We start from the raw sequence: 461,373 nt of genomic DNA on the forward strand, positions 1-461,373 counted from the left end.
GGCCTTGGTGCCGCAGGCGCGGATCTTCGAGGCGAGCGCGTCGGTGAGCTTGCCCTGCTTCTGGATCTCCGTGAGCACCGTGGCGCGGCGCTCCTCGAGCTCGATGAGGTAGGCGCGGCGCTCCTCGATGGCGCGGATCTGCACCTCGTCGAGCCCGCCGGTCGCTTCCTTGCGGTAGCGAGCGATGAACGGGACCGTCGCCCCCTCGGCGAGCAGCTTGGCCACCGCCGAGACCCCCTGGCGCGGGAGGCTCAGCTCCTCGGCCAGGAGCGGGACCGGATCGAACGAGCTGTCCGCGCGGCTCGGGACAGCGACAGGGCTCTGCGTCTCAGTCATGGGCGCGGCATACGCGCAGGGTGCACGCGCGTCCAGGCTTGACTTGCTGTCTGCCTCAGCCCGACGCCGCGATGACCTCGCCGTCGCGCAGCACGGCCCGCGCGCGCGGCGCGCCCCAGGGCTGCACGATCGCGTTCTCGTGCGGCAGGTCCCACACGGCGAGATCGGCGCGCAGCCCCGGACGGACGGCGCCGCACACGTCGCGTAGGCCGAGCGCGGCCGCGGCCTCGCGCGTCGCGCCCAGGATCGCCTCGGCGACCGTGAGCCCGTAGAGCCGCACCGCGAGCGCGAGCGCGAGCGGAAGGCTCTCCGTCGGCGCCGTTCCGGGGTTCGCGTCGCTGCCCACGATCAGCGGGACGCCTGCGGCCCGGAGCGCGGCGACGGGCGGCGGCTCCTGCCGCAGCGTGAAGCTCGCCACGGGCAGCAGCGCGGCGGCGACGCCCGCCTGGGCGAGCGCCGCGATGCCCTCCGGCGCGACGTGCTCGAGGTGGTCGGCCGACGCGGCGCCGAGCGCTGCCGCGAGCTCGGCGCCGCCCACGTCCGCGAACTGCCCGACGTGCACGCGCACGCCGAGCCCCAGCGCGCGCGCCCGCTCGAGCACCGGCCGCGCCTCGTCCACCGAGAACGCGCTCCGGTCGATGTACGCGTCGACGTAGCGCGCGAGGCCGGCCGCGGCGATCGCGGGCAGCCAGGAGCGCGCGACGGTCGCCGCGTAGGCCGCGCGGTCGTCGGCGGCCTCCGGGGGCAACGCGTGCAGCGCGAGGTACGTCGGAACGACGCGGGGCAGGCGCGCGTCCCTCCCCGCCTCGGCGACCGCCTCGAGCTGCTTGCGCTCCGTCGCCTCGTCGAGGCCGTAGCCGCTCTTGGCCTCGACGGCGGTCACGCCGAGCGCGGCCATCCGGCGGAGGCGGGCGCGGAGCGTGTCCGCGAGGTCGCCGGCGGTCGCGGCGCGCGCCGCGCGCATGCTCGCGACGATGCCGCCGCCGGCCGCGGCGATCGCCTCGTAGTCGCCGCCGGCCATGCGGATCGCGTACTCGGCGTCCCGCGAGCCGATCCAGGGCGCGTGCGTGTGGCAGTCGACGAGCCCCGGCGTGACGACCCCCGCGGCCTCGATCGCGATCGGCACGCCGGCCTCGGGCCGCAGGACCTCGCGCCGCGGGCCGACCGCGTCGATCGCGCCGCGTCGCACGACGATCGCGGCGTCCTCGATGACGCCGAGGGGATCGCCGGCCGAGGCGCGCGACGCGTCGCAGGTGACCAGACGGCGCGCGGTGATGGCGAACGGGCGCTCAGGGTGCTGCGCGGCCTCCGCTCGCGCGGCCCCCGGCGGCGCCGTCACGTCGCCGCCCCCGCGGCGCGCGCCCGCTCGATGTCCTCGAGCGCCGCCCGGGACGCGGGCCCGCCCACGATCTCGGCGAACGCCGCGGGCGAGGAGGCCGGCCGCGGCGGGCACCGCCGGCGCAGGCCCAGGCACCGCGCGGCCGCCTCGACGCAGCGCTCGCGGAAGCGGGGCTCGCGCTCGGCCTTGCGCACGAGCGCCTCGTGCACGCGGTCCTGCAGGTCCTCGCTGTGGCAGACGAGCAGCGCGTCGCAGCCCGCCCAGACCGCCGCGGCGGCGGCCTCCTCGACGGCGTGATGCGCCGCGATCGCGGCCATCTCGAGATCGTCCGAGAAGAGCACCCCCTCGAAGCCGATCTCGCCGCGCAGGAGGTCCGTGCAGATGGCGCGCGACAGCGTCGCCGGGACGCCGGGATCCAGCGCCTCGACGACGATGTGCGCCGTCATGAGCGACGCGACCCCGGCCCGGCAGGCGGCGCGGAACGGCGGCAGCTCGATCTCGTCGAGGCGGCCGCGCGCGTGCGAGAGGGTGGGGAGCGCGAGGTGGCTGTCGAGCGCCGTGTCGCCGTGCCCCGGGAAGTGCTTGCCGCAGGCGAGCACGCCCTCCTCCTGGAGCCCCTCCAGGAACGCGACGGCGCCCCGCGCGACCGCGCCGGGGTCGCGGCCGAACGCGCGATCGCCGATGATCGGGTTCGCCGGGTTCGAGTCGACGTCGAGCACCGGGGCGAAGTTCAGGTTGATGCCGACGGCCCGGAGCTCGGACGCGACGGCGCGCGCCGCGCGGCGCAGCAGCGGGAGGTCCGCGAGCTCGCCGAGCGAGCGCATCGACGGCAGCGTCAGGAACGGCGCGGGCAAGCGGGTGACGCGGCCCCCCTCCTGATCGATGCCGATGAAGGGAGGCCGATCGGGGCCGCCCGCCGCGGCGAGCGCCTGGCAGAGCCGCGCCGTGGCGGCCACGTCAGGGACGTTGCGCCGGAACAGGATCGCGCCGCCCCGCCGCCCCTCGGCGAGGGCCTTCAGGTACCGGGCCGGCGGCTCCGCGCCGTCGAAGCCGCCCACGATGAGCTGACCACACAGGACCTCGAGCTCCAGATCGAGCCGCATCGTGCACCACCTCTCGCGCGGCGCAGGCGAGCGGCCGGCCGCGGAATCCGTTCGTAGACGACTCGTAAACGACTTGGGCCGACGAGGCCACTTCCGAGGGATGCCGGTGCACCGGAGGGGACGCCGCGGCGCCGGAGGGACGAATCGTGTCGCGGTCGGCCCCCTCAGAACCGGATCGCGATCTTCCCGAAGTGTGCGCCGCTCGCCATGGACTCGATCGCCTGGCGCACCTCGGCGAAGGGGACCACGCGGTCGACGACCGGCCGGAGCCCGCTCGCCGCGATCGCGCGGTTCATGTCCTCGAACATCGCCCGCGACCCGACGAAGATGCCCTGGGCGGTGATCTGCTTCATCAGGATGGGGAACAGGCCGACATCCCCCAGCGCGCCGCCCGTGAGCACGCCGATGAGGCTGACGCGGCCGCCGAACCGGACCGCGCGGAGCGAACGGGCGAGCGTACCCGCGCCGCCCACCTCGATCACGTGATCCACCCCCGCGCCGCCGGTGAACGAGCGCGCGGGCGCGTCCCAGTCGGGGTTCGCGCGGTAGTTGATGGTCTCCGACGCCCCGAGCGACCTCGCGCGCTCGAGCTTCTCGTCGCTGCTCGAGGTGACGATGACGCGGGCGCCCGCGAGCCGGGCGAACTGCAGCGCGAAGATCGAGACGCCGCCCGTGCCCTGCACGAGGACCGTGTCGCCCGCCTTGAGGTGGCTCGCCACGAAGAGCGCGTTCCAGGCGGTCACGGCGGCGCACGGCAGCGACGCGGCCTCCTCGTCCGTGAGGTGCTTCGGGACCGCGACGACCCCCTCCTCATCGAGCAGCACCCGCTCCGCGGCCACGCCCGGCAGCTCCCCGCCGAGCGCCCCCCGCGCCTTGTCCGCGGAGAGCTCCCCGTCGATCCAGCGCTGGTGGAAGATGGGGCTCACGCGATCGCCGACCTTCACCCGCGTCACCCCGTCCCCCACGGCAACGACCTCCCCTACCCCGTCGGAGAGCGGGATGAGAGGCAGCGAGAACTTCGGGTTGTAGAGCCCCTTCGCCACGAGCAGGTCGCGGAAGTTGAGCGACGCCGCCTTCATCTGGAGGACGATCTGCCCAGGCCCCGGCTCAGGATCCGGAAGATCGATCGGGCGGAGCGCGTCGAGACCGAACGAACCCTGGAGTGCGAACGCTTTCATGCAGATCCTCCTTGAGCGGAGATCCGCTATCCCACGCGGGGTGGAGGCCGGTCAACGCGCCGGCCGCCGCGCGTCGCGCAGCGCCTGGGCAGCGAGCCACAGGCCGGCCGCCGTCACGAGCGCCGCCCCGAGCAGCTGGTCCGCCGACGGGCTCTCGCCGAGCCAGGCGGCGGCGAGCACGTGCGACAGGACGACCCCGACGTAACCGATCGCGCCGATGCGCGCCGCGCTGTCGAGCGCGTAGGCGCGCGTCATCGCGAGCTGCGCGAGGCCGCCGGCGAGCCCCGTCCCGATCAGCAGGAGAGCGCCGAAGGCGTCGGGCGTCCGCCAGACCGGGATGGAGAGCGCGACCATCGCGGCGCTCGCCACGAGCGAGAAGTGCAGCGCGATCGCCTCGGGGCTCGCGCGCTCGCCGCCTGCGCCGATCCTGCGCAGCCAGATCATGGCGAACGCCGAGAAGACGGCGCCGAGCGTGGCGATGAGCGCGATCTCGCCCGCGATCGCGAGCCTCGGCGCGGCGACCAGCCCGACGCCCGCGAAGGCGAGCAGGGTCGCGAGCCAGAGGCGCGGGCTCGTGCGCTCGCCGAGCAACCGCGGCGCGAGGAGCGCGACGAAGATCGGGCTCGTCGCGCCGAGCGTGACCGCGTCGCCGAGCGCGATCTGCGGCGTGCCGAGCGTGTAGAAGCCGCAGAGCATCGCCCCGGTGCCGCAGAGCGAGCGCGCCCACGCGAGCCGCCGGTCGCCCCGACCCACGGAGAGCGGCGCACGGCGGACGAGCGCGACGCCGAGCGCGGTGGCCGCGCCCACCAGCGTGCGCGACGCCGCCACCTCGGGCCACGGGGCGTGCTCCGAAGAGAGCCGCGCGAGGACGTTCATCACGGCGAAGAGCGATTGGGCCAGGAGCATCCACAGGACGCCCGCTGTCGGGTGCGCCGCGCGCCCCTCGCGCTCCGCGGCGAGGACGATCGCGGAGGCCCCGGGCGGGTGCGCGGCGACCGCACCCTGCGACGATGACGACGTGCTCACGTAGCGCATCGATTACCACCTCGACCTCGCCGCCGTACACGCCGCCGTGCGCCCAAAGGCGCCGGCGCTCCCGGGTGCGTGCGCGACATCGAAGCGCTACGGTCGCAACGATGCGCGCGATCATCGGAGTCACAAGGAGAAGCAGGACAGGAGCGATGGATGGTCAGCGGGAGCGCCGATCCGGGGCGCTCTGGCTGGGGCTCGTCGCCGCGGGCGCCCACGCGCTCGGGTGCGGCGCGAGCGCCGCGAAGGCGCCGGCGGAGGAGCCGTCCGGGGACAAGGCCAGAGGCGGGGCGGCGGAGGAGGAAAGCACGCGCCCCTCGGAGGGCAGGGCCGCCGGCGTGGAGGCCGGCGGCGAGGCCCAGGGCACCCAGGCCCCGCCCGCGCCGGGCCAGCAGATGACCCGCGCGGAGGCAGCGCGGTACGTGCTCGGCCTCGTGAACCGCGATCGCGCGGCGCACAAGCTGCCGCCCGTCCGGTGGGACGAGACCGCGGCGCGCGCAGGGCGGCGGCACGCCGAGGACATGGTCCGGATCGGCTTCACCGGCCACTGGGGCAGCGACGGCTCGGTCCCGGAGGAGCGCTACACGGCCGCGGGCGGCGACGGGTTCCCGATGGAGAACGCCGGCTGCTTCGCCGACGCGATCCCCCGCGAGCTCGATCCGGATCCGCGCTTCTCCGCGGAGAGCCTCGAGCGCGTGCACCAGGCCTTCATGAACGAGAAGCCCCCGGCCGACGGGCACCGGCGCAACGTGCTCACAGCGTCGCACACGTCGCTCGGGGTCGGGCTGGCCAAGGCGAAAGGGTTCGACATCGCCTGCCTGGCGCAGGAGTTCGTCGACGACTACGGGACGTACCAGCCGCTGCCCAGGCGGGCGAAGATCGGCGAGCGGATCCGGGTGAGCGGCGAGCTCGCCGCGCCGGCGAAGATCGCGGGCGTCGGGATCTCGCGGGTCGAGCCGGCGAAGCCGATCAAGCCGGAGAAGCTGCTCAAGATGGGCGGATACCCGATCCCGCCCCCCTACGCGACGTTCTTCCCGAAGGGCTTCAAGACGCCTATTCCTCTCCAGGTGACCGGCAATCGATTCGACATCCAGGTCCCGCTGGACGACCGCGGGCGGCCCGGGCTCTACGGCGTCAGCGTCTGGGCGACGTTCCCCCCCTCGGACGAGCTGAAGATGGTCTCGCTCCGCACGATCGACGTCGTCGGCAAGGGAGGCGCGCGATGAGCCAGAGCCGCCCCCCCACGGCGTCCGAGGAGCTCGACGCGGTCAAGGTGCTCGATCACCTGGTCCGCCGCGCGGTCTCGATGGGCGCGAGCGACATCCACGTCGAGCCGAAGCGCGACGGCATCCGCGTGCGCTACCGCGTCGACGGCGTGATGGTGGCGCAAGGGCAGATCCCGATCGAGATCGCGCCGTCGCTCACCTCGCGCGTGAAGGTGCTCGCGCGGATGGACATGACCGAGCGGCGCCTGCCGCAGGACGGCCAGTTCAGCCTGGAGCTCCACGGCCACCCGCTCATCCACCTGCGCGCCTCGACGTTCCCCGCGATCCACGGCGAGACGCTCGTGCTGCGCGTGCTGCTGAGCCACCAGCTGATCCCGCTCGACAAGCTCGGGCTCGCCGAGGGGGACCTGCCGCGGCTCGAGCGGCTCGCCGACCGGCCCTCGGGGCTGATCGTCGTGTGTGGGCCGACCGGATCCGGCAAGACCTCGACGCTCTACTCGCTGATCAAGGTCATGAAGACGAGCGAGCTGAGCATCGTCACGCTGGAAGATCCGATCGAGGTCGAGTTCGCCGACATCACGCAGGGGCAGACCAACCCGAGGCAGGGCTTCACGTTCGCGACGGGCCTGCGCGCGATCCTGCGGCAGGACCCGGACGTGATCATGGTGGGCGAGATGCGCGATCCCGAGACGGCGCAGATCGCGCTGCAGGCGAGCCTCACGGGGCACCTCGTGCTGTCGACGCTGCACACCTCCGACGCGGTGGACACGGTCGCGCGCCTCGTGGACCTCGGCGCGGAGTCGTGGATCGTGGCGAACGCCCTGCTCGCCGTGGTCGCGCAGCGGCTCGTCCGCAAGCTCTGCGAGGAGTGCGCGGAGACGTACGAGCTCGAGACCGCCGTGACGGGCGAGGAGGACAAGGTCCTCATCGAGAAGGGCGCCGAGCTGAAGCGCAGCGTCGGGTGCCAGACATGCCACTTGACGGGCTACCGGGGGCGCATGGGCCTGTTCGAGATGCTTGAGCTCGACGACGACCTGCGGGATCTCGTGAAGGCGCGGGCGGGAAAGCGCGCGTACCGGGACGCCGCACGCAAGGTAGGCCTCGTGCCGCTCCGCGAGGCCGGGCTCGCCAAGGTGAAGGAGGGGCTCACCTCCCTGGACGAGGTGCTCCGCGTGACGTGACGTTGGGGGAGGGGTCTTCGGTCAGGTCGCCGGCGAGGAGCCGTCGTCGACCGCGTTGGCGGCGATGACGCCCTTGTACCAGAGCGCGCTGTCCTTCGGGACGCGCCGCTGCGTCTCGTAGTCCACCCAGACGATGCCGAACCGCTGCGAATAGCCGCGATCCCACTCGTAGTTGTCCATCAGCGACCACACGAAGTACCCAGCGAGCGGCGCCCCCGCGTCCATCGCGCGCCGCGCGGCGACGAAGTGATCGCGCAGGAACTCAAGCCGCCGCGTGTCCGGAATGCTGCCGTCCTTGTTGGGCTCCGTCGAGTAGGCCGCGCCGTTCTCCGTCACGTAGAGCTTCGGCACGCCGTACTCCACGTGCAGCCGGAGGAGCAGCCGCCGCAGCCCTTCCGGGTAGACCTCCCAGTTCATCTCCGTCTGCTCGGAGAGGGGCGCGACGTGCACCGTCCTCGGCAGGTTCTGCTCCTCGGGCACCTTGCTGCTCCGCAGGACCGCCCGCGAGTAGTAGTTGAGGCCGAGGAAGTCGCACTGCGTGGCGATGATGTCGAGATCGCCCGGCTTGCACACGGTCAGCCCCTCCGGCGGGAGGTAGCCCAGCGCGATGTAGTCCTCGATCATGTCCGCCGGGTAACGCCGGCCGTACAGCGGATCGAGGAACCAGCGGTTGAAATACCCGTCGTAGTGGCGGCACGCATCGTAGTCAGCGGCGCTCGGCGACGCGGGCATCGCGTAGTTCATGTTCAGCGTAATGCCCACCTCGGCGCCGGGGCTGTTCCTGCGCAGGACGGGCACCGCGAGGCCGTGGGAGAGCAGGAGGTGATGGCTCACCGTCAGGGCCTTCTTGAAATCGCGCCCGCCCGGTGCGTGGATCCCCTTCTCGTAGCTGAGGAACGCCGTGCACCACGGCTCGTTGTGCGTGATCCACTTCTTCACGCGATCGCCGAGCTTCCGCGAGATGACGTCGGCGAACTCCACGAACGCATCCGCCGTCGAGCGATGCTGCCAGCCCCCGACCTCGTCCTGGAGCACCTGCGGCAGGTCCCAGTGGAAGAGCGTCGCGTACGGCTCGATCCCGGCCGCGAGGAGGCCGTCCACGAGCCGGCTGTAGAAGTCGAGCCCCTTCTGGTTCACCGCGCCCCGGCCGTTCGGGAGGATGCGCGGCCACGCGATCGAGAACCTGTAGGCCATCATGCCCAGGCTCTTCATCAGCGCGATGTCCTCAGGCCACCGGTGGTAGTGGTCGCACGCGACGTCGCCGTTGGTCCCGTCGACGATCTGACCGGGCGTCTTCGCGAAGCGATCCCAGATGGACTCGCTGCGGCCGTCCTCGTTCGTAGCCCCCTCGATCTGATAGGAGGACGTCGCGGTCCCCCAGACGAAATTGTCGGGAAATCTCAGAGACGGCATGTCGACTTGTGGTTCTCCTTTAGAGAGGTCCGGCCTCGACGGAGGCGGGCACCGTGCGATCGTAGAGCGCTGAGGGCGCGATGACGGAGCCGGGCGCGTAGAGGTGGCAGCGGACCCAGTGCCCCGACCCGACGTCGACGGCCCCCGGCATCTGCTCCCGGCACGTGTTCATCACGCTCGGGCAGCGGTCTGCGAAGGGGCAGCCCGGCGGCGGGTTGATGAGCTTCGGCGCCCCGGACCGGGCCGGGAGGTCGCCGCGGATCGAGCCGTTCGGATCCGGAACCGCCGAGAGCAGGAGCTTCGTGTAGGGGTGCGCCGGCTGCTGCATCAGCTCCTCGCTCGGCGCGCCCTCCACGATGTGGCCGGCGTACATCACCATCGTGCGATCCGCGACGTAGCGCGCGCTCGCGATGTCGTGCGTGATGTAGAGGTACGAGATGCCGCGCTCCTCCTTGAGCTTCTCCATCAGGTTCAGGACGCCCATGCGGATCGAGACGTCGAGCATCGAGATCGGCTCGTCCGCGAGGATCACGCTGGGATCCACCGCGAGGGCGCGGGCGATCGACACGCGCTGCCGCTGGCCGCCCGACAGCTGGTACGGGTACTTGAGCGCGACCTCCGCCGGCGGGTTCAGATCGACCGTCTTGAGGAGCTCGTGCACCTTCTCCCGGAGGATCGCCGGGGTGGGCGCCTTGTTGTGGAGCAGGAGCGGCCGCTCGAGGTGGTAACCGATGGTGTGCACCGGGTTGAGCGAGCCGAACGGATCCTGGAAGATCATCTGCACCTGCCCGCGGTAAGCGAGCGAGGCGCGGGTCGGCTCCTCCTTCAGCACGTCGCGACCCTTGAACACGATCTGCCCGCTGCTCGGGGGCATCAGCCGCGCGAGGAGCCGTGCGATCGTGCTCTTGCCGCTGCCCGACTCGCCGACGAGCGCGATGACCTCACGCTCTGCCAGCGCGAACGATGCGTCGTGCAGCGCCCGGAGCTGCTGCGATCGCAGCCCGCCGCCGACAGGGAAGTATTTCCCCAGGCGCACCACATCGAGGACAGGCGAGACAGAAGGTTGCGTCATCGTCATCGTCAGTAGAGGTGGCAAGCGCCGCGGTGCTCGGGCGCGATTTCACGAAGGACGGGCAGCTCGTTCTGGCAGGTCGCGAAGGCCTGCGGACACCGGGGGTGGAAGCGGCAGCCGGCGGGAGGGTTGCGCATGTCGGGCGGCGAACCCGGGATGCCCTGCAGCTTGCGGCGCGGCCCACGGACCGAGGGGAACGACCCGAGGAGCCCCTGCGTGTACGGGTGCTTCGGATCGCTGAAGAGGTCCTTGGCGCGGGCGGTCTCCGCGAGCTTGCCCGCGTAGAGGATGGCGATGCGCGTCGAGAACTCGGCGATGAGCGAGAGGTCGTGCGTGATGAAGAGGATCGAGAAGCCGAGGCGCTCCTTGAGCTCGGCGATCTGCTGCAGGATCTCCCGCTGCACGACCACGTCGAGCGCCGTCGTCGGCTCATCCATGATGAGGAACGGCGGCTTGAGCGCCATCGCGATCGCGATCACCACGCGCTGCCGCATGCCGCCCGACAGCTGGTGCGGGTAGCTGTTCAGGCGCGACGAGTCGATGTTCACGAGCTTGAGCAGCGCGGCCGCGCGCTCCATCGCCTGAGCGGGCGTCACGCCGTCGTGCGCGATGATCGGATCCGCGATCTGCTCGCCGATCGTCAGCACCGGGTTGAGCGCGGTCATCGCGCTCTGGAACACCAGCGCCATCTTCCGCCAGCGGAAGGCGCGGAGCTGCTCGTCGTTCATCGCCAGCACGTCCTGCCCGGCGAAGTACACGTGCCCGCCCGTGATGACCGCCGGCGGGCGGAGAAGCCGCATGATGGCCATCGCCACCGTCGACTTGCCGCTCCCCGACTCGCCCGCGAGGCCGAGCACCTCGCCCGGGGCGATGTCGAAGGAGACGTTGTCGACCGCACACACCGGACCCGTCGGGGTGATGAACTCGACCCGGAGATCCTGAACCGAGAGAAGCGGACTAGGCGCCATGAGTCCTCACCACCGGCGTTGACGAACCCGCCGTGACCTTGCGGCTCCTGAGGAGACGCGACCAGGCTCCCTCCGAGCGGAGCCGCGGATTCGAGATCTCGTCGATCGCGTAATTGATGAGCGTGAGCGCGAACCCGACAAGCGCGACGCACACGCCGGTGGGGACAATGGTCCACCAGGCGCCCGTGAGGAGCGCGGCGTTGTTGCTCGCCCAGTAGAGGTTCGTCCCCCAGGTGACGGCGCTCAGGTCGCCGAGCCCGAGGAACTCGAGGCCGACCTGGGCGCCGATGGCGTAAACCGTCGCGCCGATGAAGCCGGACATGAGGAGCGACGTCATGTTCGGCAGGATCTCCACGAAGATGATGCGCGCGCTGCTCTCGCCGCTCACGAGGGCCGCGGACACGAAGTCCTTGTCGCGCAGCGCGAGCACCTGCGAGCGGAGCACACGCGCGTTCCACGCCCAGCCCGTGAGGACGAGGACGAACAGGATCGTCATCGGCCCGGCCGGCAGGTAGGCCGCGATGACGACGGCCATCGGCAGGCCAGGGATGATCAGGAACACGTTCGTGAGCAGCGAAAGTACGCTGTCGATCCAGCCGCCGAAGTAGCCCCCGGCCATGCCGATCGCCGCGCCGATCGCGATCACCGCGAAGCCCGTGGCGAAGCCGACGGCCAGCGAGGTCCGCGCGCCGACGATCGTCTGCGCGAGCACGTCCTGCCCCTGGCCGTTCGTGCCGAACAGGTGCTCGCCAGAGGGAGCCTCGTGAGGCATGCCCACGAACGCGTGCGGGTCCTGGCCCACGAGCGAGGGGCCGAGCAGCGAGACGAGCAGGAAGAAGAGCACGATGAGCGTGCCCACCATCGCCTTGCGATTCGAGAGGAGGAGGCGGAGCCATCCCGCCGCGCGGGAGCCGCCGCCCCCGCTGTTGCCTTGTTGCGCAGCCATCGCTTCTCCTGGACCCAGCCGTCAGCGCCCGCGGGCGCGGGGATCAAGAAACACGTAGATCACGTCGACCAGGAAGTTCGCCCCCAGCACGGCGAACGTGATGGTAAGGAAGATCCCCTGCATGAGCGGGTAATCCTGGTTTCGAACCGCCTGGATGAGCAGATAGCCTTGCCCCGGATACGAGAAGACGATCTCGGTGAGCAGCGAGCCGGCGAGGACGAAGCCGAGCGCCATGCCGAAGCCGGTGACGTTGGGCAGGAGCGCGTTCCTCGCGGCGTAGGTGAACATGACCCGCCACTGCGAGAGCCCCTTGGCCTGGGCCATCGTGATGTACTCCTCGGACAGCACGGTGACCATCGCGCTGCGCATGCCGAGCATCCAGCCGCCGATGGTGGCGATGACGATCGACAGGGCGGGCAGGATCATGTGCGAGAGCACGCTCCCGATGAACTCCAGGCTCCAATCGGGCGAGAGCGTGTCGCTGTAAGCGTGCCGCAGCGGGAAGGCCCCGAGCACGAACCCGAGGAGGTAGAGCGACACCATCGCGAGCCAGAAGTAGGGGAACGCGCCGAGGAACATCAGGACCGGCGGCATGATCGAGTCGAGCCAGCCGCCCCGCTTCCACGTCGCGATGATCCCGAGCAGCGTCCCCAGGCCGAAGCTGACGATCACGGCGGCGCCCGACAGGAGCAGCGTCCAGCCGAGCCCCGTCGCGATGACCTCCGTCACCTTCGCCGGGAAGTGCGCGATCGATGTGCCGAAATCGCCGACCAGGATGTGGCTCAGGTAGGTGAAGTACTGCTTGTAGAGCGGCTCATCCGTGAACCCGAACGCCTTCCGCAGCGCCTCGATCGCCTCCGGCTGCAGCTGCCCCCGGAAGCGCACGAACATGGCCGAGGCTGGATCGCCCGGCATGGCGCGCGGAATGAGGAAGTTCAGGGTGAGCGAGGCCCACGCCGCGATGAAGTACAAGCCCAGCTGTCGCAGAAGGTAACGCACAGAAGCTCTCTCTTTTAACCTGCGCTCCGGATCAGGTCACGCCCAACTTCACTTCGGCTTGAGCTCGGTGAGGACCAGGAGGTACTCGGGCGGGTTGTTGGGCGACAGCTTCGCGTACGGGTTCTCCTTGCTGGGGAACCCGGTGAAGCGGCGTGTGTTGTACTCGCCCCAGGACGGCCCGGGGAACAGCGGGATCGAGGGCGCCGCCTCGGAGAAGATCTCCTGGAGTTGCTCGATGATCTTCTTCTGCTCCGCCGGCTCGGTCGCGGCCTCGAACGCCTCGAAGAGGCTGTCGGCCTGCTTGGCGCCGAAGCGGTGCCAGTTGCGCGCCGACGTCTCGCCGACCGGCTTCGCGGTCGCGGTGCCGAGGAGGTCTCGGTAGAAATTGTAGGGGGTCGGCTCCTCGTTCGACCAGCCCATCGACAGGTCGAACGTGCCCTTCTGGAGCGCCTCGAAGAACGCGCTGAAGTCGTACGTCTTCAGCGTGGCCTCGACGCCGATCTGCTTCACCTGCTGCGTGACGATCTGCGCCGCGCGCACCCAGTCGGACCAGCCCGTGACGACGTTGAGATCGAAGCGCAGCGGCTTCCCGTCCTTCACGCGGATGCCGTCGGCCCCCTTGGCATAACCCGCCTCGTCGAGGATCTGGTTCGCCTTGGCCACGTTGAACTTGACCCAGTCGCCCGCCTCGACCGTCTTCTGGCTGCGCCAGCGCTCGTGCGCGTCGCTCAGCGCCGTCGCGTCCGCCGGCCGCGTGTAGTTGTTCATGGCGACCTTGACGATCTGCTCGCGGTCGAGCGACATGCTGATCGCCTTGCGCACCCGCGCGTCGTCGAGGGGCTTCTTCGTCGTGTTCGTGTAGACGAACACCGTGCTGCCGACGAGCGGGAACCAGTAGTGGTGATTCGCCGGGTCCTTGCCGACGTAGACCTTCTCGATCTCCGGGACGAAGTTGCCGGCCCAGTCGACCTCGCCGTTCAGGAGCGCCAGGTTCGCCTGGTCGTTGCCCGGGTACGCCGGGAAGCGGAGCCCCTTGATCGCCGGCTTGCCCGGCTGCCAGTAGTTCGGGTTCCGGCCGAGCTCGTAGATCTGGTTCTGGAAGGTCTTCACCTCGGTGAAGGGCCCCGTCGCGACCGGGTTCTCGTTCGTGTACGTGACCGGATCCGCCACGTCCTTCCACTTGTGCTCCGGCACGATCGGCTGGTGGCCGAGGAAGACGAGCCCGGGGACGTACGGCCGCGTGAGCGTGAACTCGACCGTGGAGTCGCTCTTGGCCTCGACCGAGGTCAGCCATTTCCAGACGCCCTGCAGGTCGAGGGCGACGTGCTTCTTCAGGAGCCCGAAGGTGAAGGCCACGTCCTTCGCCGTGAACGGCTGGCCATCGGACCACTTGACGCCGGGCCGCGTCGTGACGGTGAGCGTCTTGTTCCCGTTACCCCACTCGTACTTGGATGCGAGCCAGGGGGTGAACTCGCCCTTCATCGTGTTGTAAACGAGGAGCGGCTCGTAAATACCAGCGACGGTTGGCCAGCGAACGTTGCCTGATGCGAGCAGAGGATTGAAGTTCCGCACCCATGACGCTTGCTGCTCGATCGAGACGGTCAGGAAGGTGTCGGCGGCCGGAGAGGGCTTGCCCGCACCCGGCGCGGTGCTCGCGCCGCCCGCGGACTCCTTGGTCGGTTCGGTCTTCCCGCACCCCGCTGTGACACCGACCGAAAGCAGCAACGTCGACAAAACGAACGTCCGACGCGGCAACAACCAGTTCCTCATGAGAATGCTCCTCGCGGGGCCCTCGTGGATACGCCCGAGCGCCCACCGTCCCTCTCCCACTCCTCAATCTCCCTGGAAGCCACCACGCAGCAGAGCGGCTCGCCGGAATTCGACACCGCGACGCAGTGCGCCATACCAGCATCCAGGCGTCGGCACAGTAGCCGTTTTCGCACAGCAGTGTCAACGGGGATTCGAGGTCGCTGTCAAGTTCTCGCGCCGCTTACTCAGGCGCGCTTTACAAGGGAGATGTCGTGGTGCGTCATGTCTCGCAGCAGCAACTCCGTCTCATGGTGCTCATGGTGTCATCACGCGTCATGAGGAATGATGGCTTAAGCACTTGCACTGTTATTTTCTTTGGCCGCAGTAAGAAAGTAAGCAGTCACAGGCTGCGTCGGTTCAGGCACCTGAGGTGCACCGCGGTCCACGCGCGTCCGGGGCAGGTCTATACAGACGTCCGCGGGCGATTACAAGACCAGAAATTTCCAACTTCGCGCCGATGGACAGGGGGGCGCGCTCCCAGGGCGAGCGCGGACACCCCCCTGGGCGGGCAGAGAGGGAAGGCCGCGTCAGGGGCGGACGCGGGCGGAGCGTCGGGTACGCTCAGCGTTGTAGTGCGGGCCGCTATTCGACGCCTGATGGGCTGGTCCTCTCCGCCGTGGCCGTGAGTACCACGTATCAGGAAAGGCTCCCTTCGATGTCATCAATGTTTCGCGCACAGGCGCGGGCGCGGGGCAGACGAGCGGCCGCGAGCGCGTTTCATGGGAGCGGGGGAGCGGACGCTGGCACGCGGAGCTCGCTGCCGAAGAGCTCGTCGGCGGTGCAGTTGTCGACGAACGCGCTCTCCTTACCCAGCTTCAGCTGAGGCTCGGGCGAGCCCTGCACGACCAGCCCGAAGCGGTTGTCCAGGGCGCGAACCCGGGAGAGGCGACCGGTGCTCCGGTCGTACAGGATGCCGGCGCGCGCACAGCCTTCCACCCGCACGTCATCGAGCGCGACGGTGGAGCCGGCGAGCGCGAGGACGCCGTCGGCGACGAGCTCGTCGCGCCGCCTGCCCTGTGCGGCGCGGGGATCACCCGTCACCCCGTCGACGACCGTCTGCGAGATCTCCGCCTCGGAGGCGAACAGCACAACGCCGGCCGTGCGGCTCCCGCGGACGATGGACGAAGCGAGCCGGATCTCGTACCCCGCGGCGGCGACGCCGATGCCCGTGCTGTCGTCGTCGTCGTCGCCGCCGTCGTCGCCGTCGTCGCCGTCGTCACCGTCGTCTGATTCGCCGCCCGCGGTGCCGTCGATCAGGTTCCCGATGATCTCGACCTTGCTGCCGAGGATCTCCGTGCCGGCGAAGACGCCGACGGAGCGGTTGCCGCTCACGACATTGCCCGCGAGCACGGCGGTGGCGCCTCTGTAGATGACGATCCCCTGCCCCACCGGCGCGCGGCGGTCCGGCGCGACATGCCCCTCGACGAGGTTGCCTGTCACGGTCGCCTCGGACCCGTCATATCCCACGAGCAGGCCGGTGCCCTCGTTGCTGCGAATGGCGTTCGACACGAGCGTCACCCGGCCCTCCGCCACGGTCAGCCCGGCGCCGTCCCCCCAGCTGCCTTCGGCGATGGTGCCTTCGATGAGGTTGCCGCCGGCGATCAGCTCGGCGGAAGAGTCGCCGACGTGAACCCCGGTGCCGCGGTTCCGGACGACCGCGCTGTCGTGGAGGCGCATCGCCGCGCCGCGGGCGACGGCGACCCCGAATCCGCCGAGCAACGACCCGGTCGGGGCCGCCACCGTGCCCTGCACCAGGCTCCGCGTCATCGTCGCCGCGCTGCCCTCGCCGATGACGGCGACGCCGATCTCCGTGTTGCCGAGGACCACGCTCGAGTCGATGGCGACGCGCGCTTGCCTCGCCGCATACACGCCGACGCCGTAAGGCGGGTCGGAGGTCCCGGTGCTCGTCCCCTCGACGAGCACGCCGGAGAGGGTCGCGGACGCGCTGGCCGCCACGAGGATCCCGGACAGCTGGTTTCCAACGACAGCCGTGCTCTCGATCGACGCCTCGGCGCCGTCCTGCACGACGATCCCCTGGCCGTCCGCCGGGTAGCGCCCCGACGACACGGTTCCCTCGACGAGGCTGCCCACCACAGACGCCGTGGCGCCCGCCTGGAGCGCCGCCACGCCCGCCGCGCGGTTGCCCGTCACGGCGCTCTCCTTCACGAGGAGCGCACCGCCGGCTTCCGCACAGGCGCCGATGCCGGTCCCTGCGCTGCCGCCGCGCGTCCCCTCGATCCAGCTCTGCGCCACCGAGATGCGGGCGCCATCGCCCGACAGGACGCCGGCATGCATGGCGTCCTTGATGTGAACGCGCTCGAGCGTCACGGCGCTCGCGCCGGTCGCCACGACGCCGGCGCCGTCTCCGCCGATCTCGATCCCCCGGAGCGTCACCTCCCCTGCGTCGAGCACGGCCACGATCGCGGGAGGACGCACGGCCGAGCTCACCCCGCGGATCCGCACGCGCGAGGCGCACGGGCCGGTGATCTCGAGCGGCTTCGTGATGACGACCGGCTCGTCGTAGGTCCCCGCCGCGAGCGCGATCGTCCCGCCGTCGTCGACGAGCCCCAGCGCCGCCTCGATCGTCGTGACCGGCCTCGCCTCGGATCCGTCGCCGTCCGCGCCGGAGTAGCTCGGATCCACATAGACGTTCCCGGACACGCGCGGGACGCTCCCCCACGGCCCGCGCCCGCAGCCGACGGGGCCGTCGACCGGCACACACCCCGCTTCCGGCGTCGCGAACGTGCCTGTCGGGCACCTCGCCATGGCCGGCCTGCAGAGCCCGTCGTCGCCCGCGAGCTCCGGAGCGCAGCGGGGGATGCCAGCGGGAATACAGCCCTCATCGAACTTCGGGATCGTCCCCGCAGGGCATTTCTCCATCGATGGATGGCAGAGCCCGTCGTCCTCCACGAAGAGCTCGGCGCACCCCTGGATGCCCACCGGCATGCACGCGTCCGCGGGGCCGAGGACGTGCCCAGGCGCGCAGCTCGGCGCGCGCGGCGCGACGCCCTCGCATACGAGCGGGGCGCCGGAGCTCCCCGAGGGGTCGCTGCACGCCGCGACGAGCGGCAAGAGAGCCGCGATGCAGGCTGCCAGGCAAGATGAACCCGCGCGCGTCGCGCAGAAGCGCATGCAATCCCCTCCTTGGAAAGCGCTGCCTCGCGCGCCGCGGGCTCCCGCTCCTCGGGCGAACAGCTCTCCAGAGCTCCCGCTGCAGCGCGGAGACCGCGCGTAGCCTCCATGAACAGGCGCTCCGAGCGCCCGAGATCGTCGAGGAGCCCGCGCCAGGGTGACGAGGACGCCGCCTGTGCGCCTGTGCGCCTGTGCGGCGCTGCGCGAGCTCCTTTAGCGTAATGAATCCTACAACGGGAGATGCGCTCCTGCCAGGTAAAGGAGCCGTGATCGCGCCGACTTTCCCTTCGCTGCAGCGCCACGGACGGCTGCGCCGCGCCGGGTCTCCCGGGCGTGGGCGCGCGAGCCTCGCTGACACCGAGGCTCGCGCGCGGCCGAGCGTGTGGGTCAGACGTCTTCTGTCAACCACGTTGAACCGGGCGAACGCGGCGCGGGGACGCCCCGCGCAGGCGGCCGCTCCCGCTGCGTCGCGGGCCCGCCGTCCGCGGCTGAAGCCGGCGACCGCGCCGTCGTTCCGGACGACGGGGTGACGCGCGGCGCGGCGCAGAGCGCGGCACACTCACGCGACGACGGCGAGGTTGCCGCAGGAGGAGCGCCCCACAGGGCCCTTGTCGGCCGAAGTGGGCTGCGCACGGCGTGACCAGATGGCCGCAAGCGATGAGAACATCGCCGCCGACGAGCGCAGATGTCGAGTCGCTGCAGCCCCTGATTGCAGGGATCCACCAGGTCTTCGGAAATGCGGCTTGCCGAGCGCGATAAAGCCGCAAGTCGGGTCGTCCTCCCCCGTCTCATGCCGTCCCGCCGCGCGCGACGCGCGGGGGGCGCCCTGCGATGGACGTCGACATTTGCCTTTCTCCAGCGCTCGAAAGGCTCCCACATCGGCGCTGCGAGGCGGCGCCGGCGCGCGCAGGCGCGGCGGCTCCCCGGCGCGATGAAACGGGGCAGAACGCTCACCCGGCGCGGATTCAGACAATGCACTTTCGCCGTCGCCGACGCGGCAGGCTCTGCACACGAGGAGTCAGGCACGCAGCCTGCTCTCCACGCCGTTCAACATGCCGGCGCGGGCCCGAGGGCCGTAGCAGGGCATGGAAGGAGGACGGATGGTTCGCTCAATCGATATGAAGATGGCGCACGCGGCGATGCTCTTTTCTGTGTTGATGACCGGGTGCGCAGTCGACGCGGTGGCTCCGCAAGAGGCCGACTTGGACCAGGCTGACGTCGACGTGGCGTCGAGTGAGCAGGCGTTGGAGGACGAGGAAGCGACGGACGAGGAGACGCGGGGCGGCGGCCTGATCGGCGCGCCCGGGGTGCCGGGCAAGACCGATATCGGCCAGGGCCCCATCAAGGGCGGCCTCGGCGGCCCCGGTGGCCCGCTCCAGGGCCCCGGCGGCGTCGGACAGGGCCCCTTCAAGGGCGGCATCGGCGGCCCGGGTGGCCCGCTCCAGGGCCCCGGCGACATCGGCCAGGGCCCCATCAAGGGCGGCATCGGCGGCCCCGGTGGCCCGCTCCAGGGCCCCGGCGGCGTCGGACAGGGCCCCTTCAAGGGCGGCTTCGGCGGCCCCGGTGGCCCGCTCCAGGGCCCGGGCGACATCGGACAGGGCCCCTCCAAGGGCGGTATCGGTGGCCCCGGTGGCCCGCTCCAGGGCCCCGGCGGCGTCGGACAGGGCCCCTTCAAGGGTGGCATCGGCGGCCCCGGTGGCCCGCTCCAGGGCCCCGGCGACCTCGGACAGGGCCCCATCAAGGGCGGCCTTGGCGGCGTCGGGCAGGGCCCCGGCGGCCCGCTCCAGGGCCCCGGCGACCTCGGACAGGGCCCCATCAAGGGCGGCGGCCCGCTCCAGGGCCCCGGCGGCCCCGTCGGCCAGGTCGGGCAGATGCCCGGCGGCCCCGTCGGGCAGATGGGCGGGATGCCCGGCCTCGGCGGCCTCCCGGGCATGGGCGGCTTCGGGTGGCCGCTCGGCATGGGCGGCTATCCGTACGGCGGCTTCGGCTTCCCCGGCGGGTTCGGCGTGCCGCTCGGCGGCTTCGGCGGCGCTGGGTGCTGCGGCGGAGGTGGTTTCCCTGGATCGCTCTTCCCCTGACGTCGTTCCCCGGGCGCGAGGGCCACGCTGCCGCCGCGAGCCGCGGTGAATCGATACGAGGGTCCGCCCGAACCTGCGGGGAGAGTCACCCGAGCTCTCCGCGAGGCGGGCGGCCCGTCCGTCGACCGGCCCCTGGAGAGCGGGCGCCCTCGTCGAGCGCCGGGCCCGCGAAACGTTGGACCCCCGCCGCGCGGTCGAGGCAGCATACGGCGATGGAAGACGCCCCCCTCCTAGAGCGCGAGCCGGAGACCAACATCTTCGGCGAATCCATGGTGGTGTTTCACACCGCCGCGGACCTCATCGGCCTGGCTCCCCGCATCCGGCTGGAGCTCGAGCAGCCCGACTACGAGCACATCTTCTACATCACCACGCAGCTCCAGGACCGCCTCGTCCCCTTCCGCGGAGAGGCGGCCGCGGCCTACGAGCGGCTCCCCGCGTCGGTGATCCCGAACCGGGCCGCGATCACCCCGCTCTTCAACGGCAAGCTCATCCTCCGCCCCGAGGCGCTCCGGAGCGGCTCGATCCACGTGCAGGACGGGACGATCCGCCTCGCCGATCAGGGCCTTTACCGCATCCAGCCCGGCGCGTTCGTGCGCTTCAAGGCCTATCGGGTCCAGCACAACCAGGCGCGAGGGCCTTACAAGGGCGGGCTGCGCTTCCACAAGGCCGTGTCGCTCGACCTGTTCAACGCGCTCGCCGCCGAGATGACCTGGAAGACGGCCATCGCCGATGTCCCGTTCGGCGGCGGCAAGGGGGGTATTCGCATGGACCCGCGCGAGCACAGCAAGGAGGAGCTCGAGGCGATCTCGCTCCGGTACATGTACCGGCTGAAGCAGCTCATCGGGCCCAACGTGGACATCCCCGCGCCGGACGTGGGCACGAACGCCGAGGTGATGGCGTGGCTCCTGCGCCAGTACAGCGACGGCGAGCGCGAGCGGGTGAACCACCGCGGCGTCGTCACGGGCAAGGACGTGCGCATCGGCGGCTCCGAGGGGCGCGTCAAGGCGACCGGGCAGGGGCTCGCGTACTGCATCGAGGAGTGGTACGCGCAGCGCGGCGCCCCCCTCGCGGGGGCGCGCTTCATCGTGCAGGGCTTCGGCAACGTCGGCTCCGCCGCCGCCGAGATCCTGTGCCGGATGGGCGCGCGGTGCGTGGCCGTGCAGGACGCCGACGGCGCGATCTTCGACCCGAACGGCGTCGACGTGGGCGCGCTGATGGCGCACGTCAACGAGAACCCGCAGAACCTCCGGCGGTCGGTCGCCGGCTACAGCGGCGCCCAGGCGATCGCGCGGGACGATTTCTGGAGCGTGGACGCGGACATCTGCATCCCGGCCGCGCTCGGCGACGCCATCACCGGCGAGGTGGCCGAGCGGCTGAAGGCGAAGCTCGTGGCCGAGGGCGCCAACCGCCCGACCACGACCGAGGGCGACAAGGTGCTCGCGGAGCGCGGCATCAGCGTCATCCCCGACATCATCGGCAACGCGGGCGGCGTGACCGTCTCCTATTACGAGTGGATCCAGAACAAGCGCATGGAGCACTGGACCGAGGGCGAGGTGAACGCGCGGCTGGAGCGCGCCATCAAGAGCAACTACCGCCTGATCTGCGACATCGCGGAGGACCGGCCGCGCCGCTCGGACGATCACGACTCGACCGGGCTCGTCGTGGGCAAGCGCCTGCCGATGCGGCTCGCCGCGATGGTGCTCGCGCTCAAGCGGATCGAGGCGCACTACATGCTGGAAGGGTTCTCTCAGTGATCTCGGCAAAACGACGAGAGCGGCGCCGAAGTCCGGCCGTCCCTCTGGCCGGGTTCGGGCGGGCGGCGGGCGGACCTAGCGAGCGACGCCGTACCCGAGCTTCTTGATGCCGTAGACCTTGATCTTGTGCTGGAGCGTTCGCAGCGGCAGCTCGAGGCGACGCGCCGCCTCCGTCTGGTTCCAGTCGGACGCGCGCAGCGCCTCGAGCAGGAGCTCGGCCTCGATCTGCTCCAGGCGCGTCTTGAGGCCGACCGCGGGGGCCGCCCCCTGCCCCGGATCGGACGCGCGCGGGGGGAGCGGCTCGGACGGGCGCGAGGGCAGCGGCTCGGACGCGCGCAGGGAGAGGGCCGGCGCGACGCCGGGCTCGGACGAGCGCGAGACGTCGACGGCGCGAGAGGGCGTGGGCGGCGAGCTGGGAGAGGTCACCGCCAGGCGGATGCGCTCCGGGAGATCGCGCGCCATGATCGCGTCGCCCTCCGCGATCACCACGGCCCGCTCGATCGCGTTCCGGAGCTCACGCACGTTGCCGGGCCACGAGTAGCACTTCAGGAGGGCCAGCGCCTCGGGCGCGAGCGACTGGACCCGGCTGATGTTCGCCGAGTTCGCCTGCGCCAGGAAGCCCGCCGCGAGCGTCGCGATGTCGTCGCGGCGCGCGCGGAGCGGCGGGATGTTCAGCGTCATCGCGTTCAGCCGGTAGAGCAGATCGAGCCGGAACGTGCCCGCGTCGCACATCGCGTCGAGGTCGCGGTGCGTCGCCGCGATCACGCGGACGTCGACCTCCAGCTCCTTGGTCGCGCCGACGCGCGTCACCCGCTTGGTCTCGAGCACGCGCAGGAGGGCGGCCTGCGCTGCCGCGGGCAGCTCGCCGATCTCGTCGAGCAGGACCGTGCCGCCGGCGGCCGCCTCGAAGACGCCCTTGTGCTGCTGGCTCGCCCCGGTGAAGGCGCCGCGCTCGTGGCCGAAGAGGGTGCTCTCGACGAGCAGCGCCGGGATCGCGCCGCAGTTCACGCAGATGAGCGGCTCGCCGCGGCGCGGGCTGCCGTCGTGGATGAACCTCGCGAGCACCTCCTTGCCCGTCCCGGTCTCGCCGCGCAGGAGCACGGGGATCGAGGAGCGCGCGGCCCGCAGCGCCACCTCGACGAGCGATCGCATGAGCGGGCTCTTGGTCGCGAGGAGGTGGCCGTCGGCCTCCCACTGGCTCTCCGGCGGCGCGCCCGGCGGGCCCGCCTCGTCGGGCGGCCGGGTGCTGTCGACCTTCGGCGTGACGTAGACCAGCGCGCCCTCCGGGGGCGCGAGGCGCACGGGCTCGGCGGGGGTGGCGCTCCGCGATGCCTCGTGGCTGACCTCGATGAGCTTGTCGATGGACGTCGCGGCGTCGGGGGACACGGCGACCCCCGCGACCAGCAGGGGCTCGCCCTCGCGGCGCGCGACGATCGCCTTCGCGAGCTCCTCGGCGAGCTCGGGGGTGACCTCGGGGAGCAGGATCTCGAGGGTGTCGGCGCTGTAGAAGGCGACGCGATCGACGGGCCTCAGCGCCTCGCGCACGCGGAGCCCCCAGTGGCGGAGGTGGCTCGCCTGCGCGCCGAGCGAGCGGACCACGACGAGCGCGAACTTGCGGCCGAAGAACCTGGACCGCACGATCTCGGCCTGGAGCGCGAAGCGGAGCGCGTCGGAGCCCTCCAGGCCGAACGGGGGCATCTCGCCCCCGGAGAGCACATGGACCGACGCGACGATGCCGCCGAGCAGCACCTCGTCCCCGGCCTTGACCACGCCGCTCTCGACCCGCTGCCCTGAAATGCGCGTCCCGTTGCGGGAGCCGAGGTCCTCGACCACGACCTCGCCGCCCACGAGCGTGAAGCGCGCGTGCCGCCGCGAGATGCTCCTGTCCCGGATCACCACGTCGGCCGGGGCCTCCCTGCCGACGACGACGCCGACGCCGGGGCTCATCGGGGCCATCTCGACGCCGTCATGATGATAGACGAGCAGGAGCACACGCCGCTTCTCCGAGCGCGCGCCCTGGAGGAGCTCCCCTGTCTTGATGGACAGCGGCGCGGTCGTCGCCATGGGGCCGGTCCTGTAACCGCTCACACTGCCCAACTACGCCTCATTCCTCCCAACGGCAACCGGGAAGCGGCGGCGCCCCCGGTCTTCGGCGAAAGCGCGCGCGGGGCGTCCGCATGGTAAGGAGGTCGGATGCTGCGTCTCAACGCCGAATGGACACAGGTGCTCCGCCGGTACAAGGAAGACCACCAGGATCCACGCAACCAGGCGTGTCACCAGGTCGGCATACCGCTGATCGTCGCAAGCTTCCCCGTGGGCGCGACGCTCATCGGCCTCCCGCTCGCGGCCGCAATGTTCGCGACCGGCTGGGGCTTCCAGTTCGCGGGCCACTGCTTCGAGGGGAAGAAGCCGTCGTTCGTGGACGACAAGCGGAGCTTGATCATCGGCGTTCTCTGGTGCCTCGAGAAGTACGGCCTGCGCGTCTTCGAGGAGACGCCCGTCCCCTGACGCTCCTCGCCAGGCGCTTCCCGGGCGCCGTCCACGTGCACGGCTGTGACGCGGACAGATCGGCTTCCTGCATCAGAAAACCTGGAACATGGTTTTCTTTGCCACTGTGCTGCATTGCGCAAAGCTTTCTTGACGTGATGCACGCACGGTCGTACCTGTGTCGCGGGCGGGGGCGACGACTCTTCCTGTTTGGGGTCCTCGGCAGGCACCGCGCCCGCCGGCGCATCGACGTCCGTCCGCCCGTGCCTCTGTCCCGACGAGCTCCCGGAGCGTCGGGACCGGCCCGCCGCAGGCGATGAGATGGACGAGGACGAGGAGACGGGGGATGGGGAGCATGAGGGGGAAAGTCGCCGTGATCACGGGGGGCACCTCGGGGATCGGGCTCGCGACGGCATCCGCGCTGGCGCGGCAGGGCGCCCGGGTGACCGTGCTCTGCCGCCGTACCGGCTCCGACGGCGCGAGGAAGCTCGCCGCGCTGAAGGTGCTCGGCGAGGTCAACCTCGTCGAGTGTGACCTCGGCCGGCTCGCGTCCGTGCGCGCGGCGGCCCGCCAGGTGGCCGACCGGTGCGGGGCCGTTCACCTGCTCGTGAACAACGCGGGCGTGTTCCTGCGCGAACGCGCGGAGTCGGCCGACGGCCTCGAGATGACGTTCCAGGTGAACTACCTGTCGCATTTCCTGCTGTCGAACCTGCTGCTCGACCGGCTCAAGGCCGCGCGCGACGCGCGCGTGGTCAACATGGTCGCGCCGGTGGACAGCATCCGGCTCGACTTCGATGATCTCATGTCGAAGCGCTCGTATTCGTTCCTCTCCGCCTCCGCGCGGTCGAAGCTCGCGCTCGTGCTCGCGGCGCGCCGCCTCGCGGAGAGGCTCTCGGGCACAGGAGCCCAGGTGCTCTGCTACTACCCTGGCCTCGTGCGCTCAGGGCTGTTCGAGGGGACCTCGCGCGTCCTCAAGGCGCTGATCGACGTCGTGGGCGCGACACCGGCGCAGGCGGCCGCGAACCTCCTCGCGATCCTGGCCGAGACGGCGCCCGCCGGGAGCCCCGCCTTCTTCGAGCGGACCAGGGCGAGGCCTCTCAAGGGAATGGCGACCGACGCAGAGGCGGCCTCGCGGCTCTGGGAGATGAGCTCGCGGCTCGTCGGCTTCACCTGAACGGAAGGGCCCCCGGGCTCACCGGAACCCCCGCTTCTTGAGCTCCGCGGCGAGCGACGACTGCACGCGCTCGACCTCCCGGCCGATGGCCCGCACCGCCTCCGTCGCGCTCTCGAGCGTCCCCGCGCGCGCCTCGCGATCGAGCCGGGCGCAGAGCTCCTTCAAGCTGGAGGCCGCGAGCGCGTCGGCGCTCTCGTAGAGCGCCCAGGCAAGCCGCTCGAGCTCGCCGAGCGCGCCCTGCGCCGCGGCCTCGCGCATCGAGGCCACCCGGGTCGGGGCCTCCGTGAGGAAGAGCTCGATCATCTCGGTGACGACGTCGGGCTCGACGGCGCGCAGCCCGCCCCGCGGCCGCGAGGAGGCGGGCTGGCCGCGCCTCGATGTCGTCGACGTCGACGGGGGCGAGGGCGTGACCAGGGTCGGCGGAGCGAGCTCCACGCTCGGCGGCGCGCCGTCGGGGTGGGCGGCCTCGTACGCGCCAGACCGCGACGCCGCGCCGGGAGGCCGCCGCCCGCGGTCCGCCTCGTCCTGCCTCGGCGGCTTCGATGAGGCCGTCGCTCGCGCCGACTTCGGCGGGTGCGCGCGCGCCCCGGCGGACACGTGCTCCGGCGGCAGCCCTGCGAGCAGCCGCAGGCTCGAGTGCAGCTGCGCGCGCCGGATCGGCTTGATGAGCACGGAGTCGACCTCGGCGCGGCTGGGCGCCTCCCTGCCGGCGTAGGTCATGAGGCCGACGCGAACGGGCGCGATAGCGGGGTCCGCCTTGATACGCTGGAGCAGCATCAGGCCGTCGAGATCGGCCAGCTCGAGGTCGATCAGCACCATGTCGTAGGCGGCGCCGGCGTCCGCCGCCTCGCGCAGCGCAGCCAGGGCGCCGGCGCCGCTGCCCGAGGTGCGGCACGCGAGCCCGAGCTCCTCGCTCAGCTTTCGCACCACCTGACGCACCGAGCCGCTGTCGTCGACAACGAGCACCCGCTTCCCGGGCAGGTCGATGCGCGGGATGAGCGCGCGCTCCGCGCCGCGCGCGCGCCGCTCGAACGGCAGCGCGAACGAGATCCCATGCCGGCGCGCATCGATGTCCGCGGGCTCGCAGAGCTCGCCGCCCATCGCGACGACCAGGCGCTTCGCGACGGCCATGCCGGACGCCACGCCGAGGTCTCGCCCGGACGCAGGCCGCGCTCCGCCGCCCGGCGCGCCCGCTGCCCCCGGCGCCGCCGCGCCGTCCGCCCGCCCTGCGCCGCCCGCGAGGCGCACATCGAAGCGCACCCGCGCGCGCGCTCGCTCGGGCGCACCGTCGAGCCTGCCCTTCGCCTCGTCGTTGCGGGCCGCGTCCAGCGCGGCGCGCACCAGCACCTCGCCTCGGGGCGCCGCGCCGATCGCGGTCGCCACGACGTTCAGCAGGATCTGCCGCAGCCGCGCGGCGTCGCCGCGCACCGCCGCCGGCACGTCCGGCTCGACGTCGAGCACGAGCTCGGTCCCCTCGTCATGAGCGCGATCGCCGAGCAGCTCCGCGGCGTCCTCGATCGCCCGGCGCAGATCGAAGTCGGCGTGATCGACGGGCAGCCCGCAGCCGTCCGGCTGGCCGAGCGAGACGAGATCGTCGACCATCGAGAGCACCGCGTCGCCGCTGCTCCGGATGCGCCGCGCCCAGGCGCGCTGCTCCGGGTCGAGCTCGCTGTCGAGCAAGAGGCTGCTGAACCCGACGATCCCGCCGAGCAACGTCCGGATCTCGTGCCGCATCTGCGCGACCGCGCTCGCCTCCCCCTCCTCATGGGCGAGCGCCCATGGCCGCGCGGCCGGCTCCTGCGGCGCGAGCGCGCGCTCCGCGGACTCGCTGCTCCTCGTGCCGGGGCTGCTCTCTGGACCGCTCCGGCGCTGCTCTTTGCCTGCCATCGACGCCCCGCCACGCCTCGGGCGCCCGCCCCACGCGAGCCCCACGACGCCGGAGCTTCAAGTGTACTGCTTACAATGCCCCGGAGAGAAGCTCGCCGTGCGCGCCGCGACGACCGCGCCGCGCCGTGCACGCGCCATTCGCGCGCCATTCGCGCGGGTTTTACGCGCCTCTTGGGCGGCTTTTACATGCCTTTTACGCGCCATTCACGCAATGTCAGCGTCCGTCAGCTCCCGCGCCCCGCGCCACCGCAGGGGCGCTCGGCGGCGTCTCCCACGGTTCGCGAGGCCCATGGGGGCGACGCGCGTCCCCGAGCGCCGTCACGACGACGCGCTCGCGATCGACCGCCGCTTCCGCCGAGAGCACGCTGGCGGCCGACATCCGCTCCGCGCGGCGGCGCAGCATGCTGAGCCACCATGAGGTGGCGCGCTGGACGGGGGGGCTTGCGGGAGATCGGCTGGGACGCAGCAAGAAGCATCGGGCAAGGATCCCGTCGATGACGGATGAGGAGCCGTCTCCTCGATCGCACACGACGGGACGGGCGGCACCATAGCGCAGTTGTTCGGCGCGGCGCACCCGGGGGCGCGGCGCGCCCGGGCGCGCCGCGGGCGGAAGGCTGCTCGGGCGCGACGGATCGCTGCGCGCTCGATCGACGGGCCGATGGACGGCGACGGGCGGCGCCGGGCGGACGACCCGGGGTGCAGGGGCATGGCGCTCGGGGGTCACACGCACGCCGTGCAACCGTACGCGACGCTACGCAGCGCCGCGCCGCGCCGCGCCGCGCCGCGCGAGACCCCCGCGCAGGCGGAGACGCGCGTTCGTCGCCGTGGCGCGCTTTGTACGCCCCTCCGGGTGGGATACCATAGTCGACCCACTGTGTTCTTCGAGCAGCTCGAGCTCCCCCTCGGAGGGCTCTATCCCCAGACCGAGCCCACGCGCATCCCACGGACCCGGCGCGTCTTCGTCAACCGCAACCTCAAGCTGGCGGGGATCGACTGGGTCGGCTTCGACATGGACTACACCCTGGCGATCTACAACCAGACCGAGATGGACAACCTCTCGATCCAGGGGACCGTCACGAAGCTCGCCGCGCGAGGCTACCCCGAGGAGCTCCTGCGGCGGCTCCGCTATCCGATCCACTTCCCGATCCGCGGCTTGCTGATCGACAAGCGCTTCGGCCACGTGCTCAAGATGGACCGGTTCAAGGTGGTCCAGCGCGGGTACCACGGCCTCCGTGAGCTCACGAAGGACGAGCTCCGGTCGCTCTACCAGCACCGCAAGATCCGGCCGAACACCGCCCGCTACCACTGGATCGACACGCTCTACGCGCTGAGCGAGGCCACGCTCTACGCCGGCATCGTCGACGCCCTCGAGGAGCGCGGCGTCGCGCTCGACTACGCGCGGCTGTTCACCGACATCCGCGAGTGCATCGACGAGGCGCACCGGGACGGCACCATCCTCGACGTCGTCCTGTCCGACCTGCCGCGCTTCGTCGAGCGCGACCCGAACCTGGCGCAGACGCTCCACAAGTTCCGCTCGGCGGGCAAGAAGCTCTTCTTGCTCACGAACTCGCGCTGGCCGTTCACCGAGAAGATGATGACGTACCTGCTCGGGGACGCGATGCCGGAGTACCCGAGCTTCCGGCACTACTTCGACGTCATCGTCGTCGCCGCGCAGAAGCCGGCGTTCTTCCAGGAGCGCCGCCCGCTCCTCATCCGCGACGGCGCCGAGCCCCGCCCCGCCACGGCCCCGCTCGAGCGCGGCGCCATCTACGAGGGCGGCAACCTCAACGACTTCGAGAAGTTCCTGAACATCTCCGGCGACCGGGTCCTCTACGTCGGCGATCACATCTACGGCGACATCCTCCGCTCCAAGAAGGAGAGCGCGTGGCGCACGGCGATGATCATCCAGGAGATGGAGGCGGAGGTCGCCGCCCACGAGTCGTGCCGCCGCGAGCACATGGAAAGCGCCCTGCTCGAGGGGCGCCGCGAGGAGCTCGAGGACCAGCTGCGCTTCTACCAGCAGCGCTACAAGGACCTCACCCGCAAGATCGAAGAGGAGCAGCAGAAGAAGAACGGCGCGACCAACGGGGGCGGAGCGACGCTGCTCGCGGAGGCGAACGGCGAGCACGTCCAGATCGACTACACGACGTCGTTCTACGAGGCCGAGCGGGGCCGCACCAAGCGCGCGGTCGAGCGCATCCGCGGCCAGCTCCGGGCCGTCGACGCGGAGGTCGGCAAGCTGGAGCGCGAGATCGCCCGCCGCTTCCACCCCTACTGGGGCTCGCTGCTCAAGGAGGCGAACGAGACGTCCAGCTTCGGCGATCAGGTCGAGGAGTACGCCTGCATCTACACGTCGCGCGTCTCGAACCTGCTCGCCTACTCGCCGCTGCAGTACTACCGGAGCCCGCGCGACCTGATGCCGCACGAGCTCTGATCGCCGAGGCCTCCGCGCCGGTGCGCGGGCGCCGCATGAGGAGATCGCCATGAGCATCGCCCGCCCCCGCCCGCTGTTCGTCGCGCTCGTCGCCCCCGCCCTCTTCGTCGCCGGCTCCGCCGGCTGCGGCAAGCGGGCCTGCTTTCACTGGACCGAGCTCGAAGGGGCGTGCCCGTCGAGCGGCGAGGCGCGCGTGTTCTTCGAGAACCCCGGCTGCGTGAGCTCCATCGAGTCCATCGACAGCGATGGGGATTTCGACGGCGAGCTCTGCTGTTACGACGTCAGCACGGTCGACACCGGCGACGAGGAGTGCACGACGGTGCAGGGGCCGATGTCCGGCAGCGCCGGCGGCGGACGCCCCCCCATCCCCAAGTAGCCTGGGGGCGCGGCGCGCGGCCTGCGTGCGCGCCTGCGCCGCGTCACTTGCAGCAGCGGAAGCCGGTCGAGTAGTCGTGGTACCCGCGCGAGTGCGCGGTGGTCTTGTACTCGCAGCCGTCGCCGTGCTTGGCGCTGTCGAGGTAGTAGCCGCCGCGGAAGGTGCCGCGCGGCGCGCTCGTCCACTCGTGCAGGTTGCCCACCATGTCGTGGACGCCGAAGCTGCTCTTGCAGCGGCGGAACGCGCCCGAGGACGCCAGCGTGCCCGGGAGCTGGTTCAGGCGGGCGTCGTTCATGTTGGCCCACGTGAACGCCGACTGCGGGGCCTCGCCCCCCTGGCCGAAGTAGCGGTTGAACGACGAGACGCCGCTGTCGTTGCAGGCGCCGCGCTCCCGCTCGCGTCCGTAAGGGAACACCGTGGCGCGCTTGCCCCTGCACGCGGTGACCCACTCGTCGTCCGTGCAGAGCCGCTTGCCGGCGTTCTGGCAGGCCGCCTCGGCCTGATCCCGGCTGATGTACGCCTGCGGCTTCACGCCGCGCCGGCTCACCGCCTTCACGTTCAGCTTGCCGACCGGCTCGAACGGCGAGTGCCGGCGCTTCCCGCCGCCGGAGAGCAGCTCGACGGTGCTCGCCTCGAAGCGATCGATGCAGAACGTCCCACGCACCGAGGCCATCCCCGCGGGGCACGCGGCGCGCGCGGCGGCGGCAGTCCGGGGGCTCGGTAGCCCGAGGACCGCGAGGCCGAGCGCCGCGACGCCCGCGGCGAAGACCGGCGAGCGCGCGAGGGACAGGGCGGGCCGGCGCGCGAGGGGGTGAGACGGCAAAGGGGGTCGCATCGCGGAGAGGCCCAGGCCCGGGGCGAGCTCCTGGCCATAGCCGATCCCCGGCGCGGCGGGCAAATCGCCGCAGCTGGCGGAGGCGGGCCCGGACGCGCGCGCTGCTGGCGCTGGACGACCGGGCGATTTCGGTCACGCTGGCGCTCCCATGACAGCCACCGTCCCGCCCGCCGCCGGCGCCACGGCCGCGGGCTCGCGCGGCGACCTCCCCGCGCCCGCGGGCTCGCCCGGCGATCTTCCCACGGCCCTGCTCCGGAGCTCCCCCGCCGACTTCATCGTCGAGGAGCTCCCCGCTTACGCTCCGAGCGGCCGCGGCGAGCACGTGTTCGTGACCTTCCGCAAGACGGGGCGCACCACGCTCGACGCGGTCCGGGCCATCGCGCTCGCGCTCGGGGCCGACCCGGGCGGCGCCGGCTTCGCCGGCATGAAGGACCGGCACGCGATCACCACGCAGACCGCATCGTTCCAGCTCCCCCTCGCGCAGGATCCGGCGCCCCTGCTCGAGAAGGCCGAGCTGCCCGGGATCGAGGTCCTCGCCGTCGCCCGGCACGACAACAAGCTCAAGCCGGGGCACCTCCTCGGCAACCGGTTCCGGATCGCGCTCCGGGGCATCGCTCCCGCGGCGCTCCCGCTCACCGAGCGCCGCCTCGCCGAGATCGGCCGCGCCGGCGTGCCGAACGCGTTCGGGCCCCAGCGGTTCGGAAGGAACGGCGACAACCCCGAGCGCGCGCTGGCGTGGATCGCGGGCCGGGAGCGCGGGCCCCGCGACAAGCGCGAGCAGCGGCTGCTCTTCTCGGCGCTCCAGTCGCTCTGGTTCAACGAGGTGCTCGCGCGCCGCGAGGCGGACGGCACCTGGAGCGCCGTGCTCCCCGGCGATCTCGCCAAGAAGCGCGACAGCGGCGGGCTGTTCCTCGTGCCGCTCGAGGGCCCGGAGCTCGCGGACGCCGAGGCGCGCGCCGCCGCGCTCGCGATCTCGGCGACGGGCCCGATGTTCGGCCGGAAGATGCGCTGGCCCGAGGGCGCCCCGGGCGCGCTGGAGCGCGAGGTGCTCACCGCGGCGATCGGCGACCCTCGCAGGCTCGACGCGTTCGCCCACGCCGGAGAAGGCACGCGGCGCCCGCTGCGCCTGGAGGTGGACGGCCTCGAGGTATCCACCTTGGAGGCGGCCGCCGGGGAGGCGGCGGTGAGCGCCGCCACGCCAGGAGCAGCGGACGATCCGGATGTACGGCACGGAATCGTCGTCTCGTTTGTGCTACCGAAGGGCGGCTACGCGACGACCGTCCTTGGGCGAGTCTTCCAGCTCGTCGACGCCTCCGCCCCCCGGCCCTCCATCGGCAGGCCGGGGGCGGGCAGCGCCCCTCCTCCGGAGGGGGACGAAGTCGAGGAAGGGCAGCCCGCCGTCGACCCGTAGAGGCTCTTCGAAGCGCGGCTCCCCCCCACCCCCCATCGGAAAGGCACCAAGGAACAAGATGAACCTCGTCGAGTGGCTGCAGCGCATCATGGTCGGATTCGGGGCCGCCTGGGTCATGTGGTTGATGATCGCCCTCAGCGTCGTCTCGGTCGCCATCATCCTGGAGCGCGCCTGGTTCTTCTGGTCGCTCCGCGACGATCTCACCGTCCTCGCGCGGGACCTCAAGACGTCCCTCGACGACTCGATCGAGGCGGCGCGGCGGCGGATGGACGCCTCGCCCTCGGCCGAGGCGGCGGTCGTCGCGGCCGGCCTCGCGGTGGCGCACCAGGGGCCCGATGCGGCCGAGGAGGCCATGGCCGGCGCCGCGGCGCTCCAGCGCATGAAGCTCGAGCGGCGCCTCGCCTACCTGGGCACGCTCGGCAACAACGCGCCGTTCATCGGGCTGTTCGGCACCGTCATCGGCGTCGTCGGCGCCTTCGACGCGCTCGGCCAGGCGGCGAAGACGCCGGTGGCGCAGGCCACGTCGCAGGCCATGGCGCCGCAGGCGGTCATGTCGAGCATCGCCGAGGCGCTCGTCGCGACCGCGGTCGGCCTCGCGGTCGCCATCCCGGCGGTCGCCGCGAACAACTTCTTCCAGCGCATGATCAAGTCGACGCTCGCCAACACCGAGGCGCTGACGCGCGTCCTGCTCGCGCACCTCAAGATCGATCCGGCGTTCGCCGGTGCCGCGCCCGCCGCCGCCGTCGAGCAGCCGCGCGGCAAGGCCGCGAGGGCGGCGCGGCAGGACGAGCACAAAAAGGGCGGCGCGGGCGAGGAGGAGCGCTGATGGCCGCCACGAGCCGCAACGACGATGACGAGATGATCAGCGGCATCAACGTCACGCCGCTCGTCGACATCACCCTCGTCCTCCTCATCATCTTCATGGTGACGGCGAAGATCATCGTCTCGCAGTCGCTCCCCCTCGACCTGCCGAAGGCGGCGCAGGGGCAGGAGGTGCAGCTCATCTTCGGGCTCGAGCTGCACGCGAACGGCGACACGCTCGCCGACGGCAAGAAGCTCGCGAGCGAGGACGCCATCCTGCCGATCGCGCGCGAGGCCCAGGCGAAGAACCCGGAGCTCCGCGCCGTGATCCGCGCCGACACGACGGTCCCGCACGGCCGGGTGATCCGCGCGCTCGATCTGCTGAAGCAGGCCGGCGTCTCCAAGATCGCGTTCGGCGTGACGCCGATCGCGCCCGAGGCCGGCGCGGCCCCGGGTGCGGCGCCGGGTTCCCCCGCCGCGCCTCCCCCGGCAGCCCCCGCGCCCGCAACCCCGAGCCCCGCGCCGTGAGCGCGCCGAGCGAGACCTTATGAGCCAGGTCACGAGCGATCGCGCCGCGGGGGCGGTCCACGACGGGCGCCGCCGAGGCAAGCGCAGCGGCGCCGAGCCCGGGGGCGCCCTCGAGCCCTCGACCCCTCCAGCCTCGCCGGCGCCTTCCCGCGCCGGCGATCGCCGGCGCGGCGCGGATCCGCTCGCCGCGGTGCTCGCCCTCGGCGACCGCGCGTCGCGCGTGGGCGCCGTTCTCGGGGTCACGCTGGCGGTCACGAGCCACGGCGCGGCCTCAGCCCGGGCCATCGTCTCGGGGTCGCTGCGCGACATGCGGCACGTGGTCGAGGAGATGCGCACAGGCATCCACGACTACCTCTGGGCGATCTACGAGGTCGACATCCCGCCGCCGAAGGTCGAGGCGCCCAAGCCGCCGGAGCCCGAGCCGCCGCCGCCGGCGCCTGAGCCCGAGCCCGTCCCCAAGGTCGCGCCGCCTCCCCAGGCGAACACCCCGCCGCCCAAGGACGACCCGTACGATCCACCCCCGGCCGCCGCCGAGGCCTCGAAGGTCCTGACGAAAGAGCCGGATCCGGACGAGGTCCTCGACATGACCGATCAGGGGATCGCGAGCGGCGAGGGGCAGGGCGTCGGCTACGGCCAGGTGGCCGGCGCGGGCACGGCGAAGACCCCCACGTTCAACCCGAACGCGAAGGTCGGAGGCGTCGTCGGCGGCAAGGGCACGGGCGACCCCGTCCCGCCCCCGCCCCCCGCCGGGCCGGACCGCTCCGCGCCACCCGGGCTGATCGGCAGCAGCAACTGGAACTGTCCTTTCCCTCCGGAGGCCGACGTCGACCAGATCGACCAGGCGAAGGTCGTCCTCATGGTCACGGTGCGCCCCGACGGCAGCCCGCTCTCGGTCAAGGTCGTCAGTGATCCTGGACACGGCTTCGGTCGCTCCGCGCGCATGTGCGCGCTCGGCCGTCGCTACAACCCCGGCAAAGATCGCTCGGGCGCCTCGATCGCCGCCACGACGCCGCCCATCACGGTGACGTTTACGCGCTAGCTCCTCGCCGCGAGCTCCCTTTAAATTCGCTCCGCGCCCTTCGCCTCGGTTATCCTCGTCGGCGGCTTGTGATCGTCCCCGAACGGATCGAGCAGCTCTCGAAGGTCCCTCTCTTCAAGGGCCTCACCCCGGCCGCGCTGGAGCTCATCTCGCGCGTCGCGAGCGAAGAGACGCACGCCCTCGGCACCAAGATCTTTCAGCACGGGGATCCGGGCGACAAGCTCTACATCCTGCTCGAAGGCAAGGTGCGGATCAGCCGAGAGATCGCCGGGATCGGCGAGGAGGCGCTCGCGGTGCTCGGCCCGGGCGCCGTGTTCGGCGAGATGGCGCTGCTCGACGAGGCCCCCCGCTCCGCCGACGCGCGCGTCCACGAGCGCTGCCGGTTGCTCACCGTGTCGAAGGACGCGTTCGAGGACCTGCTCTTCCTGCACAAGGAGCTCGCGTACGAGGTCCTCTGGAACGTCGTCCGGATGCTCGTCCAGCGGCTCCGCGAGACGAACAACAAGCTCACGTTCCTCTCCGTCTCAGGCAAATTCGAGTAGAGTGCCGGCCAGATCGCCCGGCGACCGTGGGAGCGCGCCAGCGCGGCGCGGCCTGCCGCACGGGGGGCGGCCGTTCGGCTCGAACTCAACGTTCCTTGGAGGACTATGGCAGCCAGAATGAAGCACGCAGCGCTCGCCCTCGCGCTCTGGATGGGCGCCTTCGCAGGAGCCTGTGGCTCCAGCACGCCGCCGCCCGAGACGGCGGCCGACAAGAACGACTTCGACGGCGAGTCGAGCCCGGACGAGGGCAAGGCGACCGCCGACGCCGAGGGCGCGAAGCCGGCGAAGCCGGAGAAGGCCGCGGAGGCGCACGAGCACGAGGAGGAGCACGAGGCTCCCGCCAAGTCGACGCCGCTCCAGGCGACCAAGTTCGAGGCAGATCTCAAGAAGATCGGGATCAACCTCAAGAAGATCCCCGAGCTCGAGAAGCTCCCGGCGGGGCAGAAGAAGAAGGTGATGCCGCTGCTCCAGAAGGCGCTCGGCTACGACACCTGCGAGGGCTGCCACGTCGAGGGCGACTTCAAGAAAGAGACGCGGGACATGAAGATCGCCCGCGAGATGTGGCGCAACTTCGTGGTGCCGCTCCGCAGCGAGAGCGGCGGAACCCTCTTCTGCGACAGCTGCCACGCCGGGAACGAGCACGTCCTGAACCGCAAGGACAAGAAGGCCCTGCAGGCGTTCATGGAGGAGGAGTACCAAAACAAGGTCGCCCGGGCGAACAAGGAGGACATGGAGTGCGGCACATGTCACGGCGACGCCATGGAGACCAAGATCATCGAGAAACTCTGGAACATCCCGAAATGACGGGAGCCGCCTGGACGACGCGCGAGGCGCTCGTCCAGCAGCGGGTCAGGACGGAATCCGGCGAAGCCTCCTCGCCGTCCCCGTCGGACGTTCGTTAGCCGTCTTACCTTTCAGCAGGAGCGGCCTCGAGGCCTGCCTGCGCTCCGATCTCGCACCAGCGTCCACTTCCAGCCTGCGCCGGCGCTCGGCCGCCTCATCATCGACGACAGATCGCCATGACGGTGGGTCATGCACCGTTTTCGTACTAGATAGGCGGCATGTGCGGTGTGTTCGGAATCTTTGGCCACCCCGAGGCGGCCAACATGGCCTACCTCGGGTTGCACGCGCTCCAGCATCGAGGGCAGGAATCCGCGGGGATCGTCAGCAGCGACGGGGAGCGCCTCTTCGGCCACCGCGCCATGGGGCGGGTGCAGTCCGGCTTCTCTCCGACCGATCTCGCGACGCTGCCCGGCGATCGCGCCATCGGCCACGTCCGCTACTCCACCGCGGGCGGCTCGCACCTCAAGAACGCGCAGCCGCTCGGGGTCGACTACGCGCGCGGCTCGCTGGCGGTCGCGCACAACGGCAACCTCACGAACCATGAGGCCCTGCGCGATCGGCTGGAGGCGCGCGGCTCGATCTACCAGACCGCGAGCGACACCGAGTCGATCGTCCACCTCATCGCGATGAGCAAGAAGGAAGAGCTGCGCGACCGCATCGCGGAGGCGCTCACGCAGGTGGAGGGCGCGTACTCCCTGCTCTTCCTGACCGAGCGCGAGCTCATCGCCGTGCGCGATCCGCGCGCGATCCGGCCGCTCTGCCTGGGCGAGATGGCGAGCGGGAGCGGCGTCACCCACGTGGTCGCGAGCGAGTCGACGGCGTTCGACCTCATCGGCGCGCGCAAGGTGCGCGACATCGCGCCGGGCGAGATGCTGATCGTCAGCGCCGACGGCGTGCGCTCCGAGTTCCCCTTCGCGCAGGAGCCGCGCAAGCTCTGCATCTTCGAGCACGTCTACTTCGCCCGGCCCGACTCGACCATCCAGGGCGTGAGCGTCTACGAGGTCCGCAAGGCCTTCGGCCGGCGCCTCGCCGCCGAGCAGCCGATCGAGCCCGGCGACGATCTCGTCGTGATCCCCGTGCCCGACTCGGGCGTGCCGGCGGCGATCGGCTTCGCCGACCGCGCGCGCGCCCCCTTCGAGATGGGGCTCATCCGCAGCCACTACGTCGGCCGCACGTTCATCGAGCCGCAGCAGTCGATCCGGCACTTCGGCGTCCGGCTCAAGCTCAACCCGAACCGGGCGGTGATCGAGGGCAAGCGGGTCGTCGTCATCGACGACTCGATCGTCCGCGGGACGACGAGCCGGAAGATCGTCAAGATGATCCGCGACGCCGGCGCGCGCGAGGTGCACGTCCGCATCTCGAGCCCGCCCACGCGATGGCCCTGCTACTACGGGATCGACACGCCCACGCGGTCGGAGCTCATCGCCTCGAGCCACTCGGTGGACGAGATCTCCAGCTACCTGACGGCCGACAGCGTCGGGTACCTGTCGCTGGAGGGCCTGGTCGAGAGCGTGCGCTCTCTCGAGGCGCGCGCCGCGGACGCCTCGGGCGCGCGGCCGTCGGCGGAGAGCTACTGCCACGCGTGCTTCTCCGGGAGCTACCCGATCGCCTTCACGCCGGCCGCGCCGAACCGGCAGCTACGGATGGTGAGCGGTTGACGCTGCCCCGCTCCGGCGCCGAGGGTCCTCCGATGGCCGAGGGGACCGCCGATCACGAGAGCGCGGATCGCTCCGCCGCCTCGGCGCCGCTCTTCGCCCGCGTCGCCGACGAGGTCTCGATCTACGAGGTGAGCCCGCGGGACGGGCTCCAGAACGAGGCGGCGATGATCCCGATCGAGGGCAAGCGGCGGCTCATCGCGGCGCTCGTCGGCGCCGGTCTCCGCAGGATCGAGATCACGAGCTTCGTCTCGCCGAAGTGGGTGCCGCAGCTCGCCGACGCCGAGGAGCTCGCGCGGACGCTCCCGGCGGAGCGGGGCGTGACCTTCAGCGCCCTGTGCCCGAACGCGCGCGGCCTCGAGCGCGCGCTGGCGGTGGGCCTGCGCGAGATCGCCGTCTTCCTGAGCGCGAGCGAGGCGCACAACCGCGCCAACATCAACAAATCGATCGACGACACGCTGTCGGTGTTCTCGGAGATCGTCCCTCCGGCGCGCGAGGCGGGCCTCGCCGTGCGCGCCTACGTCTCGACCGTGTGGGGCTGCCCGTACGAGGGCGACGTCGACCCTGCCCGGGTCGTGCGCATCGCTGAGCGGCTCATCGACCTCGGCTGCTACCAGGTCTCCCTCGGCGACACGATCGGCGTGGGCACCCCGCGGCAGACGCACGACATCGTCCGCCGCTTCCTCGACGCGATGCCGCCCGAGCGGTTCGCGCTGCACCTGCACGACACGCGCGGCACGGCGCTCGCGAACATCCTGGTCGGCCTGGAGCTCGGGGTGCGCGACTTCGACGCGTCGGTGGCGGGCGTCGGCGGCTGCCCCTACGCGCCGGGCGCGGCGGGCAACATGGCGACGGAGGACCTCGTGTTCATGCTCCACGGGATGGGCGTCCGGACCGGCGTCGATCTCGACAAGGTGATCGAGGCGGGGAACGTCGCCGAGCAGGTCATCGGCCGCCCGCTCCCGGGCAAGGTCCACCGCGCCGGCCCGTTCCGGCTGCGCCGCCAGCCGACCCGGGACTGAGCGGGGACCAGCGGGGCGCCGGGCCGTCGCCGACCGACGCGCCGCGCCCGGACCGCGAGGCCGCCGTCAGTCGCCCGCGATGCACCCGAGGCGCGTGAAGAAGACGTGGTGCTCGCCGCCCTCGCGATCGTCGCGGAAGAGGATGCCCACGTCGCCCTCCGGCCCGAACGTCGCGACCGGGCCGATGCTGTCGCGGGGCGCGAAGGTGAGCCGCTGCTCCGCGCTGATCGGCGCGAGATCCGCGTTGACCGTGACCGCGTAGAGCTCGTAGCCGTCGTTCTGATCGCGGTCGTCCGAGTAGATCGCGAGCAGCCGATCGCCGAGCGGGCGCAGGAACGGGTACCTGGAGCGGAAGGGCCCAGGGTCCGAGATGGGCGTGGGCGGCGTGAGGAGCTCGCCGTCCTCCGAGACCGCCGCCGCGTAGATGGCCTTGAGGCTCGCCGACTTGTCGAACCACGCGATGACGTAGCGATCGCGGTTCCAGACCACCGTCGGATAGACCGCGTCGGTCTCGCCGGTCGTCAGCGTGACGACCTCCGAGCGCGGATCGAGCTCGGCGGTGAACGTCCGGAACTGGATGAAGTGCGTGGCCGCGTCGCCCGTGGACCACGCGACCCCGATGCCGCCCTGGCCGGCCGCCGCGGAGGGCGCCTCGTTGCCGAAGCCGTTCGACGCCTCCGTGAGCTGGACGTTGTCGCCGATCGGGTTGCCGTCGATGTCGATGCGCTGCGCGAACAGATCGAAGAGGCCGTTGCGCTCGTCCTGCCAGACGGGGATGAACTCCGCGTCGTTCCAGGTGAGCGTCACGTTGACGGAGAAGCCGGGCGCCTTCGAGAGCCGCCGATCGCCGCCCTCCACCTTCTGGCCGTCCTCGTCGAGGAGGGAGAAGTACACCTCGTAGTCGCCGTCGCGCCGGTCCTGCCAGGCGGCGCCGTACCGATCGCCGACCCACACGATCGGCCCGCCGGAGGCGTCGCCGTTCTTCGGCGTGATGACCTCCTCGCCCGGCGCGAGCGGCTGCCCGTCGACGCTGATCATCGAGCGGTACACGTTGAAGCCCTGCGTGGTCCCGGTGTAGAGCGACGCGTACGACGCCCCGCTCCAGGCGAGCCCGCCAGAGCCGGCCGGCGCGATGTCGCCCGAGATGCGGGTCGCGTCGGTGTCGAGCGGCACGAAGCGCGCCCCGTTGTCGACCGTGCCGTCGCAGTCGTTGTCGACGCCGTCGCAGATCTCGATCCCCCCAGGGAAGGCCGCGGCGCTCGCGTCGTCGCAGTCGTCGCCGCACGCGAGCGGCTCGCCAGGGATCGTGCCGGGCAGCGCCGCGCGGAAGCCGTCGCCGTCGATGTCGAGCGTCGACGGCCCGTAGACGCACGCTCCGGTCGCGCTCTCGCACGTGTCCTTGGTGCAGGGATCGCTGTCGTCACACTCGACCGGCTCCAGCGCGACGCACTCCCCGCCGCGCCGCGGGGCCGCGCCCTCGGGCGAGGGCGCCGCGCCGCCGTCGGGCTGCCCCGCCTGGAAGAGCTGGCAGAACACAGGCTTGCAGAGATCCTCGATGCCGGGACAGTCGGCGTCGACCTCGCACTCCGGCGCGGGCGGCGGGATGTTCAGCCCCGTCCGCGCCCCGCACCCTCCCGAGAGCGACCCGCCGCCAAGAACCGTCCCGAGGAGGGCCGCCGCCAGCGCCGCCTTCCGGCGCGCGCGCCGACCCAGGGCGTACGTCGTCACAGACATCCGCCCATCCCCGCGACGTCGATCGGCTCGCACACGAACCCCGGATCGCAGCTGTCGTCGCCGCTGAGCGCGCAGAGCTCGACGCACTGGGTGCCCGAGCCGGTCACCACGCAGGCGAACCCGGCGCCGCACTGGCTGCCGCCGCTGCACGGATCGCCCTGTCGGCCTGGACCGGCCGGCGCGCAGTACGCGCCGTAGATCTCCTGCCCGCACGGCTCGTCCGGATACTGCACGTAGATGAAGCACCCCTCTCCCGGGGCGCAAAAGTCGCTCGACTGATCGTACGGATCGCACGCGAAATCGGTGATCGGCGGCCCGGTGTCGGGACAGCCGGGGTCTTCGTACTCTTCGAGCGGATCCCTCCCCGGGTCCGAGCCGCCGCCCCCGCCGGTCGGGACGGGCGGAGCGCCGGCTTCGCCGCCGCCTCCGCCGTCTGCGGACGGATCGTCCACGATGACTGTCTGGCCGCAACCGACAGCGAGACCGAGCCCAGGGAGCGGTACGCAGAGGAGTGTCAGGAGGAGCGAGGAGCACCGTCGCATGTCGCCATGCTATCGATTCCTCGCGCGCCCGCCATGCATTTGGCAGCGATGGCAGTGTCCTGACGCCACGACGAGCGGTGGATCGTTTCCCCCAGGCTGCAATCCCACTTGCCTGTTGGCCGGCGCTCTGATGTATCTCTCAACAATGCACACGCGCGACCTGCTCACCATCGCACTCCTCGCAGCTCCCCCTCTGGCGCTCGCCCCCCTCATGGCGTGCGGCGGCGATGACGAGACGGGAGGCGGTGGAGCGAGCTCCTCCAGCACCACCTCGAGCAGCTCCGGCGAAGGCGGCGGCGGCGGTGAGGCCGGCGGCGGCGGTGAAGGCGGCGCTGGCGGCGCGGGCGGCGCGGGCGGTGGAGACGGCGGCGGCGGCGGCGTGGTCCCCGGTGAGCCCGCCGGCCACCTGCTGATCTCGGAGGTCGCCGTCAGACCTGGAGCGGGCGAGTTCATCGAGATCTGGAACCCGACCGAGGCCGAGATCGACCTCACCAACTACTACCTTTCGGACAACAGCGTTTATTATGCCATCACCACGGGTACCGCCTTCGCGCCGACAGGCAGCGCAGGGACGGACTTCCTCGTCCAGTTCCCCCCCGGGACCATGATCGCGGCGGGCGCGCGCCTCGTGCTGGCGAGCGATGACGGCTTCGAGCTCGAGTACCAGCGGTGCGCCGACTTCGCCCTGGACGAGACGCCCATCCCCTGCGAGGGGGCGGACGTGCCGCCCATGATCGCGCCCACGAACGGCGCCCTCGGGGCGCAATCCGGCGCGCTGCTCACCGACGGCGCAGAGATGGTGATCCTCTTCGAGTGGGACGGCACGGAGCGCAGCCCGCTCAAGGACGTCGATTACGTCATCTGGGGCGAGGAGCTGGGGAACTCGGCGATCGTGTACAAGACTGGCAAGACCGGTTATGCCGATGACACCGCGCGCGGCAGCCAGCGGCCTGCCGCGGCCGCCGGCAGCGGGTCGAGCATGGTCCGCTGTAGCGATCTCGAGTTCGGGGAGCTCTTGACCGAAGGCAACGGCATCAGCGGGCACGACGAGACGAGCGAGTGGCTCGACATCAGCTTCACCGTGGCGTCCACGCCGACGCCCGGCGAAGAGAACGACTGCCCGTGAGCGCGCCCGCTCCGAGCTCGGCTCCTCGCCGCGCGGCGGCGGGAGCCAGGGCGCGGAGCGGGGCGCCTCGAACCGATCACTGCCGGGTGATCGTCACCTTCTTGATGACCGGCGGGGTGACCGGGCGTTCGCCCTTGACCTCGACGCCGGCCAGCTTGTGGACGAGCTCCTCGGGCCCGCACTCACCGAAGATGGTGTAGCCGTTGTCGAGGTGGAACGCCGCCGCGTCGGTGATGAAGAACTGCGCGGAGTTCGTGTTCTTGCCGCGGTTCGCCATGCACAGGAGCCCTGCGCGATCGTGGCTCCCGTCCTCCCAGACCTCGTCGGGGATGACGTAACCGGCCTCACCGGTGCCGTTCTTCTTCGCGTCCCCGCCCTGGATCATGAATCCCTTGATGATGCGGTGGAAGATGGTCCCGTCGTAAGCGGGCTTCTTCTCCCATGTCCCCTCCGGCGTCTTCCAGGGCCTGATCCCTCGCGCCAGGCCGACGAAATTGGCGACGGTGATGGGCGCCTTGTCGTCCAGCAGCTTGCAGGACAGCGTGCCGAGATCGGTCTCGATCGACGCGGTCAACGCCTTGCCCGGCGGGAGCCCCTTGGTGGCGTCGTCGAGCGTCCACTTGCCCTTGACCGGGTCGTCCTCGCTGGGCTTGACCTCGGCGACCGGCTTCGCTGTGACCTTGCGCTTCTGCGGCTGAGGGCGCTCCTTCTCTGCCGTCTCCGCCTTGCCTCCGGCCAGCCCCGTCGACGCGGGCGTGGTCTTCGGCTTCGGCGCTTCTTCGGCCGTGGGCTCCGGGGTCTTCGAACATCCCGCGAGGGCCGAGAGCGTGGCGAGGGTGGCGATGGACTGAATGGCGAGGGTTCGAGCGTTCATCGTGCGACGATTTCCCGCGTCGCGGTCCAGCGGTCAAGGACGAGCGTCGCCGTGGTAGGAAGCGGCATGAGCTCGCGCTGCGCCCTGGCGACCCGTCCGTTCACGTCCACCACGTCCGCCTCGCTGGCCGTTCCCGCCGCGCTCGCCTCGCTCGTTCCCGCCCTGGGCGCGCTGCTGCTCGGGATCGCCCTTGGCGCGTGCGAGCGCCGCGTCGACGAGCCGCTCCCGCTCACGCCCAGCAGCAACGTGGGCGACGTTGCGCCTTCCCCCTCGACCGGGACGCCGCCCGCCTCGACCGTGGAGCGGGACGCCGGCCGCTGCATCCAGCCGACGCCGTCGACGCCGGAGCGGCCGTCTCCGAAGCTCACGGGCCCGGATCCGGCGTGCCCCGAGGACCCGACCGGCCCCTTCCAGCTCGCGACCGGCAAGGTGACCTTCCTCGAGGCCAAGGCCCCCGATGTCACCGTCGAGATCGCCAGGCGAGAGCAAGAGCGCGCCCGCGGCCTCATGTACAGGACGAGCATGGCGGAGAACCGCGGGATGATCTTCGTCTTCCAGCAGCGGAACAATCACTCGTTCTGGATGCACAACACGTGCATCCCGCTCGACATGCTGTTCATCGACAGCGACGGTACGATCGTCGGTATCGAGGAGAACACCCCGACGCTCAACGACTCGACCTTCGACGTCGGATGTCCATCGACGTACGTCCTCGAGCTGAACGCCGGCTGGGCGCGGCGCCACGGCGTCGTCGCGGGCCAGAAGGTGCGGCTCGAGGGGATCTGACGCGCGCCCGAGCGGCGGCTCCTCGGCCGGAGCGTCGTTTCATATCCTCGTGAACAAACCGAGCTGGCGCGGGGGAGCCGACGGCCCGAGCGACGAGCGCGCCGCGCCGGGCGGAGGGGCCGGCGGCGCCGCCGCGTCGAGGACGAGCGGCCCCCGAGGCGGCGCGGCGACGAGGCGCGTGCGCCGGCCGACGAGCGCGTCACGGGCGGCGTCGAGCGCGAGCTCCGGGCGGTTGTTGACCTCGGAGAGGTGCATCAGCGCGACCGTGTGCGTGCCGCCAGGCAGCGCCGCGAGCAGCTCGCACGCCTGCGCGTTCGACAGGTGGCCCCGCGCCGAGCGGATCCTGCGCTTGAGGTGCTGCGGGTACGGGCCGGCCTCGAGCAACCCCGCGTCGTAGTTCGACTCGAGCATCACCACATCGCAGCCGGCGACGTGCTCCAGGAGCCCCGTAGGGACCTCGCCGAGATCCGTCACGAGCGCGGCCCGCCGCGCGCCGTCGTCGACGACGAGCGCGACCTGCGCCGCGTCGTGCGGCAGCGGCCTCGGCGAGAAGGTGAGCGCGCCCACCGCGAACGGCTCGCGCGACGAGAAGCCCCGGACGCGCTCTGGATCGCCGAGCTCCGCCGCGCGCACGGTCGCCTCCGAGGCGTAGATCGGGATCTTGTGCTTCTTGTTGTACCTGGCAGCCACGCCGACGTGGTCGGCGTGCGCGTGCGTGATGACGATCGCGTCGGGCAGGAGCCTGCCGTCCGCGCCGCCCGCGGCCGCCGCCGAGATGCACTGCTCGAGCACCCGCGGCCCGACGCCCGCGTCCACGAGGACCCGCGTGCCGCGGGAAGCGAACAGCGTGGCGTTGCCTCCGCTCCCGCTCGCGATGATGGTGATCTTCATACCGGGCTCCGGGACCGGACTACAGGCGGCTCTGTGACCCGTAGCGCAGGCGAGGGCTCGGCTGCAAGCGCGCCGAGCCGCGCGAAGCGCTCGCGACGGCGCTCGAACGACGCTACAGGGATCTCACTTCGTGGCGCCCTCCCCTCGCCCCGCTTCCGCCTCTTCCCCCGACACCGACGCGGAGGTGCCGCTCGCCGCGCCGCGCGCCACCGGCGAGGACGGTGCGCCGCGCGCCCCCGGCGAGGACGGTGCGCCGCTCGCCCCTGGCGAGAGCGGCGGAGCGCCGCGAGGCGCGCGCGGCAAGCGGCGCCGCCGCGCCCTGATCGCGGCGCTCGTGGTCGTCGCCGTCGTTGCGGCCGCCATAGCCGCGCTCGTCGTGCTCGGTCCTCCCGCGCTCCGCCGGCGCATCATCGCCGAGGCCCGCGCGCGCGGCGTCGCGCTCGATCCCGGGAAGATCGACGTCGATCTCCGCTCGATCCGCCTGCGCGACGGCCGCTTCTCCCTCCTCGGGGTGCGCGGGATCTCGGGCACGGTCGCGCGCGCCACCATCGAGCTGCGCGGGCTCTCGCCCGCGCGGATCGCGATGGAAGGCGTCGAGCTCACCCTCGTGGGGACCGACGCCCTGGAGGATCTGCCGGCGTGGGTCGCGCAGTACGGCCCGCGCGCGGCGGCGCTGCCGCTCACCACGGGCCGCGTCCGCCTGGGTCTCCGGGATCACGAAGGCGGACCGGAGGTGCTCGCGCTGGCCGACGGCGCCCTCGAGCGGCGCGCGGCCGCTCCGGTCGAGGGCGCCGCCGCGCCGCCCGGCGCGCCGCGGCCGGAGCTCGGCGTCCTGAAGCAGGCTCGCGTGCTCGTCGCCGGCAAGGAGATCGCGCGCACCGACATCGCCTGGTCCATCGGCGCAGCGTCGATCTCCCTGGGCGTCGGCGGCGAGGACCTCGTCTCCGCGCCGCTCAGGGCCGAGCTCCGGCCGCGCCCCTCGCCGAGCGCCTCGATCGAGCTCGCGCCGACGCCGCTCTCCGCCGTGGGCGCGCTCCTCGGCGTCGACGTCGGCGCCTCGACGATGGTCGTCGCCGGAACGCTCGAGCTGCGGCTCGCGGATGGGGCGGACCGGACCGCCCTGTCCAAGGCGCCGCTCGAAGGGCCGATCGCGCTCACGGTGAAGGGCTTCACCCTGCCCCACCCCAGGGAGCTCGACGGGCTCCTCTTCGGCAACACCACGACCGTCAAGGCGGACGCGCGCCTCTCCGCGGACCGCCAGCGCGTCGCGCTGAGCGGCGTCGAGGTCGCCGCCGGCGCGCTGAAGCTCAAAGGAACGGGCACCGTCGAGCGCAACGGCGCGGACGCCGCGATCGCGATGGATCTGTCTGGATCCATCCCATGCTCGCTCCTGGCTGGCTCTGCCGCGATGTCGCACCTGACCGGCGCCGTGGGGCTGCTCGCGCGCGACCTGGTGAGCCGCGCGCTCGCGGGCTCGGTGGCGGTCCAGGTCCGCGTCGACGCGCGCGCGAGCCGGCTGACCGCCGCGCGTGTCACGCCGAGCGCGATCCTCCGCTGTAAGCTCCGCTTCTAGCGGATCGCTCGGCCGCGCCAGGTCACGCAACCCGGAACCGAGAACCCGAATCCCGGGAGGAGAGATCGGTACGGCACCAACGAAGCGAATAATACGTGGAAGTTTCTCTTCCTGGCATTCAAGGTACCCCGGTCGCGGTTCAACGGTTGAACTGCTTTTTCCCGGCGCTGTCGCGTCCGAGCACCGCTGTCGCGCGTTGCCGCCCTTTGCGGGTGGACTCCGTCCGAGCGCCACGAGGATCGATGAGAGAGGAAGGCGGAGGACGAAGGTCGATGTCGAGGACGCTCTGACGCGATGAACCACGGCGCGGAGCACGGGGAGCGCAGCGCACCCTCGACGCGCGACGGCCGCTCTGACACGTTGTTCGATGAGGAGCCCGCAATGCGCTCTGGAGCTCTCCCCCTCGCCGGTCGGCTCACCTCGCTGCTGGGGCTCGTGGCGATCTTCAGCGCTGCCTGCGACGGCGGTCTCGGCGCCGGCGTGGACGAGACCCCGGGCGGTGGGGGCGCGGCGGCGGCATCGTCCTCGTCGGCCTCGTCGGCCTCCGTGACATCGGGCGGAGGCAGCGGCGCGGGAGACGGCGGGGGCCCTGGAGAAGGCGGCGTCGGGGGAGGCAGCGGCGGTACCGACGAGCAGGACTTCCCCCTCGACACGACGCCCCCGGCGCCCTGCCCGCCCGACATGGTGGAGGTCCAGGGATACTGCATCGATCGCTTCGAGGCGCCGAACGTGGAAGGCGCCCTGCCGCTCGTCATGGAGAGCGCCGTCTCGGCGCGCGCCTGGTGCGAGGAGCGCGAAAAGCGCCTCTGCACCGAGGACGAGTGGGACACGGCGTGCCAGGGCCCCGAGGTGTCCGTCTATCCGTACGGGAACACCCACGAAGCGGAGCGCTGCAACGACAACAAGACGTGGAGAGCGCCCGACGAGGGCGCGCTCGGCTCCTGGCCTTCCGACGAGGCGCTGGCCGAGGTCCAGGCGCTGTACCAGGCCGAGCCGAGCGGCGCGCGACCCGGGTGCGCGAGCGCGTTCGGCGTCCACGACATGACGGGGAACGTCGAGGAGTGGGTGGTGCGCACCCGATACCACGTCAACGAGTATCCTCACGTCCTCAAGGGCTGTTACTGGTCCGGCTGCTTCGGCGGCGCGAAGCCGCGGTGCGGCTCCACGAACCCGGCGCACGGGGACGGGTTCCGCTACTACGAGACCGGCTTCCGGTGCTGCCGTGACGTCGAGTGAGCGAGCCGGCGGCGACGATCCGGCCCACACGGGCGCGGCGCGCAGCGGGCGTTCGGCGCGACCGCAGGCGGCGCGCAGCGGGTGACGGACTCGATCCCGCGCCGAGGCCTCGCGACAGGCGTCCTGAACGAACCGCTTCCCCTCGGTTCGGCCGCACGCTAGGGCACCGTGAACGGTGCTGACCTTACCGAGAGAGCCTCGCCCCAGCCTTGACCTCGTGAAGGACGCGCTCGCGGCGTTCGCGCTCAAGGGCCGCGGGCGCGCCCGCCCGGACGATCTCGACGCGCGCGACCCGGCGTTCATCGCCCGGGTGCTCCCGCTGCTCGGCCTCCTCTACGACGACTACTTCCGCTGCGAGACAGAGCTCGAAGAGCAGCTGCCCGACGGCCCCTTCCTCGCCGTGAGCAACCACAACGCGATGACGGGAATGCCCGATATGTACTGCCACATGACGGCGTTCTGGCGCCTTTATGGGCCCTCGCGGCTGTCCTACGGGCTGATGCACGATCTCCCGTTCAACGTCCCGAAGGCCGGCGCCTGGCTCAACGCCTGCGGCGCCATCGCCGCGAGCCCGGAGAACGGGCGGCGAGCGCTCGCCCGCGGCGCGGCGGTCCTGGTCTTCCCCGGCGGCGATCTCGACGCGTGCAAGCCCACCTCGGCGCAGTACACGATCCGCTTCGGCCGGCGCCGCGGCTTCGTCCGGCTCGCCATCCGCGAGGGCGTGCCGATCGTGCCGATCGTGAGCGTGGGGGCGCACCAATCCCTCTACATCGCCACGGATGGGAGCAGGCTGGCCAGGTGGCTCCGCCTCCCCGAGCTCGCGCGCTCGAACGTCGCGCCGCTCGGCCTCGCCTTGCCGTGGGGGCTCATCGTCGGCATCCCGATCCCCCATGTGCCCCTGCCGGTGAAGATCCACACGAGGGTGCTCCGCCCGCTGCACCTCGGGCTCCCGAGAGAGGCCGCGAGCGACCCGGACGAGGTCGAGCGCGCATTCGCGCGGATCGTCGCGCGCATGGAGGCCGGGCTGGACGAACTCCGCGCGGCGGGCAGGCACGGTCTCTTCCCCCGGGGTTGATGGGCCGCGTGGTTGATGGGTCGCGTGGTGGATGGGCCGCGCGATTGACGAGCGAACCGCAGGAGAATGGCGGCGCGGTGGCGTGCGGTGGCGTGCGGTGACGTCCGGAGCGCGCCCATGGCCCGAGCGGGCGGCGCGCGGCGCGCCAAAACCAGCGGGCGCGCGACAAAGGGCGCTGGGCCTCGCGCGGCGCTCGGAAAACCGAGTCCGTTCATGTAGGCTTGAACGCCAGCCGTGACCCCCGACCGCACCGCGCAGCTCCTCGCACCGCTGGCCCAGCCGGGAGAGCTCATCGCAGCCAAGTACCGCGTCGAGCGGGTCGTGGCCATCGGCGGAATGGGCGTCGTGCTGGCGGCGCGCAACGAGGATCTCGACCAGAAGGTCGCCATCAAGATCCTGCGCCAGGACGCCCTCGCGAACCACGAGGCCGTCACCCGCTTCCTGCGGGAGGCGCGGACGGCGGCGCGCCTGTCGGGCGAGCACGTCGCGCGCGTGTTCGACGTCGGCACCACCGAGACCGGCGTGCCCTTCATGGTGATGGAGTTCTTGACCGGGCTCGATCTCCAGCAGGTCATCGATACCCACGGTCCGCTGTCCATCCAGGACGCTGTCGACTACGTACTGCAGGCGCTCGAGGCCGTGGCCGAGGCGCACGCGGCCGGCGTCGTCCACCGGGACATCAAGCCTTCGAATCTGTTCCTCGCCGAGCACGCGGACGGCACACGGCACATCAAGGTCCTCGATTTCGGCATCTCGAAGGGGCAAGGCCTCGACTCACCCGCGGAGCCGGGGCTCACGTCGACGAAGCAGGTGATGGGCTCGCCCGGGTACATGTCGCCCGAGCAGATGATGGCGCCGAGGACCGTCGACGGGCGCGCCGACGTCTGGTCGTTCGGTGTGCTGCTCTACACGCTGGTGACGGGCGAGCCGCCCTTCCAGGGCGAGACGGTCGCCGCGGTGATGGCGAACATCCTGCACCAGCCGGTGCCGCGGCTCCGCGACAAGCGCAGCGACGCGCCGGCCACGCTGGAGCGGATCGTCTCGCGCTGCCTGGAGCGCGACGTGAGCGAGCGGTACGCCAACGTCGGCAAGCTCGCGCAGGCCCTCGAGCCGCTCGGGTCGAGCTTCGCGAAGCTCTCGACCTCGCGCATCCAGAGCGCGATCGGCGCGGCGTCGCCGGCCGGACAGACGTTGCTCAACTCGAGGGCGGCCGAGGACAGCGACAGGCTGTCCGGCGCGTCATGGTCGCACACGAGCAACCGGCGCCGCTCGCGGCGCAGGCTGCTCGTCGCCGCCGGCGTGGCCGCGTTGCTGACCGGCGCGGCCGGGGCGGGCGTGTGGCTGGTCGCGAGCGTGCGCGTGGCGTCGCAAGCGCCGAGCGCCGCCGTGTCCCACCAGCCCGAGCGCGCCGCGGTCGACGCGCCCGGGCCCGAGTCCCCCGCTGCAGCGCCGGGCGCTCCGGCCGCGACCGCCAGCGCCACGACCGAGGCGTCGAGCCCGGCGGCGCCGCCGGTCCCCGCGCCGAGCGCGGCTCCCACGGGCAGCGCGGCGGCCGACGCGCGCCCGAAGGCGGCCGCCTCCGGAGCGCCGCTCAAGGCAGGCCACCCGCCGAGACCGCCGAGGTCGACAAGCGAGGACGAGATGCTGAGGAGCCGCCATTGAGATCGTTACGAGCGCGACACGCGGGCGCATGGCTCGCGCTGCTCTGTGGGACCAGCCTGACCTCACCGCTCCTGGCGCAGCCGACCGCGGCGGACAAGGCGCTCGCCGAGGGGCTGTTCCAGGACGGCAAGAAGCTCATGGACGAGGGCAAGCTCCAGGAGGCCTGCCCGAAGCTCGCGGAGAGCCAGCGCGTGGACCCCACGGTCGGGACGCTGCTGAACCTGGCGGTCTGCCACGAGAAGGAGGGCAAGACGGCCAGCGCATGGGCCGAGTTCACGGAGGCGTCCTCGCTCGCGGCGAGCGCCGGGCAGCAGGATCGCGCCCAGTTCGCGGCCAAGCGCGCGTCCGAGCTGGAGGCCAAGCTGACGCGTCTCGTCCTGGACGCGGCGCAGGCGACGCAGGCGGCTCCTGCGATGACGATCACGCTGAACGGCAAGGAGCTGAGCGCCGCCGCGGCCACGGGCTCGGGCATCCCCGTGGATCCGGGCACGGCGACGATCGAGGCCAAGGCGCCGGGCAAGCAGCCCTGGTCGCAGCGGGTGACGCTCGACCCCGGGCCCAGCACGACGCGGGTGACCATCCCGCCGCTCGCGGACGTCGCCGTTCAGGAGGCGAAGGCGGCTCCCCCTGCCCCGCCGCCGGCCCGCCCGGAGGCCGCGAAGCCCGAGGCGACCGGCAACCCGATGCGCGCGCTCGGCTTCGTCGCCGGCGGCGTCGGGATCGCCGGGATCGGCGTGGGGGCGGTGTTCGGGGTGCTGACGATACAGAAAGCGGTGGATGTCGAGGAGGGGTGCAGCGGCAGCTTCCGCTGCAGCCGCGCGGACGTCGAGGCGAACGAGAGCGCCCGGACGACCGCGATGGTCTCCAACATCGCGCTCGGCGCCGGGCTGGTGTGCCTCGGGGCCGGCGTCGCGATGGTGCTGATGTCGCCTCGTTCGCCGGAGCAGGCTGCCACGGGCGAGCGCGTGTGGGTCGCGCCCAGCGTCGCCTCGGACGGGGGGCGCGTGGTGCTCGGAGGCCATTGGTGATGCGAAGCTCGAAGCGCTCTGCCGTGACGCTGGCCCTCGCCGCGCTCGCGCCGGGCCTCAACGGCTGCGCCGAGATCGCGGGGCTCGAGGATCGCCAGGTGATCCAGCTGATGACGATCGCCGAAAACCAGGCGGACCCTCGCGCCATCGCGCTCGACGAGGAGGCGATCTACTGGATCAACAGGGGGAATGACGGGAGTCAGGGGAGCTTCAAGGGCGGCGCGCTCCGGAGGCAGATCAAGGATGACTGGGCGGTCATCGATCTGCTCGGGCCTTCCAACGAGGTGCCCGACGCGCTCGCGCTGGACGCGACTCACGTCTACTGGTCGAGCACCGACGCCGCCTTCATCAAAGACGACTGCGACCCCGACGCGGGGGATACCCGAGACAAGCTGTTGAAGCTACCGAAAGCGGCGCCGATTCCCGCATCTGGCGGGGAGATGCTGTGGGGCAGCTGCGGCGCCGCAACCGGGATCGCGCCGAGCGCCGACAACGTCTACAGCGCCCGGCCGAACGCCAACCGCATCACCTCGGTGTCCAAGCAAGGCGGCAATCGAACGAATCTGACGGAGGGCGGCAAGCCGCGCTACATCGTGCTCGACGGCTCCCTCGTCTACTGGACCGATCCCGAGAACAAGACGCTCTCGGTCATCGATATCAGCGGTGATGCCCCCAAGAAGGACCTCTTCACGGAGCTCGAACCGCCGGGGCTGCTCGCGCTGGATGAGGCCAACCTCTACTGGCTCCACGGGAACAACGTCATGCGGTTTCCGCGGAGCGGAGCGGACGGAGACGCCGCAGTGCTCCTCCTCGACAAAGAGCTGCCGAGCGCTCCCGCCGGGATCGCGACGTACGGGGACCACCTCTACATCACCGTCCAGGAGGCAAAGAGCGTCTACCGGCTCCGGAAGGACGGCGCCGGCGGTCCGCAGGAGATCGCGGCGAATCAAGAGGGCCCGACGGGCATCGCCGCGGACGGGACGGGCGTCTACTGGACGAACTCCGGTTCGGGACAGATCGTCCGCTTCAACGACGAGTGACGCGCAGCCGCCAGCCTGGCGGCCGCCTCGCGTGGACCTCTGGCCCTCCTGGGCTCAATCGATCTGCAGGTGATAGTGGGGCGGCCGTGACTCCTCGAGCGCGAACACGCCCCCGACCTCGTCGACGCCCTCGAGGAAGGCGCGCTTCTCCGCGGGTGTCATGTCCCGGTTCCGGATGTCGACGGCGCCCTCCCGGAGGTGCGCCGAGATGAACACGCCGCGATCGATCTGGGCGCGGATCACCCGCTCGAGGGCGGCGATCATGGCCTCCGGCGGGTGCTCGGCCGAGCGCCCCTCCTCGTAGGCGCTCTTGATCTCGCGCGCCGCCGTCTTGTCCTTGTAGAGGCCGAGGACATCGGCGCCGTGCCGGAAGAGCTCGTGCATCGCCTCGGCCTGTCGCGCGGGATCCCGCGTGCCGCTCGTGACCACGAGCTCCTTTCCGGTTCGCCGGAAGTAGGCGGACGCGATCTCCGCGACCTTCTGCTCGACGGCGGGCGCGAGCTCGACGCCAGGCAGGACCACGTAGCGGAGCTCCTCGTCGGCCTCCGCCGGCGTCGCGCCGGGCGCCGGAGCGCGCGCGGGCGGCTCGGCGTCGGGGGGCTCGACCTCGTCGCTCTCCTGGACGTGCAGCGAGAGCACCCGGGCCGCGGGACCGTCGGGGACCCAGAAGCCGAACCACCCTACCTGCGCGCCGAGGGCGGGGGCCGTCGCAGGCGGGCGTGGCGTCCCGACAGGCTCGGGCGCCGGCGCGGCCCGGGAGACGCAGCCTCCCGCGGCGAGCGCGAGGGCCATGAGGGCGGCGCGGCGAGCGCCCAGGAGAGCGGAGGAGCGCGAGCACAACATGCGAGCCACGAGCGCCTCCTACTTCGTGATCGTGAACGAGGCGCGCGCGAGCTCCTTGCCCGCGGCGTCGCTGACCGTCACCGACCAGAGCCCCGCCGCGCGCGCCTTCCGCGTGGCAGCCCACGTACGGAAGCGCCGCTGCGCGCCGACCGCGAGGGGGATGCGCAGCGGCGGGCCGCCATCGGGCGGCGTGAAGACGACGCTGATCTCCGAGGTGGCCTGGTCCTTGTTCGAGAGCTCGACGAAGGCGTAGAGGCGGTCGATCTCCGCGCTCGCGAACGAGGTCGCCGGCTCGATCGGCTCGCGGCCGGCGATGCCCTTCGACACGACGAGCCGTATCACCTGGAGCTCGGGCGCCCGAGCGGCGCCCTCTCCCACGCCGCCCTGCGCAGCGCCCGCGGCGGTGCGCGCCTCCTGAGCCGACCCCGACCTGCGGCGACGCTCCCGACCCGGACCGCGGGCGGGCGACGCGTCCGCCGCGTCGAGGCGGTCTGCGTCGCTGCGGCCCTCGTCCGCGGCAGCGCCGCTCGCGGCGGCCCGGAGCGGCGCCGCCGCGTCCGGTCGCGCCTCGCCCGCCGCCGCCGCGCTCGCCTGCCCCTCGGACCCGCCGCCTGGCCTCCCCTCCGCCGCGCGGCTCAGCGCGGGGAGCTCCTCCCGGGAGATCCGCGCGATCGCCTCGCTCGGATCGCTGCAACCGAGCCCCGCCCCGCCGAGAACGGCGGCGGCGAGCGCCAGGACCATGGTTTTCCGTGTCGTTCCCCGGGTGTCCACACCGACGAGGTGCCACGATTCAGCGGAGGGGGCGAAAAAACGGCAACCCGCCGGCCAGCGACCCAGCGGCTCGCGCCAGGCTCACGAGGGCTCGTCGCCGCGCGCTGGACGTGGGGTCCGGGGCGCAGGCATCCCGAGGTCCCGAGATCTCATCAGGGATCCCTGAGGTGTGGCAGCACCGCGTCGCGATGTGCCGGCGCTCCGGTGGGAGCGCACGCCCGCAAGGCGCCTCGCGGCGCTCCGGGTCAGTGCTTCGGGCGGGACCGGCGCGGACCGCTGGTCGACTCGCCCTCTGGCGTCGTGGCGAAGCTGGTGATCGCGCTGTCTTCGATCATCAGGATGAGCAGGCCCCCGCTCGCGCCTCGTGCCGTCTTCGCCCGGGATCCCTGGCTTGTTTCCCGCGACGGATGGTCCGAGCTCTCCGCTGAGATCCGCTTCATCTCCAACTCCTTCAAGACTTCAGTCCTGCTGTTCACGCCCCGGCCGGCTGACCTGCGTGGACTTCCGTGCACCGCGTCTGGGGCGAAAACTGAACCGGGCGCGAGAACGCCAATGTTCGCAGAATAGTCACGAATCCTACTGAAAATCACCTGGAAAGCGCCACGCCCGGTGAGTTCTTTCCGGCAGAGGCTCAAGCGTTGGTTTTTGTTTCAACGGGGATCTACTGGGATTTCATCGGGATTTCCGCGGGAGGTCGCGCGGCGGCGCGACAGGGATTCAGCGGCGGCCGAAGCCGGATAGCTGGCGGGTTGCGGCCACCACCTCGTCGCAATCGATACAGCGCATGAGCCCGTCGACCAGTTCCATGCTACCGAGGCTGCCGCACTCCGGGCAGCGGTTGGCGAGCTGGTGCTTGCTCTCCTCGCAGAGCCGGCTCTGCTCCGCCTCGGCCTCCGCCTCGACACGGAAGATCTCGGCCGGCGTGCGCGCCTCTCGCTTTCGGTCGTCCATGGCGCGCAACGTATCATGTGCTCGGCGCGCGCTGCGAGCGCCGCGCTCCCGGCCGCTCGGCTCTCACTCGCTCACCGGGCGGACTCGATCATGCTCCGGAACGCCGACCGCGCCGACTGCACGGTCTCGTCAGGCCCGACGATCCTGAAGAACCAGTTTCCGCGATCCGGCGTCCTCACGGCCGCGCCGACGAGCCGGTAGTCGTCCTTCACCATCTCCACGGGCGATCGCTTGCGGGCGCCGGACTGCGGCCCGAGCGCGATCTTGTAGGTGCCGGCCACCTCGACCAGCTCGACCGGCATGCCGCGCACCTCGAACGACGCGCGCCTGGCCTTCGCCCCGACGTCGCCATCGAACTGCGCGAACCACTCGTTGAAGCGCGCGTCGACGTCTCCCTTGCTCCCCAGACCGAACGAGAGGACCTGCACCTCGGCGTCCTCCCTGTCGTTCGCCGCCCTCGGCACCTTGTAGAGGGCCTTGCGCGGGCCCGCGTGCGGCACGTCGAGCGCAGCCCAGCTCCCCGGAACGTCCCACGCGAGCCGCGCGGCGGACGGCGCGCTGGAGACGGCCGGCGGCGGCTCCGGCTCCGCCGGGGTCCTCGAGCAGGCCGAGACCGCGAGCGCCATCATCGCCGCTCGAGCGATCGACACCCGGCGTGGGAGCATGGGGGCGGTTCTACCACCGTGCCCTCCATCGAGGCGCAGGATTTCGATACCCCGCGCGGCAGAGAACCGCGATCCTCTCCTCGGGCGACGAGCCGCCCGAGCGGGGGACGTCGCGCTCGCTGGAGGGGCCCGGCCGCGATCCGCGCGCGGGCTCGGGTGTAAGCCATCGGCCCTGCTCGCACGTAGAAGAGACGCCCCGGCGAGGGAGAGGGAGAGGAGACGGCGCGCATGGATCAGATCGGCGAGTACCTCGTTCGACGCCTCGTCGGCGAGGGCGGGATGGGCAAGGTCTACGAGGGCGAGGAGCGCCTGTCGCGCCGGCGCGTCGCGCTGAAGGTGCTCCGCCCCGAGCTCGCCCGGAGCGAGCAGGGACGCCGGCTCTTCCTGAACGAGATGCAGATCCTCGCGCACCTCGAGCACCCGAACATCGTCCGGAGCCTCGCCAGCATCGAGGCCTCCGGCGAGCTCGTGATGGTGCTCGAGTACCTGGACGGCCAGACGCTGCGCTCCGTCCTTGGCGCCGCCGGCCGCCTTCCCTGGCAGGAAGCGGTGCGGATCGCGGCCAGCGTGGCGAGCGCCCTCGCGGCGGCCCACGGGCAGCAGCCGCCCGTGATCCATCGCGATCTCAAGCCCGAGAACATCATGGTGCAGCGGGATGGCGGCGTGAAGGTGATGGACTTCGGCATCGCCAAGGTCGTGGAGGCGATGAACCAGACCAACACGCAGAGCGTCGGCACCCTGCAGTACATGAGCCCGGAGCAGATCGACGCGCGATCCATCGATCACCGCTCGGATCTCTACTGCCTGGGGCTCATCCTGTACGAGGCGCTGTCCGGCAGCCCGCCGTTCCAGTCGGCGTCGCCCCGGGAGCTGCTCAACCTGCAATGCACGGCAGAGCCGCCGCCGCTCAGCGACGACGTGCGGAGCGGGTTGCCCCGCGGCGTCGAGCAGCTGCTCTTCCAGCTGCTCGAGAAGGCGCCCGAGGATCGGCCGTACCTCGCTCAGGACATCGTGGATCGGCTGGAGCCGTTCCAGACCGCGGTGAGCGCGCCGCTCCGCCCCGGTGACCGCGTCCGCGCGAGCGCGCCGCACCCCACTGGCGACCGAGACCGAGCGAGCTCGCCGCAGCGCACCGGCGATCGCGACCGCGTGAGCGTGCCGCACCGCGCCGACGACCACGACCGCGCGAGCGTGCCGCACCGCGCCGACGACCACGACCGCGCGAGCTCGCCGGGCGCCGCGCGCGTCACCGGCGGAGCGGACGCGCCTCGCGCCGACACGATCGCGCTCGTCGAGCAGATCGACCGGCCGCGCGACATCCCGCCCAGGCTCGCGATCGCGATCATCGCGACGCTGTCGGCGCTCGCGGGCCTCGGGACCTGCGCGCTGCGCTCCACGAACGGCGCGCCGGAGCCGCCCGCCAGCACCGCGACGCCGGCCGCCACGGAGGGGGCGCGGTGAGGCGAGCGTCGCCGGAGCAGGCAGGCTACACGGAAGGCGCGCCCCTCCCGGCCGTGGGCTGCGCCGCGCGATGGCGCTGCGGCGCGGGCTCCGGAGAAGAGCTGTGGCGGCTCGGCGCGGCGGACCAGGACGCTCCGGCAGGGCCCGAGCACCAGGCCGTCGCGGCGCGCCTCCTGTCGCTCGGGAGCGCCGGCGTCGGCGGCTTCATCGACGGCGGCGTCGCCTCGCCGGCCGAGGGCGAGCGCGCCGCCGCGGCGAGCCCGGACGGCGCGCGCGTCTGGCTCGCGCGGCGGCTCGCGGGCGCGCCCCTCTCGGACTGGATGCGCGCGCGGCGCGGGCCCGTCCCCTTCCAGGAGGCGCTCGGGCTCGCCATCCAGGTCGCCCGCGCGCTCGCCGCGTGCGAGCGCGCCAGCCTGTTCCCCGGTCCGCTCTCGCCCGACGCGGTCCTCGTGGACGACGCGGGCCGCGTGACGCTGCCCGCGAGCGCGCTCGTCGCCGCCCTCGTCGGCGCGTCGGCGAGCCGCGGCGCCGCCACGGCGCCCCGCGGCGAGGGCGCGCGGGTGTCCTCGGAGATCCCGCCCCTCTGGACGCCGCCCGCGCAGGCCGACGGCGCGATCTGGGACAGCGCCGCGAACCGGTACGCGCTCGGGCTCGTGCTCTACCGCCTGCTCGCGGGAGAGCACCCGTTCGCGGGCGCTGGCCTGCGGCACGCGCTCGGCGAGGCCGCCCGCGCGGAGCCACCGCCGTTCATCGAGGGCGTCGCGACCTCGCTCCCCGCGGGCCTGCAGGGCTACGTGCTGCGGCTGCTCCATCCGGACCCGTCGGAGCGGCCGCCGCGCGCCGAGCAGATCGCCGATGCGCTGAGCGGGTTCCTCGAAGAGCGCCCGCCAGCGCCTCCGGTGCACGCCGCCCGGACCTCCCGTCGCGCCGGCGCGGCCACCTCGGCGAGGACCGGCCCCGCGCCGCGCGAGCGCGCGCGCCCGGGCGACGCGAGCGACCACCGCCCGCCGCGCGGTCCAGCCGGCGCCGCGGCGCGGCTATGGCGGATCGCGCCGCTCGGCGCCGGGGCGCTGATCGCGTCGGCCGCGCTCGCGCTCTCGCGGGGTGAGCCCGATCCAGCGGCGCCGCGCGCGGTCGCCGTCGCGCAGGTCGCGCCGCTCGCGCAGGCGCGGACGGCCGCGGAGGACTGCGCGGCGTGCCACGGCCGCCAGGCCGCGGAGTGGCGCCGCTCGGTGATGGCGCACTCGGTGAAGAGCCCGCTCTTCAACGCGCTGGAGAGCCTCATCGAGGAGCAGGTCGGGCGCACCGCCGACTGCCCGAACGGCGCGGGCATCCTGCGCAAGGCCGATCCCGCGCGCGCCTGCCGCGACGGGCAAAGCGGCGTCGCGGTGACCGGCTCGGGCGGCGAGCACTGGTGCGTGAACTGCCACAGCCCGGCGGAGAACCTCGACGCCGCGATGCCCGCGTGGGACGGCCGCGCCGGCGGCGATCCCCGCACGCGCCTCCCCGTGCGCGACCTGCTCACCCGGCGCGGCCTGGAGGGGATCTCCTGCAGCTTCTGCCATCAGGTGCACGGCCCGGTCGGCCCGCGCGGGCGCCCTGGATACCAGGGCAACCCCACGTGGACGTCCTTCGTGACGGGCGCCGTCTTCCCTGCGCGTCCCGAGGACGGCCGCGGCCTGTTCGGGATCGCGAACAGCGGCTACGACCTCCGCCCCGAGGAGCTGCTGCTCCCCTCGGATCAGGGCGCGGCCGCGCGCGCCGGGCTCCAGCCGGCGGGAGCGGCGGGCGCTGTCGAGCCCGTGGTGCACGGTCGCCCGTCGGCGAGCGCGAGGGCGTACCTGCGCTCCAGCGAGTTCTGCGGGGCTTGCCACGACGTGCGCCTCTTCGGCAGCGACAGCCTCGCCGCGGCGCGGGGCGAGCACTTCAAGCGGCTGCGCAACGCCTACACCGAGTGGTCGGACTGGGCGAGGTCCGAGGAGCGCGCGGGCCGCCCGGCGGCGACCTGCCAGGACTGCCACATGAGCACCTATCCGGGCGTCTGCGAGGCGGCCCCGGCGGCGGGCGCCGCGCAGGCGTCGCCGGGAGATCCCGAGTGCCCGCCCGGCACGCGCTTCGCCCCGCGGAGGCCCGGCGCGCGCCCGCGGGGCCGGATCGCGGATCACTCCACCGCTCCGGCGGACGTCGCGACCCATTACTTCTCCGGCGTGGATGTGCCGCTGTCGGACGAGTTCCCCGACGCGCTCATCGATGAGCCGTCGCTCGACGTGCATGGCATTCCGGCGGGCGCGCGCCGCCGCCGCGATCTCTTGCTCCGCCACACGTTCCGCTTCGAGCTCGGCGCCGCGCGCCGCGCCGGCGCGGCCGGGGATCGCGTCGAGATCCCGGTCGTGATCGAGAACACCGGCGCCGGGCACAAGGTGCCGGCCGGCTTCAGCCAGGAACGCGAGTTCTGGGTTCACCTCGTGGTGAGGGATGGAGAGGGGCGGGTGATCTACGAGGTCGGCCGGATCGACCGCGCCGACGAGGATCTGAGAGACAAGGTGTTCGCCCGGGTGACCACCGATCCAGACGCGAACAGCCCCTTCGCGCCGGCGGGCGCTCCAGGCGGGTTGTTCGGCGCGGACGTGCGCGACGGGCCTGATGTCCCCCTCTGGACCCCACCCCCGCGGCTCGGCGGCACCTCGTTCCGGGGGCGGGGGCTCATCAACTTTCAGAACGGCTTTCTGCGCTGTGTCCGATGCATCGGCGTCGTGGCCGCAGACGGCACCTGCCAGGCCGGGCCCGGCCAGGGGCTGCACCACGCCGATCGGTTCACGGACGGCGATTACGACCTGGACACCGGCGCTTGCGGCTCGAACCTGTCGGGGCAGAACGCCTTTCTCGAGACCTATTTTCCGGTCGGCGCGCTGGATGGGAGCCGGGGCATCGTCAAAGGGCCGGACGCGATCATCGATACGCGCTCCGTGCCGCCCGGCGTGCCGATCCGGTACACCTACGATGTCCGCACCGGCCAGCGGCGCGGCCCGCTCCGGGCCGAGGCGAGGCTGCTCTTCCGGGCGTTTCCCCCGTTCCTGATCCGTGCCTTCGCCGCGTACGAGCGGGAGCAGGCGCGGCGCGGACTGCGGCCGACCGGCCCGCTGGTCACCGACGCGATGCTCGAACGCCTCGAGATCGTCGAGCTCGCGCGGGTCGATGTCGAGATCCCCTGAACCGAGGTCGCCGCGATGGAGCAACGGAAGCAACGGACACAACAGACGCACACGACGCGACGGACGAGGCAGGCACGTGGACGCGCCGGCCGACAAAAAGGGGCGAGCCCCTACCCCGGCCTGCGGGGTAAGGGCTTCGCTGGTCAGGCGCTGACGAGCTCAGCGCGCCGTGGTCATGAAGAGCGTCGCCGTCGATCAGGGAGGGGGCGGGGGCGGATCGGTCGGGAGCGGATCCGGCAGCTTGAACAGCCTGCCGATCCGGTAGGGGCGCGTGGAGGGGGAGTAGTAGCTCGTCGTCGACGACGTGACACTCCACGTGTAGCCGAGCAGGATGCCCGTGAGCGAGTCGGTGTACACACGCACGTAGCCCGTCCCGGCGCCCGGCGTCATGTAGCCGCCGGTGCACTGCCCGCTCCACCGGCTGTCCTTGTACTTGTCGCTGCACCCGTGCGACTGGCTGGTCGAGTCCGCGACCGGCACCGCGAACTGCTCCGTCCTCGAGTAGCGGGGGTTGATCTGCGGGAGGATCTTCTCCGGCGCGCCGGTGATGATCATCGTGTGGCCGGCGTAGGTCTGCATGCCCTCCTCGTCGAACACGGCGCCGATGGTGAAGACATCACCCTTCTGGATGTCGACCGCCCGTTCGACACGGCGGAAGTACGTCTCGAACCCGGGAGGGGTCGCGCCGACCTTCGGGCTCGCGTTGACGATGTCGAAATAATAATCGGACGACGGGCTGTTCTTGCCCCACATCGCATAGATGTCCTGCTGCGCGTACCCCATCGACTTCTGCAGCGACAGCGTGAAGAAGCACGCGGCCTTGGTCATCCCGGTCCACGCCACCGACTGGTCAGCGTCGTCCCAGTTCATGAAGCACTCGGGTTCAGTGCCCCACTCGTTGCTGACGGAGTTGTCGATGAACTCGAGCGCCCAATCCTCGGGGCCCTTCGCGCTCGCGGAAGCCGAAGCGAGCGTGAAAGACGCGGCAGCCAGGGAAGCAACAGCCAAACTCGTCGTGCGCCTACTCATACTTCTACCTCGTTGATTTGGAATGACATTGCATGTGCACTCAAGAACAGATGCTAGTCATTTCATGCCGAACCCTCAAACGAACCCTGGCGCCGAAGATGCCGAGTCTAGCAGGATGGATATTCACTGTAATCGGCTTGGGTGTCAAGGCATTTTCGGGACGCTCGTCCTTTTTCTGCACCTTCTTGAACGTGAAGTAAGACCATGTCGTCCCTTAAGACAGCGGATGCGCGACGGTGTGGAGCGACGGTATCCGACGCCATGACACGCCGGCCTCGTCTGCTCCGCGTCCACGTCCGCGTCCACGTCCGCGTTCTTCGCGCCGGTTGTGCTCCTTACGCGCCTTCCCCAGCTTGCCCCGCTCCTGTCGACCTCGCTCCGGGGGGCGGCTCGGGCCGTGTTCGCCCGGCGAGGGCGGGTCGGGAGGAGCGGCGGCCTGCGTCCTTCGACCAGGAGACCTGCTGATGCCCTCATCGGACCACACCCACGGCGGCGCGCGCGACGCAGGGTCTGACCGCCCCAAGGCGTGGCCGCCGGCGGTGTTCGACGCCCCCTTGCTGCGAGGGCTCGACGAGCGCGCCCGGCGTGAGATCGCCGGGGCGGGCCGGCTCCGCTCCCTGTCGCCGGACGAGGTCGCCTATCGCGCGGGCGACGCCGGCGACGCCTTCTTCGTGGTCGCGTCCGGGCGCATCGCCCTGCGCGCGACGCGCCGCGGAGACGATCGCGATACCGAGGTGCGCACAGCCGCCGCGGGCGACGTCATCGGCGAGGAGGCGGTCGTGGGGATGTCGCGCAGGACCACCGCAGTCGCGCTCGCCCCCAGCGTGCTCGCCGAGATCCCGGTCCACCTGTTCCGGCGCGCCGCCGGTCGCTCCGGCAAGGCCGAGATCGCCGAGAGGCTCGAGCGCGCGCTGCGGAGGAGCGCGACACGCGACCTCCTCAGCACCCTCGCCTTCACGCGTGACCTGGACTCAGACGACGTCGAAATTCTGCTTGACGCAGTGAGTCATCGGCGCTTCGAGCGCGGTCAGGCCATCTATCGCACAGGCGATCCGGCCGCCGAGCTCTGGCTCATCGCTGAAGGGATGGTGCAAATTCAGACCGAGGACGGAGATCGGATTCATGTGCGCGCGTACCTCACCCGGGGTGATTTCTTTGGAGACGTCGAGCTCGACGAGGGCCGCTGTCGGGCGGCGAGCGCCGTGGCCAGCGGCGCCACGGCGCTCCTGGCCGTACCGTCGAAGACCTTCGCCGCGCTCGCGCGGAAGCACCCTGATCTGATCCCCCGACTCCGGCGCATCACCGGCGAGCACCACGAAAGGCAGGAGGCGGTCATCGCCGGCCATGCGCGCAATCACACAGCGCACATCTTCAGGGACCTCTATCGCCTTCAGGTCGCGCGGTCGCTCCTGGTCATCGATCTCGAGACGTGCGCGCGCTGCGGACACTGCGCGTGGTCGTGCGCCGACGTGCACGGGGTCTCACGGCTCGTGCGCCGCGGAGACAAGGTGCGCGCGCGGGTGGACGACGCGGAGCAGGCCGCGCAGAAGGAGGCGCCGCGCAGCCTGCTCTTGCCGAACTCCTGCCAGCACTGCGAGAGCCCCGCCTGCATGATCGAGTGCCCCACCGGCGCCATCGGCAAGGACACCGGGGGAGAGGTGTTCATCCGGGACGCGCTCTGCACCGGCTGCGGCGCCTGCGCGAAGGCGTGCCCGTGGGAGAACATCGCGATGGCGCCGCGCCCCGCGGCCGCGCCGCGCCCGGGAGGCGCGGGCTTCGCGGACATCGCCGTGAAGTGCGATCTCTGCCGCGATCACGACGGCCCCGCGTGCGTGAAGGCCTGCCCCACGGGCTCGATCTTCCGCGTCAACCCGGCGGAGGAGATCGCCGACGTGCGCGACCTGCTCGGCGGGGCGCGGCGCGAGCAGGAGCGCGCCGCCGCGCCACGGAGCGGCGCGGCGCTCGTCGCAGGCAGCGCGCTCGCGGCGGCGGGGCTCGGCGCAGCTGGGCTCTTGGCGCACGCGCGCGGCGGCGCGCGCCCGGGCGAGGGCGCCGCCTTCTCGGCGGGCGTCGCCGCCGCGGTCGGCATGGCGCTGCTCCTGCTCTACGCGGTCCCCAAGCGCGCCGGGCGATGGGCGTGGATGCGGCCCAGGCGGCGCGGCGACACGGCCGTGGAGGGCGGCGATGCCGCGCCCGTGAAGAGCCGGCTGCGCCCGCACCTGACCGGGCACCTCGCGATCGGCCTCGTCACGGCCGGCCTCGCGCTCGCGCACGCGCCGTGGCCCCGGTCCAGCCGCCCGACGCTGGGCGCGGCGCTTCACCTCGTGTTCTGGGCCACCGCGGCGGCCGGCGCCTTCACCGCCATCGCGTACCGGCTCGCGCCGCGGCGCCTCGCCCGGATCGAGCGCACCGCCGCGCTGCCCGAGGATTTCAGCGCCGCCCGGCGCGAGCTGCTCGACCGCTTCTACCGCGAGGTGAGCGGGCGCAGCGATCTGGTCAAGAAGATCGTCGAGAAGATCCTCGTGCCCTACCTGCAGAGCCCCCTCGGCCCGCTCGCGCTGCTCGCCTCGGGGCGCGGCCTGCGCGACGAGGAGCGCGCGCTGCGCGCCCGCATCGACGCGGTCCTCGAAGGGCGCGGGGCCGAGCGGCTCGCCGGCCTGGCGGAGCTCATCCGCCTCGCCGTGGAGCTGCGCGCGCTCCCGGCCCAGCGCGCGCTCCTCGCCGCGCTCCGCGGAGGGCTGCCGGCGCACATCATCACCTTCGGCGTCGCCGCGGCGCTGCTCGTGCTCCACGCGATGACGGCGGCGAGCGTGCCTCGATGAGCGCGCGCCGGACCGGGAGCGCGCGCACGCCGCCCCACACGGCCGCTGCCGCGGCGCGGGACAGCGCACCCCGGGACGCCCCGGACTCGCTATGAAATGGTTGCGAGGCACGGCATTTCTTTGTGCGCCGCGCGCGCCTCCGCCGGCGTCGCGACGCGCGCATCGACGCGCGCACGTGAGCGCCGCGTCGGCGAAGACGCGCTGCAGGCGGCGCGCAGGCGAGAGGCCTGGACTTTGCCTTCTGCGCCCAGGTACAATTTTCCCGACAGCACCCTAGTGGAAGGTAGAGAAGCCGATGGCTGGTCCTTCGACCAAGTGGATGGGAGCGCTCTCCCGATCAGGCTCCCCCAGCGCGTGGGCGCCGAGAGCGCTGCTGCTCGTGACGCTGCTCACCGCGTCGGCCCTCATCGCCGGATCGTGCCGTGGAGGCAACAACGCCGGTGAGCCGCCGCAGCCGGGGACGGACTGGCCCGACGCTGGGCCGGGAACGGGCGACCCGTGCGTCGACGGCGAAGAGGTGGAGTGTCACGTCACCGTCGGCGAGCACGAAGGTGTGCTGACGTGCCTCGACGGGATCCGGCGCTGCGAGGACGGGCGTTACGGCAGCTGCGACGGGACGATGACAATGCGGAGGTCGCCGTTCGGCTCGGCGCCACCGGGGAGCGGTGAGGGCGGGTATCCACGCCCGCTCGCCAACTCCGATGCCTCCGACGGCGGCCTGTGCGCGACCAACCCGTGCGACCCGACGTGCCAGTCGTTCGAGGAGACGCCGGACGGGGGGCCCATCAGCCTCGCGGGGACCGGCCCGACGTACACGTGGTCGGTCGGCGACATCAACGAGCTGCCCGAGGCCGTCGCGCGGGAGGGCACGCACCAGCCGTGCACGACCACCGAGGACTGCCAGTTCGACCAGTACTGCGACGCCCCCGCGAGGGGCGCGTGCGAGCACGACCCGTGCTCGACCGGCGTGTCGCTGCTGTCGAACTGCAGCGGCTGCGCCACGAAGGTCTGCAACGCGAACCCGAGCTGCTGCACCTTCACGACCATACCGGCCGACTGCGGTCACGACGCCTGCGTGGCGGCGCCCGGCGCCGCGACCAACATGAACACGACGTGCGGCGACGCGTGCATCGCGAACATCTGCGCGAACCATCCGCGCTGCTGCGATATCACCTGCGGCACGACGGCGCAGTGCACTGCGCTCATCGGCGCGGGCAGCACCTGCGTCTTCCCAGGCCGCTGCACCGCACCCGGCGGCATATGTCCCCCAGGAACCTATCTGTCGGGCGGTCGCTGCACCGGGACGTGGAGCGCGACATGCGCGGGTTATGTCGCCACGGAGTGCGCTCCCAAGACGTGCACCGCGACCGCACCGAAATGGGACGCGAGCTGCGTCACTCTGGCCGAGTCGCTGTGCGGCTCCACCTGCGACACCGATCCTGGCTGCGCGCACGACAAGTGTTACATCGGCGAACGGCTGCTGCCGGGATGCAACACGTGCGTGGGACAGATCTGCGATGTGGCCCCCAGCTGCTGCGATACGGGGCCAGGCGGCGGGTGGACACAGAGCTGCGTCGACCTCGTGGAGAGTGTCTGCGGCGAGACCTGCCCGCAAAAGGGCCTCTGCAAGTCGTACCAGCCGAACGAGACGGACTCCACGTGCACCCAGCCGGACCTCACGATCGGCGTGCCCTGCGGCGGGACGATCCCGGTCTGCAACCGCGGCAGCACCCCGGCCCCGGCGGGAATCGCCATCCACCGGTATGCTTCCACCGCCAACCAGCTGCCGTCCTCCGCCCCGAGCCGGGTCCTGAACGCGTGCAACCCGACGGGCGGCACCCTCGCCTGCACGACGGCGCAGCCGATCGCCCCGGGTGAGTGCATCAGCGTGGCCGGCTGCACCGGCGTCACCGACGGGATGGAGCTCATCGTCAATCCCCCTGGCGCCATGCACATCCCCGAGTGCCGGTGCGGCAACAACGGGAGCATCTATCAATCGGCCATGTGCGAGTCGCCGGCCTGCATCGCCACGGCGAGCGTGTCGCTGGTCAGGCCGGTCACCCTGTTCGTGGCGCTCGATCGATCCACGTCGATGCGACGGACGCTGAGCTCAATGGTTGACGACACGATCAACGATCGATGGATTCCGGCGACGAACGCGCTCAAGGCCTTCTTCCAGGATCAAGCGTCGGCGGGGCTCGGCGTCGCGTTCCGGTTCTGGCCGCACGACAACCCTGGCCCTTGCAACGACACCCCTTCCTGTCCGCCTGCCGGCGGCGGCGGCTGTGCGCTGCCGCTCGTCCCGTTCAACGGCGCCGCGGCCGACAGGTTGACCACGGCGTCGGCGGCGATGGGCGATCAGCAAGAGATCAAGCTCATGCAGGCCTTCATCAACTTCCCGACGCCCACTGGCGAAACGCCGATGTACCCGGCACTCGACGGCGCCACGGCCTGGGGGATCAACTACAAAAACATCCATCCCGAGGAGGAGGTCGCGGTCGTGTTCGTCACCGACGGCATCGCGTCGAGCTGCAACACCGGCCCCAACCCGATCGCAAACCTGGCACGAAACGCCTTCGTGAACCACGGCGTCCGCGTGCACGCGGTGGGCTTCGGCAACTCGAACGCGGAGGTCATCAACCTCATCGCGGACCAGGGCGGAGGACAGGCGTTCAACCTCAGCGCTGGCTCGACGCTGGAAGGTACCCTCCTCAATGCGCTCGTCTCGATCCGCGGAGAGGCGCTGCCCTGTGACGTCACCGTCCCCATCGCGGGCGTCTCGGATCCTTCGTCGGTGTCCGTCGTCTACGAGAACGCCGCCGGCGTGGAGACGACGCTCACGCCGCGGGCCGGGGTCGGCAGCTGCGGCGCGGGGGGCTGGTACTTCGATTCCGGGAACACGAACGTGAAGCTCTGCCCGACGACCTGCTCCACCATCCGCGAGAACCCGGGCGGGAAGGTCCGGGCCGTCGTGCCCTGCACGACGACGAGCGTCACGCCGATGACCACGGCGTGGGAGCAGTACCACGGCGTCTGCCCACCGGGGACCAAGACCCAGTGGGGATACCTCAGGTACAGGACGACGACCCCTGGCGACTCGAGCGTCGAGTTCTTCGTGAGAGCGGCGGATGATCCCGCCGACCTCGCCTCGGCGACGGTCAGGCTCGCGGCGACCGCCCACGCGACGCCGACCGACACCCGGATCTGCGATGAGGGCTCGATGCCGCCGTGCGCGATCGATCTCTTCGACGTGCTGCAAGAGCTGCCGGACGCTCGAACAGAGTACCTGGAGGTCCGGATGAGGCTCAATCCGACGAGCAGCGGAGGGGGCGGCGTTCAGGTGCAGGACTGGGAGATCACGTATTCATGTCCAGATACCGAGTGAGCCGAAGCACCATGGTGACCGCGCTCCTCTGCGCTGCAGGGGTGGTCGCGGCGTGCAGCGGAGATGACGACGCGTCGCGGCCCAGGGCCCCGTCGGCCTCGAGCGGCGCCGGCGCGGCCGGAGGCGGCGACGGGGGCGCGGGCAGCGGGGGCGGCCCCCCGGGCGATTGCGGGAACGACGTCGCGGAGCAGGACGAGGCGTGCGACGGACCCGATCTCAGGGGCGCGACCTGCCAGAGCGTCGGGTTCGATAGCGGCGAGGTCCGGTGCAGCTCCGAGTGCACCCTCGACGCGTCGAGCTGCTCGGGCGTCGAGGCGTGCCAGGACGGGCGGGACAACGACGGAGACGACAGCATCGACTGCGGCGATCCGGAGTGTGAGGCGGCCTGCGCGGACATGTGCGCCGCGCCCGTGGCGCTCCCGGATCCCGGGACCGCGACCGGCGATACCTTCGGCCACGCGGCTGTCGAGGGCGAATGCTGGCCGGGGAGCCCGGGCGTCGCCTATACGTTCACGGCGACGATCACCGGGTTCCTCGACGTGGTGGTGACCCCACGCACGGACGCGCAGCTCGTCGCCGAGCTGCGCAGCGCCTGCGCCGACCCCTCGACGATCGTGGGCGACTGCGGCAGGCCCAGCGTCGGCGCGGGGATCGAGAACCGGCTGACCGTGCCCGTCCGCGAGGGCGATGCGTTTTACGTGATCATCACGGGAGCCGACGCGAGCCAGGCAGGGGCGTTCGACCTCGGCGTGCGAAGCCGACAGACCGTCTGCGGGGACAACATCCAGGATCCGACGGAGCAGTGCGACAACGCCCTCGATCAGCCGGGCGACGGCTGCAGCGATAGCTGCGAGCTCGAGCCGACCGAGGTGGAGCCCAACGAGGACATCGCCTCCGCCAACACCTATGAGAATCCGTTCTTCGCCGCGATCGGCGCCCCGATCGATGATGTCCCGGACGTCGATGTCGTGCGCGTCACCGTGCCGAGCGGGCCGACGGTCCTCACCGCGGAGACCGCGGCTGTCACGAGCTCCGACTGCCTGACCGGCCGGCTGGACAGCGTCATCGAGATCCTCAATGGAAGCGGCAACTTGATCGTGCGACGCGACCGCGGGGACAACGGCCTTTGCGCCCGCGCCGTCGCGCCGGGGCTCGCCGCGGGCGACTACTACGTTCGCGTCACGTCCGTGCTTGGCTCCGTGGCGGAGACCTTCCCGTACCGCCTCGACGTGACGCTCGTCCCCGAGGTCTGCGGGGACGGCACGATGAGCGCCGGCGAGCAGTGCGACGACGGAAACACGGATCCCCTCGATGGATGCAGCGCCACCTGCCGCTTCGAGCTCGACGAGGCGGAGCCCAACGGCGCCCCCGCGCAGGCCAATGAATATGCGGACCCGTGGCTCGCGGAGATCGCGCCTGCAGGCGACGTCGACGTGATCGCCGTGACCGTGCCAGGGCCGCGCTCGACGCTGCACGCGAACGTCATCGACAACGGCACCAACGCTTGCCAGCAGGGGCAGATCGACAGCTACATCGAGATCCTCGGCGACGACGGGACCACCGTGCTCGCATCCGACGACGATTCAGGGGTCGGCAATTGCTCCTACGCCTCGCTCACCGACCTCGCCGCGGGCACGTACTATGTGAGGGTCCGCGCCGCGTCGCTCGTCCCCGACGCGACCTTCTTCTATCGATTGAATGTCACGCTCCTCTAGCCCGAGCGGCGGAGGCCGCCGTCCGTCCGCGCCGACGGACGGCGGCGCCGACGACGCGGCGGGCCCTCCCGATCCCACGCGGACGCTCTACCGCGCCGATCTCTCCGATCCGCGCCAGCGCGCCGCCCAGCCGCGGGAGGTCGTGCGGGGGCGCGCCGCGCGCCGCGCCGAGGCGACCTCCGATGTCACCCGCTTCCGGGGCGTGCTGCCGGCCACGCTCGCGGGCGCCGTCGCGACGGGCGCGGCGGCGCTGCTCTTCCCGCCGCCGGGGGGGCACGCGGCGCCGGGGCCGCTCTCGCTGCCCCACGCGCGCGCGCAGCTCGCGTGCGCGTCGTGCCACGCCGAGCAGGCGCCCGCCGCGCCGCGGGAGGCCGCCGCGGCCCGGGAAGCCGCGCCCTCGCGAGGCGCCGCGGCAGGCGCGCGCATCGATCAGGCCTGCGTCGGGTGCCACGGCGCCCACGGCTCCACCCGCAGGAGCCACGGGCAGCTGCTCGCGAGCGGCGCGCTGAGCTGCGCCACCTGCCACCCCATCCACCGCGGCGATCAGGGCGTCGTGTTCGATCCAGCGAGGCCGCCTGTGCGCTTCGCGCCGGGCGCCGAGGTCGAGCTCCCGAGGTCGGCCTTCCGCCCGGGCCAGCCGGCCACCGTGGCGATCGTCACGGCCGGGAGCTGCGCGCCGTGCCACGACCTCGCCGCGCCGCGAGATCCCATCGCGCGCTGCCTCGTCGCGGCGCAGGCGCCGCTCGGCGATGAGCGTCCGATCACCTGCTTCGACGAGCACCGCCCTGCCCTCCCCGAGGACGCCGCGACCGGCCGCGCGGGCGGCGACACACGCGCCGCAGGCCGCAACGCCGGTCGCGCAGGCGGCGACACGAGCCCCGCCGGCGTCTGCAGCGGGCAGCACACCGAGGACCGCGCCCTCGCCTGGGACGCGGCGCGCGACGCCGCCGCGGCCCTGCCCGTCGTGAAGGCCGGCGCCACGCCCGGCGCGCCCGCCCTGCTCTGGATGGGCGCGGGCCTCGCCGCCGCCGCCCTCGCGTTCGCGGGCGCCCGCGGCGGCCAGGCGCTGCGCGCGCGCCGCGCGCGGCGAGCGGCGAGCGACGCCGGGGGCGAGGACGCGATGCTCCGCCCCGCGGCGCGCGTGCGCCTGCCCCGGATCGACACGACCACCTGCCTCGGCTGCTACGCGTGCGTCGACGCGTGCCCGTACGACGTGCTCGCCATCGAGAAGTACGTCGCGGTCGTGGCCCGCCCCGAGGCGTGCTGCGGCCTCACCCTGTGCGAGCAGCGCTGCCCCAACGGGTCGCTCACCATCGAGGGCGGCGCGCCGATCGCCGATCGCCCGCGCCTCGGCGACGACCTCGGCAGCCTCGACGTGCCGGGCCTGCACCTCGCCGGCGACGTCACCGGGCTCCCGCTCATCAAGAACGCCATCCACCAGGGCGCGCACGCCGCGACGCGCATCGCGGAGGACCTGCGGCAGGCCGGCCCGCGCGGCGCGGGCGGTCAGGAGCTCGATCTGATCATCGTGGGCGCTGGGCCCGCCGGGATCAGCGCCGCGCTGCGCGCCAAGGAGCTCGGCCTCTCGTTCGAGGTGATCGAGCAGGGCAGCGTGGCGCAGAGCATCCAGAGCTTCCCGCGCGGCAAGCTGGTCTTCGATCAGCCGCTCGACCTGCCGATGACCGGGAAGCTGTGGCTGAAGGAGTCGACAAAGGAGGAGCTGCTCTCCCACTGGCTCCGCATCGTGCGCAAGGAGCGGCTGCCGATCCTGCAGGAAACCCGCATGGTGTCGGTCGCCCGCGCGGCCGGCGCCGGCGCGCCCGCCGTCGACGCGACGGCCGGCAGAGGCGCGCCCGCTGTCGACGCGACGGCCGGCTTCGTCGTCGTCACCGAGCCGCGCGAGGGCGGACAGCGCACCGAGCGCCGGGCGCGGCGCGTGCTGCTCGCCATCGGCCAGCGCGGCTCGCCGCGCCGGCTTCCGTTCGAGCTACCCGCCGAGGTGGAAGGTCGGGTGTACTACCACCTCGCCGACGCCCGCAGCCTCGCCGGCAGCCGCGTGCTGATCGTCGGCCTCGGCGATGTCGCCATGGAAGCGGCGATCGCGCTGTCGCGCCAGCCGGCCACCGACGTCACCGTCGTCTACCGGGGCGCCGGGTTCCGCCGCGGGAAGACCAGAAATATTGAGGAGTTACGCCGACTTGAAGCGGCATCCCGCCTCTCGCTCCTGTTCGAGACCGACGTCTCCGCCCTCGCCGCAGATCCGGGCGGCGCGCTCGTGGCGACCCTCGCGTCGCCTTCGGGGGCCCGGGCGCACCCCTGCGACGCCGTGCTCGTCCTGATCGGGAGCATCCCCCCGTGGAGCGCCCTCCGCGCCGCCGGCGTCCGGCCGACCGCGGAGCCGTCAGATCGTTCCGAGCTCGGCGACGTACAAGGGACCACGCCCGCGGTCCCCGCGCCGTGAGTCGATCGTAAGCTCGGGGGGCCCAGGCCGTTCTCTGGAGGAGCCATGAAGCCGACCCACGTCGCCCTGTTCTCCGCCCTCGGCATGATGTTCACGAGCCTCTCCGTCTACTCCCTGGCCCCGTCCGGGGGCGGGAGCTCCGTCACGGCGGTCCCGGAGGTGATCACCGAGCCGCCCCGCCAGGTCCCCGAGGTGACGGGCGGCGCCGTGGCGGCGGTCGATCCGAGCCGCTTCACCACCGGGTCGAGGCTGATGCTGGAGGGGCGCGTCGGTCACGCGCGCCTGCCTCGCTCGGCGCAGGAGACGTTCCTGATGTTCGAGGTCCGCGGCGACGGGGCGCCCGCGAGGTCGCAGGCGCAGGCGAACCTCTCGCTGGTCATCGATCGCTCCGGCTCGATGAAGGGCACCCGCCTCACGAACGCCGTGCAGGCGGCGACGACGGCCGTGAGCCGCATGAACGACGGCGACGTCGTGTCGGTGGTCACCTTCGACACGAGGACCAGCGTGGTCGTGCCGCCCACCACGGTCGGGCCGGAGACGCGCGGCCGCATCCTCGCGAGCGTCCGCGGTATCTCGCTCGGCGGCGACACGTGCATCTCGTGCGGCATCGAGGAGGGCCTCTCGCTGCTCGGTCAGACGAGCGCCGGCGTGAGCCGGATGCTCGTCCTCAGCGACGGCGACGCCAACCACGGGGTCCGCGACGTCCCCGGCTTCCGCGCGATGGCGCAGCGGGCGCGCGATCGCGGCGTCGCCATCACGACCATCGGCGTCGACGTCGATTACAACGAGAAGATCCTGTCGGCGATCGCGCTCGACTCGAACGGCCGGCACTACTTCGTCGAGAACGACGCCGCGCTCGCGCGCATCTTCGAGGCGGAGGCCGAGCAGCTCACGGCGTCGGTCGCGAGCGGCGCGGAGCTCGCGATCGACCTCGCGCCCGGCGTGGAGCTCGACCGGGTCTTCGATCGCTCGTTCCGGCGGGCCGGCGGTCAGGTCATCGTGCCGCTCGGCGCGTTCGCGGCGGGGGAGGTGAAGACGGTCCTGCTCAAGGTGCGCCTCGGCGGCCTCGGCGGCCTCGGCGGCCCCGGCGGCGACGCGCGCGGCGAGTCCCCCGTCGCCGACGTGGGCCTCACCTACCGGGACCTCGTCGCCAGGACCGACGCCCGGTGCGTGGGCAAGCTCGGCGTCGCGATCGCGGAGAGCGACGGCGACGCGAGCGAGCTCGACGCGCTCGTCGCGGGGCGCGTGCAGCGCAGCGAGACGGCGGCGACGCTGAAGCAGGCCAACTTCCTGTTCGAGCAGGGGCGGCTCGACGAGGCGCGCAGCAAGCTCGACGCGCAGCAGGCGTCGCTCAAGAAGGCGGCCGACAAGGCGAAGGCCAGCGCCCCGGCGAACCGCGCGAAGGACGTGGCGTCCGATTTCGAGGGCCAGCTCGCCGCGCTGGAGCGCGCGGGCACGGACTTCGCCACGCCGCCGGCGTTCGCCACGCCGCCGCCGGCCGCCGCCGCGGGGCCGGGCGGCTTCGCGCAGACCCCGGCGGCGGCGCCGCCGCGGCCCGCCCCGGCGCAGTCCCGCCAGGGCAAGAGCGCCGTCCGCCGCAACGAGGCGGAGGCCTTCGATCTGGCGCGCTGACGCGCGGCGCCCGGCGCGGGCGACGCGGACGGCGCGCTCCGGCCCCTGCCCCGCGGCGATGCGGGGCGTTGACACGCGTCGGGCTTTCGGGTTTTGACTCCCGGCGGTGGGCGTTCGACCTAGGGCGAGCCGGCCGGGAAACCGCCGGACGGGTGGCGACGGCGCGCAGGGCTCGCCGCCGCGCGAGCCGCCGTCGACCCGGAAGGCGACCCCCGCGCGGCGCTCGCGCGGCGCGGGGCAGCGCTCGCCGGCGTCGCGGCGCCCTGCCCAGCCCCGGGCCGGGCGCGGGCGCGCGCTGCTCCTCGGGCTCGCGGGCGTGATCGCGGTGGCATGCGCCGCGCTCCTCGCGCTGGTGTTCGGCTTCGGGCGCGCGAGGGCGCCGGACCGGGGGCGCGTCGTGGAGATCAACTGGCCGGGCGGGCTCGACGCGGGCGAGGCGGCCGCGCTGCTCGCGGCCGAGGGGCTCGTCGAGAGCGAGCGCGCCATGGCGCTCTACCTCGGCGCGACGGGCGGCACCGAGGCGTTCGTGCCGGGCCCTCACCTGCTCTTCGAGGGCGCGACGCCGCGGGAGCTGCGGCAGCTGCTCACGCGCGCGGAGGGGCGCCCCACGGCGAAGCTCACCATCCCCGAGGGCTTCAGCCGCTTCGACATCGCCGCCCGGCTGGAGAAGCTGCGCATCGCCGGCCGGAAGACGTTCCTCGCGGCCACCGCCGACGGCGCGTTCCTCGACGCGCTCGGCATCGAGCGCGGCGGCGCCGTGGGCGCGGAGAGCGCGGAGGGGTACCTCTTCCCGGCGACGTACGAGCTCGCGCTGGACTCCGACGCGCGCGACGTGGCGCGGCGCCTCGTCGCCGAGTCCGACCGGCGGTGGAGCGCGCTCGCGGCGCAGGGCAAGGACGGGCTCGCGGCGCTCCAGGCGACGCTCGGCTGGGGTCGCCGCGAGGTGCTCACGCTGGCCTCCATCATCGAGAAGGAGGCGGTCGTCGAGGAGGAGCGGCCGCTCATCGCGAGCGTGTTCCTGAACCGGCTCCTCGATCCGAGCTTCCGCTCTCGCAAGCTGCAGTCCGACGCGACGGCGCTCTACGGCTGCGTCGCCTCGCCCGAGGAGGCGCCGTCATGCGCCGAGTGGGGCGGCAAGGCCACGCCCGCCGTGGTGCGGGATCCGAAGAACCGCTACAGCACCTACGCGCACCCGGGGCTGCCGCCCGGGCCGATCGCCAACCCTGGGGCGCCGTCGATCGCGGCCGTGCTGGCGCCCGCGGCGACGAAGTACCTCTATTTCGTGGCCGCGGGCGGCGGCCGCCACCGGTTCAGCGAGAGCCTGGACGACCACAACGACGCCGTGCAGAAGCGCCGGGACGCGACGGCGCCCTAGGCGCGGGACACGAACGCAATCCAGCATACAAACTGCGCCTTCGGGCGCGCGACGGACCCCTTCCCTCCGGCACGGAGTCCCTCACGCGCATCACGGCGGCTCTCCGCGCGCAGCGATCGGATCGTCGTTCCTCGCGTTGCCTCGGCCGCCCCCGCTTCCTGGATCTGCGCGCGCCGCGGTGTAGATTCGCGCGCCATCATGCGCCGTCCCGCTCCGTTCCTCGTCGCGCTCTCCGCTCCCCTCGCCGTCGCTGCCGCTGTCGCCAGCTGCTCGCCGCGTACCGCGCCCCCGGCCGAAGTGACGCAGGCCGCTTCCGCGACCGCCGCTCCGTCCGCTCCCCCCGACCCCGCCGCCTCGGCCTCGAGCGCTGCTCCCATCGCCAGCGCCGCGCCAGCCACCAGCGCGGCCCCCGCCGCCAGCGCCGCGCCCGCCGCCAGCGCCGCGCCCGCCGCCAGCGCCGCGCCCGATGCGGCGGCGCCAGCCGACGCCGGGCCGCTCCCGAAGGTCAAGGTCGCCAACATCGGCATGCACATCGGCGGCGGCCCGCACGACGACTTCACCAAGGAGCCGATCAAGCGCTCGGTCGCCCCCCACTTCGACGAGCTCCGCCGCTGCTTCGCGCTCGCCGAGGACCCGACCAAGGGCGGCGACTTCGGCATCGATCTCCGCATCGAGAAGGACGGCGGCAAGGCCGAGGTGCGCAAGCCGCGGACGGCGCTCAAGGGCCAGGCGTTCACGAAGTGCGTGGTCGGCGTCTTCGAGCAGATCGACTTCCTCAAGCCGAGGAAAGGCCCCACGGTGGTGAGCTACTCGCTCCGGTTCACCCCGTGACAGGGCCCCGGCTCACCCGTGGCGCCCGAGGTTCGGCAGCGACCCGCGCGAGGCCTCGACCGCCGTCTCGCCGGCGCGGTCGAGCGCGTACTTGAAGAGGATCGGGCCGAACACCTCGTTCAGCGCCACGCACCCGACGACGAGCGCGCGGAAGCCGGCGCCGAGGCTCGGGAACGCGCGCTCGATGGTCAGGCTGATCCCGAGCGTCAGCCCGGCCTGCGAGACCAGCCCGCACCACGACCACCGCCGCAAGAGCGGCGGATCGTCCGCCAGCCGGTTGCCGATGCGGTTCGCGACCCACGTCACCAGGGCGCGCGAGACGCCGAAGAGCAGCGCGACAGGCCACATCTGCCGCAAGAGGGGCAGGTCGAGGTGCGCGCCGGCCGTCGCGAAGAACAGCACGAACACCACGCTCGCGGCGTCCTCGACCGCGTGCACCAGCTTCTCGCCCTGCTTCGACAGGTTCGCGACGACGAAGCCGGCCACCACGAACACGAGCAGCGCGTCGAAGCGGAGGTACCGCAGCACCTCCGTCGCGCCGAAGCCGAGCGCCACGAACACGAGGATGAGCTGGCGGCCGATCAGCCGCATGTAGGCCGCGAGCGCGAGGCCGAGCGTCGTGCCGATCGAGATGCTCCCCAGGATCTCGCGGCCGAGCAGCTCGATCTCGTGCATCGACATCGTCGCGCCCGGCTCGAGGAGCGGCCGCACCGTGGAGAGCGTGACCGCCGTCACGACGATGACGATGATGTCCGACGTCATCACGAACGCGAGCGTGTGCATCGCGACGGGGCCGGTCGCGCGCGTCTGGGAGAGGATCCCGAGCACGGCCGAGGGGCTGCGGGTGACCGCGATGACGCCCCACAGGACGGCCACGCCGAGCGCCGCCGTGGTCGAGAGCTCGGCCGCGAACGGCACCAGCGAGCGCGCCGCGTAGAAGACGCCCGTCATCGCCACGAAGACGAGCACCGTCTGGACGAGGTTGTGCAGGAGGATGCTCTTCAGGCTCTTCTTGACGACGTCGATCCGCAGCTCGGCGCCGCCCGCGAGCGCGATGAGCGCCAGCGCCAGCGCGTTGACCCGCGAGATCTCCTCGACGGCGTGGTGGTCGACGAGCTTCAAGACGTGCGGGCCGGCGACGATGCCCGCGAAGATGTAGCCCGAGATGTGCGGCAGGCGGAGCGGCTCGACGAGCTCGCTCGCGAGCGTGCCCGCGAGCAGGAGGAAGCCGATCGACGCGACCGCCCCCGCGGGCCCGTGCTCGTGAGGGACCGCGCGCGTCGTGGCGTAGAGCAGCCCGAACAGGATCACGAGCGCGACGGCGTGCGTGAGGTGGTTCAGCGGCCCCTTCGGGGCCGACCCGTGGTGGCGCGCGGAGGGCGCGCCCTGCTGCTCGGCGGGCGCGCCCGGATCGGCCGGCGCGGCCGGGCCGGCGGGCGAGGCGGGCTCGACGTCAGGGAGTGCTGCGGCGCTCACGGTGACACCTCTTCGTTCCTCATCCCTCCCCCACGCTGCGCCGCGGGCGACGGCGGGCCGCCCCTCTCGCCTCCGTCGCCGGGCGCGGCGCCGCGCCCGGCGCGGGCCAAGCCGCGGCCGAAGTAGAGCGACTCCCGCTCGGGCGCGGCGAGCTCACCGGCCTTGCGGAGCGTGGCGCGAAGCGCCTGCGGCCCGACGAGCTCGCCGAACACGGCCGCGGCCGTCGCGGCGAAGAGGACGGTGTGCCCGACCGGGCCCGGAAAGCGCAGCGCGAAGGCGAGGCCGACGCTCATCGCCACCGCGCCCGACGAGAGCAGCCCGAGGCCGAGCCACGGCGACGTCTCGCGCGCGTCGGGCGACACGACGCGGAAGACGAGCCCGGTCGCGAGCTTGCCCACGAGCCTCGCCCCGAGCGCGATCGCCACGATCCAGGGCAGGAACGGCGCCGCCTTCGGGTTCACGTGCGCGCCCGCGAGCAGGAGCGCCGGCAGGATGACCGGCCGCTCGGTCGGCGCGACCATGGCGACGATCTCGTCGCGGTGCCGCGACAAGGCGGCGATCGTCACGCCCATCGCGAACGCCGCGAACAGCGGCGACAGGCCGACCCGGGCGCTCGTGCCCATCGTCAGCAGCGAGGCCCCGAGCAGCACGCCCCAGCTCTGGATCAGGCGGAAATCGCTCCCGAGGAGCACGACCGCGATGAGCCCGAGCACCACGCCGATGAGCGCCGTCACGACCGTCCACCCCCAGAACGGGATCGGCCACTGGGCCGTCGCCTGCGGGACGAGCGCGAACGCGCCGCCCATCATGAGCAGCGGGCCGAGATCGTCGCAGTCGGCGATGTCGGCGATGAGATCCGAGAGCTTGCCGCTCGCGCTGTAGCGCTGCGTGACCCACAGCACGGCGTGCCGCGTCGTCTCGGCGGAGACGGCGCCCACGCCCGCAGCGAGCAGCGCGCGGTCGCCGCGATCGAGCGAGGGAGCGCCGTGGGCCGCCGCGAACCAGACGGCGGCGGCCACCGCGCCGCCGGTCAGGAGGCTCATGAGCACGCAGAGCGCCATCCGGGACGGGCGCACGCGGCGGCTGCCGACGAAGCCGAAGTCGAGGCCGACGACCAGCGCGAGCCAGCCGAGCGCGACGCCCGCCACGGGCTCGAACGCGGCGAGCGACGAGGGCTCGAGCAGCCCGAGCGCCGAGGGCCCGAGCACGAAGCCGAGCACGACGTACTCGGCGCCGGAAGGGAGGCCGATGCCCCGGAGCACGCGGCCGCTGACGAGCGAGCTGCCGAGGTACGACAGCACGAGGAGCCCCATCAGGAGCCAGACGGCGTTCACGAGGCGGCGCTCCGGTCAGCCGGCGCGGGCGCGGCGCGCCGCGCGCCGCCGGAGGACGCCGGCGCGCGCCCGAGCTGGATGTCCGCGGCGACGAGGGCCTGCGCGACCGCGGTGAGCCAGCGGCTGCGCACGTCGTCGCCGTCGCAGGCCATCGTGGCCCGGAAATGAGCGCCCCCCTCGTCGATCGCGACGAGCGCGGCGCGGGCGCGGCTGCCGAGGCCCGAGCCCGTCTTCAGGAGCAGCTCGCGCACCCGATCGAGATCGGCGGCGGGGTCGACGCTGATCTCGACGGCCACGACCGGAGGGCGGCCGCGGATGCGCGTCGGGTGGAACAGGCTGAGCAGGTGCGGCACGCGCACGACGCAGCCGTCCTCGTCCTCGAGGCGCGCCTCGAACAGCGTCAGCTCGCGGACCCGCCCGGCGCGGCCGCCCACGTCGGCGATGTCGCCGACGCGCAGGCGCCGCCCGTAGATGACCGAGAGGCCGACGGCCGCCGACGCGATGAGCGGCGTGCTGGCGAGCCCGGCCGCCGCGAGCACGACGAAGCCGATCCGCGTGAACGCCCCCTCGTCGGTGCCGGTGATGAGCGGGGCCGCGAGGAGCAGCGCGGCCACGAGGATGCCGAAGCGGACAAGGACGCCGGTGGCGACCGCGAGATCGGACGGGAGCCACCCCAGCGACGTCTCACCCCGGCTCACGCTCCCGAAGAACAGCCCCACGAAGCGGATGAGGACGATGACCGCGAGCGTCGCGAGGATCGCGAGCACGAGCACCGGGACGCTCCGCGCGATGCGCCCCATGAGCTCCGACATGGGCGCGAGCACGAAGCCGGTGAGCTTCTCGCTGGTGCCGCGCGTGGAGGCGAACAGGGAGAGGGCGAAGAGGATCCAGATGTAAGCGATGCCCAGCCGGACGAGGACGCCGGCGGCGCCGAGCGCGACCGAGAGCGCGCCCTGCGACGCGGCGGGCCGGAGCATCTCGATGCCGCGGACGTGCAGCGCCGGGAGCCGCTCCGGATGCTCGGCGACCCAGGCGCGCCCTCGCTCGACGAGCTCGCCGACCTTGCGGAGCAGGAGCAGCGCGATCAGCCCGGAGAAGACGAGCAGCGAGAACGAGAAGACGCTCGTCGCGAGGCGGCTCCGGCTCTGCTCCTTGGCCAGGACGTCGCGCACCGTGCCGGCGACCGCGGCGGCGTGGCCCGCGACCGTGGTGTGGCCCGCCGCCGCCGCGTCCTCGGGGCCGAGGTGGACGAGCGGGCGGTCGCCGACGTAGACGACCGCCACGCCGTCCTGCTCGGCGACGCGGACCTCGGGGACCGCCTTCTCCTGGGCGGCGCGCTCCAGCACGCGCGCCGCCTCGCGGGCGCGCTCCGGGGGAGAGAGGCTGCCCCGGTGCACGCGGAGGGCGAAGACCGTCCTGCCGAGCAGCTCGACGCGCGCCTCGGGCTGCTCGACCACGGGAGGCGAAGGCGGGGGGTCGGGAGCCACCGGCTCGCCCTGGTCAACGGCCGGGGCCGGCGGCGCCACCGGCGCGGACGTCGGCGCGACCGGCGCAGGCGGCGGCGCGGGAGGCCGAGCGACCGGGGCGGGCGCCAGCACGACCTGCGCGGACGCCGACGGGGCCTCCGCGGGCGATGGCAAGACCTCTACGAGCGGCGGCTGGACCGAAGGATCCGGCGGGGGCGCGAGCTGCGTGGGCTCGAACGAGGCTGGCGGGGGCGCGAGCTGCGAGGGAGAGGGCGCAGCCTGCGAGGGGGCGGGCGCGGCCTGCGAGGGGGCGGGCACAGCCTGCAAGGGCGCAGATGCGGCCTGCAAGGGCGCAGATGCGGCCTGCGAGGGCGCGGGCGCGGCCTGCGCCGGCCCGGCGAACGCAGCGCCGGCGGGAGCAATGAGGCCGGCAAGCGCGACCAGGAGCGCGGGGAACAGCCGCTGCACGCAGGCACTCTCGGCCGGAGGCAGGCCGCCGGTCAAGCGGCGCAGGACATGAAACGGCCTCGGCAGGCAGCCCGCGAGCCAGGCGTCGTCGCCTCCAGGCGATCACGCGCGCTCGAGTTCGCCCGGAATCCTCGATCCCCGGGCTCATTCGATGATCGATCGCCTTGCCGCCGAGGCACGGCGCTGGCAGGGCGCCCGCGTGGCAAGGACCAACAGATCGGTCGCCCCGTCGCTGCTCGTCGGCGACATCGGAGGCACCAACACCCGGCTCGCTCTCTACGGCGGCTCCGGCGGCCGCCCCCTCTCCGAGGCGGTCTTCCGCAGCCGCGACCACGCGAGCTTCGAGGAGATCGCCCTCCCGTTCCTCGTGCGCAGCGACGCCCCTCACCCCGCCGTCGCCGTGCTCGGCGTCGCGGGCCCCATCAAGGACCAGGTCGCCACCGTCACGAACCTGCCCTGGCGCCTCGCGGAGCGCGAGCTGTCGCGCCGGCTCAAGATCGCGCGCGTGCTCCTGGTGAACGACCTCGTCGTCGGCGCCACGGGCTGCCTGCACGTCGCCCGCGCATCCATCGAGCCGCTCACGGAGCGCAGGCCGCGGCCGAAGGGGAACAACGTGGCCGTCATCGCCGCCGGCACGGGGCTCGGCGAGGCCCGGCTCCTCTGGAATGGCGCCCGCCACGTCACGCTCCCGACCGAGGGAGGTCACGCCGACTTTGCCCCGCGCTCCGCGGTCGAGGCCGAGCTGTGGCAGTTCCTCGCCGAGCGCCACCCGGACCACGTGAGCTACGAGCGGGTCCTCTCGGGCGACGGGCTCGGCGCCCTCTTCGACTTCTTCGCCCGCGCCGCCCGCGTGCCGCGCGCGATCGAGCGCCGCCTCGCCGAGGGCGACCGCAACGCGGCGATCGCCGAGCTCGGGCTCGCCCGCGCGTTCCGGCCCGCCGCGCGCGCGGTCGACCTGTTCGTCGAGATCTACGGCGCCGAGGCCGGCAACCTCGCCCTGCGCGAGCTCGCGCTCGGCGGGGTCTTCGTCCTCGGGAACATCGCGAGGAACCTCGTCCCCCAGCGGCGCGAGCTGTTCATGAAGTCCTTCGTGAAGAAGGGGCGCCTCAGGCCGCTCCTCGAGGAGGTGCCCGTCGCGGTGGTCACCGATCCCCTGGTCGGCGTGCGGGGCGCGCTCGCCGTCGCCAGAGAGCTCGCCGCCGCGGAGCAGCCCCGGGCCCGCGCGGCGGCCCGGAGGCCCTGACGCCCCGTGTCCTCGTGCCCACGACGGAGGCATGGAGTCGCGCGCGCAACTCCATGCCTCCGAATCGAGCAGCGCTGTCGGTCCGAGGCGGATGAGCGCGAGTTCGCCCCAGGGTGCCGAGAGGCCATATCGCGCGGCGCCGCCTCGTGGCAGGCAGGCTCCGAGCAGGAGCGGACGAGCTCCTCGCGCGCGGCCGCACGCTCCCCCTCACGTTCAAATCGAGCGGCCGCGCGCGGCCTCGCGGCGTTGACACGCTGGTGGCACGGTGCTTTAAGACCGACACACCTGACGCTCGTACAGTCGGGGGAAAGAGAAAAGAAGGTCACGTCATGGCAACTTCGGTCGTTCTACCTGATGGGAAGGTCCTCGCGCTCGAGGATGGCGGCACGGCGTTCGACGCCGCCCGGGCCATCTCGCCGAGGCTCGCCGAGGCCGTCGTCGTCGCGCGCGTCGACGGGGTGGTCCAGGACCTCCGCGTGCCCCTCCGGGACGGCGCGAAGCTGGAGTTGCTGAAGGCGGACACGGCCGAGGGCAGGGACACGATCAACCACTCCGCCGAGCACCTCATGGCGACGGCCGTGCTGCGGCTGTTCCCGGGCGCCAAGGTCACGATGGGCCCGAAGAGCCATGGTGACGAGTTCTATTACGACTTCGACGTTGCCGGTCGGACCTTCACCCCTTCCGACCTCGAGATGATCGAGGCCGAGGTGAAGAAGCTCATCGAGCAGAAGGTCAAGTTCGAGTTGCATTCCGTCCTCAAGAAGAACGCGCTGAGCTACTTCGAGAGTTTCGGGCAGAAGAACGAATACAAGGAGGAGATCCTCTCCTGGATCCCCGAGGACAGCATATCGATCTATCGCTGCGGCGAGTTCATGGATATCTGCCGCGGCCCGCACCTGCCCCACGCGGGGTTCATCAAGGGGTTCAAGATCACCTCGTCCTCGGCGGCCTACTGGCGCGCCGACGCCACGAAGCAGTCGCTCCAGCGCGTGCGCGGCGTGGCGTTCCCCAACAAGGACGACCTCGACAAGTACGTGCGCCGCCTGGAGGAGGCGAAGAAGCGCGACCACAGGACGCTCGGGCGGGATCTCGAGCTCTACCTCGTCTCCGAGCGCTACGACTCCCACGCTTACTCCGAGAAGGACGAGATCGACCTCTACGTCGGCGTGGACGCGGAGGCGCCCCTCGACCGCGCGCTCGTGGAGCACACCCTCGGCGCCGTGGTCTCGGCGTTCCCCGGGCGGACCCTCCGGCGAACGGTGAAGTTCGGCGAGGCGCCGAAGGCGCCTCCGGGCGGCGGCGACGAGGCGCGCCCGCGCCTGCACGTCCGGCTCCGCGGCGCGGCGGCGCAGGAGTCGAAGAGCGCCTTCAGGGCCGCGGTGAGCGCCCGGAAGGACGCCGACGTCGAGGTGCACTTCGAGCCGCACTTCGTCGAGGAGATCGGGGCCGGCCTCGTCATGTGGCTCCCGAAGGGCGGGCTCCTGCGCACCATCATCGAGGACCAGTGGCGCAAGATGCACCTCGAGGAGGGCTACGACATCGTCTACTCGCCGCACATCGCCAAGGCGGACCTGTGGAAGACCTCGGGCCACTGGGACTTCTACCGGGAGGGGATGTTCTCCCCCATGTCGGTGGACGGCCACGACTACTGCTGCAAGCCGATGAATTGCCCGTTTCACATCCTCATGGTCAAGAGCCGGACGCGGAGCTACCGCGAGTTCCCGATGCGCCTCGCGGAGCTCGGGACCGTGTACCGGTACGAGGCCGCGGGCGTCATGCACGGCCTCATGCGCGTGCGGGGGTTCACCCAGGACGACGCGCACCTGTTCTGCCGCGCTGACCAGGTCGAGCAGGAGATCCACCGCGTGCTTCGCTTCATCCTGAAGATGCTCCGCACGTTCGGGTTCGAGCAGTTCGACATCAACCTCTCGACACGGCCGGAGAAGTACGTCGGCGGCCTTGAGGACTGGGCCAAGGCCGAAAGCACCCTCGCGGGGGCCCTAAAGGCCCTCGACCTCGAGTACACGGTGGACCCGGGCGGCGGAGCGTTCTACGGGCCGAAGATCGATATCAAGCTGGTCGATGCGCTCGAGCGTAGGTGGCAGTGCTCGACGCTCCAGTACGACTTCAACAACCCGGAGCGCTTCACGCTCGGGTTCGTGAACGCCAAGGGAGAGCTCGAGCAGCCGATCATGCTCCACCGTGCGCTGCTCGGCTCGATCGAGCGGTTCATCGGCGTGCTCCTGGAGCACCACGCGGGCGCCCTGCCGGCGTGGCTCTCACCGGAGCAGGCGCGCGTCGTCACGGTGTCGGACAAACACAACGACCATGCCGAGCAGGTCACCCAGGCGCTGCGCGCTCACGGCATCCGGGCGAGCTTCGTCCGGAGCTCGGAGAAGCTCGGCGCGAAGATCCGCGAAGCGCAGGTCGAGAAGATCCCGCATATGCTCGTCATCGGCGACAAGGAGGTCGAGGCGAAGGGCGCCACCGTCCGGCTGCGTGACGGGAGCGACCGCGGCTTCATGAAGACCGAGGCGCTCGCCGAGTTCTTGCGCGAGCAGTGCGCGATCCCCGTCGTGACGTGACGTTACCCGGCCTGCGCGGCGGCGGCGTCGAGCAGCCAGACGAGCCGCCCGGGCCCGCCGCGCACGACCCGCGCCGGCACCTCGTCGGCCGGGCCGGGCCGCTTCGCCTGCGCCACGACCCCGCGCTTGCCCGCCCCGCGGGCCAGGAGCAGCTTCAGCCGCGCCTCCTGGATCACCGGCGCCGTCAGCGTCAGCCGGGGCTCCAGCCCCTTGTCCGGCTGCGCCGGGATCGCGGCGACCAGGCGGTCCTCGATGCCCGCCGCCCCCGTCCCGGGGAACAGCGAGGCCGTGTGCGCGTCGTCGCCGATCCCGAGCGTCATCACGTCGAAGGAGACCGCCGACGCGACCCCGAACCGCGCCCGCAGGAGCCGCTCGTACCGCGCCGCAGCCCCGTCGAGGTCCGGCGACTCGCCCTCCATGCGGAAGAAGCGCTCCTCCGGGATGGGGGCCGCCGCCAGGTCCCGGCGCGCTGCGCCGTAGTTCGAGCGGGGGTGATCGGGCGCGACAGCGCGCTCGTCCACCCAGAACCACTCGGTCTGCGCCCACGGGAGCGACAGCGCCGCGAGCCGCTGGTACGCCTCCGACGGCGTGCTCCCGCCCGACAGCGCGACGCGCGCGACGCCGCGCGCGTCGACCGCCGCCGCGATGGCGCGCGCGATGAGCTCCGCCCCGAGCCGCGAGAGCTCCGCCGCGTCCGCCGCGACGAGGGTCTCCTCACCACCGTTCATCTCGGTCCTCCTGTCGGCCCTCGTCAAAGGGCGCTCCACTTCGCCGCGGCGAGCACCGCCTCGCGCAGCAGCCGATCGCCCTCCAGCGAGTCGATCGTCTTCGCCAGCACCCACGTCTCGTCCCGGTAGCCGAGCGGGTGCAGGTGCTCTGCCGACCGCGCCCCCTCCATCGTCCACCGCACCGTGCCGGGCGCCTTGTCGAGCCGCACGCAGCCGAGCGCCAGCGGCTCGCCGCGCAGCGACGTCCACAGGCGCACGCCGTCGAGCCGCCGCCACGCCTGCGCGTCCGCCGGCGCCGGCGGCCCGTCGATCAGCGCGATCTCGATCGGCGCCCCGTCCGCGCCGCGGGCCCGGCCGACCACGCCGCCGCCGGACAGCGCGGGCCCCCGCGACTCGAACGTCCAGCCGAGCCGCGAGCCCATCCAGCCGAGGAACAGCGCCGCCGGATCCGGCTTCGCCCCCGCGCTGCGCGCGATCTCCACCCGCCGGATCGCCCGGCACGCCTCCGGCATGTCGTCGAAGAACCGGGCCACGAGCTCGCGGAACGAGAACGTCCGCACGAACGCCCGGTCCGCGAGCGGCGCCCTCGTCCCGCGCGCGACCTCCGCGATGCGCTCGATGCACGTCTCGGCCGAGTCGAACACCAGCCGATCGCAGATCGGCGCGAGCGCGTCGCCGAGCACGTTCGGCGCGCCAGGCGCGAGCTCGACGATCACGGCCACGTCGGAGATCGTGAGCGCGCTCACGACCGAAGCCACGCGCTCGGCCGCGGCCACCCCGAACGTGAGCTCCACGCGGTCGTAGCAGATCGGCACCTCGCCGGCGCGGCGGCACGTGGCCGACCAGTCGGCCTGGACGCTCACCGGGTCGAGGCGGTCGTCGAGCGTGATGAGCAGGGTGCGGCCCGCGTGCGTCTCGGCGAGGTCCTCCGCCTGCTCCTTCAGGCGCTCGACCTCGGCGCGGCTGCCCACCGCGACGAAGTTCATCGTCGACGCTCGCGTCTTCGCGGCCGGCTCCGCCCGCGACTCGTCGGGCGCCGACCAGAACTCGGCGAGCTCCGACTCGACCCGCTTGATGACGTCGGCGACGCGGCTCACGGCCGCCTCCACGCCCGCTCCGGGGCCTTCCCCCCGTCGCCGGCCCCGCACACGGCGCGTACGTCGTCCGACGAGGGCTCGACGAGGGCGTCGGCCTCCGGCGGGCCCCAGCTGCCCGCGGCGTAGCGCGCGATCGGCGCGCCCTGCGTCCGCCACCCCTCGAAGATCGGATCGACGAAGCCCCACTGCGCCTCGACCTCGTCGGCGCGCGTGAACAGCGTGGCGTCGCCGCGCAACGCGTCGAGCAGGAGCCGCTCGTACGCCTCGGGCGTGCTGGAGCCGAACGCGGCGCCGTACCGGAAATCCATCGTGACGCCGCGGATCGCGATGCCGCCGCCCGGGATCTTCGCCGCGAAGCGGAGCGAGATGCCCTCGTCGGGCTGGAGGCGCATCACGAGCGCGTTCGGCTCCTCGGTGGCGCCGGGGGCGCCCTTGAACAGGCCGTGCGGGAGCGGCTTGAAGTGCAGCACCACCTCGGCCACCCGCTTCGCCAGCCGCTTGCCGGCCCGCAGGTAGAACGGCACGCCGCCCCAGCGCCAGCTGTCCAGGTGGAGCTTCATCGCGACGTAGGTCTCCGTCGTCGAGTCCGTCGCGACGTCCGGCTCCTCCGTGTAGCCGGGCACCTTCTCGCCGCGCACCATGCCGGGCCCGTACTGCCCGCGCACCGTCGACGACAGCGCGTCCGGGCCCGCGATCGGCCGGAGCGTGCGGAGCACCTTCACCTTCTCGTCGCGCACCGCGTCCGCGTCCCACGACGACGGCGGCTCCATCGCGACCAGCGTGAGCAGCTGGAGCGCGTGGTTCTGCACGATGTCCCGCGTGATGCCGACCTTCTCGTAGAACTTGCCGCGGCCCTCGACGCCGATCTCCTCGGCCACGGTGATCTGCACGTGATCGACGTGCTGGCGCGACCAGAGCGGCTCGAAGATCGTGTTGCCGAACCGCAGGACGAGGAGGTTCTGGACGGTCTCCTTCCCGAGGTAGTGGTCGATCCGGTAGATCTGCGACTCCGCGAGGTGGGCGAGCAGGTCGCGGTTGAGGGCGCGGGCGCTCTCCAGATCCTCGCCGAACGGCTTCTCGACGACGACGTGCTGGAACGGCGCGTCCTTCTCGTGCGACGGCGGCGCGACGAGGTTCGCCGCGCGCAGGCCGCGCACGATGGGCGCGAACTGATCGGGGGCGACGGCCAGGTAGAAGACCCGGTTCTTGCGGGTGCCGCGCTCGGCGTCGAGCCGCTCGAGCTCCGCGGCGAGCCGGGTGTACGTCTCGGCCTCGTCGAACGCCCCCTGCACGTAGCTGATGCCCTTCTCGAGCTCGCTCCAGGTCGCCTCCTCGAGCGGGCGCCGCGAGTACTTCCCGACGGCCTCGCGCATCTCCTTCGCGAAGTCCGGCTTCGGGCGCCGCGCCACGCCGACGACGGCGAAGCCGCCGGTGAGGAGCCGGCTGAGCGTCAGGTTGTAGACCGCGGGCAGCAGCTTGCGCCGCGTCAGGTCGCCCGAGGCGCCAAAGATGACGAGCGCGGCCGGCGAGGCGGTGCGCTCCTCGGGCATCCCTTCGCGAAGCGGGTTCTTCTCGGCTTGGGTCATGGTGGATGAGCTCCGGTCGGTGACGACGACGGGCACGATGCTCGCGCGCCTCCGCGGCGTAGGGTAGTCCGGATCGCACGCGCGGGCGCGGAACGAAGCGAGAACGATGCCGGAGGTCGCGCGACGAGCGCGACGAGCGCGACGAGCGCGACGACGACCTCGCGCGGGCGTGCCGGCGGAGCGCGCCCGCACAGCCCGGCGCCCGCGCCGAGCGTGCCCGCCGGCTCGCGGCGCCCTTCCATCCGATCGCGACCGGTACTAGGCTGCTCCGCGCGATGGCCGCGCCGGTGCTCCCGCGAATCCGCGTCCCCCACCCCCACGTGCGAAGCGATAGCCAGGTGCTCGCCGGGAGCCCCCACGTCCTCGGGTCGCGCGTCCCGGTCCGGCGGCTCTGGGCGTGGCACCGCGGCGGCGCGTCGGTGGAGACGCTGCTCAAGCGGTACCCGAACCTCGGGCCCGCGCGCGTGCTCGACGCGCTCGCGTTCGCGTACGACAACCAGGACCTCATCGAGGCCGACATCGCGCGGGAGCAGCTGCTCTTCAAGAAGCAGGGCGGGCCCACGGTCGGCGCGCGCCCGCTTTCTCAGCTGAACCTCCCCTTCGACGAGGACGACGAGTGAGCGGCGCCCGAGAGGGCGCGGCGGGCAAGGGACGGGGCGCGCGCCGCGCGTGAGGCGCCGCGGGCGAGACGCCGTGCGCGCCGCGCGAGCTCCCTCGGGCCATATATATATGTGAAACGCCTCGCGCCACCTGCGATGCAGACCGCCGTCCCCGCGCGATGAGCTCAGCTTGATTCTTTACAGCCATCCTGACTTGGGGCAATGAGGGCCGTCCGTCGCTGGAGCCCGCGGTGCGGGGCTGCTCGGCATTACGAGTGACCGTCGCGCAGGATCGCGGCTGTCCCAGCTTTCAAGGTCGCGGCTGCTGGTGTAGGGTCCGCGCTCCATGGGGTACCGATCGAGGTGCCGGAGGGATTCTGAGATGAGCGTCAATCGATGGAAGTTGTTTGCGATGCCCGTGGCCCTTCTCGGCCTGGCTTCGCCTCTCCTCGTGAACTGCGGCGGCAAGGGGATCCCGGGTGCGGACAGCCTTCCTGGCCCCGCCGGTGACCTGGCGTCGGCCGCGAGCGGCTGCGACGAGATGAAGAACGGCGGCATCGCGAACCTGAAGTTCGACGGCGGCGCCGAGGTCGAGGGCAAGATCAAGGGCTTCCTCGAGGCGGCTGCGTCGCTCGACAAGCTCACCGTCGCCATGGAGGCGGACCTCATCGCCTCGTGCGGCAAGCTCGGCAAGGACCTCGGCATGAGCGAGGCGGAGCTCAAGGCCGATCCGAGCGGCGGCAAGGGCGCCGAGAAGGTCTGCGGCGCGGTCTCGGCCAAGGTGAACGCCGCCGTGAAGGCGAACGCCGAGGCGAAGATCACCGTCCAGATCGATCCGCCGAAGTGCTACGCCGACATCACCGCCATGCAGAAGTGCCTCGGCGATTGCGGCTCGCCGGTGCAGCCCGGCAAGCTCGAGGCGAGCTGTGAGGGCGGCGAGATCAGCGGCAAGTGCGACGCCGAGTGCAAGGGCAAGTGCAGCGTCGAGGCCGGCGCGGCGTGCACCGGCACCTGCAACGCGAGCTGCTCGGGCAAGTGCGACGTCGGCTTCAAGGGCACCTGCGGCGGCAAGTGCGACGGCAAGTGCGACGGCAAGGAGTCGAAGGGCGCGGCATGCGCCGGCTCCTGCGAGGGCAAGTGCGACGCCAAGGCCGAGGGGTCCTGCTCGGGCACCTGCGAGGGCAGCTGCTCCGGCTCCTGCGAGGTCAAGGCCGCGGCGAAGTGCTCGGGCTCCTGCTCCGGCGGCTGCAGCGCCGAGATCAAGGAGCCGAAGTGCTCGGGCGAGTTCAAGCCCCCGAGCGTCGACCCGAGCTGCCAGATGCAGTGCACGGCGAAGACCGCCGGCGAGGCGAAGTGCGATGCGCCGAACGTCCGCATCGTGGCGACCGGCAAGGTGAACGCCGACGCGCAGAAGCTCGTCGCCGCGCTCCGGACGTCGCTCCCGGCGATCGCGAAGGTGCAGCTCGGCTCCGGCAAGAAGCTGGCGGCGGCGGTGTCCGGCGTCGGCAAGGCGGGCGTCGAGGTGAAGGACGTGGCGCTCAAGGCCGGCGGCAAGGCGGTCGCCTGCGTCGCGGCCGCGGTCGACGCGTCGGCCAGCGCGACGGCCTCGATCGACGTCAACATCAAGGCGAGCGCGAGCGTCAGCGGCTCGGCGAGCGGTTCGGCCAGCGGCGGGACCTGATCCCCGGCGCGGCCTGAGCGCGGACGCGGCGGCGGTCCCCTCCCGGGGGCTGCCGCCGTCGTCATTTCAGGCGCCGAATCCGGGCTCGCGGCGCAGATCTGGATGCGAGCTCACTTTTCCGGTCGCGGGGCGCGATGGCCGAGATCGGCGCCGGATGCGCCGCCCAACGTTGCACGCAGGTTTCTTGGCCAGACAGCCGCGATGCGGCAAGCCGTCAAGGCGGCGTGCCTCCGGGAGGCGGCCAGGCCATTGCGCGCTGTCGCGGCGCTCGTCCGGGGTATCATGGTGCGTCGGCGAACGATGACGGGGTACTCGGAAGGGCAGGAGCGATGGTCGGCGATCCCTTGATCGAGCGCGGCGCCAGGATCGGCGAGTACACGATCGACGATCGCCTCGGCGAGGGCGGCTTCGGCGCCGTGTTCCGCGGCCGCGACGGGGCCGGAAACGACGCCGCCATCAAGATCTTCAAGGACGTGAGCGCCCAGAACGCCGGGCAGCTCTTCGCCCAGCAGAACGAGATCGAGGCGCTGCTCCGCCTGCGCCACCCCTCGCTCGTCAAGCTCTCCTCGTACGGCGTCCTGGACGGCGTGGGCCTCTACCTGGCGATGGAGCTCGTGCAGGGCGAGACGCTCGACCGGTACCTGGCACGGATGGGCTCGCTCGACACGATCGAGGCCCTGCGCATCGCGCGCCGCGTGGCCGAGGCGCTCGCGCACTGCCACGCGCTCAACGTCCTCCACCTCGACCTCAAGCCGAGCAACATCGTCCTCACCGATCCGTACGAGCCCCGGCTCAAGATCCTCGATTTCGGCCTGGCGACGCTCACCGTGAGCTTCCAGCCCGAGCACGCGCGCGTCAACGCGGGCACCATCGCGTACCTGGCGCCCGAGTGCCTGAAGCGGGGCGCGCTCGGGCGCCCGAGCCCCCGGATGGACCTCTACGCGGTCGGCGTCATGCTCTACGAGCTGCTCGCTGGCCGGCTCCCGTTCTCGGACGGCACCGTCAACAGCGTCATCAACCAGAAGGTCTACGGCACGCTCGTGCCGCTCGCCCACGCGGCGCCCGAGACGCCAGCGCCCGTCGTCGCGCTCGTCGAGGAGCTCCTGGATCGCGACCCGGCGCGGCGCTTCTCCAGCGCGGCCCGGCTCTGCGCGCGGCTCAAGGAGCTCTATTACGTCACGCTCCACGGCACCTCGCAGCCCCCGGCCGGGGCCGAGGCGGAAGCGCACGAGCGCGACGCCGCCGCGCCGGAGACCTTCGACGACGCGCACGACGCGCCCTTCGTCGGCCGCGAGCAGGAGCTCGGGCGGCTCATCGAGCTCGTCCAGGGCGCGATGCGCGGCGAGCCGCGGCCGGCCGTGGTGGTCGGCGACACGGGCGTCGGCAAGAGCCGCCTCGTCGCCGAGCTGCTCCGGAGCGCCGAGCAGGCGGGCACGGCGATCGTCGCGTACGGCCGGTGCAGGGAGCTCTCCGGGCTCGTGCCCTACTCCGCGATCCGCGAGGCGCTGACGCAGATCGCGCTCTGGCTGGAGCGGCACGGCGACAGCCGGGCGGCGCGCATCCGCCGGCTGGTGAGCCTCGTGATCGCCGACGACGCCGCCCTCCTCCGGGGGCTCGTGCCGGAGCTGACGCGCGCGGTCGGGCTCGCCGACGAGGGCGGCGCCATCGGCCCGGGCGGCACGCGCTGGATCGCCGATCTGATCCTGCGGCTGCTCGGCGCGATCTCCGAGGAGATCCCGGTCGTCCTCGCGATCGAGGACGTGCACTGGGCCGACGAGGCGACGCAGGAGGTGCTGCTGCGCCTCTCGGATCAGCTCGGCGAGATGCCGGTGCTGCTGCTCGGCACGGCGCGGCCGCCCTTCGCTCGCGGCTCGTCGCTGCCTCCGCCCGGCTCGTCGCTGCCTCCGCCCGGCTCGTCGGCGCTGCGCGGCCCGCCGGGCTCGTCGCCGATGACGCCGCGCTCGGTGGGGTGGCTCGCGTGGAAGGACGTCGAGCGCCTCGACCTCGGCCCGCTCCGGCCCGAGGAGAACCGGGCGCTCCTCTCCGCGCTCGGCCGCGGCGCGGGGGACGACCTCGTCCAGGAGCTCGTGCGCCGCGTCCCGCTGCTCGCCGCGGGCAACCCGCTCTTCAACATCCAGGTCGTCCGCAACATGGAGACCGAGGGCTTCCTGCAGCGCAACCGGAGCGGCGCGCTCGAGATCTCCCGCGCCGACGCGCATTACCTCGCGCCCGCGTCGGTCTCGGACGTCCTCTCGCGCAGCATCGACGCGCTCGATCCCACGACGGTCCAGGTCCTCGGCGTCGCCGCGCTCATCGGCCGCCAGTTCCTGCGCGACGATCTGGTCGAGCTCGGGCTCTTCGACCCGGCGGAGGTCGACAGCGCCCTGCGCGACGCCGCGGCGCACTACGTCTGCCTCGGCGAGGACGGAGGCCTCGCGTCGTTCTCGCACGACGCGGCGCGCGAGCAGCTCGCCGCCCGCGTGCCGCCCGAGGAGCGCCCCGACTACCACGGGCGCATCGCGCGGCGCATCGAGCTGCGCGGCGGCGATCCGGGGACGCTCGCGCACCACGTCGAGCGCGCCGGCGATCTCGACCGCGCCGCGTCGACGTACCTGCTCGCGGCGAACGAGGCCGATCGGCTCCAGGATCCGCACGGCGCCAGCCGCCGGCTGAAGCAGGCGCTCGCGCTGCTCGAGCGGCTGCCGCTCGACCCGGGGCGGATCGAGCTCAGGGCCCGCTGCGCGCACGAGCTCGCGCGCGTGGCGTGCCTGCTCGGCAGCACGGCGGAGCCGCTCGATCTGCTCCGCCGCACGCAGGGGGCGCTGCCGGAGACGCCGCTCGTCACGGCGGCCCTCTCCAGCGCGCTGTCGCGCGTGCACTACGTGCGGGGCGAGTTCGCCGACGCGGTGGCCCACAGCCGCAAGGCGCTCGAGGCGATCGGCTCGAGCCCGGAGCTGCGCCCGTACCAGTGCCTGCCGGCGAACATCCTCGGGCGCGCGCTGTGCGCGGCCGGCAAGGTGGGCCCGGCGACCGAGCCGCTCCGCCGCGGCTGCGAGCTCGCGGAGGCGGCGGGCGAGTACGTCGAGCTCTGCCACTCGCGCGGCATCCTGTGCGTCGCGCTGAGCCAGTCCGGCTTCTACGCCGAGGCCGAGCAGAACGCCGCGGACGCCGCGCGCCTCGCCGAGCGCCTGCGCGACCCGGTGCGGCTGCTCGGCACGTGGTTCTACCACGCGGTGCTCGCGGAGGGCCGGTTCGACTGGGATCTCGGGGTCCGGTCGACAGCGCAGCTGCTCTCGTACGCCGAGGAGCACGGCCTGAGCGGGCTCTACCTGTACATGGGGACGATGTACGCGGGCCGGCACCAGTTCCACATGGGCCAGCTCACGCGGGCCCGCGTGCTGATCGCGAACGCCGTCAACCTGAGCGGCGTGCTGGGCATCGGCATGGGGCGCGGCTGGGCGGAGGGGTACCTGGGCGACGTGTACTTCGTGCAGGGCCTGCTTCGCGAGGCGCTGGCCGCCTACGAGCGGGCGATCGAGATCGGCTCGGCGGGGACGGGCGACGCGTACGCCGTGAGCCTCGGCCGGGTCGGCCGGATGCACGCGCGGGCGCTGCTCGCCGACGACGCCGGCGACGCCGGCCAGGCCGGCGATCTCGCCGCGTACGGCCGGGAGACGCTCGATCTCATCCGCGCGTCGGGCAACCGCACGCTGCTGGTGACGGCGCTCGAGCGTCACGCCGAGGCGCTCGACGCGCTGGGTGACGGGGGGGCTGCGCGCGGCGTCCGCGCCGAGCGCGCGGCGCTCGTCGAGGAGCTCGGCCTGACGGATCCGACGTTCTGGCCGCGCGTCCCGGCCGAGGCGGCGTTCCAGGGCCCCCCGCGGGCGTACTGGTCCGATCTGCCGCGCGAGGTCCGGAGCGCGGGCCCGAGCAACGTCGGCACGACGCAGATCGTGGGCGCGACGGTGGCGGAGCTCGCGGCGGCGGCGACGATCGCGGTCCCGGAGGAGGAGCTCGGCGGGCCGACGATCGTGGCGATCCCGCGCCTCCGCCACGTCACGCTGCTGGAGACGCTGGCCTCGGTGGAGGGCTTCGTCCCCCGCTTCGACGGGCCGGAGGCCCCGCCGGTCGCCAAGTGACGGCGGAGGACGGCGGCGCCACGCGGGCGGGGCTGCGCGAGCAGGGATCCGCGGCCGCTGCGAAGGTCGCCTCGACGGCGGGCTGTGAGCGTGATGCGCGCTGCGCGGGCGCTGCCACGGCGCCGGCCGGCGCGGTCGAGGTCGTGCGCACGGCGCTCGCCCACGCCTGGGCGATGCTGTTCCTCGTCGTGCTGCTCCCCGTCGGGCTGCTCTGTTTTCCCTTCGATCCCCGGCAGCGGATGCACGACCGGCTCTCGGTCGTCTGGGCGCGCGGGGCGCTCTGGCTGGTCGGCGTGCGCATCGAGGCCGAGGGCGTCCAGCACGCGCGGCCGGGGGAGCGGTACGTGATCGCGGCGAACCACCAGAGCACGCTCGACATCCTCGCGTTGCTCGTGGTGCTCCAGGCGCGCACGCCGATGCGCTTCCTGGCGAAGCGCGCGCTGTTCCGCGTGCCGGTGCTGGGCTGGGGCATGCGCCTGTACGGCCACACGCCTGTCGACCGGCGGCGCGCCCGCGGCGCGCTGGCGGATCTCGGCGAGGCGCAGCGCAACGTGATGCAGCGGTGGTCGACGATGTTCTTCCCCGAGGGCACGCGGAGCGCGACGGGCCGGCTCCTGCCCTTCCGGCTGGGCGCGTTCCGGACCGCCTCGGCCGCGGGCGCGCGCGTCCTGCCGGTGACCATCGACGGCGCGGGCGCGCTGCAGCCGAAGGGGCGTTATGCCGCCGCGCCCGGCGTCGTGCGGGTCGTTGTGCACCCGCCGCTCGACCCGCCGGGGGCGTCGCTCGAGGCGCTGCACGCCTCGATGGCGGCGTGCAGGTCCGCCGTGGCGTCGGCGTTGCCGGAGGCGCTCCGGGACGGGGGTGAGGCGGCCGCTCGCCCGGACCGCTCCGAACAGCGTCGCTGAGACGGGCCCACGACGCGCCAGAGCAGCGGGCCGCGCGAGGCGAGAGGTTCCAGATCGAGTTCTCCATCCCCGGCCCTGGCGGCGCGAGCCGGCACTTCGAGGCCACCGGCCAGCCCATCGCCACCGCCAGCCCGCGCCCCGCGGAGACGGCGGAGCGCGGCGTGATCGTCATCCGCGACATCACGGACCGGAGCCTCCGCAAGCTGCAGGATCGCTTCATCGCGATCGCGAGCCACGAGCTCCGTACGCCGCTCGTGCCCCTCCACGGCTACCTCGACATGCTGCTCAGCCTGCTCCCCACGGACGGCGACCCACGCCTCCGCCGCTTCGCGTCGCTCGCCCGCGTCCAGAGCGACCGCCTCGCGCGCCTGGTCGACGATCTCGTGAGCGCGAGCCGCATCCAGACCGGCAAGTTCGAGCTCCAGCTCGAGGACGTGGACCTCGTCCCTCTGGTCGCGAGCGCCGCCGAGAGCGCCCAATCGCTCTCGGCCACGCAGAAGATCCACGTCGCGCTGCCCCCCGGCACGGCGGAGCCGCTCGTGGTGAAGGGCGACGCCGCGCGCCTGGAGCAGGTCCTCATGAACCTGCTCGTCAACGCCTTCAAGCACGCGGGCGGCACCCCCCAGATCGAGGTGCGATTGCGGCGCGCCGGCGGGGGCGCCGAGCTCGACGTGGAGGACTACGGCCCGGGGATCCCTGCGGCCAGCCTGCCGCACCTGTTCTCGAGCTTTTACCAGGTGGAGAGAGCCGGCCACCCTTCCGGCGGGGGCATGGGCCTCGGGCTCTTCATTTGCAGGGAGATCGTCAGGGCGCACGGCGGCCAGATCTTTGTGCGCAGCACGGAAGGCAAGGGGGCGACCTTCACGGTCAGGCTGCCCCTGATCGAGGACCGACAAGCACACGACTGATGCGCTGAATCGACGCCGCTCTCCTGCGCTCGCACGCGGCCGGCCGGGCGGCGCTGCGGGGAGGAACCAGGCCCATGAAGGGGACGATCTTGGTGGTGGAAGACGACCTGGATTCGAGCAACATGCTCCGGGAGCTGCTGGGGATGGCCGACTATGCTGTCGAGTCGGCCGAGACCGCCGACGAGGCGATCGCGGCGTTGACGGAGCGGCGCTACGACGCCGCGTTGCTCGATCTGACCGTATCCGGCGCGACGACAGAGGAGCTGATCGAGCGGCTCCGGGGCGTGTCGGATCGGCCGCCCATCGTGCTCTTCTCGGCGCGGACGCCCGATGATCTCCGGGCAGCGGCCGAGCAGCTCTCGGCGGCGGCCGTGATCCAGAAGCCGGCGAGCATGGGCGTGCTCCTCTCCACCATGGCACGGGTGGTCCGCCCGCCTTCGTAGGCGGCGCCTGCGCGCGGGGCCGCACCTCTCCTCTTCTCGTCTGCTTCGCTTCTCCCCCTCTCCTCAGCGAGGCGCGCTGTGCCGGAACCGGACAGCATGCGCGACTGCGGCACGGCCGGGCGCATGGATGTGAAGCGCTACGGCGGCATCGCCGTGGTCCAGGATCCGAAAGACGCCCTGTTCTCGGAGATGCCGCAGAGCGCGCTCGACAACGTCCCGGTGGACCACAGTGTCCCCCTGGCGCAGCTGGCGCCGCTCCTCATGGATCTGGTGCAGCAGGTGGGCCGGTGGAGCCCCGGCAGAGCGGCGAGCGGCGACAGGTGGAGCGACGGTGGATGCGATCGAGAGCGATTTCACCTGTCCGGGGTGCGGAGGGAACCTGATCCGGAGCGACGACGGCGCGATGCTCCAATTCAGGTGCAAGGTCGGCCATCGCTACTCTCCGGAGGGTCTGGAGGACGAGCAGGCTTCGGCGCTCGACGCGGCGCTGTGGATCGCGCTCCGCACGATCGAGGACAACGCGGCGCTGGCGCGGCGGATGGCGGCGCGCGCGGCGGAGCGGAACCAGCCGCTGTTGCTGGCCCTTTACGAGGAGCGAGTCCGGGTGGCCGAGGAGCGGGGCACCCTGGTGCGCCGGGCGCTGCTGGGCACCGGCGAGGGCAACGGATCGATGGGGAGCGCCCGCCCGACGCGCCCCGGGGGGCGGCTGCCGCCGACGGGGTGAGCGGCCGCTCGCGGAGCTGACAGAGATCGCGGCGCCGCCGAGGGGCGCGGCGGGCGAGCGCGCAATGGCGCACGATGGCCAGAAGGGCTAGGTGTGGCCCATGGATTTCGCGAAGGTGATGGGCGAGCTGGAGCGGCTCGGCACCGAGCAGAACCGCAAGGTGTACCGGCGCCACGGGATGACCGATCCGCTCTTCGGCGTGAGCTTCGCCCACATGAACGCGCTGGAGAAGCGGATCAAGCGCGACCACGAGCTCGCCGAGGCGCTCTGGGCGACGGGCAACGCCGACGCGAGGACGCTGGCGGTGGCGATCGCCGATCCGGAGCGCTTCACCTGGGACAAGCTCGAGGCGTGGCTCGACGGCCTGCGCTCGCCGGTGCTCATCGACCTGCTCATGAAGCGCGTCGCGCTGAAGACGCCGTTCGCCCGGGACGCGATGGCGCGCTGGACCGCGTCGAACGACGAGTGGCTCGGCCGCGCGGGCTGGACGCTCCTTGGCCTGCTCGCGACCGAGGACCCATCGCTGCCCGACAGCGTGTTCGAGGAGCGGCTCTCGGTGATCGAGGCGTCGATCCGCCGGGCAAAGAACCGCGCCCGCGAGGGGATGAACAATGCGCTCATCAGCATCGGCGGGCGGAACGAGCCGCTGCGCGGCATGGCGCTCACGGCGGCGCGGCGCATCGGCAAGGTCGAGATCGACCACGGCGAGACGAGCTGCAAGACGCCCGACGCGACCGCCTACATCGAGAGCATCTGGGCCAGGAAGCCGGCGAAGCCCGCCAAGGCCGCTGCGAAGCCCGCCAAAACCGCCGCCGCGAAGCCCGCCAAAACCGCCGCCGCGAAGCGGGCCCGCTAGTTCCACCCGCCAGAGCATCGGGGGAGAGATTTCAACGCAAAGGCGCAAAGACGCGAAGGCGCAAAAAAGAGAACAGATTCTCATGCATTTTTGCGACTTTGCGTCTTTGCGTTAAAAATTCTCTTCACTCGTGAGACAGGTCCCTGGCGGCCTGTAGGACACGCGGAACCAGGGCGCGCGCCCGCAGCGCGAGGCCGCCCCCGCCACGCGACGCCCCGCGACGCCGCCGCTCAAGGACACGCGCCGTCCGGCACTGGATCACGGGTGCGCCGTCGTGAACAGCTCGCCTGGCAACCCGAGCAGCTCCTTACGCGTGAGCCGCTCGACGACCCTGCGCGTGAAGATCAGGTGATCTTCCTCCTCGTGCAGGCGGCGCCGGAACGCCTGCCTCGCCTCGCTGTCGTCCGCCTCGTCGGCGAGCTCGAGCAGCAGCTGCCAGCCGGCGTTGTCGACGAGCTCCGCGGTCAGCAGCGCGTGGAAGAGGTGGGTCGGGTTCATGTCTCCGTCGAGCACGATCTGCTCGATGCCCCGCGACTCGACCGTGACGAGCCGCGACATGTCCGTCTCGGCGTGCGCGTCCCCGCCCAGCCCGCGGATCTGCGCCTCGAGCCACTCCTCGTGCTCCTTCTCCTGGTCCCGGTGCTCCTTGAGCTCGCCGAGCCGGGCCATCAGGAGGGGATCGGCCGCGCGACCGATCTTCTCCACGATGGAGTCGTACAGCTTGACGCCCGCGCGCTCGAAGGTCAGCCGCTCGCTGAGCAGGTCGATGGCCTTGTCCCTGTTCGTCTGTGCAAGCTTCTTCATGGATGCCTCCGACCGGGGCGCATGCGATTCACAGGCCGCCGCGCGCCGCGCCTGCGAGGCGGCGAGGCGGGCAGAGCGCCGGCCGGGCGCGGCGCGCGGCGATCAGAGGTGCTCTGTCAGGTACTCGACGATGGCGCGGTTCGCGTAATGGCTCGCGGCCGGCGACCGGTAGCCGTGCCGCTCGCCCGGGAACACGAGGGTGTCGAACCGCTTGTCCGCTCCCATCAGCGCCTCGATCATCTTCGCCGTGTGCGCAAAGTGCACGTTCTCATCCATGAGCCCATGCATGAGGAGCAGCTTGCCGCGCAGGTTGCCCGCGCGCTTCGTGAGATCGGTCGCCTCGTACCGCGCGGCCTCCTTGTCGAGGAGGCCCATGTACCGCTCCGTGTAGCCCGTGTCGTAGAGCCGATCGTCGCTCACCGGTGATCCCGCGACGCCCACGTGGAAGCGGTCCGGCGCCATGAGGAGCGCCTCCAGCGCCATCCTGCCGCCGTAGCTGTGGCCGTAGATCCCGACGCGGCCCGCGTCGACGTAAGGCAGCGTCTTCAGGAAATCGAGGCCCGCGATCTGGTCGGCGAGCTCGACCTCGCCGAGGCGCCCGTAAATGGCGGACTCGAACGCGCGCCCGCGGTTCGCCGAGCCGCGGTTGTCGAGCTGAAAGACCACCACCCCGCGGTCCGCGAGGTGATTCCAGAGGAGCCACGGAGACCACGAGTTGAAGACCGTCTGGACGCCGGGCCCCCCGTACACGCTCACCACGACCGGATAGCGGCGGCCGGGCTCGATCCTCCGCGGCGCGAGCAGCGCGCCGTAGAGCGTGTCGCCGCTCGCGGCGCGCACCTCGACGATCTCGGGGGCGCGCAGCTCGAGCTCCGCGAGCTCGCGGTCCACGGGCGCCGGCAGCGCGCCGACCTCGGCGTTGTCAGCGCCCCTCACCGCCCCTCTCCACGGTCGATCCAGGGCCGCGTGGAGCTCGACGTACCCCGGCCCCCTCGGATCCACGGTGATCTGGTGCATCCCCGGGTCGGACGTGAGCCGCTTCACCTCGCCGCCCGCGAGGGGCACGGTGTAGAGGTGGCGCTCGGTCGGGCCGTCCTTCGTCGCCACGAAGCGCGCGAGGCCGCGCTCCTCGTCCGGCGGAAGGAGCGAGGTGATGTCCCAGTCGCCCGCGGTGAGCCTGGCGAGCTCGGCGCCCGAGCCGGCGTCCCGCAGCGCGAGGTGGCGGTGGCCGCCCTCGGCGGTCGACCAGAGGAACCTCGGCGAGCGCTCGAGGAGCCGCATGTCGGCGAAGTCCACCCACGTCGGCGAGGTCTCGACGACGACCTCGGTGGCCTCGCCCGAGCGCGGCCTCGCGCGGAGGAGCGAGAGGCGCTTCTGGTCGCGCGAGAGGGTCTGGAACCAGAGCGCCTTGCCGTCTTCCGCCCAGGCGAACCGGCCGAGGTAGCGCTCGCCTCCGCCATCGCCGCCCTTCCACGCGAGCCATGTCGTCTTCCTGGTGGCGAGATCGAGGATGCCCGCCCTGACGCGGGGGTTCTTGCCGCCGACGCGCGGATAACGCGCCATCATGAGATCTTCCTTGCCGTCGCGGAAGCCGAGGACTGGCACCTTCTCGACCTCTCGCTCGTCGACCTCCAGGTAAGCCACCCGGTCGCAGCGGGGGGAGATCCAGAAGCCGCTCGGCTCATCGAACTCCTCCTGACCGTTGAAGTCGCTCAGGCCGCGCGAGACCCCCTCGGGCGCCCCCCGGGTCAGCGCCGTCTCGCGGCGCGAGGCGACGTCGATCATGAAGAGCTCGCGCCCGCGGACGAACACCACCCGCTCGCCGCCGTCGCACACCTTCGGATCGATCTCCGGCTCGGGGGTGTCGGTGAGCCGCGCGATCGCCCCTCTCGGGTCGCGCGCGTCGCGCAAGAAGAGGTCACCGCCGAAGGGGATGAGCAGGACCTCTGCCCGCTTCGCCCACGAATAGGCCGTGATCCCCCTGGAGAACATGCGCTGTCGCTCGCGGCGGAGCTCCTCCTCGCGGGACAGCGGCTTCGCGTCCTTCAGCAGGTCGCCCGAGGCGACGAGCTGCCGAATCTCGCGCGATGTGGTGTCGAAGGCGAAGAGCGCCTGCTCCGGCCCGTCCGCCTGCCGCTGGAGGTAAGTGATCAGCTTGCCGCCGGGCGCGTACTGGATCGCCCTGGGCAGCCGCGCTCCGAGCGGCGGTTGCCTGCCGAGGTGGGCGTACGTGATCCGGCTCGCCTCCGGCCCGGCGATGCGCGTCTTCTCCGGCGAGGCGGCCTGCTTCACCGCCGACGCGCCGGCCGGGGCGGCCTTGGCGGGCAGGCCGGCCCTCGGCGGGGACGTGCCGGTGGGCGGGGCGCACGCGGCGACCGAGAGGACGGCGAGCAACCCAGAGCGAGCGGGGAGCAGCGGACTTCGCATGCCCGCTATCTCTCCCGTCGCCATGGAGATGTCAAACAGCGCTGCGCGCCGCGGGAAAGGCCGAGGCGCGCGGGCTCACCTTGGTCTTGATACTTTCTTGATGGCAACCCTCCCCCATCTTGACGGCCCTTTGACCCGCGGAGCACTACGTTCAGTCCCGCTCGGCCGGCACGGACGAAAGCACGCCCGATGCGGCCGATGAGGTCGCCATGGATATGGTTTACATGGGGCTGACGCTCCTCCTGTTTTCGCTGTTCGCAGGGCTCATCAAGCTCTGCGAGAGGATTTGAGCGCCATGATCGCGTTCACCTGGATCTCGGGCATTCTCGCCCTGAGCCTGCTGCTTTACCTGATCTTCGTGCTCCTCAAGCCGGAGAGCCTGTCATGACCGCCAGCGGCGCGCTCCAGACAGCGATCTACCTTGCCGCCCTCATCGGCCTCTCCGTCCCGCTCGGCGCCTACATGGCGCGGGTCTACCAGGGCGATCGGGGCCTCATGGTCCGCGTGCTCGGGCCGCTCGAGCGGCTCATCTACCGCGCTGCGGGCGTGCGCGTGGATCAGGAGATGCGCTGGCAGGACTACGCCTTTGCCGTGCTCGCGTTCAACCTGGCCGGGCTCGTCGCCGTCTATGCCCTTCAGCGGCTCCAGGGCGTCCTGCCCCTGAACCCCGAGGGCATGGGCGCCGTCCCTCCCGATCTCGCGTTCAACACCGCCTCGAGCTTCGCCTCCAACACGAACTGGCAAGCATACGGCGGCGAGTCGACGCTCAGCTACCTGACGCAGATGGCCGGGCTCGGCGTGCAGAACTTCGTCTCCGCCGCGACCGGGATGGCCGTGCTCGTCGCGCTGATCCGCGGGATCACGCGGAGGACAGCGGACACCGTCGGCAGCTTCTGGGTCGATCTCGTCCGGAGCACCCTTTACATCCTCCTGCCGCTCTCGCTCCTGCTCGCTGTCCTCCTCGTGTCCGAGGGGGTCGTGCAGGGCTTCGGGAGCTACCAGAGCGCGTCGCTGCTCCTGGCCGTCAAGGACCAGAGCGGCAGCGCCGTCGCTCATCAGGTGATCCCGATGGGGCCCGCAGCCTCGCAGATCGCGATCAAGCAGCTCGGGACGAACGGAGGCGGCTTCTTCAACGTGAACTCGGCGCACCCGCTCGAGAACCCCACGGCCCTCTCGAACTTCCTCGAGATGCTCGCGCTGCTCCTCATCCCCGCTGCGCTCTGCCACACGTTCGGCCGGATGGTGGGCGACAGGCGCCAGGGCTGGACGGTGCTCGCCGCGATGACGGCCATCTTCGTTGTCCTCCTCGTCGCCTGCATCGCCTCGGAGCAGGCGGGCAACCCCGCCCTCTCCGGCCTGGGCGTCGACCAGGCGGCGAGCGCGCTCCAGGCCGGCGGCAACATGGAGGGGAAGGAGGCGCGCTTCGGCATCACGAGCTCCGCCCTCTGGGCGACCGCCACCACGGCGGCCTCGAACGGTTCGGTCAACGCGATGCACGACTCCTTCACGCCCCTCGGCGGCCTCGTGCCCCTCTGGCTCATGCAGCTCGGCGAGGTGGTCTTCGGCGGGGTCGGCTCCGGCCTCTACGGCATGCTCATGTTCGTCGTCATCGCCGTCTTCGTGGCCGGCCTGATGGTCGGCCGCACGCCGGAATACCTCGGCAAGAAGATCGAGGCGTTCGAGATGAAAATGGCGTCCCTCGTCGTGCTCTTCCCCGCGATCACGGTGCTCCTCGGCACCGCCATCGCGGTGATGACCGAGGAGGGACGGAAGGGCGTCTTCAACCCCGGGCCGCACGGGTTCAGCGAGGTGCTCTATGCGTTCTCGTCCGGCGCGAACAACAACGGCAGCGCCTTCGGCGGCCTCGGCGCGAACAGCCCGTTCTACAACACCGCCATCGGCGTCGCGATGCTCATCGGTCGTTATGCGCTGATCGTCCCCGTGCTCGCGCTCGCGGGCGCGCTCGCGCGGAAGAAGCTCGTCCCGGCCGGCCCGGGCACGCTGCCCACGCACACACCGCTGTTCGTCGCGCTCCTGACAGGCACCGTCGTGCTCGTCGGAGCGCTCACGTACGTCCCCGCGCTCGCGCTCGGTCCGATCGTCGAGCACCTGGAGATGACCCGATGACCATGCGCCTGCATCCCGTCGGCGAGGCGAGCCCCAGGCGCGGCGCGCCTGCTCCCCTGCTCCCCGAGCTGTCGCCGCCACCGAGGTCGCGCCACCCGTCCCGCGACGTGGAGGGGAAGAAGACCGCGGCGAGGCCGCTCCTCGACCCCGCGATCCTGAGGCCGGCGATCGTCGCCGCGTTCCGCAAGCTCGACCCCCGCCACCAGGTCAAGAACCCGGTGATGTTCGTGGTCCTGGCCGGGAGCGCGCTCACAACGGCCCTGTTCGTGCACGCGCTCTTTCACCACGAGCGCGCGGGCGATGCGCCGGCCGGGTTCACCCTCGCCATCTCCGTGTGGCTCTGGTTCACCGTGCTCTTCGCGAACTTCGCGGAGGCCGTGGCCGAGGGGCGCGGCAAGGCGCAGGCGGACACGCTGCGCAAGGCACGGCGCGACGTCGAGGCCGTGAAGCTCTCCGCCCCGGAGCGCGACGCGGCGCGGACCTCCGTACGAGCGTCGAGCCTCCGGCGAGGAGACCTCGTGCTCGTGGAGGCAGGCGCGATCATCCCCGGCGACGGCGACATCATCGTCGGCGTCGCGTCCGTCGACGAGAGCGCCGTCACAGGCGAGAGCGCCCCTGTGGTGCGGGAGAGCGGCGGCGACAGGAGCGCTGTCACCGGCGGGACACGCGTCCTGTCCGACTGGCTCATCCTCCGCATCTCCAGGAACCCCGGCGAGGCGTTCCTCGATCGCATGATCTCGATGGTGGAGGGCGCGAAGCGCAAGAAGACGCCGAACGAGATCGCGCTCGACATCCTGCTCGCCGCGCTCACCATCGTCTTCCTCCTCGCGACCGTGACGCTGCTGCCGTACTCGATCTTCAGCGTCCGGGCCGCGGCGCAGGGGACCCCGGTCAGCATCACCGTGCTCGTGGCGCTGCTCGTCTGCCTGATCCCCACCACCATCGGCGGGCTGCTCTCGGCCATCGGCATCGCCGGGATGGACCGCATGATCCAGGCGAACGTCATCGCCACGTCGGGCCGCGCGGTCGAGGCGGCGGGCGACGTGGACGTGCTGCTGCTCGACAAGACCGGCACGATCACGCTCGGAAACCGGCAGGCGATGGAGCTCATCCCGGCGGACGGGATCGGGGCGCAGGCGCTCGCCGACGCTGCGCAGCTCGCGTCGCTCGCCGACGAGACCCCCGAGGGGCGCAGCGTCGTCGTGCTCGCCAAGGAGAAGTACGGCCTGCGCGAGCGCGATCTCTCGACCCTCGGCGCCCGCTTCGTCCCCTTCACCGCGCAGACCCGGATGAGCGGCGTCGACAGCGGCGCGCGCGAGATCCGGAAGGGCGCCGTCGACGCGATCGAGGCCTACGTGAAGGAGAAGGGCGGCGCGGTCCCGCCCGCGGTGCGGGCGGCGACGGAGGCCATCGCCCGGAAGGGCGGCACGCCGCTCGTGGTCGCCGAGGGCAGCGCGGTGCTCGGCGTCATCCACCTCAAGGACATCGTGAAGGGCGGCATCAAGGAGCGCTTCGGCGACCTCCGGCGCATGGGCATCAAGACGGTGATGATCACGGGCGACAACCCGCTCACCGCCGCCGCCATCGCCGCCGAGGCCGGCGTCGACGACTTCCTGGCGCAGGCCACGCCCGAGGCCAAGCTCTCGCTGATCCGCGAATACCAGACGGGTGGACGGCTCGTCGCGATGACCGGCGACGGGACGAACGACGCCCCCGCGCTGGCGCAGGCGGACGTCGCGGTCGCCATGAACACGGGCACCCAGGCCGCGAAGGAGGCCGGGAACATGGTCGACCTCGACTCGAACCCGACCAAGCTCATCGAGATCGTCGAGATCGGCAAGCAGCTCCTGATGACGCGGGGCGCGCTCACGACCTTCAGCCTGGCGAACGACGTCGCGAAGTACTTCGCCATCATCCCGGCGGCCTTCGTCTCGACGTATCCTGCGCTCGGGCGGCTCGACGTGATGGGGCTCGCCACGCCGCGGAGCGCCGTGCTCTCCGCGGTGATCTTCAACGCGCTCGTCATCGTCGCGCTCATCCCGCTCGCGCTCCGGGGCATCCGCTACCGGTCCGTCGGCGCGGAGCGGATGCTCCGCAGGAACCTGCTCGTCTACGGCCTCGGCGGGCTCATCGCGCCGTTCGTGGGGATCAAAGGGATCGATCTGCTCCTCTCCGCCCTCGGCCTCGCGTGAGGTCCCAAGGAAAGAACACAATGCTCGCGCACCTGCGACCCGCCCTCGTCCTCCTCCTCGTCCTCACCGGCCTCACGGGGTTCGCCTACCCGCTGCTCTCGACCGCCATCGCGCAGGCCGCGTTCCCCCATCAGGCGAACGGCAGCCTCGTGCTCCAGGGCGGCCGCGTGGTCGGATCGCGCCTGCTCGGCCAGGCGTTCAACGACTCGCACGACCCGCGCTACTTCTGGGGCCGCCCCTCGGCGACGAGCCCTGTCCCCTACGCGGGGCAGGCCTCCGCCGGGAGCAACCTCGGGCCCACGAACCCTGCGCTGGTCGAGGCGGTCAAGGCCAGGATCGAGGCGCTCCGCGCCGCGGATCCAGAGGCCGCCGCGCCGGTGCCGGTCGACCTGGTGACCGCCTCCGGCAGCGGCCTCGATCCGCACATCAGCCCCGCGGCGGCGGAGTACCAGGTGAGGCGCGTGGCGCGCGCGCGGAACCTGGGAGAGGAGGAAGTTCGCCGGCTCGTCGCGCGGCACACCGAGGGGCGCTTTCTCGGCCTCCTCGGCGAGCCCCACGTCAACGTGCTCCTCCTGAACCTCGCCCTCGACGGCGCCCGCTGAGGAGAGCACGAGCGGTGGCGGACACACGCGACGACCGGCCGGATCCCGAGGCGCTGCTCGCCGCCGCCCGCGAGGAGGAGGAGCGCGAGGGGAAGGGCAAGCTCAAGCTCTTCTTCGGCGCCGCGCCCGGCGTCGGCAAGACGTACGCGATGCTGCTGGCGGCGCGGTCGCTCCGCGAGGAGGAGGTCGATGTCGTCGTCGGGTGGGTCGAGACGCACGGGCGCGCCGAGACGGAGGCGCTCCTCGACGGGCCTCCGCCGCTGCCGCGCCTGCCGGCGATCGAGGTCGAGCACCGCGGCAGGACGCTGCGTGATTTCGACCTCGACGCCGCGTTGAAGCGCCGTCCGAAGCTCCTCCTCGTCGACGAGCTCGCGCACACGAACGCGCCGGGGCTCCGGCACCCGAAGCGCTGGCAGGACGTCATGGATCTCCTCGACGCGGGGATCGACGTCTACACCACCCTCAACGTCCAGCACATCGAGAGCCTGAACGACGTGGTGGCCCAGGTGACCGGCGTCGTGGTCCGGGAGACGGTGCCGGACTCGATGATCGGGCGCGCCGACGAGATCGAGCTGATCGACCTCCCGCCGGACGACCTCCTCGAGCGGCTGCGCGAGGGCAAGGTCTACCTCTCGGAGCAGATCGAGCGCGCGGCGAGCAACTTTTTCCGCAAAGGCAACCTGATCGCCCTGCGCGAGCTCGCCCTGCGGCGCACCGCCGAGCGCGTCGACGATCAGATGCGCGGCTACATGCGCGCCCACGGGATCCAGGAGACGTGGGCCGTCGCCGAACGGATCCTCGTCTGCGTCGGGCCGAGCCCCATGTCGGCGCGGCTCATCCGGGCGACGCGGCGGATGGCCGGCAGCCTGAAGGCGGAGTGGCACGCGGTGTACGTGCGGACGCCGGCCCAGGCGCGGCTGACCGCGGCCGATCGCGCGCGGGTCGACCGAAACCTCGCGCTCGCGGAGCGCCTCGGCGCCACCACGGTCCAGCTCCACGGCGCGGAGGTCGCCGCGGAGGTCCTGCGGTACGCCAGGCAGCACAACGTCAGCAAGATCGTCGTCGGCAAGCCGACCCACCCTCGCTGGAAGGACTTCATCTACGGCTCGCTGCTCGACGATCTCGTGCGCCAGAGCGCCGACATCGACGTCTACGTCATCCAGGGGACGGCGGAGGCGCAGCGGTCCGAGGTCGGGTCGCCCGAGCGGCGCCGCGTCGCGCCGCTGGCGTACGCCCTCAGCGCGTGCGTGGTGGCGCTCTGCACGCTGGTCTCGTGGATCATGCACCCGTTCTCCGACCTGGCGAACCTCATCATGGTCTACCTGCTCGGGGTGGTCTTCGTCGCGAGCCGCTTCGGGCGAGGCCCCTCGGTGCTCGCGTCGGTGCTCGGCGTCGCGGCCTTCGATTTCTTCTTCGTCAAGCCGTACCTGACCTTCGTGGTCAGCGATCTCCAGTACCTCCTTACGTTCGCGATCATGCTGCTCGTGGCGCTGATCATCGCCGGCCTCACCGTGCGCATCCGCCTCGACGCCGAGAGCGCCGGCCAGCGCGAGCAGCGCACCGCGGCGCTCTACGCGATGAGCAGGGAGCTGACCGCCCTGCGCGAGACCGACAAGCTCAGCCTCGCTGCAGCGCGCCACGTGCGCGACGTCTTCGAGGCGGATGCGGTCGTCCTCCTTCCCGGCCCGGACGGCCGCCTCGCCGTCTGCGCCGGGACAGCGGAGGATCTGGTCGCCGGCGAGCAGGAGCGGGCGGTCGCGGAGTGGGCCTATGCGCGCGGCAAGGCCGCGGGGGCCGGGACCGATACGCTCCCGAGCGCGGGCGCGATGCACCTGCCGCTCCACGGGTCCACCGGGCCCATCGGCGTCCTCAGCGTCCGGCCGCGCGGGTCGTGGCAGTCCCTCGACCTGAGCCGGCGCGAGCTGCTCGGCGCCTTCGCCGCGCAGACGGCGCTCGCGCTGGAGCGCGCCCTGCTCGCGAGGCAGGCCCAGCGCGCGCAGCTGCACGCCCAGGCGGAGGAGCTCCGCAACGCCCTCCTGAGCTCGGTCTCGCACGATCTGCGCACCCCGCTCGCCACGATCACCGGCGTCGCGGGCGCGCTGCTCGACGAGGGGGCCGCGCTCGACCCGGCGGCCCGGCGCGACCTGACGCAGACCGTGCTGGAGGAGGCGCAGCGGCTCGAGCGCCTCGTGCGCAACCTGCTCGACATGACGCGCCTGGAGTCCGGGGCGCTCGCGGTGAAGAAGGAGTGGCTGCCGCTCGAAGAGATCGTGGGGGCGGCGCTGAACCGGGTCGAGGAGCGCCTGGAAGGCCGGGAGGTCTCGATCGAGCTCGACCGGGCGGCGGAGCTCGTCCCGATGGATGGCGTGCTGATGGAGCAGGTGCTCATCAACCTGCTCGAGAACGCGCTCAAGTACTCGCCCGCCGGCAGCCCGATCGCGATCCGCGGGTTCACGGAGCAAAGCATGGCGATGCTCGAGATCATGGATCGCGGTCCAGGCCTGCCGCCCGGCGAGGAGGAGGCCATCTTCGAGAAATTCCACAGGGGCCGGGGCCAGACGCAGCGCGGGCTCGGCCTCGGCCTCACCATCTGCCGCGGCCTCGTGGCCGCGCACGGCGGGCGGATCACAGCGGAGAATCGGCCTCATGGAGGCGCGGTCTTCCGCGTGACATTGCCCATCGAGGGCCGCCCGCCGAACCTCGCCGCCCCGGAGCTGCCGGCGGCCGCGGGCGCTTGATATCGTGGGTGCGCGATGGCGGAAGCGTCTCCTCTCGTGCTGCTGATCGAGGACGAGCCGCAGATGCGCCGCTTCTTGCGCGCGATGCTGGCGGCCCGCGGCTATCGGCTCGTGGAGACGGAGACGGGCGCCGAGGGGATCGCCCAGGCGACGACGCGCAATCCGGATCTCGTGCTCCTCGATCTCGGGCTCCCTGACATGGATGGCCTGGAGGTGACCCGGCGGCTCCGGGAGTGGAGCGCTGTCCCGATCATCGTGCTGTCGGCCCGCGGCCAGGAGCAGGACAAGATCGACGCGCTGGACGGCGGGGCCGACGACTACCTGACCAAGCCGTTCAGCGCGGGCGAGCTCCTGGCGCGGCTGCGCGTGGCGCTGCGCCATGCCGCCCACGCGGCGCACGGGACGAAAGCGGAGAACTCGAGCTTCAAGGTGCAGGACGTCGAGGTCGACCTCGCGCGCCGGGTCGTGCTGCGGGCGGGCGAGGAGATCCACCTGACACCGATCGAGTACAAGCTGCTCACGACGCTGATCCGACACGCCGGGAAGGTGCTGACGCACCGCCAGCTCCTCGGCGAGGTGTGGGGCCCTGCCTACGCGGGGCAGACACACTATCTGCGCGTCTACATGGCGCAGCTCCGGCACAAGCTGGAGCGCGACCCGGCGCGACCGCAGATCCTGATCACCGAGCCCGGCGTGGGCTACCGGCTCAAGGGGACTCGAGTCGAGCCGTAGTTCCATCCTCCAGGAGTCCAGCCGTGGATCTGGAGAGAGATTTCAACGCAAAGTCGCCAAGACGCAAAGTCGCAAAAAAGAACAGATTTACGTGACCACCAGCGACCTGTCCGTGTTGAGCGACACGCCGATCCCCTCCGCCTCCTCGCGGATTCGTTCCAGCGCGCGGTTGGCCCACGCCCGCCCGCGGGGCGAGTCGGGCGCGAGCACGACCATGTCGTCGAGATACCGTACGTATGTCAACAGGGCCTCCCCTCGGTTCAGGGCATGATCCAGCTCGTTCAGCGCGACATTCGGTTCGGGGCGATCTACTGCGCCGCCGGCAAGCTCTGCGCAGCGTTCGTCACCCTGCCGGACGGCGTCACCATCGCGGTGTTCGTTCCGGCCGGCCTGGAGCGCGCCGGAGGCTAAGAAGTCCGAACGACCTGGCCGATGTCGAGCTCTCTCCGCGCCGTCCCCCAAGCAGACATCATCTTCGTTCGAAGCGTTTCTGGCAGCCGACGTAAGATCTTGGCAGGACAGAGGACATCCCCGCTTGAGGAAGTGCGTCTCGAGGCCTACAGCTTACGAGCAATTGACCGGTTCGGGGAATGTGCGACAATTGCGCTCCTTGCGCGCTCCAGGGGCGGCGCGATGCGTCTCGCGTCCTGCCGGCCGAGGTAGCACGAGCAAGGCGATGGGGGGATATCATGCTGTCTTCGTTTCACGAACGGGCGCTGTCGCTGGCGTCCCTGATAGGCATCGTTGTCGCGGTGACATCCTGTGAGCAGCGGCACGCGGCGCGAGGCACGGACGTCGTGGCAGCGCGCCTCGCAATAGGAGTACACGACCATGATGCGGATGACGAACATCGCAATAATGCATGCGAACCAACATTCGTCGCCGCATACACCTACGACATTGGTCAGGCGCAGGGCGTCGTCCTGAGAGACTTCGACGGCGACGGAGCGCTCGATCTCGCCGTGACATCCACCGATATGGATGTCGGCGTGAACGTGCTGCTCGGCAACGGCGACGGCACCTTCGGGCAACTGCGGCTCTTCCTCAGCCCCAACGCCGGCGCGCTCGTCGCGGAGGACTTCGACGGCGATGGCATCATCGACCTGGCGACGGCGGGCCTCAGCGTGAGCGTCCTGCTCGGCAACGGCGATGGCACATTCCAGGCGGTGACGAGCGTCGTTTCCGGCGACCTCCACTCGGCGATGACCGCAGGTGACTTCGACAGCGACGGCGACATCGATCTTGCCGTCGACGACCTGGATAGCCAGGGGGTGAATGTGCTGCTCAATCGCGGAGACGGCACCTTCCTGCCCCCAGCGATCTACGCGATCGGCGCGCCCACGTTCGACGTCAAGACGGCAGACTTCAATGGTGACCAGGTGCTCGATCTCGCGGTCGCGAGCGAGGTCGACGTGAGCATCCTGCTCGGCAGCGGCGACGGTACCTTCCAGCCTGCGGTGCCTCTCGCCGTTGGTCCCGCCACCAGCCACATCGTCGCCGGCGACTTCAACGATGACGGCGCGCCCGACCTCGCCGTGGGGCGCGGTGTCGCTGTGTTGATCAATCGCGGAGACGGCACCTTCCAGTCTCCGGTGATTGCTTTCTCCCCCGGGGGGAACACCATCACCGCCGAGGACTTCAACGGCGACGGTGCGCTCGACCTCTCCGTGGTGAGCTCCAACGGCGCTGTCGCCGTGCTGCCGGGCAACGGCGACGGCACCTTCCAGCCGCCGCCGGGCATCTTCGCCGGCGGCTGGGGTGCCGCCAACATAGCGGCCGGCGACCTCGATGGCGACGGCGCCGTCGACATGGTCACCTCCAACATCTTCGGCAGGGACGTCACCGTCCTTCTCGGCAACGGCGACGGCACCTTCGTCGCCGCGCAGATCTTCAGGCCCGGATCGAGCCCTTCAGTGGCGGACATCAACCGAGACCACGTGCCCGATCTCGTGGCCGCTGTCATAAGCGGCGTCGGCGTGATGCTCGGCAACGGCGACGGCACTTTCCAGTCGCCCATCATCACCGTTACCGACACGTCCCTCGATCGCCTCGTCGTGGAGGACTTCAACAATGACCACGAGCTCGACGTCGCAGTGACGAGCTTTTCCAACAACAACGTGAGCATTCTCCTCGGCAACGGGGACGGCACCTTCCAGCCCCCGCAGACGCAAGCCACCGGCGCCAGTCCCTTCGCCGTCGTCGCGGCGGACTTCAACAGGGATCACGACATCGACCTCGCGGTGTCGAACATAGGGACCAACGACGTGAGCGTTCTCCTTGGCAACGGAGACGGCACCTTCAAGACTGCCATTGGTTTCCCCGCCGGCGTCGGGCCTCGGTTCATGGCTCTGGGCGACTACAACAACGACAAGAAGCTGGACCTCGCCGTCGCGAGCTCCAACAGCCACGACGTGCGCGTCCTCCTTGGCAACGGGGACGGCACCTTCAAGACACTGCCGCAGAGCTTTCCCACTGGCACGCGGCCCCTCGGTATCGCAACGGGGGATCTCGACGGCGATCGCGTGCTCGATCTGGCCGTAACGAACATGACCGCGGGCACCGTGAGCGTGCTGTTCGGCAACAGGGACGGCACCTTCCGCAGCGGTCCGACCATCCCGACCGGCCTCCGGCCGATCTCCGTGGTGATCGTGGACATCGACGGGGACAAGGAGCGCGATGTCCTCGTCGCCAACAACGATAGCAACGACATCGTCTTGCTTCTGGGGCGGGGAGACGGGACGTTCGACCCGCCCCGCAGCGTCACCTCGGCCGTGGGGCCGGCCGTGCTCAGCGTGGCCGATCTCAACCACGACCATCAACTCGACCTCGTGTATGGCTCGTTCTCCGGCGGAGTGGGCGTGCAGCTGAACACTTCGTGTAGCTCGGATAACGAAGGGTAACGGCGACAACGTTCGAGCGCCGCCCCCCTGGCCCGGGCGCGTCCATCTCCCCCGGACTCACGCCGAGGCGCGGGGGGCGGCCAGCCTGGCGCACGGAACCGACCAGCGAGCGTGGCCTCAGCTCGCGATGCGCCGGAGCACGATGACCGGCCGCCCCGCGTCGCGCGAGCGATCGATATCCACCTTGCAGTCGAGCATCCAGTCGTTGTGGTCCTCGGGATCGGCGATGATCTGCTGGACAACCCAGGAGCCGCCGTCCTCGGCGGGGTGGATGATCGTGTTGCTCGGGCTCCGGGCCGCCGGATCGGTGCGAATCGCCGCGTGCTCCGCGTAATAGCCTCGGAGCGCCTCGTCCAGCCGATCCGCCGTCCAGGGCGCCTCCTCCCCCTCCACCATCTCGGCGGCGACCTCGTAGTCGCGGCGGGCCAGCGCGCGCAGGAAGAAGAAGAGCTCGTTCCTCACGAGCACCGTGAACTCCTTGACGTTCCGCGTGACGTCGAACGCGGCCGGCTCCACGGCGCCGCCCGGGGCCGCCGCGCGCGGCTGGAACGACGGGTCGCGCAGCCGCTCCCACTCGTCGAGCAGGCTCGAGTCCACGCCGCGGATGAGCGCCCGGAAATAGGCGATCATCTCGCCGGTGTCGCTGTCCTTCGCGTACTCGGGCACCGTCTGGACGAGCGCCTTGTACACCTCGGAGACGTACCTGAGGAGCAGCCCCTCCGCCCGTTCCAGGTTGTACTCCCGGATGTACTCGCTGAACGACAGGTATTGCTCGTACATCTCGCGCGCCACGCCCTTCGGACGGATGTTCTCCTGCCCCACCCAGGGGTGCCGCCGCGCGAAGTCGTTGAAGGTCCCGTAGATGAACTCGCGGTTCGGCCTCGGATAATCGAGCTTCTCGAGCTCCTCCATCCGCTGCTCGTACTCCACGCCCGCCGCCTTCAGCTCGGCGAGCTTCTCGGTCTTCAGCCGATCGAGCTGCTTCTGCAGGATGAGATCGGGGTTCTCGAGGATCGACTCGACGAGCGTCAAGAGATCGAGCGGATAGGTGCCGCTGTCGGGATCCAGCTTGCCCACCGTCTCGAGGACGTAGAGCGAGAGGGCGTGGTTCAGCGAGAAGTCTTCCTGGAGATCCGCGTTGATGCGGAGGCGCTTGCCCGGCCCGTCTTCCCTGGGGACGAACTCGATGATGCGCGCCTCCACGAGCGAGCGGAAGAGGAGCATCGCCGTCCTGCCGTGCTGGCGCCGGACCGCCGGCCGATCGTGGGTGCCGCGGATGAGCCGCTTCAGCGCCAGACAGCCGCCCTCCTCGCGCCCGAGCACGTTGACGAGCATGCCGTGCGTGACCTGGAACCGGGACACGAGCGGCTCGGGCGGCGACTGGATCAGCTTCTCGAACGTCTGCCGGTCCCAGTGCACATAGCCCTTCTCCGGCGGCTTCTTCCTGACGATCTTCCGCCGCTTGGCCGGGTCGTTCCCCGCCTTCGCGTCGAGCCTCATGTTCTCGATGACGTGCTCCGGCGCCTGGGCGACGACGCTCCCCTGGTTGTCGAACCCCTTCCGGCCGGCCCGGCCGCTGATCTGCTGGAAGTCACGCACGCTCAGGATGGCCGTCTTCTCGCCGTCGAACTTGCAGAGCTTCGTGAACAGCACCGTGCGGATCGGGATGTTGACGCCGACGCCGAGCGTGTCCGTGCCGCAGATGATCTTGAGGTGCCCCTGCTGGGCCAGCTTCTCGACGAGCAGCCGGTATTTCGGCAGGAGCCCCGCGTGGTGGAGCCCGATCCCGTGCCTGACGAAGCGCTGCACCTCGCGGCCATAGGGGCTCGAGAACTTGAAGGGGCCCCCGAACGCGGACCCCGGCCCTGCGCCCGCGAGGGCGGCGGTGATCGCGCGCTTCTCCTCCTTGGTGCAGTAGTCCTGGCTCATCAGGTTCTGCGCCTCCTCGGCGCAGCCCCGCTGCGTGAAGCTCACGATGTAGATCGGCGCCTTGCCGCCCTTCACGAGCGTCGCGACGGTCTCGTGGAGCGGCGTCTCGCGGTACTCGAAGTCGAGCGGCACCGGGCGCACTGTCGACTTGATCACGGCGGTCTGCTCGCCCGTCAGGCGCGTGAGCTCCTCCTGGAAAAACTCGGTGCCTCCGAGCGTGGCGCTCATGAGCAAGAACCTCGCCTGCGGCAGCGTGAGCAGCGGGATCTGCCAGGCCGCGCCGCGATCGCGATCCGAGTAGTAGTGGAACTCGTCCATGATCACGTAGTCGCAGAGCGCCTTCTCGCCCTCGCGGAGCGCGATGTTCGCGAGGATCTCCGCGGTGCAGCAGATGATGGGCGCGTCGCGGTTCACGGCCGCGTCGCCCGTCAACATACCCACGTTCTCGGGGCCGAAATCGCTGCAGAGCGAGAAGAACTTCTCGCTGACGAGCGCCTTGATCGGGCACGTGTAGTACGACTTCATCCCCTCGGCGAGCGCCTTGAAGTGCATGGCGGCCGCGACGAGCGACTTGCCCGAGCCGGTCGGCGTGTTGAGGATCACGTTCTTGCCGCCGAAGATCTCGAGGATGGCCTCCTCCTGCGCCGGGTAGAGCTCGAGCCCCCGCTCGGCGACGTAGTCGAGGAAGCCGTTGAGGAGGTCGTCGGCCGTGAAGTCGTGAGGCGACGGCGGGAGGCGAGCGAGGAGCGGAGCGGCGGCTTGATCCATGGCGGCTGTCGGGCGCGCGCCCATGGGCGCGGGCCCACCATGCAGAAGCCTGGTTTCAGCGAGAATGCAAGCAAACTCCTCCATGTCCAGGTCGGATCGCTTGCGACGCGCGATCGGAGCGGGACCGACGCAGCAGGCGCAACCGACACCGCTGTCGCGCTGGCGCGACCGACACGGCAGACGGAAGAGGCGGAGCGGACGCCGCAGGCTGCGCCCAGGCAAGCAGGACGAGCAGAGGACGGTGGCGATCGGAGCACCATGCCGCCCGCAGCGTCACGCGATCGTGATAGCGTGGCCGGACGAAACAGTAGGGGGAGCGCCATGCACACACGGCCGAGCGGGCGGGTGCATGGAGGATCAGGGCGAGCGGCGGATGGGGGAAACGGCCGGACAGCCAGCCTGGGCGATGCGAGCGCCAAGCAGGGGGACCGCGCGGATCGACGCGTCGAGCGGGAGGATCCTGCGCGTCAGCAGCTCGCTTTGCCTGCTGCTGGGCTACTCGGAGGGCGAGCTGCTCCAGAAGAAGCTGTCGGATCTCGCGCTGCCGGAAGACCGCGCGGGCTCGCTGGCCGCGTGGCGCTCGCTCCTCGAAGCCGACGAGGAGGAGCTCACCTTCGAGATGAGCTGCCGCTGCAAGGACGGCGGCGTCCGCTCGCTCCACGTGACCGGCGTCTTCGTCCGTGACGTCCGACAGAGGCCGTATCGCGCGGTGGTGTTCGTCGAGGACATCACCGAGCCGAGGAACGCGGAGGAGCGGGCGCTCGCCGCGGAGCAGGCGCTGGCGGAGAGCGATGCCCAGCTGCGGAGCATCTTCCACAGCAACATGGCCCCGATGGCCTTCTGGACACATGACGGGCGCATCATCGAGGCGAACGAGGCCTATCTGAAGCTCGTGGGCCACACGCGGGAAGAGGTCACGGCCGGCCTGGTCCGCTGGGATGCCGACATGTCGCCGGAGGATCGCGCCGCCGGCGACCGCGCCCTGGCGGAGCTGCGGGCGAGCCGGTGGACGTTCACGCCCTTCGAGAGGACCTATGTGCTGCGCGACGGCACGCGCCTCAAGATGCTGGTGAGCGGCTGTCTGCTGCCTGGTGAGCGGTACGAGGAGGCCGGCTTCGCGATCGTGCTCGACATGACGGCGCTCCGGCAGACGGAGGCGGCGGTCCAGCGGTGCGAGCAGGTCTTCCGCGCCATCGGGGAATCCATCGACTATGGCCTCTGGGTCAGCGACGCGGCAGGACAGAACATCTACAGCAGCCACGCGTTCCTCCAGATGGCCGGGATAAGGCAGGAGGAGTGCTCGGGCCACGGGTGGATCGAGACGCTGCACCCGGACGACCGGCAGAAGGTCGCGATCTTCGAGGAGTGCGTGCGGCGGGGTGAGCCGTTCGAGGAGGAGCTCCGTTACGTCAGCCCTGACGGCGCCGTCCACCCCGTCCTCAACCGGGGCGTCCCGGTCCGCGACGAGCGAGGCGAGATCACCGCCTGGGTCGGCATCTGTCTCGATGTCAGCCGGCTCAAGCGCACGGAGGAGGCGCTGCGCGAGAGCGAGGGCCGGCTCCGCGCGGCGCTCGACGAGGCGCAGCGGGTCATCGCCGAGCGCGGGCGCCTGGAGGACGAGCTCCGCGCGCGCGAGCGGGAGCTCGCGTCGCTGATGGCGAACTCGCCCGACGTGATCTACCGCCTGGACCTCGACCTGCGCTGCACCTTCATGTCGCCCACCTCGGGGACGGTGATGGGGTTTCCGCCGGAGCATTACATCGGCAGGACGCCCCGCGAGAACGGGCTCCCGAGCGAGGTGATCGAGGTGAGCGAGGCCGCGTGCCGCGAGGCGCTCGCGACGGCCAGGCCGCAGCGGCTGGAGTTCAGCCTCGGCGGGCGGCGGTTCCGCGCCCGGATCATCCCCGAGCTCGGGCCCGAGGGCACCGTGGACTCGTTCATGGGGATCACCGAGGACGTCACCGCGGAGCGGCTGGCCGAGGAAGAGCGCCTGAAGCTGCTCGAGAGCGAGCGCGCCGCGCGCGACGAGGCGGAGCGGGTGAGCCGGGTCAAGGACGACTTCGTCGCGACGCTCTCGCACGAGCTGCGCTCGCCCATCAACGCCATCCTCGGCTGGGCGCGCATCCTGCGGGGCCGGGCGCCCGAGGCGCAGACGCTCGCGCGGGGGCTCGAGGTCATCGAGCGCAACGCGCGGCTCCAGGCCGACATGGTGTCCGAGCTGCTCGACATGAGCCGGATCGTCTCGGGGAAGCTGCGGCTCGACGTGCAGCCGGTCGACCTGCCGACGGTCATCCAGAGCGCGCTCGAGGCGATCCAGCTCGCGGCCGAGACCAAGGGGATCGCGGTCGCCTCGAGCATCGACCCCGAGGCGAGCTCCCTGAGGGGGGATCCCGCGCGGATCCACCAGGTCGTCTGGAACCTCCTGTCGAACGCCGTGAAGTTCACGCCCCCGGGCGGGCGGATCGACGTCGCGCTGCGGCGCGCGGGCGCGCACGCCGCGCTGTCGGTGACCGACACCGGGATGGGCATCGCCCCGCAGTTCCTCCCCCACCTGTTCGAGCGCTTCCGGCAGGCGGACGCGTCCTCGACGAGGAAGCACGGCGGGCTCGGCATCGGGCTGTCGATCGTCAAGCACCTGGTCGAGCTGCACGGCGGCACCGTGGAGGTCACGAGCCAGGGCGAGCATCTGGGCGCGACCTTCACCGTGACGCTTCCGCTCGCCGGCGTCTCGCAGGAGGCGCCCGACGCGGCGGAGCGCCCCAGCGAGGCGTGCGCCGAGGCGCCGGCCGACTACCCGGGCGCGTCGCTCGCCGGCATGCGGGTGCTGGTGGTCGACGATCAGCCCGACGCGCGCGAGGTCGCCCAGCGCGTGCTGGAGGAGTGCGAGGCGACGGTCACGACCGCGGGATCCGCCGCCGAGGCGCTGGCCATCCTTTCGCAGGATCGGCCCGACGTCATCGTCAGCGACCTCGGGATGCCGGGCGAGGACGGCTTCCAGCTCATCCGCAGGGTGCGGGGCCTCGGCGAGGCGCGGGGCGGGGCGACGCCGGCCGTCGCGCTCAGCGCGCTGGCGCGGGCCGAGGACAAGGCGCGGGCGCTCGGTGCCGGGTACCAGGCGCACGTCGCCAAGCCCCTGGATCCGGCGGAGCTCGTCGGGGTGATCGCGGCGCTGGCCAAGGATCGGCCGAATCTGACGAATCTGACGAATCTGACGAACGAGACGGCTCCGACCGATCGGACGAGCCGATGAGCGGCGGTTGCTCTGGGGGAGCTCCTTGGATTAGGTAGAAGCCTTTACGGCGCCGTCCGCGGCAGGATGGCGAGCACGGTCATGGTCCAACAGATTTCCGTGAAAGAGCTCTTTCTGAAGCTGAAGGCGGGCGAGCCCGTGTACCTCCTCGACGTGCGCACGCCCGGCGAGCACGAGATCGCCGCGCTGCCGGGCAGCACGCTGATCCCGCTGAACGAGCTCGTCGAGCGGGCCGACGAGGTCGCGCCCGGCGAGGGCGCGCTGGTCGTCGCCTACTGCCACCATGGCGTCCGGAGCCTCTCGGCCGCCGCCCTCCTCGAGAAGCTCGGCCACGAGCGCGTCGCCTCGCTCCAGGGCGGCATCGACGCGTGGTCGATCCACATCGACGAGAGCGTCCCGCGGTACTGATCCCCCATCGACCAGCTCAGTTGAGCGAGGCGGCGCCGAGCCGGAAGTAGAGCGATCGGCCTGCGCCGCACGCGCTGCAGGCGACCTTCGCGACGCGGAGGCGGACGCCGTCGAGCGTCTCGGCCGTGTGGTCCTCCACGCGGAGGGCGCCGCGGCAGCGCGGGCACGGGATCGACCGGGCGGCCACCTCGACCTGCGAGGCCGCGTCGAGGGGGATGGCGCGCCCGGGGGTGTGGCCCGGCTCGAGCAGCGCGAGCCGCTCGATATCGCGGGTGAGCTTCGCCGACGTGCGATCGCTTTCGCGCCGGGCGGCGCGGGCCGAGAGCTTCTTCTTCGCCATGATGCCTGTCCCTGCGGCCCGCCGGCGCGGAGACGCCGCCCGCGCGGGGAGCGCGAGGCCGGGTCTACCGCCTGTCGCGGAGCGGCTCCAGGCCCTCGTACACATCCTCGGCGCCCCCGCCGTACACGTCGCGCTCTGGCGAGACGGTGCGCGAGCGGAGGGTGCCGGGCCGCCGCAACTTGGGGGGCCGGACCCCCTGCGGGCGGTGTTCGGAGACCGCCGCGGGGTCGGGCGTCGTGGCGGGAGCGTCGACCGCGGAGGGCGAGTCGGCCCCGGCCGGATCCGCGGGTTGCGAGGGCGCTTCCGGGGCCGGCGCGACGCCGGAGGGCGCGGGCGTGTCAAACGGCGCAGGGCCGGCCGTGCTCGCGAGGGTCGTCGGCGCGTCCTGGCCCGCCGGCGACGTGGTAGCCACCGGCGCGCTCGAGCTCGCTGTCCAGCGCGCCGCGCCGATCGCCACCGCGGCGAGGAGAGTTGCGGCGGCCGCGATCCACGCGCCCGCGTTGCGGCGCCAGAGGAACGCGCGGGAGCTCCACCGATCGCGGCGGCGTTCGGTCCCTTCGCGCGGGCTCCAGGCGATCTCCTTCCCGTCCGGCTGGGTCAGCGGCACCGCCCGCTTGCCCGCGCCGAGCTGCCGCGGCGGCGCCTCCCGCTTGCGCGCCATCGTCAGCGTGGGGCCGTCCTCGCACGCCATCGTCAGCGTGGGGCCGTCCTCGCGCGCCATCGTCAGCGTGGGGCCGTCCTCGCGCGCCATCGTCAGCGTGGGGCCGTCCTCGCGGGCCATCGTCAGCGTGGGGCCTTCCTCGCGCGCCGTCGTCGGCGTCGGCGTCGGACCGTCCTCGCGCGCCGTCGTCGGCGCCGGTGTCGGACCGTCCTCGCGCGCCATCGTCAGCGTGGGGCCGTCCTCGGGAGCCGTCTTCAGCGCGATGCCGCTGTCCTGCGCCGTCTTCAGCGCGGCGCCGCTGTCCTGCGCTGTCGCCGGCGCGGGGTCGATGTCCTGCGCCATCTTCAGCGCGGCACCGCCGCCCTGCGCTGTCGCCAGCACGGACCCGCTGCCTTGCGCCATCTTCAGCGCGAGGCCGTCGCTTCGGGACATCGTCAGCGTGGGGCCGTCCTCGGAGCTCCCCCCGGGCGAGGACCGGTCGCTCCGCACCATCTTCAGCGTGGGCCTGCTGTCCTGCGCCGGGGTCGTGGGGCCGCCGCTCCGCGCCAGCGCCAGCGAGGGCCGCTCCGCGACGGCCACGAGGGGGAGCGTGCGACGCTCGCTGGACGGCGCGTCGGCGCTGGACGAGGTCGCCGCCGCGGCGCCCTGGCTGGGCAGGGTGGTCACGTGATCGCCGCCGGGCGAGAGCGCCGTCGAGCACGGACCTGCCCCGGCTCCCGCCGCCTTGTCGGCGTCCGGCAGGGTCGACGACGCGCCCGGGCCGTCGTTGGCCGCGGCGGGGAGCGTGCTGGCGACGCCGTCGCCCGCGGGCCCGACGGGCCGAGACGACGGAAAGGCCTTGCCCCGGGCGATCGCCTCGATCTGCGCCAGGGCGCGGGCGGAGTGCTCCGAGCCGAACGGCGCGAGCTCTCGCGCCAGATCCGCCACGGTCTGGACGCGCAGCTCCGGCTCTTTCTCCAGGCAGCGCAGGATGATGTCCTCGATCCGGGCCGGCAGATCCATCCGGTGCACCCGCGGCGGCGTGGGCGCCTGCATGGCGATGGCGACGAAGAGCGCCGAGATCCTGGACACCTCGAAGGGAAACCGCGCCGTCAGGAGCTGGTAGAGGATGACGCCGAGCGACCAGATATCGGTGCGCGCGTCGACGTCTTTCGAGCACCGCACCTGCTCGGGCGACATGTAGCAGGGGGAGCCGAGCATCATCTCCGACGCCGTGAGCTTGCCGTCGTCCTCGGCGGCGGCCGACTTGGAGAGGCCGAAATCGAGCACCTTGACGATGGGCGCGCCGGTCGCGCCGGTCGTGAGGAAGAGGTTCCCCGGCTTGAGGTCCCGGTGGACGATGCCGCGCGCGTGCGCCTCCGCGATGGCCTCGCAGCCCTGGATCACGTAATCGACCGCCTCGGACACGGGCAAGGGGCCGCGCGCCTCGATCTCCCGCTGGAGATCGCGGCCGCGCAGGTACTCCATGACGAGGTAGGGGACGCCGAGATCGGCCGTGCCGACGTCGATGACGCGGGCGACGTGCTCGCTGCGGATCGCCGCCGCGGCGCGCGCCTCGCGCAGGAAGCGGGCGTTCGCGCCGGGCAGCGTCATCGCGCGGGGCAGGAGGAACTTGACGGCCACGCGCTGGCGCAGCGAGACATGCTCGGCGGCGAAGATGACGCCCATGGCGCCCCGGCCGAGGCTGCGCTCGAGGCGGTATTTCTGCGCGAAGACCTCGCCTATCGCTGGGATGCCCGCCGTTGACGCGGGGGCATCCGGTTCCGATGGCCCGACCTCCATGGGCACACTATAGCCGCGCTCCCGCTTTTTTTGACGCGAAGATGCGGGGCGTCGGGGGTGGGGGGCGGCCGGATGCGGGGGCAGCGGAACGCGGTCGCGAGGGTCGCCGTAGGCGGGCCGCGCACCTTCCATCACTCCCATGGTGGGCGCCGTCGGCCACGCGCGGCTCGCGAGGCCCAGACGTCCTCACGCGCCCCCCGCGCTCGCCCCTGGCAGCTACCGCGGCCCTGGGAGCAGCCCTGCCGCGACCAACAACCGTCGCTCCCCGCGCCGGCGCGGGTGGTTGAGCTGGAGCAGGCGCACCGTCACCCGTGCCACGGCGGACTTCGGGACGAGCACCCCTCCATCAAGTTCCCGCGACGCATCATCGCTTGCGAGGACGAGTCTTCTTCTTGACCTTCATCGGAGTCCGCTGGCTGAGCAACTTCACGAGATCGGTCACGAGCTCCGGCGCGTCCAGCGCCTCGGCAAACTCACGAACCGTCGAGACAACCCACTTCTCGTCAACATCGGCATGCGCGCTCAGGATGGATTCGATGTCCACCATGTCGCGCGAGCGATGGGCTATAGCCTTCATGACGAGGAGATCCTCGGGCACTGGAAGCGGAACGCGCAAACCGCCCAGATCCGTGGGGACTGCGCGACGAACCGCGTTCTCCTCGAACGGCAAGGCCCCCATCGAGAGGTCGATGGGAACACCGGATCGGTCATGTCGAAGCAGAAGGACGCGGGAGTTGAGGGCGAACCCCAGCGCATCTGGGATGCGGGGAACGATGCCATGCCGCTCCCCGTCGGCCAGGAAAACGGGCCACTCGCTGTGGTTCGGAAGCCACGCGACGACATCCACGTCTCTCGTCGTGCGCGGCTTACTCAGGATCGACACCGCGACCCCGCCGATGATCAGCATGGGGACGCCGGATGCCTCTGACCAGGCGAGGAGCGCGCGTACCGCGTCCTCGAGCTCCGCCAGCGAGCGGCTCATCAGACACCCAGGCGCTCTGCGAGCAGGTTCCAGCGCCGGCGCACCTGCTCCACCTCCTTGTCTGCATCGATCGAGCCACCGAGTCCCCGGGCCACTCCCATGAGCATCGCGAGGTCGCAGAACTTCCTGGCCGGAGACATCGCCTCGAGCTCTTCCTGCTCGACCTCCGCCACCATCTCCCAGCGCTTCTTGTAGGCCCGGATGTCGTCCGCGTTCATCCGTAGATCGTACCACCGAGTGGCACGCTCGACGTCAGATCGTCGCTCTCTCCCGGGATTGACCGCGCGCCGTGCCGACACGCTCCCGTTTCTCCCGACGTTGTAGAGCCGTGTGCCTCATGGATCCGGAGACTCCCCGCCCTGCACGCTCGCCAAGCGTCACCGCGCGCCCCCGCCCCCACCAGCATTGCGACAGCCCCCTCGCCATGGCACGAGCCCGCCCTCATGCCGACCCGCCCCTTCACCCTGGGCCGCTCCCGCCCGCTCTCGGGCGATCCCGGCGCGCGCCCGTTCGAGCTCCCGGCGCACCACCTCGTGACCCACGGCGTGGTCGTCGGCATGACCGGCAGCGGCAAGACCGGGCTCGTCATGGTCCTCGTCGAGGAGGCGCTGCGCTCGGGCGTCCCGGTGCTCATGGTCGACGTGAAGGGCGACCTGCCCAACCTGCTCTTCACGTTCCCGGAGCTCTCCGCGGCCGAGTTCGAGCCGTGGATCGACCCCTCCGCCGCCGCGCGCGACGGCCGCTCGACGACCGACGTCGCCGAGGGGCTCGCGGCGCGCTGGCGCGACGGCCTCGCCTCCTCGGGGCTCGGGTCGGGCGACGTCGCCGCGCTCCGCGCCCGCATGGCCCCGCGCCTGCTGACGCCGGGCACAACGGCGGGCGAGCCGGTCCACGTGCTGTCGGCGCTCGAGACCCCCTCCCCGCTCTGGGACGAGGACGAAGAGGCCGCCCGCGAGGCGCTCTCGGCCTCGCTGTCGCTCCTGCTCCGGCTCGTCGGCCGCGACCCGGATCCGGCCCGGAGCCGCGAGCACGTGCTGCTCGCGCACCTCGCCGAGCGGCGGCTGCGCGCGCGGCGGGCCGCGGGGCTCGAGGAGCTGCTCGCGGACCTGGCCGATCCGCCGATCGCCGCCGTGGGCGCCCTCGGCGTCGACGAGTTCTTCGCCCCCAAGGAGCGCCAGGCGCTCGCCCGCGAGCTCAACACCCTGCTCGCCTCGCCCACGTTCGCCACCTGGCGCAAGGGCGCGCCGCTCGACGTCGCGGCGTGGCTCGCGCCGCAGGCCGGCGGCGGCAGCGGCGACGCCAAGACCCCGGCGGTGATCGTCAGCGTCGCGCACCTCGACGACGACGAGCGGCTCCTCGTCCTCGGGCTGCTGTTCGATCAACTGCTCTCGTGGGTGCGCGGCCTCTCGGGCACGAGCGACCTGCGCGCCCTCGTGGTCTTCGACGAGGTGTTCGGCTTCTTGCCCCCGCACCCGGCGAACCCGCCCACGAAGCGGCCGCTGCTCGCGCTGCTGAAGCAGGCGCGCGCCTTCGGGGTCGGCGTCGTCCTCGCCACGCAGAACCCGATGGACCTCGACTACAAGGCGCTCTCGAACGCCGGCGCGTGGTTCGTGGGCCGGCTCCAGACCGACGCCGATCGCGAGCGCGTCGTCGAGGGGCTCTCGGGCGCGGACGGCGGCGCCGGCGGCGTCGAGGCCGCGGCCCTCTCGGCCACGCTGAAGGCGCTCCCCCCGCGCACGTTCTTCGTGCGCGACGTCCACATGCAGCCGCCGTCGTTCCTCGCCGAGACGCGCTTCAGCCTGTCGTGGCTGCGTGGCCCGGTCACCCGGCGCGAGATCGGCCGCCTCGTTCGGAGCATCTCCCCTCCCCCGCCCGCGCCCGATCCGGCGCGCGCTTCTCTCGATTCCAGGTCTGCACAGCCAGATCCCAGAGTCGATTCTCTCGATCCCAGGTCTGCATCTCCCGATCCGAGGCGCGCTTCGCCCGCTCCGTCGAGCCCCGCCCAGCGCGCGCCCGTGGGCCCGGGCGGGACGGTCGTGCTCGACCCGCGCCACACGCCCGCCGCCCCGCAGCCCGCGCGGCGCAGCACGGCGGCTCGTGCGGACGCCGGGGCCCCCGCGCCGGCGCCGCCGCCCCCGGCAACGACGGCGCCCCCGCCAGCGCCCGATGGATGGCGGAGCCTCTACGCGCACGCCCCTGCCGCCGCGCCGGAGGGCTTCCGTTACGTTCCCTGGGTTGCTGTCTCCGTGATCGCCCACCTGCGCGACACGAAGCTCGGCATCGCCCTCAACCGGAGCCAGCTCCTCGCCGCCCCGCTCCTGCCCGACGGCAAGCCGGATCTCTCGCGCGTCGCCCGGCTCGACGCTTCGCTGCTCGCCACATCGCCCGCCGCGGGCGCCCGCTTCGCCGAGCTGCCTGCCCCGCTCGCGAAGCGCGCCACCGCGCAGGCCGCGGCGCGCGCGCTCCGGGAGCACGCCTACCGCACGACCGAGGCCGCGGTGGCCGTCCACAAGGAGCTCGGGCTCGCGCAGGACGACGGCGAGCCCCTCGAGGCGTTCGCCGCCCGCTGCCGCGCCGCCGCGGCCCGGCTCGCCGCCGCCGAGCAACAGCAGATCGTCGGCCGGTTCGCGCCCAAGATCGCGCGCCTCGGCGAGCGCATCGCCGCCGCGAAGGCGCGGTACGGCCAGGCCGAGGCCGAGGTGGCCGCGCTCCCCGGCGCGGTGGGCGCCGCGCTCCTCGGGCTCGTCGCCGGCCGGGACACCGCCCGGCGCGCCGGCACCCAGCGCGACAAGGCCGCCGCGAAGCTCGAGCGCGCGCGGCAGGAGTGGACCGAGGCGGACGCCGCGCTCCGCGACCTCCACGCCGCGCAGGCCGCCGAGCTCGGGGCGCTGGAGCAGCTCCCCCTCCGCGCCGGCGAGGGTATCGAGACGAAGCGCCTCGTCCCCAAGAAGAACGACGTCGAGGTCGCGTTCGTGGCGCTCGCCTGGGCCGCGACGCTCGCCGGCCCCGCGTGAGCCGCGGCGCGACGCGCGCGACGCGACGCCCACACCTCCTCCTCCCGCGACGTCGCGGTATCCCTCCCTCCATCGAGGCGCTAGGCTCCCCTGCATGCAGCCGATCGGCGCACCTGAGCTACGCCTCGACGGGGAGCCCGCGCGGCTCTGCCCGCGGTAACGCCATGCCGTCCTCCCGCTTCCGCGCCGGGCTCGGCCGTCCGAGCTCGGCGCCCGCCGAGATCGCGTGGTTCGCGTTCCGCGGCGACGATCTCCTCGTCCGCGCGCCGAGCGACGGCGGCGATCGCTTCGACATCCCGATCGCGGCCGATCTCGCCGACCTCGGCGTCTCCGTCACGCGCGCGCAGCCGCTCGGCGAGCTGGACGGGCGCGCCTGCCGCTCGGCCGAGCTCGCGCAGGGCGCGCCGGCGCCGGCGGGATACGCCTACGTCTCGCTGCGGCGCCTCCACGGGCGCATCGATCCGGAGCTGTTCGAGATCGCGGGCACGGCGTACCAGGTGCAGCACTGGGACAGGGCGCACCAGTACTGCGCTGCGTGCGGCACTGCGCTCGAGGCCGGGCAGGACGAGCGCGTGAAGCGCTGCGTCCGCTGCGCGAGCAACTACTTCCCCCGGATCACGCCGGCGACGATCGTGCTCGTCGAGGACGGCCCGCGCGTCCTGATGACGCGCCAGGCGCGGTTCCCTGCGGGCATGTACGGCCTCGTCGCCGGGTTCGTCGAGCCGGGCGAGACGCTGGAGACCTGCGTCGCGCGCGAGGTCCACGAGGAGACGGGCGTCGACGTCGCCGACATCGTCTATTTCGGCAGCCAGCCGTGGCCGTTCCCCCACCAGATCATGGTCGGGTTCACCGCGCGCTACGCCGGCGGCGAGCTCCGCGTCGACACGCGCGAGCTCGAGGACGCGCGCTGGTTCCACCGCGACGCGCTGCCGCTCTTGCCGCCGCCGCTCAGCATCGCCCGGAAGCTCATCGAGGCCTGGCTCGCGCGGCCGGCGCGGTAGCGGCGCCTCAGACGCGCCGCAGCTTCCACGTGCCGCGGCGGAACACGAGCCCGCCCGCGAATGCGAGCGTCGAGAACGCCACCGCGATCGCGACGAACACGCCCGCCGGGCCGAGCCCCGCGGCGCCCGAGAGGCCCCAGGCGAGCGGGATCTCCCAGAGCCAGAAGCAGGCGAAGTTCAGCAGCGTGGGCGTCCAGGTGTCGCCGGCGCCGTTGAACGCCTGCGTGAACACCAGGCCGAAGCCGTAGAACAGGAACCCGCACGAGAGGATCCGCAGCGTCTGCGTGCCGAACCGGAGCACCTCGGCGTCGTCCGTGAACGCGCCGACGATGGCGCGCGCGCCCACCGCGAAGACGACGCCCACCGCGCCGAGCATGACGGTGGTCCAGATGCCCGCGCGGTACACGGCGGCCTCGGCCCGGTCGGGGCGCCCCGCGCCAAGGTTCTGCCCGACCAGGGTCGCGGCGGCGTTCGAGAGCCCGAGCGCCGGCAGGATCGCGAACACGATGACGCGCATCCCGATCGTGTAACCGGCGAGCGCCGCGCTCCCGAAGGGCGCGATGATGCGCACAAGGCCGCTCCAGCTCGCCATGCCGATGACGTTTTGCAGCGCGCCGTTCGCGAAGAGCCGGAGCAGCGCCGCGAGCGCCCCCGGGTCGGGGACGAGGTGCCGCGCTCGCACCTTCACCCGGCCGCTGCCGCGCGCGAGGAAGAAGACCTGCAGCGCGACGCCGGTCCCGCGGCCAAGGGTCGTCCCGACCGCCGCGCCGGCCACCCCGAGCTCCGGGAACGGGCCGAGGCCGAAGATGAGGCACGGGCCGAGCGCCATGTTCAGCGCGTTCGAGAGCCAGAGCACCCGCATCGACAGCGCCGCGTCGCCCGCCCCGCGGAAGATCGCGTTGATGACGAACAGCATCAGGATCGTCGCGTTGCCGAGCAGCATGATCGAGGCGAACGGCGCGCCGATCGCGATCACCGCGGGCGTCGCCCCCATCGCCGCGAGCAGCCGCGACCCGAGCAGCGCGCCGACCGCCGAGATCGGCAGCGAGATGAGCAGGCCGAGCACGATCGCCTGCCCCGCCATGGCGGCCGCCTCCTCGTGGCGCCCCTCGCCGACCCGCCGCGCGACCGTCGCGGACGCGGCGACCGCGAGGCCCATCGCAATGGCGTAGACGAGCGCGAGGAGCGACTCCGTGAGCCCGACGGCGGCGACGGCGTCGGCGCCGAGCCGCGAGACCCAGAAGACGTCGACCACGACGAAGAGCGACTCCATGAGCATCTCCATGACCATCGGGATCGCGAGCAGCGCGATGGCCCGGTCGATGGATCCGGTGGTGAAGTCGTGCTCGCCGCCGCGGACCGCGTCGCGGAGCGTGGACCAGGCTCCCGCGCCGCGGCGCGAGCCGGGCGAGGGCGGCGAGGGAGCAAGAGCGTCCGCGCGCAGGTCGGGGGCGGGTGGCGTGCCGTGGTCGCGCATGAGGGCCGGCAAGCTGATCGCTGCGGGCCGCTTCGTCCAGCGGCTTCGCTGGCCGCGCGCGGTTCACCTCACGGCCCGACGGGGTTCACCGGCCCATAGAGCTCGATTTCCGAGACGGAGTACGACGCGTCTCCGGAGGTCGCCCGGATCCTCGCGTAGCGAGCCTCGACCCTCTCCGGGAGAGCATGGGCCGGCCGCGTGCGCGTCCCGCCCCCCCCGAACGTGGGCACGGCCGCCAGCGGGACCCATGTCGCCCCATCCGTGGACGACTCGACGAGGTACTCGTCGTTGTTGTCGGCCTGCACAACGACGCGAGCGAGGGAGTAGATCGCTCCCAGGTCCACCGTGAGCGACGTGCCCTCGGGGGTGACCACGGAATACATCGGATCATCCCAGGGCTGACCTTCCGGCGCGAACATCGTATCGGTGACGAACTGCAGATCTCCTCGAGGCGCTCCGTCCGCCGTGACGGGCCTCGCGGCTGCGAGGTTGACGAGCACCTCGAAGGTCGAGCTGGGAGGCTGGGCCGCCGCGACGCTGTCGGCATAACTTGGATCACCGCTCAGCGCGACGTCGAGGGTGCACCACTCCAGGAGCGTGGGGTCCGCGACGCCCCGGTCGCTGCAGACCTGCCTCGCCGACGCGCGCTGGTCGTCCGGCACATCGCGGAGCAAGGCGGGCCGCTCGGGGAGCGTCCGATCCGTGAAGGTGTCGGTGCTCTCTCCCTCGGCATAGTCGAACAGAGACTCCTCCCGGGCGATCCTCCAGCTCTCAGCGAAGGAGGCATAGAGCTCCTGGAACGTCGGCGAGATCAGGACCGCGCCGGTGCGCGTGGCGACGTCGTCGGAGCCATCGTCGTTGAAGTTGCCGAACACCCCGCGAACCTGCCCTCTCCGTGATGGCGGAAGCAGGATCCGAAGATCGAGGTGATCCGAGGCCACCGTGATCTCGGCTCGCTCGCCGTCGGCCGAAGGCCAGAGGAGCGTGTACTTGGTGCTCTCGAGGAGCACCTGGCCTCCACCGGCCAGGGTGAGGGCGGCCCCGTCCGCGAGGGCCGTCGCGGTTCCATTCAAATAGAGCGGAGGCGATCTCCCCGCATAGAGCGCGACGCGGTCGGCGCCCAGCGTGGTTGCCACTGCCGTGTTGACGGAGACGCGACGCGATGCGCCCAGAGATCCCTGGCGGGTTTGAACGGCGAGCGGTGCTCCCGAGGTGGATTCGAGGACGACGAACTCGCCGACCGCCTGGAAATCGTAGGCCAATCCATCGAACGTGACGATGTGGGGGTCACCCACGGCGGACGCGCCAGGCATCCCTCCGCTCGATCCTCCTGCCCCGCTGCCCGAGCCCGATCCGCTGCCGGCGCCTGCACCGCTGCCACCTGCCCCGTCGCCGCCGGCGCCCCCTGCTCCACCGGCGGCACCTGCTCCGCCGGCGGCACCTGCTCCGCCGCTGCCGCCTGCACCGTTGCCGCCATCTCCCCCTGCCCCGTCGCCGCCGGCGGCACCTGCTCCGCCGCTGCCGCCTGCACCGTTGCCGCCATCTCCCCCTGCCCCGCCGCTGCCGCCTGCACCGTTGCCGCCGGCGCCCCCTGCCCCGCCGCCCCCACCTCCATCTCCCCCAGGGCACCAGCCCGCCTTGCGCTTCAGCTCGTCGAGCGCGACCGACTCCGTCCCATCCGGCTTGTAGAGATAGAACCCCCGGCCTTCGTTGTCGTAGAGCTGCCAGTAGAACGCTGCAGCCAGCCGCCCACCCCGGGCGACGTTCAGCACATTGTTGATGCGACGTCGCACCTCGGCCTCTGGATATTCCAGCTCCGGCAGGCCGAACTCGGAGAGGATGACCTGCCCGTTGCCGAGAGCCATCGGATCCGTCGGAAAGGTCGGCAAATCGGCCAGCTCCGGCACGAGTCGAATGAACGCGTTACGTTGCGCCACGTCGGCATAGAGAAAGTCGAGCGCCTGGGTCAAGGCCATCTGCGTCTGGGCGTCGTTCACCCCCTGCAGCATGGAGTCGTACGACGAGTAACTCACCATGTCCGGCCCGATGAACGGCAGGAGGTGCGACAGGCGCAGCTGCTCGCCATTGCACTCGAGTCCCAGCGCCTCGCGCACGCGGTTGACCTCCACCGCGAAGTAGACCTTGACGTCCGAAGCCACGGCGGCACGAGCCTGCGCGACCCCCTCCTGCTTCGCGCGAAACCACTCAATCGCCTTCTTCACGTCTGCCGCTGGCGGCGGGGGCAAGCAGCTCGCCTGAGCGCGGAGGAACAGCCAGTCGCCCTCCCAGTTCTTGATGATGAACGTCTTTTTCGTTCCGTTGTACTCTTCGATGAGGTAGCGAGCGAGCTCGTAATGCTGTCGCTTCTCGAGCTGCAGCACCGTCTCCGGCGTACCGGTGCTGCCTCCGTGGTACATGTTCTCGATGTACCTCCCCGGCCCGGTCATGGCGGAGACGCTCATCGCAACGAGACTGAGGTTGGGGTCGCCGAGCGCGCGGGTGACGAAGGGCCGCTGCGCCGCCTCCAAGGGACTGCTGACCGAGAGCCACCTTTCGGAGTCGACTGTTCCTTCGTGGGTCGACTTGTCGGGGCGGAGCGAGACGTGAATTGCCCGCGCGCCGAGCTGGCGAGCACGGTCCACCCCCTCGGTGAAGACGTTGACAGACTCATCGTGTCGGTACAGTGCTCCCTGGTTGGCGAACCCGATGAGAGGCGCATCCGTGCATGAGCCGGGCTCAGGGCGAGACGACCCAGAACAAGCAGCGGGAGCGATCCCGGCGACAGCAAGCAGGAGTTTAAACACCGTACGCATATGCAGAGTTCGCCTTCTTCACTCTGTCGGGTAACGATCCGACCAAGGTCAAGGTAGCCGCGCCTCAGCGGATCGAGAACGGATCCCGGTCGCGCGCGCTGAGGGCGACGCGCAGCGACGGCACCGCGGCGCGCAGGCGCTCTGCGAGGCGCTTCAGCGCGGCGCGCTCGCTGTTCGAGTGCAGCGCGCACACCACGGTGACACCCGCGCTCGCCGCGCGGAGCGCGTCGTGGTGGCGCAGCTCGCCGGTCAGGTAGAGCTCGGCGCCCTGCGCGATGGCGTCTTCGAGGAGCGCGCCGCCCGCGCCAGCGCACGTGGCCGCGCGGGAGACGGCGCGCTGCTCGGGGCCGGCCACGAGCAAGGCGTCGACCCCGAGGCCCTCCTTGATGCGACCGAGCAGCTCGGAGACCGGCGCCGCGCCGGCGAGCGGCCCGATCCGACCGATGCCGGCCCTGAGCGGCTCGGCGGCGAGCTCGACGAGGTCGAACGCCACCTCCTCGTAGGGGTGCGCTGCGCGCATCGCCTGCACGACCGCGGCGGTCCGGTCGCGGGGGAAGACCATCTCCAGCCGCACCTCGGGGACGCGCTCGAGCCGGCCCTTCTCGCCGACCGTGGGGTTCGCGCCCTCCTCCCCGAAGAACGTGCCCGTCCCCAGCGTGCGGAAGCTGCAGCGCGAATACCGGCCGATCTGGCCCGCGCCCGCCTCGGCGAGGGCGTCGGCTACCGCGTCGGCGTGATCCTCCGGGACGAAGACGACGAGCTTGTGCTGCCACGCCTTGGAGGGCGCCCTCCTGAGCGGCGCGCGGTCCGGCGAGATCCCGAGCGCGTCGGCGAGGACATCGTTGGTGCCCCCCTCGGCGACGTCGAGCGCGGTGTGGGGCGAGTACAGCGCGATGCCGTCGCGGATGGCCGCGAAGATAGGGCTCGGCGCGACCACGCGCTTCACGGCCTCGAAGAGGGGCGGATGGTAGGCGACGACGAGATCGCAGCCGAGATCGCGCGCCTCCCGGGCGACCTCGGGGGTGTAATCGATGGCGAGGAGCGCCGCCGACGAGGGCCGCGCCGGGTCGCCCGCGAGCAAGCCGACGTTGTCCCAGGGCTCCGCGAACCGGAGCGGCGCGATCGACTCGAGCGCTGAAAGGACGTCTCGGAGGAGGGTCATGAGCGCCTCTATACCAGCGGCGACCGCGGCTGGCGCAGCGGCGACGCGGCGACGCGGCAACCGCGGAGCCGAGCTCCGCGCGACGGCGGCGCCGAGCGCAACCGGAGGCGCCGCGTCGCGCCGGGACCCGGGCGGCCGGCTCGACGCCAGGCGGGCGCAGCGCAGCGCGACGTCGACGCGCGCGGACGCGCGAGCGGGCAACGCCGCCCGCGAGGGCTCGCCGCGGCAGCAGCGCAATCGATGCAGACCAGGCCTGTGCCATGCTGTGCCGGGCATCCCCGCGCTGAGAGGCTGCGCCCGCGGATCCTGCGCTGGTATGGATGCTGCTGTTCTCTGGCACCATGGCCAGTCCCCCCTCTTCTCCGGCTCAATTCCGGATCGCGCTCGCTCACCAGTTGACACGCGCGATCCTCGCCACCGCGACGCTCAACGTGGCAGTTGGAGGCGCCGCCTGCGGCGGTGACGTCACCCTGGAGCGCGCGTCGGGCGGAGGCGGTGGCCCCGCGTCGGGCGACGAGAGCTCGGGGGCGCGCGGAGGGATGGGCGGGAATGGCGGGCCAGGCGGAGATGCCGTCACGTCAATCCAGGCGGGCGGCGTCCAGTGGACCGAGGAGGGAACGGTCTGTGTCGCCCTGGAGCCCTCGGGACAGGGAGGACAGGGCGGTGTCGGGGGAGCTGCCGGCGAAGGGGGGACTGCCGGCGAGGGCGGCATCGGCGGCTCACCCGCGGTCACGTGCCCGACCTTCGACCCCTACGGCTCCTCCGTCCCGGGGTCGCCGCCCGGTGCGCCCGCGGGGTGCTGGTACACAAGCCTCGGTGAAGGCGTCCTCCAAGGCAGCGAGTGCTGCTACGAGTTCGTCGCGACCTGCGGCGGCACAGGTCGCCCGTTCCTCGTGGGCGAGCGCGCGCGCACGGCGCGGGCAGAGCGGCGAGCGGCGAGCGGATGGTGCGCCGCGGCGCCCCCGGACGTGGCGGCGCTGACGCAGTCGACCCGCGCCGCGCTGGCCGAGGCGTGGCTCCGCGACGCCTTGCTCGAGCACGCGTCGGTCGCCTCCTTCGCGCGGTTCGCGCTGGAGCTGATGGCGGTCGGGGCCCCCCCGGACATGCTCGCGGCCGCGCACGAGGCCGCGGGCGACGAGGTGCGCCACGCGGCGCTCTGCTTCGGCCTGGCGAGCGCGTACGCCGGCGCGGCGCTCGCGCCGGCGCCGTTCGCGTTCGGCGGGCGGGTCGAGGTCGCCTCGGGCCTGCCCGAGCTCGCGGCGCGCGCCGTCCGCGAGGGCTGCGTCGGCGAGACGCTCGCCGCCGTGCAAGCCAGCGAGCAGCGCTCGCGCGCCACCGACGCCGCGGTCCGGAGCGCCCTTGCCACGATCGCCGAGGACGAGGCCCGGCACGCCGAGCTCGCGTGGCGCTTCGTGGCCTGGGCGCTCCAGACGGGCGGCGAGCCGGTGCGCCGGGCGGTCTCCGAGGCCTTCGAGGCGGCCCTCGCCTCGCCTCCTCCGGCCGCCACGGCGCCGGACGCCGAGGCCGACGCCCTCGCCGCCCACGGGCGCCCTGACGGCGCGGCGCTGGCCGCCTCCCACCGCCGCGCGGTCGCGGAGGTCATCGCGCCTGCGATGCGCGCGCTGCTGGGCGCGTGGTCCTAGCGAGGACGCGATCCGGCGTGTACCGGAAGGTGGAACGTGGACGATGGACGATGCGCAGGCGCAGCTCGCTCCGGACACGCCGCACGCAGATCGAGTGGAAAAACATCCAGAAGACGGTCAGTAGATCGAGACGATGCGCCGAACGATCACAGGCTACCATCAGGACGATGCGAACGATTGGGTGGCCGAGCTGAGCTGTGGACATGGCCAGCACGTCCGGCACAAGCCGCCGTTCTTCTTGCGCCCCTGGGTCGTCACGTCCGAGGGCCGCGCATCGATGCTCGGCACCGAGCTCGACTGCGTGCGCTGCGATCAGCTCGAGATGCCCGACGGGCTGGTCGCGTACAAGCGCACGGCCGAGTTCGACGAGGTCACGATCCCTTCCGGCCTGCGAAAGAACCATTCCACCAAGCCCGGCGTGTGGGGGGTGATCCACGTGATCTCGGGGCGGCTGCGCTACCGGATCGATGGGCTCGGTGGTCGAGAGCTCTCTCTCGATCCAGAGAGCCCAGGGATCGTCGTCCCCGAGGTGCTGCACCACGTCGACCCCGACGGCCCGGTGCGGTTCTTCGTGGAGTTTCGACGCAAGGGCGGGTAACCCGACCCGTCGAATGGGACGGTCGCATCGAGCGTTCTGGGTCCTCATGAGCCGATCCTCCATCGCCCTGCTGGTCGCCGCCGTCATCGGGTGTAGCCCGCCTTCTCCCACCCCCTCGGCGAGCGTCTCCGCGGCTCCTGCGGAACCAGGCCGAGCTCCGGCGCCCGGCGCGACCACGCCCCCGGCCGGCACCTCCGCCGTGGAAAGCCCGGCGCCCGCGGCAGCACCCCAGGTCGCCACGGACACCGCCGGCGGCTCCAAGGTGAGCCTCGACGATCCGCGGATCCAGAAGATCAGGGCCCGGTATCAGGACATCCAGGCCCGCAAGGACCTGACGCGAAGCGAGCTCCGCTTCGAGTGCGCAGGCGGCGAGGGACGCGGCGAGCTCCGGCTATACCAGGCAGACGGCGCGATCCAGAAGGCGGAGATCGCGGCCGCCGACGCGGGGCACGGCGAGTCGACGTACCAGTTCTACTACGACCAGGGCCAGCTGGTCTTCGCGCTGCACGACGATGGATCCTGGGCCTTTGACGGGACAAGGGGTACGCCGGACAAGCCGGCGACGACGAGCAGCGTCACGCAGCGCCGGTACTATCTTCACGAAGGCGAGCCCGTGCTCTGCATCGGGAAGCACGCGAAAGGTCCCACGGAGAAGCTCGGCCCCTTGCTGGAGCAGGCGCCCAACCGGCCTGACGATTGCTCCAGGGCCAAGAAGACGCAGCAGATCGCCTCCGCCGCCCTGGCGGGCGCGAAGCCCAAGACCACGGATGAGCTCAAGAAGCTGCTCTGCAACTGAGCCCAGCGGCGCGACCGGGCGGCCAATCTTCTCGAGAGTTCTCGGACATCGGACCGGAAGACATGCGGCGCGCACGCTCTTCCTCCAGGTCTCGCCGCCGCTGGCCGAGCTGCTCGTGGAGCCGGCATGCTCGGGCGAGACTGTCTCACGAGGCGAAGCTCAGGACACCTCGCGTGGCTCCTGGCGCGCGCGCCGGAACATCGCGATCCCGAGCAGGATCCCGCCCGCCACGATGGCGATGTCAGCGACGTTGAACACCGGCCAGCGGTGAAGGTGGATGAAGTCGATGACGTAGCCGCGGACGCCACGATCGATCGCGTTCCCGACCGCGCCGGCGACGATGAGCGCGTACCCGGCCTGCTCGGTGACCGAAGCGCGGCGGCTGCTCCACCAGCCCAGGAGCACCACGCCGAGGACGACCATCGAGCACACCAGGAGGACCGCCACCTTCGCCGGCGACTGGATGCCCCTGAGCAGGCTGAAGGCCATGTCGTGGTTCTCGGCGTAGCGGAGATCGAGCACCCCCGGCACGATCGACAGGGGACCTCGCCGCTCGAGCGCGGCCTGCGCGACCGCCTTGGTCGCGTGATCGCACCCCACCAGGGCCAGCGTGAACAGAATCAGCACCCAGCCCATCACACGTCGCGCCATGGCCGACGGAACAAGGCGCCATGGCGGTTTGTTCCCGGTCTCTCGCTCGAGAAAGGACGGTGTGGAGCCAGCGCCGCCCCCGAGCGGGTTTCAGGCGAGAAAGCCCGGCAGCGGTCCGCAGTTCGGCTCGATGCCGATGCCCGTCGCGGCGTGGCCGAGCGCGTTCATCACGGACGTGAGCAGCTTGTTCGAGCTCTGCGCGGTGGTGTTGTTGATGTACTGGCCCACGTTCACGCCCAGGTTCTTCCCGCCGATGACAAGGTACTGCATGTCCCGCGGGTTGTGGCTGTGGTTCGTGCCGCTCTCCACGCCCCAGAGCAGGATCGTGTTGTCGAGCATCGTGCCGCTTCCCTCGCGGATGCCCGCGAGCCGCTTCGCCAGGTATGCGATATGGCTCGCCCAGAAACGATCGAACAGCATGAAGGCCTGGCGCGTGGTCATCGACTCACCACCGACGCTGACGCTGTCGTTCGTGCGGCTGACGTGCGCCACCACGTCGTGCCAGCTCTGGCCGAAGCCGAGGAGGCCCTCGTGGTGGCCGCCGGAGAAGCTGAAGTGGTAGTCCGCGACCCGCGTGCGATCACACGTGAACGCGCTCACGATGATGTCGGCCTGGATCTGCGCCCAGCGCGTGATCGTCGCCGCGTTGTTGGTGCTGCCGTTGTAGCCCGAGGTGTCCGCGCGCTCGCACGCCGCGCCGGCCGGGACCGACGTGCCGCCGCCCATGCCCGCGATACGCTTCTCGAGCTCGAACAGCGCTTCCACATGGAGCTCCAGCTTCTGGCGCTCGGCCTGGCCGAGGAAGCCCTGGATGGTCTTGAGCTCGCGCGTGTTGATCTGGAGGATCCGCTGGTCGGCCTTGCGCTTCGCGGCCGCGACGGCATCCGGCATGCCGCCGGGCGTGGGCGTCGGCGTGGCGCCGTCGAAGGTGACGCCGCTGAAGATCGTGCTGAACGCGCGCGCGGGGTCGGCCGTGTGGGTCATGGGCTGGCCGGGGCCGCTGTACGAGATGATATGGCGCTTGTCGGCGCCGCCGCGATCGGCGACGCACAGGTGGATGCTCGCGATCGGCGTGCCGCCGCGCAGGTCGGAGCTCTTGAGCAGGATCTGATCGAGCGAGGGGCCGTTCGCGTGGTGTGAGCTCTCGTCGATGAAGCGCGCGCCCGTGAACAGCTGCGCCATGCCCGCCTCGTGGTGATTCCCGACCGTCCAGGCATGGTCGAGCCGGCGCAAGAACAACATGTTGCTCTCGAGGCCGCGGAAATCGGCGAGCGGCTCCTGGAGCTGGAACGTCGACCCGCTGCCGGTCGGCCACCACTCGGGCGGGTGCGAGTCGGGCGTGAAGATCAGCACCAGCCGCTTGGGCACGACGGTCTGCGCCTCGACCTCGCGGTGGCGCAGCAGCGGCGCGAGGAAGATCGCGCCGGCCGCCGTCTTCAGGATGTCTCGTCTGGATACGTCGAAGGGCCTGGGCATGTTCGATCCTCGATGGCGGTAGCTATTCGCGCACGCGCTCCACCGTGCTCGGCGAAGACAGGAGCGCCACGAGCAGGTCGCGCAGGAGACCGGTGCGATCCAGCGCCGCCGTGCCCTGCACGACCGGCGGAATACCGCGCGCAGCCTCGACCTGGCCGAAATAGAAGCGGAAGGCCTGCCGCGCCACGCACTCGCGGACCCAGGTGCTGCGCGACAGCGCTTCTCCCAGCCCCGCGGCGCTGTCGTACTCGCCGTCGACATCGGTGTTGAGCAGCCGGCCCGCGGCGTCGATCGGCTGCGGCGCGGCCATGGGCGCGGTGAGCGACGGGCTCCTGTACTGCTCGAGCGTCCGATAGCGGCCCGCGCCGTCGAAATTCTCGAGCATGAAGCCGACGTTGTCGATCAGCGCGTGGCAGCTCTTGCAGACCGCCTGCGCGTTGTGCGTCTCGTACAGCTCGCGCGTGGTCTTCGGGGTCATGCGCAGCTCGCTCTCTTCGATCGGCGGCGGGGTGAAGTTCTCGGGCAACGTGATGTGCTGGCACAGCAGCTGATCGCGGATGAACAGGCCGCGGAGCGTCGGGGACGTGAGGTACTGCTTGGCTGTCTTGGAGAGCAGGGAGCCGAGGGAGAGCAGGCCGCTCCGCGCGGTGTCCGTCGCGCCCGAGGCGTCGCTGCGGTAAAACGCGGAGAGCGCTGGATCGGCCTCGGGGACAGGCGCCGTGAGCAGGCTCGCGATCGAGCCCTCCATGCCTCCGTTCGCGCGGAGGAAGCGCTGCGTCTCGGCGGACATCGCCCCCTTCACATCGGCGAAGCCGGGGAACACGTCCTCGAATTTCTCCACCTCGGCCTCGAACGTGTGCAACCGCAACCACTGGACGAGGAAGTGACCGAGCTGGTCAGCGGCGCCCGGCGTCGAGAGCAGCTGGTCGATGTGGCCAGGAAGCAGCGCGGGATCGGCCAGCTCGCCGCGATCGGCGGCGGCGGCCAGCGTCGCAGAGGGCGGCTCGCCGAGCACGCTGTACGAAAGGAAGGTCGCGATCTCGTGGTCAGTCAGCCGGAACGCCGCTTTCGCCTCGTCGCTCGGCGCGCCGATCTCGGTCCGGTACAAGAAATAGGGCGAGTTCAGCACGCCCTTCAGCACCCAGCGGAACGGCAGCGCCGGATCCCCGGACTCGGCGGCGAGATCGAACACTTCGCCATAATTGGTCAGGTCCTCCGCCGTCGCGGGCCGCCGGAACGCCTTGCTGACCGCCGCGCGCACGAAGTCCGACTTGCACGTCGCGTCGACCTTGCCGCACGGAATCAATGCGCTGAGCTGCCGATCGCCGAGCGCGAGCACCGCGGCCTCGGCCTTGGCCGCGTACTGCTCGGCCAGGGTCACGCGGACGAGCCCGCTTGTGGACATGTTCGGATAGATGCCGTTGTCCGGCACGGGCTCCATGTCCGAAATGTCGATTGACACGCCGAGCAAGCCCTGGACGGAGCGACCGTACTCCTCCGGGGTGAGCAGCCATGTGCGGGCGCGCAGCGCCGCGGAAGCGGGCGTGGGCGCCGCGTACGGCAAGCTCCCGTCGGCCTGCGGCGGGGGAACGTCGCTGTCGATCTCGCCGCCAGCCGCGCCCGAGGACGGATCGCCGAGCTTCCCGGTGCAGGCGGGCGCCAGAGAACCCAAAACGAAGATCCAGCCCAGAGAACGAAAACGCATATCGGATCTCCACATGGGTACGCGGCGCCGATCGAGACGCGGGCACTGCGCGTCAGCCCGCAGGTGCATTATAAATCTGTTGTTCGGGCATATCGACAGCGATCATCCCTCATCTCCGGTGGGGCCGGAGCAGGGCTGTGTTATCCTGTTGCAGGAGGACGGCCTCGCTTCCCTCGCCCGCGGCACCTTCTTTGACGTTGCTCTCGGCGGGGCCGCCGTGCCCCGGGCGCAGGGACTTACCCTGGAAGCGGAAACACGATGCGCTACATGCTTCTTCGCTGTCATGTCATTCCTGTGCTCGTAGCCCTCGCCGCCGGCTGCTCTGGCGGGGGGAGCCAGCCCAACCCCGGCGCCGACGGCACCCATCTTCCACCAGATCAACCGCCCGATTCTCCGCCGGATCAGCCTTCCGATCAGCTCCCCGATCAGCCGCTCGGGCCAGAGCAGCGGGAGGAGTTCGGCGCGCTGCTGGCCGAGCGGGAGGCCTCGGCGAACATGACCGCCGAGGACTTCGCCGCGAAGTACCCCGTCCCCTTCGCGTCGGGCCTGTCCTACGCGCCGGCGGACGCCGAGGGACTCTCGCTCCTCCAGGGCACCGCGCTCGCCCTCGACGAGGACGAGCTCGCGAAGCTCTCCAGGAACGGCTTCGTCATCTCGAGCAAGAAGTCCTTCCCGACGTTCGTCTACGGCTACGAGAGCATCTATGCGCTCGACCTGCCGCTCTACGTGTCCGCGGACTCCATCCTGTACGCGGTCCACCGCTCGTACGACTCGATCCTGAAGACCCTGGAGTACGCCTCGTTCGCGCCCGATCTCGGGAAGATGCTGAAGGAGATGCGCGCGCGGCTCGCCGAGGGCGCCGGAGGAGAGTTCGGCGCCGAGGCGCGCGCGGACGCGGACCTCTTCACGGCCGTCGCGCTCGCGCTGCTCGACGGCGCGCCCGTCGCCCCCGTCGCGGGCGCCAGCGCAGCGACCATCGACGAGCTCGTCGCGGGCGCCGAGGCGCACCAAGGCATGGCCGGGGTGCGCCTCTTCGGCTCCGAACGTCTCATGGACTTCTCGCAGTTCGAGCCTCGCGGCCATTACGTCGACGTGCTGCTTCCGGAGCTCGAGCGCTACTTCCGCAGCATGATGTGGCTCGGCCGCGTCGACTTCCGCTTCCTCGAGACCCAGCAGGACGGCACCCAGCGCTTCCAGCGGCGGCAGCTCGAGGGCGCGTACGTGCTGCGCGCCCTCGCCGGCGCGGAGACCCTCGCCCGCTACAAGCGCATCGACGACGCGATCCAGGCCTTCGTCGGCGAGAGCGACACCATGACCCTGCCGGAGCTCGACGACCTGCTCGACGACCTCGGCCTCAGCGACGCCTCGGGCCTCGCCGGCGTCCCGGACGAGCGCATCATCGAGGTCATCGTGAAGGAGGGCCACGGCACGCAGCGGATCTCGAGCCACATCATGATCAACGGGCTCGCGAAGGGCACATTGCCCCTCTCGTCGAGCTTCGCGCTGCTCGGTCAGCGGTACGTGGTCGACTCCCACGTCTTCTCGAACGTGGTCTACGACCGGGTGAAGGACGGCGCCGTCAAGCGCATGATGCCGGACCCGCTCGACGTGGGCTTCGCCGCGCTCGGCAACGATCAGGCGGGTCAGCTGCTGGCGCCGGAGCTCGGGCAGTTCGATTACGCGCCCGACCTGCACATGATGCGCGTGCTCGTCGACGCGCACCCCGGGGACTTCTGGGGCAAGAACCTCTACAATCGCTGGCTCGGCGCGCTGCGGGAGCTGTCGCCGGCGCGGGCGCTCGGCGACGGCGAGGGGCTGCCCGGCGTGGCGAAGACCGAGGCGTGGGGCCGGCGCCTGCTGAACACCCAGCTCGCCTCCTGGGCCGAGCTCCGCCACGACACCCTGCTCTATGCCAAGCAGTCGTACACGGGCGGCGCCACGTGCGAGTTCCCGGACGCGTACGTCGACCCGTACCCGGCGTTCTTCGCGCGCATCGCCGAGCTGGCCGAGCACGGCGCCGAGATCGTCAGCGCGCTCGAGCTGTCGAACCCGCCGTCGTCCGAACCGCAGCTCGAGCAGCATCTGTCGGGGTACTTCTCGCAGCTCCGCGACGTCGCGCGCACGCTCGGCGAGATGGCCGCGAATGAGCGCGCCGGCCTGCCCCTCACGCCGGAACACCTCGATTTCATCAACCAGGCCGTCAAGGTCCAGCGGGGGTGCGGCAGTCCGTTTGGCGCCACCGGGTGGTACGCGCAGCTCTTCTACGACGCGCTCAAGAGCGTGACGCAGGATCCGACGATCGCCGACGTGCACACCCAGCCGACGGACGAGGGCGGCGCGCCGGTCGGTCGCGTGCTGCACGTGGGCACCGGCCTGCCGCGGCTCATGGTCATGACGGCCGATCCGTGCGGCGGCGCGCCGCGCGCGTTCGTGGGGCTCGCGTCGTCGTACTTCGAGACGATCACCGGGGACTTCGAGCGCCTGACCGATCAGGATTGGGCCGGCGAGCTCAAGAATGCGACGCCCGACGACGTGCCCTGGATGAAGGATCTCGTCTCCCGCTGATTCCGCCCCTGCGGGCGCGGCGCCCGGTGTCGTCACGTGCTCGAACCGCCTCTCCTGGAGGGCATCGTACCGACGCAGAAATCTGCGCGCGCCTTCGCGCCTTCACATTCCCGAAGAGTTCGGTTCTGATCATCGCCGCGCGCAGCGACCCAGCCGTTCCCTTCGGCGCAGTGCCACTCATGCTGTAAGTTTGTCTAGAAACCCTGGCCCGCTGCGCCCGCCAGGTCGAACCCAGGGTGAATCAGACCGCTTTTCGCGGCTTCTTCACCGCGCGGAGCCTGCCTGTCGCCGGGTCGCCGCACCACAGGCGGCCGCTCGCGTCCGCCTCGACGCCGGAGAGGCGCACGCTCTCCGGCAGCGCGAGCCGGTCCAGGACCTCGCCGCTCCGGGGATCGACGCGGCGGAGCTCCGACGGCGCGCCCTCCTCCTCGCACATCACGCCGTGCCAGAGATCGCCGTCGGTCCACGTGACGCCGGTGACGAGCCGATCGGAGACGAGCGTGCGGAGGACGGCCCCGCGCTCGGGATCGATCTTGAGGATCTTCCGCTCGCGGTAGATGCCCGCATAGAGCGCGCCGTCGGCCCACGCGAGCCCGCTCACGGGCGTCGCGTCGAAGCCCGGCACCGCGCCGACCGCGGCCCCGCTCGCGGGATCGATCTTCCGGATCCTGCCGCCCCCGACGACCCACAGGTGGCGCCCGTCGAACGCCACCCCGGCGCTGGCGGGCGCCTTCAGGCGACGCAGCACGCGGCCGCTCTCGGGCTCGGCGGACATGAGGTCTCCGCGATCGCCGTGCGCGAACCACACCGCCTGTCCGTCGAACGCGACCCCGTGAATCGACTCCACCCCTTCGAACGTGCGCTCCGCGATGATCTCGGCCTGTCGGGCTTTCACGGTCCACTCCTTCCTCGCCCCGCGCACCCAACCAGGGAGCGCGAGCCCGAGGAGCAACATTTGTGACGCGATCGACAGCGCCGCTCTGGGCCTCGCGTAGCGCCGCGAGGGGCCGCTGCCGGTGACCTCGACCGCGCGCGCGAGCGAGAGCTCCGCGAGCGCGCGCTGCACCGTGCGCGCGCTCTTGCCGAGCGCGGCGCCGATGGCCGCGGCGCTCCACGCGGCGCCGTCCGAGAGGAGCGCGCGGATGGCGCCCGCGTCGCCCGGATCGAGCGGCGCGAGGACGACCACCTCCACGCCCGCGCCGAGCTCCCAGCGGTACGCGTTCCCGAGCGCGCGCACGACCCCGACGCCGCCGAGCTCTGCGCGCAGGCGCCCCACCTCGACGCGCAGCCGCCGCCGGTGGGATTCGTTGACCGCGCGAACGCCGAACGCCGCACGCGCGAGGTCGTCGCTCGCGATCGCCGCCGGGTGAGCGCGCGCGAGCGCCTCGAGCAGGGCGAACAGGACCGGCCGGCGCGCGAGGTCGGCCCGCTCCTCGCCGCCGTCGAGGACGCGGCGGCGGAGCGCGTCCACGACGACCCGCCCCGCGGGCGCGGCGACCAGGGCCTCGACGTCGGCGAGGCGCACGGGCTCGTCGCGGCCGCCCTGGACGAGGCGCGCCACGGGCTCGTCGTGCGCGCGGAGGAAGCGCTCGGCCTCGGCGATGAGCAGCGGATGTCCGCTCGCCCGCGCCCACGCCGCGGCCTGCTCGGCCGCGAGCCGCGCCGAGGACGCGCGCACGAGCCGCGCGTGCACCTCGGCGCGCACGAGCGCCAGCGCGGCCCTGGTGAACACGGGCGCGTCGCTCGTGACCGTGGCCTCGGCGGCCGCGAGCGCCCGCTCCGCCTCCGCGACGCGGCCTTCGAGGAGCGCGGCCCGCGCCGCGCCCAGGCGAGCCCACGCCGCATTCGTGAGATCGCCGGCGCGCTCGAGGGCATCACCCGCCTCGACGAGCCCCTGCCACGCCTCGCCGATTTCTCGCTGCGCGAGCGCGATCTCCGCGAGGGCCGCGCTCGCGCGCGCCCGGGCGCGCTCGGCGCCTGCCGCAGCGAACGCCCGCGCGGCGCGGCCGAGCGCGGCCTTCGCCTCCGGATAGGCGCCCATCTGCGCGAGCGCGATCCCGCGGAGCGCGAGCGCGTGTGGACCTCCGAAGGGGCCGACCACCTTCAGCGCGTCGAGCGCGTCGCCCGCCGCGAGCGAGCGGGCCGCCAGCGCGCCGAGCTCGGCGGGGACCTCGGCCGTCGCATCCATCGCGGCAGCGTCGCACGCCCGGCGGCGCACGCCAACGGATCGCGACATCGATGTTGCTGTCGCGGCCAGAGGCGCCGTGGTCATTTCCACGGGTCAGCGGCCGGCGCGGCGAGGCGCCGCGCGCGCCGCCCACAGGAGGAGATCCCCATGTGCCCTGCGTGCCTCGCGTCCATCGGATGGGTCCTCGCCCAGGCGGCCTCCGCCGGCGCCGTGACCGCGATCGCCGTCAAGAAGCTCCGGAACCGGAACCAGAGCAGGAGCGCCGCCGGCGCCCCCGCGTCGAAGGGAGAGCGCCGATGAGCCGCGCCAAGATCGCTTCGAGGGAAGAGTGGCTGGCGGCGCGCCTGGCGCTGCTGGAGAGAGAGAAAGAGCACGACCGGCGGCGCGACGCGCTGAGCGCCGCGCGCCGAGAGCTGCCGTGGGTGAGGGTCGACAAGGCCTATGTGTTCGACGCCCCTTCAGGCAAGCTGACAATGCGCGAGCTCTTCGGCGAGCGCCGGCAGCTCCTCGTTTACCATTTCATGTTCGCGCCGAGCTGGGACGAAGGCTGCAAGAGCTGCTCGTACGTGGCCGACAACATCCAGGGTGGCCACGTCCACCTGGCCGCCCGCGACACGGCGTATTGCGCCGTCTCCCGCGCTCCGCTCGCCAGGATTGAGGCGTTCAAGGCGCGAATGGGCTGGACGTTCCCGTGGGTCTCCTCGGGTGAGACGGACTTCAACTATGACTATCACGTCTCGTTCCGTGAGGAGGAGCGCGCTCGAGGAGATATGGAGTACAACTTCAAGAAGGCGAGCTCCCCCTTCCCCGAGGCCCCTGGGCTGAGCGTCTTCGCCCGCGAAGGCGACGAGGTCTTCCACACCTACTCGACCTATGCGCGCGGGCTCGACGTCCTGATCGGCACCTACAACTACCTGGATCTCACGCCCCTCGGCCGGGACGAGGCCGCGCTCCCTTACACGATGGCGTGGGTCCGCCATCACGATAAATACCCCACGACGTCAGGCACCTCGCGAAACGAAGCGGCTGGGGAAGGCGGCTCGTGTGGGTGCGCCGCTCCGACGCGCGAGCCCGGGTGACCCGGACTCCTCGCGGATTCCGCGGGGATCACCCCCGCGGGCCGCGGGCCGCGCTGCGCGGGGCCGCCCCCCGGTTTGTTGGCCGGTCCGGCCGCCTCGACGGACACTGGCGAGACGGTCGCGATGAAGAAGTGGAGCTTCCTGGCCCTGGGGCGCAGCTACGAGATCACGGATTATGGCCCCAGGTTCGGGATCGAGGTCACACGGGACGGCTACACCGTGTGGACCGGCTACCGTGACGGAGCGCGGCTCGTGACGGACACGAGCACCCTGCCGTCGCGCGAGCTCGTGGCGCTCCGCGAGGAGCTCGTCCTGCGGGCGAGCTCCTGGAGCGCCGCCCCGGGGACGGGCGCGGGTCTGCGCGCGCGCCGGCCGCAGCGCGCGGTCGAGCAGCTCGATCTGCTCGGGGCGCCGCTGCTCGGCGGCTGCCCGCGCTGAGACGACGCGAGCGCGTCCGGCATCACCGCCGGAGCGGGTCGACACACCTGGCCGCCCGCGTCAGCGAGCGTGAGCCCGACGCCGCTCACGCCGCCGCGCCCCGCCAGCCGTCGGCCATCCCGCCGCTCTGCCGCGGCACCGGCTGACAGTGCTTGCCCCGTACCAGGGCGCCGGACTGGATTCCGTTACAATCACAATTTGGTTCGGGGACCATCGGCAACCCCCGCCCACACGGAACCTCATCCGAGCACGTCGCGCAGCCAACCAGCGCGGGCCAGATCCGTCTAAAGTGCGCCGCCATGGCCAACCCGATCGACGCCGACCCCAACCGTCAGAGAGAAACCCCCGCCCAGCGAGACAACACCACCCAGCAGCGCGACACCCCCGCCGCATTTTTCCGCGGCAACTCGGCGCCGGACGCCCGCACCGGCATGCACCCGGCCGCGCTGCGCCGCGCCTTCGCCGATCACCTGCACTACTCGCGCGCCCGGGAATCGCTGTCCGCCACGCCGTTCGACCGGTACGTCGCCATCGCCCTCTCGGCGCGCGACCGCCTCGTCGACCGGTGGACGAAGACGCAGCACACCTACTACGAGCAGGACGTCAAGCGCGGCTACTACCTCTCCGCAGAGTTCCTCCTCGGCCGGGCGCTCGTCGCCAACCTGCAGGCGCTCGACATCTACGACAGCTTCAAGACCGTGCTCGGCGAGCTCGGCCTCGACCTCGATGAGCTCGTCGAGCAGGAGCCCGACGCCGGGCTCGGCAACGGCGGCCTCGGGCGGCTCGCCGCCTGCTTCCTCGACTCCATGGCCACGATCGGCCTGCCCACCTACGGGTACGGCATCCGGTACGAGTTCGGCATCTTCGAGCAGGTCATCCGCGACGGCTACCAGGTCGAGCGCGCCGACGAGTGGCTCCGCTTCGGCAACCCCTGGGAGGTCGAGCGCCCCGAGCACGCCGTCCCCGTCTCGTTCGGCGGCTACACCGAGCGCGTCCCCGACAAGCGCGGCGGCTTCCGCGTGGTCTGGCGGCCGTCCGAGCAGGTCATCGGCGTCCCGTTCGACACGCCCATCGCGGGCTACCAGTCGAACACCGTCAACACCCTCCGCCTCTGGTCGGCCCGCGCAGGCGAGGAGTTCGACTTCGAGCTCTTCAACGCCGGCGACTACGTGCACGCCGTCCACGAGAAGAACCAGTCGGAGGTCATCTCCAAGGTCCTCTACCCGAACGACAACTTCGACAAGGGCAAGGAGCTGCGCCTCCGGCAGGAGTACTTCTTCGTCGCCTGCTCGATCGCCGACATCGTGAACCGCTACAACCGCGTCCACCCGGACTTCTCGCGCTTCGCCGAGAAGAACGCGATCCAGCTGAACGACACCCACCCCGCCATCGCGATCGCCGAGCTGATGCGCGTCCTCATCGACGACCACCTGCTCACCTGGGAGGACGCGTGGAAGCAGACGGTCGGGGCCTTCGGGTACACGAACCACACCCTGCTGCCCGAGGCGCTCGAGCGCTGGCCCGTTGCGCTCTTCGAGCGGCTCCTGCCGCGGCACCTCGAGATCATCTACGAGATCAACCGGCGGTTTTTGCGCGAGGTCATGGACGCCCACCCGCAGGACCAGGACCGCGTGGCGAGGATGTCCCTCATCGAGGAAGGCCACGAGCGCCACGTGCGCATGGCCCACCTCGCGGTCGTCGGCTCGCACTCGGTGAACGGCGTGGCCAAGCTCCACTCCGAGCTCGTCAAGCGCGACCTGCTCCGCGACTTCTACGACCTCTGGCCCGAGCGGTTCAACAACAAGACGAACGGCGTCACGTTCAGGCGGTGGCTGCTCGCCTGTAACCCCGCGCTCGCCGCGCTCGTCACCGAGAAGGTCGGCCCGAAGTGGGTGACGGAGTTCGAGCGGCTGCGCGAGCTCGAGCGCCACCTCGACGACCCGGAGTTCATCGAGCGGATCGCCGCGGTGAAGCGCGCGAACAAGGTGGCGCTCGCGAAGGTCATCGCGCAGGAGCTCGACGTCAACGTCGACCCCTCCTCGATCTTCGACGTCCAGATCAAGCGCCTCCACGAGTACAAGCGCCAGCTGCTCAACGCGCTCCACATCGTCGCGCTCTACCTGCGCCAGAAGCGCGGCGAGCCGGTGGTGCCGCGGACCTTCATCTTCGGCGCCAAGGCGGCGCCCGGCTACCGGCAGGCGAAGCTCATCATCAAGTTCATCCACGCCGTCGCCTACGTCGTGAACGGCGACCGGCGCCACACCGGGCTCCGGGTCGCGTTCATGCCGAACTACCGCGTCTCGCTGGCCGAGCGCATCATCCCCGCCGCCGACGTCTCCGAGCAGATCTCGACCGCGGGGATGGAGGCGTCGGGCACCGGCAACATGAAGCTCGCGCTGAACGGCGCGCTCACCGTCGGCACGCTCGACGGCGCGAACATCGAGATCCGCGACGCCGTGGGCCCGGAGAACTTCTTCCTGTTCGGCCTGACCGCCGACGAGGTCATCGCCCGCCGCAGCGAGCACTTCGAGGGGCGCACCGCGGTCGCGACCGACCCGGAGCTGCGCGAGGTGATCGAGCTCATCTCGTCGGGCTTCTTCTCCCCGGAGTACCGCGAGCTCTTCCAGCCCCTGCTCGACCGGCTCCTCGGCCGGGACGAGTACATGATGCTCGCCGACTTCAAGGCCTACTCGGCCTGTCAGCGCGAGGTGGAGGCGGCCTACGCCGACCGGCAGAGCTGGCTGCGCAAGTCCGCGCTCAACATCGCGCGCGTGGGCGAGTTCTCCTCGGACCGCACGGTGCGCGAGTACGCGCGCGACATCTGGGGCCTCACGCCCGTCGAGATCGACCTCGGCGCGGCCATGTCGCTCGTGTGACGGCGCCGGCGCGCCCTCCGCCGCGGGCCGCTCGCGCGCCTGCGGCGGGGCGGCGGCAACCGCCGGCCGGAGCCAGCCGGGCCAAGCCGGCGCCCGCGAACGAACCCAGCAGCACCCTCGGCCCGGTTCCATGAGCCGGGCGCCACGGCGGACGGAAAATCCAGGCCCGCGCGTGGCGAAGGGCGCCGCGGCGGAGCATGCTTCCGGGGCGTGAGCCCTCTTCGTCGGCCGCTCGCCGGGGCGGGGCTCTTGCTATCCTTCCCGACGGATTTATGCCGAACGATCCTGAGGAAAGAGAAGACAAACAGGGCGACCTCACGACCGAGCGGGAACGGAAGGTCGAGAAGGCCCGCCGCTACAAGGTCGTGTTCCACAACGACGACTACACGACGATGGAGTTCGTCGTGCTCGTCCTCATGAAGTTCTTCCACCGCACCGAGACGGAGGCCACGCACATCATGCTGAGCGTGCACCATCGCGGCCACGGGGTCGCCGGCGTGTACACGAAGGATGTCGCCGAGACCAAGGTCGCCCAAGTCCAGGACTTCGCCAAGGAGCACGCGATGCCCCTTCGGTTGACCGCCGAGCCGGAATGACCATGCGCATCAGCCCCGAAGTTGAGATCGCCTTTTCGCTCGCCACCCGGGAGGCCTCGCGCCGCCGGCACGAGTTCGTGACCATCGAGCACCTGCTCTACGCGCTGCTCTTCGACGAGGAGACGGCCGAGGTCCTCCGGCACGCGGGGGGCGACACCCCGCTGCTCAAGAAGAAGCTCGAGCGCTTCCTCGACGAGGAGATCGAGGTGTTGCCGGAAGACGCGGACACGAGCCCGACGCTCTCGCTCGGGTTCCAGCGCGTGGTCGGCCGCGCCGCGATGCACGTGCAGTCCTCGGGCAAGAAGGAGCTCAAGGGGGCGAACGTGCTGGTGGCGATGTTCGCCGAGCGCGACTGCCCGGCCGTGACGCTCCTCGGCGAGCAGGGCATCAGCCGCTTCGACGTCGTGAACTACATCTCGCACGGCATCTCGAAGACGGGCCAGGACGACGGCCTCCGGGAGGAGCCGCCGGAGGAGGGCGGCGAGCCCGGCGCCGCGCAGCCGGTCAAGGATCCGCTCGCGGCGTTCACGATGAACCTCAACAAGGAGGCGGCCGAGGGCCGCATCGACCCGCTGGTCGGCCGCGAGAACGAGGTCGCCCGCACGATCCAGGTGCTCGCGCGGCGGCGCAAGAACAACCCCCTGCTCATCGGCGACGCCGGGGTCGGCAAGACGGCGATCGTGGAGGGGCTCGCGCAGCGGATCGAGAAGAAGGACGTGCCCGCGCCGCTCAAGGACGCGACCGTCTACGCGCTCGACATGGGCGCGCTCCTCGCCGGCACGAAGTACCGCGGCGACTTCGAGAACCGCCTCAAGGCGGTGCTGCGCGCGCTCGAGAAGCAGCCGGGCTCCGTCCTCTTCATCGACGAGCTCCACACGATCATCGGCGCCGGCGCCGCGAGCGGCGGGACGATGGACGCGTCGAACCTGCTCAAGCCCGCGCTGGCCTCGGGCCGCCTGCGCTGCATCGGCGCGACGACGTTCCAGGAGTACCGCGGCCACCTCGAGCGCGACAGCGCGCTCGCGCGGCGCTTCCAGCGCATCGAGGTGTCGGAGCCCTCGGTCGACGAGACGGCGCAGATCCTGAAGGGCCTGCAGAAGCGCTACGAGGAGTTCCACAAGATCACGTACACGGCCGAGGCGATCGAGGCCGCGGCCAAGCTGTCGGCGCGGTACCTGCAAGATCGCCGGCTACCCGACAAGGCGATCGATCTGCTCGACGAGGCGGGCGCGGCGGCGCGCCTCCGCCACGGCGACGGGTACACTGTCGACGCGGCGGACATCGAGCTCGTCGTCGCGAAGATGGCGCAGATCCCGCCGCGCCAGGTGTCGACGTCGGACAAGGCGCAGCTCAAGGATCTCGAGCAGTCGCTGCGCTCGGTGATCTTCGGGCAGGACGAGGCGGTGAAGCAGCTCGCGTCGGCGATCAAGCTGTCGCGCGCGGGGCTGCGCGCGCCGGAGAAGCCGATCGGCTCGTTCCTGTTCTCGGGGCCGACCGGCGTCGGCAAGACGGAGCTCGCGAAGCAGCTCGCCAAGGCGCTCGGCATCGGGTTCCTGCGGTTCGACATGAGCGAGTACCAGGAGCGCCACACCGTCTCCCGGCTCATCGGCGCGCCGCCCGGCTACGTCGGCTTCGACCGCGGCGGCCTGCTCACGGAGGCGGCGGCGAAGACGCCGCACGCGGTGCTCTTGCTCGACGAGATCGAGAAGGCGCACCCGGACGTGTTCCAGGTCCTGCTCCAGGTGATGGACCACGGCACGCTGACCGACAACAACGGCAAGAAGAGCGACTTCCGCCACATGGTGCTGATCATGACGAGCAACGTGGGCGCGCGGGAGCTCGCGCAGGCGCGCGTCGGCTTCGGCGAGCGGGGGACGGCGGGCGACGACGACAAGGCCTACAAGAACACGTTCAGCCCGGAGTTCAGGAACCGGCTGGACGCGCGCATCATGTTCCGGGCGCTCGATCCGTCGGTGATGGGCAGCATCGTGGACAAGTTCATCGGCGAGCTCGCGGCGATGCTGGCGGATCGATCGGTGACCGTCGAGGTGACGGACCGGGCGCGGGCGGAGCTCGCGACGCGAGGGTACGATCCGGCGAACGGGGCGCGGCCGCTCGGGCGCGTCATCGAGAACGACATCAAGCGGCGGCTCGGGGACGAGCTGCTCTTCGGGGCCCTCGAGAACGGGGGGAACGTCGCCGTCGATTTCGAAGGCGGGGAGTTCACGTTCAAGTTCTCGGCGGCGAACGGGGGGGGCGCGGAGAAGGCGAAGGCGAACGGGGCAGCGGTCGAGCCGGAGGCCGTCGGCTAGGACGGCAGCGACGGAGCCAGCAGGGAGGGGGTGCCCGTGCGCGCGGGCGGCGGGGGCCCCTCCCACGAACTCGCGCCTTTTGGGGGGCGATTGCCGTGGGTGCGCGAGAGGCGGGTCGGGAGCGATAGGCTGCGATGCGGGCCGGCGCTCGGGTTCGTGGGGCCCTACCCCGCCGCCCGCGCGCACGGGCACCCCCTCCCTGCTGGCTCTTCCAAGGGGGGTTGGGGGGGTAACGGGGGGGTAACGGGGGCGGGGTCAGTTCAGGGAGTGCGGCATCGCCAGGGTGAACGACGCGATCTCGGCGTCGAAGACGCGGCCGTCGGGGCGGTGCATCTGGTAGGTGCCGCGCATCGTGCCGCGCGGGGTCTCGAGCACACAGCCGCTCGTGTACTCGAAGTGCTCGCCAGGCTTGAGCGAGGGCTGCTGGCCGACGACGCCAGGGCCGCGCACCTCCTCCACCTTCCCGCTTCCGTGCGTGATGATCCAGTGCCGCGTCCTCAGCTGGGCGGGCTCGGTGCCTTCGTTCGCGATCCGCACGGTGTAAGCAAAGACGTAGCGGTGCTCCGTCGGGGATGACTGCGTGGGGACGTAGACCGTCGAGACGGTGACCCGGATGCCCTGCGTGATGGCCGTCGACACAACCACGCACTGCCACCGCTGCGGCGCGCGCACAAGGGCCCGGCCGCGCAGCGCGCGCACAAGGGCCCGGCCGCGCAGCGCGCGCACAAGGGCCCGGCCGCGCAGCGCGCGCACAGTGGCGGCAACCGGCAAGGAGCGCCGCGGCTCAACGTGACGACGAGACGGCCGGGCTCCCGGAGACCCGGCGTTGACAGCTTCCGGCCTCATCCGCACGTTTCGGTGAACCTTGGGTCGACGAACCGTGGAGGACCCGCCGTGGGCGAACAGAACCGTATCTGTGTTCGAGATGCAGTTGGCGAGCCGTTCGTCCCGATCGCGATCCTGCCGCCGAGACGCGGCGAGAGGGCGGCGATGATCCAGAACGGCGATCCCACCTCCGGAGAGGCGGAAAATCACGGCCTCGGGCTCACGGCCATCGGCCCCGTCATGCCGGAGCGCAAGATCCGCGAGTGGGCCCTCGTCCTCCAGTCGAGCGAGCTTTGGCACGCCGTGCGGTACACGCCGGCGGGCTGGGTGCTCCTCGTGCGCGACGAGGACTACGCCCTCGCCGCAGGCTCGATCGATCGGTACGAAGCGGAGAACCGCAACTGGCCCCCGCTCCGCCCGCGCGAGCGGCTGCGCCACCCTCCGTCCATGGTCGCCGGCGTCGCGTTCGCCGCGCTCGCCCTCTTCTTCTTCCTCGTCACCGGGCCCGCGAGCGGCGGCGGACGCTGGTTCCAGCGCGGCGCCTCCGTCGCCGACCTCGTCGTGGGACCGGAGCCGTGGCGCGCCATCACCGCGCTCACGCTGCACGCCGACTCGGCCCACGTGCTCGGCAACGTCATCTCCGGGACGGTCTTCGCGTCCGCCGTGCAGCGCCGCCTCGGGCCGGGCGGCGCCGCGCTCGCCGTGGTCGCCTCGGGCGCGATCGGGAACTTCGCGAACGCGCTCTGGCACCAGAGCATGGGCCAGCACCACGCCTCGATCGGCGCCTCCACCGCGGTGTTCGGCGCGATCGGGCTGCTCGCCGCCACGCAGCTGATGCTCGACCGCGCGCACGACAAGGAGAGCGGCGAGAAGCGCCACCTCCTCCACCTCGTCGCGCCGCTCGTGGGAGGCCTCGCCCTCCTCGGCGCCCTCGGCGCAAGCCCACGCTCCGACCTCGGCGCGCACGCCTTCGGGTTGCTCAGCGGCGCCTCGATCGGGGTCGTCGCCGGCCTGTCGCTACGCAACCGGCCCGCGCCGCGGCGCCCCGTCGTCCAGGTCGCGCTGGGCGCGACCGCGGCGGCGCTCGTCCTCGGCGCGTGGCAAATCGCGCTCATCACCTGAGCGCGCGACCGCGGCGGCGCTCGTCCTCAGCGCGTGGCGCGCGCTCATCGCCTGAGCGCGACCTCAGTCGACAGGCCAGATCCCCACGGTGCCGCCGACCCAGGTCAGGTCGCGGTTCTGATTGACGCCGAGCATCCTCCCGCGCGAGAGCCGCACCAGGTTGAGCACGAGCGAGGGTTCGGGCTCGTCCGGCGCGCGCAGGAACATCATCCGCACCTCGGCCTTCACCCCGTTCCCGTCAGGCATCGCGAGCGCCGGCTCGTACGCGACCTTCTCCTGGAGCAGCCAGCCCGAGCGCTCCCCCTCCGGGATCGCGGCGATGTCCTCGGGCGTGACATCCACCTTCACCCCGGAGCCCGCGAAGGAGAACAGCGGCTTGAGCACGTAGCGCTCGAGATCCACCGGCGCGCCCTCCAGCGCGCTCAGCGTCCGCGCCCGCGGGAGCGCGGGGTGATCGATGTAGGGCAGCGTGTACTTCGACCAGGTCCAGTACCAGTTCGGGTGCGAGCACCACGTGACGTCGAGCGGATCGCCGTACCGGAACGGGAGCTCGACCCGCTTCGACTCGAGCTCGTCGAACACGACGCGGTTGTACAGCCGGCGGACCTGGACGAGCCGCCCGCCGACGCGGCGGAACAGCCGGTCCCCCTCCCGGACGAGCGCCGTCGGACAGACGGCGTCGACGCCGACGAGGAGCTTCGTCGCCACGAAGTCGGGGTACGTCTTCTGCTTCTCCGGCGCGAGGTCGAGTAGGACCACCGACTCTTCGGGCTCTCCCGCGAGGATCGCGCGGCGGAGCTGCGCGAGGACGTCGGCGGTGCTCCGGCCCCCGAAGCAGCACGACCAGCGCCGGTCGAGCCCCGGCATCCCGGCGAGCACCTCGGCCATGATCTCGACCTGGACGAGCATGAGCGCGTAGAGCGACGGGAACGCCTGCAGCTCGACCACCTTGCCCGTGAGCTCGCCGTCCGGGCCGCGCACGATGGCGAAGTCGACCTGCACGCAGTTGGGGAGCGGATCCATGCCCGGGACATCGAGGTGCGCAGGGATGGCGCGCTTCATCTGCGCGATGAGCGCGGGGCTCGAGATCTGTCGCACGATCTCCGTCGCGGAGCGCTCGAGGTCGTCGCGCAGCCTGCGGGGCAGGAACAGCGGCGTCTCGGCGATGCGGAACGGGATCGCGCACCCGAGCCGCCGCTCGAGCCGGCCGAGGTAGTCCGCGTAGGTCGACGGCCCGAAGGCAGCGTTGAACGCGCGCCGGAAGGTGGGGTCCATGTATTTGTATTTTGGTGGTATCACGGCAACGCGCGCGGCTGAACGACCCGCCGGACGCCTCCAGCAAGAGCGCGCCGTGGGCTCCCCGCGGTCCGATCCGGCTTGAGGCCGCGGGCACGGCGACTACAGTCGCCGCGAACCCCGCCGAGGCCTCCACGATGATCAAGCTCCGCTCCGCCATGGTTTTGCCGCTCGTCGCCGCGCTCACCGCGGCGTGCTCGAAGACCCCCGAGCCGACAGCCACATCCGCGCCCGAGGCGCCGGCGACCAGCAAGCCCGCCGCGCCCGCCGAGGCGGCGCCCGCTCCGAAGCCGGCGCCGGCCAGCGGCCAGCAGGCGGGCGGCGCGCTCGCGTGGGACGCCCCGGCGAGCTTCGAGAGCGCGCCGAACCCCAACTCGATGCGCAAGGCCACGTACAAGATCAAGCGCGCCGCCGGTGACGCCGAGGACGCCGAGCTCAGCGTCAGCCAGGCGGGCGGCAGCGTGGACGCGAACATCACGCGCTGGGCCGGCCAGTTCTCCCAGAAGAGCGACGATTCCCCCAAGCGCACCGACCTCAAGGCCGGCGATCTCAAGGTCACCATCGTCGAGGTGAAGGGGACGTTCGCCGGCTCCGGGATGCCCGGCATGCCCGCCTCGGATCCGAAGCCGAACTACGCCCTCCTCGGCGCGATCGTCGAGACGCCCTCCGGCGATCCCTGGTTCTTCAAGATGACCGGCCCCGAGAAGACGGTCACCGGGGCGCGCGCCGACTTCGACAAGCTCGTGAACAGCCTGCGCGTGAAGTGACGCCACAGCGCGGCGCGTCGACCGCGCGCCGCGCCCTCAGTACGCGATCTCCCCGTCGAAGAACCGCGCGAACGCCGGCGGGAGCGCCGCCGCGCCGCCCTCCGCGAGCGGCGGTCGCGCGCTCGAGAGCGTCTGCCAGAGCAGGATCGTCTCCCGCGGGCGCTCCTGCGCGATCCCGCGCAGCGCGGCGAGCGCCTTGGCGCTGTACGTGACCTCCCCCGGCACACCGATCAGCCGCTCGACCTCGGGGATCGCGGCGATGGACGCGGGGGTCGGCATGCCGTAGCCGGGGCCGATCGCGCGGTGATCGATCTCGAAGCGGACCGGCGGGAGCCGACGCCGGGTGAAGCGCGGCGCGCGCCGGGCGAGCAGGCGCTTCATGCTGCCGATCTCGTACCGGACGACGGCGCGGTTCGACGCGATGCGCTCGGTGATGCGAACGCCGACGATCGTGGTCGGCCAGCCGAGCACCGCGGCGCCCAGCGTGAGCCCCGCCAGCGTGCCGCCCGTCCCCGAGGGGACGACGATGCGATCGGGCCGGGGGGCCTCGCCGCGCTGGACCTGCTCCGCGAGCTCGAGCATCGCGTCGACGTAGCCGAGGCACGGGAGTGCGGACGAGGCGCCTGGCAGGATGAAATACGGCCGGTCGGCCCGTCGCAGCGCCCGGATCGCCCGGACCGCGGTGGTCGCGTACCCGCCGCCATGGACGAGCTCGGCGCCGCTGGCCGCGTCGGCGAGGAGCGCGCCGCGGCCGAACCGGGTGATCGGCTGATCGAACAGGACCGCGGTGACGGCGAAGCCGAGCGCGCGGCCGAAGAGGGCCGTGGCGGTGACCTGCGTCGACGCCAGCCCGCCGACGGTGACGAGCGTCCTTGCCCCGCGCCGCTCCGCGTCGGCGAGCAGGAACTCGAAGCGACGCACCTTGTTGCCGCCGTAGAGCGGCGAGATCAGATCGTCGCGCTTCACCCAGACGCCGCCGCGCCCGAGGTACCCCTCGATCGCGGCGCACGGGACGACCGGCGTCGGCGCGTGCGCGAGGGGGCGCCACGGGATCTGCCCCGAGAGCTCGGGCAGCTCGGCGAAGAGCGGCAGCTCCCGCGACGCGGGCAACGCGGGCGAAGCGGCAGGGCGCGCCCCTGGAAGCCCCGCCGCGCCCGCCGCCCCGGCGCGGGTGGCTCGCTCCTCGTCCTCGCCGTCAGCCATGCTCCACCTCGCGTTCAGGCGCGCGCCGCCGCGCCGTGCCCCGCCTGCCTGCCGCCCGGACCCGCCTGCTCACCGGCGTCGCCGGGGTCGTCTTCCGCGCTATTTTCGGTGCCAGCTTCCGCGCCAGCGCCGAGGCGGCCGCCGCGCGCGACCAGGGGATCGCTCAGGTAGGTGTCCGTCAGCCGCTTCGGCCCGGCGAGGCCGAGCAGCCGGAGCGGGAAGAGCAGCACCGAGAGCACCCACGACGCGAGGCCGAGCGCGAGCTTGCCCCCGTACGCCTCCGCCACCAGCGCGAGCTTGCGGCCGGCCGACATCGACGAGATCGGCGCCTCGGTCAGGCCGATCCGCATGAGCCGGAGCTCCGCGATCCGCACCGTGTGGCGCACCAGATCGGGCAGGCGCTTGAGCGCCGGGTGGTCCATCGGCAGGCGCTTCTTCATGAACGCCTCGAGCCGCGACACGCCCCAGAGCGACACAAGCGCGAGGCCGAGGAGCCGCCTCCGGAGCGCCGGCCTGCCCGCGATGGCCTTCCTCGTCTGCTGCTCGCCGAAGTCGACGTGCCGCTCTTCCTGCCGCACGCCGCGCTTCAGGATGGCGACGATCTCCGGCTCATCCACGGTCTCGATCATCGCGTAGAAGGCCTGGAGGACGAGGCCCTCGCCGAGGGCCATCTCGAGGGCGACGTGCTCGGCCCAGTCCCCGCCCATCAGCCCGGTCGCGAGGAAGCGCACGCTCCAGGCGGCCTTGTCCGGCGGCGCGCCCAGGATCTCGAGGATGCGGAGGAAGTTGCCGACGTGCTGGAACTCCTCGACGGCCTGGCGCGCGAGGAAGCGCGCGGACTCCAGGTCCGGGGCGTTGTACAGCCAGTGCCCAATCTGGACGCCGGTGATCTCCCCGTAGAGGAACTGCTGCACGGCCCAGACGATCACGTCCTTGTCCTTGACGGGATCGAGCTTGGCGCCCTGAAAATCGAACGCCATCTCTTCGCGGGTCACCAGCATCACTCGCCCTCCGGAGCGGTGAATTTAGCCCAGATCGCGGCCGCCGGCAGGTCCGAGGTGAAGGGCCCGGCGCGACGCGATCCGCCGCCGCGGCGCTCCTGCTCGGCCCGTCCGGCGGAGGCGGCGCCCCCCGTGGTATACGGCCGACACGGCGGCATCAGGAACCGCCGACTTGAACCTCAGGAGAAGCACCATGGCGCGTGTCCACAACTTCAACGCCGGCCCTGCCGGGCTCCCCCTCCCCGCCCTCGAGCGCGCGCAGCGCGAGCTCCTCGATTTCGAGGGGACGGGCATGTCGATCATGGAGCACAGCCACCGCGGCAAGGCGTTCGAGGCGGTGCACAACGAGGCGATCTCGCTGCTCCGGCAGCTGCTCGGCCTCTCGGACGACTACCACGTGCTGTTCATGCAGGGCGGCGCGGCCATGCAGTTCGCGGTCGTGCCGATGAACCTCCTGCCGCCCGGCAGGAGCGCCGACTACATCCTGACCGGCGGCTGGTCGGAGAAGGCCCTGGAGGAGGCGAAGCGCGTGGGGACGGTGCGCGTGGCCGGGAGCACCGCCGTCGACAAGCGGTACACCCGCATCCCCCACCAGGGAGATCTCTCGCTCGATCCGAACGCCGCCTACGTCCACATGACGACGAATAACACGCTGTTCGGCACGCAGTGGCACTGGCTGCCCGATACGGGCGACGTGCCGCTCGTCGCGGATATGTCGTCCGACATCCTGTGGCGGAAGATGGATATCTCCAGGTTTGCCCTGGTTTACGCCGGTGCCCAGAAGAACATCGGACCGAGCGGGATCACGGTCGTGCTCGCCCGCAAGGATCTCGTTGACAGCGCGCGAAAAGACATTCCCGTCATTTTCCGTTATGCCACTTACGCTGCCAACAACTCGCTCTACAACACACCTCCGACATTCGCAATCTACCTCATGCGCAACGTGCTCGCGTATACGCTTGAGATCGGTGGGCTCGAGGAGGTCGAGCGACGGAATCGCAAGAAGGGTGAGCTGCTGTACGAAACCATCGACGCGCACCCGGACGTCTTCCGGGCGCCTGTCGAGAAGGAGAGCCGCTCGTTCATGAACGTGGTGTTCCGGCTGGCCAGCGAGGAGATGGAAAAACGCTTCGTCGCCGAGGCCGCAAAGGAGGGTATGGTGGGGCTCGCCGGACACAGGTCGACCGGGGGTATCCGGGTTTCGATCTACAACGCAGTACCCGTTGCATCGGTAGAGCGCCTCACGGCGTTCATGCGGGATTTCGCCAAGAGGGGTTGACTCGCGGCGGGAGCACGACGTTCTCGGTATTTCCAGGTTCGCCGCTGTTTCCCAAACACGCTCGGTGAACCTCCCCCTAATTCGTCGCGTCCCAACCTTCAGCCCGCTTGACGTTGTTCCGCCCGGCACAACAGGCCTTCGCGGAAAGGGTCTGTCGGCCTTTCCGCAGCTGGGAGGGAGGCGGTGAACGCCGCTCCCCAACCAGCACCGGGAGGGGACGGCGAACGCCGCTCCCCGACCAACACCGGAAGAGAGCGGCCATCGCCGGTCTCGACCGGCCCGGGAGGGGACGGGGGGAACGCCGTCCTTTACCGGCTCGCAGGCCCCGTTCGGAGACCTGAATCGAGCGAGCCAACCGTAAGGAGAGGATGATGGCGAGCATGGATGATCGTATGATTTCCAGGAGTGAGGAGGGCCAGGAGGAGAGAGGGGCCTCGCCGAGCGAACCCCCGCCTTCGTCAGCGTCGCAGCGGGCTGCCAACGAGCGGCAGCAGCGTGGCTTCGCCGCCATGGACGAGGACCGTCAGCGCAAGATCGCCAGCAAGGGCGGGAAGGCAGCCCATGAGAAGGGCACGGCGCACGAGTTCACGCGCGACGAGGCGCGCGCCGCCGGCAAGAAGGGCGGCGAGGTCGTCAGCCAGAACCGCAAGCACATGGCCGAGATCGGGCGCCGTGGCGGCGAGCGCGTGAGCCAGGACCGGGCCCACATGGCCGAGATCGGCCGCAAAGGCGGCGAGGCCGTGAGCGGCGATCGCCAGCACATGGCCGAGATTGGCCGTCGTGGCGGCGAGTCGCGGGGAGACCAGCCGCGGGAGAATCAGCCGCGCTGACCGGGGACGCGCAGGGCCCGGCGCCGGGGGCGCCGGGCCAGCCCCCTACCCCACGCGACGGCCACGACCCTTGCCTCCCGGTCGTCGCCGCGAGGTGCCTCTCGGGAGGTCTCCAGGCGCCACAGGACCGCGCGCGCCGCGCCGGCGTGGCCCGCCCCCGCACATCTCGGCCAGACGCTCGGCGCGCCGCCCCAGGAGGGCGGCGCCGAGCCTCCAGCGCAGGGCAGGAGCTGGCGGGGGTCAGCCGGGCGCGATCGCGCCCAGCGAGACGTCGCTGGGCGTCTCCTTCGGGCCAGGGATCCATTCCTCGTCGGGCTGCTCCGGCGGGAGCACGACCGGGGCGCCGTCGTAGCGCAGGCGCTTGCCAGGCCAGACGAAGCTGCGGAAGAGGTAGGCGAGCAGCGAAGGCTGGTCGAGGCCCGGGTGGATGAAGGGCGCCACGCGCCTCGCGTGCGCGGCCGGCAGGAGGCTCCAGTGGAGGCCGGGCTCCATGTGATGGATGGAGTGGAAGCCGTTGTTGTACGTCCACCAGTTGACCAGCCGGCCGACGAAGTTGCGCGAGTGGTTGTACTCGCTGTCCTCGTCGCAGCCGTCGTGCTGGAGGTAGTTCATGGTCACGATCCCCCACGCGGCGTACTGGTGCGGGATCAGGACGTAGAGGAGGAACTTCTGCCAATCGAGCGCGAGCAGGGCCCCCATCGCGCCGAGGAACGCCGCCGACTCGAGGAGCATCTGACGGAACCACGGCGGGTTCCGCCGGTACATCGCCTTGAAGTAGCGCATGTCGGCGGGCAGGATGTCCCGGACCACGCGGCTCATGAAAAAGAGGCCGTTCAGCAGGTTCCACCGATAGCGCACCTTCGTCGTCCGCATCACGTCACGCCGGGACTGCGTGTACTTGTGATGGCTGAGGTTGTGGCCCGGGACGTAGGCGCTGACGGGGTGCCCGTAGGTGAGCGTGAGCGCGACCTGGAACGCGCGGTTCATCCATCGCCGCCGGAACACGGGGCAATGAACCGCGTTGTGGGTCGCGACCGCTCCGAGGAACGAGAACACGCACGTCGTGGCGAAGAGCGGAATCGCGAGCCATAGCGCGCGCGGCGCGTAGACCCATTGCACCGCCACGAGCACGAAATACGTCGCGACGAAGAGGAGTGTCTTGATATCGGCGCGGTACCGGAGCATGGCTGTTCTTCGCGGCTACTACCAGGACCACGCGCCGAACCGACCGGCAGCGCCGAGCAGCGCTGGCCGGCCCGGACGGGCGCAGCGGCCCATCTTCTTGGCGCTCTTCCTAGCGCATTTCGTCGCAGCTGGAAGCTCGAAGTTGCATTCCGACGAGCGCTCCGCGCCATCCCCACCCCACATCCGTGTTTCACGCCGATGTCTCGCGCTCGGTGCGATCGTCTCTACGCACCTCGCGCCGGTGTGCAGGCGTGGGAGCCGCTGCGCCGGTGTGCCGGTGAGGAAGCCGCTCCGCCGGTGTGCCGGTGAGGAAGCCGCTCCGCCGGTGCTCGGCGGCGCGTGCGGCGGAGCACTCCGGCGCGCTCCGGCGCGCTCCGGCGTGCGCTGGGCCGGAGGCGGCTCGCGCTTGACGACCTGGTCGCGAACCGCCAACGTGGCCGCGTGAGCTCATCCCCTCTCGGCTTCGATCCGAACGGTCCCGCCATCGGAAACGGGATTTACGGGCTGCCACACACTGCCGAGGACGCCCGGGTGGTCCTCGTCCCGGTGCCGTGGGAGCCGACGGTGTCCTACCGCCGCGGCGCCGCCAAGGGCCCGGGGGCGATCCTGCGGGCCAGCCGGCAGGTCGACCTCTTCGACCTGCACACGGGCAGACCGTACGAGCAGGGCATCGCGATGCTCGACGTCGATCCGGACATCGTGCGCTGGAACGCGGAGGCGTGCGCCGCCGCCGAGCCGGTGATCGCGGCGCACGGGGAGGTCGCTGGCGACCGGGACCTGGAGGCGCGCCTCGCGGCGGTCAACGCGCTCTCCCGCCGGCTGAACGAGCGCGTCACGGAGATCACCATGCGATGGATGGAGCAGGGCAAGCTCGTCGGCGTCATCGGCGGAGATCACTCCGCCCCCTACGGCGCGATCGCGGCGCACGCCGCGCGTTACCCGGGAATGGGGATCCTGCACATCGACGCGCACGCCGATCTCCGCAACGCGTACGAGGGATTCACCGACTCCCACGCTTCGATCATGCACAACGTCGCGACGAACCACCCGAAGATCCCGCGGATCGTCCAGGTCGGGCTGCGTGACATGAGCGAAGACGAGCTCCGGTTCATCCGCGAGTCGAACGGGCGCATCGTCGCCCACATCGACGCCTCGATCGCCGATCGGCTCTTCGAGGGGGAGCCGTTCCACCTGATCGCCGACTCGATCGTGGAGGATCTCCCCGACGACGTCTATGTGAGCTTCGATATCGATGGCCTCGATCCGACGCTGTGTCCGAGCACCGGCACGCCTGTCCCCGGCGGGCTGACGTTCCAGCAAGCCGTCGCCCTGATCGGCCGCATCCAGAAGAGCGGCCGGCGCATCGTCGGCTTCGACCTGAACGAGGTCGCGCCCAAGGACGACACCGACGACTGGGACGGCAACGTCGGCGCCCGCCTCCTCTACAAGCTCATCGGCTTCACCCTCCTCTCCCACGACACCCGCACCCGTTAACGAAGCGAGCGCGTCGCCCCTCCCATCCCGCCCTCTTCCGCGCGCACGCGCGCACTCTCCCCCCAACGAGGCGATCGCGGCGGGCACCCGCACAGGAGACGGGCCCAGATCGGCGTTTTCGGCGCGGAAGCGTACTCTCGTACGCTGAGCACCGAAAACGCCGAGGTGGGCCCGTATCCGCCGCGGGTGCCCGCCTCAAGAAAGCGCGCGGCGGTAGGTCTCGATCGCGAGGTGGACGTCCAGGGTGCCGGCCATCTCGCGGCAGGAGTGCATGCTGAGCATCGGCGCGCCGACGTCGACCGTGGCGATGCCGAGCGAGGCCGCCGTGATCGGGCCGATCGTGCTGCCGCAGGGGAGATCGCTGCGCACGACGAAGCGCTGGGGGGCGTAGCCCGCGTCGTGACAGAGCGCCTCGAGCGCGGCGGCCGTCGCGCCGTCGGTCGCATAGGACTGGTTCACGTTCGACTTGATCACGAGCCCGCGGTTGATCTGCGGGGCGTGGCGCGGCTCGTGCTGATCGGCATAGTTCGGGTGCACCGCGTGGGCCATGTCCGCCGAGACGAGCAGCGACCCGGCCATCGCGCGGGCGAACGCCTGCGGCTCGCGCCCCGGGTAGACGTCGACGATCCGCGCGAGCACGTCGCGGAGCACGCTCCCCGCCGCCCCCACGGCGCTCCGGCTGCCGCACTCCTCGTGGTCGTAGAGCGCGATGACCCGCGTCGCCGCGGAAGGAGCGGCGCCGATCAGCGCGGCCGTCGCGGCGTGGCAGCTCGCGAGGTTGTCCAGGCGGGACGCGAAGATGAACTCGTCGGAGAGGCCGCCGAGCGACGCCTTGAGCGTGTCGTACAGGCAGAGATCGAAGCCGAGGATGGCGTCGCGCGGCGCGTCGACCGCGCGCGCGAGCAGGGCGCTGAGATCGGCCTCCTTGCCGAGGCCGATCACGGGGGCGAGGTGCTTCTGCGCGTTCAGCACGAGCCCCTCGGAGTTGACCCCGCGGTTCAGGTGGATCGCGAGGTTCGGGACGCGTGCGACCGGGCGGCCCAGGTCGACGAGGAGGCGCTCGATCCGCCCGTCCCTGCGCACGTGGACGCGGCCAGCCACGCTGAGATCGCGGTCGAGCCAGGTCGAGTACAGGACGCCGCCGTAGACCTCGACCCCGAGCTGCTGGTAGCCGCTCCGCGAGAGCTCGGCGCTCGGCTTCACCCGGAGGTTCGGCGAGTCGGTGTGCGCGCCGAGGACACGAAAGCCGCCGAGCGCCGGGTGCTCGGCCCCGACCACGAACGCGACGATCGTCGACCCGCCCCGGATGACGAAGCGGCGATCACCCGGCGCGACCGCCCACGCGTCGCGCTCCCCGAGCTCCGAGAAGCCGGCCGCCACGAGCCGCGAGGCGACCTCGCGCACGGCGTGGTACGGCGTCGGCGAGCGATCGATGAAGGCGCAGAGGTCGCGGGCGGCCGCGACGCCGCGCTCGCGCAGCGCCGCCATCTCGTCAGCGCTCCTCGCGAAGCGCTCGCCAAGGTCGGTCAGTGGCCTGGGATCGCCTGTGCGATCGAGGATCTCGGGGGGCGTCATGGAGGGCGCCGAGTCTAGCAGAGCCGCCGAGCCTCGCCCGGCGCGCCGGCGCGTACCTCCGCGCTCGCCGATGCCGAGATGGCGACCCACGCGGCCGGTGCGCCATGGTATCCGCCACCACCGCGCCGCTCGCAGGACCTCCTCCGACGCCGCGCGCCGCAACCCGCAACGGAGACGCGCCCCGATGTACCGCCTCGTCCGACCGCTCCTCTTCGCGCTGCCGCCCAGCCTTGCGCACGAGCTCGGCATGCTCGCGCTCGCCCCGATCGAGCACGCAGCGCCGCTCCGCGCCCTCGTGCACGCCCGCCTCGCGCCCCGGGATGGGCGCATCGCGGTGCGCACCATGGGGCTCGACTTCCCCTCCCCGCTCGGCGTGGCGGGCGGCTTCGACAAGGACGCCCGCCGGGCCCGCGCGCTCGCCGCCCTCGGGTTCGGCTTCGTCGAGCTCGGCACCGTCACAGCGCAGCCCCAGGCCGCGAACCCGACGCCGAACCTCTTCCGGCTGCCGGCCGACCGGGCGCTCATCAACCGGCTCGGGTTCCCGAACCAGGGCGCGGCCCGCGTCACGGAGCGCCTGCTCGGCCGCGGCGGCGCGGCGGCCGTGGGCGTGCCGGTGGGCATCTCGATCGGCAAGTCCAGGGTCGCGCCGCTCGATCCCATCGAGCCCGCGATCGACGACTACCTCGCGAGCTTCCGGGAGGCGCGGCGCGCGGCCGACTTCGTCGTGATCAACGTGTCGTCGCCGAACACGAAGGACCTCCGCGCGATGCAGGGCCCGGCGATCGCGCGGGCGCTGCTCTCCGCGATCGCGCGGGAGAACCGCGCCGCCGGGGCGCCGCTGCCGCTGCTCATCAAGGTCGCCCCGGACCTCGGCGACGAGGAGCTCGAGGCGCTGCTCGCCGTGGTCGAGGAGGTCGGCCTCGCCGGCGTCATCGCGACCAACACGACCGTGCGGCGCGACGGGCTCGCGACGAGCCCGGAGGCCGTCGAGGCGATGGGCGCGGGCGGGCTGAGCGGGCCGCCCCTCCGGCAGCGCTCGCTCGCGATGGTGCGGCGCATCCGCGCGCGCCTTGGGAGCAACGTCACGGTGATCGGCGCCGGGGGCATCGAATCGGCGGAGCACGCGATGGACCAGCTCCAGGCGGGCGCCGACCTCGTGCAGATCTATACCGGCTTCATCTACGGCGGCCCGCTGCTCCCCGCCGCGATCGCGCGCGGGCTCTCGGACCTCGTGGCCCGCTCCGGCGCGCGGTCGATCCAGGACCTCGTGAGCCGGCCAGGCGGCGCGACGCGCGCTGCTATGATCGGCCATGGAGCTTGAAGCGCGCGTCCACGACACCATCCGCGACATCCCGGAGAGCGAGTGGAACGCGCTCGACGGGGTGAGTGAGGCGCCGTTCCTCACCTGGGCGTGGTTCGACGCGCTCGAGCGGACGGGGTGCGTGGGCGAGGCGGCGGGCTGGCTGCCCCACCACATCACGCTCCGGGCCGAGGGGGCGCTGCTCGCCGCGGCGCCCGCCTACCTCAAGGACAACAGCGAGGGAGAGTTCGTCTTCGACCACGGCTGGGCCTCTGCGTCCCACCAGATCGGCGCGCCGTACTACCCGAAGCTCGTCGTCGCGGTGCCGTTCACGCCCGCGACGACGCCGCGGCTGCTCGTGCGGCGGCCGGAGGACCGCCCGGCCCTGCTGCCCGTCCTCGCCGAGACGCTCCGCAAGCTGGTCGCGCGGAGCCGCATCTCGAGCGCCCATGTCCTGTTCCCGACCGAGGACGAGGCCGCCGCCCTCTCCGACGCCGCCATGGCGCACCGCTGCGGCGTCCAGTTCCAGTTCGAGAACGAGGGGTATCAAACGCTCGACGACTTCCTCGCGCGCTTCAACGCGAAGCGGCGGCACCAGATCCGGCGCGAAATGCGCGAGTCCACGAGGCAGGGGCTGTCGATCGACACGCTGCGCGGCGCGGAGATCACGCCGGAGATCGTCGATGCCATGTTCGGCTTCTACGTCTCCACCGTGGAGAAGTTCGCCTGGGGCCGGCAGTACCTGAACCGCGCCTTCTTCGAGGAGATCGCGGCCCGGCTGCGCGGCGGCGGGGTGCAGGGAGGCGTCGAGATCGTCCTGGCGCGGGAAGGCAAACGCCCCATCGCGGGCGCGCTCAATCTGGCCGGGCCCACGACGCTCTACGGCCGTTACTGGGGCGCGTCGGAGGAGCGCCCGTTCCTGCATTTCAACGTCTGCTACTATCACCCGGTCGAGGACTGCATCGCCCGGGGACTGCGCCGCTTCGAGCCGGGCGCAGGAGGGTCGCACAAGCTCGTTCGCGGCTTCGCACCGAGCGTCACCCACAGCGCGCACCACATCGCGCATCCACGCCTGGACGCCGCTGTGCGCGAGTTCCTCGTGCGCGAGCGCGCGGCCGTCCGCGCGAAGACGGCGGACAGGAGCGTGGCATTCCGCTGAGCGCCTTCCTGGCGCAGCGCGACGTGCGGTGTTGACGTGACGCGCGCTGGAGAGGGATGCTGCCAGACATGCGCGCCTTTCTTGCACTCCTCGCCTCCTCCATCGTCTTCGGGCTCGCCGCGAGCGGCGGCTGCTCGAGCAATGAAGCGACCGACACGACCTCGACCACGGCGGCCGCCACGGTCGCCGGCGCCGGCGGCTCGCTCGGCTTCGGCTGCTTCGGCGGCAGCCCGGATGGGCGATGTACGATCCTCGCCCAGGTCCCCGAGAGCTGCAGCTGCCCCGACTGCTCCGATACGGCGAGCTGCCTCGGCCGCTGCAACGACGACGGCGCCTGCGACATGCGGCCAGACGCCCCCGACGGCGAGGATTGCACCTGCCAGGACTGCGCGGGCACCGTCGCGGCCTGCAGCCCGAGGCGCGGGTGCAACGACAACGAGGGGTGCAACGCCAACGAGGATTGCACCTGCCCCGACTGCACGAGCACCCCGCGATGCACGGATCACTGCACGGACAACGGCTCGTGCGCGGAGTACTTCGAGGGGTGCTCCTGCGCGGATTGCCGCGGCGTGGAGCGCTGCGGCGGGAACCCGGCCACGACAACGGCCGCGGCCACGACGAGCAGCGGCGGGGGTGGCGACCCGACCGGCAGCGGCGGCGCGGGCGGCGGCCCGACCGGCACCGGCGGCGCGGGCGGTGACCCGACCGGCAGCGGCGGCGCGGGCGGCGGCGGCGCAGGCGGCGCAGGCGGCGCCTAGGACACGCTCGGCGCCCTCGCCGCTCCGCGCCCTCACTGCTTCGCGGTGAGCCCGTGCTTCCTCAAGAACATCCGCACGTGGTGGCGCTCCATGCCCGCGCGGCGCGCCATCTCGCTGACGTTGCCGCCCGTCGCGCGGATCAGCTCGCTGAAGTAACGCTGCTCGAACGCCGCGACGGCGCTCCGCTTCGCCTCGCCGAACGCCGACGTCGGCACGACCACGTCGCCGCCGCCCTCCAGCGGCAGGATCGAGGCGATCGCCTCGGCGCCGGGCGGCAGGCTCGCGGCCACGCTGGTGACGTTCATGAGCTCGCGGACGTTGCCAGGGAAATCGTGCTGGCCGAGCGTCGAGGTGATGAGATTGACCATCTCCACGGCGCGCTCGGGGCACCCGAGGCGCTCGCAGACGCGCTCGACGAGCAGCGGGATGTCCTCCCGCCGCTCGCGGAGCGGCGGCAGCTCGATGCGCATCTGGGCGATCCGGAAGAAGAGATCGCTCCGGAAGCGCCCGGTGTTCATGCTGCGGCCGAGGTCGCGGCGGGTCGCCGCGATGATCCGCACGTCGACGGGCTCGTAGATCCGCGACCCGACGCGCTTCACCTTCTGCTCGGTGAGCGCGCGCAGCAGCTTCGGCTGGAGATCGGGCGGCAGCTCGCCCAGCTCGTCGAGGAAGATCGTCCCGCCGTTCGCCTCGTGGAAGGCGCCGCTCCTCCGCTCGTTCGCCCCGGGGAAGGCGCCGCGCTCGTGCCCGAAGAGGAAGCTCTCGGCGAGCGCGCCCGGCAGCGAGGCGCAGTCGACGACGACGAACGGGCCGCCGCGCCGGCTCGAGACGTCATGGATGGCCTGCGCCGCGAGCTCCTTGCCCGTGCCCGTCTCCCCGGTGATCAGCAGCGAGAGCTCCGTCGAGGCCACCTCGCGCAGCAGGCGGAACAGGTGGCGCATCCGCGGCGAGGCGCCGATCAGCGGGCCGAAGCTCTCGTCGAAGCCGACGTCGACGCGCTCCTTGTCGAGCGGCTCGAAGCTCAGCACCGAGCCGCCGACCTGGATGGCGCACGCGGCCGTCAAGATCGCCTCGCGGATGCGGACCGTCGACACGAACGTCCCATTCTTGCTGCCGAGATCGCGGACGAGCACGCCCGGCCCCTCCGCGCGAAGATCGCAATGCGTCGAGCTGACCTCCGGATCGTCGACCACCACACCGCAGCTCGGATCGCGCCCCACCACGATCGGCGCGATGCCGATCTTGACGGGATCCCGGCCCGCCGAGCGCAGCGTGCCGCCGCGAACAAACCACTGAACCGCGCGAGCGCGGGTCGCATCCCTCGTCGAGCTCATATCCAACGGTTATTCGATTTCCCTGGTCTTGACCACATCCACGCACGCCCCGCGCGCTTACGGGCGGGAGCGCCCACCTGGGCGCACCGGGTACGTGGCTTCCGGAGGAGCCACAGCCTCCCGTCGAAAAACTTCACATCCACTAGAGGTAACTACGAGAAATTCTGATCAAGCAATGTGCTGAGCGCATAGCGGGAGAGGCCCTCGAGAGGTTAGAGTACGTGGTCTACGCAAGCGATGAAGCGGGCGTTCGTCCAGCTCGCCTCATCGGGTGTCGATGGTCGATGAACGAGGACCCGGCCATCGCGGGGTGGATGCGCCCCGCGATAGGGGCTGTCGGTGTGTGTTCTTTCAACGCGATTCGGGGCTCCGCTCTCCCGGTCCCCTCAACGTGGGAGTCGCGCGAGCGCTCCCGGCGAGGATGCTTATGCCGAGAATAGGATGGTTACTCCGGAAGCGCGCCGCGACGGCCCTGGGGCTCCTGGGGCTCTCCGCGGGCGCGAGCGCGCTCGCGTCCGTGTCCACCGGTTGCAGCAGCGAGGCCGACGGCCCGTGCATCTCCGACGAGCAGTTCTTCGCCGAGAAGGTGTGGGTCCCCATCCTCTCGACGAAGTGCATCGGCTGCCATAACCCGCAGGGGCAGGCGGCGGAGTCCAAGCTGATCCTCGCCGGGAGCAGCGAGGCGGGGTTCCTCGACAAGAACCTCGCGACGTTCAAGTCGCTCGCCGGGCTCGAGCTCGGCGGCGAGTCGTACGTCCTCCTCAAGCCGACGAAGGCCATCGAGCACGGCGGCGGCCAGGTCCTCGCCTCGGACAGCGCCGAGGTCGAGGCGCTCCGGGCGATGGTGGAGCGCACGAAGGAGCCGTCGTCCTGCGAGACGGACGTCAACGCCTCCTTCGCCGGCGTGGTGATGAGCGGGCCCGAGGAGACGCTCCGCACGGCGAGCCTCGAGCTCGCCGGGCGCCTGCCGACCGAGGCCGAGGAGGAGGCCGTCGCAGAGAGCGGCATGGCCGCGCTGGATCCGATCCTGGACCAGTTGCTCACGGAGGAGACGTTCTATGTGCGGCTGAAGGAGATCTACAACGATCTCTTCCTCACCGACCGTTACCTGAACGGCGAGGAGGCCGTCGATCTGCTGCGGAGCGACGCGTACGATCCGAAGTGGTACAACAGCCTCCCGCAGGATCCGGCGCTGGTCGCGAGGTACGGCGCGCGGGACCTGGAGGACGTCGCCAACAAGCTGAAGAGCTGGACGAACCGGGCCGTCGGGAGGGAGCCGCTCGAGCTCATCGCTTACATCGTGCGGAACGACAGGTCCTTCAAGGAGGTCCTCACCGCCGACTACACGGTCGTGAGCCCCTTCTCCGCCAAGGCGTACGGCGTGACGGCCGAGTTCAAGAACGACGCGGATCCGGACGAGTTCGTCCCGGCGAAGCGCGATCCGATCCCGCTCGCCGGCGTGCTCACCTCCCCCGTCTTCCTGTCCAGGCACCCGACGACGAGCACCAACAGGAACCGCCACCGCGCGAGGATTGTCTATCAGTTCTTCCTCGGCACCGACATCCTGAAGACGGCCGAGCAGCCGCTCGATCAGACGAAGATCACCGACTTCAACCCGACGATGAACAACGCGGCGTGCACCGTCTGCCACGCCGCCCTGGACCCGCTGTCAGGCGGGTTCCACAGCTTCGACTCCGCGGGCCGGTACAAGGAGGACGACACCTGGTACGAGGACATGCGGCCGCCGGGCTTCGGCGCCGAGTCGGTGCCTTTCAGCGAGTTCCCGACCGCGCTCTCGTGGGTGGCGAAGCGCGTCGCCGACGACCCCCGCTTCGCGCTCTCGGCCGTCTATACGATGTACACCGGCCTCACCGGGCAACAGCCGCTCGCCGCGCCGACCAACGACGATCCGGAGTTCAACGCCAAGTTCCGGGCGTACCTCGCCCAGTACCACGCGTTCAACACGATGGCGCACGACTTCGCCGACGGCGGCTACAACCTGAAGACGGTCGTCAAGGCCATCGTCAAGAGCCCCTATTTCCGGGCGCGCAACGTGGCGCAGGCGTCCCGGGGCGAGGCGCTCACGCAGCTCGGCGGCACGCGGTTCCTCGGGCCCGAGCAGCTGCACCGGAAGATCTGGGCGGTGACGGGGTATCCGTGGCGCCCGCGGGCGTTCGAGGACGACGGCAGTCGCTACGACTTCCTGCTCCGGCGCGACGCCTACCGCATGCTGTACGGCGGCATCGACTCGCAGGACGTGATCCAGCGGATCACGGAGCCGAACGGGATCATGGCCAACATCGCCGACCGGATGGCGAACGAGATGGCGTGCGTCGCGGTGCCGCGCGACCTCTACCTCCCGCAGGAGGAGCGGCTCCTCTTCCCGTACGTCGAGACGACGTTCGAGCCGCGCGACACGAACGATTTCGACGTGCTGCCGGCCGTCGAGGGGATCAAGCAGAACATCCAGTACCTGCACAAGCGGGTGCTCGGCGAGTCGCTCGAGCTCGGCGATCCCGAGATCGAGCGGACATACAAGGTCTTCCTCGAGACGTGGGAGGAGGGCAAGGCGGGCATGGCGAAGCCGGAGGGCGAGGAGGGCCGGCTCTCGAGGTCGCTGCCTGGCCCCTGCCAGGTGCACAACGACTACTGGACTCGAGAGGGGCTCCCCGACGAAGAGAAGCTCACGCGCGACGAGAACTACACGATCCGCGCCTGGATGAGCGTCACGACCTATCTCCTTTCGGACTTCAGGTTTCTTTACCAGTAGGAGCAGCCATGGAACGTCGAGATTTCCTCAAACTGGCATCTATGGCAGGCCTCGGCGTCGTCGCAGCGGGCGTGCTGTCGAGGGACGCCGCCGCGGCCGGCCCCTACGCGGGCCCGCTCTGGGTCCACATCCACGCGAGCGGCGGCTGGGACCCGACGAGCCTCTGCGATCCCAAGGGCGCGCGGGACGAAGAGGAGCAGAAGACGCGGGAAGCGATGAACCGCAGCTACCTGAGCGCGGCGATCGGGACCGCCGGCAATCTCAAGTACGCGCCGGTCGGCGGCAACGACGCGTTCTTCAAGAAGCACTACAGCAAGCTGCTCGTCATCAACGGCATCGACACCGGGACGAACAGCCACGACGCCGGCGTCCGCAACACGTGGTGCGGCACGCTCCGCGAGGGCAAACCCGCCTTCGCGGCGCTCGTGGCCGGCGTCCACGGCGGCGCGCTGCCGATGGGGTTCATCAGCAACGGCGGCTACGACACGACGGCGAACGTCGTGGCCGTCACCCGCATACCCGACACCGGCCTCCTGCAGCGGCTCGCCTATCCGAACAGGATCGATCCGGGGAACGAAGAGAACCGCGAGCAGTACCACACCGACGCCGCGATGACGCGGATCCTGGAGGCGCGGCAGGCGCGGTACGCGGCGAAGCTCGATCAGCAGCGGCTGCCCCACGTCAAGCAGGCGATGAGCACGCTCTTCACCTCGCGCGTCGGGCAGAACGAGCTCAAGCAGCTCATCCAGTACCTGCCCGCGGAGTTCGAGAGCGCCTCGCTGCGGCGGCAAGCGCAGGTCGCGCTCGCGGCCTACCGCGCCGGCATCTGCGTGAGCGCCAACCTGTCGGTGGGCGGGTTCGACACGCACGGGAACCACGACGACAACCACATCCCGCGGCTCGACCAGATCTGCGACGGGATCGACTTCATCCTGACCGCCGCGGAGGAGCAGGGCATCGCGGACCGGATCGTCCTCGTCGTGGGCTCGGACTTCGGGCGGACTCCGGGCTACAACGAGGGCAACGGCAAGGACCACTGGAACATCACCAGCATGATCCTGGCCGGCGCAGGCATCGCGGGGAACCGGGTGATCGGCGCGACGGACGACCGGCACAACCCGCTCGACGTCGATCCGGTCACGCTCGCGCCCAAGGAGGGCGGCGTCCGGCTCAAGCCGGGGCACATCCACAAGGCGCTGCGCAAGCTGGCGGGGATCGCGGACGATCCGCTCGTGGAGCGATTCCCGCTCTCCGAGGAAGAAGACCTGCCCATCTTCGGGTGATGTGGCCCGCGGGCGGCGCGCCGCCCCGCCATCGACGCCATCGACTGCAGCGCGGGTGACTTCATCGGAGCCGGCGGGCGAGGAGACGGGATGTCGCCTCGCCCGCCGCTCACTCCACCGAGAACGCGATCTCCTCGCTGGCGGCCGCTCCGTCCGCGTCGACGCGGAGCCGGTGCGCGCCGGCGACGAGCGGCCAGTCGAGCGCGAACGGCGGGCCGACCTCGATGGGGCGCCCGTCGAGCACGAAGCGCACGCGGGGCACGCCCGGAGGGACGTCGGCGCGCAGCCGGATCGCCTGCAGCGAGTTGATCGAGGGGTCGAGGACGAACCGGGCGCCGTCGGGCGGGTACGCGACGCGGACGCGCGCGCCGGCGCCGGCAGGAGGAGCGCCGGGTGCCCCGGGGAGCGCGCCGCAGAGGGGCGACGCCGCATCGGGCGCGAGGGGGCGGCCGGCGGCGCGCGCCCATGCGGTGAGCTCCGCGTCGTAGCGCTCGAAGACGCGCTCCTCGACCGCCGCGTCGGGACAGGCCCCGGCGCGCAGGCCGTTGCGGCGATCGATGCGCACGGTCTCGTGCATGTCGCACGGCGAGAGCGCCGCGGCGTCGCCGCGCGGGAGGAGCTCGCGGCGGTGGTGCGGGCACGCGGCGGTCGGCCTCATGCCGGACAGGGCGCAGACCTCGACCTCGGCGAGCTGCTCGGGATCGGGCGGATCGAAGGGGCGCGGCGGCCGGACGCGCGCGGCGGCGAGCATGGCGTCGCGGAACAGCGGGCCCGCGCCGGTGATGCCGCTGACGCCGCCCATGGGCGAGCCGTCGAAGTTGCCGACCCAGACGGCGACGGTGACGTCGGGCGTGAAGCCGACCGCGATGTTGTCGCGGAAGCCCTTGGACGTGCCCGTCTTCGCGGCCACAGGGAACGGGAGATCGAGCGCGTTGCCCTCGCCGAACGACGCGAGCCGCGCCCGGTCGTCGGCGAGGATGTCGACGATCACGCGGGCGCGCGCGGCGTCGAGGACGCGCGCGCCGCGCTCGGGAGGCGACGCGGGCGGCTCGGCGGGCGCGCCGCTACCGCTGGACGCGGGCGACACCGAAGAGGCCGCTTGTGATGAGGGGGACGGAGGCGACGAGGGGGCGAACGAGCGCACCGCGCGCACCGGCAGGTAAAGGCCTCCCCGCGCGAGCGTGGCGTAAGCGTTCGCGAGGTCGACAAGGCGGACCTCGCCGTCGCCGAGCGCGATGGCGACGCCGTAGCGCGACGGCTCGCGATCGAGCGAGCGGAGGCCGAGCTCCCGGAGCCGCGCGAGGACGCGCTCGGGGCCGAGCGCGGCCGCCGCCCAGACAGCGGGAACGTTGTACGAGCTGGCGAGCGCGTCCCGCAGGCGGACGGGGCCGTGGAAGCGGCCGTCGTAGTTCCGCGGCGCGTAGTTGCCGTCCGCCGTCGGGAACGAGAGCTCGACGTCGGGAAGGACGGTCGCGGCGGTGAACCCGAGCTTCTCCATGGCGAGCTCGTAGACGAACGGCTTCAGCGCAGAGCCGGGCTGGCGCAGCGCGAGGACGCCGTCGTTGTGGCCGAGCCCGGCGGCGTCGTCGATGTCGTGCGAGCCGACGTACGCGAGGATCTCGCCGGTCGCGTTCTCGATCACCACCACCGCCGCCGCGCCGACGTCGCGATCCGAGAGGCCGCGGACGGTCTGCTGCGCGAGGACCTCGATCTCGCGCTGGAGGCCGCGGTCGATCGTCAGCGTGATCGAGGTCGCCCGGGCGCGGGGCGACGCGGCGCCGGGGCCCTCGGCGTCCAGGCCCGCGCCCGGACCGAGCGCGCCGCCGAGCACGGCGCGGACGAGGTGCGGCGCGCCGAGGCCGCCCCCCTTGGGGGCGAGCGCGATGGGCTCCGCGCGGGCGCGGGCCACCTCGGCCTCGCCGGCGAGGCCGGCCTCGAGCATGCGATCGAGGACGCGGTTCCTGCGGCGCTCGAGCGGGCCGGTGCCGCGGCGCGGATCGTACAGCGCCGGGCCGCGCGGCATGCTGGCGAGCGCGGCGGCCTCGGCGAGCGACAGGTCGCGCGTGGGCTTGTCGAAGTAGAAGCGGCTCGCCGCCTCGACCCCGCGCAGGCCCGGGCCGAACGCGACGCGGTTCAGGTACTGCTCGAGGATCTCGCGCTTCGAGAGCGACGCCTCGATGCGCAGCGCGAGCGCCGCCTCGCCGAGCTTGCCGCGCGCGGTGCGGGGGCGCGGGACGAGCGTGCGCGCGAGCTGCTGCGTGATCGTGGACCCGCCCGAGACGACGCGCCGCTCCACCGCGAGCTGGCCGACGGCGCGCGCGATCGCGATCGGATCGACGCCGGGGTGGCGCGCGAACCGCTTGTCCTCCGCGGCCAGGAGCGCGCGCTGGATGCGATCGCCGGCCTCGGAGAGCGGAAGCCAGCGCGCGCGCGCGCCGTCTCCAGCGCGGAGCTCGCGGAGCACCGTGCCGTGGCGGTCGAGCAGGACCGTGGACACGGCGTGGTCCTCGGGCGCCGCGAGCTGCGGCGGGAGCGGCGTGAGCGCCGCGAGGGCGACGAGCAGGAGCCACGGCGCGACGGCGAGGGCGACCGCGATCTGCGCCGCGCGGCGCAGGATCCGCCGCGCGCGCGGGCCGAGGCGCGCAAGCCACCGCCCTGCGCGGCCGGGCCCTTCCGGGGAGGGCGCGCGCACGGCTCAGCGCGGACGCGGCGCCGCGTCCGGCCCTCGGCTCCCGACCTGGACCGTGACGGCGCCCGTCCGGCCGAAGACCTCGGGGCTGTACATCTCCTCCGCGCGCGCGGGCGGGACCACGAACGAGCCGAGCGTCGTTGCGCGCGCGAGGTACCGGTACCGGTACATCCCGGCGGCCATGTGGTCGACGAAGAAGAGGACGCGATCGTCGCGGATCTCGCGGACGAAGCGGCTCGGGTCGTAGACGCGGCCGGTCGCGCGCAGGTCGTCCTGATCGACGTCGGCGTCGTCGGCCTCGGCCTGGGCCTCGGCCGCGTCGACGTCGAGCGAGCGCGCGGACGTCGCGAGCCGCGCGTCGACCGCCTCGAGGCCGGCCGGCAGCGGATCGTCGATGACCACGAAGTCGCGCGGAGACGGCGTCACCACGACGATCTCGCCGAGCACGAGGTCGCCGCCGGCGAACGCGACCGACGGCGGAGCCGCGCCCCCGCTCGACGTCGACGCGCCGCCGACCACGGCGGCGAGGTCCTCGGGCGCGAGCGCGCGGAGCGACTTCTCGACGAAGAAGCCGCGGTCGAGCGCCTCCGTCGGGAGCTGCTTGCGCGCGTAGCGGAGCCGCGCCTCGTAGAACAGGCGGCCGCGCCCGTCGACCGCGAACGCGAGCGGCGCACCCCCGGCGCTCGCGAGCCTCGCCGCGGGGATCGACGTCTTGACCTGCTCCGTCGTGGGGCCGTGGAACGGCGCCGAGAACAGCTCCGCCTGCCCCAGGAACACCCGCGCGTCGAAGTCCGGCGCCGTCTTCTCCTGCGCCTTCCGGTACTGATCGAGCGCGAGCAGCGCCCAGGCAGTCTCCTGCGTGCTGCGCCACGTGCCCCCGCGGCGATCCGCGAGCAGCCCCGCCGCGAGCCGCGGCGCGAGCGGGTGCGCCGGCCGCGCCGCGAGCAGCGCGCGCAGCACGAGCGCCGAGGTGCGGGCCTCGGAGTCCATGAGGACCGCGTACGCGTCGCCGTGGTTGTGGACGGCCCGCGCGACCGGACCGTCGAGGCGCAGCGCGCCCTCGAGCTCGCGGACGAGCTGATCCACGGACGCCCTGTCGCTCTTGCCGATCACCATCGCGTGCGCGAGGAGCGCCTTCGAGAAGAGCGGCAGCTTGTCGCGCTCGTCGAACAGCTGGCTCGCGCGCCCGGGGTCGGGGGCGCCGCTCGCCGCGAGGACGTCGACGAGGAACGGCGCCGTCGCCCGGAGGAGCGGGTCGGCGCCGATCCGGTTGAGCTCCTGGCGCAGGTACGACGTCGCGCGCTCCACCGCGTCGGGCGGCACCGCGACCCCGTAGCGCCTGGCCTCGGTGAGGCCCCACAGCGCGTACGCCGTGGTCCACAGGTCGGCGCTGTCCGACTCGGCGAAGAAGCCGAAGCCCCCGTCCCCGCGCTGGTGCGAGACGATCTCCCGGACCGTCTTGCCGATGACGGCCGTGAGGTCCTTCGGCAGCGCGATCCCGTAGGCCTTCGCGAGGTCGCGCAGCGACAGGAGCGGGACCATCCGGCTCGTCAGCTGCTCGGTGCAGCCGTACGGGTACTCGAGGAGCTGCTCCACGCCGCCGCCGAGGCCCACGAGCGCTGTCGGCGCGAGGCTCACCGTGAGCCCGCCCGTGTCGTCGCGGATCGCCGACAGGTCCCCGAGCCGCTCCGCGCTCGCCGTGGTGGTGTCGCCGTAGAGCGCGACGGCCTCCGGCGCCATGGGCGCCTTGATCTCGCGGTTCACCTCGACAACGTCCGACGCGCCGCCGCCGGTGGCGCGGAAGCGCAGCGTCGCGGGGCCGGCCCGCGGCGCCGAGAGCGCGAAGCGGACCTCGGCCGACGCGCCCGGCGCGAGCTCGACCGCGCGCTTGGCGCTGCCCGCGAGCGTCAGCCCCGACGCGGTGACCTCCACCTCGACCGTCGCCGGCTTCGCGAGCCCCTTCGAGGTCACGACCACCCCCGCGTCGATCGCGTCGCCCGCGCGGAGGAAGCGCGGCAGCGCGGGCCGGGCCATGAGCGGGCGGCTCGTCGTCACCCGGGACTCGCCGTAGCCGAAGCGATCGTCCTCGGCGGCCACGACCGCCATGACCCGGTACGTCGTGAGCGAGTCCGGCAGCTTGAAGCTCGCGTGCACCTGCCCGGAGGCGTCGGTCACGAGCGCGGGGTTGTAGTAGGCGCTCTGGCGAAAATCGCGGCGCACGCCCGTGCCGCCCTCGGCGCCGCCGCCGCCCGCGCGCCCCTTGTCGGCGCCGAGGTCGGCGAACGGGTTGCGCACGCGCGCGAGCGCCTCGCGCGTCTCGATCGTCGCCACCTTCAACGGGCGCGGCGCGCCGAACACGGGGATCGGATCCGGCGTCGTGTACCCCGTCAGCGACAGCACGCCCTCGTCCACGGCGTAGAGCGTGACCTCCGCGCGGGCGGGCTGGCCGGCGCGATCGCGGACGTCGACGTCCACGCGGATCGGATCGCCGGGGCGCGCGTCCGCCTTGTCGGCGCGGACGCGCACCGCGAGCCGCTGCGCCTCCGGGTTCACGCGGAGCGGCGCGTAGCCGAGGCGGAACGCCGGCGCCCCGACGTCGGGCCCAGGCGCCCCGCCCTTCCCCGGCGCGGGCTGCGGCTTCGTCCGCCCGCGCAGGAGCAGCACCGAGACGAAGGCGTTCGGCCGGAGGTCCTCCGTGATCGGGACGTCGATCACGGGCATGGCGCCCGACAGCGTCACCTTCCGGTGCGCGGAGATCCCGGCGCGCTCGACCGTGACCAGCGCGTCGGCGGAGGCGAACGGCGACTTCACGATGATGCGCGCCGTCTGCCCGATCTCGTAGCTGTCGCGGTCGGGAACGAGGTCGACCTTGAGCTCGTCGCTGTCGCCGAAGCCCCCGCCGCCCTCGCCGAGCGCGTAGACCCCGGCGGCGGCGCCGACGGGGTTGCCGCGGCGGTCCCTGGCCGTCGCGTGCAGGAGGTAATAGCCCCCCGACGGGACCGTGAGCTCGCAGCTCCGCGGCGCCGCCGCCGTCGTGACGCCGCACCGCGCGACGACCTTGTCGACCGGCGCGCTCACGCTGCGGTACGCGCTGCCGCTCTCCTCCCGCGCGAGCGTCCACGTCCGGTGCACGAGCTCGACCCGGACCGCGACCTGCGCGACGCGCGCCCCCTTCGGATCGACCGCGAGGATCTCCGGCCGCAGCACGTCGCCCGCCTTCGCGAAGAGCTCGGGCTCCTTGAGGGCGACGTAGAACTCGGCCGGGTGCACGAGCGCCGTCGAGCTCCCGGCGATCGTCTGCCGCGACACGTCGGTGACCGACGCCTCGCACGTGACGAGCTCCGTGCCGCGCTGCCCCGGCATCGAGAGCGCCGCGCCGATCGCCGCCTGCCCGGCCGCGTCGAGCTTCTCGCGCGCGCTCTGCACCTCGAACCCGCGCGGCGCCTGGTCCCGCAGCGCGTCGGTGAGCTCGTCCTCGCGGACCGTGAACCCCTCGATCCCCGGCGGCGAGAACGACGCCGGCGCGCGCGTCACGGAGAGCGATGCCTCCGCGTTCGTCATCGGCGCCCCGAACAGGTAATCGCCGCGCGCCGTCCAGCGCGCCTTGTCGCCGCGGACGTAGCTCGGCCTGTCGCTCTCGACGCCGACCTTGAACTCGGCGGGGCGGTACTCGGCGACCTCGACGCTGCCCATCACGTCCGGCCACCCCGCCTCGCCGCCCTGGACCGTGGCGGCGAGGCTGTACGTGCCGAGCCGCGCGCTCTCGGGGATCTTCACGTCGGCCGAGAACGTGCCGAAGGCGCCGAGCGTCGGGGAGAGCGAGACGAGCGCCTCGCCGTCCGGCCCCTCGACCTTGAGCGCGACGCTCCTGCCGACCGGCGTCTTCGCCCCGCGCGCGCCCTCCTCGCGGAAGATCCCCTTCACGCGCACCGTGTCGCCCGGCCGGTAGATGCCGCGATCGGAGAACATCATCCCGAACGGGCGCGCCTCGCTGAAGTCGGACGCCGCGCCGAAGCGCCACCCGTTGAGCGAGTCGGCGACGGTGCGGTACGTCCAGTCGTCGCCCGCGCGCGCGAAGACCACGCTGCGCCCGAGCGTCGTCGAGGCCTCCGGACCGTGCGCCGTCGCGGGGACCACCGCGAACCCCTGGGCGTCGGTGGACACCGCGGCGGGCGCGGGCGCGCCAGGGGCCCGGATCCACACGCGCGCCCCGGGCACCGGCGCGCCCGTCGACAGGCGCGTCACCCAGACGAGCGAGCCGCTCGGCGAGACCTTCGCGCTGATCCCGAGGTCGGTCACCTGCGCGATCACCGCCTCGGACGTGGTGCGCGCGTGCCGCGTCCCGGGCCGGGCTGTGTAGCTGATCCCGATCGCGAGCGGCCCGCGCTTGCCCTCGCCCCCCAGCACCTCGGCGGCGCGCACGAGGTGCGTCGCCGGCGTGTTGGTCGCGGCGGCCGGGCGCAGGACCGTCTGCTTGCCGGAGGGCAGCGCCGCGATCTCGCCCATCTTCGGGCTGCGCCCCGGGCTGTGCGGATCACCCTGGAGCGCGAGGATCATCTCCTCGGTCATCGCGCCGACCGCGAGCGAGAGCTCGCGCACGTTCACGGACACGACCGGGATCTCGCGCCGCTGGGCCGGCTCGAACACGCTCCCGACGAGGCCGATCTGCGCCTCGGGCCAGCGATCGTCGAACGCGATCTCCTCGGTGACGACGCCGGCGAGCGCCTGCCCGTGCACGTCGCGCAGCCCGGCGGCCACGCGCACCCGGTAGCTTCGACCCGGGGCGAAGGCGCCGCCGAGGGGGATGTGGCTCGTGGGCTCGTCGTCCTCGATCCACGACGGCCACAGCAGCTTGACGGCGGGCTCCACCGAGATCGCCCGCTTCGCGTCCGCGAACTTGATGGGGTTCGAGAAGGCGAGCGTGAACCCGCCGTCGGCCGCGCAGCGCCCCTGCGGCGAGTCGCGATCGCACTGGGGGCGCAGCGCCCGGAGCGGCCCGTAGGTGCGGTACGTGAACCGCTGCTCCTCGCCGGCCGGCAGCGGCCCTTCGCGGCCGCGGAGGCCCTCGGCCACGGCGAGCTCGATCTCGCTGTCGCGCGGCAGCGGCGCGCGGGGGACGAGCTCGGCGAGCATCTCGTTCTTCGCGTCGGGGCGCCGCACCTCGAACGCCACCTTGTCTCTTCGATCGCCCACCGTGAGGGACGCGCGCCGCGCGATCTCGGCGGTGTCGACCGGCTGGTTGAACCGCAGCTCGAACCGCGCCTCCGGCTTGAGGTCGTCCTTGCCCGACCAGGGCTCGACGCGCGCGACCGCGGGCAGCTCGGTGCGGAAGGTGAACGAGTACGGCTCGGCGAGCGCGCTGCCGTCGAGCGCGCGGGTGCCCGCCGGGACCTCGACGGTGAACTCCGTGCCGCGCGGCAGGCGGCCTTCGGGGACGAACGTGAGGCCGCTCGTGCCGACCCAGCGCCAGCGTCCAGGCGCGGACGGCTTCAGGACCGCGGGCGCCGCGGCCTCGCTGCCCGCGAGATCGAGCGATCGCATCGGCCGGTTGAAGACCAGGCTGATCTCGGCGGGGCTCGTGGTCTGCCCGCGCGGCGCGCCGAAGACCACCGCGAACGGCCCTGCCGCGGCCTTTCCGCCCGGTTCGAGCGCGCCGGGCGCGAGCGTCCCTCGAGGCGGGACGTTGGGGGCGCGCGCGCCCTGAACGCACGCCAGGCTGAGGGCGATGACCGCGAGAACGGCGGGCGCAGATCGGAGGCGCGGAGCGACGGACATGGCCGCGACTCAGCAATGGGGATGCCGCGGGCGCAAGAGGCGAGTCCGCGGCGGAATCCGGGCGGGTGATGTGGCAGGCGAGACACACCCGACGAGCGCCGGTGACGCGCCGGCGCCCGGGCTCTGGCCGCGCCCGCCGCCGCTCTGTGGGCGGCGGCGAGTCGGGGGGCGACGCCGGGTTTGCGAGGGCGATATCGCGGGTCTACGGCGCGATATCGTACGCGTGCTTCGCCGCCCACAGCGTGGTGGCGCGCATGTAGTAGGGCGCGCGGATGCTGCCGTTGCCCTCCCATGCCTCCGGCGTGCGGAACCACAGGCCGTCGGTCTTCCAGATCGTGTCGACAAGGCTCACGCCGATCTCGCCGGCCTGCGCGGCGAGCCCCTCCTGGATCATGCCGGCCACCACGCCCCAGGACGTGCCCACCCAGCACTCGCGCGTCTGGTTGCTCGTCCCGTCGACCGAGCCATTGGCGGTCATGACGTTGACGACGCCGCGGGTCCCGCCGTCGAACCGCTTGAAGTTGTTCTCGTAGATCTTCGTGAACGCCGACACGGCGTGGCTCGGGTCGACGATCGGCGGCAGCCCCAGGGCGCGCGCGTACCACTGGCCAGCAAGCTGATCCGACATGATCCTGTTCGTGTCCCGGCTCCCCGTGTCGATCTTGTAATACGAGCCCGTCCAGAGCTTCGACTCGAAGCCGCCCTTGGCCTGATCGAACCACGTCTGGTAGGTGCCCGCGAGCGAGGTGTCACCGACCGCGGTCGCCAGCTCCTTCGCGGCCTCGCTGGCGGCGAGGAAGAGGCTTCCGCAGTACGCGGTGTTGCCGTGCAGGTCCATGTCGTCGTACGTCTGATCGATACCGTTGCTCTCCGGCAGCCCGTCCCCGTCGCCGTCCTGGCCCTTCACCTTCTGCATCGCCATCTTCACGGCGGGCCAGCAGTAATCGAGGAACTCCTTGTCGGTCTTCCCGGTGAGCGCCCAGTCGCGGTAGACCATCAGGACCAGCTTGGAGTTGAGATCCTTCCAGTTGGTCGAGTCGCGGTACGTGTACGCGTTCCACTTGCGGAAGACGGTGTCGGTGTCTCCGAAATCGTGCGCGGTGGTCCCGATCGCGCGCGGCCTGTCGGAGCGCGTGGTCGTCACGCTGTCGCAGAACTGCCGCACCTCCTGCTTGTCGATGTCCGGCCAGAGCGAGAACAGGGCCCATGAGCCGTAAAAGCGCACGTCCGAGGTCCCGTAGAACGGGTAGATGTACGACTCGAGGCTTGTGAACATGTCCTCGTCCGGGTCGTCCGGCTGGCCGGACGCCGCGCCGGCCTCCCAGTACGTGCCCGCGATGGCGTAGTAATAGAGCTCGTTGAACAGAGCGCCCTTGAGCCACTCCGGGTACTTCGGGTCGTCGAGCACGCTGGCCTGCCAGTCCTGGATCGCCCAGAGCCACGGCTCGTGCTCGGCGAGCGCCTCCGCCGCGATCGTCCACGAGGCGCTCCCCGTCCGCCCGAAGTGGCGCGTGTACGCGCGGTACCACCTGTCCCCCGAGCCCGCCTGCGTGACCGGGATATCCCACGCGAGCACGATCGGCACAATGGCGCTCTTCCCCGGCTCCACCGTCGCCTTGAACGCGATCGCCCCGAGCGAGTGCCCTCCCGTCGTGTTGGCGAGCATGCCGTCGTTGGCGAGCTCGCTCTGCAGGGCGGCGACGCTGTCGGCGGACTGGTACGAGACGACCACGCCTGGCGCGTTCCGGCTGGCGAGCGTGAACTCCCCCTGTCCCTCGGAGTTCGGCGCCCCTCCGCCTCGGGTGAGGACCAGGCCCACGTCGTCGCCGGAGGTCTGCACCGTGGCGCCATTGCCGCCGTGATCGTTCTTCCAGGTCAGCATCACGGCGACGTCGCAAGGCGCTCCGGTCGGATTCGTGATCTCCCACCGATAGACGCCGACCGGATAGCTCGATTTCTTGTAGTCGCCCGGGATGATGGGGCTGTATTGTTCGACCTTCGCTTTGCAGGGGAATGCCGCGCCGTGGTAATCGACCCACGAGCGCGGAAAGAGCGAGGAGTACGTCGCCTGCCCCTGGCCCAGGCCGTCCTTGTCGAGGCGCTTCGTCTGCGCGTCGCCCCCTTCGGCCTTCTGGTACATGAAGAAGCCCGCGTTGTTGTCGACGTTCTGGTCATTGCTCCCGATATCGAGGCGCCCCTTGTAGAACCTGCCGTCGAACCGCCAGGTGATCGTCCCGGCCCCGAAGCCGCCGATGGGCGCGCCGTCCTCGTAGACGCCGTCCGTGATACCCCTGCTCCACGCCTGAGCCGGGATGGAGATCGGCTCGCCCGGCACGTGCGCCGGCGGGCCGCCGCCTTCGCTGCCGCCGGAGCCGACCGCGGGTGGAGCGCCGCCGGTGCCCGCCCCTGACGACGAGCTGCTCGCAGGGCCCTGGCTTGTTCCGGCGCCGGCTCCGGTGGATGTTCCGGCACCGGCGCCGCCAGGCCCTGATCCGCCGTCCGACGAGGACGAGCTCGAGCCACCTCCTCCGCACGAGGCGGCTGTCGCCACGACGAGGACGGCACCGGCAGCGACGACACCCAGAGAGCGTAGTGGGACAAGGGGCAATGTCATGACGGCGAGCATATGCAGATCGTGCGCACACGTCACCGTACCAATTGGCAATGCATTCACTTCGTTACCGCTGAAACATTCCGTCGTTTTCGAGGCAAACCTGATTTCGCGCGTCGCTGTTCACCCGGGCGGCCTTTAGCGCGGCGCGAAATCTCCAGGGCGTCTTCCACGACGCGCACGACTCGAGCGCGCGAGCGAGACCCCTACGATCCTTCTTTTCATCGCCAGGCTTGCTCCGCAGCGCGCGGCCGAGGAGCGGCGCTCATGGCCAGGTGGCTTTGACCGCATTGATCCAGGTGTCCGCGAGGCGAAAGGCGGGATCTTGCTCGATATGCACGAAGCGTCCGCTGTAGCTCGTGGCGGAGCGACCACAGACCTGGCTCGCCGAAACGAAGTTGAGGAGCCTGCCTTGAACGTTGGTCGTCGCGTTCAGCGAACAATCGCTGCTGCCGGGAACGCCGACCCGCCAGGTGGGCTTGCTGGCCAGCAAGTTGCGCTTGAGCTCCAGTATCTTGTCACCCGAGACAGGGGCGACATCCATGCCGTGCGAGGCGAACACGTCCTCCGCGCAGGTATCTCGCGCCATGCCATGCCACTGAATGCCCCACCAGGGCCTCGATCCATAAAAGGCCGCGAGCTCCAGGTAGGTCGCGTGGAACGCGTTCGTCACGTTGTGGGCCACGTCCGAGACCATGGTCGAGCTCTGGCAAACGCTGTCGGTGAAGCTCGCATCGCGGTGAGCGCCCGCCATCAGGAAGCTGCGGGATCTCGTCGCCTTGAAGACGCTGACGGCCTGGATCTCCGTCTCCAGGTCCGCGGTCGCATGCGGCGCCGAATGAGCGAGCTCTCGCTCCGCGGCCGCGTCCACGATGAACGTGCCCAGCCCGAGATCGACGGTCCCGTCGCTGTTCCGATCGCCGACCTCCATGAGCACACAGTACCTTCGTCCATTGTTGACGTCGCGGAGGAGCCGGATCCGCGCGGACGACGACAGGCTGGACGGCAGCACGATAGTGCAGCTGCCGCCCATCATGGTGCGAACGACGCTCCGCCACGCGGTCAGCTGCGTCGAGCTCGGGGTGACGAAGATGCCTGAGTCCCTGCCGGGCATCTGATCGCGAATGCACGTCACGAGCGCCTCCAGGGTCGCGCTCGACGAGCAGGTCAGGTCCGCCGACACCGCCGGGCGGGACGCCATGAGGACACCGGCGCCGAGCAGGAACAGAATCGTTCGTTCGAACCGCATGACAGCGTTACCTCCAGTCAGGGGTTTGCGGGTGGGATCGATCGGCGGTCCTCTACGCGGCGCGCGGCGCGCTGCGCACGTGGGCACAGGAACGAGGCTCGCCGGGGCCGCACGGCGCGGACCTCGGCATTCCCAGATCTTTCAGGCGCGCGAGCGCTCGCCGCTCTATTCGCCGTCCACGCAATGAACGCCAAGCAAACTCACCGGCAGGCGACGGCGAGTGCAAGGCGGAGACCGCCGCGCTGTGCGAACCGTTCGCGGTCGCCGCGGCCACCACATGGCAGCGTTACCGCCACATCGCAGCGCGGCCACCACACCACAGCGTCACTCGACCCGGTGAGCCCCCGGGGTGTCGCACGTCATGACAACGGCGCGTCGCTCGCCGGCCGGAGCGGGTCGTCCCGGCGCGAGGCGCCCGTCCTGTCCGTCCTGTCACGACAAGCAAGCTCCCCGAAAACGTGTGGAAATAATGGAGGCCTTATCCTCGGCAGCGTGAAAGTCATCTCGCACGGGCTGCTCGGGCGTGAGACGACCGAAGCGATCGCCATCCCCCTCGGGGCCCTCGCGGCCTCGCTCCTCGTGTTCGGCGCGTTCGTGGCAGCCCAGGGGGTGAACCCCTTGAGCGTCTATCACGACATGGTCCGCGGCGCCTTCGGCACGTGGTTCTCGCTCCAGAACACCCTCCTTCGGGCCGCGCCGCTCATGCTGACCGCGCTCTGCACGGCGCTGCCGGCGCGCCTCGGCCTGATCGTCATCGGCGGCGAGGGCGCGCTCGCCATGGGCGGGCTCTCGGCCGCGTCGGCGGCGCTGGCCGCACGGGCGTGGGGCGCGCCGCCCGCCGCCGTGCTCGCCGCGATGCTCGTCTCCGGGCTCGCCGCCGGGGCGCTCTGGATCGGCCTCGCCGGCGCGCTGCGCGTCTACCGCGGCGTGAGCGAGACGATCAGCAGCCTCCTCCTCAACTACATCGGTATCGCGATCCTGAACCATGTCGTCGAGGGCGCGCTGCGCGACCCGGCGAGCCTCAACAAGCCCTCGACCGCCTCCATCGGCGCCGAGAACACGCTCGGGAGCCTGCCGGGCCTCGAGGTCCACTGGGGCCTCGCCTACGGGGTGCTCGCCTGCGCGCTCTGTTATGTGCTGATGCACCGGACGACGTTCGGCTTCGGCGCGGCGATGAGCGGCGGCAACGTCCGCGCGGCGCTCCTCGCCGGACTGCCGGTCAAGCGCCTCGTCGTGCTCACCTGCACGCTCGCCGGAGCGTGCGCCGGGCTCGCCGGCATGGTGGAGGTCGCGGCGGTCCACGGCCGGGCCAACGGGTCGCTGGTCAGCGGCTATGGCTACACCGGCATCCTCGTCGCGTTCATCGCGCGCCACAACCCGCTCGCGATCATGCCGGTCGCCCTCCTGCTCGGCGGCATCGGCGCGAGCGGCGGCCTGCTGCAGCGGACGGCGCGGCTCCCCGACGCGACGGTGAGCGTGCTCCAGGGGATCCTGTTCATCGCGATCCTCGCCAGCGAGACGCTTTATGGCCGTTCCCTCGCTGCCCGCGAGCCCAAGGTCCGTCAGGCGGCTCCGGCGCCTTCGGTGGCATGATGAACGACGCAGCTGGGCTCGGTCTCTGGGGCATCCCCCTCGCGGTCGCCGCCGGGGCCATCCGCATCAGCACGCCATTCCTCTTCGTGAGCCTCGGCGAGTGCCTCACCGAGAAGAGCGGCCGCGTGAACCTCGGCCTGGAGGGCACGCTCGTCATGGGCGCGATGGGAGGTTATGGCGTCTCTTTCCTCACGGGCTCTGCCTGGCTCGGCGTGCTCGCCGCCGGCGCCATCGGCGCCGCGCTCGGCGCGCTGCACGCGTGGCTGTGCTCGAAGCCGCGCGTCAATGACATCGCCGTCGGCATCGCGCTCATGCTCTTCGGCGTCGGCCTCGCCTTCTTCCTCGGCAAACCGCTCATCCAGCCGACGGCGCCCCGCCTGCCCGCGATATCGCTCGGCTTCTTCAGCGATCTCCCCCAGGTCCGCTCCGCGCTCCAGGTGAACGCGCTCTTCCTCATCGGGGCCGCGCTCGCCCCGCTCCTGCTCTGGGCGCTGAACCGGACCCGCTTCGGGCTCGTGCTCCGCACCGTGGGCGAGAGCGCCGACAGCGCCCGCGCGATGGGGGTCGACGTGAACCTGGTCCGGCGGCGCGCGACCATGGCCGGCGGCTTCCTCGCCGGCGTCGGCGGCTCGTTCCTCTCGCTCTTTTACCCTGGCAGCTGGAACGAGGGGCTCTCGAGCGGACAGGGGCTCATGGCCGTCGCCCTCGTCATCTTCGCGCGCTGGAACCCGGTGCGCTGCCTCTTCGCTTCGCTGCTCTTCGGCGGCGCGAGCGCCCTCGGGCCGGCGCTCCAGTCCGTGGGGATCACCTGGGGATACCACCTCTTCAACGCCGCGCCGTACATCGTGACGCTGGCCATCATGGTCGCCGCGAGCTCCGCGACCCAGACCCTGCGCGATCAGCCCGCCGAGCTGACGCTCGCGCGTTGATCGCGCGACGCGACGCGCGCCGGACGAACCGCGTGAACCGTACGAAACGGACGAGACGAACGAAAGGAGCGAGCCCCGCGAGACGAGCGAACCGTACGAGACGAGCGAAACGCTGAATGACAGGAGGACTCGACCCATGCCCTACGTGGCCGCTGATCCCTACGCCTGGCCTTACAACGGCGCGCTCCGCCCCGAGACGACGGCCCTGATCGTCATCGACATGCAGACCGACTTCTGCGGGAAGGGCGGGTACATCGACCTGCTCGGCTACGACATCTCCCTGACGCGGGCGTGCATCGCGCCTATCCAGCGCGCGCTCGCGGAGCTGCGCCGTCGCGGCTATCACGTCCTGCACACGCGCGAGGGGCACCGGCCGGACCTCTCCGATCTGCCGGCGAACAAGCGGTGGCGCTCCCGCCGAACCGACGGCGGGCGCGGCACGGGCGTGGGCATCGGTGATCCCGGGCCGTGCGGGCGCGTGCTCGTCCGCGGAGAGCCCGGGTGGGAGATCATCCCGGAGCTCGCGCCCCTGCCCGGCGAGCCGATCATCGACAAGCCGGGCAAGGGCTCGTTCTGCGCGACGGATCTCGATCTCATCCTCCGCCAGCGCCGCATCGAGAACCTGATCCTCACGGGGATCACGACGGACGTCTGCGTGCACACCACGATGCGCGAGGCGAACGACCGCGGGTACGAGTGCCTGCTGCTCTCCGACTGCTGCGCGGCCACGGATCCTGGCAACCACGCCGCCGCGCTGAAGATGATCAAGATGCAGAACGGCGTGTTCGGCGCGGTCTCGACCTCCGCCGCGCTGCTGGAGGCGCTCCCGTGACCATGGACCCGCGCGTCTTCTCCAGCCCCGCGGCAAGGCCGCCCCGCGCCGCCGCCCGGGAGCCCAGCCCCCTCGCGCCGCCGCCGGCGCTCTCCGCCGCGGGGATCACGAAGCGGTTCGGGCCGCTGCTCGCGCTCGACGACGTCTCGCTGCGCCTCGCGCCCGGGAGCTTCCACGCGCTCCTCGGCGAGAACGGCGCCGGCAAGAGCACGCTGGTCAAGTGCATCATGGGCTATCACCAGGCCGACGCCGGCGAGGTGAGGGTCGGCGACGCTGCCCTGTCCATCAGGAGCCCGCGCGACGCGCAGGCGCTGGGGATCGGCATGGTCTACCAGCACTTCACCCTCGTGATGAACATGACGGTCGCCGAGAACCTCGTGCTCGCGCGCGCGTCGCTCCCCCTCGTGATCGACTGGCGCAAGGAGCGCGAGGCGATCTGCGCGTTCATGGCGCGCATGCCGTTCCGGCTCGATCCGGAGCGGACCGTCCGCGCGCTCGCCGCGGGCGAGAAGCAGAAGCTCGAGATCCTGAAGCAACTCTACCTCGGCAGCAGGATCGTCATCCTCGACGAGCCGACCTCGGTCCTCACGCCCGGGGAGGCCGACGAGGTGCTCGGGATGCTCCGGTGCATGGCCGACGAGCAGCGGATCAGCGTGCTCATGATCTCGCACAAGTTCCGCGAGGTGACGGCGTTCGCCGACGAGGTCACGGTGCTGCGGCGCGGCCGGGTCGCCGGTCGGGGCAAGGTCAAGGACCTCACGCCGGCGGCCATGGCCGAGATGATGGTCGGCGCGCAGCCGGCGCAGGTCTCCGCGGCGCGCGGCGACGCGCCCGCCGGGGAGCCGATCCTGCGCATCGAGGGGCTCGCCGCCAGCGACGATCGCGGGCGGCCGGCGCTCGACGGCGTGACGCTCACGGTCCATCGCGGCGAGATCGTCGGCATCGCCGGCGTCTCCGGCAACGGGCAGGAGGAGCTCGTCGAGGTCCTCGCCGGGCAGCGCGCCGCGCGGGGTGGCAGCATGCTCGTCCATGGAGAGCCGTACGGCGCCGGGCGCGCGCAGATCCTGAAGCACCGGGTGCGGTGCCTGCCCGAGGAGCCGCTGCGCAACGCCTGCGTCCCCGCGATGTCGGTCGCCGAGAACATCGGGTTCCGCGTCTTCGACAGGCCGCCCTTCACGAGGCTCCGCTGGGGCGTGAGCCGGGCGGCGCTGAGGCGGTCGGCCGAGCGCCTCGCCGCGGAGTACGCCATCAAGGCGCCCTCGGTCGACGCCCCGATAGGCAAGCTCTCCGGCGGCAACGTGCAGCGCGCCGTCCTCGCGCGGGAGCTCGGCATGGACGAGGACATCGAGCTCCTCGTCGCCGCAAACCCCTGCTTCGGGCTCGATTTCGCGGCCGTGGCCGAGATCCGCTCCCGCATCCTGAAGGCGCGCAACCGCGGGACCGCCGTCCTCCTGGTGAGCGCAGATCTCGACGAGATCTTCGCCATGGCCGACCGTGTCCTCGTGATGAGCGAAGGCCGCATCGTCCACGAGTCGCCGATCGCCTCGGCCGACGTCGCGGAGATCGGCCGCGCGATGGCGGGGCACCGATGACGGCGCGGCCCCTCGAGATCGCGGCGAAGCCGTACCCCTTCCGCGTCGCCGATCGGGACGCCGTGGCGCTGCTCGTCATCGACATGCAGCGCGACTTCCTCGAGCCCGGCGGCTTCGGCGCGGCGCTCGGCAACGACGTCAAGCGGCTCCAGCGCATCGTGCCGACGGTCCGGCGCGTCCTCGACGCGTTCCGCGACCACGGCCTGCCCATCATCCACACGAAGGAGGGTCACAGGCTGGATCTCTCGGACTGCCCCCCCGCGAAGCGGAGCCGGGGCGCTCCTGGGATGCGGATCGGCGATGTCGGGCCGATGGGGCGCATCCTGGTCCTGGGCGAGCCGGGCAACGACTTCGTGCCCGAGCTCGCGCCGGCGCCCGGCGAGCTCGTCGTACCGAAGCCCGGAAAAGGCGCCTTCTACCGGACGGGCCTCGACGCCAGGCTGGCGGCGCTCGGCGTCTCCCACCTGCTCATCGCCGGCGTGACGACCGAGGTTTGCGTCCAGACCACGATGCGTGAGGCGAACGATCGCGGCTACGAGTGCCTATTGATCGAGGACGCCACCGAGAGCTATTTCCCCGAGTTCAAGGCGGCGACGTTGGAGATGGTCCGTGCCCAGGGCGCGATCATCGGCTGGACCGCCCCCGCCGCCGCCGTCCTCGAAGCGCTCTGATCGATGCCCGTTCCAGAGCGGTGATCACCCGCACAGGAGACGGGCCCAGATCGGCGCTTTCGGCGCGGAAGCGCACTCCGGTGCGCTGAGCACCGAAAACGTCGAGATGGGCCCGTATCCGTAGCGGGTGGCTACTGCTCTAGTGGGTGGAGCCGAGGGCGCCGGCGACGAGGTAGTCCATGCTCTCGAGCGCGATGTCGGTCTGTTGCTGCGCGACCGAATCGGCGATCACCACCTTGCCCTCATTGCTCATGATGGGCCCCTGGAAGATGGTGAGCGTGCCCTCCGTGAGCTTCGCCTTCGCCTCCTCGGCCTTTTTCTTCGCTTCCTCGGAGACGGCGGGGCCATAGGGTGAGATCTTGATGTACCCCTCCTTGAAACCGCCGCGCAGGAGGTGCGGATACGGCTTCCCCTCGCGGATGAACGTCATGTAGTCGGTGTAGACCTTGGACCAGTTCCACTCGGCGCCGGTCAGGTACCCCTTCGGGGCGAGCGTCGCCTGGTTCGTGTGGTAGCCGGTGCTGAACGCGCCGCGCCGCTCCGCGAGCTCGATGATCACCTTGGGCGAGTCCACGTGGGCGGTCAGGACGTCGACGCCCTGATCGATGAGGCTGTTGGCCGCCTCCGCCTCCTTGACGGGCATCGACCAGTCGCCGGTGAAGATCACGGCCGTCGTCACGCTCGGGTTCACGCTCCGGGCGCCCAGCGTGAAGGCGTTGATGTTGCGGAGCACCTGTGGAATCGGCTTCGCCGCGATGAACCCGAGCTTGCCGCTCTTCGTCGTCATCCCGGCGACGATGCCGGACACGTACTCGGCTTCGTCGATGTAACCGAAATAGCTGCCGACATTGCTCGGGTGCTTCGACCCGTCGTAGAGGCCGCCACAATGGAGGAAGGTCTTGTCCGGGAACTTCTCCGCCACCTTGAGGATGTGCGGATCGAAGTAGCCGAAGGACGTCGGGAAGATCACCGTCGCGCCATCGAGGTTGATCATGCTCTCGAGCGTCTTCTGCACGGCGACCGTCTCGGGGACGTTCTCCTCTTCACGGGTCTTCACGCCGGCCAGCTTGGCGAGCGCGGCGGCCCCCTCGGCGTGCGCCTGGTTGTAGCCGTAGTCGTCCCTGGGGCCGACGTAGATGAAGCCCACCGTGAGCGGCTGATCGCTCGACCCCTCCTTGCTGCAGCCGGCCGACGGCAGGAGCGAGAGCGAGAGGAGCAGTGGACGGAAGATGGCGAGGAAGCGCTGTCCCCGTGCCGCGCCGGCAGCGGGGAACACAGGAGTTCTCGGTGTGCTCTTCACGCCATGGATGTGTACGCGACTCCGCATTTCTGGAACTTTTCCCACGCATGAATTTTGCGCGCTTCGCGTGATTACCGTTGAGCGCGCACCGCGCGCTGTGGCATGGTTCCATCAACACTGGAGATTCGCGATGACAGCTACACTTCCAGCAGCAACGCGGGATTTTGTGCCTGTGCAGTTGCCATTCATCATTGCGAATGTGGCAACGATGGCCGCTCGTCCGGAGTCGGTCCCCTGGCGGCGCCTCCGGGAGGGCGTCGAGATTCACCGCCTTTACGGCAGCAGCGACGCAGGCGCCTCGGCCGCGCTCCTGCGCTACGCGCCGGGGGCATCCGTGCCGCAGCACGTCCATCGCGGCCATGAACACATCTTCGTGCTCACAGGCTCGCAGTCGGACGAGCGCGGGCATCACCGCGCCGGCACGCTCGTGATGAACGCCCCGGGCAGCCGCCACAGCGTCTCGAGCGCCGAGGGCTGCATCGTCCTCGCGATCTGGGAGCAGCCCGTCGTCTTCATCTGATTCCTCTTCCTATCTGATGTAAGCGCGCCGCCCGATACCACGCCGGCCTGACCTGGGTCCGGGGTACGACATCGCCGCAGGCACGTCCTCACCGGACCGCGAGCGTGCACCCGGCGCTCGCTTTCTCGGGGCACAGAGGTTCAGGTACGCTGCGCTTTGCCGTAGGCTGGACGCTCATGGATCCACGCGGGAAATCGCTCCCTCCGGGGCCGCTCGTCACGGACGAGGACATCCGGGAAGAGCTCCGGCGGCTGTTCGACGCCGGTCCCGACTCGGGGCTCGTCATCCGGGTCTACGGCGAGCCGGGCGAGGGAGCGGCCGCGGCGGACGCGTTCCGCGAGATGTTCGCGTCGCTGCGCATGTACGAGGGGAAGCCGCAGGACCAGCCGCTGGAGATCCTCGTCGACGCGCCGAGCAAGGCGCACATCGCGCGCGCGCTGTCCGTGCTCGGCCACAAGCAGCACCAGAAGCGGATCCTCGATCACATCCTCACCACCTTCGGGCGCCGGCTGATCGACCCGCTCGCCCAGATCCTCGACACGACGCCGACCGGCTCGGTGACGGCGCGGCTGACCATGCTGCGGGACATCTTCCTCGCGCACGTCGCGGATCTGCGGATGACGCCGGAGTCGCAGCAGATCCTCTCGAGCGACCTGCGCAAGCTCCTGAGCGACGACTACCTGGTGATGGTGGCGGAGAACGAGGAGCGCGTGCAGCGCCCGCGCGTGGCGATGCTCGCGCAGCAGATCCTCCGGCTCGTCGGCTCCACGTTCCACAACGCGCTCAAGCGGTGGCCGGCGCACGCCGAGCAGATCGCCTCGTCGATCGCGCGGCGGAGCCCGAAGAAGGTCCGGCTGAGCGAGGTGCCGAAGCTCATCCGCGGCCAGATCACCGACGGCATCGAAGAGTTCCTGTGGATCGAGACGAGCGCGGACATCGAGGGCGCGCTGCGCCCGATGCTCGCCGAGCACCAGGACGTGATGCCCGTGACGCAGGCGACGCTCGACCGATCGACGTACCGCGAGTTCGCGGACGCCTGCTGGGCGATCATCGCCGAGCACTGCTGACGGCGGGACGAGCGCTGCCGGATCACCGACCCCGCCTCGCTGCAGGCTGAGATCCGTCACGTCCTGGTCGCTTCGCTCACCGCTTCCCCGCGTGTCCCGCTCGATTCGTCTGGAGGGAGAGAGACCCCCTCCGGAGCAAGCCCCCGCGCGCGCCGCGTCGGGAATGATTTCCGCCTCCCGCTGTTGTAAGGGGCCGCTGGCGCCTGGGCCGCCGCGCTCTGCGGCGTCCGAATCGCCGGCGCGGAGAGCTTCTTCCCTTCGCGGAGGGGTGCACGGCCGTGATCGAAATCAGCGACCTATACAAGTACTACGGCGACCGGAAGGCCATCGGCCCCCTGTCGTTCTCGATCGAGGCGGGAGAGATCGTCGGTCTGCTCGGCCTGAACGGCGCGGGCAAGACGACGACGCTCAGGATCCTCGCCTGCGATCTGCTCCCGTCCGCGGGCCGTGTGCTCGTGGACGGACTGGATGTCGTCGACCACCCCCACGAGGTGCGGTCCCGCATCGGATACCTCCCCGACAGGCCGCCGCTCTACGACGAGATGAGCGTGCGCGCCTTCCTCCACTTCGCCGCGCGCCTGCGCGGCGTCGACGCCGGCGCGGCCGACGCGCGGGTGGCCGAGGCGCTCGCGGTGACGCAGCTCGACGACGTGGCAGCGGATCCCATCAGCTCGCTGTCCCACGGCTTCAAGCAGCGCGTCGGCATCGCGCAGGCGATCGTGCACAAGCCGCGGCTGCTCGTCCTGGACGAGCCGATCAGCGGGCTGGATCCCGTGCAGATCGTCGAGATGCGCGCCCTGCTCCGGAGCCTGCGCGGCAAGCACACCATCGTGCTCTCCAGCCACATCCTCTCCGAGATCAGCGAGACGTGCGATCGCATCCTCGTGATCCGGGACGGCGAGATCGGCGCGCAGGGGACCGAGCAGGAGCTCTCGGCCAAGCTGCTCCACGGCGTCCGGGTCGAGCTCACGGTGCGCGGCCCCGAGGGCGCGGGCCGCGGCGAGGCGGCGCGGGCGCTCGACATCACGCGCGCGGTGGAGGGCGTCACGTCCGTCGAGCAGCTCACCACGACCGAGCCGGGGGGCGACGTCGTGAGCTTCGCGGTCGAGGCCGACCGCGACGTGCGCGCGGCGCTGTGCGCCGAGCTCGTGCAGGCGGGCATCGGCATCCTCGAGGTGAAGCGGAGCGAGCGCGAGCTCGAGTCGGTGTTCCTGCGGCTCGCCTCGCGTGGGGCGCCCGGGGCGAAGGACAGGTCCGCCGCGGCCGGCAGGGCGAGTGCCGGCGGCGACGCAAGGAAGGCCCCTGCCGAGGAGCAGGCGGAGGAAGGCGAGGGCGAGACATGAGAGGGACATTGCTCGTCGCGCGGCGGGAGCTGTCCGCGTACCTGAGATCACCGCTCGGGTACGTCGTCGCTGCCGCTGCGCTGCTCATCGACGGCATCTACTTCCAGGTCGCGGCGCTCGGCTCGGGCGCGCGGCTGTCGGCGGAGGTGCTGCTCAAGTTCTTCGACGGCACGGCGTTCATCACGATGGTCGCGGCGCTCATCCTCTCGATGCGGCTCATCGCCGGCGAGCGCGAGAGCGGGACGCTCATCCTGCTCAAGACCGCGCCCGTGCGCGACGGCGAGATCATCGTCGGCAAGTTCCTCGCCGCGCTCGCGCTGGTCTCGTTGATGACGGCGATCACGATCTACATGCCGCTGCTCATCTTCGTGAACGGCAAGGTGTCCGTCGGGCACATCCTTGTCGGCTACTCCGGGGTGCTGCTGCTCGGCGCCGCGTCGCTCGCGATCGGGCTCTTCGCCTCGACGCTCGCGGCGAGCCAGGTCATCGCGGTCATCCTCGGGGCGGCGATCATCGGGACGCTCGGCTTCCTGTTCCTCGTCGCCCGCGTGACGGAGCCGCCGCTCAACGACTTCGTGAGCGCGCTGAACCTCTACCCGCTCAACCAGAAGCCGTTCCTGAACGGCGTGCTCCGGCTGGAGAACGTCCTGTACTACGTCGCGGTGGCGTACTTCTTCCTGCTCGCCGCGACCCACACCCTGAAGGCGCGGAGGTGGCGGTGAAGGACAAGCAAGCTCAGGCCGACGAGGCCGAGATCCGCGGCGAGGGAGCGGGCTCCGCGCCCCTGCCGGACGCAGGGCGAGAGGCCCCGCCGGCCGGCGAGCCGGCGCCCGCCGCGCCGCGCGAGGCGCCTGCGCTCCGCGCCGGGGGCTGGATGGTCCCGGCGTACGCGTGCGCGCTCCTCGCCCTCTTCCTCGGCGAGCGCGTGGTGCCCACGATCGAGTCGCTCCGCTATGCCCTGTCGGGGCTCGGGTTCTTGACCCTGGTCCTCGTCACCGCGCTGCGCTTCGCGACCGCGGTGCGCGAGTCGGGCGAGCGCCGCGCGGTCGAGCGCGCGCTCGCGATCCTGTCGGCGCTCGGCGTCGTCGCGGTGGCGGCCTACTTCACCACGACCGACGCGGGGCAGGCCATGGTCGGCGTCTCGCGCGCCGCGCCCGAGCTGCGCGGGCGCATCGACGCGGCCACGACGGTCGCCTGGGTCGCGCTGCTCGTCATGGCGACGGTGCCGCTGTTCTTCGGCGAGGCGGCGCTCGCGCCGATGCGGCGCGCCGAGCGCATCGAGGGCCGGCGGGTGCGCGCCGCGACGCTCTCGGGCCTGACGCTCGGGTTCGCCGCGGTCTACTCCGCGCTCTTCGTGTTCGCCGCGAGCAAGCTCGATCTCAAGGCGGACTTCTCATACTACCGCACCGCCCGCCCGGGCGAGTCCACGAAGCGCGTCGCCGAGAGCCTGACCGTGCCGCTCAAGATCACGGCCTTCTACCCGCAGCAGAACGAGGTCGGCGCCGAGGTGGAGGGCTACCTGCGCGAGGTGAAGGCGGCGTCGCCGCAGATCACCGTGGAGGTGCAGGATCGCCTGCTCGTCCCCGCGCTCGCCAAGGAGGCGAAGGTCACGCAAGACGGCGTCATCGTGCTCTCGCGCGACGGCTCGCGCGAGACGCTCACCGTCGGCTCCGACATCAAGAGCGCGGGCGCCAAGCTGAAGAGCCTCGACGCCGACTTTCAGAAGGTGCTGCTCAAGGTGATCCGGCTGCAGCGCACCGCCTACCTGACGGTCGGCCACGGCGAGCTGAACGAGTCGGCCAGCTCCCCCGAGGGGCGGACGACCAAGAACCTCCGCAAGCTGCTCGAGTCCCAGAACTACGTCATCAAGGACCTCGGGCTCGCCCAGGGGCTCGGCAGCGAGATCCCGAAGGACGCGAGCGTCGTCATCGTGCTCGGCCCGCAGAAGGCGTTCCTCCCGGAGGAGGTCGCGGCGCTCAAGCGGCACGCCGACGAGGGCGGGCACCTGCTGCTCGCGCTCGATCCGGACGCCAAGGTCGATCTGGATCCGCTCGCCGGCGCCGTGGGGCTCACGTGGAAGCCCGAGGTCCTGGCGAACGATCGGGTCTACGTGCGGCGGCGCTACAACGACTCGGACCAGGGGATGCTGGTCACGACGCGGTACTCCTCGCACGCCTCGGTGTCGACGCTGAGCCGCCACTCGCAGCAGGCGCCGACGATCTTCCCGGGAGCGTCGTCGCTCGACAAGCGCGAGGACGGCGGCCTCAAGATCGACTTCGTCGTCCGCTCGCTGGGCGAGACGTTCGCCGACGCGAACGGCAACTTCAAGTTCGACGAAGGCGGCGAGAAGCGCAGCGTCTACAACCTCGCGGCGGCGGTCTCGAAGGAGCTCGCGCCTGGCGGGGACGACAAGGAGAAGAAGGAGCTGCGCGCGTTCGTGGTCGCCGACGCCGACGTGTTCAGCGACGCGGCGTTCAGGAACGAGCCCAACATCGTGCTCGCGCTGGACGCGCTCCGGTGGCTCGGCGGCGAGGAGAGCTACGCCGGGGAGATCACGACGAGCGAGGACGTCCGGATCGAGCACACGAAGGAGAAGGACCAGGTGTGGTTCTGGGCCACGATCCTCGTGGCGCCGGCCATGGTGCTGGGTCTCGGGCTCTTCATCACGCGCCGCGGGCGGCGCGTGAGCGGGAGGCGCGCATGAGGTTGGAACGCAGCTTTTTCGTGCACCTCGGCCTTCTTGTGGTCGCGGCCTTGCTCGCGGTCCTCGTCTGGACGCGCGACGAGAAGGCGGCCGCCCTCTCGGTCGCGGACGTGGCCGTCTGGGCCGGCCGCGCCGACGACGTCGAGCGCATCGCCTTCGAGGGGAAATCGAAGACGGTCGTCCTCGAGGCGAAGAAGGACAAGGAGGGCCGCTACTTCGTCGGCACGGCGGAGCGCAAGACGACGCCCCCGGCCGAGAAGCCGAAGGACCCGCACCAGAACGCCGACGACGGGGCGCAGGACGACGAGCCGCCCGCGGAGGCTGAGCCGACGGTCAAGACGACGACGTTCGTCTCGGTGGCCGCCGGCAACAAGCTCGCCGAGGCGATCGCGCCGCTGAAGGCGCTGCGCTCGATCGGCCGCATCGCGGACGACCGCGCGGCCGAGTTCGGGCTGGCCGAGCCCGAGGGCACGCTCACCGTCAAGCTGCGCGGCGCCGAGCGAAAGCTGGTCCTCGGCGGCGCGACGCCCGGCGGCGCGGACCGGTACGCGCGCGACGAGGCCACGGGCGAGGTGTACGCCATCAAGGGCGACATCTACCGCGATCTCGACACCGCGGAGTCACGGCTCCTGGAGCGGGATCTGCACGAGTGGAAGGACGTCGATCTCGCCAGGGCGCGCGTCATCGCCGGGGACAAGCGCCGCGAGGTCGTGCGCAGCGGCGACGAGGGCAAGAAGTTCTGGGCCGATCCGGCGAGCCCCGAGCAGAACGACGAGACGGTCGGCAACTGGATGAGCAAGCTCGACCGTCTCCGTCCCACCGAGTACGTGGCCGTTGCCCCGGAGCAGAAGGAGGTCGTGGTGCGCATCGAGTACACAGGCCGCTCTGGCGACATCGGCTTCGCCGAGCTCGTGAAGGGGCCCCCCGGGGCGAGCGGCAAGCCCGACTATTTCCTGGTCACGGAGCGCACCCGCCTTTACGGCAAGGTGCCGGTAGGCGTCGCTGAGCAGGTCGAACAGGACGTCGGCGCCGTCGTCAAGTAGCCCTTGCGCCTCGCGACCGCGCCGGAGCAGCCGCCCGGCGCGGTCGGCGCGGTCAGCCTTCCGCGCGGCGCCGGCCGCGTCCTACGGCGCAAGCTGTCTCCCCCCAGTCGCTCTTTACTTGCCGTACCGGGTCCGGTCCTGCAACGCTCGGGCGCAATGTTCTTCCGACGATTGCCTACCCTAGCGCTGAGCGCTGCGGCGGCGCTCGCGACGGCGTGCGGTTCGCCGCCTCCACCGCAACCCGTAGCGCCGCCGCCGGCCGTGATTGAGGCGCCTCCGCCTCCGCCTCCCCCTGCTCCGAAGCCCTGCAAGGCGCTCGACGAGCAGTGCCAGGCAGAGGCATCGACCCGGGCGAAGATCGCCCAGAGCTCACTCGTGTTCACGCCCGCGAAGGGTTGGACCTATGCCCAGGCGGAGAGCGCCACGATCGCGCAGGCCGCGGACGAGGGCCCGGCCTTCGCGACGGCGCAGATCGACGCGGGCGAAGGCAAGCAGGCGATCGAGAAGCGCGACGCCGCGCTCGAGGCGCTGGCGCGCGAGATCAACGTGACCTTGCCGAAGAAGAAGGTGAACTGGAAGAAGCCCGACGACATCAAGGACGTCGCCGGGCGGAAGATCGGCCTGTGGCAGAAAGAGGGCGCGACCCGCGGGGCCAGGAAGGGCCCGCTGCTGATCTTCGGCGACGCCGGGAAGGACGGGGAGATCGTGCTGGGGCTCGGCTTCGTCCCCGAGGACGACAACTCCGGCGCCGACGAGACCATCCTGCAATCGATCGAGTCGATCTCGGTCGCGGCGGAGTGATCGCGTGACGGCACCGAACGTCGCGCCGGGCAGCGTCATCGCGGGGAGGTTCTCGGTCCGCTCGCTCCTCGGCTACGGCGGCGCGACGGCCACCTTCCGCGCGGTGACGGCGCAAGCGCGCGACGTCGCCATCAAGCTGTACTCGCCCGTCGTCGGTCAGCGCGCGGACGCGATGCAGCACCTCCAGCGGTACGTGGCCGAGACGAACAGGCTGCCGCCAGAGCTCGCCGCGCACATCCTCGAGGCCGGCTACGACCCGGCGACGGCCGCGCCCTTCACGATGACGGACATGATCCCGTTTCCGTCGCTCGCCGAGCTCGCGCGTCGCCGGCCGATGGGCTTCGAGGAGGTCGGCTCGATGCTCCGCTCTCTCGCGGCGGTGCTCGACGCTGCCCACGCCCGCGAGGTCCCCCACCACGGCCTCAAGCCGACGAACCTCTTCATCGACCCGAGCGCTCCGGGCAGCGTGAAGCTCACCGACTTCGGGCCGTCCCTCGCGCGGAGCATGGTGCCGACGCAGGAGGGGTACCTCCTCTCCGCGCCGTGGCTAGCGCCCGAGCAGCTTCAGCCTGGCGGCCATGCGGGACCAGCCGCCGACATCTTCTCCGCTGCGCTGGTCTCTTTCTTCGCGCTCACGGGCCGCTCGTACTGGCGTTCCTGCCAGGGTCAGGTCGACGTCCAGGGCTGGCAGCGCGAGCTCATGGCGCCGCGCCTCGCCGCGTCCGTGCGGGCCGCGGAGCTCGGCGTCCCGCTGAGCCCTGTGCTCGACGGCGCCTTCGCGCGCGCGCTGGCGCACGATCCGCGCGAGCGCTTCCGCTCGGCGAGCGAGCTCGCGGCCATGCTCAGCGGCTTCTCGGCGGCCGCGATCGAGGTGGGCTCGACGCTCGCTCTGTCTCCTTCGGTGAACGAGGCGGTCGCGCCCGCGCCGCCGGCCGTCGCCGTCACCGCGGCGAGCGCGCCCGCGCCCTTGCCGCCCGGCGACGCCACGCAGCTGGTGCCCTCGCCGTTTTCACCCTCGCCGCAGCCGTCGCACGCGCCGTTTTCGCCCTCGCCGCCGTTTTCGCCCTCGCCGCAGCCTTCTGCCGACGCGCCCTCCGGACAGGCGCCGTCGCCTTCGGCCCAGAGCCAGACCGCATCCCATCGAAGCGGCGTTCCCGCGCTGACGGCGGTCAGCACCGCGCCCCGGTCGCCGTGGGGCAAGGCGGCTTCCCTGATGGTGGGCATCGTTGGTGTGCTGCTCGTCGGGGGCACGGCCGCCGCGTGGTACGTCCTGGACCGCAAGGACAAGGCGCAGCCGAGCCCCAGCGCCTCGACCAGCGCTTCCGCGGCGGCTCCCCCCGCGCCGTCGGCCGAGCCCGCTCCGCCCGAGCCAGCCCACAGCGCGCCGGCCGCCGACGCCGGGACCCCGACCGCCGAGCCCCCGATCGACGCCGGCGCCTCGACCGACGCCGGCGTGGCGACCGACGCGACGGTGAAGATCTCCTGCAAGCCCGTCGCCTGCGAGGAGATCACCATCGACGGCAAGGTGACGCAGGCCCCGGAGGTCGAGCTCGGGCTCACCCCTGGGGTTCACAAGGTGAGCGTCAAGCGAACCGGCTACTTCCCGCGGAGCCTGAGCGTGGTCGTCAAGGCCGGGACGCCGCTCGTGCAAGAGTTCCAGCTCACCGAGATCCCCCCGGCTCAGCCAGCGGGGCAGTCGGCGAGCAAGCCTTGCGGCAAATTCCTCAAGCGCTGCAAATAGCCATCTTGCGCGCGCTCACGCGCGAGGGTGCGCCCGACGGTACGCGGCGCGCACGTGGTCGTCGGCGAGGTGCGTGTAGATCTCGGTCGTCACGACGTTCGCATGACCGAGGAGCGCCTGGACGCTCCGGAGATCCGCGCCCCCCTCGAGCAGGTGCGTCGCGAACGAGTGGCGGAGCTTGTGCGGCGAGCTCGGCTTGGCGATGCCCACGGCGCGCGCATATCCGCCGAGGAGCTTCCACACCGCCTGCCTGGTGAGCGGCCCGCCGCGCGGCGAGAGGAACAGCACCTGGCTCGCCGCGCTCCGCGGGTGCGTCGCGCGCAGCTCCAGGTAGGCGTCGATGGCCGCGAGCGCCGGCTCGCCGAGCGGCACGAGCCGCCGCTTCCCCCCCTTGCCAAGCGCCATCACGATCCCTTTGCGCCGGTCGATGTCCGAGAGCTTGAGGCGCACCACCTCGCTGACGCGCAAGCCGGCCGCGTACATCACGTGGAGCATCGCGCGATCGCGCAGCCCCTTGAACGTCCCTTGCTCGGGCGCCTCGATGAGGAGCGCGATCTCGTCGAACGAGAGCACCTTGGGCAGCCGTCGCCCGACCCTGGGTCGCTCGACCAGCGCGCACGGATCCCGCTCGATGCGGCGCTCGCGGAGCAGGAAGCGGATGAACCCGCGGACCGCGGAGAGGTGGCGCGCCGCCGAGCTGGCGCTGATGCCCGCCTGGCCGAGCGCGATCAGGTAGGTGCCGATCAGCGCCTGGTCGAGCCCGTCGACGGTCGTGATGCCGCTCGCCTCGGCATGGGCGACGAGCTTGGCGAGATCATGGCCGTAGGCCTCGAGCGTCAGGGGCGCCAGAGCCCGCTCGACGCGAAGGTGATCCAGGTAGGCGTCCACCCAGGTCGCAAGGTCCACGACCAACGGTACTTCGAAAGCGGCGAAGCGCGCCAGAAAGCCGGGCCGGAGCGGATCGACCCAGAACGCCCCGAACGGCAATACGTCTTCCTCCCTTCCGGCGTTTCACCTCCCCGTCCTGGTTCCAGCCGGACGCGGAATGCGTCACAGTGGGCCCCGTGGTGTCAGCCTTCGAGGTCATCGAGCCCCGCGGAGCGGAAAGCCCGGTCCTCGTCGAGGTACCGCACGCGGGCGTCCACGTGGACCCAGAGTCGCTGTCCTGGACCATCGCGCCGGCGCGCAGCATCGGGCGCGACGCGGACTTGTACGTCGACGCGCTCTTCCAGGACGCTCCGGCCGAGGGGGCGACGCTCCTCTTCTCCAGGATGAGCCGGCTGGTCGTCGATCTCAACCGGAGCGAGACCGACTGCGACGGCGACGCGGTCGAGGGCGGCGGCCGGGCGCCCTACCCGCGGGGGCTCATCTGGCGCATGACCACGGACGGCGAGCCCATCCTTGCCGCTCGGCTGCCGCGGCAGGAGGTGGAGCGCCGGCTCGACCGCTTCTATCGCCCCTATCACGGCGCCCTCAGCGCGCTCCTCGCCCGCAAGCGCGAGCGCTTCGGCTTCGCGATCCTCCTCTGCGCGCACTCGATGCCGAGCCAGGGCCGCCGCGGCCACGCGGAGGGCGCGATCGCTCGGGCCGACATCGTCCCCGGCACGCGCGGGCGGACGACCGCCGCGAGCGCGGTGATCGACGCGGTCGATCAGCACGCGCGCGCCTGCGGCTTCTCCGTGCGCCATGATGACCCCTATAAAGGGGGCTTCAGCACCGCGCACTACGGCCAACCGCACCGTGCCGTCCACGCCGTGCAAATCGAGATTGCACGCCGGCTGTACATGGACGAGCAATCCCTTGCCATGGATGGGCAAGGATTCCCTGCCGTGCGAGACTTCGGGCGCACCCTGGTCGCGCGGCTCACCTCAGCCGAGCTGCTCGGTCAGCTCCGCAGCAGCCCTCCCTTCGACGCCCGTGAGATCTGATCCAGCTCCATCAATGGAAAAGCCTTTCGGAGAGGCGAGCCGCGACCGCCCGCCAGCGAGCCGTCGCGCGATCACCGACCGGGAAAAGGCCGCACCAGCCCAGCCGGAGGGCGCCCCAGCCGGCGACAGCCCGGCCGACCCCGCCCAGGAGGGACCGGCTGCGGCGTCGATCAGCGTCGCGCCGGTCGCTCGGCGCCTCGAGTCGAACCCGGCCATCCCGATCGAGGTGGCGCCCCCGAGCACGCGCGAGCACGTCACCAAGCCGCTCCTCGCGTCCGAAGCGCTCATGGAAGACCTGGCGCCGATGCGTCCAGCGCAGGACGCGGCGCGGATCTGGTGCGCTGCGGTGGGCGCCGGCTTCCTTCTGCTCGGCGGCCTGTCGATCGCTGGGCTCCGCCCGGACGGCGTTGTCGCGGGGCCGCCAGCGTTCGTCCTGGGCATCGTCGCGCTGTTCACCGCGCTCACGTCGGTGAGTTATCGGCAGCGCGCCGTCGCCATGGTGGTGCTCGGGGCGATCGCGACCGTCCTCGGCCTCCAGAGCTCGGGGACCGCGGTCGGCTGGGGAACCGCCCGGGCCATCGCGGCGATAGCCCTCCCGGCGGCGCTCGTCTTCCGGTCTCGCTACAGGGCCTACAGCGGCGCGCGGTGGCTGCTCGTCGCCGCCTTCCTCGTCACGCTCCCATCCTTCGGGCATGCGATCGCACAGCTGGCTCTGCACGATCCGCACCTGGGCCATCTCGGCGCCTTGCTGGTGATCCTGGCGGTCCTGTCCAGCCTTACCGGGTTCATGGGTGCGGAGACGACGGGCGCCGGGTCGATCCTTGCCGTCGCTGTGGTGCTTGCCTTCACGGCCGACCTGGTCGTTGGCAGGCTCGCGCATCTCGACACCTTCTCGCCCCGGGACATCGTCATTGTGCTCTCCGCGGGCCTTGCGTTCGCGGCGACGTCCGCCATCACGAGCCTCGGCCTTTTCCAGATCCTGGCCTGGCGCCTGGCTGCCGACGCCCGGCGTATCGATCTGCACTCCCGCCGCCCTGACAACGAGAAGGACGGGCGGGATCGGCGTCCGCCCTCTGGCGGCGAGTGGCTGACCTAGGCCGCGCGTCAGCAGGCGCGTAAGGCGTCGGGGACACCGAGGGGACAGGCTCTTCCGGGCCGGGTTGCGACCCGCTCTTCCCCATCCCGTGCTGCGTCCGGCCAGCGTCAGCGCGCGCTCAACCCCTCCGACAGAGATTTCCAGCCCGCGGCCGCGATGACCCCCCCGGAGGACGCTTGACATGTCCCCCGGCTTCCTTCACTTTCCCGCGCTCCCGAGCCCCCCTGCTCCCCCGCGCAGGGCGTGCGCCCGGCCAGCTGGTTCGATTTACGGTCGGGGCACCGACACAGGGCCCCTTCCAACCGAGGACGTCATGGCGAAGAGCGACATCACTGGGAAGCGGAAGCTTCTGGCGCAGAATGTCTCCCACTCCAACATCAAGACGAAGCGCTGGCAGCTCGTGAACATCCAGACCCGGCGCGTCTGGGTCCCCGAGCTCAACCGCTTCGTGAAGCTCAACCTCACGACGCGCGACATCCGCACGATCGACAAGATCGGCGTTGTCGCCTACGCGAAGCGCTACGGCGTCGCGCTCTAGGCCCAGCGTCAGCGCGCGGGCCGGCCTGAATGTCGGCCGCCGCTTCGCGGCTGGATGCGCGCCGCGCTCTGTTCTCCCCCTCTCGGGGTTCACCTCCATCCATCTCCGGCCCTGGAAGTGCCGCGTGCGTGACGGCACGCGGCGCATGCAGCCAGTGCGAGCTGGCAGGCGCCGGCCGCAGCGCACGTTGCGCAGCGGCTCGCTGTACCTCGCTGCCGTCTCAGCGCGCCTCCACGGCGCCCTCGATGGCCCACGTCGCGTCGGCTGACGGAAGCCGCATGGCCGGCCGATCTCCGCTTCGGCCGACCGACGCCCGCTGCGCTCACCCCTCCGCTGGTTGCGTCCCTGCCCCCGCCATGAAGCCGGCTGCGAGGTTGGCCGTGCGCGCGTCGCGCTCGTCGCGCAGGACGGCGATGGCGGCGCTGGCGCCCTGCTGCGTGCGGACATCATGAAGGGCAGCTTCGAGCGCGTTGCCGCCGAGGAGCGCGGTGAGGACGCTCACCTCGATCGTGGGCTTGCCTGCGAGCGCGATCGCAGCCGCGAAGGCGCCGCGCTGGAGGATCCCGATCGGAGCGGCCGCGGGCAGGGGCGTGCCGGGGGCGAGGCGCGTGATCCCGCGGCGCACCGGGACGGCGTCGCGGCCGAGCACGATCTCGAGCTCAGGGACGGTGACGCCATCGTCGGTGCGCGTGTAGGCGAGCGCTGCGACCGTGCCCCAGCCGTCGCAGGCGACGATGGCGTCCGTGGGTCGCGCCACATCCCCTACTGGCCACGGCGCCTGGAGCGCGGTCGCCCCCTCCGCGATCGTGGTCGACGCGGCTTCCACCTCGGCGGGCACCGCTTCAGCGAGGTCTTCGGCGGTCAGCGTCCCCCCTGCGACCGGCCCGCCGACGGCCAGCAGCGCCCGCTCCACATCGCGCGCCCGGAGCGCCACCGCGCCGAGCGAGCCGACCTCGCGGAGCAGCGCGGCGCGCCCGGTCGCGCCGGCGCGCTCCGCCGCGACCACACCGGAGCGAACCAGCTCACGGAGCCGCGCGCGTCCGAGATAGCCATGCAGCAGGACCAGCATGCCGAGCGAGCGCGGAACAGCGACGTGCGCGGCCTCCGGGACGCTCTGCCCATCGACGAACCCGCGCGGCCGCGGCGCGCCGCGCCCAGGCTGGATCGCCCGTCCATCGAACGCCCTCGCGCCGACGCCGACGCCGGCCGCCAGCGCGACGGCGGGCGCGAGCAGCACGTCGGGCTGCGCGCCAGCTGCAGCGAAGAAGCCGGCGACGATCGCGTCGATCGCGCTGCCGGAGGACTCGAGCGCGGCCCGCGCGGCCGAAGCCGCAAAGGAATCGCTCGCGGTGGCTGCCGCGCCGCGGATCACTGCTCCTCGTCCTCGGCGACGAGGGTGCTGGGCATGGGCATGGTCGGCCTTACCACAGCCGACGCCGTCGAGCGATCGGGCGTGCGGGCGAGCGCCGCCGCGAGCAGCGACTTGATCTGCGGCGCGCTGTCTCCCTCGACGACCAGGAACACCTCACGCCGTCCGCGCAGGCGCTCGGCGACCCGCTCGAGCGCGGCCGCTCCCATCGACGAGGACCGCCCGAGCGCGCGCAGCCGTGTATAGACGATCGGCCCGGGCGGCGGCGCGTCGCGCGCCACGTCGAGCACCGGGATGACCTTCGCGGCGCGCGCGGTCGCGACGATGTCGTCGCGCTCCCAGATGCCGGAGGGCTCCCAGCAGCGCACGACCCCTTCGGCCGGCAGGCGCTCGAAAAGCGCCGCGAGCTTCTTGCGGTTGCTCGCCGTCGGCCGGAGCGACGCCGGCGTCTGGAGGAGGACGCACCGCGCCTCCAGCACGGCCGCCACCTCGAGCGAGGCCGAGAGCGCCTCGTCGAGGTCGCGCCCGCCGGCGAGCTCGCCGACAACGCGCGGCAGCACCACGCTGAAGACGAAGCCCGGCGGCACCGCCTTGCGCCATTTGCGCAGCGTCGTCGCGCGAGGCAGCGACGTATCGAGCGGGCGGAGCTCGACCAGATCGAAGCGATCTTTGTACTTCTGGATATCGCCCTTGAGCGAGGGCAGTCCGACGAGGAGGCGGGCCATCAGCGCGGACTCTTAACCCACCTTGCGCGCCGATGCAGCGCGTGCCCGACGGCGGCGCGATTTCTCATTTGAGGAGCAAAATCCTTGATTTATTCGAAGTGGAACCACTGCGTCGGGTTGTCCCGGAGGAAACGCTCCATCTCCGCCGTGATCTGCCGCGCTGCCACGTCGAGCTCGGACGATCCTGGCTTGCGGGGGAGCGAGATGGGCGGCGCGATGCAGATCTCGTACTCCATGAAGCCGGTCCGCCGCGTGAACACAGGGACGATCGGCGCGCCGCTGACCGCCGCGAGCTGAAGCGGGCCCTCCGGGACGCGCCAGGGTCGCCCGAAGAGCTCGACGTCGCGCCCGCGCATCCCGGACGGAAGGCGATCGATCTGGATGGCCACGACGCCCTGCCGCCTGAGGTGCGCGAGCAGCGGGAGCACCGCGAGCGGATCGTCGGCAACGTGCTGCATCCGTACGCCGACCCGATCTCGCGTGCCGTCCTGGATGGCCTGCGCTCGCTCGTCGCGCTCGCGCTGCATCACGATGAGCACGTCGGCCGCGTGCACCGATCGCAGCAGCGGCGCGGCGGCCTGCCAGCCGCCGGTATGCGCCGTGACGACGATCACGCCGAGGCCCCGCCGGAACGCGTTCGTGAAGTGCTCGTCGTTCACGCACAGGCCGGTGAGCCGATCGGGCCGGCTGCTGCCCGCGATGAACGCGTCCGTGAGACAGCTGGCGAAGTTGATGAACACCCGGGCGACGTCGCGGTACTCGTCGAGCGTCCCCCGCTCGCCCAGCGCCAGCTGCAGGTTCCTGCGCACGGCCCTCCGCTGCTCCGGCAACACCGCCCCGACGACGAGCCCGAACAACGCAGGGCTGTGCCGGACGAGGAGGTCCGGGCCGTAGGTCACCCCAGCGTCGACCGCCCGCCGCCAGAGGACGGAATCGTGCCGGCGTAGATCGTCGAGGAGCGCTCGGAGCCTGGAGGGGAGATCCACGTTGGTGCTCGTGCGCGCGGCGCCTTGCCGGCGCACACCGTAGCGGATCATCGGGCCCCCGCGAAGAGCGCCCGAGCGCCGCCGCGCTCCCACGCCGCGTGCGATCGCGGCGGGCGGCGCGCCTCAACCTGCACCGGGATCCTCGTTCGGCCCGTCAGGCCTCGGCGCGCCCGGGCTCGCCGGCTCGCCGCCCGCTGCGTGGCTCACCCCCCACGCCGCGACGGCGCGCACCGAGGCGTCGTCATGGGCGAGCGCCGCGACGAGCGCGCGCTTCGCGCTCGCTGCCGCCGCGCCCTCTGCGCCGCTCGCCAGCCGGTTCGCAGCGACGATCGTCGCGTTTCGCGCGAGCCCGCCGCGTCGCGCGCGCCGGACCGGCGTCCCGACGGTCAGCGCGTCGAACGCTTGCTCGTCGAGCGCCACGAGGTCGTCGACGTCCCGCGCTTCCCATCGGGCCAGAGGATGGAACGGCGCGGTGCGCTCGAGGGCCGGGGGCGCCGTCCTGTTGAAGGGGCAGACCTCCTGGCAGACGTCGCAGCCGAAGAGGTGCTCACCCATGCCGGACCGCAGCGCCTCGGCCGGCGCGTTCCTCTGTTCGATCGTCAGGTACGCGATGCAGCGCCGCGGATCGAGCACGAACGGCGCGTCGAACGCCTGCGTCGGGCACGCGTCGAGGCAGCGCGTGCACGATCCGCAGCGCTCCGCGATGGGCACGTCGGGGACGAGATCCAGCGTGGTGACCACCTCGCCGAGCAACTGGTAGCTCCCCTGCCCCGGCGTGATGATCAGCCCGTTCTTGCCGACGAAACCGATGCCAGAGCGCGCCGCCCAGACGCGCTCCATCACCGGCTCGACATCGCAGAGCGGCCGCGCGAGCACGGATGGCGCGAGCGAGCGGATGAACGCCGCGAGCCGCCGGAGCCGCCGCTTCAGGTGGTTGTGATAGTCCTGCCCGCGCGCGTACCGCGCGACGCTCTGCGCGAGCGGCGGGTCGCGCCGCTCGCTCTCCTTGGGCCGCGCATACCTGCGGCCTACGCACACGACCGAGCGTGCTCCTTCGAGGATCGCGCTGGTGTCCAGCCGGCGCCGCTGCTCGGCGTATTCCGCGAGGTAGCCCATCTCCCCGTGCATGCCGCGCGCGACGAACTCCAGGTACCGTGCGTGCTCGACCCCGAGCGGCTCGTCGGCGCGCGCGACGCCCACGACGTCGAAGCCGAGCGCGAGCGCCTGCTCGCGCACCAGCCGGTCGGGCATCGTTCGCGCCGCGCTCGCCTCCCCGGCGGGACGATCGGCCTCGCGCTCGCTCATCGCAGGAGGATGGACCGGAACGGCGCGCGGCGGTGCTGACGCCACGCTCGACGACCGCGCGCCGCGCGAGATCACCCGGCGTTCCGGTCGCCGAGCAGCCGATCGAGCGTGATCGCGCACGCCGCGCGCACGCTCAGGTGGTTGTAGCCGGTGCTCGCCTCCGCCCTGATCGGCTCGATCCGGACGTCGGCATCGGCGATGACCTCTGGCGCGAGGCCCCAGCCTGTGCCGAACAGGATCACCACCGGATCGCTCGCTTGCGCGAGGCGCGCGCGGGTCGCTGCGTAGCTCGTCACCTGGAGCCCTCGCGAGGCCGCCGCGGTCGTCCAGACCTCGACGCCGCGCCGACCTGCGCCGCTCAGCGCGGAGTACACGTCGTCCAGGCTGGGGACCACGCTCAGCACATCGAGCGCGACCGCGCGATCCGGGATCCGGCGCTTGCCGGAGCCGATCACCCAGTGTTCCTTGATCCGCTCTGCCAACGCGCGCTGAGCGGCGACCGGATGAACGACGAAGAGCCGCTCGGCGCCGTACGTGCGCGCGCTCCGCGCCATGTCGTGCAGATCGAGGTTCGTGATCGCCGTGGTCACCGTCTCCCCGGACCGGTCGAGCACGGGGTAGTGAACGAGCGCGAGCGCGAGCCTCATCGCCGCGCCTCGCCGCTCTCGTCCGGAGGCGGCTCTCCCCCCCGCGCCTTGCGCCAGAGGTCGGGCCTGCGCTGGGCCGTCCGCAGCTCGGCCTCCGCTCGTCGCCAGCGCGCGATGGCCGCGTGGTTTCCTTGCTGCAGCACGTCGGGCACCTTGTGCCCACGGAACTCCACGGGACGGGTGTACTGCGGGTACTCCAGGAGCCCTGCCAGCGCGGGGCTGTGCGACTCGTGCTCCGCCGACACAGCGTTTCCGAGCACCCCTGGGAGCAGGCGCACGCACGCATCGATCACCGCCATCGCCGCAACCTCGCCGCCGGTCATCACGAAGTCGCCGAGCGAGATCTCCTCGTCGACGAAAGCGCGCACCCGCTCGTCGAACCCCTCGTAGCGACCGCAAACGAGCGCAACGGCAGGGCGCGCCGCCAGCTCGATGGCCTTCTCCTGACGGAAAGGCTGCCCCTGCGGCGTGAGCAGCACCCGGTGCGCGCGCGGCAGAGGCCCCGAGGACGCCGTCGCCTCGGCCCCGGGAGGCGCGCTCGACGCATCGCCTTCGGCGGCGGCTTCGTCGAGCGCCTCCAGGCAGCGGACGATGCAGTCGACGCGCATCACCATGCCGGAGCCGCCGCCGTAAGGCGTGTCATCCACGCTCCGGTGTCGGCCGAGGCCAAACTCACGCGGGCTGCGCGTCCGCACGGCGAGCGCCCCCGACGCGAGCGCGCGCCCGACCATGCCGATCGCCAGGAACCCCTCGAACAGCTCCGGAAACAGGGTGACTACGTCGATGCGCATCGAACTTGCCGAGGAGGGCTCCCTTGCGTGGAACGGCGGCTCAGACGAGGCCTTCCAGCGTCGCCAGCTGGACGACCTGCCGCTCCGCGTCCACGCTGCTGACGAAGCTCTCGGTCAGCGGGATCTCGATGGAATCTGCGCCCTGCCTCTCCACGACGAGCACATCGCAGGTCGGGTACGACTGGAGCGACCTCACGTGCCCGAGCAGATCGCCATCGGGCGTCATCACGCGCGCCCCCTCCACGTCGCAGGCGTAGAACTCGCCCTCGGAGAGCGGTGCGAACACGTCCCGAGGGACGCACACCGTCGCTCCGCGCAGGGCCTCGGCCGCGTCCCGATCGTCGATCCCGGCGATCCGCACGAGCAGCGCCTTGTCGACGGGCCGCGTCGCGACGATCTTCGCGTCCCGCGCAGAGCCGTCGGGAAGGCGCAGCCTGATCGGAGGTCGCGTGAGGAGCAGGTCGGACGCCTCGTTGTAGAGGCGCAACCGCAGCTCCCCCTGAACGCCGTGCGGACGGGCGACATCCGCGACGGGAACGTAGCGTCGCTCCACGTCCGGGCTCTTCTCAGTCGAGGATGTCGAGGTGCGCGCGGCGCCCCGACTTGCTCGCGGCGGCGCTCAGCAACGTCCTGATCGACTGCGCTGTGCGCCCGTCCTTGCCGATGACCTTGCCGATATCCTCGCGCGCGACCGTCAGCTCGATCCGGGGGAAGCGGTCTCCCGCGACCTCGCGCACGACGACCCGGTCCGGCTGATCGACGAGCGCGCGGGCAACGAGCGCGACGAGATCGACCAGCGGAGACGTCGACGAGGCCATGCTACTTCGCGGCGTCCGCGGGAGCGGCCGCCTGGGCCAGGCCAGGGTGCTTCAGGAGCAGCGCCACCGTGTGCGTCGGCTGGGCGCCGTTCGAGATCCAGTGCCTCACGCGGGGAACATCGAGGCGGATCTCGGTCCTGCGCGGGTCGTACGTGCCCAGCCGCTCGATGAACCTGCCGCCGCGCGGGCTGCGCTGGTCGGCGACGACGATGCGGTAGAAGGGCGTCTTCTTGGTGCCCGCGCGGGCGAGGCGAATATGAACGGCCATCTGTAGAACCTCGATCGATATGGAAGAGCCCGTGCCCACGTTGTGCACGGCCTGCTCTGGAGGCGCCGGAGCGTAGCTCGTTCAGTGCTCGGCGCCAGAAGTGGGGGCGCAACCTAGGCGAAGATCCTGCCGAGGGTCAACCCCGCACGAGCAGGGCACGTCCGCGGAGGACAACTTTCGGGCCCCCTCGGCCTGCTCGAAGCCCCTTGCGCTCAGTCGCCAACCGTCCTCGCCGGACGAGCCCGGTGCGAGCGCGGAGCCGAGGTCCGCGTGCATGCACGGTCGCCAACTTCGTGGAATTGCGAGGAAAACGGGGAATGTCTCGGAGGTACGTCGTCGAGGTACGTCGTCCAGGACACGTTGCTGGAGCAGCGCTTCCAGAGGGTTCACGGGGGAGCGCGTGCTACACGTGGCGTCAGCCCAGATCGAGGATGATGACGCCCCGGTTGGGATCGTCCTCTTCCGAGTCCGGAAGACGACGAGGTGCGGGGTAGCGTTCGATCGGCAGCTCGAGGCGCGGTCGAATTTCTTCTCTTCTGGACCGATCCTTCTCTTCTTCGCGCTGCCGTATTTGCTCGATGATGAACGGAGGAAGCATCGACTAACCCCTCCACCTCGTAGAGTGCTCGGCTGAATTGGTGGAACGAGGTCTGCGAGAAAGCACCCCGCTCTTAGAAGCGAATCTAGCAATGTGGGATGGCGGGTCAAGGTTATCGGTCGGGCCGACAGTGGTATGTTCGCAGCGCTCATGACGCGGCACGGCGCGTGGTTTGCGCACGCATGCTCCTCAGGATCCGTTCCCGGGTCGGGTTCTGGTTCCAGTTCTGGTTCCGGTTCCCGCTCCGCTTCCGAACTTGTTCCGGAAGATCGGCGTTGGCCGGTGCGGCCGCAGGTCACATCCTGCTCCTTCCTGGCGGCGCTCGTCGCACTGATGGCGCTGCTCGCGCCCGCCCGAGCAGCAGGCGCCGCCTTCGACGTGAACGACCCGAGCTGGGAGGGTTGCTCGGAGCTTCTCGAGATCGCGCGCGCGGAGCTGGGGGCCGCGAGGGTCCACCCCGTCGCCGTGCTCGACTGGAGCCAGGTCGGCCCCGAGGACGGCATCCTGGTCCTCCACCCGCTGCAAACGCTCGACGCCGACGAGACGACCTCCTTCATGAAGGCCGGCGGGCGGCTCGCCATCATCGACGACTTCGGCCGCGGCGACGACACGCTCCGGCGATTCCAGATCGAGCGCATCCCGACGCCAGCCCGGCCGCTCGCCGCGCTCCGGAACCGGCCCTCCCTCGCGATCGCGGAGCCGGTCGCCGACACGGTCGGGGGCCACTCTGTCGGCCGGCACCCCGTCGTCAGCCACGTCGAGCGGCTCGTCACGAACCACGCGACCGGCCTCCGGCATCCGAACCTCTCGCCCGTGCTGCGGATCCGCGCTGTCAGCGAGCCGGACGTGATCCTCGCCGTCGCCGGGCAGGTCGGCAAGGGCCGGCTCTTCGCGATGGGCGACCCGTCCGCGCTGATGAACATGATGCTCAGGTACCCGGGCAACCGCGCCTTCGCCTCGGGCCTGACGCGTTACCTGGTCGACGAGGATGGGGCTCAGCCGCGCCGAGGGCGGCTCCACATCGTCGCGAACCGCTTCGACGAAGAGAGCTCGTTCGGCGGCGAGACGTCGCTCCGAAAGGACTTCGACGCGCAGCTCAAGGCGCTCGCGAGCGCCGTCGAGGACGCCCGCCGCGACGGGCTTCCGGGCGGCGCCCTCCTCGCGCTCGCGGCGCTCGCCGGCCTCGGCCTCGCCATCTGGACCGCGCGCGCCTCCGCACGGCCGTACCGGAGCCCGCTCCCCCGGTACGCCCGTCCGACGCCGCTCGTCGCGCAGGGAGGCGCAGCTGGGCGCTTCGCCGTCCTCGCCGCCCCCTCTTCCCCGCGGGGCCTCGCGTTCCTCGAGCTGAAGAGCGCCCTGTTCGAGGCGCTGTCCTTGCGGTTCGGCCTGGAGGCGAATCCGGCGCAGGAGACGGTCACGCGGCTCGTCGCGCGAGAGGGATCTCTTGACGAGCGAGCCCTCTCGGCCTTCAAGGATGTTCTGGGCACCATGTACCGAGTCGAAGCGTCCGTCGTCGCCGGCAAACCGGCGAACGTGTCCAGGCCCGCGCTCTCGCACGCCGCCGACGTCGTCCGGCATGTCCTCGCCGCCTGCGGCGCCGACGGCCGGAAGCCACCGCGCGGACGTCACCCCGGCGTACCCCCCGATCCTGCGACGGCGTCTCCGTCGCCAACAGACGCGAAGCTCGCACCACCCCACTCAGACAAAGGCGCTCGATGAACCAGGTTCAGGCCGTCGCCGTCGACGAAATCTCCGCTGCCAAGGAGCGGATCGAGGCGGTCCGGCGAGAGATCACGCGCGTTTACATCGGTTCGTCACGCGCCCTCGATCTGATGCTCACCGCCCTGCTCGCGCAGGGGCACGTGCTGCTGGAGGGCGTCCCCGGCGTCGCGAAGACCACGCTGGTCAAGGCGTTCGCGGCCGCGCTGGGCGCGACGGTCCGGCGGATCCAGTTCACGCCCGACCTCCTGCCCGCCGACATCACGGGGACCTATGTCCTGTCGCCCAAGGAGGGGACCTTCACGCTGCGCCCCGGTCCGATCTTCGCGAACCTCGTGCTCGCCGACGAGATCAACCGCGCCCCGGCGAAGACCCAGTCGGCCCTCCTCGAGGCCATGCAGGAGCGACAGGTAACGATCGAGGGCGATCGCTTCGAGCTGCCGTCGCCCTTCATGGTGCTCGCGACTCAGAACCCGATCGATCTCGAGGGGACCTACCCGCTGCCCGAGGCGCAGATCGACAGGTTCCTCATCCGCGTGAGCCTCGGCTACCCGCAGCACAAGGACGAGGTGGCGATGCTCCGCGCGCACAACGTCGAGGCGCCGCGGGCGCGGGCGACGCTCTCCGTCCAGGACCTCCTCATGCTGCAGGGCGTCGCGCGAAGGATCCACGTCGAGGACGATCTGTACGAGTACGCGGTGAACCTCACCGCGTTCACGCGCACGCACCCTCGCGTGCTGCTCGGCGCATCGCCCCGGGCCACGCTCGCGCTGGTCCAGGCGGCCAAGGCGGCGGCGGTGATCGGCGGGCGCCCGTTCGTCACGCCGGACGACGTGCGCGGCATGGCACAAGCGACGCTGGCCCACCGCCTGGTGCTGGTACCCGAGGCCGACGTGGATCCCAAGGCGCGCGACACGATCATCGACGAGGCGGTTCAGCGCGTAGGGTACCGCCGCGCGGCGCGGCCGGCGTAAATTCGCATGCAGCTCTACCCCACGCGCACCGCCGCCCACCTGGCCATCGCCGGCGTCGCGGTCATGGGCGCCGGGCTCATCGCGCGCGAGCCGGCGATCGTCGGCTGGGGCGGGGCGATCCTGGTCGCGATCGCGCTCGCCCGCGGCGTGACGCTGGTGTCGGTGGCGCGCATCCGCGCGGCTGGGTTCGAGATGCTCTGGGGCGGCTCGCGGCGGATCCTCCGTTCCGCGCGCGGAGGCACCGTGGAGATCGAGGCCGAGGTTCGGAACCGCGACACCCTCGCGGCTCGCTACGTCAAGCTGCGCACGATCGCCTCGTCGCAGCTCGACGTGCGCATCGAGCCAAACCGCGGCGAAGTCTCCGCCTCGGGTCGGCTCAAGGTGAAGGTCATCGTGCGAACGCCGCGCGTCGGCCAGCACGGGCTCCACGGGCTCGCGCTCGAGGTACACGGCGCCCCGGGCCTCTTCGAGGTACCCCTGACCTTCGCGAACCCGTATGGCATCGAGGTGCTCCCGCGGCCCTTCATGCCGTACCTGACGCAGCCGCGCGGAGGACGCAGTCACCTCCTCGCTGCCTCTGGCAAGCCCGGGCGCATACGCGGCGAAGGAGACGATCTGCGCGAGCTGCGAGAGCACCAGCCGGGGGACCCGTTCCGGAAGATCGCGTGGAAGGCGAGCGCGCGCCGGGGCACACTGCTCGTGCGGGAGTTCGAGCGCGAGGAGCGGGATGTGGTCTGGGTCCTCGTCGACGCGGCCGTGGAGCTCTGGGCGGGCCCGCTCGGCCGCGCTCCGCTCGATCTCATGATCGACGAGGCCGCGGCCATCTCGACGAGGCACCTCGGGCGCGGCGATCGCGTCGGGCTCATCGTCCTGGCCCCCGGCCCGCGCGTGACGATCGCGCCGGATCACGGCCCAGGGCATGGCCACAAGATCGCGCAGGCGCTCACCGTCGGGTGCGGCACGTATGACGCGGATCGGAGCGAGCTCGACGAGGCGGACGTCGCGGCGCGCGTCATCGAGCACCTCAGGCCGCTCGACGCGCGCGGCCTCGACGACCTGCGCCGCGGCGACCTCGACCGGCTGGCGGCCCGCGCGGAGTCGATGCGCGCGCGCGCGCCGTTCTCGGCGCCGGCGCCGCTCGGGCGCTCGCAGCGCGAACGGACGCTGCGCCGCTACCTCGCGAGCTACGGCATCGAGTCGCCCGCGCGCGCCGAGCCGGATCGGCGCGATCCCGCCGTGGCCGTCGCCGAGTCGCTCACGCACATCGCGCGCGTCAAGCCGCGCGCGAGCATGGTCTATGTCCTCGCGTCGCCTCCGGCCGACGCACAGCTGGGCCAGCTCTCGGAGGCCGTGCGTCGGCTCTCGCGCAAGGCTGTTCACGTGGTGTGGACGCTCCCGGATCTCGAGCCAGGGCTCGGGCCTCCCTGGGAGGCGCCGCGACCGCAGGAGAGCGACGGCGACGAGGGGCAGAGCGGCCCCACGCCGTCCAACAAGGCGTTCCATGAGCTCGCGCCGATCGCGGCCGAGGCGGTGCTCATCCGCGCGCGGGTGGCTCAGACCCGCCGCGAAGCCGTGCTCCGCAAGGTCGGCGTGCGCGTGGTGCGGCTGCGCGCGGCGGCAGCGCCCAGCAGAGCCGCAGACGTAGCCCACGACGGGGCGCACCCACCGCAGATCTGAGGACGGGCGATGGCCATCGCAGAGCTCTTGCGCACACGCGGTCTCTCCCCGAAGAAGGGGTTCGGGCAGAACTTCCTCGTCGACGTCGATGCGGCGCGCCGGATCGCCGAGGCGGCCACGACGACGGAGGGCGGCGCGGTGATCGAGATCGGAGCAGGGCTCGGCGCGCTCACGCGGCCGCTCCTCGATCGCGCCACGCACGTCGTCGCCATCGAGCGCGATCGCGACCTCGTCCCGATCTTGCGCGAGCAGCTCGCTGGGCCGATCGAGGAAGGCCGCTTGACGCTGCTCGAGGCCGACGCAGCGCAGGTCGACTGGGTCGGCGCGCTCTCCGGCCACGCGCGGCCGCACGCGGTGGCGGGCAACCTCCCGTACCACATCACGGGCCGGCTCCTCGAGCAGGCGACCACCGTCGCGCATCAGATCGATCGCGCGGTCTTCATGGTGCAGCTCGAGGTCGCGGATCGCCTGGTCGCCGCCCCGGGCAGCGCCGACTACGGCGCGCTCTCGGTCTTCGTGCAGGCCGCGTTCGACGTGCGCCGCCTCCTGATCGCGCGCGCCGGCGCGTTCTACCCGAGGCCCGAGGTCGACTCGGCGGTCGTCGTGCTGACGCCGTGGCGCCCGCGGCGCGCCGAGGAGACGGACGCCTTCCGCGCGGCCGTGCGCGCCGCGTTCTCGGCGCGCCGCAAGACGCTCCGGAACGCCTGGAAGAACCTCTATGGCTGGTCCTCCCAGGAGCTCGATCGGCACGCGAAGGACGCCGGCATCTCGCTCGACGCTCGCGGCGAGACGCTCAGCGTGGAGGCGTTTGCGCGGATCGCCGCCTCCAGAGGACGCTGAGCGCCCGCCGCGCGCGGGCGCCCCCCTCGCCAGCGCCGGTGAGCGAGCGCGGATGAACGTTGCGCCCCGACCTCGCGTACGGAGCCTAGCGACCGAAAAACACGCCCAATGCCGCGCGTCCGCAGCGACGCGGCTGTCAAAAATCCCGCAGAATTTCTGGCAGACGGCACTAGTCGGACGCGCAGGTCCGTGCTAGTGGGCCCCGCGACTCGTCAAAGCACGTACGAGGAGGGCTCCCGCTCCATGGTTGTTGGAAAGATCACCCAGGTCATCGGACCGGTCGTCGATGTCGATTTCCCGGCTGGCCAGCTGCCCAAGATTCTGAACGCGCTCAAGCTGAGCAACCCGAGCATCTCGGCTGAGCCGGACAACCTCGTGCTCGAGGTCGCCCAGCACCTCGGCGAGTCGTCGGTGCGCACGATCGCGATGGACTCCACCGACGGCCTCGTGCGCGGGATGGAAGTCCGCGACACGGGCAAGCCCATCATGGTGCCGGTCGGCAACGAGTGCCTCGGCCGGATCCTGAACGTCGTCGGTGTGCCGATCGATGAAGCCGGGCCCGTGCACGCCAAGAAGGTGGCGCCGATCCACCGGGAGCCGCCCCCGTTCATCGAGCAGTCGACCAAGGTCGAGGTCTTCGAGACGGGCATCAAGGTCATCGACCTGATCGCCCCCTACCGCAAGGGCGGCAAGATCGGCCTCTTCGGCGGCGCCGGCGTCGGCAAGACGGTGCTCATCCTGGAGCTCATCAACAACGTCGCGAAGGCGCACGGCGGCGTGTCGGTCTTCGCCGGCGTCGGCGAGCGGACGCGCGAGGGCAACGACCTCTTCCTCGAGATGAGCGAGTCGAAGCTCGCGGACGGCAGCCCCGTCATCTCGAAGGCCGCGCTGATCTACGGCCAGATGAACGAGCCCCCGGGCGCTCGCTCCCGCGTCGCGCTCTCGGCGCTCGCCGTGGCCGAGCACTTCCGCGACGAGGAGGGGCAGGACGTCCTCCTGTTCGTGGACAACATCTTCCGGTTCACCCAGGCCGGCTCCGAGGTGAGCGCGCTCCTCGGACGCATCCCGAGCGCCGTCGGTTACCAGCCGACCCTCTCGACGGAGATGGGCGCCTTCCAGGAGCGCATCACTTCGACGACCAAGGGCTCCGTCACCAGCGTCCAGGCGATCTACGTCCCCGCGGACGACCTGACCGACCCCGCGCCGGCCACGGCCTTCGCCCACCTCGATGCGACCACCGTGCTGTCGCGCGCGATCTCGGAGCTCGGCATCTACCCGGCCGTCGATCCGCTCGACTCGAACTCGACGATGCTCGACCCCCAGATCGTCGGTGAGAAGCACTACTCCGTCGCGCGGCGCGTTCAGCAGACGCTGCAGCGCTACAAGGACCTCCAGGACATCATCGCCATCCTCGGCATGGACGAGCTCAGCGAGGACGACAAGCTCGTCGTGGCGCGCGCCCGCAAGATCCAGAAGTTCCTGTCGCAGCCGTTCTTCGTGGCCGCCCAGTTCACCGGGCTCGAGGGCAAGCTCGTGCCGCTCAAGGACACGATCGCGGGCTTCGAGGAGATCCTCGAGGGCAAGCTCGACCATGTCGCGGAGCAGGACTTCTACCTGGTGGGCGGCATCGAGGACGTGAAGGCCAAGGCGTCGCAGAGGGCGTCCTGACGCAGCCATGGCCGACACAATCCTCCTCGAGATCGTGACGCCGACCGGCGTCGCGCTGCGCGAGCAGGTCACGGACGTGACCGCGCCGAGCGTCGCCGGCGAGTTCGGTGTGCTCCCGGGTCACCTCCCGCTGCTCGCCGCGCTCCGGACCGGCCTCGTGACCTACCACCAGAACGGTCAGGAGCACCGGCTGGCCGTCCATCATGGCTTCGTCGAGGTCGCCGGCGACACCGCGCTGCTCCTCACCGAGCGCTTCGCGGTGAAGGACGACGTCGACGTCGTGAGGGTGCGCCGCCGGCTCAAGGAGGTCGACACCGAGCTCGACCACTGGCAAGGCGACCTGACTGATCCGCGCCGCCGGGCGCTCATCGAAGAGGAGCAGTGGCTCGCCACCGAGCTCGAGCTCATCGGCGATCCGCCCCCTCCGATGGTCCGCGAAGACACGCGCTTCCTGGCCGAGCACGCCGAGGCGCCGCCGGTCGACGAGATGGTCGAGGCTTCCCAGCCCGACGAGAGCCTGACGGACCACAAGAAGCCCGGCTCTCCGTTCCCCGATCCTAAGTGACGTCTCTGGCGGCTACCGCCTTGCACGTGCGGCCGCCGCACAGGACACTTGTCTCCACACAGGCCGCGAGGGACTGGGGGGTCTCCCGCTTCGCGAGCCGCCCGTACCGCCGAGGCGCTGGCGCGGACGCCGCCACGCCGTCTGAGTCCACCCGTAACGATCTGCGGGCCCCGCACGCACGGAGCCCCCAAGGCAGCCCATGATCTCTCCGGAGACGATCGCGCTCGTGAAAGAGCGCACGGATCTCGTAGCGCTCATCGGCGAAAGCGTGCGCCTCGCCCGCCGAGGGCACTCCTTCACCGGGCTCTGCCCCTTTCACAAGGAGAAGACGCCCAGCTTCCACGTGAGCCCGAACCGCGGGTTCTACCACTGCTTCGGCTGCAAGGAGACCGGCAGCGCCATCGACTTCGTGATGAAGCTCGAAGGCCGGACGTTCGCCGAGGCGGTCCGCGCGCTCGCCGAGCGCGCCGGCATCGAGGTGGCGGAGTCGCTGACCGAGGCCGAGCGGCGCGAGGCGAAGGCGGCGCGCAGGTCGAAGGACGACCTCTACGCCGTCAACCACCTCGCCGCGACGTTCTTCGAGCACAGCCTCCGCGGGGGGCCGGGCAGCGCCCCTCACCCGCTCGCGCGCCACGCTCACGAGGAGCTCGAGCGGCGCGGCCTGCCCCTCCGCGACAGCGATGGAGCCACCGATCCGATCGCCGACGCCCTCCAGGCGTTCCGGATCGGCTACGCCCCGTTCGGCTGGGACGGGCTCTCCACGTACCTGCGACAGCAAGGCGTCTCCCCGGTCCTCGCGGAGCGCGTCGGGCTCCTCGTACCGCGCTCGTCGGGGAGCGGACACTACGACCGCTTCCGGCACCGCCTCATGTTCGCCGTCACCGACGTGATGGGCCGGGTGATCGCGTTCAGCGGACGCGCATTGCCCGATCCCAGCCCTTCCGAGCTCTCGTCGCTCGGCCTCACCGGCCCTGCGCCGCAGGCCGACGGCGCGCCAGCGAAGTACATCAACAGCCCCGAGTCGCCGATCTACACGAAGGGCGAGCACCTCTTCGGGCTGCACCAGGCGCGCCAGGCGATCCGTCAGCGCGGCGAGGCGATCCTGGTAGAAGGCAACTTCGACGTCGTCGCGCTCCACGCGCGCGGCATCGGCCAGGCGATCGCTCCGCTCGGGACCGCCTTCACGCCCGGACAGGCGAAGCTCATCAAGCGCTTCGCGCCCGCGGTCATCCTGCTGTTCGACGGCGACGCGGCCGGCAAGAAGGCCACGCGCGCGGCGCGCGCCCCGTGCCGTGAGGCGGGGCTCAGCGCGCGCGTCGCCGTGCTGCCTTCCGGCGTCGATCCGGACGACCTCGCGCGCAAGCACGGCCCGGAGGCGATCGCGCGCATCGTCAAGGCGGCGCGCGGCCTGCTCGAGCACCTGATCGACGAGGCGCTCGCCGGCGACAGCTTCGGAGGCTCGTCGCTGCCCGAGCAGCTCGCCCGCGTGCGCGCCGTGACGACGCTGCTCGCCGAAGAGGACGACCCGAACCTCAGGATGATGGCGAAGCTCTACGCCGATCGCCTCTCCTCGAAGCTCGTGATCGGCGGCCGCTCACCGGACGACCTCCGGCAGCTGGAGCGCGTCGTCGAGGAGTCCCTCTCCCGCCCGCGGAGCCAGCCTACCCGCGAGGTGATCCCCTCCGGACAGACGACCGAGACGTGGGAGCGCGCTCGCTCACGCACGCAAATCCAGGAGGTAAGCCTGGAGATCCTGGGCGCGATCCTCGATTTCCCCGAGCTGCTGGCCGACGACGATCTCCAGACGGCGCTGGAGTGCCTCGAAGGCGACGTCGCCCTGGCGATTGTTGCGGCGCGTCACAATTTCACTTTTGAAATGGGTCTTGCCGCCAGCGAATTTCTTGCGCAAGTCCCGGCTCCGATCCATTCATTCGCGGCTGGACGGCTGGTCTCGCCTGTCTTCGAAGCGGCCTCAACGGCCAAGGCGACGCTCTTGGAGAATTCACAAAAGTTGAGCAGACAAGCCCTGGCGCGACAAAAAGCAGCCGTCGTGAGCCAGCTCCAGAAGAGCGCCGTCGACGCTGATGCTGAAAACGCTTTGCTGCGTGAGCTATTCCAGCGAAGAGCGGGGGGTCTCGGTCTTCCTTGATGCGTTCCGGGTCGCCTCGCCGTGGTGACTCGACGTGCGTGATCCCTAGAGTTTATCGGAGTCATTGGGTGTCTTGTCGGTCGCGGCGAGCTGATCGCCGTAAGTGGAGCATGAGGTAATGGCGAGCAAGGCCAAGCAATCTTCCGGTCGGGCAGGCGGGGTCGCGAGGGCGGCGGGGGGCGGCGCGCTGAACGGCGCGCGGCACGCATCGACACGCGGGCACGCCGAGGGGGGGGCACGCCCAAGCAATAAAGGAGACGCGGGCATCCGGGCCGAGCGGTCAGAGAAGGACCGGAAGACGCTCGAAAAGCTCGTCGAAACCGGCAAGAGCAAAGGCTTTCTCACCTATGACGAGGTGAACGACGCGCTCCCCGCGGACGTCGCGCCCGATCAGCTCGACGACGTGGTGGGCGCCCTCGGCGACGAGGACATCGAGATCGTCGACGGCGCGACCCAGGTGAAGATCGCGCCGAAGCGCATCGCGGACGAGGAGGCGGGCGAGAAGAAGCTCGTCGTCACGCCCGATCGCGAGGAAGAGGACGTCGACTACTACTCGAAGTCGAACGACCCCGTCCGGATGTACCTCCGGAAGATGGGCAGCGTCTCGCTGCTCACCCGCGAGGGCGAGGTCGAGATCGCGAAGCGGATCGAGATCGGCGAGCAGAAGGTCAACGCCGCCATCCTCGACTCCCCCATCGCCGTCCGCGAGATCATCGATCTCGGAGAGAAGCTCCGGAAGCACAAGATCCGGGTGAAGGAGCTCATCAAGGACGCCGAGAACGACGACCAGGAGTTCGACGAGGAGGAGGCCGACCGGCGCATCATCCGCCTCATCGACAAGGTGAAGCGCGTCGACAAGAAGAAGGCGGAGCTCCTGGAGGAGCGCAAAGAGGTGAAGACGGAGGTCCGCCGCAAGCAGATCGACGTCGAGGTGACGCAGGCGACAGCCGAGCTCGTGACGACGCTCGAGGAGATGCGCCTCAACAAGCGGACGATCGACAAGATCGTCCAGAAGCTGAAGAGCCTCATCTCGAAGGTCGAGAAGGCCGAGGCGGGCGCGACGGAGCTGGAGCGGCGCACAGGGCTCTCGAAGGGCGAGCTCAAGCGCGAGCTCATCAAGGTGAAGGGCAACCGCGCCCTCGAGGGGCGGCTCGCCAAGAAGCTCAACGTCAACCGCGAGGAGCTCAACGACTTCGAATCGACCATCAAGAACGCCCAGAAGGGCCTGAAGAAGGTCGAGGAAGAGCTCAACATCGACGTCGCTGCGATCCGCGATACCTACGAGAACATCCGCGAGGGCGAGCGGATGGCGGAGCGCGCCAAGGCGGAGCTGGTCGAGGCGAACCTCCGCCTCGTGGTCTCCATCGCGAAGAAGTACACGAACCGCGGCCTCCAGTTCCTGGACCTCATCCAGGAAGGGAACATCGGCCTCATGAAGGCCGTCGACAAGTTCGAGTACAAGCGCGGCTACAAGTTCTCGACGTACGCGACGTGGTGGATCCGGCAGGCGATCACCCGCGCGATCGCGGACCAGGCGCGGACGATCCGCATCCCGGTCCACATGATCGAGACGATCAACAAGCTGATCCGCACCTCGCGCTACCTCGTGCAGGAGTACGGCCGCGAGCCGACCCCCGAGGAGATCGCCGAGAAGATGGAGCTCCCGCTCGACAAGGTGCGCAAGGTCCTGAAGATCGCGAAGGAGCCGATCTCGCTCGAGACCCCCATCGGCGAGGAAGAGGACTCGCACCTTGGCGACTTCATCGAGGACAAGAGCGTGATCTCGCCCGCGGAGGCCGTGATCAACATGAACCTCGCGGAGCAGACCCGTAAGGTCCTGAAGACGCTGACGCCGCGCGAGGAGAAGGTGCTCCGGATGCGCTTCGGCATCGGCGAGAAGAGCGACCATACGCTCGAAGAGGTCGGTCAGGACTTCGAGGTCACGCGCGAGCGCATCCGGCAGATCGAGGCGAAGGCGCTCCGCAAGCTCCGGCACCCCAGCCGCTCGAAGCAGCTCAAGAGCTTCATCGACAGCTAGTCCGTGGGCTGGCCTGCTCGCCCAATGAAGGCAGCTCTCCCGCGCAGGCCGCGCTGCTGGCCTCTCGCTGGCCAAGCACGCGCTCGCGTGGGCAGCCGTTCGCTCGGCGAGCAGCGCGCCGCCGTGGCCCTCCTCGTGCTCGCGAGCGCGGTCCTCGGCGGCTGCACCAAGACGATGTCCGAAGAAGACTGCCGCACGATCGGCGAGGGCATGCGCGCCGCGTGGGCAGCGGAGGCAAAGCGGGTGGGGTCCACCGCTCCAGGGGGCCCGGGGAAAGCCTCCGTGGTGATCGACAGCGAAGGCGAGAGGCTCTCGTCGGAGTGGACATCCGACTGCAAGCGGGAGCTCGCCGGGAGCAAGGTGGACCCCGGCGAGCTCGGCTGCCTTACCCGCGCGAAGACGCTCGAAGAGCTCCGCCGGTGCGCCACGCCCTGAACACCTGGGAGCGCGGCCGGGGCGGGGCGCCGCGCGACCCCTTCAGTTGAGGTAGCGCTTGTCCTTCGGGGGGTCCTTCTGGCCGCCGGGGATGACCCTCAGCGGGACGCCCCCGGAGCGGCCGCGCGCCGCAGGGACGCGGCGGAGCGCGGCGGACTGCGCCTGCAGCTGGCGGAAGCGGATCCGTAGGTAGAAGCGGCGCAGCGGGGAGAAGTCGCCGAAGAGATACCCCGCGAGCATGCCCCCGAACGGCGTGATCAGCCCCTCGGGGGGCGCGCGCATGGCGATCACGTTGAGCACCGAGATCCCGAAGATGAAGACGAGCAGCATGGTGCCCGTCACGGGGAGGACGAAGAAGAGGCGGACCGTGGCATGTCGGTGCGCGAGCGCCCACGCGACGGCGACCGCCTCGATCATTCCGAGCCCGCCGTAGAAGACCGGCCGCGCCACCTTCGGGAGGAGCGCGCCCACCACCACCTGGAGCGCGAACGCGAAGGCGGCGGAGCCGAACAGGAACGCCAGCGTGCGTCTGGCTCCCCAGCGCTCTTCGAGCGAGGCGCCGAGGAAATACAGGCCGAGCAGCGTCGTGACGAAGTGCCAGGGATCGCTCGGGTTGTGGACGAGCGGCGCGGTGAGCAGCCGCCACACCTGACCGTGGAGCACCTTCTCGCTGATGCCGAGGAACGGCTCGAGCACGCCTTCGCCGGCGCCCCCCCAGTTCAGGCCCAGGGTGAACATCACCCAGATACAGCCGATCGCGATCATCATCCCCAGCAGGGCCTTGCCTGGCTTGGGGAACCCCATCGAGCTGTGCTCCGGGCGCATGGATCTCCACCTAACAGCGGCGCCCCCGACGAGCAACCGCTGCCCCCGGACTCCACGGCGATCCGCCCGGCGCCGATCCGCCCTCCAGCGGCCACGACGCCCGCTGCGCGCCATCCAGGACGCTCTGGGGCAGGGCCCGCCCGGCTGCGCACCAGCCTCCGTCAGCCCCCCCCGGGGAGCCGCGCACGTCCCTGCTGCGCCCGCTGGCCGGGGGCTCAGAAGAAGTTGCCGATGTTGAACTCGAACTTGTACGTCTCTTCGTAGGGCAGCCGCTTGAACGGGAAGCCCCACTCGAAGCGCAGCGGTCCGAGCGGGGAGAACCACCGGAGCCCGAATCCCCACGAGGTGCGGACGTCGAGGAGGCGCTCGGCCGAGAAGCACGGGTTCGTGACGTCGTGCGGCGATGCGGGCGCGGCGTTGCAGTACAGCTTCTCGAGATTCCAGGCGTTGCCCAGATCCGTGAAGACGACGCCCTTGATCTGAACGGCCTCGAGGATCGGGAACTCCAGCTCGAGGTTCTGGTAGTACATCAGGTTGCCGCCGATGTTCGCGCCGTTCGCGATGGGCAGCGAGTTCGGATCGAGCGACTCGCGGAGCGGGAGGCGCGGGCCGATGTCCCGGATCTCGAAGCCGCGCACGTCGAGGATGCCGCCCAGGAAGAAGCGGGCGAAGATCGGCACGCCCTGCGGGTTGGGGCTCGTCACCATGCCGGCCTCGGTGTTCAGCTTGAGGACGAGGCTGTCCGTGATCGGGTAGTAGAACCTCCCCGTGGCGCGGTACCGCAGGAACTCGTTCTCGCTGCCGAACGCGCTGTGGGCGAGCTCCACCGAGCCCTGCAGGTAAATGCCCGAGGTCGGGAAGAGCTGGTTGTTGCGCGTGTCGAAGGTGAGCGCAGGTCGGATGCTCGACGTGAGCCCGGCGTTGAAGAGGTTGTAGAGCGGGAGCCGCTGGAACGAGGCGCGCTCCTCTGCCGTGCCGAGGCCGGTGTTCGTGGCCGACGAGATCTCGTCGTTCTCCAGGGTGTAGGTCAGCTGCGCGCGCAGCTCCGGCTCAATGAGCGGGTAGCCGAGCGTGAGCGAGCCGCCGGTGGAGGTCTGCGAGAACTCCGTGTAGGTCCGCAGCTGGTTGTAGACGCTCACCGCCGCGGAGAACGGGCTGTCGAACAGGTACGGCTCGAAGAAGCGGACGTCGATGAGGCGCCGCGATCCGGAGATCTGCGCCTGGAGCGACAGCGACTGGCCGCTCCCGAGCAGGTTCGCCTGCTGGACCTGCGCCGTCGCGATGAAGTTCTCGACGCTCGAGAAGCCCGCGCCGATCTGGAAGGTGCCCGTCGGCTTCTCGCCGATATCGACGTTGACGTTGATGTGCTGCGGGTCGTCGCCCTGCTCGGTGGAGATGTCGACCCGCTCGAAGTAGCCGAGCGCCGTGATCCGCTGCTTCGATCGCTCCAGCTTCGTCTCGCTGAACAGCCGCCGCTCCTCCACCTCCATCTCGCGGCGGATCACCTTGTCGCGCGTCTTCGTGTTGCCGCGGATCTCGATGCGCCCGAAGTAGACGAGCTGGTTTCTGCGGATGCCGACGGTGATGTCGACCTCGCGCCTGTCCGGGTCGAGCTGGGTGTCAGGCGACGCCTCGACGTTGGCGTAGCCGGCGTCCCGGTACAGCGTCTGGATCGCGCCGAGATCCTTCGCGAGCTCGGCGCGGTTGAACCAGTCGCCCGGCTTGGCCCGCACCATCTCGCGCAGCGCGCGGCGCCCGCCGAGCGGCTCGATCTCGCGGCCGTCGGCGTCGCGCTCGTAGACGCGGAGCGAGCGGATGCGGAAGCGCGGCCCCTCGTTGATCGTGATCGTGACCTCGATGCCCGTGCGGTCGGGCGTGAGCATCACCCTGGGCGTCGCGACCTGCGCCGCGAGGAAGCCACGATCGTAGTAGAGCGCGTTGATCACGAGGACGTCGCGCTCGAACGCGTCCTGGCGGAACGGACCGCCGGTGCCGAAGGCGAAGAAGCCCCCCTGCCCCGTGATCATGACCTCCCGGAGCTCCTCGTCCGAGATGTTCTGGTTGCCGATGAACGTGATGCGCCGGACGGTGACCGGCGAGTGCTCCTTGATCGTGAACTTGACGGTGACCTGGTTCTCGCGCTCCGGCTTGACCTCGTAGCTGACCTCGGCGAGGAAGAAGCCCTCCTCGGCGTACTTGTCGCGGAGCTTCTGCACGCCACGCCGGATCGCCGCGTAGCTCAGGATCGTGCCGGTCTTGATCTCGACCGAGAGCGCCTCGGTGAGGTCCTCGCTGTCGATCTCCTTGTTGCCGGAGAACTCGATGGCCTTGATGCTCGGGCGCTCGCGGACCAGCACCCTCAGGCTCACGCCGTCGTCGCGGCGCGTGAGGTCGACCTCGACGTCGTCGAACAGGCCGGAGTCCCAGAGCTCGCGCACGTCGCGCGCCAGCCCCTCGGGGGTGAACGGCCTGCCGACCCGCGTCTGCCCGAGGTAGACGAGCACGTCCTCGGTCGAGACCCGCCGGTTGCCGGCGATGGCGACCTGAACGACCGGCTGCCCCCGAGCGAGCTCGGCCTCCGTGGGCGCCAGATGGATCGTCGGCTCGACGGCGTCGGCGGCGACCTGCGCAGGTGTACCGGCGCCAGGCTGGGCTCCCACGGTCGCGTCGGCCGGCGCGGGCGGCTGCGCAGCGCTGGCCGGGGCCGCAGGCGTGGCGCCGCCCCGGGGCGGCTGCGCGCCCGGAGCACCTCCGGGCACCTGAGCTGCCGCGAGCCGGGGCCGTATCGCCGCTACTGCAACGAACACCAGGAAGAGGCCGAGCCAGACGAGCCGCAGCCAGCGGCCGAGAAGGCGAAGCATGGGTCGGGTGCCTGTCGCGTACAAGGCGCCACCCCGTAGCCCAGCGCGCCGTGAGTCTCAAGGGCGGACGCCGAAATCAAGGCGTCGCCACCAGGTCGCGCTGCGCTGCCCGCGTTCGGGTCGATCTCGCGGCCATCTGACGCTATGCCAGGGTCCGCACGAGCACAGGCGAGCACGCGCTGCGAGAAATTCCCGCGAGGCAGCCTTGACCGAGCGCGAGCCCCTGGGTAATTGCCGAGGCTCGCCAGCGTTCACCTGAACATCGGAGCACCTGTTCGTCCGGTGCCCGCGCACTCCCTGGAGCATCGCGTGTCTCGAACCCCCTCCCTTCCGTCCGACGGTGACGCGTCCCGCAAGGGCCGCCGTGGCGGCCGGCCCGGTGACAGCGAGCCGCCGCCGCCCCCGGCGCCCGACACCTCGCTCGCCGACGAGGCGCAGCGCCGGTACCTGAACTATGCGCTCAGCGTCATCACGTCGCGCGCGTTGCCCGACGTCCGCGACGGGTTGAAGCCGGTGCAGCGCCGCATCCTCTACGCGATGCTGCACGACCTGCACCTCGGGCCGGACGCGAAGTACCGGAAGAGCGCCGCGGTCGTCGGTGACGTGATGGGCAAGTACCACCCGCACGGCGACGTCGCGATTTACGACGCGATGGTCCGGCTCGCGCAGGACTTCGTGATGCGGGCGCCGCTCATCGCCGGCCACGGGAACTTCGGCTCCGTGGACGGCGATGCGCCCGCCGCGATGCGTTACACCGAGGCGAAGCTCCGGCCCCTGGCGCTGGAGCTGCTCAGCGAGCTCGGCCAGCGCACCGTGGACTTTCGTCCCAACTACGACGGGACCCGCTTCGAGCCGATCGTCCTCCCGTCGCGCTTCCCCAACCTCCTCGTGAACGGCTCGCAGGGGATCGCGGTCGGGATGGCGACGAGCATCCCGCCGCACAACCTGGGCGAGGTGATCGACGCGTGCGTCGCGCTGATCGAGAACCGCGAGCTCACAACCCACCGGCTGCTCTCGTACGTGAAGGGCCCGGATTTCCCGACCGGAGGTCAGCTGCACGCGACGAAGAAGGAGCTCGAGGCCATCTACACAGCGGGCCAGGGCTCGCTGAAGCTCCGCGGCGAGTGGCAGCTGGAAGAGGGCGACGGCAAGCGCGGCGCCGCTCCGCAGATCGTGATCACCTCGATCCCGTACGGCGTCGAGCGGAAGGCGATCGTCGAGAAGATCGCCGAGGTGATCCTCTCCAAGAAGCTGCCGACGCTCGTGGACGTGCGCGACGAGTCGACCGGCGAGGTGCGCATCGTGATGGAGCTCAAGCGCGGCGCCGACGCGCAGCTCGTGATGGCGTACCTCTACAAACAGACGCCGCTCGCGATCAACGTGCAGGTGAACCTCACCTGCCTCGTGCCCACCGACAACGCGGAGATCGCCGCGCCTCGACGGCTCGGCCTGCACGAGATCCTGACGAAGTTCCTCGACTTCCGCTACGCGACGGTGACGCGGCGGTTCGAGTTCGAGCTCGGCGAGCTGAGGCGGCGGATCAACATCCTCGAGGGGTTCGAGAAGATCTTCGACGCGCTCGACGAGGTGATCCGGATCATCCGCAAGAGCGAGGGCAAGGCCGACGCGGCCGAGAAGCTGATGAAGCGCTTCACCCTCAACGAGGAGCAGACGGACGCGATCCTTGAGCTCAAGCTCTACCGGCTGGCGCGGCTCGAGATCCTGCTCGTGCAGAAAGATCTCGGCGAGAAGCGCGCCGAGGCCAAGCGGATCGAAGGGCTGCTCCGGAGCGACGCGAAGCGCTGGGGGATCGTCCGCGACGAGCTCGTCGAGATCAAGGGATCCTACGGCGAGAAGCGCCGCACGAAGGTGGTCGGCTCGATCGACGAGCCCGAGTACCAGGCGGAGGACTTCATCGTGGCCGAGGACGCGAACGTGATCCTCTCGGCGCAGGGCTGGGTGAAGCGGGTCCGCGAGGTGAAGGATCTCGCCTCGACGCGCATCCGCGAGGGAGACAGCGTCCTCGCGGTCGTCGCCGGCTCGACGCGGTCGACGGTCGCGTTCTTCTCGAACCTCGGTGCGTGCTACGTGTGCCGCATCCACGAGGTGCCGCAGTCGACCGGCTACGGCGATCCCGTGCAGAAGCTGTTCAAGCTGGCCGACGGCGAGCGGCTGATCGCGCTGATGTCCTTCGATCCGAGGGCGCTCGACGTCCCGGCGCAGACCCCGGACTCCGCCGAGCCGGAGCCGCCCTTCGCGCTGGCGATCACCCGAGGAGGCCTCGGCTTCAGGTTCTCGCTGCGGCCGCACCGCGATCCATCGACGCGCTCCGGGCGCCGCTTCGCCAAGCTGAACGAGGGCGACGAGGTGCTCTTCGTCCACGCCGTGGACGGCGCCGACCGGGTGCTCTGCGCCTCGAGCGACGCCTGGGCGCTCAGCGTGGCCGTGGAGGAGCTCGCGCTGCTCTCCGGCCCGGGCAAGGGCTCCGTCGTCATGCGGGTCGCCGAAGGTGAGCGCCTGATCGGCGCCGCGCTCGCCCTCAGGCCGAGCGACACGATCACGGTCGAGACGGAGAAGGGCAAGACGCTCGAGATCGCCGCGAGCAAGATCGCCGGCCAGCGAGGCACCCAGGGCGAGCCGATCGCACGACGCGACCGCTTCGCCCGCGTGGTGCCGCCGGCCGTCGTCGTACCGACGCTGGAGGTGAGCTGAACATGGCCGCCACGAATCCCCCGGTCCGCGCCGCTTCCGGCGCACGTTACACGGCCGCTGACATCGAGGTGCTCGAGGGGCTGGAGCCCGTCCGCAAGCGCCCCGCCATGTACATCGGCGGCACCGACGCCAGGGGCTTCCACCACCTGCTCTGGGAGATCGTCGACAACGCCGTCGACGAGGCCATCAACGGGCACGCGAAGCGGATCGAGGTGACGCTCGACGCCGATCTCCAGGGCGCCACCGTGACCGACGACGGGCGCGGCATCCCCGTGGACGTCCATCCCAGGTACAAGCGCCCCGCGCTCGAGCTGATCTTCTGCACGCTGCACGCAGGCGGGAAGTTCGCAAGCGACAGCTACAAGGTCTCAGGCGGGCTCCACGGCGTCGGCTCGAGCGTCGTCAACGCGCTCTCCGAGCTCGTCGAGGTCCGGGTGCTGCGCGACGGGTTCGAGCACCAGCAGACGTTCTCGCGCGGCGCGCCGACCAGCAAGCTCAAGAAGGGCGCGCCCACCCGCAAGCACGGCACGAGCATCCATTTCCGGCCCGATCCGGAGATCTTCGGGCAGGGCCGGCGCTTCGATCCCGAGACCATCCGCGAGCGCCTGGAGGCCAAGGCGTACCTCCACGGAGGGCTCGAGATCGCGTTCCGCGATCTCTCGTCCGGAGAGTCGATCGAGCTCCTCCACCCGAACGGCATCGCGGACTTCTTGCCGAAGCTGGTCACCCAGCGCGGCAAGCCGGTGACGCACCCGACCATCTTCTACGTCGCGCGCGAGGGCGAGATCCGCCTGGAGGCCGCGCTCCAGTGGACCGAGTCGACCGACGAGTACGTGAAGTCGTACGTCAACGGCATCCCGACGCACGCGGGCGGCGCGCACGAGTCCGGCTTCAGCGGCGCGATCGTGAAGGCGGTCCGCGCGTTCATGGACGCGAAGAAGGTCCAGCCGAAGGGGGTCACGCTGACGGCCGACGACATCCGCGAGGGGATCGTGGGTGTCCTGTCCATCTACATCCAGGAGCCGCAGTTCCAGGGGCAGACAAAGGATCGACTCAACAACGCGGAGGCTGGGCCGGCGGTCGAGGGCCTGGTCCGGCCGGCGCTCGAGCAGTGGATGCTCCACAACGGCACGGCCGGCGAGTCGATCGTGGCCCGCGCGATCCTGGCGGCGCGCGCCAGGGAGGCGCGGCGCGAGGCGACCCAGCAGGTCCTGCGCAAGACGCCGGTGTCGCACCGGCTCAACCTCCCGGGGAAGCTCGCCGATTGCGCCTCGACCGATCCGAGCGAGAGCGAGCTCTTCATCGTCGAGGGCGACAGCGCAGGTGGCTCGGCCAAGCAGGGCCGGGACCGCCGGACCCAGGCGATCCTCCCGCTCCGCGGCAAGGTGCTCAACGCGGAGCAGGCCTCGACCTCGAAGGTGCTCGGCAACAAGGAGCTCCAGGACATCGTGAGCGCGCTGGGCTGCGGCTTTGGAAAGGACTTCGATGCCTCCAAGTTGCGCTACGGAAGGATTTTTCTACTCATGGACGCCGACAGCGACGGCCAGCACATCGCGACGCTGCTGCTGACGTTCTTCTACCGGCACCTGCCCGGCCTGCTCCGCGGCGGGCACGTGTTCCTCGCGCAGCCGCCCCTCTACAGGATCGACGTCGGCAAGGAGACGCACTGGGCGCTCGACGACGCGGAGCGCGACCGGGTCCTCGCGAAGCTCCCCAAGACGGCCAAGGCGGATATCTCGCGGTTCAAGGGGCTCGGCGAGATGCCCGCGGAGGACCTCAAGGCGACCACGCTCGACATCCGACGCCGGCGCGCGCTGCGCATCGTGATCGAGGGAGAGATCGAGACCGATCGCATCCTCAACGAGCTGATGGGCAAGGACGCCCAGGCGCGCTTCCGCTTCATCATGGAGCGCGCGCCGAACGCCGAGATCGACGTCTGACATCGATCCCTCGTTCGAGAGGTCGCGGCGACTTCGCGCCTCGCGCGGACCTCGTTGGATGCGGCGCCGCGCTCCCGCATTCATCCTCCCTGACCCCCATGAGCTCGCCGCGAGGATGTCGCGATGCAGGCGACCGCCATGGCGTGCACGTCGCGAAGACACAATGTGCCAACCGCGGCTGATCTCTGGCGCCTGTGCCACGTGAACGGCAGGCCACACCCCGTCGGACATCGCGAGCAGGTAGCCGAGCAATCGCGGGATTTTGTGCTGCTGAACGCCGAACCGCGTGAGCCGAGAACGCTGCGTCAGCCTGCGGCCTGCTGGTTGCAATACGTCGCGCCGGTGGCCGCGATGACCGCGAGACACCGCCCTTTCACCGCTGGAGAGGTACTCGTGACGACTGCGCTTCCTATCTCGACTCCGATCGCACCCTCCTCGTCCCACAGCATGCCGGCCGCATGTTCCCTGTCGGTTCCGAGCGGCGCGCCCGCCGCACGGCCGGCGTCGCTCCCCACGCCTGGCGTCGCTGCGCCGAGCTACAGCGCGCAGCCGCCGCGCGAGCGCGCTGCAGCGACCGGCGCCTCCCGATCCACGCCACCACCGCGCTCGGCAGCCCCGCTGCCGCGCAGTACCTCGGAGCGGATCCTGCTCGGCCGCGACCGCATCCGCAGCGCCGCGGAAGCAGGCCAGAGGATCCGTTCTTACGAGGTCGCGCTGGACCTCGATCTGTCCGAGTTTCATTTCGCGCGGCTCTTCCGCGCCGCCTTCGGGTCATCGCCCCACGTCTATTACGATGAGGTGCGTGCGGAGCGCGCGCGAACGCTCCTTCATGAGGGGCTAACCGAGGGAGAGGTCGCCCGCCGCATCGGCTTCCGCAGGCCTGCGGAGCTCCGCGCCCTCCTGTCCAAGCGCGGCAGCACGCCGCCCTCGGCCGGAGAGACGGAGCCGAGCGACGCCTCTGCCGAGTGAGCTGACGGCAGAGATCGGCCATATGAAGCGCCGGCACCGCCACCTCCGGTGCGAGGACAAAGTGCTTACCCCCATGACACGACGATCAGAGCCTCCGGTGCGTGAGCGAAGGTAGGTTCGCCCTGACCCGATCGAGGTAGGAGGGGTCGAGCATCGCCATCGCGATCCCCTCCCCTTCCGAGGCCTGCGCGATCACCTCACCCCACGGATCGATGACGCACGATTTCCCGAACGTCGCCCGCCCGCCAGGATGCTTGCCCCACTGTGCCGCGGCCACGACGTACGCCTGGGCCTCGATGGCCCGCGCGCGGAGCAGGACCAGCCAGTGGTCCTTGCCGGTGAGCAGGGTGAACGCCGCGGGGACGACGATGGCCTCTGCGCCCGCGGACGAGAGCGCGCGGTAGAGCTCCGGAAACCGGACGTCGTAGCAGATCGACAGCCCGAGCTTCACGCCGTCGATCTCGGTGACGACGGGGCGCTCCCCGGCGGTCGTCGACGCCGACTCGCGGTACTTCGTTCCGTCGGCGATCTCGACGTCGAAGAGGTGAATCTTCCGGTAGCGCGCGGTGAGCCGGCCGTCGGCCCCGAAGACCGCGCAGGTGTTGTACGGCCGCGCCGGATCGTGCGCGCGCTCGGGGAAGCCGCCGGCCACGATGGTCACCCGGGCGGAGCGCGCCGCGTCGGCGAGACGACGCGCGATCGGGCCGCCGCCAGCGTCGAGGTCCTCCGCGATGTTGCGCTTCCCCTCCTCGTTGCCCATGTACGCGAAGTTCTCGGGCAGCACGACCGTCGTCGCCCCACGGCGCGCCGCCTCGACGACGAGCACCTCGACCCGCGCCAGGTTCTCGCTCACGTTCTCCTGGCTGGAGAGCTGAAGGGCCGCCCAGATCACCGGTTTCTCCATGCGGCAAGCCTACCGCACGGGGACCCGGCGTGGACCACGCGCCAACGGGAGCGCAGGGATCGTCAGATTCCTCGATCTCCGGACGCTCCCGCAGCGCCACCGGCACCTGCGCCACCTGCCCCGCCGGCGCCTGCAGCCCCACCGGCACCAGCGCCACCTGCCCCATCAGCTCCGCCAGCGGCACCTGCCCCGCCGGCGCCTGCAGCCCCACCGGCACCAGCGCCACCTGCCCCGCCGGCGCCCGCGGCTCCACCGCTGCCGTCCACCTCGGCGGGCGCGGCGCACTCGAGCGGCGCGCCGGAGTAGGTGCACCTGGCGCTGCACGCAGCGCATACACAGGCGAGCACCCGCTGGAAGATCCGGTGAGCAGCGCCCGCATCGTCCGGGAACACACACGCCGTCTGGCAGGCTTTGTTGTGGCCGCACCCCTTGAGGCACAGGCTGATCGGCCTGCACTCAGGCTCCCCGTCGCACACCGCGAGCTCCGCCTCGCAGCGCCCGCCGCGGGACGCATGCTCGTTGAAGCAATCGCCGCAGCGCCCAGCTTCGCCGCCATAGGCCGCGAGGCACTCGCAGAGGTTCGCCGGCCCCTCGTCGGCGCCCGCATCGGGCAGCGCTCCCCCCGAGGCGCCCGCGCTGGCGGAGACGCCTGCCTGAGGGCGAGGCGACGCGAGCCGCTCGTCGGTGCAGCTCGGGAGCGAAGCGAGCGCAAGCGCCGCGCCCCAGGCCATCACGCCGCTGAGGACAGCCCAGCCGTACAACCCGACAAGAGCGCGCATCGCCCTCCGCACGATCGCCATGATGAGGACGAGCGTAGCCTGCCTCTCTCCCGCGACCGAGCCTGAGCCGCACGGCTCATGGACGTCCGCAGGATCCGCCGAGGCCGCACGGAACCCTCTCCCGGCGGCGTCCGATCGCTCCTATGCTTTCCCCGCACGCCACAAAAATTCTCATGGAAATCGCTCCCCTGTCGCTGTTGCCGCGCTCCGTGCTCGCCCTCGCCAAGGAGGTCGCCCGCGCGCTGCTCCGGCGGCCTGTCGTCGGGATCGCCGCCGCCGCTCAGACCGCCGACGGCCGGTGGCTGCTCATTCGCCGCAGCGACACCGGAACATGGGCGCTCCCGGGAGGCACCCTGGAATGGGGAGAGACGCTCCGCGACAGCATCGTGCGGGAGCTCGCCGAGGAGGCCGGCGTCACCGAGGTCGAGCTCGGGCGGGTCGTCGGCGTGTACTCGCGGCCTGATCGCGACATCCGCTTCCACGCCGTGACGGTCGTCGTCACCGCCCGGATCGCCGCGCCGACGCGCCCTCCGCAAAATCCGCTCGAGATCCGCGAGGTCAGGCTGTTCCGGGAAGACGAGCTCCCGTCCGAGCTCGCGATGGGCATGGGGGATCTCTTCGCCGCCGCCCGACGCGCCGGCGACACGGAGCTCGAGTGAGCCGAGGCAAGCGATGACGCAGGCACACCACGACGACGCCGGAGCGCGCAACCCGCTGCAGGGCGGGCTCGCGACGGATCCGAAGCACAAGGCGAGGATCGAGGAGCTCGCCGAGCGCATCGAGAAATACAGGGCGAGCTACTACGCAGGGCACCCCGAGATCTCGGACGCGGCGTTCGATGCCCTCGAGGACGAGCTCCGCGCCCTCGATCCGGCGCATCCGGTGCTCGCCCGGGTCGGCTCGGCCTCCCTGATCACCGAGTGGGAGAAGGCGCGGCACGAGATCCCGATGGGCTCGCTCAACAAGGTCGTCTCCGAGGACGAGCTCCTGGGCTGGGTCGCCCGGTGCGACGAGATCCTCGTGAAGGACGGGCACGGCGACGGCGGTACGGGCGCCGCGCCGCCGGCACCGGGCTCCACCTCGAGCATCGCGGGTGACCTCTTCGTGGCGGAGAAGCTCGACGGCATCTCCATCGAGGTCATCTACAAGGGCGGCAAGCTCGTCGACGCCATCACGCGCGGCGACGGCGAGTGGGGCGAGCGGATCACCGCGAACGTCGCGCGGATGAAGGGGATCCCCTCGCGGATCCGAGAGAAGGGCCGGCTGTCCGTGCGCGGAGAGATCATCCTTCGCCTCTCGGACATGAAGCGCCACTTCCCCGGCGTCACCAGCCCGCGCAACATGGCCGCAGGCGCGGCCAAGCGGTTCGACGGCCAGGGGGCAGAGCACTGCACCGTGCTCTTCTACGATGTCGCCGAGCACCTCGAGATCCCGACGTGCCGGGCGCGCTTCGCCTGGCTGCGCGAGCTCGGCTTCGCGACGCCGCAGACCGCGCACGGCCGCGTCGAGGACGTCGTGAAGCTCTACCGGCGCTACTCGAGCGAGCTCCGCGCCAGCCTCGACTACGAGATCGATGGGCTCGTCGTCTATGTGGACTCGCTCCACGTCCAAGGCCTGCTCGGCGACGTCAACCGCCGGCCGCGCGGCGCGGTCGCCTTCAAGTTCGCGTCGCCCGCCAAGGTGACGACGGTCGTGGCGATCCAGTGGGACACCGGGCCGAGCGGCCGGGTCACCCCCGTGGCGATCGTCGAGCCGGTGGAGCTCGCCGGCGCCAACGTCCGGCGCGCTTCCCTGCACAACTCGGCCAACGTGCGGAGCCTCGGCATCGGCGTGGGCGACGAGGTGCTGGTCTCGCGCCGCAACGACGTGATCCCGTACGTCGAGGAGGTCGTCGAGAAGCGCGGCCCCGCCGCCGTCCCTCCATCGGTCTGTCCGGTCTGCAGCGCGCCGCTCGTCGTCGAGGGAGAGTACCTCCTCTGCCGGAACGCCGCGTGCCGCGCGCTCATCGAGGGGCGCATCCACAACTGGATCGACGCCATCGGCGCGCTGGAGTGGGGCGACAAGCTGATCGAGCAGGTGGTGGCCGCAGGCCTCGTCCGTGAGCCGCTCGACCTCTACAAGCTCACGGTCAAGAGCATCGCCGACCTCGATCGGCGCGGCGAGAAGAGCGCAACGAAGTGCCTGGAGCAGCTGAAGAGCCGCCTCCCGCTCGCGCTGCCGGTGTTCCTCGCGGCGCTCGGCATCGAGGGGTTCGCGATCCAGACCGCGCGGCTGCTCGTGTCGGCGGGGTACACGACGATCGAGAAGCTGCTCGCCGCCGGCGAGGACGAGCTCGCCGGCATCCCGGGCCTCGGCGCGATCAAGACCGCGAGCATCGTTCGAGGGCTGCGCGCCCGCAGCGACGAGATCGCGCGGCTGCTCGCCGCCGGCATCGTCCCGGTCGCGCCCGAGGCCGAAGGCCCGCTCGCCGGACTGACGTTCTGCTTCACCGGCGCGGGCGCGCGTCCCCGCGGCGAGCTCACCCACCTCGTCGAGTCGAACGGCGGCCGGGTGCTGAACAGCGTCACGAAGGAGCTCAACTACCTCGTCATCGCCGACGTGGCCTCCACGTCGAGCAAGGCGGTGAAGGCGCGCAAGTACGGTACGAAGCTCATCACCGAGGATGATCTGGACAAGCTCATCGCCGAGCGCCGCGGCGGCTGACCGAGGCGAGCCGCGGCCTCGACCCGTCGGCCCCTACCAGGTGATGTCCTGGTCCTCCGTGACGCCGAGGACGTCCCGGAGCTCGAGGAGCCGCCCGTCCGGGAGGCGGATCGTGCCCGAGTAGAGGCCGATCGGCTGCATGAACTCCGACGCGAGCAAGCCGAGGTTCGTGTGGTTCGAGTGCGCCGCGCCGGGGACGAAGCGTAGATCCACGGCGCCGTCCGCGGTCCGGACGCGCCATGGGTCGAGCGGCCGGGCCGCGTCGAAGGTGAACCGGCCTTCGGCGAGCGGGATGAGCTCGCCGTCGATCCAGATCGCGCACTCGGCCTCGCCGACGAAGCCTTCGCCGAGGTTCAGGCCGACGCGCTCGCCGCTCTCCGCGCGCCCCAGCGCGAGGGCCCAGCGCCAGGTCGTGCGGCGCCGCAGGAGGCCGCTCGTGTAGTCGTAGCTGGCGATCGCTCCGTCGAGGGAGATGCGGCGACCGAGCACCGACGCCTCGCCTTCGACGCCGAGGAGCAGGCGCTTCTCGGTGGTGATCAGGAAGCCGTCCGAGGCCTGCGCGATCGCCGAGAGCGCCGGCGGGGCCGCGCGGCTGTCGAGCCGCGCCTCGATCTCGACCCCGCGGAGCGCGGCGGTCACCGCGGTCGTCGCGTCCGTGCGCGGCCGCTCGATCCGGACGCGCGCGCGGGGGAGCCACGCTCGGGCGGAGCGGCCTTCGCCGCTCGCGTCGCCCACGCTCACCGCGAAGGGCGGCCCGAACGTCGCGCGGTCCACGAGCAATCGACGGCCTGCCTTGTCGAAGACGACGCTGAACGCGATCGACACGTAGCCGAGGTGCACGACCGCGACGGCGACGAAGACCTCGTCGGACGCGATCGCCACGTAGACCCATCGCTTGTGCTTGAGCAGCCGATCGAGCCTGCGCGGCGCGAGGAGCGCCGGGTCGACGCGCGGGAGATCGCCCCGGTAGGACCCGACGCGCGCCGCTCCCGTGCTCGGGTCGAGGATCGTATCGGGCGGCGTGATGAGCTCGCGCATCGGACGAGAGTAGCGGCGACGTGGTCGCTGCCCAAGGCGAGCGACGCCGGAAACCTGACATCGCTAGAGTTGTGCGAATCGCGTGATTGCGCCGAGCGCTCTCCTCCGCGGCCATCTGGCTCACGCCGCGGCGGAGAGCAGCGGCGCCGGAGCCTGCGCGCCCTCGGCTCCGCCGCTAGACTCGCGTCATGATCGACGCCATCGCCACGCCCCCGAGCCCCCTGAACGAGCCCGTCCTCACGTACGCGCCTGGCAGCCCGGAGCGCGCGGCCCTCAAGGCGGAGCTCGACCGCCGGGCGCGGGAGACGATCGAGATCCCGATGGTCATCGACGGGGAGGCGCTCCGGACCGGCGCGCTCGACGAGGTCCGCGCGCCGCACCGGCGCGACCTCCTCCTCGCCCGCGCCCATCAAGGTGGCGCCGAGCACGTCGCGCGCGCGATCGAGGCCGCCCGGCGGGCGCACCCGGCCTGGTCGAGGACGCCGTGGACCGAGCGCGCCGCCGTGTTCCTCAAGGCGGCCGAGCTGCTCGCGACCCGGTACCGCCCCACGCTCAACGCGGCGACGATGCTCGGGCAGAGCAAGACGGCGTACCAGGCGGAGATCGACTCGGCGTGCGAGCTCATCGACTTCTTCCGCTACAACGTCCACTTCGCGCACCGGATCGCCGCGGAGCAGCCGGCGAGCGCGCCCGGCATCTGGAACCTCGCGGAGCCTCGCCCGCTGGAGGGCTTCGTGTTCGCGGCGACGCCGTTCAACTTCACCGCGATCGCGGGCAACCTGTGCGCGGCCCCGGCGCTGATGGGCAACACGGTGGTCTGGAAGCCGTCCGCGAACGCGCTGTACTCGGCGCACTTCGTGATGGAGCTGTTGATCGAGGCGGGCCTCCCGCGCGGCGTCATCAACCTCGTCATGGGCCCGCCCGAGCTCGTCTCGAACGCGTGCCTCGATCATCCGGACTTCGCCGGCATCCACTTCACCGGCTCGACCGCGGTCTTCCAGTCGATCTGGCGCCGCATCGGGGAGAACATCGGGCGCTACCGCAGCTATCCGCGGATCGTGGGCGAGACCGGCGGGAAGGACTTCGTCTTCGCGCACGCGAGCGCCGACGTCGACGCGCTCGCCGTGGCGCTCGTCCGGGGCGCCTACGAGTTCCAGGGGCAGAAGTGCTCGGCCGCGTCGCGCGCGTACATCCCCCGCTCGCTCTGGCCGGCCCTCAAGGACCGGCTCGTGGGCCACATCCGGGCGATCCGCGTGGGGGACGTCGCCGACTTCCGCAACTTCATGGGCGCGGTGATCGACGAGCGAGCGCACGCCCGGCTCACGGGGCGGATCGCCGCGGCGAAGTCGGACGCGGCGTGCTCGATCGTGTGCGGCGGCGGCGCGCGCGCGCACGACGGGAGCGACGGCTGGTTCGTCGAGCCGACGCTGATCGAGACCACGGATCCGCGCCACCCGCTGATGGCCGAGGAGCTGTTCGGGCCGGTGCTCACGGTCTGGGTCTACCCCGACGGCGAGGAGCACAGGGCGCTCGCGCTCTGCGACGAGACGTCGCCGTATGGCCTGACCGGCGCCGTGTTCGCGCGGGATCGGGCGTTCATCGAGGCGGCGAGCGACGCGCTCCGCTTCGCCGCGGGCAATTTCTACATCAACGACAAGCCGACCGGCGCCGTCGTCGGGCAGCAGCCGTTCGGCGGCGCGCGCGCCTCCGGCACGAACGACAAGGCGGGCAGCCTGTTCAACCTGCTCCGCTGGGTCTCCCCGCGGGTCGTGAAGGAGACGTTCGCCCCGCCGCGCGCGGTCGCCTATCCGTTCATGGCGGCCGAGTAGGACGCGCGCCCCGCGCCGGAGAGGCGGCGGGCCTCGTCGATCAATCCTCCGGCGAGTAGTCGCAGACGCCACCCGCGAGATCGGCGCAGGACCGGTCCTCCTCCTCGTAACACTCGGCCGTGCGCTCCATGGCCGTGGCATAGGACGCGCGGTCGGACAGATCGAGGCACAGCGCGACGCACGTGTCCTTTCCAGGGCTGTCGGTCTGGCACTCGGCGTTCTTGGTGCAGACCACCTCGCACGCGTCGATGTCCGACGAGCATCCAGGGGTGGGAGCGAGGAGCAGCAGGGCGAGGATGAGCGCGGGACGGAGCATGGCGAAAGTTCCAGCGGCCATCGGAGCATGCGGCCGAGCCGGCGGCGAGAGGTGAGCAGGGGGCGGCCGCGCGGCGCCGGCTCGACCCGGCTCCAGATCCCGGCTGGAAGCGCGCGCCCCTGGAGGCGAATCGAGCCGGTGAGCCCGCCGGCGAACTCCGTGTTCCGCCCAAGTCGTTAAGCGCACCAACGGAGATCGGATTTCTTCTCAGGGTGTCAGGCCCGGAGCCATTGCCCTCCGACGCGCCAACCACCGAGCTCTACAGGCCGATCCGACCTCGGCCATTCGGCTGTGGAGCAGCACCCGGCCATTACGTATGCTCCAGATCTCCGCCCGTCAAAAGCGTGCGCTCCCATGGCGCGCAGGACGAGCAGAAGCGTAGGTGTATATTTCCCACGCCGCTACACTGGGAGTCGCTGTGGGATAGCAAACGTTGGAGGTGCCATGAGGTCGATGCATTTTCTGGGTTTCTTCGTGCTCAGCACGATCGCGGCGACCGCCGCAGGCTGCGGCGGAGACGACGAGGGCGACGGAGGCGGCGGGGGCGAGGGAGGAGCCGGGGGCACCACGACGTCCTCCGCGACCACCGGCCCCACCGCCGGCAGCACCTCCACGGGCTCAGGCGAGGTGGACGACGGGAACGACAGCCCCGAAGAAGCGGAGCCGATCCAACCCGAGGACGGTTGGCTCGAGGGGACGCTCGAGCCGCTGGACGAGGACGCTGACTACTACAGCTTCACCGGAGGCAAGGGGCAGCCGGTGTACATCCTGAGCGACGCGAGGCCGCCGGATGACGAGAGGGATCCGACATACCCGGATACCGTCATCACGCTGCTCGACGCCGATGGGAACCAGCTCGCGCAGAACGACGACCCGGCCCGGGGCTTCACCAATGACAGCGAGCTGCTCACCGTCCTGCCAGCAGACGGCGAGTACGTCATCGTCGTCCAGGATTGCAACGCCGCCTTCCCGCAGTTCGCCTTCCCGAACGGCTGCTTCGACCCCGCCGAGGTCGTGAGCTTCGACTACGGGGTGGCGCTCCTCCCGCTCGATGTGGCGGAGAGCGATACCGACAGCCTCATCAGCGACACCGAGCCCAACAATGACGCCGAGCAGGCCGTGCAGCTGCACTATGAGCTGAACAACGACGAGTCGGGCTACTTCACCACCTTCGCGTTCGGCAATTTCGAGAGCGCGACCGACGTCGACGTGTATTCGTTCACCCCGCCGGAGACCCCCGCGGTCGACAACGTCATCCTCGCCCAGCTGATCGCCGACCAGCCGACAGGGATCGAGGGCAACGGCTCGACGGTGAACGTCAGCGAGATCGCCGTGTTCGCTTCGACCGATCTGACCAACGCGTACGCGAAGGTGGATCCGACGAAGGGCGGCGATATCGCCCTCCCGGTGGAAGCCGGGCAAGAGTACTTCGTCTTCGTCAAGCGCCCTGCGGGAGAGGTAGGAAAGAACGACTTCTACATCCTGCTGCACAACCGCACGAGCTCCGATCCCCTCGAGGCCGAGGAGGAGACCAACGGTGTCGTGGAGACGCCGGAAGGCGGCCTTGTCTCCTTCGCCAACGGGGGAGGCGGCGTCAGCTACGCGATCGAGGGCCAGCTCGCCGACGGAGAGACCGCCGACGTCGACATCTATGCGGTCCCCCTCGACGACGTGGAAGAGGGCTGGACGTTCTCGGTCGTCTGCGAAGCGCAGCGCAACGGGTCTGGGGTCCGCGAGCTCAGCGCCGAGGTGCTGAACGGAGACGGCACATCGATCGACGCCGCCACCTACTCGGCCACGGAGACCGAGAACGAAAACTTGTACGTCGAGCGGGTCACGATCCCGGAGGCCCCAGCGGACAACCGGCTGCTCGTCAGGGTATCGGCCGGGACGCCCGCCGCCGACGTGACGAGCCGAGGATACAATTGCCTCTTCGCCTACCTGCCGCCGGAGACCGAGTGACGGTCTGAAGCACCTCGCTCCCCGTGGTATAGCCCGACCGACATGAAGGTCGGCACCACACCCACGCGCTCCGGGCTCCTCTCACTTCTCCTGCTCGTCGCCTGCAACGCTGGCACCCAGATCGGTGGGGTCTCCTCGCCGGCCACGGCCGGCAGCGCCGCGCCGCAGGCGGCGACGTCGACCCCGGCGACGACCGCGCCGTCCTTGACGCCGACGCGCGCCGAGTTCGATCCCGTGGCGCAGGGGCTCACCGTGGAGGGCGTGAAGCAGCTCTGCGACGAGCACCTGCGCGCCGCGGAGGGGCACCTCGCCGCGATCAGGGCGCTCCGAGGCGCGCCGCCGGAGAAGCTCACCTACGCCGCGACGCTCGGGCGGTTCGACGACGCAGCGCTCGAGGTGAACAGCGCGGGCGAGTTCCCGTACCTGATGGGGGTCGCGCACCCGGACGCGGCGGTGCGAGAGGCCGCGAGGCTCTGCGAGCCGAAGGTCGACAGGTTCACGACCGCGATGTGGCTGGACGCCGATCTCGCCGCCGTCATCGAGGCGTACGCCGAGAAAGGCGACGCGCGTGAGACGTTGAACGGTGAGCGCGCCCGGCTGCTCTCCGATGTCCTCCGCGACTTCCGCCGCAACGGCCTGTCGCTGCCGGTAGACCGACAGCAGCGCCTCCGCGACGTGAACGAGCAGATCACCCGTATCGGGCAGGAGTTCATGTCGAACCTGTCCGCGTCGACCGCATCGATCGAGATCGCGCCCGCGTCCCTCCAGGGGCTGCCCAAGGAGTACGTGGCGAAGCACGCGCCCAAGGCGAACGGCAAGGTCGAGATCACCACCGACTACCCCGACTTCTTCCCGTTCGTCACCTACGCCAAGGACCGCAAGGCCGCGCTCAATCTCTACGTCCTGTTCACCAACCGCGGCGGCGAGAAGAACGTGAAGCTCGTCGAGCGCCTCCTCGTGCTCCGCTCCGAGAAGGCCAAGATGCTCGGCTACAAGAGCTGGGCGGACTACGCCATCGAGCCGCGGATGGCCAGGACGAGCGGCGCCGTGCGCGGCTTCCTCGACCAGGTCAGGACCGCGCTGAAAGAGCCCGCCAAGGCCGAGTTCGCCGCGCTGATGAAGGAGCACGTGCGGCTCGGAGGCAAGCCGACCGACAAGCTCCCCCCCTCCGATCGCTACTTCCTCGAGGATCGGGTCCGCGCGTCCACGTACCAGTTCGACTCGCAGGCGCTCTCGGATTACCTCGAGCTCGGCGCGGTGAAGCAGGGGCTCATGGACATCACCGCGAAGATGTACGCCCTCGAGTACAAGGAGGTCCCCGCGAAGGCGTGGCACCCCGACGTGACCGCGTACGAGGTGCGCTCCGAGGGCAAGCTGATCGGCAAGTTTTACCTCGACCTCTACAGCAGGCCCGACAAGTACAAACACGCGGCGATGTTCACCGTGCGGACGGCGAAGCTGCTCGACGACGGGTCGTGGCAGAGCCCCGTCGCGGCGCTCGAGTGCAACTTCCCGAAGCCGGGGGCGCAGCCGGCGCTGATGTCCCACGAGGACGTGGTGACGTTCTTCCACGAGTTCGGGCACGTGCTGCACCACCTCCTGACGCGCTCGGAGCTGGCGTCCTATTCAGGGACCGCGACGGTGCGCGACTTCGTCGAGGCGCCGAGCCAGATGTTCGAGGAGTGGGCGTGGTCGCGCGAGGTGCTCGATCTGTTCGCGAAGCACCACGCGACCGGCGAGAAGATCCCGGACGCCCTCTTCCAGGCGATGACCCGCGCGCGAGGCTTCGGTCGAGCGCTCGCGACGCAGCGGCAGCTCACCCTCGCGTCGATCGATCTGGAGCTCCACACCCGTGATCCGGGCTTCGACGCGACCGTGGTCGTGGAGCAGGCGCAGCGCGCGAACGAGTCCTTCGCCTTCGTGAAGGGGACGCACCTGCAGTCGAGCTTCGGGCACCTCATCACCTACGACGCGGGCTACTACGGCTACCAGTGGGCGCTGTCGCTCTCGCGCGACGTGCTCACCCGCTTCAAGCAGGAAGGCCTGCTGAACCCCGCCGTCGCGCGCGCGTTCCGCGACGAGGTGCTCGCAAAGGGCGGCGGCGTCGAGGCGGGAGCGCTCGTCACCCGCTTCCTCGGCCGCCCGCCGAGCCACGACGCGTACCTCGCTTACCTCCGGGGCAAGGAGTGAACGGGCAGCTTCAGGGCTCGATCGCGACGCCGAGCTCCTCGCGCAAGGCGTGGTAGGCGTCCGAGACCGTGAACGAGAGGAGATCGCCGATCTTCTCCTCGGCCGTCAGCACGCCCGGCGCGTCTCCCCTCGAGAGCGACGACGCCGCCACCGAGAGATCGCTGGTCAGCAGATAGCCGACCCGGGCAGCGCACCGCTCGACCGATCCCACCCAGTGCGCGAGATCGAGCGGCGCGCGGATCTCGTAGAGCTCGAACACCGCGGCCTCCAGGGCGTCACGCTCGCTCTCCGTCAGGTGCTCGTCGAGGAGGGGCACCAGCGCGAGCACCGCGCCCTCGAGGTCGGCGGGGACGAGCTCCGACGGCCGCGCCACCTTGACGGCCGCCGCCAGGCAGACGCCGAGCTCCTCTAGCGACGGGAAATGGAGCAGCAGCCGGTGCGGGCCGACGTGGTACGCGACGTGGCTGCCCACCAGGAACGCGAGCTCGGCCGCCGTCCTCCCGCGGAGCGCCTCGCCGCCGACGAGGATGCTCGGCTCCTCGACCGGCACCGCGGCGACCGCGATCGGCGCGTCCTTGCGGAGGTAGACCGCCGGCGCGGCGATCCCGAGACACCGGCTCGCCCACGAGAAGAGGCGAACCACGCCGGCCGCGTTCCGCTCCGCGTCGGAGCGCGCGGCCGGATCGAGCTGGGGAACCCGCTTTTCCCGCACGCGCTGGGCGAAGCGCGCGCGGATCGCCGCGCCGGCGACCGACGCGAGGACCTCCTCGAGCGCGCGATCGCGATCGCCCGCGCGCAGGAGGTCCCACGTCGCGACGCTCAGCCCGCGCGCAGGCTGGACGAGGCCCGCCGGGCGGTGCTCCTCGAAGATGAAGCGCTCCCGCTCCTCGGCCGCGCCGAGGTAGACAGCCACGCTCGCGGCGGACCACGCCTGGTCGACCCGCCTCAGCTTCTGGAACGTGTCGAACAGGTCGTGAAACACCTGGACGTTGCCGGGATCGAGCACCGCGGCGGCCTGGAGGTGCGCGGCGGCGCGCTCGAGCCGGCCGGCGGTCCGCGCGAGCGACGCCGCGCTGAGCCGCCCCGGGACATCGTCCGGTCGCTCGTCCACCGCGCCCTCGAACGCCTCCAGCGCGGAGCTGGGATCCTCGAGGTGATCGCGGAAGAGCATGCCGAGGCGGCGGCAGAGCTCCCAGGTGACGTCGCTCCGGACGCGCAGGTCGGCGATGCGCTGCGCCCGCTCGAGCATCCGCCGGTACGCGAGCTCGAGCTCGCCCCATTCCTGCCGCGCCGAGAGGAGGATCGCGATGAGGGAGAGCGGATCGAGGAACGTGGGATCTGCGTCCAGCGCGCGCTCGAGCAGCTCGATCCCGTCCCGCTCCCGCGTGACCTCGGTCAAGGTCGCGCGGGCCTCGCCCTGCATCGCGGTGCGCGCGAGCTCCAGGAGCGCGACCGCCCGCTCCCTGGGCTCCTCCATCCGCTCGATGAGGCAGCGGCGCGCCTCGATCGACGCATCGACGTCGCCCGCTGCCTGGTAGAGCCGGCCCAGGCCGCGCAAGACCGCGGGGTCGTCGGGGCGGAGCTCCCGCGCCCGCTCGAGGAGCTCCAGCGCGCGCGCCGGCTCCCCGGCGATGCTCTCCCAGCGCTCTGCGAACTGGACGAGAAACCCGAAGCGATCGCCGTCCCCCTCGACGCGCGTGAGCAGCCGCTCCTCCGCGATGCGCAGCCGGACGAAATCGCGCCCGGTGAGGTGGAGCTCGACCAGTGCCTCGAGCGCGGGCCGGTGCTCCGGCGCGAGCGCGAGCGCCTTGTCGAAGCTCTCGATCGCCTCGCGGTGCCGCTCCTGGCGCCACCTGGTCTGGGCGATGCGCAGATGCACCTCCGCGCGGGCGTCCCGGTGCGCGACGCCGACGAGCGCGAGCGCCTTCTTGTACGCGGTGAGCGCGCCCTCCAGGTCCGCGGCGGTGGCGAGCATGTCGCCAGCCGCGAGGTACTGCGCGACCGGATCGTCCGGCGCCGGCGCCGGCGTGGTGGCGGCGTCCCGCTCGTCCGCGACGACCAGCTGCGCTGCCTCGGGCCTCTCCGCCGGGGGCGCGCCCGGGGCGCCGCCGCGCGGGACGAGCACCGAGAAGGAGCCCCGCCCGCCCGTCCGCGCGAAGCACGGGATGGCGCTGGCGAGCTCGGCGTTCCCCTCCACGCGGCGGAAGATCGCCTCCGCGGTGAGGCCGCGCTCCGGCTCGGCCTCGTCGAGGTGCTCGACGAAGGCGCGGGTGAGCACCGACGGCAGATCCGCGTCGAGCGAGCCGATCGGGTGGGCCGCGACGAGGAGCTCGACCCCCGTCACGGAAGACGCCACCGCCTGCTCCGCGGCGGCGACGACGGCGCGCGAGGTCGCCCCGGGGCCGTGATGGCACTCGAGGACGAAGAGCACCTCGCCGCGCGCGCGATCGCGGAACACCGAGGCGATGTCGCCCAGCGCGTCGCCCACGCCGGGGTTCTCGGGGTCGAGGCAGAGGAAGAGCTCCCCGTCCGGCGACAGCGCGACCGCGCTGGAGGCGTAGAAGAGGAACAGGGTGGATGCGTCGTCGCGCGCGGCGTCCTCCGCGTCGACCAGGGTCCTCCGCGTCGCAACGACCTCGTCGAACAGCGCGTCGAGCTGCTCCGCGAGATCCCGGGCGGGATCGACGTCGATCACCCGGAAGCCCGCGTCGTCCAGCGAGAGGCGAGCCCGGATGAGATCTCCGTCGAGCGAGCCGGGCGCCGGCCGCTGATCGCGGTGCAGGCTGGGCGTGGCGACGACGGCCAAGCGCATCAGGGCGCCCTCTTCTCGTTGCGTACGCGCATGCAGGCGAGCAATCTACCCAGGGCCGCGCCCGAAGCGAAGCGGGTTGCCACGCTGCGCCGCACCACGCCGCAGCGTGAGGTCCCCCGCACGAGAGATCAGCCGGCAGAGAACAGGCATGAGCGAAGGCAGGCGTCGTTGGTGGACGGAAGTACCCCGCAGCGCACGGGCAGCTCGCGCCGCGTCAGCTGCGTCAATTGCGCTCGGGGTCGCCCTCGTGTCCGGCTGCGGGGGCGTGTGCGACGAGGCGACGGAGCACACCGAGGAGTGCGGCTTCCACGGCAGCGGCATCTCCGCCGAGGCGTCGTGCGACGGCCGGGTCCGGTGCGCGTCCGCGTGCGCGGCGGAGGCTCCCTGCGGCGCGTTCGATGGCACCGACGCGGCCGCGTTCGATCGGTACCAGCGCTGCCTCGAAGCTTGCTGAGCCCGCCGCGGCGCTCAGCGGGCGGCCCGGACGAGCGCGGCGCCGTCCGGCGGCCGGTCGTCGTCCGGGCCGAGGCACAGCAGCGACAGCTCCTTCCAGGGAGCGAGCCCCTCGCCGCCGAGCGGACCGAGGTGGACGATGACGTCCTCGAGAACGCGGCCAAAGCCGTAGACGTCATCGCGCGGATCGCTCGCCCGCCCGGCGAGCCGCTCCGGTGAGACGTACCCTGGGCTGCCGCCGGCGGACGGCGCGCCACGCGGCCTGGCCAGCCCGAAGTCGGTGAGCACGGGCTCGCCGAGGTTGCGCAGGAGCACGTTGGCCGGCTTCACGTCCGCGTGGACGTAACCGCGCTCATGGATTCGGGCGAGCGCGCGCGCGAGCGGACGCGCCCACCGCGCGATCGGCGCGAGCGCCGCCGCGTCGCCGGCGCGGAGCACGTCCCTCACCGACCCCCGCGCGATCCACTCGAGCGCGATCCACCCCTCCTCGGGGTCCGCGTCGAAGACCCGCACGACGCCGGGGCCCCCGAGCGCCACGGCGAGCCGCACCTCGCGGGTGAGGTGCGCCCGGTCGCCGCCCCGCCCGTGGTAGACCTTGAACCCGATGCGCCGGCCGAGCACCTCGTCCTCGGCCTCGTAAACCGCGCCGGCGCCGCCGCGCGCCACCTCCCGGAGCAGGCGGAACGGGCTCTTGCCCGCCGAGGGCGCGACCACGGTCACATCCTCCAGCCGGGCGACCGCGGCGGGCCGATCCGCGCCGAGCGCCGCCCGCCAGCGCTGGTGGCGCTCGCGCGCGCCTGGCGCGCCGATCTCCCGGACGAGCACCCGCTCGATCGCGCCGACCGCGCGCGGGAGCTGCCCCAGCGAGGCGTAGAGATCGGCCGCGAGGACGAGGCCGTCGGTCGAGGACACCGGCTGGGCGCGCGACGCGGCGCCGCGCTCGCGCGACGCGGCGCCCTCCAGCACGGCGAGCGCGCCGCGCTCGTCGCCCCGGGCCGCGAGCAGATCCGCGCAGGCCACGCGGATCGGATCGGGCAGGACCCGCTCCTCCATCGCCGCGACGAGGTGCGCCACGGCCTCGGCCTCCCGGAGCGTCCCGCGCGCCCGCCGGAGCACGGCGATGACCTCGTCCGTCGAGGGCCCCTCCCGCGTGCCGGAGCTCCGCAGGCGCGCGATGTCGTCGCCTCCGCCTTCACGCGACGCGCGCGCGTGCGCCTGCGGCCGCTCCGCTCGCGCAGGATGCGCGCTGCCCCCGACGTCCGCCCCGCCCGGCCCGGCGCCGCCGCGCGCGTCCGCCGGCGCACCGCCGTCCGCCGCGGCGCCGCCGAGGCGCTCCTTGAGCCGCCGCCACAAGCTCACGCCGCGCCGCCCTCGGCGCCGCCGCGCCGGATCGATGGAGCCTCGCCCGCGGGGGGTAGCCGGAAGACCGCCGTCCCCCCGCGCGCCGAGGCGATCGCGTCGCCCGCGCACAGCTCGACCGACGGCGCGAGCTGGTAGTCGCCGAGGAACGGCGGCGGCGCCCCCGGCGGCGTCTTCAGCGCGACGAACGCCGAGGCCCCAGCCCGATCGACGCGGATCCGCCAGGGGCCGACCGGCAGATCGCCGAGCGGCGCCGTGAAGCGATCGCCCGCGATCTCCACCACGCACCCCTCCCCCGTCCCCGGCGCGATCGCGCACGGCACCTCCCCGCCCAGCAGGAGCTGCACACCGCGGCCGACGGGCAGCGGCCCCGTGAGCCGCGCGCCCGCCAGCGTCGTGCCGTTGCGCGTCCCGAGATCCTCGACCTCGACGCCAGACGGGCCGCGCCGGATCCGCACGTGCGTCCTGCTGACGGCGCGGGACGCGACGACGATGGTCGCCTCGCCGCGGCCGATCGTGACCTCGTCGCCGAGCGCGCACCGCAGGAGCGCGCCGCCGAGCTCGAGCGAGAGGATCGGCCCCGCGAGGAGCCGCGCGCGGATCGCGCGCAGGGCGTCGGCCACCTGCTCGCCGCCGCGGTTCCCCGCGATCCAGGCCTCGGCCACCGCGATCGCCTCGCGGCGCTCCGCCATCCGGTCGAGATCCGCGATCGACCGCAGGACCGCGGCGAGCTCTCGCTGGTCCCTCTCGACGGTCATCGAGGAGCGGAGCCGCTCCTCGAGCCGCTCGATCGCGCCCGCCGCGGCCAGCACCCGCGTCTCCGACTCGGTGTCGCCCACCAGGGCGTACGCGTCGGCCGCGCGCTCGAGCTCGCCCGCCTCCTCGAGCTCGCGCGCGACGGCCAGCGCCTCGCTCCGCATCACGCTCGCGCCCCGCGCGCGCACCAGGTCGAACGCGAGCAGCGCCTTGCGCCCGAGCGCCGAGCGCTTGAGCTCCGGGCTCTCCGCCATGCGGGACGCCGACGCGCAGAAGGCGATCCGCTTCTCGACGCTGCGCTCGGCGTCCGCCCGGAGGAGGAGGACCCGGGCCGCGTCGTCCGGCATACCGGCGTCGAGGTACAGCTCGACCGCCCCCGCGAGATCGCCGGCGAGCTCCTTGGCCTCGGCCGCCCTGCGTCGGCTGTCGCCCCGCCTGAGCCCGAACCACTCAAAGAGACTCACGCAGCGCCATCCTCGCCACCATCCGACATCCTACCCTTGATGCGCGCCGGCCCCAACCGCCAGCGTTGACTCCCTCCCTCGTCACCCGCAGGATTTGCGGCCTCGATGTCGACAACGAACCGCCTCGGCGAACTGCTCGTCCGCGAAAAGCTCATCAGCCTCCAGCAGCTCAGGCAAGCCCAAGAGGAGCAGCGCAAGACAGGTCAGAACCTCGGGTACGCGCTCGCCAAGCTCGGGTACGTCTCCGACGGCGAAATCACGAGCTTCCTCTCGACGCAGTACCGCGTCCCGGCCGTCGCCCTCGACGAGTACGAGATCGACGCGGAGGTCTCGCGCCTCGTCTCGCGGGACGTCTGCGAGAAGCACAAGATCATCCCCATCTCCAGGTCGGGGACGGCGCTCGTCGTGGCGATGGCCGATCCGACGAACCTCCACGCGATCGACGACATCAAGTTCCTCACGGGCTTCAACGTCGAGCCCGTCGTCGCGTCCGAGACCGGCATCACGGAGGCGATCGAGCGCGCCTACAACGTCGGGCCCTCCTACGACGAGGTGCTGAGCGAGTTCGGGGAGGAGGAGGTCGGCTTCCAGGTCGAGGCCGACGACGTGAACGTCCTCGAGCTGGAGAAGGCCGCCGAGGGCGCGCCCGTGGTCCGGCTCGTCAACGCGATCCTCCTGAACGCCATCAAGAAGGGCGCGAGCGACATCCACGTCGAGCCGTACGAGAAGAAGCTCCGGGTGCGCTACCGCATCGACGGCGTGCTGATGGAGGAGATGCAGCCGCCGATCAAGCTGAAGAACGCGATCTCGAGCCGCCTCAAGATCATGAGCTCGCTCGACATCGCCGAGCGGAGGCTCCCGCAGGACGGCCGCATCAAGCTGAAGATGGGCAGGGGCCGGGAGATGGACTTCCGCGTCTCGGTGCTCCCGACGCTCTGGGGCGAGAAGATCGTCCTCCGCCTCCTCGACAAGTCGAACCTGCAGCTCGACATGGTGAAGCTCGGCTTCGATCCGAAGCCGCTCGCGGACTTCAAGTGGGCGATCGGCCAGCCGTGGGGCATGGTCCTCGTCACCGGTCCGACCGGCTCCGGCAAGACGACGACGCTCTACTCGGCGCTCTCGGAGCTCAACCAGATCGGCTCGAACATCAGCACCGCCGAGGACCCTGTCGAGTACAACCTGCACGGCATCAACCAGGTGCAGATGCACGACGACATCGGGCTGAACTTCGCGATGTCGCTGCGGTCGTTCCTCCGGCAGGACCCGGACATCATCATGGTCGGCGAGATCCGCGACTTCGAGACGGCCGAGATCGCCGTCAAGGCCGCGCTCACCGGCCACCTCGTGCTCTCGACGCTGCACACGAACGACGCGCCGTCGACGATCTCGCGCCTCCTCAACATGGGCGTGGAGCCGTTCCTCATCACCGCCAGCGTGAACCTCGTGCTGGCCCAGCGCCTCGCGCGCAAGATCTGCTCCGACTGCCGCGTCCCGCTGAAGGTCGACGCGAATGTGCTCCTCGACTTCGGCTTCACCGAGCAGCAGGTGGCGCGCGCGGAGCTCGTCCGCGGCGCGGGCTGCAAGACCTGCAACGGCTCGGGCTACAAGGGCCGCGTCGCGCTCTACGAGGTCATGCGCTTCACCGACGCGCTGAAGGAGATGGTCCTCCAGGGCGCGTCCACGGCCGAGCTCAAGGCCGCCGCGATCAAGGGCGGGATGCTGACCCTCCGGATGAGCGGGATCGAGAAGGTGCTCGCGGGCGTCACCACGACCGAGGAGGTCGGCCGCGTGACGATGGGGGACTGAGCGCATGACCACCGAGCTCGTCGGACAGCAGGAAGGCCTCCGGTACACGCTCCAGCAGCTCCTCCGCGCGATGGTGGAGAAGGGCGCGAGCGACATGCACATCACGAGCGGCACGCCGCCGCTCCTGCGCATCGACGGCACGGTGGTGCCGCTGAAGCTCCCGCCGCTCATGCCGAGCGACACGAAGCAGCTCTGCTACTCGGTGCTGAGCGAGGAGCAGGTGGCGGCGTTCGAGCAGCGCAACGAGCTCGATCTCTCGTTCGGCATGAAGGGGCTCGCCCGCTTCCGCGCCAACATCTACATGCAGCGCGGCGCCGTCGCCGCCGCGTTCCGGCAGATCCCCTTCCGGATCATGAACTTCGACGAGCTGGGCCTGCCGCCGGTGGTGCTCGACATCACCGCCAAGCCCCGCGGCCTCGTGCTCGTGACGGGCCCGACGGGCTCGGGCAAGACGACCACGCTCGCGAGCATCATCGACAAGATCAACGCGGAGCAGCGGCTGCACATCCTCACGATCGAGGATCCGATCGAGTACCTGCACCCGCACAAGCTGTCGCTCGTGAACCAGCGCGAGATCGGCTCCGACACCGCGTCGTTCAAGGACGCCCTGCGATACGCCCTGCGCCAGGATCCGGACGTCGTGCTCGTCGGCGAGATGCGCGACCTCGAGACCGTCGAGTCGGCGCTGACGATCGCCGAGACCGGCCACCTCGTGTTCGCCACGCTCCACACGAACTCGGCGATCTCGACGATCAACCGCATCATCGACGTCTTCCCGCCGCACCAGCAGTCGCAGGTGCGCCAGCAGCTCTCGTTCACGCTCGTCGCCGTGATGACGCAGCTCCTCCTGCCGCGCGCGAACGGCCCGGGGCGCGTCATGGCGATGGAGGTCATGATCCCGAACGCGGCGATCAGGAACCTCATCCGCGAGGACAAGCTCCACCAGATCTACTCGCAGATGCAGGTGGGCCAGTCCGGCAGCGGCATGCAGACGATGGCCCAGTCGCTCGTGTCCCTCTACCAGCGCCGGATGATCACGCTGGAGGAGGCGTTCGCGGCGGCCGCCGACGGCGAAGAGATCCGGACGATGCTGGAGCCCCGTCAGGCGGTGAGCTCGCGGAACAACGGCCCGAAGCAGCCCTGACCACAGCGGCGCCCTGCCCTTCGGTTCACCCTGCACGCTCGACCCGCCTTACGGCTCACGGCGCGGCGCGGCGGGAGGCGGGGCGGACGGTCGGACGAGCGCCGCTGGCATCCAGAAAATCGCAGTAAAATCGAGGCCATGGAGAGGGGGCTCCACACTTTTTTGACATCTACCCAACCGTTCAGTAGGTTCCGCCCGATGCAGGGGCTCACCGAGCGACAACAGCAGGTGCTTCACTATATCCGGCAGTCGATCAGCGAGCGCGGCTACCCGCCGACGCTGCGCGAGATCGGCGCGCATATGGGGATTCGCTCGACGAACGGGGTGAACGATCACCTCCGGGCGCTCGAACGCAAGGGCTACCTCACGCGCGAGGACATGAAGTCGCGCGCGCTCCGCCCGCGCGATCTCGACGGCGCGGGCGCCGGCGGCGGCGCCGATCTCCGCGGCGCGCTCGTGAACGGTGGGAACGACGCCCCTGCGAACGACCAGGAGGACGACCTCGTCGAGATCGCGGTCGTCGGCCGGATCGCCGCGGGCCTGCCGATCCTCGCCGAGGAGCACGTCCTCGATACGGTCCGGATCGAGCGCACGCTCGTGCGCGGCGGGCGCGAGGTGTTCGGCCTGCGCGTCACCGGCGACTCGATGATCGAGGCGGGCATCTTCAGCGGCGACTACATCTTCGTGCGCCGGCAGCTCACCGCGCAGCGCGGCGACATCGTGGTGGCGCTGATCGGCGACGAGGCGACCGTAAAATACTTCTTCCCCGAGAAGGACTACGTGCGTTTCCAGCCGGCGAACGCGGCGATGGCGCCGATCCTGGTCCGGGCGAGCGACTTCAAGCCCGCGATGCTCCTCGGCGTGGTCGTCGGCGTCTACCGGAAGCTCTGACCTCACCCTTCCCTTCCCCGAGCCGGTTGACGCGCGCCGAGCGGCCTTGATAGCGTCGCGACGGCCGGGCAGACGGTCTTAGGTGCCCGCTCCAGAAAGAACGCGATCGTGACGACGCACGGGCGGCGATTCGGGACTTGGATTTCAGGCGCGGGCATGGTGCTCGCGGCGGCTCTCACGGGCGGCTGCGGCGGTACCCTCTACGCCTTCACCGCGAACTCGGCCTCGAGCAAGCTCGAGACGGCCGAGGCGCTCGGCGCAGAGAAGTATGCGCCGTACGAGTACTACACCGCGCGCGAGCACCTCTGGAAGGCTCGGGAGGAGGCCGCGGCCGCCGACTACGGCGACGCGATCGACTTCGCCGACGTCGCAGAGGAGTACGCGGACAAGGCGATCACCCTAGCGAAACAGGCGCACGAGGGCGCGGGTCGATGAGCATTGGAATGACGCGCCGCAGTTCCCGCCGCGCCCGTCGCGCAGGCGCCCTCGCTGTCGTGGCGATCGCCGGGGCCGCCTTCTCGTGCACGCAGGTGCCGGTCATGCGCGGCGACATCGAGGCGCTGACCACCATCGCGAAGCAGGCGGAGCGCAACGGCGCGCTCCGCTGCGCGCCGCGCGAGCTGGCGATGGCGAAGTCGCACCTGTCGTTCGCCTCGGTCGAGCTCGATCAGGGCTTCTTCGTCCGGGCCAAGGAGCACCTCGACATCGCGAAGGCGAACACGCACGCCGCGTACGACCTCTCGCCGCCGCAGAAGTGCGCCGAGCGCGGGTTCGTCGAGGAGGCGCCGCCGCCCAAGCCCGGAGACTGCGACGGCGACGGGCTGCTCGATCCGCAGGACAAGAAGTGCCCGTGCGACGCCGAGACCTGGAACGGCTTCCAGGACGATGACGGCTGCCCGGACGATCCGGACACGGACGGCGACGGCCTGACGGACGGCAAGGACAGCTGCGTGCTCCTGCCCGAGGACAAGGACGGCTACCTCGACGAGGACGGCTGCCCCGAGCTCGACAACGACCTCGATACGATCCTCGACGCGAACGACAAGGACAGCACGGGCAAGAACTGCGCGAACGACCCGGAGGATCCGGACGGCTACGAGGACGCCGACGGCTGCCCCGAGCCGGACAACGACCAGGACACCGTGGTCGATCTCGAGGACCAGTGCCCGAACGAGCCGGGCGTGGTCGGCGGCGACAAGCCGGGCTGCCCGAAGAAGCCGAGCCTGGTCATCGTCACCGAGAAAGAGATCAAGATCACGCAGCAGATCCACTTCGAGTTCGACAAGGACAAGATCCGGCCCGAGAGCTTCCCGATCCTCGACGCCGTGGTCGAGGTCCTCCAGCAGAACCCGAAGATCAAGATCGAGATCCAGGGGCACACGGACAACAAGGGCGCCGCGGCCTACAACAAGAAGCTGTCGGATCGGCGTGCGGCCTCGGTGAAGAAGTACCTGGTGGCCAAGGGCATCGACGAGGCCCGGCTGACATCGAAGGGGTACGGCATGGAGCAGCCGATCGTGCCGAACACGTCCGACCAGAACCGTGCCCTGAACCGGCGCGTGCAGTTCGTCCGCACGGAGGGCGCGCAGTAGTCCAGCCGTCGCGGGAGCACCGCCTGGCGTGTCGGGGTACGGTCGCTCTCGACCGCGCAGTCCAGGGGGCCGGACCCGGCCCCCTCCTCCTGAAAGCAAGAGCCCCTCCCCAGCACACCCTGGAGGTCTGAACCCGTGTTTTTCCGTCGTTCACGCCGCGCTCGTCTCGCGTCTGCACTGACTTCGCTGTGGGTCCTCGGCGCGCCGGCGGTCGCCGGCGCCGCCGGCGAAAAGGACGCGGAGGCGATGAAGCTGCACAACCAGGCGATGGACGATGACTACCTCTCTGTCGAGTTCGACAAGGCGGAGAAGAAGCTCAAAGACGCCCTGAAGAAGTGCGACAAGAACGCCTGCTCGAAGCCGGTGGTCGGCAAGCTGCACATCGCGCTCGGCACGGTGTATGGCGGCGGCAACAAGCTCCAGCAGGCCAAGGCCGAGTTCGTGCTGGCGCTCCAGGCCGATCCGAAGGCGGCGCTCATCGACGCGCTGACGACGACCGAGCTGGCCCAGGCGTTCAAGGAGGCCCAGAAGGAGGCGCAGGCCGCCGGGAAGGCGCCTCGCGACGGCGGCGGCAAGGCCACGAAGGCCGCGGCGGGCGACGTTCCCCACACGCCGGTGGCGGAGCAGGCGGTGAACACGCCGGTGCCCGTGTACGTCGAGATCCCGGAGGAGATCGACGCGTCCAAGGCGACGGTCCGCTACAAGCCGTTCGGCTCGCCCAAGTGGAAGTCGCTCGAGATGAGGCGTATCGAGAGCGGCTTCGGGGTGGAGATCCCCTGCGAGGATGTCACGACGACCGGCGATATCCGGTATTTCGTCATCCTGAGGGACGAGGCGGGCGATCCGGTGGGCACCGCCGGTTCGATGCAGGCGCCTCACCGGGTGCCCATCAAGAACGAGATCGAGCAGGAGCCGTCGCTGCCTGGCCAGGAGCCGCCGAAGCGGTGCGCCGCGAAGGAGGATTGCCCGCCGGGCCTGCCTGGCTGCCCCGAGGCCGGCGGCAAGCGCGGGGACAAGACCTGGGGTTCGGCCTGCGAGGCGACCGAGGAGTGCCAGTCGGGGCTCGCCTGCGTGAACGGGACCTGCGAGCAGGGGAGCGACGAGGGCGGCGGGGCGTCGAAGGGCAAGGGCAAGGGCAAGGGCAACCGCAACGTGGTCGGCGTCTCCGGCCAGCTCGACCTGCTCCTGGTGCGCGGTACGGATTACGTCTGCTCGGGCAGCGACGCCGCCTACGCCTGCTTCTATTCGGGCGGCGAGGGCCGGCAGTTCTACGGCGAGCCCGCGGATCTGGAGGGAACGAACGGGGTCAAGGGCGGCCTGAGCCTCGCTGGGTGGCGGGTGATGCTGTCGTACGATCGGCAGCTGTTTTCGGACCTGTCGCTGCTCCTCGGCGTACGGGTCGGATTCGCGTTCGGCGGCTCGCCGTCTTCCAAGAACGGGCCGAACCCGTGGACGGACGAGGCGGGCAATGACTTGCAGAACCCGCACCTCCAGGCGCTCAGCTTCCTGCCGCTCCATGCGGAGCTCCGCGCGACGTATTTCCTCCTGGGGGATCGGATTGTCGAGAAGGGCGGGTTCCGCCCCTATGCCTTCGCCTCGCCCATCGGTCTGGCCCAGGTGAACGCCTCGGTGCCTGTGGATGTGTGCGATCGCCGCACCGAGGAAGGGGATCTGGTGCGCACCAGCAGCAGCAACAGGTGTCCGGCGAACACCCGCTACGTCGAGAATCTCGATGCCTACCAGATCACCGGGCGGAACTTCTCGGCGCTAGGCGCCGGTGTGGTCTATGGCATCACCCAGAACTTCGGAGTGTCTGCCGAGATGAAGGTGATGCTGATGTGGCCAACGCTCGGCCTCGTCCTGGCCCCCACCGTCAGCCCCGTGTTCGCCTTCTAGCGCCCCCTCCCGCACCTACAGCGACGTTCCCGACGTGCTCCAGCGCAGCGCGTCGGAACAGCCGAACCCCTCTTCCCTACCCCGTCCCAGCCGCAGCGCGGGGGGGCGCCCGCACAGGAGACGGGTCCAGATCGGCGTTTTCGGCGCGCAGGCGTACTCACCTACGCCGAGCACCGAAAGCGCCGAGATGGGCCCGTCTCCTGTGCGGGCGCCCCCCCGCGCTAAAGATCGAAGTGTTCGGTGCCGAGCAGCTGGTAGAGGCCGTAGAGCGACCCGGCGTCGTGGTGCTCGAAGCGAACGCCCGCGCGCGCCGGCCGCCCCGCCGCACCGCGGCGGATCCAGGCGATACGACCGCGGAGGCTCAGCGGATCCCACAGGTTCGGGGCGGTGACCTCGAGCGTCACCGACGCCTCGGGATCCAGGAGCTCCGACGCGAGCTGGGCCTCGGACAGCTCGATGCCGGCGCCGCCCAGCCCCAGATCGCGGATGCGAACGCCGTGCTCCTCGATCGACTGGCGATCGCGCAGCGTCGCCCCAAGATCGACGCGTCGCCTCGCGTGAACGCGAAAGTGGTCCCGGACAGCCATCCTGGCGCATTCTCCAGTCGACGCGAACATATCACGAGAGACGCGCGCACACGCTCGGTTCGCCAAGCCGTGCGGCGCAGGGGCGCAGGCGCGACCACGCGCGCCGCGCGAACAGCATGCTCGCCCGGTCGCCCATGGCTGCGTTCGGTAAAGCGACCGTCACGTGTTAGCCTTTGGGCTTCGCGGCGAACCTTGGGTAACATGCGGACCACATCCGCTGGAGCGAGTCGCGAGCGAGTCGCGAAGTAGACGGGAGTTCTACCCTGATGGCCCAGGACACACGCAAAGATCCGCGAGCGAGAGTGCTGCAGATGACCGTCCGCTACAAGAGCGCCACGGTCGACGAGTTCATCGAGCACCACTCGCATGACGTGAGCCGTGGCGGCATCTTCATCAAGACGCCGTCGCCCTTCCCCGCTGGCACGCTGCTCAAGTTCGAGATCCGTCTGCAGGATGAGCAAGCCGTGATCGCCGGCGTCGGCCGCGTCGTGTGGAAGCGCGAGCCCGCGCAGGGGAGCGACGCGCACCCGGCGGGCATGGGCGTGAAGTTCATCAAGATCGATGAGAAATCCAAGGCCGTGATCACCCGGCTCGTCGACGCGCAAGCGGGCGCCGGGTCGGCGTTCGAGGCCGGCATCACCGACCGCGCGGATCTGGGCGACGACGTGCAGGAGATCACGGCCCCGTCGGCGACCGCGAGCGCGCCGCAGGCCGAGCCCGCGGCCGCGGCCTCCAAGGCAGCGCAGGCGCAGGTGAAGCGGGCGTCGACGATGCTGGGGCTCGGCTCGATCGGGGCGAAGGGCGACGCGGGCAAGGGCGAGGCGAAGAAGGCCGACGTCGCGGAGGGCGGCGGCTTCTTCCCGCAGACGAACCCCGAGAAGGAGATGCCGCCGCCCGACGAGCGGACGATGATGAAGCAGGCGGCCGAGCTGCTGAAGCAAGCGCTCGCCGACGCCGGCGGCTCGCTGGACGAGATCGGCCCGTCCAAGGAGCCGCTCATGGCCGCCCCGCCGAAGAAGGCCGAGCCCGCTCCGGCGCCGAAAGAGGAGCACGTCAGGCCGCTGGCCGAGCCGGCGGCGATGCCGGTCCAGGCGGTCGCCCAGCTGGCGAACGAGCGGGAAGCGCGGGACGATGCGCCCGCGGCCGAGGCGAGACCAGCGAAGGCAGCCGCGGCTAGGAGGCCGGCCGAGGTCGCGGACCGGGCGCCGGCGGACGATCTGCACGGCAAGCCTGCGCGCCAGGACGTGAAGGCGGCCGACGATCAGGCGAAGGCGAAGCCGGCGGCCGCCAAGCCCAAGGAAGACAAGGCGGCCAAGGCCGCCCCCGCGGCCCAGGCTCCGCTCGCGCAGGAAGAGGAGAGCAGCGGCACCGGGCGGCTGCTCACGATCCTGCTGGTCGCGGCAGCGCTCTGCGGCGCGCTCTGGCTCGTCTTCGGGCAGAGCGACAAGCCCTCCGCGACCCCGCCGGCCGCGCCCGAGCAGCCCGCGGCGAAGCCTGCGGCTCCGGCGGAGAAGCCTGCGGCTCCGGCGGAGAAGCCTCAGCCGACGGAGGTCGTGCCCGCGGCGACGGACAAGGCTGCGCCCGCCGCGACGGCGGCGCCCACGACGACCGCCGAAGCGCCGGCGGCGCCGACGGCGAGCGCCACCGCGACCGCGGAGCCTGCGGCCCCCAAGGCGACGGCCGAGCCTGCGGCCCCGGCGACGGCGGAGCCCGCGGCCCCCAAGGCGACGGCGGAGCCTGCACCCACCCCAGCGCCAGAGCCCGCGGCCCCCACGGCGACGGCGGCGCCCGCGGCGCCCAAGCCGGCGGCCCCTAGGCCCAGGCCGGCCGCGCCGAAGCCGCCGAAGAACGACGATCCCTACGGTTGATGACCAGGCCGCGGGTCCTCCGCGGGAGAGGCAGCTGCGATGAGCGGCTCGGTGAGTCACGTCGGTGAATCAGGGCTGGGCCGCTCGAAGGCGGCCGCCACGCTGGCCGCGCTGGGCCTGCTGGCCGCGACCGGGCTCGTCTGCGGCGCGGTCGCGCTGCGCGATCCGACGGCCGTGACGGCGCTCGAGGGGGGCGCCAGCGTCTCGCCGAGCCCTTCGCCGGCCGCCGCGCCCAGCAGCAGCGTCCGCGAGAGCAGCAGCGCGCCGGCCCCCGAGCCGGCGCCGGCGCTCGCGCCCGCGGAGCCCGAGGCCCCGGCGAAGGCGCCGCCTGCTCGCGCTCAGCCCGCGGAGCTCGAGAGCGCCCAGGCCGCGGGGAGCGCGGCGCTCGGCTCGCTCGCGCAGCGGTATCCGGAAGATCCCGCGGTCCTCCGGGCCCTCGCGGTCGCGCAGGGGCGCGAGAAGGCGATGGCGGCCGCGCTGCTCACGGCGCAGCGGCTGTTCGAGGTCGCTCCCGAGGAGGCCGGGAACGACGAGCTCAAGCAGATCATCCTGAGGGCAGCGAACGGCACCCCGGACCTCGCCCTCACGGCGTTCGATCTGATGGCCAAGCACATGGGAAGCCGCGGTCCCGACCTGCTCTACGAGGTGGTGACCGCGCCGAAGTTCGGCGATTGGCCCAGGGACCACGCGAGCACACGGCTGATGGAGAGCAGCGTGCGGCAGCTCGCGTCGCCGGCGCTGCTCGTCGCCGACGATCTGCGCCGCCTCACGGAGTGCCCCACCAAGGCGATGCTCGCCAGGGTGCGCGAGGAGGGCGATGTCCGCGCGCTCCATTACATCAAGGCGCTGGGCACCCCCCAGCCATGCCGGGGCCATCGGACGCGCAGGTGCCTCAGGTGCGGCCCCCTCCAGAAGGAGCTCCGCGCGACGGCCAGCGTCATCGAGAAGCGCAAGAACGACAAGGCGGCGGCAGCGCCGCCCGCCGCGAGCGCTGCTCGCTGAACGCCTTCGCCTCGCCAACCCCGGAGCGGCCTGCGCCCCTCGCTTCGCCGCTTTCACGCCCCGACGTGACGGCGCCGAGCGGCTTCTCACCCCGCCGCCCCCGCAAAGCTGCAGGCACGAAGGGAGCGCATCGGCACGGCCGCGCGGGCGACTCGATGCTCCGCAGCAACCGCTCAACACCTGCTGGGAGCGGCACGGCCACGCGGACAGCTCGACGCGTGAAACCAGCTCACCAGGGGAGCGAATCGGGGTGGGCGCAGCAGGACTTGAACCTGCGACTTCGTCCGTGTGAAGGACGCACTCTACCGCTGAGTTATGCGCCCGATGCCAGCCGGTTGTCACCCGGCCGTTTCGGAAAGACGTGGCGCTTTTAACCCAAACATCGGCGTTCGACAAGAAGAACTCGCTGGCGATGTCGAACTTCTTCGCGGCGCTCCGTCAGCCCCGGAGCCGGCGGCCCGTGAGGCAGGCCCGGAACCGACGGGTCGCCGGTGAAGGCGCGCCTGGCGGCTGCGGCCAGCGAGCCGGCCGCGGGGCCCGCGCGCGCCGGCTGCGCCCCCCCGGTGAGCGACCGGGGCATGGAGCCAGGCGGGCCGCCGCGTCCGCGCGGCGTCGGGGTCGAGCGATCGGAGACGGGCGCCGCTGCGCTTCGAGCGCGCGCGTGGGCACCGGCGCAGCGACGCGCGCGGTCAATCGAGCGTCGCGACGGCGCGCCGGAGCGCGGCGAGGCCTGCTTCGATGTGGTCCTCATCGCAGGCATACGAGAAGCGAAGGTACCCAGGCGCGCCGAAGGGGGTGCCGGCGACCGCGGCGACGTGCGCCTGCTCGAGCATCCACGTCGCCACGTCCTCGTCGCTCGCGAGCGTCGTCCCCTGGAAAGCGCGCCCGCAGAGCCCGCGCACGTCGGCGAACGCGTAGAACGCGCCTTCCGGCGTCCTGCAGCGCACCCCCGGTACGGCGTTGAGCCCCTCGACCATCAGCGAGCGCCGCCGGGCGAACGCCGCGCGCATCGCGAACACCGCGTCGCGGGGCCCGTTCAGGGCGGCGACAGCGGCCGCCTGGGAGACGGCCGCCGCGTTCGTGGTGCTCTGACCCTGGACCACGTCGAGCGCCCTCGCGACCTCGGCCGGCGCGATGCTCCAGCCGATCCGCCAGCCCGTCATGGCGAAGGTCTTGCTAACCCCGTCGACGACGATCACCCGCGGCGCGAGATCCTCCGCGAGCGCGGGGAGCGACACGTGCCGGAACCCGTCGTAGGTGAGATCGGCATAGATCTCGTCGACGACGATCCAGCAGTCATGGCGCCGCAGCACGCCCAAGAGCGGGAGCAGGTGCTCTTCCGCATACGCCGAGCCGGTCGGATTGGAGGGCGTGCACAGGATGATCGCCTTCACCCGCGGAGAAAGCGCGCCCTGGAGCGCGTCCGCCGTGAGGCGGAACCCCATCTCCTCGGTCGTGTCGACGATGACCGGCGTGGCGCCGACGAGGCGCACCTGCTCCGGGTAGCTCACCCAGTAGGGCGCGGGGATGACGACCTCGTCTCCCGGCTCGAAGAGCGCGGTCGCGAGGTTGAACAACGCGTGCTTCGCGCCGCAGCTCACGGTGACCTGGCTCGGCAGCGGCCGCCAGCCGCGGTGCTGCTCGGTCGCTGCGCAGATCGCCGACTTCAGCTCGGAGATGCCGGACACGGCCGTGTAGTGGGTGGCTCCGGCGTCCAGCGCCGCCTTCGCCGCGGTACGAATGTGCTCCGGCGTGTCGAAGTCAGGCTCGCCCACGCCGAAGGAGAAGACCTTGTGCCCGTCGGCGCGGAGGCGCGCGGCCCTCGCCGCCATGGCGAGCGTTGCACTGGGCGCGACGGCCGACAGACGGTCAGCGAGCTTCCTGGGCATCGAGACACTGAGGAATAAAGGGCGGCCTGAGATAACGCAAGGCGCTACCGCTCCGGCGCTTGCGCGGGCGGCTCGGATGTGCCGCTAGGGCGACGGCGTGGCGCCGCCGACCTGGACCGCGGGCTTCTGCTCGTCCTGCTTGATCGAGTAGCGCACGAGCGCGCGGAGCACGTCGTTGCGCTGCACGTTGCCGAGGAGGCTCTTCATGTCCTCGTAGATCGACGGATCGACAAGCAGGGCGCCGAGGGTCCCCTTGCCCGCCCTCATGTCGTGCACGATCGCCCGCAGATCGCCGGTCATCGCCGTCACGTTGGCGAGCGCCTCGGCGCCGTCGCCCTTGCCGCCATAGAGCGCGTCGTGCGCGAGGCTGTCGCTCTCGCGGATGCCCCGCAGCGTCATGGCGACCTCGTCCGCCGCGCTCCCGAACTGCTGAATCTGCTTCTGCGGGCCGTCGCCGTAGATGACGTCGTGCGCGAACCCCGGCCCCTCCTTGACCCGCGAGACGACCCCCCGCACCTCGCGCACCGCGCTCGCGAGCTCCGTGCTGAGGCGGTCGAGGCTCTGCACGGTGCGCGAGATGCGCTCGGCCTCCTCGGGATCGGTCAGGAAGCGGTGCGGGTAGCCTTCCCCCTCGGTCACCTGCTTCATCAGCGTGTTCGCCGAGGCGACCGTCTCGCGGAGATCCCTGTGCAGCTTCTCGTCGGCGATGCTCTCCGAGACCTTCTGGATGTTGTCGAGCGTCGCCTCGGCCTTCTCGGCCATGCCGGTCACCTTCCCCATCACGTCGGTCGGCACCTCGCCGGGGATGTGGCCGCCGGGCGGCACCGAGTCCGGGCTCTGCCCCTTCGTGAGCTCCAGCATCTTGTCGCCGAGCAGGCCCTTGTTCGCGATCTGGGCGACGCTGTCCGTCTTGATCCGGCTCGCCTCGCTCTCGACGATCTCGAGCTTCACATAGATCTTGGTGTCCTTCGGATCAGGGCCGTAACCGACCTCGGCGACGTGACCGATGTCGATGCCTCCCATGCGGATGGGCGCGCCCGGCTTCAGCCCCTGGACGTCGCCGAAGTTCGTCGTGAAGCTGACGGAAGAGTCGAAGAGCCGCCGCTCGTCGCCTATCAGGAAAATGACTACGGCGGAGAGCACAAGGCCCGCCAGCACAAAGAGTCCGACCTTCAGATCGCGCGCTCTGCCCATGCAAAAGGGCATCTTGCGCGATCTCGGGGGGATCGTCACGCGCCGAGAAGCGTCTGGACGTCCTCATTCACCGGAGCGGTCCCGGTAATGAAATCGGCGACATGCGGATCGGTAGACTTCCGGAACTCGTCCGGGGTGCCGGTCGCGATGACCTCGCCGCGGAAGATCATCGCCATCCGATCCGAGATCGAGAACGCGCTCTTCATGTCGTGCGTCACCACGATGCTCGTCACGTTGAGCGCCTGTTTCAGCCCCTTGATGAGGTGGTTGATGCGCTCGGTGTTGATCGGATCGAGGCCGGTCGTCGGCTCGTCGTAGAGCAGCACCTCGGGCTGCACCGCGATGGCGCGCGCGAGGCCGACGCGCTTCTTCATGCCGCCGGACAGGTCCCCCGGGCGCATCTGCTCGATGCCCGGCAGGCCGACCAGCGACAGCGCCCAGTTGACCCGATCCGCGATCTGCGCCTCGGTCATCTCCTTGCGGTAGTGCTCGTGCAGGCCGTAAGCGACGTTCTCACCGACCGAGATCGAGTCGAACAGGGCGCCGCCCTGGAAGAGCATCGCGATGCGCTGGCGTACCCCGGCGATGCGCGACTCGCTCAGGCGCGTGATCTCCTCACCGTGAAACTGGATAGATCCATCATCGGCGTCGAGCAGACGGATGAGCAGCTTGAGCATGACGCTCTTGCCGACGCCCGAGCCGCCCATGATGGTGATCGTCTCGCCCGGGTACACTTCAAGGTTCAGGTCGCGGTAGATGACCTTCGGACCGAAGGCCTTGCGCACACGCGAGAACCGGATCAGCGGCTCAGCCACGCGTTCACGCTAGCACGCCGCGGAGGCCCGCCGCGAACGCTCAGTCGGACGCGGCGACGTGCTCGATCCTGATCTCGACGGCGTCCCCACCGCGCCAGGCGTCGCGCCGGAGGCGGCCCACCACGTCGACGCGCTTGCCGGTGAACCGCGGCGCGAGCTCGCCCAGCTCGAACCCGAAGCACGAGATCTCGCGGCGGGCGAACGTGAGCTCCAGCTTGAGGTGGCCCTTCAGGTTCCTCGCGGAGCGCACGGCCGCGCCCGCCACGAGGACGTACGACGGGCGGTTGCCCTCGCCGCACGGCTCGAGCCGCTCGAGATCGCGCGCAACGGCCGCCGGATCGTCGCGATCGTCGAGCCGGACGTGGGCGGCCGCGAACGCCGCGGCGGCCGGGAGGTCCTGCTCGCGGAAGGCATCGCACCACGCCGCCCGGAGCGCCTCGACGCGATCGGCGCGCACCTCGACGCCGGCCGCCGCCTGGTGGCCGCCGAAGCCGACGAGCTCGGCGCGGCACCGGGTGAGCGCGTCGTGGAGCCGCGCGCCCGCTGGACCGCGCACCGAGCCGCGCCCCTTCGCGCCCTCGAGCGCGATCACGATCGCCGGCTTGCCGTAGCGACCCGTGATCCTGCCAGCGACGATGCCGACCACGCCGGGGTGGAAGCCCTGCCGCGCGATGACGATCGCAGGATCCCGATCGAACCCGGCGCGCTCGATCTCGGCGAGCGCGGACGTCAGCATCTCGTCCTGGATCGCGCGCCGCTTCATCTGCGCCTGCTCGACCGTGGCGGCGAGCGCGGAGGCGGTCACGCCGTCGTGCGCGAGCAGGAGCTCCAGGGAGATGTCGGGATCGCCGAGCCGACCGGGCGCGTTGAGGCGGGGCGCGATCCGGAAGGCGACGTCCTCGGCGGACGCGCCGCGCCCGAGATCGAGGTTGGCGAGCGCCGCGAGCGCGCGGAGCCCTGGACGGGGCCCGGTCTGGAGCACGCCTAGGCCGGCCCGCACGAGCGCGCGGTTGTCGCCGGTCAGCGGAGCGACGTCGGCGACCGTGCCGATCGCCACGAGGTCGAGGTAGGGGCGGAGATCGAGCGACGAGCCGAGCTTCTTGCGCACGGCGGCCAGGAGCGAGAGCGCGAGCCCGCAGGAGGCGAGCCCCTTGTATGGGAAGCCGCAATCGGCGCGGTGCGGGTTCAGGAACGCGATCGCGGGGAGCGGCTCGGCCGGCACGAGGTGGTGATCGATGACGACGCAGTCGATGCCGGCCGCGCGGGCCGCAGCCAGCCGCTCGTGATCGCTGGATCCGCAGTCGCACGTGATGAGCAGCGTGGGACCAGCGCGCATCACGCGCTCCAGCGCGGGCGCCGAGAGGCCATAGCTACCTTCGGCGCGCGTCGCGAGGAGCGGCACCACCTGTCCCGAGAGGGCGCGCAGCCCGCCGGTCATGATGGCGGTCGCGGTGATCCCGTCGCAGTCGTAGTCGCCGAAGACGGCGATCCGCTCGCCGGCGCGCACGGCGCGCGCGATCCGCTCCGCGCTCGCCTCGCGATCGGCCATCGCGTCGGGCGAGGTGAGGTGCGAGAGCCGCGGGTCGAGGAAGCGCCGTGTCGCCTCGTCAGGCGCCCAGCCGGCCCGGTGCAGGATGTCCGCTACCGTGATCGACAGCCCCAGCTGGCGCGCCATCACGAGCGCCTCGGCGGACGCCTCGCCCGGATCCGCGACGGGCGCGGCGCCCCCCGCCGCGGGCGACGCCGGCGCCTCGCGCTCGGGGAGCTCCCTCCAGGCCTCCGTGGCGGTGCTCATCACAGAAGCGGGTACACCGATGGGGTGGGTGCGTCCATGGCCTGGGCGGTTCAGGCCGCGCGGCCCCGCGCGGCCACGGCGAGGCGCTCAGACGACCGCGTCGGCTCGCTTCTGCGTGCGCACGCGGCTGACCTTCCTGCGCTTGCTCCCGTTCGCGCCGAAGAACCGGCGGTCGATCCACTCGGTGAGCGGCGCCGCAACGTAGATCGACGAGTACGTGCCGACGGCGATCCCGACGACGAGCGTGAACGCGAAGTCCTTGATGACGCCCGTGCCATAGAAGAGGAACATGACGAGCGACAGCAGCGTCGTCATCGACACGAGGATCGTGCGCCCGAGCATCTCGGAGAGCGAGAAGTTGATGACGGCGGCGAAGCTCATATCGCGGTGCTTCCCCAGGTTCTCGCGGATCCGGTCGTAGACGACGACCGTGTCCGTGATCGAGTAGCCGACGATCGTGAGGAGCGCGGCGACCGTGGAGAGGGTGATCTCGCGCTGCGTGATCACCATCGCGCCGAGCGCGATGCCGACGTCGTGCACGAGGGCGACGATGCCGCCGGGCGCGAACCGGATGTCGAACCGGAACGCGATGTACGCCATGATGAAGAAGAGCGTGATGGCGACGCTCTTGATGGCCGCGTCGCGCAGCTGCGCGCCGGCCTTCGGGCCGATCCACTCGACCCGGAGCGCCTGCTCGGGCACCTTGTCCGCGCCGAGGTGCTGCCGGAGGCCATCCATCAGCTGGTCGCCCTTCGACTTCAGGTGGAGCTCGACCTTGTGGTCGCGCTCGCTCACGATGAGCGGGTTGTTCGCGCCGGCCCTGAGCTCGACCCCCTCGATGCCCTCGAGCTGCTTCTTGATCCCCTCCAGGTCGGGCGCGGTGTCGTAGCGCGTGGAGATCTTGTCACCGCCGGGGCTGAACTTGACCTCGGTGGCGCGCACCGCGTGCGGGCAGCGGTCCTCGGGGACGGAGCCGTTCTCCGGCGGCAGGCACATCCGATCGCGCACCGCGGCCTTCTGCTGCTCCGTCAGCGTGGAGACCTCGTGGACCCGGATGAGGTAGCGGTTCGGGTTGGCCTGATCCGCGACGGACACGATGTCCGGGGAGTCGAAGCCCGCCTTGGTGACGGCATCGCGGACCTCGGCGCTCGATACCGGAGCCCGGAAGGCGACCTCGACCTCGGTGCCTCCCTTGAAATCGGTCCCGAGCTTCGGCCCCGGCACGATGAACGAGATGATCGACAGGATGAGCAGCACCCCGCTGAGCCCGATGAAGAGCCAGCGCTTGCTCATGAAGTCGAACTGACGGCCAGGTTTGATGAGTTCCATCGTCGTGTCTCAATCGGAGAGCCGCTCGCGCGTTCTCCCTCATAAGGTCGGAGAGCCGCTCGCGCGCCCTCGTTCTCAGCCGAGCGAGAGCGTCTTGATCTTTCGGCCGCGGACCGCCCAGTCGAACATCAGGCGGGTGCAGACGACCCCGGTGAACAGGCTGATCGCGATGCCGACGATCAGCGTGATCGCGAAGCCCTTGATGGGGCCGGTGCCGTACTGCGCCAGGATGAGCCCCGAGATCAGCGTGGTCACGTGGCCGTCGAGGATGGCGCTGAACGCCTTGTCGTAGCCGATGTCGACCGCGGCGCGCGGGCTCTTGCCGTTCCTCAGCTCCTCCCGGATGCGCTCGTTGATCAGCACGTTGGCGTCGACCGCGATGCCCATGGTGAGCACCAGGCCGGCGATTCCGGGCAGCGTCATCGACGCCCCGAACATCGCGAGGACGGCGACCTGCAGGATGAGGTTGAAGATGACGGCGATGTCCGCGATGAGCCCGGCGCGGCTGTAGATCACCACCATGAACACGACGACGAGCAGGCCGCTCGCGATGGCCCCCTTCATGCTCTGCTGGATCGCGTCCTTGCCCAGCGACGGGCCGATGCGCTGCTCGTTCGAGGGCGAGATCGGGGCCGGCAGCGCGCCCGATCGGAGCACCAGCTCGAGCTTGCGCGCGTCCTGGAGCTGCTGATCGGGGTTCTGCGAGCCCATCGTGATCTGCGCGCGGCCGCCGCCGATCTTCGTCTGGATGACCGGCGCGCTCTCGACCTTCTCGTCGAGGATGATGGCGAACCGCCGCTTGACGTTCCTGCCGGTGATGTCCTCGAACCGGTCGGCGCCGGTCGGGGTGAAATCCATCGACACGTACCAGCCGCCGAGGCCGCCCTCGCTCTGATCCGGGAGCGCCTGCGCGTCGCGCACCATGTCGCCCGTGATCTCGGCCTTGCTGAAGAGGAAGTACGTCCGCCAGCCGATCTCCTCGATGGCGTCCTTCTCCTCGTCGAACTCGTACAGCTTGCCGAAGCCGATCTCGTTGTCCGCCGGGACCTGGAGCGTCCCGACCCACTCGCGCAGCCGCTTCAGCGTGTCGCGCATCTCCTCGTGCTCCGCGCGCACCATCCGGGCGAAGTGGACCGGCTTCGTCTTCCCGGGGCCGACCGGCGCGTTCTCGATCGAGAACGTCAGCCCCTTCGGGAGGTCCTCCTCCTTGGCGCTCCTCGCGATCGGCTCGAAGAAGTCCTGGTCGTCGTCGACCATCTTGAACTCGAGCCGCGCGGTCTGGCTGATGATCTCGCGGATCGTGGTGAACGCGGCCTCGTCGTCGCCGGGGACCTCGATGATGACGTCCTCGTCGCGCGTGGAGACGCTCGCCTCCTTGAGGCCGAGCCCGTCGACGCGGCGGAGCACCGTCTCCTTGGCCTGCGACACCGCCCGCTCACGGATGTTGCTCGAGACCTCGTCGCGGATCCGGAACTTCGCGACGCGGCGATCCGACGAGCGCTGGAGCTGCAGCTCGTGCAGGAACTTCGCCAGGAACTCGTCGTTGATCTTCTCGGAGTCCGCCGGGTCGTTGAACGTGATCGCGATCGTGTCCGCCTGCTCGCGCGACTTCTCGATGCGGAGCTTCGTCTGGAGCTTCTGCATCTCCTCGATCGTCGGCGGCTTGTCGCCCTCGTGGAAGCCGAACGACTTCGCGAGCGCCGCGCGCAGATCGTCGTAGTACCGATCGCGCTTGTCGCTGATCGCCTCGTCGACGTCGACCGTGTAGACGAGGCGGAGGCCGCCCTTCAGATCGAGCCCGCGCACCAGGCGGAACGGGACGTTCGACGTCAGGAAGCGGCTGAACCCGAGCTCGCCGGCCCTCGCCCGCGTCTCCTGCTCCGCGACCTCCTCCGACGAGAGGCCGGTGTGGACGGGGCGGCCGTACCGCTCGTCGTGGTAGGTCGGGTAGATGGCGAGCGCCGAGCCGAGCGCCAGGAACAGGACGAAGCCCGTCTTTACCCGCCACGCGAAATCGATCCACGGCCCGACGCAGAGCAGCGCCCACGGCACCATCAGGCCGAAGGTCGCGAGGGCCCAGAACACGTGGTAGTGGGCCGCGATCGCGGCGGCGCCGGCGGAGAGCGCCGCCCAGGCGAAGACGCTGCGCTTCGCTCGGCTGAGCCACGCGCCGAGGAGGCACAGGCCGGCGACGCCGGCGAACCCGTACTGGAAGATGTTTAGGAGCATGGAGTGTGGCGCCGCGGGGGCGGTAAAAAAGCTTCCTGTTGGGCCGAGCGCCGGCCTACGACTTCTTTTCCTTCGCCGCGTCGGCGACCTTGGCGTCCGCCGCGGCGACCTCGCCCGGATCGGGGCCCTGGATCGCGCTCTTCAGGACCTGCACGTTCACGCCGGGGGCGATCTCCAGCTTGACCCTGGGGGAGTTGGGGCTGATGTCGATGATCCTGCCGAGGAGCCCGGACTGCGTGACGACCCGGTCGCCCGCCTTGAGGTTCGACTCGAGCTGCTTCTGCTTCTTGCTCTGGCTCCGCGTCATCACGAAGATGAGCAGCAGCGGCAGCGCCAGGATGAGGAACTGGAAGGCCCCTCCGCCGAACGGCGAAGAAGGCGGCGCCTCCTGTCCTCCGGACGGCGGCGATTGACCTTCGACCGGCGTCGCGGGCGCGTTGCCCGCTCGCCCGGGGGCGGCGTTCGGCTGGAACCAGTTTGAGCTTGCCAAGGTGACGCGTGTCTCCGGGCCCCGACGGGCTCGCCCGCAAATTGCGGGCCTCTCCCAACCCCCCGGGGCCCGCCTCCATACCCAGGATCCAAGGGTCGCGCAAGGAGCTAGGCGGGCAGGCTCACCCGGGCGTCCGGGGAATGCAGCCTGGCGGCCCTTTCCGCGCTTCCGTCCCCTGCCGCTCTTCCGCTGCCGCGCGGCGTCAGCCGTCGCTGCCGAACACGATGTGCCGGCGAGCGCGCTCCCCGCTCGCGATCTCCGCGAGCGAGAGGCGCACGTCGCGTTCGGTGATGGTGCCGTCGATCGTCGCGAACGTCGCGGAGAGGATCGGCGGGATGCGCCCGACGCTGGGGAAGCCCGGGGCCCAGGTGAGCGCGTCCGCGAACGCCGCCTTCACCGCGGCGGCGACGGGCCCGTACGGCGCGAGCGGCACGTCGAGCGGCTCCAGGACCACGATGGCCTTGGCCCGCGCGAGCGTCTTCACCACGTCGGCGCCGAAGAACGGGCGGAGCGCGCGCACGCCCACGAGGCCGACGCGGCGGCCCTGCGCGCGCAGGCTGCGCACGACCTCGCGGGCCGCGGGGAACGCGCAGCCCACGACCACCAAGATCTCCTCCGCGTCCGCGGTGTCGACGCGCTCGATCGCGCCGAGCGGTCTGCCGGTCAGCTCGCAGAGCTCCCGCATCGCGCTGGCGAGCGCGAACGGAACGCGCGCGCAGAAGCCCCGCTCGGCCCGCTTCCGGACGACGCCGCGGCCCTGCGGGCGAGGCCCCCCGTCGCCGTCGCTCTCGCCCGGCGCCGCGTCGGTGAAGGTCGGCGCGCTCCGCTCGGAGCCGAGGAAGCGCGCCGCGAGCTCGCGCGCCCCGCCGAGGGCCGATACGTCCGACGGCAGCGCGTCGACGAGGTGCAGGAACGGCGTCTCGCTGTCCTCGGCGGCGCGCCGCGCCACCAGCGTCATGTCGGCCGCCTCCTGGCTGCTCCAGGTCACGAGCACCCCCGCGCCGACGTCGAGCGCAGGCGCGAGCTCGTCGCGCCCGACGGCGAGCCCGCCGCGCCGCTCGATGACGTGCACGGTGACCGGCGTCCGGACCGCCGCCGCCTCGCCGAGCGCGGCGAGGGCCCCGACGAGCTCGTGGGCGCCCAGCACGACGCTCGCACGCTGCCCGGCGCGCGTGCGCGCAGCGGCGCCGCGGATGGCCTCGGTGGCGCACGCGGCGCGCTCGATCGGCAGATTGCCGGGCACGGCCGCGTGCGCGGCGAACAGCGCGCTCCCCGCGGCCACCTCGACATGTGCGATCACCGCCGCCGGATCCGGCGGCGAGCCTAGACCGTCAGGCCCTGCCATCCCATCGTTCGTCGCCCGAGCCGCACGCGAGGTCAAGCGCGAGCGCGATCGGCCTCCGCGCAGCGGCCGGCCTGGAGTAGCGCGGCGATCGCGATCGTCAGTGTTCGCCAGCGTCCGGACGTAACTCCGAGAATTCACGCTCCCACCGCGCAATGAGCGTCCGCCGCGCGCGGCTCCCGACCGGTCGCTCGCCGGCGCATCGAGCGCGCCATGGCGGCCTGCCGCGCCTGGCCTGTGGCTGCCGCCGGGCATCGTCGACGGCATCGACGGTTCGGCGAACCGGCCGCTCGACCAAGGCGGCGGGGCGAGGACGGCCGCCGCCCGAGCCTTCACCAGGAACACCAGGAAACCGGTCACCATGCACCAGGCCGCCACGACAAAAGCGACCCCATGAAACATATTGCTTGACGGACTTCCCCCCCCTTGATAGGAGGCGCTCTCCGTTTCGTCGGCCTCGGGCCGAGCGGGCGGGACATAGGCGCGTAGCTCAGTGGTAGAGCACTACCTTGACACGGTAGGGGTCGCCGGTTCGAAACCGGCCGCGCCTACAAATCAGCAGGAGACCTAGCCTGCGAGGTTTCATGGCCCTCGATCAGACAGCCCTGGCCGCCCCGGCGGCCCGCACCACGGTGCGCAAGGCTCTCGCCGACGACATCGCCAAGAACCGCCCCATCCCCGGCGCCCACGTCAACGGGCGCCTCATCGATCTTCACACCCCCTTCCACTTCGACGACTCGGCCCGGATCGGGTTGGTCCGGACGAGCGCTCCGGATGGCCCTTCGGCGAACGCCGTGGCCGCCCCGCGGTCGCGCGACCTCGACGAGGCCCTCGGGGCGATTCCGCTCGCGGAGCTCGCCGACCGGCGAGCCGCAGCGAGGAAGCTCCCCCGGTTCGCCGTGAGCGCATCGGGTTCGTGACCTGCCGCTCCGGCCGGCCTCTCTCGCCCGGCAGTCCCTTCCCCACCCCCGTCGAGCCCGGCGCGCCATGGCCCGGAGCGCCGATGCGCCGCGGCGCTCGTCCTGCTTGCTGCCGTTGCCTGCGGCGCAGAGTCAGGCGACATTGTCGTGGTGATGGACGCCACGACCGGGCTCGGTCGCGAAGCGGCGGGCCGTCGCTTTCAAGAGCACAGAACACAAGGAGGCAGCGAAATATCACATGGCGATGAGACGCTTCGACCCTCGGCAGGCCCAGCGGGGGCCGCAGATCCGCATCAACCAGCGCATCCGCGTCCCGGAGATCCGCGTCATCGGTGATGATGGCGAGATGCTCGGCATCATGCAGACCCACGAGGCGCTGCGCCGAGCACAGGAGAAGGGGCTCGACCTCGTCGAGGTCAACCCGAAGGCGGATCCCCCGGTTTGCAAGATCCTCGACTTCGGCAAGTACAAGTACGACGAGAAGAAGAAGGCCCGCGAGGCGAAGCGCAAGCAGAGTGTGGTGGAGATCAAGGAGATCAAGCTCCGTCCCAAGACGGACGACCACGATCTCGAGTTCAAGACCAGGGCTGCTCACCGGTTCCTCGGCGCAGGCCACAAGGTGAAGTTCACGGTGCGCTTCCGCGGCCGAGAGATCACCCACCCGGAGAAGGCGCAGGAGCAGCTCGACTGGATCGTCCAGCACTGCGAGGAGATCGCGAACGTCGAGGTGCGCCCCATGATGGAGCAGCGCACGATGACGCTGATGATGGCGCCCAAGCCGGCGATCCTGCAGAAGGTGGCCCAGGCCCGCGCCGCCGCGGAGAAGGCGCGTCAGAAGGCGATCCAGGAAGGGCGCGCCGCTCCTGCCCAGGACGACACGGAGGATGAGGAGATCGAGAAGCTCGAGAGGGAGCTCGAGGAGCAGGACGACGAGGAGGACGACGAGGCGGAGGGGACCGAGTAACGCATCCGGCGAGAGAGCGCGCCACGACACCGATCACGGTGCGGCGCGCCTCGCAAGGGCGGCGTGTCGACGCGTGCTGACATGCGCTGAGCGCTCGTGGCGCTGGCCGCCGCGCAGCACGCAGCGCCCATGGCTCGGCCATGGGCGCCGCAAGGAGCACGCTCCCTTCGCCGTGTCAGTGCGGGATCAGGCCGCCGAACCACGCGCCTGCGGCGAGGGCGGCGAGCGCGGCGACGAGCAGCACGGCCTTCACCGCGCCGCCCCCGGTCCTGGCTGGAGGGCCCAGATCCGGCCCCAGGTCGCGCGGCGCGGCCGGGACGAGCGGCGCGATAGGCGCCGGCGTGGGCGGCGCAGGGCGCTGCATCTCGGGCACGGGCCGCGGGGAAGCCAGGGTCGGTACGGCTCGCCTCTCGAGCGGCGGATGCGCCGGCACAGGCGGCGCGAGCAGCGGACGCGCCGGCCTGGACGAGGGGATGCCAGAGGAGGGGGCGAGCGGCAGGCCGAACCCCGTCTCCTCCAGCGCGGCGAGGTTGCCCTCCTCGACCGACACGGTGGCGAGGGACCGCCGCATGACGTCCTCGCCCGGCGCCGAGAGTTTGTCCCCCGGCGCCGAGAGCTTGATCTCGTCGGCCCACTTGCCGATGTCCTCGAAGGCCGAGATCTTGAGCGGCTCGTTCAAGCGCGTGGTGCTCGGCGCCGCCTTGTCGTCCGGCAGCGACGTGAACTCGAGCAGCGTCTCCTCGATGAGCCGGTCGATGAACGACGCCTTGTCCGACGTGGGAGCCCGCTTCCGGAGCGCCATGGCGCTGCGGACGTGCTCGGCGATGTCGTAGGCGCTGACGGGCCTGCCGAACCTGTACAGGAAGGTCGTGAGATCCCGGCCGAGCTCGCGCGCCGAGCCATAACGCTCCGCGGGATCGCGGGCCAGCGAGCGGGCGATGATGCGATCGAGCTCGGGGGGGACCGCCTTGTTGCTCTCGGAGAGCGGCGGGATCTGCGCCTGCTGCACGAGCTTGACCGTCTGGTAGTCGGTGTCGCCGAGGAAGAGCCGCTTCCCCGAGAGCATCTCCCAGAGGATCGCGCCGAGCGCGAAGATGTCGGTGCGGTGATCGACCTCCTGGCCCTGCGCGGCCTCGGGCGAGAGATAGCTGAACTTGCCCTTGATGATCCCGGCCTCGCTCTTCTCGAGCTGGCTCGTCGCCTTGGCGAGGCCGAAGTCGACGATCTTCACCTCGCCGTACTTCGTGATGAGCACGTTCGGAGGCGACATGTCCCGGTGGACGATCTGGAGCGGATGCCCGTCGGCCGACTTGAGCTCGTGGGCGTACGTGAGCCCCTCGCAGAGCTTCGCCGTGATGAACACGGCGGACTCGACCGGGAGGGTGCGGCCGGCCTTGCGCATCGACTCGAGGACGGCCTTCAGGTCGGCGCCGTCGACGTACTCCATCACGATGAAGTACGCGTTGTCGCCGACGCCGATGTCGAACACCTGCGCGACGTTGGAGTGGGAGAGGTGCGCAGACAGCCGCGCTTCGTCGAGGAACATCGCGATGAAGCGCTTCTTCTCGCTGAGGTGCGGGAGCACGCGCTTGATCGCGACCTGCTTCTTGAACCCCTCGATCCCGGCGCTCTCCGCCAGGAAGACCTCGGCCATGCCGCCCGAAGCTAGCCGCTCGATGACCCGGTAGCGCTGCTGCTGGTGGGCATCCGTCATGGTCCACCTAGTACACCACGTCCCACGCTGCGCGCGGAAACATCCGGCTCGTCTTCATCGGAGCCCGCGGGCGAGGCGCGCAAAGAGTGCGGTCTGTGACTATCGCGCGCGATCGCGCACGAGCGCGCGCCCTGTCTCCTGGACGCAGCCTTACGCGGGCATCGCAGCGGCCAGGCTCGGGAGGCGAGGCTCGCTCAGCCCGTGAGCGCGCTCCGCATGAACGGGCGAGGTGCAGGTGTGAGCGGCACCGCCACCGCGCGCACGCGGCTCCTCGACGCGATCGCGCCGCGCGCGAGCGCCGCGGGCTCGATCTGTGCGACCTGCGCGGCGGCGCGCTTCCGGCGATCGTCGAGCTCCGCGGCGAGCATGTCCTTCACCATGTCGAGGAGCTCCGGGAAGCCCGACAGGCGCAGCCCGACGTCGTTCGTCCAGAGGATGATCTCGAGCTCTCCGTCAGCCGTCCTCGCCTCGGGATCCCACGCGAAGACCGTCTCGGCCGCCGCGTCGATGCCGAACGGGACGAGCGCGCTCCGCGCACCATAGCGGCCGCGCGCGGTCGCGGGCGCGCCGTCGCGCTCGCCCGCGCCGCGCCCCTCCTCGCCCTCGCAGTGCTCGAGCACCATCCGCCCGACGTCCATGTACGAGCCGCGCGCGAGCGCGCGCACCCCGAGCAGGCTGGCGCCGGCGAACAGCTGCGGCCAGCCGTCGTGCCGCGAGAGCAGCTCCCGATAGCTCGTCGGCAGCGCCATTCCGAGGCGCCGCTCGACGCCGGCGATCGCCTCCTCGGGAGCCCCGGCCGGCGGCGCGATCGGCATTCCCTGCCGCGGATCCATCCGCGCGAGCTCCAGCTTGAGCGCGCGGATGCGGTGCATCGACTCGAGCCACTCCATGCGCGCGACCCTACGCGCGCGGCGCCGGAAGGAGCAAAAAACGAGCGACGCTCCGCCCCGCCGCGCAGGCGCAACCCGGCGGACACACGCGCTTGACAGTCATTTGGGTCAGCGGCACGGTGCTTGCGTGACTGGCTTGGGCTCCTGGGCATCGCTTCGCTCCGCGTTCGTCGTGGCGGGCGCCACGTTCGTCGTCGCGTCGCTCGCGACCGCGTGCCTCGACTACGCGGGCGAGGAGCTGTTCGACCAGTGCGACACGCCGGCGGCGCCGCTCCCCGGCTCGGGGTCGGGCTCGGGCGCCACCACGAGCGCCGGGGCGGCCAGCGTGGATCAGCCGGACTGCGGCGCGCCGACGCACGCGCCCGGCTCGGGATCCGGCTCGGGTTCGTGAGGGAAGAGCGGCGCGATCTCCTCGCGCTCGCCGCGCTCACCGCCGCCGCGCTCGCCTCGCGCCTGCTCTTCCGCATCGATCACGACGAGGACATCGACGCGCTCCGGTTCGCGCTCGGCGTGGAGCGGTTCGACGTGGCCGCGCTCCGCCCGCACGCGCCGTACTACCCCGTGTTCGTCGCGGCGGCGAAGGGGCTCGCGCTGCTCGGCGCGACGCCGCGCGCGGCGCTCGCCCTCGTCAGCGCCGCGTCGGGCGCTGCCGCCGTCGCCTTCACCGCCCTGCTCGCGCGCGACGTCGCCGGGCGGCGCGCCGCGGTGTTCGCCGGGGTCCTCGCGCTCGCCTCACCGTTCCTGTGGCTGTCGTCCGAGAAGCTCCTCAGCGACATGGCCGGCACCGCGGCGGTGACCGCGGCGCTCTGGCTGTGCGCCCGCGCGCGGCGCCTCCGGGGCGCGCGGGCGGGCGCTCCGGCCGCGCCGCTGGATACCGCCGCCGCGGCGGCGCGCGCGCGCACCTGGGCGCTCGTGCTGCTCGGCGTCGGGCTCGGCGTGCGGCTCTCGTACTTCCCGTTCGCGCTCGCCTGCCTCGCGGTCATCGCCCGCGACGAGGGCGGCCGCCTCGCGTGGCTCGCGCGCGGCCGCGACCTCGCGGCCGGCGCGCTCGCGTGGCTCGTGCCGCTCGTGCTGATCGCGACGCCGCGCGACCTCGTCGCGACGACGTGGGCCCAGGGGCTCGGGCACTTCACTCGCTGGGGAGGGACGGCGATCACCGTGTCGTCGCCGCTCGATCGCCTCCGCGGCGTGATCTGGGGGATCTGGGCCAACGGGCTCGGCGGAGCGTGGCCCGACGCGCCGGCGGCGCGCTGGCTCGGCGCGCCGCTCCTGATCGCGCTCCTCGCCGCGGGCGCGCTCCGGGTCGCGTCGCGAGAGCGGGCCGCGCGCGCGCTGCGCGAGCAACCCGAGCTCTGGGTCTCCGCGTTCGCTTACTTCCTCTGGGCGCTCCTCGGGCAAAACATCGCCTTCAAGCCGCGGCACTGGCTCCCTCTCGTCCCGCTCCTCCTCGTCGCCATGGCCGCCGGCGCAGCGGCCCTGACGGCGGCGCGCCCCGCGGCGGAGGGCGCTCCGCGCCACCGCGCGCTCCGCGCCACCGCGCCCTTCGCCCTCGTCGCGGCCCTCGCGGCGCAATGGCTCGCCGACGCGATCTCGCTCGCTCGCCAGCACGAGGCGCCCTCGCCGGCGGCCGCGATCGTGCGCTTCCTCCGCGACGCCGGCGCGCCGCCGCGCCCGGTGCTCACGCGCGACCTCGACCGGATGATCCAGGAGGGCGCGCCGGGCCGGCTGCCCGTGCGCGTCCGCGACGACACCGCGCTCGTCCGCGGCGTCGAGCAGGCCGGGCCGGGCGGCGCGCTCATCACCAGCGAGGCGCTGTCGCGGGAGGCGCGCGACGCGCTCGCAGGCCGCGGCTACACGATCGCGATCCGCTTCGCGCGCCCGCGCTCGCGCTACGTCGACGCGCTCTGGAGCGATCTCGCGCTGCTCGAGGCGCTGCCCGCCGGACCTCCAGCAGGCGGCGCGCTCCCGCGCGCGCCGCGCAACGCGCCCCCTCGCTGAAAACGAGGTTGACCTCCGTTTTCAAGGGCGCGAAGACTCCCGCCCCCCGGGCTCCCGGTCCTCGTCATGAAAGCGATCACGTCCTTGTGGCCTCGCTCCGCGGGCGTCGTCCTCGGCGCGCTGCTGCCCTTCGCCGCCGCCGCGCAGCCTGCGCCTGCCACGCAGCCTGCGCCTGCCACGCAGCCCGCGCTTACCGCCCAGCCAGCGCCCGCCCCGCAGCCCGCGCTTACCGCCCAGCCAGCGCCCGCCCCGCAGCCCGCGCCCGCCCCGCAGCCCGCGCCGGACGGCCCGGTCCTCGACCTGCCGCCCGAGCACGCCGCGCCGCCGCCGGAGCCCCGGAAGCCCGCCGTCGGTCTCGGCGCCGGAGAGGCGCCCGAGCACGAGCTCGTCCGCGGCCTGACCGAGCAGCGGTTCCGCAGCGCCGGGGCGAGCGCCAGCAGCACCTCCGTCGGCGGCTACGGCGAGGTGCATGTCCGCGGCACGACGACCGGCCGCGAGGGCGAGCGCGCGTGGGTCGCCGACATCCCCCGGCTCGTGCTCTTCGTGGCGCACGAGTTCACGGCCGACATCCGGTCCTACGTCGAGCTCGAGGTGGAACACTCGATCTCCTGCGCGAGCTGCCCGGGCGCCGCGGAGCTGGAGCAGGCCTACATCGAGTGGAACGCGGCAGGCCGCGCTCTCGGGCTGCGCGCGGGCCTCGTGCTCGTCCCGATGGGGATCATCAACCAGTGGCACGAGCCGCCGGTGTTCCACGGCGTGGTCAGGCCCAAGGTCGAGACCCTCGTCATCCCCTCGACGTGGCGCGAGATCGGGATCGGCGCGTTCGGGCAGCCGCTCGACTGGCTGCGCTTCGAGGCCTACGCCATGACCGGCCTCGATCCGCTCGGCTTCCGCGCGGGCGGCCTCGCCGGCGGGCGGCAGAGCGGCGGGCTCGCCCGCGCCAACGCATGGGCGGCCGTCGCGCGCGTCGAGGCCGAGCCGCTGCTCGGGGTCGTCGCGGGCGCGTCGGTGTACGCGAGCGACACTGGCCCGAACGGTGAGGGCAAATTCTTCCTTCGCGATGGCACCCCGGTGGATCTGTCGGTCCCGGTCCTCGGCTGGTCGCTCGACGCGCGCTGGCGCAGGAGCGGCCTGGAGACGCGGGTCCTGTTCGCCGAGTGGCACCTCCCCGAGGCGCGCGCGCTGATGGTCTCGTTCAACGAGAGCGGCGCGCCGAACTTCATCGATCCCACGAGCCCCGTGGCCTCCCGGATCCGCGGCGGCTATGTCGAGGCCGCGTTCGACGTGCTCCGCCCGCTCGGCGTGGGCCACGAGCTCCTCCCGTTCGCGCGCGTCGAGGCGTACGACACGCAGTCCGCGGTGCCCGAGGGCTACAAGGCCAACGCCTCGTACGGCGTCCGCGAGCTCACGCTCGGCGCCTCGTACCGGCCGACCCAGGGGGTCGTCGTGAAGGCCGACTACCAGCTGCGCGACCGCACCCTCGGGTTCGACCAGACGCAGCTCAATCTCGGCCTCGGGTTCATGTACTGAGCGCGCCGGACGCGGGCACACGATGTCACTCCGCCCAGACGACGCCGGGCCCGAGCGCCTCGTGGTCGGCGCCGGCATCTCCGGCCTCTACGCCGCGCTGCTGCTCGCGCGGGCCGGCCGGCGCGTGCGCCTCCTCGAGCGCGCGGCGCGGGCCGGCGGGCTCGCGGGCGCCGAGACGTTCCGCGGCCTGCCGTGCGATCTCGGCTCGCACCGGCTCCACCCGGCCGCCCTCGATCAGCCGCTCTTCCGCGAGGTGCACGCGCGCTCCCCGTTCCTCTCGCGCCCGCGCCGCGGGGTGCTCGTGCTCGGCGAGCGCCACGTCCCCTACCCGCCGAGCGCGCCCTCGATGCTCCGCGCGCTCGGCCTGCGCGCCGGCGCCGCCATGGGCCTCGGGTTCGTCGCGCAGCGCGGCCGCCGCGCGGCCTTCGCCCGCTGGGAGCACGACCGCGCCCTCGCCGACGAGGACGTCGGCTTCGAGCGGTTCGTGCGCGACCGCGTCGGCGCGGCGGCCTACGCGTCGTTCTACCGGCCCTACGCCGAGAAGGTCTGGGGCCTCCCGCCGTCCGAGCTCTCCCAGACCGTCGCCAAGAAGCGGATCAGCACGACGAGCCCGCTCGCGCTGTTCAAGGGGCTCGCCCGCGGCCGCGGCGGCGCCTCGGCGGATCTCGCGCGGTTCATCTATCCGCCGGCGGGCATCTCGTCGCTCATCACGTACCTCGAGGCGCGCCTCGCGGAGGCCGGCGTCAAGGCCGAGTGCGGGTCCGCCCTCGGCCTGGCCGGGGCGGGCGCGCGCGCCGGCGCGGCGCCGATCCTGTTCGCCGGCGACCTCGCGGATCTCGTGCCCGACGCGCCGCTCGATCACCGCGGGCTCTACCTGGTCTACCTGGCGTACCCGCGCGCGCGGCTCGGCGCCCCGGAGACGTACTACTGCCCCGACCCGCGCTTCTGGTTCGGCCGCGTCTCCGAGCTGCAGAACTACGCGCCCGATCTCCGCCGCCCGGGCGAGACGGTGCTGTGCGTCGAGATCCCCGAGGGGGCCTGGGGGAGCGGGCGCGATTTCGCCTCGGGCCCGCCGCTCGAGGCGCTGCTCGACCAGCTCGTGCGCGCTGGCATCGCCCCGCGCGGGGTGGCGCCGCTCGAGGCCCGGCAACGCTTCGTGCCCCGCGTGTACCCGCTCTACCGGCGCGGCTGGCTGCGGGACTGGCGGGCCGCGATGCGCCGCGCCGCCGCGCTCGGCGTGGTCCCCTTCGGGCGGCAGGCGCTCTTCCTGCACTGCAACCTCGATCACTGCGCCGCGATCGCGGCCGACGCGGTGGCGCACGTCGAGGCCGGCCGCAGCCCGGAAGCGTGGGCGCTGAACGCCGAGCGCTACCTGGACGTGCAGGTGCGCGACTGACGCAACTGACGCAACTGACGCAACTGACGCAACTGACGCAACTGACGCAACTGACGCAACTGACGCGACGGACGCCCGCGCCGCAAATCCGCGGCCCAAACGCCGTTGACTTTGACTTTCACGAATGACAGCTTCGTCGGAGCTTTGATGCGTCCTTCTCGTGACCTCCGCACCGCCCACTTCGCTGCAGCAGCGGCGCTCACGTTCATCCTGGCGGCGCTGCCCGCCCACGGCGCGACGTACTGGACGGTCCCTGCTGTCCTGAAGAGCTTCTTCGCGAGCTCGAAGAAGGTCGGTTATCGCAAGGTCGTCCTCGGCGACGCGGAGGCGCAGGAGCTCGGCAAGAAGCTGGGGGCGCCGGTCAAGCGCGAGTGGGTGGTGTACGTCGCGGAGTCCGACGGCAAGATCGACGGCTACGCGATCAAGGATGAAGAGAAGGGGATGCACGAGCCGATCGACTTCGCCGTGCAGTTCTCGACGGCCGGCGCGGTGGAGCGCATCGAGATCCTCGAGTACCGCGAGGCGTACGGCGACGAGGTCCGCGGCGATCGCTTCCGCGCCCAGTTCCGCGGCAAGACGGCGGTCGACCCGATCACCGCGGGCAAGGACATCGACATCGTGTCGGGCGCATCCATCTCGTCCCGCTCCGTGGCGCTCGGCGTCAAGCGCGACGCGCTCGTCCTCCAGCTCGCGCTGAAGCGCGGCGCTCTGTGAGGGATTTCACAGCTTCAGCCGGTCGGCTGAGGTCGCTCTCGCTCGGCGCGAAGCTCCTCTACTCGGCGTTCGCGCTGGCGTCGGTCATCGGGCTGCTCGTGTCGTGGCGCCTCTACGGCGCGATGGTCCAGGACGCGGGGGCCGCCGCGTACTACGCGGGCGCGCCGGTCGCCGCGCCGGCGCCTGCCCCGACCCAGGCGCCCGCGGCGGCCGAGGGGCCCGCGCTCGATCTGGGCCCGGAGCTCGAGCTCCCCGGAACGCCGGAGGCGCCGCGCGTCCTTGTCGAGCAGATCTCCGAGCGGAAGCTGCTCGAGGTGACGCATTTCCACCTCTTCTCGGTGCCGGTCTACGTGCTGATCCTCGCGCACCTCTGGCTGCTCGCGCGCCTGCCGTCGTGGCTCCACACCGCGGGCGTCGCGGCGGCCGTCGTCACGAGCGGGCTGCACATCGCGGCGCCATGGCTCATCCGGAGCGCGCCCGGCGCCGCGGCGCTGATGCCCATCTCCGGCGTGGCGATGCTGCTGTCGCTCGGCGCCATGGCGGTCGTCTCGACGGTGGACATGTGGCTGCCGAGGCGCTCGCGGCGAGGCGAGGCAGCGCCGGCCGACGAGGCCCAGGCCCAGTAAACCACCGCGCGCGCCCTTCGCGGCGCGCGCTCGCCCCGACGAGCGAAGGCGCCCTGGGGACCTTCTTACCAGGGCGCCGGACGAGGCCTCAGCCCGGCGCGTCCTGCTCGGGGACGAGCCAGAGCACCCCCAGCGGCGGGAGCGAGAGCACGATGGATTGCGGGAACCCGTGGCTCGGGACGTCCTCGACCTCGACGCGACCCAGGTTGCCCACACCGCTGCCGCCGTACTGGACCGCGTCGGTGTTGAGCACCTCCAGGTAGGCGCCGCGCCGCGGGACGCCGATCCGGTAGTGATGGCGCGGGACCGGCGTGAAATTGCCGATGAACACGACGTGCGTGCCCGAGGGCGACATCTGATCTCCCGCGCCGTCGCCGTAGCGGATGAACGAGATCACGGTCTGCATGTGGTCAGTGCAGTCGATCCACCGGAAGCCGTGGTGCTCGTCGTCGAGCTCGTACATCGCCGGATACTTCTTGTAGAGCGCGTTGAGCTCCGTCACGAGCCGCTTGAGCCCCGCGTGCTCGGGCACCGAGAGCAGGCCCCAGTCGAGCTCCGTCTTCTCGCTCCACTCGGCGAACTGGCCGATCTCACCGCCCATGAAGAGCAGCTTCTTGCCCGGGTGCGCCCACATGTAGCCGTAGAGCGCGCGCAGGTTCGCCAGCATCTGCCAGTAGTCGCCGGGCATCTTCGAGAGCAGCGCCCGTTTGAGGTGCACGACCTCGTCGTGGCTCAGCGGCAGGAGGAACTTCTCGGAGAAGGCGTAGATCAGCCCGAACGTGAGCTGGTGGTAGTGGAAGGCGCGGTGGATGGGCTCGTGCTTGAAGAAGTCGAGCGTGTCGTGCATCCACCCCATGTTCCACTTGAAGTCGAAGCCGAGCCCGCCGACGTACGTCGCGTGGGTCACCGACGGCCAGGCGGTGGACTCCTCCGCGCAGAGGATCGCGCCCGGACAGCGCTCGTGCACCCGGTTCGACAGCTCGCGGATGAAGTCGATGGCCTCGATGTTCTCGCGGCCGCCATACCGGTTCGGCACCCAGTCGCCGCCCTGCGCGGCGTAGTCGAGGTAGAGCATCGAGGCGACCGCGTCGACCCGCAGGCCGTCGATGTGGAACTCGTCGAGCCAGTAGAGCGCGTTGGCCACAAGGAAGTTCCGCACCTCGTGGCGGCCGTAGTTGAAGATGTACGTGTTCCACTCGCGGTGCTCGCCGAGGCGCGGGTCGAGGTGCTCGTAGAGCGCCGTGCCGTCGAACCGCCCGAGCGCCCACGCGTCCTTGGGGAAGTGCGCGGGGGTCCAGTCGAGGATCACGCCGATCCCCCGCTGGTGGCAGCGGTCGATGAAGTAGCGGAGGTCGTCGGGATCGCCGAAGCGGCTGGTCGGGGCGAAGTAGCCCGCCACCTGGTAACCCCATGATCCGTCGAAGGGGTGCTCCATGACCGGCATGAGCTCGATGTGCGTGAAGCCGAGCTCGGCCACGTAGTCGACGAGGTGGTCGGCGAGCTCGCGGTACGTCATCCAGCGCATCCCGCCCTCGTACGGCGGGCCCTCGCCCTGCACGCGCCGCCAGGAGCCGGCGTGGACCTCGTAGATCGTGAGCGGCTTCTTGCGGGAGTCGATCCTGCCGCGCTCCTGCATCCAGTCGCCGTCCTGGAACGCGTAGCGGCTCGTGTAGACCCGCGAGGCGGTGGCCGGCCGTAGCTCCATCGCCTGGGCGACGGGATCGGTCTTCACCGTGAGGTGCCCCTCCGGCGTCTTGATCTCGTACTTGTAGAGCGCGCCCTCGCCGAGGCCCGGGATGAAGAGCTCCCAGAAGCCCTCGCCCATCCGGCGCATCGCGTGGCGGCGGCCGTCCCAGTGGTTGAAGTCGCCGAGGACGCTCACCCGCCGCGCGTTCGGGGCCCAGACCGCGAACGACGTCCCGGAGACCCCGTCCACCTCGCGCACGTGCGCGCCCAGGACGCGGTAGAGCTCCCAGTGCCGCCCCTCGGCCAGGAGGTGGCGATCGATGTCCCCGAGCGTCGGCGGCATCGCGTACGGGTCGAGCTCCACCGAGGAGTTGCCGTCCGCGAAGCGCAGCTCGAGCTGGTACGGGAAGCGTCCGTCCGCGGGGTGGGACACGCCGGGGAAGCGCGCCTCGAAGAGGCCCGCGGGGTGGACGCGCTCCATCGGCTGCCTCCGGAGCCTGGGGTCGCTCGGGACCACCGCGATCTCGGTGGCGTCCGGCCGAAAGACGCGGACAACCAGGTCGTCCTCGTCTTCGTGCGCGCCGAGCACGTGGTGCGGATCCGGATGCTCGACTGCCGCGATGAGATCGAGTTCTCGTTGTTCCAACATGTCGGGGTCCGCCTATAGCGGCTCCACTCGCCGACGTCATGCCGAGAGTCCGCCCGAGACGCCGACCAGGCTCACCCGGGCACACCGGCGCGGCCTGCGGCGCCGGTCCCCCCTGGCGCAACCACGGTGTGCTCACCATTTGTCCGCAGCGCAACAGCGGATGTCGGGGGGCCGGATCGACCGCGAGCACGCCGGGAATCGTCGGGATTCATCGGGAAACAGCGCAAATGCTCATTTGCTGTACCTTCTCGGGAAGGGTAGGGTCCCGGCGTCGAGCAGCGAGCCACGGAGGCCATCCGGCAAGCAACGCGGGCTCGACAGGCGGAGGGATCGAACATGGGTCAGGTGGTGAGCGAACGCCCGATCGGGGGCAACGGCAGCGGTCCTGGCATGAACGGGCACGGAGGCGCGGCGATCCGCAGCTACGCGCCCGCGACCGGGGAGCTCCTTGGAGAGGCCCCGAACACCAGCGCCGAGGAGGTGCGTGCCGCGGTCGCCCGGGCGCGGCGCGCGCAGGAGGCGTGGGGCGCGCTGCCCGTCGAGGAGCGCTGCCAGCGCGTCCTGCGCTTCCGCGACGCCATCGTCGATCGCACGGACGAGATCGTCGATCTGCTCTCGCGCGAGTGCGGCAAGCCGCGCCACGAGGCGCTGCTGCACGAGGTCCTGGTCGCGGCCGACATGGCGACGTACTTCGCGCAGGTCGCCCCGAAGGCGCTCGAGCCGCACGAGATCAAGCTCCACCTCTTCAAGCACAGGCGCAGCTGGGTCCACTACGTCCCTCGCGGCGTGGTCGGCGTGATCTCGCCGTGGAACTTCCCGTTCCAGCTCGCGCTGCGCGACGTGCTCGCGGCGATCGTCGCCGGCAACGCCGCCGTGCTCAAGCCGAGCGAGGTGACGCCGCTCATCGCGCTCAAGCAGAAGGAGATCTGGGACGGCGCGGGCATGCCCGAGGATCTGTTCCAGGTCGTCACCGGCTACGGGCCGACCGGCGCGGCGCTCATCGACAGCGGCATCCAGATGCTCCTGTTCACCGGCAGCGTCGGCACCGGGAGGAAGGTCGCCGCCGCCTGCGGCGAGCGCCTTATCCCGTGCGTGATGGAGCTCGGCGGCAAGGCGCCGCTCATCGCCTGCGCGGACGCGGACATCGAGCGCACGGCGCAGGCGATCGTCTTCGGCGGCTTCGCGAACGCGGGGCAGGTGTGCGTCGCGGTGGAGCGGGTCTATGCGCACCGCGAGATCCACGATCGCCTGCTCGAGCGCACCGTCGAGATCACGAAGGGCCTGAACCAGGGTGATCCGGGCAAGGAGTTCGTCGACGTGGGGGCGATCATCTTCCCGCCGCAGATCGACGTCGCCGAGCGGCACATCAAGGACGCTGTCGACAAGGGGGCGACCGTGAAGGCCGGCGGCAAGCGCGCGCCGGGGCAGGGCCAGTTCTTCGAGCCGACGATCATCGCCGGCTGCGATCATGCGATGACGGTGATGACCGAGGAGATCTTCGGGCCGGTCGTGCCGTTCATGCAGGTCGCGACCGAGGAGGAGGCGATCCGCCTCTCGAACGAGTCGCACCTCGGCCTCAACGCCTATGTCTTCTCGGAGGACACCGATCACGCCCGCCGGCTCGCCGAGCGCCTGCAGGCCGGCAGCGTGCTGGTGAACGACGTGCTCATGAACGGCGCCCTCCCCGACGCGCCGTTCGGCGGCGTCAAGCAGAGCGGCTTCGGCCGGGTGATGGGCGAGGACGGGCTCCGGCAGATGTGCGACGTCAAGCACATCAACGCGGACCGCATCGCGCTGGGGTCGAAGGACCCGACCTGGTTCCCCTACACCGCGTCGTCGTACAGCTGGTTCAAGCGGGGCATGCGCGCGCTCTTCTCGAGCGGCGGCTTCCTGCGGCGCATCGGGGAGCTGTTCTAGGGCGGCGGGCTGTCGGCGGCGGCGGGAAGCCTCGAGAACGTCGGCTGACCAGACGCCGGATGGACGGCCGACGGGCGGGCACAGATCCTGCGCTTCGTGCCAGAGGCGCGCGCTCTTGCAACCCTACCCCCTTCTGATCCACGCTGAACCCATGTCTACCCGGCCCGGTTCCTTGCCGAGCGACCCCATCCTCGCGGCCATCGATCGCGCGGCGCGCGTGCAGAGGCTCACGCCGGAGCAACGCGCCGAGCTCGATCGGGACCTCGCCGACATCGCGGCGGGCCGTGCACGCCTCGTCGCTCACGAGGATCTGCCGCGGGCCCTGGAGGAGCTGGCCCGCGAGCAAGGCGGATGAGCTTCCGCGTAGTCTGGAACTTCCCTGCTCTGGTCACGTTCTACAGGCTGCCGATGCACTCGGCCTTCATGATCGACCGGGCGGTCGTTCGCTTCGCGGAGACGGGCGAAGGCGAGCTCGCGTGGGAGGCGCCCTACTACCTCCTCAGCGCGGGCTTCCACGACGTGGTGCTCACGATCGAGCGCGAGGCGAGGACGATCACCGTGCTCCGCATCTACCGCGCTCGCTGAGCGCTACAGCCCCGAGCTGCGACATCACAGCAGGCTTCCCCGGAGGAGGACCTGCGCGACGTTGAAGTAGATCACGAGCCCTGAGACGTCGACGAGGGTCGCGACGAACGGCGCGGAGGCGCTGGCCGGGTCGAATCCTAGCCGGCGGATCACGAAGGGCAGCATCGCGCCGGCGAGCGTCCCCCAGGCCACGATGCCGACCAGGCTCGTGGCGACGGTGGCGGCAACCTCGACGTAGTGCTCCCCGTATGTGTGGAAGATGGCCTGCCACACGAGGATGCGGACCATGCCGATCGTGGCGAGGATGAGGCCGAGCGAGAGGCCGGCGACGACCTCGCGACGGACGATGCGCCACCAGTCCTTGATCGTGACCTCACCGAGCGCCATCGCGCGGATGATCAGCGTCGTCGCCTGCGACCCGGAGTTGCCGCCGCTCGAGATGATGAGCGGCACGAAGAGCGCGAGCACCACGGCTCTCGCGATCTCCTCCTCGTAGTGCCCCATCGCGCTCGCCGTGAGCATCTCGCCGAGGAAGAGCGCCGAGAGCCAGCCGGCGCGCTTCTTCACCATGGCGAGCATGCCGGTCTGTATGTAGGGCGTGTCGAGCGCCTCCATGCCGCCGAGCTTCTGGATGTCCTCGGTCGCCTCCCTCTGGACGACGTCGACAATGTCGTCGACGGTCACGATGCCCTTCATCCGGCCCTCGACGTCGACGACCGGCAGCGCGTTGAGGTCGTGGCGCGCGATGACCCGCGCGACCGCCTCCTGGTCCAGCGTCTCGGGCACGGAGATGACGTCCCGCCGCATGACCTCGGACAGGGCCTTGTCACCGCGCGCGGTGAAGAGGTCCCGGAAGGACACCACGCCCTGCAGCCGCTGCTCCTGGTCGAGCACGTAGGCGTAGTAGATGGTCTCGATCTTCTCCTGGGCCTGCCGCTGTAGGTACCGGATGGCCTCACCGACCGTCATGTCGGGCCGCAGTCGGGCGAATCGTGGGCTCATGAGCCCGCCTGCCGCGTCCTCGGCGTACGCCATGAGCGCCGTGACCTCGCGCCGCGTCGGCTCGTCCAGCATCTCGAGAAACGAGGAGCGGTCATCTCGAGAAACGAGCTGGATCACGTCCGCGGCGTCGTCGGGCGCGAGGAGCCGCATCCACAGCCTCCGCTCCGCGGCCTTCATCGCGAGGAGGGCGGCCGCCTGCTCCTGCTCCGAGAGGCCGAGGAAGAAGCCGTCGGCCTCGCCCCGATCGAGGTGTTCGAAGCCCTCGGCGCGCTCCTCGGGGGACAGCACCGCCCAGATCTCGCTGAGCTCAGCGGCGGTAAGACGGTCGTCGGACATGGGTCACCTCCACGACGAGGCAGCAGGCGGGGAACGCTGGATCGAGGCTGTCCGGGCGCGCGACGTCTGGTCCCGCTGCGACGCCAGGCCTCAGCGCTCCGCGCGCATATAGACCACCCGGCCTGGCGCAACGGGAATTTCCCGGCCCGGATCAGACTGGCGCGGGCTGCGCGGGCTCGACCGGCCTGGGATCAGCGGGCGTGGCCTCGACGGGCGCCGGGTCGGCTGGCGCCGCGGCGCTGCCCCGGCGCTTCGGGCAAAGCCTCCGCTGGGCGTTGCGGAACGAGGCCGCGCACGGGCCTGGTGCTGCCTGTCGAGGAGCTGGATGGCGCCGCGGAGCAGCGCGCGCCGCTCGGTGCCGTGCGCCTTGCTGGCGAGCAAGACAACGTGAGCGCCGGCGGGGGGCTGTGCGCGGCGGCGCGCGGGTGGGCGCGGCGAGCACCGAACGAGGTGCCATAAGCTCTCAGGAGGCTCCACGTCCCAGGCGCGCCTTGTGTGGCGCGCGACGAAACGTCTCAGAAGGCATGGCCCGAAGTGAGACATGCCGGGCGGTGGCTCATGCGCAAGCTCTCCCGCCCCGGTCTTGGCGGATGGCCGAGCGCCCACCCGCGCGCCGCCGCGCACAGCCCCCCGCCGGCGCGGCGGCTCGGCTCAGCCCCTCTCCCCTCCCCTACGCGGCCGCCGCCGGCTCCCCCGCCGCCGCGCCGGTCACGCCGCCCGTGCCCGCCGCCTCGATGGGCGCCTCCTCCAGCGCCGCCGCGATCACCTGGCTCATGTCCTCGACGAAGATGAGCTCCAGCTCGGCCCGCACCTCCTTCGGGATCTCCTCGGCGTCACGCGCGTTCTTCTGCGGCAGGACGACCCGCTTGATCCCGGCGCGGTGCGCCGCGAGCACCTTGGACTTGATCCCGCCGACCGGCAGCACCCGCCCGCGCAGCGTGCACTCGCCCGTCATCGCCGTGTCCGAGCGCACGCGCCGCGCGGAGAGGAGCGACGTCAGCGCCGTGAACATCGTCACGCCCGCGGACGGCCCGTCCTTGGGCACGCCGCCCGCAGGGACGTGGATGTGCAGGTCCTCCGCCTCGAGCTTCGCCGTGTCGACGCCGAGCTCGATGGCGTGGCTGCGCACGTAGGTGAGCGCCGCCTTCGCCGACTCCTTCATCACGTCGCCGAGCTGACCCGTGATCTCGACCCTCCCCTTCCCCGGCATCCGCGACGTCTCGATGAACAGGATGTCCCCGCCCACCGGCGTCCAGGCGAGCCCGGTCGCGACGCCAGCGACGCTCGTCCGCTCCGCCACGTCGCTGAAGAACCGGACCTTGCCAAGGTACGTCCCGAGATCGCTCGCCTCGACCACCACGCGCGGCGCCTTGCCGTCCGCCGCGCGGGCGATCTCCAGCGCGACCGCCCGGCAGAGCTTCTTGATCTCCCGACCGAGCTGCCGCACCCCGGCCTCGCGCGTGTAGTCGCGCACGATCGCCGCGAGCGCCTCGTCCGTGATCGACAGCGACCCCGGGTCGATCGCGTGCTCCTTGAGCTGCTTCGGGACGAGGTGCGACCGCGCGATCGCGATCTTCTCGTCCGGCGTGTAGCCGGCCAGCTCGATGACCTCGAGCCGGTCCCGGAGCGGCGCCGAGAGCGCGCCGAGATCGTTCACCGTGCAGAGGAAGACGACCTCCGACAGATCGAACGGGAGCTCCAGGTAGTGGTCGACGAACGTCCGGTTCTGCTCCGGATCGAGCACCTCCAGCAGCGCCGCCTCGGGCGAGCCCCGCCACCCGGCGCCGAGCTTGTCGACCTCGTCGAGGAGCACGATCGGGTTCTTCACCTTGGCCTTCTTCAGCGCGTGCACGATCCGGCCGGGCAGCGCGCCGACGTACGTCCTCCGGTGGCCGCGCAGCTCCGCCTCGTCGTGCACGCCGCCGAGCGAGATGCGCACGAACGGGCGGCCCGTGGCGTCGGCGATCGACTGGCCGAGCGAGGTCTTGCCCACGCCGGGCGGTCCCGCGAAGCACAGGATCGTCGCGCGCGCCTTCCCGGTCAGCTTGAGCACCGCCATGTGCTCCAGGATGCGGCGCTTCACGTCGTCGAGGCCGCGGTGATCCTCGTCGAGCTTCGCCTTCACCGCGTCGAGGTCGTCCTTCACCTCTGCCCTCGCGCTCCACGGCAGGTCCGCGATCCACTCGAGGTACGTGCGGATCACGTTGTGCTCCGCGCTCTGCGGGCCGACCGACTCGAGCCGGCGGAGCTCCCGATCGGCGACGGCGCGCGCCTCCTCGGGGAGCCCGGCCTCGTCGAGGCGCCGCCGGAGGGCCGACAGCTCGTCCTCGCCCTCCTCGCCGCCCGCGAGCTCCTTCTGGATGGCCCGGAGCTGCTCGCGGAGGATCACCTCGCGCTGGCCCTTGCCGAGCTCGCGCCGCACGTCGCCGTCGATCTTCTTCTTCAGGTCCGCCAGCGCGGACGCCTCGGCGAGCAGGCCGGCGACCCGCTGGAGCCGCGGCACCACGCGGAGCTCGGAGAGCACTTCCATCTCCTTCTCGGTGGGCAGGCCGAGCGCACCGGCGACCTGATCCGCGAAGACGCCAGGCTCCGCCCGGCTCGTGGCGGCGATCTCGGCGAGGTTGGTCCCCGTCTTCGGGCCGACCTCGCGGGCGCGCTCGCGCAGCGACGCCGCGAGCAGGCGCGCCTCCTCGGCGTCGCCGAGGAACTCGGGCGCGAGGGTGCCCTCGGCCCGCCACGTCGGCTCGGTCTCGACCAGGGCCGAGAGCGCGAAGCGATCGAGCCCCTCGATCACCAGCCGGTAGCCGTTCGAGACGCGCGAGATGTCGACGACCCGCGCGAACGTGCCGATGTCGTGGAGGTCCTCGCGCCGCGGATCCTCGCGCTTCGGATCGCGCTGCGCGATGACGCCGATCACGTCGCCGGCGTGGACGGCGTTGAGCAGCGCCACCGAGCGGGGGCGCCCCACCGGGAGCGTCAGCACGGTGCCGGGAAAGAGGACGCCGGTGCGGAGCGGGAGCAGGGGAAAGGGGGAACGAGGCGCGCTGGCGCCGCTGCGAAGCTGGCTCATGCGAACTCCTGTGGCAGCGGTCGGCTCGCGCCATCCCTGCCGGATCGGTCGAAGGTCAGGTGGACTGCGTGGACAGCGCGCTGCTCCTCCGCCCGTGAGGGCGGCGCAGCGCGCGGATGGGCTCACGTAGACCGCCGCGAGCAACCGCTCGGGCGAGCTCCATGAATCGATGAACGAAAAGTAAATTCGTTCACGCATCCGTCAACCCGCCCCCCCCCCGGCGAGCGCGACGGCCGGATCAGAACGCCTGTACGCCGAGCACGAGGCCGGGCCAGGCGCGCTTGGTGCTGGTGGCGTCGGAGCCGAGGGGGGTGCTGCCGTAGGGGCTCAGGCGGGCGTCCGCCGGGGTGTCGCCGAACGAGACGTTGAAGCTGGGGCCCCCGAAGATCGCGAGCTCCGGGAAGAGGCGGAAGCCGAGGAGCGCGCGCGCCTGCGCGATCGTGGCCGCGGACTCGAGCGTCGAGGGCTCGTGGAGCGTGTACCCGAGCACGTCGAGGTCGACATAGGCGCGCTGGTGGATGGAGAAGCGGCCGCCCAGGCCGAGCGCGGAGACCAGGAGAGGGCGATTGCCGATCGTGCGAAGGCCGATCCCGTAGATGTTGTGGAAGTGGTCGCTCCCGTGCTTGACGCCGGCCACCACGATGCCGGACTCGAGCCCCCAGACGTCCACGTGGAGGCGGCCCTTGCGGATGAAGTTGAACAACCCGAGCGAGAACGGCGAGTCGTCGGCGTAGTTGACGAGGCCGATCTGCGCGCCCCCCACCTTGCCGGTGGCGATGTTGAGGAGCCCGATCTGCACGTCCGTCGACTCGCCCGCGGCCACGTTGGTCAGGCCGGCTTGCAGGTCGGCCGACCCGCCGGCGGCGACGTTCACCAGGCTGAGCTGCACGTCCGTCGCCTCGCCCACGGCGACGTTGGCCATGCCGATCTGGACGTCGGTCGCCTTGCTCACCGCGACGTTGGCCACGCCGATCTGAAGATCCATCGACGCTCCCACGGCGAGGTTGGCCATGCCCACCTGGGCTCCGTCGACCTGGCCGGCGGCGTTGAGCACGCCGACCTGTGCGCCCGCGACCTGGCCGGCGGCGGCGTTGATCGCGCCGATCTGCGCGCCCCGGAGCGAGCCGACGACGTTGACGCCGCTCGTGACCTGCACGCCGCGCGCCGGACCGAACACGAGGTTGGCCACGCTCGAGAGCTGCGCCCCGCACAGGAACGCCGAGGAGATGCTGGCGCCCGCGCTGAGCTCGATGCCCGTGGTGCCCGCCGTGTATCCGGCGACGAGGTTCAGCGAGTAGTGGCGGACCACGTTCGTGCCGGTGGAGGTCGAGGAGCCGACGAGGGGGAGGACGTCGGCGCCGAAGAGGACGATCGTCGCGCCGGGGGACGCGCACGGAGGCGGCTCCGGTGGCGCGGGGGCGGGGCGCGCGGCCTTCGCGGGGCGCGCGGCGCGGGGAGGTGGCGCCGGCCTGCCGGCGGCGGGGGGCGCCGCGGGCGCCGGCTGCGCCGCCGCCGGCGCCTCGGGCGGGCGCTTGCCGAGCGCCGCGGCGAGCTCCGCGGCCTCGTCCCGGACGAGGTTGCCCGCGAGCAAGGCGATCGCCTCGGCGGCGCGGTCGGGATCCTCGGGGACGTCGATGGTGCGCTCGATGCGGCGGCCGTCCGAGGCGCGGTACGTCAGCGTGACGCGGCCGTCGGGCTCGCCGCGAAGGACCAGCGTGGAGCGCCCGGCGATCGCCGCGGGGGCCAGCGTCACGCCGCCGCCGAGCTCGCGGCCGATGGCCGCGCTCACCGCGTCGGGATCGAGCGTCCACGGCGCGCCGTCGATGACGAGATCGACGCCGGCGGCGCTCGGCTCCTCGGCGAGGACGCCCGCGGGAGGCGCGGAGATCACAGCGAACGCGGCCGCCGCCGCGAGGGCGCGCAGCAGGACGCCCGCGCGGAGGCGCGCGCCGAGCCCCAGGGAACGGCGCGGCGAGACCCTCGGAGCCGCGGGGAGAGGGGCGGTGTCGGGTGTGTTCATCGACCGTGCTGTGCCCGCTCGCCGCGCGTTCGTTCACGCGCCGCGACGCTCACTCGTCCGCGACGCTGAGCGCGTCGAGCAGCGAGCGCGACTCGTCCTTTCGGTAGCCGCCGAAGGCGCCCTGCGCGAACGGATCGAGCGCCCGCCGCGCCTCGTCCTTGCGGCCGAGGCGAACGAGGCAGAGAGCGCGGTTGTACTGGGCCTCCACCGCGAAGCGGCCGCGCGGAGCGGCGGCCAGGTACGCGTCCCACGCGTCGAGCGCGGCCGCCGGGTTGCGCTCGACGAAGTGAGCCCGGTGCGCCGCCTGATAGAGCGCGTCCGCGTCGGGGCCGGCCGGCGGACGCTCGATGGCCTGCGGATCACCCGCGGCCGGCCGCGGCGCGGTCGGCAGGCGCGCGGCGCGCGGCGCGACGGCCGCGACCGGGCGCGAGGCAGACCGGACCGGCGCGACCGCCAGCACCGGCGCGCGCGGCGGCGCGGGTGCGATCGGCGGATCCGCGATCGGCGCAGGCATCGGCGGCGGCTCCGGCGCGACCGCCTCTGCGCTCGCCTCGGCCTCGGGCGGCGCGCTCGCCTCGGCCTCGGGCGGCGCGGGCGCCTCGGCCGCGTGCCGCGGCCCGGACAGCGCGCGCTGCGGCGGCGGCGCGGGCGGCATGGTGGGCGCCTCGGAGACGCGCAGCCCGAGCCGCGACGCAAGGTCGTCCCAGCCGCCGGGAAACCAGCGCGCGGCCGAGGCCCACGCGACCGATCCGACGAGCACGGCGGCCAGCGGGACCACCACGCGGACCATCGCGAGGCGGCGGGCGCGCTGGGCCTTCAGGCTCCTCATCACGCGGGCGCGCGTCTCGTCGCGGCGGGCGCGCGACGCGTCTGCCTCCGAGCGCAGCGCGCGCGCGGCCTCGCTGAGCACGTCGTCCTTCTCCTTCACGGCGCCCTCTCTTCCAGCAGCGTCCGGAGCTTCTGCTTGGCGTGGAACAGCCGCGTGCGCACGGTGGCCTCGGGCACGCCCATGATCTCGGACGCCTCGCGCGCGCTGCGCTCCTCGACCTCGCAGAGCACGAACGCCACGCGCTGCGCCGTCGGCAGCGCGTCGAGGGCGCAGTTCAGGGCCTGGGCGAGCGCGGCGCGGCCGGCTTCCCGCTCGGGGCTCGACGCGTGCTCCTCGTCCGGCTCGAGGGCGAGCCGCTCCATGGCTGCGCGGCGCCGCGCCGCCGAGCGGAGGTGGTGGCGGGCGTGGTTGACCGCGATCGCGATGAGGAACGTCTTGAGCGACGAGCCGCCGCGGAACCGCTGCGCGGCCTGGGGCAGGCTGATGAAGACGTCGTGGGCCAGGTCCTCGGCGGACGCGTCGTCGCCGGTGAGGCGGCGGGCGAACCCGCGCACCGCGCCGTAGTGCCTGTCGTACGCCTCGCCGACCGCCGCGGCGTCCCCGCGCCGCAGCCGCTCGACGAGCTCCTCCTCCGCGTCCTGCGCGCGCTCGGCGCCGCGGGAGAAGAAGAACGGCATGAGGAGCGCCATGGTCTTCATCGGGCGCCACCTCTCCCCGGCGCGCGGGGGCTCGGCGTCGCCGGACGGCTGTGCCCCCGGAAAACCCGCTGCTCGATCCGTCCCATCTCGGTCCATCCCTGCGCCATCATCGTTACACCCGAACGCGCTCGGCGGCGTTGCCCGTGTGCCATCAACAAGCGTCGGAGAGCCCGGGTCGGCGTGAGGCACACCCCGTCGTGCCCGGCGTGGAGAAGAGCGTTCATGGTCGGCGCGTCGGTTTCGTGCCCGGAGGGGTCGGGAACGTTCAACCCCGGTCGGCGAAATCGACCGCCGGGGATCCGGACGGCTGAAATCGACGGCCAGGGGGCGCGATCGAGCGCTGCGGTCCACCCCGCCGCCCGGGAGCTCCGGACCGGCGGCCGTCGAGATCGTGCGCAGGCGCGCGACCCGTTGAACGGAGCGCGTGGCAGCGGGCACGCAGCTCCGAGTGGGCAGAGGGCGCCGCGCCGACGAGCCGCGCCGCTGCCCTGGATCCATCGCTGATCAGGAGTGAGGATATATGAACATGCGCACGGCCTTCGAGTGGGGTCTCGGTCTCTCTTTGTCCGTCTTCTCGATGACGACGGTCGGTTGTTACATCGAGACCGGCGAGGAATGCGACTGGGACGATGACTGTATCGACGCGCCCGACGCTCCCGACTTCGAGCGCCCGGATCCGGACGAGGACACCGAGGAACCCGACGGTGAGGACGGTGCGAGCAGCAGCGGTGGCGAGAGCAGCGCGAGCAGCGGCGGCGAGAGCAGCGCGAGCGGCGGCGGCGAGAGCTCACCAGGAACCCCCGGCGCCTGCGAGGCGTCTTGCGACTGCCCGAGCGGCGACGTGTGCGTCGAGGGGACCTGCAAGACGCCGTGCGCGGCCTCGTGCGAGTGCGCCGAGGGCGAGTCGTGCGAGGGTGGCTATTGCGCGCCCCCGCCGGAGCCGGCCATCTCCTGCGAGGTGGACTGCGATTGCCCGAGCGGCAGCGAGTGCGTCGAGGGCGCCTGCACCTGAGTCGCGGGGCGCTCCCCGGGCGCGCGGAGCCCTGATCTCGAAGCGCGCCCCATCGTGCGTCTCGTGGAGTTCCGCGCTCTCATCCCCACAGCCCGACTCTCGATCGCCGAACTGGTGAATTCCGCGAAGCGGGGCAAGGAGCGGGGCGGGGGAGCCCTGGCTCACCGCGACGGGATGAGCCGCTCGAGCCGGGAAATGTACCCCGGCAGCTCCGCCGCCAGCGCCCCGGGCAGCGCCCGGTCCGCTTCGAACAACATCGCCAGGTTGCCGTAAAGCGCCGCGTCCGCGAGGCTCGGGGCCTCGCCGAACAGGAACGGCGATCGCTTCAGCGTCCGGACGGTCGGCGCGAGCAGGGTTTTCGCGCGCTCGATCAGCGCCGGGGTGTCGCGCTCCCACTGCTCGATACAGCCAGCGCCGAACTTGCGCTCCTTGATCAGCGTGTACAAGGCGCGCTGACCCGGCCGCTCCCAGGCGTCGCGGATGCGCGGCGACGCGATTCGAAACAGCACGTCCTCCAGCGGTCCGTCGCAGAAGTCTGCGTAGGCCCAGACCGGGCCCTCGAGGACGTCGAGCGTCAAGCGCCGGGCGGCAGGGTCCTCGAGCAGGAGCTCGCAGATCCGCCGCGACTCGACCGTCACCCGGCCGTCGTCGGCGACCAGCACCGGAACGTAGATGTAGCCGCCGGTCACGCGGGCCAGCTCGTCGCGATCGTCGTACGGCACCTCGACCAGCTCGTACGGGCGGCCCAGCAGGTCGAGCAGCATCTGAACTTTGCGGGCGAAGGGGCTATATCGGAGTCGGTAGAGCTTCATGACTCCCGGGATACCGCGGCGCGCCTGGACGAGCGAACGAATGTTTTCCATGGTACATGAGAAATTCTCATGACCAGCCCCGCCCCGGGGGATCACCCTCCGCCGCTGCCGTCGCTCACCGCCCTGCAGGCGTTCGAGGCCGCGGCGCGCCATTCGAGCGTCACCCGCGCGGCGCGCGAGCTGGGCGTGACCCAGGCCGCCGTCAGCCACCAGATCCGCGCCCTCGAGGACACCCTGGAGACGGCGCTGTTTCGGCGCTCGCCGCACGGCATCAGCCTGACGGAGGACGGCGAGCGCTGGGCTGCGGAGCTGGGCGTCGTGTTCGCCAGGCTGCGCGAGGCGAACGCCCGCCTGCGGCGGCCCGCGGCGGACGCGCGGCCCGCCGTGTCGGTCAGCGTCACGCCGTCGTTCGGGGCGCGCTGGCTCGTGCCGCGGCTCGGGCAGTTCCTTGTGAGCCACCCGGAGGTGGACGTGCGCATCTCCGCCACCGAGCGCCTCATCGATCTCGCGAGAGAGCCGGTGGACATCGGCATCCGTTATGGCCTCGGCAGCTACCCGGGCCTGATCACCGTCAAGCTGGCGGACGACGCCCTGATCGTGGCCGCCGCGCCGAGCGTCGCGAGCAAGCGCGCGCGCTGGCGTGTCGAGGACCTGAGCCACGAGGTGTTGCTCGGGGACGACCACCCCGACGCCTGGGGCCGCTGGTTTCGCGAGCGCTCGCGCCGCCTGCCAGCGCGGGTGCGCCAGAGCCAGCTCACCGACTCGTCGATGCTTGTGGACGCGGCGGTGCGCGGTCAGGGGGTGGCGCTCGCGCGCTGGTCGCTCGCGGCCGCCGAGCTCGATCTCGGCCGCCTGGTGCTGCTCTTTCGCAGGCTCCCGGCGCTGCCGACGGGCCTCGCTTACTACCTCGTGAGCACGCGCGCGAGCCTGCGGCGAAAGCCGGTTGCCGCCTTCAGGGACTGGGTCGTATCCGAGTCCGCGAGCCTGCGCAGGCCCGGAGGCTGACGGCGCGGCGTCAGCCCCCCGGCTCGCGGGCGGGCCCGCGGCCGACGAGGCCGTAAAGGACGATCCGGTGGACCGCGGACAGCATCGCCTCGACCTCTTCGCGGGAGCCCTGGAACAGCCACGGAGGAGCGAAGCTCGCATAGGCGCGCAGGAGGGCGCGCGCGGTGAGCTCGGGGTCGGCGGCGTCGAGCTCGCCGGCGCCGGCGCCGCGCGCGACGAGATCGCGGAGGAGCGCGCGCTCCTCGTCGAGGAAGCGGGCGTGGGCGGCCTTCACGGCGCGGCTCTGGCAATGCACGAGATCGCACGCGTGCGCGCCCGAGCCGGCGAGCTCCAGGAAAGCGCGCGCGCGGGCGTCGAACACCGCCCGGAGCCGGTCGCAAAAGGGCACGTCGTCCCGGGCCGCGGCGGCGCGCATCGCGGCCATGACGGCGCGGTGCTCGCCCTGGGAGAGCTCCTCGACGATGGCGTCCTTCGAGGCGAACTCCAGGTACACGGCGCCGACCGCGATCTCGGCCTCGCGCGCGATATCGGCGACGGTTGTCTTGGCAGGCCCGTACCGGCGGAGGAGCCGCTCTGTCGCCTCGAGGATCCGCTGGCGCCGCTCAGTGGCGCCGCCGGGGTAACCGTGCTCCATGAGGTGAGCGATGTTCTCCCGGATTCACGGCCGGGGGAAGCGTCCTGGCGGGCGGCCGGCAGGGACCACGGGGACGCCACGGCGCGCGGGCACGGGCGCGGCGCGCTGGCATGGATGGGCGCGGCGGCGCGCTGGCGATGGCACGAACCCGACGGCGCGCGGGCCGCGCCGGCGCGACGGGGCCCAGCCCCGAGATTGATCGCCGTACGCCCGGCGGCTATCGTGGGCTGGCTTTGCACCGGATTTTCCGCGAAGATCGCGCTGTTCACGGGATCCGCGGTCCGGCGTGCGAGGGGACCGAGCCATGACGAGCACCGCGCCGACACACGACGAAGCCGAAGGGCTGGTGCGACCGGGGCAGGTCATCGCCGAGAAGTACCGCGTCGAGCGGGTGATCGGCGCCGGCGGGATGGGCGTCGTCGTCGCCGCGACCCACCTCCAGCTGGAGGAGCGGGTCGCGATCAAGCTCCTCCTGCCCGAGGCGGCGAAGTCGCGCACGCTCGCCGAGCGCTTCGTGCGCGAGGCGCGCGCCGCGGTGAAGGTCAAGAGCGAGCACGTGGCGCGCGTGACCGACGTCGGGACGCTCGACTCCGGCACGCCGTACATGGTGATGGAGTACCTGTCGGGCAGCGACCTCGCCGACGCGCTCCGCGCGGGCGGGCCGATGACCCCGCAGGCCGCCGTCGAGTACGTCCTCCAGGCCTGCGAGGCGCTCGCCGAGGCCCACGCCGCGGGCATCATCCACCGCGACCTCAAGCCGGCGAACCTGTTCCTCACCCGGCGCGCGGACAGCTCCCCGTGCGTGAAGGTGCTCGACTTCGGGATCTCGAAGGTGGCGACCGGCGGCTCCGACCCGCGCATCACCGACACGAAGGCCATCATGGGGTCGCCGCTCTACATGTCGCCCGAGCAGCTCAAGTCCTCGCGCGACGTCGACGCGCGCACCGACATCTGGTCGCTCGGCGTCATCCTGTTCGAGCTGCTCACCGGCGCGCCGCCGTTCGACGGCGCGACGATGCCGCAGCTCTGCGTGGCGATCATGCAGGGGATCCCGAGCCCCCTCGCCGCGTTCCGCTCCGACGTGCCCCCGGCGCTCGAGGCGGTGATCCGCAGGTGCCTGGAGAAGCTGCCGGAGCAGCGGTTCCGCCACATCGGGGAGCTGGCCGAGGCGCTCGCGCCGTTCGCGACCGGGCGGGCCCGGCTCTCGGTCGACCGGATCAGCGGGATCTCGCGGAGCTCGGGGCCCCCGCGGCCGGAGCTCCCTTCGGCGAGCGGGGTGACCACCTCGCCGACCGTGGTGAACACGTCGCTGAACACCTCGCCGACGTGGAGCGGGACGGTCGTGACGCGGAAGCGGCCGGTGGGGCTCGCCGTCGCGGCCGGCGCCTTCGTGTCGCTGATCGCCGCGCTCGCGATCTTCGCGTTCCTGACGTCCCGCTCGCGCGGCGACGGCGCGGCGACCGAGCCGGCCGCCAGCGCCTCGGCCGCGCCGTCGCCGGCGGACGCCGCGGCACAGCCGCCGACCGCGCCCGCGTCGCTCTCGCCGGCCGTCACGCCCGGCGGCGCCGAGGCCCCCGCGCCGGTGGACGACCGCACGGCGGCGCCGGGCCCGGCCGAGATCGCCCCTGCGCCCCCCGCGGCGCCGGCCAGCGGCAAGCCCGCGGCGCCGCGCCGGCCGAGCGCCGCACCACGACCCCCGGCCGCCACGCATGCCACGCAGGCTCCGGCCACCCGGCCGCCCGCCGCCCCGGCCGCTGCGCCGCCCGGCGGCAACCTGTTCGACGATCGCAAGTGAGGACACCACCATGACGAGCCTGCCCGTGAAGCACCTCGGGCGCCTGCTGGCGCTCGCGATGTTCCTTGCCGCCCTCCTCTCGGGCGGCCGCGACGCGAGGGCCGACACGGCGGCCGCGCAGGCCCTGTTCGACGCGGCCAAGCAGCTGATGGCCCAGGGCAAATACGCCGACGCGTGCCCCAAGCTCGAGGAGAGCCAGCGGCTCGACCCGGGGATCGGCACGCAGTTCAACCTCGCGGCCTGCTACGAGCAGCTCGGCCGGACGGCGAGCGCCTGGTCGATGTTCCTCGAGGTGGCCGGCGCGTCGAGGGCCGCCGGCCAGCTGGAGCGCGAGAAGGTCGCGCGGCAGCGCGCCGCCGCGCTCGAGCCACGGCTCATCCGGCTGACGATCACGGCGCCGACCGACTCCCCGGCCGACCTCCAGGTGAAGCGCGACGGCGCCCTCGTGGGGCGCGCGCAGTGGGGCACGCCGGTGCCCGTGGATCCCGGGAAGCACACGGTCGAGGCCTCCGCCGCCGGCCGAGCGCCGTTCGCGAGATCCATGGAGCTCACCCGGGCGGGCGCCTCGGAGACGCTGGCCATCCCGCCGCTGCCCGCGGGCGCGCCGGCGCGCGACGCCGCGCTCCCGCCGAGCGGCCCCGCAGCGCCTGCGGGCGCCGCCGCGCCCCCTCCGGGCGGCCCCGCCGCGCCGCGAGCGAGCGGCGCCCCGTTCGCGCCGGTCGCCGCGCACGCGCCGGCGCCCCCGGCTGCGCCGCTGACCAAGCGCCGCAGCAAGGGGATGATGGTCACCGGCATCGTCCTGACGAGCCTCGGCACGATCGCCCTCCTCGGAGGGGGCCTGGTGATCGCCTCCACCCCCTCGTGCTCCGGCGACAGCTGCGGGTACGACTCCAGCGACCCGTTCGCCGACGACACCGGCTACGAGGAGGACGGCTCGGAAGGCGCCGGGGTCGGGCTCGTCGTCGGCGGGCTCGTCCTCGCCGGCGTCGGCATCCCGCTCGCCATCATCGGGGGCCGCAAGGTGCCGGTGCAGCCCGAGAAGCAGGCTGCCTCCACGCCGGCGCCGCCGCCCGAGCTCGTCATCGGCCCGCGCTACGCCGGGCTCCGCTGGTCCATGTGAGCGCCGGCGCGGCGCTGCGCCGGCCCGGCGCGCGCGGCGGTGCGCCGCCGCGGCGCGCGGCGAGGGGGCCGTGAGCGCTCATTCCGGATCGATCCGGTACACGGTGCCGCCGAGATCGACGACGTAGACCTCGCCGGCGCCGTCCTGCCCGAAGCTGGCGATGCTGAAGCCGAACGATCCGAGGTCGTCCGTTCGGTCGACGGGCGCGGAGGCCACCCCGGCCTCGTAGGTGAGCGTCCAGACCCTGCCGCTGCAGTAATCGCCGTAGAAGTAGCTCCCCCGGAGCCACGGGATCTCGCTGCCCCGGTAGACGTAACCGCCGGTGACCGAGCAATCCGCGATGTCCAGCCCGGCGTGGCCGTACTCGACGGCAGGGAGCGTGATGGTCCCCTCGAGATCGCAGCTCTCCGCGGGGATGAAGCAGTGCGCGCCCTCCATCCTGCGCCAGCCGTAGTTCTTCCGTCCCTGCCCGGCCGGCTCGATGTTGATCTCTTCCCAGAGGCGGTTACCGACGTCCGCGATGTAGAGATCGCCCGTGCACGCGTCGAAGCTGAAGCGGTACGGGTTCCGCAAGCCATAGTCCCAGATCTCGGGCAGGACGCCTTCGCCCGTCATGTTCCCTTCCGGGATGCTGTACGGGTGTGTCGAGACGTCGAGGCGAAGGATCTTCCCGAGCAGGGTCGTGAGCGCCTGGCCGTTGCCGATGTCCGCATGGTTGGGGCCCGCGTCGTTGTTGTCCCCGCCATCGCCTAGCCCGAGATAGAGGAAGCCGTCGATCGGGCTGAACTCGAGCGAACCGCCGTTGTGGTTTCGATGCAGATCCACGACCTCGAGGTGCGTGGCCACCGGGTCTGGACTGGCCACGTCCGGTCGCTCTCCCCGCGCGAACTCGACCACACGCGCGTTGCCGCCCGTCGCCTTGTCCGTGTAGTGGACGAAGAAGCGACCGGTGTCCTCGTAATCGGGGTGGAAGGCGAGCCCGAGGAGGCCGCGCTCGCCGTTGTCATTGAACAGGACGCGATCCCGGATATCGAGAAACACCTTGGGCTCCGCCGATCCATCGTCGAGGACGAGGATCTGGCCAGGCTGCGTCAGGATGAAGAGCCGCGTGGGGTCGCCCGGCGCGGATTTCACGAGGAGCGGGTGATCGAGGCCGGAGACGAGCGTTGTGAGCTTCAGCGCGCCCTCGTCCTCGCTCGGCGGCGCGCAGCTGAATCCCGCCGCGGGCTCACCACCGCCGCTCCCGCCAGCCCCGCCGCCGCCAGCGGCGCTGCCGCCCACCCCGCTCCCGCCAGCCCCGCTCGCGCCAGCCCCGCCGCCGCCAGCGGCGCTCGCGCCAGCCCCGCCGCCGCCAGCGGCGCGGCCGCCCACCCCGCTCGCGCCAGCCCCGCTGCCGCCACCTCCACTCGCGCCCGCTCCGCCGGCTGCGGCCGACGAGGCACCGCCGGTCGTGCCGGGCGGCAGCGGAGAGATCGACGCCTCGCGCGAGCAGGCGACGAACGCGAGCTCGGCCGCCAGAGAAAGCGCGATGAGCGGAAGGGGCGACAGGGCTGAGCTCGACGGCCTCATGGCTTGACGATATCGTAGATCGAAGCTCAGGGCGGCGACGATCCGGTGTTGGAGGCGCCCGCACCCCCCGCGCGCGATCGAGGGCGCCCGCCGCGCGCGCACGCCGGACGGCGCCGCTGCGGGCCCCCCTGACGCGCCTGCGCCGGCGTTCGGGGCGTGGCGAGATCGCGAAACGAGCCCCGCGATCCACGCATCGATATCGATGGAGCTGGCCCCATCGCCGCACTTCGAGCGAGGCCGAGCACACGAGAGCATGGCATCCGTTTTTCCGCGCTGGAGCAACACCGCTTTCCGACTCGCCATCGCCGCCGTCTTCCTCGGCGGCGCGGCGGCCGTGTCAGCGCCGATGATCTACGTGCGCTCGGACTGGAACACCGGGCGGCACCTGCCCGTGCAGCAGCCGGTGCAGTTCGACCACAGGCACCACGTGCAGGACGACGCCATCGATTGCCGGTTCTGCCATCACACGGTCGAGCAGACGGCCACGGCGGGCATGCCGTCGACCGCGCTGTGCATGGGCTGTCACAGCCAGGTCTGGAATCAGAGCCCAAAGCTCGAGCTCGTCCGGAACAGCTATTTCTCGGACACGCCGATCGTCTGGAACCGCGTCAACGACGTGCCCGACTTCGTCTATTTCAACCACGCGATCCACGTGAACAAGGGCGTCGGCTGCGTGACGTGCCACGGCCGCGTGGACCAGATGCCCGACGTCCGCCAGGCGACGCCGATGACGATGGGCTGGTGCCTCGACTGCCACAGGGCGCCGGAGCGGCACCTCCGCCCGCTCTCCACGATCGTGGACATGGACTGGGACCCCGGCCCCGACGCGGAGCGGATCGGCCGGCAGATCGCGCAGGAGGTCGGCGCGCGGAGCCTCGTCCACTGCTCGACCTGCCACAGGTGAGCGCGCGCAGGCGGAGCGCGGGAGGCAAACGAGGGATCCACGCGAGACACAAAGGGAGCCTGCGAGAGCACGCGAGACAGAAGGCCAACAGGCGGCGAGCAGCGGAGCGCCGCCACGGCGGCGGCGCCGATCCACCGATGACCTGAAGAGGGACGATGGCTGATCAGAGACAGACCCCGTGGAGCGCCGCGCTCGACGGCAAGACCGGTAAAGCGTACTGGCGCAGCCTGGCGGAGCTCCTCGAGTCACCGGAGCTCCGCGAGGCCGCGGCGCGGGAGCTCCCGGGCGGAGGCGGCGAGCCCGTCGCGGTGAGCCGGCGGAGCTGGCTCAAGCTCCTCGGCGCGAGCATGGCGCTCGCCGGCGTGTCCGGGTGCAGATCGAGGGCTGCGGACAAGATCGTCCCTTACGTGACGACGCCGCCCGAGGTGACGCCGGGCGTCCTCCGGTATTACGCCACCAGCCTCGATCTCGACGGGTTCGCCACGGGCGTCCTCGTCGAGAGCCACGAAGGGCGGCCGACGAAGATCGAGGGCAACCCGGAGCACCCGGCGAGCCTCGGCTCCACCGGCGCCTACGAGCAGGCGTCGGTGCTCGGCCTGTACGATCAGCACCGCGCGCGCGCGGCGCGGCGCGGCCACGACCCGGCGACGTGGCAGGCGTTCGTCCAGCAGTTCGGGGGCGCGCGGAGCGACGGCGGCGCCGGGCTCCGGTTCGTCCTTCGTCCCACCGGCTCTCCGCTCGTCCTCGACCTCATCGGCCGCGTCCAGGCGCGCTATCCGGCCGCCCGGTTCACGTTCCACGCGCCCGCGAGGTCGCCGCACCCGGCGCGCGGGGCCGAGCTCGCCTTCGGCGCTCCGCTCCAGGCGCAGTACGACTTCCGGACGGCGGACGTGATCCTCGCGCTCGACGCCGACTTCCTCGCGTCGATGCCTTTCCACGCGCGGTATGCGCGCCAGTTCGCCGAGCGGAGGCGCGTCGGCTCGCCGACGGGCACGATGAACCGTCTCTATGTGATCGAGCCCGGGCTGACCCCGACGGGGAGCATCGCCGATCACCGCCTGCGCAAGCGGCCGAGCGACGTGCCGGCGATCGCCGCGGCGATCGCCGCCGAGCTGCTCCTCACCGAGGGCGCGCGGCCGGGGTTCATCCCTCCCCAGGCGCTCGGCGCGCTCGAGCCGCTCCGGGCGCGGGTCAGCGAGGCGGAGAGGCGCTTCGTCCGGGCGCTCGCGCGCGACCTCGCACGCGGCGGCCTGGCGAGCGTCGTCGTCGCGGGGGAGCGGCAGCCTCCCGGGGTGCACGCGCTCGCGCACCTCATGAACACGGCGCTCCGCAACGACCGCGCGGCGTGGACCACCGCCGGGACCTTGATCACGGCCGGCGCCGCCGAGCAGGACCTCACGGCGCTCGCCGAGGAGATCCGCCGCGGCGCCGTCGATACGCTCGTGCTCCTCGAGAACAACGTCGTTTATACGGCGCCCGCGGATCTCGAGCTCGCGGCGCTGCTCCGCTCCGTCCCGAGCCGCGTCTACCTCGGCCTCTACGAGGACGAGACCGCCGCCGGCTGCGACTGGTTCGTGCCCGCCACGCACGAGCTCGAGGCCTGGGGGGACGCGCGCGCGTACGACGGCACGACCTCGCTGGTCCAGCCGCTCATCGAGCCGCTCTTCCAGGGCAAGACCACCTCCGAGGTGCTCGCGGTGTTCGCGGGCGAGCCCCCGAGGAGCGCGCGAGAGCTCCTGCGCGACGCCTGGGCCGCGCGCCGCGGCGGCGCCGATTTCGACGCGTTCTGGGAGGACGCGCTCCGGCGCGGGCTCGTCGAGGGCACCGCGGCCCCGCGCGAGAGCGCCTCGCTGCGGCTCGACGGCGTGATCGCGGCGCTCGCGCAGCTCGCGGCGGCGGCCCCGCCGCCGGCGGACGCCATCGAGGTCGCCTTCTCGGTCGACGCGAGCGTCTATGACGGCCGGTTCGCCAACAACCCGTGGTTGCTCGAGCTGCCCGATCCCGTCACGAAGCTCACCTGGGACAACGCCGCGCTGCTCAGCCCGGAGACGGCGAAGGCGCTCGGCGTCGAGAGCGAGGATGTCGTCGATCTCGAGCTCGGGGGGCGGAAGATATCGATACCTGTCCTCGTCGCGCCGGGGCACGCCGACAGGACGGTATCGCTCACGCTCGGTTACGGGCGGAGCGGCGCCGAGTCGATCGCCGCCGGGGTGGGGTCCGACGCGTACCGGCTCCGCGCCGCGGCCACGCCGTTCTTCGCGGCGGGCGTCTCGGTGACGAAGCGGCCCGACCAGAAGCACAAGCTCGCCAGGACGCAGACGCACTGGAGCCTGGAGGGGCGCCCTGTCGCGCTCTCGGTCCCCCTTACCGTCTACCGCGAGCACCCCGGCTTCACGGAAGCGCTGAAGGGGCCGCAGCCGTCCCTCATGCCCGCGGTGGCCCCCGGGCCGCTGAAGGAGCAATGGGCCATGACGATCGATCTCACGATCTGCACCGGCTGCAGCGCGTGCGTCGTCGCGTGCCAGGCCGAGAACAACGTCCCCGTGGTCGGCAAGGAGGAGGTCCTGAACAGCCGTGAGATGCACTGGCTCCGCATCGACTCGTACGTATCGAGCGACCCGCGCGACACGGCCGTCGTCCATCAGCCCATGATGTGCCAGCACTGCGAGAAGGCGCCGTGCGAGTACGTGTGCCCCGTGAACGCGACGACGCACAGCCCCGACGGGCTCAACGAGATGACCTACAACCGCTGCGTCGGGACGCGGTTCTGCTCGAACAACTGCCCGTACAAGGTCCGCCGCTTCAACTGGTTCGATTACGGCGAGCTCCGCGCGTTCAACACCGGGCTCTCGAGGCTCCAGCGCAACCCCGACGTGACCGTGCGGGAGCGCGGCGTCATGGAGAAGTGCACGTACTGCGTCCAGCGGATCCGCCGCGCGGAGATCGCCTCGCGGGTCGAAGACCGCCCGATCCGCCCGGGAGAGGTCGTCACCGCCTGCCAGCAGGCCTGTCCGACGCAGGCGATCCAGTTCGGCTCTCTCACGCACGAAGAGACGGCGATGGTGGCGTGGCGGGGCGAGCCGCGGAGCTACGCGGTGCTCCACGACCAGGGCACCCGGCCGAGGACCATGTACCTCGCGCGCGTCAACAACAAGAACCCGGAGATCGAAGAGCCGTGACGGAGCCTCTCCTCCTCGGGCGACCCACCGACGAGGCGCTCTCCGAAGAGCTCCTGTCGGTCGTCTGGAAGCCGCGATCCAGGCTGTGGTGGGCGGCGTTCACCCTCACCGGCGCCGGGACGGTCCTGCTCGCGATCTCCGTCCTCTACACCGTCACCACCGGCATCGGGGTCTGGGGCAACAACATCCCGGTGGGCTGGGCGTTCGGGATCATCAACTTCGTGTTCTGGGTCGGTATCGGCCACGCGGGGACGTTCATCTCCGCGATCCTGCTCCTCCTCGAGCAGCGCTGGCGCACGAGCATCAACCGGTTCGCCGAGGCGATGACGCTCTTCGCCGTCATGCAGGCGGGCCTCTACCCGCTCCTGCACCTCGGCCGGCCATGGTTCGCCTACTGGCTCGTCCCCTACCCCTCGACGCTGGGGACCTGGCCCCAGTTCAAGAGCGCGCTGCCGTGGGACGCGGCGGCCATCTTCACGTACTTCACGGTCTCTCTCGTGTTCTGGTACGTCGGGCTCGTCCCCGACTTCGCGTCGCTCCGCGACCGGGCCCCCGACCGCCGCCGCCGGATCATCTACGGTGTCCTGTCGCTCGGCTGGCGTGGCTCCGCGTCCGCGCACCGCCACTACCGGCTCCTCTACGGGCTGCTCGCCGGGCTCGCGACGCCGCTCGTGCTCTCGGTGCACTCGATCGTGAGCACCGATTTCGCCATGGCGCTCGTCCCGGGCTGGCACGCGACGATCTTCCCCCCGTTCTTCGTCGCCGGGGCCATCTTCTCCGGCTTCGCGATGGTGCTGACGCTGCTCATCCCGGCGCGTCGGATCTTCCACCTCGGGAGCGTCGTCACCCAGAGGCACATCGACAACCTGAGCAAGATGACGCTCGTCACCGCCTGGATCGTCATCTACTCGTACATCATCGAGTTCTTCGCCGCCTGGTACAGCGCGTCGGAGTACGAGATCTACCAGTTCTTCGTCGCGCGCCCCACGGGGCCGAACGCCGCGGTCTTCTGGGCGCAGATGATCTGCAACGTGCTCGTGCCACAGCTTCTGTGGTTCCCGAAGGTCCGGAGGAACATGATCCTTCTCTGGATCATCTCGATCCTCGTGAACGTCGGGATGTGGTCCGAGCGGTTCGTGATCATCGTCCTGTCGCTGCAGCGCGAGTTCCTCCCGTCGGCGTGGCACGCCTACCACCCGACGTGGGTCGATATCTCGATGTTCGCCGGGACGATCAGCTTCTTCCTGCTGCTCTTCCTGATCTTCCTCCGCCTCTTCCCCTTCGTGCCGGTGGCCGAGGTCAAGGAGCTGAACCACGAGCTCCGCCACAAGGAGAAGCACTGAGATGAGGAGAGGTCTGCTCGCCGAGTTCGAGACGCCCGAGGCGCTGCTCCTGGCGATCGCGGAGCTCAGGAGCCGTGGATACCGGCGCCTCGACGCGTTCACGCCGTATCCGATCCACGGCCTCGAGCAGGCGCTCGGGTTCCGCCGCTCGCCGCTCACCTGGCTCGTCCTGCCCTTCGCGCTCGCGGGCACCGCGGGAGGCTACCTCGTCCAGTGGTATTGCAATGCGTTCGACTACCCGCTCAACGTGGGCGGGCGGCCGGCGCACGCGGCCCCTGCGTTCATCCCGATCACCTTCGAGATGATGGTGCTCTCGGCCGCCCTCTCGGGGTTCGTCATCCTGCTCGTCCTCTCGCGGCTGCCCGAGCTCTCGCACCCGGTGTTCGACGTGCCCGGGTTCGAGCGCGCCTCCATCGATCGGTTCTGGATCGGCATCGACGCCCGCGACCCGGCGCTCATCAGCCCCATCACCGAGCGCGATCTCACCGATCTCGGCGCCCTCACCGTGGCCTGGGCCGGGAAGGAGCGATCATGACGCGCGGACTGCCCCTCTCGCTCTCCTGTCTGGCCGCGGCGCTGTGCCTCTCCTGCACGCCGGTGACCTCGGCCGACGCCGAGCCCGGCGAGGCGGACCTGCTGGATCTCGAGCGCATGCTCCGCCAGCGGCGCTACACGGCCTACCAGGAGACAGAGCTCTTCGACGACGGCTCGGCCATGCGCCGCCCGCCCGAGGGCACCGTACCGACCGATCGCGTGCTCGGCGATCCCGGGCTCACCCGCGGGATCGCGGACGGAGCGTACGTGGCGCGCGTCCCGGTCACGGTGACGATCGAGCTGCTCCGGCGCGGGAAGGATCGCTACGAGATCTTCTGCGCCGCCTGCCACGGGGTCGCCGGAGATGGCGAGTCGGAGGTCGCGCGCAACATGACGCTCCGGCGCCCGCCGTCGCTCGTCGACCCGCGCGTCCAGGCGTTCCCGCCCGGGCGCATCTACCAGGTCATCGTCGAGGGCTACGGGCTCATGCGCTCGTACGAGCCGCACGTCCCGCTCAGGGAGCGCTGGGCGATCGTGGCCTATGTGAAGGCACTCGGGAAGAGCCGCGCCACCGCGCTCGACGCGCTCCCCCCACCCCTCCGCGAGCGCGCCCGGAAGGAGCTCCCGTGAACCGGCGATTCCCTGTCTTCCGAGGCGGCCGCGCGATCGTGACGCGGTCCCTCGGCCTCGCGCTCCTCGGCGCCCTGCTCCTCGTCGTCGGGGCGTTCGTGGACCGGGAGCGGCTCTTCTACGCGTACCTCGCGGCCTACGCCTTCGCCGTGACCACGGCGGTCGGGGCGCTCCTCTTTCTCATGATCTGCCACGCCATGGCCGCGACATGGCCAGTGGCCGTCCGCCGCCTCGCGGAGGCGATCGTCGGGGCGCTGCCGCTCCTCTGCGCGCTGTTCGTCCCGCTCCTGTTCGGCCTCGGCGCGCTCTACGGGGAGTGGCTCCACCCCGAGTCGATCGGCGACGAGCACGTTCGAGCCATCGTGCTCCACAAGACGCCTTACCTGAACCTCCCCTTCTTCCTGGTGAGAACGGGGATCTACTTCACGGTGTGGATCGTCTTCGGCGCCCTGCTCCGGCGCGGCTCGATCCAGGGCGACGCGACCCCGGCGCTCGCCGACAGCCGGCGCCTCCGCGTGATCAGCGTCGCCGGCCTCCCGCTCGTCGGGCTCACGCTCTCGTTCGCGGCCTTCGACTGGCTCATGTCCCTCGCGCCGACGTGGGTGTCGACGATGTTCCCCGTCTATGTGTTCGCCGGCGGCTTCGTCGCCGCGATAGCGCTGCTCACGGTGCTGGCGTTCGCCGCCGAGCGCGCCGGGCTCCTGCCCGGGCTGAGCGCGTCGCACTACTACGCGCTCGGCCGGCTGCTCCTCGCGTTCACCATCTTCTGGGCCTACGCCGCGTTCTTCCAGTTCATGCTGATATGGATCGCGGACAAGCCCGAAGAGGCGGAGTTCTACGTGCTCCGCGCCCACGGCCCGTGGGCGATCGCGTCCCTCGTGCTCGTGCTCGCGCGGTTCGTGATCCCCTTCGCGATCCTGCTCAACTACGGGATCAAGCGGCGCCCAGCCTGGCTGTCGGCCGTCGCCGCCTGGATCTTCGTCGCGCATTACCTCGACATGCACTGGCTCGTCGCGCCCGAGGTCCCGGGCGCTCGCGCGCCGTTCCACTGGCTCGACGTGGCGGCGCTCCTCGCCGTGATCGGCCCGTGCGTCGCGTTCGCCGCGCTGCGGGTGCGCGGCAGGCCGCTCGTCCCCGTCAACGACCCGGCGCTGCCGGCCGCCCTCCGCTACGAGAGCATATGACGTCCCACTACCGCCGTCCCGACGTGCGCCAGGAAGAGGATGTCGTCCCCTGGAAGACGATCCTCGCCGTCGCGTTCGCCGTCGTCGTGATCTTCGTCGTCCTGGGCCTCTGGTCCTGGATGCTCCTGCAGGGGCGAGAAGCGGAGCTCCGCCCCTCGGGGAGGAGCGCCGAGCGCTCCCAGGAGATCTCGCTGCCGCGCGGCGAGGTGGCCGGGGTGGATCAGCGGATCTTCCGGCGCGAGGCCATGGGCGAGGAGGGCATTGGCACGGCGCTGAACCACCGGAAGCGCGAGGAGCTCGGGCGCTTCGGCTGGGCCGACCGCGGCCGCGGGCTCGTGCAGATCCCGATCGAGGACGCGATGAATCTCGTCGTGGAGGAGAGCCGCTGATGAGGATGCACCACCTGTCCACCACGGCGCTCCTCGCGCTCGTGTTCACGGGCGCGCCGCTCACGGCCTCCGCGGATCGGCCATTGCTCCCGCCCGCTGCGCGCGAGGCCGACATCGACGAGCGCCTCGGGAACGCCATCGACACGACGCTCCCCTTCACCGACATGGACGGGCGGCGCGCGCCGCTCGCCGAGCACTTCGACGGGCGCCGGCCGGTCGTCCTCGTCCTCGCCTATTACCGCTGCCCGACGCTCTGCGGCCTCGTGCTGCGCGGCCTGGTCACCGGCATGGCGAAGCTCGATTACCGGCTGGGAGAGCACTACCGCGCGCTCACGGTGAGCTTCGATCCGCGGGACACCCCGGCGTCCGCGGCGCGGAAGAGGACCTCCGCGCTGTCGGCCCTGGGCATGGCCGGCGCGCCGACGCGGGAGACCTGGCCCTTCCTGACCGGCGCGCTGCCCGAGATCCGCGCGCTCGCAAGCGATCTCGGCTTCCGGTTCGGGTACGACCCGCAGACGGAGCAATACGCGCACCCCGCCGCGATCTTCGTCCTCACGCCGGACGGCCGCATCTCACGGGTCCTCTATGGCATCGAGTTCTCCTCCCTCGATCTCCGCCTCGCGCTCCTCGAGGCGAGCCGCGGGCAGATCGGCACCCCCCTCGAGCGCGTCCTCATGACGTGTTATCGCTACGACCCCGCGAGCCGCCGCTATGGCCCGTATGTGGCCGGCTTCCTGCGGCTCGGCGGGGCCGCCATCCTGGCGTGGGCCGCCGCGGTGATCGCCTTCTTCGGCTGGCAAGGGCGGCGGCGCAGGGGAGAGGGGCGCGCGCGATGAACGAGCTCCTGCGCCAGCTGCTCTTCCTGCCCGAGCAGCGCTCCTCGCTCGCGCGCGAGATCGACGGGCTGCACTACTTCGTCATCTCCGTGACGATGGGCGGCGCCGCCCTCATCACGCTCATCGGCGGGTATTTCCTGATCCGCTATCGCCGCCGGCTGGAGGACACGCCTCGGCCGCACCCCGGGGTCTTCGCGCGGCCCGCGCTCTTCCTGGAGACGGTGTCGCTCTTCGGCCTGGGCTTCGTGTTCCTCACGTTCTGGACCATCGGCACGCGCCAGTTCGTCGACCTGCGCACGCCGCCGGAGGACGCGCTCGACGTCTATGTCACGGCCAAGCAGTGGATGTGGAAGTTCGCCTATCCGGGGGGAGACAGCGAGATCTCGGTGCTCTATGTCCCCGCGCGGAGGCCGGTCCGGCTCATCATGACGTCGCGCGACGTCATCCACAGCTTCTACGTGCCCGCGTTCCGCATCAAGCAGGACGTCCTCCCGGGCCGGTACACAACGGTCTGGTTCGAGGCGACCGAGCCCGGCGCGTACCCCATCCTCTGCACGGAGTTCTGCGGCACGAGCCACTCGGAGATGCGCGGCCAGGTGATCGCGCTCGACCCGGCCGACTACGAGCGCTGGCTCGCGGGCGGGGTGGCCAGCGCCCCGGCGTTCGCGCAGGAGGCCGCCGCCGAGGCGGAGAACGAGCTCGCCGAGGCCGAGCCGACGATGCCGAGCCGCGGCGAGCACGCCGCCGCGAAGCACGGCTGCCTCCGCTGCCACACCCTCGATGGAACACAGCACGTCGGCCCGACCTGGGCCGGGCTCTACCGCTCGGTCGTGCCGCTCGATGGCGGCGGCGAGCGCGTCGCCGACGAGGCCTACATCACGGAGTCCATCATGGATCCGCTCGCCGCGGTGCACCGCGGGTTCACGCCGGTCATGCCGTCTTTCCGGGGACAGATCACGCCGCCCGACGTCGCGGCGATCATCGAGCTCATGAAATCGATCCGCGACGTGCCGCGCGGCGCCGTCGTGCCGTGGGACGGCGGGGTCAGCGACACGGGCGCCGCGGCGCCGGAGGGGGTGACGCCATGACAGCCCACGAGATCGAGGGGACCGCGCCCATCCACGGCGCGCACGACGCCGATTATCTGCGCGCCGGCTCGGGGGTGCGCTCGTGGCTGCTCACGACCGATCACAAGCGCATCGGGCTCATGTTCTACGCGCTGATCGTGCCGATGCTCATGCTCGGCGGCGCCTTCGCGCTGGTCCTCCGGACCGAGCTCCTGACCCCCGGGCCCACCGTGATCAGCGCGGCGACCTACAACCGCATGTTCACGCTCCACGGCGTGGTCATGGTGTGGCTCTTCATGATCCCGTCGATCCCGAACATCTTCGGGAACTTCGCCCTCCCGCTCATGATCGGCGCCAAGGATCTCGCCTTCCCGCGCCTCAACCTGGCGAGCCTCTACGTCTACGCGATCGGCGCCGTCATCACGCTGGGGGCGACGATCGCCGGGGGCGCCGACACCGGCTGGACGTTCTACCCGCCGTACAGCACGACAACGCCCGCGGGCGTCCTGCCGGTGGTGATCGGCATCTTCATCCTCGGCGCCTCGTCGATCATGACGGCGGTGAACTTCATCGCCACGACGCACACGATGCGCGCCCGCGGGATCGGCTGGGGACGCGTGCCGCTCTTCGTGTGGGCCATCTACAGCACGAGCATCATCATGCTGCTCGCGACGCCCGTCCTCGGCCTGACGATCCTGCTCGTCGGGATAGACCACATCTACCATTTCGGCATCTTCGACCCGACGCTGGGCGGAGACCCCGTGCTGTTCCAGCACCTGTTCTGGTTCTACTCGCACCCGGCGGTTTACATCATGGTGCTCCCGGCGCTCGGGGTCATCAGCGAGGTGGTCTGCACCTTCGCGCAGCGGCAGCCGGCGTCCTACTGGGCGATCGCCCTCTCGTCGCTCGGCATCGCGTTCATCGGGTTCACGGGGTGGGGGCACCACATGTTCGTGGCCGGGATCAGCGAGCTCGACGCCGGGATCTTCGGCGCGCTCTCGATGTTCGTCGCGATCTTCTCCGCCATCAAGGTGTTCACCTGGGTGGCGACGCTGCACAAGGGGTCCATCCAGTTCAACACCCCGATGCTCTATTTCTTCTGGTTCCTGTTCCTCTTCGTCTTCGGCGGCATGACGGGCGTCGCCGTGGCCACGCAGTCGCTCGACGTCCACTGGCACGACACGTACTTCGTCGTCGCCCACTTCCATTTCATCATGGTGGGCGGCACGCTCACCGCGTTCCTCGCGGCGGCGCACTACTGGTTCCCCAAGATGTTCGGCCGGACCTACTCCGAGTCGATGGGGCTGCTCACGTCGTTCGGGGTGTTCACGGGGTTCATCCTGACGTTCCTCCCCCAGTTCCTGGCGGGCAACGCCGGGATGCCGCGCCGCTATTACAGCTACCCGGAGCAGTACCAGTGGCTCAACGTGCTCTCGACCGGCGGGGCCTTCCTGCTCTCGGGCGCGCTCCTGCTCGCGCTGGTGAATCTCCTTGTCGCCCTGCGCTGGGGGCCGCGCACCACCGCCAATCCATGGAGGTCCCGCAGCTACGAGTGGATGACGCCGCCCATCCCGCCGGAGCACAACTTCCCCGTGACCCCGGTCGTCGATCGCGGCCCGTACGATTACCACCTGACCGACGAGGAGGCCCATGCCCGAGTCTCACCCGCCCGCTGAGCCGCTCGCCCCGGCGCGGCTGGCCATGCAGTTCGAGGACCTCGAGAAGCAGACCCACGCCGCGCACTTCGGCATGTGGATCTTCCTCGCCAGCGAGGTCCTGCTCTTCGGCGGGCTCTTCGGCCTGTACGCCGCCTACCGCGCGGTCTTCGGCGCCGAGTTCACCGCCGGGATCGCGCACAACAACGCCGTCATCGGGACGGCCAACACAGGGATCCTCCTGACGAGCAGCCTGCTCGTCGCGCTGAGCGTCTACGCCGTGCGCCTCGACCGGCCGGCGAGGGCCGGCCGCCTCCTGCTGGGCGCGATCGCGCTCGGCCTCGCCTTCCTCGTGCTGAAGGGCGTCGAGTACGCGGCGCACTTCCACGAGGGGATCTTCCCCGGCGCCGGCTACCGCTTCGAGGAGCTCCCGTACGCCGGCGCGAAGATGTTCTTCACGCTCTATTACCTGACGACCGGGCTCCACGCGATCCACGTGACCGCGGGGCTCGTGGTCCTCGGCTGGCTCGCGTGGGGGTGCTTCCGGCGCCGGTACGGCGCGGGCAACGAGACGCACGTCGAGCTCGGCGGGCTCTACTGGCACCTCGTCGACGTGATCTGGATATTCCTCTGGCCGATGCTCTACCTGATGCACCGCTAACGGGACGTTGCGCCCATGACCGTCAAGCACCTCTCCTCGCGGACCTACGTGATCGTCTGGCTCCTCCTGATGGGGCTCACGCTGGCCTCGTACCTCCTCTCGCTGGCCCACCTCGGCCAGGCCGATGTCGTCGCGGCGCTGCTCATCGCCACGGTGAAGACGGTGCTCGTGCTGCTCTTCTTCATGCACCTCATCGAGCAGCGCTTCGCGAACGCGCTCCCGATGATCGTGGCGGCGCTCCTGCTCGGCCTCCTGCTCACGCTGATGCTCAGCGACGTGACGAGCCGCGAGACGATCACGCGCAGGCCGGCCCCGCCTGCCCCGCCGCCCGGGGCCACGGCCGCGCCCCGGTGACGGCTGCATCCCGGTGATCCGTCCATCGCGAGAGCGCGCCCGCCGGCGCGCGACGCCGATCTCACCGCATCTGCCGCCGCTCACGTGGGCTATCCGCCGCCCCGGTTCGGGCCTACAAACACGTGCTCTCGATGCCGCGCGACGGCCCTGCGGAAGGGTGTCTGCGCCTCCGGCATTGAACGTTCGTAGGAGCGACCATGAAGAGGTGGATCGGACGTGCCGCTGTCCTGTGCGGCCTCGCCGCGGCCGCGTGCGCGCCCGGCCCGGCGGACGCGCCATGGCTCGCGGAGGGGGACGGGTCTCCGGCGCTGGACTGGGCGGCGGCCTCTCCGACGGCGTTCCGCGGCGCCCCCGGGAACGTCGACCCGAGCGCGCCGTGCTCCGCGCGGGTCCTCTTCACGGAGGCCTTCGCGGACAAGGCGACCCGGTGGAGCCTCGCGGCGGGGTGGGAGATCGGACCTGCCAGGGCGTCGAGCGACCAGCGCGCGGGGTTCCCCGATCCGGCGAGCGATCACACCGAGGCCGGCGACGACGGCGTGGCGGGCGTGGTCCTCGGCGGCAGCCCGAGCGTCACCGCGCCGCACCCGCAGCGCTACCTGACCAGCCCCGCCGTCGACGCGCTCGTGAGCGGGCGAGTCACGCTGTCGTTCTGGCGATGGCTGAACACGACCTACCGCAACAAGGCCCGCGTCGAGGTCTTCGACGGATCGCGCTGGCGGATCGTCTACGAGTCTCCGCACGACGATGTCACCGAGTCCGGATGGAAGCGCGTCACCTACGATCTGACGCCCTACAAGAGCTCGAACCTGCGGGTGCGGTTCGGCTACAGCGCCGTCATCGCCTTCGGCGGCGCGCCCATGTCGGGCTGGAACATCGACGACGTGCAGATCAGCGCCTGCCGCTGAATCGGCTCATGGCCCGAGCGGGACAGCGCTCGGGGGCTCCCACGAGCGCTGTGGAGAGACACACCCAGGGCGTCAATTTCCTTTCCTGCTGACAAATTTCCCTCCCGGGTCCGCCATGGCTCGCCCTGGCACCTCGCTTGCTCAACCCAGCCCTGGAGCGCGCGAGGACGTAACCCTGCGCCAACCTGTGCCAAAGAAAGGACCCGTCGAACCATGTCCACGCAGAAGAAGCGAAAGGTGCTGAAGGCGCCGTTCATCGTGACCGTCGCCGCGGCGGCCTCGCTCGCGGGCGCGGTGGCCCTGCCGGGGTGCGATCCCACGGTGACGACCGGCAGCTGCCCCGAGTCGGCGCCGGAGGTCGGATCGAGCTGTGAGGAGGACGGTCTTACATGCAACTACGGTAAGGAGTCGTGCGGCCTCCCGATCGACAGCACGTGTGTGAGCGGGGAGTGGCTTGAGGGGCCCACGGTGGCCTGCAACCCGCCGCCGCCGGAGTGCCCCGCGGAGGTGCCGAAGGCCGGCAGCGCCTGCGAGGAGCGCGGGAAGACCTGCGACTATGACACGACCGGTTGCCCCTCGGTGGTGACGTGCGGTGACGACGGCACGTGGTCCGAGCCGATCTCGCCGGCCTGCAACCCGCCGCCGCCGGAGTGCCCCGTGGAGATGCCGAAGGCCGGCAGCGCCTGCGCGGAGCCCGGGACGACCTGTAACTACGACGCCACCAGTTGCCCTGCGCTGGTGAGCTGCGGTGACGACGGCACGTGGTCCGAACCGATCTCGCCGGCCTGCAACCCGCCGGCGCCGGTGTGTCCCGAGGTGATGCCGACCGACGGGGATCCCTGCGTGGCGGCGAGCGGGCCCTGCCCCTACGAGATGATGACCGGCTGCGGCCCGATGCCGACCGAGGCCGTGTGCGTTCAGCAAAAGGACACCTGGAGCTGGCAGGTAGCCGAGATCTTCTGCAACCCGCCGCCCCCCGACGTCTGTCTCAACGCCGCCACCGAGGACGCGTGCGAAAACCTCGGGCCGGCGTGTCGCTGGCTCACGCCAGGCTGCGGCGACGCCTCGACGACCCCCGTGCTGGCCAAGGCGGGCTGCTTCCCGAGCCAGGGTTGCGAGGTCGACGAGGCGTGTCCGGGCGGGACGCTCTGCCAGGAGCTCGTCATCAACCCCTGTTACAAGCAGGCCTGTGACGCCTGCGGCTCGACAGTGAAGGTGTGCGCGCCGCCAGGCGGGCGCCCGAGCACGTCGCCGTGAGCTCCTCCGGGGGCGGCGAGCGCCCGTCTCCCGTCTTGCCGCCCCCGGACTCCCCGCCTAGCGTGATCCCATGACGGACGCCCCCGACGCAGAGCAGGACAGCGACGCTGACGCGGAGGCGCCGCGCGGGCAGCGCGCCCCCCTCCCTCCCGCGAGCGACGCGGTGCGCGCCGAGTGGGGGCGGCGCGTCGAGGCCGAGTACCGCTCGGCGGCGATCACGCAGCACCTCACGCTCTGGCTGATCCAGATGGGCGCGTCGCCGGATCTCATCGACGACGGCCTCCGCATCGTCAAGGACGAGCTCGCGCACGCTCGCCTCAGCCATCGCGTCCACGCCCGCGCGGGCGGCGGCGCCTTGCCGGCGCTCCGCCGCGAGACGCTCGGGCTCAGGAGCAGCGGAGACGAGCCGCTCGAGATGGCCATCGCCCGGGCGGGCGTGGAGGTGTTCTGCCTGGGGGAGACGGTCGCGGTCCCGCTCTTCAAGGTGCTCCGCGAGGGGTGCACCGTGCCGGTAGCGCGCCGGGCGCTCGACCGCATCCTGCGCGACGAGGTGCGGCACCGCGACTTCGGCTGGACGCTGCTCCGTTACCTGCTCGAGCAGCCGTGTGCGCCGGCCGTGCGGCAGCTGGTCGAGCGCGAGCTCCACGCCATGTTCACGCGGCTGCGCAGGAGCTACATGCCCCCTGGCGGCGCGAGGCGCGCGGCGATCTCCGACGACGACCGCGCCTGGGGCCTGATGCCGCCCGCGCGGTACGGCGAGATCCTCGAGCGCGCCGTGGAGCGGGACTACGCGCCTCGCTTCGGCGAGCACGGCCTCGACGCGACCGCCGCGTGGCGCGCGGCGACAGCGCCCGACAGGTCCGCCGCGCCCCCCTGAGCCGGACGGCGGGGCGGCGATCTCGCGGAGAGGACGCGAGATCAGGTCGTGAAGACGCCGGGCTCGGGCTCAGGTCGTGAAGACGCCGAACTCGGGCTCAGGTCGTGAAGACGCCGAACTCGGGGCTGTAGATGACCACGCCTCGGGCGCGCTCCAGCGCCCCCTGCGCGAGCTCGATCGCCATGAACGCCTCGTCCGCCGCGTACTCGTTGCCGAGTCCGTACAGGCTGGCCTTCTCGAACCCGAACCGAGCGTAGTACTCCGGCGATCCGAGGACGACGGCGAACGCGAAGCCGGCGTCCTTGCACGCCGCGATCCCCCGTCGCGCCAGCGCAGAGCCGATGCCGCGGCCCGCAAGCCCAGGCGAGACCGCGAGCGGCGCGAGGCCGAGGCCTTTGCCGGGGACGCCGTCGCCGGCGATCGTCACGGGGCTGAACAGGACATGTCCGACGATGCCCGTGTCCGTCACCGCGACCAGCGAGACGGCCGCGCGCCCCGCGTCCCGCAGCCTGTCCACGAGATCCGCCTCGAGCGCCGAGGGAAACGCCGCGAGGTGAACGGCGCGGATCCCTGCTTCATCGCCCGCGCGCTCCGGCCTGACGTCCATCATCGACGCACCCCGCCGGGCCGACGCCCCTCCGCCGATCGGCCTGCGCGAGGGGCAGCGTCCGGCGCGCTCCCCCGCCCGCGAGCCGCGTCAAGCGCCAAGGAGGACGAGGCTATGACAGACCATGTCCCACCGGGTCGACGCCTCGACAACGCCCCTTCCTCTCCGGTTCTCCACAGGCCTTCTCCACAGGACATCCCCTGGACAACAGCTGGATTCTGTCGATTACCTTCGCCGCGCGCGCCTCTTCTCGTCATGGCCATTCGCACAGCCTAGCGGAAGGCCGCGCCGCAGGGTGAACCGGTGCCCGGAGACACACGTAAACACACGTAATAGCAACACTTTTTACGATCGCAGACACGACCGTCCGCCCCTGACGGGTTGGGACAATGTCCGTCCGATCGATCCCTTTCCCGACGGGTCGAAGATGACTATCCATGGTAGACATCAAGAACGCGGCGCGACGGCGTGTCTCTCGCACGAGCGTGTAAATGGCGCGCCGGAATGCTTCGTTTTGGAGGAGACTTCATGGAAAAGATCTCGCTCACGTACTTTGTCGACTTCGTTCTCAAGGCCGGGACGCCCAAGCTGACGGGCGTCAGGGAGTTCAAGGAGCGGAAGGACGAGCTCTACACGGACTTTTACAGGCAGGTGCGAGAGGCGATCGTCGACATGCACAGGAGCGGAAAGCCCACCAGCGTGCTCGACGGCTTCCTCGCCGCGCAGCACGACGAGCGGCGCCGCCGCATTTACCCGTCGGTGGTGAACGGATATCGCAAGTTCCTCGCCTCGACGAGGATGACGTGGTTCGAGCCGCCGGCGTCCACGTACCGCCTCGGCGATCTCGAGATCAACGTCAACCCGGAGCTCGGGCTCGTCATCGATGGGACGCCGCATGTCATCAAGATGTATTTCCGCGGGGAGCCCCTGTCGTCCAAGCGCGTCTCGGTCGTGCTGAACCTGCTCATGAACGGGCTCGCGGAGAGCACGCCGGGCGGCGCCTTCGCGGTGCTCGACGTGCGGAACGCCAAGATTCACACCTTCAAGGTGCCGAACCCGCGGCTCAGCCTGCTTCTCCGCGGCGAGGCGGCCTCCTTCGCCACCATCTATACCGGGCTGTGATCGCGGCGCCGCGGGGCGAGGCGGCGCCGCGCAGACATCACACCAGGTCGTCTCCCGGCGTCCACCGAGCCCGCGACGCCCACCGCGATACCGGCGTTGCCACGCCGCGCGCCCCGCGCCGCTCATCCCGGCGGGGGGCGCGCGGCGCGCGCGCCCCGGAGCAGGACGCGCACCGGGTGGACGCGGGAGCCGAAAGGTCGATGTCACGACGACGACGCCGTGACGCCATGGCGCCATGACGCGACGTCGCGACGACGTGATGACGCGACGCCGCAATGAATGGCGCACACGCAATCGAGCTGTAGGAGATCGACGCCACTGGCCTCATCGCAGAACGTACGCAGAACGTACGCGGAACGTACAAGCAGAGTAAAAATGACCGATTCAGAGAAAGAGAACTACGATCGCTCGAGCAGTTTCGTTTATCCTCGGGCTGCCATGGACCGCCGCGCGCAGATCACCGCAACCCCGCTTCATGTGCCCAGCATTCTTGTGGTCCTTGATCCCGGGTGGCCGGCGCTCTTCAGCCTGTGCCTCGCGGTGGCGCCGGGCTGCGGGGTGCTCCTGCACCGCTGCGACGCGGCCACCGCCGCGACGATCGCCGCCGAGCGGCGGCCGCTCGCGATCCTCCTGTCCAACAGCGTCTACGCGAGGGATCCCGCCGATTTCGAGGCGCTCGCCCGGGACGTCCACTCGACGCTGCTGCGGCTCGATGAGGAGGTCAGCGAGCGAGAGCTCGAGGCGATGCTGAACGGCGCGCTGCGCGAGACGCGCGAGACGAACGCGCAGCGCGACGCGGGTCGGCGCGACGAGGGCGGCGGGCGCTACACGATGATCGGGGCGCAGCGCAGCGAGACATTCGGCCACAAGGCGGCCTCGAGCGCGGACTCCCGCGCACCGCAGCGGGCGGGCGCGAGCGTCGATTCCCGCCTCGCGCCGCAGGTCCGCGAGAGGTCAACGAGCCAGAGCACGCTGCCGCCGCCATCGGCGCGCTCCGCCGCCCCGCCGTCGGCCCGGGCGCCCCTCGCGAGCCACGCGCTCACGCCGGTGCCCCCGTCGAGCGCGCCGCCTTCGTTCCGTTCCCCCCCGTCGGTGCCCTCCGCGCCGCCGCTGGCGCGCACGCAGCCGAGCGCGTACGTGCCGGGCGGATCGCCATCGGCACCGCCGCCCTCCGCCCGCTCGCTCTCGGGCCCCGCGCATGCGTACGCGGAGACTGCCGGGAGCGGCCGCCTGTCGAGCCTGCCTCCGTCGTCGCGCCCCGAGCCCCTGTCGAGCCCGCCTCCGTCGATGCGCTCACAGCTCCTGTCGGGTCCACCTCCGTCGACGCGCGCGCAGCCGAGCGTGCCGCCGGTCCCCTCGTCGCGCCCTCTGCCAGGGGGCCCTGCGGCGCGTCGACCCACACCGACGCCGTCGAGCGCGCAGGCAGGGCCGCCCTCCTCCAGGCGCAGCCTGCCGAGCCCGCCGTCCTTGCGCACGATGGCGAGCTCGCCCCCCTCCGTGCGCTCCGTCCCGCCCGGCACGCCCTCGAGCGCCGAGCCCCCGCCGTCGATCAAGACGATGGGGCCCCTGTCGGCGCGGATGGCTCCGGCGTCCTCGGTGCGCCCCGAGCTGTCGCCGCGCTCCGGCGTGCGAGAGCGGGGCAGCGAGGAGCTAGACGCCGTGTTCGAGGATCAGAAGCTGCCGCTCGACGCGCTCGTGCGGGGCAACCGTGGCACCACGACAACGCGCTGAAGCGCAGGCCAGAGCGGTTCCTGCCCCCCTCTGCACCATCCAGAGCAGAGCGGCCCATCCAGAGCGGAGCGGCAGCAGAGCGGCGGTCTCCCGCACAGGAGACGGGCCCAGATCGGCGTTTTCGGCGCGCAAGCGCACTCCGGTGCGCTGAGCACCGAAAACGTCGAGATGGGCCCGTCTCCGAAGCGGGTGACCGCCGCTCTAGCGCGTGAGCCACGAGATGGTGGAGCCCGCGGCGCGCCCGAGCAGATCGCCCGCGATGTCGATCAGCGCGGGCGGGGCGGGAGCGCCGAGATCGCGGCCGAGATCGACGAGGATGCGGTCGACGCACTCCATCGCGCTCGAGGCGGCGAGATCCATCCCCGCGCCGCGCCCGCCGGCCGCGCGCCCTGCGAGGTACAGCCCCCGCACGGGCGTGTACACCGCCGGCCGCGCGCGGCCGACCTGGCCAGGCGTCTGCGCCGTCCCCGACGCGAGCTCGCCGCCGGGAGCGCTCGCCTCTCCGTCCGGGGATGATCCGTCGACGAAGATCGCCTGGGAGAGCACGCCGGGCACCGCCGCCGACAGCGCGCGCAAGAGCTCGTCGACCGTCGCGCCGGGTCCGCCGCGCGAGGCGCCGCCCCTCCCACCGGGTATGGCGCACGCGCAGAGGAGCTCATGTCCAGGCGGCGCGAGCGACGGGTCGAAGCGCGTCGGCGCGAGGCAGTAGAACGGAAACGCCGGCGCGCCGGCGCCGCCCGCGAGACCGGCGAGCGCGCCCGCCGGGACGAGCCGCCTGCGCAGCCCGATCTTGACCTCGACCAGCCTCGGCTGGGGCGCGACCGCACGGACGCGCTCCACGTAGGCGTCGGGGAAGTGCGGCTCGCCAACGAGGCCCGACACCGTGCGCAGGAGCCCGGCCGCGCTCACCACGATGCGCGCGGGGAGCACCGTTCCGTCCTCGAGCTCGACGCCCTGCACGCGACGATCGCGCACCAGCACGCGGCGCACGGTCGCGCCCGTCCACACGGCAGCGCCGAGCTCCCGGGCCAGGCGGCAGAAGACCTCGGGGATCCGCGACGCGCCCCCCTCGGGATAACGCTGCCGGCCGGCGCGGGCGAGCCGGCGCAAGGAGAACAGCGCCTCGCCCGCGGACGCCTCGGCTCCTGGCAGCAGCAGCGGCAGGCCAAGCAGGCCGCCGAGCCGAGCGGCGGCGGCGGCGCGCGGGATGAAGCGGGCCACATACGCCTCGGCCGTCACGTCGTCGCACGCGGCCAGATCGACGTCGCGCATCGCCGCCGCGTGCGCGAAGAGACGCGCGGCGCCCGCGGCCTCCAGCGGCGTGAGGTCGAGGCCGCGCGCGAGATCCAGGGCGGTCCCGGCGAGCCGGAGGAGATGTGCCTGCAGGACGACGCGGCGAGCGCGCGCGGCCCCGGCGCGGGCGCCCGTGAAGCAGAGCGCCGCCGGCTCGTCGCTCTGCTGGAACGTGATGGCGTCGCCTTGGCCCACGCGGCGGAGCACGTCGCCTAGCGGGCCATGCTCGCCACAGCCGAGCATGTGCGTGACTGTGTCGACACGGAAGCCGTCCCTCTCGTAAGCGGCAGAGGAGCCGCCCAGGCGGCGCTCCTTCTCGACGAGCAGGGTCGGGATGCCGGCGTGCGCAAGGAGGAGCGCCGCGGCAGCGCCGCCGACGCCAGAGCCGATCACCACCGCGCGCAAGGGAGCCTCGTCCATGACGTCACGAGAACATATCGCGGAGAGCCCGCGCGGCGCGCGCCGTGCCGCCGGCAATCATGCGGAAACCGCGCTGGAATCACGCTAGCAGGCGCTAGCAGACGCTAGCAGACGCGAGACCACGCGAGACCACGCGAGACCACGTGAGGGGTGGCCGCGGGATGCGAGGAGGCGCGTGGGCCACGTGGGAGGACGCGGGGCCGCGCGAGGAGACATCGGGCTACGCGGAATCACGCAGGGCAAGGCAGCGCAGCACACCACGATTCGACAAAGCGCCGAGGCGCGCGCCGAGCGTTGACCCTCGAGAGCGGCCCCCCGTAGAGTGTAGCCTTGCAGCCGACGTGCCCGCTATGAAGACCTGCCCGCAGTGCCATCAGCGTTACCCGGCCGACAGCGCCTTCTGCTTCATCGACGGCTCATCGCTCGTCTCCGAGAAGGATCCCCGCATCGGGACGTCGATCGCGGGTCGCTACGTCATCGAGCTCGGCCTCGGGATCGGCGGGATGGCCACGGTCTACAGGGCATACAACAAGCTGATCGGCACCCCGTGCGCCATCAAGATCTTGAACCGCGAGTTCGCGCAGGACACGACGACGCGGGAGCGCTTCCGGCGCGAGGCACGGCACGCGCAGCGGCTCGCGCACCCGAACATCATCGAGATCTTCGATCAGGGCGACACCGACGACGGGCTGCCCTTCCTCGTGATGGAGCTGCTCCAGGGGACGAGCCTCGCCGACGTGGTGGAGCGCAGCCGGGTGCCGCTCGCGCGGGCCCTGCCCATCTGGGTGCAGATGGCGCGCGCCCTCGGCCGAGCGCACGACTTCGACGTCGTGCACCGCGATCTCAAGCCGGAGAACGTGTTCCTGATGAAGGGCGACTGGGTGAAGCTCCTCGACTTCGGCATCGCCCGCTGCGCGCAGGACGCGCGCCTCACGAACCTCGGTGAGATCTTCGGCACACCGCAGTACATGGCGCCAGAGCGCAGCACGACGATCGACGCTGGCCCCCCGGCGGACCTCTACTCGCTCGGGGTCATCATGTTCGAGATGATCACGCAGCGGCTGCCGTTCGACGCCCCGGATCCGGCGAGCTGGATCCTGAAGCACATGAACGAGCAGCCGCCGCACCTCAAGGAGCTCGCCCCGGAGATGCCGGACGCGCTCGACCGCCTCGTCAGCGCCCTGATGGCGAAGGAGCCCTCCGAGCGCCCCGTCGACGCGTACCGCGTGCTCGCGGAGCTCGAGGAGATCGCGGCCGCGAACCGGATCGCGCTCCCCCCGCCGCCGGAGGCGATGCCGCGCGACTCGGCGGTGCGCTCGAGGGGCGCCGGGCGCGATCCCTGGGTCAGCCGGCTCGAGCTGTTCGAGCGGATGACGGCCCGCGCGTTCGGCGCGTCGGCGCCGGGGGAGATCCAGCGGCAGCTCGAGGCGCTGCGCGGCGTCGTGCGGGAGCACGCCGACCTCCGCTCGAGGGCCCTCGACGAGCAGCGGCGCCTCGAGGGCGTCGCCGAGGAGTGGCGCGACGGCCGGATGCAGATCGGGCGGGCGATGGACGCGCTCACGGTCGACGCCTCGCTCACGCGCGAGGAGGCCCGGTCGTTCCGCGCCAGGGTGGCGCCGCTCAACGCGGCGACGCAGGCGTTCGTCCCCGAGGTGCTGATCGCGCACAAGGAGGCCGTGCGCTGGGAGGGCCGGTCCGGGTTCGCCGAGCCCTACCTCGAGCTCGCCGCCAGCTACCGCAGGCTGGCCGAGCTCGTCGAGGGCTGGTATGCGTCGCGCAAGGCGGATTACGAGGCGGAGAGCGAGGCGATCGCCCGCGAGCACGAGGTGGCCGAGGTGGACGCGCAGATCAAGAAGCTGCGCGAGCGCCTCGAAGAGCTCGACCGGCAGCTCGAGGCGCGGCGCCGGGAGTCCCAGGAGCGCATCGCCGAGATCGGGCGGAGGGTCGATCAGCTCGACGCCGAGCTGCTCCACCTGGCCAGCCGCTTCTGCGCGCCGCTCCGGTCGAAGCCGGAGCTCGGCACGCTCTTCGTGGAGCTCGAGCGGCTCGCCGGCTGACCGCTCCGCTCCGGCGCGCCTCGGGCGCACATCGTGGCCGCGTGTCGCAGGTCGTGGCGCTCCGGCGAGGACTTCCCTTCGGCGCGCGTGGATCGGGCTCGGATGCGCCCCCGCGGAGCTCGATCCGGCGGCGCGGCGTTCCTCCGCCGCCTGCCGTCGCGCCGCGCGCCAGCACGGTCGCCGCGCCCCGTGCGTACTAAGCTACCCGCCGTGACGCCCGATCCCGCACCCGAGGCGCGGCGCTCCTCGGCACCGCGCCCGGCGCGCGCGCCGGGACGGGCGCGCCGCGCTGCGTCCGCCGTCGCGGCGGCGCTCGGGCTCACGCTGACATTCGCGGGCGCCGCGGCCGTCGGCGTCGCGCTCCACCTCGACACGCCCGCCGCGCGCCGCGTCGCCCGCGACGCCACGAACCGGCTCCTCGGCTCGCTGTTCCAGGGGCGGATCGTGGCTGACGAGATCGACGCGCTCGGCCTGGGCGGCGTGCGGATCCGATCGGCGGTCGCGCTCGATCCACGGGGGAACAAGGTGATCCGCGCGAGCGGCCTCGAGGCGCGCGCCGACGTGCTCGCGATGCTCCGCGGCGCGCTCTTCGGCGCGGGCGCGCTCCGCATCGAGGTCCCGTACATCCGGGTCGAGCAGGCCGACGTGCTGGTCCAGGACAACGGCGCGGGGGGCGTCACCCTCGGCGACACGTTCACGCCGCTGCCGCCGCGAAGCCCGCCCTCGTCCAAGCCCGAGGATCCTCCGCGCGACGTCGTCGTCGCCCTCTCGCACGTCGAGATCGGGCGCGGGTGGGTCCACGGGCAGGTCGCTCCGCCGCGCGCGCTGGACGCCGATGTCAGCCGGCTCTTCGGGTCGGTGCACATCGGCCCGGAGGGCGTCGCGGTCGACGTCGATCAGACGGGCCTCGTGGATCGCGCGTTCCTGCCGGCCAGGACGGCGGGCACGGCGAACTACCACCTCCGCGCCGGGGACAAGGTCCGGATGTGGAGCAGCTTCGCCGGTCGGCTCGCCGACGTCGAGATCACCGCGCGGGCCGTGCTCGACGAGGAGCACCTCGAGGCGCAGGCGAGCGTCCCGCGCGCCACGCCGGAGCAGCTGCGGAGCCTCCTCCCGGATCACCCCCTCACCGAGCCGATCTCCGCGCGCGTGGCCGTGGACGGCCACCTCCCTCAGCTCGACGTGGTGGCCTCGGCCACGGCGGATCCTGCGGGCCCGGCGGGCGGCGGCCTCGCCCTCACCGGGCAGCTCGACGTGGCGGGGCCCGTGCGGCTCGACGCGGAGGTGCAGGCGCGCGACGTCGATCTGCGGCTCTTCGGCGTGCGCCTCTCGCCCGATACGGCGAGCGGCGCGGCGCCCGCCCCGGCCGGCGCGGCGCCCGCCCCGGCCGCGCCCGCCCGGCCCCGCGCCGTACCCACCCTGACCCACGCCGCGCCCGCCCTGCCCCGCGTTGCGCCCGCCCGGCTCCGCGCCGAAGCGACGAAGCCCGCGCCGGAGCGCGGCTCCGAACCGGCGCCTTTGATCACCGCGGACGGCCGGGTGCGCGTCGAGCTCGGCGACCTGCTCCGGCTCTCCGTCGAGGCGCGGACCGAGCCCACCGCGCTGCTCGGGCAACGCGTGCCGGCGGCGGACGTCCACCTCGTGCTCGACCGCGGCGAGCTCCACGCGCGCGTGCACCTCCATGAGCCGGGCGCGCCGATCGACGCCGCCGTCTCCCTCCTGCCGGGCGGGCAGGGCCTCCGCTTCGCGGCGACGGCCGACATCCCGGCGATCGCCGCGGCGCCGCGCCTCGCCGGGCCCGTCGACGGCGCCGGCCGCGTGCGCGTCGAGGGGAGCCTGCGCAAGGGAGCGCTCGACGCGCGCGTCGAAGGCGCGTTCGCCGGGCTCCGGGTCGGCCAGGACGTCGCGCTCGCCAGCGCGCGCGTCGCGGGGCGGGTCTCCGGGCCGATCGACGCGCTCTCGATCGACGCCTCGCTCTCCGGGAAGGAGGCGCTCGCCGGCGGCCACACGGTCGACGAGGTCACCGCGCAGATCTCCGGCCCGCTCGCCTCGCCGAAGCTCCGCGCGACGCTCACCGACGGCGACGACTCGCTGAGCGCCTCCGCGCGGCTGGCCACCACTCCCCTCGCCCTCCGCGACCTCGAGCTCCAGCTGAAGCGCGACGGCGCCGCGGTCGCGGGGAAGATCACGGCGATCACCTCCTCGGCCGGCGGGCTCGCCGTCGAGGGGCTCGATCTCTCCTCGGCCGAGCTCGGCTCGCTGAAGGGCCGGCTCGCGGTGCGGGGCGATGACGTGACCGGACGCCTCCGGGGCGACGGCATCGACGTCGGCCGCGTGGCCCGGCTCCTCGGGCTCCCGATCCGCGTGCGCGGGCGCGCGGAGGTCGACGTCGCGCTCGATCGGGACCGCGAGGCCGGTCGCTCGGGCCACGTACGGCTCGGCCTTGCGGGGGGCGAGATCGCGTTCCTGTCCGGCATCTCGGCGCAGCTCACGGCGACCTTCGAGCGCGACCAGATCAAGGCCGACGGGTCCGTGCGCATCGACGCGAAATCGCCGCAACCGAACGGGAACGGCGGGCAGCCGCCGAACCGCGCGTGGAACGACGCCCTGCCGCGGTGCGCCGGCACCCTCGCGAGCGTGCGTGTGTCCGGCGCCGAGGGCACGCTGGAAGGGCCCCTCCTGCGCGCGAAGACCTGGACCACCCTGGTCGGGAAGGCCGAGGTCGCCGCGAACGACTGGGACCTCGGCTGCCTCGCGCAGCTCATGCCGATCGGGCACATCGTGAGCGAGGTGCGCGGCAAGCTCACGACCAGCTTCGGGGTGTCGCGCGCGGCCGGCGAGCCGTTGCCTTCGCTGCACGACGTGCTCGTGCGGACGCACGGCCTCGCGCTCGCCGGTCCTCATCGGCTGGGCGCCGACCGCCCGGCCTGGGAGTCGCGCTTCGTCGACGCGCAGCTCAAGGGCTCGTTCAGCGGCGCGACCGGCAAGGCGGACGCCGCGCTGACCCTGTACGACGGCGGGCTGCTCGCCGACGTCTCCGGCGCGATCGAGCTCGATCTCGAGGCGCTCACGGGGCCGCCCGCGGCCCTTTGGTCGTCGCTCCTGCGCTCGCCCATCGCCGCGCACGCCTCCATCCCGCGGCGCGGGATGGACCAGCTCACCACGCTGCCCTCGTTCGTGCGCGAGGCGCTCCCGCCGCTCGCTGGCGAGGTGCGGATCGACGCGTACGCAAGCGGCACGATCGAGCGTCCGTTCCTGACGGCGCGCACCCTCTGGTGGGGCTTGACCTATGCGCCGCCGGGCGCCTCGAGCGCGACGGATCTCCTGTTCCCCACCGATCTCGACGCGTGGCTCACGTACGACAGCGAGAAGGCCACGCTGGACGCGCACGTCACGCGCGGCGCGGCCGAGATCGCGACCGTGAGCGCCGAGGTGCTCGCGCCGCTCGAGCGCCTGCTCGCGGACGTCCCGGCGCGCGCGCTCAAAGGCGCGCCTCCGCCCCCGGCGTGGACGGGCTCCTTCCGCGCGACGCTGCGCGAGGTCCCGCTCGGCGAGATCCCCCTGCTCGCCGACAGCGGCATCGCCGGGCGCGTGAGCGGCGAGATCGAGATGCGCGGCCTCAACATCGCGCCGTCGCTCAGGGCGCGCCTTACGGTGCCGGGCGTCACGCTCGGGAGCGACCTTGCCTTCGAGCGCGGCGTGCTCGCGCTGCGGATCGACCCGATGCGCGAGGCCGGGCGCGGGAACCTCCGCGTCACCGAGCTCGCCCTCGAGGGCCGGCGCGGCGGCAAGATCCGCGCGAACGCCTTCGCCAGCGTGCGCTTCCGCGGCGGCTTCATCCCGGTCCTCGACGGCGAGCGCACGGACCTCGCCATCTCCGCGGAGCGCTTCCGGCTCGCGGCGCTCCAGCCGCTGGTCGGCGGGCTGCTGAGCAAGGTCGACGGGACGCTAAACGGCGATCTCCGCGTCGAGCTCGGCGGCCCCTCCGACGCGGACGGCAACCTCCGCGCCCAGCTGGAGGTCACGGACGGCGTCGTGCACATCCCGGAGCTCGGGCAGGAGCTGCGCGACGTGGCCGCCCGCATCACGGCCGAGGGCGGCGTCCTCCGGATCCAGGGCTTCCGCGCGGCGGGCACGACCGGGATGGCGCAGGGCTGGGCCCTGTTCCGGCTCGCCGGGCTGACGCTGCGCGACGGCGCCGGGGCGCTGACCATCGCCGAGGACCAGGCCCTCCCGCTCACGCTCGAGGGGGTGCCGCTCGGGACCGCCTCCGGGGCGCTGTCGTTCATCGCGGAGAAGAAGCCGGGCGAGCTCGCCCTGTACGCGACGGTCCCCACGCTCCGCGTCTCGCTGCCGGCGACGAGCAGCCGCGACGTCCAGCCGCTCGGCGACAACCCCGACATCTCCGTCTCGCAGCCGCTCGGGCCGGAGAAGCAGCGGCGCGCGGCGGACGCGCTCCGCTACTCCGTGGCGTTCGACGTGCGCGACGCGTTCGTCAGCGGCGCGGGGCTAAGGCTGCGCCTGCAGAGCGCCGAGGACGCGCCGCCGCGCGTCGTGATCGGAGAGGACACGCGGGTGTCGGGCGGCATCGTGGTCACGCGGGGCGAGCTCGAGATCTACGGCAAGGCGTTCGAGATCGAGGGCGGGCGCGTGCGCCTGCGCGAGGAGGACGCGTCGAACCCACACCTGAACGTCACGGCGCACTGGGACGCCCCCGACGGCACGCGCATCCACGTCGCCTTCAACGGCAACCTCCGGCCCATCACCGACAGGTCGCTGCGCTTCACCTCGAGCCCGCCGAGCTCGCAGCAGGACATCCTCGCGCGGCTCCTGTTCGGCGCCGATTTCTCGGAGGGCGCGCAGGCAGCGGGCTCCCAGACGCCCGCGGGCCTCGCGGCCGGCGGCGTCGCGGCGTCGGTCGGCAGCGAGATCGCGTCGGCGCAGTTCAACGCGCTGCTGAGCGGCATCGCGCCGCTGCGCGGGCTGACGACGCGGTTCGGGACGACGTCCGAGGGCGCGCTGAGGACGAGCCTGATCTACCGGCTGAGCGACAACCTGACGGCGCAGGCCACCTTCCAGGAAGGCGCGCAGCAGAGCGCCGCGACGGGATCGAGCGGGCCGACCCCTGGCGGGACGGCGAGCGAGCGCGGCACGCGGACCGAGGTCACCATCGACTGGCGCTTCAGCGAGCACTGGACGCTCCGCGGCACGGTGGGCGTCGACGCCCGCCAGGCGACCTCGGGCATGCTCGACCTGCTCTGGCAGTACCGGTACTGAGCCGAGCGCGGCCGCATCGGCCCCGTGCGACAGCGACCCCCTCGGGAGCTCCGGCGCGCGGGGCTAGCGCGCGGTCCGCGGGGGCAGCGTGACCTCGCGCCCGCCGACGGAGAGCCTGGGCGGCTCGGCCTCGACGAGCAGCGGGGCGAGCTGCGTCTGCGCGTGGCGCGAGAAGCGCGCCTCGAGCGCGCCGCTCCGGGCGCGCGCGTACACGACGCCGTCCTCGCCGAGGGAGAGCGTCGCCGGATCGAGCGGCTCCTCCGTGCCGTCGAACAGGAGCAGCGAGACCGCGCCGCCCTCGCCGATCCGGAGCGCGTCGACGAAGAGCGGCGCGTCGTCGACCTGGAAGTAACACCAGTCGTAGCCGTTCGTGAGGATCGGCCGGCCGTCGTCCGGGTGCCGCCCGATCCAGGACCGGAGCCCGCGCTCGATCGCCGGATGGTCGACCCGGGCGCCGTCGTGCCAGAAACGGCCCTCGCGATCGAGCCGGATCGAGCTCTCGCGGGAGGTCCCTGGGGGCGGCGCGAAGCGGAAGAAATCGGGATGGTCGCCGGGTTTCATGGGTCACCTCGCAGGAGAGATGCGGCCCGGCGCGGTGAATCGCAAGGAGCGCAAGGAGCGCGGGCAGCCCGCGGCGCGGAGTACTATAGCGGGCCCATGGGAGCCCAGACGGTAGAGGTCGGCACGGACGAGCACCTGCGCGCGACGCGGGCGTACTACGACGAGTTCTCCTCGCGCTACGAGGCCCGGCGCGGAGGGCGCGATCCCGGGGGCTACCACGACCTCGTCGACGCGCTCGAGGTCGACTTCGTGCGCCGCTTCGGCGAGGGCCGCGACGTGCTCGAGGTGGGGTGCGGGACCGGGCTCCTGCTCGCGCGGATCGGCGCGTTCGCGCGCGCCGCGCGCGGGGTCGATCTCTCGCCCGGCATGCTCGAGCGCGCCAGGGAGCGCGGGCTCGACGTCGTGGAGGGGAGCGCGACCGACCTGCCGTTCGCCGACGAGAGCTTCGACGTCGCGTGCTCGTTCAAGGTGCTCGCCCACGTGGAGGACGTCCGTCGCGCGCTCTCGGAGATGGCGCGCGTGGTGCGGCCCGGCGGGCACGTGATCGCCGAGTTCTACAACCCCTACAGCCTGCGCGGGCTCGTGAAGCGGCTCGGCCCGGCGGGCGCCATCAGCGACAGGACCCGGGAGAGCGCCGTCTTCACGCGCTTCGACGCGCCGAGCGCCGCCGCCGCGCTGATGCCGGACGGCGTGCGCGTCGTCGCCTCGCGCGGGGTGCGGATCGTGACGCCGTTCGCGGCCGCGATGCGCGTGCCGGGCCTCGGGCGCCTCCTGCACAGGGCGGAGTGGGCGCTGTGCGACACGCCGCTCGCGCAGCTCGGCGGGTTCTGGATCGCCGCCGCGCGGAAGGCGTGAGCCGCGCGGCGCCCCCGGTCAGAACCGTCCGGTGAGCCCCGCGACCATGCCGCCGGGGACCACGGAGATCGTCGGCGCGGCGGTGAAGCTCGGCGGCGGCGGCACGGGGCGCGTCCGGAAGGAGACCCGCTCGGGGACGAACGTGATCTGCGCGTGGGCGATCCCGGCCGCGACGAGCGTCGCGAACGCCCCGAAGGCCACGCGGTTGATGGCGGCAGCGGTCCCGATACGGCTGTTCAGCGCGTCGATGTCGACGCGCTGCATCGGGCCGCCGCCCTGCCCCGAGGACCTCGGCGAGACGTCGACGTTCTCGTAGCTGGCCAGCGCGATCGCCGAGACGATCGAGGTCCCGCCGGCGACGGCCTGGCTCACCAGGAAGAACCACCCGAGCCCATCGTCGCCGTTCTGGAACTGCCCCACCCCGAAGGGCAGCATCGCGGTCCAGCGGGAGTTCTGCGCCACGACCCGCTCGCGCCCGGCGAGGCGATGGATCTCGGCGACCCAGCGGCGCTCGTCCTCGCGGCCCCGCTCGACCCGCAGCCGCGCCTCGCGCTGCGCCTCGGCCTTCTGCCGCGTCACCTCCTCGATGCGCGTCCGGATGCGCGCCCGAACCGCGGTGAACCGATCGATGACCTCGGGCTGGAACACCGCCGGGTTCGGCGAGTACACCGGGTTGTCGAGGAGGATCTTCTCGATGTACGCCTCGGCCTCGGCCGTGCGCCGCAGCGCCACGAGCGCCGCGGCGGCGAGGCCGCGCGCCCGCTCGACCAGGCCGGGCTCGGAGATCCTGCACGGCTTGCCCTCCGCCTCGATCGGGCCGCGCTCGCAGGGCGCGTTCGCGGGATCGAGCATCGCCGCGAAGCGGCTCACGGCCTCCTCGTAGTGCCCGGCGTCGAAGCGCGTCTTGGCGAGCTCGAACTGCTGCACGTCGTCGGCGCGCGCCGGCGCCGCGAAGCAGAGCGCGAGGGCGGCGGCGGCCGCCGCCGCGAGGCGCCGCGGCGCGCGCAGGGCGCGGCAGCCCCCGACCGATGGGAAGCGAGCGCCGGGAGATCTCCTGCCTGGAGTTCGCGCAGCCATGCGGAAGGGGTGCGCCGTGATGTAGCGGAGTTTGGACGGGGATGCTGAGAATTCCGGAGCGGACGCCACAATGACGGCAATGCCGTCAGCCGGACGGCCAGGAAACCGTGTTCGGCTCGCCGGCCACCAGCGTCACGTTGCCGACGCGCGGCGCGGCCTCCGGCGACGCGGGCGTGAAGAGACAGCTCCCGCTCCAGGACACGTCGTTCAAGGTCACGGCCTGCGGGGTGCCCGCATAGCCGATCAGGCCAATCTGCGGGCACGCGACCTGCGCGCTCGGCGGCGCGCCGCTCAGGACGACCGTGCTGGGCAGGATCTCCAGCTTGTGGATGATCCGCTGCGGCGCGGAGACGCCGGGCTTCGGCGCCACGACCGAGATGACGCCCGCGTACGGCTTGCAGCACCGCGAGCTCGGCACGCTGATGTGAACGGTGTGTGTGCCGATCTTGACGGGCGTGACCTTGTTCGCGCCGAACCAGCTGATCTCGACGCCGTCGAGCACCAGCCTGGCGCCGCTCGGGACGATCTGGAAGACGACGTCGCGCACCGCCGGAACGTCCTCCGCCGGCGCGGCCGAGGGCGGGATGTGCGGCAACGGTGGCCGCGCGCGGGGCCGCGGCGCGCTCGCGACCTCCCTGGCGCTCGGCGCGACCGCGCGCACGTTCGGCGACGGGATGAGGGCGTCCATGGGCGTCGCCGACGTCGGCGGCGTCGGCGGCTCGGCCGCCGCGAGCGCGTCCCCGTCCACCGGCGGCGGGTCGCGGAGCGCGCGGGCGATCGTGAACGCGGCGAGGCCGAGCGCCACCGACCCCAGCGCGACGAGCAGCGCGCGCAGCGCGAGCTTCTGCCGGTTGCGGCTCGCGTTCAGCTTCGTGAGCCGCTTGAGGATGGTGAGGTCGTTCGGCGCGAGGGCCAGCGCCCGGTTGTAGTCGGCGGCCGCGCCGGGCACGTCGCCGCGCTTGCGGCCGGCCTCCGCGCGCGCCACGAGGCGCGGGACGAGCCGTGCGACGTGCCGCTCGGTGTAGCCTGCCGGGTCGGCGAAGTAGGCGGCGAGCTCGGCGCGCGGCTCCGCGATCTCGAGCGCCGTGAGCTCGGCCCTGATCTGATCCGCGAGCGCGCGAGGGGTCGCCGGGCGGGCGGCGATGTCGTGCGCCAGGGCGCCCGCGACGATCCGGCTCCAGCGCGCGCCCACGGTGGCTCGCTCGCGCTCGGCCTCCGGGTAGATCCCCTCGAGCACCTTGCGGAGCACCTGCGCCGGGTTCTTGCCCTCGAACGGCAGGTGCCCGACGAGACACTCGTAGAAGAGCACCCCGAGCGCGAACACGTCGGTGCGCGCGTCGACCTCGCCGCCCTCGATCTGCTCCGGCGCCATGTGCGCCGGAGAGCCGAGCACCTGACCCGTCGAGGTGACGCCCTGAGCGTCGAGGATCTTGGCGATGCCGAAGTCGGTGAGCTTGATCACCACGCTCGCGCCGTCCCGGCTCTCGCCGGCGCGGTCGGAGGGCAGCTCGACGAGCACGTTCTCCGGCTTCACGTCGCGGTGGATGATCCCCGACGCGTGCGCGTGCTCCAGCGCGTCGCAGAGCTCGAGCACCACCGCGGCGCCGATCTCGGCCGGCATCTCGCGATGGGCGCCCAGGATCTTGCGCAGCGTGGCGCCGCGGAGCAGTTCGACGACGAGGTAGCGCTCGCGGTCCTGCTCGCTGGAGACGTCGTACACCTCGACGATGCCGGGGTGACGCAGCTTCGCCGCCGCGCGCGCCTCGGCGACGAAGCGGGTGCCGACCTCCGCGTTCTCCCGGAGGTGCTTGTGGATGATCTTGACGGCGACCTCGCGGCGGAGCCGCGGGTCGCGGGCGCGGTAGACCGTGGCCATCCCGCCGTGGCCTAGCTCCTCGATCAGCTCGTATTTCTCGAGCTTCGGGAGGACTTCTGCGCCCGCGTTTCTGGAGAGGGATTCCTGCTCGCCCGACGAGCTCCTATCGCGGGCGGGCAGGCTCATTCAACGACCTTCACCCGAATCGTGTTGGTCGACCCCGAGACGCCGACAGGAGCGCCGAAGATGGTGACGAGCTTGTCGCCCGGCGAGACGAGGCCGTTCGCAAGCAGGTACCCGGTGGCGCGCTCGATCATCTCGTCCGAGTTCCGGAGCGCGTCGACGGGGAACGGCACCACGCCCCAGAGCAGCGCGAGCCGCCGGCGCGTCGTGTCGTTCGGCGAGAAGGCGACGATCGGCACCACGGGGCGCGCCTTCGACGCGTACCGCGCGGTGAGGCCGCTCTCGGTGAACGCGATGATGAGCTTCGCGCCGATGTCCTTCGCGATGTCGCAGGCGGCGCGCGCGGTCGCCTCGGGGACGTTGGCGCGCTGCCCGGGCTGCTCGCTCGAGAGGTAACGATAGAACGAGCTCTGCTCGGCCTCCGTCACGATGCGGGCCATCATCCGCACGACGAGCGGCGGGTGCGCGCCCGTCGCGGTCTCCTGCGAGAGCATGACCGCGTCGGTGCCGTCGAAGACGGCCGTCGCCACGTCGCTCGCCTCGGCGCGCGTCGGGCGCGTCGCGGTCACCATCGACTGGAGCATCTCCGTCGCGACGATGACCGGCTTCTGGTGCACGCGGGCGAGGCCGAGGATCTCGCGCTGGATGATCGGCACCCGCTCCGGGTTGAACTCCACGCCGAGATCGCCGCGCGCGACCATCACCCCGTCCGAGGCGAGGATGATCGCCTCGAGGTTGTCGATGGCGCCTGGCGTCTCGATCTTGGAGACGATGGGCGTCGGGCGACCCCAGGCCTCGCAGATGTCGCGGACGTGCCGGACCTCGTCCGCGTTGCGGACGAACGAGAGGGCGACGTAGTCGACCCCCTGCGCAAGGCCGAAGCTGAGGTCGGCCTTGTCCTTCTCGGTCAGCGCGGAGATGCGCACACGCCTGGCGGGCAGGTGGACGCCGACGCGATCGCGCAGACGTCCGCCCTGCGTCACGCCGGCCTGGACGCGGTCCCCTTCGACCTTGGTCACGGTCACGACGACGCGGCCGTCGTCGAGCAGGATGACGTCGCCGGCCTGCAGATCGGACGCGAGCCCCTCGTAGAGGATCGGGATCTCGCCGGGCGTCGCGACAGGGCTGTCCCTGTTCGCCTCGGTCAGCCAAACGGTAGCCCCGTCAGCCACCTCGAAGGTGTTGCCGGGGAAGCGACCGGCTCGGATCTTCGGGCCACAGAGGTCCTGCAGGATCGCCACAGGCTTCCCGCATGCCTCCGCAGCCGCACGGACCGTGGCGATTGCTTTGCCATGATCCTCATGCGAGCCGTGAGAGAAGTTGAGTCGAGCGACATCCATACCGGCGCGGATAAGCTGCTCCAGCGTCGTTTGAGAGTCACACGAAGGGCCAATGGTACAGACGATTTTCGCTCTGCGTACGAGCACGGGCGGAGCATGCCACGAGCAGGGGTCGCGACACTACCCTGATTGTGAACGGGCCATGCGGACTTCACCGGATTCCAACAAAGCAGCTGGGGGATGAGCCGCTGCGCGGCGCGGCGCACGCGCGCGTCAACGCAGCAGCGGAGCGCGGCGGCCGGCCGTGCGCAGCAGCGACCCGCGCGCACGGCCGCGGATCGCTGCGAATCGGAGATCTCTCTGAGGGGGAGTGAGCGGCGGGACGGCTCGGGCGCGCGCCGCAGCGCGGCATGAGGTCCCGCCTTGAGGTCTTGTGACTAGGAGCGGCGCTCTCGGCGCTCGCGCGGCGGCCCGCCACGATCGCGCTCCATGCCGGGCCGCGATCCGCGATCGCCGCCGCGATCGCCGCCTCGCCCGCCCGGCCCATCGCGCCGCGGCGGCGGGCCGGCGTCGCGCGCCTGCGCCATGCGCTCGCGCGCCCGATCGCCCTCCTCGCCTTCCGGGAGCGGGAGCAGCTCGCGCCGGCTCAGCCGGATCTTCCCCTCGCGATCGACGCTCAGCACCTTCACGTCGAGCGAATCTCCCTCCTTGACGACGTCCTCGACGCGCTCGACGCGCGTGTGGGCCATCTCCGAGATGTGCAGCAGGCCGTCGGTGTTCGGGAGGATCTCGACGAAGGCGCCGAAGTCGGTGATGCGCTTGACCGTCCCCTTGTAGGTCGCGCCGACCTCGGGCTCGGCCGTCAGGCCCTTGATGATGTCGAGCGCCCTCTTCACCGCGTCGGAGTCGGCCGACGCGACGTTCACCGTGCCGTCGTCCTCGACGTCGATCGCGACGCCGGTCTGGTCGACGATGCCCTTGATGGTCTTGCCGCCGGGGCCGATGATCAGCCGGATCTGGTCGGGCTTCACGCGCACCGTGGTGATCCGCGGCGCGTACTGGCTGAGCTCGGGCCGCGTGGTCGGCAGCGTCTCGAGCATCTTGCCCAGGATGTGGAGCCGCCCCTCGCGCGCCTGATCCAGCGCCTGCGCCAGGATCTGCCGGCTCAGGCCCGCGATCTTGATGTCCATCTGGATCGCGGTCACGCCGCGCGCCGTGCCGCAGACCTTGAAGTCCATGTCACCGAGGTGATCCTCGTCGCCGAGGATGTCCGAGAGCACCGCGTAGCGCTCGCCCTCCATGATGAGGCCCATCGCGATGCCCGCGACGGGCGACTTGATCGGCACGCCCGCGTCCATGAGCGAGAGGCACCCGCCGCAGACGGCCGCCATCGACGACGAGCCGTTCGACTCGAGCGTCTCCGACACGATGCGGATCGTGTACGGGAACTGATCCGGCGCCGGGATCATCCGGGAGAGCGCGCGCTCGGCGAGCGCGCCGTGGCCGATCTCGCGCCGGCCGGGGCCGCGGAGCGGCTTCGTCTCGCCCGTCGAGAAGGGCGGGAAGTTGTAGTGGAGGTAGAAGCGCTTCCACGTCTCCCCCATCAGGCCGTCGATCTTCTGCTCGTCGGTCGAGGTGCCGAGCGTCGTCGTGACGATCGCCTGCGTCTCGCCGCGCTGGAACAGCGCGCTGCCGTGCACGCGCGGGAGCAGGCCGACCTCGCACATGATCGGCCGGATGCTCCTGCCGTCGCGGCCGTCGATGCGCCTGCCCTCCTCGGTCACGTAGGTGCGGACGACGTGCGCCTTGCGCTCCTCGAACTCCGCCTTCACGAGCCCCTGGAAAGGCAGGAGCTTCTCGGCGCCGAGCTCGGCGTTCAGCGTCTCGGTCAGCTTCTTCTTGAGCGAGCTGTAGCCGTCGTAGCGCGCCTTCTTGTCGGTCACCTTCGTCGCGGCCTTCAGGTCCTCGTCGACGATCTGGGCGACGCGCCGCTTGATCTCGTCCGGCAGCGCCGGCGCGACGAACTCGCGCTTCGGCTTGCCCACCGCGGCGCGCATCTTCTCGATCAGATCGATGACCGGCTGCGCGGTCTCGTGCGCGAACATCAGCGCGTCGATGATCTCCGCCTCGGTCGCCTCCGCGGCGCCGCCCTCGACCATCACGATCGCGTCGCGCGAGCAGGCGACGACGAGGTCGATGTCGCAGCGCTCGATGTCGGCGACCGTGGGGTACGCCACGAACTCGCCGTCGAGCCGGCCCACGCGCACGCCCACGACCGGCCCGTGCCAGGGGATGTCCGAGATGTGCAGCGCGGCGCTCGCCCCCGTCAGGGCGAGGACGTCCGCCTTGTTCTGCTTGTCGCTGGAGAGGACGGTCGCGATGATCTGCGTGTCCCGCTTGAAGCCCTCCGGGAAGAGGGGGCGGAGCGGGCGATCCATGAGGCGGCTCGAGAGGATCTCCTCCTCGCGCTGGCGCGCCTCGCGTTTGAAGAAGCCTCCGGGGATCTTGCCGGCGGCGTACGTCTTCTCGACGAACTCACAGGTGAGGGGGAAGAAGTCGAGGCCCGGCCGCTCGTCCTGCGAGACGGCGGTCACGAGCACCATCGTATCGCCGTAGGTGACGAGCACGGCCCCGTGGGCCTGCTTGGCCAGGCGGCCGGTCTCGAGGGTGAGGGCACGGCCACCCACCATGACGGATTCACGAACGAACATTGGGATTTCAGCTCTCTCTCGCGCGATCGCGAGGGCCGCTGCGTGCGGCGCTACGCCGAGCGCGAGGGGCTGCTCTTCTTCCTCGGTTCCTGCGCAGGAGCCGACCTGCTGCGCACGAAGCGAAGACGAAGACGCGCGGAGCCCGCGCTCGGGAACGGCGAGGCCCGATCGCCCCGCCGGTCCGTGGTCAATGAGTGACCTCCTTAGAGCGTCCGCTCCACTCTCGCCAGCGCAAAACGCAGGCGTTCAGGGGTGCGTCCCGCAAAACCTCCCGAACGGAAGGGACCGGAACGGCCGCGCGCGCAGGGGTGCTTGTGCAGAAAGGCGCGCGCGGAGCCGCGGATGAGGCGGACCGAGCGCGTGCGGGCCGCGAGCAGGACCGATCCCACGCGGACGAGCCGCTGGGGGGAACCGCCGGAGGTGGGGTGAAGCAGCAGGTGGGACAGGCAGACCCAGCGGGCCGACGGCAGGCGAGGTCGCCTGCTCTCGCGCAGCGCGGGCGTGCGACGCACGCCTCGCGCCGGGACCTCAGGCCTGATCGGCCCGAGAGTCGCGCTACTTGCGGAGGTTCAGGCGGCCGATGAGGCCGCGGTAGCGCTCGATGTCGACGCGCTTCAGGTAGTCGAGCTGCCGGCGGCGCTGGCTCACCAGCTTCAGCAGGCCGCGGCGGGAGTGGTGGTCCTTCTGGTGCGTGCGGAAGTGCTCCTGCAGCTGGTTGATCCGCTCGCTGAGGAGGGCGATCTGGACCTCCGGCGACCCGGTGTCGCCGTCATGGATCGCGTACTTCTGGATGATGTCCGTCTTCTGAACCGAGTGCAGCATGGCTGGCTCTCCATGGCCCTGCCGGTGCGCTACCGAGCGTCCGGGCCGGCTCGTCCTCTCCGAAGAAAACGGAAGAACGGGACCGGCGGCTGGCCAAGTGACGCCTGAATGTGAGCCCCACGCCCGTAGTGGCGGAAGCCCGCGAAGTTCAGGCCAGTGAGCTGAGGAGCGCGCGAGTATACGCAGGTGCCTCGGTCCGTCAACGCGGTCGACACGGGCCGCGCGATTTGTCACCCCCAGAACGGCCGATTGGTTACCCTCGGTCGGCGATGCCCGGCACCATGCGGCCCCCCGACGAAGCCTCCCGACCGCAGTCGGACGCGCGCGGCTCGCAGTCGGACCTTCATATCGCGAACGCGATGACGAGCCTCTCCTCTTCCGCTTCCGCCACGGCGCTCCCGACCTCCGGGAGCGACAACTCGACCCCCAAGGTCTGCCCCACCTGCGGGGTCCGGTACCCGGCCGAGTTCAGGGTTTGCCCGCGCGACGCCGCGACGCTCGACGAGTCGGAGGACGACGCGGTCCGCGACGACCTCGTCGGCAAGACGCTCAACGAGACGTACACGGTCGTGCGCGTCGTCGGCGAGGGCGGCATGGGGCGCGTCTACGAGGCGCGCCACACGCGGATCTCCAGCAAGCGGTTCGCCATCAAGATGCTGCACCCGGAGTTCGCGCGGCAGCCCCAGGTGATCTCGCGCTTCCAGCGCGAGGCCGAGGCCGCGGCCGCGGTGCAGAGCCCGTACGTCGTCACCGTCTTCGACGTCCACCGCACCGCGGAGGGCCGTCCGTTCCTCGTGAACGAGTTCCTCGAAGGCAAGGAGCTCGCCGACTACCTCAACGAGGCCGGCAAGATGAAGACCGGCCCCGCCGTGCGCATCGTCCGGCAGATCTGCAAGGCGCTCGCCGCGGCCCACGCGAAGGGCGTGGTGCACCGCGACATGAAGCCGGAGAACGTGTTCCTCACCGGCGACCTCGCGATGCCGACGGCCAAGGTGATCGACTTCGGCATCTCCAAGGTCGACGACGCGCCAGGCGCCGCGCTCACGCAGACCGGCATGATCATGGGCACGCCCTCGTACATGGCGCCGGAGCAGGCCCGCGGCGAGCGCGTCGATCACCGGGCGGACATCTACGCCGTCGGCGCGATCCTCTACTGCGCCCTCACCGGCAGCCGCCCGTTCGACCGCAACGATCCGACCGCGACGCTCACCGCGGTCCTCACCGAGGACCCGCCCCGCCCGCGCTCGCTCGAGCCGAGCATCCCCGAGCCGCTCGAGATGATCATCCAGCGGGCCATGGCGAAGGAGCCCGGCCATCGGTACCAGACGATGGAGGAGCTCGACGCGGAGCTCGCGCTCTACGACACCAGCGAGGCCGAGCCCAAGGAGCTCGACGCCCCCGGGTCGCCCGGGCCGCGCGTGTCGATGCCGTCGGCGCCGCGCGTGGCGCCGACGATGCAGCTCCGCCAGGCGCAGCAGGTGAGCATGGCGAGGCCGCTCATCCTGCTGCTCTTCGCGCTCGGCCTCTTCTGGGTCGCCGGCAGCCTGGTCACGCTGGTCACCGCGATCATCCGCCTGTCGCGCGGCGGCCAGGTGACCGACAACCTGACGGGCCTCGAGGCCGTCCTGCTCGCGTCCGGGATCGGCTTCGCGCTGATCACCCCCGCGCTGATCAGCGCGAGCCACGTGCGCAAGACCGTCTGGAACAACAGCATGAAGGCGGTCGATCTGGCCGACAACCTGCGCCGGCCGATCGTGGTCGGCCTGTGCGCGTACGGCTTCGCGTCGCTGCTCGTGCGGGTGGTGGAGGCCGTCGTCCTCCGGCGCGCGGCCGGCGTCGCGTGGCCCATGTGGGACGTCGTGCTGTTCGCGGTCGGCGCGATCGGCGCCGCCGGCGCGTACCTCTTGCTCCGCAGCGAGAGCCGATAGCTCCGCCCTAGCGCCGGTCCAGCCACGCCTGGAGCAGGAGCGCAGCCGCGGCCCCGTCCACGCGCTCCTTGCTCTTCCGCCCCGAGACGCCCCCGTCGCGCAGCCGCCGTGCCGCCTCGACCGTCGTCAGCCGCTCGTCGACGAGCTCCACCTCGACGCCGGCCGCGTCCGCCAGCGCCTGCGCGAAGGCCATTGCCCGCCGCGCGGCGGGCCCCTCGTCCCCGTTCATCTCGAGCGGCAGCCCCACGACGAACCGGGTGATGCCTTCGTCCCGAGCGAGCGCCGCAAGGGCCTCCAGGAGCGCCTTCCGGTTTCGCCCGTCGAGCAGCGGCCGCGGGTGCGCGTAGAGCCCGAGCTCGTCGGTCACCGCCACGCCCACGCGGGCCTTCCCAAGATCGATCGCCGCAGCGCGTGCCTTCGCCTTCGCCATGCCTCTGGAAAGACCCCATAGTCCTCGGGCGACGCGCCGGCGAGACCCGAGCGTAACCGGGAAGCATCCGACCGGCTTGACCCGCTCGCCAGCACCGACCATAAGCGCCGCGCGATGGAACTGCGCGCGGTACGGGGGATGAACGACATCCTCCCCGAAGAGGTGGAGCGCTGGCACAAGCTCGAGGGGGCCTTCCGCCTCCACGCGGAGCTCCACGGCTATGCCGAGGTGCGCACGCCGCTGCTCGAGCCGACGGAGCTCTTCCGGCACCAGATGGGCGAGACGACGGACGTGGTCGAGAAGGAGATGTACTCCTTCGAACGCCACGGCGATCACCTCACCGTCCGCCCCGAGGGCACCGCGGGCGCCGCGCGCGCCTACGTCGAGCACGCGGTCCACGCGAAGGAGCCGGTCACCCGCTGGTACTACCTCGGCCCGATGTTCCGCGGCGAGCGGCCGGCGAAGGGGCGCTACCGCCAGTTCTACCAGGCCGGCTGCGAGCTCTTCGGCGATCCCGGTCCGCTCTGCGACGCCGAGACGATCGACCTCGTCGCCGGCTTCCTGCAGCACATCGGGGTCGGCGAGTTCGTGGTCCACGTGAACTCGCTCGGCAGCGCGGGCACGCGCGAGCGCTACCGCGAGGCGCTGCTCGCCCACTACACGCCGCGCAAGGCCGAGCTCAGCGAGGACTCGCAGCGCCGCCTGGAGAAGAACCCCCTGCGCATCCTCGACTCGAAGGACCAGCGCGATCACGAGGTGTCGCGCGACGCGCCGTCGATCCTCGATCTGCTCGACGACGCGGACCGGGCGCACTGGGACGGCGTGCGCCGCTGCCTCGACGTGCTCGGCGTGAACTACGTCGTCGATCGGTCGCTCGTGCGGGGGCTCGACTACTACACGCGCACGCTCTTCGAGGTGAAGGCGACCGCGGGCGATCTCGGCGCCCAGAGCACGCTCGCGGGCGGCGGCCGCTACGACGCCATGGTCGCGGGGCTCGGCGGGCCGAGCGTGCCCGCGATCGGCTTCGCGATGGGGATGGAGCGGCTGCTCACGATGATGCCCGGCGCCTCGCCCCGCCGGAGGCCAGGCTGCTTCCTCGCCCCGCTCGGCCAGAGCGGCGCGGATCAGGCGCTCGTGCTGGCGAAGCAGCTGCGCGCGCTCGGCGTCCCGGTCGAGCTCGACGGGCGCGGCGGGCGGCTCAAGGCGATGCTCCGGCGCGCGGACTCCCTCGGCGCGCGGCTCTGCGTGATCCTGGGCGACGCGGAGATCGAGCGCGGCGTGCTCCAGATCAAGGATCTCGTGGCGCACGTGCAGGAGGAGATCCCGCTGGAGGGTGCGGCGCGCGTGCTCGCGGATCGGGCCCTCGAAGCGTCGCCCGGCGGCCAGCGGGGAGCGCGTTGACCTCCTCCGAGGCGATGGGAGCGCAGGACTGCTCGCGAGGGGCGCGCGGCGCGCCGGCGGGCGAGGGGCGGGGCCGCGCTCGGCGCGCGCGATCGGCGCTGTCGCTCGCCGCGGCGCTGGCCGCGCTCGCCGCGCCGTCCGTCGCGGCGGCGCAGCTCGGCTTCGGCCAGCCCGGCATGACGCAGCCGCCGCCCGCGAGCGCGCCGCCGAAGCCGCCGCCCGGCACGCCGGAGACGCACGCGGCGCCGACGTCCGAGGAGAGCCCGATCCAGACCCAGGAGCCGACCCTGCCGGAGGACCCGCTGGCGGTGCCGCCCGCGGTCAAGAAGCAGATCGGCACGAACGACGTCGGCGAGTGGGAGCGCGGGCGCGCCGAGGAGATCCAGCGCGACTGGTACGGCCCCTATTACAGCGAGCGGAGCGGCAGCTACCAGTTCAGGACAGTCTTCCCCCTGTGGGCGGAGCGCCGGATGCCCGGCGACCGCGCCACGATGGTGACGCCGCTCTACTACAACCGCCGGAGCAAGGACGTCGACGCCGACGTGCTCTTCCCCTTCTTCTGGAAGCTCCGCGACGAGAACACGTACACGACGATCGTCGGCCCGTTCATGCACCGCGAGTCCGAGGGTCGCCCCGCGAGCCCCGGGCGGGCGGCAGAGCCGGGCCGGCACGACAACTGGCTCGCGCCGCTCTTCTTCGAGGGCAAGCGCGACGACGGGAGCGGCTACTTCCACATCCCTCCCCTGCTGACCTTCACGCACCACACGGCGCGGAGCGGCTTCAACCTGATCGGCCCGCTCTTCTGCAGCTGGAAGGGCGGCCCCGCGTGCGACACGCGCACCGCCGACAAGATCGATCTCGGCCTGGCCCCCCTCTACTTCTACGGCCACGACGAGAGCAGCGAGTACGAGGTCATCCCGCCGCTCCTGCACTACTACCACTACAGCGACGTCGGAGACCGCTCCACGAACGTGTGGGGCCCGCTGATGTGGCAGCACTCCCGCAAGGGCGACGTGTTCAACATCATGCCCTTCTACTGGCACAGCTGGGGCAAGAACCACGATCGCACGACGCTGTTCCCGTTCTTCCACTACGGGTACGAGGGCAACAAGAGCCTGCTCATCACGCCGCTCTTCCTGAAGGCGCGGGGCGAGGAGGGCGAGAGCACCTTCGCGACCTGGGGCTACGCTCGCTACCGAGGGCGGACGGAGCTCGACATGATCACGCCGCTCTTCTGGCAATACCGGGATCCGGACATCGATCTCGAGCGGACGTTCCTGCTCCCGTTCTATTACCGGAACACCTCGCCGCGCAGCGATGATCTCGTGCTCTTCCCGTTCTATGGCCGCTTCAAGCGCCACGGGTTGAGCGACACCACCTGGCTCACGCCGCTCGTGCGGCACACGCGGGATCTCACCGGCTGGGAGACGGACATCTATCCGTTCTTCTACTCGGGGAGGAACCGCGACTCGACGCACCTCGTCGTCGCGCCGTTCCTCTGGGACTTCGCGTCGCCGACGTCGCGCACCACGGTGGCCCTGCCGTTCTTCTTCCGGTTCGCGGATCCAAACTCGGTGACGCAGGTCGCGCTCAACACCGTGTACCGGGAGCACCGGGTGCGGAACGGCAAGGAGTGGGAGTTCCACCTCGTCCCCCTGTTCTCGTACGGCGAGACCCCGGAAGGTCACTGGTGGAACGTCCTGTTCGGCCTCGCCGGGTACACGCGCGCGGGCACGGCGGCGACGATGCGGGCGCTCTACGTCCCGATCCAGCTGAGCCAATGAGCCCGCACGGTGCCGAGCTCCGCTGCCTCGGCGGAGCGCCGCCGCCCCCGGAGCTCGCCGCCGACCTGCGCCGGCTCCTGGAGCTGCCCGAGGGCGCGCGGCAGCGCCTCTGGGAGGCGCTCGGGCCGAGCCTCGGCGAGCCGGTGCCCGCCGCCGTCGAGCGGCTCCTCGACGCGTTCTGCCGCCGGCACGAGGTCGGCTCCGAGGCGCTCGCGCGCGTGCTCAAGGCGTGCCGATTCCTCGTCCGCGAGGCGAGCAAGCGCGACCTCGACCGCGCCGCGCTCGCGGCCGACCTCGCGGCGCTCGCGCCAGGCGAGGGCGCCGAGGAGCTCCAAGCGATCCTGCTCGCCGGCTACGACCAGGCCCGAGCGGTCGTGCGGCGGGAGATCGTGCGCGGCGCGCTGCTCGATCACGGCAAGCTGCTCACCGGCGTCGACTGGCGCGTCGACACGATCGCGGCCGCGAGCCGCGGCGCGAAGATCGCCGCCCCCGTCGTCGTGCTCACGCTGAGCTACCAGGAGGGCGAGCACCGCTCCCGGATCACCTTGCAAGCCACCCCAGACGTGCTGCGGGAGCTCCAGCAGATCTGCGCGCAGCTCCTCGGCTGATCTGTCGGTGACCAGCGCGCTCCAGCGGGCGCGCCGGTCACGGATCGCGAGCGCGCGACGTGGACGACAGGGAGGTCCCACCGGCGACAGCGCGGGCGCCTCTTACCTGCTGCTGTCGCGCGCCTCCGGGCGGGGCGCGGAGTTCGCGGAGACGACCTCGGCGATCGCGGAGAGCGCGTCCTCGGCGGAGAACGGCTTCTCCAGGAGCGGGCGGCCCGACGAGGCGAGGAACCGCTCGACATCGGCGCCGAAGCCCACGCCGGTCATGAAGATGAACCCCTGGGCCAGCACGGGATCGCTCTCGCGGATCCGCGTGTAGAAGACGTCGCCCGACATGCCGGGCATGCGCAGATCGCAGAGCACCACGTCGAAGCGCTGCCCGCCCGCGAGCATCCCCATCGCGGCGTCGGCGCTCGGCGCGAGCGCCACCTCGTGCACGCGGCCCAGCTGCTCGGACAGCGCGCGGGCGAGCGACGCCTCGTCCTCCACAACGAGCACGCGCACCCGCTTCGAGACGAGCCGCGGCACAGGCGAGACGCTCGGCGTCGCCTCGTCCGTCCGCCCCGCCGCGGGCAGCGAGATGATGAAGCGCGCGCCGCCCGGCGGGACGCTCCCCGGGACGGGGCTCTCCGCCGTGATCTGCCCGCCCGCGCGCTCGATGATCTCGCGGCTGATCGACAGCCCGAGCCCCGTGCCGACCTCGGGACCTTTCGTCGTGAAGAAGGGCGCCCAGATGCGCGGCAGGTTCTCCTCCGCGATGCCGGCGCCGGTGTCGCTCACCACGATCTCGACCGTCTCCCCGTCGCTCCGCGTCTCGACCGTCACCGTCTGATCGCGGGCCTCGTGCTTCGAGCCCGGCTTCGGGATCGCCTGGGCCGCGTTGACGAGGAGGTTCACGATGACCTGGCCGAGCCGGCCGTCATCCATGAGGATCGGCGGCACCTCGGACAGGTTCTTCACGATCTGCGCCCGCTCGATGATCTGGCCGCGCGTGAGGCTCAGCGCGGAATCGACCGTGCGGTTCGCGTCCGTCAGCGTGCGCCGCGAGCCCTCGGGCTGCGGCGGGCTCGCGAACAGCTTGAGATCGCGGACGATGTCGACGATGCGCTTGATCGAGTCGCGCAGCTCCTTCACGAGCTCCGACGCGCTGGAGGCGGCGCTGCCCTCCATGCGCACGTTCGGGCCGCGCAGGAGGCGGTCGAGCATGTCCAGGCCGAGCAGGATGAACGCCGCGGGGTTGTTGATCTCGTGCGCCACGCCGGCCGCGAGCGTGCCGAGCGTCGAGAGGCGATCGACCTGGATGAGCCGCGTGCGCGCCGCGTGCTCGGTGCTCACGTCCGCGAGGACGCCCTCGATCGCCACGACGCGGCCGCGATCCGAGACGAGCGGGTACACCGTGCCGCGCGCGGTGATCGCGTCGCCACCCCGCCGCCGCAGGCGCGCCTCGTAGGAGGCCGACGGGGCCCCGAGCTTGGCCCGCGCGACCGCGTCCTCGAAGCACATCACGCCCTCCGGGTCGGCGTGGGCCTCCCCGAGGAAGCCCGGCGTCCTGAGCGCCTCGGCCACCGGCACGCCCAGGAGCCGCTCGGCGTGCCGGTTCAGGAACGAGAGCTCGCCGGACTCGGGATCGAGCCGGAAGATGATGAGCGGCGCGTTGTCGAGGAGGTTCCGGTGCTGCTCCTCGAGCTCGCGGATCCTGAGCAGCCGCTCGGCGGCCTCGCGCTCCCCGGCGACGACGCGCAGCGAGCGATCCAGGCCGGCGCCGAGCGCGTCGGCGATCTCCTTGAGGAGCAGGATCGGCGCCGAGGCCGCCGCGCCGGCGTCCCCGTAGCCGACGACGAGCGCCGCGATGATCGGGCAGCCGAAGCCGCCGGCTCCGGCGCCGGCCGGCGCGGAGCGCGCGGCGGGGTGGCCGGGCTCGGCGCCAGGAGGCGCGGCCCGCACCGGGAGCGCGACGTACGAGAGGCACCCCTCGCTGGCGCCCATCTGGGCGAGGGCGTTCCCCGCGCGGGCGTCGTCGCAGGAGAACGGCTCGCCCTCGGCGAACACCCGCCGGAAGAGCGCCGCGGGCGCCGGCAGGCGCGCGCCGAACGGCGCGGCGGCGAGCGCGTCGCCGCGGAAGACCGAGTACGCGCGGAGCCCGCCCTCCGACTCCGGGAACACCACCGCGAAGAGCTGGAACGCGGCGAACCGGCCGACGGCCCCGGCGAGCTCCTCGAACGGCCTCGGCAGGAGCAGGTTCGAGTGGCGGGCCACGACGGTGAGGACAGCGTTCAGCGCGACGAGGCGGCCAACCCTCTCGCTCGCAGGCTCTGCGTGCATTTCCACGACATCTCACCACGTCAGCGCGCAGGGACGAGAGGCATTCTTCACTTTTCTCCGGCCGGCGGGTCGCCCGCGGTCGCCGGGGACATAGGCCGGGCCGCCGCGCCGGCGCAGCGCTCGAGCAGGCGGAGGGCGGCGTCCCGGCGCTCCTCGCTCACGGCCGGCCCCGTGCCGGCGGCCCCGTCGTGCGCTGCGTACTGGGCGAACATCCTGCGGGCGGTCTCGACGTCCTCGACGCCGCACGCGACAACGAGCCTCAGCCGCTCGGCCTCGATCCATACCCGCTGGATGGGCAGGTGGGCCGCGAGCGCGCGGTCCAGGCGATCGGCGGCCTCATCGAAGCGGCCGTCGCTCAGGTAATGGCGGCCGAGCAGGTAGTTCGGCAGGCCGTCGCCCGGGGATTGCGCGGCCCACGCGCCGAGGAGCTCCGCCGCACGGATCCTGTCGGGCGCGCCGCCGCGCGTGCCGATCAGCAGCTCGACGATGGCCGCGCGGGCGCGTTCGTCGTTCGCGGCGGCGATCTTCACGTCGAGGGTCCTGAGCCGGTCCTCGTCGACGAGCCGGCCGGCGACCTCGCCGTACCGCGCCGCCGCGCGCTCCCGGTCGCCCGCGGCGAGCGCGACGTCGCCGAGCCGCTCCGCCGCGCGGTCGCGCAGGTGGCGCGGGATCGACCCGTCCCCGGCGATGCCCTCGAGCTCGCGGATCCCCTCGCTCCGCTCGCCGGGCGCGTCGCTGGCGAGGCGCGTCTCGGCGATGGCGATGCGCGGCGCGGGGCTCCGGTCGAGCGACAGCACGCGCCGGTACGCGGCGATGGCGCCCTCGTGGTCGCCGCGCGCGCGCAGCGCCTCCGCCTCGTGGGTGCACGCGTCGACCACGTGCGGGCAGCGCCGCTCGAAGAGCGCCGGCCGATCGAAGCGGGCCTTCGCCTGCGCCTTCGCCGCGTCGGGGAGCGTGAGCGCGTCGAGATCGGCGTGCCACGCGCGCTCCATCACCTCCCACGAGGCGCCGGTGATCTCCGGCAGCGCCTTGCCGCCGTACCAGGCGCGCACCGCGTCCGCGCCGTACGTCGCGCGCACGTGGCCGACGAACGCGCCGCTCACGGTGTAGGCGGTCGACGAGTTCTCGGCGAGGAAGCCGAGCGCGAACAGGCGCGCGAGCGGCGGCAAGATCCCGAGATCTTTCATCGCCTTGGCCCACGCGCGCGGGCTCAGGTCCTCGCCCTCCCTTGGCGAGCCGGCGACGGCGATCCCCTCGATGAGCCCCGGGTCGGGGAGCCACCCGCCGAGCCGCCCGGCGACCTTGAACGGGCCGCGGGCGAAGGCGCCGGCGAGCACGTGCATGATCTCGTGCCCGAGCGTCGGGTGCGGGTAGCCGGCGGCCTGCAGGTACACCTCGCGGCGCCACGGCTTCGCGACGTACGTGCGCGACGCGCCCATGAGCGCGCCCTTCTGCGCGGCGCTCTCGAACAGGTAGGCGCGGACCCGGAGCGGCTGGCCGTCGACCACCGCGGGCGCCCCGAGCCAGCGCTCGCCGGCCTCGATGTGGGCGTCGCACTCGCGCACGAAGCGCTGGACGTCGGCCTCGCGTACGCCGCGCGGGTGGACGACCTCGCAGCGCTGGCCCTTCGAGAGCGCGCCGAGCTCGGCCGCGATGCTCTCGGAGGTCTGGAAGTGGCCGAGGCGCGCGCCCTCCAGGAGGGTCGCGGCGCTCAGCGCGGCGCTCGCGACGCCGAGCAGGAGCAGCCCGGGCCGTCCCTGGAGCTGGAACGACACCCGCCCGCCCGCATCATGCACGAGGTGCTGCGCGAGCGCCGACGCGGCGAACAGGGTGGCCAGCGTCCCGGCGCGGTAGGTCAGCAGCCCGGACGCGTCGACGACCGTGTCGTAGAGGGTGCCGCTGAAGAAGCCCGCGAAGGGGTCGTAAGCGAAGACGATCGGGCTCGTGTAGAAGCGGACGGCGCTCACGCCGATCGCGCCGAGGGGGGCGGCGAGCGCCGCGAGCACAGCGATGAGCCGGCGCCGCCACGCCGGGCGGGGAGGCGCGGCGTCGTCGCGGCGGATGCCGGCCGCGAGCTCGCCCGCGACGGCGCCCCAGGCGCCGCCGAGCGCCGCGCCGAGCCCGGGTCCGAGGGCGAAGTGCGCCGAGCCGCCGAGCACATCGCAGAAGCCGGCGCGCAGGCCGTGCGCCAGCGTGGTGGCGTACGCGACGACCGCGAGCAGGGCGCCGCTCGCGACGCCGCGGCGGAACGCCTCGACAGGCGGCGGCCGATGCGCGGCGACGTCGAGGGCGGTCACGATCGCCGCGGCGCCCGGGACGATCAGGCCGGCGGCGAGCGCGCTCTCGTAGCCGGGGCCGTCGAAGAGGGGCAGGAAGCCGACGAGCGCCATCGCGATCGCGACGAGCGCGGCGCCGAGCCTGGTGGCCGGTGAACGCAGCAGCGTGGGCATGGTCGCGTGGGACTCCAGGGCTGCCTTCGTAGCCGCGCCTGCCCGGAGAGGCGAGCGGGATGCGGGCGCCCCGGCGCAATCCGGCGAGCTGCGTTCTCGATGGACGGTCCGGGGAGGAGGGCGGTGTCTTCCGAGGACCCGACGACACCGTGAGCGGTGATCGCATGGCCGCCGATCAGCCGTGTTCGATAGTGCACGCTTCTCCTTCCCTCCTCTTTTCTGCTCTGCTCACGCCCCAGACGATGTCCCCTCCTCCCGTCGGCCTCTCACACCATCCCGACTTCCTGCGCCTCTGGGCGGCGCAGGCGGTGAGCGCGGTCGGCAGCCGCATCAGCCGCACGGCGCTGCCCGTGATCGCCATCGTGAGCCTCGGGGCCGACGCGTCGGGCGTGGCGGTCCTCTCCGCCGTGTCCACCGCGCCGGCCGTCCTCGTGGGGCTCTTCGCGGGCGGGCTCGTCGATCGCTCGCGCAAGCGGCCGCTCCTCGTCGGCGCGGATCTCGTGCGCGCGGCGCTGATCCTCTCGGTGCCGATCGCGGCCTGGACCGGCACGCTCACCCTGCTCCAGCTCTCCGTGGTGGCCGCGCTGGTGGGCATGGCCACGTCGCTGTTCCAGATCGCCGACAACGCCTACTTGCCGGCGCTTGTGGGGCAAGACCACCTGGTCAAGGCAAACGCCAGGCTGGAGGGGACCGAGGCCGCCGCGGAGATCGCCGGCCCCGGCGCCGCGGGCATCCTGATCCAGGCGCTGACGGCGCCGGTGACGATGGTGGTGGACGCGCTGTCGTATCTCGTGTCGGCGGCGCTCCTCGGGCGCATCCGGGCGGCGGAGGCGCCGGCCGTCCCCGCGGACGGCGGAGGCGATGGGGGCGCCTCGCTGGTCGAGGATCTCCGGGTGGGGCTGCGCCATGGCCTGGGCCACCCCGTGGTCGGGGCGACTTTCCTGGCGATGGCCGCCCACGCCCTCCTGCTCGGCGGGGTCTTCTCCGCGCTGTACATGCTCTATCTCCTGGAGCATCTGCGGCTGGACACGACCACGGTCGGGCTGATCATCAGCGTGGGCGGCATCGGCGCGCTGGGCGGCAGTTTCCTCGCGGGCTGGCTGGGCCGACGCCTCGGCGCCGGGCCGGCGATGATCCTCAGCCTGTTCATGAGTCAAGCCAGCTGCGCGCTCATCCCGCTGGCCGCGCAGCTCGGGCGGCTCGCGGTGCCTGCCCTCGTGGTGCACCAGCTCATCGGGGACGCGTTCCTCATGGCGTTCATGATCCACGCGGTGAGCGCCCGGCAATCCATACTGCCACTGCACGTGCTCGGCCGGGTCGACGCAACGCTCCATGTGCTCACCGGGGCGCTCCTGCCGGCGGGCACCCTGGCGGCCGGCTGGCTCGCGGGGCGGCTCGGCGTGGAGGCGACGGTCTGGGCGTTCGTCATCGCGGGGTTTGCAGCGCCGCTCCTGCTGCTGCGGCCCGCGGTGTGGAGGCTGCGGGCGGGGTGAGGGGGCGCTCGAGGGAGGGTGCTCGTCATCGACCGACGGTGTCGCTCGGTCGGGCAGCCGAGCCTGGCTGGGACCCGGGGGCGGCCACGCGGGCCGCCTCGACGCGGCGCAGGCAGTCTTCCTGATGAGCCCTGGCCATGGTCTCGGGAACGCGGAGGAGCTCAATTCGCCGCTCGATCGGCATGCAGTAGGTGGTCGCGGTCCACAGCTTCGGGTCATCGACGCCGTGCAGCGGTTCGAGATCGGTCCACAGGCGCACGACCTTGTCGTCCGACCCGCTCACGATGCGCTTGCCGTCGGGGCTGAACGCTACGCTGTTGACCGGAGACTCCGAATCACGGAGGACCAGCGCCTCGCCCGTGCCATCGGCATTCCATACCCGTATCGTCCCGTCTTCGGACGACGTGACGACGCGCTTGCCATCGGAGCTGAACGCCGCAGCGCTGACCCAGTGCTCGTGGCCCCGGAGGACGAGGGGCTTGCCGCCGCCGTCGGCGTTCCACACCCGCGCAGTCTTGTCCCATGACGCCGAGACGATGCGCTTGCCGTCGGGGCTGAACGACGCCTTGCTGACATGAGCCTCGTGACCACGAAGGACCAGCGGCTCGCCCGTGCCATCGGCATTCCATACCCGCACCGTCTCGTCGCGGGACGCCGTGACGATGCGCCTGCCGTCAGGGCTGAACGCCGCAGATTGGACCCAATCCTCGTGACCACGGAGCACCGTCGGCTCTCCGGAGCCGTCGGCGTTCCACACCCGCGCTGTCTTGTCATATGACCCGGTGACGATGTGCTCGCCGTCGGGGCTGAACGCCACAGCGCAGACCCGGTCCTCATGACCACGAAGCACGATGGGCTCACCGGAGCCGTCGGCGTTCCACACCCGCGCTGTCTTGTCGTACGCCCCGGTGACGATGCGCTTGCCATCAGGGCTGAACGCCGCCGAATAGATCGGAGCCTCACCACGGAGAATCAAAGGATGACCCGACCCGTCGGCGTTCCACACCCGCGCTGTCTTGTCGTACGACGTGGTGACGATGCGCTTGCCATCAGGGCTGAACGCCGCCGAATAGACCGCATTCTCATGACCCCGAAAGACGAATGGCTCCGCCGTACCCGCGACATTCCACACTCGCACCGTCCTGTCATTGGAGGCGGTGACGATGCGCTTGCCGTCGGGGTTGAAAGCCGCCGAGTACACCCCATCCTCGTGACCGCGAAGGATCATGGGTTCGCCCGTGCCATCGGCGTTCCACACGCGCACTCTCTTGTCCCAGCGGGACACGGTGACGATGCGCTTGCCGTCGGGGCTGAACGCCACATGGGATACCTCCTGCTCGTGCCCCCGGAGGACCAAGGGCTTGCCCGTGCCGTCGGCGTTCCACATCCGCACCGTCTTGTCCGAGGACGCGGTGGCGATGCGCCTGCCGTCAGGGCTGAACTCCGCAGCGTTGAGCACGTCCTCGTGACCACGAAGGACCAGCGGCTCGCCCGTGCCATCGGCGTTCCACACACGCGCCGTCTTGTCCCACGACGCCGTGACGATGCGCTTGCCATCGGGGCTGAATGCCACGGAACGAACCAGATTCTCGTGGCCCCGAAGGATCAGGGGACTTCCGGTGCCGTCGGCGTTCCATATCCGCACCGTCTTGTCCTGGGACACCGTGACGATGCGCCTGCCATCGGGGCTGAACGCCGCGCCCGCGACACGCTCCTCGTGGCCACGAAGGACCAGCGGCTCACCCGTGCCGTCGGCGTTCCACACCCGCGCCGTCTTGTCCCACGACGCCGTGACGATGCGCTTGCCGTCAGGGCTGAACGCCGCGGACCAGATCGCCTTGCTGTGCCCCCGCAGGACCACGGGCTCGCCCGCGCCGTCGGCGTTCCACACCCGCGCCGTCTTGTCCCACGACGCCGTGACGATGCGCTTGCCGTCGGGGCTGAACGCCGCAGAATTGAGCCCATCCGGATGGGTGAACACCGCACGAGCGAGCCAGCTGTGCAGCGCCCAGCGCGCGAGAAAGTCCCACCCTCGCGGCACATCGAACGGCTCGACCTCTCGCAATATCGCGAGCACTGTCGTGGGGTCGGCCTGCAGCTCGCGCGCCGCGGCCATGCGGGTGGCGTTGCGCGCTTGCAGGGCTTCGGCCTGCGCACGGGCCGTTTCCTGGTCGGCGCGCGCGGCCTGCTGCTCGGCGCGCGTGGCTTGCCGGTCAGCGCTGATCGCGAGGTAGGACACCATGAGCGCGATCGCGGTGAGCATCGCGATCACGCCCATGGCGATCTGCCGCCGCAGCCGCCGCGCGCGATCCATGAGGGCCACGACGGCAAGGAGATAGCGCTCCTCGCGCTGGCCGAGCCCGACGCGCCACTCGGCGCCCTGCTCGGCGCGGCGGCGCTCTCGCCACGCTCGGGCCTCGTGCGCCGCGCGATCGCGCCAGAGCAGCCCCTCGGCGTGACCGCTCGCCTCCCACTGCTGGGCCGCGGCGCGCAGCCGGGCAAGGAACTGCGCGTCTTGCTCGCTCTCGGCCAGCCACTGCCCGAGCTTTGCCCACCTCTCGATCAACGACTCGTGGACCAGCTCCACGGTCGTGCCCTCGCGCTCTCCACCGGCCTCGGTGAGCAGCAGCCGCGCCCCGGCCAGGTGCTGGACCACCTGCGCAATCGCCTCACCGGCGTGGCCTTCGCTGTCCTGTGCGAGCTCACACAGCTCGTCCAGGCTGACCACCGCGCGCGTGCGCTCGGGCGTGACAAGGCGCACCAGCACCGCCCGAGCCAGCCGCTGCTCGCGCACCGGCAGCGCCAAGAGCACCGCGTCCGCATGCGCGGAGAGCGCCCCGGCGACGCCGCCGAGCTGCTCATAGCTGTCCCGCGTCAGCAGCCGGCGCGCGCGGTCCCGCGCCTCCCACAGCTTCGCGGCCGTGAATTGCAGCAGCGGCAAGGGGCTGCGCGTGCTCTCCAGCGTGTCCAGCATGTGCTCGACCATCTCGGCGGTCTCGAAGCGAAGACCGGCCGCGTCCAGCGGCCTCGTCAAGGCGTCATGCAAGCCCTCGCGCCCCATGGGCGGCAGCAAGGAGAGACCGCGTGTCACGTGGGTCATGAACTCGTAGTCATCGGCGACGCGATCGAGGAAGTCCGAGCGGATGGCGAGCAGGACCCGCAGGGGCGACGAGGCGTCGTCGGCCGCGCCCTCCAGACAGGCCACGAACGCCGCACGTTCCTCGCGGCTCGCGCCGAGCGTGTACAGCTCCTCGAACTGATCGACGAAGAGCAAGATGTGGTGCCTTGTCCCCTGACGGCGGCAGCGCGCTCGCAGCCGGGCGCCCAGGTAGCCCGGCTGCGCGCTCAAGGTGGCGATGATCCCACCGTTCCCGGTGAGCTCGACCGGGCCCGCCGGCGCGCCCGCGCGCTCGGACTCGGCCACCTGCGCGAGCACATCGACGAGCGCCGACATCGGGTGGCGCCCAGGGCGCAGGGTGAACGTCTCCCAGCGGTCGCTGGAGCGCTTCAACGCCGGGATCACCCCCGCGCGCACGAACGACGACTTGCCTGCCCCGGAGGGCCCGGCGACCGTGACGAGCGGCTGGTAGCGCAGCCGCGCCGTCATGGCGGTCACGTCCCGATCGCGGCCGAAGAAGCGCGCGGCGTCCGACTCCTGGAACGCGGAGAGCCCCGCGAACGGGCAATCGTCCTCGCCGAGCCCGGACGCCTTGCGACCGGGCAGCAGCGCCTCGAGCTCGGCGAGCAGCTCCCTGGCCGAGCCGATGCGTTCGTCCTTCCGCTTCCTCAGGCACCGGTCGACGAGGGCGCCCTGCGCGCCCGCATCAGGGCGCCGCGCGCTGACGCGCGGCATGGGAACATCGAAGTTCACGATGTCCGCGAGCCGCTCGATCGGCGATGGGTCGAGCGGGTGCGCCCCCACGAGCAGCGTGTACAGGAGGATGCCCACGGCCCAGAGGTCGCTGCGCGCGTCCACGTCCTCACCCAGCAATTGCTCGGGCGACATGTAGGACGGAGTTCCGACGAGCGCGCTCCGGAAGCTCTGTTCATCATCTCCCGGGAGCTCCCCCCGCGCCTCCGTGAGCGTCGATAGCAGCTTGGCATCGAGTTGCTTGGCGATCCCGAAGTCGACCACCTTGATGCACCCTGCGTCGTCGATGAGGATGTTCTCCGGCTTGAGATCGCGGTGGACGATCCCGAGCTCATGCGCGCAGACCAGCGCGCGGACCACCGGGATCATCAGCTCGACAACCAGCTCGACCGCCATCGGGCCCGGCGCGCCGGTGCGCTCGCGCTCGGCTCGCCACTGGCTCAGCGTCCGACCCTTGATGTACTCGAGCACGAGGTACGGGTGTCCACGGAGCTCGTCCACCTCGTGGATCACCACGATGTTCTCGTGCCGGCAGCTCGCCGTGGCACGCGCCTCGGCCAGGAAGCGCTCGATCCCCTGCCCGCTGTACTCGATCAGCAGCTTGATCGCGACGAGGCGCCCGAGCTTCGTGTCCCGGGCCAGGTACACGATGCTCATGCCGCCTTGCCCGAGCTCGCGGATGATCTCGTAGTGCTTGATCGTCCCGCCGACATCCACGAGCGACGAGCCCTGAGCGCGGTACGCCATCGTCGCGCCCGCCAGCGTCGTCGACGCCGGTGACGGCCGGACCGCGGTCTGTTGCGCTCGCTCCTCGGGCACTCGGCCGACCACGTCCTCCGCGCGCGCGAGCTCGGGGAGCACGAGCGTGCGCACCGCCTCTTCAGCAGGAGCGCTGCGCGAGACGAGAGAGCTCAACGGCGCATCCGGCTCGACGCTCAGGCAGCCTTGCTGCCTATCCTTGCTTGATGGCATCGTCCCCCCGCCCCGTCCGGCATCGCCGCTCTGGAGGCCCGGGCGGCTCCCTTCCCCACAATCTCAGTTCATTCGACGTTCCAGCGATTTCCGCGCAATGGTCTTGTTGTTCGTGGCACCCTGTTATTGCAGTCGCACCTCGGGTGAGCAACCTGGCCGACGGGCAGACCGCGATCCCGTGGTGGGTGCCGCCGTAGGGCTCGTCTAGCCGGAGAACCGGCCCGCCCTGGCGGCATCTACAACACGGAGCGGCGACGTTCGTCATCGGTCGGCCGTGTCGCGTGGTCCGAAAGCCGAGGTCGGCCGAGCTCAAGGAGCAGTCGGGCGGGCTGCGTCAACCCGACGCAGACAGGCCTGCTGGTCGGATCGAGCGGTGGCCTCGGGCACGCGAAGGAGCTCAATTCGCCGCTCGATGGGCATGCAATAGGTCGTCGCCGTCCACAGCTTCGGGTCATCGATGCCGCGGAGCGGGTTGAGGTTGGACCACACTCGCACGACCTTGTCGTCGGAGGCCGTGACGATGCGCTTGCCATCCGGGCTGAACGCCGCGTCCTTAACCGGGGAGTCAGAGGCGCGCAGGACCAGGGGTTCGCCCGTCCCATCGGCGTTCCACACCCGCGTCGTCTTGTCCTGAGATGTAGTGACGATGTATTTGCCATCGGGGCTAAACGCCGCCGAGAGCACCCAGTGCTCGTGTCCTCGGAGCACCAAGGGCTCGCCGGTGCCATCGGCGTTCCAGACCCGCGCAGTCCTGTCGTTGGATGCGGTGACGATGTGCTTACCGTCGGGGCTGAACGCCGCCGAGGATATCCAGTGCTCGTGACCCCGTAGGACCAGGAACTCACCGGTACCGTCGGCGTTCCAGACCCGCGCCGTACGGTCCCGTGACGCGGTGACGATGCGCTTGCCGTCGGGGCTGAACGCTGCCGAATCGACGCCCTCCGCGTGACCGCGGAGGATTAGGGGCCTGCGTTTGCCATCAACGTGCCATATTCGTGCAGTCCTGTCATAGGATGCGGTGACGATGAATCTTCCATCGGGACTGAACGCCGCCGATGAGAGCCCCTCCGCGTGACCGCGGAGGATTAGGGGGCTGCGTTTGCCATCGATGTTCCATACTCGTGCGGTCATGTCCCAGGATGCGGAGATGATGAGCTTGCCATCAGGACTGAACGCTACTGAAGAAATCCCATCTTCATGACCCTGGAGGACCAGGGGCGCACCGGCCCCCTCGGCGTTCCATAGGCGGACCGTCCTGTCATTGGACGCGGTGACGATGCGCGTGCCATCGGGGCTGAACGCCACCGAATGCACGACGTCCTCGTGACCGCGAAGGAGCATAGGTTCACCCGCGCGATCGACATCCCAGGTCCGCGCGGTCCGGTCCCATGACGCGGAGACGATGCGCGTGCCGTCAGGGTTGAAAGCCGCCGAATACACCCCATCCTCGTGACCGCGAAGGATCATGGGTTCGCCCGTCCCGTCGACGTTCCAGACCCGCACGGTCTTGTCCGACGACGTTGTGACGATGCGCGTGCCGTCGGGGCTGAACGCCGCCCAGGTGAGCCCGTCATCGTGGCCCCGAAGGACCACGGGCTCGCCGCTGCCATCAGCGTTCCAGACCCGCGCGGTCCTGTCATAAGACGCAGTGACGATGCGCTTGTTGTCGGGGCTGAACGCCGCTGAATAGATCACATTCTTGTGACCGCGAAGGATCATGGGTTCGCCCGTCCCGTCGGCGTTCCAGACCCGCGCGGTCCTGTCATAGGACGCGGTGACGATGCGCTTGCCATCGGAGCTGAACGCCGCCGAGTAGGGCACCTCCTTGTGACCGCGGAGGACCACGGGCTCGCCACTGCCATCGGCGTTCCAGACCCGCGCGGTCCTGTCATAGGACGCAGTGACGACGCGCTTGCCGTCAGGGCTGAACGCCGCCCAGCGGACCGCCTTCTCGTGGCCGCGGAGGACCACGGGCTCGCCGCTGCCATCAGCGTTCCAGACCCGCGCGGTCCTGTCATAGGACGCAGTGACGATGCGCTTGCCGTTAGGGCTGAAGGTTGCTGAAGTGACCCGATCCCCGTGGCCATGAAGAACCACGGGTTCGCCCGTCCCGTCGGCATTCCAGACCCGCGCGTTCGCGTCCGCGGAGGCCGTAACGATGCGCTTGCCGTCGGGGCTGTAGGCCGCATGGCTGACGAGATCCGGATGGCTGAGCACAGCGCGCGAGACCCCGCTATTCAGCGCCCACCGCGCGAGCAAGGCCCATCCTCGCGGCACATCGGGTGGCTCGACCTCGCGCAGAATCGCGAGCGTCGTTGTGGGATCGGCCTGCATCTCGCGAGCCGTGGCCATGAGGGTGGCGTTGCGTGCCTCGCGGGCTTCGATCTGTGCACGAGCCGCTTCTCGGTCCGCGCGTAGAGCTTGCTCGTCGGCGCGTACGGCTTGCTGGCCGGCATCTATCGCAAGCTGCACCACGACAACCACGACAGCGCCGAGCGTGACGAGCACGCCCTCCACGAACCGCTGGCGCAAGCGCAGGCGCCGCGCTCGCTCGTGCAGAGCCACGACGGCCGACAGATAGCGTTCTTCTCGCCTGCCAATCCTGTCGTCTCCATCGGCGCTCTGCTCGGCGCGACGCCGCTCATTCCACGCCCTAGCGTCCTCCGCCGCTCGGTCGCGCCAGAGTAACCCCTCGGCTCGGCCGCTCACCTCCCACTGCTGGGCAGCGACCCGCAACCGGGCCAGGAACTGCGCGTCGTGCTCGCTCTCGGCGAGCCACTGCCCGAGCTTTGCCCACCGCTCGATCAGGGATTCATGCACCAGCTCCACTGTCGCGCCCTCGCGCTCGCCGCCGGTCTCAATGAGGAGGAGCCGAGCGCCGGCCAGGTGCTGGACCACCTGCGCGATCGCGTCGCCAGCGCTCCCATCGGCGCCCTGAGCGAGCTCGACGAGCTCATCCAGGCTCACCACCGCGCGCGTACGCTCGGGCGTGACCAGGCGCACGAGCACCGCCCGGGCTAGCCGCTGCTCGCGCATCGACAGCGCCGAGAGCACCGCGTCCGCGTGGGAGGACAGGGCGCCGGCCACACCGCCGAGATGTTCATAGCTGCCTCGTGTCAGAATCCGGCGCGCGCGATCCCGCGACTCCCACAGCTTCGCGGCCGTGAACTGCAGCAGCGGCAAGGGGCTGCGCGTGCTCTCCAGCGTGCCCAACATGTCCTCGACCATCTCCGCGGTCTCAAAGCGATGACCAGCCGCCTCGATCGGCCTCGTCAATGCGTCGCGCAGGCCATCGCGCCCCATGGGTGGCAGGACGGAGAGCCCACAGGCCATGTCGGTCATTTGGGGGTGGTCCCCGGCCATGCGATCGAGAAAGTCCGAGCGAATCGCGAGCAGGACGCGCAGAGGCGACGATGCATCGTCAGCCACGCCTTCCAGGCAGGCGATGAACGCCGCCCGCTCCTCCCGGCTGGCGCTCAGCGTGTACAGCTCTTCGAACTGATCGACGAAGAGCAGAACATGGTGCCTCGTCCCCTCACGACGACAGCGCGCCCGCAACCGAGCGCCCAGATGGCCCGGCTGCGCGCGCAAGGCGGCGACGATCCCGTCGTGCTCGGCGACCTCGGACTCGGCCACCTGCACGAGCACGTCGACGAGCGCCGACAGCGGCCGGCGCCCCGGCCGGACGATGAACGTCTCCCATCGCGCGCTCGAGCGCTTCAAGGCCGGGATCACCCCGGCGCGCACGAGCGACGACTTGCCCGCCCCGGAGGGACCGGCGACCGTGACTAGCGGCTGGTAGCGCAGCCGCGCCGTCATGGCCCCGACGTCTCGATCGCGGCCGAAGAAGCGCGCTGCGTCGGCCTCCTGGAACGCAGACAGCCCCGCGAACGGGCTCTCTCCTTCGCCCAGCTCGGGCCCCTTTGGACCGGGCAGCAGCGCCTCCAGCGCCGCGAGTAGCTCCCTGGCCGAGCCGATTCGCTCGTGCTTCCGCTTCTTCAGGCAGCGATCAACGAGGGCGCCGAGCGCGCCCACGTCCGGGCGCCGCGCGCTCACGCGCGGCATGGGCAGGTCGAGCTTCACGATGTCTGCGAGCCGCGCGACCGACAATGGGTCAAGCGGATGCGCTCCCACGAGCAGCGTGTACAGAAGAATTCCCATGGCCCAGAGGTCGCTGCGAGGATCCACTTCCCCGCCCAGCAATTGCTCGGGCGACATGTAGGCGGGCGTGCCGATGATCGCGCTCCGATGGCCCAGGTCACCGCCTCCCGCGAGCGCCGCCCGCGCCCCCGTGATCGTCGACATCATCTGGACATCGAGCTGCTTGGCAATCCCGAAGTCGAGCACCTTGATACATCCTGCGTCATCGATCAGGATGTTGTCCGGCTTCAGATCGCGGTGCACGATTCCAAGCTCGTGCGCGCAGACCAGCGCGCGGACCACCGGGATCATCAGCTCCACCACCTGGCCGGGCGGCATCGGGCCGGACGGCCCTATCGCAGCGAGCAGCCCTGGCGCGCTCGGGTGCTCGCGCTGCGCCAGCCATTCGCTCAGCGTGCGGCCCTTGATGTACTCGAGCACCAGGTATGGGTGTCCACAGATCTCGTCCACCTCATGTATGACGACGATGTTCTCGTGACGGCAGCGCGCCGTGGCCCGCGCCTCGGCAAGAAACCGCTCGATCCCCTGCCCGCTGTACTCGCTCAGGAGCTTGATCGCGACGAGGCGCCCGAGCTTCGTGTCCCGCGCCAGGTACACGATTCCCATGCCGCCCCGGCCCAGCTTGCGGATGATCTCGTAATGCTTGATCGTGCCGACGAGATCCGCGATCTCGGAGCCCGGAGCGCGCTCCGCCAGCGTCGCTCTCGCGAGCGCTCTCGCGTCCTGCGCCGGTAGCAGCGCGGCCTCTCGCGCTCGCTCCTCGTGCATCGGGTCGGCCGCGGCCTCCTTGGGCGCCACGCCGGCAAGCGCGAGCGTGCGCACGGCCTCTTGGCCAAGAGCTCCGCGCGCGCTCGGGCGGTCCGGTCGTCGCCGCACCAGAATCTCGGACTCTCCGCTCGCCCCTTCTCCCCTGGGTTCCAGCCCCTCCCGCCCGCTGCCCTCCACACTGGCCGCACGTCCGGGCACGAGCTCGAAGACGGCATAGAGCCGCCCCTCGCCGGCGTGCCCCCAGTCGATGGGCCAGCCGATGCGGGGGTGGTGGAGCCGCGTGCAACTACGCATCTCCCGCAGGAATCGCGCCAAGCCACGCCGCACCAGATGCGCGCCAGCTCCGTCCCGCGCCAGGCGCATGATCTGAACGACGATCGGCTGACCGCTATCGGTCAGCCGCCCTTTGTAAACCGCCGCTCGGCGGCTCGCCCGGAAGCATGACAAGATCTCGTAGCGGCCCTGGAACACCATCCCTGGCGCGAGGATCCCCCGGCTCATCCTGGGCCCTCCGCGCGCCGCCGCCTCGCTCGCCAGCTTCAGGCGAAACATCCTCACCCCGCATCGACAAGCAGCGATCCCGACGGCCGAGCTTGTCGCGCCTGCTGACGAGAGAGCTCGACGCCCTACCCGATCCCATGCTCAGGTAGCCTCGCTGCCTATCCGCGATGATCTATAGCATCGTCCCCGCGCGTCGCCCGACATCGATGCTCTCGACGCCTCGATGCCTCGGCGGCTCCCTTTCCGCCAATTTCCGGCCGCCCGACGCTCTCGCACTTTCCTCGCAAGACGCAGCATGGACCTGCGAGCAGCGCCAGAGCCCGCTGCTTCCGCGACCCGCTCACGCGCTCGGCGCAGCGACGCTCGTCATCGGCCGGCCGTGCCGCGCAGCCGGCCCCCCGAGTCCGCCTGCCCCCCCGGCGCGGCCGCGCGGACCGCGGCGACCTGCCGCAGACAGGCCTCCTGGCTCGCCCGGGCGGCCGACTCGGGCACACGAAGGAGCTCGATCCTCCGCTCGACGGGCATGCAGTAGGTCGTCGCCGTCCACAGCTTCGGGTCATCGACGCCGCGGAGCGGATCGAGGTCGGTCCATACCCGCGCGACCTTGTCGTCGGACCCGGTCACGATGCGCTTGCCATCGGGGCTGTACGCCACGGCGTTGACGGACGCATCGGACCCGCGCAGCACCAGGGGCTCGCCCGTGCCGTCGGCATTCCATATCCGCGTCGTCTTGTCGTCGGACGCGGTCACGACATACTTGCCATCAGGGCTGAACACCGCGGCATTGACCAGGTGCTCATGACCACGCAGGACCACGGGCTTGCCTGTGCCGTCGGCGTTCCACACACGCGCCGTCTTGTCCCACGACGCCGTGACGACGCGCTTGCCGTCAGGGCTGAACGCCGCCGATACGACCCAACGATCGTGCCCTCGCAGGACCACGGCCTCGCCCGTGCCATCGGCGTTCCACACACGCGCCGTGTTGTCATACGAGGCGGTGACGATGCGCTCGCCGTCGGGGCTGAACGCCGCCGAACGCACCCTGTCCGCGTGACCACGGAGCGCCACGAGCTCTCCAGACCCGTCGGCGCTCCACACGCGCGCCGTCTTGTCAAAGGACGCCGTGACGATGCGCTTGCCGTCGGGGCTGAACGCCGCCGAGCGAACCCTGTCCGCATGACCACGGATCACCAGCGGTTCCCCCGAGCCGTCGGCGTTCCACACTCGCGCCGTCTTGTCGTCGGACGCGGTGACGATGCGCTTGCCGTCGGGGCTGAACGCAGCCGAGAACACCTCCCCCTCGTGGCCACGGAAGATCACGGGCGCCCCCGCGACCTCGGCGTTCCACACCCGCGCTGTCCTGTCCCACGACGCTGTGACGATGCGCTTGCCATCCGGGCTGAACGCAGCCGAGTAGACGGCATCCTCGTGACCACGGAGGCTGAGGGGCTCACCCGTGCTCTCGGCGTTCCACACCCGCGCCGTCTTGTCATAAGACGCCGTGACGATGCGCCTGCCGTCGGCGCTGAACACCGCAGAGTAGACCCGATCCTGGTGGCCGCGCAGGATACGAGGCTCCCCCGACCCATCGGCGTTCCACACCCGCGCCGTCTTGTCCCACGACGCCGTGACGATCCGCTCGCCATCCGGGCTGAACGCCGCCGAGTAGACGACATCCTCGTGGCCGCGCAGGATCCGGGGCTCGCCCGACCCATCGGCGTTCCACACCCGCGCCGTCTTGTCCCACGACGCCGTGACGACGCGCTTGCCATCCGGGCTGAACGCAGCCGAGTAGACGGCATCCTCGTGACCGGGCAGGATAACCGGCTCGCCCGTGCCGTCCGCCTTCCACACCCGCGCGGTCCGGTCGAACGACGCCGTCACGATGCGCCCGCCGTCGAGGCTGAACGCCGCGAAATAGACCGGCTCCGCGTGACCCCGGAGGACGAGGAGCTCGCTCGTGCCATCCGCCTTCCACACCCGCGCGGTCCGGTCGAACGACGCCGTCACGATGCGCCCGCCATCGGGGCTGAACGCCGCCGAATAGACCCCGTCCTCGTGACCGCGGAGGACGAGCGGCTCGCCCGCACCCTCCGTGCGCCACACCCGCGCGGTCCTGTCGTCCGACGCCGTCACGATGCGCTCGCCGCCGGGGCTGAACGCCACCGAGTTGATCGGCGCGTCGTGGCCACGAAGGACCAGCGGCTCGCCCGTGCCGTCCGCGTTCCACACCCGCACGGCCCTGTCCGCGCAGATCGTCGCGATGTGCTTGCCGTCGGGGCTGAACGCCGCGCGGATGACGAAATCGGGATGGGTGAGCACCACGCGCGCGACCCAGCTGTGCAGCGCCCAGCGCGCGAGGGTGGCCCACCCGCGCGGCACCTCGGGCGGCTCGACCTCCCGCAAGAGCGCCAGCACCGTCGTGGGATCGGATTGCAGCTCGCGCGCCGCGGCCATGCGGGTGGCATTGCGCGCCAGGAGCGCGTCCGCCTGCGCGCGGATCGCCAAGTACGACACCATGACCGCGAACGCGCTGAGCGTCGCGATCAGGCCGACAGCAAACTGCCGTCGCAAGCGCCGCGCGCGCTCGGCGAGCTCCACGACGGCCAGGAGATAGCGCTCCTCGCGCTTGCTCAGCCCCGCTCGCCCATCGGCGCCCTGCGCGGCGCGCCGGCGCTCGTACCATGCCCTCGCGTCCTGGGCCGCGCGGTCGCGCCAGAGCAGCCCCTCGGCCCAGCCGCTCGCCTCCCACTGCTGCGCCGAGGCGCGCAGCCGGGCCAGGAACTGCGCGTCTTGCTCGCCCTCGGCGAGCCACTGCCGGAGCTTGGGCCACCGCTCGATCAGCGACTCATGCACCAGCTCCACCGTCGTGCCCTCGCGCTCGCCCCCGGTCTCGATCAGCAGCAGCCGCGCGCCGGCCAGGTGCTGGACCACCTGATCGATCGCCTCGCCCGCAGGACCCCCGCCGGTCTGCGCCACCCCATGGAGCTCCTCGAGGCTGACCACCGCGCGCGTGCGCTCCGGCGTGACAAGGCGCACGAGCACCGCGCGGGCCAGCCGCTGCTCGCGCACCGGCAGCGCCGAGAGCACCGCGTCCGCGTGCGCAGACAGGGCGCCGGCCACGCCGCCCAGCCGCTCGTAGCTGTCTCGCGTCAGCAGCCGGTGCTCGCGATCCCGCGCCTCCCACAGCTTCGCGGCCGTGAACTGCAAGAGCGGCAGCGGGCTCCGCGTGCTCTCCAGCGTGCCCAACATGTCCTCGATCATCTCGGGCGTCTCGAAGCGATGACCGGCCGCCTCCAGCGGCCTCGTCAGCGCGTCGCGCAGGCCGTCGCGCCCCATCGGCGGCAGCAGCGACAGACCGCGCGTCACGTCGATCACGAAATCGTGATCGTCGGCCATGTGATCGAGGAAATCCGAGCGGACGGCGAGCAGCACACGCAGGGGCGATGACGCGTCGTCGGCCACGCCTTCCAGGCAGGCCACGAACGCGGCCCGCTCCTCGCGGCTGGCGCCGAGCGTGTACAGCTCCTCGAACTGATCGACGAAGAGCAGGACATGGTGCCTCGTCCCCTCGCGGCGGCAGCGCGCGCGCAGCCGAGCGCCCAGGTGCCCCGGCTGCGCGCGCAGCGTGGCGACGATCCCGTCGTGGTCGGCGAGCTCGGCCGACCCGGACCCCGTGCTGGCCACCTCGGACTCGGCCACCTGCACGAGCACATCGACGAGCGCCGACAGCGGCCGGCGCCCCGGCCGCACGATGAACGTCTCCCACCGCTCGCTGCCGCGCTTCAACGCCGGGATCACCCCCGCGCGCACGAGCGACGATTTGCCCGCCCCCGACGGCCCGACGACCGTGAGGAGCGGCTGGTAGCGCAGCCGCGTCGCCGTGGCGGCGATCTGGCGATCGCGGCCGAAGAAGCGCGCCGCGTCCGACTCCTGGAACGCGGACAGCCCGGCGAACGGGCTCTCGTCGTCGCCCCGCTCGATCGCCTTTCGACCGGGCAGCAGCGCCTCCAGCGCCGCGAGCAGCTCCTTGGCCGATCCGATGCGCTCGTGCTTGCGCTTCTTCAAGCACCGATCGACAAGGTCGCCGAGCGCGCCCACGTCCGAGCGCCGCGCGCTCACGCGCGGCATGGGGAGATCGAGCTTCACGATGTCCGCGAGCCGCGCGACCGAGAACGGGTCGAGCGGGTGCGCCCCCACGAGCAGCGTGTACAGGAGGATGCCCACGGCCCAGAGGTCGCTGCGAGGATCGACGTCCCCGCCCAGCAATTGCTCGGGCGACATGTAGGCCGGCGTGCCGATGAGCCCGCTCCGGTGGCCATCGCCGTGGCCTCGCGCGAGCGTCGCCTGCGTGCCCGTGAGCGTCGACATCACCCTGGCGTCGAGCTGCTTCGCGATCCCGAAGTCGAGCACCTTGATGCTCCCTGCGTCGTCGATGAGGATGTTCTCCGGCTTCAGATCGCGGTGCACGATCCCGAGCTCGTGCGCGCAGACCAGCGCGCGGACCACAGGGATCATCAGCTCCACCACCTGGCCGGGCGACATCGGGCCCGACGGCCCTATCGCGGCGAGCGGCCCCGGCGCGCTCGGGTGCTCGCGCTGGGTCAGCCATTCGCTCAGCGTGCGGCCCTTGATGTACTCCAGCACCAGGTACGGGTGGCCGCGGATCTCGTCCACCTCGTGGATCACCACGATGTTCTCGTGACGGCAGCGCGCCGTGGCCCGCGCCTCGTCCAGGAAGCGCTCGTTTCCCTGTCCGCTGAACTCGAGCAGCAGCTTGATCGCCACGAGGCGCCCGAGCTTCGTGTCGCGGGCCAGGTACACGATCCCCATGCCGCCCCGGCCCAGCTTGCGGATGATCTCGTAATGCTTGATCGTGCCGCCGACGTCCGGCAGCGCGGAGCTCGGACCGCGCCCCGTCGGCGTCGCTCCCCCCACCGTGGTTGCGCCGTGTGCGTCGTGCGCTTCGTGTACCGACGGCGCTGCGGCCTCGCGCGCTCGCTCCTCGGGCGTCACGCCGGCCGACGCCTCCGTGGGTGCCAGGCCGGCGAGCGCGAGCGTGGTCTCGGCCGGTTCGCCACGCTCGCCGCGCATTCCGCTCGATCCAGGCCGGTCCGGCTGTCTCTGCTCCTGGGCCTCGGCGTCGCGGCGCGGGGTCTCCTTGAGCTCGAGCGTCGCCTGCGGCAGGGTCGCGCCGAGCGCGTGCTGCTGCAGGTCGTCTTCCGAAGGCATCACCTCCCGCAGGGTGTGTCCCGGCATGAGCTCGAAGACGGTATAGAGCCGCCCCTCGCCGGCGTGCCCCCAGTCGACGGGCCGGACGATCGGAGCGTGGTGGAGCCGCGTGCCAGAGCGCATCTCCCGCAGGAACCGCGAGACGGAGCGCCGCGCAGGGTGCCTGCCCTCTCCATCGCGAGGCAGACGGAGAATCTGGAGCACGATCGGCCCACCGCCCCTGATGCGCCGGCCCCTGTAAACGACCGTTCGGCCGCTCGCTCGGCAGCAGGACAGGATCTCATAGCGATCCTGGAACACCGTCCCTGGCGCGAGGGTCTCGCGGCTCATCCTGGCCCCTCCGATCGCTGCCACGCCCGCGCGGCGGCCCTGGGCGAAACGTCCCCACCCCCTGTCGACACGCAACGCTCCCGAATCTCGAGCTCGTCGCGCCGCTCTGGCGAGAGAACCCGACGGCGTACCCGGACCGATGCTCAAGCAGCCAACCGTCGCTGCCTGTTGGGAGGTTCTATAGCATACCCCCCCACATCGTCCGGTGTCGGCGCCTCGGATGCGTCAGCCCCTCTCCTTCACACGAGGGCTTCCGTCGTTCTCCTCCTATTCTTCCGTCATTTCAGGGCGATCGGCATTGCGGCAATTCCCAGGCGCCGAGCCGTGGCACACGCGAGGAGCCGGGCTGTGCTCAGGCGGCGAGCCCAGTCATCGCTCAGGTGAAGAGCCCAGTCATCGCTCAGACTCAGGCGGGGAGCCGGGCTGTGGCTCAGGCGGGGAGCCGGGCTGTGGCTCAGGCGATGGGCACAGGGATGGCCCGGGCGACGAGCCCGAATCGTGGTTCAGGCGAAGAACCGAGTCGTGGCCCGGACGACGAGCCCAGTCGATGCGGCGAGTCTCCCTTGCAGCGCGGCCGCCTGCACGCAGCCGTGCTCATGCCGTGCGGGACGTGTTCCGCCGGGGCCCTCGGAGCGCAACCTTTTGCTGGATGCCGCAAACCATTGCGGAAGAGAGCAAGCGGTTGCGTAGCCGCCTCCGCGGCCTGGCGCCGCGCGGGCTCCCATCCCCCGCCACTTGTGCGGCCTGCGCGCGGGATCTGCGCTGGCAGCGCGGGCGCCGGTCCGGCACCGCGGCGGCCGAAGAGCGTCAGCCGACCGGCGGCTCCGCGCCGGTGACCTCGCCGTGGGCGCCCTCGTCCTCGTCGAGCGACACGTCCTCCTCGATCACCTCTCCGGCGGCCACCGTGCGCCTCACGGCCGTGAGGCCGAGCTGGATCTGCGCATTCGCCGGGAAGACCTGCCGCAGCGTCGTCGCCCAGTCGTTGAACCAGTCCCGCAGGCCCTCGATCCCCTCCCGTTGCTCCCGCCAGGCCCTCGCCAGCTCGGCCGCCGGCACCCGGGGCGGCTGCGCCTGAGCCCCGGCGCCGGCTTCGAGCTTCGCCAGCAGATCGCGCACCTGCTGCACCTTCGCCTCGGTCAGCCCGCGCGCCGCGAGCGTCTTGTGAACCTTCTTCGCGTCGCCATCGCTATTCCTGGCGAGCCCCTCGAGGCGGCGGAGGTACGTCCCGACCGACATGACCACCGTCGACCCGAGCGGCTGCGGCTCCAGGTGCTTGAAGAACGCGGCCTCGAAGCCGTCGCGCCGCTCGCGCTGCACCACGCGGCGGATGATCGCGCGCGTTCGCGGGAACCACGTGTTCTCGAAGAGCTCGACCTCCCGGAGCAGCTGCATCCGCTCGGCGCCCTCGACGCCTCCGCCGCTCGCGGCCTCCACCGCGGCCTCCGCGAAGAGGTGCTCGAGCGGGCGCTGCTCGCCCGCGGCGAGCTTGAATAGCCGCCACCCCTCGCGGTGCTCGTTCGCCGCGTAGCCCTCGCGACGCGCCCGCGCGATGAACGGCGCGGCCTGGACGTTGACGAGGAACCGGAGAGCGCGACCCAGGAGATCCTGCTCGGCGGCGGTGAGCGCCAGCGGCAGGGACGCCTCGGAAGGCTCGGACGGCCCGGGCCGCGCTCCCGGGGTCCGGGATGCGCTCGCGGACTTCGCTTTCGGCATGTCGTTTCTCCTCGCTGGCGCTCGTGGGCAGCGCTGGAGCGCTCAGCGGCGCCGGCCGATTGCAAGCTGCGCGCCAGCGGAGTGGGTGGTGGACGGTCGCCGCGCGTTCCCTACGTTACGCCGCGATTGAACAGCCCACCACGAGGCCGCTCTCCACCCGCTCCCAGGCGAGGAACCTGATGCAATCGAAGTTTGGAACCGATCTGACGACAGGCAGCATCCCGAGAGTCGGACCTTCATATCGTCGGCGTGTGTTACGTGTTCTTCGGCCTCACCTTCGTGAGCAACGGCATCATCAACGGCGCCGGCGCGACCATGATCACGACCGCGACGACGCTGCTCAGCCTCTGGGTCGTCCGCGCCCCGCTCGCGTACTGGCTCTCGCGCGAGATGCGCAGCGTGAAGGGCGTCTGGTACGCCATCGCGGCGAGCTTCGTCGTGTCGATGATCGCCGGCACGGCCTACTACGCCTCGGGGCGATGGAAGCGGCCCCTCGTCCAGAAGGCGCCTCCGGGCGACGCGGCGAGGCAGGCCGACCCCACGCAGGCATTTGCGAGGTCCTGAGCCCCTCGACCGAGCAGCACGATCGCAAGGAGAAGATGCCCATCTATGCGCGCGAGAGCGTGCGGCACGTCTGGCTGATCGCGCCCCTCCAGCGGACCCTTGAGATCTCCACGCTCGCCGCGGACCGCAGGAGGTACGGCACGAGTCAGAGATCCCGAGTCAGAGATCCCGACTCGGAGGGCGGGAGTCCGAGAGCTCTCCGTCCCCGCCCTCGCCGCCGTCCGGCCCCCGGAGCTGCGCCGAGAGCAAGCCCACGAGCTCCTGCGTCGAGAGCTTGCCGGCGGTGTCCTTGCCGCCGAGCACCTGCGCCACGAGCGAGCGCTTCTCCGCGTGCAGCGACAGCATCTTCTCCTCGATCGTCCCGAGCGCCACCAGGCGATAGATGGTGACCGGCCGCCGCTGGCCCAGGCGGTGCGCCCTGTCCGAGGCCTGATCCTCGACCGCGGGGTTCCACCAGGGGTCGAGGTGGATCACGTTGGTGGCCGCCGTGAGGTTGATGCCGAACCCCCCCGCCTTCAGCGAGATCAGGAAGAGCGGCGACGTCCCCTCCTGGAACTCGCGCACCCGCTCGGCCCGGGCCTTCCGGGGCGTCGCGCCGTCGAGGTAGACGTACGCGACGCCGCGCGCCTCGAGCGCCTCGCGCACCAGCGCGAGGTGCGACGTGAACTGGCTGAACACGAGCGCGCGCTGCCCCTCCGCGCACAGCTCCTCGACGAGCCCCAGGAAGCGCGCGAGCTTGGACGAGTCGAGCGTCGAGCGCGCGTCGTAGAGGCGCGGGTGCGACGCGAGCAGCCTGAGGCGCGTGAGCGCCGCCAGCACCTCGACGCGCCGCTCCTGCTCGCGCCGGACCGCCCGGGGCGTCTCGAGGTCGGACAGCGCCGCGAGGCGCGCGTCCTCGTAGAGCTGCCACTCGGCGCCCGAGAGCACGACCGGCACGCGCACCTCGGTGCGCGCCGGCAGCTCGGCCTCCACCTGCGCCTTCGTCCGCCGGAGGAGGAACGGGGCGAGCACGCGCGCGAGCGCGGGCCCCGCGGCAGGGTCGATGTGCCGCTCGATCGGCATGGCGTAGCGGTCGCGGAACGCGTCCCAGCCGCCCAGGAGGCCGGGGAAGACGAGCGCGAAGAGGCTCCAGAGCTCGCCGAGGTGGTTCTCGATCGGCGTGCCCGAGAGCGCGAACGTGAAGTCCGCCTGGAGCGCCCTCGCGGCGCGGAAGCGCTGGGTGGTCGCGTTCTTCAGGCTCTGCGCCTCGTCGAAGACGACGGTGGCGAAGCGCCGCGCCGCGAGGCGCGCGGCGTCGCGCACGAGCAGGCCGTAGCTGAGCACCAGCACGTCGCCCGGGCCGAGCCGCGCGAGCGCGTCGTCGCGATCGGCCTCGTCCGCGTAGATCGTGATGCGGAGAGAGGGCGCGAAGCGACGCGCCTCGTCCTGCCAGTTGAAGGCCACCGAGGTGGGCGCGACGACGAGCGCCGGCCCGCGCTCGCCGCGCTCGAGCAGGACGGCGAGCGCCTGCACCGTCTTGCCGAGGCCCATGTCGTCGGCGAGAACGCCCCCCGCGCCCCAGGCCGCGAGGCGCACGAGCCAGCGGTACCCGTCGAGCTGGTAAGGGCGGAGCTCACCCGCGAGCGCCGCCGGCGCGTCGGGGCAGAGCTCGCCGGCGGCCACGACGCGCTCGACGAGCCCCCGGAACGCGCCGTCCACCTCGATCGCGGCGCCGGCCCGCTCGAGCTCCCACAGCACCGCGGCGGCCGAGGGGCCCACCGAGAGGCCGCGCGGGGAGTCGTGGACGTGATCGGCCAGGCGCTCGAGGTGGGCGCGCAGGGCCTCGCCCAGCTCCACGTAGGTGGTCGCCTCGACCTGCACGTAGCGCTCGTGGCGGCGCGCCGAATCGAGCAGCCGGGCCAGCTCCACGCGCTCTCCCGCGACGCTCAGGCCGCCGAGGGCGCCGAACCACTCGCGCCGCTTCTCGAGGACGACCTTGAGCGCGCGGGGGCCGCCGTCGCCCACGACGCGCAGGGGCTCGCTGACCCACTCGAGCTCCGGGGGCGGCTCGCGCCGCGCGCAGGCGGCGAGCAGATCGAGCGCGCCCTGCGCGCTGGCGAAGCGGTAGTGGAACGGGCGATCCTCGAACGGCTCGGCCCCGGCGAGCGGGAGCGCGGCGGCGAGCGCGGCGGCGAAGTCCTGTTCCCGGCGCAGGTCGCGCACCGCGTGCAGGGCCCGGTCGCCGCGCCGCACGTGGACGTCGCGCGCGCCCGCGCCCGGCACGAGCGGCGGGGCGTCGGCGAGCGGCCGCACGCGCAGCTCGACCTCCACCGCGCCGCGGGGCTGGGCCGTGAGCCGCAGCACCGGGAGCAGCTCCGGCGGGACCGACTCGCCCATCACGCTGCGCGGCATGGCCACGGGCACGCGCAGCGCCCACCGCGAGAGCGCGGCGAGCAGCGCGCCGTGGCTCTCGGGCGGGAAAACGTCGCCCTCGCGCGCGAGCACGTCGAGCAGCGCCCGGATCTCGGCCTTGACGTCGAGCAGCGTGAGCCGCCGCGCGCCTTTGTCCCAGTCCCAGAGGAACAGCACCTCCTCGGGCCGGGCCCGGCGCGCGCGATCGAGCAGCGCGGGGGGCAGCGCCGTGCCCTCGACGCCGGCGCTCACCCGCACGGCGCCGTGGCGCTGCTCGGCCACGACGCCCACCGGCGCGCGCTCGATCCGCACGGCGACGTCGGGCGCCTCGTCGAGGAAGAGGCGCGGGTGGCCGATGAGCGCGTCGAGCAGCGCCCGCGAGGCGAAGGCGTTGCCCTCGGGCAGGAGGGACGCGATGCGGGCGTCCTCGGGGGAGAGCTTTCCGCCGTGCTCCAGCAGGAGGCGCTTCTTGCCGAGCCGCGCCCCGGCGCCACGCTGCGCCTTCTTGCCCAGCCGGTGGATCCAGGGCGCGACAACGACGCCGGCCGCCTCGACGACGTCCAGCCGGAAGGAGAGCTCGACGCCGCCGCGCGCCCCCGGGCCCTCGTCGAGGGCCCTGTCGAGCGCCAGCAAGGCGCGCTCCCAGGCGGGGCGGCCGAGCTCGTCGAGCGCCTGGAAGAAGGCCTCGCTCGGGGGCTGGCGGAGCCAGAGCAGCGCGGCGTCGATGGCCGCGAGCACGTGGACGCAGCCGGCCGCGCCGCAATCGCACTCGGCGCGGAGGGCCCCGGGCGCGAGGGTCAACCGCGCCTCCGGCCTTACGAAGCCGGCGCCCGCGCGGTGCGCCTCGAAGGGCCGCGGGTCGTCGAGGCGAAAGCCGGGGAGCGCGGCGTCGAACCGCAGCGCGGCGGCCCGGAGCGCCCGCTCGGGGCGCGGGGCCGCCGCGTCCGGCACGCGCGCGCGCAGCTCGCAGAGCCGCTCGTGCGCCGACTGGGCCCGCGGCTCCTCGGGCGCGCGCAGGAGCGACGCGACGGCGGAGCGCGCGAGCGCGGCGTCGTCGCGCTCGTCCTCCAGGAAGCGAGCCACGAGGGGCGGCAGGACGTCGCGGAGGCGCGAGGGCGCGAGCCACGCGAGCGCGCCCGCGAGCGACTCGGCGCTCGCGAGGTCGATGAGGCGCCGCCGCGCGCCGAGGAGCTGCAGCTCGGGCCAGAGCGTGGGGTCGACGCGCGGCGCCACCGCCTCGAGGCTCAGCCGGGCCAGGTGGGCGACGCCGTGCTGCGCGAGCCAGGCGAGGAGGGCCGCGCGGGTCTCGAAGGGCGCCGCAGGGGCTACGGGGGGGACGGCCTGGGTGTCGCCGGGCATGACGGGCGGCGTAACGTCGTCGGTGCGAGGGCGCGGTTCAAGGGGTTCCGGCGCGCTGGCCCCCGGGAGCGAGCGCGCTGTAGGGTGCGGCGCCGCGCGGCGCGGGTTCGCGTCGCTCGATGAAGAGGAGCTGCGCTAGGCGACGCGCGGGCTCTGCGCCGCGCTGCGCGCCCGACCCGACATCCAGCGTGGCCGTACGACCTTGTGAGCGCGTATCCGTGATTGGCGCTCTGCTGGAGGAGCGCAGTCCAGGATTCCCAGGGTCGCATGTTCGCGATACGCTCTGGGCATGCCCCGGTCCCTGACCCCAGCGCGTCGCCCGAAAAGGACACCGACGTGGCTGGGACACAGAGGCGGCACGGAGGTGCTCGATCGTGTTCCATCCTTCCTCGTTCGATTCACAACCTGACTCCCAGAGGAGAGACAGCGCGCGCGGCGTGGTCGCGCTCGCTGATCGACCGGCAGACTCCCGCCCAGCCTCTTCGCGCCGCTCCGTACGGCTGCGAGGCCGCCTCATCGACGGGCGTTACCAGGTCGATCAGCTGCTCGGGCGCGGCGCGATGGGCGAGGTCTGGCGCGCGCACGACGGCGTCCGGCGCGCCGATGTCGCGCTGAAGTTCCTCACGGTGGCGCGGGGCGGGCGGAACGTCGATGCGATCGAGCGGTTCCGCCTGGAGGCGCGGGTCGCCGCGCAGCTCGGACAGAAGACCCGCGGCGTCGTCGCCGTGCTCGACGCCGGCGAGGACCTGGCGGCGGGCCCGTACATCGTGATGGAGCACGTGCGCGGCAGGTCGCTGCGTCAGCTGCTGGAGGAGCGAGGGACGATCCCCGCCGTCGAGCTCGCGTCGCTGCTCCGCCAGTTGGGAGAGGCGCTGTCGGTGGCGCACGGCCTTGGCGTCGTGCACCGGGACATCAAGCCGTCGAACATCCTTCTTGTGGAGGGGAGCGACGGCCATCTATGCGCCAAGATCACCGACTTCGGGATCGCCAAGTGGGTCGGCCAGGATCGGCCGGCCGATTTCCGCCGCCGCACCGCGGACGGCGTGGTGCTGGGCACGCCGGCGTACCTGAGCCCGGAGCACACGTGTGAAGGCCTGGGCGGCCCGCAGCTCGACATGTGGTCGCTCGCGGTCGTCGCGCACGAGGCGCTGACCGGGCGGCAGCCGTTCCCTGGCCGCAACCTGGCCGCGGTGCTCGCGGCCATCCTGGTCAGCGGGCGCCCCGCGCTTGCCACGTTGTGCCCGGGAGCGCCGCCCGCCCTGGAGGCGTGGTTCGCGCGCGCCTTCGCCATCAGCCCGTCGGAGCGGTTCCCCAGCGTCCAGGCGATGCTCTCTGCCTTCGAGGCCGCGGCGGGCGTGCCGGTGGCGCCGCCGGCAGCTCCGCGGAGGCGGCGCTGGCGCGTCGCGGCGGCCGGGGCGGCGCTGGCGCTCGGGATCGCGCTGCCCGCGGCGCTGCTCTGGGGGCCGGCGGGGAGCGACGGCGCGCACCGCGTGGACGAGGTGGTCCGCGACGCGGCGCGCGCTGCCACCCGGGTCGCCGACGCCGCGCAGGCGATGACGGCGCGCCTGCTGGAACGCCAGGGCACAGCGCCCTGATCGCGGATCTCGCGCCGCGTCCGCCTCATCAGGACGCGGGCGGGGCCGTCCAGGAACTCGGGACGGTGGCCGGCTAGTTCGCCCAGAGGACCGAGAGATCCAGCTCGATCGCCTCGAAGGGCTCGACGCGGACGCGAGCGGCGTCGCGGTGGACGGCGGCGGGCCCCCACCCCCGACCCGAGGTGAGCGAGAAGACCTCCAGCGTCCGCGCGATCGGGTCGACCAGCCACACGTGCCGCACGCCCTCGCGCGCATAGATCGGCATCTTCTCGTCGCGGTCCACGTCCTCGGTCGAAGGGCTCAGCACCTCACAGACCCAATCCGGGGCGAGCGGGAAGAAAGCCGTCGTCGGCAGCTCGGGCATGCGTTCTCGACGCCAGCCAGCGATGTCCGGTACGACCGCCTCCACCTCATCCGGCACCGCTGGGTCCGGGAAGTGCAGTTCGGGCTCGTCCAGGATCCACCAGCCGCCAGGCCCCCCCTTCCCTGCATCGAACGGACCGCCGAGCTCGATGCCGAGGCGAGACGATGCGCGTGCATGAGGCGGCGCCGGCCTGGGGAACACGTGCAAAGTGCCAGCGATGAGCTCCGCCACCTTGGTCGGCGGGACGGCTTCGAGATCGGCGTACGTCGCGCGGCGCTGCTTGGCGGCGGGCTGGCCCATGGCGGAAGCCTGCCCGGGGACGCGCGGCGCAGCAAGGCGGCGAGGAGCAGGGGGCCGGCGGCGCGCCGGCCACGGCGCTCATCGACACGGGAGCACGACGGCGACCGCCAGGGCCAACAGTCCACGAGCGTCCCTATCGCTGATGAGAGCGAAGTTGGAGCAGGGTGAGCGAGAGGTCCTGCTCGAGTTTGAAGAAGCGTGTCTTAGATAGGCCGCCGACGAGGCGTTCGAGCCTCGCCGCACGACTACGGAGAGACCGAGGCCGGCGCTCTCTGCGTGCTCCTTGATCCGTCCTACGACTACCACGGCATGCCCGAAGAGGTCATGGCGGACCTGGAAGAGCTCGGAATGATGGTCGCGCGCGAGGTCGAGGCGGCCGCACCGAGCACCTATCAATTCGACTGCTACACCATCGAGAACTGACCTCCTCGGCGCCCCGAAGCCGATGGTTGCGTCGAAGCGGATCCTCGACGTCGGGCCAACTCGGCACGACGTCGATGTTGATCGTCTTCGGATCTTCGAGACGCGGAGCTCGGAGCTGCTTCTCGACCGGGGCCGCGGAAGACGGGCTGCATTGCTGGAGCGCGGAGGGCGGCGGATATCTCCTCACGAACACCCCCGCCGGCTCCGAGGGCGGCGAGAACAACAGCGCGCACACGCCGCTCATCGCCGCGGGAGCGACGCTGCCCTTCTCCGAGATCTCCTACGGCACGAACTTCGGCTGTGCGCGCGATGGCGTGGGAGGCCTCTTCTGCTGGGGGACGAACAACAGCTCGGGCCAGCACGGCGCCGAGGCTCCCCCGGCCGGGACGACGGCCGCGATCCCGGGTGTCTGGGGTCCGATGTCCACCGGCTACGTCTTCGTCTGCGCGATCGACGACCAGAGGCAGCTCCGCTGCCGTGGCAGCAACGAGCAAGGGCAGCTCCGTCGCAGCACGCCGACGAGGGCCGATAATGCGCAAATGGAACCCGTCGTCCTCGGCGACGGCACCGCGCTCGCCAAGGTCGTCGCGGTGAGCGCCGGCTTCTTCCACACGTGCGCGATCGTCGAGGGGGGCGTGCGGCCCCACGGGCCCTGGCCAGGTCCTGTGCTGGGGCAGAGGCACCCTGGGTCAGCTCGGCGACGGCGCCGGGACGAGCTCCGCGATCCCCGTCGAGGTGAAGGCGCCCTGAGCGCGCTCGCGGACATCGAGGAGTCGATCGAGCTGACCAGGCGCGGGGGTTCTGGGGAGTCATGGAGCCGTGGCGTCAGGAGGGCTGGGGAGGGCGTACGGGTCGCGGCCGGCGTCCTGAAGCCGCTGAGAGGCTGCAGCGACCGCCCCTTGGCGGAGGGCTTCGGCGTGTTGCTGGAGGTCGGCCCACGCCTCGGCGGGCAGCGTGCGCTGTGCCTGTTCAAGGATGGCAGCGTAGCCCTGCGCACGATCGACCTCGCGGAGGGAGGTGCAGAGATCGCGGAGTAGAAGGGCGGTGGCAAGGTACGCCCGGCCGTCCTGCAGGCTGGAGAAGAGCCGGAGCTGGAGCTCCAGTGTGATTCTCTGACCAAAGCGAGCGTGTATCCGCCGGCCGATGTCCAGGGAGCGCTCTGCGAGGATCAACGCCTGGTCCGGAGCGCCGACAGCCGCGGCTGTGCGTGCGAGGTAGCCGTGAACAGCCTGCTCGCCAACTGGATTCCGGATCTCGCGATGGCGGGCGAGCACCTCCAGGAAGCGCTGAAAAGCTTCCTTGGGCTCACCGGCCGCAAGCGCCAGGAGACCAAGGCTCTGAAGGCAGTTGGCCTCGCCGAGGCGATCGCGAATCTCGCGAAAGATGGCTAGAGCGAGGGTGTAAGAGGCGCGAGCGGCATCGACGTCGTCGACGCGCCTGTCGAGGTCGCCGATGCTCTGAAGGCAGTTGGCCTCGCCGAGGCGAGCGCGAATCTCGCGAAAGATGGCCAGAGCGAGGGTATAAGAAGTGCGAGCGGCATCGACGTCGTCAACGCGCCTGTCGAGGTCGCCGATGCTCTGAAGGCAGTTGGCCTCGCCGAGGCGAGCGCGAATCTCGCGAAAGATGGCCAGAGCGAGGGTATAAGAAGTGCGAGCGGCATCGACGTCGTCAACGCGCCTGTCGAGGTCGCCGAGGCGCCAAAGACAGTTGGCCTCGCCGAGGCGATCGTGAATCTCGCGAAAGATGGCCAGCGCGAGGGTATAAGAAGTGCGAGCGGCATCGACGTCGTCGACGCGCATGTCAAGGTCGCCGATGCTCTTCAGGCAGTTGGCCTCGCCGAGGCGATCGCGAAATTCACGAAAGATGGCCAGAGCGAGGGTATAAGAAGTGCGAGCGGCATCGACGTCGTCGACGCGCATGTCGAGGTCGCCAAGGCGCCAAAGACAGTTGGCCTCGCCGAGGCGATCGCGAACCTCCCGAAAGATGACCAGAGCGAGGGTATAAGAAGTGCGAGCGGCATCGACATTGGAAACGCGCATATCGAGATCGCCGAGGCGCCAAAGACAATTGGACTCGCCGAAACGATCGCGAATCTCGCGAAAGATAGCCAGAGCGAGGGTGTAGGAGGTGCGAGCGGCATCGAGGTCGTCGACGCGCATATCGAGGTCGCCGAGCCTCTTCAGGCAGTTGGCCTCGCCGAGGCGATCCTGGGCCGCTCGAGAGATCTCCAGGCCATGCTCGTATGCCTTCCTTGAGCGTTCGAGATCGTCACGAAACATCGCCACGTTGCCTTCGAGGACCAAGGCAGCCGCAACCGCGCCATGATAGCCGATACCCTCCGCCAGGCGCCTCGCCTCTCTTGAGCTAGCCAGCGCCTCGTCGAGGGCATAGTGTTGAAATAGTAGCTCCTGCCCAAGATTCAGCCATGCATCGGCCAGCGCGGCCGGCGGCGGTGTCTCCGACGAAGCCATCATCTCGCGAAGTCGGGCTGCTGTCGCCCTCAACTCGTCCAGTTCCTCGATCGTTCCCGCAGGGCGTCGCGCTTCTTCGGGCGGCGATGCGAGCCTCGCGTCATCGCCCAGCGTGGCGCCTGGGAGCGCCTCCACCTCGCATGTCCCTGATCGTACGTCGAACAGATCAGGGGCCACGCGAGGCAGATCGGCGGCGCGGTCCGGCGAAAGCACCAGCACGAGCGGCCCCACGATCACGCGCGCCAGCGTGTCGCGCGCGACGTTGAGCGCCTGAATCGCGCGGCCTTCCGCGGTGTCGAGCAACGACGCTGTATCAGGCACGACGACACCCCGGAGCGGCTGGACAGGCCCCGCGGTCTCCAGGAGCTCTTCTACGGCGCGCACCCCCTGCGCTCCATCCGGCAGGAACTGGAACGTCGGGAGCCCCTCCTGCCCGCTCCATCCTCGCATCCGCCGCAACACCTCGGCCCGGGCTACGCCAGACGCCAGCACCACGAACAACGCGAACCGGTCCGCGCGCCGCAGTCCCCGGCGGAGCGCCCTGAGCCGCTCCTCGGACTCGTCGGTCAGGTCGGCGATGGGCTCGGCAGCCGACCCCGGCAGGTACGACCCCCCGCCCGCAGGTTCACCCGTGCTCACGGTACTTCCGGCACCGCTCCACGAGCGGGTGGACCGCGTGCCACGGGTCCGGACCGCCGTTCTGATATTCGAGGACGAACAGGTTGAGCAGCAGGTCGCGCTTCACCCCTATGTCGCACTGGTCCGGAAATCGATTCGTCTCTGCGATCTGGCGCAGAATCGGCACATATCCCTCAGGCAGCGCCCGCTCGAAATCGGCCTGCAAGATGGCGGCGGCCCGCTCGACCGAGGCCGCGGTCACCGGGGGGTCATCATGCTCATTGCTGGCTGCCCGCACCATGTGGAGCGCATGCCGGATGCAGCCGCCGCTGAGGCGCGCGATTCGCTCCGCCGCCCTGTCGCCTTCCTCGAACAGACGATCGAACTGCACTCGCTTCTTGAGCAAGTCTACCAGCGCGGTCACGCCGCCCTGGTTGTCCCCACCGCCCTCCGCGGCGCGCCGGCGGACCTCGATCATCGGCACGACGACGATCTCGCCGCCGTAGAGCCCGCTCAGCCCCGCGCCGGCCGGCGCGTAACAGAGATACAGCGGAACCGTGATGACGAGGTGCGCGTCGAGGCTCTTCAGGGCGCCCATCCGCTCCCGGTAGAGCCGCTCCACCCCCTCGTGGTGTGCCTGGCTCAGCTTCTCCATGTTGTCGATGAGCACCACCAGCGGACCCGCGCCGTCGTCCGGCGCCTCCCTGGTCGCGGCGAAGGCCTTGTTCAGCCCCTCGATCAGCACGGCCGTCGTGGACCGCAGGGCGGTGCGGATGTCCTTCCGGCGCTCCGCGCTGGACAGGCGGACCTCGCCGAGGATGCGGGTGAGCGCCTCCGAGATGTCGCCGGGAAGGTTGGTGATCGTCTTGCTCAGCGCCTCCGAGATCTGGTCCTTCCACAGCGGCATGAGCACCTTCACGGCCGCCGCCTTCCGCTGCTCATAAACGAGCTTCCACAGCGCGAGGAGGATGTCCTCGAGGTCGATGTCGGTCCGGTTCAGCATCACGTCAGCGTCGAGAAACAGGACCGTCGCGAGCGGCGCGCCGTGAGAGGCCGTCTCCAGCTGGACCTTCATCCGAAGGAGCTCGGTGGTCTTCCCGCTCCCGAGGTGACCGCTGACGAAGTGGAGGGTGGGGATCCCACCGGACCGGCGGATGTTGCGGACGATCCGGCCGAGGCGATCGCTGCCGCGGATGGCCGTCAGGTTGGCGAACAGGCTGGAATCTTCCCGGGGGTCCAGCGGCGAGTAGGGGTCGCAGAGGCGGACGGCATCGTCCAGGTTCTGCGCGGGCGGCGGGGTCAGCACGCGGCTGGAGACCGCATGGCCGCAGAGGGTGGCGATCGGGGCGTTGCTCATGGCAGAGGAGCTCCGGGGCGGACGCTACCACAAGCCTGGCCGCGCGGCAGCGTCACCACCGCCCGCGTCCCCCCGCCGGGCCGGCGCGATGGCGACGGCTTCCTCCCTTCGCCGCGGCGAGCACCCGAGCCGCACGAACCACCCTCCATGCATCGCGGCCTCGGCCCAAGCATCCTTCAACGGAATCACGGGTCCGTTCATCCCGCAAACCGACGTCCCGCCGATCTGGAATCCCGCGTTCTTCGGCAACACGAGGTGACGCGCATCCGGGCGCGGTTCCTCACCGCCGGCCAGCACGTGTGGCACTGCCACATCCTCGAGCACGAAGACAACGAGATGATGCGGCCGTACCGCATCGGGCCCGTCCAGCCGGGACAACCGACCTAAGGGGCGCGACGAGGGGCGATGCCTTCCGCGCGCTGCCGCGGGATCGCAGAACGAAGAGCGCCGCGGTTCATCGCGAGGACCATCGCTCGATCAGGTTATTTTCCCCTCGTCCGGGAACGAGGTGAGCACGTTCCTCAGGGCAGGGCTCTTCTCCTTCACCCGCCTGGCGGCCACGAGGTTCGCGCGGGGCCCTCTCCGAGCGCGGGGCGCTCGGCGCGGCAGGCTCGGCTTGCCCGGCCGCGCGGGGCCGCCCCCGGCTCGACGGGCCTCCGGCTTGACATGCCGGGGGCCGGGCCGCAGAGCCAGCAGACCGAAGGCCATGGGGAGCCGGCTTTTCGTCCGCAAACCGCTGTCGGTCATGAGAGAAGAACTGCAGGGGGAGCACCGCCTCCGGCGGGTCCTCGGGCCGCTGCAGCTCACGAGCCTCGGGATCGGCGCCATCATCGGGACAGGCATCTTCGTGCTCACCGGCCAGGCCGCGCACGACAAGGCAGGTCCTTCCCTGATGCTCTCCTTCGTGGTCGCGGGGATGGCCTGCGTGTTCGCGGCCCTCTGTTACGCAGAGTTCGCGGCGATGGTGCCGGTCGCGGGCTCGGCCTACGCGTACTCGTACGCCACGCTCGGCGAGCTGCCGGCGTGGATCATCGGGTGGGATCTCGTCCTCGAGTACGCCGTCGGCGCCGCCACCGTGGCGCACGGGTGGTCCCATTATTTCCAGGACTTCATCGGGATCTTCGGGATAGAGCTGCCGAGAGAGCTCAGGAGCGCCCCGTTCGACTACCAACCGGCGCTCGGCGAGCTCGTGTCCACGGGGGCGATCATCGATCTCCCCGCCGCTCTCGTGACGATCGCGGTCACGGTGATCCTGCTCAAGGGCATCCACGAGAGCGCGACGCTCAACGCCGTGATGGTCGCGCTCAAGCTCGCGGTCGTGCTCTTCGTGATCGCGGTGGGCGCCTTCTACGTCGACCCGGACAACTGGCGGCCGTTCGCGCCGTTCGGGCTCGCGGGGCTCAGCTTCTTCGGTCACACGGTCCTCGGCGAGACCGGGAAAGGGGGAGAGCCGCTCGGGATGCTCGCCGGCGCCGCGACCATCTTCTTCGCCTACATCGGGTTCGATTCGGTGTCGACCCACGCCGAGGAGGCGAAGCACCCGCAGCGCGATCTGCCCACGGGCATCGTGGCATCGCTCGTGATCTGCACCATTCTCTACGTCTCCGTCGCGGCGGTCCTGACGGGCATGGTGCCCTACACCGAGCTGAGCATCGATGCGCCGGTCTCCGATGCCTTCGCGCGCGTCGGCCTCCCGTGGGCGCAGTTCATCATCTCCCTCGGGGCGGTCGCCGGGATCACCTCCGTGCTGCTCGTGCTCATGCTCAGCCAGCCGCGCGTGCTGCTCGCCATGGCCCGTGACGGGCTCCTGCCCAGGCGCTTCTTCGGATCGGTGCACCCGGTCTTCAGGACACCGTGGAAGTCCACCTTGCTCACCGGGTTCGTGGTCGCCACCCTCTCGGCGCTCCTTCCGCTGCGGATCCTCGCGGAGCTCGTCAATATCGGGACGCTCCTTGCGTTCCTGTTCGTCTGCGCGGCGGTCCTGATCATGCGCCGGACGGCGCCGGACGCGCCGCGCCCGTTCCGGGTGCCGCTCTACCCGCTCACCCCGATCCTCGGGATCGTGATCTGTCTCCTCCTCATGTTCTCGCTGCCCACCGAGAACTGGCTGCGCCTCGCCGCCTGGCTCCTGCTCGGGTTCGCGATCTACTTCGGCTACAGCCGCAAGCACAGCGCGATGACGGCGAGCCCGCGACGCTGATCGCTGAGTCCCCGCGCTGCCGCGTGGCAAGGGGGCTCGGGCCAGAGCGCTCGAAGTGAACTTGGTGGCTCCGCCGGAGCCTTGCCGCTCACCGGTGCTCGCAGGCTCTGCCGAGATCGCCCACGCTCGGCAGGTGCGTGCCGAAGCGCCCCTGAGGTCTCCAAAGAGCGGGGACATCGGTGATCGGGCCCCAACTGGACTTCTTGTCCTCGGTGCGGTAAGGCTGTGTAAAGGACGCTGGAGTGTAACCGGATGCTTGAGATGAAAAGGTTCCCCCACACGCGACCGAACTTCTGCTCCTTTCTCGTCATCGCCGCCACCCTCGCTGCGGGGGCGGGATGCACCGCTCCCGAGCGGCGCTTCTCGGACAGCGGCGCGGGTGGCGGAACGGGCGGCGGTCCGATCGATGGGCAGGGCGGCGGGGGCGCCGGCGCGTCCGGCGGTGGGGGCGAGGGCGGCGGGGGCGCGTCCGGCGGTGGGGGCGAGGGCGGCGGCGGGAGCGGAGGCGGCGGGGGTGATCCTGGATGCCAGATCCCGCCGGACAGCCCCACGCTCGCCGACGCCATCATGGTGGCCGCCGGCGGCAACCATACGTGCGCGATCCGGCATGACGGCTCTCTCACCTGCTGGGGGGACAACTCGTTCGGCCAGCTGGGTGTTCCGCAGGCGATGGCGCTCTCCTCGAGCACGCCGGTGAGAGTGCATTTCCCCGCGTCGCTTGGCGCGGCGACGATCACGCAGATCGCGCTGACCGAGCAGGCGACCTTCGCCATCGACAGCCAGCTCCGACTCTGGGCCTGGGGAAACAACGAGACCGGCATCCTCGGGAATGGCTCCAAGGACGCGATGGCCCACGACGTGCCGGCGATCGTCAATGACGGTGCGGCCCCGCTGCTCGTGCGCAAGATCGCGCCGGAGTGGTACTCGGCGTGCGCGCTCACCTCGACCAGCAGCATCTACTGCTGGGGGTCCAACCTGTTCTCGAGCCTCGGGCCGGAGGCGACCGGCGAGGAGAGCCTCGTCCCGGTGAAGGCGTTCAACTTCACCGCGACGGCCGGTCCGAGGGCCATCCTCGCGCGGGGCATCGGCTCGATAGGCAGCTGTTTCTCGACCGGGGCCGCGGAAGACGGGCTGCGTTGCTGGGGCGCGATGGGCGGCGGATACATCCTCACGAACACCCCCGCCGGCTCCGAGGGCGGCGTGAACTACAGCGCGCACACGCCGCTCGTCGCGGCGGGAGCGACGCTGCCCCTCTCCGAGATCTCCTATGGCACGAACTTCGGCTGTGCGCGCGATGACGCGGGAGGCCTCTTCTGCTGGGGGACGAACAACAGCTCAGGTCAGCACGGCACCGAGGCTCCCCCGGCCGGGACGGCGGCCGCGATCCCGGGTGTCTGGGGTCCGATGTCCACCGGCTACGTCTTCGTCTGCGCGATCGACGACCAGAGGCAGCTCCGCTGCCGCGGCAGCAACGAGCAAGGGCAGCTCGGTCGCAGCACGCCGACAAGGGCCGATCCTATGCGAATGGAGCCCGTCGTCCTCGGCGACGGCACCGCGCTCGCCAAGGTCGTCGCGGTGAGCGCCGGCTTCTTCCACACGTGCGCGATCGTCGAGGGGGCGTGCGGCCCCACGGGCCCTGGCCAGGTCCTGTGCTGGGGCAGAGGCACCCTGGGTCAGCTCGGCGACGGCGCCGGGGCGAGCTCCACGGTCCCCGTCGAGGTGAAGGCGCCCTGACGCCACCTGTCCGTAGCGCTACCCAAGGAGCGGCCGGAACACGTCGGGCAGGACGCCTCGATCCGCGGCGCGCCGGAGCGCGTCACGGCACGCGGCGCACGCCGGCGCGTGCTCGCGGTAGCTCGGCGTGAGGCCGTCCGTGCGGAAGACGCCGGCAGCCGCGGCCTCCGTGTCCGGGTGCACATGGAGCTGGACCGGCACGCCGAGCGCAACCAGCGGCGCGCCGTCGCTCCGCAGCACGTAAAGCGAGTAGGGCGTGTCATCGCCCGTGCGCCACCGATCGATGGAGAAGAGATACGGCGCCTCGCCCGCGGCGTCGGCGTGCCGGCGAAGAAAGCACACGTCGCCCGCATACGAGGCGAGCTCGTCGAGGTCTGTCGCCACCGAGACGGGGATCGGGTGCTCCAGCCATCGCTCGAGCGCGAGCCACACGGCCCCGAGGACCGCCGGGTCGGCCGCGGCGTGCTCGTCCACCACGAACGCGCGGTCCACGGCGCTCGCCTCCGAGGGACCGCGCACGCCGTAGACCGAGGCCAGCGCCGAGAGCGCGATCTCGGCGTCGAGCGGCGCGCCGCCTCGCTCCTTGTCGCACGCCGCCGCGAAGGCCGCGGCGTCGATCTGGGTCGCGAGGCCCGCGCGGCGCAGGCTCGCGAGCGCCTCCTCGGGTCGGAGGGGGGTCGTCATGCGCTCATGTCCTCCGTCCAACGACGCCACGGGATCGCGGCGCATCCGCAGGGCACCATCGTCCGATGGTGCACGATCCCGCCGCGGAAAGATATGCCCGGGAGCGCACTCGATGGGCACGTCCTTCTCATCACCTTACCCTGGCTCTCCCTGCGAGCGTGTCGCCCGGCCTGTACCCCCCGGCGCGCGCGCACGCCGAGTGGGCGGCGGCGCTCTACGAGCAAGTAGAACCCTGAGGTTTCGGGCCGCTACTTCTCCTCGTTTTTCTCGTGGTTCACCATGTCGAGGAGCTGACCGGCGACGGTCTCCTCCACCCGGATCGGCATGACCCCGAAGCCCTCTGCCACCGCGTCCTGCTCGAACAAGAAGCGCCGCAGCACCTCGGTCGGATACTCCTCGAGCGGCAGCGCGTACGCCCCGTACGGCGTGCCGTCGAGCGCCAGCGCGTGGTGCGCCCGTGCGTTGACGCCGCGGAAGCTGTGGCACTTGACGCACCCTTGTTCGCCGATCAGCGCCTCGCGCAGCCCGCCGGTGAGCGAGCGGAGCGGCGCGAGCGGATCGCTCTCTACCCAGTGAAAGCTCGCCGCATCGAGCCCGAATGCCGCGTAGGTCTTGTTCCCCAGGTCCGCGGGCAGCGGCGTCCGGAAGTGCAGGAACGCGCCGAGCGGCCGGATCATCATCGGCATCGGCTCCTCGCCCTTGATCCACGAGTAGGCGCGCTTCAGCCGGTAGAAGTCGACGATGCGGTAGAGATTGTCCTCGTCGTCGAGTCCGACCACGATGACCGCCTGCGCCCTCTTCAGCACCTCACGAGAGAAGTACTGTTGCTCGCCCCGAAGGTTCGAGACCACCAGCCAGTCCCCCTCGCCCACCTCGGACTTCGGCCGCTCGGCCAGGTAGGCGAGCAGATCGATGGCCTGATACGTCTTGCCGGGCAGGGGGTAGCGCTCGAGCCCCCCCTTGCCGAGGAGGCCGCTGATCGTCTCCCGCAGCGCGGCGTCGACCGGGTAGGTGGCGATGGCCCGGGGATCCTTGCGGAGCTCCGCCATGTCGCGCGGCGGCCGTGAACCCCAGCGGCGGAGCACGCCGAAGGGGTTGTCGATGGGGAGGTCCTTGAGGCCCGAGGCGACGAAGGGGAACACCAGATCGCCGACCATGTCTCCCCTTCCGCCCCAGTGCACGATGCTGTGCGCATCGCGCCTGGGGACGACAAAGTAGTCGATGTCGGGCGCGCCCGCATTCTGGAGTGCGCGCGCGAAGGGGCGAGCGAGACGCGCCCAGCCGACGTCGTCCTCCGCACCGAACAGCATCAAGAACGGCGGCGCATCGGACCGCGCGTACGTGATGGGCGAGGACTCCCTGCGATCTTCGACCGAGGCCGCGAAGAACGCCGCGTCGGGGTGCCCCTCGAGCGCCGCCTCGCCGAGGTCGTAGGTGCCACGCAACAGGATGACCCCATCGACGCGCCTGGGATCCATGCCGGCCCCCTCGAGGAGCCGCCGATCGAGCGCAAGGAGGGACGCCATCCACGCGCCGAGGCCGCGGCCGGCGAGGACCACGCGCGTCGGGTTGCGCGCGTTGGTGATCTCTTGCAAGACCCGGGCGACGTCCGCCGCGCACGCGCGCGGCGTGTAGCCGGCGTGGATGTTGAACGAGACGGCGGCGGCGGCGACGCCGTTTCGCTGCAGGGAGTCGCCTACGTTCGCGGCGAACGCGAGTCGCTCGTCGGGCTGCGAGGGCTCGTTCCCCTGCAAGAGGACGACCAGCGGGCCGCGCTTGCTCGCGCGCGGCGGGGCGTAGAGATCGACGCTGACGTTCGGCCCATCAGGCCCCTTCCGCTGCATCCAGGCGTATGTCACCGTGGCTGCGGAGCGGGCTCCAGCTCCTGCGCGCCGCTTGAGGAGCTGTGTGCCGAGGACGATGAGCGCCACAAGGAGGCCGACGCCCACCCATTGCCGCGTTCGACCCAGCCATTGCCACGTTCGACCCAGCCATTGTCGCGTCCGACCCAGCCATTGTCGCGTTCGAATACCCAACATGGGTCCGCTCTGGTACCCAACGTCGAGCGCGTCAAGCGGCAGCGTCGTCGGTCGCCTCCCGGCGACACAGGGATGATATCCAAGCACCTCGATGGCACGCGGCGCGCGCAATCCTCGTGAATGCGGCCGACGGAAGTGCGGTATCGTGGATTACGACGACACGTCGGTCAAGGTGTCGATCGTGAATGTCGCCGGCTGCGCCGCCTTCGACGGAACCCCGGGGCCCTCGTGCAATACCTTGGTGATGAAGGCTGCGTTGATCGCGCCACGTCGTCGTCAGCGTGTGTTAGCGTGTGTTCGCTCCGTCTCGTGGAACGCCGCGGGCGGAAGAGCGGGCAGCTGCCATGTGCGGCAAGCTCTCTTTTTCCTTTTTTCAGAACGAAAGCGCGCTGCCCCTCGCTGGCCCCCTCAGGGCTGCAGTTCTCTGCAGTGGATCTCCAGGACCCGGATCTTCCCCTCGACCGTATCGTACCTGAGATCCAGCCCCGTCAGCACCTGCTGGGCCGGGCAGTTCAGGGTCACGTTGTTCCCGGCGTACCCGATCGCATAGCTCGTGTGGGAAGACGCGGCGAGGTCGAGGGCCGTATTGGCCGCGTTCCTGGGAGCGTAGTTGATGCGCACGTCCTTCACATAGGTGTTGGCGCCGTCCACCTTGAGCCGCAGACCCGTGGGGTAGTTGGCGACCGGGATGGCGGTGCTGAGCGCGCCGGTGCGGAAGCCGCCCGGCCACGAGAAGATGGTCTCCGCGTCGATCGCGCCGGTCCGCGGGAGGTTGGGCAGGAGGAGGTCGAACTCCCGGCACACGCCGGACATCCGGGCGATGAACTCGTCAGGTTCGGTGAGGGGCTCCTGGAACGCGCTGAGGTCGGTCAACATGAATCCAGCGCCATCATCGATGTGGCAGTGGATATACTCCCAGGCCGAGAGGTTGGCGTTCAGGCCCGAGTCCCAGCGCTCGTTGTCCGCGGCGTTGCTGACGGTCCAGGTCTCCGAGAGGGACGGGGCGTCCTCCATGAGCTCAGGGTCGGCCGCCTCGACGGCGCAGCCGGCGGCGAACAGGGCGACGAGGGGGAACGCAGAGCGAACGATGCGCATGACGAGTTCTCCTGAGCTCTCTTGAGCTCTCTTGTTGTCGAACCGGAGGCGTCCAGCCGCGCAGCGCGCCAGGAGCGGCGCGGCTGCGGCGGCGCCTCGCGGCGGAGCCTCATCGCAAGCGCCTTGCCAACGCGCGGCGCCGGCGACCTCGCGTTGCCCGCCGAGGGCGATTCCCACCGATCACCTGCGGGCGACGCGCTGCCGACGCGCCCCTCGCGGCCGTCGCCGTGCTCGCAGCAGGACAGCTCCGCGCCGCAGAGGCGCCCCGCCTGCCACATCCCGGCTGTCCCCTGTCACACCGCCCCTGTGACACCCTGTGGCAGCGGCCGTGTCAGCGCGCCGCCCGCGTCAGGCCGCGGCGCTCACGACACCACCCGGCGCAGCGCGCCGCCCTCGCCCCCGAGCGGCGCGCGGTCGATCTCCCCGGCGTCCCCCTCCCCCGCCTCCCCCTCCTCCCCGGCGAGCCCCTCGGCGAACGCGTCGGTCACGAACACGCCCGCCCCGGTCGCGGCGGGCGCCCAGCCGCGCAGCGCCTCGGGCTCGGCCGCATGCAGCGCGAGGCGCGGGAGGACCTCGGGGCTCGCGCCGGCCCGCGCGCCGAGCTCCGCCCAGAGCTCGAGGGCCCAGCCGAGCGCCCGCTCCGGCGCGCGATCGTACGGCGCGGGCAGCGCCGCCAGCAGCGCGTCGGCGCTCTCGACAACGAGCGTCGCCCCGAGCCCGACGAGCGCCGCGCGCGCCGCCTGGACCAGGCGCTCCACGTCGGCGAGCGCCTCGTCGCCGGCGTCGTCCGGCGCCGAGAGCCGGGCCTCGACGAGCAGCGCGGCGCACGGCCCCCCCGACGCGCATCGCCCCTGCGCGCAGGCGCCCGCGAGGCGAGCGTCGGCCGGCGAGCGCGCCGCGGGCGCCACGGTCTGGCGGCCCGGCGCGGCGACCGCCCGGGCGACCGCCTGGCGGAGCGCGGCGAGCAGCTCGGGCACGCCCGCGTACCGGTCCGCCGGCTCCTTGGCGAGGCAGCGGCGCACCACCGCGCCGAACGCGGCCGACACGGGCGCGCGGTCGCTCGGGCAGGGCGGCGGCGCGCGCAGGTGCATCTCCTCGGTCTCGACCGCATCGGCGCCCTGGAACGGCAGCTCGCCCGTCACGAGCTGGTAGGCGAGCAGGCCCACCGCGTAGATGTCCGTGCGCGCGTCCACCGCGCCGCCGAGGATCTGCTCCGGGGCCATCGTGAGCGGCGTGCCGAGGATCAGGCTGCTGCTCTTGGCGCCGCGCGCGCGATCGACGTCGCGCGGGCGGAGGAGCTTGGCGATGCCGAAGTCGACGAGCTTCACGCCCGGCGCGCCTATCCCGCCCGCGCCAGGGCAGACCATGACGTTCTGGGCCTTCACGTCGCGGTGCACGACGCCGATCGCGTGCGCGGCGGCGAGCGCGCCGCCGACCTCCTCGAGCAGGGCGACCGCCTCGGGCGGCGAGAAGGCGCCCCGCGCGCTCAGCTCCGCCGCGAGGCTCCGGCCCTCGATCCACTCCATCGCGATGTACGGCCGGCCGTCGTCCAGGGCGCCCACGCCGCGGACCTCGACGATCGCCGGGTGCTTGAGCCGCGCGAGCACCTCCGCCTCCCGCTGGAAGCGCCGGAGGATCGCCGGCAGGAGCGACAGGCCGCGGCGGAGGACCTTCAGGGCGACCGGCGCGCCGCCCCCGACCGGGACGGCCCGGTGCACGACGCCGAAGCCGCCTCCGAGCCGCACGTCGTCGAGCACGTAACCCCCGACCACCGTCCCTGCGGGGAGCGCGTCGCCGGCGGCGCTCGCCTCGAGCTCCAGCGGCCGGCCCGAGATGACGGCTGTCTCGTCCTGGTTGGGCTCGGCAGGCGTCCGCATGGCACCTACCCCAGTATACTCGCGCTGCATGCGCTGCTCCGAGTGCCATCGCCGCCTCCCAGCGCGGGCCGGCGCCGCGTGCCCGGCGCACCCTCTGGCTCCATCGCCGGTGACGAGCGCCGACGAGCGCGAGCACGAGGCGCTCGAGCAGGATCCGTCGCCGCTGGTGCCCGGGCTCCGCGTCGAAGGGTTCCGTATCGAGCGGCTGCTCGGGCAAGGGGGGTTCGCGCGCGTCTACGCGGCGACGCGCGAGGGCGACGGCCACGCCGTCGCGCTCAAGGTGGCGCGCCGGCGAGACGACGGCCGGATCGAGCGGGAGGCCGCGGCGCTCGCCCGCCTCGCGCCGCCGCTGGTCCCCGCGCTGCTCGGCCGCGGGCGCTCGGGGGAGCTCGGCCCGTTCCTCGTCCTGGAGCGGCTCGAGGGCAGCTCGCTCGCGCGCTGCCTCGCGGACCTGCCGGGCACCGGCGCGATGCCGATCGAGCAGGCGTCGGCGATCGCGCGCGCGCTCTCGGTCGCGCTGGACGCGGCGCACGACGCCGGGCTTGTGCACCGCGATCTCAAGCCCGAGAACGTGTGGCTGCGGCCGCGCGGGGAGGTCGCGCTGATCGACTTCGGCCTGGCCGCGCAGGCGCACGCACGCGGCGATGCGCGCGCGGCGCTCGGCCCCGACCTGACGCAGACCGGGGCGATCCTTGGGACGGCGGCGTACATGGCGCCCGAGCAGTGCCTCGGCGCGCGCGCCGTCGACGCGCGCGCCGACATCTACGCGCTCGGCGTGATGCTCTTCGAGCTGCTCACCGGCCGGCCGCCGTTCGTCGGCGAGGCGGCCGAGGTGCGGCAGGCCCACGTGGCGCGCCGCCCCGACCCGCCCTCCTCGCTCGCGCCGCTGCCGGAGGGCGCCGACGAGGCGGTCCTCCGCTGCCTCGCGAAGGATCCCGAGGCCCGCCCGGCCCGCGCCAGCGACGTGGCGCGCGCGCTCGCGGCGTCGCTGGAAGCGCGCGTCGCCCCGTCCCGGGGGCGCGCGGCTGCCTCCGGCGCGCCCGCCCCCGTCCCCGGCCCACGCCGCGCGGTGGCGCTGCTTGCCGTGCGCACGCGCGAGCGCGCGGACGCGCTCGTCGACGTTGCCCGCGCCGAAGGCGGCATCCTGGCGCGCTTTCGCGGGGAGCGCATGGTGCTCGCCTTCCCCGCCGCCGACGCGCCGGGCGACGGCGTGCGCGCGGCGGTGCGGGTCGCCCAGCGCGTCGCCGCGGCCGGCGCAGCGGAGCCGCCCCTCGTGGTCCACCTGGCTCCGCTCCGGGTGCGCGAGGGCACGCACGGCGTCACGCTCGCGGGCGCTGCGCTCGAGGACGCGGAGACCTGGGGGGACGGCCCGGGCGACGCGGACGCCCTACCGCCGGCGATCCTCACGGCCGAAGCGCGGCGCGCGCTCGCGGACAGCCCGCACGATACCCCGCCCTCTCCGCGCGGTGTGGCCCCTGATCCGCGCAACGCGCCCCCCGACGAGCCCGGCGAGACCGCCCTGCGCGGCCGCGACGCGGCGCTCTGCGCGGCCCTCGCCGCGGCGCAGGAGGCGCTCGCCAGCGGCGGGCCGGCGCTCGTCACCGCGCTCGGCGCGGAAGGCCACGGAAAGAGCCGGTTCCTCGGGGCGCTCGCGGCGGCGCTCCGCGCCGGCGGCGCGGCCGTGCACGCCGCGGCGGCCCTCCGGCCGGAGGCGGCCGAGCACGGCGCGACGCTCGTCGCGCTCCTGCGTGCGGCCCTGGCGCTCCCGGCCAGCGGCGAGCGCGACGAGAGCGCCCAGGAGGCGCTCGTCCAGCGGCTCGGCGCGGCGGAGGCCGCGCGCGCCTGGCCGGCCGTCGGGCTCGCCCTTGGGCGGCTCGCCCCGGGAGACCCGGCCGCCGCGCCGCTGCTCGGGGCGCCGGGCGCGCGCCGCCACGCCGAGGCCCGCGCGCTCGCGGCCGCCCTCGCGGCCGCCGCGCCGCTCGCGCTGCTGCTCGACGACGCCGACCTCGCCGACGCGTCCGCGCTCGACGCGATCGAGCTCGCCACGGCCGAGGGCAGCGCGGCGCGCCTCGCGATCGTCCTCGCCGCGCGCCCCTCGATCGCCTCGCTCCGTCCGGGGCTCGGGGAGCGCGCCGCCCGCCGCGTGGCGTTCGACCTCGGCCCGCTCGACGCCGAGGCCGCGGGCGCGCTGCTCCAGGACCGCCTCCGCCCCGTCGAGTTCGTCCCCCGCGCCGTGCTCGATCGCCTCCACGCGCTGGCGCGCGGCGTCCCGCGCGACCTCGTCGAGGTGGCGTACGCGCTGCGCGTCGGCGGCGCGATCCAGCGCGCCCGGGGCGGCGAGGGCTGGACGCTCGCGCCGGACGAGCTGCTCTCCCTGTCGGCCGCGCCGCTCGGCGAGCGCCTCGCCGGGCGCGCGCTCGCGGCCCTGCCGCCGCCGCTCGTCGACCTGCTCGAGCGCGCGGCGATCCTCGGCGACGACCTCTCCCCGGCCGAGCTCGAGGCCGCCCTGCGCGCGCAGGATCGCGCCGCCGACGCGCCGCCGCCGGCCGGCGCGCTGGACCCGGGCGTCGGCCTCGCGCGCCTCGCCCGGGCCGGCGTGCTCGTCGCGCGCTCGGCCTCGCCGCCGCGCTACGCCTTCCGGCACCCGCTCCTGCGCGAGGCCATCGAGGCGCGCATCCCGCCCGCCCGCCGCCGCGCGCTGCACGCCGCCGTCCTCCAGGGCCTCCTTGGCGCGCCGCGCGCCGCGGGGGCGCGCGCCCGGATCGCCCGGCACGCGGCCGCCGCGGGAGAGGTGGCCGCGGCGGCGGCGGCGCACGCCGAGCTCGCGGACGAGGCGCTCGCCCGGCACGACGTCGTCGAGGCCGAGCAGCGCTTCACCGCGGCCCTGCGCCTCTCCGGCCTCCTCGAGCGCGACGACGCCTCGACCCGCGCCCGCGCCCGCGCGCTCGCGGGCCGAGGCCGCGCGCGTTACCGCCTGCAGCGCTTCGAGGAGTCGCTCGCCGATCTGCGCGCGGCCCGCGCGCTGGCCGAGGCCGCGGGCGACCGGGCCCGCGCGGCCGAGCTCCTGCTCGAGGAGGCGACCGCGCTCGACTGGCTCGAGGACTTCCCCGCCTCCGCGGCGCTCGCGGCGCGCGCCGCCGAGCTCTGCGCCGGCCTAGGCGACGCCCGCCTCGACGCGCGCTGCCTGCTCGCGGGCGGCCGCTCGGACTGCCGCGACCAGCGGGTCGACGAGGGGATCCCCAAGCTGGAGCGGGCCGCCCGCGGCGCGCTCGCCGTCGACGACCACGAGGCGCACGTCATCGCCCGGCTGGTGCTCGTCGCGTCGCTCTCGATGGCCCGCCGGCTCGACGAGGCCGAGCGCCACGCCGAGGCCGTCGTCGAGGCCTGCCTGCGCGCCGGCGACGTCTTCCACCTGTGCACCGCGTACATCAACCGCGTCTTCATGTGGGTGAAGCGACGGGAGGAAGGGCGCGCGGTCGCGGACCAGCGGGAGGCCGTCCGCCTCGCCCGCGAGCTCGGGCATGCCCAGCTCGAGCGCTGGGCCACGCTGAACCTGGCGGAGCTGAGGTACTGGCTGGGCGCGCCGGACGAGGCTCTCCCGCTCGCGCGCCGCAGCCTCGACCTCCAGCGGCGTTATTTCAACAAGCGCCCTTCGCCGGACGACGTCCTCCTCCTCGCCCGCATCCACCTCGCCCGGGGCGAGCACGACGAGGCGACCCGCCACCTGGCCGAGGCCCGCGCGAGCCTCCCCGAACGCGACCTCACCCCTTGCGCCCGGACGCTGGCACGCCTGGTGCAACAAGCCCTGGACGACCGGGCAGACGGTCGGTTCGACGCTGCGGCATGGCGCGCGCTCGTGGACGAGGCGCGGCAGACCGCGATCCTTCACGAGCACGCGGAGGCGCTCCACAGCGCGGCCCTCTCGGCGCTCCGCGCGGGCGAGGGCGGCGAAGCGCGCCTGTTCCTCGCCGAAGCGAGGGCGATGTCGGCGGGCTTCTGGAAGCAGCGGTTCGACGAGATCGAGCGCGCCCTGCTCACGCCCGGAGCGACCGGCGCCGCGTGAACCGACCGGTCGGATCGCCCGGACCAGAGACAAGAAAGGAATCTGACCGCGTGAAGATCTACCGGACACGAGGGTTGATTGCGCTGTGTTTCGGGCTCTCGCTCGTGGGCGCGGGCTGCGCCGTCGCGGGCGGCGACGCCTCCCCGCTCGAGGGGCCGCCGCGCGCGGCGCCGGCGGGGAGCGGCTCATCGAGCGGGTCGGTCGTCGGGCCGGCCAGCGGCTGGTCGGCCAGCGGCGGGTCGGCCAGCGGGCTGGTGGCGGACATCGCGGACGCGGTGCAGGGCGTCTGGGGCAACGGCCTCTCCGCCGAGGCGCTCACCCGCAACGCGCTGATCGCGAACCCGCGTGCCAATCCCGTCATGGTGTCCGTCCCGCTCGCGACCGAGAGCTACGCCGACGACAGCAAGTACCCGGAGCTCCGCTACCAGCTCCGCCACGAGCCCACGCGCGAGGTGATGGACTACCTCGTCGCCTGCGCCCTCGAGCAAGGCCAGAGCGTCTTGTACACCGACACGTCGACAGGCGAGAAATTCACATTCGACGGCAAGATCGGGGTCTGCCCTGTCTGGGCCGTCGACAAGGCGGGGCCGAAGTGCCAGCAGCTCGTCTCGGCGTGCATGCTCTCGCTCGTGAACGCCCTGGGCCGCTCGATCACCGTCTCGCTGCGAGGCCAGGCGTTCCCGGAGCACCGGCCGGGGCTCCTCACGCCGGCGCCCTCCGTCCGCGTGGTGACGAAGACGGAGGACGGTGACACCATTCCGAGCTTCAGGCGGTGCGCGACCGAGTCCCAGGGAGCGTCGCGCAGCTGTGGATGGACGGCCCAGAACGTCGGCTCGTGCACCCCGGGCTCGACCGTGTTCGTCGCGACCGGCGACGCGCCCCTGACCGACTGCTCCGACGACCCGGCGAGCGCCGCCGGGCTGCCCGTCAGCGATACGGTGCTTCGCGTCTGCAGCGGTATCCGGGGCTGCGACGCCGACTCACCCGATCACATCGATCCGAGGGAGGTGCGCTGCGACAGCCGCGCCGAGCCCGCGCTCCGCTTCGTTTGCCCTCAAAGCGCCTACTTCAGCCTCATGAGCGGCCCGCGGACGAGCGGCCGCGCCGGCCTCCTGGCGCCGGGCGGAGGCGTCGCCGCGATGCTGGAGAGGAACCGCCGCTTCAGCGTCGCGAGCCGCCTGCGGCCGAGCCCCCCGCCGCCGCCCGGCGTCGTCTCCATCGCCGAGGCGACGTTCCGCGACGCGGTGTATCCAGCGACGGAGGCCGACGTCTTCGGCTGGCGCGAGGGCGCGTTCTACGGGAACCTGTGGGGCCAAGAGCCCCTCCACCCCCGGCTCCAGGTGGGGATGAATGAAGTGGACGAGAAGGGCCAATTCCACCGTGCTCCGACCCCCGGGGAGGACTCCGGGCAGGCCATCTATCAGCACGCCTTCGCCTGCACGGGTGAATACTGGACCGATCACGCCGCGTACGTGGGGGAACGCCTCTGCGCCGGCGCCGAGGGCGAGGTAGACTGCGTCGCGACCCCGGTCGGCGCCTGCGACGAATCGCTCCTCGTCGCGGAGTGTCCGACGCTCCACCAGTGCTCCGTCGACGACGGGGTGCTCGTGGAGGGCGACAGGGACTTCCAGCAGTGCAAGGGCGGCGAGCGCACATGGCGCCATCCGATCACCGTGTTTCTCAACCACCCGTCGGATGTCGTCCGGGACTTCCCGTTCTCCCCGTTCGCGCCGATGTTGCCCGGCAGCGTGGTGTCCGCCGGCGCGCTGTACTGTCCCTGACCGGCGGTCGCGCCGCCGACCCACCGCGCGTTCACCCGTCCCTGTAGTCGCCTGGCTCGATGCCATAACGCGCGATCCACCGGTGGATCTGCGTTCTCCCCTTCCCCATCGCCCGCGCCACGGCGCTGACGTTCCCGCGGTGCTCGCGGAAGAGGCGGATGAGCGCCTCGCGCCGCTGCTGGTCCTCCTCGGCGGGCCGCTGGCGCTCGGCGGGCTGGGCGTCGGGCTTCGAGGCCTCGGGCGGGTGGCTGCTCCGCGGCACGACGACGGGCGGCGGCAGGTGATCGAGCTCCACCCGGCCGCCGCCGGCGAGCACGATCGCGGTCGCAAGGCACTTCTCCAGCTCGCGGACGTTGAGCCGCCACTCGCGCAGGAGGAGCGCGCGCGCCGCCTCGCAGCCGAGCGAGATCGACGCGGCCCGGTCCGGGGCGGCGCGGCGGAGCAGCGCGGCGATGAGCAGCCCGAGATCCTCCCGGCGCTTGCGCAGGGGCGGGAGCTCGAGCACGAAGCCCGAGAGGCGCGCGAAGAGATCGCCCCGGAAGTCGCCGCGCTCGACCATCGCAGGGAGGTCGCGGTGCGTGGCCACGACCACGCGGAGGTCGACCTTCACGGGGCGCGTCGCGCCCACCGCGACGACCTCCGACTCCTGCAGCACGCGCAGGAACGCGGTCTGCGACGCCGCGGGCAGATCGCCGATCTCGTCGAGGAAGAGCGTGCCGCGGTCGGCCGCGCGGATGAGGCCGGGCCGGTCCTCGGCGGCGCCGGAGAAGGCGCCCTTCTTGTGGCCGAACAGCTCGGACTCGATGAGGCTCTCGGGCAGCGCGCCGCAGTTGATGGCGACGAACGGGCCGGGCCGCCCCGACAGCGCGTGGACGGCGCGCGCGACGACCTCCTTGCCGGTGCCGCTCTCGCCCTGGAGGACGACGGGGATGGGCGCGGGCGCGACGGCCCGGAGGGAGGCGAAGCGCTCGGCCAGCTCGGGCGAGAAGGTCGCGAGGCCGAACGGCTGATCCGCCGCCTGGGCCGCGTCGCTCGCCGCCTCGTCGGGCACCGCGACCTCGCGGAACAGGAAGAACGTGTGCCCGAGCTCGATCAGGTCCCCCTCGGCGAGCGTCGCGCTCCGCCGTGGCACGCCGTTCACGAAGGTGCCGTTCGTCGAGCCGAGGTCCTCCAGGCAGAGCTGGCCGCCGTCGCGCGTGATCCGCGCGTGGCGGGACGACACCCAGCCGTCCTCGAGGCGCACGTCGAGCAGCGCCCGGTCCGCCTCGGTCCGCCGGTCGATCGAGCGCACCGGGCCTCGCCCGAACCGCACCTCGTCGACCCCGTCGAGCGCCAGCCGCGCGGGCGGATCCATCGGCCGCTGGCACTGCAAGACGAGGAAGAGGAACGGCCGCGGCTCGGCGGCGGAGCCGGCGCGCCGCCGGGTGCGGACCAGCGTCGACGGCTCGTCCCGACCCGCGCTCATCCTGCCCCTCTCCGCCCCTGGCAGGCCGCGCACGGAGGAGGCGCCAGGGAATCGACCCGAGGCTGCATGCCGCAGGCCCACGATCTATCACGCCCCGCCAGCCAGTGGAGCAAGCTCAGGCGCGCGAAGCGCACGCGCTGGTCGTCCTGTCGCGGCGCCCCGCGCTGGTAGGGCGGCTCGCCGGGCCGTCAGCGGTAGGGTCCCTGCGGCGCGGGCGCCGCGAGGGAGGAGACGATCGCGATCGCGCGCTCGATCCGGTCCCGCCCCGTCTCGATGCTGCCGAACACCAGCTTGACCGCGGCCTCATCACCCACGACGGCCGCCGGGCGGAGCGCGGCGATCTCGCGCCTCACCTCGTCGGTGAGGCGCCACGCCACCCGGTCCGGCGCTTCGGCCTGCACCTCGTACGCCCGCGACAGGCCGCCGTCGTCGGGCTGCCCGGAGCTCGCCCGGTCCTGCCCGCGCCGCTGCCGGCGCCTCACGATGAACCGCTCCGACGGGGACGCGGCGCGGGCGACGCGCACCTGCGTGCCGAACGCCCCTCGCCTTCCATCCCGGCCGAACGTCACGGCGAGGCGCCGGCCGCGGTGCTCGAGCTCGATGGTCATGCCTCCTCCGGGCGAGGTGGTCCCGGCGCCGGACAGGAGGCGCCCGCCGAGCTGTTGCGAGAGCGCCCGCAGCTCCTTCGCGAGCGCCCGGCCGCGGCCGGCGACGAGCGCCGCGGCGCGGATGGCGCCCGCGAGCTTCTCGGCGTCGTCCTCCAGCCCGGCGCGGATCGCGGTCAGCCGGTGCGCCTCGAGCGTGAGCTCATATTCGGTCGCCGCGCGGAGCGCCTCGCGCAGCTCCCGCGTGAGCCACCAGCGCGCGAGCGCCGGGCTGCTCGCCTGCACGACGAAGGCGCCGTCGTCCGCCGGGTCGCCGGCGTCCACCCGCCGCGCCCGGAAGCCCCCGCCGCTCGGCCGGTCGAGCTGCTGCTCGTTGACCCGGAGCCTGAGGCCCGACGGGTTGCTCACCGTGCCCGTGATGCGGGTGCTGTAGCGCACGACGGCCGCGCCCCTGCGATCGACGTCGTGGTCGACGAGGAGCGCGACGCCGTCGAGCGCCACGGAGATCTGCATCCGCGGGTCTCCCGATGGGCCCGGACCCGACCGGAACTCCCCCCCGACGAGGGCCGCCGCGCGCTGCCACATGGGCCGTGCGAGCCGCCAGCGGGCCTCGGCCGCCCGCCGCGCGTCGTTGCGCGCAACCGCGAAGAAGCGCGCGAGCCCCGCGATCCCCGAGATGATCATCAGGACGAAGATGGGCTCCATCCTCGCCCAGGGTATCGTCCCCGCGAGGCTGCGCCCAGGCGAGACCGGCCCGAGGGCGGCCGACCTCGCCTGGGCGGCTCGCCGCGGACGCGGAGAAGGGCGCGGCGGGCCGCCGCCTACCGATCGCCGTGGATCGCACCTGGTGCCGTTGACCGTGACCGCGCGGTTGACGGTGCTGTTGGTCCAGCAAAGATCGGAATCAACGCTGCTCGGGCTGCAATAACTCGCCACGATTCACTGCAGGACATGGCAAGAGCGGGGCCAGCAGCGATGACAAGCCGAGATATCGCGGGACACGCGGCCGTCTCAGGTGAATCTCGCGCTCTGTCCCCTACTGCCCAGAGGACACCCTCGGGACGAGCGGCGTCTGCGCGCGGCGCAGCTCGCGCTTGCTGGGGGAGAAGGAACTCCAATGTAGGAAACGATGGAGACCCGATGTGGGAAAAGGAAGTCCAATGTGGAGAGGCGGAGAGGGAAGTCCAAACCCTCCGGAGACGTCAAGTCCCAGCTGCGGAAGCTGCCCTGAACCGACAGAACATTTTTCCGCGCAATCCAGCCTCCCTGAAAAAGAGACAGCATATCAACAACTTACCCATGAATCGAAGGAGCCGCCTTCCCTCAACAGCCTTCTGCGATTGACATCGGATATGTGAGCGTTCACATTGGCACTCGTCGGTATTCTTTTGCTTCGCATCGGAAGGGTGGTCATGCGCACTGAGATCTCCACGAGAACGGGCCACGCGGGCCAGTGGGCTGATCCATGAGACGTCGATCTCCACCGAGCTCTTCGGCACGCTGAGCCCCAGCGCCGGCGACGACGCCGCCCCGAGGGGGTCGGCACGTCCGACGACGACCCGCGCGCGGGGCTCGACTCGGCCGACACCGGCTCGACCAGGCACACCTGGACCGGCGCGTCGGGGGGCGAGAAGGAGATCCAAACGCTTCGGAGACGTCAGGCCCCACCTTTGGGAGCTGCCCTGGGTTGACAGAACATATTTCCATGTGATCCGGCTCCACGGGAGAGCGACGCCAACTCAACAACTTATCTACGCGTCGAAGGGGCCGCTTTCACGCCACTACGACATTCCCGCTTAAGCACAGGAGAACCTTATGAGAATGCGATTTGAACGCTGGACCCTGCTGACGACGATCGCGCTCAGCGCGTGCATCTCCGCCGAGCAGCTCGATGAAGACGGCTACGAGTTCGAAGAGCTCGCCGAGAGCGTCACCATCGACACCGCGGCGACCTACACGATCACCGGCGTCCAGAGTGGAAAATGCGTCGAGGTGGCTGGAGGCAGCACCGCGGACGCAGCCGCCTTGCAGATCGCCGGTTGCAACGGCTCGACGCGGCAACAGTTCCGCATGGAATCGGCGGGCGGCGGCTACTACCGCATCCGCAACGTCAACAGCAACCGTTGCATGGACGTCGCCGGCGCCTCCACCAGCGACGGCGCCCGCATCCAGCAATACTCCTGCTGGACCGGGGAGAACCAGCAGTGGTCCTTCACGGACGTCGCCAACGGCGTCGTGCGCCTCACCGCACGCAACAGCGGCAAGTCCCTGGACGTCTACGCCCGTGGCACCGCGGACGGCACCGCCTTGGTTCAATGGGCATCGAACGGCGGCACCAACCAGCAATTCCGGATCACCCCCGTGAGCTCGGGCACCGGCACCGGCGGCACCGGCACAGGCGGCACCGGCGGCAGCGGCGGCACCGGCGGCACAGGCGGCAGCGGCGGTGCCGGCGGCAGCGGCGGCGGCAGCAGCGGCGGCGGCAAGTTCGTCGGCAACATCACAACCGGCGGGCAGGTGCGAGCGGATCTGTCCCGGTACTGGAACCAGCTCAGCCCGGAGAACGAGGGCAAGTGGGGCTCCGTCGAACCCACGCGGGACGTCATGAACTGGGCCGGCATGGACCGAGTCCGGGATTACGCTCGCCAGAAGGGCATTCCCTACAAGGGCCACACCCTGATCTGGGGTGCCCAGCAGCCGGGCTGGATCGCCAATCTGTCGCAGAGCGAGCAGCGCGCAGAGGTAGAAGAGTGGATCCAGGCGTTCTGCCAGCGCTACCCGGACGTCGCCGTCATCGACGTCGTGAACGAGCCGCCCCCGCACACCACCCCGTCGTACATGAACGCCCTCGGCGGCGCGGGCTCGAGCGGCTACGACTGGATCGTGCAAGCGTTCAAGTGGGCGCGGCAGTACTGCCCGAACGCCAAGCTGCTGCTCAACGACTACAACAACATCGAGTACAGCAGCGACAATCAGAACACGCTCAACATCGTCAATCGGATCCGGGCGGCGGGGGCTCCCATCGATGGCATCGGCGCTCAGGCTCACGACGCGTACAAGCTCAACACCAGCACCGTCAAGGGCTTCCTCGATAAACTCGCCGGCACCGGCCTGCCGGTCTATATCACCGAGTACGATATCAACCTGGCGAACGACACGCAGCAGCTCAACGTGATGCAGAGCCAGTTCCCCATGTTCTACGAGCATCCGAGCGTGAAGGGCATCACGCTGTGGGGGTACATCAGCGGCCAGACGTGGGTGACCAACTCAGGGCTCATGAGCAGCAGCGGCCAGATGCGGCCCGCCATGTCCTGGTTGATGAGCTACCTGGGGCGCTGACGCCGGACGCGCTGACGCGCGGTTCACGGAGAACCACGCGCCCGGAGATCGCTGCGCAGGCTCGTCGGCTCGGTCGCAGGTCGACGGAGTCGACCCGCGAGGCCCGCGCTTGCGCGGCCGATCCCGGGCGCTTTCCCGTGTGTCTTGCTTCCCGCTTCTTATGCCTTTGAAACAGAGGGGATGATGATGAGAATCCGATTCAGACGATGGTCGCTGCTCACGACGCTCGCCGCCACGGCCGCGTGCGTCTCCGCCGAGCAGCTCGATGAAGACGGCCCCGAGCTCGACGAGCTCGCCGAGAGCGTCACCATCGACACCACGGCGACCTACACGATCACCGGCGTCCAGAGTGGAAAATGCGTCGAGGTGGCCGGTGGCAGCACCGCGGACGCAGCCGCCTTGCAGATCGCCAGCTGCAACGGCTCGACGCGGCAACAGTTCCGCATGGAATCGGCGGGCGGCGGCTACTACCGCATCCGCAACGTCAACAGCAACCGTTGCATGGACGTCGCCGGCGCCTCCACCAGCGACGGCGCCCGCATCCAGCAATACTCCTGCTGGACCGGGGAGAACCAGCAGTGGTCCTTCACGGACGTCGCCAGCGGCGTCGTGCGCCTCACCGCACGCAACAGCGGCAAGTCCCTGGACGTCTACGGCCGCGGCACCGCGGACGGCACCGCCGTGATTCAATGGGCATCGAACGGCGGCACCAACCAGCAATTCCGGATCACCCCCGTGAGCTCGGGCACCGGCAGCGGTGGCACCGGCGGCAGCGGTGGAACCGGCGGCAGCGGTGGAACCGGCGGCACCGGGGGCAGCGGCGGCAGCGGCGGCAGCGGGGGCGGCGAAGGTTGCGGCTTGCCCACCACCTTCCGCTGGCAGTCGAGCAGCATGCTGGTGAGCCCGAAGTCCGACGCGACTCACAATATCGTGTCCATCAAGGATCCGACGGTCTCCTTCTTCAACGATCGCTGGCACATCTACGCCACCACGGCGAACACCGCCGGGAACTGGCAGATGACGTACCTGAACTTCACCGACTGGTCCCAGGCCGCGTCCGCATCGCATTACTACATGGATCGCACGCCTGGCTTCAGCGGCTATCGGTGCGCGCCGCAGATGTTCTTCTTCAGGCCTCAGAACAAGTGGTACCTCATCTATCAATCGCAGCCGCCGCAGTTCTCCACGACCAGCGACCCGAGCCGCCCGGACACCTGGACCAGGCCCCAGAACTTCTTCGCGTCCACGCCCGCTGGCATGCCCAGCCTGCCCATCGATTACTGGGTGATCTGCGACAGCGCCAACTGTTACCTCTTCTTCACCGGCGACGACGGCCGGATGTACCGCAGCCAGACCACTGTGCAGAACTTCCCGAACGGGTTCGGCCCGGTCTCGATCGCCCTTCAGGACTCGAATCGTAACAATCTGTTCGAGGGGAGCTCCACGTACAAGATCAAGGGCATGAACAAGTATTTGACGCTGATCGAGGCCATCGGCCCGACGGGCGCCAGGTTCTATCGCTCGTTCACCGCGGATCGCCTCGACGGCGCGTGGACCCCGCTCGCGCATACCTGGAACGCGCCGTTCGCAGGTCAAAACAACGTCACCTACGCGTCAGGCGTGGCGGACTGGAGCGACGACGTCAGCCATGGCGAGCTGGTGCGCGATGGCAACGACGAGACCGCGACGATCGACACCTGCAATCTGCAGTTCCTGTATCAAGGACGCAACCCGAGCTCGGGCGGCGAATACTCGCAGCTCCCGTATCGCCTCGGCCTGTTGAAGGCGGTTCGCTAGAACACTGTTCACGTCGGAGTCCCGAGAAAGTCAATCGAAGGGAAGACGAACCGGTAGAGCAGCGGGGGGCCGGCGTTTCCGCCGGCCCCTCGCTGAGATCCTTCGCGCGTGTTAAGATGCCCCGCATGGCGTGGGTGGTCCTCTTGGGTGCGCTCCTCTTCGCGAGCGCCTGTGACAGCACCGTCGTCGTTCGCGAGGACGGCCATGGCGCGAGCGACGGCGACGGTGACGGCGACGGCGACGGCGAAACGTCAGCACCAGGGGCCGGAGGCAGCGACACCAGCAGCTCCTCCTCATCACCAGGCTGGACGGTGCCGCCCGATCGGGTCTACAGCTACATCGATTGCGGCGACGAGGCCGCCGACTCGACGCTCTTCGTGGAGATCTCGCCGAGGGGCTCCGGCTGTCTGCCCGCGCCTGACGTCCTGGACGATGTGCTCGTGTTCGGGATCGTGAGGTGGGACGGGCAACCGGGAACGTTCACGCTCGGTGTCGAGACGCCGCACGGCATGGCGCAGGCCGCCAGGGGCTTGCTGCCCGATCCCCCCACCGGCACGCTCACGATCGAGCCCTACGTCGGGACACCTTCGGCGATCGCGTGGGATCTATCCGTGGGCGCTGGCCGCACCGACCTATCCGTTTGCGGCCGCTTCGACGACTTCCCGTGCCGGTGAGCCTCGCTCGCCTTTGACGAACGGCACGTCGAACGAGCCCTCCGGCACGCTCGCGAGGTGGGTTGTCTTGGAGCCGGGGACGATGGGGCGGCGCGGGCAGGTCGGCGAGCGCCTGCCGAGCGCCTCTTCCAGACGCGGCGGCGCCGCGCTCAGACCTGGATGCCCGCGAGCGGCGACGTGACGCGCCCTGCGTCGATGCCGAACTCCGTCACGTTCACGCCCATGACCTGGGCGACCGTCAGGAGCGCCTTGCTCAGGTTGTCGCCGGGGAAGTTGCGGTGCTCGTCGCCGCGCAGCCGCCCTCCGGCTTTCCCGGCGAAGAGCACCGGCCATTCCGTCCTCGTGTGCACCTTACCCCACGCGGTGTCGGACGTGACGTACACGAGCGAGCTGTCGAGCAGGTTCGAGCTGCCGTGCGGCGTGTTCTTGAGCTTCGTCAAGAACTCGTTCAGGCAGCGCATCGTGTACATCACGCCCTTGTCGACGCGAGGCTGGCTCGATTGATCCCCGGCATCTCCGTGGCAGATGGTGTCGTGAAAGTCGTCGTTCATATCCTGCGCGAGGTGCCGATAGTAGACGTGCGCGGCGGGCAGCGAGAACATGAACGAGAGCACGCGGGTCCTCTCGCAGGCGAGCGCGAGCGCCGAGAGCTCGACCATGGCGGTGTTCACCGCAGGGGGCGCCTCGCTCTGCGAGTCCTTGCCGGCGGTGGGGGCCGTCGGGCTCTTGCACGCCGACGTCGTGCCGCCGCCGGACGACATGGTATCGAGGCGCTGCTCGATGGCCCGGATCGACTCGAGGTGCTCCTCGATACGATGCCTGTCGGCCGCCCCGAGCCGCTGCTTCAGGCTCGCGCCGTCCTGCAGGACGGAGTCGAGCACGCTCTTCCGGACGTTCGCGAGCTTCTTGGCCTGCTCCGCGCCGTCGTCGCTGGGCTCGGGCAAGCCGTTCATGAACAATCGATTGAACACGGCCTTCGGATCGAACTCCGGGTTGTTGCGCGCGTTCGGCCCCCTGTGCGAGACCGTATGCAGCGAGTCCGGAGCGCCGCCCGGCGTCGCCGGCGTCAATCCGACCTCGAGAGAGCGGTACGGCGCCCCCTCCGAGATGGCGTTCGCGACGACCTGATCGATGGACGCGGCCCGCACGGCGTTCCCGCTGAGCGGCGCGCCGGTCGTGGCCCCCGCCGACCCCGTGGGGTGCTCTGAGCCGGAGACCACCAGCTTGTTCTCGAGGCCGCTGATCACCGTGAGATACGACTTGAGATCCGCGAAGGGCTCGAGCTCGGGGCTGAGGTCCCAGGCCTGACCGGAGCCCGTGCGCGTCGGCTTCCACCGACCGGGCAGCGTGCCGTTCCCGAAGAACCACGTGACGTAGAGCGGCGACACCGGCGTCTTCGTCTGAGCGTGCGCCGTGCCGCTCTCGTTCAGCATGATCTCCAGCAAGGGGAGCGGGATGGTGACGGCGGCGCCCGTCGCCAGAATGCCCCGGAGAACAGTTCGTCGGCTAAAAGCTTTGTTCGTCATTGGGGTACCTGCGATCAGGGTTGGGGGGCGACGGACGAGAAAGCGTCGTTGGTCACGACGTCGAGGACCAGCTCGCGCAGCTTGTACCCCGACCCTTCGAACGAGGCGGTCAGCGCGTCCAGCACGCGCTCGTCCACCTTTCTCTCCTCGTGACCCGCTGCATACGTGTAGTACTTGCGGACGAGGCACTCCGCGACCGAGGCGTCCGAGCTGAGGGTCACGCCGAGCGCGCGCGCGTCGGCGACCGGCACCCCGTCGAACTCGCCGCTCGGGTCGATCGGCAGGCCGTGGTCGGTCGTGCGGAAGCGGCCGATCGCGTCGAAGGTCTCGAGCGGCAGGCCCAGCGGGTCCATGTACGAGTGGCAGCCGGCGCAGGCGGGCTCGGTCCGGTGGATCTCGAGCCGCTGACGCTTCGTGAGGGGCTTGTCCGCGGGCGGCTCCGGGAGCTCGAGGGCGACGTCGCCGGGGGGCGGCGGGATGGGCGTGCACATGAGAGCGTCACGCATGAACTTGCCGCGCAAGGTGGGAGAGCCCTCCTTCTGGTTCGCGAACTGCGAGAGGAAGCCCGCTTTGCTGAGGATCCCGATGCGCGGGCCGTCCGCGGGCAACGAGCGGACCTCGAAGGCGCCCGAGCCGAGGCCGGCCGTGTCGATACCGTAGAGCTGGGCGAGCTCGCTGTTGACGACGACCTTCGTTGTCGAGAACAGGTCGAGCGCGCTCGTTCCCTCGTCGAACGCGAGGACCTCCCAGGTGCCTCGCATGTCGCGGACCATCGCCGCTTGCAGCGCGGGGTTATACTCCGGAAAGAGCGCTGTGTCTTTTGCCTGCGTGCTGAGCCGATCGAGCCGCATGTACTCCTCGGCGAAGGCGCCGACCGCCTCGCGCCCGTCGGGCGCCTCGAGCAGCCGCGTCGCCGCGGCGCGGATCCCCTCCACCGTTCCGAGCGCCCCGCTCGCGGCCTGGTCGAGCAGCTCCTCGTCTGGCAGGCTGTTCCACACAAGGAACGCGAGCCGGGACGCCATCTCGTAGCCCGTCAAGCGGAGCGAGCCGTCGGCGCTCGGAGCGCCGAGCTCCGGGCGATACAGGAAGTTCGGAGAGGTGAAGAGGGCCACTGTCGCCCAGCGGGCCCCCTCGACGGCGCTCTCGAGCTCGGTCGCGGCCTTCGCGGCGACGGCCGCGAGCCGGTCGACCTCGGCTGCCTCGAGCGGGCGGCGCCACGCTCGACGCCCCAGCGCCTCGATGAAACCACGCACGCAAGCGTCGTTCTCCGCGCCGCTGGGCGCGCAGCCGATGAACTGGTCTCGCCTCGCGGGATCCGCGAACACCGCGTCGACGGCGCCCTCGATGGCCGCGTGGTACTGCTCGACGCCTCGCTCCGAGGTCACGACGGTCGCGGCGCCGATGACCGCAAAGTTCCCGTTCCAGCTGTCGGCGTCGAGCTGATGGATATCGACCTCGACGCCCAGCATGTCGCGCACGGCGTTGCGGAACTGCGTCCTCGTCAGACGGCGCAGCATCCCGGCCGCGGGTTGGAACTGCGGCGGGTCCGAGCCCGTCGGCGGCTCATCTCCCCCGGAAGAGGATGCCCCAGGGCCCTCCGTCGGGTCACCCAGCGCGCCCGTGCACGCGGCCGCGAACGCGAGCGCGCAAACGGCGGCGACTTCTCTCGAGAAACGGAGCTCGTGCCATGACGGCTTCTTCATCTTGCTCTCCGATACTGCAAGGGGGGTGACGACGCGCGGGAACCCACATCTCGCGACCATGCCTCAGAGCAGGCGCTCGCATCACGGAGCCCATTTCGCCCGGCGTGATGGATCTTGGAGCACCAGATACCGGACCGGGCCGGTGTGATGACACTGCTGCGTCCGAGGAGGGGCTGAGCATAGCCCGCCGCAACATAGGTCACGTTGCACCCGAAGCTGCCATCCGGCCGCTTCGCCGGACACCCAAGAAAATTCCAGTGAACAGCACCTAGGGGTTCACGACAGCCGTCGAATCAGCAAGGCTTGTCGTGGCCTCTGGTGAATCACCTCTGGCGAGACACCATGCACCATCAAACGGCAATCGCCTCAGCGACGGCCGAGCGAACCGAATCGGCACCGGGACCGATCAAGAAGACGAGATCTCGGCGCGCAGGATACGCCGCCGAGGGCAAAGCAAAAGGACGCCCCTGAGCGCAATGTGAACGATCACATCCCAGGAGTCAACGCCAATCGACCGGCACGCGGGCCCCCCTCGAGCCCGGGGGAGGACGACGCTGGCGGGGTCCTCCAGAGCCGCGCGCGTCCTGGTCGAGGGCAGGCCGGTACAGCGCAAGAGCACCCTCCGGGCTCCCCGGAACCTACGATCTCGCACAAGCCAAGCTCGTGTGACAGCTCACGCGGGCGCCGCGGCCGGCCGCCGCCACGCATCGATGGCAGCCGAGGATGGCTGCGCACCGGTCATTTTTGATTGACCCTCATCATGTGAACGATCACAATTCGTCTCGGAGCTGCGATCATGCGGCTGAGCTTGCCCCTTCCCTGATCAGGAGACATCGGATGTGGATGAGCGTGAAGCTGATGGGTGCCGTGATGATGAGCGTCGGCACTGGCTTTGCCTTCGGGTTTGCGGGCGGCTTTGCGGGCGCAGCATGGGCCGCGGGCGGGACGGCGGACGTCCCCGCATCGGTTGCCGAAGGGAAGGATTTCAGCTGCGGCGACAAAGGACAGAGAGCCTGTCCGATACAGGGGCTGGACCAAGACGGCTCTATACAAGGCGGAGCACGAGGCGAAGCGCCGTGACGACGCCTTCTGAGGCACCGCGCCCTGCTCTCGCCCTCTCCGCTCCTCGCGCAGGGCGGGCGCTCTCGCTCCAGCGCCTGGCCTGACCCGTCGGGTCGATTCACGTCGAGCGTTCACAGGCGCGCCGTCGGCCACCAGCGTCGCGCCTTGCAAGGTGTCCATGTCCACATCCGCGCAAGATCCGAAGGCGAGCGAATCCATCACCCCTGTGCGCTGGGGCGTCCTCGGGGCGAGCAACTTCGCATTGAAGGTCAGCCTGCCCAGCATGAGGCGGGGGCCCCTGACCCAGGTCGCCGCGCTGGCGTCGCGCGACATCGACAAGGCGCGCGCCGCCGCGGCGTCGCTCGGGATCCCGAAGGCGTACGGAAGCTACGATGAGCTGCTCGACGATCCGGAGATCGAGGCCGTCTACATCCCGCTGCCCAACCACCTGCACGTGAAGTGGTCGGCGCGCGCGGCCCGCGCCGGCAAGCACGTCCTGTGCGAGAAGCCGATCGCGCTCAGCGCCAAGGACGCCGCGGCGCTTGCCGACGTCCAGCACGAGACGGGCAAGCTGATCGCCGAAGCGTTCATGGTCCGCTATCACCCGCAGTGGCAGCAGGCCAGGGACTGGGTGCGAAGCGGCCGGATCGGCGAGCTGGTCAGCGTCCAGGCGGCGTTCTCGTATTTCAACCGTGACGCGACCAACATCCGCAACAGGGAACAGGTCGGGGGCGGCGCGCTCTACGACATCGGCTGTTACGCCGTGAACACGTCGCGCTTGCTGTTCGGACGCGAGCCGGTGCGGGCGATGGTGCTCGTCGAGCGCGATCCCGAGTTCGGCACCGATCGCTTGACCTCGGGCTTGCTCGATTACGGCGGCGCGCACCTGACGTTCACGTGCAGCACGCAGGCGGTGGCCTACCAGCGCGTGAACGCGCTCGGCACCAAGGGCCGCATCGAGATCGAGATCCCGTTCAACGCCCCCGCCGACCAGCCGTGCAAGATCTTCCTCGATGACGGCTCGACGCTGAACTGCAGCTCGGCCAAGGTCACCTCGTTCCCCGTCGTCGACCAGTACCACCTGCAGAGCGAGGCGTTCTCGCGCGCCATCCGCACGGGCAGCCCGGTCGAGAACTCGATCGAGGTCGCGGTCGGCAACATGCGGGTCATCGACGCGCTGTTCCGTTCCGCCGAGAGCAGGCGCTGGGAGAAGGTCTAGCGGCGCCCGCGGCGCCCGCCCTCGTCACGGCCGCGGCGAGGGCCCCCTCCCCCGCCCCGCGGCGCCTTCGAGCATCCTGATCAGGTCAGCCGCGGGGCCGGCGCCGCCGCATCGCCAGGGCGGAGAGCCCCAGGGCCAGCGCCGCGGCCCACGAGCTCGCCGTGGAGCTGGCTCCGGCGGCGGCGCACCCGGAACCTGCGTCGGAGGACTCCCCGTCCGGCGTGGTTCCGCCGCCCCCACCTCCCTCGCCCGATGCGTCGCCGCTGCCGGACGAGCTGGCCGCCGTCCCTGCCGCGCCCACGCCGTTGCCGGAGGAGCTGGCCGCCGTCGCCGCCCCGCCCTCGCCGCTGCCGGAGGAGCTGGCCGCCGTCGCCGCCCCGCCCTCGCCGCTGCCAGAGGAGCTGGCCGCCGTCGCCGCCCCGCCCGCGCCGGTGGCGGAGGTGCTGGCCGCGGTCGTCGCCCCGCCCGCGCCCGACCCGGTGTCCTCATCGCGGGGCACATTCCCGTTGAACCCGGTCTGGCCCTCCCGGGTCAGCGACAGCACCAGCGTGCCGTCCTTCACCGTCACGTTCTGCGGATCGAAGTCCACGCGGTTCCCGTCGAACGTCCAGTCCGCTTTGCTCCATCGCGCGCTGTCCAGGGAGTTGAAGTCGTCCTGCCACGCGAGCTCGAAGTTTCCGTTGTTGTAGCGATAATACTTGATCCAGTTGACGAACTGGTGCGCCGGGAGCACGGAATCGTCGAACGGTCCGACCCATTCGGTGGCGTCCGAGGACCACGTGTTGAAGCGGAAGGACTGGGCATTCTTCAGGGCGGTCACCTGCGCCCCAGTCGACCGCTTGATCTCTCGCCCGTCGATGCTCCAGGCCACGTACTCAGGCGTCCACTCCAGCGCGTAGGTGTGATAGCCGTCCGCGAGGGAGACGCCCGCGTCGTGCACCCCCTCCGACGTCACCCTCGTGCCCATCCCGGTGATGATGTTGGACTGCCAGCTCCGGGCGTTGTCCTTCCCGAAGACCTCGATGTCGATCTCCTCCCAGAACGCGCCGGACATCTCGGAGCCGTTCTTGTAGGTGAAGAAGGTCGACAGGATGCCGCTCCCGCGCACCATGCGCATGCGCATCTCCATGCGACCGTGAAGATAGCTCTGGGCCGAGTAAATCTCTGCACCCTTGTACGGCTTCGCTGCCGCGGTCGAGCTGACCGCGAGCGCCAGCGAGGCAGCGGCGAGCATCAGACCTGCGCGGACTCTCGTGAACATGATCAAACCTCCAATGATTGCATCAGACCGTCAATTCGCGGCGGATCCGCTCCGCCCGGCTCCTCGGGCACGACGCCGCCGCGCGGCGACCGCGCCCAGCGCGATCAAGGCGGCGAGCGCGCCGGCGGGGGAGCTGGGCCCCGATTGGACCCGGAAGGCGCACCCGCCCTCGTCGCCGCTTTCGCCGTCAGCGGGGGTACCGCCAGCGCCGCCCGTGCCGCTCCCCGCGGTCGCTCCGCTGCCCACCGTTGCTCCGCTGCCGGTCGTCGCTGCGCTGCTGCTGCTCGCACCCTCGCCCGACCCGCCGCTGCCCGCCGCTCCCCCTTCACCCACGTCCGGAGCGCCCCCCGCGCCGGCGCCCCCCGCGCCGGTCGGATCCGGGGCGTCGAGCGGAGTGAACTTCCACCAGTTGACATTGAAGAGGAAACCGCTCCCACCGGTGAACTTCAGGTACAGATCGTGGTTCCCTGTCGCACCGTCGACCGCACAGGACGTGGTGGCCCAGGTCTGCCAGCCGCCGGTCCCCTGAACCATGCAGGTCCCCACCAGCGTGCCCGTCGCGCTGTCGAGGCGCAGCTCGATGCTGCCGCCGCTGGTCGCCGAGGCCACCCTCGCGTCGAAGGACACCGCGCCGGTGCCAAAATCGACGCCCTTCACCTTGATGTAGTCCCCGTTCTCGATCGACCCGACATTCATTCCCCCCTCGCCGCATACCTCGGTCTCGACCCCGGATCCCCAGGCGATGGTCTCAGCCTCCGTCATGACATACGGATTCAGGTTGCCGACGCCAGGCGGGCCCTCCTTGGTCATCTTGATCGTCGGGAATGTACCGTCGGCGTTGAACGTGAACCGCTCGACGGCCGCCGAACGGTGATAACCTCCACCGCCCGGCAAGGCGCCGTTGTGATAGAAGAAGTAGGAGTTCCCCTTGAAGTCGATGACTCCTGCGTGGTTGGTGAAGCTGCTGCCCTCCGTGGGCATGATGACCCCCCGGTACGTCCATGGACCGGTGGGTTTGGTGCTCGTCGAGTAGGCGATGTATTCGGAGATAGGGCCCGCCGCGTACACCAGGTAGTACAGCCCATCGCGCTTGTAGAGCCACGGGCCTTCTTCGTACTTGGTCGTATGGCGGCCATCGTCCTTCCCGGTGCGCTGTCCGAAGCTCTCCGCCGTCATGGGCACGCGCACGACGTCTCCCTGGTAGGAGATCATGTCCTGGTTCAGCTTCACGTAGCACACGTTCGGGTTTCCCCAGTACAGATACGCCTGGCCGTCGTCGTCGATGAACGGCGTCGGATCGATGTCGCCGCAATTGGCAGTGATCAACGGCTTTCCCAGGGCGTCTTTGAAGGGACCGGTGGGGCTGTCCGACACGGCCACGCCGATGGTCATCCTGTTCAGTGAGCGGCTCGTGACAGGAACGTAATAGTAGAACTTCCCGTTCCTGTGGATGGCCTGGCCTGCCCACGCGTCTCCCTTTGCCCAGCTGAAATCGCTGAATTTCAGCGGTGATCCGTGATCCGTCCAGTTCACCATATCCTTGGAGGAATACACCCTCCATTCGTTCATCGCGAACCAGTCCGTGGCGCTGTCCTCGTCATGCCCGGTATAGAGGTATACCGTGTCATCGTGGACCATCGGAGCCGGATCGGGCGTATAAATGGTCTGTACGATGGGATTGTCTGCCAGGGAGACCGACGGAAACGCGGTCACGCCACAGAGCAACAACGCCGCCCTGAGGAGCTCACGTTGGAGGGAGTTCGTGCTCGTCGCCATTCTTGGATCCTTGCTGCTCTCCTGAAACTCGGTCAGGTATTGTCCATGTCGTGGGTCGCTCGGCTCACGGCGCTCCGGCGCCTCCCGCCGGGATGGTTCGCCGTGAAGACAGCCCGGTGGGCGAGCTGGGGGTGCTCGTCTTCCGCGGAAGGTGAACATCGGCGGCAGACGACGCTCGAGCTCCCCGGCCCGGCGACCCTCCGACGAAGCGCGCCGAGCGCCGCCGCTCGACCCTCAGCTCGGAACTGCGTGAAGAAATCCCAGACCTCGCGAGGATCCTAGATCGACGGCTGGCCGTTGTCCTTCGGCGAGGGGGTGTCATCCCCGTCGAACGCACACCAGCGCGTGGGGCGCCCGCTCGAGCAGCCCGTGTACACAACGCAGCTGTGCGCGCCGCTGCCCTCGGCCGGCTCGGGCGGCTCTTGCGCCGCCCGACGGTTGTTCTTCAGCGCGACATCGATCACTGGCTATCCAGGAAGTCCATCAGCCACTGCATGGCCGGCCGCATCCTGTTGTCATCATACTGGATGCCGGTGTTGTCCCGCCACGTGGTGCCGACGATGTAGCCCCACAGGGTGATGCCCTGGACCGAGGGGTGGTTCCAGTACATCGTGAACTGCTCCTCCATGATCTGCTTCTGCCTGTTGTCGTTCGCCTCGCCGATGTCGTACTCGGTGATGTACACAGGCTTGCCCAGCGAGGCGAGCTGGTCGACGAAGCCCTTGACCGTGTTGGTGTTGATCTTGTACGCGTCGTGGGCCTGCGCGCCGATGGCGTCGACCGGGGCGCCCGCTGCGATCACCGCCCGCGCGATCTTCATGAAGTTGTTGTGGTCGTTCTGGTACTCGATGTTGTTGTAGTCGTTGAGGATCAGCTTCGCGTTCGGGCAGAACTCGCGGGCCCACTTGAAGGAGTTGACGATCCAGTCCCAGCCGCTGGCGCCGTCGCCGCCGATGCCGTTCTTGTAAGAGGGCGTGGTGTGGGGCGGCGGCTCGTTGACCACGTCGATGTACTTCGTATTGGGGTAGCGCTCGCAGAACGACTTCATCCAGTCCCGCACGGCCGCCTGCTGCTCGTTGCCGGGGAGGTTCCGTATCCATTCGGGTTGCTGGGAGCCCCACACGAAGACGTGGTGCTTGAAGATGATGTTGTTGTCCTGCGCGTACTTGTAGATCCTGTCGAGCTTGCTCCAATCCTTGTTCCCGCGGCTCTTCTCGACCTCGCCCCACTTCCCCTCGTTCTCGGGCGTGATCTGGTTCCAGTAATTCGCGAAGCCGTCGCGCACGGCGCCGCGCGTCGTGATGTTGCCGACGAACTTCCCCGTGGGCTCGGAGCCGCCGGCTCCGGCGGACGTGCTCGTGCTGCTCGCGGCGTCCGAACCGCCGCCGCCCTCGTTCGAGCCGCTGCTGGAGCTTGTCGTGCCGGGGCCCGTCGTGCCCGCGCTGGTCGTGCCGGGGCCCGTCGTGCCCGCGCTGGTCGTGCCGGGGCCCGTCGTGCCCGCGCTGGTCGTGCCGGGGCCCGTCGTGCCCGCGCTGGTCGTGCCGGGGCCCGTCGTGCCCGCGCTCGTGGTGGTGCTGTCGGCTCCCCCCGAGCCGCCCGAGCCACCGCCGTCGCCCCCATCGCCGCACGCAGAGAGAGTCGCGAGCCCGAGCGCGATCAACGTCGTACCGCGCAGCCATCGAGTAGAACGGTTCTTGTTCATGTTGAATTTCCGCAAAGTGAGCGATTGAAGATGGCGATGCTTTGAGCGGCGAGCCTATAGCCAGCGGCTCGAGCTCCGAAACGTCCGGATTCTTTGCTTCTTCAGGCGATGTCTTCAGGCAATGATCGAGTCAACGAGCCCGCCTTCGAGGCTCTCGTCGCCGAAGTCGTCGAGCGGCCCTCCCTGGCTGTTGGTGCATCCGACGGCCGCGCCGATCGTGTTGAGCAGCTTGTTGTTGGTGATCTTGACGTCGACGAACTGGCCGGTCTTCAGGTAGTCCGCGGCGCCGCCGGCGAGGATGTACGGGACCTTCCGGTACCCGTGGTACTTGTCCGCGTTGTCATTGAGCCACACCGCTACGCCGTGATCGAGGAGCGTCCCCGAGCCGAGCTCGTAAGACGAGAGCCTGTCGAGCAGGTGCTTGAAGAGCCGCGCGTGGATCCGGTCGATCTGGTGGTGCAGCTCCTGAGCGCCCTCGATCGGCGGGCCCGAGGTGCCGTCGCTGTCGATGCGGTGGGAGATCTTGTGGTAGCTCTTCTGCCGGACGCCGTTGATCGTGTACTCGGTCCCGTCGTTGCCGTCGCCCACCTGGAGCGTCGCCACGCGCGTGACGCCGCACGCCATCGCGAGCGCGATGAGTTCCATCTGCATCCGCGTGACGGCCTCGATGTTCTCGGATTTGCCGACGTTCGGCGAGATCGCCTCCATCTCGGCGACCTGCATCTCCGGGAGCTTGCACGCGAGCGCGACCTCGAGATCACGGATGCTGTCGAAGTGGAGCTGCAGCCGCTCGCGATCGCTCTTGCTGACGTCCTTCCGGCTCATGAGCGCCTTCATCTCCCCGCGCACCAGGTCGTTGACGCTGGTGCGGCGCTCGACGAGCGACTGCTGGACCTCGGTGTCCACGTCGGCGAGCCCGAAGAGCTTCTTGTACGCGTTGGCCGGGTTGCGCTCGGCTGCGCGCAGCTGCTTCGGCCCGCGGTACGAGAGCACCTCGTTGATGTAGCCGGACATCCTGCCCGCGTAGAGCGTCAGGGGCTCGACGCCCGCCGGGTTGAGCTCGGTCGCAATGCGGTTGTCGATCGACTCGCCCATCGCGAGCGACTCGTTGCCCGCCGGCTGGTCGGACACGCGCGCGGCCGTGAGGCACTGGTTACCGCCGCCGGAGTGGCCGCACCCGTTGGCCTTGAACGCGAAATCCACGCCGCGCAGCATGATGAGCTTGCTCGCGTAGTCCTTGAGCTCGCTGACCGCGCGGTCGCTGTCCCGCTCCATCGACGCGGCGGTCAGCGCGCCTGTCTCGCTGGGCCAGAACATGTCGGGCTCGTCGCCGGCCGCCTGCGCCACGCCGTTCGCCTGGCGCATGAAGATCGCGAAGGGCGGCACGTCGCCCGTGCCGGCAGCGGCGCGCCGCGGGGCGAAGGTCTCCAGGAACGGGAGCGCGACCGTGACGCCAAACAGGCCTCGAAGCACACGTCGTCGGGTGATCATGGCTCCTCCGCGGGGACTCGAGCGAGGAACGGAGTGGACGAGACGATCTCGAGGAGGAGCTCCTTGGTCGAGGAGCCGCCGCGCGACGACTCGCCGAGCTGCTTGACGAACGCCCTGTCCTTCACGTCCGCGTCGCGGCCGTGGGCGAACTCGATCCACCGCTCCGCGTAGCACGCGTGCGCCTCGCTGCTCTCGGCGAGCAGCCGGCTGAACTCGATGGCATCCGCGTACTTCCGCGACTGGCCGCCGAGCGTGTAGGCGTCGGCGGAGTTGACCGGCATCCCGTTGTCGGTCGTGCGGTACTTGCCGATCGCGTCGTAATGCTCGAAGGCGAACCCGGCGGGGTTGATGAGCGCCCCATGGCACGACGCGCCGCACGTCCCCTTGCCCGTGTGCGCCTCGACGCGCTCGCGGTTGGTCGCTTGCTCGCCCGGCGGCAGCGAGGTCGCGTCGTCGGGCGGCGGCGGCAGCGAGGCGCAGAGGATCCTGAGGTTCACGAAGACGCCGCGGTGGATCGAGTCCGGCTGCCGCGCCGTCGCCTTGGCCGCGAGGAAGCCGAGGCGCGTGAGCAGCCCCGAGCGCTCGGCCTCGTCGAGCTCCACCTGCGCGAACCCGTCCGAGAAGTCACCCTCGACGCCGTAGACCGCCGCGAGGTGCTCGTTCACGAACGCGGTGCGCGAGGTGAGCAGCTCGGTGAGGCCCCCCTCCCTTTCGAAGACGACATGATCCACGAAGAGCTCCGCCTCGCGCTGCATGTCGTCGCCCATCTCGGGGACGAACTCGGGGTAGAGCGCCTGGTCCTTGTTGAGGTCGTGGTACTGCTCGTAATCGTAGAGCTGCCGGTGGAACGCGCGGACGACCTCGCGAGCGCGCGGATCCTCGAGCATCCCCTCCGTGTAGGCCCGGACGGCCTCGGGGGTCGAGAGCTCGCCCGCCTTCGCCGCCTCGAGGAGCTCGTCGGACGGCATCGAGTTCCAGAAGAGGTACGAGAGCTTGGCCACGGTCTCGTGGCCGCTCAGCGGGATGAGCCCGCCCTTCGCCGGCCCGGCGCCGCGCTCGACCCGATAGACGAAATGAGGTGACTGCAGAAACGCCTCGAGCGCCGCGCGCACGCCGGCCGCGAACGGCTCCTCGCCCTCGAAGAGCTCCTCGCCGCGACGGAACAGCGCGACATACGTGTCCCGCTCCTCGACCGTGAGCGGGCGCCGGAACGCCCGCTCGCCGAACCGCTCGATGAACGCCTGCGCACGCGCCTCCGGCTCGACCGGCAGGTCGGCGGGCACGAGCCGGCCGAGCTTGTCCTCGTCGGCGGTCACCATCGCCGCGAGCTCCTCGGCGGCGCGCTGGTAATCGCTCCAGAGGCCCGGCGTCACCAGCAGCGCAGCTTCGTTGTTGTCGAACACCCCGCCGAGCGGATCGCTCGTGAAGGACGCCGAGAGGCCGGGCCTGTCGTCGAGGCGCAGGAGATCGCGCACCGTGTTCTCCCACTGCGCGTGGCTCAGCCGCGGGAACATGCTGCGCTCGGCGACCTGCGGCGCCGCCGCGCCGCCCGGCAAGGGGTCGTCGCCCTCGTCGTGGTCGTGGGCGCCCAGAGAGCCCGTGCACCCCGCGAGCAGGAGCGCCGCAGCGCAGAGCGGCGCGCCCAGCGCGCGCCTCCAGCGTGGCAGGAGGATCATCGAAATAGACGGTGGGGTCATCGTCTCTCTCTCCTGGTGAAGCGCTGGCGACCGGGCGGCCTGTTCAGCGTGGCTCTCAACGCGACTACCATCCAACAGAAGCCGTTGTGTTCACTCCGTCATCGAGCGCGGCGTCGCTCTTGCCTGTTGCATGGGACCCGCAGCCGTTCAACACTGGACGATTCAAACACGATCGGAACTCGTGAGCTTGCACACGAACACGATCATGAGAGAGCGCGCGGTCTCGAGAGGTCGGCCCGACGGCCTGCGGGGGGCCGATCCGCCGCCCGCGGCGCGCACCGCCGAGCGAGCGATGCCGGTGCCGACACCCATTGAAGGACGAAGGTCTCGGTCCGCGTGACGACCCACCCAAGACGAAGCAAAAGGATATCGCTCCGAAGCAATGTGAACGATCACAAGATCGATGTCAAACCCAATCGACCCACCCACATGGTCCCTCCGGCCCGAGCGAGGACGCTGGCATGGCCGTGGGACCGTGAGGACTGGAACTTTCCGCCAGTGACACGCGTGCTGAGAGCGCCGTTGCGTACGTCGAGCGACGTGAAGGCGCGCGACGAGCGCAGAGGCTGCTAGCGGTCGAAGAAGTCGAAGACGTCGGGCAGCACGAGCGGCACCATGCCTGGATGGTCCGCATCGACTTCCTTGTACGTGATCGTGTAGCCGCCAGCCATCATCCAGTCGCGCAGCGCCCGGCTGCCCGTCAGAGAAGGCGTGGCGCCGGTCCCTTCCGTCACGAAGATGGGCACGTCGAGCAGCCGGTCCCATGGATAGCCCGCCTCCTGGACGAAGGGGCCGGACATGGGCGCAAGAGCCGTCCAGTAGTCGGCGTACTTCGCGCCGATGTACCAGGTGCCCCCGCTCCCCATCGAGTGTCCGGTGAGGAACATCGCGCCACGATCGATCGGGTACTCATGCAGCACCAGCTCCAGGACGTTGATGACGTCCTTCTCGCTGAGCTCCTGGGCGCGTTCTCGCTCGGGCGTACGCATGGCCAGGAGCTTCTCCGCCTCCGCGGGTTGCCCGAACACGGCCGGCAGCCGCAGGAAGTTGCCGTAGGCGCCCTGGTAGCCAAGCGGCGAGACCAGGAGAACACCATGCTGGTCGGCCAGATTCACCATCTGCCTGTTGTTCTGATCCAGGTACGAGCTCTCGTCGTTCCCTGCGCCGTGCAAGAACATCACGAGGGGCAGCTTCGACGTCCCGTCCCAGCCATTCGGGACGCAGACGCGGTAAGGAACGTCGGCGCCCGCTTCTGGAAAGCGATACGTCCTGCGCTGGTCCCCTTTGGTCCGCCACTGCGGAGAGCCGGGATCGGCGACGGACTCGGCGAGCGCCCGCGCCTCGAGCACCTGGGTGCGCGGATCGAGCGTGGTCCCGAACGAGATGGTCACCGGCTCGAATTCGTCTGAACCGCCCGCCCCGCCTGCCCCGCCCACCCCTGCGGAGCCGCCTTCGCCGCCGGCCGCCGTCGTTCCACCGCTGGGCGCTTCGCCGCCCGTGCCGGCGCCCGCTTGACCTCCCGCGCTGGCCGAGGCGCTCCCAGGAGAGCCCCCGCCGGGGCCACTGGAGGCGGCGGCGTCCGGCGCGCCGGCGCCGCCCCCACCTTGGCCGGTGGAGGCCGCGCCGCTGCCGGCATCATCGCTCCCGCAAGCGGCGAGCGACAGCGCGCAGCCGATGCAGGCCAGTGACGAAAGGAATCGACGTGTCGTCATGCTCACTCCGGGGACGAGATCAGCCCGTTCTGGGTGCCCTGCCGAGCGTTCGTGCCTCTCCGAGGCCCCTTGGCGCGCGACTCGATGGCTTGTTCACGGCTCGCAGAAAAATGCACTGACATAAGCCAAGCTCACGTCACGAGCGAGCTGCTGGCGCCCGCAGAGTCCGTCGGCCCCCGGCGCCAGGCCTTGCGCCGTTCCGCTGGACCACCGATTCGCGCATCGCGGCTCGTGTGCCTGCGCAAATACGATGTCAGCAGCAGGACCCCCGAGGGCGCACCGTGAACGATCACATTCAGGGCGTCAAACAAAATTGACCAGCCCGCGGCGCCCCTCGATCCCGAGTGTTCTGGTCGGCTTCGAGCCAGTTGCGCGACCTGGTGAGGTGCCCCACCGTCCGATGGCCCAGGTCGGGGAAATGGCGGCACGCAGCCGCCTCACCGCCGTGCTGGTCGACGGCGACCACCACGTTCGAATCGACCGGCCTTCTCTCCACACAGCGCCCACCAGCTGGTCAGAGATGACGTGGCGGAGCACGTCCACCGCCGACGCTCATGTTGCGCTGAGGGGCGACTGTTACGATGCCATTGGCACCCTCGTCGTACAGGCCCTCTCTGACGCGCGGCCCGGTGCCCCGCTTGACGCGCCGCTTCGTCGGAGGAGCCACGCCGGCCCTGTCCTCCCTCGGGCTCGAGGAACTCCGCGGTCCCGTCGACAGGAGTTGACATCGATCATGTGAACGATCACAATGAACACCTTGCCGCGACGAGCAAAAATCCAGCGAGACGGCTTGTTTACATCAAAGTCGCGCAAGCTCGCTGAACCCCAGCTCGGCCGTCGGACTCGGATCCTTCAATCAACTGGAAACGGCCTCACGCTGCGGGCGCACCTCCTCGTGGAACGCCGCTGGTGAGGAAAAAATCGCGCCTGGGTATTCGAATGACGAACCAATCTACACTCGTTCGAGCCACATTGTTCGCGGCGCTGGCCGGCTCTTGCGCTCTCTCGGCTTGCGCAGGTGGCGCCGATGACGGCGCGAGCTCGTCAGGCGACGACCCTCACGCCGGGACGGGCGGGGCCGCCGTCTCAGGCAGCACCAGCAGCAGCACCACCACCACGACGGGCGGCGCCACGACCAGCGGCGGCACCACGACCGGCAACGGCGGCGCGACCGCCGGTGGAACGGGCGGTGAGGGAGGCACGAGCGGAAGCGGCGGTTCGCCGGGAGCGGGCGGTGAGGGCGGATCGATGGGAGGCAAGGCCCCCCCGGAGCCGAGCACGGGTTGCGGCAAGGCCAACCCGCAGACGGGCAGCGCCCAGAGCCCGCTCACCGTATCGGGTCACCAGTACTACGTGAAGCTGCCGACCAACTACGACGCCAGCAAGCCGTATCCGGTGATGATCATGTTCAACCCGACCGGCAACCCGATCAGCTGGGCAGAGCAGAACGCGGGCTTCGAGGTGACCGGCCCCAAGGAAGCCTGGATCCGCGTCTACCCGCACCCGGCCAACTCCAGCTCCGGCTGGGGGGCGAACGACGTCTCCTTCTTTCAGCCGTTCTACGATCAGATCACCGGCAACCTCTGCATCGACAAGGCCCGCGTGTTCGCGGCGGGCGAGAGCTCGGGCGGCGACTTCTCGAGCATCCTCGGCTGCGAGCACGCGGACAAGCTGCGCGCTGTGGGCCCGTGCGCCACCAAGAACGTACAGCAGTACCCGCTCAACGCCGGCTCCCGGAAGTGTACCGGGCAGGTCACGGCGGTCGTCATCCACGGAAAGCGCGACAACGTGGTCGGGACGGACAACGGCCCGAAGACGCGCGACTTTTATACCCAGCTGAACCACTGCGAGGCGAGCACCACGCCGGTCGACGGGTACACGGACGATCGCTCGAACTGCGTCCTCGCTCAGGGCTGTGACGAGGGCTATCCGGTCTACTGGTGCCAGCACGGAGACCCGAACTACAACAACACCAATCATGGCTGGCCCGCGTTCGCGCCCAAGTTCCTCTGGAGCCTGTTCTCGACCTACTGAGAACCATGATTGGCCCGGCGGCGCCCGGTGCATGACGCGTGCATCAACCAGCCGGGGAGCGCGGCGGACGACCCGCCATCGCCCGAGCCCCCGGCGAGCAGAAGCTAGCGAGATGGTGTCCTTATGAGTCGATCTGTGTTCGGACTGAACGTTCTTTTCACCCTGGGCCTGGCGGCGGGGCTGGCCGCATGCGGCTCGGAGGCGGATCCCGTCGACCCCGGCGCTAGCGGCTCCTCTGGCGCATCCACGAGCGTCGGTTCCACCTCGGGAGCGACGTCGGGCGCAACGTCCAGCGGCGGCGCGAGCACGGTCGCGAGCACGAGCAGCTCGGCCGGCACGGGCGGCGACTCGGCCGGCACCGGCACCGGCGCCGGCGGTTCGACGGGCGCCGGCGACGGCGGCTCGACGGGCTCCGGCGACGGCGGCTCGACGGGCTCCGGCGACGGCGGCTCGACGGGCTCCGGCGACGGCGGAACGATGGACCCTGGCAACGGCGGCTCGGTGGGCTGCGGCAAGGCCGTGACGCGCCCCAACCCTCGCACGCAGCAGACGCTGATGGTCGGCGGGGTGACGCGCTACTACCTGATTCACGTGCCGGAGAACTACGACCCGAGCAAGCCGCTGCCGCTGGTCTTCGGTATCCACGGCCTGAACATGAACAACGTGTGGGCCGCTCACGACAACAGCGGATTCCAGCTCATCCAGGAGACCAACAACCAGGCGCTGCTCATCTACCCGCAGGGCTTGCCGGCGAACGGGCAATCCACGCCTCCGAGCACCGAATCGCAGTGGGGCACTGCGGACTCCAACTGGGGCGGTCCGCCGCCCAACGCCAATCAGGCGCGCATGACGGCCGACCTGGCGTTCTTCGATGCCATGCTGGAGCACGCCAAGACGAACTACTGCGTGGACACGAAGCGCGTCTTCGCGGTCGGGTTCAGCCAAGGTGGTTTCATGACGAACACGCTCGGCTGCCAGCGCGCCTCCGTGTTCCGCGGCCTCGCCCCGGTCGCTGGATGGGGCCCCAACGGCTCCCAGCCCACGTGCAGCGACGCCAGCGCCGCGCACGCGCTGATTCAAACGCAAGGCGACACCGACACGACCGTGTCCCCCCAGCTGGGACAGGCGACCCGAGACTTCTGGCGCGGCCGGAACGGCTGCCAGGCGACCACGATGCGGTCGAGCTTCGGCGACGCGTGCGTCGAGTACCAGGGCTGCAAGGAGGGCCAGCCGGTCGTGTACTGCACGCACCCCGGCAGTCACAACGTACCGTCCGGCGCGGGCGGGCGAGCCTGGCGCTTCTTCCAGTCGCTCAAGTGAGCCGCGCGGGCCGTGAGTGAACGCGGCCTCCGCAGGCGGTGGACTGAACGAGATCTCTTCGATGCATGGATTCTCGATTTCAGATGTACAAGACAGTCACTGGATGATGTTTGCATTGTACCTGTGCTGGAATAGTTGATTCGTCACCCGAGCTTGGTCAGGAGGCTATGATGACCCCACCGTCTTTTTTAATGACCGGCTTGCCACGCGGCATGCGGGCGCTGGGCGCGGGGCTCTGCGTCACCGCGCTCCTGCTGGCGGGATGCACGGGCGCCTTGGGCGATTCGGATCCGGAGGGGGGCGGCGGCCCTCCTCCGGACAGCGGCGGCGACCCACCCACCGGCGGGGTGGCGCGCGGCATCGACATGCCGGGTGGGCCGAAGTACCACCGGTTCGTGCGCCTAACGAACTCGCAGTGGGCGCGCAGCGTGCAGGTGGTCCTGAACCTCGCCGCTCCGCCGTCGCTGTCCGACGGGTTCGAGAAGCCCGTCGCCGGCACGACGGACTTCACGAACAACGAGCACCTGCTGAGCGTGAACCAGCGCTCGTGGAGCGACTACCAATCGGCGGCGGAGGCGCTCGCCGAGGAGGTGACGGATTCGGAGGAGGCGCTCGCCGATGTTTACCCGGGCACGGACGCGGCCGGCTTCATCGAAGCCGTGGGGCGCCGTGCGTATCGCCGTCCGCTGACGGACGACGAGACCGCCAGGTACACGGATCTCTTCGAGACCGGAACGGCGATGTCCGGCGCGAAGAGCGCGTTCGCCAAGGGCGCGCAGCTCGTGATCCGGACGATGCTCCAGTCGCCGCACTTCCTCTACCGCACGGAGCTCGGCGAGGATCGCAAGCCGCTCGATGGTTACGAGATCGCGGCGAAGCTCTCGCTCTGGCTGCGCGATGCCGCGCCGAGCGACGAGCTGCTCGACAGGGCGCCCACGCTCACGACGCCGGAGGCGATCGCCGCGGTCGCGAAGACCATGCTGGAGGAGCCCACCGCGGCCGAGGGCATGCGGTACTTCCATCGCGAGCTGCTCCACTTCGATCGCTACGCCACGATCAGCAAGCTCGGCGTGCCGAGCTACAAAGAATCGTTGAACGCGGAGTACGAGGAGAGCGCGTACCTGTTCTTCGACAAGATCTTCGCCGAGGGTCTCGGCGTCAAGGAGATCCTCACGTCCACCAAGGGCTTCGTGGGGCCGGGGATGGCGAGCCTCTACGGCCTTTCGCCGAGCGGGAGCGGCGTCGTGGAGCGAGACCTCGGTCCCGATCGCGTCGGCTTCTTCTCGCAGCTCCCTTACCTGACGCTGAACGCCCTGAACGATGAGTCGGACTCGATCCACCGCGGCGCCAACATCAACTTCGACGTGCTGTGCGCGCCGCTCGGCGCGCCGGCCCCTGACATACCGCCGGTCCCGCCCCTCGAGCCCGGGCAGACGAACCGTCAACGCATCACGCGGCTCACCTCCGGCTGCGGCGGCGCGTGCCACAACCAGCTCATCAATCCCGTCGGCTTCGCCTTCGAGCACTTCGACGGCATGGGGCAATATCGGGACGAGGAGAACGGAGGCTTGCCGATCGACAGCAGCGGTGTCTACACGTTCTCCGAAGGGGACAAGTCGTTCGCGGACGCCGGCGAGCTGATGAACCACATGGCAGAGGGTGAGCAGGCTCACCTCTGCTACGCCAAGAAGCTCGCGAGCTTCGCGCTCCAGCGCGACGTCGTCCCGTCGGATTTGCCGCTCGTCCAGACGCTCGCCGAGGTGAGCCGCGGCGCCAGCGGCTCGGTGAAAGAGATGATGCTCGAGCTCGTGAAGAAGGAAGCATTCCGGACTCGCATGGGAGGTACGCTGTGAACCCCAAGATCGCAATGAACCTCGCTCCTCCGAACGCAGCGCATCGGCGCGGCATGAATCGGCGCGCGTTCCTGCGCGCGGGCGGCGTCGCCATCGCCCTTCCCTTCCTCGAGGGTCTGCCGTCGCGCTCCGCCTGGGCCGCGGACAGCACGCCCGTGTTCAGCCTCTACATCGTGGCGGCGTGCGGCGTGGTGGGCAAGAAGTTCTTCCCGGACAAGACTGGCCAGCTCACGACCGACGGGCTCGCCGCGATGACGGACAAGGCGACGCACGTGCTCGCGCCCCACGCCCCGAACCTGCTGTTCATCCGCGGGATCAACTTCCCGATGAGTGGGCCCAGCAACTGCGGCCATGCGCAGGGTCTGTGTCAGTCGCTCACCGCGCGCCCGGCGCAGGGCGGCGGCAAAACCGCGTCCTCGGGCGGCGTGTCCGCGGACGTGGTCGTCGCCAAGCTGGTGAACGAGGGCGGCGCCGAGCCGCTCACGCTCTACGCCGGCAACCGCAAGAACGGGTACATCGCCGAGCGCATCTCTTTCAAGGGCGCCGGCTCCGGGCAGGTGCGTTCTGCGGACGACAACCCGTACACGCTCTACTCCAAGCTCGTCGGCTTGACGGACAACGGCGGTGGTAGCAGCGGTGGCAGCGGCGGGCAGGTCGCCGATGAGCTCATCCGCAGCCGCAAGAGCGCGAACGACTTCGTGCGCGAGGAGCTGAACAGCCTGATGCGCATGTCGGCGCTGAGCTCCGCCGACAAGCAGCGCCTCCAGCAGCATTTCGAGGCCATCCGCGACGCCGAGGTCACGATGGGCGAGATGGCCGGGACCTGCAGCCAGGCGGGCCTCTCGACGTCGGAGCTCGACGCGCTCAAGAGCGGCTTCGCGTTCAAGACGAACGGCATGATCGAAGACGTCGCGAAGCTCCATCTCGAGCTCGTGGCGCTGGCTTTCGCCTGCAACTTCAACCGCGTGGCGACGCTGCAGCACGGCGACGGCACGGATCAGACGAAGTATGCGGTGCCGTCGAACGAGAAGCTCGGGTGGCCCTTCCACCACATCAGCCATCGTGTGCAGTCGGACGCCTCTTCGGGCAGCAACCCGACGGCCGAGCAAGCGCACGCCGAGATCGACGTGCTCCGCATGCAGACGCTGCTCCACGGCCTCGATCAGTTCAAGGCGCGCGGCCTGTTCGACAAGTCCATCGTCCTGTGGACGAACCACGTGTCGGACGGCCCGTCGCACAGCTTCCGCGACGTTCCGACGATCATCGCCGGGAGCGGCGGCGGCTACCTGAAGCAGGGTGCTTTCATCGACGCCGAAGACGCCACGAACAACAGGCTCTTCAACGGCCTCATCGCCGCCGCCGTTCGGGACAAGACCGAGTGGACGGAGAACTTCGGCGAGGGCAAGGGCTCCGGGCCCATCGACGACATGCTCGCCTGAGCGGCCTCGCCGGCGGTGTGCCTCGCCGGCGGTGTGCCTCGCCGGAGCTGTCACCCGAATTACGAACCCTCACGAAGACTCCGGGCGAGGCCCGCCAGCAGGCGCAGAAGCACGTCGCGAGCGTGGCGATCGCGCTCCGCGCCCGCCCCCCGGCGCGCCGCCGATCGGGACGCGGCCTCGCCTGGCCCGGCGCCGGCCGAGCGAGCGCATCCAGGCGCGCCTCGCGGCGGGCCCTGGTCGACGCTCTGGCGAGATCGGCTTGCAGAACCGTTACACTACGGGCGGCGCGCTCGCAGATCAGCGCGCGGAGGAGCGAGCATGGGTCGCGACAGGGGCGAGCGGACATCCGGGCCGTTCGGGGGCGCGGACGCGGATGCGGTGTCCGGAGGGGACCACGACTCGGAAGCAGGGAGCACGGCGGGCGGGCCCTGCCAGCTCGACGGGGGCCCCGCGCCGGGCGGGGTGTCCGCGCGCATCGATGGCGAGGTGGACTACAAGGCAGAGTGCCGGGCGCTGCGCGCGCGCGTCGAGGAGCTGGAGAGTGAGCTGGCCAGTCGGCGCGACGAGCTCGGGCGCGAGAGAGGGTTGGTCAGCGCGGCGGCGGCCTACATCGACGCTCCGTTCGCTCTGGGCGCCACGCAGGTCCCGGCGCTGATCCACTGGCGCCTCGATGGCACCGTGACGCGCTGGAACGACGCCGCCAGGTGCCTCTTCGGCTGGAGCGAGGACGAGGCCGTGGGCCGCCGGCTCTCCGAGCTCGTGGCCGCGGATCCGGTGTCGCCCGAGGAGGTGGAGGCGTTCAACCACGATCCTGGCGAGAGCCTCTTCGCGACGGCCGCGAGCGCGGCCAGGACGAGAGAGGGGGACGCGCTCACCTGCCGGTGGACCTACGCCGTGCTGCGCGACGAGCGAGGCGACGTCCGGGAGATCGCGGCCATCGTGGACGAGGGCGACGATCCGCGGCGGAGAGAGCGCCTGTTGCACGAGCGCCATCAGATGCTCCTTCAGCTCGTGGACAACTCGCCGAACGTCATGTTCATCAAGGACCCGGAGGGGCGCTACGTGTTCCTCAACCGCCCTTATGCACGGGCTCTCGGGCGGCACGCCATCGAGCTCCTCGGCAAGGACGAGCATGAGCTCGGCGGCACGCCGCCCGACGTCGCCGACCGGATCGTGGAGAAAGAACGGGAGGTGTTCGCGAGCGGCCAGGCCATGCGGTACCAGGAGGTCCTGGACTTCGGCGGCCAGAATGCTTATTTCTTCACGGCCAAGTTCCCGGTTCGCAACGAGCGCGGTGAGCTTGTCGGCGTCGGCGGTGTCGTGAGAGAGGACACCGACCTGAGGCGCGCGGAGGCGGAGCGGGCCGCGCTGCAGGAGCAGATCATCGCCGCGCAGCAGGAGGCGCTCCGGGAGCTGTCGACGCCGCTCATCCCGCTCGCCGACGGCGTCCTGGCCATGCCGCTCGTCGGGACGGTGGACGGCGCGCGCGCGGGGCAGATCATGGAGACGCTGCTCACCGGGATCAGCGGCCAGCGCGCCACACCGCGATCCTGGACATCACCGGCGTGCGCGCCGTCGACACGCTCATCGCCGATGCGCTGACGCGGACCGCGCGCGCCGCCCAGATGCTCGGCGCGCGCGTGGTGCTCACGGGCATCCGCCCCGAGGTGGCGCGCGCCCTGATCGAGCTCGGCGCGGACCTCACCGGCATCGTCACGATGGGCACCTTGCAGAGCGGCATCGCGTACGCGCTCGGGCCCACGGAGCGCCCGCGCGTCGCCCGGTGAAGCGCGCCATGGCTGCATCGTAAAGAGACCGAGACCCCTCCCCCGCGCGGCGACTGGAGCGCGCGACCCGGCTACGAGCTCGCCCCGACGCTCGCGGACACACCGGGTGTGACCGCCGTGCTCGAAGGCCGCGCGCCGGTCCATTTTCTTTGACACCAGCAGTGTGAACGCTCACAGTGCGCCTTGGGGTTTCCTTTCGCGTTGCCCTGAACAGGCCGTCGTGCGCGCCGGCCCTTCGTCCCTGGGCTCAGGCTCGCCCTCTGCGCCGATTCCATTCGCCTGGTCGTCGCGGATGCGAGCAACGGCGAGGTCGCGAGGGTGTCGCGTGTCGTTTCGGCGGCTCTCGGTCGATCATCCCGACGGCGCAGCGGAGCTCGCATCCTGCGGCTCTCCGCTCCGGCGTGCGTGGGACGGAGGAATGCGATGCGTATGGTTCAAGAGAATGGTTCGCTGTGTGGGTCGCGCGAGCGGAACGATGCGGAGATCCGGAGACCGCGCCGCTCGAGGTGGGCCACGCTGGTGGGGACTGCCGCGCTGATGGCGATGCTCAGCGGGTGCTCCGATGATACGGAAGGAGCGACGTCGACCAGCTCCGGAGCCGGCGCAAGCACTACGACGGGCGCGACCAGCGGGGGGGCGACGAGCGGCGGCGTGACCAGCGGGAGCGCTGGAGGGGGAGACGCCACGAGCGGCTCGGCAGGCTCGGGCGGCGAGGGCGGCGCCGGGGGCGCCGGCGGAGCGGGCTCGGGTGGCATGGGCGGCGCATCCGACGGTGTCGGAGGTACCGCGGGCGACGGAGGTGCAGGGGGCAGCGATGGCGCGGGCGGCGGCCCGGCATTCCAGCCCTGCCCGGCGAGCGGCCCCTGCAAGATCATGCCCTTCGGCGATTCAATCACGCAGGGTTTCAACGTCGCCGGCGGCTACCGCGCCCCGCTGTTCCACCTCGCGCTCGAAGCGAACCGCGACATCACCTTCGTCGGTTCCGCCAATGATTACAGCGTGCCCACGGTGGACGGAGTGACGTTCCCGAGGAACCACGAGGGTCACGGCGGCTGGACGATCGAGGGCAACAACGGCATCGCGAAGCTCGTAGACACCAGCATTCCGAATTACAAGCCCAACATCATTACGTTGATGATCGGAACGAACGACATCAACGGTAACATCAACGTTGCGGACGCACCGAATCGCCTGGGCAAGCTGCTCGACTCGATTTTCACGCGTGATCCGAACATCCTCGTGGTGCTCGCGCAGATCGTGCCGTCGAGAACGGACGGCACGAACAACGCCATCAGGGCCTACAACGCGGCCATGCCCGACCTGGTTTCGACGCGCGTCAGCAAGGGGCAGCACATCGTGCTGGTGGACATGTACACAGCGTTCACCAACGACACGAACTACAAGCAGTCCCTCTTCGCCGACAATCTCCACCCGAACCAGGCAGGGTATAACCGCATGGCCGAGGTTTGGTTCCAGGCGTTGAGTCCGTACCTCCGCTGAAATCGAAAGGCGAACGCACACCGGATTTCCGACAGCGAAGCTCCTGGACAGGATACACCCGAACGAGGCCGGCTACGTGCGCATGGCGAACGTCTGGTACGGGGCGATCGGCGACCTCTTGCGGTGAAGCGACGTCGCGGTCGCGCCCTCCCCGCGCGACCCTCCTGCTGGTGCCGCGTCGCGTGACGGCGCCAGCCTGTATTTCGAGGAGCGCCGGCCGGCGTCGTTGAGTTCGCGCCGGCCGGCGTTTCGCGCTTGCGACGGCTACGTCAGGTTCGTGAGCGGCCCGGTGCAGTATCTCTGGTCGCCGAACGTTTGTCGGCTGTCGCCGAACAGGTTCAAGATCGAGACGAGCAGATCGTTGTGCGGGCGATTGTTGTACCGGAGCCAGCGTCCAGCGCGCAGGCCTCCGCCGCCGCCGGCCAGCAAGAACGGCATGTTCGACTTGTTGTGGCTCGGCGGATCCTGGAGCTCGGACCCGAAGAAGACGACGCTCTCGTCGAGCAGCGAGTGTCCACCCATGTCGACCTTCGCCATCTCCTGCAGCAGATAGAGGTGCTGCTTCGAATACCAGTTGCAGATGAGCTCGCACTCGTTTGCCCTGAAGCCGCCGTCGTGCTGGTAGAAATGGTGGTGCTCGCTCAGGTTGAGCCAGGGGAAGGTGTGCTTCGCCTCGGTGTCGCTCCACTGCAGCGTGCCGACCGCGGTGATGTCGCAGGCGAGCGACATCACCATCATGTCCATCATCAGCTTGCCGACCTTCGGGATCGCCGCGTCGGTCGAGGTGTCCTTGACCTTGCCGTCGTTGTCCGCGCTGAGCCCCGTGCGCGGGTTGTAGTCGGACGTGTCGACCTTCGTCGGCGCCTTGCACGCGCTCGTCTCGACCGGCGGCGCGCTGTCGAGGCTCTTCTCGATCTCGCGGAGCTTCGTCAGGTGCTGATCGATCTTCTGCTTGTCGGCGGCGCCGAGCCGATTGGACAGGGCGGAGTAGCGCCCGTCGAGGAAATCGAGGATCGATTTCTTTCGCGCGAGTCGGCGGGCGGCGTCGTTGCCGGCGCTGGGATCCAGCGTGCCGAAGAGATCGGTGAAGATCTCCGTCGGATCGAGGCGCGGCGAGATCGGCCTGAACGGCGCGGCGCTCTCGAAATTCGCGGAGTTCATCGGTGACAGCAGGCCGTGGGACTTGCCCGTCGCCCAGCGCACCGCGATCTCGATGCTCGCCTTCGCCTTCTGACCGGCGGAGATCCGGGAGGCGATCACCTGATCGACGGACGGTCCGCCCGCGTAGCCGCCGTTCGGGGCCTGGGTCGTGCCCGAGAGCCAGGCGATGATCCCGGCCTGGTGCTGCTCACCGATCGCGCTCTTCATGTCGAGGCCGTCGACGACGATCAGCTTGTCCTGCACCGGCGCGAGCGGCGACAGGATGGGCCCCAGGGTGAAGTTCGTCTCGTTGCCGGTCGGCCGCCAGCGGTTGAGCACGGTCCCGCCCGGCGTGTAGACGCCGAGGAAACGCTTGGCGGGGGTGGCTTGCGCGCTCGCCGTGCGTTCGGGGCCCATGATCTCCAGCCAGGGGAGCGCGATGGCGATGGCGCCAGCGCCGCGCAACACGGCACGTCGGCTCAAACGAAAGTTCGACATAACCATCACTCCTCCTGGGCAGCCATGTAGTGGAAGGCATCCGTCTGCGTGAGCTCGATCAGGAGCTGCTTCACATTGTATCCGGACGCCTTGAAGGCGTCCGTGACAGCCTTCTTGGTGCAAGCGTCCCCGGCGCGAAGCGTGAGACCATAGCCGTACTCGGCCCAGTGCGTCGCGAAGCAGTTCTGCACCGCCTCGGTCTGGGCGAGCCCCTGCACCAGCTCGACCGGCCCGTTCACCTTGATGTCCGTGCCCGGGACCCCGCCGCTCGCGTCGATCGGGACGTCGTTCTCCGTCGTGCGGAACAGCCCGACCGCGTCGTAGTTCTCGAGCGCGAACCCGACCGGATCCATGAACTGGTGGCACGTCGCGCAGACCGGATCCTTGCTGTGCTGGCTGAAGCGATCCCGCGCCGTCGCGCCGGTGTACGGATCCGGCGGCTTCACCCTCTCCAGGATGTCGCCGGTGGGGAGCGGGATCTTCTGGCACATCAGCTTGTCGAGCACGAACGCGCCGCGGACCACGGGGTTCGTGTTGTTCGAGTGCGTCGTCCCGGCCATCATGCCGGCCTGGGTGAGGAGCCCGAGGCGCTGGGTCGTGTCGAGCTCCACCCGCTGGAACTCGTCGCCCGTCACGCCGGAGACGCCGTAGAACGCCGCGAGAGGTCCGTTCATGAACGTGTACGGGGCCGTCAAGATGGACGCCCAGGTGCCGTTCTCCTCGAAGATCTCGTGATCGAGCAATCGCTGCGTCTCTTCGTGCATGAGCGAGCCGATCGTCCGCGTGAAGGTCGGGAACGACTCCGCGTTTCGCTCGAGATCCGCGAGGCTGCTGATGGGGAGCAGGTTGTCGAAGAAGTACCGGACGGTGGTCCGCGACCGGGGATCCTCGAGCATGCGCTCGGCATGAGCGCGCACGCCCTCCTTGGTCGAGAGCTCGCCCGCCTGCGCCGCCGTGCGCAGGTCCTCGTCGGGCATCGTGCCCCAGAGCAGGTACGATAGGCGCGTCGCCATCTCGTCGCCGGTGGGCCGGCGGAGCTCGGAGCGCTCCGGGTCGGGCGCGCCAAACTCGATGCGGTAGAGAAAATCCGGCGATTGAAGCAGCCCCTCGATGACCGTCGCGATGCCGACGTCGAACGAGGCGTCCGTCCGGCCGGCGCTGTACAGCGCGAGGAGCTCGTCCGCCTCGCCGGCGGCGAGCGGCCTTCGATACGCGAGCGGCGCGAGTCGCTCGATGATCGTGCGCGCGCACGCTTCCTCGCCCTCCGCCGTCACGCTGCGCGCGCAAGGGTCGAGCTTCGCGAGCGCCTCCGGGGTGGCGGTCGCGCGCTTGGCGACGCCCTCCGCGACGGTGCCCAGCTGCTCGGCGAGCAGGCTCGAGACCGACAGCGTGTCCGCGTCATTGCCGAAGCCGTTCCCGACATCCTCGCTCGGAAGTGAAATGGCTGGCTCGGTCGTGTCGCCCAGGAGGTCGCGGACGGTCTTGTTGTATTCGAAGCGCGTCAGCCGCCGCAGCGGCGCTCGCCCGGGGTACACCGTGCCGTCCTCGCAAGCAGCCGGGTCCGTCGGGCCCGTGCCCGTCGTCGAGGTGGGCGGCGGGTCGTTCGGATCGTTCGGTTTGGAATCCTCGGTGCGAAACCCGCCCAGGTCTCCCGTGCAGCCGCTGGCCACGATCAACGCGATCGAGACAGCTAACCGAGAGCCCAGGAGAGGACGCGCCTTCTCATGATCTGAGGGCCTAACCATGTTCTCTCTCCTCGCCCGCTGTGGGCACGCTAAAGTGGAGCGCAGGCGGGATCTGGTGTTTACCCTCGCCCGTATCGCGACAGATCGTGGCCAGTTCGGCCTAATGATATTTCTACTACCTGCTGAGAAAATCCATCGACCACTCCATGGCGGGGCGCGACTGGCCATCCCTGATGAGGCCCAAGCCCCTCACCGGCGTCGTGCCATGAACGTAGCCCCCAGAGCGTGATGCCTTTGGTGTACGACCGAACGCAACCGGCACCAGGATCGACCCGATACCCGACCACGGGGCTCGCAATGCGCATGGACCCACCCAGAGCAAAGCGAAAGGATACCTCTGCAATGTGAACGCTCACATAGCGGATGTCAACGCCTATCGACCGATCCGCGCGCGTCCGCCAGGCGGAGGGAGGACAAGGCCGGCGGAGCTTTTCCGGAGCGCCGCGTCACGAGGAGCGGAGGTCGTGCAGCTGAACGAGATTATGGCGATGAGCGTATACCCACGTTCCGGGCTCCCCCGCGGACGCCGGAGCCGCAGCAGCGGACTCAGCCGCGCGAGGGCTGCCGCTGTTCCAGGAGGCCGCCCGATTCCCCCTCACCCACCGGCCCCGCCGCGCACATCGACTGCAAGGCAGCGACGATCTCCTCCGTGACGCACGGCCCGCCCGAGACGTAGGACGGCGCGAGCGGCTTCAGCGGCGGCGGGAGCACCTCGGCGACCCGCGCGCCGATGGCGTCGCGCGACGCCACGTGCCCCTCCTCCCTGGCCGCGGCCCGGAGCGCCTGCGCGAAATCGACCGCCGTGGGCCAGCGCGCGTCGCGATCGCGCTCGATCGCCCGCGCGACGGCGGCCGTGACGGCCTGGCCCACGCCCTCGCGCTCGCTCGAGAGCGGCGGCACCTCGCGCTCCAGGACGGCGTGGAGGGTGGAGACCATGTTGCCGCCGGCGAACAGCCGCCTGCCCGCCAGCACCTCCCACGCCACGACCCCGAGCGAGAACACGTCCGAGCGCCGATCCAGCGGCCTCGCGTTCGCCTGCTCCGGCGAGAAATAGCTCAGCTTCCCCTTCACCATCCCGGTCTTCGTGCGCGTCGTGCGGCGCAGGGCATACGCGAGCCCGAGATCGCAGATGGACGCCCGGCCGTCGACGCCGACAAGGATGTTGGATGGCGAGATGTCCCGGTGGATCACCTGGAGCAGCTCCCCCGAGCTGTCGCGCGCCTCGTGCGCCGCGTGCAGCCCCTCGGCGGCCTGCGCGATGAGCTCGATCGCGTCGCCGACCCCGAGCGCCCCGGGAGCCCGGGTGAGGTGCTTGAGGGTGACCCCCACGACGAGCTCCATGACGATGTACGGCGCGCCCTCGTCGAGACCGTAACCGAGGACAGGAACGAAATGGGGGCTCTCGACGCGCGACGCGATGCCCGCCTCGTCGAAGAGCATGCTCGCATAGCTCGACTCGAACCGCAGATCGGCCCGGATCCGCTTCACCGCCACGAGCGACCCGCGCTCCGGACCCGCGTCCCCTCCGCCTGCAGCGCAGGCGCGACGCGCGATGAAGACCTCGGCCGAGCCGCCCCTGGCCAGCTGCAACAGCAGCTCGTAAGGACCGACGGCGCCCAGGTCAGAAGAATCCATGCTCACTGCTCCGGGCGGCGGGTTATCACGTCAATGGTTGTTCATCAACCTTGGCCCCCTCGCGCTTCGTTCCGTTCACGCTCTGATTTGCGCTCCGGGGGGCGCCCCTGCCCTCCCCCTCCTCCGCCGCCGCGATCCTGCGCGGGGCCGCGGGCGACGAGGCCCTCGGCGTCCGTGGGGGCGTCGCCGCCGCGCTCGGCGTGCTCGGCCAGCACCCGCTCGTCGGTCTCGCCCACCGAGCGCAGCCAGCGCGCCGCAGCCCGGTGGCCGGCCGTGCGATCGCCGTCCGTGAGCATCCCGTAGGCGGCGTCGCGCACGAGGGCGTGACGGAACGTGAGCTCGTCGTGCCCGGGGTAGCGCGACACGCCGCGCCGGGCGACGAGCTCCTCCGAGAGCAGGCTCTTGAGCCAGCGGTCGAGCGACTCGGCCGAGGTGCCGGCGCCGAGCAGCTGCCGCACGCCGTCCGGCCAGAAGCTGCCGCCGAACAGGCTCGCCGCCCGCAGCGTGCGCCGCGCCTCGGCCGGCAGCGCCTCGATGCGCGCGTGCATCAGCGCCACGACCGTGGGCGGCATGTCGCTCCGGCCCTCCGCGCGCGCGCGCATCAGCTCCTCGAGGAAGAAGGGGTGGCCGTCGGCGTGCTCGACGAGCCGCGCCACCTCGGGCAGCGCGAGCTCCTCGCCGAACACGCTGCGGACGAGCCGCTCGGCAGCGCGCTGGCTGAGCGCGCCGAGCTTGATGTGCTGCACGCCGCGTGAGCCCCAGAGGCCGGGGAACGTCTCCATCACGCTGTGGCGCGCGAAGCCGAGCACGAGGAGCGGGCGATCCGAGAGCGCCTGGAGCGCCTCGTCCAGCACCGAGACCGAGGCGTGATCGCTCCAGTGCATGTCCTCGAGCACCACCACGACAGGCCCCTCGCCGCAGCGCGCGGCGAGCCACTCGAGCACGGCGCGACGGGCCTGATCGCCCATGGCGACCGCGTCCCCGCGGGCGGCGCGCGGCTCCACATCGGGGTCGTCGAACGGCGTGCCCGCGATCTCGCCGAGGTACCAGGCGACGCGCGGGGCGTCGTCGAGCGGCGCGGGCAGGGCCCGCGCGACGTGCTCGCGGATCTTGACGCGGCGCGCCTCGAGCGCCTCGCCGGGCAGGCAGCCGGCGGCCGCGAGGACGATCTCGCCCAGCATGCCGAACGGCGCGCCCGCGCCGAGGGGGTCGCCCCGCGCCACGTAGACCGACGCGCGCGCGTCGCGCTCGCGCACGGCCCGGATGAGCTCGCAGCGGAGGCGCGTCTTGCCGATGCCGGCCTCGCCGAGGACGAGCGCGGCGCGCGCCACGGGCTCGTCGGCGCTCTGCTCGAAGAGGCCGCGCAGCGTCGCGAGCTCGCGGTCGCGCCCGACGAACGAGGTGACGCGGCCGAAGAGCGTGCGCTCGGGCTCGGTGCCGTCGCGCTCGCCCATCAGCAGGAACGAGGGGCCGTCGCCGATCACCTCGAAGCGCGGCGCCGCGAGCCCCGCGGTGACCTCGTCGATGCGCACGTCGCCCTCGGCCTCGCGGAGGCGGGCGACCGCGCGGTCGATCACGTCGCCCGCGGGCAGGCGCTCGCCCACCTGCGCGCGGCCCGTGGCGAGCGCGACCGGGCGCCCGGGCAGGCGCGCCTTCAGCGCGAGCGCGCACTGCGCGGCGCGCGCCGCGAGGTCGAAGGCGGCCATCGTGCCGGCGCCGCCGCGGCCGGAGAACACCTCGTCGGTCTGCGAGGACAGGAGCACCATGCGCGTGCCGCCCGGGAGCCGCACGCGCTCGCCGCCGAACGCCTCGGCGAGCTCCGCGACGATCCGCTCGACGCCGCGATCGCTCGCCGGCTCCGGGTCGGCGGCGCCCAGATCGACGAGGACGACGCTGACGAGCCGCCGCTCGTCGTCCGTGACCGACGCCGGCGCGCCGTCCGCGCCCGTGCTGGACGCGCGCGCGAGCAGGGCGCGCGCCTCCGCGAGCGCGGCCGCCGCCGCGCGGCCGTCCGCGGGGCGCGCCGCCGGGTCCTTCGCCAGGAGGCGCGCGGCGAGCTCGTCGAGGAAGGGCGGCACGTCCGGGCGCCGCTCGACGAGGCGCGGCGCCTCCTCGAGGAGGATGCGGCACACCTCGGCGAGCGGGTCGTCGGCCGCGAAGGGGCGCTGCCCGGCGAGGCACTCGAAGAGCAGGACGCCGAGCCCGAAGACGTCGGCGCGCGCGTCGACCTCGACGTCGCCGCGCGCCTGCTCGGGCGCGACGTAGCCGAGCGAGCCGACGAGCGAGCTGGCCTCCGTGACGAGCGAGGTCGACGCCGCCGCCCGGGCGACGCCGAAGTCGAGCAGAACGACGCCGTCGACCCTGCCGTCGCGCAGGAGCACGTTGCTCGGCTTGAGATCGCGGTGCGTGATCCCGATCGCGTGGATGGCGGCGAGCGCCTCCGCGATCTGGTGCGCGACGAGCAGCGCGTCGGCCACGGCGAGCGCCCCCTCCTCTAGGCGCGCGTCGAGCGTGACGCCCTCGAGCCACTCCATCGCGAGCCACAGGGCGCCGTCGTCGCCCGTGCCGTGCGCGATGTGCTGCACGATGAGCGGGTGCTGCACGGCCTCGAGCATGCGCGCCTCGCGCCGGAAGCGGGCGGCGAGCTCCGGGGGCGCGACCTTGAGCGCGACGGGGCGCCCGGTCAGCTGATCGATCGCCCGGTAGACCGTGCCCATCCCGCCGGCGCCGGCAAGGCGGTGCACCTCGAACCGGCCGGAAACCAGCGTGCCCTCGCGCATGGTGCCAGCTTATCCGAGAGCTCCCGTCAGGTGCGCGGCGCGAGCGCTCGGTGGTGACGGTCCAGGGTGTTTGTTGTACGCTGTGCGCGCCGACACGCACCGACACGCGCCAACACGCGCCAACACCGAGAGCGCCGCGCCGCCCGCACAGGACGCCCCCCCAGGGTCGTCGGCTCGGCCGATCGAAGAGGGACCCCCGATGAACCCCGGACAGCAGGTGACGAGCACGCTCAGGCTGGCGCGCGAGCTCGGGAAGGGGGCGATGGGGAGCGTGTGGGTGGCCGATCACCTGGCGCTCGGGACGCAGGTGGCGGTGAAGTTCATGGCGCCGGCCTACGCGGACCAGACCGGCTTCGTGGAGCGCTTCCGGCGGGAGGCGATGGCGGCCGCGCAGATCAAGAGCCCGCACGTCGCGCAGGTCTTCGACCACGGCGTCACGCCGGACGGGGTGCCGTTCATCGTGATGGAGCTGCTCGAGGGCGAGGACCTCAAGAGCCGCATGCAGCGGCTGGGCGCGCTGCCGCCCGTCGAGGTCACGACGATCGTGTCGCAGACGGCCAAGGCGCTCGGCCGGGCGCACCAGGTCGGGATCGTCCACCGCGACATCAAGCCGGACAACATCTTCCTGCTCGACGTCGAGGGCGAGCTGTTCGTGAAGGTGCTCGATTTCGGGGTGGCCAAGCGGGTCCAGGGCGAGCTCGGCATGACGTCGACCGGGAGCGTGCTGGGCACGCCGCTCTACATGAGCCCCGAGCAGCTGCTCAGCGCGAAGCACGTCGACTTCCGGGCGGATCTATGGGGGCTCGCGGTGGTCGCCTACCACGCGCTCACCGAGCACGTCCCGTTCCGGGGCGAGACGCTGGGCGCGCTGTCGGTGGTGCTGCACACCGGGATCTTCACGCCGCCGAGCGAGGTGAGGCCGGAGCTCTCTCCGGCGATCGACGCCTGGATGAAGAAGGCGCTGGCGCACGATCCGGCGGCGCGCTTCTCGTCGGCGCGGCAGATGGCGGAGGCGCTGGAGCGCGCGGTCCTCGGGATCGCGCGCACGGCGTTCACGACCGAGCCCTCGTCCGCGGGGGAGCGACCCCTCCACGGGAGCGCGTCGCAGCCGGTGCTGTTCGGGGAGCCGACGCCGCTGCCGCCCGCGCCGGGCGCGCGGCTCTCGACGACCGGCACGCCGCCGTCGTCGGCGCCCGGCGCGCGGCTCTCGACGGACGGCGCGCCGGGGCGGACGCTCGCCGGCATGGCGACCTCGGGGACGGACGGGGCCCGGCGGTGGGCGCCGGCCATCCTGGCGGCCGCGCTCGCGTTCGGGGCGCTGGTGGCGGCGGTCGTCTTCCTGGCAACGAAGCAATCGCCCACGGCCGAGGTGACCCCCTCGTCGGAGGCGCCGGCCCGGCAGGCCGCGCCCGTCCCGGCGCCGCCGGTGGTGCCGGCGCCGCCGAGCGCCGCCGCGCCGGTGCCGGCAGAGCCGGCGAGCCCGACGCCCGCGGCCGAGACCGCGCAGCCAGCGGCCACGGCGGCGACCGCGCAGCCAGCGGCCACGGCGGCGACCGCGCAGCCGGCGGGCGCTGTCCGCACCGGCGCGGCAGTAAGGCCGGGTGCGACGGCGGCGCCGCGCGGCACCTCGGAGGGGCGCGGCCGCGCCACGCCGCGGGAGGCCTCGACGGGCCGCCCGACGGGGACGAAGCCGCCCGCGCCGGTCGAGGACACGATCGGCTTCTGACGCGGCCTCCGGCCTCATCGCGCGCCGGCCGCCCCGGGCGCCCATGTACGCGGCCTTCGGACGACCTGGTCAGACGGAGCCCGTTGAAATGGGGCGCTCGCGCCGCTCGACGGCAAAAGATGGAATCAACCGCGCTGGCACGGTCGATGTCGACATCGGAAGGTGAGGCCCACGGGGCGCACTGCGACATCCCGCCTCGCTCCTCCAGCGGAAGGGGCACAGAAATCGGCGCGAACGCATCGAGGCGTGAGAATTTCGGATTGGCACAGAGCGTGCGGTATCCGTCGCCGGGGCCCAGAGCGGGACGCGCTCAACGCGAAGGAGGTCTCTTCCCATGGAGAAGCTCGTAATTGGCCTGGTGCAGACGCACGACGAGGCGGAAGCCGCGGCGGAACGCATCATCGACTGCGGCTACACACGACAGGAGGTCAGCCTGCTGATGACCGAGGCGACACGCGACAGGTGCTTTCCGAGCCCGGACGTGGCGCCGCCGTCGAGCACGTTCGGCGCCGCGGTCGCGATGAGCGTCGTGGTCCCCGACCTCGGGTTCGTGGTCGCCGGGCCGCTGGCCGCGGTCGTGGCCAGCGCGGTCGGCGCCGGGATCACGGGCGGGCTGCGCGAGATCCTGATCACCGCGGGCGTCCCGAGGCACTGGGCGGAACGCTACCAGGGCGGCGTCCGGCAGGGCGGGATCCTCGTGAGCGTGTTCGCGCGCAGCGAGCGAGACGTCGGCCTGCTCCATCTGGTCCTGGACGACCCGCACATGACGTCGTTCCACACGGAAGCCCACCGGCACCACGTGTACGACACGTCGTTTTGAGCCGAGGCGCGCGTCGCGAGGCAAAGCGCCTCACCCCGGCACGCGGATCCCACGCCGGGGCGCGGGCTCAACCCCCGAGCGACCTGAGCCGCGCGCGCAGCATCAGCGCGCCGATGAGGTCTTCCTCCGCGTCGCTCCGGCGCGACCAGCCCAGCGAGAGGTAGCGCAGCAGCTCGCCGAACGTCGGTCCGGCCGGCGCTGCGCTCGTGCCGCCGCGGACGACCCAGAGCTGCTCGCCGTCGGCCCCGAGCGCGACGACCGACCGATGGGCCGCGCCGCCGCCGAGCGCCGAGCCCGAGAGCCGCGCGATCGGGTAGAGCTGCCGCGCCGCCGCCGCCTCCCAGCCGGGCTCGCGGTCGTGGCCGAGGAGCTCGCCCTCGCGGAGGAAGCGCAGCGTGCCCTCGATGGAGCCGATCGCGAGCTCGCGGTAGAGGTCCTCCGGATCCGCAGGATCGGCCCAGTCGTACGCGCGCACGAACGCCGCATACGTCGCCGGCGGGGCGACGCCGCGGACGGGCGGCGGGGACGCGGGCGCGCCGCGGCCGTCTTCGCGGCGGAGCACCCGGTTGAGCCGCGCGACCTCGTCGGCGATCGACCCCGGCCCCGGCGCGACGAGGTGCACCTGGAGGCGGCGCTCGGGCGCGAAGAAGCCGCCCATGAGCGCGCCCAGCACCGGGGCGCCCAGCTCGGCCGCGAGGAACGTCGAGCCGCGGTGCGGCCGGATCGCCCGGTCCATGGCCTCGCGCTCCTCCGCCGCGGTCGCGCCCTCCGGCAGGTCGACGTCGACCTCGACGATGTCGCTCCGGTCGGGCGCCTCCACGCCGGCCTCGACGCCCTCGTCCCCTTCCCTCACGAAATGGCGGACGAACCCGCTCGCCTCGAAGCGCCAGCCGTCGTCGTGGAGGACGTCCTCCGAGAACACGAGCGCAAAGACCGTGGCGCCGGGGTGGCCGAGCTCGGCGGCCGCGTCGAGCACGGCGACGGGCGGAGAGAGCTCGTCCTCGAAGAGCTCGGCGAGGTGGTCGAGGTCGTCGTCCCCGCCGCCGGCGGGCTCGCCGCTCGAGTAAAACGCGGCCGCGTGCCCGGGCACGCCGGGGAGCGGCGCGATGAACAGGCGCGGCGAGGCGACGTCCCAGCCACCGAGCGCCACGGCAAAGCCCTGGGACAGCGCGCGGTCCGGGATGTCGGCGGGTCGAAAGATCAACGCAGCGAACGTGGTGGCCATGCGGCGCACAGGGTAACCCGATCTCCCGCCCGCGGCCGACGTCCGTCGCGCCCAGCGGGCGTTCATGACCGCTTCCTCAAGTTCTTCGTGATCCGGGGCGCAGGAGGCCGTCAGGGCAGGCGGCCCGCGGCGGCTCGCCGGCGAGCCGCCGCGCTCCGCGGGGGCCTTGGACGCGGCGCGGCGCATCGGGTAGAGGAGACACCATGCTCGGAAAATCCACCCTGTCCGTCGGTGAGACAGCCCCTGATTTCAGCCTGCAATCGCAGAAGCGGGAGACGGTGAAGCTCTCCGACTTCCGGGGCAAGAAGACCGTTGTCCTGTTCTTCTATCCCAAGGACGACACCCCTGGATGCACGGCGGAGTCGTGCGCGTTCCGCGACCATTACGATGCGTTCGCGGAGGCGGGCGCCGAGGTCCTCGGCGTGAGCGCCGACTCGGCGGGCTCTCACCAGCAATTCGCCGACAAATACCGCCTGCCCATGACGCTGCTCAGCGACCCTGGCGGGGAGACCGCCGCGCGCTACGGCGTCAAGTCGCTCTTTGGCCTCCTCCCGGGCCGCGTGACGTTCGTCATCGATCGCGACGGCATCGTTCGACATGCCTTCTCCTCCCAGCTCCGCGCGACCCGCCACGTCGACGAGGCGCTCGCGGTCGTGAAGCAGCTCGAGGCCTCGCGCGGCTGACGCGCGGCGCCGCGCCCGATCTCCCGGCCAAGCCACCGTCGTTGACGCCCCCCGGAGGGGCGTTATGGACACCCCCAGGGCGGGGCCATCGCACGCCTCCGCCGGGGGAGGCGACGATGAACCATGGATTGAGGACCTCAGCGACGCTGCGGGCCGCCGCGATGGATCCGGCCCGATCGGGGGCCGCGTCGGACACGCTGCTGCTAAGGCGGGTGGTGCTCTCGACGGGCGGAGTCGGATATTTCGAGCACGAGGCGCGCGTGCGCGGCGACGCCGAGCTCCGGCTCGAGGTGCGGCTCGATCAGGTCGACGATGTATTGAAGAGCATCGTTGTCTATGACGATCGCGGCGTGACGGGGAATATCACGCTTCCCGGGAGGGAGCCGCTGCGCGATCTGTTCCGCGAGCTCCCGTTCGACGAGGGCGCGCTCGAGTCCGAGGCCGCCCTGCTGAACGCGCTCCGCGGCGCCGAGGTGCGGACGCGAGGGGCGCAAGGGGCCATCGCCGGGCGGATCGTGGCGGTCACCACGGCGCAGGCGGCGCTGCCGCACGGCGGCTCGGAGGACCGGCACCGGCTCTCGCTGATGTCGGAGGGCGCGCTGAGGCAGGTCGTCCTGGAGGAGCTCGAGAGCGTGGAGCTCGTCGAGGAGCGGCTGCGGCAGCAGGTCGGCGCGGCGCTGGTCGGGCTCTCGAGCCGGCGGGAGCGCAACCGCCGCGAGCTCGTCGTGCGCACGGCCGGCGAGGGCGAGCGGGTGGTCCGCGTGGCCTACGTCATCGAGGTGCCGCTCTGGAAGACGACGTATCGGCTCACGGTGCCGGAGGACGCGCAGACGAAGACCGGGGCGCTCGCCGGGTGGGCCGTCGTCGAGAACCAGAGCGGCAGCGACTGGCAGAACGTGGATTTCACCCTGGTGTCGGGAGACCCGGTGACGTTCCGCCAGGCGCTCTACGAGATCTATTATGTGGCCCGGCCGGAGGTGCCCGTCGACGTCGCCGAGCGCGTGCTGCCGCGGCTCGACGAGGGCGCCGCGGGGCTCGCGGCCAGGGCGGCGCGGCGCATGGGCTACCGCGCCGGCGGGGGCGCCGAGGAGGCCCGCGCGCCCGCCGCGGCGGTCACCGTGCCCTCCGAGAAGGTCGAGCCGGAGCCCGCGGAGGCGGCGACGCAGGTCGTGTTCCACTTCCCGGCGCCGCTCACGATCGCGAGCGGGCAGACGGCGCTCCTCCCGATCGTCCAGCGCGAGATCCCGGCAGAGCGGCTGTGGCTCTATCAGCCGGAGGCGAGCGCGCGCAGCCCGCTCGCCTCGGTCCGCCTGAGGAACGACGGCGACACGACCCTCCCGGCCGGCGCGATCACGGTCTACGAGCGCTCGAGCCGGGGGATCGTCACCTACGTCGGCGACGCGCGCCTCTCGCCGCTGCCCCCGGGCGAATCGCGGATCGTGAGCTTCGCCGTGGACCGGAAGGTGCGAATCGACCGCGAGGAGCGGGGCGAGGAGGTGTTCTCGCGCGCCACGATCCAGGGCGGTATGCTCGAGATCGTCAGGACCGCCCGCAAGGTGACGGTCTACACGATCGTGGGCGCGGCGCGCGAGCCGCGCGTCCTGCTCATCGAGCACCCGCGCATCGCCGGCTGGGACCTCGCCGAGCCCAGGGAAGGCGTCGAGGCGACCCGCGACCGCTACCGCGTCCGGCGCGAGGTCGCCGCGGGCGAGACGGCGCGCGTGACCGTGGCGCTGGAGCAGCCCATCTCACACACGGTGGCGCTCACGGGCCTCTCCGGCGAGCAGCTCGAGGTGGTCCTGTCGTCGCGCGAGATCCCCGAGGCGCTGCGCGCGGCCCTCGCGCGGCTCGCGGAGCTCAGGGCCGCGCTCGCCGAGAGGCAGCGCGCGCTCTCGGCCCTCAAGTCCGAGATCGAGGCGCTGCGCGCCGAGCAGGCGCGCGTGCGCGACAACCTCAAGGTCGTGCCTCCGGGGAGCGCGCTCCACGAGCGCTACCTCAAGACGCTGGGCGAGCAGGAAGACCGGATCGCGGCGGTGTCGGCGAAGCTCCCGGGCGCGCGGGAGGCGGTGGCCAGCGCCGAGCGGGCGCTCGCCGAGTACGTGCGCGGCCTGTCGCTCACGACGTAGCGAAATGCGGAGGCCGCGCACCCCGCGCTCTCCCGCGCGGCCTCCGCCCCCCTTCTGCGCGCTTGAATGCCACCCACCTCGAGCAGGCGCGGCAAGTCGAACGTTCCGGCGAACGCTGCAACATTCCGTCGCGAACCTCTGAATTTTTGCGATGCGAGCTGCACCCGACGGAGCGCCGGGCGCGCTGCGCGACAGGCCGCTGTGTTCGCAGGAGGCTCGCTCGCGAGAGTCGAGGAGGGTATGGGCTCAAGCAAGGTTCCCTGGGCTGGGTGGCGCTCCGCGCGATGCGTGGCGCTCCTCTGGATCGTCTATCTGACATGCGCGCTCGGCTGCGCGGCGCCCTCGAGCGAGGCGCTCGACGTCGAGGCGCTGGAGGCGCAGTTCGCGGAGCGCGCCCGCGCCGCGCTCCGCGGCGACGACGCGCTCGTGCCCACGCCGGCGGGCTTCGAGCTCGCGGCGAGCCCGTCGCGCGGCGGCCTGACGCTCGCGTTCCCCGCGGACGGGAGCGGCGCCGTGCGGTTCGACCTGCCGGGTGGCCTCGGCATCGAGGTGCGCGAGCGCGGCGCGCTCGGTGAGGTCCAGAAGATCGGCGCTGCCCTCGCGTACCCGCGCGCGGGCGGCTTCGCGCTCTGGACGGCGCAGCGGCACGGCGCGGAAGAGTGGCTCTGGTTCCCCGACGGTGCGCCCGCCGCGGGACCTGTTGCGTCATGGCAAGTCGAGGGGGCGCGCCTCCGCCGCCGCGGCGCGAACGTGGAGGTCCTCGACGCGGCAGGGGAGCCGCGGATCATCGTGGCGGCTCCCGAGGCCTATGCGTCGCCGCTCCAGCGCGTCCCGACGCGCCTGGAGGTAGAAGGCGATGAGATCTCGCTCTGGGTCGAAGAGACGGGCTCGCCGCTCCTCGTGGACCCGTCATGGACCGTCACGGCCGCCTCCGAGGCGACGCTCCGCCACGAGCACACCGCGACCTCGCTGCCCGACGGCAGGGTGCTCATCACGGGCGGGCGGCGATGGCTCAGCTCGTCAGACCAGTACCACCTCGCCAGCGCGGCCATCTACGATCCCGCGCTCGATGCGTGGTTGCCCGCTGCTCCGATGAGCCAGCCGCGGTCGGCTCACACGGCGACCCTGCTCGCCGACGGCAGGGTGCTGGTCACGGGCGGCGCCATGACCGGCGCAGCGTGGGTCGCCACCGCGGAGCTCTACGATCCGACGACCGACTCGTGGATCCCCGCCGCGACCATGACCTCGGAGCGCTCCGGACACACAGCGACCGAGCTCGCCGACGGGCGGGTGCTCGTCGCCGGGGGCGCTCCGGCTGGCGCCGCACCAGCCGCCGCCGCCGAGCTCTACGATCCTGTGTCGGACGCCTGGACCCCGACGCCCGCGGCGCTGGTCGTGCGCAGGGAGCACGCAGCGAGGCGCTTGCAGGACGGCCGCGTGCTGGTCGCCGGAGGCAGGATCATAGGAGCCAGCGTGGTGTCGAGCGTCGAGATCTACGATCCCGCGACGGGCGCGTGGACCCCGGGGCCCAACATGCTCCGCGCCAGGTGGATGCTCACGGCGACCTTGCTGGAGGACGGTGACGTGCTGGTGACCGGCTATGACTGGGATTCCGAGGCCGAGACCTACGATCCGGAAGCCAACACATGGACGCTCGCGAAGAACAAGATGAGCTTTCGGCGCGGCTGGCACACGGCGACGCGGCTGTGCGACGGGCGGGTCTTCGTCTCTGGCAACCAGCCGCCCGATCTTTACGATCCGAGCACGCGGACCTTCTCGACAGCGCCCAGGGGCGAAGTGAACCGCGGCAGCGCCACGGCGACGCTGCTCCCGGATGGACGGGTCCTCTTGGTCGGCGGGACTTCGACCGCGCCGGGCGCCGAGATCTATGACCCGTCGGTCGCGCCCTCGGGGACGCAGCTCGGCCCCCTGAATGCCTTGCGGAATTACGCGAAGACCGTGGAGCTGGAGGACGGGAAGATCCTTGTCGCGGGCGGCAACGCCGGTACGAAGACAACCGAGCTCTACGATCCATCGAGCGCGACGTTTTCCCTGGCGGCGCCATTGAGCTTCGAGCGGGCTCTCCCCGACCTGACACGCCTCGCGGACGGCAGGGTGTTGATCAGCGGGGGCCGCTTCGATGATTCCGAGACGGATCTGTACAACGAAATCTACGATCCGGCGGCGGATGCCTGGACGCTGGCCGCGCCCGACGAGGAGCGTCGATCCAACCACACGGCGACCTTGCTCGGAAGCGGCGACGTGCTCATCGCGGGAGGCGCGGTGATGGATTACCCGATGGAGCCGTTCCGCGTCCGCAGGACCGGATCGGCCGCGCTGTATCGTCCTGCCGACGACACCTGGGTCACCGTCGAGCCGATGAAAGCAAGCCGGGCGGAGCACGCGGCGACGCTGCTGAACGACGGCAGGGTGCTGGTCGTCGGCGGGATACAGGGATTCGACGATTTCGACATCTCGACCGCGGAGCCGCTCGCCAGCGCCGAGATCTACGATCCCGCGACCCGGCGCTGGTCTCTCGTGGCGCCCATGACGGTGCCTCGGGGCAAGCCCACGGCGACGCGGCTCCTGGACGGTCGCGTGCTCGTCGTCGGGGGAGCCGCAGAGACCTACGACCCGGTGACGAACATCTGGACTCCCACAGGCTCCATGAGCCAGCTGTCGGGTGTCAGTCATGTTGCCACGCTGCTGACGACAGGCGAGGTGCTCGTCATCTCAGGGACGACCGCGCAGATGTACAGCCCCGCGACGAACTCCTGGACACCTGCCCCGTCGACCTTGCTCTCGCATGGCTTTTCCACGTCCGCGCTCCTGTCGAGCGGGCATGTCCTCCTCGTCGGCCCCAACAGGGACGCGGAGCTGTACGATCCTCGATGGCACGGCCCCGGGGACAACGGCTGCAGCACGGGCGCTGGCGGAGAGGGCGGCGCGGGCGGCGGTGAGCCCGGTGCTGGCGGCGCTGGCAGCGCGGGCGGGGGCGAGCCTGGAACTGGCGGCGGTGGCGGCGGAACGTCCGCGACTGGCGGCGCTGGCAGCGCTGGCGGGGGTGAGCCAGGAACTGGCGGCGGTGGCGGCGGAACGTCCGCGACTGGCGGCGCTGGCAGCGGTGGATCCGGGGCCAGCGGCACCGGCGGCGCCGGTGGCGGTGAGTCCGGTTCTGGCGGCGCTGGCGGCGATGTCGCTGGTGAAGGCGGCAGGGGCGGCGATGCTGGCGCCGGAGGCGAGGGCGGCGGCTCGGCGAGCGGAAGCTCGACGAGCACCACCGCCGGCGCTGGCGGCGATGGCGGCTCGGGGACGGCGACCGCATCCAGCAGCGCTGCAGGCGCCGGCGGCGATGAAACCCCGGGTCCGACGAGCACTTCGAGCGGCCCCGGAGTGGACGAGCCGGCAGACACTGGCTGCACCATGGGGCAAGGGGCGTCCGGCAACGGCGCGAGCGCCTTGTACCTCGCTGTGATCGGGGCCGCTCTCCGGCGGAGGGTCCGCCGCTCCAGGGCGGCAATCCCGCGGTGAACTCCGATCGCCGGCTGCTCCCGCTGAACTGAATAGCGCGGCCCGCTCCCCGCGCGCTCCCTGCCGCGACCGCGGCGCCCGTGGAGCTGAAGCTCCGCGTCCACCTCGGCTTCGAGTCGATCCCGGCGGTGCAGGCGCTGCGGGATGTGGAGCGGCTGATCTGCGAGTCGCGCGAGGAGATCGCGGCGCGCGAGCCGTAGCGCCGGCGCCCGAACGGCCCAGGGAGATCCCATGGCCCTCGCTCCGCCGAGCAGGCCTATCGATGGCCCTCGCGGGCATCCTCGGCGCAGCGGGCGCCGCGCCGGTAGTCGGCCAGGGCCTCCAGGTACAGCGCGCTGAACCGATCGGTGGAGAAGGGATTCTGGCTGGTCACGAGGTTGCAATCCCGCTGCGCGTAGGCGCTCCCGGGGAATGCGGCCTCGTGCTCGTAACCGTGGTCCTCGAGCTGCTCGCCGATGCCCCGGACCTGGGCGTCGGCCCCCATCACGAAGGTCTCGATATAAAACTCCTCTAGCGACGAGACCGACGTCACCGTCCGACCGCTGAGCGGATGCGGCTGCCGCAGGCGGGTGAGCACCGCCGGCGCGTGGCAGATGAGCCCCACGGGCTGGTGTTTCGCGCCAAAGTGAGCGAGCAGCGCGTGCAGATCCGCGTTGTCGAGCAGGTCGACCATCACCCCCTGTCCGCCGGGAACGACGATGCCGTCGAACGAGTCGGCCGCGGCGCGCGCCGCCTTCAGGCTGAGCGGCGCGCGGACCTCCGGGGCGCGCTCGACGAAGCGCTGCGCTTGCGCGCGCCGCGCTCCGTCTCCCCAGTACCGCTCGTCGAGGCTCTCCGGGTCGATCGCCGGGGCGGCGCCGCCGTCGGTCGCGAACACGACCTCGTGCCCCGCGCCGGTGAGGGCCAGGTACGGCTCGTAGAACTCGCCGAGGAAGGTGCCGGTCGCGCGCTTCGAGCTGTCGGCGAGCGTCTGCTCTCGCGCGGCGCTGAGGACGAACAGGATCTTCCCTCTGGGTCTCTCTGCCACCGGGCGCTCGGGGAACACGGGCTGGAGCCTCGGCGCCGCCGCGCCGCACGCGACAAGCGCCGAGCCGGCGAGCACGACAGCGAGGCCCGCGATCAGCGCCGTCCTTCGGGCCGCGCCGCGCGGCGCGCTGCGGCGCTCCGGGCCGCGCGTGGGTTCCGTCGCTGTGCGCTCGCCGTCTCGCTTGGTTCGTTCCGTCGTCATGCGGGAGACCATGACCAGCGGAGCGAGATCGCACCTTGACCTAGGTCAAGAAGCAGCGGTCCTGGTCGCGACGCGCTTCAGGCGGCTCAGGGCCTCGGGTGTGATGCCGAGATAGGCGGCGATGTGGTAGTCGGGCACGCGGCGCGCCACGGCCCCGTGCTCTGCGAGGAACGCGCGATAGCGCTCGGCGGCCGGATCCATCAGCAGCGACGCCTCGCGGCGCACCTTCTTCAGGTACACCCGCTCGACGATCCGGCGGCTCACCCGCTCCCAGTAGATGTCGCGCTCACAGAGCTCGCTCAGCCGCGAGTAGGGCGCGACGAAGAGCTGCATCGGGGTCAGCGCCTGGATCGTCAGCCGGGCGGGCTCCCTTGTGATCAGCGCCTCCAGCACCGACATGAAGTCCGGCGCGGAGATGAACCCCTTGTTGAACTCCTTCCCATCGCTCCGCGTGTAAAACATCCTCGCGATGCCGGAGTTGACGAGCGCCACCGAGTCGCTCGCCTCGCCCGCCCGCACGAACGCCTCGCCCTTCCTGAGGCTCTTCCCGTGAAACAGGGCCGCGAAGGCGTCGAAGTGCGGCGCCGGCCGGGCGTCGAGCGCGGCGATCATGCGCGCGAGCGCCGCGACCTGCTCCGCGCGCGAGAGCTGCACCATGGCAAGGGAGCCTAGCACGGCGCTCCCGGAGCGCGTCTTCCGCTCGCCTACGCCTGCATCGTGACGGGCCGAGTCGCATGGGCTAGATCACAGATGCATGAACCAGTCGTCGGTCACAGCGGTCCTTGTCGGCGCTTGCCTTCTCGTTGGCTCCGCATCGGCGCAGGCGGACGGCGTGCCCCCCGCAACGAGCCCTCCCCCCGTGGTGTATCCCACGGAAGGTTGGCCCAATGTGGGGCGCCCTGGCGATCCGGTCGTGAGCGTGGGGGGCCTCTTCAGCTATACTGGCCGCGAGAACGCCGATGACGCCGTGGGCGCCGGCGTCGAGGGTAGCCTCGCGTGGTACGGACAACGCTCGTTCTCCTGGATAGGCGCCGTTGTGCAGGCGCAGCTCGTCGCCGACCGGCAGGTCCACGAGAGGTTGGCGCTCGGTTTCCAGGGTGGGTTCGGCCCGGTCGGCGCGGAGCTCTCGATGTACACCGAGGGCGCGGGCCGGTCGAACGCCCGGACGTATGGGGCGCAGATCGTCCCCTTCATCGCGAGCCCCATCGCCTACGCGGGCTTTCGACTCGCCATTCCGTTCGATGGGGAAGCTGGCGCGACGATACCTTCCTATGGCACGGAGTACGGGTTGGTCATTGGCTTGAAATTCCCGATCAACCCGAGAGCCTTTGGACACAGTCTTCATTGAGCCGGTTCACAGCCCCGTACGCCGGCCACGCCGTTCTCTGCCCACGCCGCTGGCCCGCGGCCGCTCTCCGCTCGTCGAGCATCACCTCGGCCGCGACGAAGATCGCCTCGGCCTGCTCCTTGGCTGGACACGCCTGCCTGGCGCGCTCGCTTGCTCCTGTGCCCTTGCATGTCGGCCGCTCGATCGCCATCACACGCCACGCGCGGCCCCGCCGCCCGTTGCTCCTTCGCTACAACGAGGTATCCGCTCCGCGGCCGCCTGATGTCCGCAGGCCGCAGCGCTGAGGCTCGAAAATCTCGCTCACGCCCCTCGCAGAGCGGCCCGCCGGTGTGATAAGGCTGGCCGCCGGGGGGCAGATCCCGCAAGGCGTGTCGCGCATGCGCCTTGCACGGACGCCCCCGCGAGCGACGCATACGTCGTCAGGAGGCTTGAGATGGACGAGAGGGTTCAGCGGTACGTGGACATGGGGGTAGCGCTCGGGGTGAGCGTCGGCGGGAAGATCGTGGGCGCGATCCTGGTCTGGGTCATCGGCCGCATGATCATCCGGGGGATCCTGTCGATGATGCAGCGCAGCTCCGCGCTGAAGAAGCTCGACACGACGCTGGCTCATTACCTGGAGTCGGCGGCGTCTGTGCTGCTGAACATCCTGCTCGTCATCGCCGTGCTCAGCGTCTTCGGCGTCGAGACGACCACCTTCGCCAGCCTGCTCGCCGCGATCGGCATCGCCGTCGGCATGGCATGGTCCGGCCTCCTGTCGAACCTCGCGGCTGGCATCTTCATGATCCTCCTGCGCCCCTTCAAGACCGGGGATTACGTGAGCGCCGGCGGCGTGACGGGCACCGTTCACTCGATCGGCCTGTTCGCGACCACCCTCGACACGCCCGACAACGTCCGCACCATCGTGGGCAACAACAAGATCTTCAGCGACACGATCCAGAACTTCAGCACGAACCCGGTCCGCCGCGTCGACTGCACCGCGCAGCTCGCCCACGGCGCGGATCACGAGGCGGCGATCACGCGGCTCAAGGCGCACCTCGCGCTCATCCCCAACGTCGCGAAGACCCCTGCGCCCAGCGTCGAGATCCTGGATTTCACGCTCGCCGGGCCCGTGCTGGCCGTCCGGCCCTTCTGCCACACCGATCATTACTGGGACGTCTACTTCGCCACGACCAAGATCATCCGCGAGGAGCTCGGCAAGCTGGGGCTCCCCGTCCCGAGCCAGCACGTGCACATCAACCAGCTCGCGGCGGCGCCTCCCCACCGCGCCGCGGGCGCGGAGATTCACCCGACGGCCTGACGCGTTGTCGATCACGCGTCGGCCGCGCGCGCCCTGCCCCCGCGCGCGGCCGCGCGCTGCTCGGCAGCCCTTGAGGCCGGCGGGCAGATCCTCTACGCCCGGGCGGCGCGTACGCCGCTGGCGCGCCACCGCACCATGCACCCCGAGGAACTGGTACCTTCCGCCGCCACGCTCAGGGCGATCGCCACCGCCATCATCATCCTCGCCGCGGGTGGTCTCGCGAGCAAATGGGCGTACCGGTTCGCCGTCACGGCCCTGACCAAGACGCACCTGGATCAGGCGCTCGCGCGGTTCCTGGCGTCGATGCTCCGCTACACCGTGCTCGCGGCGACGTTCATCGCGTCGATGGAGACGGTGGGCATCCACACGACGAGCCTCGTGGCCGTGGTCGCCTCGGCGGGGCTGGCGGTGGGGCTGGCGCTGCAAGGGAGCCTGAGCAACTTCGCGAGCGGCGTCCTCATCCTCTTCTTCAAGCACTTCCAGCTCGGGGACAAGGTCGCCATCGGGAGCCACAAGGGCATCGTCGAGGACATCGGGCTCTTCAACACCACGCTGGTGTCGACGGACAACGAGAAGATCGTGATCCCGAACGCCGCGGTGACCAACGGCCCGATCGTGAACTACTCGGATCGAGGGCTGCTGCGCGGCGCCGTCACGCTCACCGTGGAGGGCCGGCTGCGCGATCTCGAGCCGGCGATGGAGGCCCTGGTGCGCGCCGGCAAGCGGGCCAGCGGCGTGGCGCGAGACCCGGGCCCCACCGTCTTCCTGACCGACATGGAGGACGGCTCGCTCGACCTCACGCTGACGGCCTGGTACAGCGCCGTGGAAGAGGACGGGAGCATGCACAACCTCCGCGTCGCGGCGCTTGAGGAGCTCGACGCGGCCGGCGTCAAGCTGATGAACCGGACACAGCTCGTCCTCCATCAGCGGAGCAAGGGCCCGTCCTAGTCAGCCCGGGCGTGGGGTCGAGCGGGCGAGGCGCCGAGACGACGCCGTCGAGGCCCTTGCGCCCGCGCTGGCCGGGGAGCATGGTCGCTGCATGAGCGTCGAGGAGCGCGTCGCGGCGGAACGGCTTGTCCTGGCCGCAAACGAGGCCTTTTACGAGGCGTTCCGCGCCGGGGATTACCAGGCGATGTGCCGGGTGTGGGCCGAGCGGGCGCCCCTGGCCTGCGCCCATCCCGGCATGGAGGCGCTCTCGGGGCGCGCCAGCGTGCTCGAGAGCTGGAGCCAGCTCTTGCGCCAGACCTCGCCCCTGCGCATGCGCTGCCAGGGCGCCTCGGCGCACCTCTTCGGGGACTTCGCCTTCGTCACGTGCTACGAGGCGAGCGGCGACGAACCGGCACACCTGTGCGCAACCAACGTGTTCGTCCTCGAAGACGGGCAATGGAAGATGGTCCACCACCACGCGGGTCCGCTCTCCGCGCCGCGGCCCGAGCGGTGGGCGCCCGCTCGCTCCCGGCTCATGAACTGAGAGGCTGGCCGGGGCCGGGGAGACCCGCCATGAGGCGACGGATCTCCTCTCGATGGATCGCGCGGCTCGTCGGCGAGCTCGTCAAGGAAGCGGCTGGAGGATCCTGTCGAAGACGGCGTCACCGACGCCCTTGCCCTGACGGAGCCCGGCCATCGCATCGAACCTGTAGTGGACGCCCAGGTAGATGCGGCTGATCGCGTTCTCATGAGCCGCATCACGGAAGCCGGAGTAGCAGCGCTTCATCCTGGGGCGGACACGGCCATGCTCATCCGTTGTTATCCCGTTGTACTCGTCGGACACAAAGCAGAAGGGAATACGATCGGTGCCATAATAACGGGTCAACACCTGGAACATGGCAGCCCCGAAGCTCGCGTGCCCCGAGCCGTACGACGGGAACGGCGGGGTCATGCGCGGCGGGCCCCCGTTGCTGCCGGGGGATCCGAGGGGTGTCCACCTCCTGTCACGCGGCGTGCGGCTGTTGCCATCCGTGTCGGCCTCACGGATCGCGACGATGGGCCTCCAGAAATTGTAATAGTATTTCGTCTCCCATGTGGCGATGCCGGCGTCCGCCAGCGCGAAGTTGACGAGCGCGAAATACCGGGCGTTCTCGATCTCCGAATTTTGCTTCTTGATCGCGATGACCCGCGCGATCTGGTTGTATTGCCTCGGGCGCGCCCCGAGGTCCGGGGCGGCGTCATGCGACCAGAAGATCCCGATGACGGTCTGCTCACGCGTGCGCAGGGTCGGGGTCCTCACGCCATCGCCGCCAAGCAGGAAGACCTCATAGAAGTTAAACGCATACTCCAGGCTCCACAGCGGAGGAGGAGGCGGCGACCGGAACTCGGAGCCGCTGTCGAGGGCGAACGGCAGCACCTCCCCCCATCTGGGCGTCAAGAACCCCTGATTGGGGTAGATCGGATCTGGCCGATGCCGGCCGGGCTCGAAGCTCGGGGTGTAAGGCATCGGGTCATCTGACCCGTCGCCCGCCCGCACCTCGAGGATCCGTGCGGCAATATCGCCGCCCAGCACAAGGCCGTCCTCCTTGGCGTCGCCGTCGGGGATCTCCGCCAGATATTCAAGGAGCCTGCGTTCGAGCAGATCCGCTTGCCTGGGGAACAATGCCGTCAGCGTGTCGTGAGCTGCCGCGGCCACCGCGGCGTCGATCGACGCATCCGGCATCTCGAAGGGGGGTTCGAGGTACGGCTCATACCTCGGGGCGATCGAGTTCACGGAGTCGAAGATTGCCGCGTGAACGATGGCGAGAGCCCGTGAGACACGCGTGGGACCGAACTGATCCGCCTCGGATTCGACGATGGGGTCGTTTGCGACCGTATCCAGTGCGACGTCGTTCCAGTCGAGGACCGCATCCCTGTCCGGCGGATCACACGGCGCCGCCGGCACGTGGGCGAACGCTCGATCTGCCAGCAGAACGGTGGCAAGGGCGGCGAAGGAGATGGACGCCCATCTCGCGGCTGAATGGTTCATTCAAGCTCCTTGGTTCGAGTTCTCAAGAATGGCCATTACACGCAATGGCCCCTTGATCGTCGCCTGGATGGGGGGCCATCCAGCGACGATAGGCATGCATCAACAACCTCGGCGAGCGCGAAGCCCGTATCTACCCGTGCGACACACGCCACCGCGCGCAGGCGAGCACGGCCTCAGGGGGCATGTGGGCCGTGCGCCATCGATCGCTGGTCACTCCTCGGCGGGAGATGTGTCTCTGCATGCGCCCGGCATCGAGCACACGCTCCGTCTACCGGCCACCGGACGCCTCTCTTCGTTCTGGTCACTCGCCAAGATGTCGTGTGTTGTATCAAACCTAAGCTATCAGGCAGAGCCGATGCGCGCAACCGTGCGACACGGTGGGTCCCAAGCTCTCCGGGTCGATACACATTGGGCACAGCACCGGACCCCGCAGGGCGTCCGTCCGCTTTGGCCGGCATTCACGGTCGGTCGCCGAGGAGCGGTCGCCACGCGCACTCCTCCGGCAAGAGCGCCCAGATGACGTCGGCGCTCGGACGAAACGCGATCTCCCGCAGGACGCGGGGGGTCGAGATGCGGTCCATCCTGAACATTCGCGGCTCGTTCTTTCCCGTGTCCAGGGCGAGCACGTACCAGACAGGGCTCTGGATCAGGAGGCCGTGCGGCTCGACGCGTCGCCTGGACGTCCTCCCCTCGCGGTCTTGGTAGTCGAACCCGAGGCCGACGCCGGCGGAGAACGACTCCTCGAAGAGCCTCACCAGCTCTGCAGGGGGCGCGCCGGCTCCGGCGCGCACTGGCCCGCTCGCCGGATCGCCGACGATGACCCTGCGGCAGAGGGCGCGCAGCTCTCGCGCTCGCTCAGGAGGAAGGCTGCTGAGCAGCTTGGCCAGCGCGGAGCTGGCGGCGTCGCTCCACGGAAGGTCGCTCGCGGCCTGAGAGAGGCGCGCGGAGAGCCAGAGGGTCACGATCTCGGCGACCGAGAGGTGCACGGCGGTGACGCCCCGGCCGGCGTCGAGCCGGATCCCCCCGCCGGGGCCGGCCTCGCCCTCGATGTTGAGGCCGCGCTCCCTCAGCGTCGCGAGGTCCCTGCGCACGGTGCGGGCGCTGACCCCGAGCGCGGCGGCCAGCTCGCCGACGGTGGTCGCTCCCCGCGCGCGAAGCAGGTCGGAGAGCTCCATGACGCGGACGGTGCGCGACATATGGTGACAGAATCTGTCAGGGTCTCACGCTAGTCAACGCCCATGTCCAACCTGACGAAAACCTGGCCAATCGGCCTCGTCGTCCTCGCACCGACAGATGCCCATGGCTGACCGGCTGAAGGACCTCTTCGACGAGCGGTGCGTCCGCTCGATCGCCCGCAACCTCCGCTCGGCGCACCCTGGCCTCGACGAGCGCGGCTTCGCCCGCGACTGCCTGGCCGGCCTCTCCGATCTGGAGCTGACGGGCCGCGCCTCCCACATCGCGGACGTGATGCACCACCACCTGCCGCAGCCCTTTCCGGAGGCAGCTCGGGTGATCGTCGCCTCCCTCGGGCCCGAGCTCGATCGGAGCGACGTGTTCGGCCTCACGCCGCTGCAGTACATGCCGCACGTGTTCTATGTGGCGAAGCGCGGTATCGATCACTTCGAGGACGCGATGACCACGCAAGTCGAGCTGACGAAGCGGTTCTCCGCCGAGTTCAGCATCCGCGCGTTCCTGACGAGGTACCCCGACGCGACGCTCCGCCGGCTCCGCACGTGGGCTGTGGACCCGAACGTCCATGTCCGGCGGCTCGTCTCCGAGGGGACGCGCCCGCGGCTGCCGTGGGCGCCGCGGCTCCGCGCTTTCCAGCAGGATCCAGGGCCGGTCATCGAGCTGCTCGAGATCCTGAAGGACGATCCGGAGCGCTACGTGCAGCGCTCCGTCGCCAACAACATCAATGACATCGGCAAGGACCACCCGGACATCGCGGCGAGCCTCTGCCGGCGCTGGCTCGAGGGCGCGCCGCCCGGGCGGCAATGGATCGTGCGCCACGCGCTGCGCTCGCTCGTCAAGAAGGGTGATCGCGGCGCGCTCGACGCGCTCGGCTTCGGCGCGGCGCCGAGCGTCGCGATCGCCTCGGCGGCGCTGTCCCCGCGATCGGTGAAGCTCGGCGGAGAGCTCCGCTTCTCGTTCGAGCTCGCGTCGACGGCCCCGCGCGACCAGGAGCTGATCGTCGACTGCGCCGTGCACTTCGTGAAGGCGAACGGCGCGACGCGGCCAAAGGTCTTCAAGCTGCGGAAGCTCGTCTTGCCGCCGTCGGGTCGAGCCGAGATCACCGGCAAGGTCTCCTTCGAGGAGATGACGACCCGCCGTCACTATCCCGGTCGCCACAGCATCGATGTGATGGTCAACGGCGTTGCGCACCCCCTCGGGCAATTCGAGGTGTGTCGGTGACTCGGGCGCCGCGCAGAGCCGTTGCGCGGGTCGGGGTCCGCGTCTATGAGGCGGGAGATGAAGGACTGGGAAGCGCTCTTCGCAAAGAAGCTCGAGGAGACCGACCTCGGCAAGGATCCGGCCCATGATGTGGCGCACTTCGCGAGGGTGGTCGCCACGGCCAAGGCGCTCGCGGCGGACGAAGGGGCAAGGCTCGAGATCGTCGTCCCCGCGGCGTGGCTGCACGATCTCGTCAACGTCCCCAAGAACGACCCCAGGCGGTCCCAGGCGTCGCGGCTCTCCGCGGAGGAGGCGCTGCGCTTCCTGCGGAGCGTGGAGTACCCCGAGGCGTTCCTCCCCGACATCGCCCACGCCATCGAGAGCCACAGCTACAGCGCGGGGATCGAGCCGACGACCCTCGAGGCCAGGGTGGTCCAGGACGCCGACCGCCTCGACGGGCTGGGGGCGATCGGGATCGCCCGCTGCTTCGCCGTGGGCGGCCTGCTCGGCGTGCGGTTCTACGATCCCGGGGATCCGTTCGCCGAGCGGAGGCCGTGGGACGACCGGGTGAACGCGATCGACCACTTCCACGTGAAGCTGTTCAAGACCGCCGAGAGCCTCACGACGGCCGCAGGGCGCCGCGAGGGCGCGCGACGCGCGGAGTTCATGAGACAGTACCTCGCTCGCCTCGCGCTGGAGATCGGCGGTGAGATGGGGCCTGACGTAAGCTGACGCCAGCTGACGCCAGCTGACGCCAACTGACGTCAGCCCGCGCCGGCGACCGTCACCGCGGCCGCCACGGCGACCGGGATCGTGAAGTTGTCGTCCATCCGCGTGGAGAACAGCTCGGTCGCCGCCCCGGCCAGGCCCGCGACGGCGGCCAGGAGGAGCCGCGAGGAGAGCGACGCCGGGCCGAGCGCCCACATCACGGCGAGGGCGCTCAGCGCGCCCGCCGCGAAGAAGGCGAGCGTGCCCTCCAGCGAGCGGCCGTCGCGCAGCCGCGTGCGGCCGAAGCGGCGGCCGATGAGGGCCGCCGCCGGATCGGCCACCGCCAGCACCACCACGGCGAGCGACTGGCTCAGCCGCGTCCCGAACAGCGCCAGCAAGAAGAGCGCTGTCACGTACCAGGTCGACGAGTTCACCCGGTAGCGCTCGTGCGGGTGCGCCACGAGCCGGAAGACCCCCATCAGCCGCTCATTGACCCGCTCGCTGACCCGGCGGGCGATCTCCATCGACCACACCGCCACCACGAACGCGCCGCTCGCGGCCACGAGCCAGCCGCGCTCCGGCAGGAGCTGGATCAGCCCGAGCACCAGGAGCCCCATGCCCACGTGCCACAGGCTGCGCACATGGTTCGTCGGCCTGACGCTCGGCGGCGCGGCGACCACGCCGCGCAGCGTCAGCAGCAGCGACTCGTAGGCAGGCTGCACCTCTCGCTGGAACGCAATCCACGCCGCCTTGGGCGAAGGTGTGCCGGTCGGGGTCGCCCGCTCGACCGCCGCGAGCAGCACGCGGAGCCGCTCGCGGAGCCGCTCGAGCCTGCCCCCGGCATCGTCGCGCTCGGCCGCCACGACGAGCTCGCGGAGCCGCGACGCCACACGCTCGACCCGGGCGCGAACCTCGGGTTCGTCGTGGAAGACGAAGACGGCGGGATCGACCTGACGCAACAGTACGCAGAGCTCTTCGGAGACGAGCTTGGTCTCGATGTGCAAGGCGTGGATCACGTTGGGTTTTGCGAAGATAATCTCCGGGCGTCGGGCGCCATGTCAGCGCTTCGTCATACCGGCACCCCGCGCGTGAGCTGGCTCGCGGCGCCAGCCCTGCATGAGTCCGCACCACACGAGCTCGCACCCCACGAGCCGGCGCTGCACGACGCACCGCGCGAGTCCGCACCCCACGAGCCGGCGCCGCACGACGCGACGCGCGAGCCCGCACCCCGCGAGCCGGCGCTGCACGACGCGCCGCGCGAGCCGACCCGACGCCGTGCAGGTCCCGGAGCCGATCGCGGGCGCGACAACCACCCTCCTGCCCACCCCGCGGCGACCGAGGGAACCGCTCGGCTCGCCTCGCGAGGACGCATGACACGGCAATTCATGGATTCATGCAATGCACCAGCAAGGATTGCTTCTCTATTCCATTCTGGTGTCGGCGCCGCGTGACTCGCGCTCTGCGGAGCGCCCGGACGAGATCGCATGAGAGGCGCCTTACGACGCCGGACAGAGCGAGAGCCGTCGCGCTTTCCCTGCGCGCACGCTGGGGCTAGGTTGCCTCGCGCCGCGGATTCGACGGGTGGGCGCGAGGCGCCCGGGGAGGCAGCGCGCGACCTACCCGCGCGCAGCCGGTCATGCGTCGTCCCCTCGGAGTCGGAGAATCGATGAACATGAAGGTCTCAGTTCGGTACACCGCGCTATCGCTCGCGCTGCTCGCAGGCCCCATCGCCCATGCGCGGGAGCGCCCGAACTACGACGCATACTTCAAGGCCCCACCCGCGCCGCCCGTCCGCGCGGCGCGCCGCGCGCGCGTCATCGACGTCGACGAGCGCGCGTCGACGACGGGCGCCGTCGTGGCGTCGACCGATCCGCAGCGCGGGGTGCCCACCTTCGTGTGGGCGACGTCCCCGGGCCACCGCCCGCCGGCCGCGACCCACGCGACGCCCGAGGCCGCGGCCCGGTGGTACGTGCAGCGGTACGCGCGCCTCTACGGTCTTCCGCAGGCCGCGCTCGATACGGCCGTGGTGCGCCACGTCCACGACACCGGGCGCGGCGGCATCGTCGTGACGCTGGGCCAGGACGTCGACGGGATCCCGGTCTTCCGGAGCGGGCTCAAGGTGCTCATGAAGCGCGACCTCGGGCTCGTCGCCCTCGCGGGCAACCTCCACGCGTCGGCCGTCCCCCTGCCGCCCGGCGCCGCCTCGCCGGCGGCCGGCGCGCTCCGCGGCCGGGCGTTCTCCGGCTCGCCGGCGCAGGCGGTCGTCCGCGCCCTGCGCGACGCGCACCGCATCGACATCAAGACGGCCGACCTCCGCGAGCTGGGCGAGGCGAAGGGCGGGTATCGGCTCTTCGACATCGCGGACACCGATCACGCGCGCCAGCGCGCCGGGAGCCTGCGCTTCACGCAGCCGGCGCGGGTCAGGAAGGTGCTCTTTCCCCTGCCCGACCGGCTCGTCGCCGGCTACTTCGTCGAGCTCGTCTCGGGCGACGCCGGGGGCACGAGCTCCGCGGC

The 461,373-nt window shown here is 71.4% G+C and carries 332 protein-coding genes, 2 tRNA genes and 3 pseudogenes (2 of these 337 only partly in view); 193 read left to right on the forward strand and 144 right to left on the reverse strand.

All coding sequences use genetic code 11. The features are described from left to right. From WMF46_RS23400 to WMF46_RS23420, 5 genes are all read right to left on the reverse strand, one after another. On the reverse strand, positions 1-336 hold the 5' portion of the coding sequence (locus WMF46_RS23400) for a Tex family protein (RefSeq protein WP_437987619.1). It extends 2,031 nt beyond the left edge of the window; 336 of the gene's 2,367 nt are visible here — the first part of the coding sequence; its start codon is at positions 334-336; its stop codon lies beyond the left edge, outside the window. 55 nt (positions 337-391) lie between these two features. Continuing rightward, positions 392-1,675, reverse strand: coding sequence for an imidazolonepropionase (hutI, locus tag WMF46_RS23405; protein WP_437987620.1), 1,284 nt, complete (start codon positions 1,673-1,675; stop codon positions 392-394). After that, a complete protein-coding gene (gene nagZ / locus WMF46_RS23410; RefSeq protein WP_437987621.1) occupies positions 1,672-2,778 on the reverse strand; it encodes a beta-N-acetylhexosaminidase in 1,107 nt (368 codons plus the stop codon). Before nagZ ends, hutI begins: the two co-directional genes overlap by 4 nt. Positions 2,779-2,942: 164 nt before the next feature. Next, positions 2,943-3,956 carry a zinc-dependent alcohol dehydrogenase family protein gene (locus WMF46_RS23415; RefSeq protein ID WP_437987622.1) on the reverse strand — a complete coding sequence of 338 codons (1,014 nt, stop codon included), beginning with the start codon at positions 3,954-3,956 and terminating at the stop codon, positions 2,943-2,945. A gap of 51 nt (positions 3,957-4,007) precedes the next feature. After that, the gene (locus WMF46_RS23420) at positions 4,008-4,991 is read right to left on the reverse strand and encodes a DMT family transporter (protein ID WP_437987623.1); all 984 of its coding nucleotides are present in this window, start codon (positions 4,989-4,991) and stop codon (positions 4,008-4,010) included. 146 nt (positions 4,992-5,137) lie between these two features. Between WMF46_RS23420 and WMF46_RS23425 the strand changes: the two genes are divergently transcribed. After that, positions 5,138-6,211, forward strand: a complete 1,074-nt coding sequence (locus tag WMF46_RS23425) for a CAP domain-containing protein (RefSeq protein WP_437987624.1) — start codon at positions 5,138-5,140, stop codon at positions 6,209-6,211. Then, the gene (locus WMF46_RS23430; protein ID WP_437987625.1) at positions 6,208-7,392 is read left to right on the forward strand and encodes a GspE/PulE family protein; all 1,185 of its coding nucleotides are present in this window, start codon (positions 6,208-6,210) and stop codon (positions 7,390-7,392) included. Before WMF46_RS23425 ends, WMF46_RS23430 begins: the two co-directional genes overlap by 4 nt. A 21-nt stretch (positions 7,393-7,413) precedes the next feature. Here WMF46_RS23430 and WMF46_RS23435 read toward each other — a convergent pair whose 3' ends face one another. From WMF46_RS23435 to WMF46_RS23465, 7 genes are all read right to left on the reverse strand, one after another. Continuing rightward, complete coding sequence (locus WMF46_RS23435) at positions 7,414-8,805, reverse strand: GH1 family beta-glucosidase (protein ID WP_437987626.1); 1,392 nt, start codon at positions 8,803-8,805, stop codon at positions 7,414-7,416. Between the two features lie 19 nt (positions 8,806-8,824). Beyond that, entirely contained in the window at positions 8,825-9,883 is a 1,059-nt protein-coding gene (locus WMF46_RS23440) for an ABC transporter ATP-binding protein (protein ID WP_437987627.1), read from the reverse strand. Between the two features lie 2 nt (positions 9,884-9,885). Next, positions 9,886-10,845 (reverse strand): ABC transporter ATP-binding protein, encoded by a 960-nt coding sequence (locus WMF46_RS23445; RefSeq protein ID WP_437987628.1) that lies wholly within the window; start codon positions 10,843-10,845, stop codon positions 9,886-9,888. Next, entirely contained in the window at positions 10,835-11,791 is a 957-nt protein-coding gene (locus WMF46_RS23450) for an ABC transporter permease (protein ID WP_437987629.1), read from the reverse strand. Before WMF46_RS23450 ends, WMF46_RS23445 begins: the two co-directional genes overlap by 11 nt. Positions 11,792-11,812: 21 nt before the next feature. Further along, positions 11,813-12,790 carry an ABC transporter permease gene (locus WMF46_RS23455; RefSeq protein WP_437987630.1) on the reverse strand — a complete coding sequence of 326 codons (978 nt, stop codon included), beginning with the start codon at positions 12,788-12,790 and terminating at the stop codon, positions 11,813-11,815. A 48-nt stretch (positions 12,791-12,838) separates the two neighbouring features. Beyond that, positions 12,839-14,560, reverse strand: a complete 1,722-nt coding sequence (locus WMF46_RS23460; RefSeq protein ID WP_437987631.1) for an ABC transporter substrate-binding protein — start codon at positions 14,558-14,560, stop codon at positions 12,839-12,841. Between the two features lie 756 nt (positions 14,561-15,316). Beyond that, positions 15,317-17,731: a right-handed parallel beta-helix repeat-containing protein gene (locus WMF46_RS23465; RefSeq protein ID WP_437987632.1), complete on the reverse strand. Its 2,415-nt coding sequence runs from the start codon at positions 17,729-17,731 to the stop codon at positions 15,317-15,319. 1,202 nt (positions 17,732-18,933) lie between these two features. Between WMF46_RS23465 and WMF46_RS23470 the strand changes: the two genes are divergently transcribed. After that, the gene (locus WMF46_RS23470; protein WP_437987633.1) at positions 18,934-19,809 is read left to right on the forward strand and encodes a hypothetical protein; all 876 of its coding nucleotides are present in this window, start codon (positions 18,934-18,936) and stop codon (positions 19,807-19,809) included. A 212-nt stretch (positions 19,810-20,021) separates the two neighbouring features. Further along, positions 20,022-21,563, forward strand: coding sequence for a Glu/Leu/Phe/Val family dehydrogenase (locus WMF46_RS23475; protein ID WP_437987634.1), 1,542 nt, complete (start codon positions 20,022-20,024; stop codon positions 21,561-21,563). 75 nt (positions 21,564-21,638) lie between these two features. Here the strand turns inward: WMF46_RS23475 and WMF46_RS23480 are convergent, their stop codons facing one another. Further along, positions 21,639-23,627, reverse strand: a complete 1,989-nt coding sequence (locus tag WMF46_RS23480) for a sigma 54-interacting transcriptional regulator (protein ID WP_437987635.1) — start codon at positions 23,625-23,627, stop codon at positions 21,639-21,641. 129 nt (positions 23,628-23,756) lie between these two features. Between WMF46_RS23480 and WMF46_RS23485 the strand changes: the two genes are divergently transcribed. Together WMF46_RS23485 and WMF46_RS23490 are read left to right on the forward strand one after the other, a co-directional pair. Beyond that, entirely contained in the window at positions 23,757-24,071 is a 315-nt protein-coding gene (locus WMF46_RS23485) for an Mpo1-like protein (protein WP_437987636.1), read from the forward strand. 334 nt (positions 24,072-24,405) lie between these two features. After that, complete coding sequence (locus WMF46_RS23490) at positions 24,406-25,224, forward strand: SDR family NAD(P)-dependent oxidoreductase (RefSeq protein ID WP_437987637.1); 819 nt, start codon at positions 24,406-24,408, stop codon at positions 25,222-25,224. An 18-nt stretch (positions 25,225-25,242) separates the two neighbouring features. Here the strand turns inward: WMF46_RS23490 and WMF46_RS23495 are convergent, their stop codons facing one another. Beyond that, positions 25,243-27,111: an ATP-binding response regulator gene (locus WMF46_RS23495; protein ID WP_437987638.1), complete on the reverse strand. Its 1,869-nt coding sequence runs from the start codon at positions 27,109-27,111 to the stop codon at positions 25,243-25,245. Positions 27,112-27,985: 874 nt separating this feature from the next. Between WMF46_RS23495 and WMF46_RS23500 the strand changes: the two genes are divergently transcribed. Continuing rightward, positions 27,986-29,545 carry an HAD-IG family 5'-nucleotidase gene (locus WMF46_RS23500; protein ID WP_437987639.1) on the forward strand — a complete coding sequence of 520 codons (1,560 nt, stop codon included), beginning with the start codon at positions 27,986-27,988 and terminating at the stop codon, positions 29,543-29,545. 49 nt (positions 29,546-29,594) lie between these two features. Next, a complete protein-coding gene (locus WMF46_RS23505; protein ID WP_437987640.1) occupies positions 29,595-29,921 on the forward strand; it encodes a hypothetical protein in 327 nt (108 codons plus the stop codon). Positions 29,922-29,964: 43 nt separating this feature from the next. Here WMF46_RS23505 and WMF46_RS23510 read toward each other — a convergent pair whose 3' ends face one another. Next, positions 29,965-30,744: an SUMF1/EgtB/PvdO family nonheme iron enzyme gene (locus tag WMF46_RS23510; protein ID WP_437987641.1), complete on the reverse strand. Its 780-nt coding sequence runs from the start codon at positions 30,742-30,744 to the stop codon at positions 29,965-29,967. Between the two features lie 160 nt (positions 30,745-30,904). On the opposite strand from WMF46_RS23510, the gene truD reads away from it, so the two are divergent. The 8 genes from truD (at position 30,905) to WMF46_RS23550 (ending at position 38,597) form a co-directional block, all read left to right on the forward strand. Continuing rightward, positions 30,905-32,167 (forward strand): tRNA pseudouridine(13) synthase TruD, encoded by a 1,263-nt coding sequence (gene truD / locus WMF46_RS23515; RefSeq protein WP_437987642.1) that lies wholly within the window; start codon positions 30,905-30,907, stop codon positions 32,165-32,167. Between the two features lie 58 nt (positions 32,168-32,225). After that, positions 32,226-32,993 carry a MotA/TolQ/ExbB proton channel family protein gene (locus WMF46_RS23520; RefSeq protein WP_437987643.1) on the forward strand — a complete coding sequence of 256 codons (768 nt, stop codon included), beginning with the start codon at positions 32,226-32,228 and terminating at the stop codon, positions 32,991-32,993. Beyond that, positions 32,993-33,496: an ExbD/TolR family protein gene (locus WMF46_RS23525; RefSeq protein WP_437987644.1), complete on the forward strand. Its 504-nt coding sequence runs from the start codon at positions 32,993-32,995 to the stop codon at positions 33,494-33,496. The genes WMF46_RS23520 and WMF46_RS23525 overlap by 1 nt, the downstream gene beginning before the upstream one ends. Positions 33,497-33,515: 19 nt before the next feature. After that, entirely contained in the window at positions 33,516-34,535 is a 1,020-nt protein-coding gene (locus tag WMF46_RS23530; RefSeq protein WP_437987645.1) for an energy transducer TonB, read from the forward strand. 68 nt (positions 34,536-34,603) lie between these two features. Further along, complete coding sequence (locus tag WMF46_RS23535) at positions 34,604-35,077, forward strand: cyclic nucleotide-binding domain-containing protein (RefSeq protein ID WP_012236950.1); 474 nt, start codon at positions 34,604-34,606, stop codon at positions 35,075-35,077. Positions 35,078-35,194: 117 nt separating this feature from the next. Continuing rightward, positions 35,195-35,881, forward strand: coding sequence for a hypothetical protein (locus tag WMF46_RS23540; RefSeq protein WP_437987646.1), 687 nt, complete (start codon positions 35,195-35,197; stop codon positions 35,879-35,881). Between the two features lie 257 nt (positions 35,882-36,138). Next, on the forward strand, positions 36,139-37,578 hold the full coding sequence (purF, locus tag WMF46_RS23545) for an amidophosphoribosyltransferase (RefSeq protein WP_437987647.1): 1,440 nt from the start codon (positions 36,139-36,141) through the stop codon (positions 37,576-37,578). A gap of 32 nt (positions 37,579-37,610) precedes the next feature. Then, the gene (locus WMF46_RS23550) at positions 37,611-38,597 is read left to right on the forward strand and encodes a hydroxymethylglutaryl-CoA lyase (protein ID WP_437987648.1); all 987 of its coding nucleotides are present in this window, start codon (positions 37,611-37,613) and stop codon (positions 38,595-38,597) included. Positions 38,598-38,663: 66 nt separating this feature from the next. Here the strand turns inward: WMF46_RS23550 and WMF46_RS23555 are convergent, their stop codons facing one another. Further along, a complete protein-coding gene (locus WMF46_RS23555; protein ID WP_437987649.1) occupies positions 38,664-40,331 on the reverse strand; it encodes a putative metal-binding motif-containing protein in 1,668 nt (555 codons plus the stop codon). Then, positions 40,322-40,873 (reverse strand): hypothetical protein, encoded by a 552-nt coding sequence (locus tag WMF46_RS23560; protein WP_437987650.1) that lies wholly within the window; start codon positions 40,871-40,873, stop codon positions 40,322-40,324. The genes WMF46_RS23555 and WMF46_RS23560 overlap by 10 nt, the downstream gene beginning before the upstream one ends. A 145-nt stretch (positions 40,874-41,018) precedes the next feature. Between WMF46_RS23560 and WMF46_RS23565 the strand changes: the two genes are divergently transcribed. Beyond that, positions 41,019-41,999 (forward strand): lamin tail domain-containing protein, encoded by a 981-nt coding sequence (locus WMF46_RS23565; RefSeq protein WP_437987651.1) that lies wholly within the window; start codon positions 41,019-41,021, stop codon positions 41,997-41,999. A 76-nt stretch (positions 42,000-42,075) separates the two neighbouring features. Here the strand turns inward: WMF46_RS23565 and WMF46_RS23570 are convergent, their stop codons facing one another. Then, a complete protein-coding gene (locus WMF46_RS23570) occupies positions 42,076-42,873 on the reverse strand; it encodes a peptidylprolyl isomerase (protein ID WP_437539435.1) in 798 nt (265 codons plus the stop codon). Between the two features lie 66 nt (positions 42,874-42,939). On the opposite strand from WMF46_RS23570, the gene WMF46_RS23575 reads away from it, so the two are divergent. Continuing rightward, on the forward strand, positions 42,940-43,659 hold the full coding sequence (locus WMF46_RS23575) for a DUF192 domain-containing protein (RefSeq protein WP_437987652.1): 720 nt from the start codon (positions 42,940-42,942) through the stop codon (positions 43,657-43,659). 39 nt (positions 43,660-43,698) lie between these two features. Here the strand turns inward: WMF46_RS23575 and WMF46_RS23580 are convergent, their stop codons facing one another. Beyond that, positions 43,699-44,550 (reverse strand): MBL fold metallo-hydrolase, encoded by an 852-nt coding sequence (locus tag WMF46_RS23580; protein WP_437987653.1) that lies wholly within the window; start codon positions 44,548-44,550, stop codon positions 43,699-43,701. Between the two features lie 130 nt (positions 44,551-44,680). On the opposite strand from WMF46_RS23580, the gene WMF46_RS23585 reads away from it, so the two are divergent. The 6 genes from WMF46_RS23585 (at position 44,681) to WMF46_RS23610 (ending at position 52,164) form a co-directional block, all read left to right on the forward strand. After that, positions 44,681-46,123 carry a hypothetical protein gene (locus WMF46_RS23585; RefSeq protein WP_437987654.1) on the forward strand — a complete coding sequence of 481 codons (1,443 nt, stop codon included), beginning with the start codon at positions 44,681-44,683 and terminating at the stop codon, positions 46,121-46,123. Positions 46,124-46,504: 381 nt separating this feature from the next. Further along, on the forward strand, positions 46,505-47,359 hold the full coding sequence (locus WMF46_RS23590) for a formylglycine-generating enzyme family protein (RefSeq protein ID WP_437987655.1): 855 nt from the start codon (positions 46,505-46,507) through the stop codon (positions 47,357-47,359). A gap of 217 nt (positions 47,360-47,576) precedes the next feature. Beyond that, on the forward strand, positions 47,577-48,434 hold the full coding sequence (locus tag WMF46_RS23595; RefSeq protein WP_437987656.1) for a 1-acyl-sn-glycerol-3-phosphate acyltransferase: 858 nt from the start codon (positions 47,577-47,579) through the stop codon (positions 48,432-48,434). Between the two features lie 234 nt (positions 48,435-48,668). Continuing rightward, complete coding sequence (locus tag WMF46_RS23600; protein ID WP_437987657.1) at positions 48,669-50,096, forward strand: serine/threonine-protein kinase; 1,428 nt, start codon at positions 48,669-48,671, stop codon at positions 50,094-50,096. After that, a complete protein-coding gene (locus WMF46_RS23605) occupies positions 50,093-51,124 on the forward strand; it encodes a hypothetical protein (RefSeq protein ID WP_437987658.1) in 1,032 nt (343 codons plus the stop codon). The genes WMF46_RS23600 and WMF46_RS23605 overlap by 4 nt, the downstream gene beginning before the upstream one ends. Further along, on the forward strand, positions 51,124-52,164 hold the full coding sequence (locus tag WMF46_RS23610) for a hypothetical protein (protein ID WP_437987659.1): 1,041 nt from the start codon (positions 51,124-51,126) through the stop codon (positions 52,162-52,164). Before WMF46_RS23605 ends, WMF46_RS23610 begins: the two co-directional genes overlap by 1 nt. Before the next feature lie 54 nt (positions 52,165-52,218). Here WMF46_RS23610 and WMF46_RS23615 read toward each other — a convergent pair whose 3' ends face one another. The 5 genes from WMF46_RS23615 to WMF46_RS23635 form a co-directional block, all read right to left on the reverse strand. After that, positions 52,219-53,007, reverse strand: a complete 789-nt coding sequence (locus WMF46_RS23615) for a hypothetical protein (protein ID WP_437987929.1) — start codon at positions 53,005-53,007, stop codon at positions 52,219-52,221. A gap of 18 nt (positions 53,008-53,025) precedes the next feature. Then, positions 53,026-53,748: a DUF2914 domain-containing protein gene (locus WMF46_RS23620; RefSeq protein WP_437987660.1), complete on the reverse strand. Its 723-nt coding sequence runs from the start codon at positions 53,746-53,748 to the stop codon at positions 53,026-53,028. 275 nt (positions 53,749-54,023) lie between these two features. Then, a complete protein-coding gene (locus tag WMF46_RS23625; protein ID WP_437555037.1) occupies positions 54,024-54,218 on the reverse strand; it encodes a hypothetical protein in 195 nt (64 codons plus the stop codon). Between the two features lie 277 nt (positions 54,219-54,495). Beyond that, positions 54,496-54,729, reverse strand: a complete 234-nt coding sequence (locus WMF46_RS23630; protein WP_437555038.1) for a hypothetical protein — start codon at positions 54,727-54,729, stop codon at positions 54,496-54,498. Positions 54,730-54,800: 71 nt separating this feature from the next. Continuing rightward, positions 54,801-55,394, reverse strand: a complete 594-nt coding sequence (locus tag WMF46_RS23635) for a hypothetical protein (RefSeq protein ID WP_437987661.1) — start codon at positions 55,392-55,394, stop codon at positions 54,801-54,803. Positions 55,395-55,622: 228 nt separating this feature from the next. Between WMF46_RS23635 and WMF46_RS23640 the strand changes: the two genes are divergently transcribed. Together WMF46_RS23640 and WMF46_RS23645 are read left to right on the forward strand one after the other, a co-directional pair. Continuing rightward, a complete protein-coding gene (locus WMF46_RS23640) occupies positions 55,623-56,855 on the forward strand; it encodes a serine/threonine protein kinase (protein ID WP_437987662.1) in 1,233 nt (410 codons plus the stop codon). Then, on the forward strand, positions 56,852-60,067 hold the full coding sequence (locus WMF46_RS23645; protein WP_437987663.1) for a serine/threonine protein kinase: 3,216 nt from the start codon (positions 56,852-56,854) through the stop codon (positions 60,065-60,067). The genes WMF46_RS23640 and WMF46_RS23645 overlap by 4 nt, the downstream gene beginning before the upstream one ends. A 195-nt stretch (positions 60,068-60,262) precedes the next feature. On the opposite strand, the gene WMF46_RS23650 is transcribed toward WMF46_RS23645, so the two are convergent. Next, positions 60,263-61,075 carry a hypothetical protein gene (locus tag WMF46_RS23650; protein ID WP_437987664.1) on the reverse strand — a complete coding sequence of 271 codons (813 nt, stop codon included), beginning with the start codon at positions 61,073-61,075 and terminating at the stop codon, positions 60,263-60,265. Positions 61,076-61,560: 485 nt separating this feature from the next. On the opposite strand from WMF46_RS23650, the gene WMF46_RS23655 reads away from it, so the two are divergent. From WMF46_RS23655 to WMF46_RS23685, 7 genes are all read left to right on the forward strand, one after another. Next, complete coding sequence (locus WMF46_RS23655) at positions 61,561-63,918, forward strand: cyclic nucleotide-binding domain-containing protein (RefSeq protein WP_437987665.1); 2,358 nt, start codon at positions 61,561-61,563, stop codon at positions 63,916-63,918. Positions 63,919-64,213: 295 nt separating this feature from the next. Beyond that, positions 64,214-67,303, forward strand: a complete 3,090-nt coding sequence (locus WMF46_RS23660; protein ID WP_437987666.1) for a vWA domain-containing protein — start codon at positions 64,214-64,216, stop codon at positions 67,301-67,303. An 11-nt stretch (positions 67,304-67,314) separates the two neighbouring features. Then, complete coding sequence (locus tag WMF46_RS23665) at positions 67,315-69,018, forward strand: pre-peptidase C-terminal domain-containing protein (RefSeq protein ID WP_437987667.1); 1,704 nt, start codon at positions 67,315-67,317, stop codon at positions 69,016-69,018. Further along, positions 69,002-71,479, forward strand: coding sequence for an NAD(P)-binding domain-containing protein (locus WMF46_RS23670; protein WP_437987668.1), 2,478 nt, complete (start codon positions 69,002-69,004; stop codon positions 71,477-71,479). Before WMF46_RS23665 ends, WMF46_RS23670 begins: the two co-directional genes overlap by 17 nt. Positions 71,480-71,524: 45 nt before the next feature. Next, entirely contained in the window at positions 71,525-73,111 is a 1,587-nt protein-coding gene (locus WMF46_RS23675; RefSeq protein ID WP_437987669.1) for a vWA domain-containing protein, read from the forward strand. 106 nt (positions 73,112-73,217) lie between these two features. Continuing rightward, positions 73,218-74,486, forward strand: coding sequence for an endolytic transglycosylase MltG (gene mltG, locus WMF46_RS23680; RefSeq protein ID WP_437987670.1), 1,269 nt, complete (start codon positions 73,218-73,220; stop codon positions 74,484-74,486). Positions 74,487-74,684: 198 nt separating this feature from the next. Further along, positions 74,685-75,317 carry a hypothetical protein gene (locus tag WMF46_RS23685; protein ID WP_437987671.1) on the forward strand — a complete coding sequence of 211 codons (633 nt, stop codon included), beginning with the start codon at positions 74,685-74,687 and terminating at the stop codon, positions 75,315-75,317. A gap of 12 nt (positions 75,318-75,329) precedes the next feature. Here the strand turns inward: WMF46_RS23685 and WMF46_RS23690 are convergent, their stop codons facing one another. From WMF46_RS23690 to WMF46_RS23700, 3 genes are read right to left on the reverse strand one after another with little or no spacing between them, the layout of a single operon-like run. Beyond that, complete coding sequence (locus WMF46_RS23690) at positions 75,330-76,793, reverse strand: cation:proton antiporter (protein ID WP_437987672.1); 1,464 nt, start codon at positions 76,791-76,793, stop codon at positions 75,330-75,332. Beyond that, positions 76,790-78,127: a cation:proton antiporter gene (locus WMF46_RS23695; RefSeq protein ID WP_437987673.1), complete on the reverse strand. Its 1,338-nt coding sequence runs from the start codon at positions 78,125-78,127 to the stop codon at positions 76,790-76,792. The genes WMF46_RS23690 and WMF46_RS23695 overlap by 4 nt, the downstream gene beginning before the upstream one ends. Continuing rightward, a complete protein-coding gene (locus tag WMF46_RS23700; protein ID WP_437987674.1) occupies positions 78,124-80,061 on the reverse strand; it encodes a mechanosensitive ion channel domain-containing protein in 1,938 nt (645 codons plus the stop codon). Before WMF46_RS23700 ends, WMF46_RS23695 begins: the two co-directional genes overlap by 4 nt. A 151-nt stretch (positions 80,062-80,212) precedes the next feature. On the opposite strand from WMF46_RS23700, the gene WMF46_RS23705 reads away from it, so the two are divergent. Beyond that, a complete protein-coding gene (locus WMF46_RS23705; protein WP_437987675.1) occupies positions 80,213-81,304 on the forward strand; it encodes a glucokinase in 1,092 nt (363 codons plus the stop codon). Positions 81,305-81,633: 329 nt separating this feature from the next. Continuing rightward, a complete protein-coding gene (gene thrS, locus WMF46_RS23710; protein ID WP_437987676.1) occupies positions 81,634-83,889 on the forward strand; it encodes a threonine--tRNA ligase in 2,256 nt (751 codons plus the stop codon). A gap of 2 nt (positions 83,890-83,891) precedes the next feature. On the opposite strand, the gene pgl is transcribed toward thrS, so the two are convergent. Genes pgl through zwf form a run of 3 tightly spaced genes read right to left on the reverse strand, consistent with a single transcriptional unit; the run spans position 83,892 to position 87,300 of the window. Then, positions 83,892-84,617: a 6-phosphogluconolactonase gene (gene pgl / locus WMF46_RS23715; protein WP_437987677.1), complete on the reverse strand. Its 726-nt coding sequence runs from the start codon at positions 84,615-84,617 to the stop codon at positions 83,892-83,894. A gap of 23 nt (positions 84,618-84,640) precedes the next feature. Further along, a complete protein-coding gene (locus WMF46_RS23720) occupies positions 84,641-85,714 on the reverse strand; it encodes a glucose-6-phosphate dehydrogenase assembly protein OpcA (RefSeq protein ID WP_437987678.1) in 1,074 nt (357 codons plus the stop codon). Further along, on the reverse strand, positions 85,711-87,300 hold the full coding sequence (gene zwf, locus WMF46_RS23725; protein ID WP_437987679.1) for a glucose-6-phosphate dehydrogenase: 1,590 nt from the start codon (positions 87,298-87,300) through the stop codon (positions 85,711-85,713). The genes WMF46_RS23720 and zwf overlap by 4 nt, the downstream gene beginning before the upstream one ends. Positions 87,301-87,575: 275 nt before the next feature. On the opposite strand from zwf, the gene WMF46_RS23730 reads away from it, so the two are divergent. The 9 genes and pseudogenes from WMF46_RS23730 (at position 87,576) to WMF46_RS23770 (ending at position 97,555) form a co-directional block, all read left to right on the forward strand. Then, positions 87,576-87,920, forward strand: a complete 345-nt coding sequence (locus WMF46_RS23730) for a DUF433 domain-containing protein (RefSeq protein WP_437910777.1) — start codon at positions 87,576-87,578, stop codon at positions 87,918-87,920. Between the two features lie 391 nt (positions 87,921-88,311). Next, entirely contained in the window at positions 88,312-89,580 is a 1,269-nt protein-coding gene (locus WMF46_RS23735; protein ID WP_437987680.1) for a hypothetical protein, read from the forward strand. Between the two features lie 329 nt (positions 89,581-89,909). Then, positions 89,910-93,719 (forward strand): serine/threonine-protein kinase, encoded by a 3,810-nt coding sequence (locus tag WMF46_RS23740; protein ID WP_437987681.1) that lies wholly within the window; start codon positions 89,910-89,912, stop codon positions 93,717-93,719. Continuing rightward, a complete protein-coding gene (locus WMF46_RS23745) occupies positions 93,716-94,624 on the forward strand; it encodes a lysophospholipid acyltransferase family protein (RefSeq protein ID WP_437987682.1) in 909 nt (302 codons plus the stop codon). The genes WMF46_RS23740 and WMF46_RS23745 overlap by 4 nt, the downstream gene beginning before the upstream one ends. Before the next feature lie 161 nt (positions 94,625-94,785). Further along, positions 94,786-95,532, forward strand: a complete 747-nt coding sequence (locus WMF46_RS23750; RefSeq protein WP_437987683.1) for a sensor histidine kinase — start codon at positions 94,786-94,788, stop codon at positions 95,530-95,532. 74 nt (positions 95,533-95,606) lie between these two features. After that, complete coding sequence (locus WMF46_RS23755) at positions 95,607-95,975, forward strand: response regulator (protein WP_437987684.1); 369 nt, start codon at positions 95,607-95,609, stop codon at positions 95,973-95,975. Between the two features lie 96 nt (positions 95,976-96,071). Further along, positions 96,072-96,221, forward strand: a pseudogene (locus WMF46_RS23760) (chemotaxis protein CheB); the annotation flags it as partial. 85 nt (positions 96,222-96,306) lie between these two features. Next, positions 96,307-96,699 carry a hypothetical protein gene (locus tag WMF46_RS23765; protein ID WP_437988051.1) on the forward strand — a complete coding sequence of 131 codons (393 nt, stop codon included), beginning with the start codon at positions 96,307-96,309 and terminating at the stop codon, positions 96,697-96,699. Positions 96,700-96,799: 100 nt separating this feature from the next. Next, positions 96,800-97,555, forward strand: a complete 756-nt coding sequence (locus WMF46_RS23770; RefSeq protein ID WP_437987685.1) for a DNA alkylation repair protein — start codon at positions 96,800-96,802, stop codon at positions 97,553-97,555. Positions 97,556-97,813: 258 nt separating this feature from the next. On the opposite strand, the gene WMF46_RS23775 is transcribed toward WMF46_RS23770, so the two are convergent. Next, the gene (locus WMF46_RS23775) at positions 97,814-98,359 is read right to left on the reverse strand and encodes a DUF892 family protein (RefSeq protein WP_437987686.1); all 546 of its coding nucleotides are present in this window, start codon (positions 98,357-98,359) and stop codon (positions 97,814-97,816) included. A 102-nt stretch (positions 98,360-98,461) separates the two neighbouring features. Next, positions 98,462-100,786, reverse strand: coding sequence for an alpha/beta fold hydrolase (locus WMF46_RS23780; protein WP_437987687.1), 2,325 nt, complete (start codon positions 100,784-100,786; stop codon positions 98,462-98,464). Between the two features lie 295 nt (positions 100,787-101,081). Here WMF46_RS23780 and kdpF point away from each other — a divergent pair, with 295 nt between their 5' ends. From kdpF to WMF46_RS23810, 6 genes are read left to right on the forward strand one after another with little or no spacing between them, the layout of a single operon-like run. Continuing rightward, a complete protein-coding gene (kdpF, locus tag WMF46_RS23785; RefSeq protein ID WP_437987688.1) occupies positions 101,082-101,174 on the forward strand; it encodes a K(+)-transporting ATPase subunit F in 93 nt (30 codons plus the stop codon). After that, the gene (gene kdpA, locus WMF46_RS23790; RefSeq protein WP_437987689.1) at positions 101,171-102,913 is read left to right on the forward strand and encodes a potassium-transporting ATPase subunit KdpA; all 1,743 of its coding nucleotides are present in this window, start codon (positions 101,171-101,173) and stop codon (positions 102,911-102,913) included. The genes kdpF and kdpA overlap by 4 nt, the downstream gene beginning before the upstream one ends. After that, entirely contained in the window at positions 102,910-105,105 is a 2,196-nt protein-coding gene (gene kdpB / locus WMF46_RS23795) for a potassium-transporting ATPase subunit KdpB (protein WP_437987690.1), read from the forward strand. The genes kdpA and kdpB overlap by 4 nt, the downstream gene beginning before the upstream one ends. Positions 105,106-105,125: 20 nt before the next feature. Then, entirely contained in the window at positions 105,126-105,707 is a 582-nt protein-coding gene (gene kdpC / locus WMF46_RS23800) for a potassium-transporting ATPase subunit KdpC (protein ID WP_437987691.1), read from the forward strand. 14 nt (positions 105,708-105,721) lie between these two features. Further along, entirely contained in the window at positions 105,722-108,445 is a 2,724-nt protein-coding gene (locus WMF46_RS23805) for a DUF4118 domain-containing protein (protein ID WP_437987692.1), read from the forward strand. Between the two features lie 15 nt (positions 108,446-108,460). Further along, positions 108,461-109,177 carry a response regulator gene (locus tag WMF46_RS23810; RefSeq protein ID WP_437987693.1) on the forward strand — a complete coding sequence of 239 codons (717 nt, stop codon included), beginning with the start codon at positions 108,461-108,463 and terminating at the stop codon, positions 109,175-109,177. An 87-nt stretch (positions 109,178-109,264) separates the two neighbouring features. On the opposite strand, the gene WMF46_RS23815 is transcribed toward WMF46_RS23810, so the two are convergent. Further along, a complete protein-coding gene (locus WMF46_RS23815; protein WP_437987694.1) occupies positions 109,265-109,420 on the reverse strand; it encodes a hypothetical protein in 156 nt (51 codons plus the stop codon). A gap of 24 nt (positions 109,421-109,444) precedes the next feature. Between WMF46_RS23815 and WMF46_RS23820 the strand changes: the two genes are divergently transcribed. Both WMF46_RS23820 and WMF46_RS23825 read left to right on the forward strand, forming a co-directional pair. Further along, the gene (locus WMF46_RS23820) at positions 109,445-109,588 is read left to right on the forward strand and encodes a hypothetical protein (RefSeq protein WP_437987695.1); all 144 of its coding nucleotides are present in this window, start codon (positions 109,445-109,447) and stop codon (positions 109,586-109,588) included. 278 nt (positions 109,589-109,866) lie between these two features. Further along, a complete protein-coding gene (locus WMF46_RS23825; RefSeq protein ID WP_437987696.1) occupies positions 109,867-112,077 on the forward strand; it encodes an FG-GAP repeat domain-containing protein in 2,211 nt (736 codons plus the stop codon). A gap of 117 nt (positions 112,078-112,194) precedes the next feature. On the opposite strand, the gene WMF46_RS23830 is transcribed toward WMF46_RS23825, so the two are convergent. After that, positions 112,195-114,774: a DEAD/DEAH box helicase gene (locus tag WMF46_RS23830; protein WP_437987697.1), complete on the reverse strand. Its 2,580-nt coding sequence runs from the start codon at positions 114,772-114,774 to the stop codon at positions 112,195-112,197. Positions 114,775-115,180: 406 nt separating this feature from the next. Here WMF46_RS23830 and WMF46_RS23835 point away from each other — a divergent pair, with 406 nt between their 5' ends. After that, the gene (locus WMF46_RS23835) at positions 115,181-118,024 is read left to right on the forward strand and encodes a hybrid sensor histidine kinase/response regulator (protein ID WP_437987698.1); all 2,844 of its coding nucleotides are present in this window, start codon (positions 115,181-115,183) and stop codon (positions 118,022-118,024) included. Positions 118,025-118,105: 81 nt separating this feature from the next. Then, positions 118,106-118,432, forward strand: a complete 327-nt coding sequence (locus tag WMF46_RS23840) for a rhodanese-like domain-containing protein (RefSeq protein ID WP_437283245.1) — start codon at positions 118,106-118,108, stop codon at positions 118,430-118,432. A 16-nt stretch (positions 118,433-118,448) separates the two neighbouring features. On the opposite strand, the gene WMF46_RS23845 is transcribed toward WMF46_RS23840, so the two are convergent. From WMF46_RS23845 to WMF46_RS23860, 4 genes are all read right to left on the reverse strand, one after another. Continuing rightward, entirely contained in the window at positions 118,449-118,772 is a 324-nt protein-coding gene (locus WMF46_RS23845) for a hypothetical protein (RefSeq protein WP_437987699.1), read from the reverse strand. A 64-nt stretch (positions 118,773-118,836) separates the two neighbouring features. Next, positions 118,837-121,215: a protein kinase domain-containing protein gene (locus WMF46_RS23850; protein WP_437987700.1), complete on the reverse strand. Its 2,379-nt coding sequence runs from the start codon at positions 121,213-121,215 to the stop codon at positions 118,837-118,839. A 364-nt stretch (positions 121,216-121,579) separates the two neighbouring features. Beyond that, positions 121,580-122,197: a nucleotidyl transferase AbiEii/AbiGii toxin family protein gene (locus tag WMF46_RS23855; RefSeq protein ID WP_437987701.1), complete on the reverse strand. Its 618-nt coding sequence runs from the start codon at positions 122,195-122,197 to the stop codon at positions 121,580-121,582. Then, complete coding sequence (locus WMF46_RS23860) at positions 122,197-122,415, reverse strand: hypothetical protein (protein ID WP_437910799.1); 219 nt, start codon at positions 122,413-122,415, stop codon at positions 122,197-122,199. Before WMF46_RS23860 ends, WMF46_RS23855 begins: the two co-directional genes overlap by 1 nt. A 225-nt stretch (positions 122,416-122,640) precedes the next feature. On the opposite strand from WMF46_RS23860, the gene WMF46_RS23865 reads away from it, so the two are divergent. Beyond that, a complete protein-coding gene (locus WMF46_RS23865) occupies positions 122,641-125,211 on the forward strand; it encodes a helicase HerA-like domain-containing protein (RefSeq protein ID WP_437987702.1) in 2,571 nt (856 codons plus the stop codon). A gap of 164 nt (positions 125,212-125,375) precedes the next feature. Beyond that, positions 125,376-126,212: an NAD(+) diphosphatase gene (gene nudC, locus WMF46_RS23870; protein WP_437987703.1), complete on the forward strand. Its 837-nt coding sequence runs from the start codon at positions 125,376-125,378 to the stop codon at positions 126,210-126,212. Positions 126,213-126,219: 7 nt separating this feature from the next. Here nudC and WMF46_RS23875 read toward each other — a convergent pair whose 3' ends face one another. The 3 genes from WMF46_RS23875 to WMF46_RS23885 form a co-directional block, all read right to left on the reverse strand. Beyond that, complete coding sequence (locus WMF46_RS23875; RefSeq protein ID WP_437987704.1) at positions 126,220-127,689, reverse strand: MATE family efflux transporter; 1,470 nt, start codon at positions 127,687-127,689, stop codon at positions 126,220-126,222. A 68-nt stretch (positions 127,690-127,757) separates the two neighbouring features. After that, positions 127,758-130,136 (reverse strand): VWD domain-containing protein, encoded by a 2,379-nt coding sequence (locus tag WMF46_RS23880; RefSeq protein ID WP_437987705.1) that lies wholly within the window; start codon positions 130,134-130,136, stop codon positions 127,758-127,760. A gap of 430 nt (positions 130,137-130,566) precedes the next feature. Continuing rightward, positions 130,567-131,664: a Nif3-like dinuclear metal center hexameric protein gene (locus WMF46_RS23885; RefSeq protein WP_437987706.1), complete on the reverse strand. Its 1,098-nt coding sequence runs from the start codon at positions 131,662-131,664 to the stop codon at positions 130,567-130,569. 395 nt (positions 131,665-132,059) lie between these two features. Here WMF46_RS23885 and WMF46_RS23890 point away from each other — a divergent pair, with 395 nt between their 5' ends. The 3 genes from WMF46_RS23890 to WMF46_RS23900 all read left to right on the forward strand — a co-directional run bounded on the left by WMF46_RS23890 (position 132,060) and on the right by WMF46_RS23900 (position 134,701). Continuing rightward, positions 132,060-133,307: a ferritin-like domain-containing protein gene (locus WMF46_RS23890; RefSeq protein ID WP_437987707.1), complete on the forward strand. Its 1,248-nt coding sequence runs from the start codon at positions 132,060-132,062 to the stop codon at positions 133,305-133,307. A gap of 133 nt (positions 133,308-133,440) precedes the next feature. Continuing rightward, the gene (locus tag WMF46_RS23895) at positions 133,441-133,905 is read left to right on the forward strand and encodes a DUF3565 domain-containing protein (RefSeq protein ID WP_437987708.1); all 465 of its coding nucleotides are present in this window, start codon (positions 133,441-133,443) and stop codon (positions 133,903-133,905) included. Positions 133,906-133,951: 46 nt separating this feature from the next. Continuing rightward, entirely contained in the window at positions 133,952-134,701 is a 750-nt protein-coding gene (locus tag WMF46_RS23900; protein WP_437987709.1) for a hypothetical protein, read from the forward strand. A 159-nt stretch (positions 134,702-134,860) separates the two neighbouring features. On the opposite strand, the gene lspA is transcribed toward WMF46_RS23900, so the two are convergent. From lspA to WMF46_RS23915, 3 genes are all read right to left on the reverse strand, one after another. Continuing rightward, on the reverse strand, positions 134,861-135,328 hold the full coding sequence (gene lspA, locus WMF46_RS23905; RefSeq protein WP_437987710.1) for a signal peptidase II: 468 nt from the start codon (positions 135,326-135,328) through the stop codon (positions 134,861-134,863). 114 nt (positions 135,329-135,442) lie between these two features. Continuing rightward, complete coding sequence (locus WMF46_RS23910) at positions 135,443-136,828, reverse strand: DUF1552 domain-containing protein (RefSeq protein WP_437987711.1); 1,386 nt, start codon at positions 136,826-136,828, stop codon at positions 135,443-135,445. Between the two features lie 22 nt (positions 136,829-136,850). Further along, positions 136,851-138,533 (reverse strand): DUF1588 domain-containing protein, encoded by a 1,683-nt coding sequence (locus WMF46_RS23915; protein ID WP_437987712.1) that lies wholly within the window; start codon positions 138,531-138,533, stop codon positions 136,851-136,853. Positions 138,534-138,800: 267 nt separating this feature from the next. On the opposite strand from WMF46_RS23915, the gene WMF46_RS23920 reads away from it, so the two are divergent. Beyond that, complete coding sequence (locus WMF46_RS23920) at positions 138,801-141,098, forward strand: DUF3160 domain-containing protein (protein ID WP_437987713.1); 2,298 nt, start codon at positions 138,801-138,803, stop codon at positions 141,096-141,098. A 241-nt stretch (positions 141,099-141,339) separates the two neighbouring features. Here the strand turns inward: WMF46_RS23920 and WMF46_RS23925 are convergent, their stop codons facing one another. Continuing rightward, on the reverse strand, positions 141,340-143,334 hold the full coding sequence (locus WMF46_RS23925; protein WP_437987714.1) for a hypothetical protein: 1,995 nt from the start codon (positions 143,332-143,334) through the stop codon (positions 141,340-141,342). 99 nt (positions 143,335-143,433) lie between these two features. Between WMF46_RS23925 and WMF46_RS23930 the strand changes: the two genes are divergently transcribed. The 6 genes from WMF46_RS23930 to clpA all read left to right on the forward strand — a co-directional run bounded on the left by WMF46_RS23930 (position 143,434) and on the right by clpA (position 150,587). Next, positions 143,434-143,586 carry a hypothetical protein gene (locus WMF46_RS23930; RefSeq protein WP_437331036.1) on the forward strand — a complete coding sequence of 51 codons (153 nt, stop codon included), beginning with the start codon at positions 143,434-143,436 and terminating at the stop codon, positions 143,584-143,586. Further along, complete coding sequence (locus WMF46_RS23935) at positions 143,583-144,365, forward strand: DUF899 domain-containing protein (protein ID WP_437987715.1); 783 nt, start codon at positions 143,583-143,585, stop codon at positions 144,363-144,365. The genes WMF46_RS23930 and WMF46_RS23935 overlap by 4 nt, the downstream gene beginning before the upstream one ends. Positions 144,366-144,488: 123 nt before the next feature. Further along, positions 144,489-144,803, forward strand: a complete 315-nt coding sequence (locus tag WMF46_RS23940) for a hypothetical protein (RefSeq protein ID WP_437555088.1) — start codon at positions 144,489-144,491, stop codon at positions 144,801-144,803. Positions 144,804-145,102: 299 nt separating this feature from the next. Then, positions 145,103-147,679 (forward strand): glycogen/starch/alpha-glucan phosphorylase, encoded by a 2,577-nt coding sequence (locus WMF46_RS23945; RefSeq protein WP_437987716.1) that lies wholly within the window; start codon positions 145,103-145,105, stop codon positions 147,677-147,679. A 272-nt stretch (positions 147,680-147,951) separates the two neighbouring features. Next, positions 147,952-148,275, forward strand: coding sequence for an ATP-dependent Clp protease adapter ClpS (gene clpS, locus WMF46_RS23950; RefSeq protein WP_437987717.1), 324 nt, complete (start codon positions 147,952-147,954; stop codon positions 148,273-148,275). After that, positions 148,272-150,587 (forward strand): ATP-dependent Clp protease ATP-binding subunit ClpA, encoded by a 2,316-nt coding sequence (clpA, locus tag WMF46_RS23955; protein WP_437987718.1) that lies wholly within the window; start codon positions 148,272-148,274, stop codon positions 150,585-150,587. The genes clpS and clpA overlap by 4 nt, the downstream gene beginning before the upstream one ends. 255 nt (positions 150,588-150,842) lie before the next feature. On the opposite strand, the gene apaG is transcribed toward clpA, so the two are convergent. After that, a complete protein-coding gene (apaG, locus tag WMF46_RS23960; protein ID WP_044965505.1) occupies positions 150,843-151,226 on the reverse strand; it encodes a Co2+/Mg2+ efflux protein ApaG in 384 nt (127 codons plus the stop codon). Between the two features lie 255 nt (positions 151,227-151,481). Here apaG and WMF46_RS23965 point away from each other — a divergent pair, with 255 nt between their 5' ends. Continuing rightward, on the forward strand, positions 151,482-152,534 hold the full coding sequence (locus WMF46_RS23965) for a rhomboid family intramembrane serine protease (protein ID WP_437987719.1): 1,053 nt from the start codon (positions 151,482-151,484) through the stop codon (positions 152,532-152,534). 63 nt (positions 152,535-152,597) lie between these two features. Here the strand turns inward: WMF46_RS23965 and WMF46_RS23970 are convergent, their stop codons facing one another. Beyond that, the gene (locus WMF46_RS23970; protein WP_437987720.1) at positions 152,598-153,809 is read right to left on the reverse strand and encodes a hypothetical protein; all 1,212 of its coding nucleotides are present in this window, start codon (positions 153,807-153,809) and stop codon (positions 152,598-152,600) included. Positions 153,810-153,967: 158 nt separating this feature from the next. On the opposite strand from WMF46_RS23970, the gene WMF46_RS23975 reads away from it, so the two are divergent. Further along, positions 153,968-154,597: a hypothetical protein gene (locus tag WMF46_RS23975; RefSeq protein WP_437910818.1), complete on the forward strand. Its 630-nt coding sequence runs from the start codon at positions 153,968-153,970 to the stop codon at positions 154,595-154,597. A gap of 36 nt (positions 154,598-154,633) precedes the next feature. Here the strand turns inward: WMF46_RS23975 and WMF46_RS23980 are convergent, their stop codons facing one another. Both WMF46_RS23980 and WMF46_RS23985 read right to left on the reverse strand, forming a co-directional pair. Further along, positions 154,634-155,800, reverse strand: coding sequence for a 1-aminocyclopropane-1-carboxylate deaminase/D-cysteine desulfhydrase (locus tag WMF46_RS23980; RefSeq protein ID WP_437987721.1), 1,167 nt, complete (start codon positions 155,798-155,800; stop codon positions 154,634-154,636). A 14-nt stretch (positions 155,801-155,814) separates the two neighbouring features. Then, positions 155,815-156,801 carry a ferritin-like domain-containing protein gene (locus tag WMF46_RS23985; protein ID WP_437987722.1) on the reverse strand — a complete coding sequence of 329 codons (987 nt, stop codon included), beginning with the start codon at positions 156,799-156,801 and terminating at the stop codon, positions 155,815-155,817. 193 nt (positions 156,802-156,994) lie between these two features. Here WMF46_RS23985 and serC point away from each other — a divergent pair, with 193 nt between their 5' ends. Next, the gene (gene serC / locus WMF46_RS23990; protein ID WP_437987723.1) at positions 156,995-158,080 is read left to right on the forward strand and encodes a 3-phosphoserine/phosphohydroxythreonine transaminase; all 1,086 of its coding nucleotides are present in this window, start codon (positions 156,995-156,997) and stop codon (positions 158,078-158,080) included. Positions 158,081-158,589: 509 nt separating this feature from the next. Next, entirely contained in the window at positions 158,590-158,910 is a 321-nt protein-coding gene (locus tag WMF46_RS23995) for a KGG domain-containing protein (RefSeq protein ID WP_044965509.1), read from the forward strand. Positions 158,911-159,150: 240 nt separating this feature from the next. On the opposite strand, the gene WMF46_RS24000 is transcribed toward WMF46_RS23995, so the two are convergent. Next, a complete protein-coding gene (locus WMF46_RS24000; protein WP_437987724.1) occupies positions 159,151-160,095 on the reverse strand; it encodes a fatty acid desaturase family protein in 945 nt (314 codons plus the stop codon). A gap of 441 nt (positions 160,096-160,536) precedes the next feature. Between WMF46_RS24000 and WMF46_RS24005 the strand changes: the two genes are divergently transcribed. Further along, positions 160,537-161,589, forward strand: a complete 1,053-nt coding sequence (locus WMF46_RS24005) for an agmatinase family protein (protein ID WP_437987725.1) — start codon at positions 160,537-160,539, stop codon at positions 161,587-161,589. Between the two features lie 195 nt (positions 161,590-161,784). Here WMF46_RS24005 and WMF46_RS24010 read toward each other — a convergent pair whose 3' ends face one another. Further along, positions 161,785-163,077, reverse strand: a complete 1,293-nt coding sequence (locus WMF46_RS24010) for a M18 family aminopeptidase (protein WP_437987930.1) — start codon at positions 163,075-163,077, stop codon at positions 161,785-161,787. Positions 163,078-163,348: 271 nt separating this feature from the next. Here WMF46_RS24010 and WMF46_RS24015 point away from each other — a divergent pair, with 271 nt between their 5' ends. From WMF46_RS24015 to WMF46_RS24025, 3 genes are all read left to right on the forward strand, one after another. After that, positions 163,349-164,485: a quinone-dependent dihydroorotate dehydrogenase gene (locus WMF46_RS24015; protein WP_437987726.1), complete on the forward strand. Its 1,137-nt coding sequence runs from the start codon at positions 163,349-163,351 to the stop codon at positions 164,483-164,485. After that, positions 164,475-165,623, forward strand: a complete 1,149-nt coding sequence (locus WMF46_RS24020) for a GNAT family N-acetyltransferase (RefSeq protein ID WP_437987727.1) — start codon at positions 164,475-164,477, stop codon at positions 165,621-165,623. Before WMF46_RS24015 ends, WMF46_RS24020 begins: the two co-directional genes overlap by 11 nt. Before the next feature lie 68 nt (positions 165,624-165,691). Continuing rightward, positions 165,692-166,381 carry a hypothetical protein gene (locus WMF46_RS24025; RefSeq protein ID WP_437987728.1) on the forward strand — a complete coding sequence of 230 codons (690 nt, stop codon included), beginning with the start codon at positions 165,692-165,694 and terminating at the stop codon, positions 166,379-166,381. Between the two features lie 32 nt (positions 166,382-166,413). On the opposite strand, the gene WMF46_RS24030 is transcribed toward WMF46_RS24025, so the two are convergent. Further along, a complete protein-coding gene (locus WMF46_RS24030; RefSeq protein ID WP_437987729.1) occupies positions 166,414-167,715 on the reverse strand; it encodes a sigma 54-interacting transcriptional regulator in 1,302 nt (433 codons plus the stop codon). Positions 167,716-168,142: 427 nt separating this feature from the next. Between WMF46_RS24030 and WMF46_RS24035 the strand changes: the two genes are divergently transcribed. Both WMF46_RS24035 and WMF46_RS24040 read left to right on the forward strand, forming a co-directional pair. Next, the gene (locus WMF46_RS24035) at positions 168,143-170,485 is read left to right on the forward strand and encodes a DUF1588 domain-containing protein (RefSeq protein WP_437987730.1); all 2,343 of its coding nucleotides are present in this window, start codon (positions 168,143-168,145) and stop codon (positions 170,483-170,485) included. Between the two features lie 8 nt (positions 170,486-170,493). Next, positions 170,494-171,768, forward strand: a complete 1,275-nt coding sequence (locus WMF46_RS24040) for a DUF1501 domain-containing protein (RefSeq protein WP_437987731.1) — start codon at positions 170,494-170,496, stop codon at positions 171,766-171,768. Between the two features lie 109 nt (positions 171,769-171,877). Here the strand turns inward: WMF46_RS24040 and pbpC are convergent, their stop codons facing one another. The 4 genes from pbpC to WMF46_RS24060 all read right to left on the reverse strand — a co-directional run bounded on the left by pbpC (position 171,878) and on the right by WMF46_RS24060 (position 184,092). Beyond that, positions 171,878-174,460 (reverse strand): penicillin-binding protein 1C, encoded by a 2,583-nt coding sequence (gene pbpC / locus WMF46_RS24045; protein WP_437987732.1) that lies wholly within the window; start codon positions 174,458-174,460, stop codon positions 171,878-171,880. 3 nt (positions 174,461-174,463) lie between these two features. After that, complete coding sequence (locus WMF46_RS24050; RefSeq protein ID WP_437987733.1) at positions 174,464-180,232, reverse strand: MG2 domain-containing protein; 5,769 nt, start codon at positions 180,230-180,232, stop codon at positions 174,464-174,466. 202 nt (positions 180,233-180,434) lie between these two features. Then, a complete protein-coding gene (locus WMF46_RS24055; protein WP_437987734.1) occupies positions 180,435-182,846 on the reverse strand; it encodes a GH116 family glycosyl hydrolase in 2,412 nt (803 codons plus the stop codon). Positions 182,847-183,108: 262 nt separating this feature from the next. After that, positions 183,109-184,092, reverse strand: coding sequence for a hypothetical protein (locus WMF46_RS24060; RefSeq protein ID WP_437987735.1), 984 nt, complete (start codon positions 184,090-184,092; stop codon positions 183,109-183,111). Between the two features lie 492 nt (positions 184,093-184,584). On the opposite strand from WMF46_RS24060, the gene WMF46_RS24065 reads away from it, so the two are divergent. The 5 genes from WMF46_RS24065 to WMF46_RS24085 all read left to right on the forward strand — a co-directional run bounded on the left by WMF46_RS24065 (position 184,585) and on the right by WMF46_RS24085 (position 189,709). Continuing rightward, complete coding sequence (locus tag WMF46_RS24065) at positions 184,585-185,685, forward strand: ABC transporter permease (RefSeq protein WP_437987736.1); 1,101 nt, start codon at positions 184,585-184,587, stop codon at positions 185,683-185,685. Beyond that, a complete protein-coding gene (locus tag WMF46_RS24070) occupies positions 185,685-186,614 on the forward strand; it encodes an ABC transporter permease (RefSeq protein ID WP_437987931.1) in 930 nt (309 codons plus the stop codon). The genes WMF46_RS24065 and WMF46_RS24070 overlap by 1 nt, the downstream gene beginning before the upstream one ends. Before the next feature lie 136 nt (positions 186,615-186,750). Beyond that, entirely contained in the window at positions 186,751-187,446 is a 696-nt protein-coding gene (gene biuH / locus WMF46_RS24075) for a biuret amidohydrolase (RefSeq protein ID WP_437301443.1), read from the forward strand. Positions 187,447-187,448: 2 nt separating this feature from the next. Continuing rightward, on the forward strand, positions 187,449-189,038 hold the full coding sequence (locus WMF46_RS24080; protein ID WP_437987932.1) for an ABC transporter ATP-binding protein: 1,590 nt from the start codon (positions 187,449-187,451) through the stop codon (positions 189,036-189,038). Beyond that, positions 189,035-189,709 (forward strand): cysteine hydrolase family protein, encoded by a 675-nt coding sequence (locus WMF46_RS24085; protein ID WP_437987737.1) that lies wholly within the window; start codon positions 189,035-189,037, stop codon positions 189,707-189,709. The genes WMF46_RS24080 and WMF46_RS24085 overlap by 4 nt, the downstream gene beginning before the upstream one ends. A 139-nt stretch (positions 189,710-189,848) precedes the next feature. Here WMF46_RS24085 and WMF46_RS24090 read toward each other — a convergent pair whose 3' ends face one another. Further along, entirely contained in the window at positions 189,849-191,009 is a 1,161-nt protein-coding gene (locus WMF46_RS24090) for a BMP family ABC transporter substrate-binding protein (protein ID WP_437987738.1), read from the reverse strand. A gap of 208 nt (positions 191,010-191,217) precedes the next feature. On the opposite strand from WMF46_RS24090, the gene WMF46_RS24095 reads away from it, so the two are divergent. The 8 genes from WMF46_RS24095 (at position 191,218) to WMF46_RS24130 (ending at position 200,228) form a co-directional block, all read left to right on the forward strand. Further along, on the forward strand, positions 191,218-191,529 hold the full coding sequence (locus tag WMF46_RS24095; protein WP_437987739.1) for a cupin domain-containing protein: 312 nt from the start codon (positions 191,218-191,220) through the stop codon (positions 191,527-191,529). A gap of 176 nt (positions 191,530-191,705) precedes the next feature. Beyond that, a complete protein-coding gene (locus tag WMF46_RS24100) occupies positions 191,706-192,596 on the forward strand; it encodes a hypothetical protein (protein WP_437987740.1) in 891 nt (296 codons plus the stop codon). A gap of 278 nt (positions 192,597-192,874) precedes the next feature. Continuing rightward, positions 192,875-193,939 (forward strand): ABC transporter ATP-binding protein, encoded by a 1,065-nt coding sequence (locus WMF46_RS24105; protein WP_437987741.1) that lies wholly within the window; start codon positions 192,875-192,877, stop codon positions 193,937-193,939. Beyond that, positions 193,936-194,661 carry an ABC transporter permease gene (locus tag WMF46_RS24110; RefSeq protein WP_437987742.1) on the forward strand — a complete coding sequence of 242 codons (726 nt, stop codon included), beginning with the start codon at positions 193,936-193,938 and terminating at the stop codon, positions 194,659-194,661. Before WMF46_RS24105 ends, WMF46_RS24110 begins: the two co-directional genes overlap by 4 nt. Then, a complete protein-coding gene (locus WMF46_RS24115; protein ID WP_437987743.1) occupies positions 194,658-196,643 on the forward strand; it encodes a Gldg family protein in 1,986 nt (661 codons plus the stop codon). The genes WMF46_RS24110 and WMF46_RS24115 overlap by 4 nt, the downstream gene beginning before the upstream one ends. Then, a complete protein-coding gene (locus WMF46_RS24120; protein WP_437987744.1) occupies positions 196,640-197,686 on the forward strand; it encodes a DUF4340 domain-containing protein in 1,047 nt (348 codons plus the stop codon). The genes WMF46_RS24115 and WMF46_RS24120 overlap by 4 nt, the downstream gene beginning before the upstream one ends. Before the next feature lie 261 nt (positions 197,687-197,947). Next, entirely contained in the window at positions 197,948-198,487 is a 540-nt protein-coding gene (locus WMF46_RS24125; protein ID WP_437555116.1) for a hypothetical protein, read from the forward strand. Between the two features lie 4 nt (positions 198,488-198,491). After that, positions 198,492-200,228 carry a serine/threonine protein kinase gene (locus WMF46_RS24130; RefSeq protein WP_437987745.1) on the forward strand — a complete coding sequence of 579 codons (1,737 nt, stop codon included), beginning with the start codon at positions 198,492-198,494 and terminating at the stop codon, positions 200,226-200,228. Between the two features lie 15 nt (positions 200,229-200,243). Here the strand turns inward: WMF46_RS24130 and xerD are convergent, their stop codons facing one another. Further along, positions 200,244-201,215 (reverse strand): site-specific tyrosine recombinase XerD, encoded by a 972-nt coding sequence (gene xerD / locus WMF46_RS24135; RefSeq protein ID WP_437987746.1) that lies wholly within the window; start codon positions 201,213-201,215, stop codon positions 200,244-200,246. Positions 201,216-201,292: 77 nt separating this feature from the next. Here xerD and WMF46_RS24140 point away from each other — a divergent pair, with 77 nt between their 5' ends. The 3 genes from WMF46_RS24140 (at position 201,293) to rpmB (ending at position 203,790) form a co-directional block, all read left to right on the forward strand. Then, positions 201,293-202,156 (forward strand): N-formylglutamate amidohydrolase, encoded by an 864-nt coding sequence (locus tag WMF46_RS24140; protein ID WP_437987747.1) that lies wholly within the window; start codon positions 201,293-201,295, stop codon positions 202,154-202,156. A gap of 13 nt (positions 202,157-202,169) precedes the next feature. Further along, on the forward strand, positions 202,170-203,252 hold the full coding sequence (locus WMF46_RS24145) for a hypothetical protein (RefSeq protein ID WP_437987748.1): 1,083 nt from the start codon (positions 202,170-202,172) through the stop codon (positions 203,250-203,252). 313 nt (positions 203,253-203,565) lie between these two features. Next, the gene (gene rpmB, locus WMF46_RS24150; RefSeq protein WP_012237062.1) at positions 203,566-203,790 is read left to right on the forward strand and encodes a 50S ribosomal protein L28; all 225 of its coding nucleotides are present in this window, start codon (positions 203,566-203,568) and stop codon (positions 203,788-203,790) included. Between the two features lie 322 nt (positions 203,791-204,112). On the opposite strand, the gene WMF46_RS24155 is transcribed toward rpmB, so the two are convergent. The 10 genes from WMF46_RS24155 to WMF46_RS24200 all read right to left on the reverse strand — a co-directional run bounded on the left by WMF46_RS24155 (position 204,113) and on the right by WMF46_RS24200 (position 211,297). Further along, the gene (locus WMF46_RS24155; protein WP_437987749.1) at positions 204,113-205,162 is read right to left on the reverse strand and encodes a hypothetical protein; all 1,050 of its coding nucleotides are present in this window, start codon (positions 205,160-205,162) and stop codon (positions 204,113-204,115) included. After that, positions 205,159-205,884: a DUF72 domain-containing protein gene (locus WMF46_RS24160; protein WP_437719293.1), complete on the reverse strand. Its 726-nt coding sequence runs from the start codon at positions 205,882-205,884 to the stop codon at positions 205,159-205,161. Before WMF46_RS24160 ends, WMF46_RS24155 begins: the two co-directional genes overlap by 4 nt. Before the next feature lie 89 nt (positions 205,885-205,973). After that, a complete protein-coding gene (locus WMF46_RS24165; RefSeq protein WP_437555122.1) occupies positions 205,974-206,921 on the reverse strand; it encodes a lysophospholipid acyltransferase family protein in 948 nt (315 codons plus the stop codon). A gap of 72 nt (positions 206,922-206,993) precedes the next feature. Then, complete coding sequence (gene queG / locus WMF46_RS24170; RefSeq protein WP_437987750.1) at positions 206,994-208,175, reverse strand: tRNA epoxyqueuosine(34) reductase QueG; 1,182 nt, start codon at positions 208,173-208,175, stop codon at positions 206,994-206,996. 71 nt (positions 208,176-208,246) lie between these two features. Further along, a complete protein-coding gene (locus WMF46_RS24175; protein ID WP_437987751.1) occupies positions 208,247-208,822 on the reverse strand; it encodes an RNA methyltransferase in 576 nt (191 codons plus the stop codon). Further along, positions 208,819-209,613: a tRNA (guanosine(37)-N1)-methyltransferase TrmD gene (trmD, locus tag WMF46_RS24180; protein WP_437987752.1), complete on the reverse strand. Its 795-nt coding sequence runs from the start codon at positions 209,611-209,613 to the stop codon at positions 208,819-208,821. Before trmD ends, WMF46_RS24175 begins: the two co-directional genes overlap by 4 nt. Positions 209,614-209,653: 40 nt before the next feature. Then, positions 209,654-210,166 carry a ribosome maturation factor RimM gene (rimM, locus tag WMF46_RS24185; protein WP_437555126.1) on the reverse strand — a complete coding sequence of 171 codons (513 nt, stop codon included), beginning with the start codon at positions 210,164-210,166 and terminating at the stop codon, positions 209,654-209,656. Positions 210,167-210,179: 13 nt separating this feature from the next. After that, positions 210,180-210,431 (reverse strand): KH domain-containing protein, encoded by a 252-nt coding sequence (locus tag WMF46_RS24190; protein ID WP_012237070.1) that lies wholly within the window; start codon positions 210,429-210,431, stop codon positions 210,180-210,182. A 1-nt stretch (position 210,432) separates the two neighbouring features. Then, positions 210,433-210,699: a 30S ribosomal protein S16 gene (gene rpsP / locus WMF46_RS24195; protein WP_012237071.1), complete on the reverse strand. Its 267-nt coding sequence runs from the start codon at positions 210,697-210,699 to the stop codon at positions 210,433-210,435. Positions 210,700-211,114: 415 nt separating this feature from the next. Next, positions 211,115-211,297 (reverse strand): hypothetical protein, encoded by a 183-nt coding sequence (locus tag WMF46_RS24200; protein ID WP_157906850.1) that lies wholly within the window; start codon positions 211,295-211,297, stop codon positions 211,115-211,117. A 282-nt stretch (positions 211,298-211,579) separates the two neighbouring features. On the opposite strand from WMF46_RS24200, the gene WMF46_RS24205 reads away from it, so the two are divergent. The 9 genes from WMF46_RS24205 to WMF46_RS24245 all read left to right on the forward strand — a co-directional run bounded on the left by WMF46_RS24205 (position 211,580) and on the right by WMF46_RS24245 (position 223,362). Next, complete coding sequence (locus WMF46_RS24205; RefSeq protein WP_437987753.1) at positions 211,580-213,016, forward strand: DUF4350 domain-containing protein; 1,437 nt, start codon at positions 211,580-211,582, stop codon at positions 213,014-213,016. Then, positions 213,013-213,990 (forward strand): AAA family ATPase, encoded by a 978-nt coding sequence (locus WMF46_RS24210; RefSeq protein ID WP_437910849.1) that lies wholly within the window; start codon positions 213,013-213,015, stop codon positions 213,988-213,990. Before WMF46_RS24205 ends, WMF46_RS24210 begins: the two co-directional genes overlap by 4 nt. Before the next feature lie 6 nt (positions 213,991-213,996). Continuing rightward, the gene (locus WMF46_RS24215; RefSeq protein WP_437987754.1) at positions 213,997-215,667 is read left to right on the forward strand and encodes a DUF58 domain-containing protein; all 1,671 of its coding nucleotides are present in this window, start codon (positions 213,997-213,999) and stop codon (positions 215,665-215,667) included. 9 nt (positions 215,668-215,676) lie between these two features. After that, complete coding sequence (gene rsmA / locus WMF46_RS24220; protein WP_437555130.1) at positions 215,677-216,507, forward strand: 16S rRNA (adenine(1518)-N(6)/adenine(1519)-N(6))-dimethyltransferase RsmA; 831 nt, start codon at positions 215,677-215,679, stop codon at positions 216,505-216,507. A 243-nt stretch (positions 216,508-216,750) separates the two neighbouring features. Further along, positions 216,751-218,175, forward strand: coding sequence for a F0F1 ATP synthase subunit beta (gene atpD, locus WMF46_RS24225; RefSeq protein ID WP_437987755.1), 1,425 nt, complete (start codon positions 216,751-216,753; stop codon positions 218,173-218,175). A 7-nt stretch (positions 218,176-218,182) separates the two neighbouring features. Further along, positions 218,183-218,740 (forward strand): ATP synthase F1 subunit epsilon, encoded by a 558-nt coding sequence (gene atpC, locus WMF46_RS24230; RefSeq protein ID WP_012237077.1) that lies wholly within the window; start codon positions 218,183-218,185, stop codon positions 218,738-218,740. A 199-nt stretch (positions 218,741-218,939) separates the two neighbouring features. After that, positions 218,940-220,889, forward strand: coding sequence for a DNA primase (gene dnaG / locus WMF46_RS24235; protein WP_437987756.1), 1,950 nt, complete (start codon positions 218,940-218,942; stop codon positions 220,887-220,889). Between the two features lie 118 nt (positions 220,890-221,007). After that, positions 221,008-222,927 (forward strand): RNA polymerase sigma factor RpoD, encoded by a 1,920-nt coding sequence (rpoD, locus tag WMF46_RS24240; protein WP_437301468.1) that lies wholly within the window; start codon positions 221,008-221,010, stop codon positions 222,925-222,927. Positions 222,928-223,014: 87 nt separating this feature from the next. After that, a complete protein-coding gene (locus WMF46_RS24245; RefSeq protein WP_437987757.1) occupies positions 223,015-223,362 on the forward strand; it encodes a hypothetical protein in 348 nt (115 codons plus the stop codon). A 42-nt stretch (positions 223,363-223,404) separates the two neighbouring features. Here WMF46_RS24245 and WMF46_RS24250 read toward each other — a convergent pair whose 3' ends face one another. Then, positions 223,405-224,187 carry a rhomboid family intramembrane serine protease gene (locus WMF46_RS24250; RefSeq protein WP_437747864.1) on the reverse strand — a complete coding sequence of 261 codons (783 nt, stop codon included), beginning with the start codon at positions 224,185-224,187 and terminating at the stop codon, positions 223,405-223,407. A gap of 215 nt (positions 224,188-224,402) precedes the next feature. Then, entirely contained in the window at positions 224,403-227,048 is a 2,646-nt protein-coding gene (gene bamA, locus WMF46_RS24255; RefSeq protein ID WP_437987758.1) for an outer membrane protein assembly factor BamA, read from the reverse strand. Positions 227,049-227,357: 309 nt separating this feature from the next. Here bamA and WMF46_RS24260 point away from each other — a divergent pair, with 309 nt between their 5' ends. From WMF46_RS24260 to WMF46_RS24270, 3 genes are all read left to right on the forward strand, one after another. Further along, a complete protein-coding gene (locus tag WMF46_RS24260) occupies positions 227,358-229,760 on the forward strand; it encodes a DNA gyrase/topoisomerase IV subunit A (protein WP_437987759.1) in 2,403 nt (800 codons plus the stop codon). A 2-nt stretch (positions 229,761-229,762) separates the two neighbouring features. After that, positions 229,763-231,700 (forward strand): DNA gyrase/topoisomerase IV subunit B, encoded by a 1,938-nt coding sequence (locus tag WMF46_RS24265; RefSeq protein WP_437987760.1) that lies wholly within the window; start codon positions 229,763-229,765, stop codon positions 231,698-231,700. 447 nt (positions 231,701-232,147) lie between these two features. Continuing rightward, entirely contained in the window at positions 232,148-232,669 is a 522-nt protein-coding gene (locus WMF46_RS24270; RefSeq protein ID WP_437987761.1) for a helix-turn-helix domain-containing protein, read from the forward strand. Between the two features lie 85 nt (positions 232,670-232,754). Here the strand turns inward: WMF46_RS24270 and WMF46_RS24275 are convergent, their stop codons facing one another. Both WMF46_RS24275 and WMF46_RS24280 read right to left on the reverse strand, forming a co-directional pair. Further along, positions 232,755-233,573 (reverse strand): carbon-nitrogen hydrolase family protein, encoded by an 819-nt coding sequence (locus WMF46_RS24275; RefSeq protein WP_437987762.1) that lies wholly within the window; start codon positions 233,571-233,573, stop codon positions 232,755-232,757. 62 nt (positions 233,574-233,635) lie between these two features. Next, the gene (locus tag WMF46_RS24280) at positions 233,636-234,373 is read right to left on the reverse strand and encodes a hypothetical protein (RefSeq protein WP_437987763.1); all 738 of its coding nucleotides are present in this window, start codon (positions 234,371-234,373) and stop codon (positions 233,636-233,638) included. Between the two features lie 152 nt (positions 234,374-234,525). On the opposite strand from WMF46_RS24280, the gene WMF46_RS24285 reads away from it, so the two are divergent. Then, positions 234,526-235,011, forward strand: coding sequence for an NUDIX hydrolase (locus tag WMF46_RS24285; protein WP_437555139.1), 486 nt, complete (start codon positions 234,526-234,528; stop codon positions 235,009-235,011). 13 nt (positions 235,012-235,024) lie between these two features. Continuing rightward, positions 235,025-237,055, forward strand: a complete 2,031-nt coding sequence (gene ligA, locus WMF46_RS24290) for an NAD-dependent DNA ligase LigA (protein ID WP_437987764.1) — start codon at positions 235,025-235,027, stop codon at positions 237,053-237,055. Positions 237,056-237,088: 33 nt separating this feature from the next. Here the strand turns inward: ligA and WMF46_RS24295 are convergent, their stop codons facing one another. Then, positions 237,089-238,093 (reverse strand): DUF2804 domain-containing protein, encoded by a 1,005-nt coding sequence (locus WMF46_RS24295; RefSeq protein ID WP_437987765.1) that lies wholly within the window; start codon positions 238,091-238,093, stop codon positions 237,089-237,091. A gap of 188 nt (positions 238,094-238,281) precedes the next feature. On the opposite strand from WMF46_RS24295, the gene pruA reads away from it, so the two are divergent. Next, positions 238,282-239,922 carry an L-glutamate gamma-semialdehyde dehydrogenase gene (gene pruA, locus WMF46_RS24300; protein ID WP_437979140.1) on the forward strand — a complete coding sequence of 547 codons (1,641 nt, stop codon included), beginning with the start codon at positions 238,282-238,284 and terminating at the stop codon, positions 239,920-239,922. A gap of 40 nt (positions 239,923-239,962) precedes the next feature. Here the strand turns inward: pruA and WMF46_RS24305 are convergent, their stop codons facing one another. Next, positions 239,963-240,238 carry a hypothetical protein gene (locus WMF46_RS24305; RefSeq protein WP_437987766.1) on the reverse strand — a complete coding sequence of 92 codons (276 nt, stop codon included), beginning with the start codon at positions 240,236-240,238 and terminating at the stop codon, positions 239,963-239,965. A 444-nt stretch (positions 240,239-240,682) separates the two neighbouring features. Between WMF46_RS24305 and WMF46_RS24310 the strand changes: the two genes are divergently transcribed. Together WMF46_RS24310 and WMF46_RS24315 are read left to right on the forward strand one after the other, a co-directional pair. Continuing rightward, positions 240,683-242,200, forward strand: coding sequence for a hypothetical protein (locus WMF46_RS24310; RefSeq protein ID WP_437987767.1), 1,518 nt, complete (start codon positions 240,683-240,685; stop codon positions 242,198-242,200). A 42-nt stretch (positions 242,201-242,242) separates the two neighbouring features. Continuing rightward, positions 242,243-244,390 carry a M3 family metallopeptidase gene (locus WMF46_RS24315; protein ID WP_437987768.1) on the forward strand — a complete coding sequence of 716 codons (2,148 nt, stop codon included), beginning with the start codon at positions 242,243-242,245 and terminating at the stop codon, positions 244,388-244,390. A 10-nt stretch (positions 244,391-244,400) separates the two neighbouring features. On the opposite strand, the gene WMF46_RS24320 is transcribed toward WMF46_RS24315, so the two are convergent. Continuing rightward, the gene (locus WMF46_RS24320; protein ID WP_437987769.1) at positions 244,401-247,202 is read right to left on the reverse strand and encodes a tetratricopeptide repeat protein; all 2,802 of its coding nucleotides are present in this window, start codon (positions 247,200-247,202) and stop codon (positions 244,401-244,403) included. A gap of 247 nt (positions 247,203-247,449) precedes the next feature. Here WMF46_RS24320 and WMF46_RS24325 point away from each other — a divergent pair, with 247 nt between their 5' ends. Beyond that, positions 247,450-247,656, forward strand: coding sequence for a hypothetical protein (locus WMF46_RS24325; protein WP_437987770.1), 207 nt, complete (start codon positions 247,450-247,452; stop codon positions 247,654-247,656). A gap of 14 nt (positions 247,657-247,670) precedes the next feature. Here the strand turns inward: WMF46_RS24325 and WMF46_RS24330 are convergent, their stop codons facing one another. Continuing rightward, positions 247,671-249,014 carry a serine/threonine-protein kinase gene (locus WMF46_RS24330; RefSeq protein ID WP_437987771.1) on the reverse strand — a complete coding sequence of 448 codons (1,344 nt, stop codon included), beginning with the start codon at positions 249,012-249,014 and terminating at the stop codon, positions 247,671-247,673. After that, positions 249,011-250,234, reverse strand: a complete 1,224-nt coding sequence (locus WMF46_RS24335) for an FHA domain-containing protein (RefSeq protein WP_437987772.1) — start codon at positions 250,232-250,234, stop codon at positions 249,011-249,013. The genes WMF46_RS24330 and WMF46_RS24335 overlap by 4 nt, the downstream gene beginning before the upstream one ends. Positions 250,235-250,339: 105 nt before the next feature. Between WMF46_RS24335 and pilB the strand changes: the two genes are divergently transcribed. The 6 genes from pilB (at position 250,340) to WMF46_RS24365 (ending at position 257,563) form a co-directional block, all read left to right on the forward strand. After that, complete coding sequence (pilB, locus tag WMF46_RS24340; protein ID WP_437987773.1) at positions 250,340-252,040, forward strand: type IV-A pilus assembly ATPase PilB; 1,701 nt, start codon at positions 250,340-250,342, stop codon at positions 252,038-252,040. Positions 252,041-252,044: 4 nt separating this feature from the next. Next, positions 252,045-253,184, forward strand: a complete 1,140-nt coding sequence (locus tag WMF46_RS24345) for a type IV pilus twitching motility protein PilT (RefSeq protein WP_437987774.1) — start codon at positions 252,045-252,047, stop codon at positions 253,182-253,184. 198 nt (positions 253,185-253,382) lie between these two features. Continuing rightward, positions 253,383-254,075: a transcriptional repressor LexA gene (gene lexA / locus WMF46_RS24350; protein WP_012237101.1), complete on the forward strand. Its 693-nt coding sequence runs from the start codon at positions 253,383-253,385 to the stop codon at positions 254,073-254,075. A gap of 108 nt (positions 254,076-254,183) precedes the next feature. Beyond that, on the forward strand, positions 254,184-254,510 hold the full coding sequence (locus WMF46_RS24355) for a DUF4398 domain-containing protein (protein WP_012237102.1): 327 nt from the start codon (positions 254,184-254,186) through the stop codon (positions 254,508-254,510). An 8-nt stretch (positions 254,511-254,518) separates the two neighbouring features. Next, positions 254,519-255,667: an OmpA family protein gene (locus tag WMF46_RS24360; RefSeq protein WP_437987775.1), complete on the forward strand. Its 1,149-nt coding sequence runs from the start codon at positions 254,519-254,521 to the stop codon at positions 255,665-255,667. 246 nt (positions 255,668-255,913) lie between these two features. Beyond that, positions 255,914-257,563, forward strand: coding sequence for an EB domain-containing protein (locus WMF46_RS24365; RefSeq protein WP_437987776.1), 1,650 nt, complete (start codon positions 255,914-255,916; stop codon positions 257,561-257,563). 221 nt (positions 257,564-257,784) lie between these two features. On the opposite strand, the gene WMF46_RS24370 is transcribed toward WMF46_RS24365, so the two are convergent. Beyond that, positions 257,785-258,150: a PilZ domain-containing protein gene (locus tag WMF46_RS24370; RefSeq protein WP_012237106.1), complete on the reverse strand. Its 366-nt coding sequence runs from the start codon at positions 258,148-258,150 to the stop codon at positions 257,785-257,787. 266 nt (positions 258,151-258,416) lie between these two features. On the opposite strand from WMF46_RS24370, the gene WMF46_RS24375 reads away from it, so the two are divergent. Further along, positions 258,417-260,018 (forward strand): TIGR02266 family protein, encoded by a 1,602-nt coding sequence (locus tag WMF46_RS24375; protein ID WP_437987777.1) that lies wholly within the window; start codon positions 258,417-258,419, stop codon positions 260,016-260,018. Between the two features lie 51 nt (positions 260,019-260,069). Next, positions 260,070-261,020 (forward strand): hypothetical protein, encoded by a 951-nt coding sequence (locus tag WMF46_RS24380; RefSeq protein WP_437987778.1) that lies wholly within the window; start codon positions 260,070-260,072, stop codon positions 261,018-261,020. 251 nt (positions 261,021-261,271) lie between these two features. Here the strand turns inward: WMF46_RS24380 and WMF46_RS24385 are convergent. The 9 genes from WMF46_RS24385 to WMF46_RS24425 all read right to left on the reverse strand — a co-directional run bounded on the left by WMF46_RS24385 (position 261,272) and on the right by WMF46_RS24425 (position 272,106). After that, positions 261,272-261,343: transfer RNA gene (locus WMF46_RS24385), tRNA-Val, on the reverse strand. 366 nt (positions 261,344-261,709) lie between these two features. Further along, complete coding sequence (locus tag WMF46_RS24390) at positions 261,710-262,852, reverse strand: pyridoxal phosphate-dependent aminotransferase (RefSeq protein WP_437987779.1); 1,143 nt, start codon at positions 262,850-262,852, stop codon at positions 261,710-261,712. A 141-nt stretch (positions 262,853-262,993) separates the two neighbouring features. Continuing rightward, positions 262,994-264,103 carry an MlaD family protein gene (locus WMF46_RS24395; RefSeq protein ID WP_437987780.1) on the reverse strand — a complete coding sequence of 370 codons (1,110 nt, stop codon included), beginning with the start codon at positions 264,101-264,103 and terminating at the stop codon, positions 262,994-262,996. A gap of 35 nt (positions 264,104-264,138) precedes the next feature. Beyond that, on the reverse strand, positions 264,139-264,918 hold the full coding sequence (locus WMF46_RS24400) for an ABC transporter ATP-binding protein (protein ID WP_437910873.1): 780 nt from the start codon (positions 264,916-264,918) through the stop codon (positions 264,139-264,141). A gap of 40 nt (positions 264,919-264,958) precedes the next feature. Then, on the reverse strand, positions 264,959-266,713 hold the full coding sequence (gene recJ, locus WMF46_RS24405) for a single-stranded-DNA-specific exonuclease RecJ (protein ID WP_437987781.1): 1,755 nt from the start codon (positions 266,711-266,713) through the stop codon (positions 264,959-264,961). Between the two features lie 87 nt (positions 266,714-266,800). Then, a complete protein-coding gene (secF, locus tag WMF46_RS24410; RefSeq protein ID WP_437987782.1) occupies positions 266,801-268,042 on the reverse strand; it encodes a protein translocase subunit SecF in 1,242 nt (413 codons plus the stop codon). A 75-nt stretch (positions 268,043-268,117) separates the two neighbouring features. Further along, positions 268,118-270,271, reverse strand: coding sequence for a protein translocase subunit SecD (gene secD / locus WMF46_RS24415; protein ID WP_437987783.1), 2,154 nt, complete (start codon positions 270,269-270,271; stop codon positions 268,118-268,120). A 55-nt stretch (positions 270,272-270,326) separates the two neighbouring features. After that, the gene (gene yajC / locus WMF46_RS24420; RefSeq protein WP_437747892.1) at positions 270,327-270,761 is read right to left on the reverse strand and encodes a preprotein translocase subunit YajC; all 435 of its coding nucleotides are present in this window, start codon (positions 270,759-270,761) and stop codon (positions 270,327-270,329) included. A 202-nt stretch (positions 270,762-270,963) separates the two neighbouring features. Then, a complete protein-coding gene (locus WMF46_RS24425; protein WP_437555185.1) occupies positions 270,964-272,106 on the reverse strand; it encodes a transketolase in 1,143 nt (380 codons plus the stop codon). A gap of 476 nt (positions 272,107-272,582) precedes the next feature. Here WMF46_RS24425 and WMF46_RS24430 point away from each other — a divergent pair. From WMF46_RS24430 to infC, 3 genes are all read left to right on the forward strand, one after another. Further along, positions 272,583-272,654 (forward strand) — tRNA-Val (locus WMF46_RS24430). A 33-nt stretch (positions 272,655-272,687) separates the two neighbouring features. Further along, positions 272,688-273,023 (forward strand): hypothetical protein, encoded by a 336-nt coding sequence (locus WMF46_RS24435; protein WP_437987784.1) that lies wholly within the window; start codon positions 272,688-272,690, stop codon positions 273,021-273,023. A gap of 238 nt (positions 273,024-273,261) precedes the next feature. After that, positions 273,262-273,987 (forward strand): translation initiation factor IF-3, encoded by a 726-nt coding sequence (gene infC / locus WMF46_RS24440; protein WP_437747895.1) that lies wholly within the window; start codon positions 273,262-273,264, stop codon positions 273,985-273,987. 175 nt (positions 273,988-274,162) lie between these two features. On the opposite strand, the gene WMF46_RS24445 is transcribed toward infC, so the two are convergent. Continuing rightward, positions 274,163-275,701 carry a serine/threonine protein kinase gene (locus WMF46_RS24445; RefSeq protein ID WP_437987785.1) on the reverse strand — a complete coding sequence of 513 codons (1,539 nt, stop codon included), beginning with the start codon at positions 275,699-275,701 and terminating at the stop codon, positions 274,163-274,165. A 194-nt stretch (positions 275,702-275,895) separates the two neighbouring features. Beyond that, on the reverse strand, positions 275,896-276,591 hold the full coding sequence (locus tag WMF46_RS24450; RefSeq protein ID WP_437987786.1) for an SMI1/KNR4 family protein: 696 nt from the start codon (positions 276,589-276,591) through the stop codon (positions 275,896-275,898). A gap of 127 nt (positions 276,592-276,718) precedes the next feature. On the opposite strand from WMF46_RS24450, the gene WMF46_RS24455 reads away from it, so the two are divergent. From WMF46_RS24455 to WMF46_RS24480, 6 genes are all read left to right on the forward strand, one after another. Further along, positions 276,719-276,982, forward strand: a complete 264-nt coding sequence (locus WMF46_RS24455; protein WP_437987787.1) for a hypothetical protein — start codon at positions 276,719-276,721, stop codon at positions 276,980-276,982. After that, a complete protein-coding gene (locus WMF46_RS24460) occupies positions 276,979-278,589 on the forward strand; it encodes a hypothetical protein (protein WP_437987788.1) in 1,611 nt (536 codons plus the stop codon). Before WMF46_RS24455 ends, WMF46_RS24460 begins: the two co-directional genes overlap by 4 nt. A 66-nt stretch (positions 278,590-278,655) precedes the next feature. Further along, positions 278,656-280,119, forward strand: coding sequence for a hypothetical protein (locus WMF46_RS24465; protein ID WP_437987789.1), 1,464 nt, complete (start codon positions 278,656-278,658; stop codon positions 280,117-280,119). A 22-nt stretch (positions 280,120-280,141) separates the two neighbouring features. Beyond that, on the forward strand, positions 280,142-281,515 hold the full coding sequence (locus tag WMF46_RS24470; RefSeq protein ID WP_437987790.1) for an FAD-dependent oxidoreductase: 1,374 nt from the start codon (positions 280,142-280,144) through the stop codon (positions 281,513-281,515). A gap of 147 nt (positions 281,516-281,662) precedes the next feature. Further along, positions 281,663-282,229, forward strand: a complete 567-nt coding sequence (locus WMF46_RS24475; protein WP_437987791.1) for an FMN-binding protein — start codon at positions 281,663-281,665, stop codon at positions 282,227-282,229. Continuing rightward, the gene (locus tag WMF46_RS24480; RefSeq protein WP_437987792.1) at positions 282,226-282,855 is read left to right on the forward strand and encodes a hypothetical protein; all 630 of its coding nucleotides are present in this window, start codon (positions 282,226-282,228) and stop codon (positions 282,853-282,855) included. Before WMF46_RS24475 ends, WMF46_RS24480 begins: the two co-directional genes overlap by 4 nt. 88 nt (positions 282,856-282,943) lie before the next feature. On the opposite strand, the gene glgB is transcribed toward WMF46_RS24480, so the two are convergent. After that, on the reverse strand, positions 282,944-285,190 hold the full coding sequence (glgB, locus tag WMF46_RS24485; protein WP_437987793.1) for a 1,4-alpha-glucan branching protein GlgB: 2,247 nt from the start codon (positions 285,188-285,190) through the stop codon (positions 282,944-282,946). A 348-nt stretch (positions 285,191-285,538) separates the two neighbouring features. On the opposite strand from glgB, the gene WMF46_RS24490 reads away from it, so the two are divergent. The 3 genes from WMF46_RS24490 to WMF46_RS24500 all read left to right on the forward strand — a co-directional run bounded on the left by WMF46_RS24490 (position 285,539) and on the right by WMF46_RS24500 (position 287,692). Further along, positions 285,539-287,107: an aldehyde dehydrogenase family protein gene (locus tag WMF46_RS24490; RefSeq protein WP_437555209.1), complete on the forward strand. Its 1,569-nt coding sequence runs from the start codon at positions 285,539-285,541 to the stop codon at positions 287,105-287,107. A 151-nt stretch (positions 287,108-287,258) separates the two neighbouring features. Next, positions 287,259-287,462: a hypothetical protein gene (locus tag WMF46_RS24495; protein WP_437719345.1), complete on the forward strand. Its 204-nt coding sequence runs from the start codon at positions 287,259-287,261 to the stop codon at positions 287,460-287,462. Continuing rightward, positions 287,459-287,692 carry a hypothetical protein gene (locus tag WMF46_RS24500; protein ID WP_437917315.1) on the forward strand — a complete coding sequence of 78 codons (234 nt, stop codon included), beginning with the start codon at positions 287,459-287,461 and terminating at the stop codon, positions 287,690-287,692. The genes WMF46_RS24495 and WMF46_RS24500 overlap by 4 nt, the downstream gene beginning before the upstream one ends. A gap of 24 nt (positions 287,693-287,716) precedes the next feature. Here the strand turns inward: WMF46_RS24500 and mgtE are convergent, their stop codons facing one another. The 5 genes from mgtE to WMF46_RS24525 form a co-directional block, all read right to left on the reverse strand. Beyond that, on the reverse strand, positions 287,717-289,030 hold the full coding sequence (gene mgtE, locus WMF46_RS24505; protein WP_437987794.1) for a magnesium transporter: 1,314 nt from the start codon (positions 289,028-289,030) through the stop codon (positions 287,717-287,719). A gap of 670 nt (positions 289,031-289,700) precedes the next feature. Further along, positions 289,701-292,100 carry an endopeptidase La gene (gene lon, locus WMF46_RS24510; protein ID WP_437987795.1) on the reverse strand — a complete coding sequence of 800 codons (2,400 nt, stop codon included), beginning with the start codon at positions 292,098-292,100 and terminating at the stop codon, positions 289,701-289,703. A 238-nt stretch (positions 292,101-292,338) separates the two neighbouring features. Then, positions 292,339-294,120, reverse strand: coding sequence for an LA_2272 family surface repeat-containing protein (locus WMF46_RS24515; protein WP_437987796.1), 1,782 nt, complete (start codon positions 294,118-294,120; stop codon positions 292,339-292,341). A gap of 49 nt (positions 294,121-294,169) precedes the next feature. Beyond that, positions 294,170-295,048, reverse strand: a complete 879-nt coding sequence (locus WMF46_RS24520) for a tetratricopeptide repeat protein (RefSeq protein ID WP_437987797.1) — start codon at positions 295,046-295,048, stop codon at positions 294,170-294,172. After that, positions 295,045-295,647, reverse strand: coding sequence for an RNA polymerase sigma factor (locus WMF46_RS24525; protein WP_437987798.1), 603 nt, complete (start codon positions 295,645-295,647; stop codon positions 295,045-295,047). Before WMF46_RS24525 ends, WMF46_RS24520 begins: the two co-directional genes overlap by 4 nt. A gap of 526 nt (positions 295,648-296,173) precedes the next feature. Between WMF46_RS24525 and WMF46_RS24530 the strand changes: the two genes are divergently transcribed. After that, the gene (locus WMF46_RS24530) at positions 296,174-296,659 is read left to right on the forward strand and encodes a hypothetical protein (RefSeq protein WP_437987799.1); all 486 of its coding nucleotides are present in this window, start codon (positions 296,174-296,176) and stop codon (positions 296,657-296,659) included. 161 nt (positions 296,660-296,820) lie between these two features. On the opposite strand, the gene WMF46_RS24535 is transcribed toward WMF46_RS24530, so the two are convergent. Further along, complete coding sequence (locus tag WMF46_RS24535; protein WP_437987800.1) at positions 296,821-297,522, reverse strand: glutathione S-transferase family protein; 702 nt, start codon at positions 297,520-297,522, stop codon at positions 296,821-296,823. Positions 297,523-297,540: 18 nt separating this feature from the next. Between WMF46_RS24535 and gcvA the strand changes: the two genes are divergently transcribed. Further along, positions 297,541-298,476, forward strand: coding sequence for a transcriptional regulator GcvA (gcvA, locus tag WMF46_RS24540; RefSeq protein ID WP_437987801.1), 936 nt, complete (start codon positions 297,541-297,543; stop codon positions 298,474-298,476). A 10-nt stretch (positions 298,477-298,486) separates the two neighbouring features. Here gcvA and WMF46_RS24545 read toward each other — a convergent pair whose 3' ends face one another. Further along, on the reverse strand, positions 298,487-299,110 hold the full coding sequence (locus WMF46_RS24545; RefSeq protein ID WP_437987802.1) for a TetR/AcrR family transcriptional regulator: 624 nt from the start codon (positions 299,108-299,110) through the stop codon (positions 298,487-298,489). 304 nt (positions 299,111-299,414) lie between these two features. On the opposite strand from WMF46_RS24545, the gene WMF46_RS24550 reads away from it, so the two are divergent. Further along, positions 299,415-300,905: a serine/threonine-protein kinase gene (locus tag WMF46_RS24550; protein ID WP_437987803.1), complete on the forward strand. Its 1,491-nt coding sequence runs from the start codon at positions 299,415-299,417 to the stop codon at positions 300,903-300,905. 10 nt (positions 300,906-300,915) lie between these two features. Then, a complete protein-coding gene (locus WMF46_RS24555) occupies positions 300,916-302,025 on the forward strand; it encodes a hypothetical protein (protein ID WP_437987804.1) in 1,110 nt (369 codons plus the stop codon). A 78-nt stretch (positions 302,026-302,103) separates the two neighbouring features. On the opposite strand, the gene WMF46_RS24560 is transcribed toward WMF46_RS24555, so the two are convergent. Continuing rightward, complete coding sequence (locus WMF46_RS24560; protein ID WP_437987805.1) at positions 302,104-303,594, reverse strand: PQQ-dependent sugar dehydrogenase; 1,491 nt, start codon at positions 303,592-303,594, stop codon at positions 302,104-302,106. Positions 303,595-303,847: 253 nt separating this feature from the next. On the opposite strand from WMF46_RS24560, the gene WMF46_RS24565 reads away from it, so the two are divergent. The 15 genes from WMF46_RS24565 to WMF46_RS24635 all read left to right on the forward strand — a co-directional run bounded on the left by WMF46_RS24565 (position 303,848) and on the right by WMF46_RS24635 (position 319,369). Beyond that, entirely contained in the window at positions 303,848-304,498 is a 651-nt protein-coding gene (locus tag WMF46_RS24565) for a cytochrome c3 family protein (protein WP_437987806.1), read from the forward strand. 155 nt (positions 304,499-304,653) lie between these two features. Next, positions 304,654-307,677, forward strand: a complete 3,024-nt coding sequence (locus tag WMF46_RS24570) for a TAT-variant-translocated molybdopterin oxidoreductase (RefSeq protein WP_437987807.1) — start codon at positions 304,654-304,656, stop codon at positions 307,675-307,677. Next, a complete protein-coding gene (gene nrfD, locus WMF46_RS24575) occupies positions 307,674-309,020 on the forward strand; it encodes an NrfD/PsrC family molybdoenzyme membrane anchor subunit (protein ID WP_437987808.1) in 1,347 nt (448 codons plus the stop codon). The genes WMF46_RS24570 and nrfD overlap by 4 nt, the downstream gene beginning before the upstream one ends. A 1-nt stretch (position 309,021) precedes the next feature. Continuing rightward, positions 309,022-309,555, forward strand: a complete 534-nt coding sequence (locus tag WMF46_RS24580; protein WP_437987809.1) for a DUF3341 domain-containing protein — start codon at positions 309,022-309,024, stop codon at positions 309,553-309,555. Next, entirely contained in the window at positions 309,552-310,184 is a 633-nt protein-coding gene (locus tag WMF46_RS24585; protein WP_437555241.1) for a c-type cytochrome, read from the forward strand. Before WMF46_RS24580 ends, WMF46_RS24585 begins: the two co-directional genes overlap by 4 nt. Next, positions 310,181-311,368: a hypothetical protein gene (locus WMF46_RS24590; protein ID WP_437987810.1), complete on the forward strand. Its 1,188-nt coding sequence runs from the start codon at positions 310,181-310,183 to the stop codon at positions 311,366-311,368. Before WMF46_RS24585 ends, WMF46_RS24590 begins: the two co-directional genes overlap by 4 nt. Further along, on the forward strand, positions 311,365-311,757 hold the full coding sequence (locus WMF46_RS24595; RefSeq protein WP_437987811.1) for a hypothetical protein: 393 nt from the start codon (positions 311,365-311,367) through the stop codon (positions 311,755-311,757). Before WMF46_RS24590 ends, WMF46_RS24595 begins: the two co-directional genes overlap by 4 nt. Next, on the forward strand, positions 311,757-312,593 hold the full coding sequence (locus WMF46_RS24600; RefSeq protein ID WP_437987812.1) for an SCO family protein: 837 nt from the start codon (positions 311,757-311,759) through the stop codon (positions 312,591-312,593). Before WMF46_RS24595 ends, WMF46_RS24600 begins: the two co-directional genes overlap by 1 nt. Next, positions 312,590-313,681, forward strand: coding sequence for a cytochrome c oxidase subunit II (coxB, locus tag WMF46_RS24605; RefSeq protein ID WP_437979258.1), 1,092 nt, complete (start codon positions 312,590-312,592; stop codon positions 313,679-313,681). Before WMF46_RS24600 ends, coxB begins: the two co-directional genes overlap by 4 nt. Next, positions 313,678-315,336, forward strand: coding sequence for a cytochrome c oxidase subunit I (locus WMF46_RS24610; RefSeq protein WP_437987813.1), 1,659 nt, complete (start codon positions 313,678-313,680; stop codon positions 315,334-315,336). Before coxB ends, WMF46_RS24610 begins: the two co-directional genes overlap by 4 nt. Next, entirely contained in the window at positions 315,311-315,976 is a 666-nt protein-coding gene (locus tag WMF46_RS24615; RefSeq protein ID WP_437979259.1) for a cytochrome c oxidase subunit 3, read from the forward strand. Before WMF46_RS24610 ends, WMF46_RS24615 begins: the two co-directional genes overlap by 26 nt. 15 nt (positions 315,977-315,991) lie before the next feature. Further along, on the forward strand, positions 315,992-316,330 hold the full coding sequence (locus tag WMF46_RS24620; protein WP_437555254.1) for a cytochrome C oxidase subunit IV family protein: 339 nt from the start codon (positions 315,992-315,994) through the stop codon (positions 316,328-316,330). 197 nt (positions 316,331-316,527) lie between these two features. After that, positions 316,528-317,235: a hypothetical protein gene (locus WMF46_RS24625; RefSeq protein WP_437987814.1), complete on the forward strand. Its 708-nt coding sequence runs from the start codon at positions 316,528-316,530 to the stop codon at positions 317,233-317,235. Positions 317,236-317,448: 213 nt separating this feature from the next. Further along, positions 317,449-318,492, forward strand: coding sequence for a hypothetical protein (locus WMF46_RS24630; RefSeq protein WP_437987815.1), 1,044 nt, complete (start codon positions 317,449-317,451; stop codon positions 318,490-318,492). A gap of 70 nt (positions 318,493-318,562) precedes the next feature. After that, positions 318,563-319,369, forward strand: coding sequence for a ferritin-like domain-containing protein (locus tag WMF46_RS24635; protein WP_437987816.1), 807 nt, complete (start codon positions 318,563-318,565; stop codon positions 319,367-319,369). Positions 319,370-319,466: 97 nt separating this feature from the next. Here WMF46_RS24635 and WMF46_RS24640 read toward each other — a convergent pair whose 3' ends face one another. After that, positions 319,467-319,979 (reverse strand): GNAT family N-acetyltransferase, encoded by a 513-nt coding sequence (locus WMF46_RS24640; RefSeq protein WP_437987817.1) that lies wholly within the window; start codon positions 319,977-319,979, stop codon positions 319,467-319,469. Between the two features lie 525 nt (positions 319,980-320,504). On the opposite strand from WMF46_RS24640, the gene WMF46_RS24645 reads away from it, so the two are divergent. Both WMF46_RS24645 and WMF46_RS24650 read left to right on the forward strand, forming a co-directional pair. Further along, complete coding sequence (locus WMF46_RS24645) at positions 320,505-321,098, forward strand: hypothetical protein (protein ID WP_437555268.1); 594 nt, start codon at positions 320,505-320,507, stop codon at positions 321,096-321,098. 375 nt (positions 321,099-321,473) lie between these two features. Then, positions 321,474-322,829 carry a hypothetical protein gene (locus tag WMF46_RS24650; RefSeq protein WP_437987818.1) on the forward strand — a complete coding sequence of 452 codons (1,356 nt, stop codon included), beginning with the start codon at positions 321,474-321,476 and terminating at the stop codon, positions 322,827-322,829. A 201-nt stretch (positions 322,830-323,030) separates the two neighbouring features. On the opposite strand, the gene WMF46_RS24655 is transcribed toward WMF46_RS24650, so the two are convergent. After that, positions 323,031-324,542 carry a phytoene desaturase family protein gene (locus WMF46_RS24655; protein WP_437987819.1) on the reverse strand — a complete coding sequence of 504 codons (1,512 nt, stop codon included), beginning with the start codon at positions 324,540-324,542 and terminating at the stop codon, positions 323,031-323,033. A gap of 350 nt (positions 324,543-324,892) precedes the next feature. On the opposite strand from WMF46_RS24655, the gene WMF46_RS24660 reads away from it, so the two are divergent. Continuing rightward, complete coding sequence (locus tag WMF46_RS24660; RefSeq protein ID WP_437987820.1) at positions 324,893-326,599, forward strand: protein kinase domain-containing protein; 1,707 nt, start codon at positions 324,893-324,895, stop codon at positions 326,597-326,599. Between the two features lie 210 nt (positions 326,600-326,809). Next, positions 326,810-331,876 carry a translocation/assembly module TamB domain-containing protein gene (locus tag WMF46_RS24665; protein ID WP_437987821.1) on the forward strand — a complete coding sequence of 1,689 codons (5,067 nt, stop codon included), beginning with the start codon at positions 326,810-326,812 and terminating at the stop codon, positions 331,874-331,876. Between the two features lie 63 nt (positions 331,877-331,939). Here WMF46_RS24665 and WMF46_RS24670 read toward each other — a convergent pair whose 3' ends face one another. Further along, complete coding sequence (locus WMF46_RS24670; protein WP_437987822.1) at positions 331,940-332,437, reverse strand: hypothetical protein; 498 nt, start codon at positions 332,435-332,437, stop codon at positions 331,940-331,942. Positions 332,438-332,533: 96 nt separating this feature from the next. Here WMF46_RS24670 and WMF46_RS24675 point away from each other — a divergent pair, with 96 nt between their 5' ends. Continuing rightward, entirely contained in the window at positions 332,534-333,292 is a 759-nt protein-coding gene (locus WMF46_RS24675; RefSeq protein WP_437987823.1) for a class I SAM-dependent methyltransferase, read from the forward strand. An 18-nt stretch (positions 333,293-333,310) separates the two neighbouring features. On the opposite strand, the gene WMF46_RS24680 is transcribed toward WMF46_RS24675, so the two are convergent. From WMF46_RS24680 to rpsO, 5 genes are all read right to left on the reverse strand, one after another. After that, positions 333,311-334,369 (reverse strand): hypothetical protein, encoded by a 1,059-nt coding sequence (locus WMF46_RS24680; protein ID WP_437987824.1) that lies wholly within the window; start codon positions 334,367-334,369, stop codon positions 333,311-333,313. Positions 334,370-334,454: 85 nt separating this feature from the next. Continuing rightward, positions 334,455-336,371: a serine/threonine-protein kinase gene (locus tag WMF46_RS24685; RefSeq protein WP_437987825.1), complete on the reverse strand. Its 1,917-nt coding sequence runs from the start codon at positions 336,369-336,371 to the stop codon at positions 334,455-334,457. Next, entirely contained in the window at positions 336,368-337,795 is a 1,428-nt protein-coding gene (gene pyk, locus WMF46_RS24690; RefSeq protein WP_437987826.1) for a pyruvate kinase, read from the reverse strand. The genes WMF46_RS24685 and pyk overlap by 4 nt, the downstream gene beginning before the upstream one ends. 290 nt (positions 337,796-338,085) lie before the next feature. After that, positions 338,086-340,359: a polyribonucleotide nucleotidyltransferase gene (gene pnp / locus WMF46_RS24695; protein WP_437987827.1), complete on the reverse strand. Its 2,274-nt coding sequence runs from the start codon at positions 340,357-340,359 to the stop codon at positions 338,086-338,088. Positions 340,360-340,914: 555 nt separating this feature from the next. Beyond that, positions 340,915-341,181, reverse strand: coding sequence for a 30S ribosomal protein S15 (rpsO, locus tag WMF46_RS24700; protein ID WP_437987828.1), 267 nt, complete (start codon positions 341,179-341,181; stop codon positions 340,915-340,917). A gap of 359 nt (positions 341,182-341,540) precedes the next feature. Here rpsO and WMF46_RS24705 point away from each other — a divergent pair, with 359 nt between their 5' ends. Beyond that, a complete protein-coding gene (locus tag WMF46_RS24705) occupies positions 341,541-343,109 on the forward strand; it encodes a serine/threonine-protein kinase (protein WP_437987829.1) in 1,569 nt (522 codons plus the stop codon). A gap of 7 nt (positions 343,110-343,116) precedes the next feature. Here the strand turns inward: WMF46_RS24705 and ruvX are convergent, their stop codons facing one another. Further along, positions 343,117-343,539 (reverse strand): Holliday junction resolvase RuvX, encoded by a 423-nt coding sequence (gene ruvX / locus WMF46_RS24710; protein ID WP_437987830.1) that lies wholly within the window; start codon positions 343,537-343,539, stop codon positions 343,117-343,119. Between the two features lie 138 nt (positions 343,540-343,677). On the opposite strand from ruvX, the gene hisS reads away from it, so the two are divergent. The 3 genes from hisS to WMF46_RS24725 are packed head-to-tail and all read left to right on the forward strand — an operon-like array spanning position 343,678 to position 347,332. After that, positions 343,678-344,940 (forward strand): histidine--tRNA ligase, encoded by a 1,263-nt coding sequence (gene hisS, locus WMF46_RS24715; protein WP_437987831.1) that lies wholly within the window; start codon positions 343,678-343,680, stop codon positions 344,938-344,940. Continuing rightward, positions 344,937-346,724, forward strand: coding sequence for a hypothetical protein (locus tag WMF46_RS24720; protein ID WP_437987832.1), 1,788 nt, complete (start codon positions 344,937-344,939; stop codon positions 346,722-346,724). The genes hisS and WMF46_RS24720 overlap by 4 nt, the downstream gene beginning before the upstream one ends. Then, positions 346,721-347,332 (forward strand): COMM domain-containing protein, encoded by a 612-nt coding sequence (locus tag WMF46_RS24725; protein WP_437987833.1) that lies wholly within the window; start codon positions 346,721-346,723, stop codon positions 347,330-347,332. The genes WMF46_RS24720 and WMF46_RS24725 overlap by 4 nt, the downstream gene beginning before the upstream one ends. 102 nt (positions 347,333-347,434) lie before the next feature. On the opposite strand, the gene WMF46_RS24730 is transcribed toward WMF46_RS24725, so the two are convergent. Both WMF46_RS24730 and WMF46_RS24735 read right to left on the reverse strand, forming a co-directional pair. Further along, a complete protein-coding gene (locus WMF46_RS24730) occupies positions 347,435-349,654 on the reverse strand; it encodes a hybrid sensor histidine kinase/response regulator (RefSeq protein WP_437987834.1) in 2,220 nt (739 codons plus the stop codon). Between the two features lie 47 nt (positions 349,655-349,701). After that, entirely contained in the window at positions 349,702-352,104 is a 2,403-nt protein-coding gene (locus WMF46_RS24735) for a hypothetical protein (RefSeq protein ID WP_437987835.1), read from the reverse strand. A gap of 242 nt (positions 352,105-352,346) precedes the next feature. On the opposite strand from WMF46_RS24735, the gene WMF46_RS24740 reads away from it, so the two are divergent. Then, a complete protein-coding gene (locus WMF46_RS24740; RefSeq protein WP_437987836.1) occupies positions 352,347-353,597 on the forward strand; it encodes an MFS transporter in 1,251 nt (416 codons plus the stop codon). Positions 353,598-353,622: 25 nt separating this feature from the next. On the opposite strand, the gene WMF46_RS24745 is transcribed toward WMF46_RS24740, so the two are convergent. The 4 genes from WMF46_RS24745 to WMF46_RS24760 form a co-directional block, all read right to left on the reverse strand. Next, positions 353,623-358,215, reverse strand: coding sequence for an nSTAND1 domain-containing NTPase (locus WMF46_RS24745; protein WP_437987933.1), 4,593 nt, complete (start codon positions 358,213-358,215; stop codon positions 353,623-353,625). Between the two features lie 534 nt (positions 358,216-358,749). Beyond that, positions 358,750-363,921: an nSTAND1 domain-containing NTPase gene (locus WMF46_RS24750; protein ID WP_437987837.1), complete on the reverse strand. Its 5,172-nt coding sequence runs from the start codon at positions 363,919-363,921 to the stop codon at positions 358,750-358,752. A 315-nt stretch (positions 363,922-364,236) separates the two neighbouring features. Further along, positions 364,237-369,432 carry an nSTAND1 domain-containing NTPase gene (locus WMF46_RS24755; protein WP_437987838.1) on the reverse strand — a complete coding sequence of 1,732 codons (5,196 nt, stop codon included), beginning with the start codon at positions 369,430-369,432 and terminating at the stop codon, positions 364,237-364,239. 807 nt (positions 369,433-370,239) lie between these two features. After that, entirely contained in the window at positions 370,240-371,145 is a 906-nt protein-coding gene (locus WMF46_RS24760) for a hypothetical protein (RefSeq protein ID WP_437979443.1), read from the reverse strand. A 240-nt stretch (positions 371,146-371,385) separates the two neighbouring features. On the opposite strand from WMF46_RS24760, the gene WMF46_RS24765 reads away from it, so the two are divergent. Together WMF46_RS24765 and WMF46_RS24770 are read left to right on the forward strand one after the other, a co-directional pair. Next, a complete protein-coding gene (locus WMF46_RS24765) occupies positions 371,386-371,709 on the forward strand; it encodes a hypothetical protein (protein WP_437987934.1) in 324 nt (107 codons plus the stop codon). Then, positions 371,706-371,786 (forward strand): annotated as a pseudogene (locus WMF46_RS24770) (Uma2 family endonuclease); the annotation flags it as partial. The gene WMF46_RS24765 and the pseudogene WMF46_RS24770, both read left to right, overlap by 4 nt. 82 nt (positions 371,787-371,868) lie before the next feature. Here the strand turns inward: WMF46_RS24770 and WMF46_RS24775 are convergent. Beyond that, positions 371,869-375,459, reverse strand: a complete 3,591-nt coding sequence (locus WMF46_RS24775; protein WP_437979444.1) for an SNF2-related protein — start codon at positions 375,457-375,459, stop codon at positions 371,869-371,871. A gap of 374 nt (positions 375,460-375,833) precedes the next feature. Between WMF46_RS24775 and WMF46_RS24780 the strand changes: the two genes are divergently transcribed. Beyond that, the gene (locus WMF46_RS24780; protein ID WP_437979445.1) at positions 375,834-377,054 is read left to right on the forward strand and encodes a serine/threonine-protein kinase; all 1,221 of its coding nucleotides are present in this window, start codon (positions 375,834-375,836) and stop codon (positions 377,052-377,054) included. Between the two features lie 73 nt (positions 377,055-377,127). Here WMF46_RS24780 and WMF46_RS24785 read toward each other — a convergent pair whose 3' ends face one another. Continuing rightward, entirely contained in the window at positions 377,128-377,718 is a 591-nt protein-coding gene (locus WMF46_RS24785; RefSeq protein ID WP_437979446.1) for a Uma2 family endonuclease, read from the reverse strand. Positions 377,719-377,994: 276 nt separating this feature from the next. Between WMF46_RS24785 and WMF46_RS24790 the strand changes: the two genes are divergently transcribed. Beyond that, positions 377,995-378,141, forward strand: coding sequence for a hypothetical protein (locus tag WMF46_RS24790; protein ID WP_437979447.1), 147 nt, complete (start codon positions 377,995-377,997; stop codon positions 378,139-378,141). Positions 378,142-378,804: 663 nt separating this feature from the next. Then, on the forward strand, positions 378,805-378,891 hold the full coding sequence (locus WMF46_RS24795; protein WP_437987935.1) for a hypothetical protein: 87 nt from the start codon (positions 378,805-378,807) through the stop codon (positions 378,889-378,891). A 59-nt stretch (positions 378,892-378,950) separates the two neighbouring features. On the opposite strand, the gene WMF46_RS24800 is transcribed toward WMF46_RS24795, so the two are convergent. Continuing rightward, entirely contained in the window at positions 378,951-381,251 is a 2,301-nt protein-coding gene (locus WMF46_RS24800; RefSeq protein WP_437979448.1) for a tetratricopeptide repeat protein, read from the reverse strand. Beyond that, positions 381,238-382,587, reverse strand: coding sequence for a hypothetical protein (locus WMF46_RS24805; protein ID WP_437979449.1), 1,350 nt, complete (start codon positions 382,585-382,587; stop codon positions 381,238-381,240). Before WMF46_RS24805 ends, WMF46_RS24800 begins: the two co-directional genes overlap by 14 nt. Positions 382,588-382,839: 252 nt before the next feature. On the opposite strand from WMF46_RS24805, the pseudogene WMF46_RS24810 reads away from it, so the two are divergent. From WMF46_RS24810 to WMF46_RS24820, 3 genes and pseudogenes are all read left to right on the forward strand, one after another. Then, positions 382,840-382,974 (forward strand): annotated as a pseudogene (locus WMF46_RS24810) (multicopper oxidase domain-containing protein); the annotation flags it as partial. A gap of 319 nt (positions 382,975-383,293) precedes the next feature. Next, the gene (locus tag WMF46_RS24815) at positions 383,294-384,787 is read left to right on the forward strand and encodes an APC family permease (protein WP_437979450.1); all 1,494 of its coding nucleotides are present in this window, start codon (positions 383,294-383,296) and stop codon (positions 384,785-384,787) included. 261 nt (positions 384,788-385,048) lie between these two features. Beyond that, on the forward strand, positions 385,049-386,521 hold the full coding sequence (locus WMF46_RS24820) for an RCC1 domain-containing protein (RefSeq protein ID WP_437979451.1): 1,473 nt from the start codon (positions 385,049-385,051) through the stop codon (positions 386,519-386,521). An 18-nt stretch (positions 386,522-386,539) separates the two neighbouring features. Here WMF46_RS24820 and WMF46_RS24825 read toward each other — a convergent pair whose 3' ends face one another. From WMF46_RS24825 to WMF46_RS24840, 4 genes are all read right to left on the reverse strand, one after another. Continuing rightward, complete coding sequence (locus WMF46_RS24825) at positions 386,540-387,205, reverse strand: hypothetical protein (protein WP_437979452.1); 666 nt, start codon at positions 387,203-387,205, stop codon at positions 386,540-386,542. Positions 387,206-387,453: 248 nt separating this feature from the next. Then, the gene (locus WMF46_RS24830) at positions 387,454-389,154 is read right to left on the reverse strand and encodes an alpha/beta hydrolase family protein (RefSeq protein WP_437979453.1); all 1,701 of its coding nucleotides are present in this window, start codon (positions 389,152-389,154) and stop codon (positions 387,454-387,456) included. Between the two features lie 498 nt (positions 389,155-389,652). Beyond that, positions 389,653-390,339 carry a hypothetical protein gene (locus tag WMF46_RS24835; RefSeq protein WP_437979454.1) on the reverse strand — a complete coding sequence of 229 codons (687 nt, stop codon included), beginning with the start codon at positions 390,337-390,339 and terminating at the stop codon, positions 389,653-389,655. 362 nt (positions 390,340-390,701) lie between these two features. Then, the gene (locus tag WMF46_RS24840) at positions 390,702-392,216 is read right to left on the reverse strand and encodes a serine/threonine-protein kinase (protein WP_437979455.1); all 1,515 of its coding nucleotides are present in this window, start codon (positions 392,214-392,216) and stop codon (positions 390,702-390,704) included. A gap of 109 nt (positions 392,217-392,325) precedes the next feature. Between WMF46_RS24840 and WMF46_RS24845 the strand changes: the two genes are divergently transcribed. After that, a complete protein-coding gene (locus tag WMF46_RS24845; protein ID WP_437979456.1) occupies positions 392,326-396,279 on the forward strand; it encodes a protein kinase domain-containing protein in 3,954 nt (1,317 codons plus the stop codon). 50 nt (positions 396,280-396,329) lie between these two features. After that, positions 396,330-398,060, forward strand: coding sequence for a hypothetical protein (locus WMF46_RS24850; RefSeq protein WP_437979457.1), 1,731 nt, complete (start codon positions 396,330-396,332; stop codon positions 398,058-398,060). A 31-nt stretch (positions 398,061-398,091) separates the two neighbouring features. Here the strand turns inward: WMF46_RS24850 and WMF46_RS24855 are convergent, their stop codons facing one another. Next, a complete protein-coding gene (locus WMF46_RS24855) occupies positions 398,092-399,525 on the reverse strand; it encodes a sigma 54-interacting transcriptional regulator (protein ID WP_437979458.1) in 1,434 nt (477 codons plus the stop codon). Positions 399,526-399,713: 188 nt separating this feature from the next. Continuing rightward, positions 399,714-400,835, reverse strand: a complete 1,122-nt coding sequence (locus tag WMF46_RS24860; RefSeq protein WP_437979459.1) for a hypothetical protein — start codon at positions 400,833-400,835, stop codon at positions 399,714-399,716. Between the two features lie 1,110 nt (positions 400,836-401,945). Between WMF46_RS24860 and WMF46_RS24865 the strand changes: the two genes are divergently transcribed. The 3 genes from WMF46_RS24865 (at position 401,946) to WMF46_RS24875 (ending at position 405,940) form a co-directional block, all read left to right on the forward strand. Beyond that, positions 401,946-403,469, forward strand: coding sequence for an endo-1,4-beta-xylanase (locus tag WMF46_RS24865; protein WP_437979460.1), 1,524 nt, complete (start codon positions 401,946-401,948; stop codon positions 403,467-403,469). A 180-nt stretch (positions 403,470-403,649) separates the two neighbouring features. Further along, positions 403,650-405,266 (forward strand): non-reducing end alpha-L-arabinofuranosidase family hydrolase, encoded by a 1,617-nt coding sequence (locus WMF46_RS24870; protein ID WP_437979461.1) that lies wholly within the window; start codon positions 403,650-403,652, stop codon positions 405,264-405,266. Between the two features lie 125 nt (positions 405,267-405,391). After that, positions 405,392-405,940, forward strand: coding sequence for a hypothetical protein (locus WMF46_RS24875; protein WP_437979462.1), 549 nt, complete (start codon positions 405,392-405,394; stop codon positions 405,938-405,940). A 149-nt stretch (positions 405,941-406,089) separates the two neighbouring features. Here WMF46_RS24875 and WMF46_RS24880 read toward each other — a convergent pair whose 3' ends face one another. Both WMF46_RS24880 and WMF46_RS24885 read right to left on the reverse strand, forming a co-directional pair. Beyond that, on the reverse strand, positions 406,090-407,466 hold the full coding sequence (locus tag WMF46_RS24880; RefSeq protein WP_437979463.1) for a DUF1552 domain-containing protein: 1,377 nt from the start codon (positions 407,464-407,466) through the stop codon (positions 406,090-406,092). 14 nt (positions 407,467-407,480) lie between these two features. Further along, positions 407,481-409,169: a DUF1592 domain-containing protein gene (locus WMF46_RS24885; protein ID WP_437979464.1), complete on the reverse strand. Its 1,689-nt coding sequence runs from the start codon at positions 409,167-409,169 to the stop codon at positions 407,481-407,483. Between the two features lie 843 nt (positions 409,170-410,012). Between WMF46_RS24885 and WMF46_RS24890 the strand changes: the two genes are divergently transcribed. Continuing rightward, positions 410,013-410,249, forward strand: a complete 237-nt coding sequence (locus WMF46_RS24890) for a hypothetical protein (RefSeq protein WP_437979465.1) — start codon at positions 410,013-410,015, stop codon at positions 410,247-410,249. A 160-nt stretch (positions 410,250-410,409) separates the two neighbouring features. Continuing rightward, on the forward strand, positions 410,410-411,450 hold the full coding sequence (locus WMF46_RS24895; RefSeq protein WP_437979466.1) for a Gfo/Idh/MocA family protein: 1,041 nt from the start codon (positions 410,410-410,412) through the stop codon (positions 411,448-411,450). Between the two features lie 85 nt (positions 411,451-411,535). On the opposite strand, the gene WMF46_RS24900 is transcribed toward WMF46_RS24895, so the two are convergent. The 8 genes from WMF46_RS24900 to WMF46_RS24935 all read right to left on the reverse strand — a co-directional run bounded on the left by WMF46_RS24900 (position 411,536) and on the right by WMF46_RS24935 (position 422,291). Beyond that, positions 411,536-412,711: a family 16 glycosylhydrolase gene (locus tag WMF46_RS24900; RefSeq protein ID WP_437979467.1), complete on the reverse strand. Its 1,176-nt coding sequence runs from the start codon at positions 412,709-412,711 to the stop codon at positions 411,536-411,538. Between the two features lie 30 nt (positions 412,712-412,741). Next, complete coding sequence (locus tag WMF46_RS24905) at positions 412,742-414,487, reverse strand: glycoside hydrolase family 43 protein (protein WP_437979468.1); 1,746 nt, start codon at positions 414,485-414,487, stop codon at positions 412,742-412,744. Positions 414,488-414,765: 278 nt separating this feature from the next. Further along, a complete protein-coding gene (locus WMF46_RS24910) occupies positions 414,766-414,951 on the reverse strand; it encodes a hypothetical protein (RefSeq protein ID WP_437979469.1) in 186 nt (61 codons plus the stop codon). Further along, positions 414,948-416,189: an endo-1,4-beta-xylanase gene (locus tag WMF46_RS24915; RefSeq protein ID WP_437979470.1), complete on the reverse strand. Its 1,242-nt coding sequence runs from the start codon at positions 416,187-416,189 to the stop codon at positions 414,948-414,950. The genes WMF46_RS24910 and WMF46_RS24915 overlap by 4 nt, the downstream gene beginning before the upstream one ends. 114 nt (positions 416,190-416,303) lie before the next feature. After that, positions 416,304-417,680, reverse strand: a complete 1,377-nt coding sequence (locus tag WMF46_RS24920; RefSeq protein WP_437979471.1) for a DUF1552 domain-containing protein — start codon at positions 417,678-417,680, stop codon at positions 416,304-416,306. Continuing rightward, positions 417,677-419,377 carry a DUF1592 domain-containing protein gene (locus WMF46_RS24925; RefSeq protein WP_437979472.1) on the reverse strand — a complete coding sequence of 567 codons (1,701 nt, stop codon included), beginning with the start codon at positions 419,375-419,377 and terminating at the stop codon, positions 417,677-417,679. Before WMF46_RS24925 ends, WMF46_RS24920 begins: the two co-directional genes overlap by 4 nt. A gap of 569 nt (positions 419,378-419,946) precedes the next feature. Then, positions 419,947-421,089 (reverse strand): hypothetical protein, encoded by a 1,143-nt coding sequence (locus WMF46_RS24930; RefSeq protein ID WP_437979473.1) that lies wholly within the window; start codon positions 421,087-421,089, stop codon positions 419,947-419,949. Between the two features lie 1,058 nt (positions 421,090-422,147). Next, positions 422,148-422,291 (reverse strand): hypothetical protein, encoded by a 144-nt coding sequence (locus tag WMF46_RS24935; protein WP_437540660.1) that lies wholly within the window; start codon positions 422,289-422,291, stop codon positions 422,148-422,150. Positions 422,292-422,337: 46 nt separating this feature from the next. On the opposite strand from WMF46_RS24935, the gene WMF46_RS24940 reads away from it, so the two are divergent. The 7 genes from WMF46_RS24940 (at position 422,338) to WMF46_RS24970 (ending at position 431,022) form a co-directional block, all read left to right on the forward strand. Continuing rightward, positions 422,338-423,123 (forward strand): alpha/beta hydrolase family esterase, encoded by a 786-nt coding sequence (locus tag WMF46_RS24940; RefSeq protein WP_437979474.1) that lies wholly within the window; start codon positions 422,338-422,340, stop codon positions 423,121-423,123. A gap of 123 nt (positions 423,124-423,246) precedes the next feature. Continuing rightward, positions 423,247-424,443 (forward strand): alpha/beta hydrolase family esterase, encoded by a 1,197-nt coding sequence (locus WMF46_RS24945; RefSeq protein ID WP_437979475.1) that lies wholly within the window; start codon positions 423,247-423,249, stop codon positions 424,441-424,443. Between the two features lie 212 nt (positions 424,444-424,655). Continuing rightward, positions 424,656-426,296 (forward strand): DUF1592 domain-containing protein, encoded by a 1,641-nt coding sequence (locus tag WMF46_RS24950; protein WP_437979476.1) that lies wholly within the window; start codon positions 424,656-424,658, stop codon positions 426,294-426,296. 53 nt (positions 426,297-426,349) lie between these two features. Beyond that, positions 426,350-427,735 (forward strand): DUF1552 domain-containing protein, encoded by a 1,386-nt coding sequence (locus WMF46_RS24955; RefSeq protein ID WP_437979477.1) that lies wholly within the window; start codon positions 426,350-426,352, stop codon positions 427,733-427,735. Positions 427,736-428,053: 318 nt separating this feature from the next. Then, the gene (locus tag WMF46_RS24960) at positions 428,054-429,337 is read left to right on the forward strand and encodes a PAS domain-containing protein (protein WP_437979478.1); all 1,284 of its coding nucleotides are present in this window, start codon (positions 428,054-428,056) and stop codon (positions 429,335-429,337) included. After that, on the forward strand, positions 429,301-429,522 hold the full coding sequence (locus WMF46_RS24965; RefSeq protein WP_437979479.1) for an STAS domain-containing protein: 222 nt from the start codon (positions 429,301-429,303) through the stop codon (positions 429,520-429,522). The genes WMF46_RS24960 and WMF46_RS24965 overlap by 37 nt, the downstream gene beginning before the upstream one ends. Positions 429,523-430,173: 651 nt before the next feature. Further along, complete coding sequence (locus WMF46_RS24970) at positions 430,174-431,022, forward strand: SGNH/GDSL hydrolase family protein (protein WP_437979480.1); 849 nt, start codon at positions 430,174-430,176, stop codon at positions 431,020-431,022. A 264-nt stretch (positions 431,023-431,286) separates the two neighbouring features. Here the strand turns inward: WMF46_RS24970 and WMF46_RS24975 are convergent, their stop codons facing one another. The 4 genes from WMF46_RS24975 to WMF46_RS24990 all read right to left on the reverse strand — a co-directional run bounded on the left by WMF46_RS24975 (position 431,287) and on the right by WMF46_RS24990 (position 438,820). Further along, positions 431,287-432,630: a DUF1552 domain-containing protein gene (locus WMF46_RS24975; protein ID WP_437979481.1), complete on the reverse strand. Its 1,344-nt coding sequence runs from the start codon at positions 432,628-432,630 to the stop codon at positions 431,287-431,289. 35 nt (positions 432,631-432,665) lie between these two features. Beyond that, on the reverse strand, positions 432,666-434,405 hold the full coding sequence (locus WMF46_RS24980) for a DUF1592 domain-containing protein (protein ID WP_437979482.1): 1,740 nt from the start codon (positions 434,403-434,405) through the stop codon (positions 432,666-432,668). Between the two features lie 546 nt (positions 434,406-434,951). After that, positions 434,952-436,040 (reverse strand): serine/threonine-protein kinase, encoded by a 1,089-nt coding sequence (locus WMF46_RS24985; protein ID WP_437979483.1) that lies wholly within the window; start codon positions 436,038-436,040, stop codon positions 434,952-434,954. Between the two features lie 44 nt (positions 436,041-436,084). Next, positions 436,085-438,820 carry a protein kinase domain-containing protein gene (locus WMF46_RS24990; RefSeq protein WP_437979484.1) on the reverse strand — a complete coding sequence of 912 codons (2,736 nt, stop codon included), beginning with the start codon at positions 438,818-438,820 and terminating at the stop codon, positions 436,085-436,087. Between the two features lie 199 nt (positions 438,821-439,019). On the opposite strand from WMF46_RS24990, the gene WMF46_RS24995 reads away from it, so the two are divergent. After that, complete coding sequence (locus WMF46_RS24995; RefSeq protein ID WP_437979485.1) at positions 439,020-440,546, forward strand: serine/threonine-protein kinase; 1,527 nt, start codon at positions 439,020-439,022, stop codon at positions 440,544-440,546. A gap of 334 nt (positions 440,547-440,880) precedes the next feature. Further along, positions 440,881-441,366, forward strand: coding sequence for a hypothetical protein (locus tag WMF46_RS25000; protein ID WP_437979486.1), 486 nt, complete (start codon positions 440,881-440,883; stop codon positions 441,364-441,366). A 67-nt stretch (positions 441,367-441,433) separates the two neighbouring features. Here WMF46_RS25000 and WMF46_RS25005 read toward each other — a convergent pair whose 3' ends face one another. Continuing rightward, a complete protein-coding gene (locus WMF46_RS25005; protein WP_437979487.1) occupies positions 441,434-442,657 on the reverse strand; it encodes a hypothetical protein in 1,224 nt (407 codons plus the stop codon). Positions 442,658-442,794: 137 nt separating this feature from the next. On the opposite strand from WMF46_RS25005, the gene WMF46_RS25010 reads away from it, so the two are divergent. The 3 genes from WMF46_RS25010 (at position 442,795) to WMF46_RS25020 (ending at position 448,931) form a co-directional block, all read left to right on the forward strand. Next, a complete protein-coding gene (locus tag WMF46_RS25010) occupies positions 442,795-443,274 on the forward strand; it encodes a peroxiredoxin (RefSeq protein ID WP_437540689.1) in 480 nt (159 codons plus the stop codon). Between the two features lie 116 nt (positions 443,275-443,390). After that, complete coding sequence (locus tag WMF46_RS25015; RefSeq protein WP_437979488.1) at positions 443,391-445,400, forward strand: DUF4139 domain-containing protein; 2,010 nt, start codon at positions 443,391-443,393, stop codon at positions 445,398-445,400. Positions 445,401-445,688: 288 nt separating this feature from the next. Continuing rightward, entirely contained in the window at positions 445,689-448,931 is a 3,243-nt protein-coding gene (locus tag WMF46_RS25020) for a Kelch repeat-containing protein (RefSeq protein ID WP_437979489.1), read from the forward strand. A gap of 256 nt (positions 448,932-449,187) precedes the next feature. Here the strand turns inward: WMF46_RS25020 and WMF46_RS25025 are convergent, their stop codons facing one another. Both WMF46_RS25025 and WMF46_RS25030 read right to left on the reverse strand, forming a co-directional pair. Continuing rightward, positions 449,188-450,159, reverse strand: coding sequence for a type 1 glutamine amidotransferase domain-containing protein (locus WMF46_RS25025; protein WP_437979490.1), 972 nt, complete (start codon positions 450,157-450,159; stop codon positions 449,188-449,190). A gap of 45 nt (positions 450,160-450,204) precedes the next feature. Beyond that, positions 450,205-450,816: a Crp/Fnr family transcriptional regulator gene (locus tag WMF46_RS25030; protein ID WP_437979491.1), complete on the reverse strand. Its 612-nt coding sequence runs from the start codon at positions 450,814-450,816 to the stop codon at positions 450,205-450,207. A gap of 256 nt (positions 450,817-451,072) precedes the next feature. Here WMF46_RS25030 and WMF46_RS25035 point away from each other — a divergent pair, with 256 nt between their 5' ends. From WMF46_RS25035 to WMF46_RS25050, 4 genes are all read left to right on the forward strand, one after another. After that, the gene (locus WMF46_RS25035; protein WP_437979492.1) at positions 451,073-451,507 is read left to right on the forward strand and encodes a hypothetical protein; all 435 of its coding nucleotides are present in this window, start codon (positions 451,073-451,075) and stop codon (positions 451,505-451,507) included. 433 nt (positions 451,508-451,940) lie between these two features. Continuing rightward, positions 451,941-452,804 (forward strand): mechanosensitive ion channel family protein, encoded by an 864-nt coding sequence (locus tag WMF46_RS25040; protein ID WP_437979493.1) that lies wholly within the window; start codon positions 451,941-451,943, stop codon positions 452,802-452,804. 135 nt (positions 452,805-452,939) lie between these two features. Beyond that, complete coding sequence (locus WMF46_RS25045; RefSeq protein ID WP_437979494.1) at positions 452,940-453,752, forward strand: mechanosensitive ion channel family protein; 813 nt, start codon at positions 452,940-452,942, stop codon at positions 453,750-453,752. Positions 453,753-453,843: 91 nt separating this feature from the next. After that, entirely contained in the window at positions 453,844-454,275 is a 432-nt protein-coding gene (locus tag WMF46_RS25050) for a nuclear transport factor 2 family protein (protein WP_437540703.1), read from the forward strand. 81 nt (positions 454,276-454,356) lie between these two features. Here the strand turns inward: WMF46_RS25050 and WMF46_RS25055 are convergent, their stop codons facing one another. Together WMF46_RS25055 and WMF46_RS25060 are read right to left on the reverse strand one after the other, a co-directional pair. Then, positions 454,357-455,760: a vanadium-dependent haloperoxidase gene (locus tag WMF46_RS25055; protein ID WP_437979495.1), complete on the reverse strand. Its 1,404-nt coding sequence runs from the start codon at positions 455,758-455,760 to the stop codon at positions 454,357-454,359. Positions 455,761-456,218: 458 nt separating this feature from the next. Beyond that, positions 456,219-456,956 carry a helix-turn-helix transcriptional regulator gene (locus WMF46_RS25060; RefSeq protein ID WP_437979496.1) on the reverse strand — a complete coding sequence of 246 codons (738 nt, stop codon included), beginning with the start codon at positions 456,954-456,956 and terminating at the stop codon, positions 456,219-456,221. A gap of 103 nt (positions 456,957-457,059) precedes the next feature. Here WMF46_RS25060 and WMF46_RS25065 point away from each other — a divergent pair, with 103 nt between their 5' ends. Together WMF46_RS25065 and WMF46_RS25070 are read left to right on the forward strand one after the other, a co-directional pair. Continuing rightward, positions 457,060-458,172: a DNA alkylation repair protein gene (locus tag WMF46_RS25065; protein WP_437979497.1), complete on the forward strand. Its 1,113-nt coding sequence runs from the start codon at positions 457,060-457,062 to the stop codon at positions 458,170-458,172. A gap of 57 nt (positions 458,173-458,229) precedes the next feature. After that, positions 458,230-458,883 (forward strand): HD domain-containing protein, encoded by a 654-nt coding sequence (locus WMF46_RS25070; protein ID WP_437979498.1) that lies wholly within the window; start codon positions 458,230-458,232, stop codon positions 458,881-458,883. A 32-nt stretch (positions 458,884-458,915) separates the two neighbouring features. Here WMF46_RS25070 and WMF46_RS25075 read toward each other — a convergent pair whose 3' ends face one another. Beyond that, on the reverse strand, positions 458,916-459,875 hold the full coding sequence (locus WMF46_RS25075) for a diacylglycerol/polyprenol kinase family protein (RefSeq protein ID WP_437979499.1): 960 nt from the start codon (positions 459,873-459,875) through the stop codon (positions 458,916-458,918). A 656-nt stretch (positions 459,876-460,531) separates the two neighbouring features. Here WMF46_RS25075 and WMF46_RS25080 point away from each other — a divergent pair. Further along, positions 460,532-461,373, forward strand: the start of a protein-coding gene (locus WMF46_RS25080) for a M36 family metallopeptidase (protein ID WP_437979500.1). 3,121 nt of this gene lie beyond the right edge of the window; 842 of the gene's 3,963 nt are visible here — the first part of the coding sequence; its start codon is at positions 460,532-460,534; its stop codon lies beyond the right edge, outside the window.

It is taken from the genome of Sorangium sp. So ce117 (assembly GCF_051524395.1).
Taxonomy (GTDB): domain Bacteria; phylum Myxococcota_A; class Polyangia; order Polyangiales; family Polyangiaceae; genus Sorangium; species Sorangium cellulosum_B.

What these genes read in the sequence shown, in the direction of transcription:
- nagZ (WP_437987621.1), bottom strand. Translation starts at nt 2,778, where the DNA reads ATGCGGCTCGATCTGGAGCTCGAGGTCCTGTGTGGTCAGCTCATCGTG.
- WMF46_RS23415 (WP_437987622.1), bottom strand. Translation starts at nt 3,956, where the DNA reads ATGAAAGCGTTCGCACTCCAGGGTTCGTTCGGTCTCGACGCGCTCCGC.
- WMF46_RS23420 (WP_437987623.1), bottom strand. Translation starts at nt 4,991, where the DNA reads ATGCGCTACGTGAGCACGTCGTCATCGTCGCAGGGTGCGGTCGCCGCG.
- WMF46_RS23425 (WP_437987624.1), top strand. Translation starts at nt 5,138, where the DNA reads ATGGATGGTCAGCGGGAGCGCCGATCCGGGGCGCTCTGGCTGGGGCTC.
- WMF46_RS23430 (WP_437987625.1), top strand. Translation starts at nt 6,208, where the DNA reads ATGAGCCAGAGCCGCCCCCCCACGGCGTCCGAGGAGCTCGACGCGGTC.
- WMF46_RS23435 (WP_437987626.1), bottom strand. Translation starts at nt 8,805, where the DNA reads ATGCCGTCTCTGAGATTTCCCGACAATTTCGTCTGGGGGACCGCGACG.
- WMF46_RS23440 (WP_437987627.1), bottom strand. Translation starts at nt 9,883, where the DNA reads ATGACGATGACGCAACCTTCTGTCTCGCCTGTCCTCGATGTGGTGCGC.
- WMF46_RS23445 (WP_437987628.1), bottom strand. Translation starts at nt 10,845, where the DNA reads ATGGCGCCTAGTCCGCTTCTCTCGGTTCAGGATCTCCGGGTCGAGTTC.
- WMF46_RS23450 (WP_437987629.1), bottom strand. Translation starts at nt 11,791, where the DNA reads ATGGCTGCGCAACAAGGCAACAGCGGGGGCGGCGGCTCCCGCGCGGCG.
- WMF46_RS23460 (WP_437987631.1), bottom strand. Translation starts at nt 14,560, where the DNA reads ATGAGGAACTGGTTGTTGCCGCGTCGGACGTTCGTTTTGTCGACGTTG.
- WMF46_RS23465 (WP_437987632.1), bottom strand. Translation starts at nt 17,731, where the DNA reads ATGCGCTTCTGCGCGACGCGCGCGGGTTCATCTTGCCTGGCAGCCTGC.
- WMF46_RS23475 (WP_437987634.1), top strand. Translation starts at nt 20,022, where the DNA reads ATGGAAGACGCCCCCCTCCTAGAGCGCGAGCCGGAGACCAACATCTTC.
- WMF46_RS23480 (WP_437987635.1), bottom strand. Translation starts at nt 23,627, where the DNA reads ATGGCGACGACCGCGCCGCTGTCCATCAAGACAGGGGAGCTCCTCCAG.
- WMF46_RS23485 (WP_437987636.1), top strand. Translation starts at nt 23,757, where the DNA reads ATGCTGCGTCTCAACGCCGAATGGACACAGGTGCTCCGCCGGTACAAG.
- WMF46_RS23490 (WP_437987637.1), top strand. Translation starts at nt 24,406, where the DNA reads ATGAGGGGGAAAGTCGCCGTGATCACGGGGGGCACCTCGGGGATCGGG.
- WMF46_RS23495 (WP_437987638.1), bottom strand. Translation starts at nt 27,111, where the DNA reads ATGGCAGGCAAAGAGCAGCGCCGGAGCGGTCCAGAGAGCAGCCCCGGC.
- WMF46_RS23505 (WP_437987640.1), top strand. Translation starts at nt 29,595, where the DNA reads ATGAGCATCGCCCGCCCCCGCCCGCTGTTCGTCGCGCTCGTCGCCCCC.
- truD (WP_437987642.1), top strand. Translation starts at nt 30,905, where the DNA reads ATGACAGCCACCGTCCCGCCCGCCGCCGGCGCCACGGCCGCGGGCTCG.
- WMF46_RS23520 (WP_437987643.1), top strand. Translation starts at nt 32,226, where the DNA reads ATGAACCTCGTCGAGTGGCTGCAGCGCATCATGGTCGGATTCGGGGCC.
- WMF46_RS23525 (WP_437987644.1), top strand. Translation starts at nt 32,993, where the DNA reads ATGGCCGCCACGAGCCGCAACGACGATGACGAGATGATCAGCGGCATC.
- WMF46_RS23530 (WP_437987645.1), top strand. Translation starts at nt 33,516, where the DNA reads ATGAGCCAGGTCACGAGCGATCGCGCCGCGGGGGCGGTCCACGACGGG.
- WMF46_RS23540 (WP_437987646.1), top strand. Translation starts at nt 35,195, where the DNA reads ATGAAGCACGCAGCGCTCGCCCTCGCGCTCTGGATGGGCGCCTTCGCA.
- purF (WP_437987647.1), top strand. Translation starts at nt 36,139, where the DNA reads ATGTGCGGTGTGTTCGGAATCTTTGGCCACCCCGAGGCGGCCAACATG.
- WMF46_RS23550 (WP_437987648.1), top strand. Translation starts at nt 37,611, where the DNA reads ATGGCCGAGGGGACCGCCGATCACGAGAGCGCGGATCGCTCCGCCGCC.
- WMF46_RS23555 (WP_437987649.1), bottom strand. Translation starts at nt 40,331, where the DNA reads ATGTCTGTGACGACGTACGCCCTGGGTCGGCGCGCGCGCCGGAAGGCG.
- WMF46_RS23560 (WP_437987650.1), bottom strand. Translation starts at nt 40,873, where the DNA reads ATGCGACGGTGCTCCTCGCTCCTCCTGACACTCCTCTGCGTACCGCTC.
- WMF46_RS23565 (WP_437987651.1), top strand. Translation starts at nt 41,019, where the DNA reads ATGCACACGCGCGACCTGCTCACCATCGCACTCCTCGCAGCTCCCCCT.
- WMF46_RS23570 (WP_437539435.1), bottom strand. Translation starts at nt 42,873, where the DNA reads ATGAACGCTCGAACCCTCGCCATTCAGTCCATCGCCACCCTCGCCACG.
- WMF46_RS23575 (WP_437987652.1), top strand. Translation starts at nt 42,940, where the DNA reads ATGAGCTCGCGCTGCGCCCTGGCGACCCGTCCGTTCACGTCCACCACG.
- WMF46_RS23580 (WP_437987653.1), bottom strand. Translation starts at nt 44,550, where the DNA reads ATGAAGATCACCATCATCGCGAGCGGGAGCGGAGGCAACGCCACGCTG.
- WMF46_RS23590 (WP_437987655.1), top strand. Translation starts at nt 46,505, where the DNA reads ATGCGCTCTGGAGCTCTCCCCCTCGCCGGTCGGCTCACCTCGCTGCTG.
- WMF46_RS23610 (WP_437987659.1), top strand. Translation starts at nt 51,124, where the DNA reads ATGCGAAGCTCGAAGCGCTCTGCCGTGACGCTGGCCCTCGCCGCGCTC.
- WMF46_RS23615 (WP_437987929.1), bottom strand. Translation starts at nt 53,007, where the DNA reads ATGTTGTGCTCGCGCTCCTCCGCTCTCCTGGGCGCTCGCCGCGCCGCC.
- WMF46_RS23620 (WP_437987660.1), bottom strand. Translation starts at nt 53,748, where the DNA reads ATGGTCCTGGCGCTCGCCGCCGCCGTTCTCGGCGGGGCGGGGCTCGGT.
- WMF46_RS23625 (WP_437555037.1), bottom strand. Translation starts at nt 54,218, where the DNA reads ATGAAGCGGATCTCAGCGGAGAGCTCGGACCATCCGTCGCGGGAAACA.
- WMF46_RS23630 (WP_437555038.1), bottom strand. Translation starts at nt 54,729, where the DNA reads ATGGACGACCGAAAGCGAGAGGCGCGCACGCCGGCCGAGATCTTCCGT.
- WMF46_RS23635 (WP_437987661.1), bottom strand. Translation starts at nt 55,394, where the DNA reads ATGCTCCCACGCCGGGTGTCGATCGCTCGAGCGGCGATGATGGCGCTC.
- WMF46_RS23640 (WP_437987662.1), top strand. Translation starts at nt 55,623, where the DNA reads ATGGATCAGATCGGCGAGTACCTCGTTCGACGCCTCGTCGGCGAGGGC.
- WMF46_RS23655 (WP_437987665.1), top strand. Translation starts at nt 61,561, where the DNA reads ATGCCCTCATCGGACCACACCCACGGCGGCGCGCGCGACGCAGGGTCT.
- WMF46_RS23660 (WP_437987666.1), top strand. Translation starts at nt 64,214, where the DNA reads ATGGCTGGTCCTTCGACCAAGTGGATGGGAGCGCTCTCCCGATCAGGC.
- WMF46_RS23665 (WP_437987667.1), top strand. Translation starts at nt 67,315, where the DNA reads ATGGTGACCGCGCTCCTCTGCGCTGCAGGGGTGGTCGCGGCGTGCAGC.
- WMF46_RS23670 (WP_437987668.1), top strand. Translation starts at nt 69,002, where the DNA reads ATGTCACGCTCCTCTAGCCCGAGCGGCGGAGGCCGCCGTCCGTCCGCG.
- WMF46_RS23675 (WP_437987669.1), top strand. Translation starts at nt 71,525, where the DNA reads ATGAAGCCGACCCACGTCGCCCTGTTCTCCGCCCTCGGCATGATGTTC.
- WMF46_RS23685 (WP_437987671.1), top strand. Translation starts at nt 74,685, where the DNA reads ATGCGCCGTCCCGCTCCGTTCCTCGTCGCGCTCTCCGCTCCCCTCGCC.
- WMF46_RS23705 (WP_437987675.1), top strand. Translation starts at nt 80,213, where the DNA reads ATGATCGATCGCCTTGCCGCCGAGGCACGGCGCTGGCAGGGCGCCCGC.
- thrS (WP_437987676.1), top strand. Translation starts at nt 81,634, where the DNA reads ATGGCAACTTCGGTCGTTCTACCTGATGGGAAGGTCCTCGCGCTCGAG.
- pgl (WP_437987677.1), bottom strand. Translation starts at nt 84,617, where the DNA reads ATGAACGGTGGTGAGGAGACCCTCGTCGCGGCGGACGCGGCGGAGCTC.
- zwf (WP_437987679.1), bottom strand. Translation starts at nt 87,300, where the DNA reads ATGACCCAAGCCGAGAAGAACCCGCTTCGCGAAGGGATGCCCGAGGAG.
- WMF46_RS23730 (WP_437910777.1), top strand. Translation starts at nt 87,576, where the DNA reads ATGGCCGCGCCGGTGCTCCCGCGAATCCGCGTCCCCCACCCCCACGTG.
- WMF46_RS23735 (WP_437987680.1), top strand. Translation starts at nt 88,312, where the DNA reads ATGCCCGTGGCCCTTCTCGGCCTGGCTTCGCCTCTCCTCGTGAACTGC.
- WMF46_RS23740 (WP_437987681.1), top strand. Translation starts at nt 89,910, where the DNA reads ATGGTCGGCGATCCCTTGATCGAGCGCGGCGCCAGGATCGGCGAGTAC.
- WMF46_RS23755 (WP_437987684.1), top strand. Translation starts at nt 95,607, where the DNA reads ATGAAGGGGACGATCTTGGTGGTGGAAGACGACCTGGATTCGAGCAAC.
- WMF46_RS23770 (WP_437987685.1), top strand. Translation starts at nt 96,800, where the DNA reads ATGGATTTCGCGAAGGTGATGGGCGAGCTGGAGCGGCTCGGCACCGAG.
- WMF46_RS23775 (WP_437987686.1), bottom strand. Translation starts at nt 98,359, where the DNA reads ATGAAGAAGCTTGCACAGACGAACAGGGACAAGGCCATCGACCTGCTC.
- WMF46_RS23780 (WP_437987687.1), bottom strand. Translation starts at nt 100,786, where the DNA reads ATGCGAAGTCCGCTGCTCCCCGCTCGCTCTGGGTTGCTCGCCGTCCTC.
- kdpF (WP_437987688.1), top strand. Translation starts at nt 101,082, where the DNA reads ATGATCGCGTTCACCTGGATCTCGGGCATTCTCGCCCTGAGCCTGCTG.
- kdpA (WP_437987689.1), top strand. Translation starts at nt 101,171, where the DNA reads ATGACCGCCAGCGGCGCGCTCCAGACAGCGATCTACCTTGCCGCCCTC.
- kdpB (WP_437987690.1), top strand. Translation starts at nt 102,910, where the DNA reads ATGACCATGCGCCTGCATCCCGTCGGCGAGGCGAGCCCCAGGCGCGGC.
- kdpC (WP_437987691.1), top strand. Translation starts at nt 105,126, where the DNA reads ATGCTCGCGCACCTGCGACCCGCCCTCGTCCTCCTCCTCGTCCTCACC.
- WMF46_RS23810 (WP_437987693.1), top strand. Translation starts at nt 108,461, where the DNA reads ATGGCGGAAGCGTCTCCTCTCGTGCTGCTGATCGAGGACGAGCCGCAG.
- WMF46_RS23820 (WP_437987695.1), top strand. Translation starts at nt 109,445, where the DNA reads ATGATCCAGCTCGTTCAGCGCGACATTCGGTTCGGGGCGATCTACTGC.
- WMF46_RS23825 (WP_437987696.1), top strand. Translation starts at nt 109,867, where the DNA reads ATGCTGTCTTCGTTTCACGAACGGGCGCTGTCGCTGGCGTCCCTGATA.
- WMF46_RS23830 (WP_437987697.1), bottom strand. Translation starts at nt 114,774, where the DNA reads ATGGATCAAGCCGCCGCTCCGCTCCTCGCTCGCCTCCCGCCGTCGCCT.
- WMF46_RS23835 (WP_437987698.1), top strand. Translation starts at nt 115,181, where the DNA reads ATGCGAGCGCCAAGCAGGGGGACCGCGCGGATCGACGCGTCGAGCGGG.
- WMF46_RS23840 (WP_437283245.1), top strand. Translation starts at nt 118,106, where the DNA reads ATGGTCCAACAGATTTCCGTGAAAGAGCTCTTTCTGAAGCTGAAGGCG.
- WMF46_RS23845 (WP_437987699.1), bottom strand. Translation starts at nt 118,772, where the DNA reads ATGGCGAAGAAGAAGCTCTCGGCCCGCGCCGCCCGGCGCGAAAGCGAT.
- WMF46_RS23850 (WP_437987700.1), bottom strand. Translation starts at nt 121,215, where the DNA reads ATGGAGGTCGGGCCATCGGAACCGGATGCCCCCGCGTCAACGGCGGGC.
- WMF46_RS23855 (WP_437987701.1), bottom strand. Translation starts at nt 122,197, where the DNA reads ATGAGCCGCTCGCTGGCGGAGCTCGAGGACGCGGTACGCGCGCTCCTC.
- WMF46_RS23860 (WP_437910799.1), bottom strand. Translation starts at nt 122,415, where the DNA reads ATGAACGCGGACGACATCCGGGCCTACAAGAAGCGCTGGGAGATGGTG.
- WMF46_RS23865 (WP_437987702.1), top strand. Translation starts at nt 122,641, where the DNA reads ATGCCGACCCGCCCCTTCACCCTGGGCCGCTCCCGCCCGCTCTCGGGC.
- nudC (WP_437987703.1), top strand. Translation starts at nt 125,376, where the DNA reads ATGCCGTCCTCCCGCTTCCGCGCCGGGCTCGGCCGTCCGAGCTCGGCG.
- WMF46_RS23875 (WP_437987704.1), bottom strand. Translation starts at nt 127,689, where the DNA reads ATGCGCGACCACGGCACGCCACCCGCCCCCGACCTGCGCGCGGACGCT.
- WMF46_RS23880 (WP_437987705.1), bottom strand. Translation starts at nt 130,136, where the DNA reads ATGACCGGGCCGGGGAGGTACATCGAGAACATGTACCACGGAGGCAGC.
- WMF46_RS23885 (WP_437987706.1), bottom strand. Translation starts at nt 131,664, where the DNA reads ATGACCCTCCTCCGAGACGTCCTTTCAGCGCTCGAGTCGATCGCGCCG.
- WMF46_RS23895 (WP_437987708.1), top strand. Translation starts at nt 133,441, where the DNA reads ATGCGCCGAACGATCACAGGCTACCATCAGGACGATGCGAACGATTGG.
- WMF46_RS23900 (WP_437987709.1), top strand. Translation starts at nt 133,952, where the DNA reads ATGAGCCGATCCTCCATCGCCCTGCTGGTCGCCGCCGTCATCGGGTGT.
- WMF46_RS23910 (WP_437987711.1), bottom strand. Translation starts at nt 136,828, where the DNA reads ATGCCCAGGCCCTTCGACGTATCCAGACGAGACATCCTGAAGACGGCG.
- WMF46_RS23915 (WP_437987712.1), bottom strand. Translation starts at nt 138,533, where the DNA reads ATGCGTTTTCGTTCTCTGGGCTGGATCTTCGTTTTGGGTTCTCTGGCG.
- WMF46_RS23920 (WP_437987713.1), top strand. Translation starts at nt 138,801, where the DNA reads ATGCTTCTTCGCTGTCATGTCATTCCTGTGCTCGTAGCCCTCGCCGCC.
- WMF46_RS23925 (WP_437987714.1), bottom strand. Translation starts at nt 143,334, where the DNA reads ATGTCGCGATCCGTTGGCGTGCGCCGCCGGGCGTGCGACGCTGCCGCG.
- WMF46_RS23930 (WP_437331036.1), top strand. Translation starts at nt 143,434, where the DNA reads ATGTGCCCTGCGTGCCTCGCGTCCATCGGATGGGTCCTCGCCCAGGCG.
- WMF46_RS23935 (WP_437987715.1), top strand. Translation starts at nt 143,583, where the DNA reads ATGAGCCGCGCCAAGATCGCTTCGAGGGAAGAGTGGCTGGCGGCGCGC.
- WMF46_RS23940 (WP_437555088.1), top strand. Translation starts at nt 144,489, where the DNA reads ATGAAGAAGTGGAGCTTCCTGGCCCTGGGGCGCAGCTACGAGATCACG.
- WMF46_RS23945 (WP_437987716.1), top strand. Translation starts at nt 145,103, where the DNA reads ATGGCCAACCCGATCGACGCCGACCCCAACCGTCAGAGAGAAACCCCC.
- clpS (WP_437987717.1), top strand. Translation starts at nt 147,952, where the DNA reads ATGCCGAACGATCCTGAGGAAAGAGAAGACAAACAGGGCGACCTCACG.
- clpA (WP_437987718.1), top strand. Translation starts at nt 148,272, where the DNA reads ATGACCATGCGCATCAGCCCCGAAGTTGAGATCGCCTTTTCGCTCGCC.
- WMF46_RS23970 (WP_437987720.1), bottom strand. Translation starts at nt 153,809, where the DNA reads ATGGACCCCACCTTCCGGCGCGCGTTCAACGCTGCCTTCGGGCCGTCG.
- WMF46_RS23975 (WP_437910818.1), top strand. Translation starts at nt 153,968, where the DNA reads ATGATCAAGCTCCGCTCCGCCATGGTTTTGCCGCTCGTCGCCGCGCTC.
- WMF46_RS23980 (WP_437987721.1), bottom strand. Translation starts at nt 155,800, where the DNA reads ATGGCTGACGGCGAGGACGAGGAGCGAGCCACCCGCGCCGGGGCGGCG.
- WMF46_RS23985 (WP_437987722.1), bottom strand. Translation starts at nt 156,801, where the DNA reads ATGCTGGTGACCCGCGAAGAGATGGCGTTCGATTTTCAGGGCGCCAAG.
- serC (WP_437987723.1), top strand. Translation starts at nt 156,995, where the DNA reads ATGGCGCGTGTCCACAACTTCAACGCCGGCCCTGCCGGGCTCCCCCTC.
- WMF46_RS23995 (WP_044965509.1), top strand. Translation starts at nt 158,590, where the DNA reads ATGGACGAGGACCGTCAGCGCAAGATCGCCAGCAAGGGCGGGAAGGCA.
- WMF46_RS24000 (WP_437987724.1), bottom strand. Translation starts at nt 160,095, where the DNA reads ATGCTCCGGTACCGCGCCGATATCAAGACACTCCTCTTCGTCGCGACG.
- WMF46_RS24010 (WP_437987930.1), bottom strand. Translation starts at nt 163,077, where the DNA reads ATGGCGGCGCTGCGCGAGCGCGGCGTCGCGGCCGCCCGCGACCTCTGC.
- WMF46_RS24015 (WP_437987726.1), top strand. Translation starts at nt 163,349, where the DNA reads ATGTACCGCCTCGTCCGACCGCTCCTCTTCGCGCTGCCGCCCAGCCTT.
- WMF46_RS24020 (WP_437987727.1), top strand. Translation starts at nt 164,475, where the DNA reads ATGGAGCTTGAAGCGCGCGTCCACGACACCATCCGCGACATCCCGGAG.
- WMF46_RS24025 (WP_437987728.1), top strand. Translation starts at nt 165,692, where the DNA reads ATGCGCGCCTTTCTTGCACTCCTCGCCTCCTCCATCGTCTTCGGGCTC.
- WMF46_RS24030 (WP_437987729.1), bottom strand. Translation starts at nt 167,715, where the DNA reads ATGAGCTCGACGAGGGATGCGACCCGCGCTCGCGCGGTTCAGTGGTTT.
- WMF46_RS24035 (WP_437987730.1), top strand. Translation starts at nt 168,143, where the DNA reads ATGCCGAGAATAGGATGGTTACTCCGGAAGCGCGCCGCGACGGCCCTG.
- WMF46_RS24040 (WP_437987731.1), top strand. Translation starts at nt 170,494, where the DNA reads ATGGAACGTCGAGATTTCCTCAAACTGGCATCTATGGCAGGCCTCGGC.
- WMF46_RS24050 (WP_437987733.1), bottom strand. Translation starts at nt 180,232, where the DNA reads ATGTCCGTCGCTCCGCGCCTCCGATCTGCGCCCGCCGTTCTCGCGGTC.
- WMF46_RS24055 (WP_437987734.1), bottom strand. Translation starts at nt 182,846, where the DNA reads ATGACATTGCCCCTTGTCCCACTACGCTCTCTGGGTGTCGTCGCTGCC.
- WMF46_RS24060 (WP_437987735.1), bottom strand. Translation starts at nt 184,092, where the DNA reads ATGCGGTTCGAACGAACGATTCTGTTCCTGCTCGGCGCCGGTGTCCTC.
- WMF46_RS24070 (WP_437987931.1), top strand. Translation starts at nt 185,685, where the DNA reads ATGAACGACGCAGCTGGGCTCGGTCTCTGGGGCATCCCCCTCGCGGTC.
- biuH (WP_437301443.1), top strand. Translation starts at nt 186,751, where the DNA reads ATGCCCTACGTGGCCGCTGATCCCTACGCCTGGCCTTACAACGGCGCG.
- WMF46_RS24080 (WP_437987932.1), top strand. Translation starts at nt 187,449, where the DNA reads ATGGACCCGCGCGTCTTCTCCAGCCCCGCGGCAAGGCCGCCCCGCGCC.
- WMF46_RS24085 (WP_437987737.1), top strand. Translation starts at nt 189,035, where the DNA reads ATGACGGCGCGGCCCCTCGAGATCGCGGCGAAGCCGTACCCCTTCCGC.
- WMF46_RS24095 (WP_437987739.1), top strand. Translation starts at nt 191,218, where the DNA reads ATGGCCGCTCGTCCGGAGTCGGTCCCCTGGCGGCGCCTCCGGGAGGGC.
- WMF46_RS24100 (WP_437987740.1), top strand. Translation starts at nt 191,706, where the DNA reads ATGGATCCACGCGGGAAATCGCTCCCTCCGGGGCCGCTCGTCACGGAC.
- WMF46_RS24110 (WP_437987742.1), top strand. Translation starts at nt 193,936, where the DNA reads ATGAGAGGGACATTGCTCGTCGCGCGGCGGGAGCTGTCCGCGTACCTG.
- WMF46_RS24120 (WP_437987744.1), top strand. Translation starts at nt 196,640, where the DNA reads ATGAGGTTGGAACGCAGCTTTTTCGTGCACCTCGGCCTTCTTGTGGTC.
- WMF46_RS24145 (WP_437987748.1), top strand. Translation starts at nt 202,170, where the DNA reads ATGGAAAAGCCTTTCGGAGAGGCGAGCCGCGACCGCCCGCCAGCGAGC.
- rpmB (WP_012237062.1), top strand. Translation starts at nt 203,566, where the DNA reads ATGGCGAAGAGCGACATCACTGGGAAGCGGAAGCTTCTGGCGCAGAAT.
- WMF46_RS24160 (WP_437719293.1), bottom strand. Translation starts at nt 205,884, where the DNA reads ATGGCCCGCCTCCTCGTCGGACTGCCCTCGCTCAAGGGCGATATCCAG.
- WMF46_RS24165 (WP_437555122.1), bottom strand. Translation starts at nt 206,921, where the DNA reads ATGATCCGCTACGGTGTGCGCCGGCAAGGCGCCGCGCGCACGAGCACC.
- queG (WP_437987750.1), bottom strand. Translation starts at nt 208,175, where the DNA reads ATGAGCGAGCGCGAGGCCGATCGTCCCGCCGGGGAGGCGAGCGCGGCG.
- WMF46_RS24175 (WP_437987751.1), bottom strand. Translation starts at nt 208,822, where the DNA reads ATGAGGCTCGCGCTCGCGCTCGTTCACTACCCCGTGCTCGACCGGTCC.
- trmD (WP_437987752.1), bottom strand. Translation starts at nt 209,613, where the DNA reads ATGCGCATCGACGTAGTCACCCTGTTTCCGGAGCTGTTCGAGGGGTTC.
- WMF46_RS24190 (WP_012237070.1), bottom strand. Translation starts at nt 210,431, where the DNA reads ATGGCCTCGTCGACGTCTCCGCTGGTCGATCTCGTCGCGCTCGTTGCC.
- rpsP (WP_012237071.1), bottom strand. Translation starts at nt 210,699, where the DNA reads ATGGCCGTTCATATTCGCCTCGCCCGCGCGGGCACCAAGAAGACGCCC.
- WMF46_RS24200 (WP_157906850.1), bottom strand. Translation starts at nt 211,297, where the DNA reads ATGCTTCCTCCGTTCATCATCGAGCAAATACGGCAGCGCGAAGAAGAG.
- WMF46_RS24210 (WP_437910849.1), top strand. Translation starts at nt 213,013, where the DNA reads ATGAACCAGGTTCAGGCCGTCGCCGTCGACGAAATCTCCGCTGCCAAG.
- WMF46_RS24215 (WP_437987754.1), top strand. Translation starts at nt 213,997, where the DNA reads ATGCAGCTCTACCCCACGCGCACCGCCGCCCACCTGGCCATCGCCGGC.
- rsmA (WP_437555130.1), top strand. Translation starts at nt 215,677, where the DNA reads ATGGCCATCGCAGAGCTCTTGCGCACACGCGGTCTCTCCCCGAAGAAG.
- atpD (WP_437987755.1), top strand. Translation starts at nt 216,751, where the DNA reads ATGGTTGTTGGAAAGATCACCCAGGTCATCGGACCGGTCGTCGATGTC.
- atpC (WP_012237077.1), top strand. Translation starts at nt 218,183, where the DNA reads ATGGCCGACACAATCCTCCTCGAGATCGTGACGCCGACCGGCGTCGCG.
- dnaG (WP_437987756.1), top strand. Translation starts at nt 218,940, where the DNA reads ATGATCTCTCCGGAGACGATCGCGCTCGTGAAAGAGCGCACGGATCTC.
- rpoD (WP_437301468.1), top strand. Translation starts at nt 221,008, where the DNA reads ATGGCGAGCAAGGCCAAGCAATCTTCCGGTCGGGCAGGCGGGGTCGCG.
- WMF46_RS24250 (WP_437747864.1), bottom strand. Translation starts at nt 224,187, where the DNA reads ATGCGCCCGGAGCACAGCTCGATGGGGTTCCCCAAGCCAGGCAAGGCC.
- bamA (WP_437987758.1), bottom strand. Translation starts at nt 227,048, where the DNA reads ATGCTTCGCCTTCTCGGCCGCTGGCTGCGGCTCGTCTGGCTCGGCCTC.
- WMF46_RS24265 (WP_437987760.1), top strand. Translation starts at nt 229,763, where the DNA reads ATGGCCGCCACGAATCCCCCGGTCCGCGCCGCTTCCGGCGCACGTTAC.
- WMF46_RS24270 (WP_437987761.1), top strand. Translation starts at nt 232,148, where the DNA reads ATGCCGGCCGCATGTTCCCTGTCGGTTCCGAGCGGCGCGCCCGCCGCA.
- WMF46_RS24275 (WP_437987762.1), bottom strand. Translation starts at nt 233,573, where the DNA reads ATGGAGAAACCGGTGATCTGGGCGGCCCTTCAGCTCTCCAGCCAGGAG.
- WMF46_RS24280 (WP_437987763.1), bottom strand. Translation starts at nt 234,373, where the DNA reads ATGGCGATCGTGCGGAGGGCGATGCGCGCTCTTGTCGGGTTGTACGGC.
- WMF46_RS24285 (WP_437555139.1), top strand. Translation starts at nt 234,526, where the DNA reads ATGGAAATCGCTCCCCTGTCGCTGTTGCCGCGCTCCGTGCTCGCCCTC.
- ligA (WP_437987764.1), top strand. Translation starts at nt 235,025, where the DNA reads ATGACGCAGGCACACCACGACGACGCCGGAGCGCGCAACCCGCTGCAG.
- WMF46_RS24295 (WP_437987765.1), bottom strand. Translation starts at nt 238,093, where the DNA reads ATGCGCGAGCTCATCACGCCGCCCGATACGATCCTCGACCCGAGCACG.
- pruA (WP_437979140.1), top strand. Translation starts at nt 238,282, where the DNA reads ATGATCGACGCCATCGCCACGCCCCCGAGCCCCCTGAACGAGCCCGTC.
- WMF46_RS24305 (WP_437987766.1), bottom strand. Translation starts at nt 240,238, where the DNA reads ATGCTCCGTCCCGCGCTCATCCTCGCCCTGCTGCTCCTCGCTCCCACC.
- WMF46_RS24310 (WP_437987767.1), top strand. Translation starts at nt 240,683, where the DNA reads ATGAGGTCGATGCATTTTCTGGGTTTCTTCGTGCTCAGCACGATCGCG.
- WMF46_RS24315 (WP_437987768.1), top strand. Translation starts at nt 242,243, where the DNA reads ATGAAGGTCGGCACCACACCCACGCGCTCCGGGCTCCTCTCACTTCTC.
- WMF46_RS24320 (WP_437987769.1), bottom strand. Translation starts at nt 247,202, where the DNA reads ATGCGCTTGGCCGTCGTCGCCACGCCCAGCCTGCACCGCGATCAGCGG.
- pilB (WP_437987773.1), top strand. Translation starts at nt 250,340, where the DNA reads ATGTCGACAACGAACCGCCTCGGCGAACTGCTCGTCCGCGAAAAGCTC.
- WMF46_RS24345 (WP_437987774.1), top strand. Translation starts at nt 252,045, where the DNA reads ATGACCACCGAGCTCGTCGGACAGCAGGAAGGCCTCCGGTACACGCTC.
- lexA (WP_012237101.1), top strand. Translation starts at nt 253,383, where the DNA reads ATGCAGGGGCTCACCGAGCGACAACAGCAGGTGCTTCACTATATCCGG.
- WMF46_RS24360 (WP_437987775.1), top strand. Translation starts at nt 254,519, where the DNA reads ATGACGCGCCGCAGTTCCCGCCGCGCCCGTCGCGCAGGCGCCCTCGCT.
- WMF46_RS24365 (WP_437987776.1), top strand. Translation starts at nt 255,914, where the DNA reads ATGAAGCTGCACAACCAGGCGATGGACGATGACTACCTCTCTGTCGAG.
- WMF46_RS24370 (WP_012237106.1), bottom strand. Translation starts at nt 258,150, where the DNA reads ATGGCTGTCCGGGACCACTTTCGCGTTCACGCGAGGCGACGCGTCGAT.
- WMF46_RS24375 (WP_437987777.1), top strand. Translation starts at nt 258,417, where the DNA reads ATGGCCCAGGACACACGCAAAGATCCGCGAGCGAGAGTGCTGCAGATG.
- WMF46_RS24390 (WP_437987779.1), bottom strand. Translation starts at nt 262,852, where the DNA reads ATGGCGGCGAGGGCCGCGCGCCTCCGCGCCGACGGGCACAAGGTCTTC.
- WMF46_RS24395 (WP_437987780.1), bottom strand. Translation starts at nt 264,103, where the DNA reads ATGGGCAGAGCGCGCGATCTGAAGGTCGGACTCTTTGTGCTGGCGGGC.
- recJ (WP_437987781.1), bottom strand. Translation starts at nt 266,713, where the DNA reads ATGAGCACCGCCACGGAGGCCTGGAGGGAGCTCCCCGAGCGCGAGGCG.
- secF (WP_437987782.1), bottom strand. Translation starts at nt 268,042, where the DNA reads ATGGAACTCATCAAACCTGGCCGTCAGTTCGACTTCATGAGCAAGCGC.
- secD (WP_437987783.1), bottom strand. Translation starts at nt 270,271, where the DNA reads ATGCTCCTAAACATCTTCCAGTACGGGTTCGCCGGCGTCGCCGGCCTG.
- WMF46_RS24425 (WP_437555185.1), bottom strand. Translation starts at nt 272,106, where the DNA reads ATGGCAGGGCCTGACGGTCTAGGCTCGCCGCCGGATCCGGCGGCGGTG.
- WMF46_RS24435 (WP_437987784.1), top strand. Translation starts at nt 272,688, where the DNA reads ATGGCCCTCGATCAGACAGCCCTGGCCGCCCCGGCGGCCCGCACCACG.
- infC (WP_437747895.1), top strand. Translation starts at nt 273,262, where the DNA reads ATGGCGATGAGACGCTTCGACCCTCGGCAGGCCCAGCGGGGGCCGCAG.
- WMF46_RS24445 (WP_437987785.1), bottom strand. Translation starts at nt 275,701, where the DNA reads ATGACGGATGCCCACCAGCAGCAGCGCTACCGGGTCATCGAGCGGCTA.
- WMF46_RS24450 (WP_437987786.1), bottom strand. Translation starts at nt 276,591, where the DNA reads ATGGAGTGGCTCGAGTCGATGCACCGCATCCGCGCGCTCAAGCTGGAG.
- WMF46_RS24465 (WP_437987789.1), top strand. Translation starts at nt 278,656, where the DNA reads ATGAAAGCGATCACGTCCTTGTGGCCTCGCTCCGCGGGCGTCGTCCTC.
- WMF46_RS24470 (WP_437987790.1), top strand. Translation starts at nt 280,142, where the DNA reads ATGTCACTCCGCCCAGACGACGCCGGGCCCGAGCGCCTCGTGGTCGGC.
- WMF46_RS24475 (WP_437987791.1), top strand. Translation starts at nt 281,663, where the DNA reads ATGCGTCCTTCTCGTGACCTCCGCACCGCCCACTTCGCTGCAGCAGCG.
- glgB (WP_437987793.1), bottom strand. Translation starts at nt 285,190, where the DNA reads ATGTTGGAACAACGAGAACTCGATCTCATCGCGGCAGTCGAGCATCCG.
- WMF46_RS24495 (WP_437719345.1), top strand. Translation starts at nt 287,259, where the DNA reads ATGTCTACCCGGCCCGGTTCCTTGCCGAGCGACCCCATCCTCGCGGCC.
- WMF46_RS24500 (WP_437917315.1), top strand. Translation starts at nt 287,459, where the DNA reads ATGAGCTTCCGCGTAGTCTGGAACTTCCCTGCTCTGGTCACGTTCTAC.
- mgtE (WP_437987794.1), bottom strand. Translation starts at nt 289,030, where the DNA reads ATGTCCGACGACCGTCTTACCGCCGCTGAGCTCAGCGAGATCTGGGCG.
- lon (WP_437987795.1), bottom strand. Translation starts at nt 292,100, where the DNA reads ATGAGCCAGCTTCGCAGCGGCGCCAGCGCGCCTCGTTCCCCCTTTCCC.
- WMF46_RS24515 (WP_437987796.1), bottom strand. Translation starts at nt 294,120, where the DNA reads ATGAACACACCCGACACCGCCCCTCTCCCCGCGGCTCCGAGGGTCTCG.
- WMF46_RS24525 (WP_437987798.1), bottom strand. Translation starts at nt 295,647, where the DNA reads ATGAAGACCATGGCGCTCCTCATGCCGTTCTTCTTCTCCCGCGGCGCC.
- WMF46_RS24530 (WP_437987799.1), top strand. Translation starts at nt 296,174, where the DNA reads ATGCGCACGGCCTTCGAGTGGGGTCTCGGTCTCTCTTTGTCCGTCTTC.
- WMF46_RS24535 (WP_437987800.1), bottom strand. Translation starts at nt 297,522, where the DNA reads ATGGAAAACATTCGTTCGCTCGTCCAGGCGCGCCGCGGTATCCCGGGA.
- gcvA (WP_437987801.1), top strand. Translation starts at nt 297,541, where the DNA reads ATGACCAGCCCCGCCCCGGGGGATCACCCTCCGCCGCTGCCGTCGCTC.
- WMF46_RS24545 (WP_437987802.1), bottom strand. Translation starts at nt 299,110, where the DNA reads ATGGAGCACGGTTACCCCGGCGGCGCCACTGAGCGGCGCCAGCGGATC.
- WMF46_RS24550 (WP_437987803.1), top strand. Translation starts at nt 299,415, where the DNA reads ATGACGAGCACCGCGCCGACACACGACGAAGCCGAAGGGCTGGTGCGA.
- WMF46_RS24555 (WP_437987804.1), top strand. Translation starts at nt 300,916, where the DNA reads ATGACGAGCCTGCCCGTGAAGCACCTCGGGCGCCTGCTGGCGCTCGCG.
- WMF46_RS24560 (WP_437987805.1), bottom strand. Translation starts at nt 303,594, where the DNA reads ATGAGGCCGTCGAGCTCAGCCCTGTCGCCCCTTCCGCTCATCGCGCTT.
- WMF46_RS24565 (WP_437987806.1), top strand. Translation starts at nt 303,848, where the DNA reads ATGGCATCCGTTTTTCCGCGCTGGAGCAACACCGCTTTCCGACTCGCC.
- WMF46_RS24570 (WP_437987807.1), top strand. Translation starts at nt 304,654, where the DNA reads ATGGCTGATCAGAGACAGACCCCGTGGAGCGCCGCGCTCGACGGCAAG.
- WMF46_RS24580 (WP_437987809.1), top strand. Translation starts at nt 309,022, where the DNA reads ATGAGGAGAGGTCTGCTCGCCGAGTTCGAGACGCCCGAGGCGCTGCTC.
- WMF46_RS24585 (WP_437555241.1), top strand. Translation starts at nt 309,552, where the DNA reads ATGACGCGCGGACTGCCCCTCTCGCTCTCCTGTCTGGCCGCGGCGCTG.
- WMF46_RS24595 (WP_437987811.1), top strand. Translation starts at nt 311,365, where the DNA reads ATGACGTCCCACTACCGCCGTCCCGACGTGCGCCAGGAAGAGGATGTC.
- WMF46_RS24600 (WP_437987812.1), top strand. Translation starts at nt 311,757, where the DNA reads ATGAGGATGCACCACCTGTCCACCACGGCGCTCCTCGCGCTCGTGTTC.
- coxB (WP_437979258.1), top strand. Translation starts at nt 312,590, where the DNA reads ATGAACGAGCTCCTGCGCCAGCTGCTCTTCCTGCCCGAGCAGCGCTCC.
- WMF46_RS24610 (WP_437987813.1), top strand. Translation starts at nt 313,678, where the DNA reads ATGACAGCCCACGAGATCGAGGGGACCGCGCCCATCCACGGCGCGCAC.
- WMF46_RS24615 (WP_437979259.1), top strand. Translation starts at nt 315,311, where the DNA reads ATGCCCGAGTCTCACCCGCCCGCTGAGCCGCTCGCCCCGGCGCGGCTG.
- WMF46_RS24620 (WP_437555254.1), top strand. Translation starts at nt 315,992, where the DNA reads ATGACCGTCAAGCACCTCTCCTCGCGGACCTACGTGATCGTCTGGCTC.
- WMF46_RS24625 (WP_437987814.1), top strand. Translation starts at nt 316,528, where the DNA reads ATGAAGAGGTGGATCGGACGTGCCGCTGTCCTGTGCGGCCTCGCCGCG.
- WMF46_RS24630 (WP_437987815.1), top strand. Translation starts at nt 317,449, where the DNA reads ATGTCCACGCAGAAGAAGCGAAAGGTGCTGAAGGCGCCGTTCATCGTG.
- WMF46_RS24635 (WP_437987816.1), top strand. Translation starts at nt 318,563, where the DNA reads ATGACGGACGCCCCCGACGCAGAGCAGGACAGCGACGCTGACGCGGAG.
- WMF46_RS24640 (WP_437987817.1), bottom strand. Translation starts at nt 319,979, where the DNA reads ATGATGGACGTCAGGCCGGAGCGCGCGGGCGATGAAGCAGGGATCCGC.
- WMF46_RS24645 (WP_437555268.1), top strand. Translation starts at nt 320,505, where the DNA reads ATGGAAAAGATCTCGCTCACGTACTTTGTCGACTTCGTTCTCAAGGCC.
- WMF46_RS24650 (WP_437987818.1), top strand. Translation starts at nt 321,474, where the DNA reads ATGACCGATTCAGAGAAAGAGAACTACGATCGCTCGAGCAGTTTCGTT.
- WMF46_RS24655 (WP_437987819.1), bottom strand. Translation starts at nt 324,542, where the DNA reads ATGGACGAGGCTCCCTTGCGCGCGGTGGTGATCGGCTCTGGCGTCGGC.
- WMF46_RS24660 (WP_437987820.1), top strand. Translation starts at nt 324,893, where the DNA reads ATGAAGACCTGCCCGCAGTGCCATCAGCGTTACCCGGCCGACAGCGCC.
- WMF46_RS24670 (WP_437987822.1), bottom strand. Translation starts at nt 332,437, where the DNA reads ATGAAACCCGGCGACCATCCCGATTTCTTCCGCTTCGCGCCGCCCCCA.
- WMF46_RS24675 (WP_437987823.1), top strand. Translation starts at nt 332,534, where the DNA reads ATGGGAGCCCAGACGGTAGAGGTCGGCACGGACGAGCACCTGCGCGCG.
- WMF46_RS24680 (WP_437987824.1), bottom strand. Translation starts at nt 334,369, where the DNA reads ATGGCTGCGCGAACTCCAGGCAGGAGATCTCCCGGCGCTCGCTTCCCA.
- WMF46_RS24685 (WP_437987825.1), bottom strand. Translation starts at nt 336,371, where the DNA reads ATGAGCCTGCCCGCCCGCGATAGGAGCTCGTCGGGCGAGCAGGAATCC.
- pnp (WP_437987827.1), bottom strand. Translation starts at nt 340,359, where the DNA reads ATGTTCGTTCGTGAATCCGTCATGGTGGGTGGCCGTGCCCTCACCCTC.
- rpsO (WP_437987828.1), bottom strand. Translation starts at nt 341,181, where the DNA reads ATGCTGCACTCGGTTCAGAAGACGGACATCATCCAGAAGTACGCGATC.
- WMF46_RS24705 (WP_437987829.1), top strand. Translation starts at nt 341,541, where the DNA reads ATGACGAGCCTCTCCTCTTCCGCTTCCGCCACGGCGCTCCCGACCTCC.
- ruvX (WP_437987830.1), bottom strand. Translation starts at nt 343,539, where the DNA reads ATGGCGAAGGCGAAGGCACGCGCTGCGGCGATCGATCTTGGGAAGGCC.
- hisS (WP_437987831.1), top strand. Translation starts at nt 343,678, where the DNA reads ATGAACGACATCCTCCCCGAAGAGGTGGAGCGCTGGCACAAGCTCGAG.
- WMF46_RS24725 (WP_437987833.1), top strand. Translation starts at nt 346,721, where the DNA reads ATGAGCCCGCACGGTGCCGAGCTCCGCTGCCTCGGCGGAGCGCCGCCG.
- WMF46_RS24730 (WP_437987834.1), bottom strand. Translation starts at nt 349,654, where the DNA reads ATGCACGCAGAGCCTGCGAGCGAGAGGGTTGGCCGCCTCGTCGCGCTG.
- WMF46_RS24735 (WP_437987835.1), bottom strand. Translation starts at nt 352,104, where the DNA reads ATGCCCACGCTGCTGCGTTCACCGGCCACCAGGCTCGGCGCCGCGCTC.
- WMF46_RS24740 (WP_437987836.1), top strand. Translation starts at nt 352,347, where the DNA reads ATGTCCCCTCCTCCCGTCGGCCTCTCACACCATCCCGACTTCCTGCGC.
- WMF46_RS24745 (WP_437987933.1), bottom strand. Translation starts at nt 358,215, where the DNA reads ATGGCGTACCGCGCTCAGGGCTCGTCGCTCGTGGATGTCGGCGGGACG.
- WMF46_RS24750 (WP_437987837.1), bottom strand. Translation starts at nt 363,921, where the DNA reads ATGTTTCGCCTGAAGCTGGCGAGCGAGGCGGCGGCGCGCGGAGGGCCC.
- WMF46_RS24755 (WP_437987838.1), bottom strand. Translation starts at nt 369,432, where the DNA reads ATGAGCCGCGAGACCCTCGCGCCAGGGACGGTGTTCCAGGATCGCTAT.
- WMF46_RS24760 (WP_437979443.1), bottom strand. Translation starts at nt 371,145, where the DNA reads ATGCCGAAAGCGAAGTCCGCGAGCGCATCCCGGACCCCGGGAGCGCGG.
- WMF46_RS24775 (WP_437979444.1), bottom strand. Translation starts at nt 375,459, where the DNA reads ATGCCCGGCGACACCCAGGCCGTCCCCCCCGTAGCCCCTGCGGCGCCC.
- WMF46_RS24785 (WP_437979446.1), bottom strand. Translation starts at nt 377,718, where the DNA reads ATGGGCCAGCCCGCCGCCAAGCAGCGCCGCGCGACGTACGCCGATCTC.
- WMF46_RS24805 (WP_437979449.1), bottom strand. Translation starts at nt 382,587, where the DNA reads ATGAGCAACGCCCCGATCGCCACCCTCTGCGGCCATGCGGTCTCCAGC.
- WMF46_RS24815 (WP_437979450.1), top strand. Translation starts at nt 383,294, where the DNA reads ATGGGGAGCCGGCTTTTCGTCCGCAAACCGCTGTCGGTCATGAGAGAA.
- WMF46_RS24820 (WP_437979451.1), top strand. Translation starts at nt 385,049, where the DNA reads ATGAAAAGGTTCCCCCACACGCGACCGAACTTCTGCTCCTTTCTCGTC.
- WMF46_RS24825 (WP_437979452.1), bottom strand. Translation starts at nt 387,205, where the DNA reads ATGACGACCCCCCTCCGACCCGAGGAGGCGCTCGCGAGCCTGCGCCGC.
- WMF46_RS24835 (WP_437979454.1), bottom strand. Translation starts at nt 390,339, where the DNA reads ATGCGCATCGTTCGCTCTGCGTTCCCCCTCGTCGCCCTGTTCGCCGCC.
- WMF46_RS24840 (WP_437979455.1), bottom strand. Translation starts at nt 392,216, where the DNA reads ATGCGGACGCCTGCCGAGCCCAACCAGGACGAGACAGCCGTCATCTCG.
- WMF46_RS24855 (WP_437979458.1), bottom strand. Translation starts at nt 399,525, where the DNA reads ATGAGCGCGGGTCGGGACGAGCCGTCGACGCTGGTCCGCACCCGGCGG.
- WMF46_RS24860 (WP_437979459.1), bottom strand. Translation starts at nt 400,835, where the DNA reads ATGGAGCCCATCTTCGTCCTGATGATCATCTCGGGGATCGCGGGGCTC.
- WMF46_RS24865 (WP_437979460.1), top strand. Translation starts at nt 401,946, where the DNA reads ATGAGAATGCGATTTGAACGCTGGACCCTGCTGACGACGATCGCGCTC.
- WMF46_RS24870 (WP_437979461.1), top strand. Translation starts at nt 403,650, where the DNA reads ATGATGATGAGAATCCGATTCAGACGATGGTCGCTGCTCACGACGCTC.
- WMF46_RS24875 (WP_437979462.1), top strand. Translation starts at nt 405,392, where the DNA reads ATGGCGTGGGTGGTCCTCTTGGGTGCGCTCCTCTTCGCGAGCGCCTGT.
- WMF46_RS24880 (WP_437979463.1), bottom strand. Translation starts at nt 407,466, where the DNA reads ATGACGAACAAAGCTTTTAGCCGACGAACTGTTCTCCGGGGCATTCTG.
- WMF46_RS24885 (WP_437979464.1), bottom strand. Translation starts at nt 409,169, where the DNA reads ATGAAGAAGCCGTCATGGCACGAGCTCCGTTTCTCGAGAGAAGTCGCC.
- WMF46_RS24890 (WP_437979465.1), top strand. Translation starts at nt 410,013, where the DNA reads ATGAGCGTGAAGCTGATGGGTGCCGTGATGATGAGCGTCGGCACTGGC.
- WMF46_RS24895 (WP_437979466.1), top strand. Translation starts at nt 410,410, where the DNA reads ATGTCCACATCCGCGCAAGATCCGAAGGCGAGCGAATCCATCACCCCT.
- WMF46_RS24900 (WP_437979467.1), bottom strand. Translation starts at nt 412,711, where the DNA reads ATGTTCACGAGAGTCCGCGCAGGTCTGATGCTCGCCGCTGCCTCGCTG.
- WMF46_RS24905 (WP_437979468.1), bottom strand. Translation starts at nt 414,487, where the DNA reads ATGGCGACGAGCACGAACTCCCTCCAACGTGAGCTCCTCAGGGCGGCG.
- WMF46_RS24915 (WP_437979470.1), bottom strand. Translation starts at nt 416,189, where the DNA reads ATGAACAAGAACCGTTCTACTCGATGGCTGCGCGGTACGACGTTGATC.
- WMF46_RS24920 (WP_437979471.1), bottom strand. Translation starts at nt 417,680, where the DNA reads ATGATCACCCGACGACGTGTGCTTCGAGGCCTGTTTGGCGTCACGGTC.
- WMF46_RS24925 (WP_437979472.1), bottom strand. Translation starts at nt 419,377, where the DNA reads ATGACCCCACCGTCTATTTCGATGATCCTCCTGCCACGCTGGAGGCGC.
- WMF46_RS24930 (WP_437979473.1), bottom strand. Translation starts at nt 421,089, where the DNA reads ATGACGACACGTCGATTCCTTTCGTCACTGGCCTGCATCGGCTGCGCG.
- WMF46_RS24940 (WP_437979474.1), top strand. Translation starts at nt 422,338, where the DNA reads ATGGGAGGCAAGGCCCCCCCGGAGCCGAGCACGGGTTGCGGCAAGGCC.
- WMF46_RS24945 (WP_437979475.1), top strand. Translation starts at nt 423,247, where the DNA reads ATGAGTCGATCTGTGTTCGGACTGAACGTTCTTTTCACCCTGGGCCTG.
- WMF46_RS24950 (WP_437979476.1), top strand. Translation starts at nt 424,656, where the DNA reads ATGCGGGCGCTGGGCGCGGGGCTCTGCGTCACCGCGCTCCTGCTGGCG.
- WMF46_RS24955 (WP_437979477.1), top strand. Translation starts at nt 426,350, where the DNA reads ATGAATCGGCGCGCGTTCCTGCGCGCGGGCGGCGTCGCCATCGCCCTT.
- WMF46_RS24960 (WP_437979478.1), top strand. Translation starts at nt 428,054, where the DNA reads ATGGGTCGCGACAGGGGCGAGCGGACATCCGGGCCGTTCGGGGGCGCG.
- WMF46_RS24980 (WP_437979482.1), bottom strand. Translation starts at nt 434,405, where the DNA reads ATGGTTAGGCCCTCAGATCATGAGAAGGCGCGTCCTCTCCTGGGCTCT.
- WMF46_RS24985 (WP_437979483.1), bottom strand. Translation starts at nt 436,040, where the DNA reads ATGGATTCTTCTGACCTGGGCGCCGTCGGTCCTTACGAGCTGCTGTTG.
- WMF46_RS24990 (WP_437979484.1), bottom strand. Translation starts at nt 438,820, where the DNA reads ATGCGCGAGGGCACGCTGGTTTCCGGCCGGTTCGAGGTGCACCGCCTT.
- WMF46_RS24995 (WP_437979485.1), top strand. Translation starts at nt 439,020, where the DNA reads ATGAACCCCGGACAGCAGGTGACGAGCACGCTCAGGCTGGCGCGCGAG.
- WMF46_RS25000 (WP_437979486.1), top strand. Translation starts at nt 440,881, where the DNA reads ATGGAGAAGCTCGTAATTGGCCTGGTGCAGACGCACGACGAGGCGGAA.
- WMF46_RS25005 (WP_437979487.1), bottom strand. Translation starts at nt 442,657, where the DNA reads ATGAACGCCCGCTGGGCGCGACGGACGTCGGCCGCGGGCGGGAGATCG.
- WMF46_RS25010 (WP_437540689.1), top strand. Translation starts at nt 442,795, where the DNA reads ATGCTCGGAAAATCCACCCTGTCCGTCGGTGAGACAGCCCCTGATTTC.
- WMF46_RS25015 (WP_437979488.1), top strand. Translation starts at nt 443,391, where the DNA reads ATGAACCATGGATTGAGGACCTCAGCGACGCTGCGGGCCGCCGCGATG.
- WMF46_RS25025 (WP_437979490.1), bottom strand. Translation starts at nt 450,159, where the DNA reads ATGACGACGGAACGAACCAAGCGAGACGGCGAGCGCACAGCGACGGAA.
- WMF46_RS25030 (WP_437979491.1), bottom strand. Translation starts at nt 450,816, where the DNA reads ATGGTGCAGCTCTCGCGCGCGGAGCAGGTCGCGGCGCTCGCGCGCATG.
- WMF46_RS25040 (WP_437979493.1), top strand. Translation starts at nt 451,941, where the DNA reads ATGGACGAGAGGGTTCAGCGGTACGTGGACATGGGGGTAGCGCTCGGG.
- WMF46_RS25045 (WP_437979494.1), top strand. Translation starts at nt 452,940, where the DNA reads ATGCACCCCGAGGAACTGGTACCTTCCGCCGCCACGCTCAGGGCGATC.
- WMF46_RS25050 (WP_437540703.1), top strand. Translation starts at nt 453,844, where the DNA reads ATGAGCGTCGAGGAGCGCGTCGCGGCGGAACGGCTTGTCCTGGCCGCA.
- WMF46_RS25055 (WP_437979495.1), bottom strand. Translation starts at nt 455,760, where the DNA reads ATGAACCATTCAGCCGCGAGATGGGCGTCCATCTCCTTCGCCGCCCTT.
- WMF46_RS25060 (WP_437979496.1), bottom strand. Translation starts at nt 456,956, where the DNA reads ATGTCGCGCACCGTCCGCGTCATGGAGCTCTCCGACCTGCTTCGCGCG.
- WMF46_RS25065 (WP_437979497.1), top strand. Translation starts at nt 457,060, where the DNA reads ATGGCTGACCGGCTGAAGGACCTCTTCGACGAGCGGTGCGTCCGCTCG.
- WMF46_RS25070 (WP_437979498.1), top strand. Translation starts at nt 458,230, where the DNA reads ATGAAGGACTGGGAAGCGCTCTTCGCAAAGAAGCTCGAGGAGACCGAC.